Source organism: Streptomyces sp. NPDC007945 (assembly GCF_042958885.1).
In the GTDB taxonomy this organism is placed as follows: Bacteria; Actinomycetota; Actinomycetes; order Streptomycetales; family Streptomycetaceae; genus Streptomyces.
This window is the reverse complement of the sequence record NZ_JBIBJV010000005.1, coordinates 227,205-588,404: the sequence shown is the minus strand read 5'-3', so window position 1 is coordinate 588,404 and position 361,200 is coordinate 227,205. Positions and strand designations below refer to the sequence as shown.

Genomic DNA, 361,200 nt, shown 5'->3' with positions numbered 1-361,200 from the left:
CGTCGGCGACGAGGTCGCGGACGATCTCCCACAGGGTGTGGCGGGAGCGGGGGTCGAGGCCGGTGGTGGGTTCGTCGAGGAAGATGACGCGGGGGCTGCCGACGAGGGTCATGGCGATGTCGAGGCGGCGTTTCATGCCGCCGGAGTAGGTGGAGGCGGGTCTGCCGGCGGCGTGGGTGAGGTCGAGGCGTTCGAGGAGTTCGGTGGCGGTGCGGCGGCCTTGGGGTCGGGGGAGGTGGTGGAGGTCGGCCATGAGGAGCATGTTCTCCAGGCCGGTGATGAGTCCGTCGACGGCGGAGAACTGTCCGGTGACGCCGATGGCGGCGCGGACGCGGTGGCCGTCGGTGGTGAGGTCGTGTCCGGCGACGGTGGCCCGTCCGGCGTCGGCGGCGACGAGGGTGGAGAGGATCTTCACGGCGGTGGTCTTGCCCGCGCCGTTCGGACCCAGCAGCGCGAAGACGGAACCGGCCGGGACGTGGAGGTCGACGCCGTCGAGCACGACCTTGTCGCCGTACGACTTCTTCAGGCCGGCGGCGGTGATGGCGGCGGGTGCGGGATGAGCGCCGCCCTGGTTCGGGAGCGGTGAATTGGGCGTGGGCATGACAGGCGAGGGCATGGAGGCCTCCGGTCGGAGTCTGGGATGGGGGGGCCGCCGAGGCGGTCCGGGTCGCGCGCCGCGGCCGCCCCTGGGCGGTGCCGGAGAGGGGTCCGCCGGGCCGGGCCGGGGATCGCCGTAGGAGGCAGGGCGCGGCTGGTGGCTGCGCCGTGTTCGGGAACGAGGTCGAGTGGCCGGGCGGTGGCCGTCCCGGTGCGGGCAGGGCCGGGAGCCGCGTACGGCGCCCGGGGCGGGCCCGGTCGGATGAGGTGCCGTGCGTCGTCGGCCGCCCCGCCGACGGGCGCGGGGTCAGGGGCGGGCGTGGCGGATGTCGATGTTTCCGTGCCGGGTGCGGGCGTGGACCTTGACGGTCTCCTCCGTCGCCTCGGGGGCGTCGGAGGCCGCCAGGCCGTTGCGTACCTGCCCGCTGCCGGAGACGGCGTCGAGCCACGCGGCAGTGCCCTCGCGGATGCCGACGGCGATGGCACCGTAATTCGTCTCCAGCCGCACCGTCCCACGGGCGACCTCGCCGACGCGGACCGTGCCGTGGGCCGTGGTCGCGGTGACCGAGTCCTCCGCGCGGTCCACCGTGATGTCGCCGTGCGCCCCGCTCACGCGCAGCTCGCCGGTGACCGCGCCGACCGTCGTGGTGCCGGCCGAGTTCTTCAGGACGGCCGGGCCGTCGACGAAACCGACGCGCACGCTGCCGGAGCTGGTGGTGATCTCGGCCGCCCCTTCGACGCGGTCCACGGTGATGGAGCCGTGCGAGGCGGTGAGGTGCAGCGGGCCGGTGGTGTCGAACCGGGCGTCGCCGGAGGAGGTCTTCACCCGGACCTCGCCGAACCGGCCCTCGCCCAGGACCTGGGTCCAGGCGCCGTCGACCTCGACCCGGGAGCCGGCCGGCAGCTCCACCGTCACGTCCACGATCCCGGTGCGGCCGAAGAGGTTCGACTTGGGCGTCCGCACGGTCAGCGTGCCGTTGGCGTACGACACCTCGGTCTGGGCCGCCGTCCGTACGTCCAGGTCCTTCTTCGGATTGCGTGGCGCCACCGTGACCACCGTGTCCGCACGGTCGCCGGCGACGAACTGGAGGGAACCGGCCTCGACGCGGGTCAGGGCCGAGATCGCTGCGGGAGTGTCGAAAGAAGGCATGGCTGTCCCGTCCTCTTGGGTCTCTGGAACGTCCCCGCTGGTGGGACGCGAATGGGGTGGAGTGGAGTGGAACGCGGATGCCGGGCGGGCTACCGCACCCAGCCCGTGATGCTCTGCCCGACGGACCGGGGCCGCTCCGCCGTGCGCGGGCGGGTCGCGCCGCCGCCGTCGAGCGCCGACGACACGGCGCGTACCAGCCAGGCGTTCACCGACAGGCCCTCGCGGCTCGCGGCCTCCTCGGCCCGCGCCTTGAGGTGGGCCGGGAGCCGCAGGTTCACCCGGGCGACCGCGCCCTCCTCCGCTTCGGGGAGCGGCGGGGCCGGGGGCGGCCCGGCGGGCTCCGACGGCTCCACGGGCGCCGTGCCGCTGTCGGTCGGCGGCCGCGTCACCACGAAGTCCGGGTCGAGACCCCGGAGCCGTACGTCGACCGAGCCGGGGGCGAGCTCGCGGGTGATCTCGTCCGTCGCCGCGGAGAGCACGTTGAGCATGGTGAGACGGGCCGCCGACTCCAGCGGGGCGGTGAGCCGCTCCGCCAGCTCGCGGGCCGCGTCGCCACCGGCTTCGGCGGCCACCGCCAGTTCGCGGCGGAGGGTGTCGACATACGGGGTGAGGTCCATGACGCCATCATGGCACCATCGTGGCGCTACATGCAACCCCTTGTGGCGTCACGTGGTGTCGCGTGGCGCTGAAATGGCGCCGCAATGGTGCCGGATGGCGTCAGTGGTGCCACAGGTGGCGTCGGATGGCGCCAGTGGTGCCGCAGGTGTGTCGGGTGGCGCGTGGGTGGTGCCGCGAGGTGCGCGGGTGAGTTCGCCAGGGTCCGCTTCCGCGTCCGGCGGGTGCCCCGCCGCGCCCTCGCCCATACCGTCAACTCCCCTACGCTCGCGGATGGTTGACGGAAGGTCTGGACCAATCTACGGTCTCCTGAAGCGCGCGCCACGCCCCGGACCGCCCCCACGTCCCAAGGAGCATCCGCATGCCAGGCTCACGGATCGTCCGCGCCCTCGGAGCGGGCCTCGCGGCCCTGCTCGCCGCCGTCGCGGCCGTCCCCTCCCAGGCCGCCGCCACCCCCACCCCGACCGCCCACTCCGCCGACACCTGCGCCCTCAAGCCCCGTCCCGCCGGCAAGGTCCTCCAGGGCTACTGGGAGAACTGGGACGGCGCCGCCAACGGCGTCCACCCTCCCTTCGGGTGGGCCCCGATCGACGACCCCCGGTTCGCCGCCCACGGGTACAACGTCATCAACACCGCCTTCCCCGTGATCCGCTCCGACGGAACCGTGCTGTGGGAGGACGGCATGGACAACACCGTCAAGGTCGCCACCCCCGCGGAGATGTGCCGCGCCAAGGCCGCGGGCGCCACCATCCTCATGTCCATCGGCGGTGCCGCCGCCGGCATCGACCTCAGCTCCGCGGCCGTCGCGGACCGCTTCGTCGCGACGATCGTGCCGATCCTCCAGCGGTACAACTTCGACGGCATCGACATCGACATCGAGACCGGTCTCGTCGGCAGCGGCAGCATCACCACCCTCTCCGCCTCCCAGGCCAACCTCGTCCGGATCATCGACGGCGTCCTCGCCCGCATGCCCGCGGGCTTCGGGCTGACGATGGCGCCCGAGACCGCGTACGTCACCGGCGGCAGCGTCGCGTACGGCTCGATCTGGGGCGCGTACCTGCCGATCGTGAAGAAGTACGCCGACAACGGGCGCCTGTGGTGGCTGAACATGCAGTACTACAACGGCAGCATGTACGGCTGTTCCGGCGACTCCTACTCCGCCGGCACCGTCGCCGGGTTCACCGCGCAGACCGACTGCCTCGACCGCGGTCTCGTCATCCAGGGCACCACGATCCGGGTCCCGTACGACAAGCAGGTCCCCGGCCTGCCCGCGCAACCCGGGGCGGGCGGCGGCTACATGGCGCCCTCGCTCGTGGCCCAGGCCTGGAACCACTACGGCGGCAAGCTGAAGGGCCTGATGACCTGGTCGGCCAACTGGGACGGTTCGAAGAACTGGACCTTCGGCGACAACGTCAAACGACTCCAGGGCCGTTAGCGGCACGCCGACGGGCGCACCCCGTCCCGTCGGCGCGCGCACCGCCTCCCCCCGGCGGGCGCACCGCGTCCCGTCGGCCGCGCACCGGTCGGGCGTGTACCGCGTCCGCTACGCCCCTCGCGTGTTACCCGCGGGTACGCCATCATGGCGGCAGCAGGTGACCACGACCGATCCCGGGGGCTGAGGCAGCGGTGAGCGACGACGAGCGGAACACGGTGCACGCCTTCCGGGACGACTCCCTCGGGGAGCACGACGCCGTCGGACTCGCGGAGGCGATCCGACGGCGCGAGGTGAGTCCCGCCGAGGCCGCCCGGGACGCGGCCGCCCGGCTCCATGCGGTCGCCGGGCTCCACGCGGTGCAGACCCTGCTCGACCCTTCCCCGGGCTCTCCCCTTCGTTCCAGCGAGGCGAGGCCCCGAGCCCTCGGCGGCGGGAACGGCGGGGCCTTCGCCGGGGTCCCCACCCTCGTCCAGGACAACACCGACTTCGCCGGGCTGCCCACCGGCCACGGCAGCGCCGCCTTCACGCCCCGGCCCGCCCGCCGGCACGCGCCCTTCGTCCGGCAGTTCCTGAGCACCGGCGTCACCGTCCTCGGCAAGAGCCGGCTGCCGGAGTTCGGCTTCAGTCCCGCCACCGAGTACGAGAACGCCGAGCCGGTCCGCAACCCCTGGCACACCGGACACTCCTCCGGCGGATCCTCCGGAGGCGCCGCGGCGCTCGTCGCCGCCGGAGCCGTACCCCTCGCGCACGCCAACGACGGCGGCGGCTCCATCAGGATCCCCGCCGCCTGCTGCGGACTCGTCGGCCTCAAGCCCACCCGGGGCCGGGTCGTCGGCAACGACCAGAGCCGGCACCTGCCCGTCGACCTCGTCGCCGACGGCGTCGTCACCCGCACGGTCCGCGACTCCGCCGCCTTCCTCGCCGCCGCCGAACGCTACCGGCGCAACCCGAAGCTGCCGCCCGTCGGACTCGTCGAGGGGCCCTCGGACCGCCGCCTGCGCATCGGCTTCCTGCTCGACTCGCCGAACGGCGTCACGTGCGACGACGACACCCGCGCGGCCGTCACCGAGACCGCCGTGACGCTCCGGGGCCTCGGCCACACCGTCGAGCCCGTCACCATGGACCTCGACCCCCGCTTCACCGGCGACTTCCTCACCTACTGGGGCATGCTCTCCTTCCTCCTCGGCGCCACCGGCCGCACCTTCGCCCCCGACTTCGACCGCCACCGCATGGACGGGCTGAGCCGGGGGCTGCGGGAGGAGTACGTGAAACGGTGGCGGGACACCCCGGGCGTGCTGCGCCGGCTGCGACGCACCAAGGAGGCGTACGCCGCCGCGCTGCGCGGTCTCGACCTCGTCCTCACCCCGGTCCTCGCCCACACCACGCCGCCGATCGGGCACCTCAGCCCCGCGGTCCCGTACGAGGTCCTCGTCGAGCGCATCCTCGCGTACGTCGCCTACACCCCGGTCGACAACGTGGTCGGCACCCCGTCGATCTCGCTGCCCAGCGCCCGCACCACCGCCGACGGCCTGCCGGTCGGCGTCCTCCTCTCCGGCCGCCCCGGCAGCGAACGCACCCTCCTGGAGGCCGCGTTCGCCCTGGAGGCCGAGCGGCCCTTCCGGCGCATCCAGGACGCCTGAGGGCCCGGCCCCCGACCGGGTGACGGGCGGCCGGGCGGCGGAGGTTCGGCCCGGCCGTCCGTGCCGGACCCCGCAGAGTGGGGCGCATGAACGTCGACGTCGAGCGGATCACCCACGAGCTGTACGGGCTGCGGCCGTCCGAGTTCACGGCCGCCCGGGACGCCCACGTCGCCGAGGCGCGGCGTGCGAAGGACACGGCGGCCGCGAAGGAGATCGCGGCGCTGCGACGGCCGCCGCTCGCCGTCTGGGCCGCCAACCTGCTGGCCCGTGAACGGCCCGAGGAGGCCGAGCGGTTCCTCGCCCTGGGCGCGGCCCTCCGCGAGGCGCACCGGATGCTCGACGGCGAGCGGCTGCGGGAGGCCGGCGGGCAGCAGCACCGGCTGGTCGCCGCACTCGTCCGCACCGCCGCCGGGCTCGCCGAGGCAGCCGGGCAGCCCCTGAGCGACACGGTCCTCGGCGACGTCGAACGCACCCTCCACGCCGTCCTCGCCCACCCCGACGTCGCGGGACCCTGGTCACGCGGCAGCCTCGCGACCCTCCCGGAGGCCGCGGTCGGCTTCCCCGACGTCTCGCCCGAGGCCCGGCCGCGGCCCGCCGCGGCGCGGGACGAGCAGGGCCCCGAGGACAGCGGGACGGTCGAGGACGGCAGAACCGGAGGGGACCGCAAGACCCGCACGACCCGCGAGACCCGTGCGGCCCGTGAGGCCCGAAAGGCGGAGAACGCCCGCCAAGCGGAGCAGGCACGGGAGGCGGAGAACGCCCGCCAAGCGAAGCAGGCTCGCGCGAAAGAGAAGGCCCGAGAGGCGGAACGGGTTCGGGTGCTCCTCGCGCGGCGGGTGCGGGAGCGGGACGCGGCCCGGGAGGCGGCGGACGCGGCGAAGGCGGCGGCCGAGGAGGCCGCCGGGCGGCTCCGCCGCGCCGAACGCGAGCGGGAGGAGGCCCGCTCGGCCGCCGCCGAGTCCGAGCGCATCGCGGCGGAGGCCGAAACGGCCCTGAGGGCCGCCGAGTCCGCCCTCGACGAGGCGCGCCGCGCCGCCGGAGCCGCCGGGGACGACTCCTGACACGGCGGGTGCGAGGGGATGCGTCAGTCCGGGAAGTGGCAGGCCACCTCCCGGGGTTCGGCCGAAGTCGGCCTGCGCAGGACCGGGCGTTCGGCGCGGCAGATCGGCTGGGCCTTCGGGCAGCGGGGGTGGAAGGTGCAGCCGGGTGGGGGAGCGGCGGGACTGGGCGGGTCGCCCAGGAGGGTGATGCGCTCGCGGGCGCGCTCCGCCGCCGGATCCGGCAGCGGCACGGCGGAGAGCAGGGCCCGGGTGTAGGGATGGGCGGGCGCCTCGTACACGTGCCGCTTGGCGCCGATCTCGACGATGCGGCCGAGGTACATGACCGCCACCCGGTCGCAGACACGTTTCACCACCGACAGGTCGTGGGCGATGAAGAGGTACGCGAGGCCGAGTTCGTCCTGGAGCCGTTCCATCAGGTTGACGATCTGGGCCTGGACGGAGACGTCGAGGGCCGACACCGGCTCGTCGGCGACGACGAGGCGCGGGCCCGTCGCGAGCGCCCGCGCGATGCCGATGCGCTGGGCCTGGCCGCCGGAGAACTCGTGCGGGCGGCGGTCGGCGTGTTCGGGGATGAGGCCGACCAGTTCCATCAGTTCCAGCGCGCGGGTGCGGGCCTCCTCCGCCGTGCTCCCCTGGACGAGGAGGGGGTCGGCGATGATCCGGGCCACCGACTGGCGCGGGTTGAGTGAGGAGTGGGGGTCCTGGAAGACCATCTGGATCTCGCGGCGGAGCGGTTTCATGGCGCGTTGCGAGAGGTGGGCGATGGGGCGGCCGTCGTACTCGACGGAGCCGGCGGTCGGTTCGAGGAGCCGGACGATCGTCCGGCCGGTGGTCGACTTGCCGCAGCCGGACTCGCCGACGAGGCCCAGGGTCTCCCCGGCCGCCAGGTCGAAGCCGACGCCGTCGACGGCGCGCACGGGGGCCGAGCCGCGTCGCCCGCGGAAGGTCATCTCCAGGTCCCGGACCCGCAGCAGCGGCGGCGTACCGGGGGGAGTCGTCGAGCTCACGGGGCGGTCCCTTCGTGGGCGGCGGCCGGGAAGGCGGCGAAGTGGCAGGCGGCGGTGCGGCCGTCGAGCCCGGTGAGCGCCGGGCGTTCGGTCGCGCACCGGTTCCGCTCCTCGGGCGTGCCCGCCGCCGCGCGGGCGCAGCGGGGGGCGAAGGCGCAGCCGGGGGCGGGGTCGAGGAGGGACGGCGGGGTGCCGGGGATGGCGCGGAGCGGTACGTCGTCGGGGTCGTCGAGCCGGGGCAGCGAGTCGAGGAGGCCGCGGGTGTACGGGTGCGAGGGGGCCGCGAACAGGGCGTCGACCGGGGCCTGTTCGGCGGCCCGGCCGCCGTACATGACGAGTACCTCGTGGGCGACGCGGGCCACCACGCCCAGGTCGTGGGTGATCATGACGACGGACAGCCGGCGTTCCTGCTGGAGGCGGGCGAGGAGGTCGAGGATCTGGGCCTGGACGGTGACGTCGAGCGCGGTGGTGGGCTCGTCGGCGATGAGCAGGTCGGGTTCGCAGACCAGCGCCATGGCGATCATGACCCGTTGGCGCATGCCGCCGGAGAACTGGTGGGGGTACTCGCCGACGCGCCGCTTCGGCTCCGGGATGCCGACCTCGGCGAGCGCCTCGATCGCGCGGGCGCGGGCGGCGGCCCTGCGGGTGCCGAAGTGGACGCGGTGGTGCTCGGCGATCTGTTCGCCGACGGTGTAGTACGGGTGGAGGCTGGAGAGCGGGTCCTGGAAGATCATCGCCATCCGCCGGCCGCGGAGCCGGCTGAGCTCCCGGTCGGGGAGGCCGACGAGTTCGCGGCCGTCGAGGGCGACGGAGCCGGTGACCTCGGCGCCGGTGTGCAGGCCCATGACGGCGAGCGAGGTCACGGACTTGCCGGAGCCGGACTCGCCGACGATGCCGAGGGTGCGGCCGTGCGGGACGTCGAAGGAGAGGGAGTCCACGGCCCGGACGGGGCCGCGCGGGGTCGGGAAGGTGACGCGGAGGTCCCGGACGGTCAGCAGCGGGGGCGGGGTGGTGGCGGTGTCGGCCATCAGTACCTCACTCGCGGGTCGACGACGGCGTACAGCAGGTCCACGGCGAGGTTGGCGACGACGATGAAGGTGGCGGCGAGCAGGGTCACGCCGAGGATGACGGGCTGGTCGCCGGTGGTGAGCGCGCCGTAGAAGAGGCGTCCGATGCCGGGGAGTCCGAAGAGGGACTCGGTGATGACGGCGCCGGCGAGGAGGCCGCCGAGGTCCATGCCGAAGAGGGTGAGGATCGGTGTCATGCCGGCCCGCAGGCCGTGCTTGACGACGACCGTGCGGCGCGGCAGGCCCTTGGCGCGGGCGGTGCGGATGTACGGCTCCGCCATGGACTCGATCATGGCGCCGCGGCTCTGCCGGGCGTACATGGCGGCGTACAGGATCGCGAGGGCCAGCCAGGGCAGGAGCAGGTTGGACGCCCAGGACGCCGGGTCGGACGTGAACGGCACGTACTGCGGGTAGGGCAGCAGGCCGGTGAGCCGGATCAGCCCGTAGACGAGGAGGACGGAGGTGAAGTAGACCGGCAGGGAGGCGGCGGCGACCGCGCCGACCATGAGGGCCCGGTCGGTCAGGGTATCCTTGCGGAGGGCGGCGGTGACGCCGGCCGTCAGGCCGAGGGCCAGCCAGAGGACGGCGGCGCCGACCGCGAGCGAGGCGGAGACCGGCAGCCGGTCGACGAGCAGGTCCCAGACGCCCTCGCTGTTCTCGTACGAGTAGCCGAGGCAGGGGAAGTCGCAGTGCAGGGCGTACTGGCCGGTGCCCACGGTGCGGCCGGTGAAGATCCCGGTGACGAAGTCGGCGAACTGCCGCCAGACGGGGGCGTCCAGGCCCATGTGCGCGCGGATCGCCTCCAGGCGTTCGTCGCTGCACGCCTTGCCGCAGGCGGCGGCGGCCGGGTCGGAGGGGAGGACGTAGAAGATGGTGAAGGTGACGGCGGCGATGGCGAGGAGGACGCCGAGCATCCCGAGGAGCCGGCGCCCGAGGTAGAGGATCACGTGCGGCTCCCCCGGGGGTCGAGGACGTCGCGCAGTGCGTCGCCGAGGAGGGTGAAGGCCAGCACGGTGAGGAAGAGGCAGAGGCTCGGGACGAGGAAGTACATGGGGTCCGTGTCGTAGTAGGCGACGCTCTCGGCGATCATCTGGCCCCACGACGGGGTCGGCGGGCGGACCCCGACGCCGAGGTAGCTCAGCGCGGCCTCGGTGGCGATCATGCCGGGGACCATCAGCGTGGTGTACGCGATGACCGGTCCGGCGACGCCCGGGAGGATGTCGCGGGCGAGGATCCGCCAGGGTCCGGAGCCGCCGACGCGGGCGGCGTCGACGTACTCGCGGTGCTTGAGGGAGAGGGTCTGGCCGCGGACGACCCGGGCGACGCCGGGCCAGCCGAAGAGGCCGATGACGAGGGTCATGAGCAGGATCCGGTCGACGTCCCTGGCCACCGACATCATCGCGATCATGAAGATGAGGGAGGGGAAGGACATGGTGAGGTCCATCAGCCGGGAGAGGACCGTGTCGGTGCGGCCGCCGAAGTATCCGGCGGCGATGCCGGCGGTGGTGCCGGCGAGGACGACGATCGCGGTGGCGGCGAAGGCGATGAGCAGGGAGACCTGGGCGCCGTGCACCACCCGGGCGAACAGGTCGCGGCCGGTGACGGGTTCGACGCCGAGCCAGTGGTCGGCGGAGACCCCGCCGAGCGGCCCGATGGGCAGCCCGCCGAGGTACGGGTCGACGGCGGACTTGTCGAACTCCTCGGGGCCCCAGCCGCCCAGCGCGCTGATCAGCGGGGCGGCGACGGTCATCACCGCGAAGAGGGCCACGACGGCGAGCGCGACCTTCAGGGAGGCGCGGCGGCGCAGTTCCGCCCGGACGAGCCGCCAGGCACCGTCGGCCGGATGGACCGGGGCGACGGCGCTCGTCGGAGGCGTCGGCACGGGCTCGGGCGCGGGGCCGGACCCCGGCGCGGGTGCGGGTGTGGTGGTGGTCATCGGGGCGCCGTCCCTCAGTCCGTGCTCTTCGACGGGTCCTTGAGACCGACGGTCGCGTAGTCGATCTGGCCGCCCCAGGAGGTGTGGCCGTAGGCGCCGGCGACGTTGGTGCCGACGAGGAGGGAGCGGCGCTTCGTGGCGGCGGGGGCGACCGGGGCCTGGGCGAGGATCCGGGCGTCGAGCTCCTGCCAGGCCTTGTGGGCGGCGGCGCCGTCGGTCATGGCCGCGATCTCGTCCATCCGCTTCATCGTGGCCTCGTCCTTGAAGAGGGAGTGGTTGCCGGAGTTCCCCTTCTCCTTGATGTAGCGGCCGTCGAAGACGAAGGGCAGGAAGGTGGTGCCGGAGGGGAAGTCGGGGCACCAGCCGGTGTAGACGAGGTCGGTGCGGTTCCTGGTGTCGCCGATGGTGTCGTAGAACGCCGACGGGTCGACGGTGTCGATGGTGACCTCGATGCCGGCCTTGCCGAGGGACTGCTGGATGGCCTCGCCGATCGCCTTGTCGCCGGTGGAGACGGTCAGGCGGGTGGCGAAGCCGTCGGGCTTCCCGGCCTCCTTCAGCAGCCCCTTGGCCTTCTCGGGGTCGCCGGCGAGCGGGATCCTCAGGGTGTCGGGCTGCTTGCCCCCGGTGAAGAGGGCACCGGGCATGGCGGCGCTGGAGGCGTCGGTGACGGCCGGGCCGCCGGCGGCGGTGACGACGGCCTCCCGGTCGAGGGCCCACTGGACGGCCTGGCGGACCTTCAGGTCGTCGAAGGGGGCGCGGCCGGTGTGCATCTGGAGCATGTCCGTACAGCTGCTGGACTCGGCGAGCAGCCGGGCCTTCACGTCGGCCACGGTGAGAACCTTGGAGAGGGACTCGGGGCGGAGCTGCGCCCAGGAGATCGCGGAGGCGTCGGCGCCGGAGGAGGCGATGAGGCGGTCGTCGACCTGGTTGCCCTTGAGGCCCATGGTGACGACGATCCGGTCCGGGTAGGCCTTGCGGACGGAGTCGGTCCTCGGGTCCCAGTGGGTGTTGCGGACGAGCACCATGCGCTTGTCGCGGGCGTAGCTCTCGATCTTGTACGGCCCCGAGGAGAACGGGCGGTTGTCGTACTGGGGGCCCTTGTCCTGCTTCGGCGGCACCGGGGCGAAGGTCGGCAGGGTGGCGGCGAAGGGGAACTCGGCGAAGGGCTTGTGGAGTTCGAAGACGATCGTGCGGGCGTCGGGGGTCTTCACCGAGTCGAGGTGCCGGCCCCGCGCGGGACCCTGGTAGCCCGCGGCGCCCGCCAGGTAGCGGGCCGCGTAGTCGGGGCCGCCGGGCAGGTCGGGGGAGAAGGACCGTTCGACGTTGTGCTTGATGTCCTGGGCGGTGATCGGGGTGCCGTCCTCGTACTTCAGGCCCGGCTTCAGCCGGAAGGTCCAGGTCCTGGCCCCGTTCGACGGGGTGCCGAGGTCCTCGGCGAGGTCCGGGACCAGCTCGCTGCCCTGGGCGCCGGGCGCCGCCTTGTACGTGACGAGGGTGCGGTAGAGCAGCCGGGTGCCGAAGTCCATGTCGGGCATGACCCAGTTGCGGGCCGGGTCGAGGTGGGAGAAGTCCTGGTTGGACAGGACGGTGAGGGTGCCGCCGCGCTGCGGGGTGCCGCCGAGGACCGCGCCGGCGTTGGCGGCGGCGGGGTTCTTCCGCTCGGGGCCGCCGGCCTTGCCGCCGGACGAGCCCCCGGAGCAGGCCGCGAGGCCGAGGGTCAGGGTCGACACCAGGGCGATGGCCAGGGTGTGGGTGCGCTTGGTCATGGGTCACTCCGAGGAGAGCGGAAGGGCGTTCGGACAGCCGCAAGCGGCCGGAATGTGACCCGTAACATAGTAATGTGAAATTGCACTGACAAGGTATGGGATCCCGCTCGCCCCGTCCGTTACCCATCCGTGCCCTTTCGGGGGCCGCCCGGCTCCGCGCCGGAGGCGGCCCCGCGGGGGTCACCAGCCGAAGCGACGGTCCACGACGGCGGCGAACTCCTCGTAGCTGAGGACGCGGTCGCCGTTCTGGTCCGCCGCGTCGAACAGCGCGGCGGACGCGTCGTCGCCCCCGACGCCCCAGAAGGGGATGACGCCGCGCGCCGCGAGCGTGGGACCCTTCTCGCGCAGCGCCCGGATGACCTCCGTACGGGTCAGCGTGCCGTCGTGGTCGAGGTCGAGCGCGTCGAAGAGGACGCGGGCCCTGTCGCTCATGGCGGGTCCTTCGGTGAGGGTGGGCCGGCCCGGCACGGCCCGGCACGGCTTCGTACGGAGAAAGACGCACCGGCGGCCGGACGGGTTGCCCGGGCGGAACGCTAGCCGGGGATCCGGACGACACCCCCTAGGCTCCCTCCATGGCGACCTCCCCGATCCCCTCCGCTCCCGAACTGCTGGTCCTGCACGCCGTACGGCTGCGGGGCATGACCACCGAGGAGGAGGCCGCGGCGCGCTTCGGGCTCGATCCCGCCGCCGTGGGCGAACTGCTGCTCGACCTCCAGGCGTACGGGAGGGTCACCCGGTCCTCCTTCGCCGGCACCTCGGGCTGGAGCCTCACCGACCGGGGGCGGGCCGAGGGGGAGCGGCTGCTCGCCGAGGAGCTGGCCGGGTCCGGGCAAGAGGCCTTCGTCCGGGAGCGGTACGGGACCTTCCTGGCGTACAACGCCCGCTGCCTGAAGGCCTGCACCGACTGGCAGCTGCGGCCCGACGACCACGGGCGCCTCGCCGTCAACACCCACGGGGACCCGGTCTGGGACGGGCGGGTCCTTGACGAGCTGACCGTGCTCGGCGGGGTCATCGACACCCTCTCGGGCGAGCTCGGCGCCCTGCTGCCGCGCTTCGGCGGCTACGGCGAGCGCTTCACCGGCGCCCTCGCACGGGTGCGGCGCGGCGAGCTGTCCTGGGTGGACCGGCCGCGCGCCGACTCCTGTCACACCGTCTGGATGGAGCTTCACGAGGACCTGCTGGCGACGCTCGGCATCCGCCGGGGCGAGGAGCCCGTCCCGTAGGCGAGGACGAAGGTGACGGAGATGAGGAGCGCCCAGGCGCCGAACTTGGCGATCGAGACGGGCTGCCAGCCGTCGAGCTGGTCGGGATAGCTCCACGCGCCGGCGTAGGTGGCGGCGTTCTCCGCGATCCAGAGGAAGAAGCCGATGAGGACGAAGGAGAGGGCCAGCGGCATCCGGTGGTCCTCCTCGCCGACGCGGAAGCTCACCCAGGTGCCCGCGGTGGCCAGGAGCAGCAGCGCGGCGAGGGGCCAGCGGGCGTCGGGCAGCCAGTGGTGGCTGAAGAAGTTGAGGTAGACCGCCCCGGCGAGGACCGCCATGGCTCGGGGCCGGTAGCCGGTCACCCGCAGGTCGAAGAGGCGCCAGGCGCGGCAGACGTAGCTGCCGACGGCCGCGTACAGGAAGCCGCCGTACAGGGGCACGCCGCCGAACTTGGTGACGGCGTCCTCCGGATAGCTCCATGAGCCCATGCGGACCTTGACCAGCTCGAAGACCAGGCCGATGAGGTGGCAGACGGCGATGACCACGACGTCCCGCCCGCTGTCCCAGCCGAGCCGCCAGGCCAGGACGGTGAGCAGGACGCCGTAGCCGAGGAGCAGGTCGTAGCGGGCGACGGGCAGCTCGGGCAGGAGCGCGGAGACGGCGATGCCGCCGACGAGCGCGACGGCGAAGGCGCAGCAGCGCGCCTCCAGGAGGGCGAAGCGCAGGAGCTGGCGGAATCCGTGCCTGATCTGGTCCATGCGGGAGGGGACGCGCCCGCGCGCGTGTGCGGTTTCCGCCGGGTGGCGGGGTGGCCGGGCAGCCGGGGTGGCCCGACGGGTCGGGTCAGGGGTGGTCGTGGTGGTGGGCGCAGCGCGGGGCGGTGAGCAGTCGGCGGACCATGTCGCCGGCCTCGGCGGCGTCGCGGGCCTCGCCGGGGAAGAGGAGGCGGAGGTCGCAGTGGCCCTCGCCGTACTCGCAGCGCAGCGACACCGCGTGTTGGTCGATGGCGAGGGGGAGGGCACGGACGACGCCGTGGGGGAGGCGGGAGCCGGCGAGGACGACGAGGTCGGAGACGAGGTCGGCGTGGGCGTCGGCGAGGTGGGTGAGGAGGGCCGCCTCTTCGAGGGCGAGCGGGTCGGGGGCGGCGAGGGTGTACGCGCCGGGTGCGACGTCCTGGGTCCCGGTGCCCGTGCGCAGGGTGACGCCGGCGAGGTCGAGGCGGAGCGAGCCGAGGTCGCCCGGGGTGGCGGGGGCGAGCCGTCCGGTGAGGGTGACCCGGGCCCGGACCCGGTCGCGCACGGCGGTCGGGGCGATGTCGGTGAGGTCGATCCGGGCGTCCGGGCGGCCGAGCGGGGCGCGGGAGAGGTGGTCGGAGAGGGGGGTGTCCGCGGGCGGGTGGAGGGTGATCCGGCCGCGGGCGCCGACGGTGTGCGCGCCGAGGAGGTCGTAGGTCGCGCCGTCGATGGTGAGGGAGAGGGAGATCGCCCGGGCCAGCACGGAGCGGACCTGCTCCGCGGCGGTCTGCTGGGGCAGGGCGGGGGAGGGGGCGGCAGGCACGGAGACTCCTTGATCGATTTTTAGGTAAGGCTAACCTAACCATCCCTTGCGGGAGGTGTCCAGGAGTCGAACGAGCCTGTTGGTCCGCCGAGTCGGCCGTCTCCTGTGGTACTGCCTTATCGGGACATAAACCCTTTGTCCCGCTGGTGAGGAAAGAGGCCGTGGATGGCGAGAGTCGAACAGGAACCGGGTGCGGGCGAGGAGGAAGGGCGCGGCAGGGACGGGGGCGGGCGCGGGGCGCGGGCGGTGACGGCGGACCTGCCCGCTCACGGCCACCGCCACCCCGCCCACACCGATCCGGTCGTCTTCGGCGTCACCGCCGTCCTCACCCTCGCCTTCGTCGTCTGGGGTGCCACGGCCACGGACAGCCTGGAGTCGGTGTCGAGCAGTCTGCTCGACGGCCTGATCCGGGACGGCGGCTGGGCGTTCATGCTGGCCGCCTCCGGCTTCGTCGTCTTCGCGCTGTGGCTGGCCGTCAGCCGGTACGGCCGGATCACGCTCGGACGCGAGGGCGAGGGGCCGGAGTTCCGCACGGTCTCCTGGATCGCCATGATGTTCAGCGCCGGCATGGGCATCGGCCTGATGTTCTACGGGGTGAGCGAACCGCTCGCCCACTACGGCACCCCGCCGCCCGGCACCTCCCCGGCCGACTCGGCCGAGCGGATGGAGACGGCGATGGCCACCACGCTCTTCCACTGGACGCTCCACCCGTGGGCCATCTACGCCGTCGTCGGACTCGCCATCGCCTACTCGACCTTCCGCCGCGGGCGCCGGCAGACGATCAGCGCCGTCTTCGTGCCGCTCCTGGGCAAGCGCCGGGCGCTCGGCGGGCCGGGCCGGGTCATCGACATCCTCGCCATCTTCGCCACCCTCTTCGGCTCCGCCGCCTCGCTGGGGCTCGGCGCGCTCCAGATCGGCAGCGGCGTGGAGGAACTGGGCTGGATGGAGCGGGCCGGCACGGGCCTGCTGGTCGGCATCATCGCCGTGCTCACCGTCGCCTTCGTGCTCTCCGCCGTCTCCGGCGTGGAGAAGGGCATCCAGTGGCTCTCCAACATCAACATGGTGCTCGCGCTGCTGCTCGCCCTGTTCGTCTTCGTCGCGGGACCCACGATCATCGTCCTCGACCTGCTGCCGACCTCGATCGCCGCGTACATCGGCGACCTGCCGCAGCTGGCCGGCCGCACCGAGGCCACCAGCGGCGAGAACATCCACGCGTGGCTGGGCGGTTGGACGGTCTTCTACTGGGCGTGGTGGATCTCCTGGACGCCCTTCGTCGGCATGTTCATCGCCCGGATCAGCCGGGGCCGGACGATCCGTCAGTTCATCGGCGGCGTCATCCTGGTGCCGAGCGCGGTCAGCCTGGTCTGGTTCGCGATCTTCGGCGGCACGGCGATGCGGATGAGCGAGCGGGGCGAGCTCTCGGGGGAGACGACGCCGGAGGGGCAACTGTTCGGCCTCCTCCAGGAGTTCCCGCTGACGGGCGTGATGAGCCTGCTCGTGATGGTCCTCGTCGGGATCTTCTTCGTCTCGGGCGCGGACGCCGCCTCGATCGTCATGGGCACCCTGTCGCAGCGCGGCGCGATGGAACCGACGCGCCCGGTGGTGGTCTTCTGGGGCGTGGTCACCGGCGCCGTCGCCGCGATCATGCTGCTCATCGGCGACGGGCAGGGCGACGCCCTGGCGGGCCTGCAGAACCTGACGATCCTCGTCGCCGCCCCGTTCGTCCTCGTCATGATCGGCATGTGCGTGGCCCTCATGCGGGACCTGCGCGAGGATCCGCTGATCGTGCGCGGCCAGGTCGGCGAGGAGATCGTCGGGGTCGCGGTGATCGCCGGACACGAGCGGTACGACGGCGACTTCGAGCTCCGCATCGGCCCGGGCCCCTCCGGCGGCGCGACCCCGGCCCCGCCCGCCCCGCCCGCCGGGGGCGGGGGGAGCCCGGTCGGGGGTGCGCCGGGCTGAGCGGCGGTCGGGCCTGGCTGAGCGCCGGGTGGGCCGCGTCGCGTGGCGGGTGGGGCGCGTCGAGTTCGGGGCCGGTCTCCGTCAGGGCCCGACCGCCCGCCAGATCCGGTCGGGGAGAACGCGGCTCGCCTCTTCGAGGTCGACGTCGCCGAGGGTGAGCCAGCGGCGGGCCATGCCGATGACGGGGCCCAGGACGAGGGCCTCGATCACCGGGGTCGGCAGGTCGGCCAGCTCGCCCGCCGTGCGGTGGGCGTCCAGCCAGAGCTCGATGGGGGTGAGCCGGGCCTCCTGGTTGTCGCGGATCTCGCCGGCGCGGGCCGAGCCCTCCTGGTCCGCGAAGGGGGAGTGCAGGAGACGGGAGGCGGCCGGCTCCGTACGGACGAAGTCCAGATAGGCGTGGACGACCGCCTCGATGCCGGAGCGGGCGTCCTGATGCGCGAGCAGCGCGGTGCCCAGCCGGTCGAGGAGACGGCCGAGCCAGCGCAGGGCGAGCGCGGACACCACGCCGTGGAGGTTGCCGAAGTGGTGGTAGACGCTGCCGGTGCTGACGCCGCTCGCCCGGGTGAGGGCGGCGACGGTGAGGCCCGCCTCCCCCTCGTGCGCGTAGAGGTCGAGCGCCGCGTCGAGGACGCGCTCGACGGTGACTTCTCCGCGCTGCTGCTTCCGGCTCATCGAGCGGGGTGCCCCTTTGTCCGTGCGCCATGGCTGGCCTGGTGATTTCCGTACCTGGTCAGCATAGGAGGCGGGACGGCCGTCCGACCCCCTCGCGCGGGCCGCGGGCGGCCGGCGGCGGGGGCGGGCGCTACGCCAGGGCGAGGAAGAGCCGCTCCAGCTCCGCTTCCGTCATCGGCGGACCGCCCGCCGGCTCCTCGGACAGGCACTGCCGCATCCCGCTCGCCACGATCTTGAACCCGGCCCGGTCCAGGGCCCGGGAGACGGCGGCCAGTTGGGTCACGACGTCCTTGCAGTCGCGGCCCGCCTCGACCATCGCGATCACTCCGGCCAGCTGGCCCTGGGCCCGGCGCAGGCGGTTCAGCACGGGTGTCATGGCCTCTTCGTCGACTCGCACGGGCGTCCTCCTTCTCGTCGCCCCCACCCGCCAGAATACCCCGAGGGGTATCAGATCGGACTGCTTCCGGGGATGCCGCTCACTCGTGGGCGGTCTCCGTACGGCCCCGGGCCCGCCGGGCGATCGCCCCGGCTACCGCCGCGAGTCCGGCGGCGCCCAGGACCGCCCAGGTCGCCGGATGGGTCCGGACGGCCGGGTCGAGCTCCCCCGCGAGCACGAAGGACCCCGTCGCCGCGACGAACCAGCCGAACGCCCGGCGGAGGGCCGCCCGCGGGACCCGCGCGGCCGCCCGCGCCCCGGCGAGGCCGCCGAGGACGGCCGCGGCGGTGACCGTCAGGGCGAGGCCCAGGTCCAGGGTGACGCCGGACAGGTGCCCGGCGAGACCCGCGAAGGAGTTCATGGCGATGACGAGCAGCGAGGTGCCGGCGGCGACGCCCATCGGCAGCCCGCCGAGGAGCGCGAGGGCCGGAACCACCAGGAAGCCGCCCCCGGAGCCCACGAGTCCGGTCACCGCGCCCACCAGGACCCCCTCGCCGGCGACGCGCCGCACGGACGGCCCGCCGCCGGCCGGCCCCGGCGCCCGGGCGGTGCGGGGGGCGCGGAGCATGGCGGCGGCCGTGGCGAGCGTCATCAGGGCGAAGGCGACGACGAGCGCCGTCGCCGGGACGTACTCCGCGAGCCGCCCGCCGCCGTACGCGCCCGCCATGCTGAAGGCGCCGAAGAGCAGACCGGTCCGCCACCGGACCCGTCGCGCCCGCGCGTGCGGCACGAGGGCGGCGAGGCTGGTCACGCCCACGACGAACAGCGAGGTCGCGATCGCCTCCTTCGGGCCCAGCCCGGCGAGGTGGACCAGGATCGGTACGGTGAGGATCGAGCCCCCGCCGCCGAGGACGCCGAGGGCGACGCCCACCAGCAGCGAGGCCGCGAGGACGAGCACGGTCACCGGGCGCTCCGCAGCTCCGCGACGACGGTGCGGAGGTCGGCGCGGGGCCCGCGGTTGTAGGGGAGCTTCGAGAGCAGGACGCCCAGGGCGCAGGTGTTGCTGAGCGCGGCGTAGGTGAGCCCGGCGCCGATCGCGGTCCCGACGAGGTGGACGCCGGGGACGGCGATGCCGATCAGGCCGGTGGCGAGGACGACGGAGCCGGCCACGAGCCGGACCTGACGCTCCATGTCCCACCGCTCGGGGCCCCGCTCCACGGGTGCGCCCGACCCCTCCCAGGCGACGATGCCGCCCTCCAGGACCCGAGGGTTCGGCAGACCGGCGTCGGCGAGGGCCCGCGCCGCCTCCCGCGCCCGCTGCCCGGAACGGCAGACGAGGACGACCTCGTCGTCCAGGTGGGCCAGCAGTTCGGCGCGGTGCTCGCGCAGGGTGCTGAGCGGCACGTTGTACGAGCCCGGGATGTGGGTCGTACGGAACTCGCCGGGCGTGCGGACGTCGAGCAGGCGCGGTGCGCGGCCCTCCTGGGCGAGGCGGTGCAGGACGGTGGGGGAGAGGGAGGGAGCGGTGGTCATGGGGGAGCGGTTCCGTTCGTGTGAAGGGCTTCTGAGGGGGGCGCGAGGGCTCAGGCGGCCGGGCTTCCCGCCGCCGTCAGGGCCCAGGCCGCGTAGCCGCCGAGGATGTCGGAGACGTCCTCGAAGCCGCGCCGGCGCAGCAGGCTCGCGGCGACGGAGGAGCGGTGGCCGCCCGCGCAGTGCAGGACGAGGGGCCGGTCCGTGGGGAGTTCGCCGAGCCGGGCGGGGAGTTCGGCGAGCGGCAGGTGCAGGGCCGCGTCGATGAAGCCGTCCGCGGCGCGCTCGCCGCAGGTCCGCACGTCCACGACGAGCGGCGGCCGGTCGCCCGCGAGCGCGGTCCGCAGCTGCGCCGCCGTGACGCGGCTCGCCGGGACGACCTCGTCGGCGAGCGCCTCCAGCGCCGCCTCCGGATCGGGGAGGTACCCCTCGACCCGGTCGAATCCGACGCGGGCGAGGCGGGTGACGACCTCCTCCTCGCGCCCCTCGGGGGCGACGACGAGGAGCCGGTCGGCCGGGTCGAGGACGGTTCCGGCCTGCTCGGCGAACCGTCCGTCAGCCGGCACGTTCACGGCGCCGCGCAGATGCCCGGCGGCGAACTCCCGCGGGTCGCGGGCGTCGACGACGACGGCCCCGGCGGTCCGCGGCCCGGCGAACCCTTCGAGCGTCAGGGCCCGGGCCGCGGTGGCGGAGTCGTACCGGCGGCGGTCCTTGCGGTTGAGGTCGGCGTCGTGGGCGAAGTAGCCGGGCGCCGCCGGCTGCCCGGCCGTGACGAGGGCGACGAAGGCGTCCCGGTCCATGGGCGCGCAGGCGTAGTTGGTGGCGCGCTGCTCGCCGATGGTGGAGGACCTCTCGGTGGAGAGGTTCTTGCCGCAGGCCGATCCGGCGCCGTGGGCGGGGAAGACCCGGACCTCGTCGGGCAGGCCCATCAGCTTGTGCTGGACGCTGTGGTGCAGCATCCCGCCGAGCTCCTCGGCGGACACCCCGGCCGAGGCGAGCAGGTCCGGCCGGCCGACGTCCCCGATGAAGAGCGCGTCCCCGGTCAGGACGCCGTACGGGACGGCGTCGCCGGCGTGCTCGTACACGAGGAGGCTGATCGATTCCGGGGTGTGGCCCGGGGTCTCCATGACCTGGAGGACGACCTCGCCGAGCACGATCCGCTCGCCCTCGTCGAGCGAGCGGACGGGGTACTCGGTCTCGGCGCGCCGGCCGTAGCCGATCCACGCGCCGGTGTCGTCGCCCAGCTCCAGGTGACCGGCGACGAAGTCGGCGTGGACGTGGGTGTTGACGACTCCGACGATCGTGAAGCCGTGCGCCGCGGCGTCCGCGAGGTACTCGGAGACGTCCCGGCGGGGGTCGACGACCACGGCGCGCCCGGTGCCCTCGTCCGCGACGAGGTACGAGGCGTGGGACAGGCAGTCGAGGTAGTACTGGGCGAAGAACACGGCGGAACCTCCCGCGAGCGGGCTGAATACCCCCCCGGGTATGTACGAGTACGACCGTACGGGCCGGTATCGCGCCACGTCAAATACCCCCCTAGGTATTCAGCGTCACAGGGGGAAGGGGTGCGAGGGAGTCGGCGGGCAAGGGAGAGGGGCGCCGCCGGTCTCCCGGTGGCGCCCCTCTCCGTCTCCCCCCTCGGGCCGTTCAGCCGTCCCGCGTCCGCCGGGTCAAGGCTCGTGGCCGGCCGCGGCGACGGCGAAGGTCTGCGCGATCAGCACCCGCTCCGCCCGCTCCTGGAGCCGGTCCGCGAGCCCGCGCAGCCGCGCCCCCTCGGCGGCGGGGATCGACAGGGCCACCGCGGCCGCCGCCGTGCCCACCGTGATCGGCACCGCCGCGCACGCGGTCCCCAGCGCGTACTCCTGGTGCTCCAGGACCGGCCGCCGTCTTGGGGTCGTCGCGAGCCGCCGGTCGAACTCGCCCCGCGTGGCGACCGTGTGGGCGGTGAGAGCCGTCACCCGGTGGCGGTTCAGGTGCTCGTCGCGCTGCTCCGGCTCCAGTTGGAGCAGCAGGCTCTGGCCGGCGGCGTGGGCGTGGGCGGTGGCCCGGAAGTCGGCCCACTCCGCGACGGGCGGCCGCGCCGGATTGCGGGACACGGTGTCGAGCCGCACCTCGCCGTCCAGGTAGCGCGCGAAGTACACGGCGGCGTCCAGCTCCCGGCTGAGCGTGTCCACCCAGGCCTGGATCCCCAGGGCCGGCTCGTGGGTGCCGGAGCCGGGGCCGCGGCGCAGCGGCGAGACGAGCCGGTAGGCGCCGCTGTCGTTGCGTACCAGGCCCTCGTGGACCAGGGTGCGCAGCAGGTGGTACGCGGTCGGCAGCGGCAGCGCCGCCTCGCGGGCCAGTTGCTTGGCGCTCCCCGTGCCCCCGCGCCGCTCCAGCTGGTCCATCAGTCGTACGGCTCGGCGCACCGACTGGATCAGGGTCGGCGCCGTGCCGCTCTCCCGCTCGTGGTGGGGCATGCGCGTCCTTTCGTCCACGGTCGGAGCACGGTGCTCCCTGGTGTCATGATCAGAAAGTGAACCACTCGTCACGTACCGTCAGGTAACCGGGGGTGTCGGAACCGGACCGCCCGTCCGGGCGTGGTGCACTGCGGAAACGATCACCCGCGATCGTCGACGATCGCCTGCGAAGGGACGTCCGTGCACACCCAGAACTCCGGCGCCTCCCGCCGGACCGCCCTCACCCTCGGCGCCGCGACGGCGCTCACCACCCTCGGCCTCGCCGGCGCGGGCACCGCGCACGCCGCGAGCCGGCCGTCCGGCCGCGCCGACGACCGGATCACCGCCCGCCTGCGCGCCCTGGAGGAGCGGTACGACGCCCGCCTCGGCGTGTACGCCCACGACGTGCGCTCCGGCCGCACGATCGCCCACCGGGACCGTGAACGCTTCCCGATGTGCTCGGTCTTCAAGACCCTCGCCGCCGCGGCCGTGTTGCGCGACCTCGACCACGACGGCACCTTCCTGGCCCGCCGCGTGCACTACACCGCCGCCTACGTCGAGAAGTCCGGCTGGTCCCCCGTGACCAAGGAGCCGGAGAACATCGCGAACGGCCTGACCGTCTCCGCACTCTGCGACGCCACCATCCGGTTCAGCGACAACACCGCCGGCAACCTCCTCCTGCGCGAGCTCGGCGGCCCCACCGCCATCACCCGCTTCGCCCGCTCGCTCGGCGACCCGGTCACCCGGCTCGACCGCTGGGAGCCCGAGTTGAACTCCGCCGAGCCCTGGCGGACCACCGACACCACCAGCCCGCGCGCCATCGCCCGCACCTACGGCAGGCTCGTCCTCGGCCGCGCCCTCGACCCCGCCGACCGCGGCCTCCTCACCGACTGGCTGCTCCGCAACACCACCAGCCCCACCCGCTTCCGCAAGGGCCTGCCGGCGGACTGGACGGTGGCGGACAAGACCGGCGGCGGCTCGTACGGCGGCAACAACGACGTGGGCGTCACCTGGCCGCCGGACGGCGGCCCCATCCTCCTCGCCGTCCTCACCACCCGCTTCGAGCAGGCGGCCCCGGCCGTGGACGAACTGGTCGCGGGCGCCGCGGCGATCGTCGCCGAGGAACTTCGCTAGGCCGGGTCCTCCGGGTCAAGTCCCGGTGGCCATGTCGTACGTGATCCACATCGTGCGCGTGGCCACCTGGTCGTACTTGGAGCGGGCGCGGTGGTTGTCGTCGGCCGTGATCCAGCGGACGACGCTCCAGCCGCGCTCCGCGCCGATCCCGCGCAGCGCGGCGAGCAGCAGGTCGGCGGCGCCGGTGCCCCGGCTCGCCGGGTCCACGAACAGGTCGTCGAGCCAGCCGCCGACCGACGCGGAGAGCGGCCGCGCGAAGGCCCGGAAGTGCGCGAGCCCCACGAGCCGCCCGTCGGCCCCCTCGGCCACCAGTCCCTCCACCTCGTGTCCGGGGTCGTGGAGCCACGACCAGACGAGCGCCGCCGCCTCCTCGCTCTGCTCGACCCGGTAGAACTCGGCGTAGCCCCGGTACAGGGCGCGCCACTGCGCGAAGTCGTCCTCCCGGACCGGACGGATCCGGACGGCGGCGTCGGCGGCGACGGACATGAACGTTCACTCTCCTTGTGCTGCGTGCTGCGTGCTGCGTGGGTGCTGGGTGCTCCGAGTGGTGCGCCGCGGTGCGGGACCAGTGGATCACGCTGCCGGACCACCCCCCTCGCCGAGGTCCGCGCGGAGTGGCGCGGGGACGGCCGGGGCACGCTCCCGATGTCGGCGGGAGGGCCGTGCCCCGACCGTCCGGGCCCCAGGCATCCGACGAACCGAGGTGAGGATCCGCGTTGGCGACCGACCGCTACGGCAACACCCTGTACGCCTGCGGCCCGGAGGGGGCCGAACATCTGGACCGGGCCGTGGAGGCCCTGCTCTTCTTCCGGCCCGAGGTGACCCAGGCCGTCGCCGACGCCCTCGCGGCGAGCCCCGGCTCGCCCGACGCCCAGGCCCTCGCCGCCTATCTGGGTGTGCTCGGCACCGAGCACACCGGCGCCGCGGCGGCCAGGACCCGCTTCGAGCGCTTCCTGGCCGGCTGCGACGCCTCCGCGCTGCCCGAGCGCGAGCGGCTGCACCTGGCCGCCGCCGGCGCCTGTCTCGCCGGTGACCTGCACGGAGCGGGCGATCTCCTGGAGGAGCTGTCCCTGGCGTACCCGCGGGACGTCCTCGCCCTCTTCGCCGGGCACCAGCTGGACTTCCTCACCGGCGACGCCGTCCGGCTGCGGGACCGGATCGGCGGCGCCCTGTCGGCGTGGGGGAGGGCGGACGAGCACCGGGGTCCGCTGCTCGGCATGTACGCCTTCGGCCTGGAGGAGTCGGGCCACTACCGGCGCGCGGAGGAGACGGGCCTCGCCGCGGTCGAGCGGCATCCGAGGGACGTGTGGGCGGTGCACGCGGTGACCCACGTCTACGAGATGCAGGGCAGGGTCGCCGAGGGTGTCGCCTTCCTCGACGGCCGCGCGGACGACTGGGCGCGCGGCAACTACCTGACGGTGCACAACTGGTGGCACTACGCGCTGTACGCCCTGGAGGCGGGCGCGGAGGAGACCGCCCTGCGGGTCTACGACGCGGCGGTCCACCCGGCCGAGTCGGCGGGGCTCGCCATGGAACTCCTCGACGCCGCCGCGCTGTTGTGGCGCCTGCGGCTCGCGGGCCGGGAGGAACCGGAGCGCTGGGCGCGGCTCGCCGACGCCTGGGCCGCCCGGGCCGATCCGCCGTTCTACGCCTTCAACGACGCCCACGCCGTGATGGCGTACGTCGGGGCGGGCAGGATCGCGCAGGCCGAGGCGCTGGTGGCCGACCGACGCCGGTGGCTGGCCGAGGGCGAAGGGGAGGGCGAGGGCGAGCGGCGCACCCTCTCCAACCACGCCATGACGGCCGAGATCGGCCTTCCGGTCTGCGAGGCGCTCCTCGCGCAGGGGGGCGGTGACCACGCGGCCGTGGTGGAGCTGCTCTGGCCGCTGCGGCGCCGGATCCAGGTCTTCGGCGGCAGTCACGCCCAGCGCGACGCCGTCCAGCGCACCCTCCTCGAATCGGCGCTCGCCGCGGGGGAGCACGACCGGGCGCGGCTGCTGCTGAGCGAGCGGGACGGGCTGCGCCCGGACAGTCCGTACAACTGGCTGGGGAGGGCCCGGCTGGCCGACGCGATCGGTGACGCGGCGCTCGCGGCGGTGGCGCGCGAGCGGGCGGTGGGAGCGACGAAGGGCCTGATGCCGACGGCGCCCGGACTCGGAGTCGTACCGAACTCACCGCGCTGACCAGCGGATTCGGCCCCGGGTCCGGGGCCGGGCGTCCGCCTCCCCCCGTTTCCTCGCGGAGACGGACGCCCGGTCGTCGCAACTGACCCCTGCACAGGGGTTGTCAGTGCAATTTCACATTACTATGTTACCCATCATGCCGCGGACGGCTGCCTGTCCGTCAACTCGCGTTCAGCTTCCGCCGAACGGCCGCGCAACCCCCCTCATCCCCACCCGCATCCAGGAGACCTCGTGTCCCAGCACAGAGTCGTGCGCTCCTCCCTCCTCGCCACCGCCATCGCGGTGACCCTCGTGGCCTCCGCCGGTCAGGCGGCGACGCAGGCCGCCGAGGCGCCCGCCGCGCGCACCGCCGCCGCGCCCGCCGACCTGCCCGGCGCCTTCGCGCCCACCGCCGCCGAGCCGAACCCCTTCGACGAGGTGGAGCGTTTCGCCGACGCCCGTACGACCACGCCCGCCCCGGCTCCCGCCCCCGGCGGCACCGGCGACACCAGGGCGCGCGTCCCCGGCCAGGCGAAGAAGACGACCCAGGCCACGGCCGAGCGGAGCACGGCCCAGGCGGCGCCCGCCGTCACCGTCGCCGGCGTGCCCTGCACCCTGGACGGCATCACCCGCCTCTCCCCGGCGGCCTTCGCGGACTTCCTCGCCGACCCCGCCGTCACCGCCGGCGGCTGTCTGAGCGGTCTCATATGGACGTGGGACGCCCGCCTCGCCCCGGTCATGTCCGACGCCCACGTGCAGGCCGTCGCCCAGCGCATCTCCGGTCTGGCCGCCGCCCACGACGGCCGCAACTCCTCCCACCTGGAGGAGATGTTCACCTACCTCCACGCGGTGGCCTACCACGACTTCTCGCGCGACGAGATCGACATCACCGACGCTCCGACCGTCGACGCCGTCCGCCGCGCCATCGCCGCCTTCGGCTCCGCCGCCCGCACCTTCGACGTCACCGCGTCCAACGCCCGCACCCTCCGCGAGGCCCTCTACATCGGCAGCGCCCCCGGGCTGCGCCAGCACCAGCTCGGCCTCATCGTCAAGGTGCTCGCCACCATGGACCCGGCGCACCCCGCCACCCACCACGACCCGGCCTGGGCGGGCGCCGCCCTCGCCGGACTCTCCGTCAACTACCTGGGCATCTACTCCGGCAACCAAGACGCCGCCTTCCATGCCGCCGTCGCCGCCGACCCCGCCTACCGCGCCGCCTTCAAGGCCTTCGCCGGCCACACCCACCTCAAGGGCACCGCCAACGCCTGGGTCGCCCGCGACGCCCTGAGCGAGTACGGGCGCTTCGGCGAGGTCGCGGGGCTGCGGAACGGGATCGTCGCCGACCTCGGCGCGATGATCGGCCCCGTCGAGAGCGCCTGGGGCTCCGGCAGCCAGCCCTGGGCCAAGATCGTGTCCTGGCTGAACTTCTACGACGCCTGTGCCCCGTACAACGTCTGCAAGGCCGACATCGAGGCCCGCATCCTCCCGTACACCTACACCTACGACACCGGGACCGGCGCCGCCCTCAAGGTCCGCACCGGCCTCGACCGCGCCACCGTCGACCAGCTGTACTACGCGAGCAAGCAGGTCAAGGCGCAGTTCCACCGGGTGGTGGGCAGCGACCGGCCGCTGGCCGGCGACCCCAACACCACCCTGAACATCGTGCTGTACGGCTCCCGGGCCGACTACGAGAACTACCACCCGATCCTGACCGGGTACGACACGAACAACGGCGGCATCTACATCGAGAACGGCGCCACCTTCTACACGTACCAGCGCCGCGTCCCGCAGGACTCCTCCCTCACCCTGGAGGAGCTGTTCCGCCACGAGTACACCCACTACCTCAACGGGCGCTTCGCCGTCCCCGGCTTCTTCGGCCAGGGGCCCTGGTACCAGGGCGACCGGACCACCTTCATGGACGAGGGCACCGCCGAGTTCTTCGACGGCGCCACCCGCGACGACGGCATCGCCGTCCGCAAGTCCCTGGTCCGGGGCATCATCAACGACACGGCCGGCGGCGGTCCGCGGATGAACCTCCGCCAGATCCTGCACGCGACCTACGACGGCGACGGCTTCCGCTTCTACAACTACGCGGGCACCTTCTTCGAGTTCCTGTGGACCGAACGCCCCTCCCTGATCCGCGAGATGTACACCCGCCTGCGGAACGACGACGTCGCCGGCTATGACGCCTGGCGCGAGCGGCTCAGCTCCGACGCCGGCCTCCAGCAGGCGTACGACCGCTTCCTGGACGCCCAGATCGCCCAGGTCGACCGGCTGTTCGTGCCGAACACCACGTACACCCCCAACGCGCAGCTCACGTACTCGACCGTCGCCGGGGTGAAGGCCGCCTTCGCCAACGCCACGTACAACACCCCGGACTGCGTCGAGAACGGCGAGCCCGGCAAGCGCCGCTTCGTCTGCACCGGCCGGATCACGGCGAACCTGTCGAACGCGGGCAGCGACGACCAGAACTTCAAGGACATGTCCGAGACCGTCGACTACTTCATCCTCGACCGCTCGGGTGCGGCGCTGAACAACCTGGCCGACATGAACTGCAGCTTCGGACCGATCGACATCTGGTCCAACCGGGTCGCCGGCACCTCGGACTTCCGCTGCGAGGGCCCGCTCCGCAGCTGACCCGTGCCCGTCCCGCCCAGGGGCCGTGGGCCCCTGGGCAACGCCTGAAGAATGTGACATATTACTGCCGTGCCCAACAGACACTCCCCGGACGTCGTGATCATCGGCGCCGGCGTCGTCGGAGCCGCCTGCGCGTACTACGCGGCGCGCTCCGGACTCACCGTCGCCGTGGTCGACCGCGGTCCCGTCGCGGGCGGCACCACCGGCGCCGGGGAAGGCAACCTGCTCGTCTCCGACAAGGAGGCGGGCCCCGAGCTCGACCTCGCGCTGCTGTCCACGAGACTCTGGCGAGAACTCTCCGCGGCACTCCCGCCGGAGACCGAGTACGAGCCCAAGGGCGGGCTCGTCGTGGCGCCCGACGAGCCCGCCCTCCAGGCCCTCCGCACCTTCGCGGAGGGCCAGCGGAAGGCCGGCGTCACCGCCGCCGAGATCCCCGCCGACCGGCTCGCCGAACTGGAACCCCACCTCGCCCCCGGCCTCGCCGGCGGCTTCCACTACCCGCAGGACGCCCAGGTGCAGCCCGCCCAGGCCGCCGCCCGGCTGCTCGCCGCCTCCGGCGCCGCGCTCCACCTCGGCGAGGAGGTCACCGCGATCCTCCGCGACCCGGCCGGCGCCGTCCGCGGGGTGCGCACCGCACGCCGCGAACTCCTCGCCCCCGCCGTCGTCAACGCCGCCGGCACCTGGGGCGGCGAGGCGGCCCGGCTCGCCGGCGTCCACCTCCCCGTGCTGCCCCGCCGGGGCTTCGTCCTCGTCACCGAACCCCTCCCGAGGGTCGTCCGCCACAAGGTCTACGCCGCCGACTACATCGCCGACGTGGCCAGCGGTTCCGCCGCCCTCCAGTCCTCCGCCGTCGTCGAGGGCACCCCCGGCGGCCCGGTCCTCATCGGCGCCACCCGCGAACGCGTCGGCTTCGACCGCTCCCTCTCCACCGAGGCCCTGCGCCGGCTCGCTGCCCAGGCCGCCGCGCTCTTCCCGGTCCTCGCCGACGTCCAGGTGCTCCGCGCCTACCACGGCTTCCGCCCCTACCTCCCCGACCACCTCCCGGCGATCGGCCCCGACCCGAGGGTCCCCGGCCTCCACCACGCCTGCGGCCACGAAGGGGCCGGCATCGGTCTGGCCCCCGCCACCGGCGCCCTCGTCGCCGCCGCCCTCACCGGCGCCGAACCCCCGCTCGACCCGGCGCCCTTCCGCCCCGAGCGCGACTTCGGTCCCGCCGACGCCCCGACCCAGGAGCAGCAGAGTTGAGCCGCCGCACCCCGCGCGCCCTCGTCGGCGGCGCACCCCAGGAGACCTTCACCTTCCGCTTCGACGGCCGGGACGTCCCGGCCGCCGCCGGGCAGACCGTCGCCGCCGCCCTCTGGGGCGCGGGCGTCCTCGCCTGGCGCACCACCCGGCACGGCGGCGAACCCCGAGGCGCCTTCTGCGGGATCGGCCAGTGCTTCGACTGCCTCGTCACCGTCGACGGCACCCCCAACCGCCGTGCCTGCCTCGTCCCCGCCCGCCCCGGCGGCCTCGTCACCAGCCAGGAGGGAACCGGCCATGACGACCTCGCCGTCTGACCCGGCCAAGGGCGCCGACCTCGCGATCGTCGGCGCCGGGCCCGCCGGGCTCGCCGCCGCCGTCACCGCCGCCGCGCTCGGCCGCACCGTCACCCTGCTCGACGCGGGCGCCCGCCCCGGCGGCCAGTACTACCGCCACCCCGACCCGGCCCTCGGCGCCGCCCGGCCCCAGGCCCTGCACCACGACTGGAAGGCGTTCACGGACCGCGAGGCGGCGCTGCGCGCGTACGAACGAGCGGGGCGCATCCGGTACGCGGCGAACCGTCAGGTGTGGAGCGTCACCGGCTCCGGCACCGACTGGACCCTCCACACCCGCGCCGACGACGAGGCGGCGGAGGCCGTGCGCGCCCGCGCCGTGCTCCTCGCCACCGGGGCGTACGAACGACAGCTCCCCTTCCCCGGCTGGACCCTGCCCGGCGTCGTCGGCGCCGGGGGAGCGCAGGCCATGCTCAAGAGCGGGCTCGTGCTGCCCGGGATGGGGGCGCCCCCTGGTCGAGCGGAGCCGAGAGCTCGGGGGAGGGTGGTCGTCGCGGGCAGCGGGCCGCTGCTGCTCGCCGTCGCCGCCTCGCTGGCCGCCGCGGGCGCCCGGGTGCCCGCCGTCGTCGAGGCCGCCGGGTACGGCGGGTACGCCCGCCACACCGGCACCCTGCTGCGCAACCCGGCCAAGCTCGCCGAAGGCGCCCTCTACGGCGGCGCGTTGCTCCGCCACCAGGTCCGCCCGCTGCTCCGGCACGCGGTCGTCGAGGCGCACGGCAGCGACCGCGTCGAGGCGGTGACCGTCGCCCGGCTCGACCGAGACTGGCGTCCCGTGCCCGGCACCGAGCGCCGCGTCCCCTGCGACGCGCTCGCCGTCGGCCACGGCCTGGTCCCCGAACTCTCCCTCGCCACCGCCCTCGGCTGTGCCACCCGTACCGCCGCCGACGGCACCGCGGCGCTCGTCCTCACCCCCGCGCTGCGCACCTCGGTGCCGGGGGTCTGGGCGGCGGGGGAGACCGGCGGCGTGGGCGGCGCCGCGCTGGCCCTGACCGAGGGCGAGATCGCGGCCCACTCGATCGCCGGGCGGCCCGTCCCGGCGCCGCTCGCCCGGCGCCGCGAGCGGCTGCGGGCCTTCGCCGACGCGATGGGCGCCGCCCACCGGCCCGGCGGCGGATGGACCGGCTGGCTCCGTGACGAGACCGCCGTCTGCCGCTGCGAGGAGGTGCCGGCCGGGCGGGTCCGCGAGGCCGTGCAGGAGCTGGGCGCCACCGATGCCCGCACCGTCAAGCTGCTGACCCGGGCGGGGATGGGCTGGTGCCAGGGCCGTATGTGCGGCCCGGCGGTGGCCGCCCTCGCCGGCGGCGAACCCGCCGCCGACCGCCGCCCGCTGGCCTGCCCCGTACGGCTCGGCGAGCTCGCCGGGCTTCCCGTCGAGTAGGCCCGTTCCGTGGGGACCGCGCTCTTGTGGCCCCCGCACACCCCTTAGTAAAATGTCACACACTACAAAGGAGTACGTCATGACCGACACCCGCATCCGCCCCTGGCACGGCATCATGGTCGCCACCACGCTGCCGCTGCGCGAGGACCTCTCCGTCGACCTCGACGCCTACGCCGAGCACGTCCGATGGCTGATCGCCCACGGCTGCGACGGCGTCGTGCCCAACGGCTCCCTCGGCGAGTACCAGACCCTCACCGACGCCGAGCGCGCCGCGGTCGTCCGCACCGCCGTCGAGGCCGCAGGCGAGGGCACCCGCGTCATGGCCGGCGTCGCCGCCTACGGCTCCGCCGAGTCCCGCCGCTGGGCCGAGCAGGGCGCCGAGGCCGGCGCGGGCTCCGTCCTCCTCCTGCCGCCCAACGCCTACCGCGCCGACGAGGCCTCCGTCCGCGCCCACTACGCCGAGGTCGCCCGGGCGGGGCTGCCGATCGTCGCCTACAACAACCCCATCGACACCAAGGTCGACCTCACCCCCGCCCTCCTCGCCACCCTCCACGCCGACGGCACCATCGTCGCCGTCAAGGAGTTCAGCGGCGACGTCCGCCGCGCCTACGAGATCGCCGAACTGGCCCCCGGACTCGACCTCCTCGCCGGCGCCGACGACGTCCTCCTGGAACTGGCCGTCGCCGGCGCCGTCGGCTGGATCGCCGGCTACCCCAACGCCCTCCCCGAGTCCGCCGCCACCCTCTACCGCGCCGCCGTCGCCGGCGACCTCGCCACCGCGCTCCCGCTCTACAAGGCGCTGCACAGCCTCTACCGCTGGGACTCCAAGACCGAGTTCGTCCAGGCCATCAAGCTCTCCATGGACATCGCCGGCCGCCCCGGCGGCCCCACCCGCGCCCCGCGCCTGCCGCTCACCGGCGCCGTCGAGGCCGCCGTCCGCGCCGCCACCGAGAAGGTCCTCGCCGAAGGCCTCCGCTGACCCGAGGAGAGACACAGCCCATGCGCACCCGACACGTCTACCACGCGGTGGACTCCCACACCGAGGGCATGCCCACCCGGGTGATCACCGGCGGAGTGGGGGTGATCCCCGGCGCCACCATGGCCGAGAAGCGGCTCCACTTCCTCGAACACCGCGACTCCCTGCGCACCCTGCTCATGTACGAGCCGCGCGGCCACGCCGCCATGAGCGGCGCCATCCTCCAGCCCCCGACCCGGCCCGACGCCGACTACGGAGTCCTCTTCGTCGAGGTCTCCGGCCTCCTCCCGATGTGCGGCCACGGCACCATCGGCGTCGCCACCGTCCTCGTCGAGACCGGCATGGTCCCGGTCGTCGAACCGGTCACCACCGTCCGCCTCGACACCCCCGCCGGCCTCGTCTCCGCCGCCGTCCGCGTCGAGGACGGCGCCGCCCGCTCCGTCACCCTCACCAACGTCCCCGCCTTCGGCGTCGGACTCGACCTCAAGACCGAGGTCCCCGGCCACGGCACCGTCACCTACGACCTCGCCTACGGCGGCAACTTCTACGCCTTCGTGGAACTCGACGCCCTCGGCCTCCCCTTCGACCGCGCCCGCAAGCAGGACCTGCTCACCGCGGGACTCGCCATCATGGAGGCGATCAACGCGGGCGACGACCGGCCCGTCCACCCTGAGGACCCCGCCGTCGCCGGCGTCAAGCACGTCTACCTCGCCGCCCCCGGCTCCGACGCCCGCCGCTCCCGGCACGCCATGGCCATCCACCCCGGCTGGTTCGACCGCTCCCCGTGCGGCACCGGCACCAGCGCCCGCATGGCCCAGCTGCACGCCCGCGGACTCCTCCCGCTCGACACCGACTTCGTCAACGAGTCGTTCATCGGAACCGAGTTCACCGGACGGCTCGTCGCCGAGACCACCGTCTCCGGCAGGCCCGCCGTCGTCCCGACCGTCACCGGACGGGCCTGGATCACCGGCACGGCCCAGTACTTCCTCGACCCCACCGACCCCTTCCCCGCCGGATTCCTGCTGTGACCGCCCTCCCCGCGGACGGGATCCGCGTCATCGACTACCACACCGCCGGCGAACCCTTCCGGATCGTCGCCGAAGGGCTGCCGCCCGTCCCCGGCGACACCGTCGCCGAGCGGTGCGCCACCGCCGTCGGCCCCGGCGGCTCCGGCACCGCCCCCCGCCCCGGCCCCCTGGACGCGCTGCGCCGCCTCCTCGTCCAGGAGCCGCGCGGCCACGCCGGGATGTACGGCGGCTTCGTCGTCCCGCCCGACGACGACGGCGCCCACCTCGGCGTCCTCTTCTGGCACAAGGACGGCTTCTCCACCGCCTGCGGCCACGGCACCATGGCGCTCGCCGCCTGGGCCGTCGACAGCGGCCTCGTCCCGGCCGGCGACGGCGACCGGGACGTCCCGGTCCGCGTCGACGTGCCCTCCGGGCGGGTCACCGCCACCGTCCACCGGACCGCCGGCCGCACCACCGGCGTCACCTTCCGCAACGTGCCCGCCCGCGTCACCGCCCGCAGGATCCCCGTCGCCACCGGCCGCGGCATCGTCGAGGCCGACCTCGCCCACGCCGGCGCCTGCTACGCCTCCGTCCCCGCCCGCGAACTCGGCCTCACCGTGGACCGGGCCTCCCTGCCCGAACTCGTCCGCGCGGGACGCGAGATCCGCAGCGCGCTCGCCGGCCACCCCGCCACCTGGCACCCCGACGGCCCGCTCCTCTCCGGCGTCTACGGCGTCATCCTGCACGAGGACCTGCCCGACACCCCGCGGGGGCCGCACCAGCGGAACGTCACCGTCTTCGCCGACGGCCAGATCGACCGCTCCCCGTGCGGCTCCGGCACCTCCGCCCGGCTCGCCCTCCTCACCGACGAGGGCCGCCTGAAGGACGGCCAGGCCCTCACCCACGAGTCCGTCGCCGGGACGGCCTTCACCGGCCGAGCCCTTCCCGGCGGCGACCCGGTCGGCGGACTCGTCACCGAGGTCACCGGCACCGCCCACCGCACCGGCACGGCGCACTTCACCCTCGACCCGGACGACACGCTCGGCGCGGGGTTCCAGCTGTGAGCACCCCGCCGGTCCCGTACCTCGACGGCGGCGCCGTCACCCGGGCGCTCGCCCCGGCCGCCGCCGTCGAGGCGCTCGCCCGGGTCCTGCGCGACGGCCTCGACCCCGAGACCTGCCCGCCGCGCTCCGCCGTCCCCGTCCCGGCCGGCGAGCTGCTGCTCATGCCGGCCGCCGCTGGCCGGTGGGCCGGGGTGAAGATTGCCGGGGTGGCGCCCGGCAACACCGCCCTCGGACTGCCCCGGATCACCGGCAGCTACCTCCTCCTCGACGGGACCACCCTCCGGCCCCGCGCCCTCCTCGACGGCGCCGCGCTCACCGCGCTGCGCACCCCGGCCGTCTCTGCCCTGGCCGTCCGTCATCTCACGGCGCACGACCGGCCGTTGCGGGTGGTGGTCTTCGGTTCCGGCCCCCAGGCGTACGGCCACGTCGAGGCGCTTCTTGCGGTGCGGAGGCTCGCCTCCGTCACGGTGGTCGCCCGCGACCCCGGCAGGGCCGAGGGGCTCGCCGCGTACGCCCGGGGGATCGGCGTGCCGGAGAGCCGCACCGGCACCGCCGACGAGGTGGGCGGGGCCGATCTGGTCGTCTGCTGCACCACCGCGCGCGAACCCCTCTTCGACGGACGGCGGGTGGCGGCGGGCGCGGTGGTCGTCGCGGTCGGCTCGCACGAGCCGGACGCCCGCGAGACCGACACCGCGCTCGTGCGCCGCTCCGAGGTCTGGGTCGAGGCCCGGTCGGCGGCCCTGCGCGAGGCCGGGGACCTGCTGATCCCCGAGGCGGAGGGGGCGATCGGCGCCGGGCACCTCACCGGCACCCTCGCCGACCTCGTCCGGGGACCGGCGCTGCCGGCGCCGGGACCCGCTCCCCGCCTCTTCAAGAGCGTGGGGATGGCCTGGGAGGATCTCGCCGTGGCCGTCGCGGTCCACCGTGCGGCCATCGACTGAGAAACGTGACATTGTACGCTGGTCGCCTGCGGAAGTGTGGAGGAACGGCGTGGGTGACCTGAAGCAGCACAGTCTCATCAAGGCCCAGGAGCGGCTTCGCGACCAGGTGGGCCACGCACTGCGCGCGGCGCTCACCGCAGGGGAGCTGAAGCCGGGCACCGTCTACTCGGCCCCCGGGCTCGCGGCCGAACTCGGCGTCTCCGCCACCCCGGTCCGCGAGGCCATGCTCGACCTGGCCCGCGAGGGCCTCGTCGAGCCGGTCCGCAACAAGGGCTTCCGGATCACCGAGGTCAGCGAGCGCGAGCTCGACCAGTGCACCGAACTGCGCATGCTCATCGAGGTGCCCACCGTCGGCCGGGTCGCCGAGACCGCGACCACCGAGGAACTGGAGTCGCTGCGCCCGCTGGCCGAGGAGATCGTCGCCAACGCCCGCGACCACAACCTCATCGGCTACCTGGAGGCGGACCGGCAGTTCCACCTCACCCTGCTCGGCCTGTCCGGGAACGACCGGCTGGTGGAGACCGTGAGCGACCTGCGCAAGCGGTCGCGGCTCTACGGCCTGACGGGGCTCGACGAGGCCGGCAAGCTGATCAGCTCCGCCGAGGAGCACGTCGAACTCCTCGACCTCCTGCTCGCCCGGGACCGGGCGGGCGCCGAGGCGTGCATGATGCGCCACCTCGGCCACGTCCGCTCGCTCTGGGCCGAGGCCAGGGACGAGCCGGTCGAGCCGGCGGCCGGCGCCCTCCGCTCCGTCCGCAAGAACTGACGCCCCGGCACGCGCGAACGGCGCGCCGCCCTCCCCTCGGGGAGCGCGGCGCGCCGTTCGCGTGAGGCGCGGGCGGGATCAGGCCGCCGGAGCCGGGAAGGTCGGGTACTCGACGCCCGAGACGTGCTGGACGACGCGGATGACCTGGCAGGAGTAGCCGAACTCGTTGTCGTACCACAGGTACAGGATCGCGTTGTCGCCGTCGACCTTGGTCGCGCCGGCGTCCACGATGGAGGCGTGGCGCGAGCCGACGAAGTCCATCGAGACGGCGTCGGGAGCCGTGGTGAAGTCGATCTGGCGCTTCAGCGGCGAGTGCAGCGAGACGTCGCGGAGGTACTCCAGGACCTCGTCGCGGGTGGTCTCGCGGCCCAGGCGCAGGCTGAGGATGGCGATCGAGACGTCCGGGACGGGGACGCGGATCGAGCTGCCCGTGATCGGGGCCTTGAGGTCCGGCAGCGCCTTGGCGACGGCCGAGGCGGCACCCGTCTCGGTGATCACCATGTTCAGCGGCGCGGAACGGCCGCGGCGGTCGGCCTTGTGGTAGTTGTCCAGCAGGTTCTGGTCGTTCGTGAACGAGTGGACGGTCTCCACGTGACCGCGCAGCACGCCGTACTCGTCGTCCATCGCCTTGAGCGGCGGGACGATGGCGTTGGTGGTGCAGGAGGCGCAGGAGAGGATCTGCTCGTCCGGCTTGATCGTGTCGTGGTTGACACCGTGCACGATGTTCGGCACGTCGCCCTTGCCGGGCGCGGTGAGCACGACCTTGTCGATGCCGGGGCGCAGGTGCTTGGAGAGGCCCTCGCGGTCCCGCCACTTGCCGGTGTTGTCGATCAGGATGGCGTTCTCGATGCCGTACGCCGTGTAGTCGACCTCGGAGGGGTCGTTGGCGTAGATGACCTTGATCGTGTTGCCGTTGGCGACGATGGAGCTGTTCTCCTCGTCGACCGTGATGGTGCCCTGGAACTGGCCGTGGATCGAGTCCCGGCGCAGCAGGGAGGCGCGCTTGACGAGGTCGGCCTCGCCGCCGCCGCGGACGACGATGGCGCGCAGCCGCAGGCCGTTGCCCGAACCGGCCTTCTCGATGAGGAGGCGGGCGACGAGGCGGCCGATGCGGCCGAAGCCGTAGAGGACGACGTCCCGGCCGTCACGGCGCTCGATCTTGTTCGCACCCGTGGCGCCGGCGACGGCCTCCGCGGTGAACTCCTCGACCGTCAGGCCGCGCGAGTCGGCCTTGTACTCGGCGGCGAGCATGCCGATGTCGATCTGCGAGGGACCGAGGTCGAGCGTGGTGAGCGTCTGCAGGAAAGGCAGCGTCTCGGTGACCGAGAGCTCCTCGCCGGCGATCTGGCGGGCGAAGCGGTGCGTCTTGAGGATGCTGACGACCGACTTGTTCACCAGGGAGCGGCTGTGAACGAGGACGGTGACGTCCTGCTCACGGTGCAGCTTCCCGATGATCGGGATCATCGACTCCGCGATCTCCTCACGGTTCTTCCAGCTGGTGAACGAGTCATCATTGACAGTCACAAGATTTATCTTTCGAGCTAGACGGCGCTCATATGGTAACCCGCAGGTCCTCGGCCCCCACAAGGGGGCCCGAACGTCTGTCCGCGAGCTCACACTTCGGGGGCTCGATCGCCCCGCCGCTCAGGCGAAGGCGTGCGCGCGGAAGGCCTCGCGGACCCGCGCCAGCGGAGCCGGGTCCCGCGTCACGTACAGCCGGTTGGTGAGCAGCACCGCCCAGCGGGCGCGGGCGGGGGAGACCCACATCGCGGTGCCCGTGAAGCCGAAGTGCGCCCACACGTCGTCCGCGGGCCCGGTGCCGGGCGCCGGATGCCACAGGAGGCCGCGCGGCGGGTCGAGGAAGCCCGTGCCGACGCGCAGCGAGGCCTCCGTCCAGGCGGCGGAGAAGGTGCCGGGCGGCGGGGACAGCACGCCGCGCAGGAAGCGGCCGGTGTCCCCGGCCGTGGTGAAGACGCCGGCGATCCCGCACGCCCCGCCGAGGAGCCGGGCGGAGAAGTCGTGGACCGTGCCCCGCAGACGGCGGCCGGTCTCCTCGTCGTACTCGGTGGGCGCGCAGCGGGCCGCCTCCGCCGGCGGCAGCGGGCCCCAGCGGGTCTCCCGCATGCCCAGCGGCGCCCAGACCCGCTCGCGCGCGAGCTCGGCCAGCGGCCGGCCGGTCAGGTGCTCGGTCAGCCAGCCGAGGACGAGCGCGGCCCGGTCGGTGTACGCGACGGCCGCGCCGGGCGGATGCCGCAGCGGCTCGGACAGCACCCCGTCCCTGATGTCCTGCGGATCGGAGCCGTACAGGAAGCGCAGATTGGCCCGGAGCGGCATTCCGGCGGTGTGGGTGAGCAGGTGGTGCGCGGTGACCCGGCCCACCGGCCGGCCGGCCGCCGCCGGCCAGAACGCGCCGAGCGGCATCGACAGGTCGAGCTTTCCCGCGTCCACCAGGGTCCCCGTCACCGCCCAGACCGTGAGGATCTTGGTGAGGCTGGCCACGTCGAAGAGCGTGTCCGGGCGCATCGGCTCCCCGGGCCGGGCCGGGTCGAGGACGCCGACCGCGCCGGCGGAGCGGGTGCCCGGCGGGTCGCCGACCGCCCAGACGGCACCCGGACACACGCCGTCCTCGACCGCGGCGGCCAGCAGTCGGGCGTAAGGGGGAAGGTCGCTGCGCTCCGCCACGGAGGCCTCCGGCAGGGCTGGGAGCGGCCCGGTCCGGCCGCACCCGGGATGCATGCCCGCCCGCGGCGGGGAGGACACCCTCCCGGCCCGGCCGGATCAGTTGCAGACGACCTCGTCGCGCGGGGTGTAGTGGGTCTTGAAGGTCTGCCGCTTGACCTCCTCGCCGCCGTTCTTGAAGACCCGGTCGACCGCGATGTCGAAGCCCTCCAGGGGCTCCTGCGGCACGCACTTCTCGCCGGTGGCCTCGCGCTTCTCCGGCTTGGTGACGTTCGTGCGCGGGCCGGCCTCTGCCTCCACGGAGTCGTACTTCTTGGTGCCGTAGAAGGTGATGGTCACCGAGGAGTCCGTGGCGCTCGCCGCGATGTAGATCGGCTTGCCGGAGTCGTTGCGGAACTTCTGGTCCAGGCTGCCCCAGGCCACGGTCGCCTCCCGGCCGGCCGGGTAGCGCTCGATGTAGAAGGAGTGGGCGCCGTACTCGACGGGCTGCACGCCGGCGAAGAAGACCGCGTTGAAGACGGTGGTCGCCACCGCGGACACGCCGCCGCCCGGCGCCTCCTGGTAGCGGCCGTCGAGGATCATCGTGCCGTCGACGAAGCCGTTCTCCTCGGTGCGCTCGCCGACCGTCCTGTTGAAGCTCCACACCTCGCCCGGCTGCACCAGCGAGCCGTTGATCAGCTCGGCGGCCCGGCCGATGTTGATCGTCCGGTAGGGCGCGGCGGGGAAGTTCACGGTGAAGGTCGACATCTGCTCCTTCACGCCGAGCTCGTCGAGCGTGGCGGAACTCACCTGCGGCTGGGTGACCTTGGTGGCCACGGCCGCGGTACGGGCCGCCTCCCCGGTCCGGGTGAGCAGCGGGTCCACGGCGGCGGCCAGCGACTTCTCGGTCACCTCGCGGCCCGGCTTGCCCTCCTTCACCACGACGACCTTGCCGTCCCGCACCCCGAGGGTGCCCTCCACCGGCGCGCCCGTCATGGCGGCCAGCGGGCGGGCGACGTCCGGGTCGCGCAGCAGGGCGGTGGTGTCGAGGGCGCCGGTGAGCCGGCCGCCGTCGTTCTTCACCGTCAGGTGGTCGCCGAGGGTCTCGGGGGAGATGCGCAGCCGCTCGTCGCCCACGGTGAGGGTCACGGGCCCCGAGACGGCCGGCCGGGCGTACGCGTCGAGGAAGCGGGTCAGCTCGGCGGCGGGCAGCTTCGGCTCGGTCAGGGTGACCGGCAGGGAGACGGCCGCGGCGCCGGGGGCGGCCGGATAGGCGGCCCGCAGGGCCTCGGCGGCCTTCGCGGTGTCCAGCTTCCGGCCGGTGACGGGCCGGGTGGCGACGGCCTCGCCGTCCCGGAAGGAGACCGAGCCCTCCTTGACCGCCCGGTCGTTCCGCTTCGCCAGCGCGGCGACGGCGGCGTCGGTCTTCGCCGGGTCCTGGGCGAGGACCGGCTCGATCTCGCGGTCGCCGGAGGAGAAGAGGCGTCCGATGACGGTGAAGGGGTCCTTCGACGGGTCCGCGGCCTTCTCGGCCGTCGCCTCCGCGTCGACCGTCAGCCCCGCGGCGGCGGGGGAGACGCTCTCCGTGCGCTCGCCCACCTTCACCACGAGGGGCGCCGTCCACGCCGCCGGGGCCTGCGCCCGCAGCCGCTCGGCGGCCTCGGCCCTGCTGAGGCCGCCTATGTCGACGCCGCCGGCCCGGGTGCCGGCGGATATGTCGTCGCCGGTGGCCACCAGGCCGGCCATGTACAGACCGCCCGCCGCGACGGCGACGACGCCCGTGGCGATCGCGGCCGTCCGCCACCGTGGGCGGCTCGCGGCCGCGTGCGTCGGGGCATGGTCGGTCCTGGGGCGGGGCACACGCTCTCCCGGGTGCGTCGGTGACAAGGGGATCCTCACGACGGTACGTCGAAAGAGTGTCAAATGCACATAAAGCCGGGCTGACCTGCGGAGATACGAGCCGTGACGGAGGCGCGACGGAGGGTGCGGGACCGGGTGGGGCGCGGGCCTTGACGAGCCCGGCACCCGGCCCGCCTCGGGCCCACCTCGGGCCCGCCCTCGGGCCTGCGCGGACCCGCCCCGCCCGCCCGGCTACCCTGGTCCGATGCCCGCCGACGCCCCGCTGCCGCTCCCGCACGCGCCTGCGCAGCCGCAGCCGCAGCCGCAGCCCGACCCGCAGCGGGCCGGCGCCGGGCCGCGGTCGGTGGAGCGGGCGCTGGAGCTGCTGGACCTGGTCGCCGACGCCGGACGGGCCGTCGGGGCCAAGGCGCTCGCGCGGACGCTCGGCTGCTCGCTCTCGACCGTCTACCACCTGGCCGGGCCGCTGCTCGCCCGCGGCCACCTCGTCCGCACCGCCGAGGGATACGCCCCGGGACCCCGCGTCCCGGCCCTGCACCGCGCCCACCTCCGCCACCACGGCCTCGGCGCCCCCACCGGCGAACTCCTCGGGCGGCTGCGCCGGGCGACCGGCGCGGAGGCGTACCACACCGCCTACCGCGACGGCCTGATCACCGTCGTCGACACCACCGCCCCCGTCACCGACACCGCCCACCCCTTCGCCCCCGGCCCGGAGGCCCGCGCGCACGCCACCGCGCACGGCAAGGCGCTCCTCGCCGCCCTGCCGCGCGCCCGCCGCCGCCGCTACCTCGCCGAGCACGGCATGGCCCGCTTCACCGAGCGGACCATCACGGGCGCCGAACGCTTCGAGGCCGAGATGGCCGCCGTCCGCGGCCAGGGCTACGCGGTTTCCGTCGGCGAGGCCGACCTCGCGTACACCTGCCTCGCGGTCGCCGTGCCCGACCGCGGCGACGGCATCGTGCACGCCCTCTCCGTCTCCCTGCCCACCGTGGACTTCGCCCGCCGCCAGGGGGCCGTCCGGGCCGCGCTGGCCCGTGCGGTGCCCGACTTTCCGGCCCTGCCGGAAACCTGACCGGCCGGCCTGGCCCGCCCGGGGCCGCCCGGCGCAGCCTGACGGCATGATCTTCATCGCAGTCCGTTTCACCGTCCGTCCCGACCTCGCCGACCAGTGGCTCGACCTGGTCGCCGACTTCACCGCCGCCACCCGTGCCGAGCCGGGCAACCTCTTCTTCGACTGGTCCCGCGGCGTCGACGACCCGAACGTCTTCACCCTCCTGGAGGGCTTCGCCGACGACGAGGCCGGCGCCGTCCACGTCGCCTCCGACCACTTCGCCGCCGGGCTCGCCGCCATGGCCGGCGCCGTCGCCACGACCCCCGAGATCATCAACGTGAAGACGGAACAGCGGGGCTGGGGCCCGATGGCGGAGCTCGCGCCCGCCGACGTCTGATCCCGCCGGGGCCCGCCGCCCGCCTGATAGGTTCGCCGCACATACGGGCGGTCGGCGGGCGGCGGGCCCGGGGCCGAGGGGAGAGGCGGCACATGGCGGTGAGCGGGCGACAGACCGGCAGGCCCACCCTGGAGGAGGTCGCGGCCCGGGCCGGAGTCGGCCGCGGCACCGTCTCCCGGGTCATCAACGGCTCGCCGAAGGTGAGCGAACAGGCCAAGGCCGCCGTCGAGAAGGCCGTCGCCGAACTGGGTTACGTACCCAACCGCGCCGCCCGCGCCCTGGCCGGCAGCCGCACCGACGCCGTCGCCCTCGTCGTTCCCGAGACCGAGGCCCGGCTCTTCGCCGAACCGTACTTCCTCGACATCATCCGTGGTGTCAGCGGCGAACTCGCCGCCGCCGACAAGCAGTTGCTCCTCACCCTGATCCGCAGCGACCAGGAGCGGCAGCGCTTCGAGCAGTACCTCGCGGCCCAGCGCGTCGACGGCGTCCTGCTCGTCTCGGTGCACGCCGACGACCCGCTGCCCGACCAGGTCCGCGCCCTCGGCCTGCCCGCCGTCCTCAACGGCCGCCGCCGCGAGGACGAACCCGTCGCCTTCGTCGACTCCGACAACACCGGCGCCGGCCGCACCGCCGTCGCCCACCTCGCCGCCGGCGGCCGCCGCCGCATCGCCACCGTCACCGGCCCCCTGGACATGTACGGCGCCCGTTGCCGCCTCGACGGCTACCGCGAGGGCCTCGCCGACGCGGGGCTCCCCGCCGACGACGCCCTCGTCGCCACCGGCGACTTCACCGAGGAGGGCGGCCGCCGCGCCATGCGCGAACTCCTCGACCGCGCCCCGGACCTCGACGCCGTCTTCGCCGCCTCCGACGTGATGGCGGCCGGCGCCCGCGCGGTGCTGCGCGAGGCCGGCCGCCGCGTTCCGGAGGACGTCGCCCTCGTCGGCGTCGACGACTCCGCCGTCGCCCGCCTCATGGACCCGCCGCTCACCAGCGTCCGCCAGCCCATCGAGGAGATGGGCCGCACCATGGCCCGCATGCTCCTGGCCGAGATCGCCTCCCCGAGCGAACCCGACGACCAGCCCCGGCGGATGCTCCCCACCGAACTCGTCGTCCGCGCGTCCTCCTGACGACGGCCGTCGGCCACCCTCCGGACCCCGTTCCGCGAGGGTTCGGGTCCCTCCTCGTGCCCCGCCCCGGCCCCCGCGGCGACGGAGGGCACGCCCCGGCGTGTCGTTCGGGTGATCCCAGCAGGCGGCCCGGGCCCGCGTGGGGTCGAATCGGGGCATGGCTCCCTACGACAGGCGCACAGGCGGCTCCCCGAGGCCGCCGAAGGCCGGCGACACCTGGTGGTACGCCGCCGTGGCCGCCGAGGCCGCGAACTCCTTCAGCACCCGCGTCCGCACCCGGACCCGGCGTGCCTGCCTCGGGGCGATCCTGCTCCTCACGCTCGTCTACGCCGGACTCGTGCTCACCGCCACCGGCCGCCGCTGGGGCGACGCCGCCGTCACCGGCCGGCGCGCCGACACCCGCGTCGCCGCCTTCGTCCGCGACCATCCCTCGCTCGCCGGGGCCGCCACCCTCTCGCTGGTCCTCGCCTGCGTCCTCCTCGTCGGTATCGGCGTCGTCCGCAAGCGGTACGCGCTCACCGGCGCCGCCGCCGGAGCCGTCGCCGTCTCCCTCGCCGTCACCGGACTCCTCCAGCGGTACGCCCCCCGCCCCCGGCTCGCCGACGGTGCCGGGGCGCTCGTGCCCAGCGGCTTCCCCAGCGCCACCGCCACCCTCGCCTTCGGGGTCGCCCTCGCCCTCCCGCTGGTCGTACCACGGCGCTCGCGGGGCCTCGTCACCGGCGCCGCCACCCTGTGGGCCGTCCTCCTCGGCGCGTACTCGATCGCCGCCGGCGACCACCGCCCGGGCGACGTCATGGCCGCCGCCCTGCTCGCCCTCGCCGTCCAGTGCGGACTGATCGCCCTGCTCGCCCGCCGCGGCAAGGTCCGCCCCGGCAGCCACCGGGGCACCACCCTGCGCGGCCTCCCCACCACCCTGCCCCTGGCGCTCCTCGCCGCCGGCGGGCTCGTGGCCGGATTCCTGCTCCTCGGCGACACCCTCGGACTCCCCGCCACGGCCCCGTACGACCCCGACGAGCTCCGCCTCGCCCACCGCTGCGGCCAGGCCCTCGCCGCCGGGGTCGGCGCCGCCGCGGGGCTGGCCCTCCTCGCCCTCGTCCGCCACGTCGACCTGGACGGCGGCCCCGCCTCGTACCGGCTCGGAGGCCCCTTCGTGGAGGACTCCGGAGCCCCCGAGCAAGGTGAGCTCGTGGGGCCCTTTACGGAGAACCACGATCACGAGATATCTTGATGTCGAGCAATCTCGATTCGCAGACGTGGAGCGGAGCACCTGGTGACTGACTCGACCATCATCTACACCCACACCGACGAGGCGCCTGCCCTGGCGACGTACTCGTTCCTGCCCGTGATCCAGGCGTACGCCTCCACGGCAGGCGTCACGGTCGAGACGCGGGACATCTCGCTCGCGGGCCGCATCATCGCCAGCTTCCCGGAGTTCCTCCAGGAGGAGCAGCGCATCGGCGACGCCCTCGCCGAGCTCGGCGAGCTGGCCAAGACCCCCGCCGCCAACATCATCAAGCTCCCGAACGTCTCGGCCTCGATCCCGCAGCTGAAGGCCGCGATCGCCGAGCTCCAGGGCCAGGGCTACGCCCTCCCGGACTACCCGGACGACCCGAAGACGGAGCAGGACCAGGACGTCCGCGCCCGCTACGACAAGATCAAGGGCTCGGCCGTCAACCCGGTCCTGCGCGAGGGCAACTCCGACCGCCGCGCCCCCGGTTCGGTCAAGAACTACGCCAAGAACCACCCGCACCGCATGGGCGCCTGGACCTCCGAGTCCAAGACCGACGTCGCCACCATGAGCGAGAACGACTTCGCCTCCACGGAGAAGTCCGTCGTCATCGCCCAGGACGACACCCTGCGCTTCGAGTTCACCGCCGCCGACGGCACCACCTCCGAGCTGCGCGCGCCGCTCAAGGTGATCGCCGGCGAGGTCGTCGACGCGTCCGTCATGCGCGCCGCCGCCCTGCGCACCTTCCTCAGCGAGCAGGTCGCCCGCGCCAAGGCCGAGGGCGTGCTCTTCTCCGTGCACCTCAAGGCCACCATGATGAAGGTCTCCGACCCCATCGTCTTCGGCCACGTCGTGCGCGCCTTCTTCCCGAAGACCTTCGACCGGTACGGCGCGGACCTCGCCGCCGCCGGCCTCTCCGCCAACGACGGCCTCGGCACCGTCCTGAACGGCCTCGCCGCCCTCCCGAACGGCGCCGAGATCAAGGCCTCCTTCGACGCCGAGCTCGCCGAGGGCCCCGCCCTCGCCATGGTCGACTCCGACAAGGGCATCACCAACCTGCACGTGCCGTCCGACGTCATCGTCGACGCCTCGATGCCGGCCATGATCCGCACCTCCGGCCACATGTGGGGCCCGGACGGCCAGGAGGCCGACACCCTCGCCGTCCTCCCGGACCACAGCTACTCCGGCGTCTACCAGGCCGTCATCGAGGACTGCAAGGCCAACGGCGCCTTCGACCCGGCCACCATGGGCTCCGTCCCGAACGTCGGCCTCATGGCGCAGAAGGCCGAGGAGTACGGCTCCCACGACAAGACCTTCGAGATCGCCGAGGCGGGCACCGTCCGCATCGTCGACTCCGAGGGCACCGTCCTCCTGGAGCAGGAGGTCGCCGAGGGCGACATCTTCCGCGCCTGCCAGACCAAGGACCTCCCGATCCAGGACTGGGTCAAGCTCGCCGTCACCCGCGCCCGCGCCACCGGCGCCCCGGCCGTGTTCTGGCTGGACGAGAACCGCGCCCACGACGCGCAGCTCATCGCCAAGGTGAACGAGTACCTGCCGCAGCACGACACCGAGGGCCTGGACATCCGGATCCTGTCCCCGATCGAGGCCACCAAGTTCTCCCTGGAGCGCATCCGCCGCGGCGAGGACACCATCTCCGTCACCGGCAACGTCCTCCGCGACTACCTGACCGACCTCTTCCCCATCCTGGAGCTGGGCACCAGCGCCAAGATGCTGTCGGTCGTCCCGCTGATGGCGGGCGGCGGCCTCTTCGAGACCGGCGCCGGCGGCTCCGCCCCGAAGCACGTCCAGCAGCTCGTCAAGGAGAACTACCTCCGCTGGGACTCCCTCGGTGAGTTCTTCGCGCTGGCCGCCTCCTTCGAGCACCTGGCCACCACCACCGGCAACGCCCGCGCCCAGGTCCTCGCGGACACCCTGGACCGCGCCACCGGCACCTTCCTCAACGAGGACAAGTCGCCGACCCGTCGCCTCGGCGGCATCGACAACCGCGGCAGCCACTTCTACCTGGCCCTGTACTGGGCCCAGGAGCTGGCCCGGCAGACCGAGGACACCGAGCTCGCCAAGGCCTTCGCCCCGCTCGCCGAGACCCTCGGCGCCAACGAGCAGAAGATCGTCGACGAGCTGAACGCCGTCCAGGGCTCCCCGGCCGAGATCGGCGGCTACTACCAGCCCGACCCGGCCAAGGCCGCGGCCGTGATGCGTCCGTCCGCCACGTTCAACGAGGCCGTCGCGTCCCTCGCCTGATCCGCGTCCGACGCACACCGCCCCGGCCGGAGCGATTCCGGCCGGGGCGGTCGCGTCGGTGGCGCGTACGCCATCCGGGTGTGACCCTGGAGGGCATGAGCTGGGCATCTTGGACGACCGCCGGTGTCTACACCGGGCGTGGTGGGGTGCTGACCGTCGAAGGCGGAATCGTCACGGGCGACCTGACCGTGCACACCACCTTCGCCGACGGTGAGGCACGCGTGGCCGTGCAGTACAGCGGCGCCTCCGACTGGTTCACCATGTCGGGAAGTCCCGTCCCCTGTTCCTCGGAGGGAGAGAGCCGTGAACTCCACGACGCGGTCGTGGAGGCCGTGAGGGAGGGCGCCGGGGCCACCGTTCCCCGACTGCCCCATCCGACCGGCTAGAAAAAGTGTTATCCCCACCCGGCGCCGCGCGTCTCCAGCAGGACGGGGACGGACCGGGCACGAGGGAGCACCATCCATGCACGACGACGAGCAGCGCACCACCGCCCTGGTGGAGGCGGCGCGCGCGGGCGATCCGCACGCGCGGGAGGAACTGGTACGCGCCTTCCTGCCGCTCGTCCACACCGTCGTGGGACGTGCCCTCGACGGCCACGCCGACACCGACGACATCGTGCAGGAGACCCTGGTACGGGCCCTCGACGGCCTGCCCGGGCTCCGCGACCCCGAGCGCTTCCGGTCCTGGCTCGTCGCCATCGCCATGAACGGGGTGCGCCGCCGCTGGCGGGAACGGAGCCAGGCACCCGTGCCCGGCCTCGACCGCGCCGTCGACCTCGCCGACCCGGCGGGCGACTTCACCGAGATCACCATCCTCCGCCTGGGCCTCACCGGGCAGCGCCGCGACGTCGCCCGCGCCACCCGCTGGCTCGACGAGGACGACCGCGAGCTGCTCTCGCTGTGGTGGCTGGAGGCCGCCGGGGAACTGACCCGCGCGGAGCTCGCCGAGGCCCTCGGGCTGCCCCCGGCCCACACCGCCGTGCGCGTCCAGCGCATGAAGGAACGCCTGGAGACCGGCCGCGCCGTCGTCGGCGCCCTCGCCGCCGACCCCCGCTGCCCCGACCTCGCCGCCACCCTCGCCCCGTGGGACGGCCGCCCCTCCCCGCTGTGGCGCAAACGCATATCCCGCCACCTGCGCGACTGCCGCACCTGCGCGACCGGCAATGCCCGCCGAGGGCTCGCCCCCGTCGAGGGCCTCCTCGTCGGCATCGGCCTCGTCCCGCCCGTCGCGGGCGCACTCCTCGACGCCGGCACGACCCCGGCCTTCGCGGCGGAGCCGTCGGACGCGGCGGGATCGGTGGCCCACACGGAGCCGTCGGACGCGGCGGGATCGGTGGCCCACGCGGAGCCGTCGAACGCGGCGGGATCGGTGGGCCACGCAGAGCCCTCGGGTCACGCGGGGCCCTCGGGCGGGACCGGGCCCACGGGGGCGGGGGAGCCCACGGCCGTGACGGAGCCCTCGGGCGGAGTGGAGTCCGCGGGACCCACGGGGGCGTCGGGCGGGGCGCAGTCCGGAGGCGGTCACGCCGCGCCGTACTGGTCGACCGGGCGTCGCACGGGGGCCGCGGGAGCCGCCGCGGCCGTCGCCGTGCTCGGCGCGCTCCTCCTCGACCTCCCCGAGGCGCCCGAGCCCCCGCCCGCGCCCCGGCCCGCCGCCGCGCCGCCCGCCACCACCCCCGCGGCGACGACGCCCCCGCCGACCCCCGCGCCGAGCACCGCCACCGCCGTCGCCACCGGCCCGGCGACGCCCACCCGCACTCCCGCGACCGCCCCGCCCACCCCGGCGCGCACCACCCCACCGCCCCCGGCCGACCCGGGGGAACGGGTCACCGAGCTGGTCAACCGGCTCCGCGCGGACGCCGGTTGCGCCCCGCTGCGCACCGATCGCCGGCTGACGGCCGCCGCCCGCGCCTACGCCCGGGACATGACGGCCCGCGGCTATTATGGCCACGCCAGCCCCGAGGGCGAGTTCGCGGACACCCGGATGACGGAGGCCGGCTACCGCTGGTCGGCCTGGGCGGAGAACCTCGCCGAGGGCCAGAAGGACCCGGCCGCGGTCGTCGCCGACTGGCGGGACGACGCCAGTCACGCGCGCAACATGCTCGACTGCGCCTACCGCGACACCGGCGTGGCCGCCGCGCCCGGCCCGCGCGGCACGGTCTGGGTGCAGAAACTGGCCGCGCCCGCGAACTGACGCCCCCGACCGGTCAGTTCCTCGTGCCGAGGTCCTGCACCCACCACGGTCCGTCGGCCGTCAGGGCCACGCCGACGCCGATGTCGCGGAAGGAGCAGTTGAGGATGTTCGCCCGGTGCGCCGTGCTGTCCATCCAGTCGTCCATCACCCGTCGCGGGGTCTTCGGCCCCTTGTGGATGTTCTCGCCCCACGCGGACCAGTCGTAGCCCGCCCGGGTCATCCGGTCGCCGCCGTCGCGTCCCTCGGGGCTGTCGTGGGCGTAGTAGTCACGTGCCGCCATGTCGTCGGCGTGCCCCTGGGCGGCCCTGGCGAGCCGCGCCTCGGACCGCAGCGGCCCGCAACCCGCCCGTTCCCGTTCGGCGTTCGCGAGGGCGATGACGTCCTCGACGTAGCCGGCGGCGCGCGACGGCACCGCCTCCGGCGCGGCGAGCACGGCCCCGGTCCGCGGCGCGAGCCCGTCGGGCGCGGTCCCTCCCCGTTCCCCGACACGGGCCGGGGGCGAGGTGGGAACCCGGGTGGGGTGGGACGGGGGTGGGGCCTCGGTGGTGGGGGGCGTGGCCGCGCGGGGAGGGGGAGCCGTGGGCGGGTGGGCCCCGTACAGACCGAGGAGGACGGTGACGGCGGTGGCGGCCGTGCCCGCGGCGAGCACCGACACGGCGAGCCCCGGTCGGTGGGGCGCCCGGCGCCGGGCCGGGCCACGACGGCGACGGCGGCCGGCGGCGGGGGAGAGGCATCCGGGGCGCCCGTGGAGGGCGGAGGGGCCGGGGTCCGGAGGTTCGTGGGGGTCGGAGTGGTCGGGGGCGCCGGGGTGGTGGGCGGTGGAGGGGGTGGGGTCAGTGGGTCCGTGGGGGTGGGAAGGGTCGGGGGCGGGGGGACCGTCGTAGCGCATGGGGCTCCGCTCTCTCGGCTGCGTCGGCGCCCGGGTGGGCCCCGGGGCGACGGGGTCAAGCTTTCCGCCCGTCCCCGCCCCGACACCCCACGTCAACCCGGCGGGTCAACACCTCGTGGCAACCCGCCGAGTCGGCTTGACACGGCGCCCGCGCGGGTGCAGGGCGTCCGCCCGGCTCTCAGCCCTGCGGGATCACGGCCACCGGGCACGGGGCCAGGTGCAGGGCCGCGTGGGCCACCGAGCCGATCCGCTGACCCAGCGCGCCGCGCCTGGCGCGGCGGCCGACCACGAGGAGCTGCGCGGCCCCCGAGGTGGTGAGGAGGACCTGGCCGGCGCTGCCGAGTTCGACGTGCTCGGTCACCGGGACGTGCGGGTAGCGCTCGCGCCAGGGCGCGAGCGCTTCGCGGAGCGCCTGCTCCTCGAACGGCACCAGTCCGCCGGAGTCGTCGGCGAGCCGCAGCGAGGCCGGGCTGAACGCGTACAGCGACGGCAGGCTCCAGGCGCGCACGGCGCGGATCGCGGCGCCGCGCGCGTCGGCGGTCTCGAAGGCGAAGCGCAGCACTCCCTCGCTGTCCTCCGGGGTGCCCTGCTGACCCACCAGGATCTCGCCCGTGGGCGGTTCGGCCGTCCGGTCGTCGCGGGCGCGGACGGCGACCACCGGCCGCGTCGCGGCGGCGATCACCTGCTGCCCGTAGGAGCCGAGAAGGAACCCGGCCACCGCCCCGTGCCCGCGCGAGCCGATGACCAGCATCCGGGCGTCCTCCTGCGCGGCGAGCAGCGCCGCGACGGGGGTGTCCGTCCGCACCTCGGCGGTGACGGCGAGGCCCGGGTGCCGTTCGGTGATCTCCCGCTCGGCCGCCCGCACCACCTCCTCCGCCGCCCGCGCCTGCGCGCCCTCGTCCTGGACCAGCGGCAGGTCGAGCGGCTCCCAGCGCCAGGCGTGGACGAGCCGCAGCGCGACCCCCCGCTGCCCGGCCTCCCGCGCCGCCCACTCGGCGGCGGCGAGACTCTCCGGCGATCCGTCCACCCCGGCCACGATCTCCGTTCCGGTGCGGAACTCCTGGGCCTCGCGACTCATCCGACGTCCTCCTGGCAGCGGCTCGCGTGTCGGGTCCGGCCCGTGACCGTTCCCCTTCCACCCCCCAGCCTGCGCCCCTCGGCCGTCGCAGGCGAGGGCCGGAGGTCCCGACATGCCGGACGGTCCGCCCCCGGGGTCAGGCGCTGCGGGCCAGCCGGGTGTGGCCGTTGTGCAGGTAGTGGTCGCCGATGTCGCGGAGCCGGTGGGCGGGGCGCGTACGGGCCGTCAGTGCGCGGGCGTTGCGCCAGAAGCGGTCGAAGCCGGGGCCGCCGCCTCCCGCGCCCGGCGCGGCGGGCGGGGCGCCCTCGACGAGTTCCAGGATGCGGGTCGTCACCTGGACCGCCGTCCGGCCGGTGACGGTCTCGGCGGCGGCGACCAGGACGGCGAGGTCGGCGCGCTCCTCGAAGCCGAGCGTCCAGCCCGCCCGCAGCCCGCCCGCGAGGGCGTCGGCGGCGCGCTCGGCGACGGCGGCGGCGGTGTGCACGGCGGTGGCGAGCTCGCCGTAGGAGAGCAGCAGGTACGGGTCGACGGGCTGGTCCTGGTCCGGGGCGGAGGCGCGGGGGGCCGGTTCCGGCGCCGGGGCCGTCCGGTTGACGTCCCGGGCCTCGGCGAGCGCGCCCTCCGCGATGCCGAGCGCCACGTGCACGAGGAGCAGCCGCAGGACCAGCGGGGCGAGGGTGGTGAAGGGGGCGACCGCGTGTTCGTCGGCGGGGAGGCTGCCGAGGACCCGGGCCCGGGGGACGGGCACGTGCTCGAAGACGACCGTGCCGGCGCCGGCCAGCCGCTGTCCGACGCGGTCCGCCGCGGGTTCCGTGAACACCCCCGGGTGGGCCGGGTCCACCAGCACGAGCACCGACTCGCCGGTGCCCGCCGGGCGGGCGGCGACCACCAGGCGGTCGGCGACCGTCACGGCGGAGTCGAAGGCGCGGCGGCCGTCGAGCAGCCAGCCGCCGCGGTCGGCGCGGGTCAGGGTGAGCCCGGCGGCGGCCACCGGCGGCGGGGGCTCGGTCGATCCGGCGAGCAGCCAGCCCTCGGCCGCCGTGCGGGCGTCGAGGCGAGGGAAGGTTTCGCCTCTCCGGCCGGAGAGGTCCGGCGGCCCCGCGGGCGCCGCGAGGAAGCGGCTGGTCCAGGACAGGGCGTAGTGGTGGGCGAGGAGTTCGCCGACCGAGCTGTCGGCGGCGGAGAGTTCCCGTACGGCGGAACACGCGGTCCGCAGGTCCGCGCCGTGGCCGCCGCCGCCGAGCGCGGGGTCGGGCTCCGCCGCTGTCAGGAAGGCGGGGAGCCCCGCCTCCTGGAGGCGTTCGACCTCGTCGCCGGGGACCTTGCCGGCCCGGTCGCGGGCGTGCGCGTCGACGGCCAGGTCGTCGGCGAGCTCCCTCACGATCCGCCGCCAGAGCGTGTCGTCCCTCGGCGTCGTCTGCTGTGTGCTCATCCCACCCCTCCTGCCCTCCCGTTAATCCCACTGGATCGCTAGGGATAGTGGCAGAGCGAGGTCCGGGGCCCCAAGGGGCGTCCAGCATGCGGGCGGAGGGGTTCCGTGGGATGAGACCGCGTCAGGTCGCCCCCGGCGGGGGAAGGGTGGGAGGGACGTGTCGGGCGGACTCCCGTCAGGGGTTGGTCCAGGCCTCCGGATCGTCCGCCCGCTCCGTGATCCCGGCCGGCAGGCGCGCCGACGCCACCTCCGCGAGCGAGACGCCCAGCACCTCGCGGACACTGGCCCGCAGCGCGATCCACAGCGGCAGCAGCGACTCGGCGGGGCCCGTGTAGGTGAGCGCGGGCGGGCGCTCGCCGCGCACCGAGACCAGCGGACCGTCCACGCAGCGGATCACGTCGGCGACCGAGATGGCCTCCGCCGGCCGCGCCAGCCAGTAGCCGCCCCGTCCCCCGCGCTGGCTCTCCACCAGCCCGCCCTTGCGCATGTCGCCCAGGATCCCCTCCAGGAACTTGTGCGAGATGCCCTGCCCCTCGGCGATCGCCTCGGCCTTCAACGGCCCCGAGTCCCGGGCGGCCGCGAGCTGGAGGGCGGCCCGCACGGCGTAGTCGGCCCTGGCTGAAATGCGCATGCGGCGCATTATTCCGTACGACTCCGAAGGGCGTCGGACCGCCGGGCCGGGCGCGCGACTCCGCCGGTGCCGGGTGCGGCGGGGCGGCCTCCGGAGGGGTGGCGGAGCGGTCCGGGGGCGGGCCGGGAGGCGCGGTCGGCCGTCGTGTTCGCGCCCTTGACGGCGGCCTCGTACCGCCCGACACTCGGGACAGGAATCCGAGCGGACGGGTAGGGAATGATGCGACGGGTCGGCGGGTGCGAGGGGACCGGGACCGATCCGGTCCGCCGTCCGGACCGCCCCGGGCGCCGTGACCGCCGCGCCGTCCGCGGCGGGGTCGCCCGCCGAGACCGCCCCGGCCGCCGTGTCGGCTTCGCCCCTCCGGCCCGCCCGACCCGCACCCGCCCGACCCGTCCGGTCCGCGGGATGCGTGTGACCCGCCTGACGGGTGCCGAACGTCCGGCCCCCGTGGGGGGACCGGCGCGGAGCCCGGAGTCCTCGGCGGCCCGGGCGCTGCCGCGCCCGCTCGGACTCACCTCGCGCCGTCACATCGACCTGCTGCGGGTGTGCAGCGCGGGCTGACCGCGCCTCGGGCCGGGGCCGGGGACCGACTTCCGCCGGCTCCGCTCCCTCCTCCTTCCCTCCTCCTTTCCGCCGCCTTCCGCCGCCTTCCGCCGACTTTCAGCCTCTCCGCCCCTCCGCCGTCGTGCCGTCCCCGCCGTCGCCGTTGCGGGCGTTCCCGCCTGACGTGGCGTCCGGCGGGCCGGTGCCGGCGCCGAGCCAACCCTTGGAGCACCATGTCCGTCGTCGTCCCCTCCTCGCTGCTGCCCGCCTCCGCGGTGCCCGCCTTCCGCGGGCGGATCGGCCGCGACGCGGCCAGCGGCCACTACGCCGTGCCGTTCCGCTACCGCCTCCACATCGCCCCCGCCGACCCCGACTGTCTGGCCATCGCCGTCACCCACGGACTCCTGGGCCTCGACGCCACGCTGCCGCTGAGGCTGCTGCCCGAGGTGCCCGACGCCCCGGACGGTTCGTACGACGCGCTCCGGCCGCTCTACGAGGCCAGCGCCCACCTCTACACCGGCCCCGCCGCCGCGCCCGTCCTCGGCGACGACTGGACCGGACGCATTGTCACCACCCACGTCCCCGACATCCTCCGCGACCTGGCCCTGCGGTTCCGGGGCGACGGTCCCGAACTGCTGCCGGAGGAGCACGGGCGGGAGATCGACGCGCTCGCCGCGCTCTGCGAGGACGGCATCCACCGGGCCGCGCAGCGCGCCGGGGAACTCGGGCTCGACCCGGTGCCCGGCGCCCGCGGGGACGCGGCGGAGGCGCTGGGAGCGCTCTTCGGGGCGCTCGGCGAGCTCGACGCGCGGGTCGCGGGACGGCCGTACGTCCTGGGGGACGCGCCGACCCTCGCCGACGTGTACGTCTGGTGCGCCCTCGTCCGGCTCGACACCGTGCACCGCTGGCACCTCGACGCCGAGGCGGTGCGCCGCGTCGCGGGGCACCGCGCCCTCTGGGCCTACGCCCAACGACTCGCCGCCCGGCCGGAGTTCGGCCGCCACCTCGACGTGCCCGCCGTCCTCCGCCGGCACCGCGCGCACTGCGCGGGGCGGGAGGCGGCCGGCGCGGCCATCGGAATCGTCGACTGGGGGGCGGCCGGCACCGGCCGCTGAGCCGGCGGGGTCCGGACTCAGGCGACGCGGCGCCCGGCCAGGGGCGCCGTGTCGTCGCCCGCGCCGGCGCGCACGCCGCGCAGGAACGCCTCCAGGGCCTCCACCGAACTCGCCGTCGGCGACCAGTCGAGCTCGTCGCGCGCCCGGTCCGTCGACATGACCGGGATGTGCCGCAGGAGGTCGAAGAGGCCGGGGGAGGCCGGGGCGAGGCGCAGGTGCCAGGCCGTCGCGAGGGCGCCGCGGACGGCGCCCGCCGGGACCCTCACCGGGCGCGCGCCGAACATCTCGCCGAGCAGCGCCCCGTCGACGACCGGGTCCGCCGCCAGGTTGAACGCGCCGCGCACGTCCCGCAGCACGGCCCGCACGTAGGCGTCGGCGGCGTCGTCCGTGTGCAGGACCTGGAAGCGGAGCCCGGACGGCTCCGGCAGCAGCGGCAGCAGATCGGGGCGGAAGAGCCGCCCCGGCACGAAACGGCCGGCGAAGATCCGGCGCTGCTCGCTCGCCGACTCCTCCTTGAACAGGAACGCGGGCCGCATCCGCACCACCCGGGTCTGCGGGTGATCGCGCTCGAAGGTGTCCAGGACCCGTTCCAGATAGGCCTTCTCGCGACTGTAGGCGGCATCCGGCCAGCCGTGCGTGGGCCACGCCTCGGAGACCGGGGCGCCGCTCTCCGGTCCCGGAGAGTAGGCGCCCACGGACGACGCGCACACCAGCGCGGGAACGTGGGCGGCCGCCACCGCCTCCGCGACCCGCAGCGTGCCGAGGACGTTGGCCCGCCAGGTCGTCACGGGATCGTGCGTCGGCCCGAAGCGCCACGCCAGGTGCACGACCGCGTCGGCATCGGCGACGTACCGGCCCAGCCGGGGCTCGTCGCCGTCGGCGGACAGGTCCACGGCGCCCCACTCGACGCCCGGGACGTCGAGCTCCGGCAGTCGCCGCGCCAGGCCCAGGACGGAGCCCACCCCCGGCTCGCGGGCCAGGGCCCGTACGACGCTGGTGCCCACGTTCCCGGTGGCGCCGGTGACCACCACCCTCAGTCCGCCGCCTCCGCTGTTTCCGCTGCTCGTCTCCATGTCTTCGACCCTCCGCCATCCGGGCGGCGCCCGCACCTCGGCCCGCACCGCGTCACCGAGGGTGACCGTGCGGGTCGCGAGGATGGCCGCTCGCGAGCACCATGGAGCGACGCACGAGAGGGGGACCGCAACGGAGGAACCCATGCTGCTGCCCGACCGCAACACCGTCGAACGGCTCCTCCGGCACTACCGCACCCAGGAACAGCGCGTCCTGGCCGGCCCCAGCGACCTCTCCGCGCGCCGCCGCTTCGAGGACACCGCCTACACCCTGTGCGTCCTCATGGGCGTCCGCTCGACCGCCGAAGCCCTCCGGGCCGCCGAACGCTACGTCGCCTCGCGGGCGTCCCTCTGACCCGGTCGCCCCCGGGCGCCCGCGTAGGGAAGCGCCGAGACGGCGCAGAGCACCGCCGCCAGCAGCAGCGCCGCCGGAACCGACCGGGCCGCCACCCACCCCGCGACCACCGCGCCCACCGCGAAGCCGGTGATCTTCACACTGGTCCCGACCGCGAAGACCCGGCCGCGCAGCCCTTCGGGCGTCTCCTCGTGCCGGACCGCGAACAACGCGGTGAGCTGCGGCCCCTCCGCGGCCCCCGCGACCGCGAACGCCACCACCAGGGCCACCGCCCCGCCCGTCGCCGCCACCACCCACGCGCCCGCCTGCGCCAGCGCCGCCCCCCACAGCACCCGCCCCGCCGGCACCGAGTGGGGGAGCCGGGCGTGCAGCGCCGTCGCGGCGAGGGAGGCCGCCGCCGCGACGGAGAGCAGCAGCACCCCCCGGCCGGGCGCGCCCAGCGCCCGCGCCCCGAGCGCCGGCAGACAGGCCGCCACCACGCCCTGCGCGGTGGCGCCCCCCACCGAGGCGACCGTGGCCCGCAGGAGCGGCCCCCGCCGGAACACCGCCCGCACCCCGCCGCCCCCGGGACGCCCGCCGCGCGGCGGACCGGCCGGTGGCAACGCCCACGCGACGGGCACCGCCGCCGCGATCAGGGCCGCCGCGACGACCACCGCCGCCGGCGCGCCGAGCACCAGCGCGGCGCCGCCCGCAAGCGCGGGCCCGGCGAGCGCGGCGGCGGAGAAGGTGAGCGAGTCCAGGCCGTGCAGGCGCGACCTCCGGTCGGCGGGCGCGAGCCCCGGCAGCTGCGCCGTCCAGCCGCCCGAGAGCGCGGGTCCCATCAGGCCCGTGACCACCGCGAGCGCCGCCGTCACCGCGAACGGCAGCCGTCCGAGCCCGAGGAGCACGGCCCCGAGCCCGGCCGCGTAGAGGGCGAGCGCGCCGGCGAGGATCCGTCCCGGCCGGGGCGAACGGTCGAGGAGCGCCCCGACGACGGGGCCGCCGACGGCCGCCGCGACCGTGACGCAGGCGAGGAGCGAGGCGGCCCCGGAGGTCGAGCCGGCGGCGGCGAAGCCGGCGAGGGCCAGGGCCGGACCGGCCGCCTCGTCACCGGTCCGGGCCGCCAGCGCCCCCGTCAGATGAACGGCAGGGGACGGGCGGGGAGCGAGGCGGAACGAAGGGCTGCGCATGGCGGCAGAGGCTACGGAGGTAACTCAAAGACCCGCAATATGCGTTACATTCGGCCGATGCCCGTGCTCCCCGACCGGTCCACCCGGCACTCCACCGTCGCCATGGCCCTCCGCACCGCCGCCCTCGTCAACGCCCTGGCCGATCCGGCGGCCGGGCCCCGGGAGATCGCCGCCGTGCTCCTCGCCCACGGCGAACCCGCGCCGGTCGAGGTGACCGCCGAGGACGTCCCGGGACTGCGGTCCGCCGCCACGGACCTCCGACAGGTGTTCGCCGCCGACTCCGCCGACGAGGCCGCCGCCCTCCTCAACTCCCTGCTCGCCGCCCACACCGGTCCCCTCCGGCTCACCTCCCACGGCGGCACCGCCCCCTGGCACCCCCACGCGGACGCCGACGACGACGCGCCCTGGACGGAGTGGTTCCGCGCCTCCGGCTGCCTGTCCCTGACCGTCCTCCTCTGGGAACGGCAGGCCCCGCCCGGCCGCACCTGCGCCTCCACGAGCTGCGGGAACGTCTTCGTCGCCCACGGCAGCGGGCCCGAGCGCCGCTACTGCTCCCGCCGCTGCGCCACCCGCGAGCGGGTGGCCGCGCACCGGCGCGTGCGGACGGCGGGGGGTTCCGGCGGGGACTGAGCGTCCGCCGGGGGTCGTGGGCGCGGGTCAGGTGCGCGGCACTCGGCGGCGCCAGGCCCACAGGGCGAGGGCCGCCGCGCAGGCCGAGCCCACGAGGGAGAGGGGCAGCGCCACCGAGGGGCCGGCGCCGGCGGGCTCCTCGGCGGCGGTGCCGGGCCGGGTCGCCGAGGCGCCGAGGGCGGGCGGAGCACCGGCCCCGCCGCGCACGGAGACGTCCCGGGCCTCGGTGCGCTTCTGGCCCTCGGACGCCGGGGACCCCGCGGACTCCTGGGACCTCTGCGGCAGCAGGGAGCCCACGGGCTCGACCTTGTCCGCCGCCGCGAAGCCCCAGTCGAGGAGGTCGCGGGCCTCTTCGTAGACGGCGAGCCCGCCGCCCGCCCGCGGGTTCATCACCGACACCACCAGGGTGCGGTCGCCGCGGCGGGCGGCGGCCACGAGGGTGTTGCCCGCGTTGCTGGTGTAGCCGTTCTTGACGCCGATGATCCCGGGGTAGCGGCCCACTCCGTCCGCGCCGGTGACCAGGCGGTTGGTGTTGGCGATGCCGTACGACCACGAACCGGCCGGGAAGTCGGCGTACGCCGTCGAGCAGTAGCGGGTGAACTCGGGGTCCCGCACCCCCGCCCGGCCGAAGACCGCCAGGTCGTACGCGGACGACACCTGGCCCGGCGCGTCGTACCCGTCGGGGGAGACGACGTGGGTGTCCATCGCCCCCAGCGACCGTGCCTTCTCCTGCATCTGCCGGGCCGTCGCCTCCCAGCCGCCGCTCATCGCCGCGAGGACATGCACGGCGTCGTTGCCGGAGCTGAGGAAGACGCCGTTCCACAGGTCGGCGACCCGGTACGTGTACCCCTCCTTCACTCCGACGAGGCTGCTGCCCTCGCCGATCCCCGTCAACTCCTCATCGGCCACCGTGTGCCGCGCGGACGCCTCGTGGCGCGGGAGCAGTGTCAGCGCGAAGAGGGTCTTCAGCGTGCTGGCGGGCGGCAGTCTGCGGTGTGCGGCGCGGGCCGCGAGCACCTCGCCGGTGCCGGCGTCGGCCACCACCCAGGAGAGCGCCGAGGGGGTCGGCAGGGCCGGTGCACCGGGCAGCGGCTGCACCTGCGTCCCGTCCCGGTCGAGCCGCGTCCGGTCCATGAACCGCCGTGCGGGAGGCGTCGGTTCGGTGACGGAGCCGGGTCCGAGGGCGGGAAGGGCGACGGGGGCGGCCGCCGCGGCGCGGGGCGGGGTCGCGGCGCCTGCCACGGGGGCGGAGAGCACGAGCAGCATCGCGGCGGAGCCCGCGGCGGCATGGCGAACAGCTGACGTGACGATCATTCAGCCACCGTAGGAAGGGGGTGCGCGGCGCGCAGGAGGAAGTGCGCCACCCGGCCTAGAGAACGCGACGGCGGGCGGCGCGTCGTGCCGCCGGGCGGGTGGTCGCGCTCTGCCGACCGGGTGAGCCCGCCCACCCCCGAGGGCCGTCGTCGCAACTCCGTGCGGTGCGGACCGCGTTGACCCTAGGATGCGGCGGATCCGCCGGCGTCCGCCGGGCGGCTCACCCGTCGTCAGGAGCGGACATGGACGCACATCCCGACCCCACCGAGGCCCTCGCCCCGCCGACGGGCTCGGTGCCCGCGCCGAGCGGGCCCGCCGGAGCGGCGGAGCCGGCCCCACGCCCCTCGACGCCGACACCGGCCCCTCGCTCCTCGGAGCCGACGCCGGGCCCTCGCTCCTCGGAGCCGACGCCGGGCCCTCATTCCTTGGAGCCGGAGCCGGCCCGACGCTCCTCGGAGCCGGAGCCGGAGCCGGAGCCGGAGCCGGAGCCGGAGCCGGAGCCGCAGCCCGGGTCCGAGCCGCAGCCCGGGTCGGAGCCGTATCGGCTCGACGCGGCCGGGGGGTGTCCGCATGCCGTCAACGCGCGGCTGCGGGCTCGCGGGGCCGTCGTCCCGGTGCTGCTGCCCGGGGACGTCGAGGGCATGGTGGTCCTCGGCCACGACGCCCTGCGCGACTTCCTTTCGGACCCCGACGTCGCCAAGGGGCCGCAGCACTTCACCGCGCTCGCCGAGGGACGCGTACCGGAGGGCTGGCCGCTGCGCACCTTCGCGACCGTGCCCGGCATGACCACCGCCGACGGCGCCGACCACCGGCGGCTGCGGACCCTCGTCAGCAGCGCCTTCACCGCCCGGCGCGTCGAGGAGCTCCGGCCGCGCGTGGCGGCGGTGACGGAGGGTCTGCTCGACGGCCTCGCCGAGGCCGCCGCGGCCGACGGCGGCGTCGCCGACCTGCGCCGCCACTACGCCCTCCCGCTGCCGCTCGGCGTCATCTGCGAACTCTTCGGCGTCGATCCCGCCCACCAGGACCGGCTGCACCACCTGTCGAGTCTCGTCGTCGCCACCGACACCGAGCCGGCCCGGGCCGTCGCCGCCAACCGCGAACTCCACGGACTGCTCACCGCCATCGCGGAGGACAAGGCGGCGCACCCCGGGGACGACCTCACCAGCGCCCTGATCGCCACCCGCGACGCGGGCGGCGACCGGCTCGACCAGCAGGAGCTCATCGGCACCCTCATGCTGATGATCGTCGCGGGACACGAGACGACCCTGAACCTCGTCACCAACGCCGTCCGCGCCCTGTGCGCCCACCGGGACCAACTCGCCCTCGTCACCGGGGGACGCCACAGCTGGGCCGACGCCGTCGAGGAGACCCTGCGCTGGGACAGTCCCGTCAGCTACTTCCCGTTCCGCTACCCCACCCGCGACCTGACCGTCGACGGCACCCTCGTCCCGCGCGGCACCCCCGTGCTCGCCGGATACTCGGCGGCGGGCCGCGACCCGGCGGCACACGGTCCCGACGCCGACCGCTTCGACCTCACGCGGGCGGGCGCGACCAGGCACCTGTCCCTCGGTCACGGCCCGCACTACTGCCTGGGCGCCCCCCTCGCCCGCATGGAGGCGGCCGTCGCCCTCGAAGCGCTCTTCACCCGCTTCCCGGAGCTCGACCTCGCGGTCCCGGAGGCGGGACTGACCCGCCACGCGGGCTTCGTCGGCAACAGCGTCCGCGACCTGCCCGTCCGGCTCGGCCCCGCCGCGCGGTGACCGTACCGCTCAGCGGCGCCCGCCCCGGTCCAGGTCCCTGACGGGGGCGGGCGCGCCGGGCGCCGCGGCGGGGGAGGCCCGCAGGGTGGAGACGAGCCGCAGCAGCCGGTCCTCGTTCCCGGCGAGGCCGGCGGCGCGCAGCGCCTCGTCGGCCTCCGCCATGGGGTTCGTCAGCATCACCCCCGCGTACGGGGCGAGGCGCGGGTCTGTCATGACGGCCTGGGTGGATTCGAGGAGGCGAAGGTACGCCTGGGCCGCGGCGCGCTCGGTGGCGGTGATGGTGGTCATGTCGGGCTCCCTCTCGACGGCTTGACGCACCCCACCCTCTCGCACGGGTCTGACAATGCCCCTCAGGCCCGCCCGTGCAGCCGCGTGACAAGCCGCTCCAGGAACTCCCGCTGACCCGCGACCAGCAGCGGAGCCGCCTCCTCCACGGTGAACCACCCCACCCGGTCCAGCTCCGGAAACTCCGCCAGGACCCCGGAGCGCGGCGGCCACTCCATCGAGAACGTCCCCGCCACGACCGCCGCGGGGTCGAGGTCGCCCTCCACCGCCCACACGGTGACGGTCTTTCCGCCGGCCTGCCGCACCTCCCCGAGGTCGAGCCACTCGCCCTCCGGCACCGGCAGCCCCAGCTCCTCACGGAACTCCCGGCGGGCCGCGTCCCGGGGCTCCTCCTCCGGTCCGTACTCGCCCTTCGGCACCGACCAGGCGGCCTCCTCCCGGCGTGCCCAGAACGGTCCGCCCATGTGGCCGATGAGCACCTCGACGCCGCCGTCCTCCGCCATCGACCGGCGGAAGACGAGCAGACCCGCGCTGCGTCCGACCGCCATGCCGCCAGTCTCGCCCAACCGCGCCGGACCCGCACGACCGGATGCCTCGACGAGCCGGGCCCGCACACTCGGACGCCTCGACGAGCCGGGTGCCCCGACGGACAGAGCCCGCCCGACGGACCGGCCGGGCCCGACGGTCAGGCGCCCCCGCCGCACCGCGTCGGCCCGTCGTCCGGAGCCACCCGTCGCCCCGTCATCCACCGACGTTCAGGTGCGTCCACACGGCCTCGGCGGCCGTCCGGCCCTCGGCCGCGGCCCGCACCGCGGGCGTGCCGCCGCGCAGGAGGCCGCCCGCCGCGAACACGCCGGGGACACCCGTGCGCAGGGACGCGTCCACCAGGGGCGCGCGCGTGGAGCGCGCGAGCGGGACGCCGCCGGCGCGCGCCGGTTCGTGCTCGGGGACCCAGTCGCCGGTGAGGACGAGGGTGTCGCAGCGGAGCGCACGGTCGCGTCCGTGCCGGTCGCGGACGGTCACCCCGGCGAGCCGTCCCCGGCCGGACAGCTCCGTCACGACCGTGCCGGCCAGCACCGGGGCGCGGAGGGCCGCCGCGTACCGCTCGTCGCCGACCACGACCGCCGCGACCGTCACCCCGGCGCGGCGCAGCAGGCTGACGGAGTGTCCGGCCGTCGGGCCACCGCCGACGACCACGGCCCGCCGGCCGATCCGCTCCGGGCGCGGGCCGAAGAGAGCCACGGTCCGGTGGAGCTCACCTCCCGTCAGGATCCCGTCGGGACGGGTGCCGGGGAGCAGCCGTGCCGCGCGGGACCGCTCGCGGGCGCCGGTCGCCAGGACCACCGCCCGCGCCACGACGGTCTCCGGCCCGGTGGGCGCCGCCGTCTCCAGGGCGAGCGGCCCCGCCCAGCCGACGACCGACACGCCGGTGCGCAGGAGAGCCCCGGCCCGCACCGCCGCCCGCACGGCGCGGCGCGCGTACCCGGGCCCGTCGAGGGCGTGTCCCCGCGGGTCGGCGCCGAAGCCCGGGTGGCCGCAGAAGCGGGGTACGCCGCCCGCCTCGGGCTCCCGCTCCAGGACCTCGACGCGCCCGGCCCCGAGCGCCGCGAGCCGCGCGGCCGCGGCGAGCCCGGCCGGACCGGCGCCGACGACCAGCACGTCGACCGCCCGCGCCTCCGGTGACGGTGCGTTCACCGGGCCCCGGCCCCCTTCCCGTACTCCTCGAACAGGGCCCGCAGCGTCGGCCGGCAGTGGCCGCCCTGGCAGCGGCCGGAACCGGCGCGGGTGCGGCGGCGCAGGCCGGCGAGGCCGGCGGGCGGGACGGGCGAGGCGAGCGCGGCGCGCACCTCGCCGCGGGTGACGTGCTCGCAGTGGCAGACGACCGCGCCGAGTCCGGGATCGCGGGCGACGGCCGCCGCGTCCCGGTGGGGGCGGGGGAGCGCCTCGCCGAGGTTCGGCATCCGGACCGGCGCGAGGGGGTGCTCCGGGCCGGTCCGCAGCCCGCACTCGGCGAGCAGGCCGAGGACGTGTTCGGCGAGGGCCAGGGAGGCGGACAGGCCGGTGGAGCGGATGCCGCCGACCGTGACGTACCGCAGCCGGGGGTGGGCGGCACACCGGTAGTCCTCGCGTCCGGTGGCGGCCCGCAGGCCGGCGTACGCGGCCGTCACCTCCTCCTCGGCCAGTGCGGGTACGATCCGCGCGCCCTGCTCCCGGAGTCCGGCGAGCCCGTCGGCGGTCGTGCCGGTGGCGGTGCGGTCGTCGAGGTCCTCGGCGGTCGGGCCGACCAGTACGTTCCCGTACACGGTGGGCGTGACGAGGACGCCCTTGCCGAGGGGCCCGGGGACGGGCAGCAGGATGTGGCGCACCCACGGCCGGGCGTACCCGTCGAGGACGAGCAGCTGGCCCCGGCGGGGCGTGACCGTGAAGTCCCGTACGCCGAGCAGCGCGTCGAAGGCGTCGGCGTGCAGGCCGCAGGCGTTGACCAGGAACCGCGCGGCGAGCGGGCCCCGCGTGGTGGACAGCCGGTGCGGCGTGCCGGCGCCGTTCCGGGGCCCGGGGGCGACGTCCGTCACCCGGCAGCCGAGCAGCAGGTCGACGCCGGACAGGACGGCCTGGGTGGCGTAGGCGAGGGTGGTGCTCCAGGGGCAGACGATGGACTCGCCGGGCACGGTGAGCGCGCCGAGCGCGCCGGGGCCGAGGTGCGGTTCGCGGCGGCGGAGTTCGTCCGCGCCGACGATCCGGGTGGCGCGGTGGCCGTTGCGGGCGGCCTTCGCGGCGAGGCTGGGAAGGGCGGCCCGCTGCTCCTCGTCCCAGGCGACGAGGAGCGCGCCGATCGGTTCGATCGGGATCCCCGCCTCGGCCGCGTAGCCGGTGAGCAATCGGTGGCCGGCCCGGACGAGGCCGGCCTCCAGGGTGCCGGGGGCGGCGTCGAAGCCGGTGTGCAGGATGGCGGTGTTGGCCTTGGACGTGCCCTCGCCGACGTCGTCGGCCGCGTCGACCAGCGCGACCCGCAGCCGGTGCCGGGCCAGGGCCCGCGCGATCGCGCACCCGACGACCCCGGCTCCCACCACGACGACGTCGTAGCCGTCCGCCGCTCCGCCCGGCAGCGGTCCGCGCCGGCTGACGTGCCCGGCGCCCTCTGCCGGGTCGGCCGGCCCCGGCGCTCCCCGCCCGTGCGCGCCCGTGCTCCGGCCGCCGCCCGTGCCGCCGGGCCGGCGGCACGCGGGGCGGGTCACGCGGTCGCCTCGGGGGCGGCCGCGGCCTCAGGGTGGGGGTCGCCGTGCGCCGCGGGGCGGTCGAGGAGCGCCGCGACCTCCGCCCGGAAGCGGCCGAGCCGGTCCGCCGCCTCGTCCGCGGAGATCGCGGGCTCGTACACGGCGGAGGGTTTCCACGGTGCCACCGCCTCGGCGACGGTGAGGTGCGGGTCGTGGCCCAGGCGGGCCATCGCGCCGACGCCGAGGGCGGTCGCGTCGGGGAGCGCGGAGACCTCCACGGGGAGCTGGAGCAGGTCGGCCTGGGTCTGCATGAGGAGCGCGGAGCGGGTGAGGCCGCCGTCGGCGCGCAGGGCGTCCAGGGGGGCGCCCCGGTCCGCGGCCGCCGCGTCGGCGAGGTCGACCACCTGCGCGGCGATGCCTTCGACGAGGGCCCGCACCAGGTGCCCGCGGCCGGTGTCGAGGCCCAGGCCGGTGACGGTGCCGCGGGCGTCGGCGCGCCACCAGGGGGCGGCGAGCCCGGCGAGGGCGGGCACGAAGGTGACGCCGCCGCTGTCGGGCACCGAGCCGCCGACGGCGTCCAGGTCCCGCGCGCCGGAGACGACCCCGAGGTCGGTGAGCCAGCGGACGGCGGAGGCGACGGTGTAGACCTGCCCGTCGAGGCAGTGCTCGGTACGGCCCCGCAGCCGCCAGGCCACGCAGCCGACGAGGCCGGTGGTGGTGCGGCGGGGGTGCGGTCCGGTGCGGGCGAGGAGGAACGCCCCGGTGCCGTACGTGCACTTGGCGGCGGCGGGGGCGGTCGCGCTCTGGGCGAGGAGCGCGGCCTGCTGGTCCACGACGAGTCCGGTGAGCGGCAGCGTGGGCCCGAACGCGGTGGTGGTGCCGACCGGTTCGTCGCAGTCGACGATCCGGGGCAGCGACTCGCCGCCGAGGCCGTAGACGTCGAGGGCGGGCGCGGACCAGGCGACGGCGGACGGGTCGAGGAGGCCGGTGCGTCCGGCCGTCGCCGCGTCGGTGACGAAGGCGCCCGTCAGCCGGTGGGCCAGCCAGGCGTCGCTCGTCGTCACCACCCCCGCGCCGGTGGCGTGGCGACGGATCCAGGCCATCTTCGGCGCGGCGAAGTAGGGGTCGACGGGCAGGCCCGTCAGGTCCGTCAACTCATCGTGGTGTCCCGCGAGTTCTGTGCAGATTCCGGCGGCTCTGCGGTCCTGCCAGACGAGGGCGTCGGTGAGCGGTTCGCCGGTCGCCGGTTCCCAGGCGAGGACCGTCTCGCCCTGGTTGGCGAGGCCGACGGCGACCACCGGGACACCCGCCTCGGCGAGCGCGGCGCGGCCCGCCGCGACCACGGAGCCGTACAGCTCGGCGGGGTCGGCCTCGACCCGCCCGCCGGGCAGATGGCGGGGTCTCACCGGTGCCGTGCCGGTGCCGAGCACCCCTCGTTCCGGACACAGGACGAGTGCCTTCGTTCCGGAGGTGCCTTGGTCGACGGCGAGTACCGGGCCGCCCGTCATGTGCCTGCTCCCGTCGTGGGGTTCGCCGGAGGAAAGGGGTCAGGCTGGTGGGTGGAGGGTTCGTCGTCAACCCTCTCCGGCCGAGCCTGTCAGGTCACCGGTGGTTACGCGACGGTAGTTCAAAACATGGCAGTGGCCAGATAGTTACGGTCACAAGAATGATCCGGACGATCACCTTCGGTCGCGCCTATAGTGATCGCCGCTCGCCGTCGGACGCGCGGGCGCCGCTCGCCGACCGACCGCGCCCGACCGAGGACCGATGACCACGCTCACCGCCCGCCCGCCCGCCCGACCCGCCGCACGCCCCCGCTCCAGACCCGCCGCGCGGCCCGCCGCCCGGACAGCCGGGCGGCCCGTCGTCCCGCCCGCCCCCCGTCCCGCCGGCTGATGCCCGGGCAAGGCTTCCGGCCCGTCTTCCATCCGGCGGGCCACGACCACGCCCTGCGGCACGCGCTCCAGGACCTGCGCACCGGCCGCTGGGGGGAGATGGCCCGCCTCCTCGAAGGCCCGGACGGCACCGAGGGCCCGGACGCCCACGCGGTCGGCGGCACGGACGACCGCACCGGCGCCGGCCACTGGGACGCCTGGACGCGTCGTACCCAGGTCCTCGCCACCGTCGCCGCCGGCTCCGACGTCGTCCACAGCTGGCGGGCCGAACGGCCCGGCAGCGCCGCCGCCTGCGTCATGCACGCCCGCGTCGCCGTCGAGCGAGCCGTCCGCGCCCACCGCTCCGACCACCCGCGCGCCCGCACCCTCCGGCAGGAGGCCTGGACCGCCTGCCGGGAGGCCGGCGAACGCGCCCCCGCCGACCCGGTGCCGTGGATCTGCCTCCTCGCCCTCGCCGCGCTCGACCCCCGCAAGGACGCCCCCGAGCTCCGCGCCGCGCCGCCCGCGCCGATGCTGCCGCCCGGCCCGTGGGCGCTGCTCGCGGAGGCCGACCGGCGCGACCCGTACAACCGCGAGGCCTACCACCGGATGCTGCAGTTCGTGTACGCGCGCAGCGAGGGCCCGCTCTCCGAGGCGGTCAACTACGCGCAGTGGGTGGCCGCCGCCGCGCCGCGCGGCTCCGCCCTGCACGCCCTGCCGCTCTACGTGCGGGTCGAGCGCTACCGGCGCGACCGGGGGCACGAACACGCCCTGGACCTGCACTGGGTGGCCGAGGACGCGATCCGAGAGGCCCGGCGGGCGATGGACGCCTGGTTCCTCTTCTGCGCCGTGCCGGAGGCCTCCCAGCTGGACCTCAACCACCTCGCGCACGCCCTCTTCGGCGCCCTGCGCTTCGCCGACGCGGCACGGGTCTTCGAGGCCCTCGGCCCGTACTACACCACCGTGCCCTGGGCCTACCGCACCCCGCGGCCGGGCGACCGGGCCCTCGCCGAGGAGGTCTTCCTGCGGGCCCGCGCCCGCTGCCTCGCCGGCTGAGCGACCCCCTTCGGAGCGGCAGCCCCCTGAGGGCGGCGGCCCTCCTGAGGAGCGATCCCCGTCGGAGCGGCCCCCTGCTGAGCAGTCCCACCCCCTTCCGGAAAGGTTCCCCGATGTCCCCCGCCACTCCACCCGAGGCACCGCGCCACCCGTCCCCGGCGTTACCCGACGAGGAGGCCCGGCTGCGCGAGCTCGGCTACCAGCCGGTGCTCGCCCGCCGCATGGGCGGCTTCGGCAACTTCGCCATCAGCTTCTCGGTCATCTCCGTCCTCTCCGGCTGCATGACCCTGTACGGCTTCGGCCTGGGCACCGGTGGCCCCGCCGTGATGCTCTGGGGCTGGGCGGGCGTCGGCCTCTTCGTCCTCTGCGTCGGCCTCGCCCTCGCCGAGGTCACCAGCGCCTACCCGACCTCCGGGGCGCTGTACTACATGGCCGACCGGCTGGGCGGCCGCCGCTGGGGCTGGTACACCGGCTGGCTGAACCTGCTGGGCCTGCTCGGTGCCATCGCCGGCATCGACTACGGCGCGGCGCTCTTCACCGGCGCCTTCCTCAACCTCCAGTGGGGCTTCGAACCGACGCCGGGCTCCACCTTCCTGATCTTCCTGGCGATCCTGCTGCTCCACGCCGCCCTCAACCTCTTCGGCGTGCGCCTCGTCAGCGTCCTCAACTCGATCAGCGTCTGGTGGCACCTCGGGGGCGTCGCCGTGATCGTCGGCGCCCTCGCGATCGTCCCCGACCGCCACCAGTCGGCCGGGTTCGTCTTCACCGAGTTCGTCAACGACACCGGCTGGGCGAATCCGTTCTACGTCGCGGCGATCGGACTCCTCCTCGCCCAGTACACCTTCTCGGGCTACGACGCCTCCGCCCACCTCTCGGAGGAGACCGCCAACGCCTCCGTGACGGCGGCCAAGGGCATCGTCCGCGCCATCTGGGTCTCCTGGATCGCCGGCTTCGCCCTGCTCGCCGGGCTCACCTTCGCCATCCAGGACTACGCGGGCACCGTCGGAAGCGCGACCGGCGTGCCGCCCGCCCAGATCTTCCTCGACGCCCTCGGTACCGGCGGCGCCACCGCCCTGCTGCTCGTCGTCATCGTCGCCCAGCTCTTCTGCGGCAACGCCGAGGTGGCCGCGGCCAGCCGCATGGTCTTCGCCTTCAGCCGCGACAACGCCCTTCCGGCGTCCGCGACCTGGCGCAAGGTCAGCCCGCGCACCCAGACGCCGGTGCCGGCGGTCTGGCTGTCGGTCGGCGCCGCCGCGGTGCTCGCCCTGCCGTCGCTGTACTCGCCGACCGCGTACGGCGCGGTCACCGCGATCAACGTCATCGGCATCACGCCCGCCTACGCCATCCCGATCCTGCTGCGGCTGAGGGCCGGGCGCGACTTCACGCCCGGCCCGTGGAGCCTCGGCCGCTGGAGCCGGCCGATCGGGTGGACCGCCGTCGGCTGGGTCGCGGTCGTGACCGTCCTCTTCTGCCTGCCCCAGAAGAGCCCGGTGACCGTCGACACCATGAACTACGCGGTCATCGCCCTCGCGGTCGTCCTCCTGCTGGCCACCGTCTGGTGGTATGCCGCCCGCCGGTCGTACGGCACGCCGACCCCGTACGGCGGTACGGCCCGTGAGGAGGCGGAGCTCACCGAGAACATCGTCTGAGGTTCCGTCAGGGGCCGTGTCACAGGCTGTACTCGTACGTCCAGGCCGCCTCCCGGGCCGAGAACTCGATGTCCGTGACCTCCAGGACGTGCCCGTGCTGGTCGCTCACCACCCGGTGGACGCTCAGCCGGGCCGCCCCGTCCGCCGCCGCGCCCCCGGGACCGGGCGGGACCCGGACCGACTCCCGGTGGGTGGCGCGCAGGCCCGCCTGGTGCATCCAGTGGTAGAGGAGCCGCAGGTCCGGCTGGCGCACGCCGTACCGGGCCCGGCGGTAGCGGGCCAGTTGCGGGATCTCCTCCAGCGCCGCCCGCGAGAACCACGAGACCGCCCGCTGGAGTTCGGGGCCCTGCGGGGCGAGCACCCGGTGCCGGTGGACGAGCGTCGGTTCGCCCGGCGCCAGGTGCAGTCGAGGGGCCAGTGCCGACGGCGGCGGCTCCCAGCCGAGCGAGGCCCGCACCAGCGCGTCCGCCGCGCGCGGCCCGCCGGGGAAGACCGGCCGGGAGGCGGACGGCGCCGGCGGCGGCCCGGGCCGCGGGGTCCCGCCGAGCGACGGGTCGTGCGCGGCGAAGGTGCCGCGGCGGTCGGTGACCACGAGCCGCTCCTCGCGCAGCAGTTGGAGCGCGCTGCGGACGGTCTGCCGGTTGACGTGGTACCGCTGCGCCAGGGAACGTTCCGAGGGGAGCCTGCTGCCGGGGGCGAGGGCGTGGCGGACGAGGTCGTCCCGCAGGGCGGCGGCCACCCGCAGATAGCGCGGGACCACCCCCTCCGGGGGCTCGGAATCGGGCGCGGAATCGGGTACGGCCATGATTGGACCCCTTCTTCGCTCAGCGTCACCGCGTGGGCCGTATGGGTGATCAATTCCTATCATTGGTCTAAACCATTTTGCTAGGGCGACCGTGCAGAGTGGCCGAAACCCGCGTGGCGACTTGTAATGGGGACCAGGCGACAGGGCCGGCCGACGCCGGCGGTGGATGAGGGGTGAGGCCGGATGACGACGCCCTCCGAACGCGCCGACCGCGGCCGCGCGGCCCGCAAGCGGGTTCCGCGGTCCTCGCACGGCCGCTGGATACCGAGCTCGCAGCGCCCCGACCCGCTCACCGTCCTGGAGCAGCAGGCCGCCGACCGCCTGCCCGACCTCGCGCCCGTCCGGTACGGACGGATGGCCGCCTCCCCCTTCGCCTTCCTGCGCGGCGCCGCCGCCGTCATGGCCGCCGACCTCGGCGCCACGCGGAACACCGGACTCACCGTCCAGCTCTGCGGTGACGCCCATCTGCTGAACTTCGGCGTCTACGCCTCACCCGAACGGACGCTGCTCTTCGACGTCAACGACTTCGACGAGACCCTCCCCGGCCCCTTCGAGTGGGACGTGAAGCGCCTCGCCGCCAGCGTCGCCGTCGCCGCCCTCCAGAACGGCAGCCCGCGCCCCAAGGCCCACCGGGCCGCGCTCGCCGCCGTCGAGGCGTACCGCACGACGATGCGCCGGCTCGCCGGCCTCGGGGAGCTCGCCGTCTGGTACGAGCGGATCGCCGCCGACGACCTCGCCGCCCTCGCCCGCCCCCGCGAACGCGAGAGGCTCGACCGCAACCTCGCCAAGGCCCGCCGCCGCACCAGCCTCCAGGCCCTCGACAAGCTCACCGCCCGGGACGGCGACGGCGTCCGCCGCATCACCGACGACCCGCCGCTCCTGGAGCGCGTCGCCGACCTCGACCGGATCACCCTCGGCAAGATCTTCGGCGACTACCGCAGCTCGCTCTCCGAGGAGCGCCGCGTCCTCCTCGACCGCTACCGCTTCCGCGACGCCGCCCGCAAGGTCGTCGGCGTCGGCAGCGTCGGCACCCGCTGCTTCGTCGTCCTCCTCGAAGGCCGCGACGAGGGCGACCCGCTGATCCTGCAGATCAAGGAGGCCGCCCGCTCGGTCCTGGAGGCGTACCTCGCGCCGTCCGTCCACCCCCACCAGGGCCGGCGCGTCGTCTGCGGCCAGCGGCTCACCCAGGCCGCCAGCGACATCTTCCTCGGCTGGATGACCGGACCCGAGGAACGCCACTTCTACTGGCGCCAGTTGCGCGACATGAAGGGCTCCGCCGAGGTCGAGACGATGACCCCCGCCCTGCTCCGCGAGTACGCCCGGCTCTGCGGCCGCGCCCTGGCCCGCGCCCACGCGCGCTCCGGCGACCGCATCGCCATCGCCGCCTACCTCGGCTCCTCCGACGTCTTCGACCGTGCCGTCGCCGACTTCTCCCTCGCCTACGCCGCCCAGAACGCCGACGACTACGCCACCCTCGGCGCCGGCATCGCCGCCGGCATGATCACGGCGGCCCCGGGCGTCTGACGGAACGCCGGATCTCGGCCGGTGGGGCGGGCGGCCACGGCCGCCCGCCCCCGGTGGACGAGGGGTCAGGCGTCCAGGCGCAGCGGCGGCTCCGCCGGGGTCTCGGGCACCGGCGCGAAGAGCACCGCGCGGACCAGCGACGGGGCGAAGAGGCTGCTCAGCGGCGCCATCAGGTTCAGCGCCGCCCGGAAGGACGCCCCGACCGCCGGGTCGCCCGCCGCCAGTGCCTGGATCCGCCCCAGATACCAGTCGGCGAAACGGTCGGCCGGCTGGAGGCGGGCCGCGTCGCCCGTGGCACCCGGCATCTTCCGGTCCGCGCCCGCCGAGATCTCCCACGCCTGCCGGGACGCGTCCAGGAGCGCCCGCTGCACCCGGCGCGTGGTCGGGACCCGGCGGGTGTCGGCCAGCGTCCGGCGCAGGGCGACCGCGGCGAGCGCCGCCGTCGTCATGCCCTGCCCGTAGATAGGGTTGAACGCGCACAGCGCGTCGCCGGTGGCGAGGAAGCCGGCCGGTCGGCGGCCCGGACGGTCGTACCTGCGGCGGACGTTGGCGGTCCGCCGGTATCCGTGGACCGGCGTCACCGGCTCCGCGGCGGACACCCAGTCGCTCAGCACCGGGTGCGGCAGCCGCTTCGCGTACGCCTCGAAGGCCTCCTCCTCGGTGGGCGGCGCCTCCCCGCGCAGTCCCGAGAAGGTGACCATGTGGTGGCCGTCGCCCAGCGGCACGATGACCCCGGCGTACGTCTGCCGCGGGCCCGGCACGATGTAGTAGCCCTTCGCGTCGGTGGAAGGCACCCCGTCCGTCGCCCGGTAGATCCGGGAGGCGTAGGCGAGCCCGGTGTCGAGGGTCTCCTCGTGCGGGGCCTCCGCGCCGATCCCCGCCAGCCAGTCCGCTGCCTTCGTCGACCGCCCGGCGGCGTCCACCACCAGGTCGGCGGCGAGGGTGCGGGGCTCCTGCCCGGCGCCCGCGCCTCGCTCGCGGAGCCGCACCCCGGTCACCCGCGCGGCGGTCCCGGTGAGGCCCACCGTCTCGGTGCCGTCGAGGAGTTCGATGCGCGGGTCGGCGAGCACCCGCCGCCGCACCAGCCACTCCAGCTGGGGCCGCGGGCCGCTGTAGAAGTACGCGGAGGCGGGGAAGCGCGTGTACCACTGGCCCGCCTGCCACTGGACCATGTCCGTCGGCATCGCCACCTTCGGCGCGCCCAGTTCCCGCAGTTCGTCCATGAAACCGGGCAGCAGCTCGTCGAGTGCCCGCTGGCCGCCCTCGATCAGCACGTGGAGGTGCCGGCCCTGCGGCACCCCCGGCCGGGCGTCCGGCCCCTCGGGCAGCCGGTCGCGCTCGACGACCGTCACCCGCTCCGCGTGCTCCGCGAGCACCCGCGCCGCCAGCAGTCCGGCGAGACTTCCCCCGATGACCACCGCGTGACGTGCGCCGCGGCGCCCCAAGTCGTCGGCCATACCCGCCCTTTCCTCCGTGGATCACGAACCGGTACCGGTGTCGATACCGACCAGTATCCACGGCGGAGGGGCCGCGCACCGGAGCGCGCCGGGGGCGGAAGGGGGCGGAACGGGCGCGCGGGCCGCGGGGTGCGGGGCTCAGTCCTCCGGGGGTCCGAGCTCCGCCAGCGCGGCCGTCAGCCATTCCACCCAGAACCGTTCCAGGTCGATGCCGCCGCGCAGCACGAGGTGGCGCAGCCGGTCGGGCTCCCCGGTGCGCCGCTCGGGCGGGAAGTCGCGTTCCTCGATGGCCGCGTACTCGTCGAGCTGGGCCCGGTGGAGGGCGAGGTGCCGCTCCAGTTCGGCCCGGAGCCCGGCCGAGCCGACCACCGCGGCGGCCCGCAACCGCAGCAGCAGCGCGGACCGCAGCGGCTTCGGGTCCTCGGCCCTGCCCACCCACTCCCGCAGGAACTCCCGCCCCGCGGGCAGCACTTCGTACTCCTTGCGCTGCCCGCGCACCGGCACGGGGGAGGGCAGGGCCCGGATCTGCCCGGCCTCCTCCAGACGCCCCAGCTCCCGGTAGATCTGCTGGTGCGTCGCCGACCAGAAGTAGCCGATCGACTTGTCGAAGCGGCGCGTCAGTTCGAGGCCCGAGGACGGCTTCTCGAGCAGCGCGGTGAGGATCGCGTGCGGGAGGGACATGCTCGCATCCTAGGTTCGGGCCGCGCGGCGTACGGGCGGGTCAGCGGGTCACAGGGTGGCGGCGAGCCGCGTGCCTTGGTCGATCGCGCGCTTGGCGTCCAGTTCGGCGGCGACGTCGGCCCCGCCGATGAGGTGTGCCGTGCGGCCGGCGGCGACCAGCTCCTCGTACAGCCCGCGCCGCGGCTCCTGGCCGGAGCAGAGGACGATCGTGTCGACCGGCAGGACCTGCGGCTCGCCCTCGACGGTGAGGTGCAGGCCCTCGTCGTCGATCCGGTCGTAGGTGACGCCGGCGACCATGGCGACGCCGCGGTGCTTGAGCTCGGTGCGGTGGATCCAGCCGGTGGTCTTGCCGAGGCCGGCGCCGACCTTGGTGGTCTTGCGCTGGAGCAGGTGGACCTGGCGCGGCGGCGCGTTCCGCTCGGGCTTGCGCAGGCCGCCGCGGTTCTCGTAGGAGGTGTCGACGCCCCACTGGCGGAAGTACGTCTCGGGGTCCTGGCTCGCGCCCTCGCCGCCGTCGGTGAGGAACTCGGCGACGTCGAAGCCGATGCCGCCGGCACCGATGACGGCGACCCGCTCACCGACCGGCGCGCCGTCGCGGAGCACGTCCAGGTAGCTGAGGACGCTGGGGTGGTCCTGGCCCTCGATGCCGGGGTCGCGGGGGGTGACGCCGGTGGCGACGACGACCTCGTCGTAGCCGTCGAGGTCGGCGGCGGAGACGTACGTGTCGAGGCGGACCTCGATGCCGCGCTCGGCGAGCTGGACGCGGAAGTAGCGGAGGGTCTCGTCGAACTCCTCCTTGCCGGGGACCCGCTTGGCGACGTTCAGCTGGCCGCCGATCTCGGAGGCGGCGTCGAAGAGGGTGACCGTGTGGCCGCGCTCGGCGGCCGAGACCGCGCAGGAGAGACCGGCGGGGCCGGCGCCGACGACGGCGATCCGCTTGGCGAGGCGGGTGGGGGAGAGGATCAGCTCGGTCTCGTGGCAGGCGCGCGGGTTGACCAGGCAGGAGGTGATCTTGAGGTTGAAGGTGTGGTCGAGGCAGGCCTGGTTGCAGCCGATGCAGGTGTTGATGGTCTCGGCCCGGCCGGCGGCGGCCTTGTTCACGAAGGCGGGGTCGGCGAGGAAGGGGCGGGCGAGCGACACGAGGTCGGCGCGGCCGTCGGCGAGGATCTCCTCGGCGACGTCCGGGGTGTTGATGCGGTTGGAGGTGACGAGCGGCACGGACACCGAGCCCATCAGCTTCTTCGTCACCCAGGTGTAGGCGCCGCGCGGCACGGAGGTGGCGATGGTGGGGATGCGGGCCTCGTGCCAGCCGATGCCGGTGTTGATGATGGTGGCGCCGGCCGACTCGATCTCCTGGGCGAGCCGGACGACCTCCTCCAGGGTGGAGCCGCCGGGGACGAGGTCCAGCATGGAGAGCCGGTAGACGATGATGAAGTCGGTGCCGACCCGCTCGCGGATCCGGCGCACGATCTCCAGCGGGAAGCGGACCCGGTTCTCGTAGGAGCCGCCCCAGCGGTCCGTGCGGTGGTTGGTGGCGGCGGCGATGAACTCGTTGATGAGGTAGCCCTCGGAGCCCATGACCTCGACGCCGTCGTAGCCGGCCTCCCGGGCGAGCTCGGCGCAGCGGGCGTAGTCCTCGACGGTCTGCTCGACCTCGGCGTCGGTCAGCTCGTTGGGCACGAAGGGGCTGATGGGCGCCTGGATCGGGCTCGGCGCCACCAGGGCGGGGTGGTAGGCGTAACGGCCGAAGTGCAGGATCTGCATCGCGATCCGGCCGCCCTCGGCGTGCACGGCGTCGGTGATCAGCCGGTGCTCGGCCACCTCCTCGGCGGTGGTGAGCTTGGCGCCGCCGTCCCAGGGCCGGCCGGCCTCGTTGGGCGCGATGCCGCCGGTGACGATGAGGCCGGCGCCGCCGCGCGCCCGCTCGGCGTAGAAGGCCGCCATCCGCTCGAAGCCGTGCTCGGTCTCCTCCAGGCCGACGTGCATCGACCCCATGATCACCCGGTTGGGCAGGGTGGTGAAGCCGAGGTCGAGCGGGCTGAGCAGATGCGGGTACGGGGTCGTCGCGGTCACGGGGCGCCTCCTCGCGCAGGGATCGTCGGATCCTGTTGTAGGCGACCCGGCACGAGTTTTGCAACTAGTTGCAGAAGGATCGGGGTGTGATGGTTACTACTCGGTAGAAGGTGGCCGGAAGCCGACGTGATGTGCTCGGTCGATGAGGAAGGCCCCTCGCGGCGGCGCCCGCCGACGACGAGGCACCCCAGCCGACCGCCGAGGTTCTTCGCCGACGGCGCGTCGATCCCCTCCAGCAGGTGCGCCGCGCACTCCCTCGCGCCCACGCGCGAGGGGCCGTCGGGCCGCCGGTCGTCCGGCAGGCAGGAGGGCGCGCCGCCCGGCGAGCCGGGCACCCGGCGCCGCTTCCCGAACCGCTCGCCCGGCTCCCGCACCCGGCCGGACCGGACCACGCCGTACGTGTCGGGCCGAGGCCGCCGTCGGCCTCCTGGTCCTCGGGGCCGAGCGTCACCGTCTCGGGGCGGGCCGACCGCCGAGGTGCGCGGCAGCAGCGTCGGCCCCGTCTCCGGGGCGGCCACCGGCGGCGCGGACCGGCGGGCCGGACCGCGTCCGCCCGCCGCCGGGGACGCTCAGCCCACCCCGTCCAGCAGCACGTCCAGCTCCTCCGCCGTCCGGGGCGCCGGTACGCCCTCCGGCAGCAGGCCCTGGGCCCGCAGCAGCCGGCCGACCGGCACCGCCCACGGGCGGCGCAGCCGGGCCGCGTCCAGCAGCGCGTCGTCCGCGAGGAGCTCCGCCGCCGGGCCGGTGCGCAGACCGGCGGGGGAGAGGACGGCCGCCTCGTCGGCCCAGCGCAGCGCCAGGTCCACGTCGTGCGTCGCCATGACCACCGTCGTGCCCGCCGCCCGCAGCCGCTCCAGGGTCTCCAGGAGCCGTTCCTGGCCGTGCGGGTCCAGGCCCGCCGTCGGCTCGTCCATGATCAGCACCCGGGGGCGCATGGCCACCGCGCCCGCGATCGCCGCCCGCTTCCGCTGCCCGTACGACAGCAGGTGCGTCGGCCGGTCCGCGAGCGCCGTGATGTCCAGCGCCTCCAGCGCCTCGGCCACCCGCAGCCGCACCTCGCGCTCCGGCAGCCCCAGGTTCATCGGCCCGAAGGACACGTCCTGCGCCACCGACGCGGCGAAGAGCTGGTCGTCCGGGTCCTGCACCACCAGCTGCACGGAGCTCCGCAGCCGGGTCAGGCCCTTCCGGTCGTACGCCACCTCCGCGCCGTCCAGGAGCAGCGCCCCGCTCCCGCACCGCAGCCCGCCGCTCAGCAGCCGCAGCAGCGTCGTCTTCCCCCCGCCGTTGCGCCCGAGCAGCGCCACCGCCCGCCCCTCGTGCACGGCGAAGCCGACGTCGGTGAGGACGGCGGGTCCGTCCTCGTACGCGAAACCCGCGCGGACCAACTCCACGACCGGGGTGGGGGCCGTCATGGCAGGAGTCCTTCCAGGACGAGGGTGAGGGCGACGAGCCCCGCGAGGAGGCCGCCCGTCGCCGCGAGGAACGGGCGGGAGACGGGCGCCTCGGGCAGCAGGACCCGCAGGGTGCCGTCGTAACCGCGCCCGGCGAGTCCGCTCTGGAGCCGCTGCGCCCGGTCGAAGGCCCGCACGAAGGAGGTCGCGCCGAGCCCCGCCAGCGAGCGCCACACCGCGGCCCGGGTCGTCGCCCCGAGCCGCGCGGCCTGCGCCTGGCGCACCTTGCCCTGCGCGTCGAGCAGCAGGAACACGATCCGGTACATCACCAGGGCCACGTCCACCACCGGAGCCGGCACCCCGGCGCGCACGAGCCGCGGCAGCACGTCCGACACCGGGGTGGTGAAGGCGAAGAGCAGCACGCCCAGCGAGGCCGAGGCCGTCCGCAGCAGCAGTTCCCCCGCGTGCGCCGGGCCGTCCGGCGCCCAGGCGACGAGACCGCCGGACCCGCCCACCGAGAACAGCAGCGGAACGGCACCGGTGACGCAGAAGCCCAGCGGGATCCGGAACGCCCGCCACAGCTGCCGGCCCGGCACACCGGCCGGCCCGAGCAGCACGGCGAGAGTGGCCGCCGCGACCAGGGGAGCCCCCGGCCAGGGCGGCAGGCACACCGCGCACAGGGTCAGGCCGAACCCGAGGACGGCCTTCTCCGCCGGATGGCGGCGGCGCCAGCGGCTGCTGTGCGCCGCCGCGTCGATCGGCAGCATCGGCGGCTACGCGTCCTTCTCCGCGCCCGTGGCGGGCGCGCCGCCGCCGCTCCGGGCCGCCGCCCGCTCCTCGCCCTGCCGCCGTCCGCGCCGCAGCCCGAAGTAGTAGGCGAGGACGCCGGCGCCGAGCGCCGCCTGGAGCGCGAACAGCGCCGACTCGATCTCACCGGACGGCGGTTCGTACAGTGGCGAGAACCACGGCTCGTAGTCCGGCTCGATCTCCGTGATCGCCGTCTCCGCCTCGGCGTCGGCACCGGTGAAGGGTTCCTCCTTGTGGTCGCCGAGCCCCAGCGCCAGCGGCAGCACGGCCAGCGCCGCGACCAGCAGGAGCAGCAGACCGTTGATCTTCGCGTTCCTGCTCATCACGCCGCCGCCTCCTCGCGCCGCTCCGCCGGCTTCGACGCGGCGAGCACGCCGAGCCGCAGCAGGTCGCCCTTGCTGGACTGGGTGAGCAGCCGCATCACCAGGACGGTCAGCAGCCCCTCGCTCACCGCGAGCGGGATCTGCGTCACCGCGAAGATCCCGCCGAACTTGGCGAGCGACCCCGCGACGCCGCTGCCCGGGTCGGGGAAGGCGAGGGCCAGCTGGACGCTGGTCACGCAGTAGGTGGAGAGGTCGGCGACGAACGCGCCGGCGAACACCGCCACCATCAGCGGCGCCCCGAACCGCCTGACCAGCAGGTACGTGCCGTATCCGGCCCACGGGCCGACGATCGCCATGGAGAAGACGTTGGCGCCGAGCGTGGTCAGCCCGCCGTGGGCGAGCAGCAGCGCCTGGAACAGCAGGGTGATCGTGCCGAGCACCGCCATGATCGGCGGCCGGAACAGGATGGCGCCGAGCCCCGTGCCCGTCGGGTGGGAGCAACTGCCCGTCACCGAGGGCAGTTTGAGGGCGGACAGGACGAACGTGAAGGCACCCGCGGCACCGAGCAGCAGGGTGGACTCGGGGTTGGCGCGCACCTCGCGGGTGAGCGCGCGGACGCCGTGGACGACGAACGGAGCCGACGCGACGCCCCAGGCGGCCGCGTGGACGGGGGGTAGATACCCCTCGGCGATATGCATGATCGGGAGACCCTCTCCAGCACCTCGTGGATGGACAACGCGCCCTGGCCGGTCTCCTGGCTGACGGTAGTGCCGCCCGACTCCGCCTTCCCACCCCGCGACGGTCTCCCGCGGCGGAGCAGTGGCTTCCCCGAGGGGATGGAGCCGGACCTCCCGATCACAGTGGCGAGGGCCGCACCGGTACTGCACCGGTTTCCCGAACACCAAGGCCCTGTGACATTAGTGTGTTGACCTGCTTCATCACAATGCGGGGTCGGTCACTCGCGCTCCGGAGCACCGACCCCGCCGCCCCCGCTCGGCCCCTCCCCGCACGCCCCGACGGCCCCAGCCGGTCGGCGCCGGGCGCTCAGGTCTTGCGGTAGCCGTACGCCTCCGAGGCCGCGGCGGCGACCGCGTCGAGGTCGCCGCCCGCGCTCGCCGTCACCAGGGCGGCCACCGCGCCCTCGACGAAGGGGGCGTCCACGAGCCGGGCCCCCGCCGGGAGTTCGTCGCCCTCCGCGAGGAGCGCCTTCACCGTCAGGACCGCGCTGCCCAGGTCCACCAGGAGCGCCACGCCGGCGCCCGCGTCGACGGCCTTCGCCGCCGCGGTGATCAGCGCGGAGCTCGTACCCAGGCCGCCGCCGGGGAGGCCGCCGGCCGCCGCCACCGGCGCCAGGTCACCGCCGCCCGCGAGCCCGCGGGCCAGCTCCGCGACGGCGTCGGCGACGGCCGCGCTGTGCGAGACGAGCACGATCCCGACCCTGTCCCCGCTCATCCGGCCGCCACCTCCTCCAGGGCCGCGAACAGCAGAGCCGACGATGTCGCCCCCGGATCCTGGTGTCCGACCGAGCGTTCACCGAGATAGCCGGCCCGGCCCTTCCGGGCGCGCAGCGGCACCGTCGCGAGCGCGCCCGCCTCCGCCGCGGACCGCGCGGCCGCGAACGACTCGCGCAGCGACTCCGCGGCCGGGGTCAGCGCGTCCAGCATCGTCTTGTCGCCCGGGACCGCCCCGCCCAGCTGCCCGACCGCCGCGACCCCGGCCGCCAGCGCGTCCGCCAGCTCCGCCCGCGACACCTCGCCGGCCTCGCCGAGCGCCTTCCCGGCGCGCCGCAGCAACGTCCCGTACAACGGCCCCGATGCCCCGCCCACGGTCGCGATCAGCAGCCCGCCGGCGGTGACGAGGACCGCGCCCGGGGTCGCGGGCGGCTCCTTCGCCAGCGCGTCGGCCACGGCGGCGAACCCCCGCTTCAGATTGGCCCCGTGGTCCGCGTCGCCGATCGCCGCGTCCAGGTCGGTGAGCCGTCCGGCCTCCCGGGCCACGGCCGCCGCGACGCCCTCCATCCACCGCACCGCGAAAGCGGCGCCGTACGCCTCCGTGCTCGTCACCGGCTCACCGTCCCCAGCGCAGCGCGGGCGTGGCCACCGGCGCGTCCCACAACCGCAGCAGCTCCTCGTCGGCGGCGCACAGGGTGACCGAGCAGCCCGCCATGTCGAGCGAGGTCACGTAGTTCCCGACCAGCGTGCGCGCCACCGGCACCCGCCGGGCGTCCAGCACGCGCCGCACCTCCGCGTTGAACCCGTACAGCTCCAGGAGCGGCGTCCCGCCCATCCCGTTCACCAGCAGCAGCACCGGGTCCGAGGGCCGCAGGTCGTCCAGGACGGCGTCGACGGCGACCTCGGCGATCTCTCCCGCGGTCATCATCCCGCGCCGCTCCCGCCCCGGCTCCCCATGGATCCCGACCCCCAACTCCAGCTCGCCCGGCGGCAGATCGAAGGTGGGACCGCCCTTCGCGGGCGTGCTGCACGCACTCAGCGCCACCCCGAACGACCGCGACCGCGCCACCACCCGCCGCGCCAGGGCCTCCACCCGCTCCAGGGGCGCGCCCTCCTCGGCCGCCGCCCCGGCGATCTTCTCCACGAACAGCGTGGCCCCGGTCCCGCGCCGCCCCGCCGTGTACAGGCTGTCCGTCACGGCCACGTCGTCGTCCACGAGCACCTTGGCGACCTGGATGCCCTCGTCCTCGGCGAGCTCGGCGGCCATCTCGAAGTTCAGCACGTCCCCGGTGTAGTTCTTCACCACGAACAACACCCCGGCACCGCTGTCCACGGCCGCCGCCGCCCGCACCATCTGCGTCGGCACCGGCGACGTGAACACCTCTCCGGGGCAGGCCCCGTCCAGCATCCCCGGCCCCACGAACCCCGCGTGCAACGGCTCGTGTCCCGACCCGCCCCCGGAGACCAGCGCCACCTTCCCGGCCACCGGCGCGTCCCGCCGCACCACCACCCGCTGCTCGACGTCCACGGTCAACTCCGGATGAGCCGCGGCAAGCCCCCGCAGCCCATCGGCCACCACGGTCTCCGGCACATTGATCAGCATCTTCACGCGTACCTCCTGGCGGTCGTCGGACGGGCGAGCGAGCCGGGCGTCTTCGAGCGGGCGCGACACGGCTCGATTATCGACGCGGAGGTGCGAGCGCGCACCGGTGCGCACCGGCCGGTGTCGGCGGGTGCGACCGTGGGACAGCCGTCCGAGGGGCATCGCCGACAGGGACGGCCGGGCGTGCGGCCGACGGCCGGGGCGTGGGCTGCGACCGGGGCGGGGGTGTGGTGTACGGGGAAGGGCGGCCGACCGGGGCGGTCACGGACGGGGCGGTCACGGTGGCGGTCACGGCCGGGACGGACACGGCCGGTGTGCGTGACCCTCGACCGGCGCGGGTGGCAGGCGCCGGTGCCCGGGCCGCCCCGCAGGGGCCGGTGGTCCACCGGCTCCGGCGCGGCGAGGGGTCAGATCCGGGAGTTCCGCAGAGACTGCCACGCCGCGCCGGCCAGCGCGCGCGCCGACCGGGGGACCGACAGGTGCTCGTGCTCGCGGTACAGCTCCCAGTTGTACTTGATCAGGGACGCCTTGTTGGAGGACAGGGAGTTCGCCTGGTGGGCCCGGTAGACCGCGAGCGGCTCGACCAGGCCGCGGGCGTCCGCGCCGTCCCGCATGATCGACAGCCAGAGGGCGTAGTCCTGGCGCTTGCGCATCTCCGGCATCAGCCTCGTGCCCAGAACCCTGCGGTCGTACATGGCGGTGAGGGCGCCGATGTAGTCCCGGACCAGCATCGCGCGGTAGTCCACGTGCTCGCGCGCGCGGATCACCCGCCCGTTCGGCACCCAGTCGGTGCTCTCGCCGGCGTGGTCGGCGTCCATCTTGTAGTACGAGGTGAACGTCAGCGGCGCCGTGCCCTCGGCGGCGAAGGCGAGCTGCTTCTCGGTCTTCTCCGGGAGCCACATGTCGTCGCTGTCGAGGAAGGCGATGTAGTCGCCCCGGGCCCGCGAGATCGCGAGGTTGCGGGCGCGGCCCGCGCCGCCCCGCTCGGGCGCCGACTGCGGCAGGACGCGCTCGTCCTGCTCGGCGAACTCCCGGAGCAGGTCCATGGAGCCGTCGGAGGACTGGTCGTCGGTGACCAGCAGCTCCACGTCGCTGTGCGTCTGCGTCAGCACCGACCGGACGGCCGCGCCAAGAGTGGCCGCCGAGTTGTACACGGGCATCACGACCGACACCAGGGGCACAGCACTTCTCCTTGCATGACCAGGAACGACGGTCTATTCAAGCACTGCGGCGGAGCGACGGCCGCCACCCCTCCCCACGGGGTCGGCCCGTGGGGAGGGACCGGCAGCGGGACCGGCACCGGCACCTCCTACGACACCGGCACCGGCACCTCCGACGACACCGGCACCGCTTCGGAATCGGTTTCGGCCAGTTCTGCTCGTCGGTGGGTTCCACCGTCACGACCACCGACGGCCGTCCGGCGCGGTGCTTCATGGGCCAGGACGGCGCCGCTCGACCGGGGTACCGCTCCGGCCGGGCGGGCGCGCCGGGGCGGAGCGCGGTCGGCCGGGACGTCGGCGGGTGCGGGTCGTCCCCCTCGTCTTCCCAGGTCAATAGGGTGTCTGCGCGGAGACGCGGGACGCCGTGAGACCTATTGTCTGCTACACGTATTCGCCCTTCCGTCAGCGCCCCACAAGGCGCCGCTCTTTTTTCGCCACGTCTGAAAACGATCGCTTGCACGCCCCGTAGGGCGCGGCTACGCTCTGGCGGCGGAAGGGGAGAATGGGCATGGGGGAATTAAAATGAGGCGCAGCTAGAGACAATCATGGATCGCTGCTGCCGCGTCCCGGCGCCCCCTCGGCATTGAATTCCGCACTCGTCTCCGACCCGATGACGTGCGAAGACGCCGAGTGAATCCCAGTATTTCTGAACCCATGGAAGATGGGGAAAATCTGTGCACTCCAAGGAATATGTACTCCTGCTCGGCGCCGACCAGTATCTCCGGGAACGGGCCTTTTCGGGAGCGAAGCAGATTACCGATCTTCCTGTGTGGGCGGCCTCGGAAGACGCCGTGCGCAAGCGGAATCGCACATTCGACAATATGCTGTCGGCCGATCCCAAGGACCCGGAATCCCTGCTGAGCGCCATCCGCGCGGAGGCCGCCAGGGGCTGGACCCCCAAGGTCGTCGTCCCGCTGAACGACTGGACGGTGGATTCGGCGAACGCCGTCAACCGCGCCCTGGGTCTCGGCGGACTGGGCGTCGACGCGGTGAACAACGCCCGGAACAAGCACGCCATGAAGCGGGCCCTCCTCGACGCCGGCGTGAGGACGCCCCGCTCCCTTCTCGTGGAGTCCGAGGAGGAGTTGCTGGAGGCCCTCGACGCCGTCGGCCTGCCCGTCGTCATCAAGCCGTACGACTTCGGGGGCAGCGGCGGGGTCGTCCTGGCCACGACCCGCGAGGAGGCCGTCGCCGGTCTCGCGGAGTCCAAGGCCGTCATCGCCCAGTACGGATCGTCCTTCAACATCCTCGGCGACAAGTACCTCGTCGAGCAGTTCGTCGACTCCGACGACGAGGTGTCCGTCGAGGTCCTGTGCGGCGCGGGCCGGGCCCGGGTCCTCGCCGTCACCGAGAAGTACCTCTCCCCGCGGCCCTGGTTCGCCGAGACCGCGCACCTGGTGCCGAGCCACCGCACCGACGACCCCGAGCTGAACGACCTCGCCGTCCGGGCCTGCGTCGCGCTGGGCGTCGACCGGGGCCTTGCCCACGTGGAGATCAAGTTCGCCGCGGACGGGACGCCCTGGGTGATCGAGGTGGCCGCCCGCCCGGGCGGCGACGGCATCATGGACCAGGTCGAGCGCGCCTACGAGCTCAACCCCTACCGGGTCCACGTCGGTTCGTACCTCGGCGAGGACCTGTTCGACGTCGTCGCCGCCGCGGCGCCCGTCAGGACCTCGGCCATCGCCTTCCTGAAGGCCCGGGAGGGCCGCATCCAGGACGTGCTCGAAGGGAAGCCGCTGCCGCCCGAGGTGCGCAGCCTCAACATCAGCGCCAAGAGCGGCGACCTCTCCCAGAGCGCCAAGAACTGGAGCAACAGGGAGGGCCTCGTCGAACTCGACTGGGACCGGCTCTTCGACGAGAAGACCTCCCTCCCGGTCGACGTGGCGAAGGAGCTGGCCGACCAGATCTTCGTCGTCGACGAGGCGGCGGGGGAGTGAGTCGGTACACGCTCTACTCCGGTCTCTACCGGTTCTTCAGCGGGGTCGTGCTGCTCCTGCTGAACTGGCACATCGCGTCGGCGCAGGACGGCGGGTACGACGTGCTCGCCGTCTCCACCGCCCTGTCGTTCGTGCCGGCCGTCTTCGTCCCGTCGCTGATCCGCTTCGTGCCGATCGCCGGCGGGGCCCGGATGACCGCCGCGGGGCTCGCGGGCGTCGCCCTGACGCTCCTGGTGATCGCGGCGGGCTACAGCCACGTCCAGGCCGTCGTCGCCCTGAACTTCGTCCTCTGGATCTTCTTCTTCTACCTGGAATCGGCGTGGGAGGTCTGGTTCAACGACGAGGCGTCCGGCCTCGACGGCGACGCCCTGCGCAGATCCAGCTCGCTGACCATGACCGTCAACCAGGTCGCGCTCATGGTGGGCCCGCTGTTCGCCCCCCTGTTCACGCGGGTGGTCCGGGCCGAGTGGGTGCTGGTCGTCTGCGCCGCCCTGTTCGCCGTGGTGGCGGTCCTGAGCCTGGGGGTCCAGCGGGCCGCCGCCTCCCCCGCGGAGCAGGCGGCGCGGGAGGCCAGGCCGAGGATCACGGGCGGCCTCGGCGTCCTCTACCTCCTCGCCTTCATGTTCGTCTGGCCCATCCTGGGGACGTTCAACTTCATGCTGCCCCTGCAGGTGCTGGCCAACGGCGGGAGCATGCTCACCGTCGGCATCCTGGACATGCTCCTCGGTATCGGAATGGCCGTTGCCGGAACGTTCCTGCATCGCTTCGCGAAAAACCCCGGGCTGCGCTGGATTCTCATGGGAGCCGCCGCCGCGGTCGTCGCCGCCATGGCGATCTGGCTCTTCTTCCCCGCATTCGGGGTGCCGCAGTCCATCGCCATCTTCATCCTCGGGTGCGCCTTCGGATCACTGCGGGTGATTCTGCGCTCGGAAGCGGCATCGAATTTCTCGCCGCAACAGGTCGGGGCCATCGTGGCCCATGCGAACGCCTATTCGCTCATCCTGCTCTCGGCGGTCCTGGCGGGCGGAAGGTACGTCGCCTCCCACATCTGGCTGGCCCCGTTCGCCCTGACGCTGTTGCTTGTTCTCTCATTCCACCGGATCCACGCAGTCCAAGGCCGTCGACTCATTCCGAGTGAGGTGTCCGAATGACAGTGATGCACGATTCCCGAGGCGTTCCGCATCTTGTGGAACAACCGGCGGACATGGAGGTCGTCGAGAAGGCGACCGTCCAACTCGTCTCCATGAAACTGGACCACGAGCGATGTCGCAGGTACGCGCGATCCACCCCGCCCCTGGCGCTCATGCTCGCCGTCGACCTGCTGTGCTCCATGGAGCGCCCCTCGGCCATGGAGGCCGCGCGGATCTGCGACTCCCTGAGCGAGACCGACCCGGCCGAGCCGCGCACCCGGGCCATGCTCTCCGCCCTCGGCTCCTGGGCGGCCGGCGACCTGGTGACGGCCAGGAACGGCTTCCAGACCCTCGTCGACACGTACCCCGGCGACGCCGTGTCCGTCTACGCGGCGCACATGCTCGACTTCTACCTCGGCGACGCCCCGCACATGCTGGCCTCGATCGAGGCCGCCATCGGCCGGTTCACGGACGACGACCCCGTCACCGGCTACCTCATCGGCCTCCACGGCTTCGCCCTGGAGGAGAACGGCCTCATCACGGCGGCCATCGAGCGCTGCGGGGTCGCGCTGGAGGCCCACGCGGACGACATCTACGCCATGCACGCCCTGGTGCACTGCCTGTACGAGACGGGCCGGCACGCAGAGGGCGCCCGCTACATCCAGGACTACATGCGCGGCAGGGACGCCTCCACGCCCATGCGCATCCACGTCTGGTGGCACTACGCCCTCTTCGAGCTGTACGCGGACCGGGTCCAGGACGTCCTGGCGTGCTACCGCATCGGCATCCGCCGCAAGACGTCCGCGCGCTCGGCCGAGGACCTGGACGCCGTGACGCTGCTCTGGCGGCTCGCCCTCGTCAGGCCGTCGCTCGACCTTTCCGCGTACTGGCAGTCGCTCTACGAGGACTGGAAGCCGTACACGGACGAGAACTGGTACCTCTTCAACGACTTCCACGCCTACCTCACCTACTGCCAGGTCGGCGACCACGGGCGCGCGGACTCCCTCCTGGAAGCGGTCCTGTCCCGGCGCGAGAAGGTGTCCGAGGAGATGGTCGACATCTTCCTCGGCTTCCGCTCCTTCACCACCGGCGACTACGCCGACGCCGCGGCCCGCCTGGCCCGGTCCTTCCGCCACTCGTCCGAGATGGGCGGCAGCAACGCCCAGCGCGACGTCATCGAGATGACCGGCATCGAGGCCGCCCTGCGCTCCCGGAACTACGAACTCGCGCGCCACCTGCGCGACTCCGGCCGGATCTTCCGGCACCAAGGCCCCGTCATCCAGCGCTACGAAGAGCGCCTGGCGGAACTGCGCACATCCGAGAACCATTCACAGGGGGTACTGACGTGAGCCTTTACCAGGCGATATCCGACGAGATCGCGCCCGAGGGCATGCAGCTGACCGCGATCCCGCTCCAGGACCGCAAGACCGTGTGGCAGCTCGACGGCACGGCCGGTTTCGTCGCCAAGGTGACCCAGGGACGCGCGGCGATCTTCCGGTGCGAGAAGGCCGCCGCGATCACCCTGGAGACACTCAAGGAGTGTTGTGCGCCCTTCGGGGTCGGCGAACCGGTCGAGTGCGGCGAGTCGCAGTACCTGCTCGCGATCGGCCTGGTCGACGACACGGCGCTGATGGTGCTCGGCGGGGAGGCCGACGTCACGGCCTCGCCGGTCGAGTTCTCGCCCACCAGCGACGACGTGCGGAACATCGTCGGCTCGATCGACGACTACTACTTCGGCTACGAGGACCGCTACCGGACCGTGTACGAGCACGGCGCCGAGCTCTGGGAGTCGGAGGAGCCGAACGCCTCGCTCCTCCAGCTGATGGGGGAGCGTCCGGAGATCTTCTCCCAGCGGATCATCGACCTCGGCTGCGGCGAGGGCCGCGACTCGCTGTACCTCCTGTCCCAGGGGCACCAGGTCGTCTCGGTCGACGTGTCGCACTCGGCCCTCTCCCGGGCCCGTGAGCGGGCCGCGGCCGCGAACCTGGACCCGTCCGGGTTCATGGAGCGCGACATCATCTACCTCCGCGGCTTCGAGGAGGGCAGCTTCGACCTGGCCATGAACATGGGCTGCCTCCACATGCTCGTGGACGACGCGCAGCGCGCCGGCCACATCTCCCGCGTCTTCGAGATCCTCCGCCCGGGCGGTCACTTCGTCGTGGACCACTGCGCGAGCGACTGGGGCAAGGGCTTCTTCTCCATCCCGGACTACGAGGAGGTCGCCGCCGACCTCGTGCCCGGCCGCGTGATCCCCCGGAAGATCCGGGTCGCGGACGGCGAGAAGAACATCGGCCTGGAGGTCCTGCCCTACGCGGAGCGCGAGGGCGACGCCCTGGTCGAGGAGATCCGGCGCCACGGCTTCACCCTGGTGAGCAGCACGCACACCGACACGGAGGCCTTCGGCGCCTCGACACTGCTCCTCTTCCAGAAGCCGGAGGCGTGACGCGGATGGTTTGACCGATGCGTCGGGTGCGACGTCGATGGTCTGACCGGGTCGTCGGGGCGTGGCGTCGAGGGTACGACCGGGTCGTGGGGGCGTGGCGTCGAGGGTACGACCGGGTCGTCGGGGCGTGACGTTGTGATGGTCTGGCCCGGCCGTCCAGGCGTGACTCCGGCGGCCTGACCCAGCCGTCGGGGCCTGACTCCGGCGGCCTGACCCAGCCGTCGGGGCCTGACTCCGACGGCCTGACCCGGTCGCACCCGTCCATGCGGCGGCCCCCGGCACGCCTCGGGAGCGCCGCCGCACGGGCACGTGCCACTCGGCAGCCCGAGGGGCGGGCGGACCCGTCCGCGGCCGTGGTGCGGCCGGCCGCCCCGGTGCGGCGGCGCGGAGCCGGGCGTCGCGCTGGTCCGACGGCGCCGCGCGTACGAGGGCTCACGCAGGGGCGAGCGGATCGTCCTGCGGGCGCGGCGGATCCTCGCCGACCGCGACGCCCGGACGAGCGGGGTCACCGCCCCGCGCGGTGGTCTGACCGGCCGGTTGCGGACGCGGCGGGGTCCCCACCGCGTCCGGCGCCCTCGCCCAGCCGACCGGCTCCTTCTGGGCGGAACACCCCCTGGTCACGGTGGGGTGCGGGCGGACCTCCGCTCCGAGGACGTCCTCCGGCACGAGCGTCGTCCCGCACGTCCGGTTGCACGTCCTCGGAGTGCCGTACGGCATGCGAGCGGTCCCCGTGGCGAGGCCGCCGGACCGGACGGTACCGGTCGGCCTCGTCGTCGCGGCCGGAAACCGGGCCCGGTCAGGGCCCGCGCCTTCGCCACGGTCGCGCGACGGACCGACACGACCGCGGCCCCTCGAAGGACTGTCCGCCCCCTGACGAAGCCGCAGGCGCCACCGCCCCCACCCCCGCATGGCCCTAGCTCACCGGCTTCGGTGTGTCAGTCCGTAACCTTCCGGGTCCCGGCCCGCCCGTCCGATTGCTAGCTTCCGGACCGTTCGACCGTACGGTCCGGGGCGGGGCGGGGCGCGAGCCCCGGCGCCCTCCGGGCCTTTCCACGTTCTCGACCCGGAGGTCACGTTGGGCGCGCAGCATCCCTCGCGCAGGAACATCCTCAAGTCCGTGGGCGGCCTGTCGGCCGCCTTGGCCCTGGGCGGTGCGGGCGTCGTCGCCGCGGCCGGGCCGGCCGCCGCCGTCGGGGACGGCTTCGGACTGCGGATCGTGGAGCGCGGCGAGGCCGACCACCGCATGTGGTACTACCGGTTCTCCACGAGCGCCATCGGCTGGAACCCCGCCGTGAACGTGCTCCTGCCCGACGACTACCACTGGAGCGGCCGCCGCTATCCCGTGCTGTACCTGCTCCACGGCGGCGAGCAGGACTTCATCACCTTCGACCGCGAGGGCGTCCGAGCCTGGACCGCGGGCAAACCGATCATCGTCGTGATGCCCGACGGCGGGCGGACGGGCTGGTACTCCAACCCGGTCAGCTCCAACGTCGGCCCGCGCAACTGGGAGCACTTCCACATCGCGCAGCTGATCCCCTGGATCGACGCCAACTTCCGCACCTACGCCGAGTACGACGGCCGTGCCGTCTCCGGCTTCTCCATGGGCGGTTTCGGCGCCCTGAAGTACGCGGCCAAGTACTACGGCCACTTCGCCTCGGTCAGCTCCCACTCGGGCCCGGCCAGCCTCCGCCGCGACAACGGCATGGTGGTCCACTGGGCCAACGCCACCTCGGCGGCGCTCGAACTGGGCGGCGGCACGGTCTACGGCGCGCCGTTCTGGGACGAGGCGCGCGTGAGCGCCGACAACCCGGTCCAGCGCATCGAGAGCTACCGCCACAAGCGGGTCTTCCTGGTCGCCGGCACCAGCCCGGACCCGGTCAACTGGTTCGACTCCGCCAACGAGTCCCATGTCCTCTGGGGCCAGCGGGAGTTCCGCTCGCTCCTCGGGAACGCGGGCATCCCGCACGAGTGGCACGAGGTCCCGGGCGGCCACTACATCCGCCACGACATGATGCAGCGCGACATCGACGGCATCATCGGCCGGCTCCGCAAGGCGTGAGTCCCGGTGCGCGGCGCGCCCGAGCGGCGGGCCGCGCACCCCTCCACCCGTGCCGACCGACGGACGACCGACCGATGGGCGACGTTCCGACGGACCGCGGCCGTTCCGGACGCTGCGACGGGCCAAGGGGGTTCAGCCGCTCAGACAGTCCGACGGGACACGGAAGTTCCGCCGCACCGATGTCACGACGTACCACCCCACCCCAAGGAGACCGCAGGTGACGAGCGTTCGACGCCCCGCAGCGGGCGGCCCCCGGCCCTCCCGACGCCGTGCTCCGCACCGGATCGCCGTGTCGGCCCTCACCTCGCTGCTCCTCGCCGCCGGCGCGCTCGCCGGCGCGTCCCCGGCGCACGCCGCCGCGAGCGATCTGTGCGCCCAGGTCGGCCACCAGGCGGGTTTCCGGGGCGACGCGCTGGTGACCGCCGTAGCCGTGGCCCTCGCCGAGTCCGGCTGCGATCCCCTGGCGTCCAACACGCAGAACAACTCCCCGGCCTCCACGGACCGCGGCCTGTGGCAGATCAACGACTACTGGCACCGCGAGGTCGACGACGCCTGCGCCTACGACGCGCAGTGCAACGCGCACGCCGCCTTCGCCATCTCCTCCGGCGGGACGAACTGGCAGCCCTGGTCCACCTACAACCAGGGCCTGCACGAGCGGCACATGGGCGAGGCGAGGGCCGCGGTCGACCGCCTCGGGCACCCGGGTGAGCCGGGACCGGCTCCGGTCGTGTACCCGGCCGACTCGGGCCGGGTGGTCTCCGCCCGGTCGGCGGACGGCCGCCTGGAGGTGTTCGCCGCGGGCGCCGACGGCGTGCACCACGCGTGGCAGGTCGAGGTGAACGGCGCCTGGTCGGCGTGGGAGCCGCTGCGCGGCCCGGCCGGCGCGGAGCTGGCCGTCGCGCCGAACGCGGACGGCCGCCTGGAGCTCTTCGCGATCGACGGCGACACCTTCCAGCACCGGTACCAGCTGTCGCCGTCCGGCGGCTGGTCGGGCTGGGAGGCGTTCGGCGGGGGTGGCGAGGACGCGGCCGCGGGGGTGAACGCGGACGGCCGGATCGAGGTGTTCGCGTCCGGGCCGACGGGGTTGTTCCACAAGTACCAGACGGCGCCGAACGGCGGCTGGTCGGACTGGGAGCCGACCGGCGGCGGACCGGCGGGCGCCCGGGTGGAGATGGAGAAGTCCCGCGACGGGCGCCTTGAGGTCTTCGCCCTCAACGGGGACGTCTTCCAGCACCAGTACCAGACCTCGCCGAACGGGGGCTGGTCGCGGTGGGACACCTTCGGCGGCGGCGGGCACGACCTGACCGTCGACCACAACGCCGACGGCCGGATCGAGGTCTTCGCCTCCGGTCCGGCCGGTGTCTTCCACAAGTACCAGACGGCGCAGACGAGTTGGTCGGACTGGGAGCCGACGGGCGGCCCCGCGGACGCGCGGCTCACCAGCGAGCGCGGTCCGGACGGGCGGGTCGAGGTCTTCGCGATCAACGGCAGCACCGCCGCGCACTCCTGGCAGACGGGGGTCAACGCCCCGTACAGCCCCTGGGAGACCTTCGGCACCGGCGGCACGGAGGTCGCCGCCGCGGCGAACGCCGACGGCCGCATCGAGCTCTTCGGGACCAACCCCACCGGGACCTTCCACCGGTGGCAGACCGGCTTCTCCACCTGGTCCGCCTGGGGCTGGGTCAACGACTCCGCGGGACCGGGACTCGACTGACCCGCGGCCGACCGACGGGCGGACCCGCCTCCGCGCCCCCTCCGCACGGGCCGTGGACGACCCGCGCCGACGCCCCCACCCTCGCCGTCGCCCTCGATCCGCTTTCACCCCCTGCCCCCGCTCACCACGGAGGAGCACCTGCGGGCGCCGCACGTTGTGGGCGCTCCGGTCCCCTGAGCGGGGGTCATCGCCGGTCCCGACGTACGGATCGCGCCACGTCATGGGCCCTGGACGGGCCGGGAGGGGCGGAACGGCGGCCCGATCGGTCGGCCGGGGCCGTGACCTTTCCCACCTTGCGTCCGGGAACGGGACGGTCCTGGGGGCCCGACCCGGCGCGGCGTCCTGGGGTGCTCCGGTGGGTTCGCCGCTGCCGGCGCCTCCTCACACTCGGCGGAATAACTCCCTCCGGGCGCTCCGAAAACTGGAAAAGCGTTCTAAAAGACGCCCAGGGTGGAGCGGGGAGGTGTCCCCCGTCACAGGAGGCCCGCCGACCCCCGACCCCCTCCCGGCGGAGCCCGGGACCGCCTCGCCCAGGTGCCGGCCGGCCCCCGACCCGGCCCGGAGGCGGCCGGATCGGGGGCCGCCCCGGGGTGGCCGAAGCATGCCGGTACACCCCGGTAAGGGGTGGGTATCGTTCCGCTCGTCCGGCTGGCGGGCGATGCGGAAGGGGGCGCGATGAGCGGCGTGGTCGTACATCTGCCACAGGGCGGGGGAGGCGCCGAGGCCGGTGAACGGCGGTCCGAGGCGGTGACGTTGAGACTCGGTCCCGGCGAGGCCGCGCGCTTCGGCCGCGGCTCCGCGGACACCCCGGTCGAACTCCGCCTCGCCGACGCCGCGGTCTCCCGGCTCGCCGGGGAGATCCGCGTGACCGACGACCACTGGCAGCTGACCAACCACAGCCCCACCCACACGTATCTCGTGGAGAACCCCGAGGGAGCGGGCGAGTACCTCAGGGTCCCGCCGCGCCGCGTGGGGGCCCCGGTCCCCTTCGAGTTCGCCCGGGTCGTGCTGCCCACGCGCGGCGAACTCCCCGTCACGTTCCAGGTGTTCGCGCCCGACCACGTGTACCTCGACCCGGGGGCCGTCGGCGGTCCCTGGGAGAGCCGCACGGTCACGGCGTACTCCCTCGACGAGACCGCCGCCTACTTCCTCGTCCTCGTCGCGCTCTGCGAACCTCGGCTGCGCGACCAGTCCCGCGTCGCCGTCCCCACCACGCCCCAGATCGTCGACCGGCTCAGCGCCCACACCGGCCGCGGCCCGCTCACCGCGCGGGCCGTCAGCTCGCACATCGACTACCTCGCCGAGGAGAAGCTGCGCATCGACGGCCCGGCCCAGGGCCAGGGCGACCGCCGCAACGGCAAACGGGAGGAGATCGTCGGGCTCGCCCTCCGCTTCGGACTCGTACGGGAGGAGCACCTCGCCCTGCTGCCGCCCGCGCCCCGGCCGGCCGGCCACGAACGGAACGCCGCACGATGACGTCCCTCCCCGCGCGCGGCGACACCCCGGGCCGGGACGACGACCTCCCGGAACGACTCCCGCCCGGCCACCGGGTGGGGGCGTGGGAGGTCGTCGAGCGGATCGGCACCGGCGGCTGGTCCACGGTCTACGCGGCGCGCCCGGCCCCCGGACCCGGACGGCCCGACTCCCCGGGACGGGCCCATTCCGGACGGTCCGACCCGCCCGAGCGGTCCGGCGCTCCCGGGCGGTTCGGCTCCCCCGGGCGGTCCGGCTCCCCGGGACGGCCCCGGAAGGGCGCCGGAGTCGCGCTCAAGATCATGCCGACCGCCGGGCTCGCGCCCCTCCAGGCGCGCAGGATCGAGGAGTCGGCGCGCCGCGAGGTCGCCCTCGGCCGCACGGCCGGACACCCCCGCCTGATCGGCCTCCTGGACTCCTTCGTGCTCTCCGCGCCGGACCGTCCCTCGCTGGACGGCGCCCTGGTGCTGGTCATGGAGCGGGCCGCCGGCAGCTTGCGGGACCTCCTCGACACGGGCGCCGCCGAGGCCGACCGCGACCGCATCGCCGAGGGGATCTGCGAAGGGCTCGCCCACCTCCACCGCTCGGGATGGGTCCACGCCGACCTCAAACCGGAGAACGTCCTGCTGGACACGGACGGCTCCGTGAAGCTCTCCGACTTCGGCCTCGCCACCGAACTCACCGGCACCCACGGCTACGCACCGCCCTTGGGCACGCTCGACTACCTGCCCCCGGAACGCCGCCGGGCACCCCTGGGCGAACGCGGGGTCCAGGTCCGCGCCAGCGCCGACGTCTGGGCCCTCGGCATCGTCCTCCACGAGCTCTTCGCCTCCGGCGCCTCCCCGTTCCCCGGCGCCACGCCGATCGCCCGGAGCGCCGCCGCCCAGGAGTACGGGGCGGGCCGCGCGCCCCTCCGGCTCGACCCCGCCGTCCCGCCGTTCTGGCGCGGCGTCATCGCCGACTGCCTCGCCCCCACCCACGCCTCCCGCGCCCCGCACACGGCGGAGAGCCTGCTCGCCCGCGTCACCGCCCGGCGGCCCGGCGGACCCGGCGGACCCGGCGGCCCCCGGCGCGGGCTCCGCCGCGGGACCCGGGCGGCGGTCCTCGCCGCCGTGCTCTGCGGCACCGGCGCGGCCCTGGGCGCCGACACGGCCGGGCACGGCCCCGGGGCGCCGGCCGGCACGGTCCGGGTGTTCAACGCCGAGCGGGGCTGCCAGGAGCGGGCCGACCGCGACCGGCACTGCAGCCTGGGCCTGGCGATCGATCCCCACCGCCCCTACACGGCGGAGAACGTCGTGCGGACCCGGGTCTGGCACGGCGACCTCCTCACCGCCGACTGCGTGGTCGACGACGGGCAGCCCATCGTCGACGAGGAGGACCTGCGGTCCACCCGCTGGTTCCGCGTCCGCCTCTCCCGCGTCTCCGTGCCGGCCGAGGCCTGGCTCCCCGCCGTCCGCACCCGCGAGAGCCCCACCCTTCCTCCGTGCCGCCCGGCCGCGGCCCGCTGACCGCCTCCGGACGGCGCATCATCGGTATTTCATCGCCCCTCCCTAGCGTGGCCGCGTCCGGACGAAGGCCCGGACCTCACGGAGGGGTGCACCGATGGCACGCAGAAGACGGAGGGCACGACTGCCGGTGGCGGTCGCGGCCCTGGTGGCGGTGGCGAGCACCACGGCGATCGGCGGGGCTCCGGCGGGCGCCGCCGCGACGGCCCCGGAGCGGCCGACGATCCGCTACACCGAGTACGGGATCCCGCACATCATCGCCTCGAACTGGGAGGGCCTGGGCACGGGATACGGCTACGCGGCGGCCAAGGACAACATCTGCACCCTGGCCGACACCTATCTGATGGTCAACGCCGAGCGGTCCCGCCACCTGGGGCCCGACGGCAGGACGAGCCCCGGCCAGAACCAGAACACCACGACCAACCTCCACAGCGACCTGTACTTCCAGCGGATCAAGGACGACGGCGTCGTCGAGCGACTGCTGGCCCAGCCCGCGCCCGACGGACCGGAACCCCAGGTCAAGGAGGCCATCCGCGGCTACGTCCAGGGGTACAACAGGTACCTCGCGGAGACGGGCGCGGCGAACCTCTCCGACCCGGCCTGCCGCGGCGCGGCCTGGGTGCGGCCCATCACCGAGATGGACGTCTACCGGCACGCGCACGCCGAGATCATCATGGGCAGCGCCGATCCGCTCCTCGACGGCCAGGTCACCGCCGCACCCCCGGGGGCGTCGGCGGCGAAGGCGCCCGCGCCGTCGGCGGAGGAACGCGCGCGGACCGCGCGGAAGACCGCGCGGGCGATCGGCGAAGCGCTGGCGGAGAGCCGCCGGCAGGGCATGGGCAGCAACGCGCTGGCGGTCGGCTCGCAGGGCGTCTCCGGCGGCACCGGCATGCTCCTCGCCAACCCGCACTTCCCCTGGCACGGCAAGAACCGGATGTGGCAGAGCCACCTGACGATCCCGGGCGAGGTCAACGTCTCCGGGGCCAGCCTGCTCGGCCTGCCCGCGGTGAACATCGGTCACAACGACGACGTCGCCTGGAGCCACACCGTCGCCACGGTCGCGCCGTTCGGGCTCTTCGACGTGCAGGTCGACCCGCTGAACCCGACCATGTACCTGGTCGACGGCGCCTGGGAGCGCATGAGGTCCCAGCGGGTCTCCGTCGCGGTCCGCAACGCGGACGGCACGACCGGCACGGTCACCCGGACCCTGTGGTCCACCCGCTACGGACCCGTCACCACCTCGATCCACGGCTACCCGCTGCCCTGGGTGGTCAGCGCCCACGCCGTACGCGACGTGAACATGAACAACCTGCGCGCGTTGAACACCTGGTTCGGGCTCGACCGGGCCAAGGACGTCCACGAGGTGGTGGACGTCCTGGAGTCCACCCAGGGCGTCCCCTTCTTCAACACGGTCGCCACCGACCGCCGGGGCAACGCGCTCTACGCCGACATCCAGGCCGTCCCGAACATCACCGACGCGCACGCGCGGTCCTGCCTGACGGAGACCGGCAAGCTGCTGTTCCACCAGTCGCTGCCGCTGTCGAACGTGCCGCCGGTCTCCATCCTGGACGGCAAGCGCAGCGCCTGCGACTGGCCGGACGATCCGAACGCGGCCGCGCCGGGCCTCCTCGATCCGGCGACGCAACCGCGCCTGATCCGCACGGACTTCGTCGGCAACGCCAACGACAGCCCTTGGCTGGCCAACCCGGAGCAGCCGCTGACCTTCCCCCGGGTGATGGGGGACATGGCGGCGCCCCGGTCCCTGCGCACCCAGGAGCTGATCCTGACGGCGCGACGGCGGATCGACGGCACCGACGGCCTGCCCGGCAGGGGCTTCACCCCGGAGACCATGGGGAAGCTGCTCTTCGCGGACAACAGCAGGGCGGCGGACCTCACGCTCGACACGACGGTGGCGGCGTGCCGGGGGGTCGCCTTCGGGCTCGTCCTCGTCGACGGCAACCTCGTCGACATCAGGGAGGCCTGCCCGGTCCTGGCCGGGTGGAAGAGCCACGACTACACGGCGGACAGCCGGGGTTCGTGGCTGTTCGCCGCCTACTGGCACCACCTGCAGGGCGGGCAGCGCCTGGAGAAGCTGCCCTGGCGGGTCCCGTTCGACCCCAAGGACCCCGTCCACACGCCCAATTCACTGGACGGCGGCAGTTCCGCCGTCCGCGACTCCCTCGCCCGGGCCGTCCTCGGGCTGCGCAAGGCCGGCATCCCGCTCGACGCCGCGCTCTCGGACGTGCAGAGGATCACCCGCGGCGGCGAACAGATCCCGGTGCACGGCTCGTACGGCCTCCTCGGGGTGCTGAACGTGATCGAGCCGGGCCAGGTGGACGGCCGGCTCGACATCGTCTTCGGGTCCAGTTTCGTCCAGCAGGTGCGGTTCACCGCCGAGGGGCCGCCGGAGACGTACTCCGTCCTGGCCTACTCGCAGTCGGCGAACCCGAACTCGCCGCACCACTCCGACCAGACGAAGTTGTTCGCGGCCGGCGGCTGGGTGACGGAGCGGTTCACCGAGGAACAGATCGCGGCCGCCTCGGACCTGCGGACCGTGGTCCTGGACTGAAGACCCGTCACCCAGCACGACATCCCCCCATGAACGCCATCCCCGCCGAACGACATCACCCACGAACGACATCACCCAGGAAGGGAACGGCACGATGAAGAGGACATCGCTCTGGTGGAGGACGGTGGTGGCCTGGGCGGTTGCCGCCGCGGCCGTCATCGCGCCCGTCGGCTCGGCCCGGGCCGACGGCGGCGCCACCCCGCCTCCGCTGCCGAACGGCTTCGGCCTGACGCAGGTCGCACCGGCCGTGGGCGACGCCCACGACTTCTACCTCACGGTCACCACGCCCCAGGTGTCGGGCGAGCAGCACATCAGGATCATCCTTCCGCGCGGTTACTACGACGACCCGGACCGGCGCTACCCCGTCCTGTACTTCCTGCACGGCTCGCCCGACGACCCCGTCGACCAGACCTACCCGGCCCTGTCCATGTCGGACCGGATGATCACCGTCATCCCCGACGGCGGCGCGCGGAGCTGGTACGCGAACTGGCTCAACCAGAAGACCGTCCTCGGCGCCCAGAACTGGGAGACCTTCCACCTGGAGCAGGTGATCCCGTTCGTCGACGCGAACCTGCGGACCCTCGCCGCCAAGAAGTCCCGCGCGGTCGCCGGCATCTCCATGGGCGGCTTCGGGGCCTTCCACTACGCCCAGGCCCGCCCCGACCTCTTCGGTCAGACCGCGTCGCTGTCGGGGGACATCGACCTGTCGGCCAACTCCATGGACCTGCGCATGGCGGTCGTCGCCTCGGTCACCGACGCGATGGGCGCGGTGTGCGCCTCGTCGTCCGGCACCTGCGACCCGGAGAACTCGCCGTACAAGCCCGGCGTGGACAGCGACGCCCTCTTCGGCTCGCCCTACCCGGTGTTCAACGTCGACTGGCGGTGGAACCAGGTCGACCCGTCGCAGCACATGGACCGGCTCCGGGGCATCGGGATCTCGATCTACACGGGCGACGGCGGCGGTTCGCCCGTGAACATGGAGTTCTGGGTCTCGGGCGCGTCCAAGAACGTCAAGGCCCGCCTGGACGCCCTCGGCATGCCCTACTACTTCGTGAACTACGGTGACGGTTCCGGCTGGGGCACCCGCTGCGACGGCGGCCACAACGCGGGCTGCTGGTCCCAGTCCCTCCTGGACCTGATCCCCCGGCTGGAGCGGGCCTTCGCCGCCTGACCGTACGGTTCGGGCGTCCGCCGCCGCCCCGCACCCCCTGCACGGTGGGCGCGGGGCGGCGGCGGGCTTCTCGCCTCTACGGCCGGCCGGTCAGGGCATCGCGGGGCCGGAGCCGTTCAGCCAGGACCAGTCCGACCACGCGGCGAAGCCCGTCTGCCAGCGGTGGTAGACACCGGCGTGGCTGGTGCCGAAGACCTCGATGCGTCCGTCGGCGTTGGTGGACGCGGCGATCTCGGTGCCGCCGCCACCGAACGTCTCCCAGGCCGAGTACGGTGCGTTCCGCCCCGTCTGCCACGAATGGCTCGCCGTGGTGCCGTTGATCGCGAACACCTCGACGCGGCCGTCGGCCGTCCGCGCGGTGGTCAGCTCGGCGTCGGGGATCCCGCCGGTGCCCGTCCACGCCGACCACGAGGCGGGGCCGGTCTGCCACTTGTGGAAGACACCGTCGGAATTCGAGGCGAACACCTCCAGCCGGCCGTCCTGGTTGTGGCTGACGGCGAGGTCGTGCCCGCCGCCGCCGAAGTCCTCCCAGCCGGACCAGCCTCCGTTGACGGCCGTCTGGTAGAGGTGGCCGAACGTCGAGTCGGAGAGGGCGAAGACCTCCAGGCGCCCGTCGGGCGCGGTCTCCATGGCGAGCCGGGAGAGCGCCGGGCCGCCCCCGACGCCCTCCCAGGACGACCAGCCGCCGCCGGGCGCCGTCTGCCAGCGGTGGAACACGCCGGTGGCGTTGGACGCGAACACCTCGACGCGGCCGTCGGCGTTGGCGCCCGCGGCCAGCCGGTGGCCGCCGGTGCCGAAGTTCGCCCAGCCGGACCAGTCCGCGCTGGGCGCGGTCTGCCACATGTGGTCGAAGGTGGCGTCCGAGAGCGCGAACAGTTCGAGCCGGCCGTCCGCGTTGGCGGCGAGGGCCAGCTGCGCGTTGCGCGGGCCGCCCTTGAACTGCCACGGCGACCAGCCGCCGTTCACCTCCGTCTGCCAGGAGTGGTACACGCCGTCGGCGCCGGCGGCGAACGCTTCGAGCCGTCCGTCGGCGGACCGCGCGGACACCACCCGGCCCGACCCGGCCGGGTGCGCCGTGCGCGTCTCGCCCTCGTCGACGATGTTCCGGTAGCGCAGCGCCCGGTAGTCGCCGTTCGGGTGCCCGTCGATGGTGGAGCCGTGGATGTTCCCGTAGAAGTGCCCCGGCGGTTCGACGCCGCTGGAGCCGCCGCCGAAGCTGTAGTAGGAGAAGCCGCCACGGTCGTCCACCCACTCGTGGAAGACGATCACGTGGTTGTAGAACGAGTTGAGGACGTCCCCGGCCCGCAGCTCGCTCCGCGCGATCTCGTACGAGAAGTTCGGCAGGCCCTGCGTGCTGGGGTTGGCGTCGAGGTGCCAGGCCATGGCCACGAACCCCGAGCAGTCGGTGCGGTAGTCGAAGTCGCCGCCGGGGCCCGGCCAGTAGGCCCGTTGGCTGTACGGGGGCCGCTGGTCCACCCAGATCTGCGCACGCTGGATCACCTCGCCGCGGGTGATCGGTCCGCCGCGGTCGGAGGAGACCGCGGCGGTGACGCGCGCCGCGGCGGGCGGCGCGACGCCGGCCAGCAGCAGCGCGCCGGCCAGCAGGGGCAGGAGGAACCCGCCCCACCATGAACGTGACGTCTTCACTCGGACCTCCCAGGTCGTCGGCGGCCGACCCTAGGAGCGGGCGATGAAATAAGGATGGAATCGACGCCCGCCACGGATTCCCGCGGACGGCACGGAGGGTGGGCCGGGGACGCCGCACCGGAAACGCCGACGCGGACGCCGCGCCGGAAACGCGGACGCGGACGCCGGACCGGCGACGCCGCACCGGAACCCTGGCGCGGACGCCGGGCCGGGGACGCCGGACCGGAAGACCCCGGCGCGGACCCCGGATCGGGAACGCTGGCGCGGACGCCGGGCCGGGGACGCCGGACCGGAAGACCCCGGCGCGGACCCCGGATCGGGAACGCCGGCGCGGACGCCGGGCCGGGGACGCCGCACCGGAAACGCCGACGCGGACGCCGCACCGGAAATCCCGGCGCGGACGCCGCTGGGCACGCCGCCGCGCGCCTGCCGAGGGCGCCGCCCGGGGAGGCGTGGTGCGCGGGTCAGGCGAAGGGCATCGACACGTCCGCCCCGGCGGGGCGGCCGAGACCGGCCTCGTCCCCGCACAGGATCATCCGGCGGGTCCGCCGCAGCTGCATGCTCGGCGTGACCCCGAGGTCGTCGGCGAGGCGCCGGCAGGTGCGGTCGAAGACGGCGAGCGCCTCGGCCTGCCGGCCCGTGCGGTACAGGGCGCGCATCAGCAGCGACGCGACCGGCTCGTTCCACGGCTGCTCCGCGGACAGGGCGAACAACTCGCCCACGGCGTCCGCGCACTGGCCGAGCCGCAACCGGCACTCCGCCCTCCACCGCGCGAGGGCGACCCTGCGCTCGCCGAGCCGGACCCGCTCCAGCTCGGCGAGCGGCCCCGGCAGCCCGTCCAGTGGCTCGCCGCGGAAGAGGCCGAGGGCACGGGAGCAGAGGCGGAGCGCCTCGGCCGGATCGTCCGCCCGGTCCGCCGCGCCGATGGCCGACACCAGCCCCTCCAGCCGGGTGAGGTCCACGTCGACCCGACCGGGGACGAGGCGGTAGCCGCGTCGCCCGTCGTGCTCGATGACGGTGTCCGGCCGGTCGTCGGCGCGCAGGGTGCCGCGCAGGCGGTAGACGTACACCGGCACCACGTTGGCGGCCGGCGGCTCCATGCCCCAGATGCCGTCGAGGAGTTCCCGCCGGCTCAGCGTCCGCCCCGCCGCCATCGCGAGCGCCGCCAGTACGGCCTGCTGGCGCGGATGCCCCAGCCCCAGCGGCCGGTCGTCCCGCCACGCCCGCAGCGGCCCCAGCACGGAGATCCGGATCTCCGGCGCCTCCTCCTGGCGGGCGCGGGCCCGCGGCACCGGGCGCTCCGCGGGCCGGGCACGGGGGCCGTGCCCGGGGGAGACCAGGCCCGCGTCGAAGGCGTGGACGATCGCGGCGGCCCGGTCGCGCAGACCGAGTTTCACGAGGATCCGTTCGAGGTGCTCGGCCACCCGCTCCTCGGGGAGGGCGAGGGACGCGGCGATCTCGTCGTCCCGCAGACCGCACCCGACCCCGGTGAGCACCCGCCGCTCCAGGGGGCCGAGCGACACGGCGGTGGGTCGGCCGCTGGCGGTCGTCGGCAACATGCTCCTCCGGCTCCGTACTGCTCGGTCTGGCGGGTTCCGCCGACACGGTAGGAGGACGCACGGACGACACGGCATCCGGAACGCTCCGGAGTGACACCCCTCCGTGGGACCCTGGAGACGCTTACGGGCGAGCGCGTGAAATGAGCGCTTGCATTAGTCGGCGCATGCAAGTAACGTCTCTTCCCGTACGGTTCGCCCGCTCCCCACGGCGCGGCGCACCCCGGAAGGCCGTACCGGCCCTTCTCGCCCCCCTCCCTCCCACGAAGGCACCCGCATGTCGCTCCAGCACATCCTTCCCGGCCGTCTCGGCTTCGGCACCGCCCCGCTCGGCAACATGTTCCGCGCGATCCCCGACGAGGAGGCCCGCGCCACCGTCGAAGCAGCCTGGGACCACGGCATCCGCTTCTTCGACACCGCGCCCTTCTACGGCGCGGGCCTCGCGGAGGAGCGGCTCGGCGAAGTGCTCGCCGGCAAGCCGCGCGACGAGTTCGTCCTGTCCACCAAGGTCGGCCGGGTGATCCTCGACGAGCACGAGACCGACGTGCCCGACTTCGGCGAGAAGGGCGGCCTGTTCGAGCACGGCAACCCGAACAAGATCCTCCACGAGTGGACCGCCGACGCCACCGAGCGTTCCATCGAGGGCAGTCTCAAGCGCCTGGGCACGGACCGCCTCGACATCGTCTGGGTCCACGACATCGCCCAGGACTTCCACGGCGACGCCTGGCTCGCGAAGTTCGAGGAGGCCCGCACCGGCGCCTTCCGCGTCCTGGACCGGCTGCGCGACGAGGGCGTCATCAAGGCCTGGGGCCTCGGCGTCAACAGGACCGAACCCATCGAGCTCACCCTCGCCCTCGACGAGCCCCGCCCCGACGGCTTCCTCCTCGCCGGCCGCTACACCCTCCTCGACCACGAGCACGCCCTGACCCGACTGCTCCCCATGGCCCGGGAGCAGGGCGTCGACATGGTCGTCGGCGGCCCCTACAGCTCCGGCGTCCTCGCCGGCGGCACCCACTTCGAGTACCAGCAGGCACCCGCCGAGATCATCGAGCGGGTCGCGAGGCTGAAGGCGCTGGCCGAGCGGCACGGCGTGAGCGTCAAGGCCGCCGCCCTGCAGTTCTCCCTGGCCCACCCCGCCGCGGCCGCGGCCGTCCCCGGCGCCTCCCGCCCCGGCCGCGTCGCCGAGGACACCGCGGCGCTCGCCGAGGCGATCCCGGCCGCCTTCTGGACCGACCTGCGCGCCGCCGCCCTCGTCAGCCCCGCCGCCCCGCTCCCGAACGGCGCCTGACCCCCCTGGCCGGGTCGCCCCGGGCGTCCGCTACGGAGCGAGCCAGCGGCGCAGCAGTCTGCTGACGGCCGGCATGGACACGTACGTCATGAGGACGTTGAACACGACGGCGGTGACCAGGCCGGCGAGGAGGAAAGGGAGACCGGCGAGGCGGGGCGTCAGGAAGAGGCCGCCGAGGACGGAGATCGGATAGACGGCCAGGGTCGCGCTCACCGCCATCTTCCAGCGGGGCGGCGCGGGCCGGGTGGAGCCCGGCTCGGCGAACCAGGTCTCCATGCCGGTCAGCTGCCGCCGCGCGATCTCGGTGTGGTGGTGCCCCTCGCAGACGGCGAACCAGGCCGCCCGCTGCGGCGACTCCTGCCATGCCCGGCAGGCCTCCGCGTCACGGAACCGGTGCACCAGGAACCAGGGGGCGTCGCCGCCGGAGGAGCGGAAGAGCCCGTACCCGAGGTGTCCGGGGAAGGTCGCGGCGGTGTCCAGGATGCCCCGTGCCCACCGCTCGAACGAGGCCTCGTGGCCGGGCTCGACCCGGCGGGCTATCAGCAGGGTCACCTCGCCGGTGTCGGCGGGAACGGCGGCGTGTTCGAGACTGACCGCGGTCAAGTCGACTCCTCGTGATCTCACCGCGCCCGCGCCCATGCTACTGGGTAGGCGTCCTCGTCCCGGTCCTCCTTCTCGCCGTTCTCGCACTCCGCCTCGTCGGAGTACCCCTCCTGCCACGCGTCGGCGCAGCCGGCACCCCGACCGGCTCCCACCTCGACCGGCTCCCGCCCCGACCGGCTCCCGACCGGGAGCCGCACGCCGATCGCCGCCCTACCTCCTGTGCCGGACCGCCTTCGGCATCCTCGCGCGCGCGGTCCGCCGCAGCGTCCGCCGCGCGCCCCAGCCGAGCAGGCGGAACCCCCACCTCGTGGCGTGGACGAGGCCCCGCCACAGGAGGGCCTTGGGCGTCCACCGGAGGAGCGTCCGGCCGACGCCCCACCGGCGCCTGCGCCGCCCCGCACCGAATCTCGCGGACATCTGCAGCCGCCTTTCCGGAGGGACCAGGGCACTCGGCCAGGGAAGAGCCCTGGCGTCGCCCGTTCCCCCGGCGTCTTCACCCTCGATGCGCTGTCAAACATCGCGGCGGCACGGGGGAGGACAGGACCGGCCGCCGCAGGACAGGACAGGCTCCCGAGCCTGAGGTATGCCTTTTACGTGTGCCCCCTCCGGCGAGACCCCGGTCCCCGGCCGCCACGGCGCCCCGGGCGGCGGTTCCTCCTCGCCGTCCCGTTCGCGCTGATCGCCGCGGTCACGGTCGTGGACCTCCTGGTCCCGCCCGAGGTGCACCTGGGGCCGTTCCTCATCGCGGCGCCCGCCGTGACGGCCTCCTTCGCCGGGGCCCGGATGACGGCCTTCGTCGGTGCCGTCGCGGTCCTCGCGCAGACGGTGGTGGCCGTCGCCCGCACCAGCGTCACGGACCTCAACCACACGTACCAGATCGTCGCCCTGGTCCTGATCTCCGTCATCGCCACCTTCTTCGCCCACCTCCGCGAACGCGACGAGGGCCGGATGGCCCGACTCCGCTCCATCGCCCACGCCGCCCAGAGCGTCGTCCTGCCGCCCCTCCCCGAGCGCGCGGGACCCCTGCGGATCGCCTCGCTGTACCTCGCCGCGGAGGAGGAGGCCCAGATGGGCGGCGACCTCTACGCGGCCGCCCGCACGGTCTCCGGGACGCGGCTCCTCATTGGCGACGCCCGGGGCAAGGGGCTCGACGCCGTCAGCGAGGCCTCGCTCGTCCTCGGCGCCTTCCGGGTCACGGCCCGCCGGGAGCCGGGCCTCCCCGAACTGGTCGGGCAGCTGGAGGCGGGCGTCGGCTCGGCCGAGCGGAGCCACCCGACGACCGAGGCCGACGGCGCCGACGAGGCCTTCGTCACCGCGCTCCTCCTCGACGTCCCCGACCGCGAACCGCTCGTACGCCTCGTGAACTGCGGCCACCCGCCGCCGCTGCTCCTCAGCGGGGGCCGGGTGATCCCCCTCGTGTCGGACGGGACGAGTCCTCCGCTCGGACTCTCGGACGTCCTCGCGGCGGACGTGACCGTCGAGACCTTCCCCTTCGCGGCCGGGGACGTCCTGCTCCTCCACACGGACGGGGTGACGGAGGCCCGCGACCACAGCCGCGCCTTCTACCCCCTCAGGGAACGGCTCGCGGCCTGGGCCGGCGCCGGAGACGAGCCGTCGGCGCTCCTCGACCGGCTGCGCGCCGACCTCCAGGCGTACGCGGGCGGCCACCTCGGCGGCGACGCGGCGCTCGTCGCCGTCCAGAGAATCGCCCCGGCTCCGGACCTCGCCTCGCCGCCGGCTCCCGTCGCGCGCCCGGGCCCCTGACCCGCCGACCGCACCCCGGGAGGTGCCCGGCCGTCACTGCTCCGCGGCCGGCGCCTCCGCCGCCTCCGCCGTGAAGGTCTCGCAGGCGCGTTCCACGGCCTCACCCCGGGAGGGCAGGTCGACCCGGTCGACGGCGAAGAAGGTCTCCCGGGTCCGCGTCAGGATCTCGGCGGCCCGCCCCGGCAGGGCGCGAACGGGCCACCGGCCGTCAGTCGTCCCGGTGTGCCGTGCCGAGGAACCGGATGTGGGGGCGGCCGTCAGGGCCGGGGTGGGTGACGGCGGCCCGGACGCCGTAGACCTCCGCGACGAGCCGCTCGGTGAGGACCTCGCGGACCGGTCCGGCCGCCACGACGCGCCCCTCGCGCAGCACCACCAGGTGGTCGCAGTGCATCGCGGCGAGGTTGAGGTCGTGCAGGGCCACCACGCAGGTCAGCGGCAGGGCGGAGACGAGGGCCAGGAGGTCCAGCTGGTGCTGGATGTCGAGGTGGTTCGTCGGCTCGTCGAGCAGCAGTTCCCGCGGTTCCTGCGCGAGGGCGCGGGCGATCTGGACGCGCTGCCGCTCCCCGCCGGACAGGGTCCGCCAGGTGCGGTGGGCCCGGTGGGTGAGGCCGGTGCGGGCCAGGGCGGACCGTACGGCCTCCTCGTCGGCGGCCGTCGCGGGCGACCAGGCCCTGCGGTGCGGGACCCGGCCGAGGCGCACGGCTTCGGCCACGGTGAGGTCGACCTGGGTGTCGGCGTGCTGCTCGACGACCGCGACCCGCCGGGCCAGGGCGCGGCGCGGCACGGCGGCGAGCGGCGCGCCGTCCAGGGTCACGATCCCGGCGTCCGGCGCCAGGACGCCCGCCAGGACCCGCAGGAGGGTGGACTTCCCCGAGCCGTTCGGACCGAGCAGCCCGGTGAGCGTGCCCGGGCGCGGCGCCAGCGTCACGCCGTCCAGGACGAGCGCGCCCCCGGCCGTGCGGGAGATCCGCTCGGCGCGGAGCCCGGTGCCGGTGTCGACGGGAGTCGTACGGGCCGACGGCGTGGCGGTCATCGGGCGCTCCGGGTGCGGTACAGGACGAGGACGAACGCGGGGACGCCGATCAGCGAGGTGACCACGCCGACCGGTACCTCCTGCGGGTCGAGGACCGTGCGGGCGAGCGTGTCGGCCCAGACGAGGAACACGGCACCGGCGAGCGCGGCCAGCGGCAGCAACCGGGCGTGCCCCGGGCCGGTGAGGGCGCGGACCGCGTGCGGCAGGACCAGGCCGACGAAGCCGATCGCGCCCGCCGAGGACACCAGGACGGCGGTCAGCAGGGCGGTCACGGAGAGGAGGACGAGACGGGTCCGCGCCACGGACACGCCGAGGGTCGCCGCCGCGTCCTCGCCGAACGCGAAGGCGTCGAGGGTACGGGCGTGTCCGCCGCACACGAGGAGCGCGCCGGCGAGCACGGCCGCGCACGCCGCGACGTCGGTCCAGTCCGCCCCGCTGAGCGAGCCCAGCAGCCAGAAGAGGACGCCGCGGGTGGTCTCGGCGTCGGCGGCGGTCATCACGACGAAGGAGGTCAGGGCGGAGAAGAGCTGCATGGCCGCGACCCCCGCGAGGACGACGCGGTCCGTCGACCCGCCCAGGGTGTGGCTCAGCAGCAGGACCAGGGCGAAGGAGCAGACCGCGCCCAGGAAGGCGCCGCCGGTGACGGAGACCAGGCCGCCGCCGGCGCCGAGGACGACCACCGCGACCGCTCCGGTCGACGCGCCGGAGGAGACGCCGAGGACGAACGGGTCGGCGAGCGGATTGCGCAGCAGCGACTGCATCACCGCCCCGCAGACGGCGAGTCCGGCCCCGCACACGGCCGCGAGGAGGGTGCGGGGCAGCCGCAGCTCCCAGACGATGCCCTCGCGGATCGCGCTCAGGCCGGACGGTTCCCCGCCGAGGTGCGCGGCGACGACGGACCAGGCGTCGGCGACTCGGATGTCGGCCGGGCCGAGGGTGACGGCGAGCGCGACCGAGAGGCAGAGGAGGGCGGTCCCGGCGGCCCCGGCGAGCGGCGTGAGCGCGCGGGAGGACCGTGCCGGGGTCACGTGGCGAGCCCGTGCGCGCGCAGGGCGGCGGCCAGCTGCTCGATGCCTTCCACGGTGCGGATGGTGGGGTTCATGGCCTGGCCGCTGAGGATCACGTACCGCTTCTTCCTGACCGCGGTCATGTTCCGGGTGACCGGGTGCGACTCCAGGAACTCGATCTTCTTGGCGGCGCTCTCGGCCGACTGCGCCTGGCGGGTCAGGTCGGCGATGACCAGCACGTCGGGGTCGCGGTCCACGACCGTCTCCCAGTTGATCTGGGGCCACTCCTCCTTGGTGTCGTCGAAGACGTTCTTCACGCCGAGCGTCCCGCTGATGATCCCGGGCGCGCCGCAGCAGCCGGCCATGTAGGGCCCCTGCGAGTCGGAGAACCAGTACAGGACGGACGCGCCGCCGAAGTCGGCGCCGGCCTTGGCCTTCGCCACCCGGGCGCGGAGCTCCGCGACGAGCTTCTCGCCGCGCTCCGGAACGCCGAAGATCCTCGCCAGGTCGCGGACCTCGCCGTACACGGCGTCCATCGTGAGGGGCTCGGTCCGCACGCCGTCGCCGTCCCCGCCGTTGTCCTTGCCGACGCAGTCGGCAGGGGAGAGGTACGTGGGGACGCCGAGCTTCGTGAACCGCTCGCGGGGCGCCACACCGCCCTTGCCCAGGGTGTAGAGGAAGGAGGCGCTGACGAAGTCGGGTTCGGCGTCGAGGACCTTCTCGAACGACGGGTAGCGCTCGGCGAGCCGTGGCACGGACGCGTTCGCCTTCTCCAGGCCCTTGAGCACGGGGTCCGTCCAGGTGGCGGTGCCCGCCATCCGGTCGGCGAGGCCGAGGGAGAGCAGGATCTCGGCCGATCCCTGGTCGAGGGCGACGGCCCGGCGCGGCGGGGCGGCGACCTCGACGCGCTGTCCGCAGTTGTCGAGGCGGACGGGGTACCCGGCGGAGTCCGACCCCTTCGCTCCGGACGGGCCGGGCGAGGCCGTCCCGCCGGCGCCGCAGCCGGCGAGGAGCACGGCACCGGCCAGGAGCGGCGCGGCGGCCCGGGCGCGGCGGGAGCGGAAGGGACGGAGGGAACGGAGCGAACGGGAAGGCCGGGGTGTGCGGGCGGGAGGTGCGAAGGGCACGGGAAGGGTCCTCTGCGTCACGGCTCATGCGCGGAGCCTGATGTACGGTGCTTCCCGGACGCCGTACGATCGCCGCCCGGGCCGCCAGCAGGTCTTCGGACTCGGGGTCGTCCGGACGGAACGCCTTCCCAGACCCCCTCGGGGCCCAGTGGCCGATGTCCCGCCCGTCACCCTCACCGCTGCGCGTCAGTTCCGGATTCCCACCGGATTCCCTGACCCGTGCGCGTACCGCGTGGATACGTGCAGAGGTTCGACTGGCCTCGGCAAACTACCACGGCCCGATCTTGCTCCCCTCGGCGGACTACCCGCGCGCGGCGCCGCCCGCGTCCGCGCCCGCCGGGGTCCCGGCGGCCGACGCGTCGAGTTCGGCGGGCAGGTCGCGGACGCCGAGGCGCAGGTGCTCGACGTGGTGCAGCGCCTGGTCGAGGAGTTCGGCGACGTGGTTGTCGTAGAGGGCGTAGACGATCGAGCGGCCGTGGCGCTCGCCGGTCACCAGGCCGAGGTTGCGCAGCAGGCGCAGTTGGTGGGAGCAGGCGGAGGGCTCCATGCCGACGGCCGTCGCCAACTCGCCGACCGACGAAGGGCCTTCGCGCAGGCGCGCCAGGATGTACAGCCGCGAGGGCGTGGCGAGGGCCTGGAGCGTCGCGGCGACGTCGGTGGCGCCGACCGCGTCGAGGCGTTCGCGCGTGGTGCTGGTGGCAATCGGTCCGTGGCCCATGGGACCATGATACGGACGACACCTGAAGACCTATTCATGTGTTCCTGTATGGTGGGCCTGTCGTCCCGCCGGCCCCCGTGAAGGGTTGCTTCGCCATGTCCTCCGTCCTGCAGAGCCCCGGGCCGCCCACCCCCGTCGCCCCCTCGCCCGCGGACCGCGTACCGCCCCGCCGACGCACCCGCCTCCTGGCACTGCCCGAGGTCCGCTGGGCGCTCGCCGCCCTGCTGTGCTTCCTCGCCGCGCTCCCGGCGTACCTGCTGGACGCCCCGGCCTGGTTGTGGGGCCCGCTGTTCGCGGCCACGTACGCCACCGGCGGCTGGGAGCCCGGCTGGGAGGGCCTGAAGGCGCTCAGGGAGCGGACCCTCGACGTGGACCTCCTGATGGTGGTGGCCGCGCTCGGCGCCGCCGCCATCGGTCAGATCCTCGACGGCGCGCTGCTCATCGTCATCTTCGCCACCTCCGGCGCGCTGGAGGCCGTCGCCACCGCCCGGACCGCGGACTCCGTGCGCGGTCTGCTCGACTTGGCACCGGAGACGGCGACGCGGATCGCGGCCGACGGCACGGAGGAGGTCGTCCCGGCCGGCTCCCTCGCCGTCGGCGACCTCGTCCTCGTCCGGCCCGGCGAGCGGATCGGCGCCGACGGCCGGGTCCTGGACGGCGCGAGCGACGTCGACCAGGCCACCATCACCGGCGAACCGCTGCCCGCGGCCAAGCGGCCCGGCGACGAGGTCTTCGCCGGCACCCTGAACGGCTCCGGCGCCCTGCGCGTGCGGGTCGAACGCGACCCGTCGGAATCGGTGATCGCCCGGATCGTCGCGATGGTCGAGGAGGCCGCCGAGACCAAGGCGCCGACCCAACTCTTCATCGAGAAGGTCGAACAGCGCTACAGCCTCGCCATGGTCGCCGTCACCCTGCTGGTCTTCACGGTCCCGCTGCTGCTCGGCTCCGACCTCCGGTCCACCCTGCTCCGGGCCATGACCTTCATGATCGTCGCCTCACCGTGCGCCGTCGTCCTCGCCACCATGCCCCCGCTCCTCTCCGCCATGGCCAACGCCGGCCGCCACGGCGTCCTGGTGAAGTCGGCCGTGGTCATGGAACGCCTCGGGCAGATCGACGCGGTGGCCCTGGACAAGACCGGCACCCTCACCGAAGGCACCCCCCGCGTCACCGGCGTCCACCCCCTGGCGGGCGCCGGCCTCGACGCCGACGGCGTCCTCGGTGCCGCCGCGGCGGCCGAGCACCCGAGCGAGCACCCCCTCGCCCGCGCCGTCGTCGAAGCGGCCCGCGCGCGTGGCCTCGAGACGCCGCCGGCCGAGGGCTTCGCCTCCACCCCCGGCACGGGCGTCAGCGCCACCGTGGACGGCCGCGTCGTCGCCGTCGGCAGCCCCGCCCGCCTCCTCGACGACCCCGCGCACCCGGCCGCCGTCCTCGCCGACGGCCTGGAGGCGGAGGGACACACCGCCGTCGTGGTCACCGTCGACGGGCTCCCGGTCGGAGTCCTCGGCATCGCCGACCGGCTCCGCCCCGAGGCCGCCACCGCCACCCGCGCCCTCGCCGAACTGACCGGTCGCGCACCGGTGCTGGTCACCGGCGACAACCCGCGCGCCGCCGCCCGCCTCGCCGCCGAGGTCGGCATCACCGACGTACGGGCGGGGCTGCTGCCCCAGGACAAGGTCGCCGCCGTCCACGAGCTGCGCGACGCGGGTGCCAAGGTCCTCGTCGTCGGGGACGGCGTCAACGACGCCCCCGCACTCGCCGCCGCCCACATCGGCATCGCCATGGGCCGGGCGGGCTCCGACCTCGCCCTGGAGACCGCCGACGCCGTCGTCGTACGTGACGAACTCGCGACCATCCCCACCGTGGTGAACCTGTCCCGCAGGGCCCGCGCGCTCGTGATCCAGAACCTCGTCGTCGCGGGAACGTTCATCGCCGTGCTGGCGGTCTGGGACCTCGTCGGTACGCTGCCCCTGCCCCTCGGCGTCGCCGGCCACGAAGGCTCCACCGTCCTCGTCGGGCTCAACGGCCTGCGCCTGCTCGCCGACGGCGCCTGGCGCCGATCCCGCCCGACCCCCCACCAGGAGACGTGATGAGCCGCCGCACCGACAAGCGCAGGACAGCCGTCGCGGGCGCGTCCGCCACCTGCACGGTCACCGTGTGCCGCGGCTGCTGCTGCGGCACCCCCAAGATCCCCGGTGTCGACCACGCCGCCCAGCTCGCGGCCCTGCGCAGTGCCGTGCCGGACGGCGCCAAGGTCCGGGTCACCGGCTGCCTGGACTCCTGCGAGCAGGCCAACGTCGTCGTCGTCCAGCCCTCCGCCGCCGGCCGGGCGGCGGGCGGCCGCCCGGTCTGGCTCGGCCTCGTCAACGACGCGGACGCCGCCCAGGACATCGCCGACTGGATAGCGGCCGGCGGCCCCGGCCTCGCCGACCCCCCGGGCGTCCTCGACCTCTACGCCTTCAGCCCCTCCCGCCGCGTCCGCGCCGAACTCCCCGACGCGTAGGGCGGGCCCTCCGGGGACCGGGCCCGATCCGGAGGGCACGCCGCGGGGCCCCCGGCCCCTCAGAGGGGCACGACGGTCGTCTCCGTGGCCTTCACGCTCGTCCACACCGGAACCCCCTCGGCGAGGCCGAGTTCGGCGGCGGCCCCCGGGGTGATCTCGGCGACGAGGTCCGGCGCCTCGGCCGAGGTGACGAGGACCCGGAGGCGGCTGCCGCTGCCGGTGATCTCGCGTACGGTGCCGGGCCAGACGTTGCGGGGGCTGCCCGCGGGCTTCTCGCGGTGCACGGACACCGCCTCGGGGGCGACGATCGCGAGCGCCGGCGTACCGGGCGGCGGCGGATCCGCCGCGACGAGGAAGCCGCCGCCGTCGAGGACGACCCCCTCCGCGTCCGCCGTGCCCGGCCAGGCGTTGCGGCCCAGCATCCGCGCCACCCAGGGCGAGCGGGGGTGACGGGTGACCTCGGCGGGAACGGCGTCCTGGAGGGCCCGGCCCCCGTCCAGGACGAGGACCCGGTCGGCGAGCGACACCGCCTCCACCGGGTCGTGGGTGACGATGAGGCAGACGCCGCCGAAACCGGCGAGATGGGTGCGCAGGGTGTGCCGGACGTGCGCGCGGGTCGTCTGGTCGAGCGCGGCGAGCGGTTCGTCGAGGACGAGCAGCCGGGGCCGGGCGGCGAGCGCCCGGGCCAGTGCCACGCGCTGCGCCTGGCCGCCGGAGAGCTGGCCGGGGCGCCGGTGGCCGAGGTGCCCGACGCCGAGCCGGTCCAGCCACGCCTGCGCCGCGCGGCGGGCCTCGGCCCGCGGGACGCCCTGGGCGCGCAGCCCGTACGCGGTGTTGGCGAGCGCCGACAGGTGCGGGAAGAGCGCACCGTCCTGGGGCACCCAGGCGACCCGGCGCCGGTGCGGCGGCAGGGCCGTGACGTCCTCGCCGCCGAGCGTCAGGTCGGCGTGGGCGCGGGGCGTGAGGCCGAGGAGGGCGCGCAGCAGGGTGGTCTTCCCGGCGCCGTTGGGGCCGACGACGGCGATGGTGGTGCCGGGCTCCGCGTCGAGGGTGAGCCGGTTGAAGCCCGTGACCTCGGCGTGCAGCGACCAGCGCCCCGCGGAGGGGGTCGGTGCGACGGCCCCCTCCGGCGGTGCGACGGGCGCCTCCCGCGGTGCGACGGCGGCCGGGCCCGTCCCGTCCGGGTCGGGCGCCGCGGCGGCGCGGTCGCGCTCACGCGGCGTCCCCGTCCAGCGTCCGCGCAGGGCGACGAGCACGCCCATCGCGATGGCGAGGAGCAGCAGCGAGACCGAGGTGGCGGCCTCGGGCTCCTCCTGGAGGAGCAGGTAGACCTGGAGCGGCAGGGTCTGCGTCGTCCCCGGCAGGTTCCCCGCGAAGGTGATCGTCGCCCCGAACTCGCCCAGCGCCCGCGCCCAGGTGAGCGCCGCCCCGGCGAGGACCCCCGGCGCCACCATCGGCAGCGTGACGGTGAAGAAGACCCGGACCGGCGGGGCCCCCAGTGAGGCAGCCGTCTCCTCGTACCGGGGCCGCAGCCCGCCGAGCGCGCCCTCCAGGCTGATGACGAGGAACGGCATGGCGACGAAGGTGGCGGCGAGGACCGCGCCGGAGGTGTGGAACGGGAACGTGATCCCGAACGTGTCCTCCAGCCAGGGCCCGAGGAGCCCGCGCCGCCCGAAGGCGAGCAGCAGCGCCACACCGCCGACGGTCGGCGGCAGCACCATGGGCAGCAGGACGAGGGAGCGGACGAGCGCCTTGCCGGGGAACGGCACCCGCGCGAGCAGCCAGGCCAGCGGCACGCCGAGGAGGAGCGAGAGCCCGAGCGCCCAGAAGGACACGACGAGGGAGAGCTTCAGCGCCTCGACGGTCCCGGGGGAGCCCAGGTGGTCGCCGAGCTCCCCCCATTCGGTCCGGACGAGGATGCCGATCAGCGGGAGCGCCAGGAAGGCGACGCCGAGCAGCGCGGGCAGCGCCAGGGCGAGGGGCGGACGGGCCCCGGAGGTGGTACGTGTGCCTGCGCGTCTCATGACTGTCCCCGCGGTTCCCTACGGCTTCTCTGCGACTGCTCTGCGGTTTCTCTGCGGCGTCCCTCCGGTGTCCCTAGGGCTTCTGGAAGCCGGCGTCCCGGAGGATCCTCTGGCCGTCGGCCGAGGCCAGCCAGGCGACGAACGCCTCGGCGTCCTCGGCGTTCTCCGAGTCCTTCAGCGTGGCGGCGGGGTACTGCGCGACGGCGTTCTGCGCGTCGGGGATCTCGACGGCGTCGACCTTGTCCGCGGCGCTCGCGGCGTCCGTCCGGTAGACGAGCCCGGCGTCGGCCTCGCCGAGCTCGACCTTGCTGAGCACGGCGCGGACGTTGGGCTCCTGGGAGACCGGCTTCACCTGGATGCCCTGCTTCGCCAGGATCTGCTCGCTGTACTTGCCCGCCGGGACCTCGGGCGCGGCGAGGACGACCTTCAGCTTGGCGTCGCCGAGGTCCTTCAGGTCGTCGACCTGGTGCGGGTTGCCCTCGCCGGTGGCGATGACGAGCCGGTTCGTCGCGATGACCACGGGCGTGCCGGTGTCGGCCCTCACCTTGTCCATGCTCTTGGTGTCGGCGGTGACCAGGACGTCCGCGGGCGAGCCCTGCGAGACCTGGGCCACGAGTTCCTGCGAGCCGGCGAAGGAGAAGGTCAGGCGCGTCCCCGGGTGTGCCTTCTCGTACGCGGCTCCCGCCGTCTTGAAGACGTCCGTCAGCGAGGCGGCGGCGAGCACGGTCAGCTTCGTGTCCGCGGCGGTCGCGTCGCCGTCGTCGCCGCCGGAGCAGGCGGCGAGCGGGACGAGCAGGACGGCGGTGAGCGCGGCGGCTGTGGCGCGGCGTCCGCCGAGGGGGAGGGAGAGGGCCATGGGGGCGTGAACTCCTTGATGAAGACCGGAAGGCGCGGGATGCGGCCGCTCGCGCCGTCGGCCGGGAGGGGGCGGCGGCGCGGTACTGCGTGAGGGGTGTCAGGTGCGGTCGATGTGCACGCTGGTCGACTTCACGCGGGCGGTGGCCTGCATGCCGACTTCCAGTCCCAGCTCCTCCACGGCCTCCCGGGTGAGGAGGGAGACCAGGCGGTGCGGACCGGCCTGGATGGTGACCTGGGCCGCGACGTCGCCGAGTTTGATCGCCGTGACGATCCCGGGGAACGCGTTGCGGGCGGAGGTGTACGGCACGTCGTCGTCGCCCTCCGACTGCGCGAGCTCCACGGAGAACGCGGCCAGCGACGTGCCGTCGATGACGCGCCGACCGCTCTCGTCCCGGTGGGTCGCGACCCGGCCCGCGTCGGCCCAGCGCCGGGCGGTGTCGGGGCTGACGCCGAGGAGCCGCGCGGCCTGCCCGATGGTGTAGGACTGCATGTGCGACACGGTAGGCCGCGATCACTCGCATCTGCAACAGACTTGTGGGGTCACCCGTGGTGGATGCGACCCCAGTAGGAGGAACATACGGCGAATCGCGGTGCGACAGAAATAACTGTCGATGGGCGGGAGTGACAGTTAAAGTTGTCGTATGAGTGATGCGACAGGGTCGGCCGTGCCGACCCCCGACAAGACCGACGACGACTTCTGGGCCGCCTTCGCGGACCTGGTCGAACCCCCCTGGAACGAGCCCACCCAGGACGACGCCTTCACCATGGACGAGCGGATCCACGAGGCGGTCCGCGCCCTGGCGGAGCGGATCTCGACGCGCCTGCTGGCCTACCGTGCCGCGGGCAAGGAGCACGACCCGGTCCTCATGGCCTCGCCCGACGTGCAGCTGGCCGTCCTGCGGTCCCTGTACGAGGCCAAGCTGTCCGTCGACCGGCTCGCGGAGTCCGCCGCCACGGTGGCGGGCCGCAGCGGGGCCACCTACGCCCAGCTCGGAGCGGCTTGGGGCGGGATCAAGCGGCAGTCCGCCCGCGTCAAGTGGCCCCACGCCGTGGTCGGGAAGTCCTCCGCCGAGTCCATCCCGCTCCACTACGCGGGCGGCACCGCCGTCGTCCACCACGACGTCGACGCCGACGCCTGGTGGTACGCCGCCACCGCCGCGGATCAGGCGGAGGAGGAATCCCGGCCGGTCCACGGCACCTACGCGGAGGCGATCGCGGGAGCGACCGAGTTCCTGCTCGCGCACGCCGTTCCCGACGGCGAGCAGCAGGACCCGCCGGCCTGAGCGGAGGCCCGCGACCCCGCCGGTGCCGCGGCGCCCGGGCGGGCAGGGCGGGCGCGGCGGTCAGAGGAAGCCGTCGTCCCGGCCGTCGTCCGGGTCACGGTCCGCGCGGCGGCCCCGCTGGGACGGCGGCGCGGGATGGCGGGACAGCGCGGCGTCGATCCTCCCGAGCGCGGCGGCCGTGCCCATGAGGACGACGGCGGTGGCGGCGAGGCCGACGCCCACGTGCAACCCGTTCGCGTTCAGGAGCACGCCGATGCCCAGGCTCGCGGGGACCCCGAGCCCGGCCACGGCGACCTGGAGCACCTCCAGCCGTCTCCGGGCGCCTAACCGGCCGGCCATAGCGGTACCCCTTCGCCGTGACGTGTGCGTGCCCCGTGCGGGGGGTGGTTCCCGCCGCACCGGTGCGGAACACGTGCCTCCACCCTCCGGCGCTCCCCGTGCGCCCCGGCTCCCGCGGGCGGATCCTGGAAGGAGCGGGGGAAGCAGCGCCCCGGGCGCGGCGAGGCGGCCCCGGCGGTGCCGAACGGCGTGCGAGGAGGCGGACCATGGCGCGGAACCTGGAATGGAGGGTCGGCCTGGAGCTCAACGAGCAGGCGGGCCGCACCGAGGCCGAGGCGCGGCTCGACACGGGGACGGCGACCTTCACGGGGCACGGATCGGCCCGCCGCAACCCGACGGACGCCGACGTGCCCGCGATCGGTGACGAGCTCGCCGCGAGCCGGGCCATGAAGGACCTGGCGGCGAAGCTGATGCGGGAGGCGAACCGTGAGATGGAGGCCGTGGGGGCCGGAACCGTGCCGTCGCGCACCGGTCCTGGATACGGCTGGCCGGAGGCGGTCTCCTGAGGAGCGTGGCGCCCTGAGGAGCCCGCCACCGTGCGGGCCGCGGCCCGGCGCGAGCCGCACTGCTCCCGCCGGGCCGCGGCCCGTCCCGAGCGCCCCTACGCCTCGGGCGTCTCGACCACCAGGTGGTCGACGACCTCGACGACCCCGTCCACGGACTCGCACAGCCGCACGAGCATCGGCCCGAGGTCCTTCCGCCCCAGCGTGCCGCTGAGCGTGACCCGGCCCTCGTCCACGTCGATGTGGACGGCGGCGGGGGAGAGGCCCAGGATGCGGACCACGACGTCCTCGCGGATCTCCTCCTGGATCGACCGGTCGCGGCGCAGGAAGAGCTGGAGCAGGTCGCTGCGGCTGAGGACGCCGATGAGCCGCCCGTCCGCGTCCACGACCGGCAGCCGCTTCACCCGGTGCCGCTCCATGAGCCGGGCCGCCTCGACGGCCGTCCAGGAGGGGCGGGCGGTGTGCACCGGGCTGGACATCATCGCCTCCGCGGTGCTGGGGCCGCCCTTGGCGGTGTGCCGGCGCAGCAGGTCCGCCTCCGAGACGACGCCCACGGGGCGGTTCTCGTCGTCGACGACCGGGACGGCCGTGATGCCGTACTCGTCGAGGAGTCGTGCGATCTCCTTGAACGGCGTCCCGCGCTGGACCGCGACCGCCGTCGGCGTCATCAGGTCCGCGACACTGCGGTTCCTCATCGTCCGTTCCGTCCCTTCTGCGGGTGAAGGTTCCATGATCCCGCACGGGCCGCGGGGTGAGTGAGGGCGGGGTGGCGCAAGGACGGGGGAACAGGGGTGCGGAAGACGTCTTGTGGGCGGCGCGGGTCCGTGGTTACCTGCGAGTTACCTCCGGTAAGTAGCAGTCCCCGCAAGGAATTCCCGCACGGCAGCCCCCAGGGCGGTCCTCGCGCGGCGGCCCCCGCACGGAAGCTCCGCACGGAACGCCCCCACCGACGTCCCACTCGGAAGAAGGCTCCCCCATGCCCTCGATGCGTACGGTCCGCACCCCCCGGCCCGCCAGGACCCCCCGGCCGCGCCGGCTTGTGCTCGCCGCGGCGGCCTCCTTGGCCGCCTCCCTCACCCTCCTCGCCCCCGCGGTCGCCGCCCCCGGGCCGGCCGTCGTCCCCGCGAACGCCTCCGACGCGCCCCTGCGCGAGGTCATGTTCGTCGGCAACAACTGGGACGGCACCGCCGATGTCATCGCCTCCCGCGGCGACTTCCACCGGATCGGCCGGGTGAACGTCATCCCCGACAAGGAGGAGCGCCTCCGGGAGATCTACCTCAACCCCGTGAAGCTCGCCTTCTTCCTCGGCGTCCGCAGCGGACCGGGCGAGGGCCACGACCAGTTCGTCGACGACATGTACGCCACGCCCGACGGCGGCGCGATGGTCGTCTCCCGCCCGAGCTTCGCGGACGTCGTCTCCATCGATCTCCGCACCGGGCGGATCAACTGGCGTTTCCCCGTGGCCGGGTACCGCTCCGACCACATGGCGGTCTCGCCGGACGGCACCCGCGTCGCCGTCTCCGCCTCCACGGCGAACACCGTGCACGTCCTCGACATCTCCACCGGCCGCGAGCTCGGCAGCTTCAAGACCGGCGACAAGCCCCACGAGAACGTCTTCACCGCCGACGGTCGACTCTGGAACATGTCGATCGGCGAGGTCACCACCGCCCTCGACGCGCCCTGGCTCGACTGGACCAAGGGCGACCGGAAGATCACCGTCGTGGACGCGACGACCTTCGAGACGGTCCGCGTGATCGACATGCGCTCCCGTCTCGACGCCTTCGGCCGCGACGACCTCTCCGACGCCGTCCGCCCCCTCGTCTTCACCCCGGACGAGAAGAAGCTCTACTTCCAGGTCTCGTTCCTCAACGGCTTCCTGGAGTACGACGTCGACAGCGACCGCATCACCCGCCTCAAGGCCCTGCCGGGCAATCCCGCCACCGACCCCGACCGCACCACCTGGGTCAACGACTCGCGCCACCACGGCCTGTCGATCAGCCCGGACGGCAGCAAGCTCTGCGTCGCCGGCACCATGGACGACTACGCGACCGTCGTCGACCGCGCCACGCTCGCCCAGGGGCCGCTCGTCCCGACCAGCAAGCCGTACTGGGCCACCGTGAGCGGCGACGGCAAGGCCTGCGTCGTCTCCGAGAGCGGCGCCGACCGCGTCAGCGCCATCGACTTCGCCACCGGTCAGCGCGTCGCCAGCGTCCCCGTCGGCGACCACCCGCAGCGCGTCCGCCTCGCCCGCGTACCGGCCGACTGGACGGGCACGACGGCGAATTGACGACCCGTCGGGTCGCGGACGGAGGGGCCGGCCGGATCGACGCCGATCCGGCCGGCCCCTCCTCGTCACCCGCGCCCGTTCAGGAGCGCGTGACCGTCACCTCGTGGAGCGAGTAGCCCCACTGCGTGGCCCGCCGCTCCCCGTGGATCCGTACGTAACGGGCCGGGGTGGACGCGAACTCGGCCGTGTCGAAGCCGCCGTCCCCGGCCTCCGTCGACCAGACCGTCCGCCAGGTCCCTCCGTCCTCGGAGACCTCGATCCGGTACTGGCGGGCGTGGGCCCGCTCCCAGTCCAGGGTCACCCGGCCCACCCGCCGGACCTCGCCCAGGTCCACCCGGAGCCACTGGTCGTCCGACCAGTCGCTGGCCCAGCGGGTGCCGGTGTCGCCGTCGAAGGCCCGCCCGGAGGCGTAGCTGGTGAAGGGGTTCCACTCGGTGCTGCTCGCCGAGGTCGGCATGCCGGCCGCGAGGTCGACGCCCGGCTCGTGCCGCTCGGTCGCCCGCCAGGTCCGCAGGTAGGACTCGGCGCCGAGCGCCAGGTCGTCGATGACGTCCGGGCCGCCCGGGGTGAGCCGGATCTGCTCGATCCAGTCCGGGACGAGGCCGGCGTGCGCGGCGCCGTCCGTGTTCAGGTCCCAGGTCCGCTCGCCGGTCACCTGACGGTCGAGGACCGTGCCGCCGTCGAAGCTGCGGTACGGGTACCTGACCGCGTTCGGCGCGTCCGTGCCGACCGGACCCGGCCAGCCGCCGACGCCGTTCATGTCGGTGCCGTAACCGAGGCCGACGCCGTACTTCTCGCGCAGCGCGGCCTTGCCGTTCGCCTCGCCGATGAAGCCCTGGGCGGGGTGCATGTACGGGGCCGTGAACCCGCCCAGCTTGTACAGCCGTTCGGTCCAGTCGAGGTCCATCCAACTGTGCGTGGACAGCACGCCCGGGTACTCCTCGGCCTCCAGCATGTCGAGGGCCCGGCCGGCCGCCTTCACGCTCATGTGGTCGAGCTCCAGCATCATGCCCCGCTCCATCATGCCCCGCAGCGCGTACTCGCCCAGCCGGGTCAGGCCGCGGGTGTTGCAGCGGGCGTCGGAGGCGTAGGCGGGCACGCTCACCCCGGCGGGCAGCTTCTGGGCCATCGCGGCGGGCGCGACGAGCCCGATCGGGTTGTCCTGCTGCGGACCCGCGCACCGCTCGGTCGACCAGAACGTGCCGGTGGACAGGAACTGGCCGATGTTGACCGCCACCCCGGTCGTGCCGCTGTCGAAGCGGACGCCGCACAGCGCGTTGTCGAACTTGTGGCACAGGAACATGCTGCGCACGCCGAGCCCGTACAGCTCGTCGAGGCCGCGGTCGATGTCGGCCTTGTCGCACTGGGCGACGTCGAGGATCTGCTTGCAGCCGAACGGCTCCGACGTCTCCACACCGAGGACGACGGCCAGCTTGCCCTGCTCGATCACCGAACGGGCCTGGTCGGCGCTGGTGACGATGCGGAACCAGCCCTTGCCCGGGCCGCCGAACATGGAGTCGACGTAATCCTGCATCTCATAGGTCTTGCGGGCCTCCAGGCGGATGGCCTCCATCTCGTCGCAGCCGCGGTCCCGGGGCATGAGCGAGCACAGCAGCCCGTTGGACACCAGGTCGTTGACGAGCACGCGCTGACCGCCCCGCCACGCCCGCTCCAGCCAGGCGTAGTAGTTCTGCTGGTGCGTCAGCGAGTCGTGCGCCGGCCAGTCGGCGAAGGTCGGCCAGCCGTCCGGGTCGTGCTTGCCGTTCGCCCCGCCCGTCAGGTTCTCGAAGAGGGCGCCCGAACCGTCCGGATAGTGCTCGGGACAGTCCTTCAGGGCGTCGGCCGCCCCGGCGGCGGAGAAGGGCTTGCCGCAGATCAGCCGGCCGCCGAAGCCCTCGTTGGACATCACGTGGTTGTGCGCGTCGACGAAGCCGCGCACCCGCCCCTGGGCGTCGGTGCCGGTGAACGGCGCGCCCGTGGCGTTGATCTGCGAGTCGGGCGCGGGCCGCGCCGCCGGCTCCCACCACGACGAGCCGGCGGCGGGGACCGGCGCGGCGCCGAAGAGCACGGCCGCGAGCGCGAGGAGGAGGGACACGAGGCCGAGGCGGCGCGTCCGGGCGGTGCGGGGGGACATCCGGTTCGTGCGTGGGGACATGGTCGGGGGCCTCCGGTCGGTGGGGTGTACCGGGCGCCCCGAGGATCGCGGTGTTGAAGGACCGAGTCAAGAGTCCGGGTCACATGACCTACTGGCGGGTTCACGTTTCCTCGCGGCCCTCGCCCCGGCGCTCCCCGCGCTCAGCCCTCGATCAGCAGCACCAGCTGATCCGCCGTCAACTCCAGCTGCTCCTCGGCGGCTTGCTCGTCACGCAGGACGAGGTACTGGAGCGTCATCCCGTCCACCGCGGCCGCGAGGTGCCGGGCCAGCGTCGGCACCGGGACCTTCGGCTCCGCCCCGCGTACCGCCCCCACCTGCTCCACCAGCGCCGTCGCCGACCGCACGTACTGCTCGTACTGCGCCCGCGCCAGGTGCTCGAACCCCGGCTCGCGCAGCGCGTACTGGGTGAGGTCGTACGTCAGCAGGTGATGCTCCGGATGCGCGGTGACGTCCTCCCAGTACGTCCGCAGCGCCGCCCGCACCGTCTCGCGGAGCGTCGCCCGGGGCTCGACGGCCCGCATCACCCGCGCCACGTAGTCGCCGATGATCGTCTCGATGGCCGCCTCCAGGAGCGCCTGCTTGGAGTCGAAACAGTAGTGGAAGACGCTCAGCGAGACCCCGGCCTCGGCGGAGATGGACCGCGTGGTCGTCCTGGCCACCCCGTCCCTGCTCATCGCCCTGATCGCCGCCTCGACCAGCTGCCGGCGTCGCTCCGCCGACGGCATCCGCGCCATGCTTCCTCCTCGGGTCCGGGCGTCAGGGTAACCGCCCCCCTGAGGTGACGGCCCGCCGGTGAGGGACCTCGGCGGACCCCCGAAGGGCGCGGCGTCCTCCCGACCGCGTCCGGCCCGTCGGCAGGGAGGGTCTGTGCCGGTGGACCGAGGAGGACGTGCCGCTTCCGGGCGTCATCGCCCCGTCCGACCGACCCGCCCGGGGCGGGCGGAGGCCACGCCGGCCCCCACCCGCCCACGAAGAGCGGGGGCGGGGTCCGCTACTTCTCCGAAGCGAAGGACACGAACCGTCCCCATCCCTCACGACCGACCGCGAGGGCGGGACGGCACACGTCCTTGGAGTCCCGGACGTGCACGGCGGCCCCGGCGACGGCGACCTCGACGCAGTCGTCGCCCTGGCTGCCGCTGTAGCTGGACTTGAACCAGGCGAGTTCCTTCGTGGCGGTCATAGCTCTCCTCGCAGTCGCTCCAGCAGGCCCCGGGATTCCTGGGGATTGAGGGCCTGCGAGCGCAGTGTGTCATAGCGCTGGTAGAGCAGTCGCACCTCTTTCGGGTCGGTGATGAGGCGACCGTTCTGCTGCCCCTCGGAGTAGCCGAACCGCCGTCCGTCCGGGATTTCGAGAAGCCGTACCGCCCCGTCCAGGCAGGCGTGCAACCCCGCGTCCACCGGGACGACCTGCAACGTCACGTTGCGCGCGGAACTGGCCTCCAGGACGTGGTCGAGGAGCGCCCGCATGTCCTCCGCGCTGCCGAACCTGCGCCGGAAGACGTGCTCCTCCACGATGAAGCTGAAGGGCACGGTCGGCCGCTCCGTCAGCATCCTCTGCCGTTTCTGACGGGCGAGGAGCTGGGTCTCCAGCTTCCGGTCCGTCAGGAGCGGGACCGCGCCCTCGAACACGGCACGGGCGTACGCCTCGGACTGCAACAGCCCGGGAACCAGCCGGCATTCGTACGTGTTGAGGCTCACCGCCGTCTTCTCCAGCCGGGCCCAGCGCCGGAACCACACCGCGAGACCGGCCTCGGCCCGGGAGAGGAAGGGGGCGGCCCGGCGCAGCGCCCCGGTGTCGCCCAGGGCGGAGTCCCCCCGGTCGACGAAGGCCTCGTCGGGCATTCTCCGCCCCAATTCGACGGATTCCACCGTGTGTTTGGAGAACTGGACCAGCTCGGCGAACTCGGTCCGGCTGAGTCCGGCGTGTTCGCGCAGGGCCTGGACGACGGCGCCGAACGTCCGCAGACTGTCCGACGGATCCGGCTCCCGCTCCCCGTCGTCGGCCTGCTCCGGGTCGTCGCCCTCGATCTCGACGATGCTCATCAGCCGCCACCTCCACGTGCACCCGCGGCAGCTCCCGCGGTCGGCGTACTCAGAGTGACGGCCGACGGCTCGTACTGTCCACCCAGGGTGCCCGTACGCTGACGAAGCGTACGGGCCGGGGCTCTCGCGGACGGCACCTCCGGACCGTCACCGTTGCCCCATGGACCGACACGCTCCTCAACTCACCTCAGCCGTACAAACGTTCAGTCAGTTGATTTCGTCGACCCGACGCGGAGCCCGCCTGGCCCGCCTGCTCACGCTCACGGAGCTGTACTTCTGGAGAGCTCCGCAGGGCGTCACGGAGCGTGCCGAACAGGTGGTCGCGGAACTCGCGGCGAACGCCGTACTCCACGGCGTGCTCCCCGGCCGCGACTTCCGCCTGGGCCTGGCCCTGGACGCGACGGCCGGCGAGCTCCGCATCGAGGTGACCGACGCGCGCGGCGACCGACCGCCGGTCACGGGGGATCCGGGCGAGACCGAAGGCGGCAGGGGCCTCCATCTGGTCACCGCGCTCGCCGACCGATGGGGGGTCACCCCGTACCCGCCCGGCGGCAAGACGGTCTGGGCCGTCCTCAGCGAGGCACCGGGGCCGTGACCGGGCCGGGCCGGCACCGCCGCCCGGCAGGCGCGGAGGGTCCGCGAGCGGGCCGCCCGTCAGGGGGCCGTCAGCCCGTGCTCTTGAGGAAGACCGAGGTGGTCGGCGCGGTGTGGGTGGTGTTCACGCCCGTGCCGGACGTGTAGTCGGTGGCCTCGCGGCCGCTCCGGTCGGGGATGGGTGAGCCGCCCTGGGTCAGGTGCTGGAAGCGGGCGGGGTCGGTGGGGCTGGAGCCGAACCGGTAGAGCGGCTGGGCGCCGCCCGAGGTCTTCCCGTAGGGCAGGAAGTCGACGTACGGGCCTCCGGGGGACAGCTGCTTCGTCGGCGTGTTGCCGTGGAAGACGTTCTGCGGTCCCGAGGAGCCGGGCCACTTGACGGCCTGCGGCGGGCATCGCCACGTACGTCATCAGCAGGTTGGAGACACCCGCCCCCGCCCCGCCCCCCATCCGGCCCGACGGACCAGGCCGACACCCGTCGACCTGGAACGCCTGCCTTGGGCGAGCCACCGGATTGCCGTCGCCGCCGCGATCGACGGCACAGCGACCTTCTCCGGCGTCGGTGCCATCGAGATCACCGCCACCTGCGGGATCGGCGCGGCCCCGGCCGCCCCGTGCCACCCTCGAAGCCGCCACCATCGAGCGCGCGATGATCCTCGCCGAGCTCTACCGCCGCAGGAGGGCTGGCGGCTGCGGGTCCCTCAGGCACCGCCCGCCGCTGAGAGAACGGCCGGTCATCCATGCCGCGTCCCCGGAGAGCGGGAACGCCACGGCGCCGGCGATGGTGGCAGGGGCTCCGACGTGGAACATCGACGGCCGTACGGCGTCCCGGAGCTCAGTTGCCTCTGAGGCCCAGCGAGGGGAGACGCAGGGGGCGGTGTCCGCGTGTCCAGGCTTCGTACACCAGGGTCTCCGGGCCGGTGATCCGCAGGGCGTCGCGCAGTCCGGTCACCGTCATCGCCCCCAGCCGGCGATAGGCGGCCGACGTCGAGGGCCAGGGCAGTTCGGTCTCCCAGTTGTGGCCGTGGACAGTGTCCTCCGGCTGCCGCCAGCCTGCCTCGGTGATCAGCCGGTGTCCGGTCTCACCCGCGCGCGCCGCAGGGTCGAGATAGTGATCGGCGACCAGTTGGGCCTCCAGCCTTTCGTCGGCCTGGAGGAACTGTGCGTACCGGCCCGGCGGTCCGCCCTCCCTGATGATGAGCACCGAGCCGGTGGTCAGCGTGGAGAGTTGTTCGGCAAGCCGCTCGCTGAACTCGCCCCACTCCGTCACGGTTGCTCCTCGTCGTCCATCTCGTTCAGCTGTCGCAGCTCCTCGTCGAGAGCCAGCCGCTTGTCGGTCACCAACTCCAGGTACACCGAGCTTCCTGACCGCTCCAGAACCAGAGTGGTGTCGGTGCCGGCCCAGTGGATCGCGGCGTACCTGCCCGGCCTCCGGTCCGTAGGCTCGCCCAGGACGGCGCGGAGGGCGGTCGACATCCGCGCGAACGCGTCGAGGGTCTGGTCCCACCGGTCCGTGTGGTCGGTCAGGCGCAGCCGGACCCGCTCGACCGTCTCCTCTTCCCGTTCTCGGCTGCGGCGGGCCCCCTCACGCTCCTCCCTCACGAACACCGTGTCGAGCGCGTCCCACTGCGGCCGGATCACCAGTGCCCGCCGAGTGAACCCCGGCGACCGCCTCGCACTGGGCGTGGCGCCCAACTCCCAAGTGCGGTCCAGTGCCTGCAACCGTGTCGCGAGTTCGACGACCTCGGTATCACTCAATGCACGCCATCGCGTCATAGACAGCCAGAGAAACGGTGCCCCCACGGACCCGCCCCCTGTCCTCCTTACCCTCCGTGCGGCCCTCCCGCACACCACCGATCCAGGCGTCTTCAGAGGCGCTAGCCTACCCCCAGAATTGGAACGAATTTCCAGAAAGATGTGTCCGGGGTAGACCGTTCGCGCCATCGCAGGGAAGCCGGAGCGGCGAGACCCACCCGATTCGGTCCTCGGCCCTGGAGCCGCAGCATCGACCGAACGGGGAACGTTGCATCCAGGGGGGCGGGCGACCTGCGCGCTTCCCGGGACAGCCACAGAGAGGTGCCAGTGAGGTGCTTGTGCACGATCCGTTCGACCACGAACTCCAGGCCCGTTTCCGCCAGATGGCCAGGGAGCTGCTGCAGATCGGTGAGGACTGCGCGTCCCCCAAGGACCTGCAGCACTACCTGATCGAGCTGAGCGCCCTGGCCGGCGTGATCCGTCACAGCGTGGAGCACGCGGCGTGGCGGTCCCTGCTGGCGAAGGGCGCACCGCTCGTCGGCAAGCCTTCGTCCCGCGAGGTGCGAAAGCAGCTCCGTCGTCCGCCGCAGGCCGATCAGAACCACCCCGCCCAGGCCGCGCAACTCGCCGCCGTCGGCAACGTGATCGCGGGTGCAGAGCACCTGAGGGAGCTCGCCACGGCGGCGTGGCTCGCCGGCTCCGCGGAGGAAACCCGCCGGGAGGTCGACGGCGCGCGCGCTCGAAGGACCCAGGCGGACGCGGCCGTCTACGACGAGATCCTCGGCGGCATCTCCAGAGCGCTCGGCGCCCTCCCGCCCGACGTCCAGCAGACGGCCCGCGAGGCGCTCGGCCGGGAGCTCGCCGGCATCCGACAGCGGACCGGCGCCAAGACGCCACAACCCTGACCGGACGAGACCCGCACCTGCCGGGCGCGGGCCTCATCACAGACCTCTCGGCAGCCCCGGGCCGCTTGTCCCCGGGGCGGAACGACTTCCCGTTCAGGTCTGGGGCAGCCTTCCCGGCAGACAGAATGGAGGGCATGGCCGAACAGACACACGAGCCCGTCATGGAGATCATCCGAGCTTCATTGGATCCCACCAGCCACCGTGAACGCGCGCAACTGGCGGATCTTCCGACCGGACGGCTGATTCTGGCCGAGGCCCGCGAGGCCACCGCCGATCAGGACACGAAGCGTCTGCTGAGGCTAGGTGCGGAACTCGCCAGATCGGCGAGCGTACTGATGCTGGAACTCGTGACCCGTGACGAGAGGAGCTCCGGGGAGTACCTCGCCGACATGGCCCGCTTCGCCCACGAAGAAGGGCTGGAGGCGGCAAGACTGGTCGCCGAGGTGGCCCACAGCATGCTGCACGACCAGAGCAGTGACGGCATGGAGACCTTGACCCGCGCCTTCGCCGGGAACCAGGCAGATTACCTCCGCCTCCTGTCGGACCTCGCCACTGGCTGCGGGATGATCATCTTGTGGCTGAAGGTGAAGTTCGACGTCCCGGTGGAGGACAGCCTCGAGAACCTGCGGAAAGTGCTGCGGAATGACAGCGGGGCGTCTTCCTGACTCTGCCGCGCCGGCGTCGTGAGTCGGAGTTTCGTCGGCAGCATGCGGCGACCTTGTCGAGGGTCTCGTCGGCCCTCTTCGCCGATCTCGCTCACCGCCCCCGGCGGCGGGGGCGCGTCCCCGCAGGTGGCTTCGACATCGACGACGTCGACCACCTGGTGGGATTCCATGCGCGGAGCGTAGAAGGCCGGGCGGGGCGGGGCACCCGGATGGTGCGTCCGCCCTGTTCAGCCCTCCTGCGGGGGCAGTACGGCGCGGAGGGCCGTCACCGCGTGGGCGCGGTGGTCGTCGAGCCGGTGGAGGGCGTCGGCCCTGTCGTTCCGCAGGATGCTGTCGAGGACGGCCCGGTGTTCGTGGACGGCCTGGGAGCGATGGGCGGGGTCGGTGTAGTAGAGGGAGCGGTAGGCGTCCGTGGAGTCCCACAGGGTGGTGATCATGCGGACCAGCCGCGGCATCCCGCAGGCCTCGACGAGCGCGAAGTGGAAACGGCGGTTGGCCTCGGCCATCGCCGTCACGTCCCCGGCCGCCGCCGCGCGTTCGACCTCGCGCTGGATGCCGGCGAGGGTTTCGTAGAAGCCGTCCGGGGGGAGCGCCAGGGACCGGCCGACGGCCTCCGTCTCCAGGAGGGCGCGGATCCGGTAGATCTCCTCCAGGTCCGCGAGCGACAGCTGGGCGACGAAATAGCCGCGGTGGACGTGGTGCACGACGAGGCCCTCGGCCTCCAGTGCCTTGAGTGCCTCCCGGAGCGGGACGCGGCTGACCTGCAGGCGGGCGGCGAGCGCGTCCTGTCGTATGGGCGCGCCGGGACGGAGCTCACCGCTGGTGATGGCGCCCCGCAGCTCCTCCAGCACGAACTGCTGCGCCGTCTGGGGCCGTCGCCTCTCCACCGCTCCGCTCATCGATCCGACCTCTCCCTGCCGTTGCTCGTGTGACCGCCGTCATCTTCCTACGGATCACCGACCCGCGTTCGAGTTGTCCACAGGCCTGATTTCGGCCAGGACCTCGTCGGTGTGTTCGCCGAGCCGCGGGGGAGCGGACCGGTACGCGGGCGGGGTCGCGCCGAACCGGACCGGGTGCGCCACCTGCCCCGGGCCCGCGTCCTCCTCGGGGACGCGCGCGCCGAGCCCCAGCCGGTCGGCGAGGGCGAAGGCGCCGGCCAGGTCGTTGATCGGGCCGCAGGGCACGCCGGCGGCGGTCAGCTCCTCGAACCAGGCGTCCGCCGTGCGCGTGCCGAGCGCCCCCGAGAGCTCCGCGGTGAGCGCCTCGCGGTGGGCGACCCGGGCCGAGTTCGTCACGAAGCGGTCGTCCACGGCCAGTTCGGGGCGGCCGAGCCGCTCGCAGAGGGCCCGGAACTGGCGGTCGTTGCCCACCGCCAGGACCAGCGGGCGGTCCTGCGCCTCGAAAACCTCGTACGGGGTGATGCTCGGGTGCCGGTTGCCCATCGCGCGCGGGACGACACCGGCGCCCAGGTGCGCGGAGGCCTGGTTGGTGAGGGCGGAGAGCAGCGAACCGAGCAGCGACACCTCCACGCGCTGGCCCTCGCCGGTCCGCTCCCGGTGCCGCAGCGCCGCGAGGATCCCGAAGCCGGCGTGCAGCCCCGTGATGACGTCGACGAGCGCGACCCCCGCCTTCGTCCCCCGACCGCCCGGCTCGCCGGTCACGCTCATCAGCCCGCCCATGGCCTGCACCAGCAGGTCGTAGCCGGGCAACGAGGCACCGCCGTCGGTCCCGAACCCGGTCACCGAGCAGTACACGAGGCCCGGATTGGTCCGGCGCACCTCCTCGAAGCCCAGGCCGAGGCGCTCCATGGTGCCCGGCCGGAAGTTCTCCACCAGCACGTCGGCCCGGTCGACGATCGCCCGCGCCGCCGCCCGGTCCTCCGGGTCCGCGAGGTCGAGGGCGACGGACCGCTTGTTGCGGTTGACACCCAGGAAGTACGTCGCCTGTCCGTCCGCGAACGGCGGGCCCCAGGCCCTGGTGTCGTCGCCGCTCCCCGGCCGTTCGATCTTGATCACATCGGCGCCCAGGTCCGCGAGCAGCATCGTCATGTACGGGCCCGCGAGCACCCGCCCGAAATCGGCGACGACGATGCCGGACAGGGCGCCGGACGGGGCGTCGGGCGGGGCTCCGGACGGGGCGCCGGATGGGGCGTCGGGCGGGGCGGTGGGCGAGGCGTCGGCCTCGGGGGCGGGCTCGCTTCCGGCGGGATGGTTCGTGGGCATTCCGCGCTCCCTGCGGGGCGACTTCGGATCCAGGAGCTTGGATCCAGTGCGGTGGATCCCGTACCTCGGATCCTGGATCCAGGACGTTAGAGATTGGATCCAATCCGGACCGTAGAGCCGGGAGATGGGATTTTCAATACTGGATCCAAAATCCAATCTGCGGCTACGCTTCGGCTCGCCACGCCGAGCACGACCCTCGCCACAGCCGCCAGGAGGCCGCCCGTGAAGTCCTCGCCGTCCACCGCCACGCACCCCCTCGCCCTCCTCGCCGTCGACGGCCTGCTGAGCGCGGAGGAGCGCGAGATCCGTGCCACCGTCCGTGCCGCCGCCGACCGGGAGCTGCGCCCGCACATCGCAGGATGGTTCGAGAAGGGCGAGATCCCGGCGCGTGAACTGGCCCGCACGCTCGGCGGGTTGGGCGTGCTCGGCATGCACCTGGACGGGTACGGCTGCGCGGGCACCAACTCCGTCGCGTACGGCCTCGCCTGCATGGAGCTGGAGGCCGTCGACTCCGGGCTGCGCTCGCTCGTCTCCGTCCAGGGCTCGCTCGCGATGTACGCGATCTGGAAGCACGGCTCCGAGGAGCAGAAGCAGCGGTGGCTGCCGAAGATGGCGGCGGGCGAGTACATCGGCTGCTTCGGTCTCACCGAGCCCGACGCCGGGTCGGACCCGGGCGCCATGCGGACGAACGCCAAGCGGGACGGTTCCGACTGGATCCTCAACGGCACCAAGATGTGGATCACCAACGGCTCCGTCGCCGATGTCGCCGTCGTCTGGGCCCGCACCGAGGAAGGCGTCCGCGGCTTCCTCGTCCCCGCCGGCACGCCCGGCTTCAGCGCGCCCGAGATCAAGATGAAGCTGTCGCTGAGGGCGAGCGTCACCGCCGAGCTCGTCCTGGAGGACGTCCGGCTCCCCGCCGACGCCGTGCTGCCCGACGCCCGAGGTCTCTCTGGCCCCCTCGGCTGCCTCAACGAGGCCCGCTTCGGCATCGTCTTCGGCGCCCTCGGCGCCGCCCGCGACTGCCTGGAGACCGCGATCTCCTACGCGCGGGACCGGACCGTCTTCGCCCGCTCCCTCGCCTCCTACCAGCTCACCCAGCAGAAGCTCGCGGACATGGCCGTCGAACTCGGCAAGGGCATGCTGCTCGCGCTCCACCTCGGCCGGCTCAAGGACGCCGGCGAGCTGACCCCCGAGCAGATCAGCGTGGGCAAGCTCAACAACGTGCGCGAGGCCATCGCCATCGCCCGCGAGTGCCGGACCATCCTCGGTGCCAACGGCATCACCCTCGAGTACCCGGTCCTGCGCCACGCCAACAACCTGGAGTCCGTCCTCACCTACGAGGGCACCAGTGAGGTCCACTCCCTCGTCATCGGCAAGGCGCTCACCGGCGAGCAGGCCTTCCGCTGATCCCCGCGAGGGTCGGGGGGGCGGCCCGGCCGGGCCGCCCCGGGGCTCAGCCCGCGGTCACGCGCGCGAGGAACCCGTCGAGGTTCTCCATGGCACGGTCCACCCGATCCGGCACCGAGAGGGTCTCCTCGTGCCGCAGGCCGCGCAGCTTGGGGACGCGCTTGCCGCGCAGGTAGAGGGAGCACGCCAGGTCGGCGCAGATGTAGACGCCGACCGTGTTCCCCTCCCGGCCGCGTGCGCCGGCCAGCGGGGCCGCCAGCAGCGTCACGCCCGAAGAGGCGTGGCCGGTCAGGCAGATCTGGCACAGGCTCGTCTTCACCGCGCTCGTCCGGCCCGTCGCCGGCACCCGCAGGGTCACCCCGAGCGGCCCGTCCTCGCGGGGCACCACCAGGTGCGCCCGGAGCGGCGCGCCCGGGTCCACCCATCCCAGGAAGTCCAGGTGCTCCCAGGGCGTCTCGGCGAAGTCGAGGGGCAGCTTCAGCCGCGCGGCGTCGCCCTTCGTCGCGTTCACGAACGACGAACGGATCTCTTTCTCAGTCAACGGTTCCACTCGTTGGACCGTACACGGATGCCCGGGGGCCCGGCATCCGGATATCCGGCGTCTCGACGCGGACGCGGATAGTGGATCCACTACGCGGCTAGTGGATCCAGGACACTCGGGCCAGTGGATCCAGTACACCCGGACCGTGGATCCAGGACCCCGGATCTCGGATCTCGGATCTCGGATCCACCATCCCGTAGGTGGGAACCGATCCCCGGCTCAAGCCACCCACTCCGGCAGTCCCGGATCCGAGAACCGCCCGGGCGCCCCCTCCAGCGCCGCCGCCAGCCGCTCCGCCGCCGTCTCGTACACCTCCTCCGGCAGCGTGTACGGGATCCGCAGCCGGTGCTCGTGGGTTCCGGGGTCCACCCCGAACCGGGCCCCGCCCTCCACCCGCACGCCATGCCGCAGCGCCCGGGCCGCCAGCTGCGAAGCCACCGGCCGGCCCAGGTCGATCCAGAGGCACATGCCGCCCGGCGGAACCGCCCACCGCCACTCCGGCAGGTGCCGGGCCAGCGCCGCGCCGAGCGCCTCGCGCCGCGCCCGGAGCTCCGCCACGCGCGCCTGCACGATCGGGTCCAACCTCCGCAGCAGTGCCACCGCCACCAGCTGGTCCAGGACCGAACCCGACAGGTCGGCCGTCACCCGGGTCCGCGCCAGCTCCGTCACCACCCGCGCCGACGCCCGCACCCAGCCGACTCGCATCCCACCCCAGCAGGTCTTGCTCAGCGAGCCCACCGACACGATCTGCTCCCCGCCGCCGGACCCGGCCGCCGCGGCGAACGGCGCCGGGGCCGGGACGTCGAGCGCCATGTCCGTCAGCGTCTCGTCCACCACCAGCCACGTCCCCGTGGCCCGCGCCGCCCGCGCCACCTCCCGGCACTGCTCACGGGGCATGAGCCGCCCCGTCGGGTTGTGGAAGTCCGGGATCAGATAGGCCAGTCGGGGCGCCGTCTGCCGCAGCGCCGCTTCCACGAGCCCCGTGTCCCAGCCGTGCTCCGTCACCGGGACCGGCGTCACGCGCATCCCCCGGCCCCGCATCGCGTCGAGGGCGTTGGTGTACGAGGGGTTCTCCGCCAGCACCCGGTCGCCGGGCCGGCCGAACTGCGCGAGGACCAGCGACAGCGCCTGCTGCGCCCCGGTCGTCACCAGGATCTGCTCGGGTCGCGTCGGCAGTCCCCGGGCCGTGTACCGCTCCGCGACCGCCGCCCGCAGCTCCGGCAGGCCGTACGGGTGGTAGCCCGGCGCGGCGGCGTACCGGGGGAGCTCCGCCGCCGCCTCCGCCAGGGCCTCCGCCAGCTCGGCCTGCGGCCCGTGCGGCGCCGCCAGCGCCAGGTCGATCAGCTCGTCGGCACCGTCCGGGAAGACGCCCAGCGAGATCGGCGCCTGCCCGTCCGGCAGCGCCGTCCACGTCCCCGCGCCCCGCCGGCTGTGGGCGTACCCGCTCTCCCGCAGGAGGTCGTACGCCCCCGTCACCGTCGTCCGGCTCACTTCCAGGACCTGCGCCAGCTCCCGTTCGGCGGGCAGCCGGAGCCGCAGCGCCACCCGCCCGTCCAGAAGCGCCTCCCGTACCGCCCGTGCCAGCTCGCGGTAACCGAACCGGCCCTCCGGCGGCGGGGTCAGCAGCGAGGCCAACTGGCGGCCCGACAAGGTCCGGTCCGCGGTGTGGACCACACGGCCCTCTGTCATGCCAATCACCCCTCATTGGCTCTGCTGTCCAGGCCAATGAGGCTACAGACTCCCCCCAGTGGCCCGGAAGACCGGGCCACTGCGGCCCAGCCCGCCCGGCACCGAGAGGAGTCCGACCATGACGACCCACTTCACCGACCGCGACGAGCGCCGGTGGCAGCGGCACGCGGAGGAGCGCCCGGCGCGCCCGCTGCCCCTCGGCGTCTGGATCCGCGCCCTGCGCGCCCTGCGCGCCCGGCGCGTCCCGCGCGTCCCGCGGGCGCGGGACCGCTCCCTCGCCCGTCGGCCGTCCGCCGCGCCGGAGCCTCAGACCACCGGCTGACGCCGGGAGACGGAGACCGAGGACGACGACGCCCCGTCGGCCCCGTCCGTGGTCGAGTCGGTCGCGTCCGTCGTCGTGTCCGTCGTGCCGCTCGTCGTGGTGGCGGTGTCGTCGGTGGTCGCGGTGGTCGTGCCGTCCGTCGTTCCGCCGTCCGGGGAGGTGTCCGGGCTGTCCGGCGGGGTGTCGGAGGGCGAGTCCGACGGCGTCTCCGACGAGGGCGACGTGGTGTCGGTCGACGGCGGGGGCGTCGTCTGCGTCGGCGAGAGCGTCGACGGGCACGGCGCCGGCGTCACGCCGTGCCGAGGCGTCGGCGTCTCGTCCCCGGTCACCGGCACGCACGGCACCGGGGAGGTCGGCGTCTCCGACGGCGACGACGTCGACGTCGACGGGGAGGTGGTCGTCGGCGTCGGCCGGGGCGGCGGCGGGGTCGGCTTGTCGTGCCGGCCGGTGTCGCCCTGCTTCCGCGCGAACCAGGAGTCCTGCTCGGGGTCGTACACCACGAACACGTTCACCACCGTCACCGACGGGGCCACGACCACGACCTGCGAGGTGTTGTAGCCCCGCCACGGGGTGCCCGTGGTGCGCGGCCGCTGCTGGGCCACCGGCTCGGTCAGCGGATTGCCGCAGGCGCAGCGCACCCGCGGGACGCCCCGGTCGTCGACGAGGACCGCGGTCCCGGCCTGGAGGACCGCCTGGTAGGTGGTGGCGGAGCCGTCCTTGTAGCCGTGGTTGGTGACCCGGGTGTCCACCCGGAGCTGGAGCGGCGTGAGGGAGCGGAGGTAGCGGGGCACATCCTTCGCCTGGAGGCGGAGGACCGAGGCGAAGGCCGCGTTCTTGGCGGGTTCCGCGGCCAGGTAGCGCACCTGCTGCTCCACGTCGCAGCTCGCGGCCTCCCGCGTACCGCCGTACAGGCCGGCCGTGGAGCCCGAGACCCGCGGGGTGCCGGTCTCGGCCGCGCCGGTGCGCGGGGGCAGCGAGGCCGCCCCGGAGGAACTGTCCTTACGGGCGGTCGACGCGGTGAACGGGTCGGGGCCGGAGGCGGAGGCGTTCTGCAGGAACACCTCCCCGCCGCCGGAACCGGCCGTGTCGCCCTTGTCGTCCGACCGGCTGACGAGCAGCACGGTCAGCGCGGCGGCAGCGACGACGACGGCGGCCAGCGCGGCGACCTTCGGCACGGACCGCCACCACGGCGTGCCCCCGCCGCCGTGTCCGCCTCCCGGCGTGGCGCCGCCTCCGCCTCCGCCGCCCCCGCCGCCCGACCCGTCGTCGGGCGGTGTGGGCGGTGTCGGGGGTCCGGCGACGCCGGGGCGGGTGGCCGCGCCGGAGAGGGGGCCCGAGGGCGGGCCGGTGGGCGGACCGGAGGGCGGGACCGACGGAGGGCCGGACGGCGGCGGGTGGGAAGTCACGTTTTTCCCTTTCTTCCGTTCGGCGTCATTCTGAGTGCGGGACGGAGCCTCCGCACCCGGACCGCACCCGGACCGCGGAGAGCGGTCGGCGAGGCCGAGCGGCCTCTGGTCCCGCTCGCGGGCCCGTGCTACGAAGGGGCATGCGCGCAGCTCAGGAGTTCTCCCGGGACGTGTACGACGCCGTCGTCGTCGGCGGTGGTCACAACGGCCTCGTCGCCGCGGCCTATCTGGCCCGCGCGGGCCGCTCCGTCCTCGTCCTGGAAAGACTCGGGAACACGGGCGGCGCGGCGATCTCCACCCGCCCGTTCGCCGGGGTCGACGCCCGCCTCTCCCGTTACTCCTATCTGGTGTCCCTGCTCCCCGACACCATCGTCCGCGAGCTCGGGCTGCGCTTCGCCGTACGGAAGCGGACCGTCTCCTCGTACACGCCCGCGGTGCGCGGCGGCCGGCCCACCGGACTGCTGGTCGGCGGGGACGGCACCCGCGAGTCCTTCGCGGCGCTGACCGGTTCGGAGCGCGAGTACGAGGCGTGGGAGGCGTTCTACGGCCGGATCCGGCGGGCGGCCGGACGGATCTTCCCCACGCTGACCGGACCGCTGCCGACCCGCGCCGGACTGCGGGCGAGGGTCGACGACGACGCCACCTGGCGGATGCTGTTCGAGGAGCCGATCGGCACCGCGATCGAGGAGCACTTCGCCGACGACCTGGTCCGCGGAGTCGTCCTGACCGACGCCCTCATCGGCACCTTCGCGGGAGCCCACGACCCGTCGCTGGCGCAGAACCGCTGCTTCCTCTACCACGTCATCGGCGGCGGCACCGGCGACTGGGACGTCCCCGTGGGCGGGATGGGCGCCCTGACCGACGCGCTCGCCGACGCGGCCCGCCGCGCGGGCGCCGAGCTCGTCACCGGCCACGAGGCGATCCGCGTCGACACGGACGGCCGGACGGCGGAGGTCGCCTTCCGCACCCGGGACGGCGAAGGCACGGTCGCCGCGCGCCACGTGCTCGTGAACGCCTCGCCGCAGGCCCTCGCGGAGCTCCTCGGCGAGACGCCCCCCACCCCGGCGGAGGGCGCGCAGCTCAAGGTCAACATGCTGCTCCGCCGCCTGCCGCGGCTCCGAGACCGGGCGGTCGACCCACGCCGGGCGTTCGCCGGAACGTTCCACGTCGCCGAGGGATACGCCCAGTTGGAAGCCGCGTACGCGCAGGCCGCGGCCGGCCGGCTGCCGGAGGCGCCGCCGTCGGAGATCTACTGCCACTCCCTGACCGACCCGTCGATCCTCGGCCCCGAACTCGCCGACCGCGGCTACCAGACCCTGACCCTGTTCGGCCTCCACACCCCGGCCCGGCTCTTCCCCGCGGACGACGCCCACGGCGGCGACCCCCGCGACCCCGCGGGCGGCGCCCACGACGCGGCCCGCGACGCCCTCCTGAAGGCCACCCTCGCCGAACTCGACACCCACCTGGCCGAGCCGATCGCCGACTGCCTGGCCGTCGACGCCGACGGGCGGCCGTGCATCGAGGCCAAGACCCCGCGGGACCTGGAGCGCGACCTCCGCCTCCCGGGCGGTCACATCTTCCACCGCGACCTGTCCTTCCCGTACGCCGACGGCGCGACGGGCCACTGGGGCGTGGAGACCGCCCATCCGAACGTCCTGCTCTGCGGCGCGGGGGCGGTGCGCGGCGGCGGCGTGAGCGGCATCCCGGGCCACAGCGCGGCGATGGCCGCGCTGGGCCGCTGACGGGTCGCGGCCTGCGGTGACCTTGCCGGGGGCCGGTACCGGTGAGCGCTCCAGGCTGCCGGCGCCGTGCATGGCGGGTGCTCCGACGGACGTGGCGCAATGACGCCGTGCCCGGACCGCGAGGGGCCGGGCGCGGCGGAACGGGAACCACGGGTGGCGGCGGGGACCAACCGTCCGTCCCGCCGGGCAGTGGCTCCGCCCCTGATCATCCGCCCCGTGACCGCGTGAGCCGCCGCGCGCCGTCAGCGGGAGGGGGGCCCGTCGGGCGGGTCAGCCGGCGATCGGGGCGCCGCCGATCGGCGTGGTGTCGCGGGCGGCGACGAACGAGGGCCGGCGGACCGGCGCGGCGAACGGCAGCTCCGGTGCGTTCTCGACGCTGTTGAAGACCAGGAAGACGTTGCTGCGGGGGAAGGGGGTGATGTTGTCACCGGACCCGTGCATCGCGTTGCAGTCGAACCAGACGGCGGATCCGGCGTCGCCGGTGAAGTGCTCGATGCCGCAGGCCTCGGCGAAGGTCGTGAGCGCCTTCCGCGAGGGGATGCCGGCGTCCTGCATCCGCAGCGACCGCTTGTAGTTGTCCTTCGGGGTCTCGCCGGCGCAGCCGAGGAAGGTGCGGTGGGAGCCCGGCATGATCATGAGGCTGCCGTTGGTGGTGAAGTTCGGCGTCAGCGCGATCGACACGGACACCGTCCGCATCAGCGGCAGTCCGTCCTCGGCGTGCCAGGTCTCGAAGTCGGAGTGCCAGTAGAAGCCGCTGGCGCCGAAACCGGGCTTGACGTTGATCCGGGACTGGTGGACGTACACGTCGGAGCCGAGGATCTGCCGGGCCCGGTCCACGAGCCTCGGGTCGGCGGCGAGTCGGGCGAACACCTCGCTGATCCGATGCACCTCGAAGACCGAGCGGATCTCCTGGGAACGCGGCTCCACGATCGCGCGCTCGTCGTCGCGGAGCGCGGGATCGTTGACCAGCCGGTCGAGCTCCGCGCGGAGTTCGGTCACCTCGTCCGGGGTGACGAGGGCGTCGACGGCGAAGAAGCCGTTGCGGTCGTAACTCTCCAGCTCGCGCGGCCAGAACGGGCCGGGCGTGCCCTCCTCGGACCAGACGACGGGTTCCTTGCGGAACACGAGGGCCTCCTCGGTGCCGCGCGTGGGGTACGGGTCGACGGGGCGGGCGGGGGCGGTGGTCATCGCGGTGCGGGCCTTTCTCGTACGTACGGGGTGGGGGCGGGCGTCCGGGCGGGGGTCAGGCGTCGCCCGGCTCGGTCAGCAGCGGGTAGACGCCGTTCTCGTCGTGGTCCTCGCGGCCGGTCACCGGCGGGTTGAAGACGCACAGGCAGCGGAAGTCCTCCTCGACCCGGAGGGTGTGCCGCTCGTGCCCGTCGAGGAGGTACATCGTGCCGGGGGTGATCGTGTACGTCGTCCCGGTCTCGTGGTCGGTGAGCTCGGCCACGCCGGCGGTGCAGACGACCGCCTCGACGTGGTTCGCGTACCACATGGCGGTCTCGGTCCCGGCGTACAGGACGGTCTCGTGGAGGGAGAAGCCGACGCGCTCGCGGGCGAGGACGATGCGCTTGCTCTCCCAGGTGCCGGAGGCGGACCTCACGTGCCGCTCGGTGTTCTCCAGCTCGTCGAAGGTGCGGACGATCATGACGGTGGCCCTTCTCGCGGGGGTCTCAGGCGGTGTGGCGGACGGCGCGGGCGAGGATGCCGAGGCCCTCGTCCAGCTCGTCGTCGGTGACGGTCAGCGGCGGCAGCAGCTTGACGACCTCGTCGCGCGGCCCCGACGTCTCGACGAGCAGGCCCAGTTCGAAGGCGCGCCGGCAGACGGCGCGGGCCCGCTCCCCGTCCTCGAACTCCAGGCCCCACACGAGCCCCCGGCCGCGCGGCTCGGCCGCCGGACCGAGCTCGCGGAGCGCCGCCTCGACGGTGGCGGCCCGCCGCAGGGTGCGGTCGCGGAGGGTGCCGTCGCGCCAGTAGGTGTCGAGGGCGGCGGTGGCGGTGACGAAGGCGGGGTTGTTGCCGCGGAAGGTGCCGTTGTGCTCGCCGGGCTGCCACACGTCGAGCTCGTCGCGGAACAGGCAGAGCGACATGGGAAGTCCGTAGCCGCTGATGGACTTGGACAGGGTCACGATGTCCGGGGTGATGCCGGCCTCCTCGAAGGAGAAGAAGTCGCCGGTGCGGCCGCAGCCCATCTGGATGTCGTCGACGATCAGGAGCATGTCCCGGCGGCGGCACAGGTCCGCGAGGCCGCGCAGCCACTCGGCGCGGGCGACGTTCACCCCGCCCTCGCCCTGCACGGTCTCGACGATCACGGCGGCCGGATGGTCGAGACCGGATCCGGAGTCCTCCAGGAGTCGCTCGAACCAGAGGAAGTCCGGGGTGAGGCCGCCGAGATAGTGGTCGAACGGCATCTGGGTGGTGTGGGCCAGCGGCACGCCCGCACCGGCGCGTTTCCCGGCGTTGCCGGTGAGCGCGAGGGAGCCGAGGGACATGCCGTGGAAGGCGTTGGTGAAGGAGACGACCGTCTTCCGGCCGGTCACCTTGCGGGCGAGCTTCAGGGCCGCCTCGACGGCGTTGGTGCCGGTCGGGCCCGGGAACATCACCTTGTAGGGGAGGGCGCGCGGTTCGAGCACGGCGGACCGGAACGTCTCCAGGAAGCGCCGCTTCGCCGTCGTCGACATGTCGAGGCCGTGGGTGATGCCGTCGCCGCCCAGGTAGTCGAGCAGCGGGCGCTTGAGGGCCGGGTTGTTGTGTCCGTAGTTGAGGGAGCCGGCGCCGGCGAAGAAGTCGAGGAAGGGGCGGCCGTGCTCGTCGAACAGGCGGCTGCCCGTGGCCCGTTCGAAGACCGTCGGCCAGGCGCGGCAGTAGCTGCGCACCTCCGACTCGACGGTCTCGAAGACGGTGGGTTCGGTCTCGGCGATGAGCGTCATGCGGGACTCCAGTGCGTGAGGGTGGTGAAGCGGCCGGCCGGGTCGCTTCAAAAGGCCAGCGGGGCGATGCGGTGCAGAACCTCGGCCTCGTGGCCGGGGCCGGGGAACGCGGCGGACGGGAAGAGCACCGTCCGGCTCACCCGGGCCCCGTGGCGCCGGGCGTAGGCACCGAAGAGGCGCTCCGAGGCCTGGTTGTCCGGGGTGATGGTCGTCTCGACGGCGTCGAGCGGTCGCGCGGCGGCGACCCGCTCCGAGAGGTGGTCGAGGAGCGCCCCGGCGATCCCGAGGCCCCGGTACGCGGCGTCGACGGCGATCTGCCAGACCAGCAGCGTCCCCGGCGCGTCCGGCCGGAGGTAGCCGGTCACGAAACCGACCGGGCGGCCGTCCTCGTCCCGGGCGACGGCGGACGTCTCGGCGAAGTCGCGGCACCACAGGAGGTAGCTGTACGAGGAGTTGACGTCCAGCGTCCCGGACTCCCGCGCGAGCCGCCAGAGTTGGGCGCCGTCGCCGGCCCGTGGCCGTCCGACCGTCCAACCCCGGGCGGAGCCCGGCGCCGCGTCCCGGACGTGTTCCGGTGCTGTGTGAGCTGTGGTCATGGGCGCCGAAGTTACCCAGCGCAGCCGTGAACTTCCTCGCCCTGCGGGGTTACGGAGAGAGGGTGACCCGTGGTATGGCGCGACGCTGAAGTGCCCGGGGTCGGCCGATCGTCCGACGGATTCGAGGGTGGGAAAGTAAAATAAAAACGGACAAAACTTTGCTTTATAACGACGATGTAACACCTGCATGTGGTCTCGTACCGTCACGGGAGCGTTACTGCATTGGCTGACGCAAGCCCGTTTGGCGGCGCAGTATGCGGTTAGGGATGCCTCGTATGGGCCTGTGTTCACGGAGCGTCACCGCCGCGGTGGCATCACCCCGACGGCGGTCCGGACGGACCGCATCCGCAGGCGGAGCCGCCCGGGCCGGACTAGCGTGGGCAGAGTGAGCAGTCGGCTCCCCTCCACCCCGCCCCCCGCCACCGGCCGTGGCGCTCCCGGCGGCGACTCCGCCCCCACGGCGCTCCGTGTCGCCGTCCAGGCCCTCGCCGCCGTCGTCGCCGGCTACCTCGCCATGGGGGTCACCGCCGCCCTCGGCCTGTGGGCCGCCGGCGCGGCCGACCTCCCCGGCGGCTTCGCGGCCGTCCTCGCCGCCGTCGTGGTCATGGCCGCGGGAGGCCAGGTCGAGATCGCCGGCTCGGCCGGCTCCCTGGCCGGCACCCAGGGCCAACTCACCGCCATGCCCCTCACCGTCACCCTGGTCGGCGCGCTCGTCACCGGCGCGGTCTTCCTCCGCCCGCTCCGCCACCACGCCGTGGCCCGGGCAGGGGGCCTCGCGGCCCGCGCCGCCGCCGTGACCGCCCTCTGGCTCGCCGCGCTCGCCGGGCTCTCCGCCGTGGCCCGCCACGACTTCCGCCTGGCCATCGACGTCGGCGACCCGCAGGAACCCCTCACCGACCTCTTCGGCGAACTCCTGGACGCCGCCGAACCCACCGTCGGCTTCCGCACCCTCGTCGGACCCACCCTCGGCTACGGCCTCCTGTGGATCCTCGGGGTCCTCCTGGTCGCCCTGCTGGTCTCCCGCCGAAGCCCCCTCCCCGCGCGCGTGCTCCGCCATCACGAGGCCGTCAGGCCCGTCGCCTCGGCGATGCTCCTGCTGCTCCTCGCCTACGTGGCCATCGGCCTCGTCGTCGGCCTGGTCGTCGCCGCCACCAAGGGGCACGCCGCCGAGACCCTGGCCGTCCTCCTCCTCGGCCTGCCCAACGTCAGCTGGCTCGCCCTCGGCGTCGGCATCGGCGGCTCCTGGGAGGGCAGCGTCGACGGGCCCTTCGGCCTCCCCATGCCCCAGCTCCTCGACACCGTCCTGCGGGGCGGCGACGGCCCCGACCTGTCCACGGTGGACCTCCCCTCGCTCGCCGCCCAGGACGGGCGCGCCTGGTGGCTGCTGCCCGTCGCCGCCGTCCTCGTCCTCGCCGCGGCCTTCGTCGCCGCCGTACGCTCCCCGGCCCGCTTCCGGCCCTGGCACCACGCCCTGCACGTCGGCGTCGCCTTCGCCCTCACCATGCTCGCCATCACCCCCCTCACCCTGGTCGAGGCCCGGGTGGGCCTGTCCATCCTCGGCATCGGCGACCTGGCGGCCCTCGGCGGCGAGGTGGTGCTCCGCCCCGAGGTCTGGCGCACGGCGGGTCTCGCCCTCGTGTGGGGCCTCCTCGCGGGCTTCCTGGCGGGCCTGCTCGCCACCGGGGTACGGCACCGGGGACAGATCCCGCCGGGCGCGGACGAGCCGGGGCAGGACGCGGGCCAGGGGTGACGAGGAAGGGACCGGAGGGAGGCCGCGGGCGCTTCGCACGGGGCCGTTTCGGCGGCGTCGCCCACCGCCTCAGAGGCGTCGGAAGACCGGCCGCGCCCATGCCGGAGGCTCCGGCGGGGGATCGGACGTCCGGGACGGGTCGTCGCCCCACGGTCCGGCCCGGGTCCCCAGGCCCGCCCCCTGCCCCGTGACCGGAACACCGCCCGGCACGCGCGCGAGGGCGGCGCGCAGCTCCGCGACGAACTCCAGGCACGTCCCGTACCGCTCCTCCGGCGTCTTCGCCAGCGCCCGCGCGAACACCGCGTCCGCCTCCTCCGGCAGTCCGGCCCGGTGCTCGGCCAGCGGCGGCGGGGGGTCGTACTGCTGGGCCCACAGCACCGCCCAGTCGGTCTCCCGGCGGAACGGCGGCACCCCGGCGAGCGTCTCGTAGACCACGCACGCCAGGCTGTACACGTCGCAGCGCCCGTCCACCGGCTTCCCGGAGATCTGCTCCGGCGCCACGTAGTCCAGCGTGCCGACGAACTCGCCCACCGTCGTGAACCCCGTCAGCGACAGCGACTTCTTCGTCAGGCCGAAGTCGGTGAGATAGACGTGCTCGGGATGGTCGCGGTCCGTTCCCTCCGCGACGAGGATGTTCCCCGGCTTCACGTCCCGGTGCACCAGGTCGTGCGCGTGCGCCGCGTCCAGCGCGGAGGCGACCTGGGTCGCGATCCGGCTCGCCGTCCCCGCCGGCAGCGGCCCCTCCCGGGCCAACAGCGCCACCAGGTCCTGGCCCGCCACGTACCGCATCGCGATGTACAGGACGCCCTCCGTCTCGCCCGCGTCGAAGACCGGCACGATGTGCGGGTGGTCGATCGACGCCGCCACCCGCGACTCGTGCGCGAACCGCTTGCGGAAGGTGTCGTTGCGGGCCAGCTCCGGCGCCAGCAGCTTCAGCGCCACCGTCCGGTCCAGCCGCAGGTCCCGAGCCCGGTACACGACGGCCATCCCGCCGCGCCCGATCTCCGCCTCCACCCGGTACCCCGCGATCTCCTGGCCGACCAGCCCCGAAGGCCGCCCCGCCGGGAGCCCGGAGTCCCCGGCCCCGCCCGCCATCAGCCCTCACCGTCCGTGTCGGGCGGCCGGTTCACGAACTGCGTGGGCGGCGGGGCGGAGGCCTCGTCCGCCTGCGGCACCACCTGCGTCGGCTCGTACGCGACGGGCGCCTTCGGCGGCCGCGCCGCGTACGTCGTCAGCCCCGCCCCGTCGGAGTGGACCCAGCGCTCGTGCTCCGCGTCGTACAGCCAGACGGACTCGCCGTCGACGACCATCCCGACCCGGAGTCCCCGGGTGCGCCGCCGGAACGTCTCCCCGTCGGCCCGGCCCGCCGCCAGTTCCTCCACCGCCCGCCGGTAGCGCCCGACGGCGTCCTCGGCGCGGGCGATGAGCGGACGCGGGTCGGCCGTGCGCGACAGCGCCGAGCCGGCGGCCGGAGGGTCGTCAGGGACCGCCACCAGGAGCCGCGCGTCCACCCACGCCGACCAGCCGTTGGAGCAGAGCACCCGCCCCCAGTCGCCGGCCCGCTCCATGAGCCGCACCGGCAGGAAGGCGTCCAGCGGCACGGTCGGATACGCCGGGTCCGGCGCCTGCCAGGTGGAGAGGCCGCCGCGGGGGACGACGTGGGTGGGACGGAAGTCGGCCGCGTACGAGCCGTCGGATCCGGTATCCGGCATGTCGGATCGTGGATCCGAGATGCCGGATCCCGAATCCGACCTGCCAAATCCTGGATTCTGCATATCGGATCCAAGCTCCGCTCCGGGGTCGGGCACGCTCACAGCCTCCTCAGCGACGCATCACGACGGGTTCGTGCCGCCGCAGCAACCGGGCCACGGCGAAACAGAGCGCCACGCAGAGCACGACCAGCATGCCCATGTCGAAGAGCCAGGCCGCCGCCGTGTGGTCCATCAGGGGGTCCGCCGTCTTGTCGCTCGGCGCCACCGCCCCGATGTCGATGGTGGCCCCCATCGCGGCGAACGCCCACCGCGAGGGCACCAGCCACGCCAGCTGTTCGAGGACCGGAGTGCCGCGGACGCTCAGCAGCGCGCCGCAGAACACCACCTGGACGATCGCGAGGAGGACGAGCAGCGGCATCGTCACCTCCTCCTTGCGCACCAGCGCCGACACCAGCAGGCCGAGCATCATCGCGGTGAAGGCGAGGAGGGCGACCGCGAGGGTGATCTCGACGAGCGCGGGCATCAGCACGCCCTTGCCGCCGGGCACGTTGAGCGGCACGCCGATCAGGGCGACCAGGGTCAGCACCACGGCCTGCACGATGGTCACGGTGCCGAGGACGACGACCTTGGAGGCGAGGTAGGCGGAACGGGACAGGCCGACGGCTCTCTCCCGGCGGTAGATCGACCGCTCCTTCACCAGTTCGCGGACGGCGTTGGCCGCACCGGTGAGGACGCCGCCGACGCACAGGATCAGCAGCACGTTCAGGGTGGACTCGGGGTTCAGGCTCCCTTCGGAGAGCGCGCGGGCCATGGCACCCATCACGAACGGCAGGGCGATCATGATGGCGAGGAAGGTCCGGTCGGCGGCGAGCGCCGCGGTGTAGCGCCGCACCAGCGTCCGCAACTGCCCGCCCCAGCTCTGCGCCTTGGGCGGCGGCGGAGGCGCCGGAGCCCCCGGCGCGTCGCCGCCGGCCGCGCCCGTGGCACCCGTCACCGGCGCGTACGGCCGGACGGTGGCGTCCTCGATGTACCGCCGGTGGAAGCGCGAGCCCCCGTACTGCCCCGCCCAGTCCCGGTCCCGCTCGGTCTCGAACGCCTCGAACGCCTCCGGCCACTGCTCGAAGCCGAAGAAGGACAGGGCGTCGTCGGGCGGCCCGTAGTAGGCGACCCGGCCGCCGGGGGCGAGCACCAGAAGCCGGTCGCAGACGTCCAGGCTGAGGACGCTGTGGGTGACGACGACGACGGTGCGGCCGTCGTCCGCGAGGCCGCGCAGCATGTGCATCACGGAGCGGTCCATGCCGGGGTCGAGCCCGGAGGTCGGTTCGTCGAGGAACAGCAGCGAGGGCTTGGTCAGGAGTTCCAGGGCGACGCTGACGCGTTTGCGCTGGCCGCCGGAGAGGCTGTGGATGGCCTGGTCGGCGCGTTCCGCGAGCCCCAGTTCCCCGATGACCTCCTCCACGCGAGCGCGCCGCTCGGCCGGCGCGGTGTCCCCCGGGAAGCGCAGCTCGGCGGCGTACGAGAGGGCGCGCCGGACGGTCAGCTGGAGGTGCAGGATGTCGTCCTGCGGGACGAGCCCGATGCGCTGGCGCAGCTCCGCGTAGTCGCGGTACAGGTCGCGGCCGTCGTAGAGGACGGTGCCGCGGTCGGCGGGCCGCTGCCCGGTGAGCGCCCCGAGGAGCGTCGACTTCCCGGCCCCGGAGGGCCCGACCACCGCGAGCAGCGTCTTCTCGCCGACGGGGAAGGAGACCTCGTCGAGCAGCGTCTTCCGCCCGTGGTCGACGGTGACGGCCAGCCGCTGCACGTCGAGCGAGATCTCGCCGGTGTCCGTGAACTCGACGAGCTGTCCGCCGGCCAGGCAGAACGCGCTGCGCCCGATGCCGACGATGTCGTCCGCGGTGACCCGTACCGGCTCGACGACGGGCCGCCCGTTGAGGAAGGTGCCGTTGTGGCTGCCGAGATCGTGGATCCAGTACGTGCCGTCCGGCCGGGCGAGGAGTTCCGCGTGGTGCCGCGACACCACGAGATCCGCCACGACGACGTCGTTGTCCGGCGCCCGCCCGATCCGCACCCGGTGCTCCGGAAGCGGCCGGACCGCCGTGGGCCGCCGGAAGGTCCCCGTGGCCCCCGGCCGCGACACCGCCGCGGGCCGCGCCAGGTCATCCCGTACGAGCTCCGCGTCGCCGGCGATCGGGGACGAGCCCGGTGGGGCGGTTCGGTGCCCGTCGGCCGCGGGCCGCCGCTCCGGCGGTGGAGCGGGCGACGGGGGTGGAGCGGGCGACGGCGGTGGCGGGTGGACGGGTTCGCCCGGGGGCGCCGTGAGAACCGCGCGCGGGCCTTCCCGCGGGTGGCCGAAGCGGAGGACGGTGCCCGGGCCGACGACCCGGGGGATCCGTACGCGCACGCCGTCCGCGTAGGTGCCGTTGGTGCTGTCCTCGTCCGCGAGCGTCCACTGGCCGCCCGCGGCGCGGAGCACCGCGTGGTGCCAGGACGTCCGGGCGTCCGACAGCACGATGTCGCTGGTGGGGTCACGCCCGACGCGGTAGACGCGGCCCGGGTCCATCCTCGTCGTGACGCCGTCGACGACGAGGACCAGGCCGGGTGCGGCGGGCGCGACCGGCCGCTCTCCCATGCGTGAATCCTATCCGCCGGGGCCCCGGCCCGCCCGGCGCCGGACCCGGGGGCGGGGGAGCGGGGCGCGGGTAGGCTGGCCCGGGCGCCGCGGGGAGCGGCGCCGGACGGACGACGGGAGGCGGACGTGCCGAAGGGCGTCACGAGTCGGCGGCCGCGCACCCGGGCGGCGCTTCTGAAGGCCGCCCTGGAGGTCTTCGCGGAGCACGGTTTCCACGCCACCACCATCGAGCGGATCTGCGAGCGCGCCGGCTACACGCGCGGGGCGTACTACTCGAACTTCGCCAGCAAGGAAGAGCTCTTCCTCGCGCTCTTCGACGAGCACAGCGAGCGCACGGTGAGCCGGCTCGCGGCGTCGATCGACGCGCTCACGCCGGAGGAGTACACGCTCCCGCGGCTCGCCGAGCTGGCCGCCAGGATCGAGCCCGACGAGCGCGACTGGTACCTGGTCACGACCGAGTTCACGCTGCACGCGATCCGCGACCCGCAGGCGGCCTGGGTGCTGGCGCGCCACGACGAGCGGCTGCGGGCCGAGATCGCGCGCGGGCTGACCCTCGTGCTGCGCCGGGCGGGCCGTGAACTGACCGTGGACGCCGACCGGTTTGCGCGGCTGCTGATCGCCCTGCGGGAGGGCGGTCTCGCGCAGAGCTACGTGGAGCCGGCGGCGCTCCCGCCGGGTGATCTGGAACGGGAGTTCCTGCCGGCGCTCCTGGCGGCCTCGACCCGCCCCGCGCGGCCGTCTCAGTCGAACAGGTCCGGGTCCGACGCCTCGATCTGATCCCACAGCGGCCGGGCCTGGAACCAGCCGGCCAGGTGGCCGCCGATCTGGCCCCGGGTGAGCAGCGCGGTCTCCCGGTCGATGAGCTGCGGGGTGCCCGCGGCCATGGCGAGCAGCTGCGCCTGGCAGGAGCGCTCCATGGTGACGAACCACCAGACGGCCTCGGCGACGGAGTGACCCACGGTCAGCAACCCGTGGTTCTTCAGGATGACCGCCTTGTGGGCGCCGAGCGCCTTGGCGATCCGCTCGCCCTCCTCGGTCTCGTTCACGACGCCCCGGTAGTCGTCGTGGACGCCGTGGTCCTCGAAGAAGGCGCAGGCGTCCTGGGTGATCGGGTCGAGCGGAATCCCGAGGCTGGAGAACGCCTTGCCGTGCAGGGAGTGCGCGTGCGCGGCGGCGATCGCGTCGGGCCGGGCCGCGTGCACGCGCGAGTGGATGACGAACGCCGCCCGGTTCACCGGCCGGCGCCCCTCCAGGACCCGCCCCTCGTGGTCGACGAGGATCAGGTCGGAGGCCTTGATCCGGCCGAAGCCCATGCCGAAGGGGTTGACCCAGAAGGTGTCCGGGTCGCCCGGGTCCCGCACGGTGATGTGTCCGGCGACCCCCTCGGAGAACCCGAGCCGTCCGAAGATCCTGAACCCGGCGGCCAGCTGCTCCTTCCGGTACCGCCGCTCCTCCTCGACGCTTCCGAACGTCGGCGGCATGGGCAGTTCCACCCCCTCGGGCAGCGGCCCCACGGCGGCGGCGAGGGCGGGCGGCACGGTGCTCATGGCGACTCCAGGGGATGCGGCGGAGACTGCGCGACGCCCCGAGAAGATACCGGCCGGTATCCGATGCATCAATGCATCCGGACGACCCCCGTCAGCGGAGGCGGCCGGACGGGGACGGGCGGTCAGGAGGCGGGGGCGCCGAAGCGGGCCAGGTAGTGCCAGACCTTCTTGACGTCCTGGGGGTCGTACGCGCCGGACAGGGAGGCGTCCTGGACGACGCGGGGGGTGAGGAGGCCGTCCTCGGCGATGCGGACGCCGAGGTCGACGTACTCCGGGCCGCGGAAGGCGGGGTGGCGGCGGAGTTCGGCGACGGTGAGGCGGAAGCCGGGGTGCCATTCGACGGGGCAGGGAAGGCGGCGGGCGGCCTCCTCCACCGCGGTGCCCCGGTGGCTCGGGTCCAGGACCAGGGCCTCCACGTCCCGGGCGATCTCGACCGGACCGTGGACCTGCGCCTCGACGTAGTCGTCCAGCGGGTCCTGCTCGTCGGCCTCCGCGAGCGCCACCAGCGCCATCCGGGAGGCCACGCCGAAGTCCGCCGGCTCCAGGAAGCTGTCCGGATAGCAGAAGCTCGTCCGCGCGGTGGCCTCCGGCGACAGCCGCAGGTGGGCCGAGCCGAAGCGGGGCGCGGCCCCGTACGGACGCCGGCGGAAGTCCAGCGCGCCGTACACCGGACGCTCGTGCGCCGGCGCCTCGTCGTAGGCGCCGCCGAAGATGCGGCTCTCCCAGTTCCAGCGGTCGCCGCCCGGCCGGGCCGTCAACCCGCCGTTTCCGGTGCCGGTCACGAACTGCGAGCGGTAGACGCCCTCGTCGGCCAGCCGGTCCAGGAAGTGGGGATGGAAGTTGAGCGTGATCCGCAGGCTCGGGTCGATCGGCCCGCCCGACGAGCGGGCCTCCACGTGCGCCAGCGCACGCCGCCCCGTGTCGTGGAGCGGCGAAGGGGCGGGGCGGGGCGCGGAAGTCGTCGTCATGGGAGGAGTCTGCCGCAGGCCACGGGCTTGCGGCGCGTGGTTTTCGCTGGCTACGGTCGCCGCGCGAGCAGCCGGAAAGCGTGTGTCCGTCGTTGCCGGTCGACCCGCCCCGCAGCCGTCCCCCCGCCCCGGAGTCCCGCGTGTCACCCACCCCCGACGTCCTCGTCTACACCCGCACCGCCGGCTACCGGCACGACTCCGTCCCCGACGGAGCCGCCGCCCTCACCGGCCTCGCCGCCGCCCGCGGCCGCACCGCGGAGACCACCGAGGACCCCGCCGCCTTCTCCGCCGAGGGGCTCGCCGGCCGCGCCCTCGTCGTGCTGCTCTCCACCACCGGCACCGTCCTCACCGCCGAAGGCCGCACCGCCCTGGAGGCGTACCTGCGCGGCGGCGGCGCCCTCCTCGCCGTGCACGCCGCCGCCAACGCCGAACCCGACTGGCCCTTCTACGGCGAGCTGCTCGGCACCCGCTTCGCCGGCCACCCGCCGCTCCAGCCCGGCGCCGTCCTCGTCGAGGACCCCGCGCACCCGGCCTGTGCCCCGCTGCCGGCCCGGTGGGAGTGGACCGACGAGTGGTACGAGTACACCTCCCACCCGCGCGTGCCGGGCGCCCGCGTCCTGCTGCGCGCCGACGAGACCGCCTACGAGGGCGGCACGCTCGGCGACGACCACCCCCTCGCCTGGTGCCGGACCGTCGACCGGGGCCGCTTCCTCTTCACCGCCCTCGGCCACACCCCGGAGGCGTACCGCGACCCCGTCTTCCGCGCCCACCTCGACGGAGCCCTCTCCTGGCTGCTCGACTGACGCACGCGCGCGTGCCCCCTCCCGCGCGTACGTCACCCCACCGCACCCGCCCCCCTTGCGCCCGCGCCCCGGAAGCGGGAGGTTTCCCGTGGGGGCCGACGCAGGAGGAGAAGGCCATGGCCATCGCCACCGTGAACCCCGCCACCGGCGAGACGCTGCGCACCTACGACGCGCACGGACCGGAGGAGGTCGAGCGGCGGATCGCCGCCGCCCACGAGGCCTTCCGCCAGTGGCGCACGACTCCCTTCGCCGAGCGGGCCCGGCTGCTGCGCGCCGCCGCCACCCTCCTCGACGAGGACACCGAGGACATCGCCCGCACCATGACCCTGGAGATGGGCAAACCCCTCACCGCCTCCCGCGCCGAGGCCGGCAAGTGCGCCAAGGCCATGCGCTGGTACGCCAAACACGCCGCGGAGCTGCTCGCCGACGAGCACCCGGCCGAGAGCGACGTGCGCGACTCCGGCGCCGACCGGGCCCGCGTCCACTACCGGCCGCTCGGCACCGTCCTCGCCGTCATGCCCTGGAACTTCCCGCTGTGGCAGGTGATCCGCTTCGCCGCGCCCGCGCTGATGGCCGGGAACACCGGCCTCCTCAAGCACGCCTCCAACGTGCCCAGGACCGCGCTGTACCTCGGCGACCTGTTCCGCCGCGCCGGCTACCCCGACGGCTGCTTCCAGACCCTCCTCATCGGCTCCGCCGAGGTCGAGGAGGTGCTCCGCGACCCGCGGGTGGCCGCCGCCACCCTGACCGGCAGCGAACCGGCGGGCCGGGCCGTCGCCTCTGTCGCCGGCGACGTCGTCAAGAAGACGGTCCTGGAGCTCGGCGGCAGCGACCCGTACATCGTGATGCCCTCCGCGGACATCGTCCGGGCCGTGAAGACCGCCGTCACCGCGCGCGTGCAGAACAACGGCCAGTCGTGCATCGCCGCCAAGCGCTTCCTCGTCCACCAGGACGTGTACGAGGACTTCACCGAGCGCTTCACCGCCGCCATGAACGCCCTCACGGTCGGCGACCCGCTCGACGAGGCCACCGACGTCGGCCCGCTCGCCACCGAGAAGGGCCGCGCCGACCTGGAGGAGCTCGTCGACGACGCCGTACGGCAGGGCGCCCACGTCCTGTGCGGCGGCTCCCGGCCCGACGCCCCGGCGCTGGCCCGCGGCTGGTACTACCGTCCCACCGTCCTCACCGGCATCACCCCCGCCATGCGGATCCACCAGGAGGAGACCTTCGGCCCCGTCGCCACCGTCTACCGGGTCCGGGACGCGGAGGAGGCGGTGGCCGTCGCCAACGACTCGCCGTTCGGGCTCAGTTCCAACGTGTGGACCCGCCGCGACGAGGAGGTCGACCTCTTCGTCCGCGACCTCCAGGCCGGCGGCGTCTTCGTCAACGGAATGACCGCCTCCCACCCCGCTCTCCCGTTCGGCGGCGTCAAGCGCTCCGGCTACGGGCGCGAGCTGTCCGGCCACGGCATCAAGGAGTTCTGCAACGCGACGACCGTCTGGCAGCGCGCCTGAACCCGCCCTGACGGACGACCCCGGTCCGGCAGCACGCCCGACCCGCTCCGGCCGGACCCGTTCCGCCGCGACCCGTCCCCGGAGCCGGCGCGTCACATCAGCGCGGGGCCACCGGTGGCGTCACTCCCGTGTCCACGCCAGCAGCCGGTCCGCGTCCCAGGTGTTGATCACCCGTTCCGCCGGTACGCCGCACTCCTCGGCGCGGGCGCAGCCGATGTGCTGCCAGGCGAGCTGGCCCGGGGCGTGGGCGTCCGTGTCGACGGCGAAGTACGCGCCCGCCTCCACCGCCTGCCGGAGCAGCCGGCGCGGCGGGTCGAGCCGTTCCGGGCGGCTGTTGATCTCGACGGCGGTGCCCGACTCCGCGCAGGCGGCGAAGACCCGCTCCGCGTCGAACTCCGACTCGGGGCGCAGCCGTCCGCCCGCGACCAGCCGCCCGGTGCAGTGGCCGAGGACGTCCATCAGCGGGTTCCGCACCGCGGCCTCCATCCGCCGGGTCATCGCCCGCGCGTCCATCCGCAGCTTCGAGTGGACCGACCCGACCACCAGGTCGAGCCGGTCGAGGAGTTCGGGCTCCTGGTCGAGGGAGCCGTCGTCGAGGATGTCGCACTCGATGCCGGTGAGGAGCCGGAAGGGCGCCCACCGCTCGTTCAGCTCCGCCACCACGTCCAGCTGCTCCCGCAGCCGCTCCGGCGACAGGCCGCGGGCCACCGTCAGCCGCGGCGAATGGTCCGTCAGCACCGCCCAGTCGTGCCCGAGTCCGATCGCCGCCCGGCCCATCTCCTCGATCGAGGCCCCGCCGTCCGACCAGTCCGAGTGGAGGTGGCAGTCGCCGCGCAGCGCCGCCCGCAGCTCACCCCCGAGCTCCGTCCCCTCGGACCCCGCGTCCAGGGAATCCGCCAGCTCCCGTTCCAGCTCCTCCAGATAGCCCGGCACCCGGCCCTCCAGGGCCTCCCGCACCACCGCCGCCGTCTTCGGCCCCACCCCCTTCAGGGACTCCAGGGTGCCCGCCGCCACCCGGCGTTCCGCCTCGCCCTCGGGCAGCGCCGCCACCGCCGTCGCGGCCGTGCGGAAGGCCCGCGCCCGGTACCCCGGGGCGCCTCCGCGCTCCAGGAGGAAGGCGATCCGGTTCAGTGCCGCCACGGGGTCCATGCCACGCTCCTCAGCCGCCCGCGCGCGGGGCGTCCGCGCCCACCCGCGCCGGGCCGATCTCGCACCACACCGCCTTGCCCTCGCCGCGCGGCTCCACGCCCCAGCGGGAGGCCAGCGCGTCCAACAGGAGCAGCCCCCGGCCCGAGGTCGCGGCCTCGCCCGGGGTGCGCCGCCGGGGCCAGGCGCTCGAACGGTCCTGCACCGAGAGCCGTACCCGGCGCACCGGCTCGGGCAGCACCTCCAGCGTGAGCACCGCGCCGCCCTCCGTGTGCAGCAGCACGTTCACCAGCAGTTCGCCGGTCAACAGCTCGGCGTCCTCGGAGAGTTCCGGCATGCCCCATTCCCGCAGCGCCTGCCCGACCGCCGCGCGCGCGTCCGAGAGGCCCTGCGGGTCGGCCTGGTGGATGTACTGGTGGATGCGCGGCGCCCGCTGCGTACCGGGGTCGGGGCTGCGCCGCAGCACGAGCAGGGCCACGTCGTCGCCCGCGCCCCACCGCTCCCACAGCCGCTCCGAGAGGTGGTCGGCGAGCGCCTCCGCCTGCGGCGGCCCGCTGCTCACCGCCTCCGACAGGGCCGCGAGCCCCACCTCGATGTCGGTGCCCGGCTGCTCGACCAGGCCGTCGGTGCACAGCACCAGCGTCTCGCCCGGCACCAGGTCGAGCCGGGTCTCCGGGAACTCCTCCTCGCCGAACACGGTGGCGAGGCCCAGTGGCATCCCGCCGCGCAGCTTCGGCTGGCCGACCCGCCCGTCGGTGTGCCGGATCAGCGGTCCCAGATGCCCCGCCCGCACCGCCCGCACGGTGCCGCTCGCCAGGTCCACCTGGGCGTAGGTGCAGGTCGCGAAGCGGTTGGTGTCCAGCTCGGCGAGGAAGCGGGAGGCGCGGGCCAGCACCGTCGACGGGGCGTGGCCCTCGCCCGCGTACGCCCGCAGCGCGATCCGCAGCTGCCCCATGATCGCGGCCGCGTGGGTGTCGTGACCCTGGACGTCGCCGACGACGACCCCGACCCGGCCGCGCGGCAGCGCGATCACGTCGTACCAGTCGCCGCCGACCTGCCGGCCGCTCCAGGCGGCGTGGTACCGGACCGCGATCTCCCCGCCGGTGATCTCCGGGATGCGGCGGGGCAGCATCGTCTCCTGGAGCCCGGTGGCCAGTTCCCGCTCCTCGTCGAAGAGGGTGGCCCGCTGGAGGGACTGGGCGACGATCGCCGCCAGACCGAGCGCCAGGTTCCGCTCGTCCGCGGTGAACGCCGTCCGGCCCCGGTAGAACAGCGCCATTCCCCCCAGCGAACGCGCCTGCGCGACCAGCGGCAGGTAGCAGGCCGCGCGGAACGGCAGCCGGTCCAGATACGGCGCGAGCTCCGGGAAGTCCCGGCCGAGCGCGGCGAACGAGGACGCGAACCGGGGCCGGCCGCTCAGCACGGCCTCCGCCAGCGGAAGCCCCGGGTCGAGCCGCCGCGTCCGCAGGCCGTCGAGGACGTCCAGGGAGTCGCCGCTCAGCGCGATCACGTTCAGCGAACCGTTCTCGACGAGCCCGAGGGCGAGCCCGTCCGCGCCGAGCCGCGCGAGCCCGCCCGGCCCGGTCAGCGCCGCCGTCACGTCGTCGACCGTCACCGCCCGCGACAGCGCGTGCGTGGTCCGCTCGACGATGCTGGTCTGCATCTCGCGGCGCTTCTCCAACTGCTGCACGAAGGCCGCGTGCGACACCTCGGCCGTGGTGTCCCGCACCGCTCCGACGATCCGGTGCGCCCGTCCGTCCTCGTCCCGCAGGATGCGGGCGAGCACATGCGTCCAATGGGGTGTCCCGTCGGCCTGCGGGATCGGGAAGTGGGTGCTGTACGAGGACTCGCCGCCGGTCACCGCGGCCCGCACGACATGGTCGAGGCGCAGCCGCTCGGCCGGGTCGAGCCGGGCCACCAGGCTCGTCGGCCGGCCGTCGAAGCCGTCCGGGGACATGCCGAAGACCAGCAGCCCGGACGCGTCGACATCGATGGTGCCCGTGTCGAGATCCCAGTCGAAGCTGCCGGTCCGGTTCATGGCGAGCCACTCGGCGGGACCGATCCCGCCACCCTGCGCCCGCGGATCGTCTTCGGTCATCCTCCCCATTGTCGAACCCGCACCCCGTGGACGCCATGGCTGTGACACGGCGCGGCGCCCGGATGCGGGGCGGGGGAGGGGGCACCAGAATGGCCAGTGCCGGGACCCACCCGCAGAAGCATGGAGGAGACGGCATGAACGCTGAGTCCGACGAGATGTCCCGGGGGGACGCGCCGACCCCCGACGACGTGCTGCACTCCGGTGCGGAGGGCGAGTTCACGGCCGAGGACGTGGTGCTCGCCTCCGGCCGCGACGTGACGCCGGAGACGCTGGCCTGGGCCGAACGCCGGATGGCGGAGAAGGGCCGCGCCGCCCTGGACGAACTCCTTCCCTAGCCTCACGGGGCACGCGAGCCTCCACGAGGACACGCGCCCGGGGCCGGGGCCGGTACGCGCCCCGCCCCGGGCCTTCCCCCTTCATGGAACACGTTCTACCGTGACCGCCGTCGTGCCGGACACCGGCGCCGACAGCCGTCACGGGAGGCCGGAACGCACCTGCGGTACACGCCGGAACAGAACCGCCCGCGCGCCGAACTGCGCGCCTACTTCGCGGAGCTCGTCCCCGGCGACGCGCACGGCCGGTACGGGGACCCGGCCGCCCGGAAGCGCTTCTACCGCGAGACCGTCCGCCGCCTCGGCGCGGACGGGTGACTCGGCGTCGGCCGGCCCGTCGAGTACGGCGGCCGCGGCCTCACCCCGATGGAGCAGTTCGTCTTCTTCGACGAGGCCGCCCGGGCGGGCGTACCGCTGCCGCTCATGGCGCTCGACACCGTCGGGCCGACCCTCATGCGGTACGGCTCCGAGGAGCAGAAGGCGTACTTCCTGCCCCGCATCCTCTCCGGCGAGCTCGACTTCGCCATCGGCTACAGCGAACCCGACGCCGGCACGGACCTCGCCGCCCTCAGGACCCGCGCGGTGCGCGAGGGCGACACGTACGTCGTCGACGGGCAGAAGATCTGGACGACCAACGCGGGCTCCCCGGGCGCCGTCCTCCACGGCGAACTCGAACGCGGCTACCGCTCGGCCGTCGTCTTCACCTTCGGCGGCGGCAACGACCAGATCCAGCGCGAGATCATCTCCTGGATCGGCCTGGGCATGCCCCGCGTCCGCCGCTGACCCCGCCCGACCGGCCCCGCCCGGGATGCCGCCCGCCGCCCGCCCGGGCAGGCTGGTGCCTCGGGCGGGGCTCCTGGGCGAGAGGGTCGGGTGAGGAAGCCATGGGCGGTGCGCACACCGGCGGTACGGCCGACGGTACCGAGGCGGCTCGCGCGACGGACCTCGGAGCCGCGCGGCTCCTCGCGCGGCTCGCCCTGCTCGCGGTGGTCGGCTCGCTCGCCGTGCTCGTGCTCGCCGTCGGCGAGGGCGGCCTCCTCGTCGTCGGCGCCGGGCTCCTCGGACTGGTCCTCTGCGCCGCCGGCATCTGGTGGTTCCTGGCCCACCGCGGCCCGCTCCGGCTGTTCGGGGCGCTCCTCGTCCTCCTCGCCCCAGCAGGGATCGTGGTGCTCTTCGCCTACCAGGGGGTGTGGCTGACAGCCCTCGGCCTCTGCCTGTGCTGGGCGCTCACCGTCCTCTGCGCCCGCGCCGCGCTGCGCCGCTCCCGGCCGGAGCGACCGCAGCGGGCGTTCCCGGCCGCCCGGCCGCACCGGCCCGTGCTGATCATGAACCCGAAGTCGGGCGGCGGGAAGGTCGGACGGTTCGGGCTCGTCGAGCGGGCGGAGGAGCTGGGCGCGCGGGTGATCCTGCTCGACCCCGACGTGCCGGCCGACGTCGCCGCGCTGGCCCGGGGGGCCGTCGCCGACGGCGCCGACCTCCTCGGCGTCGCGGGCGGCGACGGCACCCAGGCGCTCGTCGCGGCCGTCGCCGCCGAGCACGACCTGCCCTTCGTGGTGATCTCCGCCGGGACCCGCAACCACTTCGCCATGGACCTCGGGCTCGACCGGAACGACCCCGCGCGCTGCCTCGACGCCCTCACCGACGGCGAGGAGCTCCGGATCGACCTCGGCGACGTCTCGGGGCGCGCCTTCGTCAACACCGTCTCGTTCGGCGTGTACGCCGACGTCGTGCAGCGGCCCGAGTACCGCGACGACAAGGCCGGCACGGCGCTCAGCCTCATGCCGGACCTGCTGGTCGGCGACGGCGTACGACGGCTCGACTCGCTCGTCGACGGGGCCCCGCTCGACGACCAGCAGGCGCTGCTCGTCAGCAACAACCCCTACTTCTCACCCGACGAGATCAGCGGCGGCGGCCGCCGCCCCCGGCTCGACGACGGCGAACTGGGCGTCCTCGGGATCCGGGTGGAGGACGCGGCCCAGGCCGCCGACCTGGTCGTACGCGGCTCCCAGTCCGCCGGCCTCACCGTCCTGAGCGCGCACCGCGTGGAGGTGACCGCCGCCGACGCGGCGGAGCTCCCCGTGGCGGTCGACGGCGAGGCCCTCCGCATGTCCACCCCCGTCGTCTGCACCCTCCGCCCCGGCGCCCTCCGCGTCCAGGTCCCCCGCGACCGCCCGGGCGTCACACCGCCCCCGCCCGCCGTCGACTGGCGCCGCGTCCTCTCCCTCGCCTTCGGCCGCACCGAGCGACCGGCGCCCGGGTGACCGGGCGCCGGTCCGGGCCACCGCGGCCGGCGCGGGTACGGCGCCGGGCAGGTCGCGGTCGGCGCCGGCCAGCACGCGGCCGCATGACCCGCCCCGTCCCTTCCACCTCCTCCGTCCCTTCCACCTCCTCCGTTTGCGGAGCCGGAGCAGCCGGGTTTGAGTGTGGATGCCCCCCCCACGCCCCCTCAGGAGCACAGAGATGTCGATGGCGTTCGGTTCCTCCTTCGGTCCCTCCGACCCGTTCGGCGACCTGCTGAACCGCTTCTTCGGAATGTCCCCGGCGTCGTCGCCGCCCGCCGTCCAACGGGTCCCCATCGGCCGCCTCCTCACCGAGTCGTCCCACGAACTCCTCAACACCGCCACCGCCAAGGCGGTCGCCGACGGCACCACCGACCTCGACACCGAACACCTCCTGTGGGCCGCCACCCAGGTCGAACCCACCCGCCGCCTGCTCGCCCGCTCCGGCGTCGACCCCGACGAACTCGCCGACAAGATCGCCAAGGTGCTGCCGCACGAGGCCGCGGAACCCTCCGCGGAACCCGGCCTGACCCCCGCGGCCAAGCGGACCCTCGCCCTCGCCCACGCCCGTTCCCAGGCCTCCGGCGTCTCCTACATCGGCCCCGAGCACATCCTCGGCGCCCTCCTCGGCGACGCCGACTCGGGCGCCTCCCGCTTCCTGCGCACCGAGGACCTCGACGTCTCCAAGCTCCGCGGCATGGCCGACCAGGCCGCCCGCGGCGGCGAGGCCACCGCGCCCGCCGCGCCCAAGGAGCCCGCGACCACCCTCGACGAGTTCGGCCGCGACCTCACCGAGGAGGCGAAGGCGGGCAGGCTCGACCCGGTCGTCGGGCGCGCCGAGGAGATCGAGCAGACCATCGAGATCCTCTCCCGCCGCTCCAAGAACAACCCCGTCCTCATCGGCGAGCCCGGCGTCGGCAAGACGGCCATCGTCGAGGGCCTCGCCCAGCGGATCGTCGCCGGAGAGGTCCCCGACACCCTCAAGGACAAGCGGGTCGTCTCCCTCGACCTCTCCGGCATGGTCGCCGGGGCCCAGTACCGCGGTCAGTTCGAGGAACGCCTCAAGAAGGTCATCGAGGACGTCCAGAAGTCCGAGGGCGACATCGTCCTCTTCATCGACGAACTGCACACCGTCGTCGGCGCCGGCGCGAGCGGCGAGAGCTCCATGGACGCCGGCAACATGCTGAAGCCCGCCCTCGCCCGCGGCGAGCTGCACGTCGTCGGCGCCACCACCATCGACGAGTACCGCAAGTACATCGAGAAGGACGCCGCGCTCGAACGCCGCTTCCAGCCCGTCCTCATCCCCGAGCCGAGCGTCGAGGAGACCGTCCAGATCCTCGAAGGCCTCCGCGACGCCTACGAGGCCCACCACCAGGTCCGGTTCGCGGACGGCGCCCTCGCGGCGGCCGCCGAGCTCTCCGACCGGTACATCAGCGACCGCTTCCTCCCCGACAAGGCCATCGACCTCATGGACCAGGCCGGGGCCCGCGTACGGCTCCGCAGCTCGGGCCGCTCCACCGAGGTGGTCAGCCGCGAGGACCGGCTCGCCAAGCTGCGCCGGGAGAAGGACCAGGCCGTCGCCGCCGAGGAGTTCGAGAAGGCCAAGCGGCTCAAGGAGGAGATCGCCGAGGTCGAGGGCGAACTCGCCGGCATCGAGGAGCGCCGCGAGGGCGTCGTCTCCGTCACCGCCTCCGACATCGCCGACATCGTCTCCCGCCGCACCGGCATCCCCGTCAGCCAGCTCACCACCACCGAGAAGGAGCGCCTGCTCAAGCTGGAGCAGGAGATGCACGACCGGATCGTCGGCCAGGACGAGGCCGTCACCGCCGTCTCCGAGGCCGTCCGCCGCAACCGCGCCGGCATGGGCGACCCCGACCGGCCCGTCGGCTCCTTCCTCTTCCTCGGGCCCACCGGCGTCGGCAAGACGGAACTCGCCAAGACCCTCGCCGAGCTCCTCTTCGGCGACGAGGACCGGATGATCCGCTTCGACATGAGCGAGTTCCAGGAGAAGCACACCGTCGCCCGGCTCGTCGGCGCCCCGCCCGGGTACGTCGGCTACGAGGAGGCCGGCCAGCTCACCGAGAAGGTCCGCCGCCAGCCGTACAGCGTCGTCCTCTTCGACGAGGTCGAGAAGGCCCACCAGGACGTCTTCAGCACCCTGCTGCAGGTCCTGGACGACGGGCGCCTGACGGACGGCCAGGGCCGTACCGTCGACTTCCGCCACTGCGTCGTCATCATGACGTCCAACATCGGCGCCCACCGGATCCTCGCCCATCAGGGCGACGCCGCCGACCTGAAGGACGAGCTGATGGAGGACCTCCGGGGCCGCTTCCTGCCCGAGTTCCTCAACCGCATCGACGACATCATCGTCTTCCACAGCCTCACCGAGCAGGACCTCACCGAGATCGTCGAGCACCTCCTCGACCGCAGCAAGCACCGGGTCCACGCCCAGGGCATGACCCTGGAGGTGACCGAGGCCGCGACGAAGCTCCTCGTCGCCCACGGCTACCAGCCGGAGTTCGGCGCCCGCCCGCTGCGCCGCACCATCCAGACCGAGCTCGACAACCGCGTCGCCTCCCTCCTCCTCGGCGGCGACGCGGAACCCGGCGACACGATCGTCGCCGACGTCGTCGACGACTCCCTGCACTGCACCATCCGCAAGGGCGCGGCCGCGGGAACGGAGACGGCCGCGGCGGCCTGACCCCCCCGTGCCCGCCGGCCCGGCCGGGCACCCCGCGCCCGCCGGCCCGAGGCGACGACTGGGCGCGGGCGAGCAGGCAGCGGCGGGCGGGTCCGGCCGGCAAGGACCCGGCCGGACCCGCCCGCGCCGAACGCCGCGCCTGCCGCCCCCTCGCCCTCCCGGCGGCGCCCGCGCACCGGGAAGGGCCACGGGCCGCGCCGGCCCGTGGCCCTTCCCGCCGGACTGGGACTCAGCCCGTCGGCTCGATCACGACCTTGAGGTGCTTCATGATCGGCTGGTCGCTCTGGGTGCTGTAGTCGCCGAGGGCGCACAGCACGTTCATCTCCGGCATGTACCCCGCCGCACAGCCCCGCGGGATGTCGTACGGCACCGCCAGGTAGCCGTACAGGGAGCGCCGGCTGCCGTCGCGGGCGGTCGCGGTGATGTCCACCGGCGCGAGTTCCGCGATCCCCCGCTCGCGCATGTCGGCGCGGTTCATGAAGACCAGCGTGCGCAGCCCGCTCACGCCGCGGTAGCGGTCGTCGTCGGAGTAGATGGTGGTGTTCCACTGGTCGTGCGAGCGCATGGTGCCGAGCGCGAGCGTGCCCGGCTCCGGGACCACGTCCGGCAGCGGGGCGGCGGAGAACTCCGCCTTCCCCGACGGGGTGAGGAAGACCAGCTCGCGCGCCGGCTGCCTGATGCGGAACCCGAGCGGCAGCCGCACCCGCCGGTTGAAGTCCTCGAAGCCGTCCAGGACGCGGGCCATGGTGTCCCGGATCCGGTCGTAGTCCTCCACGTACCAGGCCCACGGCGTCCCGCTGTCGGGGAGCGCGGCCCGCGCCATGCCCGCGATGATCGCCGGCTCGGAGAGCAGGTGCGGCGACGCCGGCTTCTTCATCCCGCGCGACAGGTGGACCATGCTCATCGAGTCCTCGACGGAGGCGGCCTGTTCGCCCTTGCGCTGGTGGTCCCTCTCGGTGCGGCCCAGACAGGGCAGGATCAGAGCCCGCCGGCCGTGTACGACGTGGCTGCGATTGAGCTTGGTGCTGACCTGGACGGTCAGTTCGCAGTTCCGCAGCGCCTCGAACGTGACCGCGGTGTCGGGCGCGGCCAGCGCGAAGTTGCCTCCCATGCCGACGAAGACCTTGACGTCACCGCGCCCCATCGCCTCGATGGTGCGCACGGTGTCCAGGCCGTGGGCGCGCGGCGGGTCGATCCCGCAGACCTCGCCGAGCCGGTCGAGGAAGGCCTCGGCCGGGCGGTGGTCGACGCCGCAGGTGCGGTTGCCCTGGACGTTGCTGTGGCCGCGTACGGGGGAGGGGCCGGCACCCTCGCGGCCCAGGTTGCCGCGCAGCAGCAGGAGGTTGACGATCTCGCGGACCGTGTCGACGCCGTGCTCGTGCTGGGTGACGCCCAGGCACCAGCTGACGATCGACCGGTCCGCCTCCCGGTACACCCGCGCCGCCTCCAGGATCTCCTCGCGGGAGAGCCCGGACTGGTGCTCGATCTCCTCCCACGGCGTGGCCTCGCACACCGCCCGGTACTCCTCGAAGCCGGCCGTGTGCCGCTCGACGAACTCCCGGTCGAGCGCCTTCGGATCGGACGCCGACCGTTCGAGGACCGCCTTGGCCATGCCCCGGAGGAAGGCCATGTCGCCGCCGATGCGGACCTGGAGGTTGAGCGTGGACGTCGGCGTGGAGTGGAAGGTCGCCATGTCCTTGAAGTCGTGCGGGATGATCGCGCGGGTCGCGGCGGCCTCCACCAGCGGGTTGACGTGCACGATCCGCGCGCCCCTGTCGTACGCCTCGGTGAGGGCGGTGAGCATGCGGGGCGCGTTGGAGGCCGCGTTGACACCGAGGATGAACAGGGCGTCGGCGGTCTCCCAGTCGGCGAGGTCCACCGTGCCCTTCCCGGTGCCCAGGGCCGCCTGCATGGCCCGGCCGCTCGCCTCGTGGCACATGTTGGAGCAGTCGGGGAGGTTGTTGGTGCCGAGCTCGCGGGCGAGCAACTGGTAGAGGAAGGTCGCCTCGTTGCCGAGCCGGCCCGAGGTGTAGAACGACGCCTGGTTGGGGTCGTCGAGGCCGCGCAGGGCCTCGCCGACCAGCGCGAAGGCGTCCTTCCAGGTGATCGGCACGTAGTGGTCGGTGGCGGGGTCGTACACCATCGGCTCCGTGAGCCGGCCCTCGTTCTCGAGGGCGTGGTCCGTCCATCCGGCCAGCTCGGTCACCGAGTGCGCGGCGAAGAACTCCCGCCCGACCCGCCTCCGGGTCATCTCCCAGGTGACGTGCTTGATGCCGTTCTCGCAGATGTCCAGGTGGAGGCCCTTGGTGTCGTCGGGCCAGGCGCACCCCGGGCAGTCGAAGCCGGAGCGTTCGTGGTTCATCTTCATGATCGCCCGGGGTCCGTCCAGGGGCGGGGCGCCCTCCCGGACCATGAACCGGGTCACGCTCTTGGCGGCACCCCATCCGGCGGCCGGATGGTGGTACGGCCGGACCTCCGGCTTCCCGTCGGGCACGGGGCCCACCCGGGGCTCCGTGCCGTCCTGCTGCTTGGCTCGGTCGAGGCTCATGGGCCTGCCACCTTTCCGGCGCACGAGGGCGCGAGGGAACGCGTACGGCCCCCTCCCGGGAGGCTATGCCGGGCCCCGGCCCGTCGCCATTCGGCGGTGGGGGGCAGGGCCCGGTCGGGGCGACGGGCTGCGGTCCTGCCGAACCGTGGATACGCTGACGCCGATTTGCCCCTTTCGCCAGGCCTGCTCCGCCGCTGTCCTGTCACGCCTGCTCCGCAGCCGTCTCCCGTCCCCGAACCACCTCCCCCGTCTGTCCCTCAGGAGCCCCACCCCGCCGCTCGCCCCCGGGCCTCATGCCGACGCCCCTGGCGCAGGGGCCGAACCCGCACCCCCGCCTCAGCCCCCACCCCTCGCCTTCGGGCCGCACCCGCACCCCGCCTCAGCTACCGCCCCTCGCCTTCGGGCAGGCACTCCCTCCCCGCCTCAGCCCCGCCGCCCCCCCCCATCCACGCCGCCCCGAAGGGAGTCGTATGGCCGTCCCCCAGCCCGCCCCCCAGCTCGTCCTCGGGCCGCCCACCAAGGCCGCCCTCTTCCTCACCCTCACCGTCGCGCCCGGCCGGGAGGCCGACGTACGCGAAGGGCTCGGCGGCCTGTCCGGGCTCGCCCGCTCCGTCGCCTTCCGCGCCCGCGACGACGCCCTCGCCTGCGTCGCCGGCCTCGCCTCCGACGCCTGGGACCGGCTCGTCGGCGGGCCACGCCCCCGCGAACTGCACCCCTTCACCCCCCTCCAGGGCCCCCGGCACCGCGCCCCCGCCACCCCCGGCGACCTGCTGCTCCATCTGCGGGCCCGCAGGGCCGACCTCTGCTTCGAACTGGCCCGGGTCGTCCTCGACGGCTTCGGGGACGCCGTCACCGTCGTCGACGAGGTCCACGGCTTCACCTACTTCGACGACCGCGACCTGCTCGGCTTCGTCGACGGCAGCGAGAACCCCACGGGACCGGCCGCCGCCGACACCGTCCTCGTCGCCGACGAGGACCCGGACTTCCGCGGTGGCAGCTACGTCGTCGTGCAGAAGTACCTCCACGACCTCACCGCCTGGAACGCGCTCTCCACCGAGGAGCAGGAACGGGTCATCGGCCGCTCCAAGGCGGACAACGTCGAACTCCCCGACGACGTCAAGCCCTCCGACTCGCACGTCGCCCTGAACACCGTCGAGGACGAGGACGGCGAGGAGCAGCGGATCGTCCGCCAGAACATGCCGTTCGGACGGCTCGGAGCCGGTGAGTTCGGCACGTACTTCATCGGATACGCCCGCACCCCCTCCGTCACCGAGCGGATGCTCCGCAACATGTTCCTCGGCGACCCGCCCGGCAACACCGACCGCATCCTCGACTTCTCCACGGCCGTCACCGGCGGCCTCTTCTTCGTGCCGAGCGCCGACCTGCTCGACGACCTCCCGGCCCCGGAAGCGACCCCGGTCGCGGCCCTCGGAGCGGCGCCGGAAACCGCCCCGGCCGCCCCGGAAGCCGCCCCGGCCGCGGCTCGGGAGCCCGGCCCGGCCGCCGCCCCGGAAACCGTCTCGCAGCCCGTCGCCGCCGGAGCCGGAGCAGCGGACCCCGCTGCCACCGCCCTCGGCCTGGGCATCGGGAGCCTGAAAGGAGTACCGGCGTCATGACCAGCCTCCCCGGCACCCCCGCCCCCACCAGCAACCTGCACCGCGAACTCGCCCCCATCACCCCCGCCGCCTGGGCCGAGATCGAGGAGGAGGCCCGCCGCACCTTCCGCCGCACCGTCGCCGGACGCCGCGTCGTGGACGTCCCCGACCCCGGCGGCGCCACCCTCGCCGCCGTCGGCACCGGCCACCTCACCGACCTCGCCGCGCCCGCGGCGGGCGTCCGCGCCCGGCTGCGCGAGGCCCGCCCGCTGGTGGAGCTCCGCGTCCCCTTCACCGTCGACCGCTCCGCCGTCGACGACGTCGAACGCGGTGCGAAGGACTCCGACTGGCAGCCCGTCAAGGACGCCGCCCGCGCCCTCGCCCTCGCCGAGGACAGCGTCGTCTTCGACGGCTACGAGGCCGCCGGCGTGCGCGGGCTGCGCGCCGCCTCCTCCAACCCGGTCGTCGCGCTCCCCACCGAACCCCGCGACTATCCCGACGCCGTCAGCCGCGCCCTCACCTCCCTGCGGCTCGCCGGCGTGGACGGCCCGTACGCGCTGCTCCTCGGCGCCGACGAGTACCGGGCCGTCAGCGAGACCTCCGACCACGGCTATCCGATCGCCGCGCACCTCGGCCGGATGCTCGACGGCCCGCCGATCTGGGCCCCCGCCCTCGCGGGCGGCTTCGTGCTCTCCACGCGCGGCGGCGACTTCGAACTCCGCCTCGGCCAGGACGTCTCCATCGGCTACACCCGCCACGACGCCGGCACCGTCGAGCTGTACCTCCACGAGACGCTCACCTACTTCACGTACACGGACGAGGCGGTCGTCGTCCTCGGCGGCGCGTGACCGGGGGGCGGGCCTGGTCGTGGCGGTACGCGGTCCCCCGGCTGGCGGGCGCGGGCGGCGTCGGTGCCGCCGCCGGGGCCGTCACCGGCGCGCTCGCCGACACGGCGCTCGGCGTCCTCGCCGGGATCGCGGCCGCCGAGACCGTCTTCGTCGTCAGCGGCTGGATCGTGCTCTGGCCGATGGACGCCACCACGACCCGCCGCAACCTGGGCCGCGAGGAGTTCCGGCCGGTCGTCGAGGAGACGGCCGTCGTCTCGGCGGCCCTCTGCGGACTCGTCGCCATCGTGGCCCTGCTCCTCGTCGACTCCGGATACGACCGGGCCGCCGCCGCGACCGCCCTCTGGGGCGTCTCCATGGCCTGGGCCGCCCTCCACCTCATGTACGCGACCCGGTACGCGTACCTGTACTACCGCCCGCCCGAAGGCGGCATCGACTTCAACTCCGACGACCGCCCCCGTTACACCGACTTCCTGTACTTCTCCTACAACCTCGGCATGACCTACCAGGTCTCGGACACCGACGTCTCCGACTCCGGGATCCGCGCGATCGTCCTGCGCCACTGCCTCCTCTCGTACGTCTTCGGCGCCGGCATCCTCGCCACCGCCGTGAACCTCGTGACCGGCATCGTCACCCGCTGACCGGGTTCCGGAGCCGCCCACCCCGCCGCCGACGCCTCCGCGCGCCCGTGGGCCCGCCCCGGCCGCCCCGGTGTGCGCCGGGCCCCCGCGTCCCGGCAGACTCGCCCCATGAGCAGCACGCGCCCCCGCCCCGCCCGCCCCGCCGGTTCCACCCCGACCGCCGTCGTCGTCGGCGCCGGGCCCAACGGGCTCGCGGCCGGCGCCCTGCTGGCCGAGGCGGGCGTCGAGGTCACGGTCCTGGAGGCCGCGGCGACGATCGGCGGCGGCACCCGCACCGACGAGGCGATCCTGCCCGGACTGCTCCACGACCACTGCTCGGCCGTCCACCCCCTCGCCGTCGCCTCGCCCGCCCTCCGCCACCTGCGCCTCGACCGGCACGGGCTGAACTGGCTGCTCCCCGAGGTCGACTGCGCCCACCCCCTCGACGACGGGACCGCCGCCGCCCTGCACCGCTCGGTCACCGAGACCGCCGCCGGACTCGGCGCCGACGCGGCCCGCTACCGGGCCCTCCTCGCCCCCTCGGTGCGCCGCTGGGAGGCCCTCTCCGGGGACGTCATGGGCCCGCTGCTCCGCGTCCCCGACCACCCGCTGCTGCTCGCCCGCTTCGGACTGCCGACCGTCCTGCCCGCCGCCGTCCTCGCCCGCCTCTTCCGCACCCCGGGCGCCCGCGCCCTGTGGGCGGGCGTCGCCGCCCACGCCTACCGTCCGCTCACCGACCCCCTCAGCTCCGCCATCGGACTCGGCATCCTGACCGCCGGGCACGCGGCCGGCTGGGCCGTCGCCGAGGGCGGCTCCCGCTCCATCGCCGACGCCCTCGCGGCCGCGCTCCGTGCCCACGGCGGCCGGATCGAGACGGGCGTCAGGATCACCCACCGGTCCCAGCTGCCGCCCGCCGACCTCACGCTCCTGGACCTCGACCCGGCCCAGGTCGCGGCCGTGTACGGCGACCGCTTGCCGTCCCGTACGGCGGCCGCGTACCGCCGCTTCCGGCGCGGACCCGGCGCCTTCAAGGTCGACCTGGCGGTGGAGGGCGGCGTGCCGTGGCGCGCGGAGGTCGCCCGCCGGGCCGGCACGGTCCACCTCGGCGGCCCGCTCGCCGAGGTCGTCCGCGCCGAACGGGACGTCACCGACGGCCGGATGCCGGAGCGCCCCTTCGTCCTGGTCGGGCAGCAGTACCTCGCCGACCCCTCCCGCTCCGTCGGCGACGTGCACCCCGTGTGGACGTACGCGCACGTGCCGCACGGCTACGACGGCGACGCGACCGACGCGATCCTGGCCCGCCTGGAACAGTTCGCCCCCGGCGTCCGCGACCGGGTCGTCGGCCTGCGCGTCACCCGGCCCGGCGACTTCGCCGCCGCCAACCCCAACTTCGCCGGCGGCGACATCCTCACCGGCGCCAAGACCGTCCCCCAACTGGTCCTCGGCGCCCGCCCCGCCCTCGACCCCTACGCCACCGGCCTCCCCGGCGTCTACCTCTGCTCCGCCGCCACCCCGCCAGGGCCCGGCGCCCACGGCATGTCCGGCGCCGGCGCCGCCGCGGCGGCCCTCCGCCACCTCGGCATCCGCCCACCCTGGCGGTAGCCCGTCACCCGGACCAGGCCGGAGACCCCCGACCGCTCGGTGTCGTCCCGCCCGTCCAGAGCCCTTCGGCGGCGTCGCGGCGGCCGGGGATTCAGCGGGTCGCGTCGGGAGCGTCGGTCACGCCGAACGCCGGGCGCGCGTGGGAGAGGAAGGCGGGGACGGCCGGGTGGGGCGCGGGCTTCCAGACCAGGACGAGGAGGGCCGCGACGTCCACGTCGTCGAGGGGGAGCGCGGTGAGCCGGTCGGCGTAGGCAGCGGCCATCGAGGTGCTCAGGACGGCGACCCCGAGGCCCCGCGCGGCGAGGTCGGCGAGGGAGTCGGCGGCCCCGGCCTCCAGGGCGATCGCCGGCCGGAGGCCCTGCGCGTCGCACGCCAGGTCGAGCACCGCCCGCAGCCCGGTGCCGCGCGGCATGCAGATCACCGGGTGGGCGGCCAGCTCGCGGAGGCGGAGGCGGTCCCGACCGGCCAGGGGATGCGCGGGCGGGACGGCCGCGACGAGCCCCTCCCGGACGATCGTCATGGCCTCCAGGCCCTCGGGGGGCGCGGCGGCGACGCCGATGAGCGCCAGGTCGAGCGTGCCGCCGCGCACCCCCTCCACGAGCCGGTCCGAGTCGCCCTCCCGGAGCAGGACGTCCACCCCGGGATGGGCCGCGCGGAAGGCGGCGAGGGCGTCGAAGAGCGGGGTGACCGTGCAGCCGACGACCATCCCGAGGGTCAGCCGTCCGCGCACCAGCCCCGTCACCTCGTCGACCGCCCGCCCGACCGCCCGGGCCGACGCGAGCGCCGCGCGCGCGTGCGCGAGGGCGGCCTCCCCGGCGGCGGTCAGGGTGACCGCCCGCGCCGACCGGTCGAACAGCTCGGCTCCCAGCTCCTGTTCGAGCCGCCGGATCTGCGCGCTGACACCCGATTGGCTGATGTGCACCCGCTCGGCGGCCCGGGTGAAGTTCCGCTCCTCGGCGACCGCGACGAAGTACTCCAACTGCCTCAGATCCATGACTACAGATTCTAGTAGGCAGCAGAATCATCTGTTGGACTTCTGGTGGGCGTGCGACGAGGCTGGGGACCGGAACGAAGGAACCCGTCCCAGTCAGGAGGTACCCGATGCCGGAGTACGAGAAGGCCATGCGCCCCGAGGACATCACCCGTCTCTTCGTGGAGCGCTCCAACGCGGGCGACGCGGCGGGCGTCGCCGCGCTCTACGCCGAGGACGCCGTACTGGCCTACCCGCCGGGCGAGGTGACGGTGGGACGGGAGGCGATCCGCGTCCTGTGGGAGAGGGTGCTCGCCCACCGGCCCCGCTTCGAACCGGAGGAGCCCCTGCCCACCCTCGTGAACGGCGACATCGCCCTCACCTCCACCCCGCCGAAGGACGGCACCGGCGCCCGGGCCCAGGTCGTCAGGCGCCAGCCCGACGGCAGCTGGCTGCGGGTGCTCGACCAGCCCGAGTTCGTCCCGGCGCCGCGCTGAGGGACACGCGGGCGGGGGAGCGATGACCGCCCCCCCCCGCCCGCGCGTGCGCTCACGAACGCCACCAGGGCTCCCGTACATAACGGCTCTCCGTAGCGGTACAACCGAGGCCGTTGGAGATCTCCTCCGACTCCAGGTTCCAGCCCACCACGCCGTTGCCCTTGCGGCTCAGTTCGATCAGCCGGGCGTCGGTGGTGCGGGTCCCGTCGGTGACCCGGCAGGCGACGATCGACGTCCACGCCTGGCCGTCGAGCGCGGAGACGAGGAACAGCGCCGGCAGCACGACCGCGGTGAGCACCAGGGCCACACCCTGCTCTGCGGCCGCCGCCCGGCTCAGCCACCCGGGCGGCCGGTAGTCCGGATCGTGCGAAGGCCCGTGCGGGGTGCCGTGACCGTGCCGCGCCCGCCGCCGCCCCGTCCGGTACTCCACCACCACGCCCTTGCGGAGCGCGTACGCGGCGAGGGCCGTGCCCAGCCCCCACCACGGGCCGAAGAGGCAGGCGTCGATGACGCCGACCGCGAGGGGGTTCAGGACGGTGAGCCCGACCCGGCGCAGATGGGCCGACCGGCCGCGCCCGGTCGGTACGGCGCCGCGCGCCGCGAAGACGGCGAAGACGACCCGGGAGACCACGACCGCGAGGACCGAGCCGAGCAGCGGGTCCGTGATCACCATGCCGAGCAGCACGTCCGGCCAGTTCGCCGGCTCCATCCCGACGAACACGTCCCGCACCGCGTTCCCGCCGCCCACCGTGTACGCCACCTTGGCCACGGGCACCGCGAGCGCCAGGGCGATGAGCACGGTGTGCCCCGGGCCACCCTTGCGGTCGGCCCGGCGCTCCTCCGCGAGGTCCGGGTCGGCCCGGCCGTCGGCCGCGCCGCTCAGGAGCCGCCGCCCGGCGCGCCGACCGAGAGGACGACGGCGGTCGTACGGCCCAGGGGAGTGGCGTACGCGACCGTGTCCCCGGCCGTGTGCCCGAGCAGCGCCCGGCCGAGCGGACTGTCGGCGGTCACCAGCCCCGGATCGTCCGCGTCGGCCAGCTCGCCGATGTGCACCGTCGACTCGGTGCCGTCGCCGAACCGCACACCCACCGTGCTGCCCACGCCGATGGTGCCGACCGACGGCGCTCCGGCATCCGAGGCCTCCCGCAGCCGGGCCTCGATCTCCTCGATCCGCCTGTCGAGCCGGTCCGCTTCCGTGGCCCGCTGCAACTCGTCCGCCTGATCGGCCTGGTCGCCGGGCTCGTCGGCGTCACCGAGCGTGGCGGCGACCCTCGCCCGCTCGGCGCGCAGCTCGGACAGTTCGCGGTTCAGCGCCGCGCCGGCGGCTTCGCTGATGGGCTCCGGTCCAGTGGTCATGACTGCTCCCGTCGTGCGGTGGCGGGGACGAAGGACGACGCCTCCCATTCCGACATCACCACAAAAGCCCGTCAAATCGCACGAAACGGTCACGGGGGAGCGGGGAGGCCCTGGACGACTCCCGGCGGGAGCCCCGGATGGTGTGCGGCGGGGATCCGGAAAACCCCTGGCGCAGGGCTCCGGGCCGGGCACGGAGGCGTGTGGGGGAACTTCTGGCGCACGACTCCCGGCGGGCCCCGGATGGTGTGCGGCGGGGATCCGGAAAACCCCTGGCGCCGCTGCGACCGGGCGCGTTGGTACGTCCGCGCCGTGCGCATCACCCCGCGCGCCTCCGCACTGGCCTGGCTCGACTGCGGAAGCGGCGCCGACGGCCGCGCCCGTTCCTGGGAACTCGGACCCGACGGCGCCGACGGCCTCACCCCGCAGGAGCGCGCCGCCGTCGTCCACCGCGTCGCCCAGGGCCTCAAGGGCCGCCCCGGAACCGCCCCCGAAGCCTGGGAGCGCTGGGCCGAACAGGTCTGCCACCCGCCCCAGCCCTGGCGCGAACTCCTCGGCGCGGCCCTCGCGGCCGCCGTCTCCGCGGCCGGCGCCGGCGAGGACTACACCTACCGTCGGCCCTCCCGGCGCTCCGCCGCCCTTCCCGGCGTCCTCCTGCCCAGCCTCCGCCGCGTCCCGCCGCACGTCGGCGTCGTCATCGACACCTCGGGCTCCGTCTCCGACACCGAACTCGGCAGCGCCCTCCTGGAGGTGGCCGCCCTCACCCGCGCCGTCGACGGCCGGAGGACACGCTCGCCGCCTCGCCTTCCCGCGCGGGCCGCCCGTACCGCCCGCGCCGGTCGCCGGACCGGCGCTGGTGTGGCGGCGGGTCAGCTCCTTGGCGTACGACACCCTGCCGGACCGGGCCCATGCCCTCTACGGCCGGCCGGCGCCGCCCGAGGCCACCGCCACCCGGCGCATCGTCACCACCGCCCGCCTGCTGCGCCGCGTCCCCGCCGCCCTCCGCCGGCGGCTGCCGCCCCGCCGCATCCCGCGCGCCATGGACCGACTCCGCCCGACACCCGACCCGACCCGTACACACTGTCGGTGCCTGCGGCCATACTGGACGGGCCGGAGAGCGTGCACGAAGACGACGGGGGCGACGGCACACGATGGGGGACATCAGACTGATCCAGGGGCGCTACCGCCTGCACGAGGTCATCGGCCGCGGCGGCATGGGCGAGGTGTGGCGCTCCACGGACGAGGCCCTGGGCCGCGGGGTCGCGGTCAAGTGCCTCAAACCGCTCGGTCCGCACCAGGACGCGGGCGTGCAGACCGTGGTCCGCGAGCGGTTCCGCCGCGAGGCCCGGGTTGCGGCCGCGCTCCAGCACCGCGGCATCACCGTCGTCCACGACTTCGGCGAGTACGAAGGCGTGCTCTTCCTCGTCATGGAGCTCCTCGAAGGGCAGAACCTCAGCCAGCTCCTCGCCGCCAACGCCCGCAACCCGCTGCCCGTCCACGAGGTCGTCGACATCGCCGACCAGGTCGCCGACGCCCTCGAATACACCCACCGCATGGGCATCGTGCACCGCGACCTCAAACCCGCCAACATCATGAGGCTGCGCGACGGCACGGTGAAGATCTGCGACTTCGGCATAGCGCGGCTCGGCGCCGACATGGGCTTCACCTCCCGCCTCACCGGCACCGGCATCGCCATGGGCACCCCCCACTACATGTCCCCGGAGCAGATCGGCGGCGGCGACATCGACCACCGCAGCGACCTCTACTCGCTCGGCTGCGTCCTGTACGAACTCGCCACCGGCGCGCCGCCGTTCGACCTCGACGACTCCTGGGCCGTACTCGTCGGCCACCGGGACACCGTGCCGAGCCCGCCGCGCGCCCTCCGGTCCGAGCTGCCCGACTACTTCGACCGGCTCGTCGTCGACCTCCTCGCCAAGGTGCCCGACCAGCGCCCGCGCGACGCCTCCGACCTGCGCCGCCGGATCGTCAGCGGCCGCACCGTCGGCGGCGACACCCGCCTCGTGCCGCCCCTCCCGTACGAGCCGTCGCACCCCACCCACGGAGCCGTCACCGACCCCGCCGCCACCTCCGGCTCCCTGCCCGCGTGGGCCCGGGCCCTCACCGCCGGGCCCCGCCCCGCCGCCCCCGGGGCGCCCCGGGTCGCCGGCCACGACCCCGCCGCGGCCGTCCTCACCACCGAGTGGACCACCGCCGGAGCCGGCGCGGACGGCCCCGCCCGCCCCGCCGCGGACGCCACCCCGGAACTCCTCGCCGTGCTCGCCGCCCGCCACCGGGCCGGCCTCGGCCTCGGCCGGCTGGGCCGCTGGGCGGAGGCCGAGGACCTGCACCGCTCCGTCGCGGGCGACCGCACCCGGGTCCTCGGCCCGGACCATCCCGACACCCTCGCCAGCGCCTACGAACTCGCCTTCGCGCTCGGCCGCCTCGGCCGCACCGCCGAGGCCCTGGAGGCCTTCGAACGGGTCGCCGACGCCCGCGCCCGGGTCCTCGGCCCGGACCACGCCGACACCCTGGCCGCCCGCCAGGAGCGCGCCTTCACCCTCGGCCGGCTCGGCCGCCACGCGGAGGCGCACGCGCTGTACGCCGAGGTCCTCGCCGTCCGTGAGCGCACCGCGGGTCCCGACCACCCCGACACCCTGCGCTGCCGTCACAACCTCGCGTACACCCTCGCCCGGCTCGGCCGCCTGGAAGAGGCGTACCGCACCGCCCTGGCGGTCGCCGACACCCGCACCCGGCTGCTCGGCGCGGACCACCCCGACACCCTCGTCACCCGCCACGAACTCGCCCACACCCTCGGCCGCCTCGGCCGCGCCGAGGAAGCCCTCGACCAGTACCGCGCGGTGGCCGAGGGTCGGGCCTCCTCGCTCGGCCCCGACCACCCGGACACCCTGGCCGCCCGCTACGAGACCAGCGCCTGCCTCGGCCGCCTCGGCCGGGCCGCCGACGCGCTCGCCGTCTGCCGCGACCTGGTCGCCGTCCGGACCCGCACCCAGGGCGCCGACGCACCCGAGACGCTGCGCGTCCGGCACGCCCTCGCCCTCCACCTCGCCCACCTCGGCCGCTGGCAGGAGGCCCTCGACACCGCGCAGGCCGTCCACGCCGCCCGCCGGCGCGTCCTCGGCCCCGACCACCCCGACACCCTGCGCAGCCGCCGCGAGGCCGCCGTCGTCCTCGGCCGGCTCGGGCGCTGGGACGAGGCGCTCGCCCCGCTGCGCTCGCTCGCCGAGGCCCGGGCCAGGACCCTCGGGCCGCTGCACCCGGACACCCTCTCCGCCCTCGCCGACCTCACCCACTGCCTGGACCGCCTCGGCCGCCACACCGAGGCCGACGCCGTCCGCCGGGGCGGCACGCCGACCCCCGAAGGCGACGGACCCGACGGAACCGGGACGGCCGGACGCGGCTCCGCCGGCCCGACCGCCGCCGGAGCACCCTGAGTCGGCACCCGTCCCCCTTGAACGCCCCCGTGATCACCGACTTGAATGACCATGTGATCACCGACCGCCGCGACGAATCCGTCCCCGAGCCCCGCCCGTCCGCCCCCGACCCGGACACCGTCCCCGGTCGCGTCGACGTCGACCTGTGGCAGCTCCGGGTGGACCACCTCGCCGAGGAGGACCTCGACCCCTCCGAACTCGACGCCGAGGAACGCGCCCGGCTCGCCGTGCCCCTCCGGGCGGCGGACCGGCTCCGGTACGGAATCGGCCACATCGCCCTGCGCCGCCTCCTGGCCCCTCGCCTGGGCGTCGCCCCCGCCGCCGTCGCGTACCGCCGCGAGCCCTGCCCCGGCTGCGGCGCCCTCCACGGCCGTCCCGCCGTCGAAGCCCCGCCCGGGGCCCCGCACTTCTCCCTCTCGCACAGCGGCGACGTCGTCCTCATCGGCATCGCCGCCCGGCCCGTCGGCGTCGACGTCGAGGCCTTCCCCCGGACCGCCACCGTCCACGACGTCGCCGCGGCCCTCCACCCGCTGGAACGGGCCGAGATCGCCCGGGCCGGGCACGCGCCCGAGGCGTTCGCCCGCGTCTGGTGCCGCAAGGAGGCGTACCTCAAGGGCCTCGGCATCGGGGTGGCCCGCTCCCTCGACCAGGACTACCTCGGCGACGACGACCCCGCCGCCCGCCCCCGGGGCTGGGCCGTCCAGGACGTGACCACCGCCGACGGACACGCGGCGGCCGTCGCGGTCGAGGGAACGCCGGGAATGGTCCGTTCGAGTTGGCTTCCCTCCTCCTTCGTGACCGCCTCCCCGCCGCCGCCAGCCCCGGGCGCACCCTCCTGAGCAGCCACGACGCCCCGGCGTGAAGCTGAACTGCGAGCGCGCTTAAGAAAACCTCGATGGACCCCGAGCCCCCGGTACGGAAGATTCGTCTCCGAGGATCTTGGGCACGCCCGCGTGCCTTGACCCGTACATCACAGGACACGCACGTCGGGAGCCGTGGCATTGAAGGCGTTGGTCAAGCTGAAGGCGGAGCCGGGACTCTGGCTCACGGACGTGCCGGAGCCGGAGACGGGTCCCGGGGACGTACTGATCAAGGTCAAGCGGACCGGGATCTGCGGTACCGATCTGCACATCCGCTCCTGGGACGGCTGGGCGCAGAAGACCATCGCGACACCGATGACCATCGGTCACGAGTTCGTCGGCGAGGTCGTCTCCGTCGGCCGTGACGTCACCGACGTCGCCGTCGGCGACCTGGTCAGCGGCGAGGGCCACCTCGTCTGCGGCAAGTGCCGCAACTGTCTCGCCGGCCGCCGCCACCTGTGCCGCGCCACCGTCGGCCTCGGCGTCGGCCGCGACGGCGCGTTCGCCGAGTACGTGGCGCTGCCCGCCTCCAACGTCTGGGTGCACCGCGTCCCGGTCGACCTCGACGTCGCCGCGATCTTCGACCCCTTCGGCAACGCCGTCCACACCGCCCTGTCCTTCCCGCTCATCGGCGAGGACGTCCTCGTCACCGGCGCGGGCCCGATCGGCATCATGGCCGCCGCCGTCGCCAAGCACGCCGGCGCCCGCAACGTCATGATCACCGACGTCAGCGAGGAACGCCTCGACCTCGCCCGCAAGACCGGCGTCTCGCTCGCCCTGAACGTCGCCGAGCGGACCATCGCCGACGGCCAGCGGACCCTCGGGCTGAAGGAGGGCTTCGACGTCGGCCTGGAGATGTCGGGCAACCCGCACGCCATGCGCGACATGATCGCCAACATGACCCACGGCGGAAAGATCGCCATGCTCGGCCTGCCCAGCGAGGACTTCGCCGTGGACTGGGCCAGGATCGTCACCTCGATGATCACCATCAAGGGCATCTACGGCCGCGAGATGTTCGAGACCTGGTACGCCATGTCGGTCCTCCTGGAGGGCGGGCTCGACCTGTCCCCGGTCATCACGGGCCGATACGACCACACCGAATTCGAGGCCGCCTTCGACGACGCGGCCTCCGGCAAGAGCGGCAAGATCATCCTCGACTGGACTGCGGGAGCCTGACCCATGTTCGATTCCGTACGCGACGACATCCGCGCCACCCTCGACGAGATCCGGGCGGCCGGCCTCCACAAGCCCGAGCGCGTCATCGGCACCCCGCAGTCCGCGACCGTCGAGGTCACGGCCGGCGGCCGACCCGGTGAGGTCCTCAACTTCTGCGCCAACAACTACCTCGGCCTCGCCGACCACCCCGACGTCGTCGCCGCCGGCCACGAGGCGCTCGACCGCTGGGGCTACGGCATGGCCTCGGTCCGCTTCATCTGCGGCACGCAGGAGGTGCACAAGGAGCTGGAGGCACGCCTCTCGGCCTTCCTCGGCCAGGAGGACACGATCCTCTACTCCTCCTGCTTCGACGCCAACGGCGGCGTCTTCGAGACCCTCCTCGGCGCCGAGGACGCGGTCATCTCCGACGCCCTCAACCACGCCTCCATCATCGACGGCATCCGCCTCTCCAAGGCCCGCCGCTTCCGCTACGCCAACCGCGACATGGCCGACCTGGAGCAGCAGCTCAAGGAGGCCACGGAAGGCGGCGCCCGGCGCAAGCTGATCGTCACCGACGGCGTCTTCTCCATGGACGGCTACGTCGCCCCGCTCGCCGACATCTGCGACCTGGCCGAGCGCTACGACGCCATGGTCATGGTCGACGACTCGCACGCCGTCGGCTTCGTCGGCGCCGGTGGCCGCGGCACCCCCGAGCTCCACGGCGTCATGGACCGCGTCGACATCATCACCGGCACCCTCGGCAAGGCGCTCGGCGGCGCCTCCGGCGGCTACGTCGCCGCTCGCGCCGAGATCGTCGCCCTGCTGCGCCAGCGCTCCCGCCCGTACCTCTTCTCCAACACCCTGGCCCCGGTCATCGCCGCCGCCTCCCTCAAGGTCCTCGACCTCCTGGAGTCCGCCGGCGACCTGCGCGACAAGCTCAACGCCAACACGGCGCTCTTCCGCGGCCGCATGACCGAGGAGGGCTTCGACATCCTCCCCGGCGACCACGCCATCGCCCCCGTGATGATCGGCGACGCCGCCGTCGCCGGGAGGATGGCCGAGCTCCTCCTGGAGCGCGGCGTCTACGTGATCGGCTTCTCCTACCCGGTCGTGCCCCAGGGCCAGGCCCGCATCCGCGTCCAGCTCTCGGCCGCCCACTCCACGGAGGACGTCAACCGCGCGGTGGACGCCTTCGTGGCGGCCCGCGCGGAACTGGGCGCCTGAGCGGCCCCTGGATCCGGAGTATCGGATCCGACCTCTTGAATCCCTGATACAGGGATCCGCACTCCAGGATCCGCCCTCCTGCATCCGGAATCGAGGATCCAATTTTCTGGATCCAGGAGGTCGGATCCACATCCCAGGCCGGGGGCGCTCCCCCCGTCCCTGACCTGGGAGACTGGGCGCATGATCGAAGCACGGCGGTTGCACATCCTCCGTGCGGTGGCCGACCACCGCACGGTCACCGCGGCGGCCGCCGCGCTCTACCTCACCCCCTCCGCCGTCTCCCAGCAGCTCGCCGCCCTGGAGCAGGAGACCGGCCACCGGCTGGTCGACCGCAGTGCCCGAGGGGCGCGGCTCACCCCGGCCGGCGAGATCCTCCTGGGCCACGCCAACGCGGTGCTGGCCCAGCTGGAGCGGGCGGAGGCGGAACTCGCCGCGTACGGCTCGGGTGAGGCGGGGACCGTCACCGTCGCGGCGTTCGCCACCGGCATCGGCCTCGTCGTCGCTCCCGCCATCGCGGACCTCGCCACCGGGGCACCCGGCATCAGGGTCAGGGTGCGGGACGCCGAGGGCGACGCGAGCCTGCTGATGGTGCTCGACCGGCAGGTGGACGTGGCCGTGGCCGTCGAGTACCGGGGAGCGCCGGGCGAGGACGACGACCGGCTCACCCGGGTCCCCCTCTACGCGGAACCCTTCGACGTGGTGCTCCCGCCCGCCCATGCCCTCGGCGGCACCGAAGGCATCGCGCTCGCCGACCTCGCCAAGGACGCCTGGATCGGCCAGTCCACGGGCAATCCCTGCCACGACGTGACCGTCCTGGCCTGCGAGTACGCGGGCTTCGCGCCCCGATTCGAACACGTCTCCGACGACTTCCGGGCCGTCGTCGCGCTCGCCGCCGCGGGCGCCGGTGCGGCCCTCGTACCCCGCTCGGCCCTGCGCGGCATGGACCTCCGGGACGTAGCGGTCCGCCCCGTCGACGGCGTCGCCCCCACCCGCCGCGTCTTCGCCGCCGTACGCCGGGGCTCCGAGGACCATCCCCTCATCGTCCCCGTGCTCACCGCCCTCCGCACGGCCGCGGCGCTCGGCCTCGGCGCGCCGTAGGTCCACGCCGCCGGGGATTGGCCGGTTCTCGTCTGCCGCGTCCGGCGGCGCAGGCGCTTAATGGGGCTCCCGCGAGGCGCGGGGGAGCGTCGAGTGCATGGGGGAGCACATGGCCGCCACCGGAAGCCCCGGACCGCCGCCGGGCACACCGCCCACAGGCCCCCCGGCCCAACCGCCCGCGCAGCCGCCTGCGTCACCGCCCGCACCGCTGCCCGTACCCCCCACAGGGCAGCCGGCCGCGCACCCGCCCGGCCCGCCGGTCGGGCAGCAGCCCGCACCGCCCACCGGGCAGCAGCCGACCGCGCACCCGCCCACATCACCCACCGGTCGACCGCCCGCGCACCCGCCCGTGCCGCCCACCGGGCAACCGCCCGCCCGGCCCCTCCCCACGCCGTCCGGCACGCCGCCGTCGGGATCGCCGCCCGTCCCCGGGCCTGGCTCGTCGTCCACGGGGCCGGCGGCGGTGCTGCCGGAGCCTCCGGCCGTCGTGCTGCCGCCGAGGTTTCCGGAGCCGCCGCGTCCGAAGGAGCTGCTGGAGATCGCGGTGAGGCGCCGGATGCTCTGGGTGGGTTCGGCGGCGTTTCCGCTGCGGAACATCACACGGGTCGAGGCGCTGAGGGCGAAGCCGTACAGGGACACGGCGTTCGTCGGCTTCCTGAAGTGGCTGGGGTTCGCCGTCCTCGCCTACCTGCTGCTCGGCGCGGTCGCCGGCGGCAGGGCGTGGCGGGTGTCGGAAGGCGGCCCGGTCCTCCTCGCCGCCGTGATCGGTCTGGTGGTCCTCCTCCTCGGCGAGCTGGCGAGACCGGCGCGACCGGTCCTCGTGGTCGAGACGGCCGGTGGCTCCGTGCGGATCGTGACCCTGCCGAACATGGACGAGCTGCGGGCGATCGCCGGACAGATCGTCCACGCGATCGACCATCCGGAGGCCGACTTCGCCGCGTACGTCCACCGGACGGACGACTCCCGCGGGAACTCCACCCACCAGCACGGCCGCAACAACGGCCCGAACCGGCGATGACCCGGAGGCCCGCGCCCGTCTAGACGGCGGCCGTCACGCGACTCTCGGTGGCGCCCCGGAGCAGGAGAGGGGTGGCGAGCAGGAGGACGCCCGCGGCGGCGAGCGCGGCGCGGGGGCTGGTGACGGCGGCGAGCAGGCCCCAGAGGGCGGTGAGGGCCGCGATGGAGAGACTGGCGCTGACCGACCAGGCGGCCAGGGTGCGGGCGAGGCGGTCGGAGTCCGTGTGGCGGAGGCGGTGGGTGGCGAGCAGGGGGTTGAAGACGCCGCAGGACGCCACGAGTCCGAGCTGCACGCCCATCACCACCGCCATGCCGGCGACGCCGGACGGGACGAACGCGAGCCCCAGCGACCAGCAGCAGCGCAGCACACCGGCGGTACGGAGCACCCGGGCGTCGCCGTAGCGGGCGACCAACCGGGGCGCCAGGCGGGAGCCTACGAGGCCGCCGACGCACGGGGCGGCGAAGGCGAGCCCGTACTGCCAGGGGGAGAGACCGAGGTCGCGCAGGAGCAGCACCGCGAGCAGCGGCTCCGAGGCCATGATCAGGCCGTTGACCGTGAGGCCGTTGAGGAAGAGCGGGCGCAGCACCGGGTGGCCCAGGATGTGGCGCCAGCCCTCCAGCAGCTCGCCCGCCCGCAGCCGTCCCTCCGGACGCCGCGCGGGCTCGGGTTCCTCACCGCCGATGGAACGGATGCCGAGGGCGGACAGGAGGTAGCTGCAGGCGTCGGCGAAGATCGTCACCACGGGTCCCAGGAGCCCGATCGCCGCCCCGCCGAGCGGCGGACCGGCCATCGAGGCCGTCCAGTTCGTCGCCTCGAAGCGGCTGTGGGCGACGAGGAGGTCCTCCGGCGGCAGCAGGCCCTTCAGGAAGGCGCCGCTCGCCGCCCGGAACGCGATGTCCGCCGTCGCGACGAGCACCGAGACCACGAGCAGCTGGACGAAGCCCAGCCACCCGAGGAGGTACGCCAGGGGGACGCTCGCCAGAGCCGCGAAGCGGACCAGGTCCGTCGCCACCATGACGGGCCGCTTCCGCCGGAACTCCACCCACGGCCCGACCGGCACCGCGAGCACCGCCCCGACCGCCCGGCCCGTCGCCGCCAGCGCGGCCACCTGGGCCGGGCCCGAACCGAGGACGACCACCGCGAGCAGGGGAAAGGCACCGAAGCCGAGCCAGGTGCCGTACGTGCTCACCGCGTACGCGGCCCACAGGCGCCCGAACCGCCGCCCCAGTGACCGCCGCCCCGCCATGACCCCGCCCCACCACCCTCTCCGCGCCGTCCGCACACTCCGGCCGTGCCGACCGAGCCGCCGACTCTACCCCCGCGATCCTCTAGGTTCTCCTCATGCCGGAGACAGATAGGACGGAGCAGACAGAGAAGATGGAACAGACGGGGAAGACGGAGAAGACGGCGCACATCAGGCCGCGGCGGTTCCACGAGACGCCCGGCCTCCGGGACTGGCGGGTCGTCGGCGAGGGGGCCTGCGCCTACTTCCGAACGGAGTCGTTCGCCGCCGGGGCCGCGTTCGTGGGCGCGCTCGCCCGGGCGCTGCCCGCCGGATCGGATCCCGATGTGGACCTGCGGCCCGACGGCGTCCTCGTACGCCTCATCACCGTCACCGACGACTACTACGGTCTCACCGAACGGCACCTGGACCTCGCCCTGCGGGTCTCGGCGCTGGCCCGCGCCCACGGCCTGGCCTCCGATCCGTCGGGCATACGGACCGTCCAGGTGACCCTGGACGCGCTCGTACTGCCGGAGGTGCTGCCGTTCTGGCGGGCGGTGCTCGGATACGAGAACCGCGCGGGCAGCGACGAGGACCTGATCGACCCGCTGCGCCGCGGCGCGCCCTTCTACTTCCAGCGGATGGAGGCCCCCCGGAGCGGTCGGAACCGGGTCCACGTCGACGTGTGGGTGCCGCACGACGAGGCGGCGGCGCGGATCGCGGCGGCGCTGGCCGCCGGTGGCCGGATCGTGAACGACGCCGACGCGCCCTCGAACACGGTCCTCGCCGACCCCGAGGGCAACGAGGTCTGCGTCGGCGTCGCGGGTCCGCCGCAGTCGTAGCCGAGGCGCCGTACCGCCGTTCAGTCCGCCGAGCGGTGCCAGCCGACGGCGGCGACACGGGAGGCGTCCGCCGGGCGGGCCTCGTCGAAGACGGCGCGGCCCGCTCCGTCCAGGACCTGGACGCCGGTCACGTACACCCCGCGCCCGACGGCCCGGCCGGCGGTGGAGTGACGGAAGCGGAGCCGGAGGAGGGGCCGGGCGGCGGGAGCGGGAGCGGATGTCGAGTTCGGGGTCGGGGGGAGGGTGGCGGTGAGGCGGTGCCAGCGGCGACCGGACCAGCCGGACGCGGTGCCGTCCGGGTGGTCGCGCTGCTCCGAGGGGCGTTCGAGCGGGGCGGTGCGGAAGGGGACGGGGCGCCAGGCGGTGCCGTCGGCGGGTGCCGCCTCCAGGACCAGGGGGTCGGTGGCCGGCACGGTGTCCCACCAGAGAAGACAGGTGAGGCGGACGGCGTCCGCGCCCGTCGCGGGCAGGGTGAGGGTGGCGCCTTCGGGGGCCGTCATGCCGGAGAACCAGGCCGTGGGGCCGGGCGCGTCGGCCGGGGGACGCACGGGGACCGCCCGGGCGAGGCGGTCGGCGGCGGCCAGACGGGGCGCTGAGCCGGTGCGCCAGGTGCGGGCGGGGTGCACCGCGTTGGCGAGCAGGATCAGGAACGCGTCGGAGTCGGGGGCGAGGACCAGGCTGGTGCCGGTGAATCCGGTGTGCCCGGCGGTGCGGGGGCCGGACAGGGCGCCCATGTACCAGCGCTGGTCGAGTTCGAAGCCGAGGCCGTGCGCGTGGCCGGGGAAGGCTTCGTTCACGTCGGTGAGGAGGAGGTCCACGGAGGCGGGGGAGAGGATGCGGGCGGAGCCGTACGCGCCGCCGTCGAGGAGGGTGCGGGCCAGGACGGCGAGGTCCCGGGCGCGGGAGAAGACGCCGGCGTGACCGGCGACGCCGCCCATCGCGTACGCGTTCTCGTCGTGGACCTCGCCCCGCACCATGCCCCGGTCGAGCCGGGCCCACGGCCGGCGGGAGTCCTCGGTGGCGGCGGTCTCCGCCCGCCACGCGAGCGGCGGCACGAAACGCGTGCGGTGCATCCCGAGCGGAGCGGTGATCTCGTCGTGGAGCAGCGTCTCCAGACCGCGACCGGTGATCCGTTCCAGGAGCAGGTGCAGCACGATCATGTTCAGGTCCGAGTAGCGGTACGCGGTCCCCGGCGGTGCGAGCGGCTCCTCCTCCCACAGCATCCGCAGCCGCCCCTCGCGGTCCGGCGCCTCGTACAGCGGCAGCTCCGCCCGCAGCCCCGAGGTGTGGCCGAGCAACTGCCGGACCGTGATCCCCGCCTTCCCCGCCCGGCCGAACTCCGGAAGGTACGCGGCCACCCGCTCCCCGAGCTCCAGCGCGCCGCGCTCCACCTGGCGCACCGCCAGGATCGCGGTGAACAGCTTGGTCAGCGACGCCACGTCGAAGACCGTGTCCGGCGTCATGGGGACCCTCAGCGCGGGCGGGAGCCCGACGCCGGTGTCGTTCACCTCGTCGTACGCCTCCCACCGCGCCGCCCACCCGACCGCCCGGTGCAGCGCCACCGTCCCGCCCCGGCCCGCGAGCAGCACGGCCCCCGCGCACCACGGGTGCACGGGAGACGGGCCGAGGAACCCGCGCACGTCCTCGACCATCCCCTCCAGCTCGCGCCCCAGCAGGCCGGCCTCCTCCGCCGTACCCCAGCGCAGCCCGGGGGCTTCCCCGGTCGGCCCACTGCCCGCGACACCCATCCGCCCGCCTCCCGACACCTTGAATCCAAAATCCGATATCTCGGATCCAAGATCCCGGATCCCGCATCCACAATCTGGGATCCGGGACTTCGGATCCAGTCGCAACCACCCCCACCCGAACAAACCTGACGATTCATCAGAAGACCTCTTCCTTCCACCGCCCCGCTGCGGCATCCTGCCGCCCATGCAGACGGAGCTGAGTCACATCCTGGGGATCGAGCACGCCATCTTCGGCCTCACGCCGTTCCCGGCCGTGGCCGCCGCCCCAGTCGGGCCGGCTGTCTCGGGGTGCTGGCGCGGTCCGCCACACGGCCCCGGACGAGCTCGCCGGGGACCTCGACTGGATGCGGGAGCACACCGACGGACGACCGTACGGCCTCGACGTCGTGATACGTCCACGGCGCCGCGCCCTGCCCCGAGCACGTCAAGCGGGCCATGATCGCCTGGTGGGGCGGGTGCGTGGAGGAGTACTACGCGGCCAGCGGGGGCGGTGGGGCCTTCACCACCGCCGAGGAGTGGCTGAAGCGGCCCGGCACGGTCGGCCGCGCCTGGCCGATCAGCGAACTCGCGATCCTGGACGACGACGGCAACCCGCTGCCGCCCGGCGAACTCGGCACCGTCTACCTCAAGATGAACACCGGCGGCTTCCGGTACCACAAGGACGCGGCCAAGACCGCGAAGAGCCGCGCCGGCGACTTCTTCACCGTCGGGGACCTCGGCCACCTCGACGAGGACGGCTACCTCTACCTCCGGGACCGCAGGATCGACATGATCATCTCGGGCGGCGTCGACATCCACCCCGCCGAGAACGAGGCCGCGCTCCTGCCCCATCCGGCCGTCGCCGACGCCGCCGCCTTCGGTGTCCCGCACGCCGACTGGGTCGAGGAGGTGAAAGCGGACGTGGAGACCGCCGAGGGGCACGAGGAGGGGTCGGCGCTCGCCGAGGAGATCCTCGCCCACTGCGCCCGGCACCTGGCGGCCTTCAAGCGTCCGAAGTCCCTCGACTTCGTCGCCGTGATGCCCCGCGACCCCAACGGCAAGCTCTACAAGCGCCGGCTCCGCGACCCCTACTGGGAGGGCCACGAGCGCCCCCTGTGACCGCGCGCGAGCGGAGCCGATCGCGGGGAGACCGCGGTCGTGACCGTGCGCTGCCGGGCGCTACGGGGTGTCGTGGCCCGCGAGCGGGCCGGGGCCCGTGTCCAGAGCGTCGGCCGGGACCTGTTTCAGACGGCCGGTGGTGGCAAGTCGCCCCTCATGAGGACGACCGTGGGCCGCCGCGCCGAGACACCCCGCCACAGGAAGCCGCATGCCATGACCACCACCCCCAGCAACCCCGACCCCGACCCCAGGGACACCCCCGGGAACATTCCGGAGAGACCCCCTGGCGGCGGCGTCGCCGGAGGCGTCGGCCCGGGCGAGACCCCTCCGGCGGAATCGGGCACCGGCACGGCCACCGGGCCGTACCGGCCGCTCAGCCGCGGCTGGACCAAGGGCCCCCTCCTGGCGATGTGGGTGGTCGCCGTGCTGATCGCCCTGTTCTTCCTCGTGTACGCGATCCTCCTCGCGACCGGCTGACGAAAGGAGCCCCTCATGGCCGACATCGATCCCTCCGCCACGTCCGACTCCGACGGGAGCCGCGGCGACGACGTCTACCAGCCCACCCACTCCGACAGCGACAACCGCCCCTCCGACCCCCTGGACCCCGACAACGCGCTCGCGACCGATCCCACCGAGGACCTGACCGCCCCCGGATACTCCCCGCCGGACCGCCCCAGGGGCGTCAACCGGTACGGCACCACGCAGCGGGAGCAGCGGGAAGGCGAATCACTCGACGAACGGCTGCGCCAGGAGGAGCCGGAGGTGCCGCCGCTGCCGGGCGACGGCATCGGGGACCTCCCGGGAGGCGAGGGCGAACCCCTGGACCAGGAGGCCGGCGCCACCCGGGCCGGACGCCTCGCCCCGGAGGCAGCCGGATCCGGCCGCATCGACCGCGCAATCGCCCGCGACGTGGGCCCGGACGACGGCACGGCGCCGGCCGAGGAGGCCGCGATGCACGTGGACACGGCGGTGAACGGCGCGGACGGCGTGGACGGCGCGCCCGAAGGCGACGAACCGGCCGCCTGACGGCCGGGGCGCCCCACCCGCCTCCGCTCCCGGAGCCTCGGTCCGAAGCGCCCGAGCCCAGGACCGCCCCCGAGGCCCGGCCCCGAGCCGGCCCCGGGCCTCACCCCGATCAGACCCCTGCCTCGCCCTCACCCCGCCCCCCGCCCCCCACCCCCTCGTGGAAGGAATCCGTCGTGCACGGCTATGACGGTGGTTCGTACTGGATGGAGTCGGCGCCGCCCGGCGCACCTCACCCGTCCCTCGACCGGGACGTCGACGCCGACGTGGTCGTGGTCGGCGCGGGCATCGCGGGCCTCTGCGCCGCCCGCGAACTGGTCCGCGCCGGGCGCGAGGTGGTCGTGCTGGAGGCGGGCCGGATCGCGGCGGGAGTCACCGGCCACACCACCGGCAAGCTGACCGCCCTGCACGGACTGCGCTACGCCCGCCTGCGCGGTGAGCGTGGCGCGGAGGCGGCGGCGCAGTACGCGGAGGCCCAGCTGGGCGCGCTCCGCGACGTGGTGGACGCGTGTGCCGAACTCGGCATCGACGCCGAGATCGAACGCCGTCCGGCGTACACGTACACCTTGGACAGCGGCAACGAGGAACAGATCCGGGCCGAGGCCGAGGCCGCCGCGGAGGCCGGCCTGCCGGCGGAGGCGGTGACCGACACGGGACTTCCCTACGCGGTGGCGGCGGCCGTGCGCGTGGACGACCAGCTCCAGTTCCACGCCCGCCGCTTCGTCCTCGGGGTCGCCGACGATCTGATCGCCCGCGGCGGACGCGTGTACGAGAACAGCCGGGTCACCGAGGTACGCGAGGACGAGGCGGACCGTGGGGTCACGGTCGAGGGCGGGTTCACCGTCCGGGCCCGGGACGTCGTCCTGGCCACGAACTTCCCGCTCCGCTGCCCCGCCGCGCTGCTGCTGCGGCTCTCGGTGAGCCGGGAGCTCGTCGTCGCCGCCGTCGTCGACGAGCGCCACGCCCCGTACGGGATGTACGTGACGTCCGACGGCGGCACGCGTTCGGTGCGTTCCGCTCCGGCCGGCGAGGGCAGGAGGCTGCTGATCGTCGCGGGCGAGGCGTTCGAGCCGGGCGCGGGAGGCGTACGCCACCGGTTCGGGCGGCTGGAGGCCTGGGCCTCCGGCCAGCTGCCCGGTTTCGCGGACGCACCGCAGGTCCACCGGTGGGCCGCGCAGGACGTCCACACCGCCGACGGGCTTCCCTGCGTGGGCCCCCTCGGCCCCGAGGGCTCCGGCGCCGCGCACCTGCACGTCGCCACCGGGTTCGGGGGCTGGGGGCTCAGCAACGGGGTGGCCGCCGGCCGGCTCCTCGCCGCGAGCCTGACGGGCGGGGCCCTCCCGGCCTGGGCCGGCCTCGTCGACCCGCGCCGCTCCCTGCCGCTGCGCGACTACCCCGGTGTCGCGCGGCACCAGGCGTCCGTCGCCCGCCACTTCGCGTCCGGCTTCGTCCCCCGGACCAGGCGCTGCACCCACATGGGCTGCGCCATGGGCTTCAACCACGCGGAGAACACCTGGGAGTGCCCCTGCCACGGCTCCCGCTTCGCCGCCGACGGCACCGTCCTCCAAGGCCCGGCGACCCGCCCCCTGGGCGACGACGATTGACGCCCGTCGACCACCCCCTGAGAGCCGTCACACCGCCTTCCGGCGCCGCGCCCCCTCCGGGGGAAGTGGGCCACGCCCCCACCCCGCCCGGACGTCGGCGACGACGCCGACGTACGCTGCTGCTCGGGCCCCTGACGGTCGGGCGGGCCGGCGCGAACCGGCCGCGCGGCCGATCGCCAAGGAGCGCCGCGGCGCCCTCGACGGCCGGCTCGGCCGCGGCGCCGGCGCCCGGCGGTTGCCACCGGCCCGCGTGGGACCGGCCGAACGGCGGATGTTCATCGACACCCCCGCCGCGTACGAGCAGGGTCCGGCCGACGCAGAACAATGACGGAAACGGGCCGCGGCCCTCCCACGGCGGGAGCCGAGGCCCCTCAGGGCAGGAAGAGGATGATGACTTCGAGCACCAAGGCGTTGACCCGGGAGTGGACCACGTGGGGGCCGGTGGTGGCCCTGCTTGCGCTGGTCTTCGCCTGGGGCCGCGACCTACCGGGCCTCGCCGTGGGCCTCGTCGCGCTCTGCCTCGCCGCCGCGGTCCTCGCCGCCGTCCACCACGCCGAGGTCATCGCCCACCGGGTCGGCGAACCCTTCGGCTCGCTCGTCCTCGCGGTCGCCGTCACCGTCATTGAGGTCGGACTCATCGTCAGCCTGATGGCCGGCGGCGGCGAGAAGACCGCCACCTACGCCCGAGACACCGTCTTCGCCGCCGTCATGATCACCTGCAACGGCATCGTGGGCCTCGCGCTGCTCGTCGCCGCGCTCCGCAACCGGGTCGCGGTCTTCAACGCCGAGGGCTCCGGCGGCGCGCTCGCCACCGTCTGCACCCTCGCCACGATGACCCTGGTGCTCCCCACCTTCACCACCAGCCACCAGGGCCCCGAGTTCTCCGGTGCCCAGCTCGCCTTCGCCGCCATCGCCTCGATCGCCCTGTACGGCGTCTTCGTCGCCGTCCAGACGGTCCGGCACCGCGACTACTTCCTCCCCGTCCCCGTCGAGGGCAAGGAGTCCTCGGACGAGGAGCACGCCGCGCCGCCGACCAAGGCCGTCACCGCCGCCAGCCTCGGCCTGCTCCTCGTCGCGCTGGTGGCCGTCGTCGGCAACGCCAAGGTGATCTCCCCGACCATCGAGAACGGCGTCCAGTCCGCCGGCCTGCCCAAGGCCGTCGTCGGTGTCGTCATCGCCCTCATGGTCCTGCTGCCGGAGACGCTCGCCGCCGTGCGCGCCGCCCGCCGCGACCGCGTGCAGACCAGCCTCAACCTCGCCTACGGCTCCGCGATCGCCAGCATCGGCCTCACCATCCCGGCGATCGCGCTCGCCTCCATCTGGCTGTCCGGGCCCCTGCTGCTCGGCCTGGGCCCCCTCCACATGGTCCTGCTCGCCCTCACCGGGGTGGTGAGCGCCCTGACCGTGGTGCCCGGACGGGCCACCCTCCTCCAGGGCGGCGTCCACCTCGCGATCTTCGCCGCCTTCGTCTTCCTGTCGTTCAGCCCCTGACGGGCGTCACCTCCCGCTGACCCGCACCACCCTGAGCGCGGGCGAGCGCAGGATGTCCCTCTCGCAGAACCGGGAGGTCACCCAGCGCTCGCCCGCGTACAGCCGCGTCTGGTCGGCGTGGTGCGGCGAGGCCGGGTTCGAGGACTGGGAGTACGCGAGCAGGGTGCGGGCCACCGGGCACCGCCCGCCGTCCCAGCCGACCGCCTGCACGTGGCTCGTGCCGTGCGCGACCTCGACGTAGCCGCCGCCCGCCGCGTTCCACACCGCCTCCGTCTTGTTCCAGACGCCCAGCGACTCCGTCCCGCCGCTCACCGGGATCCGTTCCCCGCCGCGGACGACGAACTGGTGGTCCCGCAGCGGCGCGTCCAGCGCGATCCCCGCCGTACGCAGCTCCGCCACCGCGTCCGCGAGGGCCGTCGCGAAACCGGCCGCTCCGGTGTCGAGCCCGCGCGGGGTCCGCACCGGGTCCGCCGCCGAGAACGGCACCTTCCACTGCCGGGCCGCCGGCACCGCGGCCGTGAACCTCCGCCAGAACCGGTCGAAGAGCAGCGCGCCCCGGCTGTCCGAGTCCATCGTGCGGTCCCAGGCCGCCAGCACCCGGCACGCCTCCGGCTCCGCCGGCAGCGCCGCCGGGCAGGCCGCGACCACGTCCGCCGCCGCCAGGTCCGCGGCCGGCACCCGGTTGGCGAACTGCTGCCGCTGGAGGTCCGCCACGGTCAGCCCGCCCCGGGCCGCCATCCCCGCCACGTCCTCGATCCCGCCCCGGGTGCGCAGCGAACGCGGCGTGGCGAGCGTCCCGAAGACCCGCTCGTACCCGGTCAGCGGCCGGTCCGCGTTGGTCAGCCACGCGCTGTCGTTCGAGTTCACCGCGTACGGCGCGTCCCGGAGCACCGGCATCCGCGACGGGCCGAAGATCCCCGGCTGCACCGCGTCCCGGTCCGAGCCGAGCGCGCACTCCGTCCGCGAGCCGTCGAGGACGGCGACGCCCGACGCCGGGTAGACGACCCGGCCGAGCGGGGTGGAGCAGCGCTCCGCCAGCTCGTCGGTGATCCGGGGCAGCACCTGCGACTGGCCGAAGTAGCTGTGCCCGGCGGAGTCCGCGGCGATGGTGTTCACCCACGGCAGCCCCTGGGTGCGGCGCAGCGTCTCCGCGACGTCCCGGGTGGAGCGGGCCCTGGCGAAGCCGAGCGCGGTGTCGGAGCCGCGCAGGTTGGCCGCGTTCGGGTCGTTGAGCGCGTACGCGGTGGTCGTCGTCCACGGCAGCGGCAGGCCCGCGCCGAGCCCGTCGGTGACCGGGCCGTACCGGGTCCACCACTGGGTACGGGTCACCGGCGTGCCGTCCCGGTCCGCGACCGTCACCGTGCGCGCGGTCATGCGTTCCGGCTTCCCGTCCACCAGGTACGCGGTCGGGTCGCCGGGCACCAGCCTCAACTGGTGGAGGTTCATGGGCACACCGGTGGCGACGGTGTGGCTCCAGGCCACCTTGTCGTTGAAGCCGATGTTGACGACGGTCGTGCCGAGCAGCGAGGCGCCGGAGACGTTCAGCTCGCCGGGGATGGTCTGCTGCGACTGCCAGAAGCGGCGGCCGCCCTGCCACGGGTAGTGCGGATTGCCGAGCAGCAGCCCCCGCCCGTTCGCCGTCGTCGCGCCCGAGAACGCGACCGCGTTCGACCCCATGGTGGCGTTCTCGGGGGCGAACAGGGCCCGCGCCGCCTCCGCCGTACGCTCCGGGTCGACGTCGCCCTGCCGCGTCCCCGCGGCGGGCGCGGCAGGCGGGCGGGCCGCCGTGATGCCGTCGACCGCCCGGCCCTGACCGCCGAGCACCGAGACGGCGAAGCCCCGCCGGGCCACGTCCAGGGCCGTCACCGGCCGGACCCAGGCGGCGCCCGCGCACGCCGGGTCCGTGACCCGGTTCTTCCGCAGCCAGGCGTTGTACCCGGCCGCCCACCCGCGCATCAGCTCCTTCAGCTCCCGGCTGGGACCCGCGGGGGCCGGGGTGCGCAGCAGCGCCTCGACCGTGCCGGCCTCCTCGACGCCCCGAAAGTACAGGTCGCTGGAGAGGTTCGAGGTGGCGGAGGAGAGCGAGCCGTCCGGCGCGCCCGCGGCCCCGAAGTGGCGGGAGCGCTCGCCGTTCACGGTCAGGAAGCCGTCGGCGAGCACGCACACCTGGTCGGCGGCCTGCGCCCAGCCGGTGCCGAAGCCCAGGCCGGCGTAGTCGTCGGCGAGGATGTGCGGCACGCCGTACTCGGTGTACCGGATGACGGCGCTCAGCCCGCGGTCGGACGGCCGGTGCTCGCCGCCCCGTCCGCCCGGATCGGCCGCTGCCGCTCCGGGCAGCAGGCCCGCGGTGACGGCGGCGAGCGCGGCGCCCACCAGCGCCAGACGTCCCCGGGAACGGCGGTCGAAGAAGCTGCTGTCGCGCAAGGATCCCTCCCAACGAGCACGTGGCCGGAGCCGGTTGGGCCATCCAGTCAGCAAGCGCCCGTGCTGTCAACATCCCGTTCGGTATCCGAGGCGGGGAGGCGCGGCCCCCAGCTCGCCGTCGGACCGCGGTACTTGACCGGCCGCACCGCCGCGCCGAGGATCCAGCCATGGAACGAGGACTCCTCACCCGCACCGTCGACGGCGTGCTGAGCGCCAGCGCCGCGCGCGTCCCCGGCCGGACCGCGCTGCGCTACGCGGACCGCGCCTGGACCTACGCCGAGCTGGACGCCGCCGTCTCCACCGCCGCCGCCGTGCTGCGCCGCGAGCCGGGGCTGGTGCCGGGCGCCCGGGTCGCCACGTACGGCCACAACTCCGACGCGTATCTGATCGCCTTCCTGGCCTGCGCCCGCGCCGGCCTCGTCCACGTCCCCGTGAACCATCACCTGACCGGCGACGACCTCGGTTACGTCCTGGACCAGTCCGGGAGCTCCCTCGTCCTCGCCGATCCCGGGCTCGCCGAGCGGATCCCCGCCGGCGTGCGGGTCAGGGCGCTGCGGGACGCGCCCGGCTCGCTCCTCGACGCGCTCGCGGCACCGGAGCCGTACGACTCCGACAGCGACCCCCGCGACCTCGTGCAGCTGCTCTACACCTCGGGGACCACGGCCCTCCCCAAGGGCGCGATGATGACCCACCGGGCGCTGGTCCACGAGTACGAGAGCGCGATCGAGGCGCTCGGCCTGGCCGAGGACGACCTGCCCGTGCACGCGCTGCCGCTGTACCACTCGGCCCAGACGCACGTCTTCCTGCTGCCCTACCTGGCGGTCGGCGCGGAGAACACCCTCCTCGAAGGGCCCGACCCGGAGGCCCTGTTCGGGCTCGTCGAGGCGGGGCGCGCGGACAGCCTCTTCGCCCCGCCGACGGTGTGGATCGCGCTCGCCGGCCACCCCGGCTTCGAGCGGCGGGAGCTGTCCGGGCTGCGCAAGGCGTACTATGGCGCCTCGATCATGCCCGTGCCCGTCCTGGAGCGGCTGCGCGCGCGCCTTCCCGGCCTGGCCTTCTACAACTGCTTCGGCCAGTCGGAGATCGGCCCGCTCGCCACCGTCCTCGGACCCGACGAGCACGAGGGGCGGATGGACTCCTGCGGACGGCCCGTCCGGCACGTCGAGGCCAGGGTCGTCGACGAGGACGGCGCGGACGTCCCCGACGGCACCCCCGGCGAGATCGTCTACCGCTCCCCGCAGCTCTGCGAGGGCTACTGGGCCAAGCCCGAGGAGACCGCCGCCGCCTTCCGCGACGGCTGGTTCCGCTCCGGCGACCTCGCCGTCCGCGACGCCGAGGGCTATCTGACCATCGTCGACCGGGTGAAGGACGTCATCAACTCCGGCGGGGTGCTGGTCGCCTCCCGCCAGGTCGAGGACGCCCTCTACACGCACCCGGCGGTCGCCGAGACGGCCGTGATCGGCCTTCCCGACGACCGCTGGATCGAGGCGGTCACCGCCGTGGTCGTCCCGCGCGGCGAGGTCACCGAAGCGGAACTCCTCGCCCACGCCCGCGACCGCCTCTCCTCCTTCAAGGCCCCCAAGCGGATCGTCTTCACCGACGCCCTGCCGCGCAACGCCAGCGGCAAGATCCTCAAGCGGGAGCTGCGCGACCGTCACGCGGGGACCTGACCGGGCCGGTTCAGCGCCGGCGCAGCACCTCGGCGGCGCGGGAGAAGCCGTCCGTGCCGTGGCCGAGCGCCACGGTGCGGCGGGCCAGGCCCTCGACGGCGCGCATCACGCCCGAGTCGATGGCGTGGTCCTCGGCGGCGTGCACGATGTGCGCCATCGTCGACACCGCCGACGTCACCGGGTTGATCGCACCGGAGTAGGTGCCGTCCTGCACGTCCCCGGCCAGCTCCTCGAAGAGCGGCGGCAGGATCTGCGCGATGCCCACCGCGAACGGGGCGAGCTCGCGCGGGGTGATGCCCTCCGCGTCCGCGAGGGCGAGGGCGTGCACGTACCCGGCCATCGACGTCCAGAAGATGTCGAGCAGCGCGATGTCGAAGGCCGCCGCGCGGGAGACCTCGTCGCCGAGGTGGGTGTGGGTGCCGCCGAGCGCGTCGAGGACCGCGCGGTGCTCCCCGTACGTGTCGGACGGGCCGCTGAAGAGGAACACGCCGGCGGGCGAGCCGATCGTGACGGCCGGCGTCATGATGGCGCCGTCGAGGTAGTGGATGCCGTGCTCGCCGGCCCACGCCCCGGTGTCCCGGGCGCGGCCGGGGGTGTCGGCGGAGAGGTTGACCAGGACGCGGCCCTTGAGGGCGTCCGTGACGGCGTCCTGCCGCAGCACGGCGTCCGTGGCGTCGTAGTTGACCATGCAGATCACGGTCACCGGGCTCGCCGCGACCGCCTCGGCGGCGCTGGCCGCGACGGTGGCGCCGCGCTCGACCAGGTCGCCTTCCCGGCCGGGCGTACGGTTCCACACCGTGGTGCGGACTCCGCCCGCGAGGAAGGCGCCGGCCAGGGCGCGACCCATCGGGCCGAGCCCGAGGACGGTGACGGCGGACTGCTGGGGGGTGGACTCCGGGGTGGCGGACATGCGGGAACTCCTGTGCAGTGAAAACGGAATAAGGTGGGGTGGGGCGACGCGGCGCGGCAGGCAGGCCGCGCACGAATGCGAGAGGGACGAGATGGCGCGCATCGGTCTCGACGACCACGAGGGGATCTGCGGCGTGGCCGCCGCGATCTCGGTGATCGACGGCAAATGGAAGACCACGCTGCTGTGGCTGCTCGAATCGGGCCCGCACCGGCCCGGCGAACTGCGCCGGAAGGTGCCGCGGCTCAGCGAGAAGGTGCTGACCCAGGCCCTGCGCGAGATGGAGGAGGACGGGATCGTGCACCGCGAGACGCACGATGTCGTGCCGCTCAAGACCGTCTACTCGCTGACCGAGCAGGGTCTCGCGCTGTCGAGGGTGCTGGCCCCGCTGTCCGACTGGGGCCACGGACACCTCGACTGGCTGGCCGAGGCGCGACGCGCCGCCTCCTGACTCACTCCCTCCGGATCCGTGAGGCGCCGTCCCTGTGGACGTCCCCACTCTCTCCCGGAGGCCGGACGACGACAAGTACCCACAAAAAAGTGGGTATCCGGTGGCCGTCCGGCGCTGGTCGCTCAGCCCTTCCGCAGGTCCACGATCCGCTTCAGCTTGCCGACCGACCGCTCCAGCGTCTCGGGGTCGACCACCTCGACCCCGACCGAGACGCCGATGCCGTCCTTCACCGCCGCCGCGATCGCCCGCGCCGCCTCCGCGCGGGCCCCGGGCGTCGCGTCGGCGCGGGCCTCGGCGCGTACGGTGAGGGCGTCGAGACGGCCCTCGCGGGTGAGGCGGAGCTGGAAGTGCGGGGCGACGGCGGGGGTGCGGAGCACGATCTCCTCGATCTGGGTGGGGAAGAGGTTCACCCCGCGCAGGATGATCATGTCGTCGCTGCGGCCGGTCACCTTCTCCATCCGCCGGAACGCGGGCCGCGCGGTGCCGGGAAGCAGCCGGGTCAGGTCCCGGGTGCGGTAGCGGACGACCGGCATGGCCTCCTTGGTGAGCGAGGTGAAGACCAGCTCGCCCTCCTCGCCGTCCGGCAGCACCTCGCCGGTGACCGGGTCCACGATCTCGGGATAGAAGTGGTCCTCCCAGATGTGGAGTCCGTCCTTGGTCTCCACGCACTCCTGCGCCACGCCCGGCCCCATCACCTCCGACAGGCCGTAGATGTCGACCGCGTCGATCGCGAACCGCTCCTCGATCTCCGCGCGCATCGCCTCCGTCCACGGCTCCGCCCCGAAGACGCCCACCTTCAGCGAGGTCGAGCGCGGGTCCACGCCCTGCCGCTCGAACTCGTCGAGCAGTGTCAGCATGTAACTGGGCGTCACCATGATGATCTCGGGCTCGAAGTCCTGGATCAGCCTGACCTGGCGCGCCGTCATGCCGCCGGAGGCCGGGATCACCGTGCAGCCGAGGTGCTCCGCCCCGTAGTGCGCGCCGAGGCCGCCGGTGAACAGACCGTAGCCGTACGCCACATGGACCCGGTCGCCGGGGCGGGCGCCGGCCGCGCGCAGCGAGCGCGCCACCACCTCGGCCCACACGTCCAGGTCGCCCTCCGTGTATCCGACCACCGTCGGCAGGCCGGTGGTGCCGCTGGAGGCGTGGATCCGGCGGATCCGCGACCGGTCGACGGCGAACATCCCGAAGGGGTAGTGCTCGCGCAGGTCCGCCTTGGTGGTGAAGGGGAAGCGGGCCAGGTCGGCGAGGGAGCGGCAGTCGTCGGGGTGCACCCCGGCCGCGTCGAAGGCACGCCGGTGGAAGTCCACGTGAGCGTACGCGTGCCGCAGCGTGGCCCGCAGCCGCTCCAGCTGGAGCGCCGCCAGCTCCTCGCGCCCCAGCCGCTCGCCGCCGTCCGGCAGTTCCCTCATGCGCCGCCACTCCTCCGCGCTCGCCCGGCCGGCCGACGCGCGCACCCACCCCACGCGAAAACGGACGACCGATCATTCGGTAGATACGTGTGGGGGCCAGTAAAACGTCCCCGGGGAGGGGTTTGGCAAGGGTACGGCGCCACTTTCCGCACGGCCAGGGCCCGCGTTTCCGCATGGCCGAGGTCTCCCGCTTCCGCGGGGCCGGTCCCTCGCTTCCGCGCCGCCGGGGTCCCTCCTCCGCACGGCCGGGTGCCCCGCTTCCACGCCGCCGGCCCCCCGCTCCCGCGCCGCCCGGTCGACGCGAGTGGGCGTGCCGCCATCACCCCATGGGGTGGGTTCCCGCGGGCGTACGCATACGGGCCGGAGGCCCCGGGGACCCGTGGGACCAGCCGGGGCCCCGCGGCCCCGCACCCCGCCGGCCGCGCCAGGACCGGCGGGCCCGCCCGCGCGCCCGGACGAAAGCGACCCCCATGCCCGTACCGCACCCGCCCGCCCCCACCGGGGTGACGCCGTGACCACCACCGCCCCCGACACCGCCGACACCCCCCAGGTGCACTTCTGGGCCGTACCCGACCTCACCGGGCTCGACTTCGATCCGATGCTCGCGAAGCTCCTCCACGAGGACCCGGTCACCCGGGTGCGTCTTCCGCACGGCGAGGGCCACGCCTGGCTCGTCACCCGCTACGAGGACGTCAAGTTCGTCAGCGTCGACCCCCGCTTCAGCCGGCAGGCCGTCTGGGGCCGCCAGGTCACCCGCCTCGCCCCCCACTTCATCCCCATGGCCGACGCCGTCGGCTTTGCCGACCCGCCGGACCACACCCGGATGCGCCGCGTCGTCGCCCGCGCCTTCAGCCCCCGCGCGCTGCGCTCGCTGCGCGACCACGCCCAGACCGTCATGGACGGCCTGCTCGACCGGATGGCGGAACAGGGCCCGCCCGTCGACCTCATGGAGGCGCTCAACCGGCCCTTCCCGCTCGCCATGGTGAGCGAGCTCATGGGTGTCCGCGACACGGACCAGGCCCTCATGGCCCACTGGTCCGACACCATCATCTCGGCCGCCGCGGGACGCGAGGCCAGCGAGCGGGCCAAGGAGGAGATGGGCCGCTACTTCACCGACCTCATCGCGGGCGACCACGCGACCGACAACGACCAGCTGGCGGCCGTCCTCGCCGAGGCCGTCGCCGACGGCACCCTCACCGAGGAGGAGGCCGTCGGCCTCGCCGTCCTCATCCAGATCGGCGGCGCCCACGCCGTTCGCAACAACAGCGCCAACATGGTCTACGCGCTGCTCACCCACCCCGAGCACCTGGCCAGACTCCGCGCCGAGCCCGCGCTGATCCCGCAGGCCGTCGACGAACTGCTCCGGTACATCCCGCACCGCAACGCCGTCGGCCTCTCCCGGATCGCCCTGGAGGACGTCGAGGTCGGCGGGGTCCGCATCCCGGCCGGCGACCCCGTCTACGTCTCGTACCTGACGGCCAACCGCGACCCGGAGGTCTTCGCCGAGCCCGACCGGCTCGACTTCGACCGCGCCCACAACCCGCACGTCGCCTTCGGCCACGGCCCGCACTACTGCCCCGGCGCCACCCTCGCCCGCATGGAGTCCGAGATCCTCCTCGGCTCCCTGTGGACCCGCTTCCCCGGCCTGCGGCTCGCCGTCCCGGAGGAGGAGCTCCGCTGGCAGCGCGGCGCGCTCATCCGGGGCCCCGAGACCCTGCCCGTGACGTGGTGACGGAAGGAGCGCTCCAGTGACCGTCACTGCCATCGGATCCGCCGGCGGCCTCGTCGTCCCGCCCGGACACGGCCGGACCCTCGCCACCGCCGCCCAGCACGTCACCTTCAAGGTGACCGGCGAGCACTCCCGTACGGCCTCCACCTTCGAGGTCGTCGTCCCGCCCGGCTTCGACGTCGGGGCCCACGCCCACGGCCGGAGCGAGGAGTTGTTCTACCTCCTCGAAGGCGAACTCGACGTCCTCGCCTTCGAACCGCTCGTGCGCACCCCCGACAGCTGGCGGTCATGGGAGTCGGCCTCGGGCGAGCGGGTGGTACGCGCCACCCCGGGCACCCTCATCCTCGTGCCGCCCGGCTGCCCGCACGCCTTCGCCAACCCGACGGGCGCCCCGGCCCGCATGCTGTTCCAGGCGTCCCCACCGCCCGACCACGAGCGCTACTTCGAGGAGCTGATGGAGATCCTCGCGGAGGCGGGCGACGGCCGCGAGGTCGACCACGCCGCCATCGCACGGCTCCGCGTCCGCTACGACATCGACCAGATCACCCCGCTGCGGCACGAGGGAGGCCACTGAGCCGCCGACCGGTGGCAGCCGGGGGGCCCTGGAGCACCCGCGGCGAGGGAGGTGCCCGAAAAGGCGTTGCCCGCCGACCGGCCGCGCCCTTGAATGGCCGCGATGAACCACGCACCCGACCTCCTCGCCCGGTACGACGACCAGTTGCGGCGGGCGGCGCGGCCCGACGGCCCCGGCTGCCGCATCGAGCGCGCCGGCGCCGTCGTCCGCCAGACCGGACCCGCCCACGCCTGGAACGGCGTCCTCTGGTCCGGGCTCGACGACCGGACCGCCGACGCGGCCATCGCCGCCCAGCTCGCCCACTACCGCGCGGAGGGCGTGCCCTTCGAGTGGAAGCTGTACGGCCACGACGGGCCCCCGGACCTCGGCGCACGGCTCCTGGCCGCCGGCTTCCGGGCCGAGGAACCGGAGACGCTGCTCGTCGCGGAGGCGTCCGCGCAGGGCGGCCCCGTCGACCTGCCGGACGGCGTCGAACTCCACGACGTCACCGACCCGGAGGGCGTACGCCAGGTCGTCGAGGTCCACGAACGGGCCTTCGGCACCGACAGCTCCGACCTTGGCCGGCGCCTCCTGGACCGGCTCGCCGCCGACCCCGGCACCGTCACCGCCGTCCTCGCCCTCGCCGACGGGGTCCCGGTCAGCGCGGCCCGCCTGGAGCTCTACCCGAGCACTGACTTCGCCGGCCTGTGGGGCGGCGGCACCGTCGAGGAGTGGCGCGGCCGGGGCCTCTACCGCGCCCTCGTCGCCCACCGCGCCCGCGTCGCCGCCGCCCACGGGCACCGCTGGCTCCAGGTCGACGCCGCCCCCACCAGCCGCCCGATCCTCCAGCGCCTCGGCTTCGTCCCGCTCACCACGACCACTCCGTACGTGCACGACTGAGGCGCTCGCGGGCCGAGGCGCCGTCAGGACGCCCCGCGGACGGCGGTCACGGCCAGGCCCGGCGCAGCCCGGCGCGGTCGCCGCGCGGACCGCTCGGTGCGGCCCGCTCGGTGCGGCCCGCGACCCGGGAGGCCGGGCCGGCGCCGGGTGGCTCAGGCCGCCGTCCAGTGGGCCGGGCGGTCGAAGCCGTCCGGGAGGACGGTCCTGGCGTCGCCGCGCGCCGCGTTCAGCTGGGGCTGGGTGAGGAAGAGGGCGTCCGTCAGGACCGCCCCGGACAGGTCCGCGTCCCGCAGGTCGGCGCCGATCAGGTCCGCCAGGGTGAGGTCCGCGCCCGTCAGGTCGGCGGCGATCAGCAGCGCGCCCCGCAGGTCCGTGCCCCGCAGCTTCGCCCCGCGCAGCCGCTTGCCGATGAGGTCCGCGCCCCGCCGGCCGCGCGGCTTGCCGCCCGCCGTGGCACGGACGAGCTCGCTCGTCCGCAGCAGCAGCGGATTGACCTCGGCCCGCACCGGGCCGACGTCCAGGCCCTCGAGCTCGGCCGCGGGCAGCGCCGTCAGCGCCTCGACCCGGGCGAGCGCCGTCCGCAGCTCGCCGTGGACCCGGCGGGCGGCGGGCCGCTCCAGGGCCTCCGTGAGGTAGCGGAGCAGTTCGTGGAGCTGCCGCATCACCGGGAAGACCTCGTACATCCGGCGGGCGGTCTCCGGGGCCTCCCGCCAGGACACGCCGCCGAAGGTCACCTGGGAGACCCGCTGACCCGCGCCGAAGCAGTCGTACACCGTGCACCCCTGGAAACCGCTCGGCCGCAGCCGGGTGTGGATCCCGCACCTGAAGTCGTCCTGGAGGTTGCGGCAGGGGTCGCCGGCGGACTTGTTCGCGGCGAAGTCGGCGGACTTGGCGAACGGCAGGGCCACACAGCACAGGCCGAAGCACTGCGCGCAGTCGCCGCGCAGGGCGGATTCCCGGGTGTCGGGCACGGTGGAACGATTCCTTAGCAGCTGGAGAGACGGTCATCCCACCGTATCGCGCCCGTACGGGCCCTCCCGTGGCCGTGCCGGCCGTACGCCCGGTCCGCGGCCGCCCGTGCCGTCAGGGCTGTCGGCCGGCGGCGCCCCCGAGCATGGCCGGGCCGGGGCCCGCGCCCTCGCTCGCGTTCGCGGCCGTCGCCACCGCCTTCGCCCAGCGGTAGTCCGCCTTCCCGCTCGGGGAGCGCTGGATGCGGTCGGTGAGGACGAGCCGGCGGGGCACCTTGTAGCCGGCGAGGTGGCGGCGGCAGTGGTCCTGGACGGCCGCCGGGCCCAGCGGGGCCGAGCCCTCGCGCTGCCGGACGACGGCGACCACATGGTTGCCCCAGGTCGCGTCCGGGACGCCCGCGACCAGCGCGTCGTACACGTCGGGGTGCGACTTGAGGGCCTGCTCGACCTCCTCCGGGTAGACCTTCTCGCCCCCGGTGTTGATGCACTGGGAGCCGCGGCCGCGGACGGTCACCACCCCGTCCGCGTCGACCGTGGGCACGTGCCCGCGCTGGGCGAGGCGGCCGACCGCGCCGACGGCGACGGGTTCGAGGGTGACCTGGTCGACGACCTGGGTCCGCTCGTTGACGTCCAGCCGGAAGTCCTTCTCGGGGCCGGCGTCGTCGGTGGCCCGGCCGTTCGATCCGGACTCGGTGGAACCGAAGTTGGCCGCCCTCCAGGTGCGGGGGGAGGCCGGCGAGCACCAGGTGGACGGTGCCCGCCGGGCCCTCGGCCACGCCTACGGCGGCGGCGCCCAGTTCTTCGCGATGTGGCTGGTGGGCGCCGAACCGCCGGCCGGCTGAGGCCGCCCGCGCATCCCGCGGTCGGTCAGGCGCGCAGGGCGTCCCGTACCCGCGTCGCCAGGGCCACCGGGTCGCCCTTGGGCGTCACCGGGTAGGAGTCCCGCCGCAGGTTCCAGGCGTTCTCCCAGGCGAACCAGTCGATCGCGGCCGGTGCCTGCCCGGTCACCAGCGCGTTCTCCAGCGAGTCCAGATAGGCCGACCAGCGGGGCGCGTAGAAGCCGGAGACGAGGCCCGACCACTCGCGGTTGGCGTAGTCGTGGAGTCCGGCCTCGCTGCCCGCCCGGTGGCCCCAGGTCGTGATCAGCGAGCGGGCGTCGAACTCCAGGACGGCCCGCTCCGCGTCGGAGCGCGCCCACGAGCGGGCGTTCTCCAGCCACGGTCCGAGCAGGAACCGCCGGTCGGTGGCGAGGACGGCGTCGAGGAGCGTCATGGACGCCCGCCACTCCGCCGCCCGCGCCCGGAACGCGGCCAGGTCCTTCGCCTCGTACGCCGCCTTGATCCGGGGCAGCAGCACCCGGCTGCGGTTGGTGAGCGCCTGCCGGGCCGTGTCGACGAGGTCGAAGCGGTACGCGTCGGTGGTCCGCAGTTCCGGCGCCACCTGCAACAGCTCGGTCAGCGCCCGTTCGACGGTCGCCGCGTCGTACCGCATCGACTTCGGCCCCCAGGAGGCCGAGGTGCGCACGGTGAGGCTCGGCCGGGCCGTGAAGAGGCTGTCCTGGGACTCGCTCCAGCCGTTCGACTTCGTGCCGTACGGGCCCTGCCGCAGCCACTCCCACGCCTTGGCGGCGTGCGGGTCGGGGGCGCCGTAGCGGCGGGCCGCGTACCGCGCGAACCAGTCGGCGTGGTCCACCGGCGCGTCCCGCCAGGCTAGTTCGGTGAAGAGGGTGAAGGCCACCGGGTTGGCGGCGGTGGCCTCGGGGAGGAAGGCGATTCCCGTCAGCGCGCTGTCCGGCTTCGTCCGCCACGCCTCGAAGCGGTCGGTCCACACCGAGGTGTTGGCGCCGATCGTCGTGTGGCCGCCGAAGTTGGGAATGGTGCCGTAGGCGTACGGCGTCCCGGACCAGGCGGTCTCCCGGTCCAGGCCGTCGTACCGGTCGGAGAGCCCGTCCACCACGAGCAGCCGGGACTTGTCGACGCCGGCGAGCAGCTCGGCCTTGGGGTTGCGCTGCCAGCCGAGCAGCACCCAGGTCGCGCCCGGCCGGGCCTCGTCGAGGGTTTCGAGGACCTTCGCGGCGGCCTCGCCGACCGGTACGTCCCCGGCGTTGCCGCCCTCGTGGAGGAGGTCCATCTTGTACATCGTGCTGGTGCCGAGCAGCCGCGCCTGGTGCCGGTAGAACGAGGAGGCGACGCGTGCGAAGAGCGGGCCGCGCGGATCGAGCCAGTCCGGCCGCGTGAAGCCGATCCACCGGCCCTGCGGCACCACCCGGCCGGTCGGGTTGCGCTCCGTGAAGCCCGGCGGCACCGTGCCGAAGTACCCCGGGAGGACGGGCGTCATGCCCAGCTCCCGCAGCCGGTCCACGATCCGCTTGCCGAGCGCGGCCCGGCGGGCGATCAGCTGTTCGGTGACGGGGCCGCCGAAGGAGGCCATGTTCTGCATCAGCCACCACGGCTGGTGCGCGGGCCCCGGGATCCACTCGCGCAGTTCGGCCCCCGTGTAGCCGAACTCCTGGAAGGCCGCGTGGTACGCGGCCTCCGCGCCCATCTGGACGAACACCTCGTTGACGCCGTGGAGGGCGAGGAGGTCGATCTGTCGTTCGAAGGCGTCCCAGTCGCGGTACGCCCCGGAGTAGCCGTCGTCCGTGTCGTTGAGGGCGAACCGGTGCGGCACCGACGCCGACCGGGTGATCGTGCCGGCGGGTCCCGGCAGCAGGTCGGGCAGCGCCGAGACGCTGTCCCCGGGTGCGCCGAGGTCCACGCCCACCGTGTAGGAGAGGTACCAGTGCACCCCGCGCAGCAGCACCGCGGGCGTCGTGCCGGTGACGACGATCCGCCCCGCCGAGCCCGACACGGTGAACCGGTCGCCGGAGGCGGCGCGGGGGGTCAGGGCCAGTTCGAACTGGCGCGCGTGCTTCGGCAGCAGCCGTACCAGTGCCGCCCGTGCCGCGCTCACCGAAAACGGCGCAGCGGCCGCCGCCCCCGCCGCCGGGGCCACGGGCGCGGCGGCCGCGGGATCCGCGGCCGCGGGCGTCGCGGCCGGCAGCGCGCTCAGCGCGGTGGCGCACAGGGCGAGGGAACACACCGAGCGGGCGGCCCAGGACCGCGCGCGGGAAATGGGAGGTCTCAAGTTCGGCTCATCCCCTCATCAGGATCGTGCGACGATCATGATCTGACCGTCTGTCATAGGGGAGTCCGCGCGGGGGCCTCGGTCAAGGAAGACACGCCCCCCTCGCCCCGCACCCGACTTCGTACATCTGTCCGTCGAACACGTCCCGACCTGCGGCGGCTTCGGACCGTCCGCCGGGCCGAAGACCACCCGAACTGCTTGGGAGAATGCCGTTACACGCGGCTCGTTCCGGCGTACGCTGGACCTTTCGTGGGGTGATCGCCCCGGCGCCCCGACCGCGCGCCGGGCGTGCGCCCCCTGGGTGGGGGTGGAACGTGGCACGACAGGACGGCAGGGCGGCCCGCCTGGGCTTCGGCCTCTTCGAACGGGAGGCCGCGCTCGACGCCGCGGAGGAGGCGCTCGACCTCCTCACCGGCCTCGCGCAGGAAGCGCCCGCCCCGTCCCCGCCCGCGCCCGTGCCCGCCCCGCGCGACTCCCGCGTCGTTCCCCTCCGCTCCGCCCGCTCGGCCGCCGACGCCCCGCGCCCCGTCGAACCGCCCGCCGCCCAGGGCGGCGTGCTCGTCTACGCGGCGCCCGCCGGACTCGGCAAGACCACCCTCCTCGCCGAGATCCGCCGCCGGGCCGTCGCCCGCGGCTGCACCGTCCTCTCCGCCCGCGGCGGCGACCAGGAGCAGCGGGTCGCCTTCCACGTCGCCCGCCAGCTCCTCCAGCCCCAGCTCGCCCACGCCTCCGACGCCGAACTCCGCGAACGGCTCGGCTCCTGGTACGACATCGTCGGCCCCGCCCTCGGACTGCGCGCCGCCACCGCGGGCTCCCCGCCCGACCCCCAGGGCCTGCGCGACGGCCTCGACTGGATCCTCACCCACCTCGCCGTCCGCCGCGCCCCGCTCGTCGTCGTCCTCGACGACGCCCACTGGGCGGACCCCGAGTCCCTGGGCTGGCTCTCCTCCTTCGCCCCGCGCGCCGACGACCTGCCCATGCTCCTCGTCGTCGCCTACCGGCCCGACGAACTCCCCGAGGAGGGCGCGGAGTTCACCGGGCGCCGGTCCGGCCAGCGCCCGCACGGCCTGGCGCCCCTCACCGCCGACGCCGTCGCCCAGCTGGTCCGGGACCGCATCGGCGCCCATGCCGACGACGCGTTCTGCCGCGACTTCTGGACCGTCACCTCCGGCAACCCGTTCGAGACCGTCGAACTGGCCGCCAAGGTCCGGGACCGGGGCCTCGACCCCACCGCCGACGGCGCCCACGAGCTCCGCGACCTCGCCGCCGCCCTCAAGGGCAGCGGCCTCGTCCACCGCATCGAACGCCTCGGCACCGCCACCATGCGGTTCGCCTGGGCCTGCGCCGTCCTCGGCACCGAAATCTCGCCCTCGCTCGCCGGCGCCCTCGCCGGACTGGGCGACGAGGCGGTCGCCGACTGCGCCGAACGGCTCCGCGAGGCCCGGATCCTCGCCGACATCGGCACCGCCGACGGACCGCTCGAATTCGTCCACCCGCTCGTCGCCGGCACCATCTACCGCGCCATCCCCGACGCGATCCGGGTCGCCTTCCACGGCCAGGCCGCCTGGTGTGTCATCGACGCCGGACTGGGCCCCGCCGCGGCGGCCCGCCACCTCCTGGAGACCCACCCCGAGGGCGACGCCTGGGTCGTCACCCAACTGCGCGCCGCCGCCCGCGAGAACCTCCGCGCGGGCGCCCCCGACGCGGCCCGCCGCCACCTCGCCCGCGCCCTGCGCGAGCCTCCCACCGCCGACGCGCGGGCCGCCGTCCTCTTCGAGCTCAGCTCCGCCTCGCTCCTCACCGAACCCGCCACCACGGTCAACCAACTGCGGGCCGCCCTGGAGGAACCCATCTCCGACGAGGCCCTGCGGCACGGCATCGTCTACCGCCTCTCGCAGGTCCTCGCCCACAGCGACCGCCTCGTCGAGGCATCCGAGCTGCTCGAACGCGAGACCCGGCAGACCACCGACCCGCGCAGCCGCCTCCGCATGCAGGCCGAGCGGTTCATGTGGGACGCGCTCCGCTCCGACGAACCCGAGTCGCCGGCCCGCTCCCGCCGCCTCGCGACCCTCGCCGACCGGCTCACCGGCCGCGACCTCACCGAGCGGTACATCATCGGCCTGCGCGCCTGGGACGCCACCCTGCGCGCCGAACCCGCCGCCGTCGCCCTCCGGCACGCCGAGCGGGCCCTCGAAGGCGGCCTGAGCTGGGCCGACGAGAGCCGCGGCTTCGAGGTCCCGGTCCTCGTCGCCCTCACCCACCTCTACGCCGACCGGCCCGGCCGCGCCGAGGAGCTCTTCGCCGCCGGCACCGCCGAGTTCGAGAAGCAGGGCTGGCGCGGCGCGCACCTCTCCTTCGCCTACACCCTCCTCGGCTACATCCGCTTCCGTCGCGGACGGCTCATGGAGGCCGAGGACTTCGCCCGCGCCGGACTCCGCCTCGCCGAGCGCGTCGGCCCCCGCACCCCCGCCCTCTGGTACGCCACCGGCGTCATGATCGAGGTCCTGCTCGCCCGGGGCCGTACGGAGGAGGCCGAGCGGGTCGCCCGCGACCACGACTTCGGCGAGCCCTTCCCGGCCACCGTCACCATCCCGGACTGCGAGACCGTCCACGCCGAGCTGCTGCTCGCCACCGGCCGCGCCGAGGACGCCGTCGCCGCGCTCGCCGACATCGGCCGCCGTCTGGAGCCGCGCGGCAAGCGCAACCCCTCGTGCAGCCCCTGGCAGCTCCACCTGGCGCTCGCCGAGGCCGCCACCGGCTCCCCGGCCAGGGCGCTCGCCACCGCGGAGAGCGCCCTCGCCCGCGCCCGCCAGTACGGCGCGCCCTCCGCGATCGGCCAGGCGCTCCGGGTGACCGCCGAGGTCACCGACGGCGCCGAGCGGATCAAGCTCCTGGAGGAGTCCGTCGACTGGCTCGACCAGTCCCCGGCCGCGTACGAGCTCGCCCGCTCCCTGGTCGCCCTCGGCGCGGCGCTCCGCAGGACCGAACGCCACGCCGAGGCCGCCGACCACCTGTACCGGGGCCTGGAGACCGCGCAGGACTGCGGAGCCGACGGCCTGGTCGACGAGGCCAGGGCCGAGCTGGCCGCCGCCGGGCTGCGCCCGCGCGCCCTGCACACCGCCGACGGCCACTCGCTCACCGTGCGTGAGCGGGCCGCCGCGCGGGCCAGTGTCCGGGGCCTGGACCCGGCCGCCGCGCTCGGCGTCGACGCCACCACGGCCGCCCGGCTGCTGTCCGCCGTCTACCGCAAGCTGGGCACCGACCGCTCCGGCCTCGCCCACGCCTTCGGCGACACCGGCGAGCCCCGCACGGAGGCGGAGAAGCCCAAGCCGGCGGATCCGGCCGAGTGAGCCGTCCGGCGCCGGGACGGAGGAGCCCGGCGCCGCACCGCGCGCCCGGGCACGTACCATGGCCGTATGTCCTTCCTCCGCCGTCGCAGCGCCACTCCCGCCGGCCCGGACTTCGATGTCCTGGCCATGGATCCGGGGGACTGGCCCGGCAATCTCGGCGCGGGCCTGCTGCCCGCTCCCGACGGTTCCTGCCAGGGCGTCTTCCTGCGCTACGACCTCTTCGGCGGCCGCGGCCCCGCGATGATCATCGGCAACCTCCCCGAGGGCTCCCCGGCCCGGGAGCTCGCCGAGGGCCAGATCCCCTTCGAGGTCGCCCAGCTCCTCGCCGCCCTGGAGAACGACGAGCCGGTCGAGGTGCTCGACACCGAGGACGTCCCCGTCATGCAGGGCGACAACCTCCTCATCGTGCGCCGCCTCAAGCTCTCCGAGAGCCGCATCTCCTGCGTCCAGTTCGACCGCAGCGACAACGTCCTGGTGACGATCGCCAGTTGGGACCGGCCCATCACCGACGACCTGTACGCGCTGCTCAAGCCGCTGCCCGCCGAACTGTTCCAGCAGGGCTGAGCGGGGAGGGCGGGGGCCGATGAGCGCACGCGTCGACGCCTGGATCTGGGCGGTCCGGCTCACCAAGACCCGCTCGCAGGCCGCCGCGGCCTGCCGGGCCGGACACGTCAAGGTCAACGGCGAGCGGGCCAAGCCCGCGCAGGCCGTGAAGCCGGGCGACGAGGTCCGGGTCTACGTGGCGGGCCGCGAGCGGATCGTCGAGGTCAAGGAACTGCTGACCAAGCGGGTCGGCCCGCCGGTCGCCGCCGAGGCGTACGTCGACAACAGCCCGCCCCCGCCGCCGCGCGAGCACGTCGCCCTCGCCGCCGTCCGCGACCGCGGCGCGGGCCGCCCCACCAAGCGCGAACGCCGCGAACTCGACGAGCTGCGCGGCCGGCGCCCCTAGCGACGCGGTGAGGGCCGCCCCCGGAGCGTCCGGGGGCGGCCCTCACGCGTGTCAGGACGGGACGCCCGCGAAGGCGGTGGCGGCGCGGGCCGCCGTGGTGCCGAGGCCGCGCGGCACCGTCCAGTCGGGCGCCGGCGAGGCGCCGCCGGTACGGGCGCGCAGGAGCGGGGAACCGGCGCCCGAGCGGACGTCGCCGGGGCCGTACCGCCGCACGCCGAGGTGCCAGTTCAGGACGGCCGCGAGCCAGTCCTCCAGCTCCCGCAGCCGCGCCTCGAATGCCGCCCGACCTTCGGCGCCGAGCTCGAAGTGGGCGTACATCAAAGGGACTTCATGGCGCTTCAGGTGCTCGTACTGGCGCAGTCGGCCGCGCATCAGCTCGTGAACGAGACGGGCCGCCGTGTCGCGGTCGACGTCGAGGAACTTCTCCACGACGAGCACTCCGTTGTGCAGCTCGCCCTCCACCTCGACCTCCTTCTGGTACGAGAAGAGGTCGTTGATCAGCGCCCCGTAGTCCGCCACCGCACTCTCCAGGGCGCGGACCGTGCCCGAGCGCTGGAGTGCCTCCGGCAGGGCGTCCTTCGCCCGCAACCGGCCCATCAGCAGGGTCAGTTCGGAGCCGAAGGTGCTGCGGCGCATCTCCACGTAGTCGACCGGGTCGGGCACGCGGTGCTGCGCCTGGTTGTGCAGCTCCCACATCCAGCTCTCCAGCATGAGGTCGAGCGCGGTCCACAACTGGCCCCGGGCCTCCGGACCCATGGCACCGGCGGTCCGCGCCCAGACGTCCGCCAGCGCCCGCTCCAGCGGGTTCCCGGCGTACTTCCGGGCGGAGGCGGGGTCGTCCACCGGCAGGCACGCCCTCAGTCGGGCGGTCTGCGCCCGGGCCCCCGCCAGGTCGCGGGTGCGTCCGAAGACCAGCGGGTAGTAGTCGTCGGCGTAGGTGCCCCAGGTCAGCCAGAGGGTGCTGAGTTCCAGTTCCTCCAGGGTGGCGTCGGGGTCGATGCCGGCCGAGCAGAGGGCGAGGTCGAAGCCCTCCATGAGGGGCCGGTCCCAGATGTCGTCGAGCAGCCCCATCTCCTGGGCCCAGTCCTCGGAGCGCCGCTTGGCCTCGCGGTGGTGCGGGCTGAGGGTGAGGGCGTAGGGGAGTTCGAAGTCGGGCAGCGGCAGGTGCCCGACGGGCTGGTGCGGGGTGTGGGTGAGGCTCCGTCGCCGTGCCTGGGCGGGCCGTCCGCCGAGCAGGGTGCGGATGTCGAGGCCGCCGGTGCCGAGCGCGCCGGTGGCGGTGCCGTCGGCCATGCCCTCGTTCATGTACCGGCTGGAGCGCATGTGCCACTCGTGGCCGCCCGACTGCCAGTCCTGGAGTCCCTTGGTGTACGCGCCGATCGCCGCGCACTCCAGCGGTGTGAGCCCCTCCTGGACGGCCAGCGCGGGCACTTCGGTGAGCGCGGTGTTCTCGAACTGCTGGACCCGTGAGGTCAGCAGGTCGTTGACGGCCTCGGCGGCCTCCTGGGTGGAGCAGCCGAGGAAGTGCTCCAGGACGAGCACGCCGTTGCTGTTCTCGCCCTCGTCCTCGACCTCGCGCTGGTACGAGAAGAGGTCGTTGCGCAGGTGGACGGCGTCCGAGAAGGAGTCGCGGAGCACCCGCAGGGGCCGGGAGCGGGCGACCCGGTCCGGGACCTCGGCCCCGGCGGCGTACTCGACGAGACCGGCGGACCAGGGGGCGCCGCCGACCTTGCGCCGCATCTCGATGTATTCGAGGGGGTTGGCGATCCGGCCCTCGTTGATGTTGTCGAGCTCCCAGAGGGATTCGTAGAGGAGGGCCTCGGTGGCCTCGGCGAACCGCTGCCGCCACCCCGCGGACATGGCGGGGACGGTGCGCCGCCACAGGTCGGCGAGGCCCGCCTCTACGGGGTTGGTGGGTTCGGGCATGCCGGTCACCGGGTCGGCCGGCATGAAGGCGGGGAGCCGGTCGAGGTACTCCTTGCCGGCGTCCCGGTCCTGGGTGCGCTTGAAGACCTCCAGGAAGTGATCGTCGAAGAAGAAGACCCAGGTGTACCAGTCGGTGACGAGGTTCAGCGTGTCCTCGTCGCAGTCGGGGTGGGTGTAGGCGCAGAGCAGCGCGTAGTCGTGCGCGTCGAGGTCGGCCGTCTCCCAGACCCCCGAGCCCTCCAGCATGCCCATGGCACGTGCCCAGTCCCGGGTGTGCGTCCGGGCCGCCTCCACATGGGTGTTGAGGCGCGCCGGGTACGGGACGTAGAAATCCGGCATGACGAAGGGCTGAGGCATCTGCGGGCGGGCCTTTCCGGCGGCGGGCGCTGTTCCGGCCCAGCCTTACCCGGGTGCGGGTCGCCGAACCCCCGGTCGGGAGTAGTCATATGAGCACAAGAAATGGGGGCGCCGGAAGGGAACTCCGACGCCACCCCGCCCTTTTCGGCCAGGCGTGCTCAGCCCTGCGAAACCCGCACGTCAGCGGCCTTCACGAAGGCGATCCGATGGCCGAACTGGATCTGGTAGTACTCCTCCTGGCCGCGCACCACCCGATGCCGACTGCTGTCGAACACCGGTGCGTAGTAGTACTCCCCGGGCACCTTGCCGCCCACCACGTACCGCTGCCCCGCGGGCAGCCGGTACGGCAGCGGCGACACCGCCTGCACCGGAACGCCCGCCGGATACGCCGACGCCTCCGGGTAGGCCCGCCCGTACACCGGCACCTCCGCGAGGCCGTCCCGCGGCGTCAGCACCCGCCCGCGCGCGCCCACCGCCGTCGGCGCCGCCTCCGGGTCGTGGAACCACGCCTTCTGCCCCAGGTACCAGATCGCCGTCCAGTCGCCCCGGCGCTCCGCCACCGCGTAGCTCTGCCCCGTCGACGCCCGCGCCCCCGTGTCGTTCACGCCGGTCGTGGAGTCCTGCCCGCCGGGACGCAGCCCGACGTCCTTCACCAGGGGCGCGTCGGCGCTCGGCGCGGTGTGCAGGCGCACGGCGCCGCTGCCGTGCGGCGCGCACGCCTCCCCGGCCCCCGCGCACCCCGTGTACACCGGCCGGTTCTCGCCGTACGCCGGGCGGATCGTCACCACGCCGGCCGCCGGCCCCGCGCTCGGCGTCAGCGGCCTCCCGAGCAGCCGGAAGTAGTGCGCCCAGTCCCAGTAGGGCCCCGGGTCGGTGTGCATGCCCCGGATCGACGAGGCCACCGTGCCCGGCACGTTGTCGTGCCCGATGACGTGCTGTCGGTCGAGCGGGATGTCGTACCGCTTCGCCAGGTACCGCACGAGCCGCGCCGAGGACCGGTACATCGCCTCCGTGTACCAGGAGTCGGGGGCCGTCAGGAAGCCCTCGTGCTCCAGGCCCACCGACTTGGCGTTCACGTACCAGTTCCCGGCGTGCCAGCCGACGTCCTTCAGCGGCAGGTGCTGGGCGACGTGGCCGTCCGAGGAGCGCAGCGAGTACTGCCAGGAGACGTACGTCGGGTCCTGCACCAGCTTCAGGGTGACGTCCCAGGTCGCCTCCGTGTCGTGGACCACGATGTAGTCGATCGACTGCGAGACCGGCCGGTCCGCCTTGTCGTGGTTGCCGTAGTCGCCGTCGCCGAACTCCTCGTACGGCGCCGGGATCCACTCGCAGGCCACCGTCGTCGGGCACTCCACCGGGCCCCGCTCCGGCGCCCGCAGTCCGAGCGCCGCCACCTGGCCCCTCTCCGGCGCCACCCCGGGAACGGCCGGCAGCGCGACCCGCTGCCCGCTGTCCGTGACCCGCGCCTCGCCGGTCCTGAGCACCTCGAAGACGTCGTTCGCGTACGCCGCCGCCGTGGCCGCGTCGTCGGCGCCCGAGTACCGCGCCACCGCCCCGTACCAGTCGCCGGGGTCGGCGCTCGGCGCGAGACCGGCCTCCCGCTGGGCCGCCGCCAGCAGGGCCGCGCCGCCCTCGATGTTCGCCGCCGTCAAGGTCCGCAGCTCCTCCGCCGGGATCCCGGAGAGCGCCGAGGCCCGCTCCAAGGTCCGCAGCCGCGCCGGCAGCTCCTCGGGCGCCGGCAGGGCGGCCTCCGCCCCCGCGCGGGCGGGCCGGGACCCGTCGCCGCGCGCGTCCTCGCCGTCCGCCGAGTGGTGCGGTACCGAGCGGGCCAGCGCGGTCGCCGTGTCGGTCAGGTGCATCGGCCCGTAGCCGCCGGTCACGCTCGGCGCGCCGGCGTGCCCGTCCCAGCGCGACTGCAGGTACGAGACGGCGAGCAGCACGCCCTCCGGCACGCCGTGGCGTGCGGCCGCCACGGCGAACTGGCGTTGCAGCGAGTCCGCCACCGGGGCGTCGGCACCGGCGGGCGGCGCGCCCGACAGGAGGGGGAGGAGCAGGGCGGCGGACCCGGCGAGCGCGAGCGCACGGCCTCGGGACGCGGAACGGAGCAAGGCAGCCTCCAGGGACGGGGGTGACACGGGGGCGTGCGGGAACCGAACCCGTACAGGGGTAGCGGCTCCCGGACCATCCGTCAATCACGCCTCACGTCGGGCGACTTCGCACGTCAGCGCGGCCGTGTGGGCCGACGCGGGCCACTTTCGCGGTGGCGGCCCGCCCACCGGCGGCGCGTCGGTGGTCTCGACCAATGGGTGCGCGGGGTCCCCGTCCCGGACACGGCGAAGCGCCGCACTCCCGGTGTGTCGGCACCGGGTGCGCGGCGCACACCCCCGTCTCGTGGCAGGAACGCTCAGCGCGTCCCCACCGCCGCGCGCACGGCCCGCCGTGCCATGGCGCAGTCGTCGTGCAGCCGCCTCAGCAGCAGCCGCTGTTCCTCCCCGGGGGTCAGCGCCCCCGAGCCCGTCGGGACCGAGCCCGCCGGCGGGGCCTCCTTGATGGTCCGCTGCACCGCCGTCTCGTACGTGCGGATCTCCCGCGTCAGCACCAGCATCAGGTTCACCAGGAACGCGTCCCGCGCCGCCGGGCCCTGCTGCTGCGCCATCTGGCTGATCTGCCGACGCGCCAGCGGCGCGTCACCGAGCACCGTCCAGAGCGTCGCCAGGTCGTAGCCGGGCAGGTACCAGCCGGCGTGCTCCCAGTCGACGAGGACCGGACCGGCGGGGGAGAGGAGGATGTTGGAGAGCAGGGCGTCACCGTGGCAGAACTGCCCCGTGCCCTGGCGGCCGCCGGCGTGCGCCAGCCCGTGCAGCAGCGTCTGCAGGTCGTCACGGTCGCGGTCGGTGAACAGCCCCAGCTCGTGGTGGCGGGCGATCCGCGTGCCGTAGTCCAGCGGCGCGTCGAAGGTCCCGGCCGGCGGCCGCCAGGCGTTCAGCCGGGCGATCGCCCCGAGCGCCGTGCGCACGTCGGCCCGCGGCGGGGCCTCCAACGGGTGGCGCGAGAGGGCCGCGGCCCGCCCGGGCATCCGCTCGATCACCAGGACGCCGTTCTCCGGGTCCGCCGCGATCAGCCGGGGCACCCGCACCGGCGGACGGTGGCGTACGAAGGAACGGTAGGAAGCTATTTCGTGCTGGAACCGCTCGACCCACGCGGGGGAGTGGTCCAGTAAACACTTCGCCACCGCCGTCATGCGCCCGGTGGTCCCGACGATCAGGACGGACCGGCCGCTGCGGCGCAGCACCTGCACCGGGTTGAACTCCGGGCAGATCCGCTGCACCGAGGCGATGACGACCTTCAGCTGCGCCCCCTGCGGACCGGAGAGGTCGATCCGGCCGCTGAGCCGGGCACCGGGTCCGGTGCCGGTCCCGGCCGCCCAGGACCGCGGACGCACGGCCCGCTGCGCGGGGGCGAGGTACGGTCCGGCACCGGCCGGCGCCATGCGGGTCTGCGGCCGGGGCGGGGCGGACACGGAGGACGATGCTGTGTACATGGAGGTGACAGATCCCTTCGTGTGCCGACGAATCGCGTGCGTCGCCCCGCCCGCCCCCGGTCCGCACCCTGGGGAAAATGAGGGCCGGTCGACGGGGCGGGGTGGCGCATACCTACCTGACACCCGCGCGCGGGTGGCGGAACATCGAGCGCACCCTGGCGAACCCTGGCGAATAGTCGCCAGCCCTATGACACCGGGCTACTGTCAACTCAGCCGAGAACCTGGGGGCTTAGACGTGACAGGACAGACCAACACCCGCCTGGCGGACCTCTTCGGCCTCGCCGGCTGGTCCAAGGGCGAACTCGCGAGACTGGTCAACCGGCAGGCGGCGGCCATGGGCCACCCCCAGCTGTCGACCGACACCTCGCGGGTGCGGCGCTGGATCGACAAGGGCGAGACCCCGCGCGATCCCGTACCGCGGGTGCTGGCCGCCCTGTTCACCGAGCGACTCGGTCGTGTCGTGACCATCGAGGACCTCGGGTTCGTACGACGCGGGCGTGCCGGAACACGGCAGGCCGTCAGGAACAAGGACGAGAACCCTGACGGAATGCCCTGGGCTCCCGACCGTACGGCTGCGGTCCTCACCGAATTCACGGGAATGGACCTCATGCTCAACCGACGCGGCCTGATGGGCGCGGGACTCGCGCTCACCGCCGGCTCCGCACTCAACAGCTCCCTGAACGACTGGCTCAGGACCGAGCCCTCCCGCCCCGCCGCGGCCCCCCGCGCCACCGATCCGTACCACGCCGACCCCGCCGGCTTCGACCGCTACGAGGCAGCCCCCATCGGCTCCGAGGAGATCGAGGCGCTGGAGCAGTCGGTCAAGATCTTCCGCGCCTGGGACGCCTCCCGGGGCGGCGGGCTCCAGCGCAAGGCCGTGGTCGGCCAGCTCAACGAGGTCGGCGGCATGCTCGCCTACCGCCACGCCGACCACCTCCAGCGCCGGCTCTGGGACGTCGCCGCCAACCTCGCCGTCCTGGCGGGCTGGATGTCCCACGACGTGGGTCTCGAACCCACCGCACAGCGGTACTTCCTCATCGCCGCCCACGCGGCCCGCGAGAGCGGAGACCGGCCGCGCGCCGGCGAGGCGCTGTCCCGTGCCGCCCGCCAGATGGTCCACCTGGGCCGTCCCGACGACGCCCTCGACCTGATGGAGCTCGCCAAGTCGGGCGCGGGGGAACGGCTGTTGCCGCGCACCCGGGCGATGTTCCACACCATCGAGGCGTGGGCGCAGGCGTCGATGGGCCGGGGGCAGGCGATGCGCCGCACCCTGGGCGAGGCCGAGGACCTCTTCGTCTCGGACCGGAACGAGGAGACGCCGGGCTGGATGCAGAGCTTCGACGAGGCCGACATGCACGGCATGCAGGCCCTCGCCTACCGCACCCTCGCCGAGCACGACCCGGCGGCGGCCGTCCCCGCCCAGCGCCACGCGAAGCTGGCCCTGGACCTGCGGCGCGACGGACACGACCGCTCCAAGCTCTTCGACCGCATCTCGATGGCCTCGGCCTGCTTCATCGCCGACGACCCCGAGCAGGCCGACCGCTACGCCCGACTCGCCCTCATCTCCATGGGCGAGACCTCCTCGCACCGCACCTGGCACCGGCTGCGCGAGATGTACCGGCTCACCGGCCAGTACGCGGGCTACTCGAAGATCGAGGACCTGCGCGCCGAGCTGGAGGTCGAGCTGCCGCGCTCGCCGGAGGCCCCGAGGACGGGCCAGATCTGAGGGCGGGGCGGGGCGCCGCGCGGCGGTAGCCGTCCCTACGGGCACCGGCGACACGGATACGAGGGCACACCGGATCGGGCTCCGGGCTGCCCGCGTACGGCTCGGCGCGCGACGGGTCAGCGGGCCCGGCAGGTCCCGCGGGCACGTACCGTCGGTTCCGTCTGCTCGGTCCGATCCCCCGGTTCCGTCTGTTCGGTCGGTGGGTCTGCTCGGTTCGTCCGTCTGCTCGGTTCGTCAGGTCTCAGGAGCCGACGCGGACGACCATCAGGCAGGCGTCGTCCTCACGGGCCTCCTCGCCGAACTCCTCCAGGACGGACCGGAGGCACTCCTGGGCGTCGCGGGCCTCCGCGAAGCGGGGGGCGAGGGCCAGCAGCCGGGCTAGACCGGCCTCGTCGCCGGCGGATCCGGGGGTCCGGGTCAGCCCGTCGGTGTGGAGCACGAGCACGTCGCCGGGGCGGAGCCGGGTCTCGGTCTCCTCGTACGCGATCCTCGGCGTCGCCCCCAGGAGGATGCCCTCCGGGCGGCGGAGCGGACGGGCCGTCCCGGCGCGGAACAGCAGCGGGGCGGGGTGTCCGGCCTGGGCCCACACGAGGGTCTGGGCCACCGGGTCGTAGCGGCAGCACAGGGCGCTGCCGAGGGCGGGCTGGCCCGAGCTGTCCAGGAGCTGGTTCAGGTGGCCCATCAGGGCGCCGGGCCGGATGCCGGCCACGGCCATGCCGCGCAGCGCGCCGAGCAGCATGGCCATCGAGGAGGTGGCCGCCACACCGTGGCCGGTGAGGTCGCCGACAGTGAGGAGGGCGTCGCCCGAGGGGAGGGTCAGCGCGTCGTACCAGTCGCCGCCGATCAGGTCGGTGGAGGCGGCCGGCAGGTAGTGCCCGGCGACGTCGAGGGGGGCGGGGCCGTCGTGGGCGAAGCGGAGCGAGCCGCGCCAGGCGGGGAGGACCGCCTCCTGGAGTTCCACCGCGACCCGCCGCTCGGTGCGCTCGACGTGGCGGCTGTGCTCCAGGCTGTCCCGGCTCTGCCGGACGACCCGCTCGCTGCGCCGCAGCTCGCTGACGTCCCTGAGAACGGCCCACATGGAGGCCGTGCAGCCGTCGGCGTCGAGGACCGGCTCGCCGGTCATGTGCACGGTGCGGACGGCGGCGTCGGTGCGGACGATGCGGAACTCGCCGTCGATCGGCTTCCCGTCGATCAGGCAGTCCGTCACCATGGCCTGGAGGAGCGGCTGGTCCTCGGGGAGCACCATCGTCGGCATCTCGTCCAGCGACATCGGGCCCCGCTCGCGCGCGCGTCCGAAGATCTGGAACAGTTCGTCGGACCAGCTCACCTCGTCGGTGAGCAGGTTCCACTCGGCGCTGCCGACGCGGGTGAGGAGCGAGCCGGTGGAGACCGGGGCCTCGCCGTAGGCCGCGCCGGCGTCGCTCGTGAACGAGCCGTCGAAGACGGAGGCGTCGTCCTCGGGCGGCAGGTCGGCCGGGTCCGCCGTCGGCGGCGTCACCGCCGGTGCGCCATCGCGCAACTGTCCGAACTGTGCGCTGAGCTCGTCGAGTTGCAGCACGGCCAGGTCGCAGAGCGCGCGCTGCCAGCGGAGCTGGGGGTCGTCGTCGTGAGCGGCGGTGTCCCGGCGGACTGCGTCGACCTCGCCGCGCAGACGACTCGTCTGCGAGATCAGCGCGTCCACCGCACCCGGCTCGGGAGGCTGGGCGGGACGATCCGCGAAGAGTGGGGACGGCATGTCGTACTCCGATACAGGCGCGGCGCGGCCCGAATGGGAACAGGGCCAGAGATGACTGTGGCACAGGGTGCGAGAGCCCGTAAGGGGTTTGGCAACACTCGATCCGGTGGTGCTTCTGGCATATGTCAAAGGCCCGGCCGTGGGCGGAGCCGACACCAGGGGTTACGGTGCACGTGTGGTGAGCGACGAGGCGAACGGTACGGCGGGCGCGGTGGGTACGGACACGGGGGAGGCGGCGGTGACTTCGGGCACGGCGGTGCTGCTCGCGGCGGCGCCGGCGGGGCGCGGCCGCACCATGGACGCGGCGTCCGTGCTGCCCGCGCTCGCGGCGGTGCCGCCCGGCGTCCTCACCGGCACGGCGACCGCGACGCTCGTCGAACTCGCCGACCCCATCGACCCGCAGACCGTCCTCACCCGGCTCCGCGCCGCCGCGCAGAGCCCCGGCCCGCTGGTCGTCTACCTCGCGGGCCAGCTCCATCTGGACCGCCGCCAGCAGCTGCCCCACCTCGCGTTGGCGCGCAGCACGACGGCGGCCCTCCGCTACACGGCGTTCCCGTGGCACTGGCTCGCGGAGGCGGCCGCGTCGGGACCCACCACGGTCGTGGCGGACCTCGTGGCCGACCCGGAGGCCTGGGCCCGCCTCGGCACCGGCCCGGACCTGCTGCGACTGAGCCCGTCCCCGACGCTGTACGCCCGCGTCACCCCGCCGCCGCGCAGGGGCGAACGCACCACCCCCGACTACCTCCGCGCCTGGGCCGACCAGTGGCGCGCCGGCACCCGCGCCCCCTTCTCCGCCCTGCACGCGGAGTCGGCCGCCCGCACCATGTCACCGCGGTCCCTGTTCCTGCCGCCCGCGCCCCCGGCGGGGGAGTGGGGCCCCGGGGCGGGAACCGCGGCGCCCATGACCGCTCCGACGCCCCTTCCGGCGGCGACCCCGGACCCGGCGCCCGTACCGGCTCCCGTACGCGCGCCCGCGCCCGTACTCGAAGCCGCGCCCGGACCCGCGCCCGTACCCGAAACCGGGCTCGCGCTCGAAACCGGGCCCGCACCCGCACCGGCGCGCATCCCCGCCGCCGCCCCCGAGCCCGTACACGCCGCTGTAGCCGTGCCCGAATCCGTAGCCACAGCCTCAGCCGCGCCCGGCCCCGTACCCGACCCCGCAGCTGCGCCCGTCCATGCACCCGACCCCTCGGCCGGGCGTGTGCCGGGGGGCGTCCCCGTGGCGGAGGGCGTGTCGGGTCGAATGGGCGGGGGGACGGCTGCACCCGCCTCCGCTCCGGAACCGGTTCGGGTCCCGGTTCCGGAGGCCGTTCCCGCCCCGGCGGGGCCGACGGCCCCGGCCCGGATTCCGCCCCTCCCTGCCGGGTACAGGGCGGCGCCGCCCGTGCCGGATCCCCCCGTGGCCGAGGCCCCGGCTGTGTCCGGCCCCCCGTCGGAGGCCCGGCCTGCGGACGGGACCGGAGCCACGCCGTCGGCCGCGGCCCCGGACGGCCCTGCGGATGTCGAGCCCGAGCCCGGACCGGTGGGCGAGGAGGCGGTCCCCGAGGCGGGGCCCACGGCAGGGGCGGAGGGCGAGTCCGCGCACGGGGACGTGGGTACGCCCGGCCCGGAGGCGGAGAGAGAGCTCGCGTCCGCGTCCCCGTCCCGGGGCGGAGACGACGGCGGGTCCGTCCCGGTGGATCCGGTGATGCCGGCGGGGGTCGTATCCGCGCGCGGGGGCGGCAGTACGGCGGTCCCGGCGGCTGAGAGGGTGGTCGCGTCCGCGCCCCCGTCCCTGGGCGGGGACGGCGCCGACGGCGGGTCTGCCCCAGTGAATCCGGCGGCGCCGGCGGAGGACGCACCCGCGCCCGGGGCTGACAGTACGGCCGACCCGGCGGCGAAGAGGCAGGTCGCGTCCGACTCCCCGTCACGGGACGGGGACGGCGCCGACGGCGGGTCCGTCCCGGCGGGTCCCGTCGCGCCGGCGGTGGATGCATCCGCGCCCGGGCGTGACGGCACGGCCGACCCGGCGGCGGTGAGGCAGGTCGCGTCCGCGTCCCCGTCCCGGGACCGGGGCGGCGCCGACGGCGGGTTCGCCCCGGTGGATCCGGTCGCGCCGGCGGGGGGCGCATCCGCGCCCAAGATCGCGGGCGCGGCCGCCCCCACGCCCGGGACGGGTGCCGAGCCCGGCGCGGACGAGCGCCGCGCACCCGTGCCGTCGGTCGCCGGCGAGGGCGAAGAGGGCCCGGGGACCATGAAGTTGGTGCCGTCCGGCGGGCGCGGGACGGGGCGCGGCATCCCGCCGATGCCCTCGGTCCCTCCCACCGTGCCTGCCGGGGCCGTCGACCCGCGGCGCGCCGGGTACGGGCAGAGCGCGTCGGCGGAGCCGGCTCCGCACGATCCGCATCCCGCGATCCTGTCCGCCGCGATGGCCGGGCGGCACGCCGAGGCCGCGGAGATGGCGGCCGCGTGGGAACGGGACGCCCTGCGGCGGTTCGGGCCCCGGTCGGCCGAGGCGGTGCACTGGATGGAGGTCCGGGCGGACCTCGCCCGACTGGCGGGCGAGCCGGCCCGGAGCTGCGAGCTGTGGCTCGCCGTCGCCGAGGCGCGCCTCGGGCTGCGCCAGCAGCCGGACGACCGGGACGTCGAGGGCGCGGTGGACCGGGCGCACCATCAGTGGGAGCAGATCACCGAGCCCGCCCGGGCCCGGGCCCTCGGCCCCACGCTCTTGGCGCTCCGCCGCCGCGTTCCCGGCCGCCGTCCCGGTGCGCTGGAGGCGCTCCGCCGTCGGATGCACGCCCGCTGACGCCTCCACGCACCGGCTCGGGGGAGTCGCGGTGCCGCGCGGACGAGCGGGAGGCCGACGGCGGGGACGGCCGGTTCGCAGGACCGGTCGCCCCGTGGCGGAGGGCAGACGGAAGGCGCCCGGGTCCACCACCCGGCTTCCCGGGCCGAGGAGCGGGTCCGCCGGACGGGCCGCCGCCGCCCCGACCCTGCGGGACGCGGACGTCCTCGCGGGGCCACTCGACGACCCCGCGACGACCCGCGACGGCGGAGGCGCGGCGGCCGACCCGAACCTGCCCGCCCGCCGCCTCCCCGACCCGCTCGACCTGGCCGGTGTGCCCGGCCCCCGCCCCGAAGTCCTCGACCCTGCAGGAGGGTTCCTCGTGACGTCTCTCGCCCGTGCCCAGCGGTCGCTCGCCGATCCGTCCGTGCGTCACCCGCTGTGGCCGCCGCTGACCGCCGGATGCCCGGTGACGTCGACCGACGAGGTCGCCTACCCGCTGGAGGTGGAGTACGACTACGACGCCGTCCCGGCGGACCTGTTCACCCGGCCCGTCGCGCACGGCCTCGAACGGTGGGCGCCCCTGCTGCCGCCGCTGGCCGCGCCGGGGTTGGGGGAGGGGAACACGCCGCTGGTGGAGCTCGCCGACGGGGTGTGGGTGAAGGACGAGTCGCGCAACCCGACGTGGAGCCACAAGGACCGGCTGAACCGGGTGGCGGTCAGTGCCGCGGTGGCCTCGGGCGCGCGGGGGATCGTCGTGTCCTCGTCGGGCAATCATGGTGCGGCGGCCGCCGCGTACGCGGCTCGTGCGGGGCTGCCGTGCGCCGTGTTCACCTCGCCGGACGCGCCGCCCGCCGTCGCCTCCCACCTGCGGGCCTATGGCGCGACCGTGCTGACCGTCCCGTACGCCTCCGTACGGCCCCTGATGCGGAGGATCGTCGACGAACTGGGTTTCCAGTCGGTCAGCAGCGTCACGGACTCCGCACACACCGGGCACCCGTTCGGCCCGGAGGGGTACAAGACCCTCGCGTACGAGATCGCGCTCGCGCTCGGGCGGGCCCCCGCCGCCGTCCATGTGCCCACCGGATACGGCGAGTTGCTGTTCGGTGTGGCCAAGGGGTTCCAGGAGCTGGCCCGGCTGGGGGTGACGGACGCGGTGCCCCGGATGTACGGCGTCGAGCCGGCCGCCGCGGGCGCCCTCACCGAGGCGCTGCGGTCCGGACGGCCGGCCGCCCGCGTCCCCGTCGGGCCGACCGCCGCCTACGCCATCGACTGCGAGGTGAACAGCTACCGCGGGGTCCTCGCGATCCGGCGCACCGGCGGTGCCGCCCGCACTGTGACGGATCCTCAGCTCGTCTCCGCTCAAGAGGAGTTGGCGGCGCAGGGCATCTGGTGCGAGGTGTCGGCCGCCGCCGGCCTCGCCGGCCTGCGCACGCACGGTCCTGACCCGGCGCACGAGGAAGGGCCCGTCGTCTGCGTGGTCACCTCCAGCGGCTACAAGGACGTGACGACGGGACGGGCGGCGGTCGCGCCGATGGACGCCGACTGGGAGGCCGTACGGGCCCTCCTGGAGGCCTGAGCGCCGCCCGGCGGCGCCGGGCCCCGGGGCGCCTCGGTACGCTGACCGCGCCGTGCCACCCCGCGGGTCAGAAGCGGAGCCACTTGTCGCGGGCCCAGTGCCACACCGAATCCCAGCGGTCCTCCGTGAGGCCGCCCGTACCGGCGCACGACCAGAAGACGACGGCGTCGTCGGGGCCGACGAGGTAGAAGTCGCCCTCGTCCTCGCACAGGACGATCAGCTCGCGCGGGACGCCCTGGTCCCAGGCGATCGTCATGAGGTCCGGCAGGTAGGTGTACCCGCCCTCGTCCGTGACGGTGACGGGCTCCAGGCGCCCGCGCTCGACATCGCCGACGTGGAGCAGGAACTCCCGCAGCCCGGCGGGCAGCCGGATGTCGTACTCCTCTTCGATCCGCGCGAGGTGCCGCTCGTCGGGCAGCTGTACGGGAGCCTCCTCCGGCCAGCGGGTGTCCCGGATGTACTGGATGACGTCCTTCACGAATCCCCTCACGCCTGCCTGCCGCCTCGAACCCGCCACCGCGGATCCCGGTGATCATTCCGGGGCGGACGACCACACGCAACCGCAGGCGGCCGGGCCGCGCCTCCACGACGGCGCCCCGAAGCCGGTGCGGCGGGGCCGTCCGGTCCTCTGCGCGGAACCGCAGGCGGGCCGGTTCGCGTCCCCGCGGAGGCGCCCCGAAGCCGGTGCGGCGGGCCATCGCGTCCTCCGGGCTGCGATGATCGGACGCATGACCGTCTCACCGCCCCGACGCCCGGCCGCCGTGCTCCGCACCGAGCGGCTGGAGCTGCGGCCCGTGCGGAGCGCGGACGTCCCCGTGGTGACCCGGCTCTGGACCGATCCGGAGGTGCGGCGCCACCTCGGCGGGCCGGTCATCGACTCCGTCGTCCGGATCCGGCAGCGGCGGATCGTCGGCGCGCCCGGCTGCCACGTCGTCGCACGGGCCGGGGACGGCGCCCTGCTCGGCCTCGTCACCGTGGAGCCGTCAGGACACGGCGGCGAGACCGAGGTGTCGTACCAGTTCCTGCCCGAGCACTGGGGGAGCGGTTACGCCCGCGAGGCGGTGGCCGCGGTCGTCGCCCGGGTCCTGGAGACCGCGCCGAGCGTCGTCGCCGTCACCCAGGAGGAGAACCACCGCTCCCGCCGCCTCCTGGAGGCCGTCGGCCTGGAACACGCCGACTCCTTCGTGGAGTGGGACGCCCACCAGGTCCTCTACCGCCGCCGCGCCTGAGCGGCGCGGCCGGGAGACGTCCCTCAGGGCCCGCCGCCGTCCGCCAGGCGGGTCACGGCTCGTTCCAGGCGGGCGGCGCGGGTCCTCGCCGTCCGCGCCTGCCACAGACCGAGGATGATCAGATAGCGGTCCGTCTTCCCCAGCGCCTCGAAGGCGAGGGCCGCCTCCGGGCGGGCGGCGAGGGCGGCCGCCAGGTCGTCGGGGACCGTCGCGTCCTTCTGGGAGGGGTACGCCGCCTCCCACCGGCCGTCCGCCCGTGCGGCCCGCACCTCCGCCAGGCCCGGCTCGCGCATCCGGCCCGCGGCGAGCAACTGCTCGACCCGGCGGACGTTGACCTGGGACCAGAGGCTGCGGGGCCGGCGCGGGGTGATCTTCTGGAGGTACGAGCGCTCGTCGCGGGCCTTGCGCTTGCCGGTGATCCAGCCGTACGCGAGCGTGGCGTCCAGGATCTCGTCGGCCGTGGGCGAGGGGAGCCCGCCGCCCCCTCGGCCCAGCAGCAGCCAGATGCCGGCCGTGTCGCCGTGGTGCGCGGCCAGCCACTCCTCCAGCTCGCCGCCGCCGTCGAAGGCGAGGACCCGGAGTCCCTCGTCCGTGCCGACCGATTCCACGGGCGTCCGCCTTTCCTCGCGTCGCGCCCACGATATCGACGCGGGGCGGGTGTCGTCGCGCGTGCGGCACGGCGGGACCCCCGCGCGGCCCGCGGAGCGTCGCTCGGCGACACCCGCGTGGGAGGCTTCCGCCGCGGGCACGGGATCATCGACCTGACCGACCGTGCCCCCGACGCCCCATGCCTAGGAGCCGTGAGACCCGATGTCCTTCCTGGTGATCGGCGAGTGCGTCGCCGACGTCGTCCGTGAGCCCGGCGCCGCCGACGTCGTCCACCCGGGCGGCAGCCCCGCCAACGTCGCCTACGGCCTCGCCCGGCTCGGCCGGGCCACCACCCTCCTCACCCAGCTCGCCGACGATTCCGCCGGGCGGCTCATCGCCGGACACCTCACGGGCGCGGGGGTGCGGCTCGCCCTCGGCGGTGCCCCCGCCCGCACCCCGTCGGCCGTCGTCTCGCTCGACGGAAGCGGCCGGGCGACGTACGCCTTCGACATCGCCTGGACCCTGAGCGCCGAAGAGCCGCCGGCGACCCCGGAGCCGGTGCGGCACGTGCACCTGGGCTCCATCGCGGCCGTCACCGACCCCGGCGCCGCCACCGTGCTCGCGCTGACGGAACGGCTGCGGGCCACCGCCACCGTCAGCTACGACCCGAACGTGCGGCCCGCACTCATGGGGGAGCGCGCGGCGGCCGCGGCCCGGGTCGAGCGGTGCGTCGCCCTCGCCGACGTGGTGAAGGCGAGCGACGAGGACCTGGCGTGGCTCCACCCGGGAGAACCGCCCGAGGCGGTCGCCGCGCGCTGGCTGGCGCTCGGGCCCTCCGTCGTCCTCGTCACCCGGGGAGGGGAAGGGGCGCTGGCCGTGACCCGGCGGCACACGGTGACCGCCGGGGCGACGCCGGTCTCCGTCGTCGACACCGTCGGCGCGGGCGACTCCTTCATGTCGGCCCTCCTCGACGCCCTCGCCGACCGCGACCGGGCCGCGCTCGCCGCGCTCGGCGCCGGCGACCTCGCCGGACTGCTGGCCCGGGCGGCCGCCGCGGCGGCCGTCACCGTCTCCCGGGCCGGCGCCCGGCCACCGGACCGGGCGGAGCTGGACGCGGCACTCACCGGCCGGTGAGGGGGGCGCGGGCCCGAGGCGGCGGCCCCGGTCGCGGTCAGGTGCGGGCGTGGCTCGTGATGTCCTCCGCGAACCGTTCGACAAGCTCCGGCGTCACCGTCGGGCGGGCGGCGGCGATCGCCGCCAGGTAGTCGGTCGTGCGCGCGCCCGGCGCTCCGGCGTCAACGCCCCGGGCGCCGGTGGCGACGAGGTCCCGCTCGAAGGACGCCTGCGCCGCCACCCGGGCCGCGTGCTCGATGTCCGCCGGGGTGAACAGGTCGCTGGCGAGGACCAGTTCGTCGATGTCCACCTCCGGGCGGCCGTCCGCGTAGCGGGACCAGATCGCCGCCCGGGCCCCCTTGTCCGGCGTGCCGATCGGGATCAGGTAGTCGAAGCGGCCGGGCCGCAGGAACGCGGGGTCGAGGGAGCGCACCGAGTTGGTCGCGCACACCAGGAGCCGCTCGTCGCCCTCCCGGAAGCCCGGGATCAGCTTGAGGAGTTCGTTGGTGACCCCGTGCAGCCCGCCCGGCTGGGCCGGCTCGGAGCGGACCGGGGCGATCTCCTCGACCTCGTCGATGAAGACGAGCACCCGGTCGAGCTCCGCGATCCGCGCGAAGGCGGTGCGCAGCGCCGCCGCGAGGTTGCCGCCGTCAGCGAGCCGCGACGGCAGGATCTCCACGAACGGCCAGCCGAGCCGCGAGGCCACCGCGCGGGCGAAGGTCGTCTTGCCGGTGCCCGGCGGGCCGAACAGGCAGATCGCCCGGGGCGGCCGGACCCCGTGCAGGGCCGCCCGCTCCGGCTCGGCGAGCGGCAGCACGACCCGCCGCTCGATGAGGTCCTTCTCCCGCTCCATGCCGGCGACCTTCGCCCACAGGTCGCCCGGCAGGAGCCGGCCGCCGAGGTCGTCGAGCAGCCCGGCGGCGGGCCCGTGCAGCGGCTCGGTCTTCTCGAAGTACGCGACCGCGGGCCGGCGCGTGTACCCGGCGTTGAGGAGCCCCTCGCCGAGCAGTTCCTCCTCGGGGAGGACGTACGCGATCCTCCCCACCCGGGCGGCGACCAGCTTCCGCTCCAGCTCCACCAGGAGGGCGCTGGCAAGTCCCCGGCCGCGCCAGCCGTCGGCGATCGCCACCCTCATCACCCAGGCGCGCTCGCCGGAGACGCAGGCGAGCGCCGCGCCGATGGGCACGCCCTGGTGGACGGCGACGACGGCCGGCTGCCGGGAGGTGAGCGCGCCGATGCACTCGGCGAGCGAGAAGACGGACTCCTGTCCCAGTTCGGCCGTGGTGTCGATCAGGTGGACGACGGCGGCGAGATCGTTCTCGCGGTAGTCGTGGATGTGCCAGTTCACCGGTGGTACCGCCCCTCGTGTGCTCGTTGCGGCGAGGCTAGGCGGGGGCGGTGGGGCGGGGCCTGCGCCATCCTGCACAAGGAGCGGCGCGGAAACGCGCCGCTTCGTCACTGGGCGCAGCGGCGCGGACACGCGTACGGCGGCGCTCCCGGGGGAACGCCGCCGTGGGACGGGGAAGTGCGTGCCTCACTTCCTGCGCTTGCTCATCAGGAGTCCGCCCGCGGTGAGGGCGAACAGGCAGACGCACGCGCCGGCGATGACGTTGTTCAGGATCATGCCGGTGTCGGGGCTCCGGGTGACGACCCACGGGGCGACGATCGTCCAGGCGCCGAGCAGCAGGACCACGAAGTTGAGGTCCTGGGAACGCTCGGGTGCCATCGACGCGCACAGGCCGAGGACCGCGAGCGCGATGCCGACGACCAGGTTGGTGATGGCCAGCTCCGGCCTGGATGCCGCGAAGTGGACCGTGTAGGCGGAGATCGCGATCCAGACGCCGGCGAGGATGACGAGTTCCTCGACGGCCGCGACTCCCCTGGTCTGCATGATCTGTGCGTAGCGCGCGCGCATCTCCGTCGCGTCGGGGTGTCCCGCGATGTCACCGTGTCGGTGAGAGACGTCGGCCATGTGACTCGCCTCCTTGCTGTGGCGTGTGCGTGTCGGACCGCGCTCGCGGCACGAATGCCGCAGTCCCATTGTGCGCTTATATGTTCCTTATGTGAAGCCGGGGCGAGAGGGTCGGACCGGTGCGGCGTACGCTGGGAGAGGACTCGGGGCACCCGCTCACCGCCGGGAGGCGGAGACGATGACCGGCATCACGCGAAGAAGTTTCGACCAGGCGGACGAGACCCGTCCCTTCGAGGGCGACAAGGGCAGGCTCGATCTGCTCACCACCGAGAGCGGCTCCGTCGGACGGGCCGTGTTCGAGCCCGGCTGGCGGTGGTCCGAGCACGTGAAACCCATCGCCGGCACGGACAGCTGCCAGGCGGCACACGTCGGCTACGTGGTCAGCGGACGGATCCACGTCGTCATGGACGACGGCGAGGAGGACGAGTTCGGCCCCGGCGACTTCATGGAGGTCACTCCCGGCCACGACGCCTGGGTCGTCGGCGACGAAGCCTGCGTGGCGCTGGACTGGAACGGCTTCGCCGACTACGCCAAGGCCTCCTGACCCCCCTCTTCCCGCGCCCCGGCACCTCCTCGTCAGGGCTCTCCGGAGGGGGCGGACCACGGAACGGCGGGGACGGCCGCGACGGCGGCCGCCCCCGCCGTTCCGTCGGTCGCCGCCCGCGCCGGAGGAGGCCGCCGCCGCTTCGAGCGGCGGTCGTCAGCCCGGACGGGTGGCCGGGGAGTCCAGGGCCTCGTCCAGGGTCGTCGCCGCCATGATCAGCGAAAGGTGGGTGAAGGCCTGCGGGAAGTTGCCGAGTTGCTCACCGCTCGGCCCGATCTCCTCGGCGAACAGACCGGCGTGGTTGGCGTACGTGAGCATCTTCTCGAAGGCGAACCGCGCCTGCCGCACCCGTCCGGCCCGCGCCAGCGCGTCGACGTACAGGAAGGTGCAGAGGCTGAACGTGCCCTCGGCGCCCCGCAGTCCGTCCGGGGCGGCGCCGGGGTCGTAGCGATGGACCAGGTTGTCCCGGACGAGGCCGCTCTCGATCGCGTCCAGGGTGCTCAGCCACCGCGGGTCCGTCGGATTCAGCAGCCCGGTCCGGGGCACCAGCAGCAGCGAGGCGTCCAGCACGTCCCCGCCGAAGTACTGGGTGAGCGCCCGGCGTCGCTCGCTCCAGCCGCGCCGCATCACCTGCGCGAAGATCTCGTCCCGCGCCGCCCGCCAGGTGTCCAGGGCCGCGGGCCGGCCGAACTCCTCCGCGAGCCGCAGCCCCCGGTCGAAGGCCACCCACGACATCACCCGGCTGAAGGTGAAGTCGCGGCGCCCGCCCCGCGTCTCCCAGATGCCCTCGTCGGGCGCGTCCCAGGCGTCGGCGAGCCAGTCGAGCATCCCCGACACCGCCCGCCACCCCTCGTACGTCGGCAGGATGTCCTGCCCGCCGCCCTGCGCCAGCGCGTACATCGCCTCGCCGAAGATGTCGAGCTGCAGCTGGTCCGCCGCCGCGTTCCCCACCCGCACCGGAGCCGAACCCCGGTACCCCTCGAACTCCGACAGCACCTCCTCGGGCAGCGAGGGGTCCCCGTCCACCCGGTACATGATCTGCAGCGGCCGCCCGCCGGCCGGGCCCTCCGACCGCTCGGCGACCCGCGCCGTCAGCCACTCCGTGAACGCCGCCGCCTCCTCCGCGAACCCCAGGTCCAGCAGGGCCCGCACGGCCAGCGAGCCGTCCCGCACCCAGGTGTAGCGGTAGTCCCAGTTCCGCTCGCCGCCCACCTGCTCCGGCAGCCCCAGCGTCGGCGCCGCGATGGGCGCGCCCGACGGCAGGTACGTCAGCAGCTTCAGCGTGATCGCCGAGCGGTGCACCATGTCGGGCCAGCGCCCCCGGTACCGCGCGGTGCGCACCCACCGCTGCCAGAAGTCCACCGCGTCCCACAGCGCGGCCTCCGCCTCCCGGGGGTCCGGCAGCGACGGCGGCGCGGCCTCGGGACCGTCCACGGTGAAGGACGCCCCGGCCAGCTGTCCCTCGGACAGCTCCAGACGGCCGCGCACGTCGTACGGCCCGTCCGGCTCCAGCGGCACGTTCGTCTGGAGGAAACCCGCCATCGCCGCCGAGCGGAAGGTCGCCGTGCGGCCGTCGATCCGGACGTCGTGCGGGGTCCTCCCGAAGCCGAACCGGGGCCGGCACTCCAGGGTGAACGCGATGCTGCCCCGGGTGCACCGCATCGCCCGCATCAGGGTGTGTCGGGAGGTCGGCCGCCCCGTCCGGTCCGGCGGCATCCAGTCCATCAACTCGCCCACCCCGTCGGGGGACATGAACCGGGTCACCAGGATCGCCGTGTCCGGATAGTAGAGCTGCTTGACCGTCACGTCCGGCCCGTCCACCGAGAGGCGGAAGTAGCCGCCCCGGTCGTGGTCCAGGAGCGCCGAGAACACCCCCGGGGAGTCGAACCGGGGCGCCGCGAACCAGTCCACGACGCCCTCGTCCGAGATGAGCGCGGCGGTCTGCAGATCCCCCACCAGGCCGTGCTCGGCGATGAGCGGATAGCGCTTCATCCCTCCACTATCCGCGATGGTGCCCCGGCGCGCGCCCGAGACGGGATGCCGCCGCCTGTCGGCGGGAGCATCATGGACGGTGAACGGAATCGGAACGGCTTCCCCACGCGGTACGGACCCCGGCTCCGACTTCCACGCAGGTACCGGCTCCGACCTGGACGCAGGGACCGGCTCCGGCAGCGGCGCAGGCACCGGCCCCGACACCGGAGCACGCACCGGGCCGCCGCCGTCCTCCCCTCCCGCTGATATCCCCGTGACCCGGCGCGCCCGGCCGGGCAGAATGCCGCCATGATCCAGGACGACCGCCGCACCCCCGTGCCCACCGCCGGCGCCGACGAGCGCGCCACGCTGACGGCCATGCTCCAGTTCCAGCGGGACACCCTCGCGCTCAAGTGCGCCGGGCTCACCCCGGAGCAGCTGAAGGAGCGCGCCGTGCCGCCCTCCGGGCTCTCCCTCCTCGGCCTCGTCCGGCACGCCGCCGAGGTCGAGCGCGGCTGGTTCCGCAACGTCCTCGCGGGGGAGGACAGCCGCAGTCCCTGGACGCCGCCGGGCTCGACCGAGTGGGCCGACTTCGACGTCGAGCACGCCGACGCGGAGGCGGACTTCGCCGTCTGGCGCGCCGAGTGCGCCCGCTCCCGCGCGATCGTCGAGGCGGCGGACTCCCTCGACGCCACCGGACGGCGCGGGGAGGAGACGTACTCGGTCCGCTACGTCCTCGCCCACATGATCGAGGAGTACGCCCGCCACAACGGTCACGCGGACCTGCTGCGCGAGCGCATCGACGGCACGACGGGGGAGTGACACCCTCGTGACGGAAAGCCGCCACCCGGACGTCGCCGAGGCGATCGAGCGCGAGCTCCGCCTCCACGACCCCGTCGTCCGCCTCTCCCGGCCGCTCGCCGAGGCCCTGTTCGACCCCGGGTTCACCGAGGTCGGTGCCTCCGGGCGGCGCTGGACGTACGCGGAGATGCTCGCCGCCCTGCCCGCGCTCCACGGCGGCGAGGACGGACCGCCCATCGTCGCCGAGGCGTTCGCCGGCACGGTGCTCGCCCCCGGCGTCGTCCACCTTACCTACGAGACCGTCATCGGCGGCCGCCGCGCCCGCCGTTCCTCCCTCTGGCGCCGCGACACCGCCGGCACCCTCCGCCTCTACTACCACCAGGGCACCCCGGTCCCGGACGGCCCGGCTCAGCCGTAGGCGTCCGTCACGCAGTCCGCCGCGCAGCCGCGCTCGCGGAAGCTCCGGCGCAGGGCCGCCGCCGCGTGCCGCCGCTCGACGAGCTCGTGCCCGTACCGCTCGCGCACGAGCCGTTCGACGGCCTCGACGGTGACGATCGCGGGCTCGCCCTCGCCGGCGGCCCGCCGGGCGGCGGCGATGGCCGCGTCAGCGGCGCGCGTCAGGTCCCGGACGTACGCCCGGTGGGCCATCACGGCCGCCCGCCGCGCGGCGAACGGGCGGGTGGCGCGTCCCTTCGCCACCAGTCCGGCCACGATGAGGCCGAGCCCTCCGCCGCCCACGATCAGCCCGGCCACGACGCTGCCGACGCTCCACTGCACGATCCGTCGCCCCCTCCTCGTCCGCAGGGGATCCTACGGCCGGGGGTCAGGCCTGCACGAGGTCGCCGTGCCGGTGGACCACCCGCCACTCGCCGTCCTCGCGGCGGTACGTCTGGGTGGCGCGGAGCGTGTAGACGCGGGCCTCGCCGTCCACCGACGCGGCGATGTGCTCGAAGCACGCCGTGTAGGCCATGTCGCCGACGACGTCGTGCCCGATCACCTCGATGCGGTAGTCGACGCAGTCGGAGAAACGCCGGGCGAGCGCCGTGAAGAGGGTGTCCACGTCCTCCTGGCCGACGGCGTTGTACCAGGCCCCCAGGACGCTCACCGGCTCGCGGCGCGACCAGAGCGCCCGGCGCGGCGCCGGGTCCCCGTCGTGCAGGGCCCGCTCGGCGGCCTGGAGATCGGTCCTCACCCAGGTGAGGAAGTCGTCCCGGACGGTCATGCCTCCATGATGCGCACGCGGGTCCGGGGCCGCACCCGCACGGGCCCCGGGCCCGCGCCGGCGAGCCGACCCGGGACGACCGCCGAAGGAGCGGGTGCGGTCAGCCCTCGAAGCCGACCGTGCCGTCCGGCAGGATCGCCTCCACCCGCGCCCCGTGCTCGACCGTGCGGCTCACCGTGCAGAACTTCTCGTGCGTGAGCCGCACTCCGCGCGCGAACACCTCCGCCGCCTTCGGGTTCGACTCCGGCAGCTCCATCTCGTAGCTCACCCGGATCCGCCCGATCCGCCCCTCGTCCTCCGGCGTCGACACGGACTCCACCACGATCCGCAGCCCGTCGTGCTCGACGGCCCGCGCCGTCCGGTCGATCACCAGGCCCCCGCAGCCCGCCATCGCCGCCAGCAGCAGCTCCACCGGCGTGAACGAGGGCTGCGCCCCCTCGTCGTCGGCGGCGGCCATCAGCACCTCCGCGCCCCGGTCGTTGCGGGCGGTCCACCGGCGGTATCCGGTGCGTTCGGTCTCGACGCGGTAGTCGGCCATCGGGTACTCCTCAGCAGCGTACGGACATCTGCCCCGTACGCTACGGCTCCCGGCCCGGCCGCCCCACCCGGCCCGGCGCGACACCGGACGCCGCCACCCGTCGAGGCGACGGGAACCTCGTCAGCCCGCGCGCCACCGGGACGACCGCCTCGCGCTCGCGGCCGGTCAGCTCGCCCGCGCCCCCCGGCGGGCGCCTCTGAGTACGGTCGCCACGCCCCTCTGAGTACACCGGCGGATCCGCCCGGCGCCCCTGGCGGCTGCAATGGACCCATGAGCCTCCGCACCCCGCGCCGCCCCCGCCCCCTCCGCCGTGCCTCGGCCACCGGCACCGCCCTGGTGGTCGCGCTCGGCCCGGTCGTGGTGGGCGCGCTGCTCGCCCGCTCGGTCGGCGGCGACCCGATGGTCTCGGTGAACGCCCTCATCGCCGGCGGTGGCCAGCGGGCCAGGGTCTCCCGGGACCAGCTGCGCTCCTGCGGGGGCCGCATGAACGCCCGCCGCGTCCAGGCCCTGCGGGGCCTGCGCGGCAGGACGAAGCCCCGGCGCGAGGCGACGGTCGCGTCCGGTTCCCGCACCGGCCGCGCCGACTCCACCGGCCCCGCCCCGCTCAGGAGCCGCACGATCCGCTCCGGCGCCCAGCGGTAGACGTCGAGCCCGACCGCGGCCCGCTCGCACCTGCCCCGCCGCGCTCCCCGGGGACGCCCCGCCGCCGACGGCTCCCCGGCCCCGGCGCCCGTGGCCGACGCACGGGCGAAATCCGGCGCACCTGACCGAAATCGGGTCTGACCAGCGCGGATCTTCGCGCGATCCGCACCGAAGGGGTCCCGCGCCGCCCCGGGATGCGCGATGATCGCCCCCGCACCCGAGGAGGACCGGACCCTCGGGCGGGTACGGCAGCGTCGAAAGGCATCCCCCATGGCCAGGCGGCATCCCGCGCGCGCGAACGAGCAGAGCCCCCCGCCCGCCGTCGCGGCACGGGACGGCGGTGACGCGCCCGGCATCGGCCGGCGCCGCTTCCTCGGCTACGTCCTCGCCGCGCCGACGCTCACCGTCGCCGCCCAGGCCGGCGCCGAGGCCCTCGCGCCCACGACCGCCGAGGCCGTCGTCCCCTCACTGCCCGGACCGGCCGAGATCCTCGACCTCAACGACCTGCTGACCGTGGCCGCGCTGCCGACCAGCCACCTCGTCACCCTCCGCCTCGACGCGGACGGCACCGTCCACTTCGCCCTCCCGCGCGCCGAGGTCGGCCAGGGGGTCACCACCTCCTCCGCCATGCTCATCGCGGAGGAGCTCGACATCCCCCTGGAGCAGGTGCGGGTCACCCTCGCCGACGCCCGCCCCGAGCTGCTCTTCAACCAGCTGACCGGCGGCTCCAACACCACCGTCTCCACCTACACCCCGATCCGGGTCGCCGCCGCCGTCGCCCGTGGCCGGCTGCTGCACGCGGCCTCCCTCGTCCTCGGCGAGCCCGTCTCCACCCTCACCACCAAGGCGGGCACCGTCCTCTCTCCGGCCGGCGCCGTCCTCGGCTACGGCGAACTCGCCGCCGGGGCCGCCGCCGTGGCGGACTCCGCCGTCACCGTCACCCTGAAGGACCGCGCCGACTTCCGGGTCATCGGCACCGCCCGCAGCCGGCTCGACGCGCTCGACGCCGTCACCGGCCGCAAGAAGTTCGCGATGGACCTCCAGATCGACGGCGCCCTGCCGACCATGGTCTGCCGCCCGCCCACCATCAACGGCACCGTCCGCTCCGTCGCCGACCTCGACGCCGTCCGGGCCATGCCGGGCGTCACCGACGTCGTCACCGTCTCCACCGGCGTCGCCGTCCGCGCCCGCACCTTCGGCCAGTGCGTCGACGCGATCCGCGCACTCGACGTGGAGTGGGGCCCCGGCACCGCCGAGGACGCCACCGACGCTTCCGTCCTCGCCGAGCTGCGCCGGGCCGAACTCCCGCTCGTCGTGCCTCCGTTGCCGCTGCTCACCAAGGCCGTCGACGCCCGCTTCACCTTCCACTTCGCCAGCAACGGCGCCCTGGAGACCAACTGCGCGATCGCCGACGTCCGCCCGGACTCCGCCGAGATCTGGGGGTCGCTGAAGGCGCCGATCGTCGCCCAGGAGCAGATCGCGCTCCGCCTCGGACTGCCCGTCTCCGCCGTGAAGGTGCACGTCACCGAGGGCGGCGGCTCCTTCGGCCGCAAGCTGTTCCACGACGCCGCCCACGAGGCCGCCGAGATCTCGAAGAAGCTCGGCAAGCCGGTGAAGCTCATGTGGCACCGCACCGACGACTTCCGGCAGGGGCGCACCCACCCCATGTCGACCTCCCGGGTCCGCGCCACCTACTCGCTCGGCGAGGTGCTCACCTACGAGCAGCGGCACACCTCCGTGGCCACGGACTTCGGGCACGGCATCGGGGAGGTGCTGACGGCGGAGGCGGCCCGGCTGCCGGTCGCCGACCTCACCTTCTCCGAGACGATGTTCCAGCTCACCCAGGTCAGCCCCTACCACCTCGGCGTCACCACCCAGCTCCTCGCCGAGACCGACAAGGGCTACAACACGGGCTCGATGCGGAACATCTACTCGCCGAACGTGCGCACCGCCCAGGAGCTCGTCATCGACGAGCTGGCCCGCCGCCTGGGCGAGGACGCCTACGCGCTGCGCCGCCGCCTGGCGAAGGAGGCCCGGGGCCGCGCCGTCCTCGACACGGTCGCCCGCCGGGGCCGCTGGGGGCGGCCGATGGAGCCCGGCACGGCGCAGGGCATCGCCCTGCACCCCGAGTACCACTCGTACGTCGCCGTGCTCGCCGAGATCGACTGCCGGCCCGCGACCACCGGCCGCACCGTCCCGAACGCGTACACCGGTCCCCGGGTCACCAAGGTGGTCTGCGCGGTCGACGTCGGCCTCGCCGTCAACCCGCGCGGCCTGGAAGCCCAGATGATGGGCGGCATCTCCGACGGCATCGCCCTCGCGCTCACCTCGGGCCTGCACCTGAAGGACGGGGCCTTCCTGGAGTCCAGTTGGGACAACTACTACTACACGCGGCAGTGGAACACCCCGCCTGAGCTGGAGATCGTCGTCATGCCGCCGACGGGCGACAAGCCGGGCGGGGCGGGCGAGCTGGCCGTCGCCGCGGCGATGGCGGCCGTCGCCTCGGCGTACGGCCGGGCGACCGGCACCATGCCGACGGTCTTCCCGGTCAACCACACCGCCCCGCTCACCTTCACGCCCGCGCCGGCCGTCCCGCCGGTCCCGGCCTCCCCGACCGACGGCCGCGCACGCGTCCTCTGACCCTCCCGGAGCCCTCCGTGCCCCAGCACACCTTCATCCTCAACGGCAAGGCCGTCACCGCCGAGGTCGAGTCCGACGTCCGGCTCCTGTGGGTCCTCAGGGACGTCCTCGGCGTCACCGGGCCCAAGTACGGCTGCGGGGTCGGCGTCTGCCGGGCCTGTACCAGCCATCTGAACGGCAAGGCGTTCACGCCCTGCGCCGTGCCCGTCGGCGAGCTGGCCGCCGACGACGAGGTCATTACCATCGAGGGGCTGCCCGACACCGTCGGCGCCGAGCTCCACCCGATGCAGGAGGCCTGGCTGGACCTGGACGTCGCCCAGTGCGGCTACTGCCAGCCCGGCCAGATCATGGCGGCCGTCGACGCGGTCCGCCGGGCCCGGGAGGCGGGCCGCGAGGTGACCGACGCCGACCTCGACGAGCTCCGCAACATCTGCCGCTGCGGCACCTACCACCGGATCCGGCAGGCGGTCCTGGAAGGGGCCCGGCGGATGCCCTGACGGGTTCCCCGCAGATAGTTCGTGCCGCGAAGGGTAGGTATTCTGTCGGCATGGCGAAGGACGAGGGTGAGCGGATCGGAGTGGTCGGCGCGCTGGTGCGCTCCGCGTTCCTGGTGAACACCGCGTACGCGGAGGCCGCGCACGCGTACGGGCTGACGCCCCAGCAGGGCCAGCTGCTCTGCGTCCTGATGCCGGGGCCGACCGGGATGGGCGAGCTGGGCGCCAAGCTCGGGCTGGCCAAGTCCAGCCTCACCGGCCTGGTCGACCGCACCTCCAGGCTCGGCTTCGTCGGCCGCGAGGCCGACCCGGAGGACGGGCGGGCCGTGCGGGTCGTCCTCACCGGGGAGGGCGCCCGTCTCGCCGACGCCTTCTACACGGAGGCCTGCCGCCGCATCGACCTGCTGCCGTCGGGGCTCGACGACGCCGAGCGGGAGCGGCTGGCCGAGCTCCTCGGCCGGGTCGTCGTGGACAACGAGGTCCCGGAGGTCTTCGCCGACCGGCGCTGAGCCGCCCGTACCGACCGACGCTGAGCTCCGCCTGTACCGACCGGCCCGCCCCCGCCCGTGCCGACCGGCCCGCCCCCGCCCGTACCGACCGGGGCTGAGGCCGGCCTACGCCTCGGCGGTGCCGGGGGCCGTGCCGAAGAGCTCGGCGAACCGTCCCGTGAAGAGGTCGCCGCCCTTGTACTCGGAGACCGTGGCGGCCGGCAGGACGAGGGGCCCGTCGGGGGACGGGAACTGCCCGACGCCGCCGAGCGGCCCGAGCGGCAGCAGGACGGAGGGGACGGGGGAGGGCGTGTAGACGGCCTCCGGCCGTCCGCCCCGGACCTGGGCCAGGATGTCGGCCGCGACGACCTCCGCGTGCTGCATCGCGTACCCGGCCATCTTGGCCTCCTCCAGGGCCGTGACGTCTCCGATCGCGTAGACCCGCTCCTGGCCCTCGACCCGCAGGCGGTCGTCGACGCGCAGCTGCCCCCGCGGGGTGAGCGCGCTGGACAGCTCGGCCGCCAGGAAGCCGCCGTTCACGCCGCCGCCGTGGGCCCGGAACCAGATGTCGGCGGTGAGCGTGCCGCCGTCCGAGGTGCCCACCGTGAAGGTCCCCGCGCGGCCGGGTCCTGCCGGCGGCTCCTCGCTGAGCGCGATGCCGAGTCGTACCCCCACCTTCAGCTCCTCCAGCTGGCGGGCGAGGTCCTCGCGGAGCTCGGGGGCGAAGCCGGGGAGGAGGGCCGCGCCCGGATCGACGAGGGTGATCCGCTTGTCGGGCCACACGGCCCGGATCTCGCCGGCCAGCTCCAGGCCGACCGGCCCGGCGCCGCTGATCAGCACGTGGTCGGCGCCGGCCAGCTCCTCGTGGGTGGCGCGGAGCCGGTTCAGTGCCTCGGCGGAGGAGTCGGTGGCGAACTTCGCCGGGTACGGGTAGGAGGAGCCGGTGGCGACGACCACGTAGTCGGCGTCGACGCGCTCCCCGGAGGCGAGGGTGACGCCGCGGGCGTCGATCGAGGCGGCCCGGTCGCGGATCACCCGGCCCCGGGCGAGGAGCCGGTCGTACGGGAAGAAGACGTTCGGTGCCCAGTCGGGCCGGACGAGGGCCCGGAGCGTGCCGGCGGCGTGCACGAAGGCGTCCTTCGGTTCGACGAGGACGACCTCGACGCCGGCCTCGGCGTCCGCCTCCAGCGCCTTGGCGAGGGCCGAGCCGCCGTATCCCCCGCCGATGACGGTGACGATCGCGTTCATGTCCGTGTTCCCCTTCGGAAGAAGCCCGGGGCGGCGCACCCGCCCCAGTAGTTCGCGACACGAACCATATAGTTCGTGTCGCGAACTGTAAACCCGGTGGCGGCGCCGGGACGCGCGAAGGCCCCCGCCGCGTTCGCGACGGGGGCCTTCGGAAGGTGGCTCAGGCGGCGGGCGGCACCCGCGGCGGACGGCCCGTGCCCCTGGTGAGGCCGTAGCCTCCGATGCCCGCGAGCGCGGCGAGGACACCGCCGGCCGCGGTCCAGAGCCAGCGGTCGGACCACCAGGTGGAGGACCAGCCGTCCTCCGGCGCGGCCGCCTCGACGGCGGTCCTGCGGCCCTCCTCCTCGGCCTGCTCCGCCAGGTCGGCCGTGGTGGCCCCCGGCACCAGCGGCGCGGCGAGCGCCCCGTCGGTGGCGTACGAGCCCCCCATGTCGGAGACGTCGACGCCGAGCCGGGCCGAGAACGACTGGCCCAGGTCCTCCTCCGGCAGCCCGGTGACGGTCAGCCGCACGTAGTAGCTGCCCGGCAGCGGGTCGTTCGCCCAGGCGTCGGCGGAGGCCCGCACGGGCCGCAGCACACAGGCGAGCTCCAGCGACGCGGCCTCCTTGGCGGCGGTGCGCGACTGGGCGCCGTACATGCACGGCTGACGGCGGCGCAGGCCGTCGTACACGTCGACCCGCCAGGTGGCCGGACCGTGCCGCAGGGCGCTCTCCGGCAGCGTCACCGTCGCGCGCACGGTGGGCCGTTCGCCGGTGTCGGCCGGGAACACCCAGTACAGGTAGTCGCCCGTCGCCGCCTGCGCGGTGGCCTCCTGGCCGGGGCGGAAGGCGGCGGCGGTGCGGAAGGTGGTGCCGGCCTCGGTGGGGCCGGCGTCCTCGGATCCCGAGTCCCGGGACACCGACGGCGCGGGCGTGTCGGCGAGGGCGACCGGCGCGACGGGGCCGAGGAGGGCGGCGCCGGCCAGCGCGGCCGCCGCGAGCATCCGTACGGTACGCATCAGTGGGTCCTCCAGACGGCGACGCGCCAGCGGGACAGCCAGCCCCAGACGAGACCGGCGAGGAAGCCGGCGAGCACCAGCGCGCCGAGGAGCCACCAGCCGCGGCCGAGGCCGAAGGAGGCGACGTCCGAGGCGCTCGCCGGGCCGTCCACGACGTCGACGGTGAGCTCGATCGGCATGCCGGGCGTGGTCTTCACCGACGGGGGAGCGGAGAAGGAGTTGCTGACCTGGAGGCAGACGGTCTCGGCGGCCGGCTTGCCGTCGCCGTCCGTGTCCGCGTCCTCCGCCTCCGGCTTCGGGTAGCGCAGCCCGGTGGAGATGACGTCCGTGCGGCCGTCGCCCGCCTCCGAGCCGCGCACGATCTCCCGGCCGTGCCGGGTGACGGCGCGCAGGAGCACCCCGTAGTCGTTGTGGACGGCCCGGTCGGCGGAGACGCTGACCGAGGCGCGCAGTTCCTGTCCGGGCAGCAGGTCGACCCGGTACCAGCGGTGCTCGCCGAAGGTCTCCCGGTCCGTGTAGAGGCCCGGCGCGAGCCGCGGGGCGTCCGCGCAGCGCCCGGCGCCCTCGGTGGCGACGGGGGTCACCACCGGGTCGGCCGCGCGGTCCACGAGCTGGCGGACCCGGCGGGAGAGTTCGTCGGTGCGGTGGACGGAGGTGTACGTGCCTCCGGTGGCCTCGGCGATGCAGGTGAGCTGCTGCCGGGTCTTGGCGTCCGGGACCAGGCCCAGGGTGTCGATCACGAGGTGGATGCCCTTGGCGGCGATCTCGCGGGCCACCTGGCAGGGGTCGAGCGGGGCGCAGGTGTCCTCGCCGTCGGTGATGAGGACGATCCGCTTGGTCGCGCCGTCCTCGCCGAGGTCGTCGGCCGCGCCGAGGAGGGCCGGTCCGATCGGGGTCCAGCCGGTGGGCGCGAGGGTGGCGACGGCGGCCTTGGCCTCGGTCCGGTCGAGCGGTCCGACCGGGTACAGCTGCCGGGTGTCCTTGCAGCCCCGCTTGCGGTCTTGGCCGGGGTAGTCCGCGCCGAGCGTGCGGATGCCGAGCCTGACCTCCTCCGGCACCGCGTCCAGGACCTCGTTGAAGGCCTGCTTGGCGGCGCTCATCCGGGACTTGCCGTCGATGTCCTTGGCCCGCATGGAGCCGCTGACGTCGAGGACCAGCTCGACCTTGGGGGATTCCTTCGCCGCCGGCTCGTCGGCGGAGGCGCTCGTGGGGAGCAACGCGGCGGTCAGGGCGACGAGCAGCGCGCAGGCCCAGGTCGCCAGCCGTTTTCTCGTGATCATCGGCGGATCGTATTGATGATCCTCCGACAATCCAAACCGGGGTCCGGCTCCCCGGCGGACGGGGAGCCGGACGTGCGGCCCTGACGGGCTACCAGATCGCCTCGACCCACTCCGGGTGGTCGATGAAGGGGTTCCGGTTGCCCTGGTAGGTGGAGTGCACGAGGTCGTTGCGGCGCTCCTCGAAGGCGCTCGGCGGGTCCTGCACGTTCCACTGCTTCAGGACCGAGAGCTTGCCGTGGAAGGGCACGCTGCCGTTGGAGGTGGACTCGTTGGGCTCCAGGTTCGGCCAGCCGTCGCCGCCCTCGTACCGCACGGCCATGTAGAGGATCATGCGGGCCACGTCGCCCTTGTCGGCGTCGCGCGGCTCGAAGGAGTCGGCGTCGGTGTAGCTGCCGGGGGCGCCGCTCACCGCGCCGCCGCCGTTGTCGAAGTCCTTGTTGCCGCGCGTGCTGTTGACCTGGACGTCACAGGCCCGCAGGTGGTGCAGGTCGGTCCCGGGGCCGGCCGAGGTGCCGAAGGAGCCGTGCGACTGCGCCCAGGTGTGCTCGCGGTTCCAGTTGCCGACCGAGCCGCCGTTGAGGCTCTTGCTGCGGGAGGCGCCGCTGTAGAGGAGGACGACGTTGGCGCTGTTGTCGGGGTCCTGGTCCAGCGTCTTCAGGGCGTTCCAGACCGCGTCGTACGAGATCGTGTCCTGGTCGCTGATGATGGTGTGCAGCGCCGACTTGAGGCTGGTGCCGGTCTTGCCGACGGCGTTCTTGTAGTACGTGGTGTCGTACGCGGTCGTGGTGGCGGCGGCGGGGGTCGCCGTCACCACGGGGAGCGTGAGTCCGACGACGGCGGCCGACAGCGCCGCCCAGACCTTCCACCTGCGTATCCGTGCAACCGACATGGGGGGCCCTTTCCCGGGGACGGGCACGCGGACGACCGCCGTGCGCCCGGCTCAAGGGGACGGCGTTCTACGCGTGTTGACTTCGTGTCAACGGGGAGGGTCGCACGGGAGAGGGGGTTGTCGTGTTACGGACAAAGAGCCATTGGGTGACGTTCTCGCATACGCGGCGCCCGCGGGCCGGCGGAACGCGCCACTTCGACGTCAGACGCCCCGGAGGTCCACCGGCATCCCCTTCGGCTCCTTGATCCGCTTCATGATGATCTGGGAGTTCACCTCGGTGACCCCGGCCAGCGCCGTCAGCTGCTCGATCCACAGCCGCTCGTACGCCGAGAGGTCCGCGACCGCGATGCGCAGCAGGCACCCCGGGCTGCCGAAGAGCCGGTACGCCTCGATGACGTCGGGGATCGACTGGAGCGCCTCCTCGAAGGCCTCCACCGTCTCCCGGTCGCGCCTCACCTCCACGGAGACCAGCACCTCGAAGCCCCGGCCCACCGCCTCCGGGTCGATGATCGCCCGGTAGCCCCGGATCACCCCGTCCTGCTCCAGCTGACGCACCCGGCGCAGGCAGGGGGAGGGGCTCAGCCCGACCCGCTGGGCCAGCTCCTGGTTGCTCAGCCGGCCGTCCTGCTGGAGCTCGCGCAAGATGTGGAGATCAATTTGGTCCATGGCGCGATTATCTGCCACGCTGAAACATTTCCGCGCCCGAATTGGCAATCGTCTGCTCCTCCTCTTGGCCTACCGTTGCCGAGATGACCCCGGCACGGGACGGGGTCGCGACACACCGGACACGGAGAGGCGGCGGACATGCAGCGGACGAACGACGGAAGCCCGCGGCGGATCGTCGTCATCAGCACCGGCGGCACCATCGCCAGCCGCTGGCAGGGAACCGGCTACGCGGCCGACGCCTCCGGCGACGACGTCCTCGCCACCGCCCCGCTGCCCGAGGGCGTGAGCGTCGAGGTCCGCGACCTCTTCAACGTCAACAGCTCGCTCCTCACCGCGGCCCACCAGCTCGTGCTGCTCCGCACGGTCCACGAGACCCTGGCGGACCCGGGCGTCGACGGCGTCGTCGTCACCCACGGCACGGACACCCTGGAGGAGACCGCCTTCCTCCTGGACCTCCACCACGACGACGCCCGCCCGGTCGTCCTCACCGGCGCCCAGCGCCCCTTCGGCACCGGCGACGGCGACGGCCCGGGGAACCTGTACGACGCCCTCCAGGTCGCCGCGACCGTCCGCGACCTCGGCGTCCTCGTCGTCTTCGACGGCCGTGTCCACGCCGCCCGCGGCACGGTGAAGACCCAGACCCTCGCCGCGGACGCCTTCGCGGACCCCTCGGCCGAGCGGCTGGGCCGGGTCGGATTCTCCCGCGTCGACATCGAGCGCCTCCCGGACCGTCCGGCCGTCCTCCCGCTGCCGGCCGCCGCCCGCACCGCCGACCCGGAGGCCCCCCGCGGCACGCTGCCCCGCGTGGACGTCGTCTTCCACCACACCGACGGCGACCGGCTCCACTTCGACGCGGCCCTCGCCGCCGGGGCCCGCGGCATCGTTCTCGTCGCCACCGGCGCCGGCAACGCCACTCCGGAGATCGCCGAGGCCGTGGCCGAGGCCACCGCGCGGGGCGTCCTGGTCGCCGTCACCACCCGCGTCCCGGCCGGGCCGCTCGCCGAGATCTACACCGGCGGCGGCGCCGTCGACCTCGTCGCCAACGGCGGCCTGCTGACCGGCACCCTCCGGGCCGGCCAGGCCCGCATCGCCGTCCTCTCCGCCCTCCTCGCCGAGACCGACGGCGACGACCCGGCCCGCCGCACCGCGCTCCTGCGCCGCCTCCTCGAGGGCCCGGTCCGGCCCGCCCCCGCGCTCGCCACCGGCACCTCCCGCGAGGCCGCCCCCGCCCCGGTCCCGACCCGGAGCTGACGGGCCCGGCCCGCTCCGGCGGCCACCCCCTGACACGGCTCGCGGGCGTCGACCCCCCTCCTCCGCCCGCGAGCCGGAAACACCCCTTCGTTGGGAACTCACGGAGTCAGCCGCCGCCGCTTCCTGACCGGAACAGGTTCCGTTCTCGGGGCTGCCGCCCTGGCCGGCACCCTCCCCGCCCCCGCCCGCGCCGACGTCCCCGCGGCGACCACCTCGTCGAAGCCCTCCCCGACCTTCTCCCCGTCCCGGCCCGTACGCCGGTCCAGACAGAAGCCGCAGCCGTCGATCTGCGCGATCCGCAGCCGCGCCGCCTCGAACTCGCGCGGCCCCAGGGTCGTGGGCGTACACCGAGAGCGAGAAGTTCGCCGCCGCCGTCCCGATCTCCGGGACCATGTCGCCCCATACGTACCCGATCGGCTCCTGCCCCTCGGGAATGTCGATGATCACCGCGGTCTGCTTCCCAGCCTGCCCACCGCCGGCCGCATCGGCACGTCCAGCGCGTCGTAGAGCCCCGGTTCCGCCGCCGTCAGCCAGTCGATCGCCCCGACGAGGCGTCCCACCGCCGTCGCGTTCCCGCCGGCCGCCCGGTTCCCGTCCTCGTCGGTCGCCGTCACCGTCACCTCGATCCGGGGCCGGCCCTCGACGATCACCCGGTGCGCCCCCGCGCCGTCCGGCGGCACCGGCCAGTCCGGCGCGCAGGACGGATGGATCCGGGTCGCGTGCTCGATCACGATCCGCGGCCCCCCGCCGACGACCCCCTGCACCTCGAAGCGGACGGCGCCCTGGGTGCCCGCCTCGAAGACGCCCATCGTCCGCGTCGTCACCGTCGCCTCCAGCGGACGCCGGTCCACCGTCTCGCGGATCTCCTCCACCTCGACGCCCAGCGCCCTCGCCATCAGCCTGATCTGACCGTCCCACACCATCGTCGGGACGGACGGGAAGAGCATCGGCGGCTCGTGGTCGAGCGGCCGGCCCATCCCGATCAGCTCGCGGACGGAGAACTCCTGTTCGTACGTCGAGTAGTCGAAGATCTCCTGGCAGCGGACCGCGTCCACGGTCGTGCCGAGCCCGCTCACCAGCAGCGGCAGCACGTCATTCCCCCAGCCCGGGTCCACCCCGGAGGCGAAGAGCGAGCCGCCGCCCTCGGCCACCGCCGCGAGCACCGGGTCGCGGAACTCGGGCGGCGCGTTCCGCGGGTCGTACAGCGGATACAGCGACGGCGTCACCACCACCGCCCCGCCGCCACCGCCCGCACCACGTCCTCCAGGGCGCCGTCGGGCCGCACGTCCCCGGACGCGGCGTACACCACGGCCCCCGGCCGTGCGTCGAGCACCGCCCCGACGTCGTCGGTCGCGACCACCCCGAGCGCGCGCCCGAGGCCCGCGAGCGCGCCCGCGTCCCGGCCCACCTTCACCGGATCGGAGACGAGGACCGCCGCCAGTTCGAGCCCGGGATGGGCGTCCACGGCCCGGATGGCCGCCCGCCCGACCTTCCCGGTTCCCCACACCACCGTCCGTATCATGCGCGGAGGGTAGCGCCGGGGGACGGAGGTTCCCAGAGCCGCGACAAGAAGATCTGACGTTCCGTCAAATGTGTTTCGTCGTCGCGGAGGTCACGTCAGGCGCAGCGTCACGTACGGGATCGTGTCCCCCGGCAGCACATACCGCTCCACCTCCGTGAACCCCCGCGCCAGCGCGAACCGCAGCCCCTCCTCGTTCGAGGCGAGGACCACCGTCTCCACGCCCTGCCCGCCCAGCGTCCCCGCGTGCGCGAGCCCCCGCTCGTACAACGCCGTTCCGAAGCCCCGCCCCCGGTACTCCGGCAGGATCCGCGCGATCACCGTCGCCGCGGGCGTCCCCCCGTCCGGCGGACGCACCGTCGAACAGCCCACGGCCTCCCCGTCCAGGTACGCCACGTCCAACCGGTTCCGCCCGGCCCGCTCCCGCACCTCGTCCTCGGACAGCACCGCCGTCGGGACGACCGTGTTGTGGACCGCCCGCCAGTCGGCGAGCCCCCGGCCGTCCGCCGCCGGAACCACCCGCAGCTCCCCGTACCCCTCTTGATCATTCATCCCCGCACCCAACCCGGCACCCGGGCGCCCGTCAACCCGGTTCCGCCCCCCGCCGCTCCGCCGTACGGGTGGGCCGCCGCCGCCCCGCGCAGTGCCGCCCGCCGAACGGGTACGGATCGCTGCACTGCCCCCGGCCAGGAGGATGCCTTCCCATGCCCGCCTTCGTCCGCAAGGGCGCCCCCGCGCTTCTCGGCGCCGGCACCCTGTGCGCGGCCCTGCTGCTCACCGCCTGCGCGCGCCCCGAACCGACCGGCCCGGCCCCGGCGACCACCCCCGCCCCCGTGAAGAGCACGGCCGCCCCGGCCACCGACGCCCGCCCCCGCACCGCCCCGCGCGTCCCCGGCCTCGGCCCCCTCACCCAGGCCCGGATCCCCACGACCACCAGCCAGGCCCTCGTCGTCACCGGCGCCACCGAGAACAGCAACACCGCCACCGCCGTCCTCCACCAGCGCGCCCCCGACGGCAGCTGGTACGAGGCCGGCGGCCCGTGGCCCGCCCACAACGCCCTCAAGGGCTGGACCATGGACCACTCGGCGGGCGACCTGCGCACCCCCATCGGCGTCTACCGCATCGGCGACGCCGGCGGCCGGCTTCCCGACCCCGGCGCCCGCCTCCCCTACGACCAGGACCCCCAGTTCGCCATCAGCGGCACCGGCTTCCGCGGGGAGCCCCTCGAAGGCTCCTTCGACCACGTCATCGCGATCGACTACAACCGCGTCCCCGGCCGCACCCCCCTCGACAAGGAACGTCCCCTCGGCGCGGCCAAGGGCGGCGGCGTCTGGATCCACGTCGACCACGGCGGCCCCACCCAGGCCTGCGTCGCCCTCGACCGCGACGACCTGCGCACCCTGCTCGTCGCCCTCGACCCGGCCGCCGGGCCCGTCGTCGTCATGGGGCCGGCCCCCGAACTCGCCCGCTGAGCGGGCGGCTCCGGAGGCCGGGCGGGACGGGGCGGCGGGGGAGCGGACTCAGCCGACCGCTCCCCGGAACGCCTCGGTGTGCTTACTGATCTGATCGGGCGACAGATACGCGTCGGTGTACTCGAAGTCCCGCAGCGTCCCCGCCTTCGACGCCAGGAACCCGGTCCGCACGTAGTCGTCCCCGGCCACCGCGTTCAGCAGCCAGTTCGTCATCACCCGGGTCTTCGCCACGTTCGTGCGCAGCGCCGCCCAGTGGTAGCCGCGCGCCACCGCCTGCGCCGCGGGCCCGTGCAGCTCGACGCCCAGCGGCTTCGACACCCCGTCCATCCCGCCCAGGTCCACCACCAGCCCGAGGTCCTTGTGCGTGTACGGCCGCGGGGTGCCGCCGCGCAGGGTCGACACCAGGTTGTCCGCGAGCGCCTTGCCCTGCCGCATCGCGTGCTGCGCGGTCGGCGGGCAGATCGCGCCCTCCTCGCCCTTCGCCAGGTCCGGCACGGCCGCCGCGTCACCCAGCGCCCACACCCCTTCGGTCCCCGGCACCCGCATCTCGGCCGTCGTCACGAGCCGGCCGCGCACGGTCTCCGCGCCGACCGTCCCGACCAGCGGGCTCGCCGCCACGCCGGCCGTCCAGATCAGGGTGCGGCAGGGCAGCACCCGGCCGTCCGTGAGGGTCACGTTCTCGTCGTCCACCGAGGCCACCGACACCCCCAGCGAGACCTGGATGCCGCGCTTCGTGAGGATGTCCATCGCCGCCGCGCCCAGCTTGTCGCCCAGCTCCGGCATCAGCCGGGGCGCGATGTCCACCAGGTGCCACTTGATCAGGGCCGGGTCGAGACGGGGATAGCGCTTGACCGCGTTGTGGGTGAGGAGCTGCAGGCAGGCCGCCGTCTCGGTGCCCGCGTATCCGCCGCCGACCACCACGAACTGCAGCCGGGCCGCCCGCTCGGCGTCGTCGTCGCTCGCGTCCGCCAGGTCCAGCTGGGCGATCACGTGGTCCCGTACGTAGACCGCCTCCGCCAGGGTCTTCATGCCCCGGGCGTGGTCGGCGAGCCCCGGGATGTCGAAGGTCCGGGTCACGCTGCCGGGCGCGAGCACCAGATGGTCGTAGGGCTCGACGTCGTACTCGCCGGAGATCGTCCGGACCACCACGGCCTTCGCCGCCGTGTCCACGCCGACCGCGCCGCCCGGCACGATCCGTGTCCGGTGCCGCTGGCTGCGCCGCAGCGACAGGGCCACCGACTGGGGCGTCAGGACGCCGGCCGCCACCTGGGGGAGCAGCGGCAGATAGAGCTGGTACGAGAAGGGTGAGAGGAGCGTGATGTGTGCCTCCCGCTCGGTCAGCCGCCGTTCGAGCCGCTTCACACAGCCCACGCCGGCGAACCCGGCGCCCACCACGAGGATCCTCGGTCGCGTCACGCTTGCCGCCTTCCCTAGGAGCGTGCAATGTGCCGTCCCCGGTGACTGCCTAGGGACATCTGGCAATTTTTCGTTGACTATCCGTGGTTTACCCTTTTTATCGTCATTGCATCAGAATCGCTCTTCGGCGGGGTCCGCTCCGGGGCGGGCGGAGCCCGGCTCCGGGTTCGGCTACCCGCCGAACGCCATCGTCAACGTCCCGTCGGCGCGGGCCTCCCGGACGTCGCCGCCGCGCGGGACCGACGGGCGGCCTTCCCGGACCCGGGTTACGTTTCCGGAGGAACCCGCACGGAAGGCGACACGCGCCCATGACCACGTACCAGGTCGGCTACTTCGTCGGCAGCCTGTCGAGGAAGTCCATCAACCGGATCCTCTCCCGCGCCCTCATCAGAGTCGCGCCGGCGGGACTCGAGTTCCGCGAGATCCCCATCAAGGACCTTCCGCTGTACAACCACGACTTCGACGCCGACTACCCGCCGGAGGGCAAGGCCCTCAAGGAGGCCATCGCCTCGGTGGACGCCGTCCTCTTCGTCACCCCGGAGTACAACCGCTCCATCCCCGGCGGCCTGAAGAACGCCATCGACTGGGCCAGCCGCCCCTGGGGCACCAACTCCTTCACCCACAAGCCGTCCGCCGTCATCGGCGCCTCGCCGGGCAAGATCGGCACCGCGGTCGCCCAGCAGAGCCTCCGCTCCGTCCTGAGCTTCTGCAACTCGCCCCAGATGAACGCCCCCGAGGCGTACATCCAGTTCACCCCCGGCCTCTTCTCCGAAGACGGCGAGGTCACCGACCCCACCACCCAGCAGTTCCTCGCGGACTTCATGGCGGACTTCAAGACCTTCATCGAACGCGTCCTGACGGTCCTGCCCCGCACGTGAGCCCCAACAAGCCGCCGGAGAAGGCGAGTTGAGGTGACGCACGCCTCAGGCTGAGCGGGAGGACGGCTTCGGCCGCACTCGCACGCGAGGTCTCGCCAGGGGAGCTTGCCGCGCATGGTGTCGGGGTCGGAGGACCGTCACCTGCCGGGGCGGATCGGCGGGTACGTCCTGGAACGGGAGCCGGGCGCGGGCGGCGTGGGCACGGTGTACCTCGCCCGCTCCCGCGCGGGCGCGCCGTCGCCGTCTAGGTCGCCCGGCCCCAGCTCGCCGCCGACCCGCACTTCCGCGCCCGCTTCCGGGCCGAGGTCGAGGCCGCCAGGCCCTCGTCGGTTCCGGTCCCGTCCTCGGTTCCAGTGCGGTCGTCGGGGCGTGGTCCGCCCGTCGGGTGCGGTCTGATCGTCGGTTCCGGCTCGTCCCGCGGAGCCGGGCGTTCGCCCGCTCCCGGAATCGTGTCGCTCATACCGCGCCGCCGTCCGTGACCAGGGCGGTCACCAGGCGGCGGATCGCGGGGCGGGGGTCGGGGGAGTCGGGCCAGGCGGTCATCAGGAGGTGGTGGCCGGCGCCGACCAGGGCCAGGGCGGCGGAGGCCGGATCCAGGGAGGCGGGGGTGCGGCCGAGGGCGCGTTCGGCCTCCAGGTAGGCGGCGACGGCCTCCTCGATCGAGGCGAAGCCCGGCGCGCCGCCCGCCAGGGCCTCGCGGACGCGCAGCGCGGCGGCCGGGCGGGTCATGGCGAGCCCGGAGAGCGCCGGGCCGCCGGAGTCGAAGAGGGCCTGGACGACGGTGTCGAGGTTGCCCGCCACCGTCCCCTGTCCGACCAGCCCGGCGAGGGCCCGCGCGCTCGCCGTCGTACGGGCGAAGCGGTCGAGGCACAGGTCGGCGACGAACTCGTCGAAGCCCTCGAAGTGCGCGTGCAGCAGCCCCTTGGCGCACCCCGCCTCCGTGGTCACGGAACGGCTGGTGAGCGCCCCCGGCCCGTCCCGCTCCACGACCCGCTCGGCCGCCGCGAACAGTCGTTCGCGCACGTCCGGCGTCGCCACTCCACGCGGTGACATGAACCCGCCGTCCTCTCCGTCGTCCGTCGCTGGTGCCTCCCCGGCGTCCGGCCGCGGGGATCACGTGGATCGTAAACGGGATTGCCGGAATGGGCACACGCCCATACTGTGGGCCGCATCAGAATGGGCGCTCGCCCATTCTGGCCCGTCACCCACGGAGGCAGTCGTGACCGTCATCGTCAACACCGCGCAGGAGCAGGCGTGGAACGGCCCGGAGGGCGCCCACTGGGCCCGTCACCAGGACCGCTGGAACGCCGTCAACGACGGCTTCAACGAGTCGCTGCTCGACGCCGCCCGCATCGGCGGGCGTCATCGCGTCCTCGACATCGGCTGCGGCGCCGGCCGGACCACCCGGCTCGCCGCCCTCCGTGCCCCCCGGGGTCACGCGTCCGGACTCGACCTCTCCGGCCCGATGCTCACCGAGGCCCGCGCCCTGGCCGAGGCCGAGGGCGTCCGCAACGTCACCTTCACCCGCGGCGACGCCCAGACCCATCCCTTCGACGACGCCGCCTTCGACGCGGCGATCAGCCGCTACGGCGCCATGTTCTTCGCCGACCCCGAGGCCGCCTTCGGGAACATCGCGCGCGCCCTGCGCCCCGGCGGCCGGCTCGCCCTGATCTGCCCGTCCGACCCCGACCTCAACGGCTGGGTCACCGCGATGGCCTCCCTGCGCGGCATCCTGCCGGTCGGCGACTTCGCCCGCCCCGGGCAGCCGGGCATGTTCTCCCTCGGCGAGCCGGACCACGTCCGCGCCGTCCTCACCGCCGCCGGTTTCACCGGGGTCACGCTCGACGAGACGCGCGCCTACGGCACCTGGGGCCGGGACGCCACGGACGCGGCGGACTTCCTCCTCGCCACCGGCCCCGGCCGGCACCTGATGGACCAGGCCGACGAGCCCGCCCGGGACCGGGCCCGCGCGGCCCTCACGGACCACCTGCGCGCGCACGAGCAGCCCGACGGCACCGTCAGGCTGCTCAGCACGGCGTGGCTGGTCACGGCGGACAGGGCGTAAGGGAGCCCTCGACGGGCCCGGAAGCCGGCCGTGCGCGAGGGCCGCGCCCTGGGCGGCGCCTCTGGAGGAACGTCCGAGGACCCTGCCCCGCGGACGCGTCCTCTGGAGGGCGGCCGCCCTGGGGTCCGGCCCCTCGGATGAGCTTCTGGGGGATGACCGTCCGAGGGCCTGGCCCCTCGGCGGGGCCCCTGGAGGACGACCGCTCAAGGACCCGGCCCCTCGGACGAGCCCTTGGAGGACGACGGCCCGAGGGCCCTGCCCTTCGGACGTGATTCCTCGGACGGGCTTCCTCCTCGGACGTGCTTCCTCGGACGCGCTTCCTAGAGGACGACCACGCCGAGCGGGCGTGAGCCCGCCGCGAGGCGCTTCACCTCGCCCGAGGCGAGGTCGACGACGCTGATCCCGTCCCAGTACCCGTCCCGGGTGAAGCCGCCGGTCACGTACGCGGTCCGGCCGTCCTTCGACACGGCGACGTCCTCGTGCGGCCCGTCGAGCGGGTAGACGCGCTCCCTGCCCTCGGGCGTCCGGACGGTCAGCGACGGACCCCGGTCCTCGCTCGGGTCGATCGGCCCGGTGCCGACGGCGAACAGCGTCCCGTCCGCCGTCACGGTCGCCCCGTGCTGGTGCGTGTCCGCGGTCATGTCCTCGATCTCGACCCGGCCGGTGGCCGGGTCGACGACGGCGAGCCGCTCGCCCTCGAACGGCAGCAGCAGCTTCCCGTCCGAGGGGCGCACGGCGGTGTAGTGCGGCTTCAGCCAGGAGCCGAGCCCGCCCTCCGTACCGTACGGAGCGACCTCGACGCGCCGGGCGGCGAGGGAGCCCGCGTCGACGACGGTCACGTCGAAGGAGTCGTGGTTCGTGGCGTACACGGCGGACCCGTCCCGGCTCACGTCCACGTCGAACGGCCGGCGTCCCACCTCGACCGCGCCCACGACCTCCACGGACGCGGTGTCGATCACCTCCAGGGTGCCGTTCCCGCCGGGCACGGTCACCCCCACGTACACCCGCTTCCCGTCCGGCGACAACGCGATGCCCATCCCGCCGCCCCGGTACTCGCCAGTGGTGACGGGTCCGGTGTCCGTCCGGTACGGGACGAGGGCCAGGCGCCGACGGGTGTCCGTGTCGACGACGGCGACGCCCTCGGCCGTCGCCACCCAGGCCCGCCCGTCCTCGCCGAGCGCGAGCCCGTACGGAGCGGTGCCCACCTTCACGGAGCCGGTGGCGCCGCGCGCCGGATCGACGAACGTCACCGTGTCCGAGCCGAAGTCGCTGACGAGCAGCGTCCCGACCGCGGGCCCGGTGCCGGCCCCCGCGGTCCCGGCGGCGGGGGAGGGAGTGACCGTGGTGGGAGGAGGAGTGACGGTGGCGGCGCGGGCGGAAGGCGTGGTCGCGGTGGGGCCGGGCCCGGCCGCGGGAGCCTCGTCGGCCTGGGCGCATCCCGTCAGCAGGACCCCGGCGACGGCCGCGGGAAGCAGGATGCGAGCGGTTCGGGACGTGCGGGGGTTCTTCGTCATCTCGGGCTCCTCGGGGCGGGACAGAAGGAGGACACCGCGCGGACCCGGCTTCTCCCGTATTCCGATCCTCCGGCGGCCGGGCACCCATGCCCCTCGCCCGCCCGTCCACGCCCCCCGATCCGTCCGGCGGACCCGAGGGTCCACCGATCGGCTGACCCCGGGCGCGGAGGGGGCCATGGCGGTGGCGGTCGACGCCGCCGACGTCCGGTCGGCTCGTGCCGTGGTCCGTCTCCGGGCCGCCGTCCGCTTCCGGGTCGTCGTCAGCCTCCCGACCGTCGCCCGTCTCCGGGCCGGGGCCGAGTCGGCGGCCTCAGCCGCCCTGGGGCAGCGAACGCATCGCGACGACGCCGGCGTGACCGGCCGGTCCGCCCTGACCGGGGACCGGTGCGGGCCCCGGCAGGCCCGCCGGGCCCGGCAGACCCGCGGGGCCCGCCATCCCGTGCTGACCGGACGCCGGCTGACCGGGCACCGCGGGAAGGGCCGGAGCCGACATGCCCGGTCGGCCCTGCATGCCGTGCTGCCCCTGCGTCCCCGGCCCGCCCATGCCCGGCTGACCCTGCATCCCGGGCTGGCCGGGCATCCCGTGCTGACCCTGCATGCCCGGCTGACCCTGCATGCCGTGCTGCCCCTGCATCCCCGGCCCGCCCATCCCCGGCCGGCCCTGCATCCCGTGCTGGCCACCCGTTCCCGGCATGCCCTGGAGGCCCGTCGGCGCCCCGGCGCCCATCGGCGGCTGCTGCGGCGTGGGGGCGGGAAGCTTGATGTAGCGACTCAGGTCCCGCAGCACTTCCTCCGCGGTCTGGCGCACGTCACCGGGAACGTCCCCCCGCTCTCGTATGAGCTGGGCGTAGATCGGTGCGGTGCCGTCCGCGTGGTTCATGGAGTCCGTCGCTTCCTGTCAGCTGGGTCGGTGCCGCGCACCGGCGGGCAGACGGCGAGTCTACGGGGAAGCGCCGACGGCGCGTGGCGCGGGGAGCCCGCCGCCCCCCGCCCGGGGGACCCCGTACGAATGCCGCCGACGGCCCCGAGCACACCCCCGCCCGTGTCAGGATCGAAGGATGCCTGAGAAGATCATCGCCGCCTGTGACGGCGCGTCCAAGGGAAATCCCGGCCCCGCCGCCTGGGCCTGGGTCATCGGCCGCGCGGACGGCACGGTGGAGCGCTGGGAGGCCGGCCCGCTCGGCCGCGCCACCAACAACGTGGCCGAACTCACTGCCCTGGAACGGCTCCTGGAAACCCTGGACCCCGCCGCCCCCGCGGAGATCCGGATGGACTCGCAGTACGCCATGAAGGCCGTCACCACCTGGCTGCCCGGTTGGCGCCGCAAGGGCTGGAAGACGGCCGCGGGCACCCCGGTCGCCAACAAGGACCTCGTCGTCCGCATCGACGCCCTGCTCACCGACCGGGACGTCGACTTCGTCTACACCCCCGCGCACCAGACCGGCGGCGACCCCCTCAACGACGCCGCCGACCGGGCCGCCAGCCACAGCGCCAGGACCCAGGAGCCCCTCGGCTCGGACGCCGGCTCCGCCCTGCCCGACCCGGAGCCCGCCACCGCGCGTGCCTCCGCCCCCCGCACGCCCCGGACGCGCTCCTCCGCGCCGGGCGGATCCACCGCTTCCGGTGCCCGCCGGAGTCGCCCGTCCGGCGGCACCCTGAAGGCCAAGTTTCCGGGCCGCTGCCGCTGTGGGCGTGCCTATGACAAGGGCGAGAACATCGCCAAGAACAGTGAGGGCTGGGGCCATCCCACCTGCGTCTGAGCACTGAGGCCGTCCGAGGGGCGGGCGTCCCTGTCCGCCCCCTGAGACCGCCTCCGGGGCCTCTCCGGGAGGCTTCACCCGCGCGTGGATTCGGGTTCTCCGCAGGTTCTGTTCTCGGAGCTGTTGTGGCTGCATACTGTTCCTCCTCGCACCTGGTGACGAACCGTTTTGCCTGCTCATCCGGCGTCTTTCGACGCGACATCGGCTGACCTCGGCACCCGGCGAGACTCCCCCCTTCACTTCCGGCGCACAGCGTCGTGACGGAAGTGACCCCTGCCCGTGAAAGACCCGAGGTTCCGTGCCAGTACCTGTTCTCCTGACCGGGCGCTCCGTGCGCCTGGAGCCGCTGGCGATGCGGCACGCCGAAGCCCTTGCGCGGGCCGGCGAGGCGGACCGATCGGCCTATGCCTTCACTCCCGTGCCGAACGGCCTGGAATCCGCGCTCGACTACATCGCCCGTGCCCTGGCCGAACAGGCCGCCGGGCGCTGTCTGCCCTTCGCCCTGGTCAGTACCGTCGACGACCGGGTGATCGGCTCCACCCGCTTCCTGGAACTCGACTACTGGCGGGGTCCCCTCGTCTGGCCTCCGACCCCCGGCCACCCCCACGGCGATCCGCTCACCGCCGTGCCCGACGCCGCCGAGATCGGGAACACCTGGATCTCCGGCGACGCCCGGGGCACCGGCATCAACACGGAGGCGAAGCTGCTCATGCTCCGCCACGCCTTCGACACCTGGGGCGTCCGCCGGATCACGCTGCGCGCCGACGCCCGGAACACGCGCTCGCGCGTCGCGATCGAACGCCTCGGCGCCACCTGCGAGGGGATCCGGCGGGCCCACTCGCGCGGCCTCGACGGCGCCGTCCGGGACACGGCCTTCTACTCGATCCTCGACGAGGAGTGGCCCACCGTCCGGGACATCATCGAGCTGCGCCTCAGCTCCCCGCGCCGGAGCAGGGTCCTCCAGGACCTCCTCCCGGCCTGAACCCCCGGGCGCCGCCTGACCTGCGGGCGGCGCCTCGGGGTGGTTCCATGGAGTCGACGGGAAGGACTCCGCGTGAGGACACGGAGCAGCGGCCCCGAGACCGCGCACCGTGCAATCAGGATCCGCGAGAAGCGGGTGAGTCCTTCCCGCCCTCCTCCCCTTCCCATCCGTGCGCCTTCCCGCCTTCGATCCACCACCCGGGACGCGCGAGGGAGACGGTGCCCATGAGCGGCGGAGCGTGGACGGTCCTCGCTGTGGCGGGAGTCACCGCGGCCTATGCCCTCGGGTCACGCCGGCTGGCGACCACCCCGCTCTCCTCGGCGATCGTCTTCACCGGCTCCGGCGTCCTCCTGGGCCCCGCCGTCCTCGGCGTGATCGACACCGCCGAGGCCGGGCCCGTCACGGCCCTGCTCGAAGCGGCCCTCACCCTGGTCCTGTTCACCGATGCCATGACCGTCCGCCGCCGCGACCTCACCCGCGGCGGGTTCCTTCCCCGCAGGCTGCTCGGGATCGGCCTCCTGCTGAGCATGGCCGCCGGCTGGTTGCTGGCCTGGCCCCTGCTGCCAGGGCTCACCGTCTGGGAGCTCGCGCTCGTCGGGGTGATCCTGGCGCCCACCGACGCGGCCCTCGGCAAGTCCGCGATCGCCGACCGCCGTGTGCCGTCCCTGGTCCGCCAGGGCCTGAACGTCGAGAGCGGCCTCAACGACGGGATGGTCCTCCCCTTCTTCCTGGTCTTCCTCGCCGCCGTCCCCGGCACCTCGTACGCCGCCGAGGGCGTTGCCGGCACCTTCTGGCGCTCCCTCCTCCTCAGCACCGTCCTCGGCCTGCTCGTCGGCGGCGCCGGCGGACGGCTGCTCCAGGCGGCCCGGAGACGCGGCCTGATCACCCGGGAGTGGCGCCACGTCTACGTCCTCGCCGTCGCCGCCGGATCGTACGAACTGGCCGTCGTCGTCGACGGCAGCGGCTTCATCGCCGCCTGGGTCGCCGGCTTCGCCTTCGGCCACGCCCTGCGGAACGTCCCCGCGACCGCTGAACGCGGCGGACCCCAGGGCACGGCAGGCGAGGCGGCCGGGGGACCGGGCAGGGCACCGGCCGAGGCCTCCGGGACCGACCGGGACCGGGACACGACCGCGGACCTCGCCGAGGACCTCGGCGGCCTCCTCGCCTCCCTCGCCCTGCTCCTGTTCGGCGCCGTCCTGCTCGGCCCCGCCCTCCAGCACCTGAGCTGGCGGATCGTCGTCTACGCCCTGCTCAGCCTGACGGTGGTCAGGATGGTCCCGGTCGCCCTCGCCCTGGCAGGCAGCGGCCTGCGCCCGGCGACCGTCCTCTACATCGGCTGGTTCGGCCCCCGCGGCCTCGCCTCGGTCGTCCTGGGACTCCTGGTCGCGGAGGAGCACGTCGCGGGCACCGAACTGCTGGGCCGCGTCGTGGCCGTCACGGTCGCCTTCAGCGTCCTCCTCCACGGCGCCACGGCCTCCGTGCTCGCCGGCGCGTACGGCGCCTGGTACCGCCGGGCCTCCGCCGCGCCCGCCCCCGGACTCAGGGAGACCGCCGAGGTCCCGGCGGGGCCGCACCGCCGCCGACTGGGAGGCCCCCACGACGCGCCGGGGTCCCGGGGCACGACCTAGGACTTCTCGGACCCGGGCGGCGCCGCCGAGCGCCCCGCCGCCTCCGGGATCACCATGGAAGCAGCGCGGGTACCGGTGAGCCGGTACCCGGCGGAGCGAGAGCGAGGTCCACCATGGCCAGCACGCACACCCCCCACCGGTCGCACGGCACCAGTCAGCTGTGGGCCGGGGGACTGACCGTCTTCGCCGCCGTCATGCTGGGGATCACCGGAGTCGTCGGTGTCTGCCGCGGCATCATGGCCGTCGCGGAGGACGACGTCTTCCTGACGACGCCGAAATACGTCTTCCAGTTCGACCTGACGGGATGGGGCTGGATCCACCTCGTCCTCGGCGCCGTCGCGATCGTCGTCAGCTTCGGTCTCTTCAAGGTGGCGACGTGGGCACGCGTGGCCGGAGTGGCCATCGCCGCCCTCGTCGTCATCGCCAACTTCCTGTCCCTGCCGTACTACCCGGCCTGGTCGATCCTGATGATCGCCCTGTCCGGCTTCGTGATCTGGGCGCTGTGCGTCGTGAGGCCGGACGACGCGTCCTGAAGCCGGACGACGCGGAGTGACGCCCGACGGCGTCACTACGCCAGCTGGTAGAGGCCGCGGCTGATCAGCCATAGGCCCAGCGCCAGACACACCCCGATCACCGCGGGCTCCTTGTGGCGCCGCAACCAGCCGTGCAGCCCCATCAGGGCGCCCGCGGACCGCTCCGGCGCGAAGACCATCGACAACTCCATGGCCAGCAGGCTCGACGTGGCCACCAGGCAGAAGGCGGCCAGGGCCGCGACGGACGCGGCGTCGGAGAGATCGGCCTGGACGACGGTGGCGGCCGCGGCGCCGACCATCCCCCACGGCTGGAGCAGTACGGCGAGGGCCGCGGCGGACCAGAGCGAGGCGCCCTCGTGGGCGGTCGCCGGAGTCTCCTCCGCGGCCTTCGGCGCGATCGCGCCGCTCCGCGCCCGCCGCCACCGGCGCACGCCGTAGCCCACCAGGCCGACGCCGAAGACCAGCGAGGCCCAGAGCGCCGCGACGGACGGTGGGGAGCGGGGCGCAGGCGGCTTCCCTCCCGTCAGGAGCAGCACCAGCGTGATGACCAGCACGAGGCACGCGACCCAGGCCAGGATGAACACCAGCCCCTTGCGCACCCCGCGCGGCGAGGCCAGCACCACGACGAAGGCCATGACGGGCAGCGGGAAAAGGGTCACCGCAAGCCCGATCAACAGCAGATCAAGCGCCATCACGCCACCACCCGAAACCGAGCCCGAGACCGAAATTCACGCCTGAGACCGAATCCCACCCCTGAGACCGAAACCACGCCGGAGACCGAAACCACGCCGGAGACTGGGACGGAGACCCCGCCCGGGACCCAAGCCGCCGCCGGATCCCCACCCGTATCCGCGCCCCTGTCCCCAGCCGCGTCCCCGCCCAGATCCGCCCCTCGGCCCGCACGCCCGAGGTTCGCCGGGGCCGCACCCGGGCGGCCGCACCCGCACCCCGTCAGGAGCGCCCGAACGCGTCCGTGACGCCACGGGCGCGTCCACGGAGGTTCCTCAGCGCTCTGCGCGCCTTGGCCTTGGCCTGGTCCGTCCGGCCTTCGGCGACCAGCCGCTCGTTGCCGGTGAGTCTCCCGGTGAGTTCCTTGGCCCTGCCCCGGGCCTTGTCGGCGACGCTGCCCATGACCGCGATCCCTCCTCCGCGACTCCGTATGGGCCCCCGATCCACGCTAGGCCGCCCCGGCTCCCCCCGCCCGTCGGCCCCTGCCCCGGCGGGTAGCGTGGGCGGCGACACAGAGCCGTGCCAGGGAAGGACCGAGTGATCGCCGTGCCCGCCGAGAACCCCGCCGCCGCCTCCGCAGCCCCGGGCCCCGACGTCCTGCGCCGCACCGAGGGCCGGGCCGGCTTCCTCACCCTCGACCGGCCGCGGGCCATCAACGCCCTCACGCACCGCATGGTCCTCGCCCTCGACGCAGCCCTCACCGACTGGGCGGACGATCCGGCCGTCACCACCGTCGTCCTGCGCGGCGCGGGGGAGCGGGGCCTGTGCGCCGGCGGCGACATCCGCGCCATCCACGACGACGCCCGCGCCGGCGGCACCGCCTCCGCCGCCTTCTGGCGCGACGAGTACCGCCTCAACGCCCGCATCGCCCGCTATCCGAAGCCGTACGTCGCCTTCATGGACGGCATCGTCATGGGCGGCGGCGTCGGCGTCTCCGCCCACGGCTCCGTCCGCGTCGTCACCGAACGCTCCCGGATCGCCATGCCCGAGACCGGCATCGGCTTCGTCCCCGACGTCGGCGGCACCTGGCTCCTCGGCCGCGCCCCCGGCGAACTCGGCACCCACCTCGCCCTCACCGGCACGCAGATCGGCGCCGCCGACGCCCTCCTCACCGGCCTCGCCGACCACCACGTCCCCGCCGCCGCGCTCGACGCCCTCGCCGCCGACCTCACCCGCCTCCCCGCCGACGAGGCCCTGGCCCGGCACGCCACGGAGGCCGCCCCCGGCGTCCTCGCCGAGCAGCGCGAGTGGATCGACGCCTGCTACTCGGCCCCCACCGTCGAGGAGATCGTCGACCGGCTCCTCGACTCCGGCGTCCCCGCCGCGAAGGAGACCGCCGACACCCTCCTCACCAAGTCCCCGACGGCCCTCAAGGCCACCCTCGCCGTGCTCCGCGCCGCCCGCGGACTCGGCAGCCTCGAAGCCGTCCTCGACCTGGAGTACCGCGCCTCCTGCGCGGCCCTCACCAGCCACGACCTCGTCGAGGGCATCCGCGCCCAGGTCGTCGACAAGGACCGGAACCCGCGCTGGGACCCGCCGACGCTCGCCGGCGTCACCGACGACTCCGTCGCCCGCCATCTCGCGCCCCCGCCCGGCGGCGACCTCGGTCTCGGGCCGGCCTGACCCCTTCCGCAGGAACCGGCCGGGCCGAGCGGCAGGTCCGGCACGGCGGACCTCCGCCCCTCCGGCCTCCTCCGACGGGCAGGTTCAGACGGCCGTCCTCGGCCGGGGGACCGGCTCCGCCCCGGCCGCCGGCTCGCCCAGCGCCAGCGCCGCCGTCCGCCACGCCTCCGTGACGGCCCCGTGCGCCAGCGCCGTCGCCGCCGGCACGTCGTCCGGCAGCCGCAGCGGCGCCCCGATGTGCACGTGCAGACACGGGCGTCGCAACGGCGCCGTCAGCACGCCCGCGATCTGCTTCACCGTCCCGCCCGAGGTGATCCGCCGCGCCCCCGCCTGCCCGACCGGCACCACCGACGCGCCCGTCGCCCCCGCGAGCCGCGCGAGGCCGGTGCGGAACTCCTCCGGCGGCGCCTCCGAGGCCTCCCTGCGCGGCGGGATCCGGCCCTCCGCGTAGAGCATCACCGGCCGCCCCGAGGCCAGCGCCACCGCCGCCCGGTCCAGCGCCGCCGAGGCGTGCGCCGTGTTGCGGTGCACCGGCACGTACCCGTCCCGCGACAGCGCCCGCCCCAGCCCCGGCACCCGCCACAGGCCCGCCGCCGCGAGCAGCACCGGCTCGGCGCCGAGCCGCCGCCGCAGCGCGGCGAGGACCAGCGCCGGGTCGGCGAGCGAGGTGTGGTTGGCGACGATGATGGAGCCCGGCTCGATCCGGGCACCGGGGTCCGCGGTCACGGTCAACCGTCCGAAGAACGGCACGAGATGCGCGGCGAGACGACTGAGCACGGGCGGACCCTCCACCTTCGGGGAACCGGACGACGACGGCCCGCCCATCGTCGGCCGGAGCACCCGCCTCCGACATGCGCGCCCGTACTCACCCCCGTACTCATCCCGAACCCCGCCCGTCTAGGCTGATCCGACACGAGGTCACGACGGAGAGGGGAGGCGGGCGGTGCGCACCACGAGACCGTCCTCGGTCCTCGCCCGGCTCCTCCCGGCGCTGCTCTGCGCGCTCTGCGCGTTCCTCGTGGCGCCCGCGACCGCCGGCACCGGCACCGGCGGCGAGGTCCCGACGGCCGCCGCCCCGGCGCCGACGGTGCCGGACCCGCAGCTGACGGGCGCCGAGGCGGCCGAATTCCCGGCCGTCGTCGAGCACTCCGTGCGCTTCCCGGCCCCGCCCGTCGCACCGCCGGTCGTCCGGACCGCCGACGTGACTCCCGTACCCGGGCGCGTCGCGGGCGATCCGCGCCGGGAGCGTGCACCGCCCGGCCTTCCGTACGACCCCCGGGACCCCCGCGGTCCGCCCTCCACCCGGCACAGCTGACGCCGTTCCACCGCGCCGCCGTCCGGGCCCTCGGCATGTCCGAGCACCGGCCACGCGCGCGTACCCCCGTCATGCCCGCACGGACCGCCCGCCCTCACGTGGCCGGCCGTGCACCGCCCGTGGAGGACCCATGCCCCCGTCCGCCGTGCTCCGGCGCGCGCTCCTCGCGCTCGCCGTCGTCGCGCTCGCCCTCTGGACCGCCCTCACCACCCAGCCCCGCCTCGGACTCGACCTCCGCGGCGGCACACGGATCGTCCTGGAGACCCAGGACACCCCCGCGCTCCGCGCCGACGCGGAAGCCACCGACCGCGCCCTCGAAGTGCTCCGCAAGCGCGTCGACGGCCTCGGCGTCGCCGAGCCGTCGCTCGCCCGCGCCGGCGAGAACCGGATCGTCGTCGAACTCCCCGGTCTGCGGGACCCGCGCGAGGCCGCCGAGGTCATCGGCCGCACCGCGCAGCTCACCGTCCACGCCGTCACCGGCACCGCCGCCGCGGCGCCCGAGGACCGCCCCGCCGCCGACGGCGGCCGCGTCCTCGCCGACCCCGACGGCGGAGGCTTCCTCGCCCTCGCCGCGCCCGCCCTCACGGGCGACGGCGTGAAGAGCGCCGACGCCGTCCTCGACACCACGAGCGGCCGCGGCTGGACCGTCGACCTCGCCTTCCGCGACGGCGCCGCCGCCGACTGGGCCCGGCTCACCGGCGAGGCCGCCTGCGCACCGGCCGGCGACCCGGCCCGCCGGGTCGCGATCGTCCTCGACGACCGGATCGTCTCCGCGCCCGCCGTCCAGGCCGGCGTGACCTGCGGCGCCGGCATCGCCGGCGGCTCCACCCAGATCACCGGCGGATTCTCCGCCGAGGAGGCCCGCGACCTCGCCGCGCTCGTCGAGGGCGGCGCGCTGCCGCTGCCCGTGACCACCGTCGAACAGAGCACCGTCGGACCGACGCTGGGCGCCGAGGCGATCCGCGCCAGCGCGCTCGCCGCCGTCATCGGCCTCGCCTGCACCGGCGTCTTCGTCATCGCCGTCTACCGGCTCCTCGGCCTCCTCGCCACGCTCGCCCTGCTGCTCTACGGACTCCTCTCGTACGCGGCGGTCGTCGCCCTCGGCGCCACCCTCACCCTCCCCGGCCTCGCCGGTTTCGTCCTGGCGGTCGGCATCGCCGTCGACGCGAACGTCCTCGTCTTCGAACGGGCCAGGGAGGAGTACGCGGCGCTCGGCCGCACCACCGCCGTCCGCGACCCGCGCCGCCCGCTCGCCACCGCCTTCGCCAAGGCGTGGAGCGCCGTCGCCGACTCCAACATCACCACGCTCCTCGCCGCCGGGCTCCTCTTCGCCTTCGCCACCGGGCCGGTGAAGGGCTTCGGCGTGACCCTCGCCCTCGGAGTCCTCGCCTCCATGATCACCGCCATGGTGATCACCCGGCTGCTCGCCGACGCGGCCCTCGCCCTGCCCGCCGTACGCCGCAGGCCCGCGCTCACCGGCATGGCGGGGCTCGGCAGGCTGCGGACCCGGCTGGCCCGGCGGGCACCGCGGCTGATGGTCCACCGGCGCCGCTGGTTCACCGTCAGCACGGTCCTCCTCCTCGTCGCCCTCGCGGGGATCGGGGTGCGCGGGGTGCAGCTGGGCGTCGAGTTCACCGGCGGCCGGGACGTCCAGTACGCGGCCACCCGGCCGGTCGACGCGGACGCGGCCCGCGCGGCGGTCGCCGCCGCGGGCTTCCCCGACGCCGTCGTCCAGGCCACCGGTGACGGCGGCCGGGACGTCACCGTCCGCGTGGGGGAGACCGACGACTCCGCGCAGCGGCGCATCACCGAGGCCCTGACCGGGGCCGTGGGTCCCGTCACCGTCGAACGCGACGACCTGGTCGGCCCGAGCCTCGGCGGCGAACTGCGCACCCACGCGCTGCTCGCGCTCGGCCTCGCGGTCGCCGCGCAGCTCGCCTACCTCTCCGTCCGCTTCCGCTGGACGTACGCGGCGGCGGCCGTCGCCGCCATGGCCCAGGACGTGCTGCTCGTCGTGGGTCTCTTCGCCTGGCTCGGCAAGCCGGTGGACAGCGTCTTCCTGGCGGCGCTGCTGACCGTCGTCGGCTACTCGGTCAACGACTCGGTCGTCGTCCTCGACCGCCTCAGGGAGCTCCGCCGCACCGGCGCCCGCCTCCCGCTCGCGGACCTCGCCGACCGCGCGGTCGCCCAGACCCTCCCGCGCACGGTCAACACCGGCATGGGCGCCCTCTTCGTCCTCGCGGCCCTCGCCGTCCTCGGCGGCGACACCCTCACGGACTTCTCCGTGGCCCTGCTGGCCGGCGTCGTCCTGGGCATGGCGTCGACGGTCTTCACGGCCCTTCCCCTGACGGTCACCCTGGAGTCCCGCGCCCCGAAGCCCCCCGCCCGCCCGGCGAAGCCGCGCGCGGGCGACCCCACGGGCGCGGTCGTCTGAGCCGTCCGGCCCCGGCCGCGCGGCCGGGGCCGGACGGGTGGGCCGACGGGGCGGCGGGGTGACCGAGGGGGTGTTGGGTCGTTGCACGCGTAAAAGATCACATGGCGAAGACGCGGAGGTGGTTTCCGTGAGCGTGCAGCAGGCCGCGGCGGTGAAGACCCTGGTGCTCGACGACCCGGAGGACGTACGGGAGGCGGCGGGCGCGATCGCGGGCGGGGAGGCCGTGGCGTACGGGTTCGGGAACTTCTACGCGCTGGGCTTCCGGCCGGAGCGGGAGGCCGTCGAGCGGGTCAGCCGGATGAAGGGGCGCCCGGCCGGGTGGACCGCGAGCGCGACGACCGTGCCGGAGCGGGTGCCGGCCGCGTTCGACTGGACGCGGCTCCCGGACGGCGTCCCCTGGCAGCAGGTCAGGTCGCTGATGGACGAGCTGCTCGAGCTCGGGCCCATCGGATTGCGCGGACCGGCGGCCGACCGGGTCCCGCAGGCGCTCGTCGCCGCCGACGACGCGGGGCCCACCGTCCAGGTCATCGCGCCCGGTACCCACTGCCCCTCGCACGCCTTCCTCGGCACGGCGCTCGCGCTCACGGGCGGCGACTTCCTCGCCGTCACCTCCGTCGACCCCTCCCGCCACCTGACCGACCGCGGCCACGAACCGCCGCACCGGCGGGCCGACGGCCTCGCCGAGGAGTTCGGCGGGGACGGCGTCCGGGTCCTGGCCCACGCCGACGAGGAGGCCGCCCGCCGCCGCCATCCCTTCCACCGTGCGACGCCCGTCAGCATCCTGGCCTTCCACCGCACCGCCGGGCACACCCGCTCCGGCCTGCCCGCGCTCGTCCTGGAACGGCAGGGTTCCCTCTCCGCCGACCACATCCGCGCGATCGCCGCCAACCACGGCTTCGGGCTCTTCGTCGCCCCGCGGGCCGTCGCACCGCCGACCCCGCGGGCGCACGGGATCGGCTGATCCGCCGGGGCCGTTCAGGCGCCGGTCCGGTCCCCGCCCCCGCCCTCCTCCGCATCCAGCGCGAGCTCCGCCCACACCGTCTTGCCGTCCTCCTCGTACCGCACGCCCCACGCGTCCGCCAGCATCGCGCAGATGTGCAGGCCCCGACCGCCCTCGTCGGCGGCCTTCGCGTGCCGCAGGTGCGGGGCGGTGGCCGCGCCGTCGCGGACCTCCACGGTGAGGGTCGAATCGCCCCGCAGCAGCCGCAGGGCGTACGGCGGAGCCCCGTGCCGCACCGCGTTGGTGACCAGCTCGCTGACGATCAGTTCGACGGTGAGCGGGTCCACGTCGAGGCCCCACTCGCGCACCCGCTCCTCCGCCGCGTGCCGCGTCGGCGCCACCGCCGACAGCTCGCCCGGCAGTTCCCACGCGGCGACGTCCGAGGCCGGCAGCCGCAGCGTGCGGGCCACCAGCAGCACCCGCTCGGGCGCGAGCAGCGCCGCCAGGTCGTCCGCCATGGCGTGGGGGCCCCGGTCCGGGGCGGCCAGCGCCTGAGCGACCCGCGCCTGCGACGGGCCGCCGTCCGCGCGGGCGGAGGAGGCGAGGCACAGCGTGGTGCCCTCCGGCAGGAAGTGCGAGGAGCACGCGAACGGCGGGCCGTCGTCGCCCAGGAGCGGACCCTCGTCCACCAGGTCCGTGTCGAGGGAGCCGTCCGGCCGGACGGCGACGCACAGCGATGACCCCGCCCGGGCGAGGTCGAGCCGGCCGGTCACCGGATCGTGCACGGCGATCGTGCAGCTGGCGGCTGGCTCGTCCGCGCCGGGCCCGTCCCCGTGCCCCTGCTCCCGGGCGAGCCGCTGCGTCACCGCGTGCAGCCGGGCCAGCAGTTCGTGCGGAGCGAGGTCGAGCGTCGTCAGGCTGTACACGGCGGTCCGCAGCCGGCCCATCGTCGCCACCGAACTCAGTCCCGGCCGCTCCACCTGACCGACCACCAGCGCCACCCGCCCGCCCGGCAGCGCGATGACGTCGAACCACGAGCCCGCGCCCGTGCCGCCGGGCCGGTGCCGCTGGGCGAGCTCCACGGCGTGCCGGGTCTCGCCCTCGGGCCGCAGCGGCCAGGACTGCAGGGCCGTCATCACGATGTGTTCGCGGGTGAAGCGGAGCGCGTTCTCCAGACAGGTCGCCGTGTGCGCGGCCACGCCCTCGACGACGGCGAGATCGTCCTCGGTGTACGGGTCGGCCCCCGGCGGCCGTCCGAACGCGACGGCGCCCAGCAGCTGTCCGCGCACGGCGAGCGGTGCCACGAGCCGCACCCCGCCGTCCCACGGCCGCAGTTCGGGACCGTCCGGCAGTCGCTCGCCGAACAGGCCGGGCACCAGCACCGCCCCCGGTTCCGGCAGCGGCGCGTCGCACTCAGTCCGCCCGGAGCCGCCCACGGCGGTGCACCGCAGCAGCGGCGTCTCGCCCGGGCGCCGCAGCTCCGGCGGCTTCCCGCGCAGCACCGCGTCGGTGAGCGCGACGACGACCGAGCCGGCGAAGCCGGGTGCGGTGACCTCGACGAGCTCGCGTGCGGTCCGCTCGACGTCGAGCGTCCGGCCGATCCGCTCACGGGCCTCGTAGAGCAGGGCGAGCCGCCCCTCGGCCAGGATCCGGTCGGTGACCTCCGTGACGGTGGCGACCAGCCCGATCGCGGGCCGTTCCGCGCCGTCCGGCGCCGGGTCGTACAGCGGATAGACGGACACCGAGTAGACGTGCTCCCGGCCCGTGTCGCCCGGCGGGCGGCCCCGCATCAGGACGTCCCGGGCCGGCGGCCCGCCGTCGAGGACCTCGCGGAGGACGTGCTCGTCCACGTCGACGCCGAAGCGCCGGTACGCCTCCGCCGCCGGCCGGCCGAGCACCTCCTCCTCCGCGACGTCCCGCTCCGCGAGCGCCGGACCGGTGACCCGGATCACCCGCAGCTCCTGGTCGAGCACGTGCACGCCGACCGAGGACTGACGGAACACGGCGTCGAGGACGGCATGGTCGAGGGCGAACGCCGACACACCGCCCAGGGCGGCCGTCCCCTCCGTGCCGGGAAGGGGCGGGACGTCCTCGAACATGCTGCACCTGCCTGCGGTCGACGCCGGGGTCAGGCCCAGTCTCGCCGCTCCGGGCGCCCTTCGCCCGTCGCCACTCCCACCGACGCGCGGCGGTCGTCACGACGGGGCGGGCGTCACCTGGGGAGGAGCAGCAGCGCGTTCCCGAGCGAGCGCTGGCCCGAGGCGTCCGACGGCCGGTTGACGATCCCCGCGGAGGTCGCGAGGACGCTCGAACCGCCGCCGTCGAGGTTCAGGGCCTCGCGGGCGCCCAGGGAGCGCATCAGACGGGCGGCGCCGTCGATGCTCAGGCCCTCGCTGACGCCGGGGTCGCGTCCGTCGACGACGACGAGGAGCAGCCGCCCCTGACCGTCCTTGCCGATCATGGACCGGGGGTTGGCGCGCACCGTCCAGTCGTAGGTGAAAGTCTGGTCGGGGCCCTCGCGGACGATGCCGTCGCCCACCGCGTTGACCGCCACCCGGCCCGCGCGGACCAGGGACGGGCCCACCTGGAGGATCGTCGTGTCGGGCCCGAGCACGACCGTGCGGCCCTGGCCGTCCCGTATCCGCTCGTCGAAGGAGAGGGTGGCGCCGACCCGCGCGGTGCGCAGCAGCCAGGCGGCGCTGTCGCCGGTGGCCTGGAGCGTCGAGCCGCCGGCCGGGACGGCCGCGCCGCGCGTGGGGCGCACGGCGGTCACCCGGCCCCGGGCGTCGAGGACGGCCTCCGCACCCGCGCCGGCCGGGGGAGCGCCCCACTCGGGGGTGAAGCGGACGAGTTCGCTGGCGTCGGTGCACTTGAGGTCGTGCTGGGGGCGCTCGGTCGGCTGGTCGCCGCCGACCCCGCCGCAGTTCCAGACGTCGCCGGGGAGCCGGTTGATCCCGTCGACCTCGACGGTCTCGCCGTCGGCGGTGACCGTGACCCGGGTGGTGAAGGTGTCGACGGCGAGGCCGCGGCCGCCGCGGTCCAGCCGGACGCCGGCGCGTCCCTGGGTGGCCGAGCCGAGGAGCCGGCCGTCCTTCACGTACATCCCGCCGGGCGCGCTGTTGTAGAACCACTGGCCGTTGATCCCCGCGACGGCGCCCGAGGCGGCGATCAGGTCCGTCAGCTTCTCGGTGCCGTTGAGGGCGGGGCCGTGGCCGGCCGCGAGACGGCCGCCGAAGGCGTCGAGGTCGACGCGCAGGACGTGGACCCGCTGGGGGGCGTCCTCGTCGGTGCCGTCCTGGGCGGTGTAGCGGGTGCGGGCGGTGAAGCCGGCGGCCTTGAGCCGGGCGACGAGGGCGGTCGCGTCGGCCTCGTCCGTGTACCTGCCGGTCCGCACCGTCCAGCCGAGCACCCCCGCGCGCCGGTCCGCGTACGCCGGCGTGGTCACCCGTTCCACGCGCGGGGTGAAGCCGGCCGCGCCCAGGAGCTTCGCGACCCGCTGCGCGGTGGCGTGCGGCCCGAGCGCGAGCGGCGCGCCGGACAGCGGCCCGTCGGGCTGCGACGGGAGGTTGACCTGCGCGGTCCAGAGGTCGTCCGCGTCGCGCTTCCCGTACGTGAGGGTGGTGAGCGTCACGCCCGGAGCCGGGGCGCTGGTGACGCGGGTGGCCGCGTGGACGGGGTGGCGCGTGGCGACGGCGGGCCCGGCGGCGGCGGCCGGTGCGGGGGTGGAGGCGGCGGGCGTGGCGACCGCGGGTCCGGTGGGGCGGGCCTGTGCCAGGGGCACCGAGGACCCGGCCGACAGGACCGCGGCGGCCACCAGGAGGAGGAGGGGCCTGCGCTGCATGGGAGTCCTTCCCGAGTGGGAACTGCCTGGATACCGAGGGAACGTGCCGTCAGTTACCGGACGGTGACGCGCAGTTCGACTCCCGTGGCAGAGCGGTGGAAGGTTCGGTTCCTCCCTCTCCCGGGTCCGGCCCGCGACGCACGTCCGGACAGACCGGGTGGCACCGGCCCCGACGCGCACGGTGCCCGGCCGTCACGCCCGCGCCGTACCCCGGCGGAGGCGGAGGCCCGCCCGACTATCCTTCCGGTGTGGAGATCCCCTCATATGACGAAATCCGGGCGCTGCACCGGAAACACGCCCCCAGCGACGCCGCCTTCGAACTCGTCTTCACCCACTGCGAGATCGTCGCCTCCCTCGCCGAGCAATTCCTGTCCCGACACGGCCGGGGCGTCGACGCGGAACTCGTCCGCGCCGGCTGCCTGCTCCACGACATCGGCGTCTACCGCCTGTACGACTCCGCCGGGCGCCTCGACGGCGCCTCCTACGTGACCCACGGCGTCCTCGGCCACCGGCTCCTCGCGGCAGAGGGCCTCCCCGAGACCCTCTGCCGCTTCTGCTCCTGCCACACCGGCGTCGGCCTCACCCAGGAGGACGTCCTCGCGCAGGGCCTGCCCATCCCGCCCGCCGACTACGTGCCCGTCACGCCGGAGGAGCGGATGGTCATGTACGCCGACAAGTTCCACAGCAAGAGCACCCCGCCCCGCTTCGTCTCCCCCGACACCTTCGAGGCGAGGATCGCCCGCTTCGGACCGGAGAAGGTCACCACCTTCCAGGCCCTGCGCCGACAGTACGGCGACCCCGAACTCGATGCCCTGGCCGCCGCACACGGACATGCCGTGGCCTGAGCCGTTCGGGCTCAGCCGGCGGCCGTGACGATCGTGACCACCGTCAGCGCGGTCATCGCCGCCTGCATGTCCCGGATCGCCTCCCGCACGCCCTCGCTCGCCCACCGGCCCTCGGCGAGCTCCGCCATCCGGGCGGCGACCTCCTTGCGGGGCTCCCCGGGGAAGGCGATCCGGTGCAGCTTCGCCCCGTGCAGCAGGGCGATCAGCCCCGCCGTCCGCTCGTCCGGCGCGGCGCCGTCCAGGACCACGGCGCGCAGCCGCTCCCGCAGCTCCCGCTCGACCGAGCCGTCCGCCTCCGGGTACCGCCGGACCCGGAACAGGCCCAGGACCCGGCGCGTCTCCTCCACGACGAGCCCGCGCTCGCACAGCCGCGCGACCGTCGCGGCCGGTGCCTTCGCCTGGTCCTTCCTCAGCCACTCGCTGACCTTCGGCGCCCCGTCCCGGCGCCCCGCCCACTCCGCGAGCGCCGCGAGGCGCCCGTCGAGCAGCGCCTCCCCGGTGGGGTCCTCGTCCGTCACGGTCAGCCGCCCGCCGGCCACCGACACCCGCCCCGCGAGCGCCAGCTCCAGGAGGATGCCTCCCGCGACCGCCCAGGCCGCCGCCTGCGATTCCTTCGCCTCCCCGGACGCGTCGTCCAGGGACAGCAGCGTGATCTCCTCGGCGAGCGTGATCGACATCGACGTCCTTCCAGGTGAGGCGGCCGGAACGGGGTCCGGTGGTCTGCCCCGGAGGACGGCCTGACGACCCGTCCGGTTCCCGGGACCCCGCGAAAGCCTCCGCGAACCTCCGTACGGGTCCGGTCGGCGGGCCGTTGTCAGTGGCGGCTGTCACCCTGGGGCCATGGACAGGCGGAGCGAGCGTCCCGGCGGCGGGAGGAAGGAAGACGGCATGGGCGGGGACCGTGACGAGGAGCTGCTGAGAGGCCGGGTCTACGGCCAGGACCACGACGACCCGCGCCCCGGACCGCGCCCCGGCCGGTCCTACGCGGAGCTGGTCGGCGGCCCGCTCGACGGGCTGCTGCTCGACGTCACCGACTGGACCGGCGAGGAGATACGCGCCGGCGCCGTCCTGGAGACGGAGCTGAGCCGCTACGGCGCCGAGGGCAAGGCCGTGTACGGCCCCCGGGCCGGCGACCCGGCACGCTTCGACTGGACCGGCGACACCCGCTGACGGACCCGGGCGCCCGGCGCGGCACGGGGGACCGGTGGGGCCGGACATGCGAAAGGCGGGAGCTCGTCCCGCCATGTTCAAGATATAGCGCACGGGGGGCCTTGCGGCAAGGCCCCCCGGATGCCGCACAATCGCACATCTACCCCTTCACCTGCTGAAACGAGATTGCGCGCGTGCCCATGCCTCAGCGGACCACCGGCCCCTTCGAGCTTCCCGACCGTCTCGCCGCCAAGGCCGATCCGGCGCTGATCGCCGACGACGTGAAGCACTTCGCCGCCGTCGCCGAGAGCCTCGACCAGGCCGTCGCCGAACTCTCCGAGCGCCTCGACGCGGTCCTCCGCGCCCCCGGCGGCCTCGGCCGCGAGGCGATGGAGCGCGACCTGGAGGTCCACCGCCTCTCCGGCCGACTGCGCGCCCTGCGCCGCTTCGGCCTCGACCTCTGCCTCGGCCGGATCGTCTCCGCCGACGGCTCCGAACCCCTCTACATCGGCCGCCTCGGCCTCACCGACAGCGATGGGAACCGGCTGCTCGTCGACTGGCGCTCGCCCGCCGCCGAGCCGTTCTTCGGCGCCACCCACGCCCACCCGATGGGGCTCGCCAGCCGCCGCCGCTACCGCTGGAACGGCGGCCGGATCACCGACTACTGGGACGAGGTCTTCACCGAGGGCGGCCTCGACGAGCACGCCGCCCTCGACGACCAGTCGGCCTTCATCGCCAGCCTCGGCACCAACCGTTCCGAGCGGATGCGCGACGTCCTCTCCACCATCCAGGCCGACCAGGACGCCATCGTCCGCGCCGGCTCGCGCGGCGCCCTCGTCGTCGACGGCGGACCCGGCACCGGAAAGACCGTCGTCGCCCTCCACCGGGCCGCCTACCTCCTCTACTCCGACCCCCGGCTCGGCCACCGCCGGGGCGGCGTCCTCTTCGTCGGCCCCCACCAGCCCTACCTCGCCTACGTCTCCGACGTGCTGCCCAGCCTCGGCGAGGAAGGCGTCCGCACCTGCACCGTCCGCGACCTCGTCCCCGAAGGAGCGGCCGTCCGCCCCGAGAAGGACCCCGAGGTCGCCCGGCTCAAGTCCTCCGCCGCCCTGGTCCGGGGCATCGAGAAGGCCGTCCGCTTCTACGAGGAGCCCCCCACCGGGCCGACCCACGTCACCACCGACTGGGGCGACCTCACCGTCACCGCCGACGACTGGGCCGAGGCCTTCGACGCCCCCGGCCCCAGCACCCCGCACAACGAGGCACGCGAACTGATCTGGGAGGAGCTCGTCACCCTCCTCAAGGAGAAGACCCGCGGCGAGGTCCCCGACATCCTCTTCGAGCGCGCCCTGCGGCACGACCGCGAACTCGTCGCCACCCTCGACCGGGCCTGGCCGATGCTGGAGCCCACCGACCTCGTCGGCGACCTGTGGACCGTGCCCGCCTACCTCCGCCTGTGCGCCCCCTGGCTCGACCGGGACGAGGTGCGCGCCCTCCAGCGGGCCGACGCCCACGCGTGGACCGAGTCCGACCTGCCCTACCTCGACGCCGCCCGGCAGCGCCTAGGCGACCCCCGGTCCAGCGCCCGCAAGCGCCGCGAGAAGGCCACGCTCGCCGCCCGCAAGGAGCGCATGGCCGGCGTCATCGACAACATCGTGCGGGGCGACGACGACGGCGAGGGCGCCGTCACCATGCTCCTCGGCCAGGACCTCCAGGACAGCCTCGTCGACGACGCCGGGCTGCCCGTCGCCGCCGGCGACCCGCTCGCCGGGCCCTTCGCCCACGTCGTCGTCGACGAGGCCCAGGAACTCACCGACGCCGAATGGCAGATGCTGATCGCCCGCTGCCCCTCGCGCAGCTTCACCATCGTCGGCGACCGCGCCCAGGCCCGCCACGGCTTCACGGAGACCTGGCGGGAGCGCCTGGAGCGCATCGGCCTCGACCGCGTCGAGACGACCTCGCTCAGCATCAACTACCGCACCCCGGAAGAGGTCATGGCCGAGGCCGAACCGGTCATCCGCGCCGCCCTCCCGGACGCCAACGTGCCGACCTCGGTCCGCGCCTCCGGCCTCCCCGTCCACCACGGCACCACCGCCGAGCTGGACTCCCTCCTCGACGACTGGCTCGCCGCGAACACCGACGGCGTCGCCTGCGTCATCGCCGCGGAGGGCCGGCTCCCCGCGCTCGGCGACCGACCCCGGGTCAGGGCGCTCACGCCGAGCCTCTCCAAGGGCCTGGAGTTCGACCTCGTCGTCCTCCTCGACCCGGAGGGGTACGGCGAGGGCATCGAGGGCGCGGTCGACCACTACGTGGCGATGACCCGCGCCACCCAGCGCCTCGCCGTCCTCACCAGCGCCTGACCGCAAGCGCGGCGGCGGGCCGGACGCTCAGGACGGCAGCCCGCCCCGCGCGATCACCTGCGCGTACCAGCGGGCACTGTCCTTGAGCGTCCGCCGCTGGCTCGCGAAGTCCACGTGCACGATCCCGAACCGCTTGCTGTACCCGAACGCCCACTCGAAGTTGTCCAGGAGCGACCACAGGAAGTAGCCCCGCACGTCCGCGCCGTCCTCGATCGCCCGGCGCACCGCCGCCAGGTGCCCGTGCAGGTACGCCACCCGCTCCGGGTCCCGCACCCGCCCGGACGGGTCCGCGTAGTCGTCGTACGCCGCCCCGTTCTCGGTGATCACCAGCGGCACTCCCGGCAGCTCGTCGCGCAGCCGGACCAGCAGCTCGTACAGGCCGTCCGCGTCCACCGGCCAGTCCATCGCCGTCCGGGGGCCCGGCGCCGGCAGGAACCGCACGTGCCGCTCCGCGCCGCCCCACGGCGACGGCGACTCCGAGGACCCCGCCGCGACGACCGTGGGGGAGTAGTAGTTGAGCCCCAGCGAGTCGATCGGCGCCGAGATCGTCGCCAGGTCCCCGTCCCGTACGAACCCCCAGTCCGTCACCCGGGCCGTGTCCCGCACCAGGTCCTCCGGCAGCCGGCCCCGGAACACCGGGTCGAGGAAGATCCGGTTCGCCACCGCGTCGATCCGGCGCGCCGCGTCCAGGTCCTCCGCCGACTCCGTCAGCGCCCGCACCACGTGCAGGTTCAGCGTGAGCGACACCTCCGACCCGGCCGGCAGCGCCTCCCGCAGGGCGCCGACCGCGAGACCGTGCGCCAGGTTCAGGTGGTGCGCGGCGCGCAGCGCCTCCACGTCGCTGGTCCGGCCCGGGGCGTGCACCCCGTTCCCGTACCCCAGGAAGGCGGCGCACCACGGCTCGTTCAGCGTCGTCCAGGTCGCGACCCGGTCGCCGAGCGCCGCCGCCGTGATCCCCGCGTACTCGGCGAACCGCTCCGCCGTCTCCCGGCGCGGCCAGCCGCCCGCGTCCTCCAGCTCCTGCGGCAGGTCCCAGTGGTACAGCGTCGCCACCGGGCGGATCCCCGCCTCCCGCAGCTCGTCGCAGAGCCGCCGGTAGAAGTCCAGGCCCTTCTGCAGCGCGGGCCCGCGGCCGGTCGGCTGGACGCGCGGCCACGCCACCGAGAACCGGTAGTCCGTCACCCCCAGCTCGCGCATCAGCGCCACGTCCTCGCGCACCCGGTGGTAGTGGTCGGCGGCGATGTCACCGGTGTCGCCGTTGCGGACCTTGCCCGGCGTCCGGCTGAAGGTGTCCCAGATGGACGGCGTCCGGCCGTCCTCCGTGGCCGCGCCCTCGATCTGGTACGCGGCGGTGGCGGTGCCCCAGCGGAAACCCTCCGGGAAGCGGAGCGTCGCGGAGGACTCGGGGCGTGCGTCGACGGCGGTCATGAGGGGGCGACTCCAAGAAGACGAGGGTGGGAAGGACGGATCCGAGGTGGGGGGCGGAGCGAGACGGCAGGGGGAGACGGAAGGGAGAGGGAAGGGAGGCGGACGCGGCTCAGCCCTTGACCGCGCCCTGCATGATGCCGCCGACGATCTGACGGCCGAGCAGGCCGAAGACCAGCAGCACGGGCAGCGTGCCGAGCAGGGTGCCCGCCATGATCACGGACTGGTCGTGGACGTAGCCGCCGCCGAGCTGGCGGAGCGCCACCTGGACGGTCGGCTCCTGCGAGGAGAGCGCCACGATGGGCCAGAAGAAGTCGTTCCAGGCGGCCATGAAGGTCAGCAGACCGAGGACGGCCATGCCGGGACGGGCGATCGGCACCACGATCGACCAGAAGATCCGGGCCGTGGACGCGCCGTCGACCCGCGCCGCCTCGATCAGCTCGTCGGGAAGCGACTGCACCAGGTACTGGCGCATGAAGAACACCCCGAACGCGGAGACCAGACCCGGCAGGATCACCGACTGGAGCTGGTTCACCCACTGGAGCTCGGCGATCAGCATGAAGAGCGGGATGACGCCGAGCTGCGGCGGGATCATCATCGTCCCGACCGTCACCGCGAGCAGCGCGCCCCGGCCGCGGAAGCGGAGCTTGGCGAAGGCGAAGCCGGCGAGGGTGCAGCACAGCACCGTGCCCACGGTGATCGAACCGGACACGATGAGCGAGTTGAGCAGTGCCTTGCCGATGTCCGCCTCGGCGAGCACCGCCTCGAAGTTGCGGATCAGGTGCGGGCCCGGCACCAGCGACGGCGGCACCTGGGCCAGGTCGGCGTTGGAGCGGCTGGCCGCGACGATCGTCCAGTAGAAGGGGAAGGCGGAGACGAGCACGGCCAGGATCAGCACGGCGTACGCGACCGGCCCGGCCTTCAGGGTCCGCCCGGCACCGGACCGGCGGCGCGGCCGGGAGGGCGTCCGCCGGGCGGGGGCGCGGACCGGGGCGGGCGGATCGGCGAGCGCGGTCATCGGCCGGCCTCCTTGCGGGAACGGCGGCGCGCGATCAGGGCGTTGACCCCGACCAGCACCAGGATCAGCAGGAACATCACCCAGGCGATGGCGGCGGCCCGGCCCAGGTGGAAGAAGCCCCAGCCCTGCTCGTACATGTACAGGCCGAGGGTCTGGTACTGGTGCGAGATGCCGCCCGACATGGACCCCTCGAAGAGCAGCGGCTCGCCGAAGAGCTGGGTGGCGCCGATCGTCGACACGACGACGGTGAAGAGGATCGTCGGCCGCAGTCCCGGCAGGGTGACGTGGAAGAACTGCCGCCAGCGGGAGGCGCCGTCCATCTCCGCCGCCTCGTACAGCTCCGACGGGATGGACTGCATGCCGGGGAGATAGATGAGCGCGTTGTAGCCCGTCCACCGCCAGACGACGATCGTGGAGACCGCGATCTGCGAGCTGAGGGTGCCCGACTGCCAGTCGATCGGCCCGACGCCGACGAGGCCGAGCACGTAGTTGAAGAGTCCGAAGTCGCGGCCGAACAGCTGCGCGAAGACGAGGGTCGCGGCGGCGACGGAGGTGGCGTACGGCAGCAGCATCGCCGTCCGCAGGAACGTCCGGCCGCGCAGCCGGTGGTTGAGCAGGTGCGCGAGCGCGAGCGCCATCACCAGCTGCGGCACGGTCGACAGCACGCCGATGGTGAAGGTGTTGCGCAGCGCGGTCCAGAAGAACTCGTCGCCGAAGAGCGCGGTGTAGTTGCCGAGCCCGCGCCACTCCATGGAACCGGGGTCCTGGAGCTCCACCCGGTGGAGCGACACGTACGCCGTGTAGACCAGCGGGAAGAGCCCGAAGGCGGCGAACAGGGTGAAGAACGGGGCGACGTACGTGTAAGGGGAAAGGGCGCCCCACACACGCCGGAAGCCCGACGTGCGCGGAACGGTGGCGGCTTTCGCCGGTGCGACGAGGGTCACGGTGCGGCCCTTCGGGAGACGATGCGGAAGGATGACGCCGAGCCCCGGGGACCCGACGGTTCTACGGTCGGTACGGACCTCCGGGGCCCGGCCCGGCCGGGGTTATGGCGGCCCAGCCGGTCCGGGTGCCGGGTGCCGGGCCTGGGCCCGGGTGCCAGATCCCGGGGCCTGGTGGCCCAGCCGGTCCGGGTGCCTGGCCCCCGGTAACCCAGCCGGTCCGGTGCCCGGCCCCGGGGGCCCGGAGGCTCCGCTGGTCGGCGTGCCCGCCCCTTGCGGTCTGCGGGCGGTGCCCGGGTCTATGCGGTCCTTCGGTCCGGCGCTTTGCGGCCCGATGGTCCGGGTCTGGGGCCGGCGACCTGCCGTCCAGCCCCTTGCGGCCCGTCGGACCTCGGACCGCCGGTCCGGGTCCGGGGTCCGTGGCCGGTGGCCTACGGTCCGGGCCCCGTGGCCCCTGGACGAGCCCGTCCAGGTGTGGTTCGGCCGGGGCGCCGGACGGGTGGCTGCCGTGGGCCCGGTCGGCAGCGACCGGAACCGGCCCGCAGGGACTCCCGGCGCAACCCGGCGGACCGGACGGGCAGTGCGGTGGCCACCGCCGGTGCCAAGGCGCCGCCGGCCTGCTCCGCAAGCCCGCCGGCCCTGCACTCTGAAGGTTGGACCACCAGAGGGAGCCGCTTCGCGGGAGTGGGGGCGGCGGAGTGCGGCCGCCCCCGGCGGGAGCGGACGTACTGCGTGGCGTGGCCGCGGTTTCGGTGCTCTGACGGCGCTGCCCCACCGGTCCCGGCAGGTGCTGCGCGGGCCCGCCAGGGCCACGTCGGTCGCGACTGCCCGCCCTCCCGGAGCCGTACCGCCGCCCGGCTTCGGTACGGCGTCCGGCCCCGATACCGCGTCACGGTCCGGAGGCTGGACCGGGCTCGCCGCGGCGCCTGCCGGGGTGTCCGGGCCCAGCCCCTGCCCGGCCTGGCCCGGGCCGTACCCCGGGTGTCCGGGCCCTGCCTGTGCCCGGCCCAGCCACCGCCGGGCCCTGGCCCCCGCCCGACCTGGCCCCGGCCCGGCCCACGCGCCACCCCGCCCGGCCCCGCGGGCCTCAGCCCAAGGTGTTCGCGACGCCCTTCTTCGCGTTCTCCCAGGCCTTCTCCGGGGCGAGGCCCTTGCGTTCGACCTCGCTCAGCGCGTTGGTGATCTGCTGGCTGATGTTCTGGTCGTGGACGCCGAGCACCTGCACCGGCGCCGCCTTCGCCGCGTCGCCGAAGATCTGCCCGATCGGCGCGCCGGAGAAGTACGGGTCCTTAGTGCCGGCGACCTCGGCGATGGCGCCGGTCGAGGACGGGAAGTTGCCCTGCTTGGCGAAGACCTTCGCCTGCTGCTCCGGCGCGGTGAGCCACTTCACCAGCTCGTACGCCTCCTTCTTGTGCTTCGCGGCGCGCGGCACGGCGAGGTAGGAGCCGCCCCAGTTCCCGGCGCCGCCGGGCAGCGCGGCGATGTCCCACTTGCCCTTGCCGGACTCACCGGCCTGGCCCTTGATGTAGCCGAGCATCCACGCGGGGCAGGGGATCGTCGCGAAGGAGCCCGCGGCGAAGGCCTGGTTCCACTGCGGGGACCACTGGTCGAGCTTCGCGCTGAGCCCGGCGTCGCTCGCCTCGACGGCGGTCTCCCAGGCGGTCTTCAGGGCGGGGTTGGTCTCCCAGATCAGCGCCCCGGACGCGTCGTAGTACCGCTCCTTCTCCTGCCCGATCATGATCGAGTAGAGGCTGCCGACGCTGTCGAGCCACGCGCTCTTCGCGGGGGCCTTCGCCTTGTACTGCTTGCCGAGCTCCAGGTAGCCGTCCCAGGTGGACCACTTCTTCGCCAGCTCGGCCCGGTCGGTGGGCAGACCGGCCTGCTCGAAGAGGTCGGTGCGGTAGCACATCGCCTCGGGGCCGACGTCCGTGCCGAGGCCCAGCACCTCGCCGTTCTTCCCGGTCGCCGCGGCCCACTTCGCCGCGGCGAACTGGTCCTTCAGCCCGTCGGCGCCGTACTTCCGCAGGTCCTCGAAGCGGTCGGCCTGCTGCTGGGTGACGGAGGCGATCCGGCCGACCTCGATGCCCTGGACGTCGGCGAGGCCGCCGCCGCCGGCGAGCCGGGTCTGGAGCGACTTCCAGTAGTCGGCCTCGTCCTCGGTGTCCGTCTGCTTGATGGTGACCTCGGGGTGGAGCTTCTCGTACTCGGCGTAGAGGCCGGCCTCCTTGTAACCGAAGGAGCCGAAGAGGTCGACGGTGACGGTGACCTTGCCGCCGGCCTTGTCGGAGGCGGTGTCGGAGGCTCCGGAGCCGCAGGCGGCGAGCAGGGAACCGGTGAGCACGACCGCTCCGATGCGGAGGGCGGCCTGCGTGGCGGCTCGGGTGATGGGCATGGACGGGCTCCCTTGGAGTCAGGGCGGATCGGGGTGGACGGTGAGGTCCGCGGTGTGCCGGGGTGTGCGAGGCGGAGCGGGAAGTGGGGAAGCGGTCGAACGGGGGCGGGTCCCGGGAGGGACCCGCACACGTCCTTGAGAGCGCTCTCAAGAACGGACTGGAGCGTGCCCCGACTCGCCCGTTCCCGTCAAGACTCGAAGGCGTAACGGCTCGGAATCGAGCGGTTCCTACGGGACCGCCACCCCAACTCCGGGTTCGTTCCGCTCTCTTGACGCCCAGGTTTCGGGAGTTTTACGTTGCGCACTGCTGAGAGCGCTCTCAAAACCCGTCACACCCCGAACGAACCCCCACGAACCCCTCCTCCGAGCCAACGAGGTGCTGTACGTGTCAGCTCCCCGCTCCCGACCGGCCGCGTCGCTGGTCCTCACCGCCGCCCTGGCCGCCGCCGGTCTCGTACCGGTCGCCGCCGGCTCCGCCTCCGCCGCCACCGTCCCCGTCGGCGCGGGCGGATACTCCGACACCCGCCCCGCCGGGACCTCGGGTCCCACCACCAACACCGGGTCCCCCGTCACCCCCAAGGTGACCGCCGCCGCCAAGGACCGGCCCGTCCCCACCAACGACTGGTGGTCCTCCCTCGCCTTCCAGCGCTACGGCGACAACCCGTACTCGACCCCCATGTACGGGCATCCGCTCACCTACCAGGCCGTCGCAGGCGGCCTGGAGATCGGCTACCCCACCACCCCGGCGATCGTCGGCGACGGCCGCCAGTACGAGTTCCCCCACAAGGCCGACCTCACCCTCGGCCTCACCGGCCTCAACTCGCCCGACGCCAAGGCCGACGACTGGTCCGACTGGACCGTCACCCCCCTCTGGTCCGACGGCGCCCGCACCCTGCGCACCACCATCGGCCACGGTCTGCCCTACGTGTACGCCAAGGGCACCGGCGGCGACGCCCGGATCACCACCGCCGCCCCGCCCACCGTCTTCGCCGACCAGGGCAACGTCCTCGGCATCACCGTCGCGGGCCACCACTACGCCCTCTTCGCCCCGTCCGGCACCGACTGGAACGTCTCCGGCAGCACGCTCACGGCCGGCCTCGGCGGCAAGGACTACTTCTCCGTCGCCGTCCTCCCCTCCACCGACGCCCTCGCCACCTACCGGCGCTACGCCTACAGCTTCGTCACCGGCTCCCGCGTCGCCTGGTCCTCCTCCGGCGGGAGGTCACACGCCACCTACACGCTCACCACCGAGGCGAAGGAGGGCACCGAGACCGGCACGCTCCAGGCCCTCTACCGGCACCAGTGGCTGAACTCCACCGACCCGCTGACCCCGTACACGTACGTCTCCCCGCGCGGCACCATGAAGGTCCGCGAGGGCCGGTCCTTCTCCACCAGCCGCAAGCAGGCCGCCGTCCTGCCGGGGCTGCCCGCCACCGGCGCCGTCGACCAGGCCCGGCTGCGCGCGTACCTGAACGAGGTGGTGAACTCCGCCGATCCGTTCTCCGGCGCCACCGACACGTACTGGACCGGCAAGGCGCTCGGGAAGCTCGCCCAGCTCGTGCCGCTCGCCGAGCAGCTCGGTGACACGGCGCTGCGCGACCGGCTCCTCGGCCTGATCAAGGGCCGGCTCCAGGACTGGTTCACCACGGGCGGCGCGAACGAGTTCTCGTACGACCGCACCTGGAAGACCCTGACCGGCTACCCGGCCTCCTACGGCAGCGACACCGAGCTGAACGACCACCACTTCCACTACGGCTACTACGTGTACGCCGCCGCCGTCGTCGCCCAGTACGACCAGGCCTGGGCCGCCGACTCCGCCTGGGGCGGCATGGTGAAGACGCTGGTGCGCGACGTCGCCAACCCCAGCCGCACGGACGCGTCCTTCCCCTTCCTGCGCGGCTTCGACGTGTACGCCGGACACAGCTGGGCCTCCGGCCACTCGGGCTTCGCGGCCGGCAACAACCAGGAGTCGTCCTCCGAGTCCACCAACCTGAGCGCCGCGCTCGTCCTGTGGGGCTCCGCCACCGGCGACACCTCCCTGCGCGACCTCGGCGGCTACCTCCTCGCCACCGAGTCGGACGCCATCGGCCAGTACTGGTTCGACGCCGACCAGCAGGTCTTCCCCGGCTCCTTCGGCCACGACACCGTCGGCATGGTCTGGGGCAGCGGCGGCGCGTACTCCACCTGGTGGACCGCCAACCCCGAGGAGATCCACGGCATCAACACCCTCCCGGTGACCGCCGGCAACGCGCTGCACATGGGCGCCTATCCGGGCGCGATCCGGCGCAACCTGGCCGAGATGGAACGGGAGAACGGCGGCCCGGCCGTCGAATGGCGCGACATCCTCTGGGAGTTCGAGTCGCTCGCCGAACCGGCCCGCGCCAAGGCGAGGTTCGACGCCACCGGCGGGAACTACACCCCCGAGGCGGGCGAGACCCGCGCCCACACCTACCACTGGCTGACCACCCTGGACGCGCTCGGCGCCCCCGACGCGAGCGTCACCGGCTCCATCCCGACCTCGGCCGTCTTCCTGAAGGGAACCGAACGCACCTACGCCGCCCACAACCACGGCTCCGCGCCGATCACCGTCACCTTCTCCGACGGCAAGTCGCTGACCGTACCGGCCCGTTCCACCGCCACCGGCAAGGGCACCGGGACGATCCCCTGCGGTCAGCCCGGCGGTCCCGCCTGCCCCGAGCCGAGCACCGGCGACACCTTCCGGCTCGTCTCCGGCGGCGCGCTGACCACCGCCACCGACACCACCGCGGGCAGCGACACGATCGCCTCCGCCGGCGGGGTCAACCGCGACGGCACCCCGTACCAGCCGCTCGTCTACACGGCGCGGAACGTCACCGGCACCCTCACCCCCGGCGCCGCCACCGCCTTCCGCCTCGCCGTGGACGCCGGCACCGCCGTCGGCCTCGGCCAGCAGGTCCGCGTCAGCTACGACCTCACCGGGGACGGCAGCTTCGAACGCACCGAGACCTACCACTACTTCGCCACCGACCCGGTGCCCGGCTGGGAGCGCTACGACCAGGGCCGGGGCCTGAAGTCCGCCACCGGCACCCTCGGCGACCTCCGCGGCGGCACCGTCCGCGTGGAACTGTGGAGCGCCATCGGCAACGGCCCGTCGACCGTCCGCACCGGGACGGCCGACTCGGTCCTCGTCATCCCCTTCGACTGACGCGGGCGCCGGGCCTCACGCCGAGGCCCGGCGCACCAGCGTCGTCGGCGTGATCAGCGGGTCCGGGGCGAGTGCCCCGGACCCGTACTCGTTCAGCACGCGCATCAGCAGCCGGACCATCAGCCGCCCCATGCCCTCGATGTCCTGCCGGACGGTCGTCAGCGGCGGGTCCGTGCGCTCGGCGATCGACGCCACGTCGTCGAAGCCGACCACGGCCACGTCCTCCGGCACCCGCAGTCCCCGCTCCCGCAGCACCCGCAGCGCGCCCGAGGCCATCAGGTCGTTGGCGGCGAACACCCCGTCCACGTCCGGGCGCCGGTCGAGGAGTTCGGCCATCGCGCGGGCGCCGCTCTCGGCCGTGAAGTCGCCGTGGCCGACGAGGGCCGGATCCGGGTCCCCCAGCGCGTCGCGGTAGCCGTCGGCGCGGTCCACGGCCGAGGTCTGGTCGCGCGGCCCGGCCAGGTGTGCGACGGTCCGGCAGCCCCGGTCGACCAGGAGCCGGACGGCCTCGCGCGCGCCGCCGCGGTTGTCGCAGTCGACGTACGGCATGTCGGGACCGATCCCGTCCGTCGGTCGGCCGCCGAGCACCGTCGGGATCTTCGCCCGGCGCAGCACCGCCGCCAACTCGTCCTCGTCGTGCAGGGAGAAGGCGAGCGCGCCGTCCACGTGCCCGCCGCCGAGGTAGCGGGCGATCCGGTCGTGATCGCCCGGGCTCTCCACCCACAGCAGGACCAACTGCGAGTCATGTGCCGTCAGTTCGCGGCTGATGCCGCGCACCTGCTCCTGGAAGAAGGGGTCGGAGAAGATCCGGAACTCGGGCTCCGCGATGACCACCGCCACGGCGTCGTTGCGCCGGGTGACCAGGGTGCGGGCCGCGAGGTTGGGGACGTAGCCGAGCTCCTCCACGGCCTGCCGCACCTTGTCGACCAGCGGGGCGCGGACCCCCGCGCCGCCGTTGACGACCCGCGAGGCCGTGGCCCGCGACACCCCGGCACGGGCCGCGACGGCCTCCAGGGTCGGCCGCGCCCCCGTCGTCTGCTCGGCCACGTCGGCCCCCTTCGTCTGCTCGGACCGGCTCAGGATATCCGGACCGGCGACCGCCTTGAGAGCGCTCTCTGCACCGTCGTCCGACGGGGGAGCGGGGTCATTCGGGGGGCGGGGCGAAGGAGACGAAACGGGGCTGCCGCCGGGCGTCGTCACCGTCGACGGACGACGGCATGGCGACGATCCGCCCGCCGACGTGGAGGACCCGCCCGGCGAACGTGCTGTACTCGGCCTCGGCCGCGGCGACCGGGTGCTTCAGCAGCACCTTCTCCTTGTTCGCCCCCGCCCGGTCGAGGACGAAGGTCCGGCCGGGACGGCTGGACGTCGCCGACTCGTGGACGAGCGTCCCCGACGCCGACGGCGCGCCGACCGGAGTCAGGATCCGGTATTCATCGCTCCGCACGCCCCAGGCGAGCTTCCCGGTCGCGAGGTCGTAGGCCCCGACCCGGTCGGTGCCGCCGACGTGGACGAGCCCATGGGCGACGAGGAGACCGGGGCAGGGCTGGAGATCGGCGTCGATCCCCACGTACGGGCAGTGCTCGAAGCCCTTGGGGCGCGGGTCGATGGTGCGGCGCACCTCGCCCCGGGGGCCGAGGGCGACGATCCGCCAGTCGGAGGTGAGCCGTTCGTTGTCGATCGAGGTGTACACCACCGGGTCGACCGAGATCACCCGTTCCACCCGGCGCCCGGCCGGGGTCCGGTGGCGCCAGCGCACGGCGCCGGTGCGCGGGTCGAGTTCGCGGAGCTGGGTGTACCGCTTCCGGGGATCGAAGCCCAGTGCGCAGGTGGCGCGGACGAGCAGCCTGTCGCCGCCCGCCACGCGGTCGGGATGGCAGCGGCCCGGGTTCTCGGTGGGGACGGTGAAGAGCCGGGATCCGTCGGAGACGCGGAAGGCCGCGGCGCCCAGGCCCTCGGCGACGGCGAGGGTGTCCCCGCTGATCGCCGTGTGCACGATGATGGCGGGGGTGTCCCGGGCCGGGTCCCGCAGCAGCTCCTTCGTCCACCCCGCCTTCCCGGTCCGCAGGTCGATCATCTGGAAGCGGTCGCAGCGCGCGCCCCTTCGGGAGGCGCTGGACGCGAGGGCGAGGACGATTCGTCCGTCCGGGGTCGTGTGCTCCGGCACCTCGCAGACCGGGGTGGGCAGGGTGAGGTTCCAGACCTCGGCGCCGTCCGAGAGCCGGTAGGCGGTGACCTCCCGGTACAGGGCCTGGACGACGGTGTCGCCGACGATCCACGGGCCGTCGACGCGGACGTTGCGCCGGGGCAGGTCGGTGGAGTCCGAGGCGATCCACGCGGCGGCCTCGCCGGGCCGGCGGGCGGCGGCGAGTTCCTCGGCCCCGGGGACGTGCACCGGCCGGGGGGTGCGGAGGGAGGGCCCCGGCGCGACCGTCGGTGAGGGCGGCGCGGCGCGCTCCTCGGGGTCCGCCGTCCGCGGTCGCGCGTCCCCGGCCCTGGAGCCGTACCCGGACCCGTATCCGTACCAGCCCGCTCCCGCCACCGCCACGACCAGCAGCGCCAGCCCGACGGCGAGCACCGTCAGCCCGAGGTCGCGCCGGGAGCGAGGGGCGGGGCCGGGGGGCTGCCCTCCCGGCGGGTACCAGGACGGCGGTGTGTACGACATCGGGAGCCCCTCCGGATCACCAGAAGTTCAGAAAACAATTCTAGAACGAGATTCGGTTATGGCCGTAGCATAGCGAGGCCGACCGACGGTGCGGACCAGGGGACGTGGAGGGTCCGCACGGCCGGACGGCGCCGACGACACAGGCAGGACCGACGCGGGACCAGGGGGCGACGATGGTGCGGACCGATGCGGAACAGGGCGACCACGAAAGGCTGATGAGGGAGGTCGCGGCGCGGGAGGGGCTCGGCGCGTATCGCGGCGGGCACGCATCGTCCGCGCCGGCGCGCGATCGTGGCGCCGCCGGGGTCGCGATCCTCGCCGCCGTCCTCGCGGCGGCCGTCGTCGCCGCGCTCGCCGGCGGCTACGGCCCGCTCGCGATGGTCCCCGGACTCCCGCTGGTCCTCTGCCTCTTCTCCCTGCTCGGCCACCTCTTCTTCGGCAGCCGCACCGGCGACGCGCGCCTGGAGCAGTACGAGGGCGGGCTCGTCGTCCGCCTCAAGGGCCGGATCCGGGTGGTCCGTTACGCCGACACCAAGGTCCTCGACAACACCGTCCGCCGCACCCGGTACGGCCAGACCGTGTCCGTCACCCACTCCTTCGGCCTCACCGACACCGAGGGGCGCAACCTCGTCGTCGGCAGCGTCTTCACCGGCGGCGAGATCTGGGGACCGCTGCTGCGCCAGGACTCGGCCCGCGCCCAACTGCCCGGCGCACTGGCCCGCCTGGACGCGGGCGAGCGCCTCGAATTCGGTCTGGTGTGGCTCACCGCCGAAGAACTCGGCTCGGGGCGGGCCTCCGCGCCCTGGCGCGCGGTCCACGGGGTGGAGCTGAGGGACGGCACCCTCACCGTGCGGGCCGAAGGGCGGCGCGGCCCGCTGGTCGTCGCCTCCACCCGCTACATCCCGAACACCCCGCTGCTCCTCAGCCTGATGGAGACCCTCCGCGTGCGGTGAGACCGGCCCCGACCCACTGCCCTCGGACCTCGCCTCCCTCCTCGACGCGAGCGGGTCCAGGCCCCCCGGCGCGCGCGGCCCTGGCCCGCCTGCGGCATCGACGGCTCGCCGGAACGCGACGGCCGGAACCCGGCGCAGGTCCGGAGCCGGGGCGACGCCCACCTCCGGTTCACCTCGGGCCTCGGGGCGGCCCCGGGCGGCGACCCGTACTGCTGTTCCCGCACGGGAAGGCCCGGCCGGCCGCGCGGCTCGCGCGGTCGGCCGGGCCGTGTCGGCGGGCTCAGGAGGAGGCGTCGAGGACCGCGCGGAAGCGGGCCTTGCCGGTGAGCATGTGCTCGTACGCCTTCGGGGCCTCGGAGAGCGGGAAGAGCTCGATGCTCGGCCTGATCCCCTGGGCGGCGCTGAAGGCGAGGTTGTCCTCGTTCTCGACGGGGGTGCCCGTGAGGTGGCCCTGGACGGTGCGGGTGGCGATGATCAGCTCCCCGGTGTCCACCTGGAGCGGGTCGGCCGCGGCGCCGAGGACGAGCAGCCGGCCGCGCGGCGCGAGGCCCGCCACCAGGGGCCCCATCGAGGCGCCGGAGGAGGCGGTGGCCAGGACGGCGGCCGCGCCGCCGAGCGCCTGGAGGGCCTCCGCGACATCCTGCGCGGTGCTGTCGACGTAGTGGTGGGCGCCCAGTTCGCGGGCCGCCGCCTCCTTGTCCCGGCCGCGGCCGACGGCGACGACGCGGTACCCGAGCGCCCGGGCGTACTGCACGGCGAGGTGTCCGAGCCCGCCGATGCCCTGCACGGCTATGAGCGAACCGGGCCGCGCCCCGCTCCGCTGGAGGGCGGTGAACGTGGTCAGTCCCGCGCACAGCAGCGGCGCCGCCTCGGCCGGCGGGACGCCGTCGGGGATCCGGACGAGACCGCTGGTCCGGGCGTAGACCACCTCCGCGTACCCGCCGTCGATCGTGGTGCCGGTCTGCTCCTGGTCCCGGCAGCTCACGAAGTCGCCCCGGCGGCACGGGTCGCACTCCCCGCAGTGCCCGGCGAGGAAGCCGACGCCGACGCGCTCCCCGGCCCGCCAGGCGCGGACCCCCGGACCGACCGCGTCGATCACGCCGACGATCTCGTGGCCCGGGACGATCGGCTGCGCGGGATCGGCGCGCATGCCCTCGGCGGCGAGGACGTCGGTGTGGCAGATGCCGCAGTACTCGACCCGGATCCGGACCTGGTTCGGGGCGGGGTCGACCAGCTCCCGGTCGACCAGGCGGAAGTCCTGGGACCCGCTGACTTCGACGGCTCGGTAGGTGTCCATGTGCTGCTCCTCGGGTAGGTCGACGGATCGGTGCGTCGATGGATCGTCGGTCCGGTCGTGGTCGCCGGGCGACGAGATCCGGTGTCAATATGACCGACCGTCTTGAGATCGGCAAGGACGGCTTCCGGCCATTCGGCGGAGAAGCGACGCCCCTGCGTCACGGGGCGTTTGACGCCCAAGACGACCGTTCATATTCTGGGGCGAGGAACCGAGGAGGGTGAGTGGCCAGGCCCAGCGTGCGCGAGCAGTTGGTCGAGGGCGCCGTGGAGTGCTTCCACCTGCGCGGCTTCAACGGCACCGGCATCCAGGACATCGCCCGCGCGGCCGGCGTCCCCAAGGGGTCGGTGTACAACCACTTCGCGAGCAAGGAAGCCCTCGCCGCCGAGGTCCTGGAGCGCTACGCCGACTCCCGCGACCTCGCCCGCCTCGACGACACGACGCTCGACCCCCTCCCGCGACTGCGCGCGCACTTCGCGTACCTCGCCGACGACCTCGAACGCTTCTCCTTCGAGCGGGGCTGCCTCTTCGGGACCTTCGGCGCCGAACTCTCCAACCAGAGCGACCTGCTCCGCGGGCGGGTCGAGACCGGCCTCGCCACCTGGACCGAGGCCGTCGTCCGGGTCCTCGACGAGGCCCGCGCCGCGGGCGGGCTCACCGGTCCGCTCGCCCCCGAACGGCTGGGGCCCCTCCTCGTCGAGGCGTGGGAGGGCGCCGTACTCAGGGCGAAGGTCACCCGGAGCCGGGCCCCCCTCGACGGCTTCTTCGCGGTCCTCGACGCGCTCACCGCCTGACGTACACCCGCCGCGGCGCGTTCACCCGTGGCGGTGGTCGCGACCCGTACCCTCCGCCCGAGCCGTCCGCGTGCGGCAGCGTGACCGTCATGAACGCCCGCCGCGCCGCGCTTCCCCTGCTCACCGTCCTCCTCGTCGGCGGCTGCGTCGCCCTCCCGGAACAGACCGCGCCTTCCGCCTCGAGGCCCCCGGCGGAGAGGCCGCCCGCGCTCGCGCCCGCCGCCCAGCGACCCCCGTCGGCGCTCCCGGAACCGGCCGCGCCCCCGGTGGAGGCCGAACCCCGGGAGGAACTGGCGGAAGCGGAGGCGGCGCCCCGGCAAGCGGACTCCGTCGCCGCACCCCGCGCCGCCCCCTCCCCGGCACCCGACTCCCGCACCGTGCCCCGCGCGACGGCGGCCCCGCGCACCGCCCCGCCCCGCCCGCCGGCGCCGCGGCCGCGCCCGCCCAGGACCCGCACCGCGACCCCCTCCCGAGGCCCCGCGCCCACCGCACGCCCGGCGGGGGAGCGGCTCCCCGACATGCGGGACCTCTGCCGTGAGGCCCGGCGGATCGACGCGCCCATGGGCGCGGCGGACCTGTGCCGGGGCGTGTACGGGAACTGAGGGCGCCGCCCTCGAAGCGACCCCCTGGAAGTGGCCCAGTCCGCCAGCCCGTCAATGGACCAGAGAACACAGGCCACTTCGCCCTAACGTCATGCCCATGGCGCACACCACCCCGACCCACCCCACTCCCACGCCCCCCACCCCCGAAAGCCCCGCCGTCCCCGCCCACGGCCCCGGTCGTCCCACCGCGCCCCGCCTCCTGCTCCTCGCCCAGCTGAGCAACTCCGTCGGCGACGGTGCCTACTACGTGACGTCCGCGCTCTACTTCACCGGTGTCGTCGGGCTCTCCGCCGCCCAGGTCGGGGCGGGCCTCGCCGTCGCCTGGGCGGTGGGATCACTCGCCGGAGTGCCGCTCGGGGCGCTCGCCGACCGACGCGGACCGCGCGGCGTCTCCGTGCTCCTCGCGCTCGTGACGGCCGCGGCCGTCGCCGCCTTCCTCGTCATCGACTCCTTCCCGGCCTTCCTCGCCGCCGCCACCCTCTTCGCCGCCGCGCAGAGCGGACTCGCCGCCGCCCGGCAGGCGCTCCTCGCCGGACTCGTCGCCCCGGCCGACCGCACGGCCGTCCTCGCCCGCCTCCAAGCGGTCCTCAACGTCGGACTCGCCGTCGGCGCGGCCCTCGGCGGCATCGCCCTGCACGCCGACACGCGCGGCGCGTACCTCGCCGTCCTCGCCCTCGACGCGGCCGGCTTCGTCCTCGGCGCCGCCCTGCTCGCCCGTCTCCCCGCGCCGAAGCGCACGCCCCCGGCCGGCAGCGGCCCGGCCTCCGGGACGGCGGTGCTCCGCGACCGGCCCTACGTCGTCCTCACCCTCCTCAACGCCCTGATGCTGCTGCGGATGCCGGTGCTGAGCCTCGCCCTGCCGCTCTGGATCGCGCAGCGGACCGCCGCGCCCGGCTGGACGGTCTCCGCGCTCTTCGTCCTCAACACCGCGGCCGTGACCGCCTTCCAGGTGCGCGCCGCCCGCTCGGTCACCGGCCTGGAGTCGGCCTCGACGGCGGTGCGGGGCGCGGGCGCCGTCATGGCCGCCTCCTGCGCCGTCTTCGCGGTCTCGGTCTCCGCGCTCCCGGGCCTCGGCGCCGCGTCGGCCACCGCCGTCCTCGTCCTCGGGGCGGCCCTCCACGTGGCCGCCGAGATGCGGCACTCGGCCGGCTCCTGGCAGCTGGGCCTCGGGCTCGCCCCCGCCGACCGGATCGGCCAGTACCAGGGCTTCTTCGGCGTCGGCGTCCCCATCGCCCGCACCCTCGGACCGCTCGTCGTCACCACCCTCCTCATCGGCGTCGGCACCGCCGGCTGGCTCCTCCTCGGCGCCGCTTTCGCCCTGGCCGGCGCCGCCACCGGCTCGGTCGCCCGCTGGGCGGCCCGGACGCGGCCAGACACCGGGGAGCTACCGGGGCTTCGCCCCGCCGGCCTCCATGAGGAGGGCGAAGCCGTGCCGGTCGACGGAGGCGGTCGTGGCGGCCAGGACCACCGCGCCGGTGCCGGACGCGCGGTCCAGGCCGAGCCAGGAGCGGAAACCGCCGGTGCCGCCGTTGTGCAGGGTGACGGTCAGCTTCCCGACCCCCAGGGTGATCCAGGCGGCGCCGATACGGGTCCCCGTGGTGAAGGGGAGGACCGGGTCGAGCGCGGCGATCCCCGGCGCCGTGCCGTCGAGGAGCGCGCCGGTGAGACGCGCCATGGCGCCGATGCCCGCCCGGATCCCGCCGGCCGGCCCCAGCGCCTCGCCGGTCCACGGCTCGCGCGGCCGGCCGCGCCGGGTGGTGCCGGTGAGCGCGCCCGGCCGGAGCCCGTCCGGTCCGGCGGGGAGGTAGAAGGGGTCGAGACCGAGCGGGGTGCTCAACCGGTCGGCGACCAGCCGCTCGTACGACGTCCCGGCCGCGACCGCCAGCGCATGGCCGAGGAGCTCGAACCCGAGGTTGGAGTAGCGGGGCCGCGGTGAGCGGAGCCGTACCGCACGCGCCTGGTCGAGCAGCTCCGCGACGGACTCGCCGTACGGATTGGTGCCGTGCCGCCAGAGCGCGTACGTCCGGCGCCACGGCTGTGCCGATCCCGGCAGCCTCGGCAGCCCCGACCGGTGCGTGGCCAGCGCCCCCAGCGTCACGCCGCCGGCCGGCGCGTCCGCGAGGGGCAGCAGCTCGCCGAGCGCCGTCCGCGCGGTGACCTCCCCGCGCCTCAGCGCCTCCGCGTACAGCAGCCCGGTCACGCCCTTCGACACCGACCCGATCTCGTAGTCGGCCCCGAGCCCCGCCCCGACCGAGGCGAGCGTCGCGCCCCCGGGCCCGACCACCGCCGCGGCCACCGCGAACCGCCCGCCCGTCAGCTCCCGCAACCGCCCGGCCAGCCGCGCGTCACCGTGCTCCCCGCCCATCCGCTCCCCGTCCATGCGGCCACCCTAGGAGCCCGGGCGTCCGCCGCCCAGACCCTTTGTGACCCACGTCACGGAATCCGCTTCTCCTCTTTCCGTTATCGCGGCCCTCCGCGCAGGCTCTCCCAGGCGCAGGAAACTCCGGGAACGGGCGAGAGAAGGACGGACGGCGTGCAGCGGACGAGGGAGACGGACCGGATGACCGAGTGGACGACGGAGCGGATACGGGCGGCGCGGTACGGGGACCCCTGGGCGTACGACCAGGTCCTCGGCGCCCACCAGCCGCTCGTCCACGCCCTGGTGTCCCGCGCCCTCGACGCCCGCCCCGATGCCGCCGCCGTCGACGCCGTCGTCCCCGACACGCTGCTCCGCGCCCAGGCCGGCCTCCACACCCTGCCGTATCCGGAGGCGTTCCGGCCCTGGCTCGTCGGGCTCGCCGTCGACACCGTCCTCGGCCACGCCGCCGTCGGACCCGACGGGGGCGGCGGCTGGCTCGACCTCCAGGACGCGGTGCTCGCCGCCCTCGCGTCCCTGGAGGACGAGGGGCTCCTCCATCGGAACGAGACGGCCGCCGCGCTCCAGTGGACGCCGGAGGAGACCGCGACGCGGATGGAGACGGTACGGCTGCGCGCCGACGCCGCCCGGTCGGTGGCCGCCGCCCTGGCGCGCCGGCCGCGCTGCCCCGGACTCCAGGAGTCGGCCGCCGGCTGGGACGGCCGCCCCGGCGCCGGCTGGCGCGACCACCTCGCCCGGCACACCCTCTGGTGCGCCCTCTGCGGCTCTGCCGCGCCGACCGCCGTCATACCGTCCGCCGTCCTGCCCTCCGCCGTCGCGCCCGACGCCTGGGCGGCCGAGCCCGCAACCGCTGCGGACGGCGGGGCGGACCCGGACGCCGCCCTGCCCGACGCCTTCGCGGAGGAGACGACGCGGGCCTACGACCTCGGCGGGCTCGCCCCCGCCGCCGCCCCCGACGGACGGCGTCCCACGCGCGGCGACCGCCGCCGGCGGCGCCGGGCCGAGGAACGGACCCGCCGTCGCGCCGCCGTGGCGGCCGGCATCGCGGTCGTCGCGGTCACGGGCGGGGCGTTCTCCCTGTACGGCGGCGGCCGGGACGGCAGGGAGCTCCTGGAGGCGAACCGCGCGGCCGCCCCCGGCCCCGACACGCCCCTCACCCACGACCCGGACTCCCTCTCCACCACCCCCGCCGACGCCGGTACGACCCCCTCCGCGTCCACCCCCGCCCCGGGCCGGACGACCGCCTCCGTCGCCCCCCGAAGCGGAGGCGGGAAGACCCCCACCGCGCGGCCCACCACGGCGGCCCCCACCCCGCAGCGCACCACCGCGACACCCGCCCCCACCCTCCCGAGGAAGACCGCCGCACCGACGAAGGCCGCCCCCGAGCCCGCCCCGACCACCGCGTCGCCGACGGCCGGCACCGACCCCGCCCCGGGCGGCGGCGCGCAGAACGACGACCGCGCGGGCTCCGCCGCCGACCAGGTGCTGTCGCTCGTCAACGCCGAACGCGCCAAGGCCGGCTGCGGCCCGCTCACCGCGAACGCGACCCTCGCGCGGGCCGCCCAGGCCCACTCCGACGACATGGCCGCCCGCGACTTCTTCGACCACACCAACCCCGACGGAGCCGGCCCCGGCGACCGCGTCACGGCCGCCGGCTACCCCTGGTCCACCTACGGCGAGAACATCGCCATGGGGCAGCGCACCCCCGAGCAGGTCATGGAGGCGTGGATGAACAGCCCTGGCCACCGCGCGAACATCCTCAACTGCGACTTCAAGGAGCTCGGCGTCGGCATCCACGACGACGGCGGCCCCTACTGGACGCAGGTCTTCGGCGCCCGCTGACCCGCCGCCCGCCCCCGTGAGGCGCGGGGCCGCCCGTGGCAGACTGGCGTCCCCCGCGTCCTCACCCGAACGGCCGACAGGAGGCCCGATGTCCGTGCGTCCCCGGTCCGACGCGCCCGGCCGGCTGCTCGTCCGGTACGGAGCCGACGCCCCGGAGGCCGCGGTGCTCCTGCTGCACGGCGGCCGGGCCGACGGCCTCGGCGCGCCGCCGCTGCTCAACCTGCCCGCCCTGCGCATGCGGCCCTTCGCCGAGGCCGTGCGGCGGGCGGCCCGGGGGAGGGCCCTCCTGGTCGCCGAGGGCCGCTACCGGTACCGGGGCTGGAACGGCGACCGTGCCGACGCCGCCCGGGACGCCGAGGCCGCGCTCGGCGGGCTGCGGGGCCGCTTCGGGGAGATACCGGTCGTCCTCGTCGGCCACTCGATGGGAGGACGGGCGGCGCTGGCCGTCGCCGGGGACCCGGCGGTCCGGGGCGTCGTCGCCCTCGCGCCCTGGTGCCCGCCCGGCGAACCCGTCGCCCACCTCGCGGGCCGCCGCGTTCACCTCCTCCACGACGAGACGGACCGGGTCACGGCCGCCCGCGACTCCTGGGAGTTCGTCCGCCGGGCCCGCGAGGCCGGCGCGGACGCCACCGCCGTCCCCATGCCGACCGGCGGCCACACCATGCTCCGCGGCGCCGGACTCTGGCACCGGCGCGCCACCGAACTGGCCCTGGAGACGCTGGCCTCCGCCCGCTGACGCGTGTCGTCCGCTCGCCGGAGCGGAACGACGACGCACCCCCGGCCGTCCGCCCGTCTTCCCCCCCGCAGTCCGTCTGTCCGTCCGTGCTGCCGCCGGCCGTCCGTCCCCCGGTCCGTCTTCCCTCCGCCCCTCCGCCTGCCCGCGCGGGTGGGGCCGGGCGGTTGACGCGCGTCGACCCGAGGGGCCAGGCTTCCCCCGACAGGTTCGCTGACAGATGCATGACATGTCCTGGCGTGCCCGCGCCGGGGCTCGTGCGCCATCGAGGTGGAGGCCCGCCCCATGCTCCTGCACAGCCGCGCTCCCGTTCCCTCCGTGTCCCGGGTGTCCCCCGTGTCACGGCTCCTGCTCGCCCTCGTGCTGCTGCTCGCCGGTCTCACCGGTGTCGTCGCCGGCGCCGGGCCCGCCCGCGCCGACGGGTGCTACACCTGGTCCCGCACGCTCTCCCAGGGGGCGACCGGCGCTGACGTCACCCAGCTCCAGATCCGCGTCGCGGGCTACCCCGGCTACGGCGGCGTCCTCGCCGTCGACGGCTCCTACGGACCCGCCACCGCGGCCGCCGTGAAGCGCTTCCAGTCCGCCTACGGACTCGCCGCGGACGGCGTCGCGGGGCCCGCGACCTTCAGCAAGCTGTACGCCCTCCAGGACGACGACTGCACACCGATCCACTTCACCTACGCGGAACTGAACAACTGCAACTCCACCTGGTCGGGCGGGGCCGTCAGCGCCGCCACGGCCAAGTCGAACGCCCTGCGCACCATGTGGAAGCTGGAGGCCCTCCGGCACGCCCTCGGCGACGAGCCCATCCGGGTGACGAGCGGCTTCCGCAGCACCTCCTGCAACGCGGCGGTCGGCGGCGCCACCGACAGCCGGCACCTGTACGGCGACGCGGCCGACCTCGGTTCGGGGCCGCACTCCCTGTGCCGGCTGGCCCAGCAGGCGCGCTACCACGGCTTCAACGGCATCCTCGGCCCGGGCTACCCGGGCCACTCCGACCACGCCCACGTCGACCACCGCCCGAGCCGCTACTGGTCCGCCTCCTCCTGCGGCATCTGAGCGGGCCACCCCGCGCCACCCCACCGGCCCGGCCGCGCGTCCCCGCGAGGCCGGGCCGGTGCCCCGGGTGGGGAGGGGTCAGTACGTGACGCCGACGTGCGCCAGCGCCTGCTTCAGGAGGACGCCGTGGCCGCCGGGCATCTCGCTCTGCACCGCGGGGGAGGCGGCTTCCCTGGGGCTGAACCACACCAGGTCGAGGGCGTCCTGACGGGGACGGCAGTCGCCGCTGACCGGGACGATGTAGGCGAGCGAGACGGCGTGCTGGCGCGGGTCGTGGAACGGGGTGATGCCGGCCGTCGGGAAGTACTCGGCGACCGTGAACGGCTGGAGGGACGCGGGCACGCGGGGGAGGGCGACCGGGCCCAGGTCCTTCTCCAGGTGCCGCAGCAGGGCGTCCCTCACGCGCTCGTGGTGCATGACCCGTCCGGAGACGAGGGTGCGGTTGATCGTTCCGTCGGCGCCGATGCGGAGCAGCAGTCCGATGCTCGTGACCTCGCCGCTGTCGTCCACCCGGACGGGAACGGCGTCGACGTAGAGGATCGGCATCCGGCCACGGGCCGTCTCCAGCTCGTCGGAGGTCATCCAGCCGGGCGTGGTCTCAGTCATGTCAGACATCGCCTGATCATACTTTCCGCCACGGCCGCGCGACCCCGATTCCGGCATCCGTCGTTCGGGTGAGCCGAGGTGACGGCCGGGAGCGTGCCGGCGCCCGCCGGGCGCCGGCACGCCTCACTTCACCGATCCGGCCATCACCCCCTGCACGAAGTGTTTCTGGAAGGCGAAGAACACCACCAGGGGCACGACCAGGGAGAGGAACGCCCCCGGGGCGAGGACCCCGATGTTGCTGCCGAACTGCCGCATCTGCGACTGGAGCGCCACCGTGAGCGGCTGGGACTCGCCGTCCGCGAAGAGCAGCGCCACCAGCATGTCGTTCCACACCCACAGGAACTGGAAGATCGCCAGGCTCGCGAGCGCCGGCCGCCCCAGCGGCAGCACGAGCCGCCGGAAGATCCGCCACTCGCCGCCCCCGTCGATGCGCGCCGCCTCCAGCATCTCGCGGGGGATCTCCGCGAAGAAGTTCCGCAGCAGGAAGACCCCGAACGGCAGCCCGTAGGCGACGTGGAAGAGGACGACGCCGGCCACCGTCCCGAACAGCCCCACGGCGCCGAAGAGTTTGGCCACCGGCAGCAGTCCGATCTGCACCGGGACCACCAGCAGCCCGACGACCACCAGGAAGAGCCAGTCCCGCCCCGGGAAGTCCAGCCACGCGAAGGCGTAACCGGCGAGGGCCGCCACCCCGACCACCAGGACGGTGGTGGGCACGGAGATCAGGACGGTGTTCCAGAACGCCTGGACGAGCCCCGAATCGGCGAGCAGGGCTTGGTAGTTGTCGAAGGACAGCTGCGACGGCTCGGTGACCGAGGTCCACCAGCCGTCCGCGGCGTTGTCCCGCTCCGAACGCAGCGAGGAGAGCAGCAGCCCGGCCAGCGGCGTGATCCAGACCAGCGCCACCAGGACGAGCAGCGCCTGCACGGCGGAACTCCCCAGCCACCGGGTGACCTTCGTGGTCCTCATCGCGAACCCCCCTTCCGGAAGCGCCGGATGTTGAAGACCATCGCCGGGACGACGAGCAGGAGCAGCAGCACGCTCAGCGCGCTGCCGAGCCCCTGGTCGTTCCCGCCGCCGAAGGAGACCAGCCACATCCGGGTGGCCAGGACGTTCGCGTCCTCCTGCACGGGCCCGGGGGCGATGACGTACACGAGGTCGAAGACCTTCATCACGTTGATCACCAGTGTCACGAAGACGACGGTGAGGACGGGCGCCAGCAGCGGGACCGTGATCCGCCGGAAGATCTGCCGCTCGTTCGCGCCGTCCACCCGGGCCGCCTCCAGGACGTCACGGGGGAGGGCGGCGAGTCCGGCCCCGATCAGCACCATGGAGAAGCCGGTCCACACCCACAGGTAGGCGCCGATGATCGCCGGCGTCACGAGGGCCGGACCGAGCCAGTCCACACCGCCGTACCCGGCGGCGAAGTTCGCGGCCGGCACCCGCAGCCGGTACGTCCCGTCGCCGAGCCCGTCGAGGCGGAAGGTGCCGTCGGCCGCCGTCCGCGCGGACGCCGCCACCGCCCCGTCCTCCCCGACCGCCTCGACCGTCATCCCGGGCAGCCCCTTCTCCCGGGCGTCGACGACCCCCGCCCGGCCCGCCGAGCCGGGCGCGAAGTCCAGGTACACGGTCCCGGCCAGCCCGTCCGGCGCCGGCTCGGGCGCCCGCGCGGGCGCCGCATCCGCGGGTACGGCTCCGGGGGCGACGCCCACGAACGGCAGGACCGCGACGGAGCCGGGCCGCAGCCCGCCGCTGGTGTACCCCTCGGCGGGCGCGCCGCTGAGGCCCCTGCCCTCCCGGGCGCGGGCGGTCGGGTACGGGGACGGCTCGTCGAAGGCGTCGTGGACGCCCACCACGACGGCGTTGAGGACGCCCCGGTCGGGATCCTGCTCGTACGCCAGCCGGAAGACGATGCCCGCGGCGAGGAAGGACACGGCCATCGGCAGGAAGAGCACGAGCTTGAACGCCGTCGCCCAGCGGACCTTCTCGGTGAGCACGGCGAGCACGAGGCCGAGTCCGGTGAGCAGCACCGGGGCGACGACCACCCAGACCGCGCTGTTGCGCAGCGCCTTGAGGGTGGCCGGGTCCCGGAACATCTCCACGTAGTTGTCCGCGCCGACGAACCGGTCGCCGCTCGCGTCGAACAGGCTGCGGCCGACGGAGAAGACCACCGGATAGGCGACGAGCGCGCCGAGGAGCAGCAGCGCGGGGAGGGCGAAGGCGGCGCCCAGCAGCCGCCTCCTGCGCAGGGCGGCCCGCCGCGGATCCGCGGCGGGCCGCGCCGCCGCCCGCGGGGGCGTGCGGGGCGGACCGTCCGGGGCGGGCCGCGGTGCGGTGGCGGAATCGGTGTCTCGGGGAGGCCGGTCCATGGCGGGCCCCGCCTCAGTTCCCGTAGGCCTTGGCCGCCGCGGCCTCGAGGGCGGCCGCGGTCCGCCGCGGGTCCGAGGGGTCGCGGAGGAAGTCCTGGAGGAGCTTCCATTCGCCGGCGCCCTTGGTGCCGCCGAACGCGGCCGGCGCCTGGTCGGACATGTCGAAGCGGACGGAGTCGCCGGCGGCGACGAGCGAGGCGGCGGTGGCGCGGGCGGTGTCGTCCGCGTACGCCTCCGGCTTCACGTCCTTGTTGGGGGAGAGGAAGCCGCCCGCCCCGGCCCACACCTCGGCGGCCTCGGGGGTGGCCAGGAATTCCAGGAGCTTCATCCCGGCGTCCGCGTTCTTCGCGTCCTTGAGGACGACGGCGGCGTCGCCGCCGCTCACCACGGGCGCCTTGCCGGAGCCGACCGGCGGGAAGGGGAAGAACGCCGCGTCCTCGCCGGGCTTCCTGCCGAACTCGTCCCTGGCGACGCCGCCGACGAAGTCGCCCTCGTACACAAGTGCGGCCTCGGGTTCGGGACCGAAGACCTTCTCGACGGAGCCGGGGAAGTCGGTCCGCAGCGCCTCGGCGGCACCGCCCGCGACGAGCCGCTCGTCCTTGAAGACCTCGGCGAGGGTGGTGAGCGCGGTGACGACGCTGGGGTCGGTCCACTTCAGCTCGTGCCGGGCGAGCCGGTCGTACTTCTCCGGCCCCGCCTGCGAGAGGTACACGTTCTCGAACCAGTCGGTGAGCGTCCAGCCGTCCTCGCCGGCCACGGCGAACGCGGGCAGGCCCGAGTCCGCGAGCGTCCGGCCCGCCGCGAGCAGTTCGTCCCAGCTCTTCGGCTCGCCCACCCCGGCCTGTTCCAGGGCCTCGGGGGCGTACCAGACGGTCGACTTGTGGGCGGCCTTGAAGTAGAGGCCGTAGTAGGTGCCGTCGACCGTGCCGTACTCCTTCCAGACCGGCGCGAGGTTTCCGGTGGCCGTGGTCGTGGTCCGTTCGGAGAGCGGCTTCAGCCAGCCCGCCTCGGCGAACTGCCGGAGCACGCCGACCTGGGGGACGAGGACCACCTCCGGGGCGTTGCCGCCCTCGATCTTGCTGCCGACGAAGGTGGACACGTTGTCGCCGGAGGGGACGAAGACGGTCTTGGCGCCGGTCTTCGCGCTGAACGCGTCGAGGACCTTCTTGAAGTTCTCCTGCTCGCCGCCGGTCCACACGCCGGCGACGGTGACGGTCGTGCCGGCCAGTTCGCCGCCGGACTTCGGGTCCGGGTCGCCGCCGCAGCCGGTGGCGGTGAGGGCCAGCGCGAGCGCCGCGGAGAGCGCGCCCGCCGCGCGCAGGGCCGTGAGGGAGGGTCGTCGCATGGTCGTCCTTCCTTCGCTTCGATACCTACATGTTAGGTAGCGATGACGAAAGCATGTCAACGCATCCGACCGAACAGCCTTGTGGGTCAGGCGAATTGGGTAGGACGCCGGTGAACGGGGGACCCATGTACCTAACGCGCAGGCAGGGGACGGATCGCGGCGAGCTCACGCGTCAGCCGCCGCACGCCCTCCTCCGGCGAGCACCGCAGCGCCAGGACGTCCTGGGCGACCGCCTGCACCGCCAGGCTCACCTGGTCGTACCGCGCGCTCTTCGGCCGCGGCACCGCCGCCAGCACGCTCTCCCGCAGGATCGGCAGGTACGGGTGGGCCGCCACCAGCTCCGGATCCGTGTACAGCGACGCCCGCACCGGCGGCAGCGAACCCCGCGTCAGCACCTGCCGCTGCACCCGCTCGCTCGTCAGGTACGCCAGGAAGTCGGCGGCGGTCGCCGGGTGCGGCGACCGGGCCGACACCGCGAGGTTCGAACCGCCGAGGACGCTCGTACCCGGCCCGTACGGCCCCGGCAGCGGCCCCGCCTCGAACCGGCCCGCCACCTTCGACCCCGGCCGCGCCGCGTCCGCGTACACGTACGGCCAGTTCCGCAGGAACAGCAGCCTGCCCTCCTCGAACGCCGCCTTCGACTCCTCCTCCTTGAACCGCAGCGCCTCCGCCGGGATCCACCCGTCCCGCACCCCGCCGGCCAGGAACGACAGGGCCGCCCGGACCGCGTCCGAATCCACCGCGACCCGCGCGCCCTCCTCGTGCAGCACCGCCCCGCCCGCCGACTGGATCGCCTCCGTCACGTTCACCGTCAGGCCCTCGTACGGCAGGAACTGGCCCGCGTAGCCCCCGATCCCGTGCCGCGGGGCCAGCGTCCGGGCCAACCGCGCCAGCTCCGCCCACGTCCGGGGCGGCCGCTCACCGGCCGCGTCGAGCACGTCCTTGCGGTAGTACAGCAATCCGGCGTTGGTGACGTACGGCACCGCGTAGAGCCGTCCCCGGAACGTGGCCGTGTCCACGACCGGCGGCAGGAACTCCGCCAGGGCGAACCGCTCCCGTTCGAGCGGCGCGATCAGACCCGCGGCCGCGAACTCCGACGTCCACGCCACGTCGATGTTCAGCACGTCGAACCGGCTGCTCCCGGACCGCAGTTCGCTCAGCATCTGCGCCCTCGTCTCGTCCGCCGAGTCCGGCAGTTCGACCAGCGACACCGGCTCCGCGGGCCGCCCCGCGTTCCACTCCGCCACCAGCGGCGCCAGGTAGTCGGTGAGGTCCCCCGCCGTCGCGAACGTCAGCGGCCCCCGGCCGCCCGCCGCACCCGTCACGGCCTCCGGAGACCGGGCGCCTCCCGCGCACCCCGCGAGCAGGACCGCCCCGACCAGCAGGCCCCGCGACACGGACCGTAACCAACCCATGCGTACCTCCCGGAACCGGTGCCCCGCGCGACGGTCCATCGTGGCAGGACACGGCGCGCGCCGCATCGGTGATACTGGTCCCGGTGGACCGGGCGACCGCCCGTCCACCGGCCGGGGGACGGCGCACGACACGGAAGGGGGAGCGCGTGCGGCAGCAGCTGCTGGCACTCCTCACCCGGGGCCCCGCCCACGGCTACGAGCTCAAGCAGGGCCTGGAACAACTCCTCGGCTCCGCCTACCCCCAGCCCAACGTCGGCCAGGTCTACGTGACCCTGGGCCGGCTGGAGAAGAGCGGACTCATCGAGGGCGAGGACGTCGAGCAGACGGGCCGCCCCAACAAGCGGATCTACCGCCTCACCGACGCCGGACGGGAGGCCGTCGCCGCGTGGTTCGAGGACACCGGGGACGAACCGCGGGTGCGCGACGGATTCTTCATGAAACTCGCCCTCGCCCCCCTCTCCGGACTCGCCGACCCCATCGCCCTGATCAACCGCCGGCGTCGGCAGCACCTCAACACCATGCGCAGCCTCTCCCGGCTCGCCGCCACCGAGGACCGCGACAACAAGATCGCCCAACTCCTCATCGAAGGCGCCATGCTGCACCTCCAGGCCGACCTCGACTGGCTGGAGCGCTGTCAGGAGGAGCTCGAATGAAGGGGAAGGCGAAGGGGAAGAGCGGCGGGAGCGGGGCACCCGGCGCCCCGCCGGGTGAAGCGATCGTGTACGCCGAGGGCCTGTCCAAGACCCACCGCGGCGACCGCGCCCCCGTCCACGCCGTCCGCGACGTCCATCTCACCGTCCGCCGGGGCGAGTTCGTCGCCGTCACCGGACCCTCGGGAGCCGGCAAGTCGACCCTCCTCCACCTCGTCGGCGGCCTGGAGCGGCCCGACGCCGGCCGCCTCTGGATCGACGGCGAACGCGTCGACGGCCACGGCGAGGCCCGCTGGGCGGTCCTGCGGCGCCGCAGCGTCGGCGTCGTCTTCCAGTTCTTCAACCTCGTCTCCCACCTCACCGTCGCCGACAACGTCGAACTCCCCGCCCTCCTCGCCGGCGCCTCCCCGCGCGCCGCACGCGCGAGCCGCGCGGACCTCCTCGCCGAACTCGGCCTGGCCGGACGGGAGAACGCACTCCCCGCCGCCCTCTCCGGAGGCGAACAGCAGCGCGTCGCCCTCGCCCGGGCCCTCGTCAACCAGCCCGCGCTCCTCCTCGCCGACGAGCCCGCCGGCAGTCTCGACAGCAAGGGCACCCGCGACGTCCTGCGCCTCCTCGCCCGCTTCCACGCCCGGGGCCAGACCATCCTCATGGTGACCCACGACGCCCGGATGGCGAGCGCCGCCGACCGCGTCATCAGCTTCTTCGACGGCCGGATCGCCGACGACGCCCCCCTCGGCGACCCCGCGCCCACCCGGCCGGGGGTGACCGGCGTCCTCGACCTGAACGACTGACCGGGCACGAGCGGCCGAGAGAGGAAGGGCGAGCACGCATGCGGGCGACCTGGCGATGGGTCCACTCCGACCTCCGCACCCACCGGGGCGAGGCACTCTTCGCCGTCCTCGCCAGCGCCGGCGTCATCGCCTCCCTCCTCCTCGCCGCCGCCCTCCTCGGCTACGCCGCCAGCCCCTGGCAGCGCGTCTTCAACGAGTCGCGGGGCAGCCACGTCTGGCTCCACGGCCGGGAGGGACACGAAGGCTTCACCGCGGGCGCCGTCGCCCCGCTCGCCACCCTCGACGAGGTCGCCGCCGTCTCCGGCCCCTTCCGCACGGCCGCCGCCACCCTGGAGAGCGGCGCCACCCGCGCGGAGGTCACCCTCCGCGCCGCCGGAACCCGCCCGCCCGGCACCGCCCGCCCCCTCCTCACCGCCGGCCACTGGCTCACGGCCGGGACCGGCGGCGAGAAGGGGCCGGGGCCCCGGGAGGGCGCGCCCCCCGACCCGAAGGAAGGGCCCCCGAACGACGCGGGGCCCCCGTACGACCGGATCGTGCTGGAGCGCACCCTCGCCCGCACACTGTGGGCCGAGCCGGGCGAGACGGTCACCGTCACCGTCACCGGCCGGCACGGCCCGACCGCGCGCACCCTGTACGTCGCGGGCGTCGCCGAGACCGCCGAACCCCGATACCGCGCCGGCCAGGACGAAGGCGTCGCCTGGATCCTCCCCGAGGCCCTGGACCGCCTCGCCCCCGCCGCCACCGGACAGACCGTCGGCCTGCGCCTGAAGGATCCCGCCGACACCGACTACGCCGTCCAGCGCGCCGTCACCCTCCTCGGCGCCGAACACATCGCCCAGGTCACCAAGTGGCAGCAGGCCAAGGCGGACTTCGGCGGCGACGACCGGCTCCTCGGCCGGATCTTCGCCGCCTTCGGCCTCGCCGCCCTCCTCGCCGCGGCCGTCGCCGTCGCGGGCGCCGTCCGCGCCCGGATCAGGGGGCAGGCCGGTGACATCGCCGTCCTCAAAGCCGTCGGCTTCACCCCCGGACAGGTGATCCGCGGCTTCCTCCTCCAGCACCTCGGCTTCGCCGTCACGGGCGCGGCCCTCGGCACCGCCGCCACCCTCGCCCTCGGCCACGCGATACCCGGCCGCGTCGGCGACGCCGTCGCCCTCTGGCCCCGCATGCCGGGACACCGGGCCGCCGTCACCGGCATCCCGCTCGCCGCTGTCCTCCTCATCGCCGCCGCCACCGCCCTCGCCGCCTGGCGGGCCGGCCGCGTCCCCCCGGTCCCCGCCGCCCGCCAGGCCCACCCCGCCGCACGCCCGCTCTCCGCCCTCGGCCGCCGCGCCCTCGGACTGCGCCTCTCCCCGGCCCTCGTCCTCGGCTGGCGCTCCGCCTTCACCGCACCCGGCCGCACCCGGGCCCTCGCCGCGACCGCCCGGCTCGCCCTCCCGATCACCCTGATGACGGTGGCCCTCGTCGCCTGGTCGACCCTCGGCCAGTTCCGTACGGACCCCGGCCGCGTCGGCCGCGCCGCCGCCCTCACCGTCCGCACGGAACAGCCGCCGCCCGCCTCGTTCGAGGCGGCGCTGGAGACCGTCCCGGGGGTCGCCGACGCGGTGCCCGGCGCCGAGTTCAGGGCCCTCGTCCCCGGCCAGACCGGCACCATCACCCTGCGCGGACTCGGCACCGCCGACGCGCCCTACCCGCACACGATCGCCGAGGGCCGCGCCCCGGCCGGCCCCGACGAGGCCGTCGCGGGCCAGGGCCTCCTCGACCTCCTCGGCGTCCGCGTGGGCGAGTGGGTACGGATGACGGTCGGCGGCCGCCCGCAGATCCTGCACCTCGTCGGCCGCAGCATCGAACCCGACCACGGCGGCCGGGTCGTCTCCACCACCCTCGACACCCTCCGCGACTCCACCCCCGGCCTGCGCCCCGCCTTCCACGCCCTCGTCCTGCGCCCCGGCGCCGACCCCCGCGGGGTCGCCGCCGCGGTCGCCACGTCGACGGCGACCGGCGAGGGCGTCGAGATCCGGGCCACCGCCGACCCGGTGGGCGGCGAGGACGCCCCGCGCGGCGTCCTCGCCGCCCTCGCCGCGGTCCTCGCGCTGATCGCCCTCGTCGAACTGCTCACCCTGATCGGCACGGGGGTACGCGACCGGGTGCGGGACCTGCTCGCCCTCCGCGCCATCGGCCTGACCCCCCGCCAGATCGGCGCCGTCGTCGTCACCTCGGCCGCGCTCACCTCCCTCGCGGCGGCCGTCCTCGGCACGGCGGCGGGCGCCGTCCTCGGCCACCGCCTCGTGGACGCCGAAGCCGCCGCCACCGGCCTCGGCGCCGGCGTGGCCCGCCTCCCGGCCCCCGCACTCCTCGCCGCCCTCGTCGTCGCCACGACCGCCGTCGGTGCCCTCGCGGCCCTCGCCCCCGCCACCCGCACGGCCCGCCGCCGCCTCGTCGACTCACCCGGCGAGACGCTGTAGTTCCGCAGGAGGAGGGTGCGGGGTGCGGGCGCGGGGCCGCCGGCTCGAAACGAGGTCCTCGGCGGCGTGACGCTCCCGGCGAGCGCCCCTCCTCGCCTCCTGGCACCCGGGCACCCGGGCACCCGAGCCCAGGGCCGTCGGCCCCCGGACCGGTGGGTACGGTCAACGGTCCGCGCCCTCCGCCGGGTCGGGGGCGCCACCCGTACGACCCCGGGCCTCGCGCAGCGCCGAACGCACCGACCACACCACGGACACCAGCGGCACCGCCACGACCGCCCCGACGATGCCGGCAGCGATCGACCCGGCGACCACCGAGACCGCCACCACCAGCGGGTGGAGCCGCACCGCCCAGCTCATCACCAGGGGGTGCAGGACATGCCCCTCGACCTGCCCGATCACGACGATCAACGCCACCACCAGCCCCGCCACCAGCGGCCCCTTCGCCGCGAGGGCCACCACCGCGGCCACCGCCAGCGCGATCGGCGACCCGATCAGCGGCACGAACGCCGCCGTGAACTCCAGCAACGCCAGCGGCACCGCGAGCGGGACGCCGAGCAGCCACAGGGCGACCCACACGAGCACGGCGTTCACGGCGGCGACCAGCACGATGCCGTGGGTGTACCCGGTGAACGTCCGCCACGCCGCGCGTCCGCCGACGGCCACCCGCTCCCGCACCGGTTCCGGCAGCTGCTCCTGGAACCACGCCCATTGGCGGTCGCCCGAGTGGATGAAGAAAACCGAGGCGAACACGGCCAGGGCGAGCGTCGTCAGCACCGCCACCACATGGTGCGCCCCGCTCACCGCCTCGCCGACCAGCGCCGCGCGATGGCTCGACAGGAACTGCCCGATCCGTGCCTCCAGGTCCGTCAGCGCCTCGGGCCGGACGTGGAACGGCGGCGCCTCCAGCCAGCGCTGGACGCGGTCGATCCCGTCCCGGAACTCCCGCACGAGCGTCGTCCGCTCACCCGCCACCGCCTCCCCGACCAGCGCCAGCACCCCGAGGACCAGGGCGAGTCCGCCGAGCAGCGTGAGGGCCACCGCGAGCGCGCGGGGCAGACCCCGGGCGACGACGTCGGCCACGGGGCGCAGCAGCGCGGTGACGACGAGCCCGAGGAAGAGGGCCACTCCGATCTCGTGGAACCGCCCGAGCAGGGCGAACAGGGCGTAGACGAAGAGTCCGACGACGAGCAGCCGCCACGCGTACGCGGCGACCGTGCGGAGGAAGGGGGCGACCTGGGAGAACCCGGCTGACTGCGGCTGCATGGCCGACGGCTACCACCGCGCCGCTCCTCGGCCCGCGCCGCCGCACCGCGTCTCCATGACCTTCACCCGCCCAGCGGCGGACCAAGATCGAGCGTATTGTCCGGAACGTACGACCATGCGTGATGATCGGCGACGACCGGAGGCCGTCATGAAGGACTTCAAGTACGAGCGGAAGCGCTCGCTCTCCCGCGCGGACGCGGCCGACCAGCTGTCCGCCCTCGCCGCGGCGCTCCGCAAGGGCGGCGAGGCCGAACTCGACATGGGCGGGGGTGTCCTGAACCTTCGGATCCCCGAGACCCTCGCCGGCGAGATCGAGCTGTCGGTCGAGGGCGGTGAGATCGAGATCGAGATCGAGATGAAGTGGCCCGTCCGGGGCTCGGCGGTCCCGAAGGAGAAGGAGGAGGGGAAGGAGAAGGAGGAGGGGAAGGAGAAGGAGGAGGGGAGGGCCGAGGACGAAGGGAAGGCCGAGGAGGAAGGGCGACAGGAGAAGGCGGCGGGCGGGCGACCGACTCCGCAGCAGAGGTCGGCCTCCGGGAAGGCGCCCGCCAAGGAGCCGGCGGATAAGAAGGCACCGGCGAAGAAGGCACCGGCGAAGAAGGCGCAGGAGAAGAAGGCACCGGGGAAGAAGGCGCGGCAGGAGCAGGTGCCGGAGACGAAGGCGGGACTGACGAAGCCCGCGGCGCGCAAGGCGGCGGACAGCGAGCCCGCCGCCGCGAAGAAGGCCCCCGCCAAGAAGACCGCGGCCAAGAAGGCCCCGGCGAAGAAGACGCCCGCCAGGAAGGCGCCCGCCACGAGGGAGGCGGCCGAGAAGGCGGTGGCCGCCGATCGGGCGTCCGCGAAGAAGGCCTCCGCGAAGAAGGCCTCGGCGAAGAAGGCGTCCGCGAAGAAGAGCACGGGCAAGGCGAAGGCCCCCGCCAAGCGGTCGTGACCGCTCGGCGGGAGCCGAGGTGACGCCGGGAGGCGGGGACGCGGCTCAGCAGCTGACGGTGCCGCGGCGGAGGGCGTGGCCGCCGGTGTTGGAGTCGTCGGCCCAGTGGACGGGCTTGCTGCCCGCCACGCACTCGTCCGCGCCGGCGAGGGCGAAGCCCTCGTTGTTGTAGTCGGGCATGCCGGAGGGACGCGCGTACGTGGCGGTGACCGCGAAGGCGCCGGTGGCCGCGTCGACCTTCAGCGTGCGGTGCAGACCGCCGCAGGTGTTGTCGCAGACGGCCCACAGCCGGGACGCCTGCGGCTCCCACTGGACCTCCATGACGCCGGCCATCCCGGTGGCGATCGAGGCGACGCGGGTGAAGGCGCCGGAGTCCTGGAGGACGTACCCGTGGACCGTCCCGGTGCCCTCGACGCCGACGAAGAAGACGCCACCGCCGTGGGCGCCGTAACCGGACGGTGCGTAGGGGGCACCGGTCGAGGCGTCCTTGAAGCCGGCGGCGGTGAGGGAGGCGTCGGGAATCCAGGTGATCGCCTCGAAGCCCGCGTTGGAACCGGTCGGCGGCAGGTCGGCGGTGAGGTTCCACTCGTGGGTGGCGGTGAGGGCGGAGCCCGTGCCGGTGACCTCGTAGCGCAGGACGGAGAGGCGGCTGGTGCCGGAGGCGTCGCCGTCGCGCTCGGCGGCGACGAAGACGCCGCCGGAGGCGCCGGTGCCGGTGAGCGTGACGCCCTCGCCGTCGGGCGTGCCGGAGCCGTCGGGGAAGCGCAGGGTCTTCCCGGAGGACCAGCCGTTCGCGGTGTCCGGGGTCCAGCCGCCGGAGCCGTCGCGGACGAGCCGCCACAGCTTGCCGCTGTTCTGCGCGGCCCAGAGGACGGAGCCCTCCTGGTGGAGGCCGCTCAGGTCGCCGCCGAAGACGTTCGCGGCGTCGGCGGTGGCGACGGCGCCGCCGCCGGGCCACGCCGCCGGGGCCGTACCGCCGCCACCCGCGCCGCCGCAGGCGTTGGCGGCGCCGAGCGTGACGGCGGCGGCCTGGAACGCGCCGGTGCCGTCGGGGCAGCGGGACCAGGACGGCGAGGAGTGGGCGCTCCACGCGTGGCCGTCCACGAGCGTGCTGCCGTCGGGGAGGTAGAGGCGTGCCTTGTCGCTGGAGCCGAGCCCGAACCTGCCGTGCACGTCGAAGGCCCGGAAGGCGCCCGGGGCGAGCGTCGTGCCCGAGGCGATCGTGTACTTCGAGCTGTTGTTGTCGTCCTTGAGGATCCAACCGGAGAGGTCGACGGTCGAGGTGCCCCTGTTGTAGAGCTCGATCGAGTCTTCGACGGAGCCGGTGGTGACGACCTCGTTGACGCGGATGTCGTCGACGGGCGCGGCCTGCGCGGGCGCGGCGGTCAAGGCCCCCAGGAGGAGCGCCGGTACGGCGGCGAGGGCGAGGGGCAGATCACGGCGCCGGCGGCGTGCACGCGAAACGGTCACGGAAGTCCGTCCTGGGGTTCGGGGGCGAGGCGCCACGACCGTCCCGGCCCCGCCCGAACGCCACCCCTCGCCGGCGCGCTTCCTCCGTGAACACCAGCCGAACCCTTGCCGCGCGTTCGCCCTCCCCCTGGCGGACGGTCCCGCCCCCAGGGGGAGGGCGCTCGGCCAGGGGGAGGGGGCTTGGCCGGGGCGAGGGTGCTCAGCCGCTCAGCAGCTCTCGTCGAACTTCACGGCGCGCAGGGTCACCGGCCGGCCGTCCAGTGCCGCCCCCGCGGCGGGATCCTGCGAGCACACCTGCCAGTTGGACTCGACGAGGACCATGCGGTCGTCACCGGACGCGTCCCGGACGGTGAGGCTGGTGGAGGAGTCGAGCGCCTCGCGCGCGACCTTGACGGACTGGCCCGTGAAGTCCGGCATCGTGGAGCCCGCCTCCGCGACGTCGCCGCCGGCGTCCTCGGCGGGGCAGGCCTCCTCCAGCTTGACGGTGCCGAAGTCGATCGTGGTGGTGCTGCCGTGCCGGCCGGGCCGGGGCGACTGCGTGCAGACCTTCCAGTTGCGGTCGGAGATCTGGTTGCGGCCTCGACCGAGCGCGTCATGGGAGGTGAGGCGGTGGTACCCGAGCTCCTGCGCCCTGTCCTGTGCGGACTGCAGCCCCATCCCGACGAAGCTGGGCAGCTCCGCGGAACCCGACTTCACGGGCGGCGCGGTCGTCGGATCGGCGGTCGGATCGGTGGGCGGCGCGGAGTCGGACGGCGCTGCGGCCGTGGTCTTCGCGATCGGAGCCGAGGGGTTTCCGGCCTTGGCGTCCTGGGGTTCCTCGGGGCCGGACAACGCGCCCACGATGACGAGGAGGACGACCAAGCCGCCGACCACCATGGCGACGACGGCACCGGTGGAGCGCTTCTTCTTCGGCGGGCTGTACGGATCGTTCACAAGGCCTCACTCTGTGTCGTCACTGTGGCGAAGGGGCGACCATAGCGCGCCCACCTCCTGTGCGTGGCCGGCGCGGATTTTTGCATGGCCTGCAATTTTGCGTACCATGCACCCATGGTGGAGAGGGTGCCTGCCGAGGGCGGGCTCAGGGAGCGCAAGAAACGGGCGACGCGGGCCGCTCTGGTAGAGGCCGCGGTGCGGCTGGCGGTCGAGCGCGGCGTCGAGAACGTCACCGTCGACGCGATCAGCGCGGCGGCGGGCGTCTCCACGCGCACGTTCTTCAACTACTTCGACTCGCGTGACGAGGTCTTCGTCATGGTCGGGTCCGATTCCAGCGACCGCGTCTGCCGGGCCGTGCTCGCCGCACCGCCCGGCCCCGCTCCGCTGGAAGTGCTCCGCGACGCGCTGGCGGCGGAGCTGGAGGAGGTCGAGCAGCAGCAGGAGGTGTGGCTCCTGCACGCCGAGGTGCTGCGCAAGGCGCCCCAGCTCCTCGCCCGCCGGATCGGCGCCCACATGGCCGACGAGCTCGGTCTCGCCGAGGCGCTCGCGGAGCGCGTCGGCGCGGGCTCGCCGCTCTTCGCCGCGGACCGGCCCGCTTTCGCGTCGCCGGAGGACGAGGAACGCCGGCGTGCCCTGGACCTGTATCCACGGCTGCTCGCCGCCGTCGGCGGGACCGCCGTGCGCGTCGCGTTCGAGCACTGGTCCGTACGGCAGGACCGGGTGCGCTTCGCCGACGTGTTCCGGGAGACGTTCGACCACCTCGCCGCAGGCCTCCCGGAGCCCCCACCGGCCACCGGCCACCGTGCCTGAGCCACGGCCACGCACCGAGGCGCCAGGCGCCGACGCCCCAGGCGCTTCAGGGCTTGAGGCCCCCCGGCGCCAAGGCCTCCCGGACGAGGGTCCCAGGCTCCGAGGCCCCTTGGCCTCGGGTCCGGAACCCGCTCCGGGCACGACGCACCCCCGGCGCAACGCACCCCGGGGCGCAACCTGGTCCGGGCCGCAGCCCAGTCCGAGGGGCCACCCACTCCCGGGTGCAACCCAGCCCCCGGCCCAACCTCCACCCGCATGCAACCTGCTCCGGGTCGCAACCCAGTCCGAGGCGCCACCCACTTCCGGGCCCAGCCCACTCCCGGGCGCCACCCACTCCCGGGCCCAACCTCCACCCGCATGCAACCCGCTCCGGGCCGCCCCCCCCCGGGCCGCAACCCACCCCAGGCCGCACCCCACTCCCAGCTGCACCCGCTCCGGGCCGGAACTCCACGCGGGCCCCCGTGCCCGCCTTTCCGCGACCCTCGCACCACCGAGAAAGAGAAGCTGTGAAATCACCAGCCGCGGCGCCCGTCGAGGCGCCCCCGGCCGCCATGTCGGACCGGCAGATACTCCAGGCCATGTCCGGCCTGATGGCGGGCATGTTCGTCTCCATCCTCGCCGGGACGGTGGTCGCCAACGCGCTGCCCCGGATCATCGCCGACCTGGGCGCGAGCCAGTCCTCGTACACCTGGGTCGTCACCGCCGAGCTGCTCGCCATGACGGCCACCGTGCCGCTGTGGGGCAAGCTCGCCGACCTCTACAACCAGAAGCTGCTCCTCCAGATCTCCCTCGGGCTGTTCGTGGTCGGCTCGCTCCTGGCCGGCTTCTCCCAGGAAGTCGGGCTGCTGATCTTCAGCCGCGTCGCCCAGGGCATCGGCGCCGGCGGCCTGACCGCCCTCGCGCAGGTCGTGATGGCGGCGATCATCCCGCCGCGCAGGCTCGGCAAGTACGCCGGCATCTTCGGCGCCGTCTTCGCCATCGGCACCGTCGCGGGTCCGCTCATCGGCGGCGTCCTCGTCGACACCTCCTGGCTGGGCTGGCGCTGGTGCTTCTTCATCGGCGTCCCCTTCGCGCTCCTCGCCATCGTGCTGCTCCAGCGCACCCTCAAGCTGCCCGACCTGCGCCGCGAGGCGAAGATCGACTACCTGGGCGCCTTCCTGATCGTCGCCGGCGTCTGCGCCCTCCTCATCTGGGTGTCGCTCGCCGGCAACAGCTTCGACTGGGCCTCCTGGCAGACTGCGGCGCTGACCGGTGGGGGACTGCTCCTGCTCGTCGCCGCGGTCTTCGTCGAGTCCCGGGTCGCCGAGCCGATCATCCCGCTCGGCATCTTCCGCAACCGCACCGTGTCGCTCACCACGGTCGCCAGCCTCTTCGTCGGCCTGGCCATGTTCGGCGGCACGGTCTTCCTCTCCCAGTACTTCCAGATCTCCCTGGGCAAGTCCCCGACCGTCGCCGGTCTCATGAGCCTGCCCATGATCCTCGGCCTGCTGGTCTCCTCCACCGTCGCCGGGCAGATCATCAGCAAGACCGGCCGCTGGAAGGCCTACCTGGTCGCGGGCGCGTTCACGATGACGGCCGGCCTCGGGCTCCTCGCCACCATCGACACCGACACGCACTTCGGTCTGACCAGCGTCTACATGGCCGTGATGGGCGTCGGTGTCGGCATGCTGATGCAGAACCTGGTCCTGGCCGCGCAGAACGACGTGCAGGCCACCGAGCTCGGCGCCGCCACCTCGGTCCTCTCGTTCTTCCGCAGCCTCGGCGGCACCATCGGCACCAGCGTGCTCGGCGCCATCCTGGCCAACCGCGTCGCCTCCGAGATGACGAAGGGCCTCGCGGACGCCGGCGTGCCGGGCGGGGGCGGCGCGGCCGGGCACGGCGCGGTGCCCGACATGGCGACCCTCCCGGGCCCGATCCGCGAGATCGTGGAACACGCCTACGGCGTCGCGACCGGCGAACTCTTCCTCATCGCCACCCCCTTCGCCGCGCTCGCGCTGCTCTGCGTCCTCTTCGTCAAGGAGAAGCCGCTGAAGACCACGAGCGGCATGCAGCGCCTCGCCGAGGAGGCCGAGGGCGCCCTGGGCCCCGATGGCTCCGACGGCGCCGTGCGGGCCGGAGACACCGGACCCTCCCGTGCGGCGGCCGACGCCTCCGCATAGCCGACTGGCCTGCTCGTACCGCATGCGCCGCCGGGCCTCGGCCCGGCGGCGCATCGGCATTTACGTATACCAAATCGTCGCACCTCTGCGCCCAGTCGCGCCCCTAATCGTCTTCTCGGCGGCAAAAGCAGGAGTCGCAGGCTGAAGGACAACCGGGACCTCTTGTTCCGCTCCTTCAGTTTGGTATACAAAATGGGGACCCGTGGTCGTCCCGCCACCCAAGGAGCCCCCATGTGCGTCGTCGCAACCCCATCCGTTCCCGCCGGCCCGACCCGCCGCGGCGTCCTCGCGGGCGCCGCCGTGCTCGCCGGGGCGGCGGCCGCGGGGGCCGTCCAGGCCACCCCCGCCTCCGCCGCGTCCCCTGCCGCCGCCGGGCCCACCGCTCCGGTGGCCGCGGCGGGCGAGGCCGAGCGCCGGGCGCGTACGGTCGTCTTCCGTGACGTCCGCCCGTTCGGCGGGGCGGCCACGGACCTGGTGGTCGTCGACGGCCGGATCACCGACGGGCCGGCGCCGCGCGGCGCGAAGGTCGTCGACGGCGGCGGCCGGATCGCGCTGCCCTCGCTCGTCGACGCCCACATCCACCCCGACAAGACCACGTGGGGCGGGGAGTGGGTGTCGCGGCGGCCCGCCGCCACCATCGCCGACTTCGTCGAGCAGGACGTGGAACTGTTCCGCGCCCAGACCCGCTCGGTCGCGGAGCGCGCGTACGGTCTCATGAGCCACGCCGTCAGCCGGGGTACGCGAGGGATGCGCGCCCACGCGGACGTCGCCCCGGCGTACGGCCTGGCGGGTGTCGAAGGCCTGGCCGAGGCCCGCCGACGCCTCCGGCAGGCGCTCGACGTGCAGATCGTCGCCTTCCCGCAGCACGGCGTCATCCGGACGCCGGGCACCGCCCGCCTCCTGGAGGAGGGTGCCCGGCGGGGCGTCGTCGACATGATCGGCGGCATCGACCCGATCGGCTTCGACCACGCCCTCGACGCGCACCTCGACACCGTCTTCGGCATCGCCGACCGGCACGGCGTCGGCGTCGACATCCACCTGCACGACGGGGGAGAGGAGGGCGTCCGGGCCCTCCGCGGCATCATCGACCGCACCCGGGCCCTGTCCCTCGCCGGCAAGGTGACCGTCAGTCACGTCTTCTGCCTGCCGGGCCTGTCCGACCGCGAGCTCGACGGCCTCGCCGCCGACCTCGCCGCCCAGGACATCGCCCTCACGACCGTCGCGCCCTCCCGCGACCTCGTGCTCCCCATCGCCCGGCTGCGCGAGCACGGCGTGCGCGTCGGCCTCGGATCCGACGGCGTCCGAGACTCGTGGAGCCCCTTCGGCAACGCCGACATGCTCCACCGCGCCCACCTCCTCGGCTGGGTCACCGACGTCCGCCTCGACGAGGAACTCGCCGACTGCTACCGCGCGGCGGCCCACGGAGGGGCCGACGTCATGGGCCTCCCGCACGCCGACCTCAGGCCGGGCTCACCGGCCGACTTCGTCCTCGTACGGGGCCAGGGGCTGCCCCAGGTCGTGGTCGACATGCCGCAGCGGGACCTGGTCGTCCACGGCGGTGCGGTCGTGGCGAGGGACGGGGAGTTCCTGGACTGACGCGGGCGACGCCGCACCGCGCCCCCGGGGGTCGACGCACCACGTGCCACACCCCCGGCATCGCGCCGGACGCCACACCGCGCACCGCCCGGCGCATCGCACAACGCATCACGCGTCGCACAACGCATCACGCGACGCACCACCCGCCGCACCGCCCCGATCGCACGGCGCACCGCCCATCGCGCGGTGCGTCGTCACGCGCAAGGGCGCGATCCGGCCATCGCGGGGAACGCCGCAAAGGGGGACCACTGCCCCGTACATCTGCGGTCCGAGCGCGGACTTCGCGGCGTGGAGCCATATGCGTCGGTGGACGGCGGTGTCGCCGTGGCCCGCGCCTGAGCCGAGAACTCCCTGCCCCGTCACGTGCAACGCCTCTCTGCAACTTTCTGACGCTCCTTCAATAGCCGCCTTCCCGAAGGCACTCGGCGGCGCCTCGGCGTGGAGGGCGGTGGACGCGCGTAGAGCGGCCGAAAGTGTCCCTTGTCGTGACTCCCTGCGGAGCCGAGGATTCCTCTCGCAGTCGTCATTCGCTCAACCACTCGATTGTCAGGTTCATGGCGGAAACCCCCGCCGACCCACTCCACCTGGGCCGCCCACCCAGCGGCTCACCCCCCTCGGAGGACTCAGTGAACCGTTCGTCCCAGAACCGCCGCCTCACCAAGGGCACCCGCGCCCTCGCCGTCCTCGGTGCGCTCGTCGCCGCGACGGCCCTCGCCGCCCCCACGTCCTCGGCGCAGCCGGCCGACACCGCGAGGGCGGGCGTGGCCGCGCTCGCCGCCACCAGCGACGCCGTCCTCGACGCCGACGTGGCCGGCACCGCCTGGTACACCGACCAGGCCACCGGCAAGGTCGTCGTCACGGTCGACGAGACCGTCTCGTCGGGCGAGATCGCCGCCCTCCGCAAGGCCGCGGGCGCGAACGCCGCGCACCTGAAGATCGAGCGGACCGCCGGAAAGATCAACAAGCTGATCGCGGGCGGCCAGGCCATCTACGCCGGCGGCGGCCGGTGCTCCCTCGGCTTCAACGTCCGCAGCGGCAGCACCTACTACGCCCTGACGGCCGGCCACTGCACCAACTCCGCGAGCACCTGGTACACGAACTCCGCCAACACCGCTCTCCTCGGCAGCCGTGCGGGCTCCAGCTTTCCCACCAACGACTACGGCATCATCCGTCACTCCAACGCCTCCGCCGCCGACGGCCGCGTCTACCTCTACAACGGCAGCTACCGGGACATCACCGGTGCCGGCAACGCCTACGTCGGCCAGTCCGTCCAGCGCAGCGGCAGCACCACGGGCCTGCGCGGCGGCACCGTCACCGGCCTCAACGCCACGGTCAACTACGGCAACGGCGACATCGTCTACGGCCTGATCCAGACCAACGTCTGCGCCGAGCCCGGCGACAGCGGCGGCGCCATGTTCTCCGGTTCCACCGCCCTCGGTCTGACCTCCGGCGGAAGCGGCAACTGCTCCACCGGTGGCACCACGTTCTTCCAGCCGGTCACCGAAGCCCTCAGCGCCTACGGCGTCAGCGTCTTCTGACCACCCGACACCCCACACCCCTCACCCGCAACACGCCCGACCCCGGGCCGAGCGGGACAACGGGCCTGACCGACCGCCGCGCCCACGCCGACACCCCGGCGTGGGCGCGGTGGCGTTCCCGTTCCGCGTCCCCTCTCCACGGACCCTCTCGGCAGCGGCCGTACCGGTCTGCCGCCACGGGCGGCACCCCGACGACGGCACGTCCAGGCGCGTCACCGCGCCCCCGCCCCCGTCGAGGTCAGGTCGGCGGGAGGCGCGCGCCGGGGTCCTGCCGCGCTGCCGTCCGCAGTGCCTCGACGACCACCGACGTCGTCGGGTCGGGGGTTCCGGTGCGGCGGGTCGCTGCGAACAGCAGCCGCGTGATCGGGTGGCCCTCGATGGGAGCCGTGTGGATTCCGGGCGCGTCAGGGGCGATGGCCGTCCGAGGGACCAGCGCGGTCGCGAGGCCGGCCCGTGCGAGGGTGAGCTGGGCGGCGATGTCGGCGGTGACGTAGCGCGTCGTGGGTGCGAAGCCGGCCTGGTGGCAGGCGTGCAGGACGGCCTGTCCGCAGTCCGTGGTCGGTGGTGGCACGACGAGCTCGTGCGCGGCCAGTTCGCGCAGGGGCACGGGGCGGCGCTCGCCGGTTCCGTCGGCGGCGGTGACGACGAGCAGGGGATCGTCGAGCAGCGGTGCGAGCTCGACGCCCCGGGGCGGTGTCTCCGGCAGGTGGCGGTAGCGCTGTCCCAGCACCACGTCGACGGTGCCGAGGGTGAGTTCGCGCAGTTGGGCCTGATCGGTGACGAGACAGGTGACGGCGAGCTGCGGATGGTGCGAGCCCAGGGCGGTCAGGGCGGGCGCCACGATCCGGGCGACGGTCGACGGCAGCGCGGCGAGCGTGGCGGTGGCGCCGACCGTGCCCTTGACCGCTGCCACGGCGCACTCGGCCTCCTCCACGGCGGCGAGGACCCGATCCGCGTGATCCAGGAGGACGCGGCCCGCCTCCGTGAGGGCGACGGTCCGCCCGTCCGGACGGAGGAGATCGACCCCCACGTCGTTCCTCAGGGCGGCCAACTGCTGGGACACGGCACCGGCGGAGAGCCCCAGGGACTGAGCGGCCGCGCTGATGGAGCCGCGGACGGCGACGGTCTTGAGCATGTGCAGGCGGCGGATATCCAGCATGACTCGATAGATTACCTAAACGGTCTGCTCAGAAATCCTCCCCTTGACCTGCACAGTCGGGGTGGGTGACCGTCTGCGCATGGAAATCTTCGACTGCGTCTCGGCGGTTGCCCGGCCCCTGCACGATTTCGGTGACGAGTTCATGTCCGACGACGCCACCGCCGCCCTGGGGCTGCGCGCCGGCTTCGCTCCGGGGCGCGGCTTCTACTGCCGCGGCCGGTTCGGGGTGCTCGGCGAGGCCCCGGCATCGGTGGTCCAGGCCGTGCAGGGCTTCCTGGGCCCCGGACTGGTCGTCGCCGGCTGGGTGGCCGGGCGGCAGGTGATGCCGGCGGAGGAGGCCGCCGCCTGCTACGCGGGGGCGGTCCGGACGTGGGGGCGCGCCCATGTCCCCGCCGACGTCGACGTGGAGCACTTCAACCGCCTGGCGCGGCGGCTGATCGACGCCGCCGACGCCGACGGGCTGCCGCTGTTCGCCGGCTGGCGCGCGCAGCCCGTACCCCGCGACGACCCGGTCGGCGCCGCGATGCAGCGCGTCCACGTGCTGCGGGAACACCGCGGCGCCTGCCACCTCGCGGCGGTGCGCCTGAGCGGACTGAGCGCCCGGGAGGCGATGGTGGTGAACCTCGGCGTCGAGCAGGCGGCCCGCTACGGCTGGCGGGACGCGCCTCCCGCGGCCGCGGACCTGGCCCCCCGGTGGCAGCGCGCCGAGCGACTCACCGACGAGCTGCAGGCACCGCTCTACGCCGCCCTGACCGGTGGGCAGCGGGCCGAGTTCGTCCGGCTCGTCGACGCGCTGACCGGGACCGGACCCCCTGACCGCACGGCGGGTGCACCGACGGGTACCGGAAGGGGCGACTGGTCGTGGCCATGCTCCTCGCTCATGAGGGCCGTTCGCCCTCCGTCCACCCCACGGCCTACGTCGCACCGACCGCCACGCCGTGCGGCGACGTGCGCGTGGGGGCAGGATGCCGGGTGCTGTTCGGTGCGGTGCTCACCGCCGAGGGCGGGCCCGTGGAGCTGGGCGACGGCGGCATCGTGAGGGAGAACGCGGTCCTGCGCGGCACCCGCACGGGATCCGCTGGTGCTGGGACGGCGGGTCCTGGTGGGCCCCGCCTCCTCCCTGGCCGGCTGCCGGGTCGAGGAGGACGTCTTCCTGGCCACCGGCAGCCGCGTCTTCAACGGCGCCCGGATCGGGAGCCGGTCCGAGGTGAGGATCAACGGCATCGTGCACCCGCGCACCGTGCTGCCCGCCGACTCGGTGGTGCCGATCCGCTGGGTCGCCGTCGGCGACCCCGTGCGCATCCTCCCGGCCGACGAGCACGACGGGATCTGGGCGGTGCGGAAGGGCCCGGGCTTACCCGGTCACGTCTTCGGCCTGGACCGGCCCGCCGCCGGTGAGAGTCTGATGCCCCCCTCTCCGAACGCCTCGGCCGCGCTCTCGGCCGCCACACCGGCGACCGACCGGTCTGAGTCGCGCCCGAGTCGGTTCCGCGCATACCCACCGGAGGCCCGAGTCGGTCCCGCGGGTACCCACCGGAGAGAAGCCGCTCCACCCCCCGCGCTCACTCCGGGTCACGACCGTGGGTGATTACCTCCCCAGTCGAGGCTCGAAAATCTGCATTGGCGAAAGTAGACATTGGGCTTTGGCGTGGGTATGGTTTCTCTCGTAGCCAAGAAAGTCAGCAGGGCCTGGCAGAGGCGAACTGCCGGCAAGCAGTAACCGCAGTACAGGTGCAGGACGGTGCGGCGGTGGAGTTCCGAAGCCACAGAGGTTGCAGGACGGCGACGGGACTGACCGCCGCACCGGGCGGCCCGCAGTCATCAGGGGCCGCCGCAGAGGGTCCGCCGTCATGGCAGTGGCGGACTCGCGGACCGGCGGCAGGTTCGGTGGGCCATGAAGGACGGCCGCGGAACCTGCCGCCGGACGGCGGCGCCACCCCGGGCCGCAGAGCAGTAACCGCAACACCCCGTGAAACACAGCAGGCCGATGAAGGAACGGAGGGACAGAACGCCATCAGGATCGCCCGGGCGGCGCGTCAGACCCCCGGGTACCGCAGGACATCGACAGTGAGGTGGTCTCCGGTCAAGCAACCGCGATCCCCGCACCCCCGACAGCAGCCAGGTCCGGGATGCGGATATGACGAGCCGGCGCGGTATCGCCGTCGGCGGATGGTGTAGCAGTTCCTTCGGGGCCCTGGTGCCGTACGGCACCAGGGCCCCTCGACGCGTGCCCAGGAAGGTGCCGATGACAGCAGACAACACGTACGACCGACTCGACGACGACGACTACCCCGCCTACACCATGGGCCGGGCCGCCGAGATGACCGGGACCACCCCCGCCTTCCTCAGGGCCCTGGGCGAACACCGCCTCATCACCCCGCTGCGCTCCGAGGGGGGCCACCGCCGCTACTCCCGCTACCAGCTGCGCATCGCCGCCCGCGCCCGGGACCTCGTCGACCAGGGCACCCCCATCGAAGCCGCCTGTCGCATCATCGTCCTCGAGGACCAGCTCGAAGAGGCGCAGCGGATCAACGCCCGGTACCGCCGCGCCGCGGAGGCCGCCGAGCCGCCGACCACGGTCTGAACCGGCCCCGGCCCTCGTCGCACCGCCGATCCGTAACCCGTACGTCCGCGCCGCACGGTGACTTCGCGTGAGGGCGTGTAACGTCTGAGTCAGCTGTCGTGGTTCGGAAGTTCCCCTAGCCCATGCCTTCGGCGTGGGCATCATGTGCTGTGCTGTGCCGCAGGAACCAGGGCGATCACCTCCGCCTCTCGCACGCCGCGGAAGGCATCCATCGACTGGAAGGCAACAGACATGGCCACCGGAACTGTGAAGTGGTTCAACGCCGAGAAGGGCTTCGGCTTCATCGCCCAGGACGGCGGCGGCCCCGACGTCTTCGCCCACTACTCGGCGATCAACGCGGCGGGCTTCCGCGAGCTCCAGGAAGGTCAGACCGTGACCTTCGACCTCACTCAGGGCCAGAAGGGCCCGCAGGCGGAGAACATCACCCCCGCCTGACCGGTCGTTCCGGCATGAGGTTCGCAGCCTGCCCCGGCGGATGACGCCGCGGGCGAGCCGGAGAACTCCCACGTGGAGGCCGGCTCGCGGCTGAACGGGTGGGACCAGGCGACGCGCATACGGCGCCCCGCCTGGTCCTGCTCGCGCCGGACCCCCCCGGGGGGCGCCCCGCGGGCCATCTTCGGTGGTGCCGCGGACTCCGAGCAGCCGTCGGTACGTGGCACTCCGGCCGGCGCGTCCACCCGGGTCAGGAGCGCCAGGACACAGACGGTCCGGCGCGGAAGCCCCCTCCACACCCCACCCTGCCGCGCGCCCCTGCCGTGGGCCGCGGCAGCTCCGTCTGCCCCGTGCCGCGTGCCCCGGCCTCCATCCGTGCCCCATGCCGCATGCCCGGCCCCCATCCGTGCCGTGCTCGGGAAGCGCCGGCCCCCCCCGCTCGCCTTGCCGTCCCCGGAAGATGCCCGGGACAGGGCCGTGCCGCCCCCCGGCAGATGCACCGGAGGGGCCCGCGCCGCCCCCCCCACAGGTGCCCGGGCCAGGGCCGTGCCGCCCCGTCCCGTATCGGTGGGATGACCGATGTGCCGTCCCGTCCCGCCCGGCGATAGTCCTCAGGAGATCGTTCGCGGGCGCCCGGTAAGGGCGCTCGCCTCCTGAAAGGACTCCCTGTGGACACGTATGCGGATCTGGTGTTCGTCGGCGGCCGTGTGGTCACGGTCGACGCCGAGTTCTCCGTGGCGGAGGCGCTGGCGGTGACCGGATCGGTGATCAGCGCCGTCGGCGGGCGGGAGGACGTGGCACCGCTCATCGGTCCCGGCACCCGGGTCGTCGACCTGAAGGGGGCGACGCTGCTCCCCGGCATCAACGACTCCCATCTGCACGGCTGCGCCTTCGGCACGGCGTCCCCGCCGCTGTCGGTGGAGGTCGGACACCCCGCCGTCTCCTCCCTCGCCGACGTGGCCGAGGCGGTACGGGAAGCGGTGGGACGGACTCCCGACGGGCAGTGGGTCACCGGGCACGGCTGGGACACCGGCTTCCTCGCCGAGTGCGTCGCCGACCCGTCCCGGCAGCCCTCGCGCGGCGACCTCGACGCGGTCAGCCCCGATCACCCCGTCGTCCTGTACTCCTTCTCCGGGCACGCCACCTGGGTCAACTCCAAGGCCCTGGAGCTGATCGGCATCGACCGGGACACCGTGGCGCCGCCCGGCGGGGCCATCGTCGTGGACGCGACGGGGGAGCCGACCGGGCTGCTCCACGAGGGCGCACAGGCCCTCGTGCAGAACGCGCTGCCCCCGCTCGACCGGCAGGAGCGCGCCGACGCCATCCGGTCGACCCTCACCGCCCTCGCCCGGCTCGGCATCACGAGCTACACCGAGCCCGGCCTCGGCCCCGGCGGCGACGGCATCATGCGCGGCACCCTGGGCACCGAGACCCTGGACGTCTACCGCGAGCTGCTCGCCGACGGCGAGCTGACCGCTCGCGTCGGCGTCCTGCTCCTCCCGACCGGCATGGCGAGCACCGCCGAGGAGTTCGCCCGGAACCTCGACGCCCTGGACCGGGTCACCGTCGGAGACGACCCGCGCCGCCTCGCGATCCTCGGCGTGAAGGTCTTCGCCGACGGCATCGTCCCCAACAAGACGGCCTGGATGCACGAGCCGTACGTCGGCGGCGGCTGCGGCTCCCTCTGCGTCGGCGGCGACATCGACGACGACCGGGTCGCCGAGATCCGGGCCATGATCCGCCACGCCCATGCCGCCGGGCACCAGCTCGGCGTCCACGCGACCGGCGACCGGGCCATCGACACCGTGGTGGACGCCTTCGCCGAGGCGGCGGCCGGACACCCGCGCGAGGACGCCCGCCACTACGTCATCCACGGCGACTTCCTCACCCCGCACGCCATGAAGGTGCTCGCCGCGCACGACTACGGCGTCAACATGAACCCGACGATCAAGTGGACGGTCGCCGACATGGAGGAGGAGTTCGTCGGCGCGGGCCGGGCCGCGTACGCGTGGCCGTACCGCGACGCCCTCGACGCCGGCGTGCGCGTCGCCAGCGGCTCCGACGCCCCCGTCACCCACCCCGACTGGCGGCAGGGCGTCGCCACCATGGTGCTGCGCGAGTCGAAGGCCGCGGGGCGGGTCAGCGGACCCGAGCAGCGGATCGCGCTCGCCGAGGCCATCCGTACCTACACCATCGACGCGGCCTGGCAGGACTTCGCCGACGACTGGAAGGGCTCCCTGGAGCCCGGCAAGGTCGCCGACCTGTGCGTCGTCGACGGCGACCTGCTCGCCGCCGACCCCCGCGCCATCCCGGAACTGCCCGTCGTGCTCACCGTCCTCGACGGACGGATCGTGTACGAGACCACCGCCGGCAGCCCGTCCGACGGGGGCTCCGACGGGGACTCCGACGCCCGCACCGGCGCCGACACCGGCGTCGACGCCGAGACGGACGCCGACATCCCGCGCGATTGACGTATGCCGGACAGATGATCATCCTGGTGGGATGGCGGCACGGCACAGCACAGCGGACATCCTCGACGCCGCCGTCCACGTCCGGGACGCCGCCAGGAGCGCCGCCGCCGGTTCGGTGGGCGTCGACGCGGTCCTGGCGGCGCTCTCCGAGGTCATGGAGCACGACCACGCCTCCCTGACCCGGTGGGACCCGCGGGGGCGGCGCCACACCACGCTGGCGGGGACGTACCCCGAGGAGGCCACGGCCTACATCGAGACCCGACTCCACCGCGACCCGGTCTTCCCCGTGCTGCACAGCCCCGCCCAGGGCGGGCTCTGGCTCGGGGACGTCCCCCGGCAACTGCTCGACGCCTCGCCCGGCTTCCAGGACGTCCTCGCCCCGCTCGGCATCGTGGACGGCGTCGCCCAGTGCCTCTTCACCTCCGACGGCCGGTACGTCGGCATGCTGAACGTCAGCATCCGGCGACCGCGCCGCACGCCCGACCCGGCCCGCGCCGTGGTCACCCTCCTCACCGAGGCGCTCGCCGCGACCGTGGCCGCCGCCGAGTCCGGCCCGGCCCGCCCGCCCGGCGGGCTTTCGCCGCGGGAACTGGAGGTGCTGGCCGAGCTGACGGCCGGACGCACCAACCGGCAGATCGCCGAACGGCTCTACGTCACCCCGCGCACCGTCGGCACCCACATCGAGCACATCCTCGCCAAGCTCGACGTTCCCAACCGCGCCGCCGCGGCGGCCCGGGCAGCGGCCTGGGGAATCCGGTCACCCCACTGAGGGGGGGGAGGGCGAGCCCCACACCGGGGCGGTCATCGCCGCATCGAGGCGGTACGGGCCCCGAGCCGCGGATCCTCGGCCACACCTCCGGGCCCAGCCCCCGCCGTGCCCAGCCGTTCAACCCACCGCGACGCCCAGCCGTTCAGCCGACCTCGACGCCCAGCCGCTCGGCCGCCGAGGTGAGCGCCTCCCCGAGCGGCACGGCCACCCGGGCGGCGGCGAGCGTGTCCCCACGGGTCGGATCCCGGTTTACGATCACCACGGGCGTACCGGCCTGCGCGGCCTGCCGGACGAACCGCAGCCCCGACATCACCGTCAGCGACGACCCCAGCACCAGCACCGACGTGGCGCCCCGCACCAGCTCCCGGCAGTGCTCCACGCGCTCGGCGGGCACCGTCTCGCCGAAGAACACGACGTCCGGCTTGAGCACACCGCCGCACACCACGCACGGCATCACGTGGAAACCCGCGACCTGTTCGTCCGTGAGGTCGGCGTCGCCGTCGGGGTTGATCGCGGCGGGCACCGGGTCGAACCCCGGATTGGCCTCCTCCAGACGCCGCGCGAGCTCCCGCCGCGCGCTCGTGTCGCCGCAGTCCAGACACACGACCCGGTCGAGACCGCCGTGCAGCTCCACCACGTCCTCGTTCCCGGCGGCCTGGTGGAGCCCGTCGACGTTCTGGGTGATCACGCCGCCGAGGAGCCCCGCCCGGCCGAAGGCGGCCACCGCCCGGTGCCCGGCGTTCGGCCGGGCCCGCCCGAACGTGCGCCAGCCGAGGTGGCTGCGCGCCCAGTACCGCCGCCGGGCCCGCGCGTCGCCCGTGAACTCCTGGTACGTCATGGGTGTGTGCCGGCTGAGGCTCCCGCCCTCTCCCCGGTAGTCCGGGATGCCCGACTCCGTGGAGATCCCGGCCCCGCTGAGGACGAGGACGCCACCGGCCCGCACCGCGTCGACGACCGGCTCCAGGTCCGTCGTCGCCGCCGGCAGCTCCCCGGTGGGTGTCCAGCTCAATGTAGGCCGCATCCGCATGCGGCCAGCGTACGGAACGTCCGTCGCGGACGCCGCACGTCAGGCGCTGGACCAGTCCCGGGTGGACAGCACCAGCAGATAGCCGTCCGGGTCCCGGAGCGTCACGCCCCAGGTGTCCCAGTAGGGGTTGTGGGCGGGCACGCGCTGCCCGCCGTGCTCTTCGAGGCGCCGCACCAGCGCCTCCGGCACCTCCTCGCCGAGGTAGACCACCAGCAGGTCCTCGGCCGTCGGCCGGGGCTCGGTCGGGGCGGCCGGATCATGGACGAGTTCGAGGTGCCAGGCGCCGCCGCGCCAGCCGACCATGAGCAGCGCGTGCCGGCCGGGAGTGCCGTCCGCCGCGTGCCGGTACTGCACGTCGAGTCCGAGCCCCGCCACCCAGAAGCGCTCCGCCGCCTCCAGGTCGCGCGAGGGACGGGCGATGCGGACGTGGGCTGCGGCATCGGCGGGCACGGCGGGACCTCCTGATCGACGGACACCAGCCACCCTAGGCACCGGCCCTCACCCGAGCCCATACCCCGCTGGACCTACGACCGCCGATGGAGCGGAGGGATCCGATCGCGGCCGGCGGGGACGTCTCGGAGCGCGCACGGCGGCGCTCCGGAAGGTGTCACGCGTGCGCGGTGTCGGTGAGCCTGTCCAGTTCGCGCATCGCTTGGGCGTGGGCGCTCATCCGGCGGCTGACCACGCCGGCCGTGCAGAGGCCGACGCCCGCCACCGAGACCGGCAGGGAGAGGCCGAGGACGGCGAGAGCCTCGGGCCAGTCGCGTTCGGCCTGGCACCAGGAGTTCTGCCGGATGCCCCGGTTGGCGGTGCCGTCGTCGGTCAGCAGGCGGGACTCGCACTGGGCCGGGTACTTGTCGTCGGGCTTGCGGTCGACCTCGTACGGCGACAGCAGCAGGACCGCGCACCAGGCCCACAGGAGCGCGGCCAGGGCCAGCAGGCCCATGCCCCAGAGGGTCGTCCGGCGCGCCCGGTCGCGGAAGTCGAGGTCGAAGTCACGTGATCGCATGGCGACCGAACATAGCAGCGGGTTTCCGGGCGTTCGACGGTGATTGACAACGCGGGCGCGTGGATCGGCGGCCTTTCGGCGTTGGACGGACGCGGCACCCCGACGCGAAGATGATCAACGATCCACCTCCCCCTCCCGCCGGCGAAACGAGGCAGCACCATGGACGACGACGTCTTCGAGACGACGGGCGGTCGGGTCCGCGGCTTCCGGGTCACGGGCGACGACGTCGTCGCCGCGCTCGGAATCCCTTACGCGGCGCCCCCGTTCGGCGCCGACCGGTTCCGCGAGCCGCGCCCGGCCGCACCGTGGAGCGGCGTCCGGGACGGTACGGAGTTCGGGCCGGTCGCCCCGCAGTCGGCGGAGCTCCCCGGCGCGCCGAGCTGGTCGCCGGGAGACGAGGACGTCCTCACCGTCAACGTCTGGACCCCCGCGCCCTCCGGCGGCCGTCTCCCCGTCCTCGTCTGGTTCCACGGCGGCGCCTACACCTTCGGATCCGCCGCCCAGCCCGACTTCGACGGCACGGCGCTCGCCCGGGCCGGCCTCGTGGTCGTGACCGTGAACTTCCGTCTCGGCTTCGAGGGCTTCGGGCACGTCCCCGCCGCACCGGACGTCCCCGGGTCCGGTCCCGCCACCCCCGCGTTCCCCGACAACCGGGGGCTGCTGGACCAGATCGCGGCCCTCCGCTGGGTGCGCGACAACATCCGCGCCTTCGGCGGCGACCCCGACAACGTCACCCTGGCCGGCCAGTCCTCCGGCGCCACCTCCGTGATCTGCCTGATGGTGATGGACCGGGCCCGTGGCCTGTTCCGGCGCGCCGTCGCCCACAGCCCCGCCAGCGCGTTCCACACCCGGGACATCGCCGCGGCGACCACCCGCGAGATCGCCGCCGCGGCCGGCTGCCCCGCGACACCCGGCGGCCTCGCGTCGCTCACGCCGCAGGCCCTGGTCGAGGCGGGGGACCAGGTGGTCGACGCGTACCGGCACGACCCCGACTCCGGCTCCCGCCACTACGACCCCTCCCTCTTCGCCCCCGTCCTCGACGACGACACCCTGCCCGCCGACCCGCTCGCGGCCCTGGCCGCCGGAGCCGCCCGCGACGTGGACCTGCTGCTCTGCCACACCACGGAGGAATACTGGCTCCTGGACGCCGTCGGCAGCTGCGCACGACTCACCACCGAGGCCCAACTCGCCCGATTCGCGCATGACTTCGGTCTGGACGACGACCTGCTCGATGCCTACCGCTCCCCGGACCCCGAGCTCCTCGCCGACGGCTACCTCGCCCTCTACGGCGACCTGCTCTTCGTCGAGTTCACGCACCGCCTCGCCGAAGCGCACACGGCCGGCGGCGGCCGGACGTACCTCTCCCGCTTCGACCGGCGCCGCGAGCGCGCCGACGGCACGACCGTCCGCGCCTGGCACTGCGCGGACATACCCTTCGCCTTCGGCAACCTTGACGACGCACATCTTGCCTTCCTCATCGGAGGCGCCCCCACCGCCGAGGACCACGCCCTGGCCCGCCGCATGACCGGCGCCTGGGCCGACTTCGCCGCGACCGGAGACCCGGGCTGGGCCCCGATACGGAACGACGGCCCCGAAACGGCGCACGCCGCCCACGTCTGGACCGCCGACGACCAGCCGTCGACGGACCGCCGACCCGTCCCTCCCCGCGCGCTGTGGGCGAAGACCCCGTTCCCCCTCCTGCGCCCCTGACCGCTGCCCGGAGGACGGCGGTGGAGGGGGGCAGGGGACGGCCGGTATCGGCGGGATGCCGTGGCCGCGGCGCGGGCCCGCCGACGGGTGAAAGGATCACGGCATGACGACGCCCTTGCTCCTCTCCGACATCGAAAGGGCCGTGCGCGCCAGTTGGAGCGCCGAGACGGCCACGCCCGAGTTCCGGGCCCGCTGGTCCGCGGACAATCCGGCCCGGGACCAGTGCGGGGTGACCGCGATGGTGCTGAACGACCTCCTGGGCGGCGAACTGCTCCGCGGCGAGGTCCTCGTCGACGGGGAGCGGGTGGACTACCACTGGTGGAACCGCCTGGGCGCGGGCGTCGAGATCGACCTCACGCGCGAGCAGTTCGGCCCCGAGGAGAAGGTCACCGCCGGGACGGTCGTCCCCCGGCCGCCCGTGGGCGAGTGGCGCAGGCTCCGCGACGAGTACGCGCTCCTCCGCGAGCGCGTCCTGCACCGGCTGGGCCAGGGGCCCGGCCCGGCGCCCGACGGTCCCGCCGCGTGACGTCCACCGGTCCGGCCGTCCTGCCGGCCTTGCGGGCGTCCATGGCCGAACTGGCGACATCGGCACGCGTGTACGTGGCGGCCGGGCGCTTCACCGGCGCCGACCCCGACCTGCCGGAGCTGGCGGCGGAGGTCCGCGCCGTACTGGCCCGCATGGCGGCGGACGAGGCGTGGGCGCGGTTCCTCCCCGGGTACGTACCGCCTCCCGTCCCGGAGCTGTGCGCGGCGCTGGAGCCGCTGGAGACGGACGAGGCCGCCCCGTTCCTGGCCCGGCTCGCGGCGGTCGACCTGTACTGGCCGACCCACCGCCATCTGCCGGCCGACGTGGCCGAACGCGCGGCGGACCGGGTGGTGTCGCTCCTCGGGCCGGACGCCTCCTGGTGGACCAACCACGACGAGGCGGCCGGCGCCGTCACCGGCGTCACGCCGTTCTTCGACAGCCTGCTCGCGGGCACGGACGGCGAGCACTTCGCCGTCGCGCTCCAGGTCGCCGACGACTGAGCCGGGAGGGAAGGGGGCTCCCGCCTCAGGCCCGCGGGGGCGGGGCGTCCTCGTCGAGGATCACGGCGAGGCCGTCGAGGAGCCGCTGGAGCCCGAACTCGAAGAGTCCGTCGAGGTCGAAGTCGTACCCGGACCGTGCGAGCCGGGCGAGTGCCGGGTACCGCCCGCCGTCCAGGGTCGCCTGGAGGGCGGGCTCCTGGGTGTCCATCCACTCCTCGCTGTCGAGGCCGCTCTGGGCCTCCGCCTCCCGCTCCGTCTCCATGTTCAGGGCGAGGCCGCGGATGTGGTTGAGCAACGTCAAGTGCGCGGTGAAGGCCTCGTGGTCGTCGAGCCCGTGCCCGCTCAGGGAGCCCAGGACCCACTCGCTGTACGCCAACGCCGAGGTGATGAGCTGCGGCCGGGTCAGCGACATGGCCGGCGCCAGCCAGGGGTGGGCCCGGAACAGGCCCCAGAGCCGTCGGGCGGCCACGGTGAGCGCCTCCCGCCAGCCCGGGGGCGGATCGGCGGGCAGGGGGCGTTCGGCGATGACCGCGTCCATCATCCGCACGAGCAGGTCGTCCTTGTCCGCGACGTGCCGGTACAGGGACATGGTCGCCACCCCGAGTTCGGCGGCCACCCGGCGCATCGATACGGCGGCGAGCCCCTCCGCGTCGGCCACCGCCACGGCCGCGGTCACGATCCGGGCGAGCGTGAGGCCGGTGTGGCCGACGGGCCCGGCAGGCCGCGCAGGCACGGCGGAGGCGGGCCGGGCGCCCCGCCGGGCGGGAGCGGCAGCGGCGGGAGCGGGGACACGGGCCGCGGCGGGGCCGGCGACCGGCTCCTGCGCCGACACGACAGTCCCGACCCCCGGCACGGCGCGCACCAGCCCCTCGTGGCGCAGCTCGGTCAGCACCTTGGTGGCGGTCGCCATGGCCACGCCCCACTGCCGGGTGATCTCCCGGGTCGACGGGACGCGCTCGCCCGGCGCCAGTTCCCCGGTCTCGATCCGCCGCCGCAGTTCGCCGACGATCCGGCTGTAGCGAGGTTCCGGTCTCCCGCCGTCTCCCACCGACACCACCCTGTCTCCGCACTAGTGCACCTGAATGCGCCCCATCGTAGCGGTCGGCCTGGGGAAGTCCGCGAGTGCACTACCTCCTCCCTATCCCGCACTAGTGCACCTTGTGGGGGGAGTGGCGCTTCCAAAGGCTCTTTTCAGGCTTGCGCACTAGCATGCGTACGACGTACATTCACCGTCATGAAGAGCAACGAGATCCTCGTCAGCGGCGCCGGTATCGCGGGAACGGCGCTGGCGTACTGGCTACGCAAGGCGGGCTTCGCGGTCACGATCGTGGAGCGGGCGCCCGAACCCCGACCGGGCGGGCAGACCGTGGACCTCCGGGGCGCCGGACGGACCGTCGTCGAGCGCATGGGCCTGATGGACCGGGTCAAGGCCGTCACCGTCGACCAGCGCGGCCTGGCCCTCGTCGACCGGAAGGGCAGGATCACCGTGCGGGTGCCCGCCGACAGCTTCGGCGGCGAGGGGATCGTCTCCGAGATCGAGATCCTCCGAGGCGACCTCGCCCGGCTGCTGTACGAGGCGACCCTGCCGGACACCGAGTACCTCTTCGACGACACCATCACCGGGATCGACCAGGAGACCGACCCCGAGGCCGTCACCGTCACCTTCGAGAAGGCCCCGCCGCGCCGCTTCGCGCTGGTCGTGGGAGCGGACGGGACCCACTCCGTCGTCCGCTCCCTCGCCTTCGGCGCCGAGCGGGACCTCGCGCACCCCATCGGCCTGTACACGGCCTGGTTCACCGCCCTCGACGACGACCTGGACCTCGACGGCTGGTACCTGATGCACAACGCGCCCGGCGGGCTCGTCGCCTCCGCCCGTCCCGGCCGTCTGCCCGGCGAGGTCAAGGCCGGCTTCAGCTTCCGCTCGCCGCCTCTGACGTACGACCGCCGGGACGTCGCCGCCCAGCGGGAGATCGTCGCCCGGCGCTTCGCCGACGTCGGCTGGGAGGCGCCCCGCCTGCTGCGGGCCATGCGCACCGCCCCGGACTTCTTCTTCGAGACCATGGCGCAGGTCCGCCTCGACAGCTGGTCGCGCGGCCGGGTCGCGCTCCTCGGGGACGCCGGGTACTGCGCCACACCGCTGACCGGACTCGGCACCAGCCTCGCCCTCGTCGGCGCGTACGTCCTCGCCGGTGAACTGGCGGCGGCGGGTGGCGCCTACGAGACCGCCTTCCGCCGCTACGACACGGTGATGCGCCCCTACGTCACCAAGGCCCAGGAGCTCCCGCCCGGCGGAGCCGCCGGCTTCGCCCCCACGGGCCGCTTCGGCATCCGGATGCGCGACCTCTCGATGCGCGCGATGACCCGCCGGCCGATGCGCGCCGTCCTCGCCGCGCAGTTCGCCAAGGCCGGGGACATCGCCCTCCCCGACTACGGCCCGGCCGAGGCACGACCGCTGGGCGCGGCCCGCACGGGGCGGTGACCGGGGGAGGAGCAGGGACGCCTCAGTGCATGAGCAGCAGGCGGGTGTTCGGCACCAGCTTGCGGTTGACGCTGGTGCTCTGCACGAAGATGGTGAAGTCCGCGTTCTGATCCGGCTTGACGCGCACCTCCTCGTCCGGCAGACCCAGCAGGGCGCGGGCCTCGGGCCCGGTGTAGACGCGGTCGGTCTTCTTCTCCAGGACCGCGATCCGCTTCCGCGCCTGGATCTTCTCCGACTTGCTCAGCTGGTAGAAGGCGCACCCGGTCGTGTACGTGTGCCCGGACTCGGTGACCCACTCGCGGATCGCCACGTCCCGCGGCACCGGGATCAGCCGGTAGCCGGACGCGTCGACCGGGGTGAGGCCGGCCGCCGCGATCGTCTCCTTGTTGACCGCGTCCGCGCCCACCGAGAAGACGGAACGCGAACCGCGGATGCCCCGGGTGCGCCCCACCATGAACTTCTCGGTCGCCTGCTGGATGACCTGGCCGGCCTCCTCAAGGCCCCGGGTGCTGGTGGCGTCCCAGACGGCCACGTTGTCCTTCGGGAAGCCGCAGCTCATGGCCTCGCGCTTGCCCGCCTGGTCCGGCACGAGCACGGCCAGCGTCCAGTTGTCGTCCTGCTTCTCGATCATCTTGGCCACGGCCGACACCAGCGCGCGCGGGCTCTTGCCGGCCGCGTCGGGGCAGCGGTGACTGGCGTTCTCCTGGCCGTCCGTCAGGATGAAGGTCAGGAAGCTGTGGTCGCCGTACAGCTGGGCCGTCTGCGCCAGCTCCCGCTGCGACTTCAGCGCCGCCGCCAGCAGCGAGGTCATCCCCCCGACGTTGTACAGGGCCTTCAGAGACGGCATCCGCAGCACGTCCTTGTCGTAGATGACGCACTGCACGGTGTCCGCGAACACGTACACCGTGACCCGCGTCTCCTGGTCCAGCTCCCGCGAACGGCGTGCAAGGTACTCGATCTGCTGGTCGGCGACCTCGACGACCTTCCCCCGCAGATGCGACATCGACGAACTGGCGTCCAGCACGAGCGCGACGTGATTGATGTAGTTCTGGGTTCCGGACATGGCCAACTCCCCGTCCTCGGCGATGTGATGTCCTCACCGTCTCACCCGGCACTGACAATCGGCCCTGGCGCGGGACGCCGCCCCCTCGCCCCCTGCGACCTACGCCGTCCCGTCCGCCTTCCACTCGTGGGCGAGGAGACCGAGCACCACCTCGTCGAGGAACTCGCCCATGACCCACGCCGACGAGCGCAGCACGCCCTCGCGGACGAAGCCGTTGCGCTCGGCGGAGCGGAGCATCGCGTGGTTGTCCGCGAGCGTCTCGATCTGGAGCCGGCGCACGCCCCGCACGAGGAAGCCGTAACGGCACAGGGTCGCGACGCCGTCCGTGCCGTACCCCTTGCCGCGCGCGGCCGGGAGCAGGCCGAGGCCGAGGTGCGCGGAGCGGTTGTGGTGGTCGACTCCCCAGAAGGACGCGGTGCCGACGAGGGCGCCGCTCTCCAGCTCCACCATCGAGAACGCGACCGCGTCGTCCCGGGTGTCGTCCCCGACGAGCCGCGGATCCTGCGAATCCGGGGCGAGCGGCCGCCACGGCCGGCCTTCGGCCCGCACCGTGCCGACGACGTCGTCGTACAGCTCCGTCCGCAGGATCGGGCCGTCCTCCTTGTGCCGGGCGCGCAGCCCGATCTTGTGTCCCTTCAGCATGGGAGCTTCCTATCCTTCCGGTTCCGGGGTCGGCAACGGATTTGATCACCAGAGGTCGGTGCGGTGGGCGGCGACGAGCCCACCGATCCGGGCGAGGGCGGCGTCGACCGGCTGCGGGGGCAGCCGCCGACCGTCGCGCAGGCGGAGCGAGACCTGGCCGTCGTCGGCCTCCCGGGGGCCGACGACGGCCAGGTACGGGACCAGGCGGGCGGCGCGGATCCGGGCGCCGAGGGTGCCCTCGTCGGGGGCGGCGACCTTCGCGCGGAGGCCCGCGTCGGTGCCGCGTCCGGCCAGGGCGCGGGCGGCGGGCAGTTGGGCGGCGGAGAGCGGGAGGACCACCAGCTGGGTGGGGGCCAGCCAGGCCGGGAAGGCGCCGCCGTGGTGCTCGACGAGGTGGGCGACGGCCCGTTCCACGCTGCCCACGACGCTGCGGTGGACCATCACCGGGCGGTGCCGGGCCCCGTCCGCGCCGACGTAGCGCAGGCCGAACCGTTCGGGCTGGTGGAAGTCGACCTGGACGGTCGAGAGGGTCGACTCCCGGCCGGCCCCGTCGACGACCTGCACGTCGATCTTCGGCCCGTAGAACGCCGCCTCGCCCTCCGCCGCCTCGTACGCGAGCCCGGAGGCGTCCAGGGCCTCGGTCAGCAGCGCGGTGGACCGGCGCCACAGGTCGGGCGCGTCCACGTACTTGCCTCCGGCGCCGGGCAGCGAGAGCCGGTACCGGCTCGGGACGATGCCCATCGCCTCGTACGCCCTCCGGATCATCTCCAGTGCCGCCCGCGCCTCCTCGGCGACCTGTTCCAGGGCGCAGAAGACGTGCGCGTCGTTGAGCTGGATGGCCCGCACCCGGGTCAGGCCGCCCAGGACCCCCGACGGCTCGGAGCGGTACATGCCGCCCAGTTCGGCCATCCGCAGGGGCAGCTCCCGGTGACTGCGCGACCGGGAGCGGAAGATGAGCGCGTGGTGCGGGCAGAGGCTCGGCCGCAGCACCACCTCCTCCCCGCCGAGCCGCATGGGCGGGAACATGTCGTCGCTGTAGTGCGACCAGTGCCCCGAGATCTCGTACAGCTCGCGCTTGCCGAGGACGGGCGAGTACACGTGCTGGTACCCCGCCCGCCGTTCGGCGTCACGGATGTACTCCTCCAGGGCGTGGCGTACGGCGGCGCCGTCGGGCAGCCAGTACGGCAGGCCGGCGCCGATCAGTGGGTCGGTGTCGAACAGGCCGAGCTCGCGGCCCAGTCGGCGGTGGTCGTGCATGGCGGTCTCCTCGCGGTGAACGGGCGAGCGACCACGGCACGAAGCCCCGGGGCACTCGCCCCGGGGCTTCGGACTGAGACAACGGTCAGCGCGCCGGGACACTCTCCGGCGTCGTCGTCTCAGCGGCGGACTGCTTCATGCGGGAGACGGTAGCGGGGGCGGGGACCGCCCGCACCCCTATTTCGTGGAGGGGCGCGGTACGCGGCGGCTCACCCGCGGGCGGGCGGCGCGGCTACGCGGCGGGGGTGTACGAGAACTCGCCCTCGCCCTCGGCGAACTCACCCTCTTCGAACCCGCCCTCGGGGAACTCGCCCTCCGGGAACTCGCCCTCCTCGGGCATCATCGCGGCGCCGAAGGCGCCCATCAGCTCCTCCGGCTTCAGCTCCGTGGCACCGGCCGGGGCCGTCGGCTTGGTACCGGCGCTCAGCTTGAGGCTGAGACCCACCTTCTCCCCCTTCGCGCTCTCGGTGAGCTTGGCGAGGTCGATGTACACCTCGGTCAGCTCGCCGTTCTTGAGCGTGAAGTCGGCGGTCACCTTGTCGGCGGGGACGTCCTTCAGCTCGGCGGCCGAGGGCAGCTCCACGCCCGGCGGCAGCTCCTTGGAGAACGGGCGGATCTCGTCGACGAGGTCCGTGATCAGGGTGCGGAACGGCGCCATCGCCGAGATGCGCTCCGTACCGTCCGCACCGCCGGCCGTCGTGAACTCGACGTCACGGGAGACGACCTGGCGCAGCGCCTCCATCAGCTTCTTCTGGGTCTTGGCGTCGAGCGTGGCCTCGGGCGCCGGCTCGGGTGCCTCCTCGCCCGGCGCCCGGCCCATCTCCTCGCCGGCCTTCTCCAGCGCCTTGTAGTCGACCTTGATCCAGTCGCCCTCCAGGACCTTCTTGAAGGCGCCCGCCTCCGGCGGCAGTTCGTCGGTCGACGGCAGGGGGCTGCCCATGGCCTCGCCGAGCGCCTCGACGTCGGCCCGGAAGTAGGCGTGGTCGCCGACGAGCCGGTACTCGACCAGGTCGCCGTCCGGGACGCTGACCTTCATCGCCATGCCGACGAAGTCCTCCTCGCCGGACTCGTCGAGCGGCTTCTTCGACTCCACCGTGACGCTGAGCTTCGCCCCGCTGAGCAGGTCCGCGGCCTCCTCCGGGAGCTCCTCGCCGGGCTCGGGGTCGGAACCGGCGTCCAGCTCCACGAGGGTCGCGGCGTCGGCGTCCAGGTCCAGCTCGAAGGAGAGCGACTTCTCCTTGCCGAGCTTCTCGAAGGCCCGGTCCAGCTTCTTCCCGGCGGACAGCTGCTCGACCGTCCCGCAGGCGGCCGAACCCGCCAGGACGGCGCCGACGACGGCGGTGGCGGTGAGGGTCTTGCGTATGGCGCTGATGGTGAGCTCCTCAAGAGTTCGATCACAGGTGATCGACTGCGGTCGGCAAAGGAGACTCACAGCTCGGCCATAGGGTTGTACGGCGGCGGCGATCAGTCCGCGGCGGTGCCGGGCGTCGAGCCGCCGGCGTCCCGTACGCCCCGCCACTGCTCGGCGCCGTACTCCTCGTACCGCTCGACCTCCCTGAAGCCCAGCCTCGCGGCGAGCCGCATCGCCCGGTCGTTGGCGGTCCGCGTGACGAGCGACACGGGCTCGCCGGGCCGTGTGGCCGCGAACCAGTCGAGCGCCGCCCCGCACGCCTCCGCGGCGTACCCGTGCCCCCACGCCCGGGGCAGGAACAGATAGCCGAGGTCGGTCCGCCCGTCCTTCCCGGGATCCAGCGTCACCACGCCGATCATCGCGCCGTCGCGCTCGACGACGAAGGCGCCGGGACGCCGGCCCGGCACCTCGGGCATCGCGGCTTCCAGCTCCTCACGCGGCCGGGCGCCCCCCACGTACGTCCCCACCTCGGGTGACGAAAACAGTTCGACGAAGGCCGGCCGGTCCTGGGCCGCCGCCTCGCGCAGCACGAGCCGTCCGGTCCGCAGGGGCGCGGGTGGCCAGGAGTCAGCACCGAGTTCGGTCATGACGGGCAGGCTAGCGCAGCGGCGCCGCGAAGGCGTCAAGTAACGGACGGCACAAGGCGGTTCAGGACCGCTCGCGTCACGGATCCGGTCATTCCGCCACGTCCCCGAGCGCGTCCGGGAGCGGTCAGGCCCAGGTCGGCTGCTTGTCGAACCGCAGGTCCCTCAACGAGCGCGCGAGTCGAGGGCCGACGACGACGGCGAGCAGCACCGGCCGCGACCCCTGGGCGAGCATCAGCCGGCGCCCCGGACCGCTGTACACGCACAGTCCCGGCCGGGGGCGGTCGTCCCGTACGTCAAGGGCCAGACCGGCCCACGGGCCGTCCTCCCGGGTGAGCCCCTCGCTTCGCACTCGCATGCCGGGACCCTGGACGGACGCCGACCGCCGCCGGGCGCCCCCCGGGGGGCGGCGCCCGGCGCGGGGCGTCAGCTGGCGTTCGGGCCGACGTCGGCGGTCGTCAGCGGGCGGCGGACCGGGGCGAGGGTCGAGTACTCGTCGGCACCGACGTCGCGGGCGGCGCCCCGCGTGTGGCCGTCCGCGTCCTCGGTCAGGGCCAGGGAGGTGAGGGTGGCGGCGTCGACGGCCGGGCTGCCCGCGGTGAGGCGGTGCACCCCGTCGGCGTCCTTCCGGAGCAGGGGGTCGACGCGGCGGAAGCCGGCGGACGGGATCGTGCCGTCGGCGGCCGAGCCCCACAGGATGTTGCCCTGCCAGACGAAGCCGGGGGCGCTGTCGAGGTCGACCAGGCTGCCGGCCGAGGCGACGAGGACGTTGTCGGCGACGACGACGTCGCGCGGCTCGTACGTCCGGCTCTCGCCGGAGATCGTCGTCGCGTTGCCGACGAGCGTGTTGTGCGCGATGACCGCCCGGTCGCAGGCGTCGTTGCCGCGCCGCTCCTCGGTCGTCTCGCCCTCGTGGTGGTCGCGGGTGGTGCCGCTGCCGATGACGATGCCGCGGGAGGTGGTGCCCGAGACGTGGTTGTTCACGACGAGGTGGTCGTTGCCGTACAGGCGGATGCCGTTCGCGCCGCCGAGGACGTGGTTGCCGGCCACGGTGGTGGCGTTGCCGTGCCGCAGCACGATGCCGCCCTTGCTGCTCCGCAGGGTGTTGTAGCGGATGGTGTTCCCGGAGGACTTGACCGAGATCGCCTCGGGGTCGCCGTCGCAGCGCTCGAAGAGGTTGTACTCGACCAGGGCGTCGGCCGTGGAGAGCGCGCGGTGGCTGACACCGAGGCGGATCGCCTCGCCGCCGTTGGACCCGGTGTAGGAGTGGTCGGCGAAGTAGTTGCGGAAGATGTGGGTCCGCTGGGCCATGGCGGTCGTGCCGGGGCCGTCGACGACGAGGAAGATGCCCTGGGAACTACGGTGGTGGAAGTAGTTCCGGTCGATCTTGGCGTCGTCGCCGCGCACCGTCAGCCAGTCGAGCCCGGCGCTGTCGGCGAGCTTGAAGTCGTTGCGCGTCAGCCGGATCCGGGAACAGTCGGCGGGGATGGCGAACGTGCTCGTCTGCCGGAACGCGAACCCGCTGATCGTGATGTTGGCGGACGCCGAGAGCACGAAGCCGACCGGCCCGTTGAGCACGGCGCCGCCGCGGCCGGCCGACACGATCGTGATCGGCGCGGCCGTCGTCCCCTGCTTGCCCGTGATCCGGATGCCGGACGAGGGCACGGTGTACGAACCGTCCGCGAGGACGATCCGGTCGCCGGGCGCGGCGGCGTCGATCGCGCTCTGCAGCGCCGCGATACTGCTGACGTTGACGGTCTCGGCCGCCGAGGCCGTCCCCTGCGCGGCCCCGACGACGGGAACGGCCAGAGCGGCGGCCGAGCCCATCAGACTGCCCTTGAGAAACGTACGTCGTCGCATGATGCAAGCCTCCTGGAAGTGGTCCCCTCCACTCTCCCGGCGACCCCTGCCGTCCCGCTGACGCCTCACTAACGCGCCCGCGCGGCCCCGGGTTTCCCGGCCGCTCAGGGGCCCTCGCTCAGGTCCGCCGCGTACGCCAGCTCGCGGACGTCCGGCTCCGGGTGGCGGCGCAGGGCGATCACGGCGGCCCGGCACGGCTCCGGCCAGCCCTGCCGGGATCCGAGGGCCGTCGCGAGGGCGGCGGCGAGAAGACCGCGCACGAGGTCGCCGCCGTCGCCGAGCGTCCGTACGACGGCGAGGACGGCGGCGGGGTCGGCGAGGCGCGGGCGGTACCGATGGGCCTCGTCGAGGTCCTCGGCGGCACCGGCCGCCAGCACCGGACGGCCCGCGCCGGCGTCCGCCAACGCGTCCACGGCGGCCGCGAGTTCGCCCTCCGTCGAGGCCATGTCGACCGCCCGGACGAGGAGTCCGACACGGGTGGTCGCGGCCAGCGGCTCGTCCGCCAGCCGGCGGGCCAGGACAGCGCAGTCCCGGGGTTCCTGACGCGGCGACGACAGGAGGGACCGCAGCCTGCGGAGCGCCGGCAGATCGCCGTTCCGGCCGCCGCCCTCCGGCTCGCCCGCCGCGACGCGCGCCAGCAGGCGGTCCACCGCCTCGCACAGCAGGCTGCCCGGCGCCACGCCGCCGACGGGGTGCGGAAGCCCGGACCGGGACAGCTCGTTGAGCCCTGAGCTCACCGACCAGAGCGCGCCCGGCCTCGTGACGTCCGTGTAGACCGCCACGAGCGCGTCGCCCGCCTCCGGCGCGTGACGCGCCCAGTCGGCCAGGCCGGACAGGGCCCGGCCCGCCGTCTCCTCGTCGGCGGCGAACGCCAGCGGGGCGACCAGCGCGCCGAACCGCCTCCGGTGCGCACCCGCCAACTCACCCGGACGCACGCCCAGGACGGCGAGCCGCGCCGGCTCCGGCCCCTCGGCCACCGCCGCCTCCAGCAGCGCCCACATCTCCTCGGCGGGCAGCAGGGCGGTCGCGAGGCCGACGACGGTGGCGTGCACATCCGGATGGACGCCCGGAGTCCGGGCCACCCGGGACAGCAGCGCGGTGGCGGCCGCCGGGGGAAGGTGACGGACGGCGAGCCGCGCGGCGGCCTTCCGGACGGTGACCTTCACCCCCGTCTCGCGGGTCAGGACGGCCTGGAGGAGGTCCGCGACCCGCGAGGGCCGGGCGTGGCGGGCGGCGCGGCCGGCGGCCGACCACGCCGCGGCGGCCCCGTCGTCGCCCGCGTGGTCGAGCAGCGTGCGCAGGGCCGACTCCGGTGCGTCGGTGTGCGCGGCGGCGTCCAGGGCGGCCGCCGCGAGCGCGGGCTCGACGCGCCCGGCGGGGGCCTCGGTCGCCCCGCCGTCCGGTGGCGGGGCGTACCGCCGGAGCAGGGCCCGGCCGTGGACGGGAACCGGCGCGACCGCGCGGAGCAGCGCGGCCCGTTCGTCGACGCCCCGGCCGGAATCCGCGACGGCGGCCGCCGCCAGCCGGGCCGCGGCCTCCTGCTGCCGGGGCAGCCACCGGTCGGCGTACCGGAACGGCGGCAGCGCCCGTCCCGCCCCCGCCGCCGGGAACCGGCCCCCGGGGCGCGGGGACTCCGCAAGGGCCGCGTCCAGGAGGTCCGTGCGCTCGGCGGCCAGGACGGTGAGCACCTCCGGCAGGAAGACCGCCGAGGGCTCCCGGTCCAGGAGTGCGGCGACGCGGTCGCCGCGGGTGGCGGGATCGGCGAGCCAGGCGGCGGCGACATCGCCGAAACGCGCGTCAGGACAGACGGTCAGCGCCTTTTCCAGGCGGTCCCGCAGCCCGGGGACACCGTACCCGCGACGCCCGCAGGACGCGGCCAGGGCGAGCAGCGGCGCGACGTCGCCGCGGGCGGCGCTACGGTCCAGCCACGGGCCGAGCGCGCCGACCACGACGCGTATCCCTGCTCGCCCCGACGACCGTGGGAGGGAACCGAGTTCGACCGTGCCGGTGTGTGCGGTCAGGGCCTCCAGGAGGCGCCCGGCCAGGGTCGCCGTCGGTACGGCGGACGTCGCGTCGGAGAGCAGCGTCACGGCCACCCCGCGGACCGTGTCGCGGGTCCGGTCGGAGCAGTCACGGGCGCTCAGGGCGTCCAGGCACAGCCGCTCCAGGGACTCGGCGCCCCGCACGTCGTCCGTGACCGCGGCGAGCAGCAGCGGGGCCGGGACGAGGGTGAAGGAGTCGAGGACGTCCTGGCGGACCGGGTCGCGCTCGTGGGCGAGGCGCCCGGCGGCCCGGGCGAGGACCGCGGCGATCTCCTCCGGGTCACGGCTCAGGCCGGCGTTGAGGATCAGCCGGGACCAGGCCGTGCACCGGTCTTCGGCGTCCCCGGTGGCGAGACCGGCGAGGAGCCGCGGACGGGCCTCGTCCGGGGGGAGCAGGACGAGCAGGTCCTGGGCGTCCCCCGCCGGACCGCCCTCGGCCTCGGCCGCGTCGACGGCGGCCCGCGCCCGTGCGTGCCGCTCGGCCGCGGGCAGCAGCTCGAGCAAGCCCGGGTGCGCCCGGACGTTCCGGCGCGGAGGGGCCGCGGCCACGACGGCGTCCAGGAACGCGCCCCGGCGCGCCGGAGGCACCGCCCGCAGCAGTGTGCGGAAGGCGTTCCGGTGGAACCAGTGCGCCCCCAGCGCGGGCAGCGACGGAGGGTCGGCGGCCACCAGCCGCCGCATGACCGCGGGCCCGGGCGTCCGCTCCCATCGCCCCGCCATCCGCTCCGGGTCGGCGAACCACCGCGCGACGCGTTCGGGGTCCACCGCGACGAGATCGGCCAGCCGGTCGTGCACCGGCCCGGGGAGGTCGTCGGGGCCGTACGCCTCCAGCAGGCCCAGTACGCGCTCCGGCGCGGCGGCCAGCGCCGTGGCGAGCCCGGTCGCGAACCGCTTCCACCAGGCGTTGCGCGCCCACCGGGTCAGCGGCGCGAGTTCGCGCTCGGCGTGGTCGAGCACCGCCGCCGCATGCCGTCGGGCCAGGATGCTCCAGTCCTCGTACGCGAGGACGCCCGCGACCTCGGGCAGCAGCCGGGCGGTGAATTCCTTGGTGCAGCCCGCCAGCAGCAGGGCGGCGTCCCGGTCGCCGTACTCGACGCGTGCCCGCCGTACGAGCCGCTCGGCGAGCGCGGACCGCCGCCCGTCGCGCAGCAGCCGGGCGAGATCGGCGCGGACCACGGCCGGGGCGTCGGTGTAGGCGGCCTCGACGGCCAGGTCGAAGGAGCGGTCCGCCGCGGCGACGGGCAGGCGGTGGGCGCAGCGGAGCGCGTACCGGCGGACCACGGGGTCGAGGTCCCCGAGCCGGGCGAGCAGGTACGCGGTGTCCCCGGCGGCGAGCGCCGCGAGCGCGCCCAGCCGCCGTTCGTACGCGCCGAGCGCGTCCAACCGGGCGAGGAGCGGGCGCAGTTCGTCCCGGGCGGCGAGCCGGTGCGCGGTGACGGCGGTGAACCTGAGCCGGGCGGCGTGGGGCAGGGCTTCGAGAGCGGCGAGCAGTTCGCCGGCGGTGGAGATCATCGCGGGCATTGTGCCCGACGGCTTCGCCCCGGGCCCATCGAATATCGCCGCGCGAGGGCGGCCACGGCCGGGGCACGTCCATGTCGGATTCCTGCCGGACGGCGGCGGCCCCCCACTGCTTGGCTCAGCCCATGACCAGCAACGCATCGCACGGATCCGCGCTCTTCCGCTCCCTCCACACCCCCGCCCGTCCGCTCGCGCTCGCCAACGCCTGGGACGCGGCCAGCGCCCGGATCGTCGAGGCCGCGGGCGCTCCCGCGATCGCCACGACCAGCGCCGGTGTCGCCTGGTCGCTGGGCGCCCCCGACGGGGACCGGGTGTCCCGGGACCTCGCGCTGGAGGCCATCGGCCGGATCGCGGCGGCGGTCGCCGTCCCGGTGAGCGCCGACATCGAGGGAGGGCACGGCCGGAGCCCCGAGGAGGTCGCGGACACCGCCGCCCGTGTCCTGGAGGCCGGTGCCGCGGGCGTCAACATCGAGGACGGTGCCCGCCCGCCGGGGGTCCTCGCCGCGCGACTGGAGGCCGTCCGCGCCGCCGCGAGCCGGGCGGGCGCCGACCTCTTCGTCAACGCCCGGGTCGACACCTACCTGCTGGGCCTGGGCGACCCGGAGAGCCGGCTGCGGGACACGCTGGCGCGGGCCCGCGCGTACGTCGACGCCGGCGCGGACGGCGTCTTCGTCCCCGGCGTCACCGACCCCGGCCTCATCCGGTCCCTCGCCGACGCCCTGACCGTCCCCCTCAACGTCATGGCGGGCCCGGGCGCGCCCTCGGTGCCGGAGCTGGGCGCCCTGGGCGTGGCCCGCGTCAGCCTCGGTCCGGCCCTCGCCCAGTCCGCCTACGCGGTGGTCCGGCAGGCGGCGCGGGAGCTGTACGGCGAGGGCACGTACGCGCCCTCGCTGCGGCGGGCCCTGGACTACTCGGAGGTCAACGGGCTGTTCGCCGCGTCCGAATGACCGCGGATGCCCCTTCGGGCGGCTCCGCGGGGCGTCGATGATCGGAGGATCCGACGATCGGCCCGTTATGCTGCCTTGTCCCCGTGGCCAGGAAGGAACCCCGTATGAGCAGCGCCGTCTCCCCGTTCCCCGCTCGGATCGAGCTGGCGGGAGAAGGGCTCGTCCTGCGCGACTGGACCGAGGCGGACGTGTCCGCGATGCCGGACCTGTTCGAAGACCCCGAGGTCGCGTACTGGACGCCGATCGTCTCGCCCTTCGACGCCCAGGCCGCCGCCGCGCGCGTGGAGACGGCCCGGAGGCTGCGGGCGGAGGGCACGACCATCCTCCTCGCCATCACCGTCGACGGCGGCGCGCCGCTCGGCGAGGTGATGCTCCGGCGCCTCCCGGACGGCGCGGAACTCGGCTACGCCGTCGGCCCCGCCCACCGCGGCCAGGGCCTCGCGGGCCGCGCGGTACGGGTCATGGCCGGGTACGCCTTCGAGCAGCTCGACCTGGAGCGGGTGGTCCTGGAACTGGAGGCCGAGAACGCGGCCAGCGTCGCCGTGGCCACCAAGACGGGCTTCACCCTCCTCGACGTCCCCCTGATCGAGGGCGAGGAGAAGGGCCGCCCCTTCGCCCTCCAGACCTGGGGCCTCTCCCGGACCCCCGGGGCCCCCTGAACCCCGGGGCGACGGTCCGTCCTTCCAGCGCGGCGGACGACCCCGTGCACCGCGCGGGCCCGCTGCCGGGCGAGCCGGGGTGCCGGCGTTCCGCGGGGAACGCCGCCGCGCTGCGGCTGCTCGACGACACGTACCCATTCGTGGCGACCGGCCCGCGGCGCCACGACGACGGGGCGCACGACGACTGTGCGCACGACGTACGCGCCGTCATGCACCGGTCGGTGCCCGACCCTCGCGGCTGGCTCCGGCTGGACGGTTGACGGCGCCGCCGACGTCCGCCTCACCCTCCCCGCCCACCCCTTCGACCCTCCCGCCCCGCCACGGGTCCGGCGAAAACGCGTCGACAGCGGCCGTGCGGGTCGGAAAGACTCGCGCGATGACCAGAACCTCCGACACACCCGCCGCGTGGGACGAGCGCACCCAGCTCACCACCTTCCTCGACTACGCGCGGGACACCGCCGTCGCCAAGTGCGAGGGACTCTCCGAGGAGCACGCCCGCGCGTCCCTCCTTCCGCACTCGCCGCTCATGACCGTCAGCGGACTGATCAACCACCTGCGCTGGGTGGAGTACTACTGGTTCCGGGTGGTCTTCCTCGGTGAGGAGGACGAGGGCCCCTGGACGGAGGAGGACCCCGACCGCGAAATGCGCATAGCTGTCGACCTCCCGCTCCGGCAGCTGCTCGACGAGTACGCCGCGCACTCCGCCCGCCACCGCGAACTGGTCGCCGCGCACGGCCTGGACACCAAGGCCGCGCGGCCCGTCCGCGGCGGCCTGCACGTCGACCTGCGCTGGATCCTGCACCACCTCGTCGAGGAGACGGCCCGTCACAACGGCCACCTGGACATCCTGCGGGAGATGCTCGACGGCTCCACCGGCTCCTGACCGGAAACCAGGGCGCCGCACGGGGCGCGGACGACGCTCCGCCCGAGCGCGGGGCACGGCCCGACGCCGGCGTGGCCGTCGGCACGGACGCGGTCCGTGCCGCGCCGGAAGGGCTCGGTCAGGGTCGGTACGACGGACCGGCGGGTCACTCCCGCCGGGAGTCCTCCAGCCAGGTGATGCGGGTGAACGTCACCGACCCGGGGTCGCCGGCGAACCACTCGACGAGTACGGGGCGCCCGGGGACGTCCAGGTCGAAGACGTCGCCCCACTGGTCGATGGGACTGGCCCCGGGCGGCACGGTGCCCCGCTCGTGCGCGGCGGTGATGCCGGTCAGGGTCCGTACGGTCGCGGTGAACGTCTCGGGGGCCTCGGCGGACATGGCGGCGAGGACGGCGGCCGCCTGCTCGCTCAGACCGTGGTTCACCAGGCTCCGTTCAGCGAGGCCAGGACGTCCTCCAGGGGCCGGACCCGCATCCCGTCCTCCTCGCCGACCCGCAGCGCACCCGCCTGCGCGCGGTCCGCGTCGCTGCGCCGCGTGTCGGCGACGGCCCGCAGGTGCCACCGCTCCATCACCGCCAGCTGCGCCTCCCCGGCCTCGGCGGCGAGCAACTCCTCCAGGAACGGCCCCTTGCGCCCCGGCGCGAGCGCCGCCGCGATCGCGTTGGCGGTACGGGGCAGAGCAGGCTCGGCGGCCGCCTCGGGGGACACCTCGGCCCCACCGGGTCCGCCGCCACGGGACAGGGCGCCCATCGGGGACTCTCCTTCCGTACGGACGCCTCCTTCTGACGGGGCGTCGACTCGCGTCGTCCACGGTAGAGCAGCGGCCGTCCGTCGAGGGAGCGCACGCGGGCGCGTCGCGAGCGCGGTCGGCGGGGTGCGGGCTGCGAGAATGGCGCCGCCGTGCGTGGAGCGGCTGTCGAACCCGTGACCGAGGGGGCCTTCTGATGCGCAGTGTGACCTATTCGATGGGCGTCTCGCTCGACGGCTACATCGTGGACGCGGACGGCGACATCGACTGGGGCGACCCGGACGAGGAGGTCTTCCGCTTCGTCATCGAGGAGACACGGAAGGTCGGCGTCCATCTCCTGGGCCGACGGCTGTACGAGACGATGCTGTACTGGGAGGGCATGGAGCAGGACCCGACGCTCGACCCCCCGACGCGCGAGTGGGTCGAGGTGTGGAACCCGCTGCCCAAGGTGGTCTTCTCCCGCACCCTGACCGAGGTGCGGGGCCGTGCCCGGCTCGCCGCCGGCAGTCTGGCGGAGGAGATCGAACGGCTGCGGGCGGAGCCGGGGGAGGGCGACATCGCCCTCGGCGGCGCGGACCTCGCCGCCGCGGCCGCCGAGGCGGACCTGATCGACGAGTACCGCATCAGGGTCTCGCCGGTGCTGCTCGGCGGCGGCACCCCCTTCTTCGCCAGGGACCGACGCCGGGTGAAGCTCGAACTCGCCGAATCGCGCACCTTCCGCTCCTCCCAGGTCGTCTACCTCCGCTACCGCGTGGCGCGTTGACGGACGCGCGCCGAGGGGATCGGAGCGGGCGGCGCACCTGACGCGGGCCGTCCTGGAGGGGTTCGCCCCGCGGCCGGAGGGCCGAGACCGACACCTCCGGGTTCCCGCCATGACCGCGCCGCTGGCGCCGCCCTCGCCCACGTCCTCGACGTGCCGCCCCCGACCGGGACGGCCTGACGGCCCGTCCGGACGGACCGACCCGTTGTCGCTCGCCCGTGCGATCATGCGTCCCGACCCGTCGACCACGGGGCGAGCGAGGAACTCCCGGCGGATCGCCCCCTACGACCGCTCCCAACCCGTCGACCTGAATGGCGGGACCGGCACGGCGGGCGACGGCTGTGCCACCGCCACCCGCTCCTGAGCGTGCGCGGCGGCCGGGAGACGAGGATTCCGCGGCCCGCAACATGAGGAATTCCGGAGACAATTCACGTCTGTGACCTGGGGGTTGACTTCCTACCGGCCGGTATCGAGGATCGCGGCCATGGCAGCTACCGCGGACCCGCTCCCGACGTTCCCGCCCGGTTTCCTCTGGGGTGTCTCCACCTCCGCCCACCAGATCGAGGGCGACGTCGCCGGACGCCGCCCCTCGGTCTGGGACGCCTTCAGCGCCGAACCCGGCAGGATCAGGGACGGCTCCAGCGCGGACGTCGCCTGCGACCACGTGGCCCGCTACCGCGAGGACGTCGGCCTCGTCCGCGACCTGGGCGTGGACGCGTACCGCTTCTCCGTCTCCTGGCCGCGCGTCCTCGCCCCCGGCGGGCTCGACTTCTACGACCGGCTCGTCGACGCACTGTGCGCGCAGGGCGTGCGGCCGGTGCCCACCCTCTTCCACTGGGACCTGCCGCTGGAGGTCGAGGAAGCGGGCGGCTGGCTGGAGCGGGACACCGCCCACCGCTTCGCCGCCTACACGGCGACCGTCGCCGCACGGCTCGGCGACCGCGTCCGGACGTGGATCACCCTCAACGAACCCGCCGAGCACACCCTCCTCGGCCATGCGCTCGGCGCCCACGCGCCCGGCAAGGCCCTGCTGTTCGACGCCCTCCCCGTGGCCCACCACCAGCTCCTCGGCCACGGCCTCGCCGCCGGCGCGCTGCGCGCCGCCGGTGCCACGGACATCGGGATCGCCAACTCCCACGGACCGACCTGGCCCGCCTCCGACAGCCCGGCCGACACCGAGGCCGCCGACCTCTACGACCTCCTCCTCAACCGGCTCTTCGCCGACCCGCTGCTGCTCGGCCGCTACCCCGACGGCTTCGGCGACCTCATGCCGGGCGGAGACGTGGACGCCGACCTGAAGACGATCTCCGAGTCCACGCTCGACTGGTACGGCATCAACTTCTACCAGCCGACGAAGGCGGGCGCCCCCACCGCGGCGGACGTCGAGTTCTCCGGACTCACCCTCCCCGCCGGACTGCCCTTCTCCGTCCGCGAGATCGAGGGGTACCCGGTCACCGACTTCGGCTGGCCGGTGGTCCCCGACGCCTTCACCGAACTCCTCCTCTCCTTCCGCGCCCGGTACGGCGACCGCCTGCCGCCCCTGATGATCACCGAGAACGGCTGCGCCTACGACGGCCTCGACGACCAGGACCGCATCGCCTACCTCGACGGGCACCTGCGAGCCCTGCACCGGGCCGTCGAGGCGGGCGTCGACGTCCGCGGCTACTTCCACTGGTCGCTCATGGACAACTTCGAGTGGGCCGAGGGCTACACGAAGCGGTTCGGCCTCGTCCACGTCGACTACGCCACCGGGACGCGCACCCCGAAGGCCTCCTACGCCTGGCTGCGGGACGCCCTGAGAGCACAGCGGGGATGACGGCGCCCGCGCTGGAGGAGCCCACCGAGCGGGTCGGACGCGGGTGGACGGCCGCGCTGTCGCTGGCCAACGGCGCGATCTGGGTCGGTTGGTACGGGCCGCTGCAGATCCTCCTGGCCCAGCAGGCCGAAAGGTTCGCGCCCGGCACCGGGCTCTCCAAGGAGTCGCTGCTCGCCTGGGTGGCCGGCGCCGGAGCGGTGGTGTCGCTCGCCGCGAACCCGCTCTTCGGTGCGCTGTCGGACCGGACCGTGTCGCGGTACGGGCGACGCACCCCCTGGATCGTGGCGGGGACGGCCGGCGGCGTGCCGGCCCTGCTGCTCCTGGGCGCGGCGGACGCCGTCTGGACGCTGTTCGTCGGATGGTGCCTGGTGCAGCTGACGCTGAACGCGGCCTTCGCCGCCGTCACCGCCGCCGTGCCCGACCGGGTGCCGCGCGCCCAGCGGGGCGCGGTGGGCGGCTGGCTCGGCGCCGCGCAGCTCCTGGGCGTCGTCGCCGGTACCGGGCTCGCGGCGGCGGCCGGGGGAGTGGGCGCCGGGTACGCGGCCTGCGCGCTGTTCACCCTCCTCGGCGTCGCCCCGTACGTTCTGCGCCACCCGGACCTGCGCCTCGCCCCGGCCGACCGGCCCGCCTGGTCCTGGCGGAGCTTCCTCGCCGGGTTCCGGCTGAGCCCCCGCGCCCACCCCGACCTCGCGTGGGCCTGGCTGACCCGCTTCCTGGTCAACCTGGGCAACGCGCTCGTCCTCCTCTACCTCTTCTACTACCTGCGCGACCGGCTCCACCACCCGGACCCGGAGACCGGCGTCCTCGTCCTGACGGCGGTCAACGGCGCGACCCTCCTCGCGACCGTCGTCGTCGGAGGCATCTGGTCGGACCGCGTGGGCCGGCGCAAACCGTTCGTCCTGTGGTCCGGGATCCTGACGGCGGCGGCGACCGGCCTGCTCGCCGGCTGGCAGACCTGGCCCGGCGCCCTCGTCGCCGCGGCCCTCCTCGGCGTCGGCTTCGGGATCTTCACCTCCGTCGACTTCGCCCTCATGACCGACGTCCTTCCGAAGGCCGCCGACCGCGGCAAGGACCTCGGCGTCATCAACATCGCCAACTCCCTGCCCCAGGTCGCCGCCCCGGCCCTCGCCGCCCCGCTCGTCAACCACCTCGGCGGCTACCGCACCCTCTACGCGGTGGCGGCGGCCGTCGGCCTGCTCGGCGCGGTGCTGGTCCGTCGGATCAGGGGGGTGGACTGAGGCGCCGCGTCGCCGACCGGCGCGTCAGGCGGAGAACGACCCCGCGCCGCCCGGCACATGGGTGCCGTGGCCGGGCTGCACGACCACGGAGGGGCCGAGGCAGAACGGGTTGCCGTAGATCCGCACCGGTCCGTCCGTCCGGTTGGTCAGCACGTGCGCGGCCGTGGACAGTTGCCGGCAGCCGGACGGGTCCCGGTAGACGTCGAGAGGCTGGACCTCCGTGGAGAAGACGACGACGTCGCCGGAGGCTGCGGCCTGGGCGGAGCCCGCCAGGCCGAGTACCGCACTCGCGGCGAGCAGGGAGAGCAGAACGGCTCGGGTACGCATGAGACATCCTCGGCACGGTGAAGGTCCCGCATCGGCGCGGGCTCGCACCACAGCTACCGGACCGCACCCCCCAAGATCCATTTCCAGGGGGTGGTTTCACTCTCCAGGCCGAGCGGATCCCAGCCGGAGGGGCCGCACGCGGGAAGCCGGGCGGGAGCCGCCGCCCGGATCCCGCCCCCGGCGGACGCGCCGTGGCTAGGGTGGCCGGGACGGGGGACGGGGAGGGGGCCGGGTGGGACGGACGGAGAGGGAGCCGGGGCGGGCGGTGCTGCCCGGGCCGTTGCGCGGGTGGCTGGGGGCGATCGCGGGGCTCGCGGCCCTCGCGGTGGTCGCGCTCGGGGCCCGGTACGGGGGCGCCGACGGGCCCGGCGGGGGCGACGTCAGGGTCCGGGCTCTGGCCGGGGAGTCCGGGGCGGCGTGGCGGGACCTGGCCGAGGGCGCCGACTTCCTGGGCGAGCCCGCGGGGGCGGTGGGCCTCGTCGCGGTCGGGGTGCTCGGGTGCCTATGGGTGCGGTGGCCCCGCGCGGCCGTGCTCCTCGTCGGCGGCGTCGGGACGGCCGTGGCCGCGACGACCCTCCTGAAGCCCGTCGTGGGGCGGACCATCCACGGCGGACACCTCGCCTTCCCGAGCGGGCACACCGCCTTCCTCACCGCGTTCGCCCTGGTCCTGGCGCTGGTGGTGAGCGGCAGGCTCGGCCTCGGCCGCACGGCCGGCCTGTCGCTCGTCCTCGCCGCCGGGACGGTCGGCGGCGCCGTCATGGGCTGGGCCCAGGTCGTGCTGGACGCCCACTACCCGACGGACGTCCTCGGCGGCTGGTGCACCGCCTTCGCGGTCGTCCCGGCGGTCGCGTGGGCGGTCGACCGAGCCGCCGACTCCCGTGCCCAGGACGAGAATTGACGCGGCGTCCGGTCACGCCAGGCGGCGGAAGACCGGTCTCACCGGCCGCCCCGCCAGCCAGGGCGTCGGATCGCCCGCGTCCAGGGCCTTCCGGTACACCGCGCACGCCTGCGCCACCACGTCGACGGTGTGGTCGACGTCGGCGTCGTCGAGGGCGCTGCTCACCACGAAGGACGGGGCGAGCACGCCGCCCGCCAGGAGCCGGCGCAGGAACAGGGTCCGGTACTCCTGGGACGGTCGTCCGTCCCCGTCGAGCGTGGCGAAGACCAGGTTGCTGGGCCGGCCCCGTACGACGACGTGGTCCGCGACGCCCATGGCCGCCGCGACCTCGCGCACCCCGGCGGCGAGCCGGTCGCCGAGGGCGTGCAGCCGGGCGGTGACGCCCTCCTCCGTGTAGATGCGCTGCACGGCCATCGCGGCGGCCAGCGCGTGCGTCTCCGCGCCGTGCGTGGTGGACAGCAGGAAGACCCGCTCCCCGGAGTGCCGCAGACCGCCGCGCTCCATCAGCTCGCGTCGGCCGGCCAGCGCCGAGACGGCGAAGCCGTTGCCGAGGGCCTTGCCGAAGGTGGAGAGGTCGGGGACGACGCCGTACAGGCCCTGGGCGCCCGCCTCGGACCAGCGGAAACCGGTGATCATCTCGTCGAAGACCAGCACGCACCCGTGCCGGTCGGCCAGGGCGCGCAGTCCGGCGAGGTAGCCGGGCGGCGGCTCGGTCTGGGTGGCGGGTTCCAGGATCAGACAGGCGACCTCGCCCTCGTACCGGCGGAGCAGTTCCTCCGTGGCGGGCAGGTCGCCGTAGGGGAAGCGCACGGTGAGGTCCGTGGTCGCGGTGGGGATGCCGGCCGCCATGGGAGTGGTGCCGATGAACCAGTCGTCGACCGAGAAGAAGGGGTGGTCGGCGCAGACGGCGACCCGGGCGCGGCCGGTGGCGGCGCGGGCCAGGCGGACGGCGGCCGTGGTGGCGTCCGAGCCGTTCTTCGCGAACTTCACCATGTCCGCCGTCGGCACGGTGGCCAGGAAGCGTTCCGCCGCGTCGATCTCCACGACGGACGGCCGGACGAAGCTGCCGCCGCGTTCCAGCTCCCGCCGCACCGCCTCCAGCACGCGCGGGTGCGCGTGGCCGAGGCTGACCGACCGCAGGCCCGAGCCGTACTCGACGTACCGGTTGCCGTCGACGTCCCAGACGTGGGCGCCGTGCCCGTGGCTGATGACCGGCGCCAGGTGCTCCGGGTACTGGTCGTCGCCCTTGGCGTAGGTGTGCGCGCCGCCCGGGATCAGCGCGTGCAGGCGCTCGTTGGCCGCCCGCGACCGGGGGAGCGTGAACTCCTCGGTGTCCATGGGCCGCCTCACCTCCCCAGCCGCTTCAGGACGTCGGAGAGTCCCGGTGCCTCCCGGTCGCGCCGGGACACCGAGGTGACCGGCAGCGGCCAGGTGATGCCGAGTTCCGGGTCGTCGAAGGCGATCGTCACGTCCTCGGCGGGGTCGTGCGGCCGGTCGATCCGGTACGAGACGTCCGCCGGGCCGGTCAGCGCCTGGAAGCCGTGCGCGCAGCCGGCGGGGACGTACAAGGTCGCCTGCGTCTCGCCGGACAGCTCGACGCAGAGCCGGCCGAGGTACGTCGGCGAGTCCGGCCGCAGGTCGACGACGACGTCGAAGATCCTGCCGTACGAGCACCGCACCAGCTTCGCCTCGCCGGCACCCGCGCGCAGGTGCATCCCGCGCACCACGCCCCGGACCGAGCGGGACAGGCTGTCCTGGACGAAGGCGTCCGGGTCGATCCCCGCCGAGCGGACGACCTCCGCGTCGAAGGTGCGGCAGAAGGAGCCGCGTTCGTCGGTGTGCGGTGTCGGTTCGAAGAGGTGGGCGCCGGCGATCTCCGGGACGTGGGTCGCTTTCATCGTGCCTCTCGGGAGGTGGGGACGGGAGCGGGGAACAGGGTCGAGGTCAGAGTGGCGAAGTGGGCGTCGAGCCGGCGCGCGACGGCGCCGTTCCGTTCCGCGAGGGTGCGGCGCACGTCCGCCGCGTGCTTCTCCAGCTCCCGGAACAGGTCGAGGAGCCGGTCGGCGTCGACCTCGCGCGCCGGGTGCCGGTACGCCCCGAGGCCCATGTCCTCCATCAGCGCGTCGCTCTTCGCGGCGTAGCCGAGCGCGAGCGTCGGCGTTCCGGTCCGCAGCGCGCACACCAGGTTGTGGTAGCGGGTCGCGACCACCGCCTCGGCCGCCGCGGTCTCCGCCATCAGGTCCGCGAGCGAGTCCGCCTCCGCGGCGGTGACCAGCGGCGAGTCGACCGCGTCGAGGATCGCGGCCACCACGACCGCGTCGCAGGCGTCGCCCGTGAGCAGCCGCACCCGGCGCCCCTCCTCCGCCAGGGCGCGGACGAAGCGGGTCGTCTCCCGGACGTAGCGGCGGTGGATCTCCCCGGCCGCGGCCCGGTCGTCGTTGCCGCCGTGGAAGTCCATGACGCCGACGCACACCGGGCCCGGCGGCGCGCCCGGGGGCGGCGCGGGCAGCGCGAACGCCAGGTCGGGGTGGACCGCGTCGCCCGTGGTGTCCACGCCCATCGCCCGCATCGCGTCCCGGGACAGCCCGTCCCGGTAGGAGCGGTACGCGGCCAGCCGCGCCGCCCAGCGGACCAGGACGCGGGTCGGCCGTTCGGTGATCGCGTCGGCGCCCACCCCGACCAGGGCGACGGGGGTGCGCAGCAGCCGGCCGCTCGCGCAGAGCAGGAACAGCGAGTACGGGAAGCCCCACGGCCGCAGCGGCAGGGTGGCCTCCAGGACGCCCATGCCCGGCACGATGACCAGGTCGTGCCGGCGCACCCAGGCCGCGGTGCGGACGGCGTCGACGAGCTTGCCGAGGGCCTTCCCGGCGATCGCGCCCGCCCGCGACGCGGTGCGGTACTCGCCCCGGAACCAGTGCAGCCGGGTCGCCGGGACGCCGAAGCGGGCCGTGACGGCCTCCGGCCCGCCGCACAGCGCGTCGACGACCGCCGTCGGATGCTCGGCGAGCAGGTACCGGAGGACGGCTTCGAGCGAGCCGTCGTTGCCGAGGTTCCCGGAGCCCAGCAGTCCGAACACGCCGACGCGCACGGGCGTCACCGCCGCCTTCCCTCGCGGCCGGCGACCAGCGCGTCGACGGAGACGGTCAGCTCGGCCGGGTCGACCGGGGCACGGTCCTCGACCCGCTCGCCGGCGCCCGGTCGGGCCCGGCTGGCCGCCCAGTCCGCCAGGTGCCGGTAGCAGGCGCGCCGGTCCGCGGAGGAGAGCGGCGCCCGCCGGATCGCCGCGACGAACCCCCACACGTACTCGGCGAGCAGCCGCGGCGTCGGGTGCAGCGGGCCCGCCCGGCGCGGGTCCAGGTTCACGCAGCGGGCCCGCTTGGAGGGGTTCGCCCGCTCGGCGCGGGTGGGGTGGTCGCGGCGGAAGTACAGCAGCTCCGGCACCTGGTGGAAGGGACCGTTGAGGCCGATCTCGGCGACGAAGGTGCGGTCCGCGTGGTGGTAGCTGTCGTGCGGTCGCACCCGGCGCAGCACGTCGGCGCGGATCACGCCGTAGAAGTCGTCGCCGCCGGGCTCGAACAGCATGCTGCGGAAGCGTTCCGGGGCGTGCGGGGAGGCGGTGGCCAGCCCGTACGCGTACGGCACCTTCACCTGGCCGTCGCCGTCGACGACGGCCTGGTCGGCGTGGGCGAGGACCACCTCCGGCCGCTCGTCCAGGGCCTCCACGCAGCGCCGCAGCAGGTCCCTGGCGTACAGGTCGTCGTGCGAGGCCCACTTGAACAGTTCGCCGCGGCACTCGGTGAAGACGTAGTTGTGGTTCGGTGCCGCCCCGATGTTCCGGGCGAGCCGGAGGTAGCGGATCCGCGGGTCGCGCGCGGCGTAGTCGCGGCAGATCTCCTCGGTCCCGTCGGTCGACGCGTTGTCGGAGACCACCAGCTCGAAGTCCCCGTACGTCTGCCCGAGGAGGGCGTCGAAGGACTCGGCGAGGTACTCCTCGCCGTTGTGGACGGGCAGGCCGATGCTGAGCCGGGGAACGGCGGTCATGAGGTCCTCACTTCACGGATCGGTTTCTGGTCGTGCTCACGCAGGGCGGCCCGCAGCTGGAGCCACCACACGGCCGAGCTGCCGAGGGTCGCCGCGGCGATGCCCCAGGCCGAGCCGACGGCGCCGCCCGCCGCCGCGCCGCCCAGTCCGCCGGCGGCATAGCAGGAGGAGGCGAAGAGCTGGGCGCGCAGACTGCGCCGGGCCGCGCCGAGCGCGCGCAGCCCGGCCGCGGCGCCGGTGCCGAGACCGGCGCCCGCGACCCCGAGGGTGGCCGGGACGACGAGCAGCGCGGCCGAGTGCCACACGTCTCCGAGCACCAGCGCGCCCGCCCCGTCCGGCACCAGGAGCAGCGCCGCGCCCCACAGCAGCGCGGCGGCGGCCTGCCCGCCGCCGAGCAGCAGGCAGAACCCGCGCAGCCGGTGCGGCGCCCGGTCGAGGACCCGCGCCGCCTCCGCGACGGTGACCAGCGACAGGCCCATCAGGACGGCGAGGAACGGCCCCAGGAGCAGTTCGGCGCCCCGGACCGCGCCCACCGCGCCCGCCCCCGCGAGCGCGCCGAGCCCGTACGCCCGCAGCTGGCCCGCGCCGCTGAGGCTGACGTTCTCGACGAGGTACCGGCCGCCGAGGTCGCTCTGCTCGCGCAGCCAGCCGCGCACCGCCCCCGGCCGGGGCCGCACGCCCGCCTGGACGCAGCCGTACGCCGCGGCCACGGCGGCCGACCCGCCCCACGCCAGCAGGAAGGCGGGCACGCCGCCCGCCCGGGCCGCCACCATCAGGGCCGGCACGAGCGCGACGCCCCACACCACGTCGTTGACGAAGGCCTTGCGCCCGTCGCCCGCGGCGAAGAACGCGAACCGCCAGGCGTCCTGGAGCAGCAGCGCCGGCAGCACGACCCCCAGGCACGCGAACGCCGCGCCCACCCCGCCGCCCAGGGCGAGCCCGGCCGCCAGGCAGACCGCGCCGACAGCGGCGCCGACCGCGAGCGCGGCGCCCGACGAACGGGCCGTCGCGGCCCGCCAGGTGGCCACCGGCACCGCGCTGAAACGCACCACCAGCGGATCGGTGGCGACGCCCCGGGAGACGTTCAGGACCACGCCGTACGTCACCCACGCCAGGCTGAACACGCCGAAGGCGGCGAGGCCGAGCGTGCGGGCCACATAGATGCCCACCGCGAAGTTGGTCATGCTGGAGGCCGCCTGGTCGGCGAGGCCCCAGGACAGCCGGCCGGCGAGCGCCCGCCGGCCGGAGCGTCCCGCCGCGGCGGCCGTCGCGGCCTTCCCCTCCTCGGTGGTCACCGGCCTCACGCCTTGATCAGCCCGGCGTCGCGCAGCGCCTCGGCCGCGGTGGCGACGGCGTCGAAGGGCAGCCCGGACCGCTCGGCGACGTCGAGCAGGCTCGGCCCGCCGTCGGACAGGCTGAGCACCCACAACATCGCGAGCTGCGCCTCCTTGGCGTCGCTGCGCCCGCCGAGCGAGTCGTACAGGCCGCGCCTGCCGAGCTGCGGCTCGCCGTACGGGCTGAGGTTGACGTACCGCCGGTTCCGGTCCAGCACCCCGAACGCCTCCCGGCAGACCGCGAGGGTGTCCTCCATGGCCTCCGGGGAGACGAAGTCCGGATCGTCCGCCGACGTGTGGTACTCGGGATAGCCGCCGTACGGCGTCCGGCTGAGCGAGCCGACGCCCAGGTCGAAGCCGGGGGAGCAGTACTGCCGCTCGTCGTACCCGTAGGGGGTGAACTCGACGATCTCGTGCGGCCGTCCGGACGTCTCCAGGACGTGCCGGAGCACCCGGTCGATCTCCGCGTCGCCGCGCCGGCTCCGCTTGTACGTCAGCCGGCCCCGGTCGCCCGCGCAGGCCAGGACGAGCCCGTGCCTCACCCGTTCGATCCGCTCCGCGTTGCGGGCCAGCCAGGTGATGGCGCCGATGGTGCCGGGCGCGAAGACGAACCGGTACGTGTAGTGCGGGGTCCCCTCCGCGAGCGCCCGGGCGAGGAAGACCGCCACGGCGATCCCGGCCAGGTTGTCGTTGGCGAGCGCCGGGTGGCAGACGTGGCTGGAGACGATCACCTCGTCGGCGACCCGGCCGGGCACGACGTGCTCGGCGTAGGTGAGGTGGCCGTCGGCGAGCGTGGAGTCGATCCGCACCTCGTACGGGCCGTCCGGCAGCGCGTCCAGGGTGTTCTGGGACAGGCAGAACCCCCACCGCGGCGTGTAGTAGCTGGTGCGGTACGGGACCAGGTCCGGCTGGTCCGGCAGGGTGTGCAGGTGGCCGCGGAGCTCGGACAGCGGCATCGTCGCCGCGACCGGCACGCTGTAGCCGAGCACGTGGAGGCTGGACGCGGCGAAGTCGACGACCCGCCGGCCGGTGGCGTCGGCCACGTACGCGTCCCGGATGTTCCACTCCTGCGGCACCGTCCAGTCGAGCACCCGCGTCCCGGTCGGCACCTCATGCACCCGCAGCGGGACGTACTCGCCCACGATGTCCAGGGTGGCGCGCACCCCGTCGCCGGTGATGCTCCGGCACAGCGGGTACAGCCGCTCCACCAGGGCCTGCATCTCCTCGCCCGGCGTCCTCATCGGCGCCGCAGGGTGTCGTCGACGGCGCCGGCCTCCGCGGAGGCGCGCAGCACCGCGAGCCGGGTGAAGCGCCGCTCGAAACCCTCGCGGCCCAGGCCGTGTTCGCGGTAGGCGTCGGCGAGTTCGAGCGCGCCGCGCTTCACCGACCACGCGCAGTCGAAGCCGGGGACCGCCGCCCGGAAGCGGGAGAAGTCCACCCGGTACGAGCGCGGGTCGGCGCCGGTCTCCCCGGTGATCACCACCTTCGAGCCCTCCACCGCCTCGGCGACCTGCCCGGCGATCTCGGCGACCGTCACGTTGTTGCTCTCGCTGCCGATGTTGAACGCCCGGTCGTGCACGGCCTCCCGGGGGGCCGTCAGCGCCGCCGTGAACGCCCGGGCGATGTCCTCGGCGTGCACCAGGGGACGCCACGGGGTGCCGTCGGAGAGCACCAGGACCTCGCCGGACAGCAGCGCGTGCCCCACCAGGTTGTTCAGGACGATGTCGGCGCGCAGCCGGGGCGAGAAGCCGAAGGCGGTGGCGTTGCGCAGGTACACCGGGCTGAAGTCGCCGTCCGCCAGCGCGCGCAGGTCGTCCTCGACACGGACCTTGGACTCCGCGTACGGCGTCACCGGACGCAGCGGCGCGTCCTCGCCGACCAGCTCGTCGCCACCGGCGGCGCCGTACACCGAGCACGTCGACGCGTACAGGAAGCGCCGCACCCCGGCGTCGCGGGCCAGCCGGGCGAGGCGCACCGAGGCGTGGTGGTTGATGTCGTAGGTGAGCTCCGGCGCCAGCGAGCCGAGCGGGTCGTTGGAGAGCGCGGCCAGGTGGATCACCGCGTCCACCCCGGCCACGTGCTCGGCCGTGACGTCGCGCAGGTCCACCCGGTGCCCGGGCGGGTCCGCGGGCGCCGGGCCGAGGACGCAGTCGGCGAAGAGGCCGGCGTCCAGGCCGACGACCTCGTGCCCGGCGGCCGCCAGGACCGGGGCCATCACGGTGCCCAGGTAGCCCTGGTGTCCGGTCAGCAGTACGCGCACGATTCATTCCCCCAGGTCGAGAGTGAGTTTGGTGACGTCGAAGGCCTCCGCGTAGCGCGTGTGGCACTCGATGCCGCGGATCCGGGCCAGGCCGAGGAAGGCCTCCCGGTCGTACCAGGGCCGGTGGCGCTGCGACGGGTAGTGCTCCTGCAGCAGCCGCACCTTCTCCTCGGCGATCTCCGCCGTCAGCGGCTGGTACGCCGTCGGACGGCCCAGGTCGGCGTCCCACTTGACGATCTCGTAGCCGAGGACGAGATGGTCGCGGAACGCGGTGGGCACCAGCCGGGCCAGGCCCCGGTGGTCCTGGTGCGCGTCGGCGGTGCGCGGCGCGAGGACCACGTCCGGATCCGTCCCCGCCCGCAGCTCCTCCACCGCCGCCTTGGCCTCGTCCCAGTACGCGGGCAGCCGGCCGTCCGGCAGCTTGAGCACGGTCAGCCGCAGGTCGGCGTCCGGACAGAAGGCGGCGAGCGCGGCCCGCTCCTCCGCCTCCCGCTCGCCGCCCCCGCCCGTCAGCACCAGCGCGTCGACGCGGACGCCCGGCCGGGCCCGGCAGACCGTCAGCAGCGTGCCGCCGGCGCCGATCGCGAGGTCGTCGCAGTGCGCGCCGACCGCCACGACCCGCTGCACGACGCCCGCCCCCAGCCGGATCACGCCCGCGCTCCCACGCGGTCCCGCTCCCACACGGCCCACGGCCGGTCGCCCCGGGCGTAGGCCTCGTCGAGCGCCGCCCGCTCCTTCACCGTGTCCGTCGGCTTCCAGAAACCGCGGTGGCGGTGGGCGACGAGCCGGCCCTCCTTGGCCAGGCCGGCGCAGCCGTCGGCGACCAGGTCCCCGCCCTCCGGTATGTGGTCGAAGACCTCCTGGCGCAGCACGAAGTAGCCGCCGTTCTCCCACAGCGGCAGCTCGCTCACCGGGGTGATGCCGCCGACGAGCCCGTCCTCGGCCAGGTCCACGCAGTGGAAGGACGACTGCGGCGGCACCACCATCATCGACGCGCCGGCGTCCCGCCGCGCGAAGCGGTCGATCATCTCCGGCAGCGGGGCGTCGGTGAGCACGTCCGCGTAGTTGGCGAGGAACATCTCGTCGCCGTCCAGGTGGTGGCGGACCCGGCGCAGCCGCTCGCCGATCGGCGACTCGATGCCGGTCTGCGCGAAGGTGATCGTCCAGTCGGCGATGTCGGTGGTGAGCAGCTCGGTCCGGCCGCCCCGCAGCACGAAGTCGTTGGAGGTCGTCTCCTCGTAGCTGAGGAAGAACTCCTTGATGTGGTGCGCGCCGTAGCCGAGGCACAGGATGAACTCGGTGTGCCCGTAGTACGCGTAGTACCGCATGACGTGCCAGATCAGCGGTCGGGGACCGACCATCGCCATCGGCTTGGGCACGTCGTCGGACGCCCCGGCGCGCATGCGCAGCCCGTAACCGCCGCAGAACAGGACGACCTTCATCGCGTCACCTCGACGATGCTCAGTTCCGGGATGGGGAAGACGAGCCGTCCGCCCCACTCGTGCACGTACGACAGCTGCTCCACCAGCTCGTCCCGCAGGTTCCACGGGAGGACCAGCACGTAGTCCGGCCGGTCGGCGGCGATCCGCTCGGGCGCCAGGATCGGGATCCGGGTGCCCGGGGTGAACCTGCCGTGCTTGTAGGGGTTGCGGTCGACCGTGTACGCGAGCAGGTCCGGCCGGATGCCGCAGTGGTTGAGCAGCGTGTTGCCCTTCCCCGGGGCGCCGTAGCCGACGACCGTCTCGCCCCGCTCGGCCGCCTCGATCAGGAACCGCAGCAGGTCCCTGCGCACCTTCGCCACCCGCTCGGAGAACCGGGCGTACCCGGACAGCTCGTGGAGCCCGGCGGCCTTCTCCCGGTCGAGGACCTCCGCCACCCGGTCGCCCGGCTCCCCGGCCGCCTCCGCCGGGCGGGCCCACAGCCGGACCGAGCCGCCGTGCGTGGGCAGCAGCTCCACGTCCACCAGCGTCAGCCCCCCGCTCGCGAGCGCCCGGGCCGCCGACTCCACCGTGTAGTACTGGAAGTGCTCGTGGTAGATCGTGTCGTACTGGTTCTCCTCGATCAGGGTCAGCAGGTGCTGCACCTCGATCGACACCCAGCCGTCGTCGGCGACCAGCGCCCGCAGCCCCTCGGTGAACCCGACGACGTCCGGGATGTGCGCGTACACGTTGTTCGCCACGACCAGGTCCGCCGGGCCGTGCTCGGCGCGCACCGCCGCTCCCGTCCCCGGCGACAGGAACTCCGTGAGCGTCGGCACGCCCGCCTCCCGGGCCGCCGCGCCCACGTTCACCGACGGTTCGATGCCGAGGCAGCGGATCCCCCGCTCCACCACGTGCTTCAGCAGGTACCCGTCGTTGCTCGCCACCTCCACGACGAACGCGTCCCGGCCGAGCCCGAGCCGCTCCACCGCGCCTGCCACGAACGTCCGGGCGTGCTCCACCCAGGACGTCGAGTACGAGGAGAAGTACGCGTACTCCGTGAACGTCTCCTCCGGCGTGATCAGCGGCGGGAGCTGCGCGAGCCGGCACTCGGCGCAGACCCGCAGGTGCAGCGGGTACGCGGGCTCCGGCAGGTCCAGCCGGTCCGCGGCGAGAAAGCTCTCGCACGGCGGGGTCGCCCCCAGGTCGACGACGCTCACCAGCGCCGTCGAGCCGCAGAGTCGGCATCGTGTCATCAACTGCCCCCCATCGTTTCCGTCCGCCCCGCGATCGCGGCGCGGTACTCCTCCACCAGGCGCTCCAGGCCGACCGCCGGACTGAAGAACCGCTCGTAGCGGCGCCGGGCCGCCCGGCCCATCTCCGCGTTGCGGCCGGGGTCGGCGGCGATCCGGCGCACCAGGGACGCCAGCGAGGCGGCGTCCCCCGGGCGGTGCAGCAGCCCGGTCACCCCGTCCTCGACGAGCTCCGAGAACCCCCCGTGGCCGGCGGCCACCACCGGCACTCCGGCCGCCATCGCCTCCGCCACCACCAGGCCGAAGGTCTCCCGGGCCTCCGACGGCGCCACGACGGCCACCGCGGAGGCCACCGCCTCCCGGACCCGCCCCGGGTCGTACAGGCCGACGAACCGCGCGTCCGCCCGGCCCTCCGCCCAGGCCGCCACCTCCCGCTCCAGCGGCCCCGCCCCGGCGATCACCAGCGGCACGCCCACCCCGCCGCCCGCCGCCAGCTCCTCCCACGCGGCCATCAGGAGCCGTACCCCCTTGGCCTCGGTCAGCCGGCCGAGGAACAGCACGTGCCGGCCGGCACCCGTGCGGAGCGTGCCCGGGTCCGGCACGAAGTTGTGCTTCACCACCAGTCGTTCGGCCGGCATGCCGGACCGCACCAGCACCTCCCGCTGCGCCGCCGAGATGCAGAGGAAGCGGTCCACGCCGGACCACCAGCGGCGCCGGTTGACCGCCAGGCCGACCGCGAGCGGCACCGTCGCCGGCCGCGAGTCCCGGTAGCAGCCGTGCCGGACGGCGGCCAGCGGCACCTTCGGCCCCACGCACTCGCCGCACGCCCGCCCGTCCCGGTGCAGCGTGCCCGGCGGGCACACCTGCGTGTAGTTGTGCAGTGTGGCGACCACCGGCACGCCGGCGTCGGCGCAGGCGGCGAGGACCGACGGCGACAGCAGCGGGAAGACGTTGTGGACGTGCACCACCTCCGGCCGTTCGGCGCGCAGCCGCGCCGACAGCTCCCGGCGCGCCGCCGGGTTCCACGGCACGAGGAGCGGCACCGCCGCCTTCCCGAGCAGCGACCGGGAGCCGATCGAGTCGCTGCGCCGCTCGAACAGCCCGACCCGGTGTCCGGCCGAGCGCAGCAGTGCCACCTCCTCGTCGACGACCCTGTTCTCGCCGCTCGGCTGCGCCGAGGAGTAGCGGTTGTGCACCACGAGGACGCGCATGCTCAGGTCACCTCCTCGCCCACAGCGGGACGGGTCGGACGGGCGGCGGCTCGACCGCCGTCGGGGCGGGTACGGGAGCCGGCGCCGCCAGCAGCGAAGCGGCCAGGGCCAGGTGCAGCAGGTACGCCGAGGCGTCCCCGAGGCCGACCTCGGTGTACGAGGAGAGCGCGCAGTATCCGATCAGGAAGAGCGCGCACGCCCTCGGCAGCGACGGCGGCCGCAGCAGCGCCACCCCGCCGAGCACGAGGAGCAGCGCCGCGACCAGCGTCACGCCGAGGAGACCCTGCTCGTGGTAGACGGCCAGCCAGCTGTTGTCGATCGGCAGCCCGTCGAAGGACTTGTCGCCCAGGCCCATGCCGAGGAAGCGCTCCCCGGCCGTCCGGGGCGCCGCGAGCAGCGCGTCCCAGACCTTGGCCCGGCCCGTGAGGTTGGCGAAGTTCTCCTGGCTCTGCCCGCGCAGGAACCACGCCCGCAGCGCGGAGCCGAACACCACCGCGGCCACCGCGGCGCCCACCACCGCCCAGGCGAACACCCGGCGGGCCGCGGCGCTGGTGAGGAACAGCGAGCCGACCGCCAGCACCAGGCCGATGAGCAGCCCGAGCGTCGCCGTCCGGGTGTGGGTCATCGCGAGCAGGATCAGCGCCGGCACGACCACCACCGCCGCGCCGGCGGCGGTCGTCCGGCGTCCGAGCAGGAGCAGCACGGTGAGCCCGACGACCACCGCCGCATACTGTCCGATCTGCGGCGGCGTCAGCGGCCACAGCGCCCCGACGAGCCGCCCCCCGTAGTACTCGGGCAGGGCCGTGCCCGGCGCGACGGCCAGCCCGACGGCCACCAGGCAGAGCACCGCGAAGTACATCCTGATGTGCAGGCGCACGAAGGCCAGGCCACCGTTCCACCAGCGGGTCAGCAGCCACAGCGTGGCGACGAACAGCGCCAGCCGGGCGCACCGGAACAGTGCGCCGAACCCGACCTCCAGGTGCAGGCCGGCGATCACGCTCGGCACCAGCAGCAGGGTCAGCAGGAAGACGAAGGAGCTGGGCCGCACGCGCAGCGGCCGGTTGACGGCGAGCGCCAGCGCGAAGGCGACGACCAGCGCCCCCATCGTCACCATCTGGATGAGGGAACGGGGGATCGCGACGACGGTCTTCGCCCCCGCGGAGCCGAGCGTGTTCAGCGCGAGCAGCGCCCACGCCGCCCCGGCGGCCTTCGGCAGGCGGTCGGCGGTCATCCCCGCCCCCCGCCCCGCGCCACCGGCAGCAGCGATGACCCCGGCACCGCCCGGTGCCGGTCCTCACGCACCACGCGCCCCCCGGTCGTCGAACCCGAGCACGGTGGTGAACCCCGCCGCGCCGTCCGCGGCACCGGTGCCGATCAGCGCCGTCGCCGGCTCCTTGCGGCCGAAGCCCGCGGAGTACCAGCCCAGCGGCGGACGGCTCTCCCCGCGGTGCGCCCGCCACGACAGCTCCCCAGGAAGGTCGAGCACCGCCGAGCGGGCCTCGCCCTCCGGCGAGGCCCAGCTGAGCACCGCCCGGTTCCCCGTCAGCTCGGCGCCGACCGACGGTCCCAGGTGGAAGGCGAGACGCACCAGGCCGGGCCCGCCGCGGACCTCGTCCCGGATCCGTAACTCTCCCGCCGTGGCGGAGAGTTCAACCGTCCTGCGGTGCACCACGCCTTGGTAGCCGTCGTGCTCGGCGCACCAGCGGGCCGGCCTCTCCCCGGAGGCGTCCGAGACGTCCGCGACCAGGACGCGGGTGCGGGCGTGCCGGGTCCACAGGAACGGGCCGCCGGAGACCGACTGGTCGGCGCTGTCCCATTGGAGCGTGTTGTGGGCGAGCGTGGAACGGAAGTAGCTCCGCCATTCCGGCTGCCCGTGGTAGCAGTACGTCCCCGGGTCCGCGAGCACGTCGACGCCGTCGTGCCGCACCTCCACGGACAGCGCGTCCGCGTGGGCGTGCGCGGCGATCGACAGGAAGCCGTGCGGCCCGCCGTCGCAGCGGCACCAGATGCCGCCGGGGCCCCGCAGCACGGTCAGGCCCGCGTCGGCGAAGTGGGCCGGCCGGACCCGGGGGCGGGTCACGGCAGGGCCGGCACCGCCCTTCCCGTGGGGCCGGACCAGCGCGGCCAGCAGCGGGGTGCGGACGTCGGTGCCGGGCACCTCCGGCCACCAGGGGAGCCGGCCGAAGACGGCGTCCCCGGTGGCGAGCAGCGAGCCCCAGCGGTCGGTGCCCGGCCCGTCGAGGACCAGGCCGTGGCCGTCGTCCGCGTCGCCCTGGCGCGGCGGCCGCAGCCGGTCGTCGACGACGGCCGCGAGCGCGTCGGTCATCCGCAGCAGCACGAGCCGGACGGTCCTGGGGACCGGCACGCCGGCCGTGTCGGCCTCGGCCACCGCGGCCAGGCCCAGTTCGAGGACCAGGCCGTGGTACTCGGTGGCCAGCTCCCGGTTCAGCCCGGAGGGGAAGGTGTTGCCGCGCAGGTGGCGCTCCAGGGAGCGCAGCGCGTCGGCCCGCCATCGCGCGGAGGAGGGGAACCAGCCGAAGGCACAGGCCGCCGCCAACTGTCCGGCGGCCTCCGCGACGACGTGGTTGTTCGCCGAGGAGCCCCGGCTGGGGAAGGCCGCCAGCCAGCGCTGGTGGTGCCAGATCTGGCGGAGCGCCACCGGGTTCTCCTCGAACAGCGCGGGCGCCCCCGGCCATCCGTCGAGGAGCCTGCGGACCCACACCCAGGACAGCAGGCGGATCCCCAGCTCGATGCCGCTGGTCCAGTGCACCCCGCGCAGCGGCGCGTTCGCCGCCCACCAGGACCGCAGGTGCGCGTCCACCCGCTCCGCGTACCGCTCGTCGCCGGAGAGCGCGTAGGCGGCGGCGAGCACGGTGAGGTACTGGTGCCGGGACAGCTCCCAGATCTGCTTGACGTCCCCGACCGCCTCCTCGTCCCGGTACGGCACGTCGAACGCGTACCCCCAGGGCGCCCGGCGCCCGGTCTTCGGGTCGTACCACCAGTCCGGGGCGACCAGGTCGTCGCGCGCCACCCCGAAGAAGACGGCCCGCCCGGCCATCAGCCGGTCCGCCTCGGCCAGCAGCCGCTCCGCCGCGTCCCGCGGCACCGCCGCCAGGGCTCCGGCGGGCAGCACGGCGGTGAACCGGGCGCCGGTCACGGCCGGCCCCTCCGGGCGCGCCGACCGCCACCGCCGCCTGCGCACCGCGTCGCCGACGCGGCCGCCGACCTCCCGGGGACCCATCCGGGACAGCCGCCGCAGGTACCAGCCCGCGCTCATGGTCCGCGCGCCCCCGGCTCGGGCCGTCCCGGCCGCCGTGTCCGCGAGGCCCGCGCCCCCGGTCATCGAGCCCCCGCCAGCGTCACCGGCACGCCGGCGGCGAGGGAGGCCGGCACGGCGAGGGTGGCCGCCGTGGTGGCGGCCAGCGACTCCAGCGGCACGGGCATCGGGCCGCCGGTCCGCACGGCCTTCACGAACGCGGCCAGCTCCGCCGACTGGCCCTTGTCCCGCGCCCTCGGCAGCCGCGAACTCACCCACCGCCTGCGGCCGTCGTACACCGAGGCGCGGACGAAGTCGTCGAAGCGCAGCACCCTTCCGTCCGCGACCAGGTCCAGCGTCTCCTTGGGGAAGCCGGGCGCGCCGCCGGTGACGTAGCTCAGGGTCGCGGTGGAGCCGTCGGGGTAGCCGAGCACCACCTGGAGGTCGTCGCCGCCGGGAGGGGCGGCCGCGTACACCGACACCGGGTCGGCGCCGAGCAGCCGACTCGCCGTGTCGACGAAGTGGCCGCCCTCGCCGGTGAACCGCGAACCCTCGGAGCCGGCCCGGAGGTACCAGCTGCCGTGGTCGAGACGGCCGGCGTTCACGAGGTAGCGCAGGCTCGCCGGGCCGGTCCGGGCGCCGAACCGCTCCTGGGCCTCGCGCAGCAGCGGCGCGAACCGGCGGTTGAAGCCCACCTGGAGCCGGTCGTTGCCGGACTCCTCCACGGCCGCGAGCACCCCGGCCAGCTCGTCCTCGGTGAGCGCCAGCGGCTTCTCCACGAAGACCGCCTTGCCGGCGAGCAGCGCCCGCCGGGTCAGGGCGGCGTGCGAACTGTGGCGGGTGACGACGAACACCGCGTCGACGGCCGGGTCGCCGAGGACGGCGTCCAGGTCGGTGGTGGCCCGGGCGAAGCCGAACTTCCGCTGCGCGTTCGCCGCGGACAGCGCCGTCGTGGTGACGACCGCCGACAGCTCGACGCCCTCGCGGCCGGTCAGGTGCGGCAGCAGCATCGAGGACGCGTAGTTGCCCGCGCCGACGAACGCCAGCCGCACCGGCCGCCCCGCCACCCGGGCGGGGGAGGCCGCACCGGCGGGACGCGCCACCGCCGGCACCGTCACCACCGGCACCGCCGGAGCCCCGCCGGCGGCGTCCTCGGCCGCCCCGTCGGGGTACCGGAACAGCACCGCCACCGCCTTCAGCGCCCCGTCCTTCAGACGCCCGTACGTCTCCACGGCGTCGTCGAAGTCGGCGACGTGGGAGACCAGCGGCGCCACGTCGACCCGGCCCCGGGCCACCAGGTCGAGGAAGCAGGCGAGGTTCCGCCGCTCGGTCCAGCGGACGTGGCCGATCGGATAGTCGCGGCCCTCCAGCTCGTACTCCGGGTCGTAGCGCCCGGGGCCGTAGCTCCGGGAGAACCGGACGTCGAGCTCCTTCTCGTAGTACGCGTTCCACGGCAGGTCCAGGCGGCACTTGCCGATGTCGACGACCCGGCCCCGGTCCCGGGCGAGCCGGGCCGCCAGCTCCACCGGCTGGTTGCTGCTCCCGCCGGCCGCCAGGTACACCTGGTCCACGCCGTGCCCGGCGGTCAGCTCGGCGACCGCGTGCGCCACCGCCGCCGAGTCCGGGTCCCCGCAGGCCGCCGCGCCGAGCCGCTCGGCGAGCGCGCACCGCTCCGGGTCGGGGTCCACGCCGACCACCCGGACGCCCGCCGCCGTCAGCAGCTGGGCGAGCAGCTGGCCGATCAGCCCGAGGCCGATGACCAGCGCCACCTCTCCGAGCTGCGGCTCGCCCTGGCGCAGGCCCTGGAGCGCGATCGAACCGACGGTCCCGAACGCCGCGTCGCCGGGCGCGAGACCGTCCGGCACGGGCGTGTAGAGGTTCTTCGGCACCCAGTTCAGCTCGGCGTGCAGCGCGTGCTCGTTGCCCGCGCAGGCCACCAGGTCGCCGACCTTCACGTCGTCGATCCCGGCGCCGACCTGCTCGACCACCCCGCACAGCGAGTACCCCAGCGGCGTGTACGAGTCCAGCTTGCCCATCACCTTGCGGTAGGTGGCGGGCACCCCGTTGACGGCGACGCTCTGCACGACCTTCGCCACCTGGTCGGGCCGCGAACGGGCCTTGCCGACCATCGACATGCCGGCCTCGGAGACCTTCATCAGCTCGGTGCCGGTGGATATCAGCGAAAAGGCCGTCCGTACGAGCACCCCGCCCGGCTTGCACCCGGGCACCGGCACGTCGAGCAGCGCCAGCTCGCCGCTCCTGTAGTTCTGCACTACCTGTTTCACCGAGGTCCTCTTGTCTGCTCGTCGTCTCGTGGCTCTGTACGGCTGTCGCCGGCTCTACGCGGTAGGGGAAGGGCCCTGGCCGGCGCCGGAGGTCGCGCCGCGGTACCAGTACTCCAGGGTCAGGACGTGCCACAGGTGCTTCGAGTAGTCGTGGTGCCCGGCGGCGTCCTCGGCGACGAGCCGCCGCAGCGCGTCGCGCCGCAGCAGTCCGGAGCGGACCAGCTCGCCGTCGTGCACCACCTCGCGCACCAGCGGCGCCAGGTCCCGGCTCATCCACGCCCGCAGCGGGGCGCTGAACAGGCCCTTGGGCCGGTGGACGACCTCCCGGGGCAGGACCGAGGACGCCGCCTCCTTCAGGACCGCCTTGCCCCGCCGCCCGACGATCTTCCGGGAACCCGGCACCGCGAACGCCGCCCTCACCACCTCGACGTCCACGAACGGCACCCGCACCTCGGTCGACGCCGCCATGCTCGCCCGGTCCGTGTAGGCGAGGTTCAGACCCGGCAGGAACATCCGGGCGTCGCCCAGGCACATCCGGTTGACGAAGTCGTCCAGGTCGTTGTCCCGGTAGACGTCCGCGTGCTCGGCCAGCACGTCGTCGACCGTCCCGGCCAGGTCCGGATCGACCAGGTCGAGCAGCTCGGTCCGGTCGTACAGGGTGTAGCTCCGGCGGAACGCCGTCTCCTCCGGCAGCTCGGCGAAGGACAGGAACCGCTTCGCGAACCGCACCGACCGGTACCCCCGGCGGGCGGTCGCGACCGGCAGCCGGTCCACCGTGCCGGACACGGCCCGCCGCAGCGGCCGGGGCACCCGCTGGTAGCGCAGCGCCACCAGATTCGCCAGGTGCTTCCGGTAGCCGGCGAACAGC

At 74.6% G+C, this 361,200-nt stretch carries 308 protein-coding genes, 9 pseudogenes and 2 riboswitches (1 of these 319 cut by a window edge); of the genes and pseudogenes, 149 read left to right on the top strand and 168 right to left on the bottom strand.

What is annotated here, in order from left to right; genetic code table 11:
• The 3 genes from ACFZCF_RS19670 to ACFZCF_RS19660 form a co-directional block, all read right to left on the bottom strand.
• Window positions 1-601 (bottom strand): ATP-binding cassette domain-containing protein (locus ACFZCF_RS19670; protein ID WP_391287596.1); only part of this gene is annotated, 601 nt, incomplete at its 3' end.
• Between the two features lie 303 nt (window positions 602-904).
• Window positions 905-1,747 carry a DUF4097 family beta strand repeat-containing protein gene (locus tag ACFZCF_RS19665; RefSeq protein WP_391287594.1) on the bottom strand — a complete coding sequence of 281 codons (843 nt, stop codon included), beginning with the start codon at window positions 1,745-1,747 and terminating at the stop codon, window positions 905-907.
• A gap of 89 nt (window positions 1,748-1,836) precedes the next feature.
• On the bottom strand, window positions 1,837-2,364 hold the full coding sequence (locus ACFZCF_RS19660; RefSeq protein WP_388449726.1) for a toxin-antitoxin system HicB family antitoxin: 528 nt from the start codon (window positions 2,362-2,364) through the stop codon (window positions 1,837-1,839).
• Between the two features lie 359 nt (window positions 2,365-2,723).
• Between ACFZCF_RS19660 and ACFZCF_RS19655 the strand changes: the two genes are divergently transcribed.
• The 3 genes from ACFZCF_RS19655 (at window position 2,724) to ACFZCF_RS19645 (ending at window position 6,498) form a co-directional block, all read left to right on the top strand.
• On the top strand, window positions 2,724-3,797 hold the full coding sequence (locus ACFZCF_RS19655) for a chitinase (protein ID WP_388449725.1): 1,074 nt from the start codon (window positions 2,724-2,726) through the stop codon (window positions 3,795-3,797).
• A gap of 191 nt (window positions 3,798-3,988) precedes the next feature.
• Complete coding sequence (locus ACFZCF_RS19650) at window positions 3,989-5,437, top strand: amidase (RefSeq protein WP_391287591.1); 1,449 nt, start codon at window positions 3,989-3,991, stop codon at window positions 5,435-5,437.
• Between the two features lie 86 nt (window positions 5,438-5,523).
• The gene (locus tag ACFZCF_RS19645; RefSeq protein WP_391287589.1) at window positions 5,524-6,498 is read left to right on the top strand and encodes a hypothetical protein; all 975 of its coding nucleotides are present in this window, start codon (window positions 5,524-5,526) and stop codon (window positions 6,496-6,498) included.
• Window positions 6,499-6,521: 23 nt separating this feature from the next.
• On the opposite strand, the gene ACFZCF_RS19640 is transcribed toward ACFZCF_RS19645, so the two are convergent.
• The 6 genes from ACFZCF_RS19640 to ACFZCF_RS19615 all read right to left on the bottom strand — a co-directional run bounded on the left by ACFZCF_RS19640 (window position 6,522) and on the right by ACFZCF_RS19615 (window position 12,706).
• Window positions 6,522-7,448, bottom strand: a complete 927-nt coding sequence (locus ACFZCF_RS19640; protein WP_391287624.1) for an oligopeptide/dipeptide ABC transporter ATP-binding protein — start codon at window positions 7,446-7,448, stop codon at window positions 6,522-6,524.
• Window positions 7,449-7,501: 53 nt separating this feature from the next.
• Window positions 7,502-8,533 carry an oligopeptide/dipeptide ABC transporter ATP-binding protein gene (locus ACFZCF_RS19635; protein ID WP_391287588.1) on the bottom strand — a complete coding sequence of 344 codons (1,032 nt, stop codon included), beginning with the start codon at window positions 8,531-8,533 and terminating at the stop codon, window positions 7,502-7,504.
• Window positions 8,533-9,519: an ABC transporter permease subunit gene (locus ACFZCF_RS19630; RefSeq protein WP_391287586.1), complete on the bottom strand. Its 987-nt coding sequence runs from the start codon at window positions 9,517-9,519 to the stop codon at window positions 8,533-8,535. Before ACFZCF_RS19630 ends, ACFZCF_RS19635 begins: the two co-directional genes overlap by 1 nt.
• The gene (locus ACFZCF_RS19625; RefSeq protein ID WP_391287584.1) at window positions 9,516-10,508 is read right to left on the bottom strand and encodes an ABC transporter permease subunit; all 993 of its coding nucleotides are present in this window, start codon (window positions 10,506-10,508) and stop codon (window positions 9,516-9,518) included. The genes ACFZCF_RS19630 and ACFZCF_RS19625 overlap by 4 nt, the downstream gene beginning before the upstream one ends.
• A gap of 14 nt (window positions 10,509-10,522) precedes the next feature.
• On the bottom strand, window positions 10,523-12,274 hold the full coding sequence (locus ACFZCF_RS19620; RefSeq protein ID WP_391287582.1) for an ABC transporter substrate-binding protein: 1,752 nt from the start codon (window positions 12,272-12,274) through the stop codon (window positions 10,523-10,525).
• 180 nt (window positions 12,275-12,454) lie between these two features.
• On the bottom strand, window positions 12,455-12,706 hold the full coding sequence (locus ACFZCF_RS19615; protein ID WP_391287580.1) for an EF-hand domain-containing protein: 252 nt from the start codon (window positions 12,704-12,706) through the stop codon (window positions 12,455-12,457).
• Between the two features lie 140 nt (window positions 12,707-12,846).
• Between ACFZCF_RS19615 and ACFZCF_RS19610 the strand changes: the two genes are divergently transcribed.
• Window positions 12,847-13,497 carry a transcriptional regulator gene (locus ACFZCF_RS19610; protein ID WP_391287579.1) on the top strand — a complete coding sequence of 217 codons (651 nt, stop codon included), beginning with the start codon at window positions 12,847-12,849 and terminating at the stop codon, window positions 13,495-13,497.
• Here ACFZCF_RS19610 and ACFZCF_RS19605 read toward each other — a convergent pair.
• Together ACFZCF_RS19605 and ACFZCF_RS19600 are read right to left on the bottom strand one after the other, a co-directional pair.
• Window positions 13,440-14,234: a DUF817 family protein gene (locus ACFZCF_RS19605; protein WP_391287578.1), complete on the bottom strand. Its 795-nt coding sequence runs from the start codon at window positions 14,232-14,234 to the stop codon at window positions 13,440-13,442. The two genes, ACFZCF_RS19610 and ACFZCF_RS19605, sit on opposite strands and share 58 nt — an antisense overlap.
• A gap of 85 nt (window positions 14,235-14,319) precedes the next feature.
• The gene (locus ACFZCF_RS19600) at window positions 14,320-15,033 is read right to left on the bottom strand and encodes a DUF2470 domain-containing protein (protein WP_391287576.1); all 714 of its coding nucleotides are present in this window, start codon (window positions 15,031-15,033) and stop codon (window positions 14,320-14,322) included.
• Between the two features lie 165 nt (window positions 15,034-15,198).
• On the opposite strand from ACFZCF_RS19600, the gene ACFZCF_RS19595 reads away from it, so the two are divergent.
• Complete coding sequence (locus ACFZCF_RS19595; RefSeq protein WP_391287574.1) at window positions 15,199-16,995, top strand: BCCT family transporter; 1,797 nt, start codon at window positions 15,199-15,201, stop codon at window positions 16,993-16,995.
• Between the two features lie 81 nt (window positions 16,996-17,076).
• Here the strand turns inward: ACFZCF_RS19595 and ACFZCF_RS19590 are convergent, their stop codons facing one another.
• The 6 genes from ACFZCF_RS19590 to ACFZCF_RS19565 form a co-directional block, all read right to left on the bottom strand.
• Window positions 17,077-17,667, bottom strand: coding sequence for a TetR/AcrR family transcriptional regulator (locus tag ACFZCF_RS19590; RefSeq protein ID WP_388444890.1), 591 nt, complete (start codon window positions 17,665-17,667; stop codon window positions 17,077-17,079).
• A gap of 130 nt (window positions 17,668-17,797) precedes the next feature.
• Window positions 17,798-18,043 (bottom strand): metal-sensitive transcriptional regulator, encoded by a 246-nt coding sequence (locus tag ACFZCF_RS19585; RefSeq protein ID WP_388444969.1) that lies wholly within the window; start codon window positions 18,041-18,043, stop codon window positions 17,798-17,800.
• Window positions 18,044-18,143: 100 nt separating this feature from the next.
• Complete coding sequence (locus ACFZCF_RS19580; RefSeq protein ID WP_391287573.1) at window positions 18,144-19,007, bottom strand: TSUP family transporter; 864 nt, start codon at window positions 19,005-19,007, stop codon at window positions 18,144-18,146.
• Entirely contained in the window at window positions 19,004-19,576 is a 573-nt protein-coding gene (locus ACFZCF_RS19575; RefSeq protein ID WP_391287572.1) for a rhodanese-like domain-containing protein, read from the bottom strand. The genes ACFZCF_RS19580 and ACFZCF_RS19575 overlap by 4 nt, the downstream gene beginning before the upstream one ends.
• Window positions 19,577-19,626: 50 nt before the next feature.
• Window positions 19,627-21,018: a rhodanese-like domain-containing protein gene (locus tag ACFZCF_RS19570; RefSeq protein WP_391287570.1), complete on the bottom strand. Its 1,392-nt coding sequence runs from the start codon at window positions 21,016-21,018 to the stop codon at window positions 19,627-19,629.
• 225 nt (window positions 21,019-21,243) lie between these two features.
• Window positions 21,244-22,032 (bottom strand): helix-turn-helix domain-containing protein, encoded by a 789-nt coding sequence (locus ACFZCF_RS19565; protein ID WP_391287568.1) that lies wholly within the window; start codon window positions 22,030-22,032, stop codon window positions 21,244-21,246.
• 180 nt (window positions 22,033-22,212) lie between these two features.
• Here ACFZCF_RS19565 and bla point away from each other — a divergent pair, with 180 nt between their 5' ends.
• Window positions 22,213-23,145 carry a class A beta-lactamase gene (bla, locus tag ACFZCF_RS19560; protein WP_391287566.1) on the top strand — a complete coding sequence of 311 codons (933 nt, stop codon included), beginning with the start codon at window positions 22,213-22,215 and terminating at the stop codon, window positions 23,143-23,145.
• Window positions 23,146-23,160: 15 nt separating this feature from the next.
• Here the strand turns inward: bla and ACFZCF_RS19555 are convergent, their stop codons facing one another.
• Window positions 23,161-23,631, bottom strand: a complete 471-nt coding sequence (locus ACFZCF_RS19555; protein WP_391287564.1) for a GNAT family N-acetyltransferase — start codon at window positions 23,629-23,631, stop codon at window positions 23,161-23,163.
• Window positions 23,632-23,861: 230 nt separating this feature from the next.
• On the opposite strand from ACFZCF_RS19555, the gene ACFZCF_RS19550 reads away from it, so the two are divergent.
• The 10 genes from ACFZCF_RS19550 (at window position 23,862) to ACFZCF_RS19505 (ending at window position 35,671) form a co-directional block, all read left to right on the top strand.
• Entirely contained in the window at window positions 23,862-25,328 is a 1,467-nt protein-coding gene (locus tag ACFZCF_RS19550) for a tetratricopeptide repeat protein (RefSeq protein ID WP_391287562.1), read from the top strand.
• Window positions 25,329-25,559: 231 nt separating this feature from the next.
• Window positions 25,560-27,944, top strand: a complete 2,385-nt coding sequence (locus ACFZCF_RS19545) for a collagenase (protein ID WP_391287560.1) — start codon at window positions 25,560-25,562, stop codon at window positions 27,942-27,944.
• A 69-nt stretch (window positions 27,945-28,013) separates the two neighbouring features.
• A complete protein-coding gene (locus ACFZCF_RS19540; protein ID WP_388444864.1) occupies window positions 28,014-29,189 on the top strand; it encodes an NAD(P)/FAD-dependent oxidoreductase in 1,176 nt (391 codons plus the stop codon).
• The gene (locus tag ACFZCF_RS19535) at window positions 29,186-29,503 is read left to right on the top strand and encodes a (2Fe-2S)-binding protein (protein WP_351852456.1); all 318 of its coding nucleotides are present in this window, start codon (window positions 29,186-29,188) and stop codon (window positions 29,501-29,503) included. The genes ACFZCF_RS19540 and ACFZCF_RS19535 overlap by 4 nt, the downstream gene beginning before the upstream one ends.
• The gene (locus tag ACFZCF_RS19530; protein ID WP_391287557.1) at window positions 29,484-30,917 is read left to right on the top strand and encodes an FAD-dependent oxidoreductase; all 1,434 of its coding nucleotides are present in this window, start codon (window positions 29,484-29,486) and stop codon (window positions 30,915-30,917) included. Before ACFZCF_RS19535 ends, ACFZCF_RS19530 begins: the two co-directional genes overlap by 20 nt.
• A gap of 79 nt (window positions 30,918-30,996) precedes the next feature.
• Window positions 30,997-31,896 (top strand): dihydrodipicolinate synthase family protein, encoded by a 900-nt coding sequence (locus tag ACFZCF_RS19525; protein WP_391287555.1) that lies wholly within the window; start codon window positions 30,997-30,999, stop codon window positions 31,894-31,896.
• Between the two features lie 20 nt (window positions 31,897-31,916).
• The gene (locus ACFZCF_RS19520) at window positions 31,917-32,921 is read left to right on the top strand and encodes a proline racemase family protein (RefSeq protein ID WP_391287553.1); all 1,005 of its coding nucleotides are present in this window, start codon (window positions 31,917-31,919) and stop codon (window positions 32,919-32,921) included.
• Complete coding sequence (locus tag ACFZCF_RS19515) at window positions 32,909-33,964, top strand: proline racemase family protein (RefSeq protein ID WP_391287622.1); 1,056 nt, start codon at window positions 32,909-32,911, stop codon at window positions 33,962-33,964. Before ACFZCF_RS19520 ends, ACFZCF_RS19515 begins: the two co-directional genes overlap by 13 nt.
• A complete protein-coding gene (locus ACFZCF_RS19510; RefSeq protein WP_391287551.1) occupies window positions 33,961-34,905 on the top strand; it encodes an NAD(P)-dependent oxidoreductase in 945 nt (314 codons plus the stop codon). Before ACFZCF_RS19515 ends, ACFZCF_RS19510 begins: the two co-directional genes overlap by 4 nt.
• A 49-nt stretch (window positions 34,906-34,954) precedes the next feature.
• Entirely contained in the window at window positions 34,955-35,671 is a 717-nt protein-coding gene (locus tag ACFZCF_RS19505; RefSeq protein WP_388444850.1) for a GntR family transcriptional regulator, read from the top strand.
• 78 nt (window positions 35,672-35,749) lie between these two features.
• Here the strand turns inward: ACFZCF_RS19505 and ACFZCF_RS19500 are convergent, their stop codons facing one another.
• The 3 genes from ACFZCF_RS19500 to ACFZCF_RS19490 all read right to left on the bottom strand — a co-directional run bounded on the left by ACFZCF_RS19500 (window position 35,750) and on the right by ACFZCF_RS19490 (window position 40,189).
• Complete coding sequence (locus ACFZCF_RS19500) at window positions 35,750-37,195, bottom strand: glyceraldehyde-3-phosphate dehydrogenase (protein WP_391287548.1); 1,446 nt, start codon at window positions 37,193-37,195, stop codon at window positions 35,750-35,752.
• A 120-nt stretch (window positions 37,196-37,315) separates the two neighbouring features.
• A complete protein-coding gene (locus tag ACFZCF_RS19495) occupies window positions 37,316-38,353 on the bottom strand; it encodes a serine hydrolase (protein ID WP_391287547.1) in 1,038 nt (345 codons plus the stop codon).
• Between the two features lie 96 nt (window positions 38,354-38,449).
• Entirely contained in the window at window positions 38,450-40,189 is a 1,740-nt protein-coding gene (locus ACFZCF_RS19490; RefSeq protein ID WP_388444842.1) for a VanW family protein, read from the bottom strand.
• A 244-nt stretch (window positions 40,190-40,433) separates the two neighbouring features.
• Here ACFZCF_RS19490 and ACFZCF_RS19485 point away from each other — a divergent pair, with 244 nt between their 5' ends.
• The 7 genes from ACFZCF_RS19485 (at window position 40,434) to ACFZCF_RS19455 (ending at window position 48,444) form a co-directional block, all read left to right on the top strand.
• Window positions 40,434-41,258 carry an IclR family transcriptional regulator C-terminal domain-containing protein gene (locus tag ACFZCF_RS19485; protein WP_391287545.1) on the top strand — a complete coding sequence of 275 codons (825 nt, stop codon included), beginning with the start codon at window positions 40,434-40,436 and terminating at the stop codon, window positions 41,256-41,258.
• 46 nt (window positions 41,259-41,304) lie between these two features.
• The gene (locus ACFZCF_RS19480; RefSeq protein WP_365082617.1) at window positions 41,305-41,634 is read left to right on the top strand and encodes a putative quinol monooxygenase; all 330 of its coding nucleotides are present in this window, start codon (window positions 41,305-41,307) and stop codon (window positions 41,632-41,634) included.
• Window positions 41,635-41,726: 92 nt separating this feature from the next.
• Window positions 41,727-42,761 carry a substrate-binding domain-containing protein gene (locus tag ACFZCF_RS19475; protein ID WP_391287542.1) on the top strand — a complete coding sequence of 345 codons (1,035 nt, stop codon included), beginning with the start codon at window positions 41,727-41,729 and terminating at the stop codon, window positions 42,759-42,761.
• A gap of 157 nt (window positions 42,762-42,918) precedes the next feature.
• Window positions 42,919-43,989, top strand: a complete 1,071-nt coding sequence (locus tag ACFZCF_RS19470; protein ID WP_391287540.1) for a phosphatase PAP2 family protein — start codon at window positions 42,919-42,921, stop codon at window positions 43,987-43,989.
• Between the two features lie 42 nt (window positions 43,990-44,031).
• Complete coding sequence (locus ACFZCF_RS19465; RefSeq protein WP_391287539.1) at window positions 44,032-46,251, top strand: NADP-dependent isocitrate dehydrogenase; 2,220 nt, start codon at window positions 44,032-44,034, stop codon at window positions 46,249-46,251.
• 95 nt (window positions 46,252-46,346) lie between these two features.
• Window positions 46,347-46,637, top strand: a complete 291-nt coding sequence (locus tag ACFZCF_RS19460; RefSeq protein ID WP_189946179.1) for a hypothetical protein — start codon at window positions 46,347-46,349, stop codon at window positions 46,635-46,637.
• Window positions 46,638-46,713: 76 nt separating this feature from the next.
• Window positions 46,714-48,444, top strand: coding sequence for a sigma-70 family RNA polymerase sigma factor (locus ACFZCF_RS19455; RefSeq protein WP_391287537.1), 1,731 nt, complete (start codon window positions 46,714-46,716; stop codon window positions 48,442-48,444).
• 13 nt (window positions 48,445-48,457) lie between these two features.
• Here ACFZCF_RS19455 and ACFZCF_RS19450 read toward each other — a convergent pair whose 3' ends face one another.
• The 4 genes from ACFZCF_RS19450 to ACFZCF_RS19435 form a co-directional block, all read right to left on the bottom strand.
• Complete coding sequence (locus tag ACFZCF_RS19450) at window positions 48,458-49,099, bottom strand: CAP domain-containing protein (protein ID WP_391287535.1); 642 nt, start codon at window positions 49,097-49,099, stop codon at window positions 48,458-48,460.
• A gap of 412 nt (window positions 49,100-49,511) precedes the next feature.
• Complete coding sequence (locus ACFZCF_RS19445) at window positions 49,512-50,411, bottom strand: universal stress protein (RefSeq protein WP_391287533.1); 900 nt, start codon at window positions 50,409-50,411, stop codon at window positions 49,512-49,514.
• Window positions 50,412-50,547: 136 nt separating this feature from the next.
• Complete coding sequence (locus ACFZCF_RS19440; protein WP_391287531.1) at window positions 50,548-51,843, bottom strand: acyl-CoA dehydrogenase; 1,296 nt, start codon at window positions 51,841-51,843, stop codon at window positions 50,548-50,550.
• Between the two features lie 175 nt (window positions 51,844-52,018).
• Window positions 52,019-52,474 (bottom strand): Rrf2 family transcriptional regulator, encoded by a 456-nt coding sequence (locus ACFZCF_RS19435; protein WP_360610212.1) that lies wholly within the window; start codon window positions 52,472-52,474, stop codon window positions 52,019-52,021.
• Between the two features lie 776 nt (window positions 52,475-53,250).
• On the opposite strand from ACFZCF_RS19435, the gene ACFZCF_RS19430 reads away from it, so the two are divergent.
• Window positions 53,251-54,132, top strand: a complete 882-nt coding sequence (locus tag ACFZCF_RS19430; RefSeq protein WP_391287529.1) for a glutathione S-transferase C-terminal domain-containing protein — start codon at window positions 53,251-53,253, stop codon at window positions 54,130-54,132.
• A gap of 17 nt (window positions 54,133-54,149) precedes the next feature.
• Here the strand turns inward: ACFZCF_RS19430 and ACFZCF_RS19425 are convergent, their stop codons facing one another.
• On the bottom strand, window positions 54,150-55,205 hold the full coding sequence (locus tag ACFZCF_RS19425; RefSeq protein WP_391287527.1) for an NAD-dependent epimerase/dehydratase family protein: 1,056 nt from the start codon (window positions 55,203-55,205) through the stop codon (window positions 54,150-54,152).
• A gap of 142 nt (window positions 55,206-55,347) precedes the next feature.
• Here ACFZCF_RS19425 and ACFZCF_RS19420 point away from each other — a divergent pair, with 142 nt between their 5' ends.
• Window positions 55,348-55,557, top strand: coding sequence for a DUF5133 domain-containing protein (locus ACFZCF_RS19420; RefSeq protein ID WP_388444807.1), 210 nt, complete (start codon window positions 55,348-55,350; stop codon window positions 55,555-55,557).
• Here ACFZCF_RS19420 and ACFZCF_RS19415 read toward each other — a convergent pair.
• A complete protein-coding gene (locus tag ACFZCF_RS19415) occupies window positions 55,530-56,726 on the bottom strand; it encodes an MFS transporter (RefSeq protein WP_391287525.1) in 1,197 nt (398 codons plus the stop codon). The two genes, ACFZCF_RS19420 and ACFZCF_RS19415, sit on opposite strands and share 28 nt — an antisense overlap.
• Before the next feature lie 57 nt (window positions 56,727-56,783).
• On the opposite strand from ACFZCF_RS19415, the gene ACFZCF_RS19410 reads away from it, so the two are divergent.
• A complete protein-coding gene (locus ACFZCF_RS19410) occupies window positions 56,784-57,356 on the top strand; it encodes a CGNR zinc finger domain-containing protein (RefSeq protein WP_391287523.1) in 573 nt (190 codons plus the stop codon).
• Window positions 57,357-57,383: 27 nt separating this feature from the next.
• Here the strand turns inward: ACFZCF_RS19410 and ACFZCF_RS19405 are convergent, their stop codons facing one another.
• Window positions 57,384-58,670: a D-alanyl-D-alanine carboxypeptidase family protein gene (locus ACFZCF_RS19405; RefSeq protein ID WP_391287521.1), complete on the bottom strand. Its 1,287-nt coding sequence runs from the start codon at window positions 58,668-58,670 to the stop codon at window positions 57,384-57,386.
• Window positions 58,671-59,284: 614 nt separating this feature from the next.
• On the opposite strand from ACFZCF_RS19405, the gene ACFZCF_RS19400 reads away from it, so the two are divergent.
• A complete protein-coding gene (locus tag ACFZCF_RS19400) occupies window positions 59,285-60,430 on the top strand; it encodes a cytochrome P450 (protein ID WP_391287520.1) in 1,146 nt (381 codons plus the stop codon).
• A gap of 9 nt (window positions 60,431-60,439) precedes the next feature.
• Here the strand turns inward: ACFZCF_RS19400 and ACFZCF_RS19395 are convergent, their stop codons facing one another.
• The 5 genes from ACFZCF_RS19395 to ACFZCF_RS19375 form a co-directional block, all read right to left on the bottom strand.
• Window positions 60,440-60,718, bottom strand: a complete 279-nt coding sequence (locus ACFZCF_RS19395) for a hypothetical protein (RefSeq protein WP_388444798.1) — start codon at window positions 60,716-60,718, stop codon at window positions 60,440-60,442.
• Between the two features lie 62 nt (window positions 60,719-60,780).
• Window positions 60,781-61,263: an NUDIX domain-containing protein gene (locus ACFZCF_RS19390; protein WP_391287517.1), complete on the bottom strand. Its 483-nt coding sequence runs from the start codon at window positions 61,261-61,263 to the stop codon at window positions 60,781-60,783.
• 193 nt (window positions 61,264-61,456) lie between these two features.
• Window positions 61,457-62,410, bottom strand: a complete 954-nt coding sequence (locus ACFZCF_RS19385; RefSeq protein ID WP_391287515.1) for an FAD-dependent oxidoreductase — start codon at window positions 62,408-62,410, stop codon at window positions 61,457-61,459.
• Window positions 62,407-63,822 carry an FAD-dependent oxidoreductase gene (locus ACFZCF_RS19380; RefSeq protein WP_391287621.1) on the bottom strand — a complete coding sequence of 472 codons (1,416 nt, stop codon included), beginning with the start codon at window positions 63,820-63,822 and terminating at the stop codon, window positions 62,407-62,409. The genes ACFZCF_RS19385 and ACFZCF_RS19380 overlap by 4 nt, the downstream gene beginning before the upstream one ends.
• Before the next feature lie 125 nt (window positions 63,823-63,947).
• Window positions 63,948-65,438 (bottom strand): FGGY family carbohydrate kinase, encoded by a 1,491-nt coding sequence (locus tag ACFZCF_RS19375; RefSeq protein ID WP_391287513.1) that lies wholly within the window; start codon window positions 65,436-65,438, stop codon window positions 63,948-63,950.
• Window positions 65,439-65,825: 387 nt separating this feature from the next.
• On the opposite strand from ACFZCF_RS19375, the gene ACFZCF_RS19370 reads away from it, so the two are divergent.
• Together ACFZCF_RS19370 and ACFZCF_RS19365 are read left to right on the top strand one after the other, a co-directional pair.
• On the top strand, window positions 65,826-66,860 hold the full coding sequence (locus tag ACFZCF_RS19370) for a hypothetical protein (RefSeq protein WP_388444783.1): 1,035 nt from the start codon (window positions 65,826-65,828) through the stop codon (window positions 66,858-66,860).
• Window positions 66,861-66,973: 113 nt separating this feature from the next.
• Window positions 66,974-68,509, top strand: coding sequence for an amino acid permease (locus ACFZCF_RS19365; RefSeq protein WP_388444780.1), 1,536 nt, complete (start codon window positions 66,974-66,976; stop codon window positions 68,507-68,509).
• A gap of 19 nt (window positions 68,510-68,528) precedes the next feature.
• Here ACFZCF_RS19365 and ACFZCF_RS19360 read toward each other — a convergent pair whose 3' ends face one another.
• Complete coding sequence (locus tag ACFZCF_RS19360; protein WP_391287510.1) at window positions 68,529-69,314, bottom strand: GntR family transcriptional regulator; 786 nt, start codon at window positions 69,312-69,314, stop codon at window positions 68,529-68,531.
• A 183-nt stretch (window positions 69,315-69,497) separates the two neighbouring features.
• Here ACFZCF_RS19360 and ACFZCF_RS19355 point away from each other — a divergent pair, with 183 nt between their 5' ends.
• A complete protein-coding gene (locus tag ACFZCF_RS19355) occupies window positions 69,498-70,838 on the top strand; it encodes a DUF2252 family protein (protein WP_391287508.1) in 1,341 nt (446 codons plus the stop codon).
• A gap of 65 nt (window positions 70,839-70,903) precedes the next feature.
• On the opposite strand, the gene ACFZCF_RS19350 is transcribed toward ACFZCF_RS19355, so the two are convergent.
• The 11 genes from ACFZCF_RS19350 to ACFZCF_RS19300 form a co-directional block, all read right to left on the bottom strand.
• Entirely contained in the window at window positions 70,904-72,295 is a 1,392-nt protein-coding gene (locus tag ACFZCF_RS19350; protein WP_391287506.1) for an FAD-dependent monooxygenase, read from the bottom strand.
• Between the two features lie 138 nt (window positions 72,296-72,433).
• Window positions 72,434-72,976 (bottom strand): PadR family transcriptional regulator, encoded by a 543-nt coding sequence (locus ACFZCF_RS19345; RefSeq protein ID WP_388444768.1) that lies wholly within the window; start codon window positions 72,974-72,976, stop codon window positions 72,434-72,436.
• A 48-nt stretch (window positions 72,977-73,024) separates the two neighbouring features.
• Entirely contained in the window at window positions 73,025-75,049 is a 2,025-nt protein-coding gene (locus ACFZCF_RS19340) for an FAD-dependent oxidoreductase (protein ID WP_391287503.1), read from the bottom strand.
• 569 nt (window positions 75,050-75,618) lie between these two features.
• Complete coding sequence (locus ACFZCF_RS19335) at window positions 75,619-76,461, bottom strand: ATP-binding cassette domain-containing protein (RefSeq protein WP_391287502.1); 843 nt, start codon at window positions 76,459-76,461, stop codon at window positions 75,619-75,621.
• Entirely contained in the window at window positions 76,458-77,207 is a 750-nt protein-coding gene (gene cbiQ / locus ACFZCF_RS19330) for a cobalt ECF transporter T component CbiQ (RefSeq protein ID WP_391287501.1), read from the bottom strand. Before cbiQ ends, ACFZCF_RS19335 begins: the two co-directional genes overlap by 4 nt.
• Window positions 77,208-77,213: 6 nt before the next feature.
• Window positions 77,214-77,570 (bottom strand): energy-coupling factor ABC transporter substrate-binding protein, encoded by a 357-nt coding sequence (locus ACFZCF_RS19325; protein WP_388444754.1) that lies wholly within the window; start codon window positions 77,568-77,570, stop codon window positions 77,214-77,216.
• Window positions 77,570-78,268, bottom strand: a complete 699-nt coding sequence (locus ACFZCF_RS19320; RefSeq protein ID WP_391287499.1) for an energy-coupling factor ABC transporter permease — start codon at window positions 78,266-78,268, stop codon at window positions 77,570-77,572. The genes ACFZCF_RS19325 and ACFZCF_RS19320 overlap by 1 nt, the downstream gene beginning before the upstream one ends.
• 28 nt (window positions 78,269-78,296) lie before the next feature.
• Window positions 78,297-78,519: riboswitch (cobalamin riboswitch) on the bottom strand.
• Between the two features lie 95 nt (window positions 78,520-78,614).
• Complete coding sequence (locus ACFZCF_RS19315) at window positions 78,615-79,022, bottom strand: PTS-dependent dihydroxyacetone kinase phosphotransferase subunit DhaM (RefSeq protein ID WP_391287497.1); 408 nt, start codon at window positions 79,020-79,022, stop codon at window positions 78,615-78,617.
• Complete coding sequence (gene dhaL / locus ACFZCF_RS19310; protein ID WP_391287620.1) at window positions 79,019-79,588, bottom strand: dihydroxyacetone kinase subunit DhaL; 570 nt, start codon at window positions 79,586-79,588, stop codon at window positions 79,019-79,021. The genes ACFZCF_RS19315 and dhaL overlap by 4 nt, the downstream gene beginning before the upstream one ends.
• A gap of 49 nt (window positions 79,589-79,637) precedes the next feature.
• Window positions 79,638-80,630 carry a dihydroxyacetone kinase subunit DhaK gene (dhaK, locus tag ACFZCF_RS19305; RefSeq protein ID WP_388444960.1) on the bottom strand — a complete coding sequence of 331 codons (993 nt, stop codon included), beginning with the start codon at window positions 80,628-80,630 and terminating at the stop codon, window positions 79,638-79,640.
• 401 nt (window positions 80,631-81,031) lie between these two features.
• A complete protein-coding gene (locus ACFZCF_RS19300) occupies window positions 81,032-81,805 on the bottom strand; it encodes a glycosyltransferase family 2 protein (RefSeq protein WP_388444745.1) in 774 nt (257 codons plus the stop codon).
• A gap of 860 nt (window positions 81,806-82,665) precedes the next feature.
• Here ACFZCF_RS19300 and ACFZCF_RS19295 point away from each other — a divergent pair.
• The 10 genes from ACFZCF_RS19295 (at window position 82,666) to ACFZCF_RS19250 (ending at window position 97,845) form a co-directional block, all read left to right on the top strand.
• On the top strand, window positions 82,666-83,781 hold the full coding sequence (locus ACFZCF_RS19295) for an ATP-grasp domain-containing protein (protein WP_391287494.1): 1,116 nt from the start codon (window positions 82,666-82,668) through the stop codon (window positions 83,779-83,781).
• A gap of 47 nt (window positions 83,782-83,828) precedes the next feature.
• Window positions 83,829-84,932 carry a hypothetical protein gene (locus ACFZCF_RS19290; RefSeq protein WP_391287493.1) on the top strand — a complete coding sequence of 368 codons (1,104 nt, stop codon included), beginning with the start codon at window positions 83,829-83,831 and terminating at the stop codon, window positions 84,930-84,932.
• A 35-nt stretch (window positions 84,933-84,967) separates the two neighbouring features.
• Window positions 84,968-86,260 carry a hypothetical protein gene (locus ACFZCF_RS19285; RefSeq protein WP_391287491.1) on the top strand — a complete coding sequence of 431 codons (1,293 nt, stop codon included), beginning with the start codon at window positions 84,968-84,970 and terminating at the stop codon, window positions 86,258-86,260.
• A complete protein-coding gene (locus ACFZCF_RS19280) occupies window positions 86,257-87,354 on the top strand; it encodes a class I SAM-dependent methyltransferase (RefSeq protein ID WP_388444734.1) in 1,098 nt (365 codons plus the stop codon). The genes ACFZCF_RS19285 and ACFZCF_RS19280 overlap by 4 nt, the downstream gene beginning before the upstream one ends.
• Window positions 87,355-88,429: 1,075 nt before the next feature.
• A complete protein-coding gene (locus tag ACFZCF_RS19275) occupies window positions 88,430-89,413 on the top strand; it encodes an alpha/beta hydrolase-fold protein (RefSeq protein WP_391287488.1) in 984 nt (327 codons plus the stop codon).
• Between the two features lie 217 nt (window positions 89,414-89,630).
• Window positions 89,631-91,127, top strand: coding sequence for a hypothetical protein (locus tag ACFZCF_RS19270; protein ID WP_391287486.1), 1,497 nt, complete (start codon window positions 89,631-89,633; stop codon window positions 91,125-91,127).
• Between the two features lie 675 nt (window positions 91,128-91,802).
• On the top strand, window positions 91,803-92,603 hold the full coding sequence (locus ACFZCF_RS19265) for a serine/threonine protein kinase (RefSeq protein WP_388444957.1): 801 nt from the start codon (window positions 91,803-91,805) through the stop codon (window positions 92,601-92,603).
• The gene (locus ACFZCF_RS19260) at window positions 92,600-94,108 is read left to right on the top strand and encodes a protein kinase (protein ID WP_391287484.1); all 1,509 of its coding nucleotides are present in this window, start codon (window positions 92,600-92,602) and stop codon (window positions 94,106-94,108) included. The genes ACFZCF_RS19265 and ACFZCF_RS19260 overlap by 4 nt, the downstream gene beginning before the upstream one ends.
• A 94-nt stretch (window positions 94,109-94,202) precedes the next feature.
• Window positions 94,203-96,674, top strand: a complete 2,472-nt coding sequence (locus ACFZCF_RS19255; protein ID WP_391287482.1) for a penicillin acylase family protein — start codon at window positions 94,203-94,205, stop codon at window positions 96,672-96,674.
• 94 nt (window positions 96,675-96,768) lie between these two features.
• Entirely contained in the window at window positions 96,769-97,845 is a 1,077-nt protein-coding gene (locus tag ACFZCF_RS19250; protein WP_391287481.1) for an alpha/beta hydrolase-fold protein, read from the top strand.
• Window positions 97,846-97,935: 90 nt separating this feature from the next.
• Here ACFZCF_RS19250 and ACFZCF_RS19245 read toward each other — a convergent pair whose 3' ends face one another.
• The gene (locus tag ACFZCF_RS19245) at window positions 97,936-99,492 is read right to left on the bottom strand and encodes a M23 family peptidase (RefSeq protein WP_388444716.1); all 1,557 of its coding nucleotides are present in this window, start codon (window positions 99,490-99,492) and stop codon (window positions 97,936-97,938) included.
• Between the two features lie 464 nt (window positions 99,493-99,956).
• The gene (locus ACFZCF_RS19240; RefSeq protein ID WP_391287619.1) at window positions 99,957-101,048 is read right to left on the bottom strand and encodes a BTAD domain-containing putative transcriptional regulator; all 1,092 of its coding nucleotides are present in this window, start codon (window positions 101,046-101,048) and stop codon (window positions 99,957-99,959) included.
• A gap of 277 nt (window positions 101,049-101,325) precedes the next feature.
• Between ACFZCF_RS19240 and ACFZCF_RS19235 the strand changes: the two genes are divergently transcribed.
• Entirely contained in the window at window positions 101,326-102,336 is a 1,011-nt protein-coding gene (locus tag ACFZCF_RS19235; protein WP_391287478.1) for an aldo/keto reductase, read from the top strand.
• A gap of 30 nt (window positions 102,337-102,366) precedes the next feature.
• Here the strand turns inward: ACFZCF_RS19235 and ACFZCF_RS19230 are convergent, their stop codons facing one another.
• Window positions 102,367-102,939 carry an antibiotic biosynthesis monooxygenase gene (locus tag ACFZCF_RS19230; RefSeq protein WP_391287476.1) on the bottom strand — a complete coding sequence of 191 codons (573 nt, stop codon included), beginning with the start codon at window positions 102,937-102,939 and terminating at the stop codon, window positions 102,367-102,369.
• Between the two features lie 594 nt (window positions 102,940-103,533).
• On the opposite strand from ACFZCF_RS19230, the gene ACFZCF_RS19225 reads away from it, so the two are divergent.
• On the top strand, window positions 103,534-104,703 hold the full coding sequence (locus ACFZCF_RS19225) for a SpoIIE family protein phosphatase (protein WP_391287475.1): 1,170 nt from the start codon (window positions 103,534-103,536) through the stop codon (window positions 104,701-104,703).
• Window positions 104,704-104,911: 208 nt separating this feature from the next.
• Here ACFZCF_RS19225 and ACFZCF_RS19220 read toward each other — a convergent pair whose 3' ends face one another.
• The 4 genes from ACFZCF_RS19220 to ACFZCF_RS19205 form a co-directional block, all read right to left on the bottom strand.
• Complete coding sequence (locus ACFZCF_RS19220) at window positions 104,912-105,736, bottom strand: ABC transporter ATP-binding protein (RefSeq protein WP_388444705.1); 825 nt, start codon at window positions 105,734-105,736, stop codon at window positions 104,912-104,914.
• Window positions 105,733-106,764, bottom strand: coding sequence for a FecCD family ABC transporter permease (locus tag ACFZCF_RS19215; protein ID WP_388444703.1), 1,032 nt, complete (start codon window positions 106,762-106,764; stop codon window positions 105,733-105,735). Before ACFZCF_RS19215 ends, ACFZCF_RS19220 begins: the two co-directional genes overlap by 4 nt.
• Window positions 106,761-107,771 carry an ABC transporter substrate-binding protein gene (locus ACFZCF_RS19210; protein WP_391287618.1) on the bottom strand — a complete coding sequence of 337 codons (1,011 nt, stop codon included), beginning with the start codon at window positions 107,769-107,771 and terminating at the stop codon, window positions 106,761-106,763. Before ACFZCF_RS19210 ends, ACFZCF_RS19215 begins: the two co-directional genes overlap by 4 nt.
• 188 nt (window positions 107,772-107,959) lie before the next feature.
• Window positions 107,960-108,084: riboswitch (cobalamin riboswitch) on the bottom strand.
• Between the two features lie 87 nt (window positions 108,085-108,171).
• Window positions 108,172-108,588 (bottom strand): ArsR/SmtB family transcription factor, encoded by a 417-nt coding sequence (locus ACFZCF_RS19205; protein WP_388444700.1) that lies wholly within the window; start codon window positions 108,586-108,588, stop codon window positions 108,172-108,174.
• A gap of 95 nt (window positions 108,589-108,683) precedes the next feature.
• On the opposite strand from ACFZCF_RS19205, the gene ACFZCF_RS19200 reads away from it, so the two are divergent.
• Together ACFZCF_RS19200 and ACFZCF_RS19195 are read left to right on the top strand one after the other, a co-directional pair.
• The gene (locus tag ACFZCF_RS19200; RefSeq protein ID WP_388444697.1) at window positions 108,684-110,675 is read left to right on the top strand and encodes a heavy metal translocating P-type ATPase; all 1,992 of its coding nucleotides are present in this window, start codon (window positions 108,684-108,686) and stop codon (window positions 110,673-110,675) included.
• Window positions 110,675-111,088, top strand: coding sequence for a (2Fe-2S) ferredoxin domain-containing protein (locus ACFZCF_RS19195; protein ID WP_388444694.1), 414 nt, complete (start codon window positions 110,675-110,677; stop codon window positions 111,086-111,088). Before ACFZCF_RS19200 ends, ACFZCF_RS19195 begins: the two co-directional genes overlap by 1 nt.
• Before the next feature lie 59 nt (window positions 111,089-111,147).
• Here the strand turns inward: ACFZCF_RS19195 and ACFZCF_RS19190 are convergent, their stop codons facing one another.
• The 3 genes from ACFZCF_RS19190 to ACFZCF_RS19180 all read right to left on the bottom strand — a co-directional run bounded on the left by ACFZCF_RS19190 (window position 111,148) and on the right by ACFZCF_RS19180 (window position 114,460).
• Window positions 111,148-113,112 (bottom strand): ABC transporter permease, encoded by a 1,965-nt coding sequence (locus ACFZCF_RS19190; RefSeq protein ID WP_391287470.1) that lies wholly within the window; start codon window positions 113,110-113,112, stop codon window positions 111,148-111,150.
• Between the two features lie 73 nt (window positions 113,113-113,185).
• Entirely contained in the window at window positions 113,186-113,968 is a 783-nt protein-coding gene (modA, locus tag ACFZCF_RS19185; RefSeq protein WP_391287469.1) for a molybdate ABC transporter substrate-binding protein, read from the bottom strand.
• Between the two features lie 99 nt (window positions 113,969-114,067).
• Window positions 114,068-114,460: a molybdopterin-binding protein gene (locus tag ACFZCF_RS19180; protein ID WP_388444685.1), complete on the bottom strand. Its 393-nt coding sequence runs from the start codon at window positions 114,458-114,460 to the stop codon at window positions 114,068-114,070.
• Window positions 114,461-114,611: 151 nt separating this feature from the next.
• Here ACFZCF_RS19180 and ACFZCF_RS19175 point away from each other — a divergent pair, with 151 nt between their 5' ends.
• Complete coding sequence (locus tag ACFZCF_RS19175; protein ID WP_388444682.1) at window positions 114,612-115,253, top strand: hypothetical protein; 642 nt, start codon at window positions 114,612-114,614, stop codon at window positions 115,251-115,253.
• A 60-nt stretch (window positions 115,254-115,313) separates the two neighbouring features.
• Here the strand turns inward: ACFZCF_RS19175 and ACFZCF_RS19170 are convergent, their stop codons facing one another.
• Window positions 115,314-115,592 (bottom strand): hypothetical protein, encoded by a 279-nt coding sequence (locus ACFZCF_RS19170; RefSeq protein WP_388444679.1) that lies wholly within the window; start codon window positions 115,590-115,592, stop codon window positions 115,314-115,316.
• 206 nt (window positions 115,593-115,798) lie between these two features.
• Here ACFZCF_RS19170 and ACFZCF_RS19165 point away from each other — a divergent pair, with 206 nt between their 5' ends.
• The gene (locus ACFZCF_RS19165; protein ID WP_388444675.1) at window positions 115,799-116,098 is read left to right on the top strand and encodes a DUF1876 domain-containing protein; all 300 of its coding nucleotides are present in this window, start codon (window positions 115,799-115,801) and stop codon (window positions 116,096-116,098) included.
• A 95-nt stretch (window positions 116,099-116,193) separates the two neighbouring features.
• On the opposite strand, the gene ACFZCF_RS19160 is transcribed toward ACFZCF_RS19165, so the two are convergent.
• Window positions 116,194-116,790 carry a CBS domain-containing protein gene (locus tag ACFZCF_RS19160; RefSeq protein WP_388444672.1) on the bottom strand — a complete coding sequence of 199 codons (597 nt, stop codon included), beginning with the start codon at window positions 116,788-116,790 and terminating at the stop codon, window positions 116,194-116,196.
• A gap of 281 nt (window positions 116,791-117,071) precedes the next feature.
• On the opposite strand from ACFZCF_RS19160, the gene ACFZCF_RS19155 reads away from it, so the two are divergent.
• A complete protein-coding gene (locus ACFZCF_RS19155; protein ID WP_391287465.1) occupies window positions 117,072-118,382 on the top strand; it encodes a PQQ-binding-like beta-propeller repeat protein in 1,311 nt (436 codons plus the stop codon).
• A gap of 79 nt (window positions 118,383-118,461) precedes the next feature.
• Here ACFZCF_RS19155 and ACFZCF_RS19150 read toward each other — a convergent pair whose 3' ends face one another.
• The 4 genes from ACFZCF_RS19150 to ACFZCF_RS19135 form a co-directional block, all read right to left on the bottom strand.
• The gene (locus ACFZCF_RS19150) at window positions 118,462-120,516 is read right to left on the bottom strand and encodes a discoidin domain-containing protein (protein ID WP_391287616.1); all 2,055 of its coding nucleotides are present in this window, start codon (window positions 120,514-120,516) and stop codon (window positions 118,462-118,464) included.
• A 161-nt stretch (window positions 120,517-120,677) separates the two neighbouring features.
• Window positions 120,678-121,271 carry a TetR family transcriptional regulator gene (locus tag ACFZCF_RS19145; protein ID WP_391287463.1) on the bottom strand — a complete coding sequence of 198 codons (594 nt, stop codon included), beginning with the start codon at window positions 121,269-121,271 and terminating at the stop codon, window positions 120,678-120,680.
• Between the two features lie 257 nt (window positions 121,272-121,528).
• Window positions 121,529-121,717: a DUF397 domain-containing protein gene (locus ACFZCF_RS19140; RefSeq protein WP_391287461.1), complete on the bottom strand. Its 189-nt coding sequence runs from the start codon at window positions 121,715-121,717 to the stop codon at window positions 121,529-121,531.
• A complete protein-coding gene (locus ACFZCF_RS19135; protein WP_391287459.1) occupies window positions 121,714-122,580 on the bottom strand; it encodes a Scr1 family TA system antitoxin-like transcriptional regulator in 867 nt (288 codons plus the stop codon). The genes ACFZCF_RS19140 and ACFZCF_RS19135 overlap by 4 nt, the downstream gene beginning before the upstream one ends.
• 160 nt (window positions 122,581-122,740) lie before the next feature.
• On the opposite strand from ACFZCF_RS19135, the gene ACFZCF_RS19130 reads away from it, so the two are divergent.
• Window positions 122,741-123,175 carry an ATP-binding protein gene (locus ACFZCF_RS19130; RefSeq protein ID WP_391287457.1) on the top strand — a complete coding sequence of 145 codons (435 nt, stop codon included), beginning with the start codon at window positions 122,741-122,743 and terminating at the stop codon, window positions 123,173-123,175.
• An 831-nt stretch (window positions 123,176-124,006) separates the two neighbouring features.
• Here the strand turns inward: ACFZCF_RS19130 and ACFZCF_RS19125 are convergent.
• Window positions 124,007-124,441 carry a hypothetical protein gene (locus ACFZCF_RS19125; RefSeq protein WP_391287456.1) on the bottom strand — a complete coding sequence of 145 codons (435 nt, stop codon included), beginning with the start codon at window positions 124,439-124,441 and terminating at the stop codon, window positions 124,007-124,009.
• Window positions 124,438-124,947 carry a DUF6301 family protein gene (locus tag ACFZCF_RS19120; RefSeq protein WP_388444652.1) on the bottom strand — a complete coding sequence of 170 codons (510 nt, stop codon included), beginning with the start codon at window positions 124,945-124,947 and terminating at the stop codon, window positions 124,438-124,440. The genes ACFZCF_RS19125 and ACFZCF_RS19120 overlap by 4 nt, the downstream gene beginning before the upstream one ends.
• A 311-nt stretch (window positions 124,948-125,258) precedes the next feature.
• Between ACFZCF_RS19120 and ACFZCF_RS19115 the strand changes: the two genes are divergently transcribed.
• Together ACFZCF_RS19115 and ACFZCF_RS19110 are read left to right on the top strand one after the other, a co-directional pair.
• Window positions 125,259-125,831, top strand: coding sequence for a hypothetical protein (locus tag ACFZCF_RS19115; protein ID WP_391287453.1), 573 nt, complete (start codon window positions 125,259-125,261; stop codon window positions 125,829-125,831).
• A 134-nt stretch (window positions 125,832-125,965) separates the two neighbouring features.
• Complete coding sequence (locus ACFZCF_RS19110) at window positions 125,966-126,496, top strand: hypothetical protein (RefSeq protein WP_391287451.1); 531 nt, start codon at window positions 125,966-125,968, stop codon at window positions 126,494-126,496.
• 227 nt (window positions 126,497-126,723) lie between these two features.
• Here the strand turns inward: ACFZCF_RS19110 and ACFZCF_RS19105 are convergent, their stop codons facing one another.
• Window positions 126,724-127,395 (bottom strand): GntR family transcriptional regulator, encoded by a 672-nt coding sequence (locus tag ACFZCF_RS19105; protein WP_388444643.1) that lies wholly within the window; start codon window positions 127,393-127,395, stop codon window positions 126,724-126,726.
• A gap of 54 nt (window positions 127,396-127,449) precedes the next feature.
• A complete protein-coding gene (locus tag ACFZCF_RS19100; RefSeq protein ID WP_391287448.1) occupies window positions 127,450-128,718 on the bottom strand; it encodes a CoA transferase in 1,269 nt (422 codons plus the stop codon).
• 222 nt (window positions 128,719-128,940) lie between these two features.
• Here ACFZCF_RS19100 and ACFZCF_RS19095 point away from each other — a divergent pair, with 222 nt between their 5' ends.
• Entirely contained in the window at window positions 128,941-130,125 is a 1,185-nt protein-coding gene (locus ACFZCF_RS19095; protein ID WP_388444637.1) for an acyl-CoA dehydrogenase family protein, read from the top strand.
• A gap of 46 nt (window positions 130,126-130,171) precedes the next feature.
• Here ACFZCF_RS19095 and ACFZCF_RS19090 read toward each other — a convergent pair whose 3' ends face one another.
• Complete coding sequence (locus ACFZCF_RS19090; RefSeq protein WP_388444635.1) at window positions 130,172-130,675, bottom strand: FBP domain-containing protein; 504 nt, start codon at window positions 130,673-130,675, stop codon at window positions 130,172-130,174.
• 210 nt (window positions 130,676-130,885) lie between these two features.
• Window positions 130,886-132,355, bottom strand: coding sequence for an aminotransferase class I/II-fold pyridoxal phosphate-dependent enzyme (locus ACFZCF_RS19085; RefSeq protein WP_391287446.1), 1,470 nt, complete (start codon window positions 132,353-132,355; stop codon window positions 130,886-130,888).
• Between the two features lie 118 nt (window positions 132,356-132,473).
• Here ACFZCF_RS19085 and ACFZCF_RS19080 point away from each other — a divergent pair, with 118 nt between their 5' ends.
• Window positions 132,474-132,677, top strand: coding sequence for a hypothetical protein (locus ACFZCF_RS19080; protein ID WP_391287444.1), 204 nt, complete (start codon window positions 132,474-132,476; stop codon window positions 132,675-132,677).
• On the opposite strand, the gene ACFZCF_RS19075 is transcribed toward ACFZCF_RS19080, so the two are convergent.
• A complete protein-coding gene (locus ACFZCF_RS19075; RefSeq protein WP_391287442.1) occupies window positions 132,662-133,852 on the bottom strand; it encodes a DUF6777 domain-containing protein in 1,191 nt (396 codons plus the stop codon). The two genes, ACFZCF_RS19080 and ACFZCF_RS19075, sit on opposite strands and share 16 nt — an antisense overlap.
• Window positions 133,853-134,223: 371 nt before the next feature.
• On the opposite strand from ACFZCF_RS19075, the gene ACFZCF_RS19070 reads away from it, so the two are divergent.
• On the top strand, window positions 134,224-135,825 hold the full coding sequence (locus ACFZCF_RS19070; protein ID WP_391287440.1) for an FAD-dependent oxidoreductase: 1,602 nt from the start codon (window positions 134,224-134,226) through the stop codon (window positions 135,823-135,825).
• Between the two features lie 270 nt (window positions 135,826-136,095).
• Here the strand turns inward: ACFZCF_RS19070 and thpD are convergent, their stop codons facing one another.
• Genes thpD through ectA form a run of 4 tightly spaced genes read right to left on the bottom strand, consistent with a single transcriptional unit; the run spans window position 136,096 to window position 139,351 of the window.
• Entirely contained in the window at window positions 136,096-137,013 is a 918-nt protein-coding gene (gene thpD, locus ACFZCF_RS19065; protein ID WP_391287438.1) for an ectoine hydroxylase, read from the bottom strand.
• Between the two features lie 55 nt (window positions 137,014-137,068).
• On the bottom strand, window positions 137,069-137,473 hold the full coding sequence (locus ACFZCF_RS19060; protein ID WP_388444614.1) for an ectoine synthase: 405 nt from the start codon (window positions 137,471-137,473) through the stop codon (window positions 137,069-137,071).
• Between the two features lie 25 nt (window positions 137,474-137,498).
• Window positions 137,499-138,755 (bottom strand): diaminobutyrate--2-oxoglutarate transaminase, encoded by a 1,257-nt coding sequence (ectB, locus tag ACFZCF_RS19055; protein WP_391287435.1) that lies wholly within the window; start codon window positions 138,753-138,755, stop codon window positions 137,499-137,501.
• A 47-nt stretch (window positions 138,756-138,802) separates the two neighbouring features.
• Window positions 138,803-139,351 (bottom strand): diaminobutyrate acetyltransferase, encoded by a 549-nt coding sequence (ectA, locus tag ACFZCF_RS19050; RefSeq protein WP_388444610.1) that lies wholly within the window; start codon window positions 139,349-139,351, stop codon window positions 138,803-138,805.
• A gap of 385 nt (window positions 139,352-139,736) precedes the next feature.
• Here ectA and ACFZCF_RS19045 point away from each other — a divergent pair, with 385 nt between their 5' ends.
• Window positions 139,737-141,101, top strand: a complete 1,365-nt coding sequence (locus tag ACFZCF_RS19045; RefSeq protein WP_391287434.1) for a streptophobe family protein — start codon at window positions 139,737-139,739, stop codon at window positions 141,099-141,101.
• Window positions 141,102-141,170: 69 nt separating this feature from the next.
• Here ACFZCF_RS19045 and ACFZCF_RS19040 read toward each other — a convergent pair whose 3' ends face one another.
• The 3 genes from ACFZCF_RS19040 to ACFZCF_RS19030 form a co-directional block, all read right to left on the bottom strand.
• Window positions 141,171-142,196: a protein kinase gene (locus tag ACFZCF_RS19040; RefSeq protein WP_391287432.1), complete on the bottom strand. Its 1,026-nt coding sequence runs from the start codon at window positions 142,194-142,196 to the stop codon at window positions 141,171-141,173.
• Entirely contained in the window at window positions 142,196-142,813 is a 618-nt protein-coding gene (locus ACFZCF_RS19035) for a hypothetical protein (RefSeq protein WP_391287431.1), read from the bottom strand. Before ACFZCF_RS19035 ends, ACFZCF_RS19040 begins: the two co-directional genes overlap by 1 nt.
• A gap of 109 nt (window positions 142,814-142,922) precedes the next feature.
• Complete coding sequence (locus tag ACFZCF_RS19030; RefSeq protein ID WP_391287429.1) at window positions 142,923-145,442, bottom strand: FHA domain-containing protein; 2,520 nt, start codon at window positions 145,440-145,442, stop codon at window positions 142,923-142,925.
• A 126-nt stretch (window positions 145,443-145,568) separates the two neighbouring features.
• Here ACFZCF_RS19030 and ACFZCF_RS19025 point away from each other — a divergent pair, with 126 nt between their 5' ends.
• A complete protein-coding gene (locus tag ACFZCF_RS19025; RefSeq protein ID WP_388444596.1) occupies window positions 145,569-146,219 on the top strand; it encodes a TetR/AcrR family transcriptional regulator in 651 nt (216 codons plus the stop codon).
• Here ACFZCF_RS19025 and ACFZCF_RS19020 read toward each other — a convergent pair.
• Together ACFZCF_RS19020 and ACFZCF_RS19015 are read right to left on the bottom strand one after the other, a co-directional pair.
• Window positions 146,183-146,989 (bottom strand): class II aldolase/adducin family protein, encoded by an 807-nt coding sequence (locus tag ACFZCF_RS19020; protein ID WP_388444594.1) that lies wholly within the window; start codon window positions 146,987-146,989, stop codon window positions 146,183-146,185. The two genes, ACFZCF_RS19025 and ACFZCF_RS19020, sit on opposite strands and share 37 nt — an antisense overlap.
• Window positions 146,990-147,111: 122 nt before the next feature.
• Window positions 147,112-147,957 carry a DUF3626 domain-containing protein gene (locus ACFZCF_RS19015; RefSeq protein WP_391287426.1) on the bottom strand — a complete coding sequence of 282 codons (846 nt, stop codon included), beginning with the start codon at window positions 147,955-147,957 and terminating at the stop codon, window positions 147,112-147,114.
• Between the two features lie 140 nt (window positions 147,958-148,097).
• On the opposite strand from ACFZCF_RS19015, the gene ACFZCF_RS19010 reads away from it, so the two are divergent.
• Window positions 148,098-148,760 (top strand): ThuA domain-containing protein, encoded by a 663-nt coding sequence (locus ACFZCF_RS19010; protein WP_391287424.1) that lies wholly within the window; start codon window positions 148,098-148,100, stop codon window positions 148,758-148,760.
• Between the two features lie 116 nt (window positions 148,761-148,876).
• Complete coding sequence (locus ACFZCF_RS19005) at window positions 148,877-150,274, top strand: NADP-dependent succinic semialdehyde dehydrogenase (RefSeq protein ID WP_391287422.1); 1,398 nt, start codon at window positions 148,877-148,879, stop codon at window positions 150,272-150,274.
• Between the two features lie 120 nt (window positions 150,275-150,394).
• Here ACFZCF_RS19005 and ACFZCF_RS19000 read toward each other — a convergent pair whose 3' ends face one another.
• Both ACFZCF_RS19000 and ACFZCF_RS18995 read right to left on the bottom strand, forming a co-directional pair.
• Window positions 150,395-151,423 (bottom strand): PHP domain-containing protein, encoded by a 1,029-nt coding sequence (locus tag ACFZCF_RS19000; RefSeq protein ID WP_388444582.1) that lies wholly within the window; start codon window positions 151,421-151,423, stop codon window positions 150,395-150,397.
• Window positions 151,424-151,433: 10 nt separating this feature from the next.
• Window positions 151,434-153,518: a SpoIIE family protein phosphatase gene (locus ACFZCF_RS18995; RefSeq protein ID WP_388444579.1), complete on the bottom strand. Its 2,085-nt coding sequence runs from the start codon at window positions 153,516-153,518 to the stop codon at window positions 151,434-151,436.
• A 134-nt stretch (window positions 153,519-153,652) separates the two neighbouring features.
• On the opposite strand from ACFZCF_RS18995, the gene ACFZCF_RS18990 reads away from it, so the two are divergent.
• The 4 genes and pseudogenes from ACFZCF_RS18990 (at window position 153,653) to ACFZCF_RS18975 (ending at window position 158,830) form a co-directional block, all read left to right on the top strand.
• The gene (locus tag ACFZCF_RS18990; protein ID WP_388444576.1) at window positions 153,653-153,853 is read left to right on the top strand and encodes a hypothetical protein; all 201 of its coding nucleotides are present in this window, start codon (window positions 153,653-153,655) and stop codon (window positions 153,851-153,853) included.
• A 159-nt stretch (window positions 153,854-154,012) separates the two neighbouring features.
• A pseudogene (locus tag ACFZCF_RS18985) lies at window positions 154,013-154,633 on the top strand (acyl-CoA dehydrogenase family protein).
• 101 nt (window positions 154,634-154,734) lie between these two features.
• A complete protein-coding gene (locus ACFZCF_RS18980; protein WP_391287420.1) occupies window positions 154,735-156,111 on the top strand; it encodes a diacylglycerol kinase family protein in 1,377 nt (458 codons plus the stop codon).
• 199 nt (window positions 156,112-156,310) lie between these two features.
• The gene (locus tag ACFZCF_RS18975; protein WP_391287418.1) at window positions 156,311-158,830 is read left to right on the top strand and encodes an AAA family ATPase; all 2,520 of its coding nucleotides are present in this window, start codon (window positions 156,311-156,313) and stop codon (window positions 158,828-158,830) included.
• Window positions 158,831-159,059: 229 nt separating this feature from the next.
• On the opposite strand, the gene ACFZCF_RS18970 is transcribed toward ACFZCF_RS18975, so the two are convergent.
• Window positions 159,060-161,378: an FdhF/YdeP family oxidoreductase gene (locus tag ACFZCF_RS18970; RefSeq protein WP_391287415.1), complete on the bottom strand. Its 2,319-nt coding sequence runs from the start codon at window positions 161,376-161,378 to the stop codon at window positions 159,060-159,062.
• Between the two features lie 470 nt (window positions 161,379-161,848).
• Here ACFZCF_RS18970 and ACFZCF_RS18965 point away from each other — a divergent pair, with 470 nt between their 5' ends.
• The 4 genes from ACFZCF_RS18965 to ACFZCF_RS18950 all read left to right on the top strand — a co-directional run bounded on the left by ACFZCF_RS18965 (window position 161,849) and on the right by ACFZCF_RS18950 (window position 166,040).
• On the top strand, window positions 161,849-162,994 hold the full coding sequence (locus ACFZCF_RS18965) for a Dyp-type peroxidase (protein ID WP_391287413.1): 1,146 nt from the start codon (window positions 161,849-161,851) through the stop codon (window positions 162,992-162,994).
• Window positions 162,991-163,821 (top strand): family 1 encapsulin nanocompartment shell protein, encoded by an 831-nt coding sequence (locus ACFZCF_RS18960; RefSeq protein ID WP_388444561.1) that lies wholly within the window; start codon window positions 162,991-162,993, stop codon window positions 163,819-163,821. Before ACFZCF_RS18965 ends, ACFZCF_RS18960 begins: the two co-directional genes overlap by 4 nt.
• Entirely contained in the window at window positions 163,818-164,459 is a 642-nt protein-coding gene (locus tag ACFZCF_RS18955) for a DUF1345 domain-containing protein (protein ID WP_388444558.1), read from the top strand. Before ACFZCF_RS18960 ends, ACFZCF_RS18955 begins: the two co-directional genes overlap by 4 nt.
• A 108-nt stretch (window positions 164,460-164,567) precedes the next feature.
• A complete protein-coding gene (locus tag ACFZCF_RS18950) occupies window positions 164,568-166,040 on the top strand; it encodes an NAD(P)-binding protein (RefSeq protein ID WP_391287410.1) in 1,473 nt (490 codons plus the stop codon).
• 91 nt (window positions 166,041-166,131) lie between these two features.
• Here the strand turns inward: ACFZCF_RS18950 and ACFZCF_RS18945 are convergent, their stop codons facing one another.
• Complete coding sequence (locus ACFZCF_RS18945; RefSeq protein ID WP_388444552.1) at window positions 166,132-167,034, bottom strand: LysR family transcriptional regulator; 903 nt, start codon at window positions 167,032-167,034, stop codon at window positions 166,132-166,134.
• 107 nt (window positions 167,035-167,141) lie between these two features.
• Here ACFZCF_RS18945 and ACFZCF_RS18940 point away from each other — a divergent pair, with 107 nt between their 5' ends.
• Window positions 167,142-167,507, top strand: coding sequence for a YybH family protein (locus ACFZCF_RS18940; protein ID WP_388444549.1), 366 nt, complete (start codon window positions 167,142-167,144; stop codon window positions 167,505-167,507).
• A 52-nt stretch (window positions 167,508-167,559) separates the two neighbouring features.
• On the opposite strand, the gene ACFZCF_RS18935 is transcribed toward ACFZCF_RS18940, so the two are convergent.
• Both ACFZCF_RS18935 and ACFZCF_RS18930 read right to left on the bottom strand, forming a co-directional pair.
• Window positions 167,560-168,390, bottom strand: a complete 831-nt coding sequence (locus tag ACFZCF_RS18935) for a hypothetical protein (RefSeq protein ID WP_388444942.1) — start codon at window positions 168,388-168,390, stop codon at window positions 167,560-167,562.
• Window positions 168,387-168,863, bottom strand: coding sequence for a GreA/GreB family elongation factor (locus ACFZCF_RS18930; RefSeq protein WP_391287408.1), 477 nt, complete (start codon window positions 168,861-168,863; stop codon window positions 168,387-168,389). Before ACFZCF_RS18930 ends, ACFZCF_RS18935 begins: the two co-directional genes overlap by 4 nt.
• A 330-nt stretch (window positions 168,864-169,193) precedes the next feature.
• Here ACFZCF_RS18930 and ACFZCF_RS18925 point away from each other — a divergent pair.
• The 7 genes and pseudogenes from ACFZCF_RS18925 to ACFZCF_RS18895 form a co-directional block, all read left to right on the top strand.
• Window positions 169,194-169,646 (top strand): annotated as a pseudogene (locus tag ACFZCF_RS18925) (hypothetical protein); the annotation flags it as partial.
• A gap of 365 nt (window positions 169,647-170,011) precedes the next feature.
• Window positions 170,012-172,312 (top strand): tetratricopeptide repeat protein, encoded by a 2,301-nt coding sequence (locus ACFZCF_RS18920; protein WP_391287406.1) that lies wholly within the window; start codon window positions 170,012-170,014, stop codon window positions 172,310-172,312.
• A 53-nt stretch (window positions 172,313-172,365) separates the two neighbouring features.
• Window positions 172,366-173,151, top strand: coding sequence for a 4'-phosphopantetheinyl transferase superfamily protein (locus ACFZCF_RS18915; protein ID WP_391287404.1), 786 nt, complete (start codon window positions 172,366-172,368; stop codon window positions 173,149-173,151).
• A 162-nt stretch (window positions 173,152-173,313) separates the two neighbouring features.
• Window positions 173,314-174,348: an L-threonine 3-dehydrogenase gene (tdh, locus tag ACFZCF_RS18910; RefSeq protein ID WP_388444537.1), complete on the top strand. Its 1,035-nt coding sequence runs from the start codon at window positions 173,314-173,316 to the stop codon at window positions 174,346-174,348.
• A 3-nt stretch (window positions 174,349-174,351) separates the two neighbouring features.
• On the top strand, window positions 174,352-175,551 hold the full coding sequence (locus ACFZCF_RS18905) for a glycine C-acetyltransferase (RefSeq protein ID WP_391287401.1): 1,200 nt from the start codon (window positions 174,352-174,354) through the stop codon (window positions 175,549-175,551).
• Window positions 175,552-175,731: 180 nt separating this feature from the next.
• The gene (locus ACFZCF_RS18900; protein WP_391287399.1) at window positions 175,732-176,649 is read left to right on the top strand and encodes a LysR substrate-binding domain-containing protein; all 918 of its coding nucleotides are present in this window, start codon (window positions 175,732-175,734) and stop codon (window positions 176,647-176,649) included.
• 463 nt (window positions 176,650-177,112) lie between these two features.
• A complete protein-coding gene (locus ACFZCF_RS18895) occupies window positions 177,113-177,667 on the top strand; it encodes a DUF6232 family protein (protein ID WP_388444528.1) in 555 nt (184 codons plus the stop codon).
• A 19-nt stretch (window positions 177,668-177,686) separates the two neighbouring features.
• On the opposite strand, the gene ACFZCF_RS18890 is transcribed toward ACFZCF_RS18895, so the two are convergent.
• Window positions 177,687-178,913 (bottom strand): MFS transporter, encoded by a 1,227-nt coding sequence (locus ACFZCF_RS18890; RefSeq protein ID WP_391287396.1) that lies wholly within the window; start codon window positions 178,911-178,913, stop codon window positions 177,687-177,689.
• Between the two features lie 131 nt (window positions 178,914-179,044).
• Between ACFZCF_RS18890 and ACFZCF_RS18885 the strand changes: the two genes are divergently transcribed.
• Window positions 179,045-179,731, top strand: a complete 687-nt coding sequence (locus ACFZCF_RS18885; RefSeq protein ID WP_388444522.1) for a VOC family protein — start codon at window positions 179,045-179,047, stop codon at window positions 179,729-179,731.
• 20 nt (window positions 179,732-179,751) lie between these two features.
• On the opposite strand, the gene ACFZCF_RS18880 is transcribed toward ACFZCF_RS18885, so the two are convergent.
• Window positions 179,752-181,479: a serine hydrolase gene (locus ACFZCF_RS18880; protein WP_391287393.1), complete on the bottom strand. Its 1,728-nt coding sequence runs from the start codon at window positions 181,477-181,479 to the stop codon at window positions 179,752-179,754.
• 393 nt (window positions 181,480-181,872) lie between these two features.
• On the opposite strand from ACFZCF_RS18880, the pseudogene ACFZCF_RS18875 reads away from it, so the two are divergent.
• The 5 genes and pseudogenes from ACFZCF_RS18875 to ACFZCF_RS18855 form a co-directional block, all read left to right on the top strand.
• Window positions 181,873-182,577: pseudogene (locus ACFZCF_RS18875) on the top strand (AMP-binding protein); the annotation flags it as partial.
• Window positions 182,578-182,790: 213 nt separating this feature from the next.
• On the top strand, window positions 182,791-183,054 hold the full coding sequence (locus ACFZCF_RS18870; RefSeq protein ID WP_391287391.1) for a DUF6480 family protein: 264 nt from the start codon (window positions 182,791-182,793) through the stop codon (window positions 183,052-183,054).
• A 15-nt stretch (window positions 183,055-183,069) separates the two neighbouring features.
• The gene (locus ACFZCF_RS18865) at window positions 183,070-183,603 is read left to right on the top strand and encodes a DUF5709 domain-containing protein (protein WP_391287389.1); all 534 of its coding nucleotides are present in this window, start codon (window positions 183,070-183,072) and stop codon (window positions 183,601-183,603) included.
• Window positions 183,604-183,776: 173 nt separating this feature from the next.
• The gene (locus ACFZCF_RS18860; protein WP_391287387.1) at window positions 183,777-185,204 is read left to right on the top strand and encodes an FAD-dependent oxidoreductase; all 1,428 of its coding nucleotides are present in this window, start codon (window positions 183,777-183,779) and stop codon (window positions 185,202-185,204) included.
• Between the two features lie 390 nt (window positions 185,205-185,594).
• Complete coding sequence (locus ACFZCF_RS18855) at window positions 185,595-186,695, top strand: calcium:proton antiporter (RefSeq protein WP_388444511.1); 1,101 nt, start codon at window positions 185,595-185,597, stop codon at window positions 186,693-186,695.
• A 6-nt stretch (window positions 186,696-186,701) separates the two neighbouring features.
• On the opposite strand, the gene ACFZCF_RS18850 is transcribed toward ACFZCF_RS18855, so the two are convergent.
• Window positions 186,702-189,119 (bottom strand): penicillin acylase family protein, encoded by a 2,418-nt coding sequence (locus ACFZCF_RS18850; protein WP_391287385.1) that lies wholly within the window; start codon window positions 189,117-189,119, stop codon window positions 186,702-186,704.
• 167 nt (window positions 189,120-189,286) lie between these two features.
• Here ACFZCF_RS18850 and ACFZCF_RS18845 point away from each other — a divergent pair, with 167 nt between their 5' ends.
• Complete coding sequence (locus ACFZCF_RS18845; RefSeq protein WP_388444505.1) at window positions 189,287-190,789, top strand: fatty acyl-CoA synthetase; 1,503 nt, start codon at window positions 189,287-189,289, stop codon at window positions 190,787-190,789.
• A gap of 10 nt (window positions 190,790-190,799) precedes the next feature.
• Here the strand turns inward: ACFZCF_RS18845 and ACFZCF_RS18840 are convergent, their stop codons facing one another.
• Window positions 190,800-191,699 carry an NAD(P)-dependent oxidoreductase gene (locus ACFZCF_RS18840; RefSeq protein WP_388444502.1) on the bottom strand — a complete coding sequence of 300 codons (900 nt, stop codon included), beginning with the start codon at window positions 191,697-191,699 and terminating at the stop codon, window positions 190,800-190,802.
• Window positions 191,700-191,790: 91 nt separating this feature from the next.
• Between ACFZCF_RS18840 and ACFZCF_RS18835 the strand changes: the two genes are divergently transcribed.
• The gene (locus ACFZCF_RS18835; protein ID WP_169094620.1) at window positions 191,791-192,147 is read left to right on the top strand and encodes a helix-turn-helix domain-containing protein; all 357 of its coding nucleotides are present in this window, start codon (window positions 191,791-191,793) and stop codon (window positions 192,145-192,147) included.
• A gap of 122 nt (window positions 192,148-192,269) precedes the next feature.
• Here ACFZCF_RS18835 and paaK read toward each other — a convergent pair whose 3' ends face one another.
• Window positions 192,270-193,559 carry a phenylacetate--CoA ligase PaaK gene (gene paaK, locus ACFZCF_RS18830; RefSeq protein WP_391287382.1) on the bottom strand — a complete coding sequence of 430 codons (1,290 nt, stop codon included), beginning with the start codon at window positions 193,557-193,559 and terminating at the stop codon, window positions 192,270-192,272.
• Window positions 193,560-194,070: 511 nt separating this feature from the next.
• Between paaK and ACFZCF_RS18825 the strand changes: the two genes are divergently transcribed.
• The 3 genes from ACFZCF_RS18825 (at window position 194,071) to ACFZCF_RS18815 (ending at window position 196,741) form a co-directional block, all read left to right on the top strand.
• A complete protein-coding gene (locus tag ACFZCF_RS18825) occupies window positions 194,071-195,291 on the top strand; it encodes a cytochrome P450 (protein ID WP_391287380.1) in 1,221 nt (406 codons plus the stop codon).
• Window positions 195,292-195,307: 16 nt separating this feature from the next.
• The gene (locus ACFZCF_RS18820; protein ID WP_391287378.1) at window positions 195,308-195,862 is read left to right on the top strand and encodes a cupin domain-containing protein; all 555 of its coding nucleotides are present in this window, start codon (window positions 195,308-195,310) and stop codon (window positions 195,860-195,862) included.
• A 102-nt stretch (window positions 195,863-195,964) separates the two neighbouring features.
• Complete coding sequence (locus tag ACFZCF_RS18815) at window positions 195,965-196,741, top strand: GNAT family N-acetyltransferase (protein ID WP_391287377.1); 777 nt, start codon at window positions 195,965-195,967, stop codon at window positions 196,739-196,741.
• A 152-nt stretch (window positions 196,742-196,893) separates the two neighbouring features.
• On the opposite strand, the gene ACFZCF_RS18810 is transcribed toward ACFZCF_RS18815, so the two are convergent.
• Complete coding sequence (locus ACFZCF_RS18810; RefSeq protein WP_388444488.1) at window positions 196,894-197,712, bottom strand: pentapeptide repeat-containing protein; 819 nt, start codon at window positions 197,710-197,712, stop codon at window positions 196,894-196,896.
• A 112-nt stretch (window positions 197,713-197,824) separates the two neighbouring features.
• Window positions 197,825-198,415, bottom strand: a pseudogene (locus tag ACFZCF_RS18805) (acyl-CoA synthetase); the annotation flags it as partial.
• Window position 198,416: 1 nt separating this feature from the next.
• Here ACFZCF_RS18805 and ACFZCF_RS18800 point away from each other — a divergent pair.
• Window positions 198,417-198,551 (top strand): annotated as a pseudogene (locus ACFZCF_RS18800) (thiolase domain-containing protein); the annotation flags it as partial.
• Between the two features lie 25 nt (window positions 198,552-198,576).
• On the opposite strand, the gene ACFZCF_RS18795 reads toward ACFZCF_RS18800, so the two are convergent.
• Window positions 198,577-200,835, bottom strand: a complete 2,259-nt coding sequence (locus ACFZCF_RS18795; RefSeq protein ID WP_388444485.1) for an alpha-N-acetylglucosaminidase — start codon at window positions 200,833-200,835, stop codon at window positions 198,577-198,579.
• A 314-nt stretch (window positions 200,836-201,149) separates the two neighbouring features.
• Here ACFZCF_RS18795 and ACFZCF_RS18790 point away from each other — a divergent pair, with 314 nt between their 5' ends.
• The 3 genes from ACFZCF_RS18790 to ACFZCF_RS18780 all read left to right on the top strand — a co-directional run bounded on the left by ACFZCF_RS18790 (window position 201,150) and on the right by ACFZCF_RS18780 (window position 205,134).
• The gene (locus ACFZCF_RS18790; RefSeq protein WP_391287375.1) at window positions 201,150-204,185 is read left to right on the top strand and encodes an AAA family ATPase; all 3,036 of its coding nucleotides are present in this window, start codon (window positions 201,150-201,152) and stop codon (window positions 204,183-204,185) included.
• Between the two features lie 66 nt (window positions 204,186-204,251).
• Complete coding sequence (locus ACFZCF_RS18785) at window positions 204,252-204,749, top strand: hypothetical protein (protein ID WP_030494979.1); 498 nt, start codon at window positions 204,252-204,254, stop codon at window positions 204,747-204,749.
• A gap of 19 nt (window positions 204,750-204,768) precedes the next feature.
• The gene (locus ACFZCF_RS18780) at window positions 204,769-205,134 is read left to right on the top strand and encodes an RNA-binding S4 domain-containing protein (protein ID WP_382809629.1); all 366 of its coding nucleotides are present in this window, start codon (window positions 204,769-204,771) and stop codon (window positions 205,132-205,134) included.
• A gap of 51 nt (window positions 205,135-205,185) precedes the next feature.
• Here ACFZCF_RS18780 and ACFZCF_RS18775 read toward each other — a convergent pair whose 3' ends face one another.
• The 3 genes from ACFZCF_RS18775 to ACFZCF_RS18765 form a co-directional block, all read right to left on the bottom strand.
• Window positions 205,186-207,417: a germacradienol/geosmin synthase gene (locus tag ACFZCF_RS18775; RefSeq protein WP_391287372.1), complete on the bottom strand. Its 2,232-nt coding sequence runs from the start codon at window positions 207,415-207,417 to the stop codon at window positions 205,186-205,188.
• A gap of 158 nt (window positions 207,418-207,575) precedes the next feature.
• Window positions 207,576-209,525, bottom strand: coding sequence for an N-acetylmuramoyl-L-alanine amidase (locus tag ACFZCF_RS18770; protein WP_391287371.1), 1,950 nt, complete (start codon window positions 209,523-209,525; stop codon window positions 207,576-207,578).
• A 296-nt stretch (window positions 209,526-209,821) separates the two neighbouring features.
• Complete coding sequence (locus tag ACFZCF_RS18765) at window positions 209,822-210,958, bottom strand: phosphotransferase (protein ID WP_391287369.1); 1,137 nt, start codon at window positions 210,956-210,958, stop codon at window positions 209,822-209,824.
• A gap of 235 nt (window positions 210,959-211,193) precedes the next feature.
• Here ACFZCF_RS18765 and ACFZCF_RS18760 point away from each other — a divergent pair, with 235 nt between their 5' ends.
• Entirely contained in the window at window positions 211,194-212,684 is a 1,491-nt protein-coding gene (locus tag ACFZCF_RS18760; RefSeq protein ID WP_388444470.1) for a hypothetical protein, read from the top strand.
• A 241-nt stretch (window positions 212,685-212,925) separates the two neighbouring features.
• On the opposite strand, the gene ACFZCF_RS18755 is transcribed toward ACFZCF_RS18760, so the two are convergent.
• Window positions 212,926-214,419 carry a SpoIIE family protein phosphatase gene (locus tag ACFZCF_RS18755; protein ID WP_391287366.1) on the bottom strand — a complete coding sequence of 498 codons (1,494 nt, stop codon included), beginning with the start codon at window positions 214,417-214,419 and terminating at the stop codon, window positions 212,926-212,928.
• 175 nt (window positions 214,420-214,594) lie between these two features.
• On the opposite strand from ACFZCF_RS18755, the gene ACFZCF_RS18750 reads away from it, so the two are divergent.
• Both ACFZCF_RS18750 and ACFZCF_RS18745 read left to right on the top strand, forming a co-directional pair.
• Window positions 214,595-217,204 carry a hypothetical protein gene (locus ACFZCF_RS18750; protein WP_391287364.1) on the top strand — a complete coding sequence of 870 codons (2,610 nt, stop codon included), beginning with the start codon at window positions 214,595-214,597 and terminating at the stop codon, window positions 217,202-217,204.
• 361 nt (window positions 217,205-217,565) lie between these two features.
• On the top strand, window positions 217,566-218,762 hold the full coding sequence (locus ACFZCF_RS18745; protein ID WP_391287613.1) for a pyridoxal-phosphate dependent enzyme: 1,197 nt from the start codon (window positions 217,566-217,568) through the stop codon (window positions 218,760-218,762).
• Window positions 218,763-218,829: 67 nt separating this feature from the next.
• Here the strand turns inward: ACFZCF_RS18745 and ACFZCF_RS18740 are convergent, their stop codons facing one another.
• On the bottom strand, window positions 218,830-219,252 hold the full coding sequence (locus ACFZCF_RS18740) for an SMI1/KNR4 family protein (protein WP_388444461.1): 423 nt from the start codon (window positions 219,250-219,252) through the stop codon (window positions 218,830-218,832).
• A gap of 238 nt (window positions 219,253-219,490) precedes the next feature.
• On the opposite strand from ACFZCF_RS18740, the gene ACFZCF_RS18735 reads away from it, so the two are divergent.
• On the top strand, window positions 219,491-219,991 hold the full coding sequence (locus ACFZCF_RS18735) for a GNAT family N-acetyltransferase (RefSeq protein WP_388444458.1): 501 nt from the start codon (window positions 219,491-219,493) through the stop codon (window positions 219,989-219,991).
• A gap of 23 nt (window positions 219,992-220,014) precedes the next feature.
• On the opposite strand, the gene ACFZCF_RS18730 is transcribed toward ACFZCF_RS18735, so the two are convergent.
• Window positions 220,015-220,599: a YdeI/OmpD-associated family protein gene (locus ACFZCF_RS18730; RefSeq protein WP_391287361.1), complete on the bottom strand. Its 585-nt coding sequence runs from the start codon at window positions 220,597-220,599 to the stop codon at window positions 220,015-220,017.
• 202 nt (window positions 220,600-220,801) lie between these two features.
• Here ACFZCF_RS18730 and ACFZCF_RS18725 point away from each other — a divergent pair, with 202 nt between their 5' ends.
• The gene (locus tag ACFZCF_RS18725) at window positions 220,802-221,713 is read left to right on the top strand and encodes a PfkB family carbohydrate kinase (protein WP_391287360.1); all 912 of its coding nucleotides are present in this window, start codon (window positions 220,802-220,804) and stop codon (window positions 221,711-221,713) included.
• Between the two features lie 37 nt (window positions 221,714-221,750).
• Here ACFZCF_RS18725 and ACFZCF_RS18720 read toward each other — a convergent pair whose 3' ends face one another.
• Window positions 221,751-223,040 (bottom strand): GNAT family N-acetyltransferase, encoded by a 1,290-nt coding sequence (locus ACFZCF_RS18720; protein ID WP_391287358.1) that lies wholly within the window; start codon window positions 223,038-223,040, stop codon window positions 221,751-221,753.
• A 186-nt stretch (window positions 223,041-223,226) separates the two neighbouring features.
• Complete coding sequence (locus tag ACFZCF_RS18715; protein WP_388444447.1) at window positions 223,227-223,664, bottom strand: SPW repeat protein; 438 nt, start codon at window positions 223,662-223,664, stop codon at window positions 223,227-223,229.
• A 178-nt stretch (window positions 223,665-223,842) separates the two neighbouring features.
• On the opposite strand from ACFZCF_RS18715, the gene ACFZCF_RS18710 reads away from it, so the two are divergent.
• Window positions 223,843-224,208: a cupin domain-containing protein gene (locus tag ACFZCF_RS18710; RefSeq protein ID WP_388444444.1), complete on the top strand. Its 366-nt coding sequence runs from the start codon at window positions 223,843-223,845 to the stop codon at window positions 224,206-224,208.
• Between the two features lie 156 nt (window positions 224,209-224,364).
• On the opposite strand, the gene ACFZCF_RS18705 is transcribed toward ACFZCF_RS18710, so the two are convergent.
• Window positions 224,365-226,200, bottom strand: a complete 1,836-nt coding sequence (locus ACFZCF_RS18705; protein ID WP_391287355.1) for a glycoside hydrolase family 15 protein — start codon at window positions 226,198-226,200, stop codon at window positions 224,365-224,367.
• 288 nt (window positions 226,201-226,488) lie between these two features.
• Between ACFZCF_RS18705 and ACFZCF_RS18700 the strand changes: the two genes are divergently transcribed.
• Together ACFZCF_RS18700 and ACFZCF_RS18695 are read left to right on the top strand one after the other, a co-directional pair.
• Complete coding sequence (locus ACFZCF_RS18700; RefSeq protein WP_391287353.1) at window positions 226,489-227,001, top strand: DUF664 domain-containing protein; 513 nt, start codon at window positions 226,489-226,491, stop codon at window positions 226,999-227,001.
• A 7-nt stretch (window positions 227,002-227,008) separates the two neighbouring features.
• A complete protein-coding gene (locus ACFZCF_RS18695) occupies window positions 227,009-227,398 on the top strand; it encodes a DUF4440 domain-containing protein (RefSeq protein WP_388444437.1) in 390 nt (129 codons plus the stop codon).
• On the opposite strand, the gene ACFZCF_RS18690 is transcribed toward ACFZCF_RS18695, so the two are convergent.
• From ACFZCF_RS18690 to ACFZCF_RS18680, 3 genes are all read right to left on the bottom strand, one after another.
• Complete coding sequence (locus ACFZCF_RS18690; protein ID WP_391287351.1) at window positions 227,389-227,757, bottom strand: hypothetical protein; 369 nt, start codon at window positions 227,755-227,757, stop codon at window positions 227,389-227,391. The two genes, ACFZCF_RS18695 and ACFZCF_RS18690, sit on opposite strands and share 10 nt — an antisense overlap.
• 46 nt (window positions 227,758-227,803) lie before the next feature.
• Window positions 227,804-228,202 carry a nuclear transport factor 2 family protein gene (locus ACFZCF_RS18685; protein ID WP_388444431.1) on the bottom strand — a complete coding sequence of 133 codons (399 nt, stop codon included), beginning with the start codon at window positions 228,200-228,202 and terminating at the stop codon, window positions 227,804-227,806.
• Between the two features lie 100 nt (window positions 228,203-228,302).
• The gene (locus tag ACFZCF_RS18680) at window positions 228,303-228,740 is read right to left on the bottom strand and encodes an OsmC family protein (RefSeq protein ID WP_388444428.1); all 438 of its coding nucleotides are present in this window, start codon (window positions 228,738-228,740) and stop codon (window positions 228,303-228,305) included.
• Window positions 228,741-229,010: 270 nt separating this feature from the next.
• Here ACFZCF_RS18680 and ACFZCF_RS18675 point away from each other — a divergent pair, with 270 nt between their 5' ends.
• The 4 genes from ACFZCF_RS18675 to ACFZCF_RS18660 all read left to right on the top strand — a co-directional run bounded on the left by ACFZCF_RS18675 (window position 229,011) and on the right by ACFZCF_RS18660 (window position 233,025).
• Complete coding sequence (locus tag ACFZCF_RS18675; RefSeq protein ID WP_388444417.1) at window positions 229,011-229,382, top strand: hypothetical protein; 372 nt, start codon at window positions 229,011-229,013, stop codon at window positions 229,380-229,382.
• Window positions 229,383-229,652: 270 nt separating this feature from the next.
• Complete coding sequence (locus tag ACFZCF_RS18670) at window positions 229,653-232,022, top strand: molybdopterin cofactor-binding domain-containing protein (RefSeq protein ID WP_391287348.1); 2,370 nt, start codon at window positions 229,653-229,655, stop codon at window positions 232,020-232,022.
• 17 nt (window positions 232,023-232,039) lie between these two features.
• Window positions 232,040-232,519: a (2Fe-2S)-binding protein gene (locus ACFZCF_RS18665; RefSeq protein WP_388444411.1), complete on the top strand. Its 480-nt coding sequence runs from the start codon at window positions 232,040-232,042 to the stop codon at window positions 232,517-232,519.
• Between the two features lie 50 nt (window positions 232,520-232,569).
• The gene (locus ACFZCF_RS18660) at window positions 232,570-233,025 is read left to right on the top strand and encodes a MarR family transcriptional regulator (RefSeq protein WP_391287345.1); all 456 of its coding nucleotides are present in this window, start codon (window positions 232,570-232,572) and stop codon (window positions 233,023-233,025) included.
• Between the two features lie 105 nt (window positions 233,026-233,130).
• Here ACFZCF_RS18660 and ACFZCF_RS18655 read toward each other — a convergent pair whose 3' ends face one another.
• The 5 genes from ACFZCF_RS18655 to ACFZCF_RS18635 all read right to left on the bottom strand — a co-directional run bounded on the left by ACFZCF_RS18655 (window position 233,131) and on the right by ACFZCF_RS18635 (window position 238,084).
• Window positions 233,131-234,252, bottom strand: coding sequence for an FAD-dependent oxidoreductase (locus tag ACFZCF_RS18655; RefSeq protein ID WP_391287343.1), 1,122 nt, complete (start codon window positions 234,250-234,252; stop codon window positions 233,131-233,133).
• Window positions 234,253-234,412: 160 nt separating this feature from the next.
• A complete protein-coding gene (locus tag ACFZCF_RS18650) occupies window positions 234,413-235,249 on the bottom strand; it encodes a hypothetical protein (protein WP_391287341.1) in 837 nt (278 codons plus the stop codon).
• Complete coding sequence (locus ACFZCF_RS18645; protein ID WP_391287339.1) at window positions 235,249-236,529, bottom strand: VWA domain-containing protein; 1,281 nt, start codon at window positions 236,527-236,529, stop codon at window positions 235,249-235,251. Before ACFZCF_RS18645 ends, ACFZCF_RS18650 begins: the two co-directional genes overlap by 1 nt.
• Window positions 236,530-236,617: 88 nt before the next feature.
• Window positions 236,618-237,418 (bottom strand): endonuclease, encoded by an 801-nt coding sequence (locus tag ACFZCF_RS18640; RefSeq protein ID WP_391287337.1) that lies wholly within the window; start codon window positions 237,416-237,418, stop codon window positions 236,618-236,620.
• A 201-nt stretch (window positions 237,419-237,619) separates the two neighbouring features.
• A complete protein-coding gene (locus ACFZCF_RS18635; protein ID WP_391287336.1) occupies window positions 237,620-238,084 on the bottom strand; it encodes a winged helix-turn-helix transcriptional regulator in 465 nt (154 codons plus the stop codon).
• Window positions 238,085-238,222: 138 nt separating this feature from the next.
• Here ACFZCF_RS18635 and ACFZCF_RS18630 point away from each other — a divergent pair, with 138 nt between their 5' ends.
• The gene (locus ACFZCF_RS18630) at window positions 238,223-239,335 is read left to right on the top strand and encodes an asparaginase domain-containing protein (RefSeq protein ID WP_391287335.1); all 1,113 of its coding nucleotides are present in this window, start codon (window positions 238,223-238,225) and stop codon (window positions 239,333-239,335) included.
• 218 nt (window positions 239,336-239,553) lie between these two features.
• On the opposite strand, the pseudogene ACFZCF_RS18625 reads toward ACFZCF_RS18630, so the two are convergent.
• The 3 genes and pseudogenes from ACFZCF_RS18625 to ACFZCF_RS18615 all read right to left on the bottom strand — a co-directional run.
• A pseudogene (locus tag ACFZCF_RS18625) lies at window positions 239,554-239,782 on the bottom strand (carboxymuconolactone decarboxylase family protein); the annotation flags it as partial.
• Window positions 239,779-240,857 (bottom strand): annotated as a pseudogene (locus ACFZCF_RS18620) (dihydrodipicolinate reductase). The pseudogenes ACFZCF_RS18620 and ACFZCF_RS18625, both read right to left, overlap by 4 nt.
• Before the next feature lie 90 nt (window positions 240,858-240,947).
• Entirely contained in the window at window positions 240,948-241,406 is a 459-nt protein-coding gene (locus ACFZCF_RS18615) for a GNAT family N-acetyltransferase (RefSeq protein ID WP_391287333.1), read from the bottom strand.
• A 152-nt stretch (window positions 241,407-241,558) separates the two neighbouring features.
• Between ACFZCF_RS18615 and ACFZCF_RS18610 the strand changes: the two genes are divergently transcribed.
• A complete protein-coding gene (locus tag ACFZCF_RS18610; RefSeq protein WP_391287331.1) occupies window positions 241,559-242,326 on the top strand; it encodes a hypothetical protein in 768 nt (255 codons plus the stop codon).
• 48 nt (window positions 242,327-242,374) lie between these two features.
• Here ACFZCF_RS18610 and ACFZCF_RS18605 read toward each other — a convergent pair whose 3' ends face one another.
• Window positions 242,375-243,742 (bottom strand): NAD(P)/FAD-dependent oxidoreductase, encoded by a 1,368-nt coding sequence (locus tag ACFZCF_RS18605; protein WP_388444384.1) that lies wholly within the window; start codon window positions 243,740-243,742, stop codon window positions 242,375-242,377.
• A gap of 308 nt (window positions 243,743-244,050) precedes the next feature.
• Between ACFZCF_RS18605 and ACFZCF_RS18600 the strand changes: the two genes are divergently transcribed.
• A complete protein-coding gene (locus ACFZCF_RS18600) occupies window positions 244,051-244,620 on the top strand; it encodes an NAD(P)H-dependent oxidoreductase (RefSeq protein WP_391287329.1) in 570 nt (189 codons plus the stop codon).
• A 114-nt stretch (window positions 244,621-244,734) separates the two neighbouring features.
• Window positions 244,735-244,940: pseudogene (locus ACFZCF_RS18595) on the top strand (serine/threonine protein kinase); the annotation flags it as partial.
• Window positions 244,941-245,076: 136 nt separating this feature from the next.
• Here the strand turns inward: ACFZCF_RS18595 and ACFZCF_RS18590 are convergent.
• Window positions 245,077-245,673, bottom strand: a complete 597-nt coding sequence (locus ACFZCF_RS18590; protein WP_391287327.1) for a TetR/AcrR family transcriptional regulator — start codon at window positions 245,671-245,673, stop codon at window positions 245,077-245,079.
• A gap of 166 nt (window positions 245,674-245,839) precedes the next feature.
• On the opposite strand from ACFZCF_RS18590, the gene ACFZCF_RS18585 reads away from it, so the two are divergent.
• The gene (locus ACFZCF_RS18585; protein WP_391287325.1) at window positions 245,840-246,685 is read left to right on the top strand and encodes a methyltransferase domain-containing protein; all 846 of its coding nucleotides are present in this window, start codon (window positions 245,840-245,842) and stop codon (window positions 246,683-246,685) included.
• Window positions 246,686-247,005: 320 nt separating this feature from the next.
• On the opposite strand, the gene ACFZCF_RS18580 is transcribed toward ACFZCF_RS18585, so the two are convergent.
• Window positions 247,006-248,199 (bottom strand): YncE family protein, encoded by a 1,194-nt coding sequence (locus ACFZCF_RS18580; RefSeq protein WP_391287323.1) that lies wholly within the window; start codon window positions 248,197-248,199, stop codon window positions 247,006-247,008.
• Between the two features lie 310 nt (window positions 248,200-248,509).
• Complete coding sequence (locus tag ACFZCF_RS18575) at window positions 248,510-249,079, bottom strand: hypothetical protein (RefSeq protein ID WP_391287321.1); 570 nt, start codon at window positions 249,077-249,079, stop codon at window positions 248,510-248,512.
• Window positions 249,080-249,257: 178 nt separating this feature from the next.
• Here ACFZCF_RS18575 and ACFZCF_RS18570 point away from each other — a divergent pair, with 178 nt between their 5' ends.
• The 4 genes from ACFZCF_RS18570 (at window position 249,258) to ACFZCF_RS18555 (ending at window position 253,102) form a co-directional block, all read left to right on the top strand.
• Window positions 249,258-249,959 carry an RNase H family protein gene (locus ACFZCF_RS18570; protein WP_391287319.1) on the top strand — a complete coding sequence of 234 codons (702 nt, stop codon included), beginning with the start codon at window positions 249,258-249,260 and terminating at the stop codon, window positions 249,957-249,959.
• Window positions 249,960-250,257: 298 nt separating this feature from the next.
• Window positions 250,258-250,941, top strand: a complete 684-nt coding sequence (locus ACFZCF_RS18565; protein WP_388444366.1) for a GNAT family N-acetyltransferase — start codon at window positions 250,258-250,260, stop codon at window positions 250,939-250,941.
• A 224-nt stretch (window positions 250,942-251,165) separates the two neighbouring features.
• The gene (locus ACFZCF_RS18560) at window positions 251,166-252,569 is read left to right on the top strand and encodes a cation:proton antiporter (protein ID WP_391287317.1); all 1,404 of its coding nucleotides are present in this window, start codon (window positions 251,166-251,168) and stop codon (window positions 252,567-252,569) included.
• Window positions 252,570-252,682: 113 nt separating this feature from the next.
• Entirely contained in the window at window positions 252,683-253,102 is a 420-nt protein-coding gene (locus ACFZCF_RS18555; RefSeq protein WP_391287315.1) for a hypothetical protein, read from the top strand.
• 35 nt (window positions 253,103-253,137) lie between these two features.
• On the opposite strand, the gene ACFZCF_RS18550 is transcribed toward ACFZCF_RS18555, so the two are convergent.
• Window positions 253,138-253,794 carry a GAP family protein gene (locus ACFZCF_RS18550; protein WP_391287313.1) on the bottom strand — a complete coding sequence of 219 codons (657 nt, stop codon included), beginning with the start codon at window positions 253,792-253,794 and terminating at the stop codon, window positions 253,138-253,140.
• A 259-nt stretch (window positions 253,795-254,053) separates the two neighbouring features.
• Window positions 254,054-254,233 (bottom strand): CsbD family protein, encoded by a 180-nt coding sequence (locus tag ACFZCF_RS18545; RefSeq protein ID WP_391287312.1) that lies wholly within the window; start codon window positions 254,231-254,233, stop codon window positions 254,054-254,056.
• 135 nt (window positions 254,234-254,368) lie between these two features.
• On the opposite strand from ACFZCF_RS18545, the gene ACFZCF_RS18540 reads away from it, so the two are divergent.
• Window positions 254,369-255,454 carry an enoyl-CoA hydratase/isomerase family protein gene (locus ACFZCF_RS18540; protein WP_388444351.1) on the top strand — a complete coding sequence of 362 codons (1,086 nt, stop codon included), beginning with the start codon at window positions 254,369-254,371 and terminating at the stop codon, window positions 255,452-255,454.
• Window positions 255,455-255,538: 84 nt separating this feature from the next.
• Here the strand turns inward: ACFZCF_RS18540 and ACFZCF_RS18535 are convergent, their stop codons facing one another.
• Complete coding sequence (locus ACFZCF_RS18535; RefSeq protein ID WP_388444348.1) at window positions 255,539-256,231, bottom strand: lysophospholipid acyltransferase family protein; 693 nt, start codon at window positions 256,229-256,231, stop codon at window positions 255,539-255,541.
• Between the two features lie 166 nt (window positions 256,232-256,397).
• Here ACFZCF_RS18535 and ACFZCF_RS18530 point away from each other — a divergent pair, with 166 nt between their 5' ends.
• From ACFZCF_RS18530 to ACFZCF_RS18520, 3 genes are all read left to right on the top strand, one after another.
• Window positions 256,398-256,769 carry a hypothetical protein gene (locus ACFZCF_RS18530; RefSeq protein ID WP_391287309.1) on the top strand — a complete coding sequence of 124 codons (372 nt, stop codon included), beginning with the start codon at window positions 256,398-256,400 and terminating at the stop codon, window positions 256,767-256,769.
• A gap of 130 nt (window positions 256,770-256,899) precedes the next feature.
• The gene (secD, locus tag ACFZCF_RS18525) at window positions 256,900-259,203 is read left to right on the top strand and encodes a protein translocase subunit SecD (RefSeq protein WP_391287307.1); all 2,304 of its coding nucleotides are present in this window, start codon (window positions 256,900-256,902) and stop codon (window positions 259,201-259,203) included.
• Window positions 259,204-259,330: 127 nt separating this feature from the next.
• Window positions 259,331-260,164 (top strand): hypothetical protein, encoded by an 834-nt coding sequence (locus ACFZCF_RS18520; RefSeq protein WP_391287306.1) that lies wholly within the window; start codon window positions 259,331-259,333, stop codon window positions 260,162-260,164.
• A 14-nt stretch (window positions 260,165-260,178) separates the two neighbouring features.
• Here the strand turns inward: ACFZCF_RS18520 and ACFZCF_RS18515 are convergent, their stop codons facing one another.
• Both ACFZCF_RS18515 and ACFZCF_RS18510 read right to left on the bottom strand, forming a co-directional pair.
• Complete coding sequence (locus tag ACFZCF_RS18515; protein ID WP_391287305.1) at window positions 260,179-262,242, bottom strand: SpoIIE family protein phosphatase; 2,064 nt, start codon at window positions 262,240-262,242, stop codon at window positions 260,179-260,181.
• Window positions 262,243-262,355: 113 nt separating this feature from the next.
• A complete protein-coding gene (locus tag ACFZCF_RS18510; RefSeq protein ID WP_391287303.1) occupies window positions 262,356-263,984 on the bottom strand; it encodes a phosphodiester glycosidase family protein in 1,629 nt (542 codons plus the stop codon).
• Window positions 263,985-264,232: 248 nt separating this feature from the next.
• Between ACFZCF_RS18510 and ACFZCF_RS18505 the strand changes: the two genes are divergently transcribed.
• A complete protein-coding gene (locus tag ACFZCF_RS18505) occupies window positions 264,233-264,829 on the top strand; it encodes an HD domain-containing protein (protein WP_391287301.1) in 597 nt (198 codons plus the stop codon).
• 11 nt (window positions 264,830-264,840) lie between these two features.
• Here the strand turns inward: ACFZCF_RS18505 and ACFZCF_RS18500 are convergent, their stop codons facing one another.
• Window positions 264,841-265,506 carry a GPP34 family phosphoprotein gene (locus ACFZCF_RS18500; RefSeq protein WP_391287299.1) on the bottom strand — a complete coding sequence of 222 codons (666 nt, stop codon included), beginning with the start codon at window positions 265,504-265,506 and terminating at the stop codon, window positions 264,841-264,843.
• Window positions 265,507-265,717: 211 nt separating this feature from the next.
• On the opposite strand from ACFZCF_RS18500, the gene ACFZCF_RS18495 reads away from it, so the two are divergent.
• Window positions 265,718-265,999: a hypothetical protein gene (locus ACFZCF_RS18495; protein ID WP_388444327.1), complete on the top strand. Its 282-nt coding sequence runs from the start codon at window positions 265,718-265,720 to the stop codon at window positions 265,997-265,999.
• Between the two features lie 179 nt (window positions 266,000-266,178).
• Window positions 266,179-268,338 (top strand): RNA polymerase recycling motor ATPase HelR, encoded by a 2,160-nt coding sequence (gene helR / locus ACFZCF_RS18490; protein ID WP_388444933.1) that lies wholly within the window; start codon window positions 266,179-266,181, stop codon window positions 268,336-268,338.
• 27 nt (window positions 268,339-268,365) lie between these two features.
• Here helR and ACFZCF_RS18485 read toward each other — a convergent pair whose 3' ends face one another.
• The 4 genes from ACFZCF_RS18485 to ACFZCF_RS18470 all read right to left on the bottom strand — a co-directional run bounded on the left by ACFZCF_RS18485 (window position 268,366) and on the right by ACFZCF_RS18470 (window position 274,114).
• A complete protein-coding gene (locus tag ACFZCF_RS18485) occupies window positions 268,366-269,766 on the bottom strand; it encodes a GH1 family beta-glucosidase (RefSeq protein WP_388444324.1) in 1,401 nt (466 codons plus the stop codon).
• 109 nt (window positions 269,767-269,875) lie between these two features.
• The gene (locus ACFZCF_RS18480) at window positions 269,876-270,781 is read right to left on the bottom strand and encodes a carbohydrate ABC transporter permease (protein WP_388444321.1); all 906 of its coding nucleotides are present in this window, start codon (window positions 270,779-270,781) and stop codon (window positions 269,876-269,878) included.
• Complete coding sequence (locus ACFZCF_RS18475; protein WP_391287298.1) at window positions 270,778-271,725, bottom strand: ABC transporter permease subunit; 948 nt, start codon at window positions 271,723-271,725, stop codon at window positions 270,778-270,780. Before ACFZCF_RS18475 ends, ACFZCF_RS18480 begins: the two co-directional genes overlap by 4 nt.
• Before the next feature lie 1,084 nt (window positions 271,726-272,809).
• A complete protein-coding gene (locus ACFZCF_RS18470) occupies window positions 272,810-274,114 on the bottom strand; it encodes an extracellular solute-binding protein (protein ID WP_391287296.1) in 1,305 nt (434 codons plus the stop codon).
• A gap of 385 nt (window positions 274,115-274,499) precedes the next feature.
• On the opposite strand from ACFZCF_RS18470, the gene ACFZCF_RS18465 reads away from it, so the two are divergent.
• On the top strand, window positions 274,500-277,298 hold the full coding sequence (locus ACFZCF_RS18465; RefSeq protein ID WP_391287295.1) for a glycosyl hydrolase: 2,799 nt from the start codon (window positions 274,500-274,502) through the stop codon (window positions 277,296-277,298).
• A 15-nt stretch (window positions 277,299-277,313) separates the two neighbouring features.
• Here ACFZCF_RS18465 and ACFZCF_RS18460 read toward each other — a convergent pair whose 3' ends face one another.
• Window positions 277,314-278,345 (bottom strand): substrate-binding domain-containing protein, encoded by a 1,032-nt coding sequence (locus ACFZCF_RS18460; RefSeq protein WP_391287294.1) that lies wholly within the window; start codon window positions 278,343-278,345, stop codon window positions 277,314-277,316.
• Between the two features lie 97 nt (window positions 278,346-278,442).
• Window positions 278,443-279,963, bottom strand: a complete 1,521-nt coding sequence (locus tag ACFZCF_RS18455; protein ID WP_391287292.1) for a PQQ-binding-like beta-propeller repeat protein — start codon at window positions 279,961-279,963, stop codon at window positions 278,443-278,445.
• Window positions 279,964-280,136: 173 nt separating this feature from the next.
• On the opposite strand from ACFZCF_RS18455, the gene ACFZCF_RS18450 reads away from it, so the two are divergent.
• Window positions 280,137-280,916 carry a DUF6585 family protein gene (locus ACFZCF_RS18450; RefSeq protein WP_391287290.1) on the top strand — a complete coding sequence of 260 codons (780 nt, stop codon included), beginning with the start codon at window positions 280,137-280,139 and terminating at the stop codon, window positions 280,914-280,916.
• A gap of 280 nt (window positions 280,917-281,196) precedes the next feature.
• On the opposite strand, the gene ACFZCF_RS18445 is transcribed toward ACFZCF_RS18450, so the two are convergent.
• Window positions 281,197-282,213: an alcohol dehydrogenase catalytic domain-containing protein gene (locus tag ACFZCF_RS18445; RefSeq protein WP_391287288.1), complete on the bottom strand. Its 1,017-nt coding sequence runs from the start codon at window positions 282,211-282,213 to the stop codon at window positions 281,197-281,199.
• Between the two features lie 221 nt (window positions 282,214-282,434).
• On the opposite strand from ACFZCF_RS18445, the gene ACFZCF_RS18440 reads away from it, so the two are divergent.
• The 3 genes and pseudogenes from ACFZCF_RS18440 to ACFZCF_RS18430 form a co-directional block, all read left to right on the top strand.
• A complete protein-coding gene (locus ACFZCF_RS18440) occupies window positions 282,435-283,004 on the top strand; it encodes a TetR family transcriptional regulator C-terminal domain-containing protein (protein WP_388444298.1) in 570 nt (189 codons plus the stop codon).
• 89 nt (window positions 283,005-283,093) lie between these two features.
• Complete coding sequence (locus tag ACFZCF_RS18435) at window positions 283,094-283,606, top strand: hypothetical protein (RefSeq protein WP_391287286.1); 513 nt, start codon at window positions 283,094-283,096, stop codon at window positions 283,604-283,606.
• Window positions 283,607-283,697: 91 nt separating this feature from the next.
• Window positions 283,698-284,843: pseudogene (locus tag ACFZCF_RS18430) on the top strand (MFS transporter); the annotation flags it as partial.
• 147 nt (window positions 284,844-284,990) lie between these two features.
• Here ACFZCF_RS18430 and ACFZCF_RS18425 read toward each other — a convergent pair.
• Window positions 284,991-285,971, bottom strand: coding sequence for a serine hydrolase (locus ACFZCF_RS18425; protein WP_391287610.1), 981 nt, complete (start codon window positions 285,969-285,971; stop codon window positions 284,991-284,993).
• 168 nt (window positions 285,972-286,139) lie between these two features.
• Here ACFZCF_RS18425 and ACFZCF_RS18420 point away from each other — a divergent pair, with 168 nt between their 5' ends.
• From ACFZCF_RS18420 to ACFZCF_RS18410, 3 genes are all read left to right on the top strand, one after another.
• Window positions 286,140-287,825: a CAP domain-containing protein gene (locus ACFZCF_RS18420; RefSeq protein WP_391287284.1), complete on the top strand. Its 1,686-nt coding sequence runs from the start codon at window positions 286,140-286,142 to the stop codon at window positions 287,823-287,825.
• A gap of 88 nt (window positions 287,826-287,913) precedes the next feature.
• Window positions 287,914-288,561, top strand: coding sequence for an alpha/beta fold hydrolase (locus ACFZCF_RS18415; RefSeq protein ID WP_391287283.1), 648 nt, complete (start codon window positions 287,914-287,916; stop codon window positions 288,559-288,561).
• 333 nt (window positions 288,562-288,894) lie between these two features.
• A complete protein-coding gene (locus tag ACFZCF_RS18410) occupies window positions 288,895-289,617 on the top strand; it encodes a D-Ala-D-Ala carboxypeptidase family metallohydrolase (RefSeq protein ID WP_388444288.1) in 723 nt (240 codons plus the stop codon).
• 78 nt (window positions 289,618-289,695) lie between these two features.
• Here ACFZCF_RS18410 and ACFZCF_RS18405 read toward each other — a convergent pair whose 3' ends face one another.
• The 5 genes from ACFZCF_RS18405 to ACFZCF_RS18385 all read right to left on the bottom strand — a co-directional run bounded on the left by ACFZCF_RS18405 (window position 289,696) and on the right by ACFZCF_RS18385 (window position 295,352).
• Complete coding sequence (locus ACFZCF_RS18405) at window positions 289,696-290,232, bottom strand: NUDIX hydrolase family protein (protein ID WP_388444285.1); 537 nt, start codon at window positions 290,230-290,232, stop codon at window positions 289,696-289,698.
• A gap of 114 nt (window positions 290,233-290,346) precedes the next feature.
• Window positions 290,347-291,192 carry a carbohydrate ABC transporter permease gene (locus ACFZCF_RS18400; RefSeq protein ID WP_388444282.1) on the bottom strand — a complete coding sequence of 282 codons (846 nt, stop codon included), beginning with the start codon at window positions 291,190-291,192 and terminating at the stop codon, window positions 290,347-290,349.
• Window positions 291,189-292,592: an ABC transporter permease subunit gene (locus ACFZCF_RS18395; protein ID WP_391287280.1), complete on the bottom strand. Its 1,404-nt coding sequence runs from the start codon at window positions 292,590-292,592 to the stop codon at window positions 291,189-291,191. Before ACFZCF_RS18395 ends, ACFZCF_RS18400 begins: the two co-directional genes overlap by 4 nt.
• Before the next feature lie 13 nt (window positions 292,593-292,605).
• Window positions 292,606-293,937, bottom strand: coding sequence for an extracellular solute-binding protein (locus tag ACFZCF_RS18390; protein WP_391287278.1), 1,332 nt, complete (start codon window positions 293,935-293,937; stop codon window positions 292,606-292,608).
• A 131-nt stretch (window positions 293,938-294,068) separates the two neighbouring features.
• Window positions 294,069-295,352, bottom strand: coding sequence for an extracellular solute-binding protein (locus ACFZCF_RS18385; RefSeq protein ID WP_391287276.1), 1,284 nt, complete (start codon window positions 295,350-295,352; stop codon window positions 294,069-294,071).
• A gap of 146 nt (window positions 295,353-295,498) precedes the next feature.
• Between ACFZCF_RS18385 and ACFZCF_RS18380 the strand changes: the two genes are divergently transcribed.
• From ACFZCF_RS18380 to ACFZCF_RS18370, 3 genes are read left to right on the top strand one after another with little or no spacing between them, the layout of a single operon-like run.
• Window positions 295,499-296,005, top strand: a complete 507-nt coding sequence (locus tag ACFZCF_RS18380) for a helix-turn-helix transcriptional regulator (RefSeq protein WP_391287274.1) — start codon at window positions 295,499-295,501, stop codon at window positions 296,003-296,005.
• Complete coding sequence (locus ACFZCF_RS18375; protein WP_388444268.1) at window positions 296,002-296,796, top strand: ABC transporter ATP-binding protein; 795 nt, start codon at window positions 296,002-296,004, stop codon at window positions 296,794-296,796. The genes ACFZCF_RS18380 and ACFZCF_RS18375 overlap by 4 nt, the downstream gene beginning before the upstream one ends.
• A 38-nt stretch (window positions 296,797-296,834) precedes the next feature.
• Window positions 296,835-299,258, top strand: coding sequence for an FtsX-like permease family protein (locus ACFZCF_RS18370; RefSeq protein ID WP_391287272.1), 2,424 nt, complete (start codon window positions 296,835-296,837; stop codon window positions 299,256-299,258).
• 162 nt (window positions 299,259-299,420) lie between these two features.
• On the opposite strand, the gene ACFZCF_RS18365 is transcribed toward ACFZCF_RS18370, so the two are convergent.
• Window positions 299,421-300,521 carry an AI-2E family transporter gene (locus ACFZCF_RS18365; RefSeq protein ID WP_391287270.1) on the bottom strand — a complete coding sequence of 367 codons (1,101 nt, stop codon included), beginning with the start codon at window positions 300,519-300,521 and terminating at the stop codon, window positions 299,421-299,423.
• Between the two features lie 115 nt (window positions 300,522-300,636).
• Between ACFZCF_RS18365 and ACFZCF_RS18360 the strand changes: the two genes are divergently transcribed.
• Entirely contained in the window at window positions 300,637-301,449 is an 813-nt protein-coding gene (locus ACFZCF_RS18360; protein ID WP_391287268.1) for an amphi-Trp domain-containing protein, read from the top strand.
• Window positions 301,450-301,494: 45 nt separating this feature from the next.
• On the opposite strand, the gene ACFZCF_RS18355 is transcribed toward ACFZCF_RS18360, so the two are convergent.
• Together ACFZCF_RS18355 and ACFZCF_RS18350 are read right to left on the bottom strand one after the other, a co-directional pair.
• Window positions 301,495-302,919, bottom strand: coding sequence for a lamin tail domain-containing protein (locus tag ACFZCF_RS18355; RefSeq protein WP_391287267.1), 1,425 nt, complete (start codon window positions 302,917-302,919; stop codon window positions 301,495-301,497).
• Window positions 302,920-303,126: 207 nt separating this feature from the next.
• Entirely contained in the window at window positions 303,127-303,852 is a 726-nt protein-coding gene (locus ACFZCF_RS18350; RefSeq protein ID WP_391287266.1) for a hypothetical protein, read from the bottom strand.
• 114 nt (window positions 303,853-303,966) lie between these two features.
• Between ACFZCF_RS18350 and ACFZCF_RS18345 the strand changes: the two genes are divergently transcribed.
• The 4 genes from ACFZCF_RS18345 to ACFZCF_RS18330 all read left to right on the top strand — a co-directional run bounded on the left by ACFZCF_RS18345 (window position 303,967) and on the right by ACFZCF_RS18330 (window position 309,955).
• Window positions 303,967-304,662, top strand: coding sequence for a TetR family transcriptional regulator (locus ACFZCF_RS18345; RefSeq protein WP_391287265.1), 696 nt, complete (start codon window positions 303,967-303,969; stop codon window positions 304,660-304,662).
• Window positions 304,663-305,213: 551 nt separating this feature from the next.
• Window positions 305,214-306,821, top strand: a complete 1,608-nt coding sequence (locus ACFZCF_RS18340) for a DHA2 family efflux MFS transporter permease subunit (RefSeq protein WP_391287608.1) — start codon at window positions 305,214-305,216, stop codon at window positions 306,819-306,821.
• A 231-nt stretch (window positions 306,822-307,052) separates the two neighbouring features.
• A complete protein-coding gene (locus tag ACFZCF_RS18335; RefSeq protein WP_391287264.1) occupies window positions 307,053-308,417 on the top strand; it encodes an amidohydrolase in 1,365 nt (454 codons plus the stop codon).
• Between the two features lie 626 nt (window positions 308,418-309,043).
• Window positions 309,044-309,955: a S1 family peptidase gene (locus ACFZCF_RS18330; protein ID WP_388444245.1), complete on the top strand. Its 912-nt coding sequence runs from the start codon at window positions 309,044-309,046 to the stop codon at window positions 309,953-309,955.
• Between the two features lie 238 nt (window positions 309,956-310,193).
• Here ACFZCF_RS18330 and ACFZCF_RS18325 read toward each other — a convergent pair whose 3' ends face one another.
• Window positions 310,194-311,114, bottom strand: coding sequence for a LysR substrate-binding domain-containing protein (locus ACFZCF_RS18325; RefSeq protein WP_391287263.1), 921 nt, complete (start codon window positions 311,112-311,114; stop codon window positions 310,194-310,196).
• A gap of 79 nt (window positions 311,115-311,193) precedes the next feature.
• Between ACFZCF_RS18325 and ACFZCF_RS18320 the strand changes: the two genes are divergently transcribed.
• The 6 genes from ACFZCF_RS18320 (at window position 311,194) to ACFZCF_RS18295 (ending at window position 317,370) form a co-directional block, all read left to right on the top strand.
• The gene (locus ACFZCF_RS18320) at window positions 311,194-312,153 is read left to right on the top strand and encodes a hypothetical protein (protein WP_391287262.1); all 960 of its coding nucleotides are present in this window, start codon (window positions 311,194-311,196) and stop codon (window positions 312,151-312,153) included.
• Between the two features lie 42 nt (window positions 312,154-312,195).
• Window positions 312,196-312,702: a hypothetical protein gene (locus tag ACFZCF_RS18315; protein ID WP_391287261.1), complete on the top strand. Its 507-nt coding sequence runs from the start codon at window positions 312,196-312,198 to the stop codon at window positions 312,700-312,702.
• A gap of 657 nt (window positions 312,703-313,359) precedes the next feature.
• Window positions 313,360-313,698: a MerR family transcriptional regulator gene (locus tag ACFZCF_RS18310; RefSeq protein WP_388444236.1), complete on the top strand. Its 339-nt coding sequence runs from the start codon at window positions 313,360-313,362 to the stop codon at window positions 313,696-313,698.
• 231 nt (window positions 313,699-313,929) lie between these two features.
• The gene (locus ACFZCF_RS18305) at window positions 313,930-314,133 is read left to right on the top strand and encodes a cold-shock protein (RefSeq protein WP_388444233.1); all 204 of its coding nucleotides are present in this window, start codon (window positions 313,930-313,932) and stop codon (window positions 314,131-314,133) included.
• Window positions 314,134-314,798: 665 nt separating this feature from the next.
• On the top strand, window positions 314,799-316,601 hold the full coding sequence (locus ACFZCF_RS18300; protein WP_391287260.1) for an amidohydrolase family protein: 1,803 nt from the start codon (window positions 314,799-314,801) through the stop codon (window positions 316,599-316,601).
• A gap of 31 nt (window positions 316,602-316,632) precedes the next feature.
• Entirely contained in the window at window positions 316,633-317,370 is a 738-nt protein-coding gene (locus ACFZCF_RS18295; RefSeq protein WP_388444227.1) for a response regulator transcription factor, read from the top strand.
• A gap of 142 nt (window positions 317,371-317,512) precedes the next feature.
• Here the strand turns inward: ACFZCF_RS18295 and ACFZCF_RS18290 are convergent, their stop codons facing one another.
• From ACFZCF_RS18290 to ACFZCF_RS18280, 3 genes are all read right to left on the bottom strand, one after another.
• The gene (locus tag ACFZCF_RS18290) at window positions 317,513-318,397 is read right to left on the bottom strand and encodes an NAD-dependent protein deacetylase (protein WP_388444224.1); all 885 of its coding nucleotides are present in this window, start codon (window positions 318,395-318,397) and stop codon (window positions 317,513-317,515) included.
• Window positions 318,398-318,436: 39 nt separating this feature from the next.
• Entirely contained in the window at window positions 318,437-318,847 is a 411-nt protein-coding gene (locus tag ACFZCF_RS18285) for a VOC family protein (protein ID WP_391287259.1), read from the bottom strand.
• Between the two features lie 157 nt (window positions 318,848-319,004).
• The gene (locus tag ACFZCF_RS18280; protein WP_388444218.1) at window positions 319,005-319,406 is read right to left on the bottom strand and encodes a hypothetical protein; all 402 of its coding nucleotides are present in this window, start codon (window positions 319,404-319,406) and stop codon (window positions 319,005-319,007) included.
• Window positions 319,407-319,565: 159 nt separating this feature from the next.
• On the opposite strand from ACFZCF_RS18280, the gene ACFZCF_RS18275 reads away from it, so the two are divergent.
• From ACFZCF_RS18275 to ACFZCF_RS18265, 3 genes are all read left to right on the top strand, one after another.
• Entirely contained in the window at window positions 319,566-321,116 is a 1,551-nt protein-coding gene (locus ACFZCF_RS18275) for a carboxylesterase family protein (RefSeq protein ID WP_391287258.1), read from the top strand.
• Window positions 321,117-321,219: 103 nt separating this feature from the next.
• On the top strand, window positions 321,220-321,642 hold the full coding sequence (locus ACFZCF_RS18270; RefSeq protein WP_391287257.1) for a hypothetical protein: 423 nt from the start codon (window positions 321,220-321,222) through the stop codon (window positions 321,640-321,642).
• The gene (locus ACFZCF_RS18265) at window positions 321,639-322,142 is read left to right on the top strand and encodes a hypothetical protein (RefSeq protein ID WP_391287256.1); all 504 of its coding nucleotides are present in this window, start codon (window positions 321,639-321,641) and stop codon (window positions 322,140-322,142) included. The genes ACFZCF_RS18270 and ACFZCF_RS18265 overlap by 4 nt, the downstream gene beginning before the upstream one ends.
• A gap of 25 nt (window positions 322,143-322,167) precedes the next feature.
• Here the strand turns inward: ACFZCF_RS18265 and ACFZCF_RS18260 are convergent, their stop codons facing one another.
• Window positions 322,168-323,196, bottom strand: coding sequence for a TetR/AcrR family transcriptional regulator C-terminal domain-containing protein (locus ACFZCF_RS18260; protein WP_388444209.1), 1,029 nt, complete (start codon window positions 323,194-323,196; stop codon window positions 322,168-322,170).
• Window positions 323,197-323,376: 180 nt separating this feature from the next.
• Here ACFZCF_RS18260 and ACFZCF_RS18255 point away from each other — a divergent pair, with 180 nt between their 5' ends.
• The gene (locus ACFZCF_RS18255; RefSeq protein WP_391287255.1) at window positions 323,377-324,621 is read left to right on the top strand and encodes an FAD-dependent monooxygenase; all 1,245 of its coding nucleotides are present in this window, start codon (window positions 323,377-323,379) and stop codon (window positions 324,619-324,621) included.
• A 22-nt stretch (window positions 324,622-324,643) separates the two neighbouring features.
• Here the strand turns inward: ACFZCF_RS18255 and ACFZCF_RS18250 are convergent, their stop codons facing one another.
• From ACFZCF_RS18250 to ACFZCF_RS18215, 8 genes are all read right to left on the bottom strand, one after another.
• Window positions 324,644-325,684 carry a vWA domain-containing protein gene (locus ACFZCF_RS18250; protein WP_388444203.1) on the bottom strand — a complete coding sequence of 347 codons (1,041 nt, stop codon included), beginning with the start codon at window positions 325,682-325,684 and terminating at the stop codon, window positions 324,644-324,646.
• Window positions 325,685-325,783: 99 nt separating this feature from the next.
• Complete coding sequence (locus tag ACFZCF_RS18245) at window positions 325,784-326,326, bottom strand: GNAT family N-acetyltransferase (RefSeq protein WP_388444200.1); 543 nt, start codon at window positions 326,324-326,326, stop codon at window positions 325,784-325,786.
• Between the two features lie 45 nt (window positions 326,327-326,371).
• The gene (gene thrS / locus ACFZCF_RS18240; protein WP_391287254.1) at window positions 326,372-327,685 is read right to left on the bottom strand and encodes a threonine--tRNA ligase; all 1,314 of its coding nucleotides are present in this window, start codon (window positions 327,683-327,685) and stop codon (window positions 326,372-326,374) included.
• 130 nt (window positions 327,686-327,815) lie between these two features.
• Window positions 327,816-329,015, bottom strand: a complete 1,200-nt coding sequence (locus tag ACFZCF_RS18235; RefSeq protein WP_391287253.1) for a hypothetical protein — start codon at window positions 329,013-329,015, stop codon at window positions 327,816-327,818.
• A 32-nt stretch (window positions 329,016-329,047) separates the two neighbouring features.
• Window positions 329,048-329,581 carry a GNAT family N-acetyltransferase gene (locus ACFZCF_RS18230; RefSeq protein ID WP_391287252.1) on the bottom strand — a complete coding sequence of 178 codons (534 nt, stop codon included), beginning with the start codon at window positions 329,579-329,581 and terminating at the stop codon, window positions 329,048-329,050.
• Window positions 329,582-329,705: 124 nt separating this feature from the next.
• Window positions 329,706-329,936, bottom strand: a complete 231-nt coding sequence (locus tag ACFZCF_RS18225) for a hypothetical protein (RefSeq protein WP_391287251.1) — start codon at window positions 329,934-329,936, stop codon at window positions 329,706-329,708.
• 68 nt (window positions 329,937-330,004) lie between these two features.
• A complete protein-coding gene (locus ACFZCF_RS18220; RefSeq protein ID WP_391287250.1) occupies window positions 330,005-331,438 on the bottom strand; it encodes a chondroitinase-B domain-containing protein in 1,434 nt (477 codons plus the stop codon).
• 104 nt (window positions 331,439-331,542) lie between these two features.
• The gene (locus ACFZCF_RS18215; RefSeq protein ID WP_391287249.1) at window positions 331,543-334,992 is read right to left on the bottom strand and encodes a hypothetical protein; all 3,450 of its coding nucleotides are present in this window, start codon (window positions 334,990-334,992) and stop codon (window positions 331,543-331,545) included.
• Window positions 334,993-335,123: 131 nt separating this feature from the next.
• Here ACFZCF_RS18215 and ACFZCF_RS18210 point away from each other — a divergent pair, with 131 nt between their 5' ends.
• The 3 genes from ACFZCF_RS18210 to ACFZCF_RS18200 all read left to right on the top strand — a co-directional run bounded on the left by ACFZCF_RS18210 (window position 335,124) and on the right by ACFZCF_RS18200 (window position 337,487).
• Window positions 335,124-335,945, top strand: a complete 822-nt coding sequence (locus tag ACFZCF_RS18210; protein ID WP_391287248.1) for an isocitrate lyase/phosphoenolpyruvate mutase family protein — start codon at window positions 335,124-335,126, stop codon at window positions 335,943-335,945.
• A 104-nt stretch (window positions 335,946-336,049) separates the two neighbouring features.
• On the top strand, window positions 336,050-336,604 hold the full coding sequence (locus tag ACFZCF_RS18205; RefSeq protein WP_391287247.1) for a GNAT family N-acetyltransferase: 555 nt from the start codon (window positions 336,050-336,052) through the stop codon (window positions 336,602-336,604).
• Between the two features lie 376 nt (window positions 336,605-336,980).
• On the top strand, window positions 336,981-337,487 hold the full coding sequence (locus ACFZCF_RS18200) for a DinB family protein (protein WP_388444173.1): 507 nt from the start codon (window positions 336,981-336,983) through the stop codon (window positions 337,485-337,487).
• A 145-nt stretch (window positions 337,488-337,632) separates the two neighbouring features.
• Here the strand turns inward: ACFZCF_RS18200 and ACFZCF_RS18195 are convergent, their stop codons facing one another.
• Entirely contained in the window at window positions 337,633-337,911 is a 279-nt protein-coding gene (locus ACFZCF_RS18195) for a hypothetical protein (RefSeq protein ID WP_388444170.1), read from the bottom strand.
• On the bottom strand, window positions 337,908-338,237 hold the full coding sequence (locus ACFZCF_RS18190; RefSeq protein ID WP_391287246.1) for a hypothetical protein: 330 nt from the start codon (window positions 338,235-338,237) through the stop codon (window positions 337,908-337,910). The genes ACFZCF_RS18195 and ACFZCF_RS18190 overlap by 4 nt, the downstream gene beginning before the upstream one ends.
• Window positions 338,238-338,431: 194 nt before the next feature.
• Here ACFZCF_RS18190 and ACFZCF_RS18185 point away from each other — a divergent pair, with 194 nt between their 5' ends.
• The 3 genes from ACFZCF_RS18185 to ACFZCF_RS18175 all read left to right on the top strand — a co-directional run bounded on the left by ACFZCF_RS18185 (window position 338,432) and on the right by ACFZCF_RS18175 (window position 342,049).
• On the top strand, window positions 338,432-338,998 hold the full coding sequence (locus ACFZCF_RS18185) for a dihydrofolate reductase family protein (protein ID WP_391287245.1): 567 nt from the start codon (window positions 338,432-338,434) through the stop codon (window positions 338,996-338,998).
• Window positions 338,999-339,479: 481 nt separating this feature from the next.
• A complete protein-coding gene (locus ACFZCF_RS18180; RefSeq protein WP_391287244.1) occupies window positions 339,480-340,811 on the top strand; it encodes a GH1 family beta-glucosidase in 1,332 nt (443 codons plus the stop codon).
• Window positions 340,808-342,049, top strand: a complete 1,242-nt coding sequence (locus ACFZCF_RS18175) for an MFS transporter (RefSeq protein ID WP_391287243.1) — start codon at window positions 340,808-340,810, stop codon at window positions 342,047-342,049. Before ACFZCF_RS18180 ends, ACFZCF_RS18175 begins: the two co-directional genes overlap by 4 nt.
• 24 nt (window positions 342,050-342,073) lie before the next feature.
• On the opposite strand, the gene ACFZCF_RS18170 is transcribed toward ACFZCF_RS18175, so the two are convergent.
• Window positions 342,074-342,376: a hypothetical protein gene (locus ACFZCF_RS18170; RefSeq protein WP_388444152.1), complete on the bottom strand. Its 303-nt coding sequence runs from the start codon at window positions 342,374-342,376 to the stop codon at window positions 342,074-342,076.
• A gap of 232 nt (window positions 342,377-342,608) precedes the next feature.
• On the opposite strand from ACFZCF_RS18170, the gene ACFZCF_RS18165 reads away from it, so the two are divergent.
• On the top strand, window positions 342,609-343,274 hold the full coding sequence (locus ACFZCF_RS18165) for a phosphatase PAP2 family protein (RefSeq protein WP_391287242.1): 666 nt from the start codon (window positions 342,609-342,611) through the stop codon (window positions 343,272-343,274).
• 12 nt (window positions 343,275-343,286) lie between these two features.
• On the opposite strand, the gene ACFZCF_RS18160 is transcribed toward ACFZCF_RS18165, so the two are convergent.
• From ACFZCF_RS18160 to asnB, 15 genes are all read right to left on the bottom strand, one after another.
• Complete coding sequence (locus ACFZCF_RS18160) at window positions 343,287-344,612, bottom strand: glutamate-1-semialdehyde 2,1-aminomutase (RefSeq protein ID WP_391287241.1); 1,326 nt, start codon at window positions 344,610-344,612, stop codon at window positions 343,287-343,289.
• An 8-nt stretch (window positions 344,613-344,620) separates the two neighbouring features.
• Window positions 344,621-345,172: a dTDP-4-dehydrorhamnose 3,5-epimerase family protein gene (locus ACFZCF_RS18155; protein ID WP_391287240.1), complete on the bottom strand. Its 552-nt coding sequence runs from the start codon at window positions 345,170-345,172 to the stop codon at window positions 344,621-344,623.
• Window positions 345,169-346,371, bottom strand: coding sequence for a polysaccharide pyruvyl transferase family protein (locus ACFZCF_RS18150; protein ID WP_391287239.1), 1,203 nt, complete (start codon window positions 346,369-346,371; stop codon window positions 345,169-345,171). The genes ACFZCF_RS18155 and ACFZCF_RS18150 overlap by 4 nt, the downstream gene beginning before the upstream one ends.
• On the bottom strand, window positions 346,368-347,315 hold the full coding sequence (locus ACFZCF_RS18145; protein ID WP_391287238.1) for a glycosyltransferase: 948 nt from the start codon (window positions 347,313-347,315) through the stop codon (window positions 346,368-346,370). The genes ACFZCF_RS18150 and ACFZCF_RS18145 overlap by 4 nt, the downstream gene beginning before the upstream one ends.
• Window positions 347,312-348,610: a hypothetical protein gene (locus tag ACFZCF_RS18140; RefSeq protein WP_391287237.1), complete on the bottom strand. Its 1,299-nt coding sequence runs from the start codon at window positions 348,608-348,610 to the stop codon at window positions 347,312-347,314. The genes ACFZCF_RS18145 and ACFZCF_RS18140 overlap by 4 nt, the downstream gene beginning before the upstream one ends.
• Window positions 348,611-348,615: 5 nt before the next feature.
• Window positions 348,616-349,890 carry a DUF4910 domain-containing protein gene (locus ACFZCF_RS18135; protein ID WP_391287236.1) on the bottom strand — a complete coding sequence of 425 codons (1,275 nt, stop codon included), beginning with the start codon at window positions 349,888-349,890 and terminating at the stop codon, window positions 348,616-348,618.
• Window positions 349,887-350,909, bottom strand: a complete 1,023-nt coding sequence (locus ACFZCF_RS18130) for an NAD-dependent epimerase/dehydratase family protein (protein ID WP_391287235.1) — start codon at window positions 350,907-350,909, stop codon at window positions 349,887-349,889. Before ACFZCF_RS18130 ends, ACFZCF_RS18135 begins: the two co-directional genes overlap by 4 nt.
• Window positions 350,910-350,912: 3 nt before the next feature.
• Complete coding sequence (locus ACFZCF_RS18125) at window positions 350,913-351,560, bottom strand: PIG-L family deacetylase (protein WP_391287234.1); 648 nt, start codon at window positions 351,558-351,560, stop codon at window positions 350,913-350,915.
• Complete coding sequence (locus tag ACFZCF_RS18120) at window positions 351,557-352,351, bottom strand: glucose-1-phosphate cytidylyltransferase (RefSeq protein ID WP_388444123.1); 795 nt, start codon at window positions 352,349-352,351, stop codon at window positions 351,557-351,559. Before ACFZCF_RS18120 ends, ACFZCF_RS18125 begins: the two co-directional genes overlap by 4 nt.
• A complete protein-coding gene (locus ACFZCF_RS18115; RefSeq protein ID WP_388444120.1) occupies window positions 352,348-353,583 on the bottom strand; it encodes a class I SAM-dependent methyltransferase in 1,236 nt (411 codons plus the stop codon). The genes ACFZCF_RS18120 and ACFZCF_RS18115 overlap by 4 nt, the downstream gene beginning before the upstream one ends.
• Window positions 353,583-354,791: a glycosyltransferase gene (locus ACFZCF_RS18110; RefSeq protein ID WP_388444117.1), complete on the bottom strand. Its 1,209-nt coding sequence runs from the start codon at window positions 354,789-354,791 to the stop codon at window positions 353,583-353,585. The genes ACFZCF_RS18115 and ACFZCF_RS18110 overlap by 1 nt, the downstream gene beginning before the upstream one ends.
• 7 nt (window positions 354,792-354,798) lie before the next feature.
• A complete protein-coding gene (locus tag ACFZCF_RS18105; protein ID WP_391287233.1) occupies window positions 354,799-356,022 on the bottom strand; it encodes an O-antigen ligase domain-containing protein in 1,224 nt (407 codons plus the stop codon).
• Between the two features lie 63 nt (window positions 356,023-356,085).
• Complete coding sequence (locus ACFZCF_RS18100; protein WP_391287232.1) at window positions 356,086-358,068, bottom strand: heparinase II/III family protein; 1,983 nt, start codon at window positions 358,066-358,068, stop codon at window positions 356,086-356,088.
• Between the two features lie 62 nt (window positions 358,069-358,130).
• Window positions 358,131-360,320 carry a Gfo/Idh/MocA family oxidoreductase gene (locus tag ACFZCF_RS18095; protein ID WP_391287231.1) on the bottom strand — a complete coding sequence of 730 codons (2,190 nt, stop codon included), beginning with the start codon at window positions 360,318-360,320 and terminating at the stop codon, window positions 358,131-358,133.
• A 66-nt stretch (window positions 360,321-360,386) separates the two neighbouring features.
• Window positions 360,387-361,200: the 3' end of an asparagine synthase (glutamine-hydrolyzing) gene (asnB, locus tag ACFZCF_RS18090; RefSeq protein WP_391287230.1), read on the bottom strand. Its footprint extends 1,121 nt past the window's final position; the window shows 814 of its 1,935 coding nt (coding positions 1,122-1,935); its start codon lies beyond the right edge, outside the window — the gene reads right to left on this strand; its stop codon occupies window positions 360,387-360,389.

Coding starts and splice junctions, on each gene's coding strand:
- ACFZCF_RS18305 (WP_388444233.1), top strand. CDS start 313,930: ATGGCCACCGGAACTGTGAAGTGGTTCAACGCCGAGAAGGGCTTCGGC.
- ACFZCF_RS18480 (WP_388444321.1), bottom strand. CDS start 270,781: ATGACCGCGCTCGCCGATCCGCCCGCCCCGGTCCGCGCCCCCGCCCGG.
- ACFZCF_RS18210 (WP_391287248.1), top strand. CDS start 335,124: ATGACCAGCAACGCATCGCACGGATCCGCGCTCTTCCGCTCCCTCCAC.
- ACFZCF_RS18105 (WP_391287233.1), bottom strand. CDS start 356,022: ATGACCGCCGACCGCCTGCCGAAGGCCGCCGGGGCGGCGTGGGCGCTG.
- ACFZCF_RS18700 (WP_391287353.1), top strand. CDS start 226,489: ATGATCCAGGACGACCGCCGCACCCCCGTGCCCACCGCCGGCGCCGAC.
- ACFZCF_RS18500 (WP_391287299.1), bottom strand. CDS start 265,506: ATGTCGATCACGCTCGCCGAGGAGATCACGCTGCTGTCCCTGGACGAC.
- ACFZCF_RS19355 (WP_391287508.1), top strand. CDS start 69,498: ATGACGACGCCCTCCGAACGCGCCGACCGCGGCCGCGCGGCCCGCAAG.
- ACFZCF_RS18360 (WP_391287268.1), top strand. CDS start 300,637: ATGCGTGATGATCGGCGACGACCGGAGGCCGTCATGAAGGACTTCAAG.
- ACFZCF_RS18675 (WP_388444417.1), top strand. CDS start 229,011: ATGAGCCTCCGCACCCCGCGCCGCCCCCGCCCCCTCCGCCGTGCCTCG.
- ACFZCF_RS19635 (WP_391287588.1), bottom strand. CDS start 8,533: ATGGCCGACACCGCCACCACCCCGCCCCCGCTGCTGACCGTCCGGGAC.
- ACFZCF_RS19640 (WP_391287624.1), bottom strand. CDS start 7,448: ATGACCTTCCGCGGGCGACGCGGCTCGGCCCCCGTGCGCGCCGTCGAC.
- ACFZCF_RS18615 (WP_391287333.1), bottom strand. CDS start 241,406: ATGAATGATCAAGAGGGGTACGGGGAGCTGCGGGTGGTTCCGGCGGCG.
- ACFZCF_RS19395 (WP_388444798.1), bottom strand. CDS start 60,718: ATGACCACCATCACCGCCACCGAGCGCGCCGCGGCCCAGGCGTACCTT.
- dhaL (WP_391287620.1), bottom strand. CDS start 79,588: ATGGAGGGCGTCGCGGCGGCCGTGGCCCGGGAGGCCGGACGGCTCACC.
- ACFZCF_RS19375 (WP_391287513.1), bottom strand. CDS start 65,438: ATGACGGGCGGCCCGGTACTCGCCGTCGACCAAGGCACCTCCGGAACG.
- ACFZCF_RS19165 (WP_388444675.1), top strand. CDS start 115,799: ATGGCGCGGAACCTGGAATGGAGGGTCGGCCTGGAGCTCAACGAGCAG.
- ACFZCF_RS18495 (WP_388444327.1), top strand. CDS start 265,718: ATGGGCGGGGACCGTGACGAGGAGCTGCTGAGAGGCCGGGTCTACGGC.
- ACFZCF_RS19020 (WP_388444594.1), bottom strand. CDS start 146,989: ATGAGCACCGTGCCGCCCGCCCTCGCCGCCGCCGTGGGGCCGCTGCCC.
- ACFZCF_RS19110 (WP_391287451.1), top strand. CDS start 125,966: ATGGCCGAACAGACACACGAGCCCGTCATGGAGATCATCCGAGCTTCA.
- ACFZCF_RS19665 (WP_391287594.1), bottom strand. CDS start 1,747: ATGCCTTCTTTCGACACTCCCGCAGCGATCTCGGCCCTGACCCGCGTC.
- ACFZCF_RS19625 (WP_391287584.1), bottom strand. CDS start 10,508: ATGACCACCACCACACCCGCACCCGCGCCGGGGTCCGGCCCCGCGCCC.
- ACFZCF_RS19040 (WP_391287432.1), bottom strand. CDS start 142,196: ATGGCGGGCGGGGCCGGGGACTCCGGGCTCCCGGCGGGGCGGCCTTCG.
- ACFZCF_RS18950 (WP_391287410.1), top strand. CDS start 164,568: ATGAGCAGCACGCGCCCCCGCCCCGCCCGCCCCGCCGGTTCCACCCCG.
- ACFZCF_RS18705 (WP_391287355.1), bottom strand. CDS start 226,200: ATGAAGCGCTATCCGCTCATCGCCGAGCACGGCCTGGTGGGGGATCTG.
- ACFZCF_RS18635 (WP_391287336.1), bottom strand. CDS start 238,084: ATGGACCAAATTGATCTCCACATCTTGCGCGAGCTCCAGCAGGACGGC.
- ACFZCF_RS19455 (WP_391287537.1), top strand. CDS start 46,714: ATGCACGACGACGAGCAGCGCACCACCGCCCTGGTGGAGGCGGCGCGC.
- ACFZCF_RS18920 (WP_391287406.1), top strand. CDS start 170,012: ATGGGGGACATCAGACTGATCCAGGGGCGCTACCGCCTGCACGAGGTC.
- ACFZCF_RS18710 (WP_388444444.1), top strand. CDS start 223,843: ATGACCGGCATCACGCGAAGAAGTTTCGACCAGGCGGACGAGACCCGT.
- ACFZCF_RS19370 (WP_388444783.1), top strand. CDS start 65,826: ATGCCCGGGCAAGGCTTCCGGCCCGTCTTCCATCCGGCGGGCCACGAC.
- ACFZCF_RS19060 (WP_388444614.1), bottom strand. CDS start 137,473: ATGATCGTCCGCACCTTCGACGAGCTGGAGAACACCGAGCGGCACGTG.
- ACFZCF_RS19655 (WP_388449725.1), top strand. CDS start 2,724: ATGCCAGGCTCACGGATCGTCCGCGCCCTCGGAGCGGGCCTCGCGGCC.
- ACFZCF_RS19160 (WP_388444672.1), bottom strand. CDS start 116,790: ATGAGGAACCGCAGTGTCGCGGACCTGATGACGCCGACGGCGGTCGCG.
- ACFZCF_RS18370 (WP_391287272.1), top strand. CDS start 296,835: ATGCGGGCGACCTGGCGATGGGTCCACTCCGACCTCCGCACCCACCGG.
- ACFZCF_RS18345 (WP_391287265.1), top strand. CDS start 303,967: ATGGTGGAGAGGGTGCCTGCCGAGGGCGGGCTCAGGGAGCGCAAGAAA.
- ACFZCF_RS18845 (WP_388444505.1), top strand. CDS start 189,287: ATGGAACGAGGACTCCTCACCCGCACCGTCGACGGCGTGCTGAGCGCC.
- ACFZCF_RS18115 (WP_388444120.1), bottom strand. CDS start 353,583: ATGACACGATGCCGACTCTGCGGCTCGACGGCGCTGGTGAGCGTCGTC.
- ACFZCF_RS18450 (WP_391287290.1), top strand. CDS start 280,137: ATGGTGCGGACCGATGCGGAACAGGGCGACCACGAAAGGCTGATGAGG.
- ACFZCF_RS18190 (WP_391287246.1), bottom strand. CDS start 338,237: ATGGGCGCCCTGTCCCGTGGCGGCGGACCCGGTGGGGCCGAGGTGTCC.
- ACFZCF_RS18455 (WP_391287292.1), bottom strand. CDS start 279,963: ATGTCGTACACACCGCCGTCCTGGTACCCGCCGGGAGGGCAGCCCCCC.
- ACFZCF_RS19080 (WP_391287444.1), top strand. CDS start 132,474: ATGACGACCCACTTCACCGACCGCGACGAGCGCCGGTGGCAGCGGCAC.
- ACFZCF_RS19120 (WP_388444652.1), bottom strand. CDS start 124,947: ATGACGCGATGGCGTGCATTGAGTGATACCGAGGTCGTCGAACTCGCG.
- ACFZCF_RS19130 (WP_391287457.1), top strand. CDS start 122,741: ATGGACCGACACGCTCCTCAACTCACCTCAGCCGTACAAACGTTCAGT.
- ACFZCF_RS18280 (WP_388444218.1), bottom strand. CDS start 319,406: ATGCGATCACGTGACTTCGACCTCGACTTCCGCGACCGGGCGCGCCGG.
- ACFZCF_RS18400 (WP_388444282.1), bottom strand. CDS start 291,192: ATGAGGACCACGAAGGTCACCCGGTGGCTGGGGAGTTCCGCCGTGCAG.
- ACFZCF_RS19445 (WP_391287533.1), bottom strand. CDS start 50,411: ATGAGTCGCGAGGCCCAGGAGTTCCGCACCGGAACGGAGATCGTGGCC.
- ACFZCF_RS18995 (WP_388444579.1), bottom strand. CDS start 153,518: ATGACCGAAGACGATCCGCGGGCGCAGGGTGGCGGGATCGGTCCCGCC.
- ACFZCF_RS18990 (WP_388444576.1), top strand. CDS start 153,653: ATGAACGCTGAGTCCGACGAGATGTCCCGGGGGGACGCGCCGACCCCC.
- ACFZCF_RS18220 (WP_391287250.1), bottom strand. CDS start 331,438: ATGCGACGACGTACGTTTCTCAAGGGCAGTCTGATGGGCTCGGCCGCC.
- helR (WP_388444933.1), top strand. CDS start 266,179: ATGCCTCAGCGGACCACCGGCCCCTTCGAGCTTCCCGACCGTCTCGCC.
- ACFZCF_RS18230 (WP_391287252.1), bottom strand. CDS start 329,581: ATGACCGAACTCGGTGCTGACTCCTGGCCACCCGCGCCCCTGCGGACC.
- ACFZCF_RS18200 (WP_388444173.1), top strand. CDS start 336,981: ATGACCAGAACCTCCGACACACCCGCCGCGTGGGACGAGCGCACCCAG.
- ACFZCF_RS18120 (WP_388444123.1), bottom strand. CDS start 352,351: ATGAAGGTCGTCCTGTTCTGCGGCGGTTACGGGCTGCGCATGCGCGCC.
- ACFZCF_RS19590 (WP_388444890.1), bottom strand. CDS start 17,667: ATGAGCCGGAAGCAGCAGCGCGGAGAAGTCACCGTCGAGCGCGTCCTC.
- ACFZCF_RS19485 (WP_391287545.1), top strand. CDS start 40,434: ATGCCCGCCGACGCCCCGCTGCCGCTCCCGCACGCGCCTGCGCAGCCG.
- ACFZCF_RS19140 (WP_391287461.1), bottom strand. CDS start 121,717: ATGACCGCCACGAAGGAACTCGCCTGGTTCAAGTCCAGCTACAGCGGC.
- ACFZCF_RS19565 (WP_391287568.1), bottom strand. CDS start 22,032: ATGCCCCACCACGAGCGGGAGAGCGGCACGGCGCCGACCCTGATCCAG.
- ectA (WP_388444610.1), bottom strand. CDS start 139,351: ATGACCACAGCTCACACAGCACCGGAACACGTCCGGGACGCGGCGCCG.
- ACFZCF_RS19585 (WP_388444969.1), bottom strand. CDS start 18,043: ATGACACCCGTGCTGAACCGCCTGCGCCGGGCCCAGGGCCAGCTGGCC.
- ACFZCF_RS19525 (WP_391287555.1), top strand. CDS start 30,997: ATGACCGACACCCGCATCCGCCCCTGGCACGGCATCATGGTCGCCACC.
- ACFZCF_RS18160 (WP_391287241.1), bottom strand. CDS start 344,612: ATGGACACCGAGGAGTTCACGCTCCCCCGGTCGCGGGCGGCCAACGAG.
- ACFZCF_RS19595 (WP_391287574.1), top strand. CDS start 15,199: ATGGCGAGAGTCGAACAGGAACCGGGTGCGGGCGAGGAGGAAGGGCGC.
- ACFZCF_RS18640 (WP_391287337.1), bottom strand. CDS start 237,418: ATGTCGGTTGCACGGATACGCAGGTGGAAGGTCTGGGCGGCGCTGTCG.
- ACFZCF_RS18570 (WP_391287319.1), top strand. CDS start 249,258: ATGCCTGAGAAGATCATCGCCGCCTGTGACGGCGCGTCCAAGGGAAAT.
- ACFZCF_RS19605 (WP_391287578.1), bottom strand. CDS start 14,234: ATGGACCAGATCAGGCACGGATTCCGCCAGCTCCTGCGCTTCGCCCTC.
- ACFZCF_RS18170 (WP_388444152.1), bottom strand. CDS start 342,376: ATGCGTACCCGAGCCGTTCTGCTCTCCCTGCTCGCCGCGAGTGCGGTA.
- ACFZCF_RS19360 (WP_391287510.1), bottom strand. CDS start 69,314: ATGGCCGTACCCGATTCCGCGCCCGATTCCGAGCCCCCGGAGGGGGTG.
- ACFZCF_RS18680 (WP_388444428.1), bottom strand. CDS start 228,740: ATGGCCGACTACCGCGTCGAGACCGAACGCACCGGATACCGCCGGTGG.
- ACFZCF_RS18245 (WP_388444200.1), bottom strand. CDS start 326,326: ATGCTGAAGGGACACAAGATCGGGCTGCGCGCCCGGCACAAGGAGGAC.
- ACFZCF_RS18185 (WP_391287245.1), top strand. CDS start 338,432: ATGCGCAGTGTGACCTATTCGATGGGCGTCTCGCTCGACGGCTACATC.
- ACFZCF_RS18670 (WP_391287348.1), top strand. CDS start 229,653: ATGGCCAGGCGGCATCCCGCGCGCGCGAACGAGCAGAGCCCCCCGCCC.
- ACFZCF_RS18270 (WP_391287257.1), top strand. CDS start 321,220: ATGACGACGCCCTTGCTCCTCTCCGACATCGAAAGGGCCGTGCGCGCC.
- ACFZCF_RS19430 (WP_391287529.1), top strand. CDS start 53,251: ATGTCCGTCGTCGTCCCCTCCTCGCTGCTGCCCGCCTCCGCGGTGCCC.
- ACFZCF_RS18485 (WP_388444324.1), bottom strand. CDS start 269,766: ATGACCGCCGTCGACGCACGCCCCGAGTCCTCCGCGACGCTCCGCTTC.
- ACFZCF_RS18575 (WP_391287321.1), bottom strand. CDS start 249,079: ATGAACCACGCGGACGGCACCGCACCGATCTACGCCCAGCTCATACGA.
- ACFZCF_RS18100 (WP_391287232.1), bottom strand. CDS start 358,068: ATGAGCGCGGGCTGGTACCTGCGGCGGCTGTCCCGGATGGGTCCCCGG.
- ACFZCF_RS19390 (WP_391287517.1), bottom strand. CDS start 61,263: ATGGCGGTCGGACGCAGCGCGGGTCTGCTCGTCTTCCGCCGGTCGATG.
- ACFZCF_RS18735 (WP_388444458.1), top strand. CDS start 219,491: ATGACCGTCTCACCGCCCCGACGCCCGGCCGCCGTGCTCCGCACCGAG.
- ACFZCF_RS18395 (WP_391287280.1), bottom strand. CDS start 292,592: ATGGACCGGCCTCCCCGAGACACCGATTCCGCCACCGCACCGCGGCCC.
- ACFZCF_RS19415 (WP_391287525.1), bottom strand. CDS start 56,726: ATGCGCAGCCCTTCGTTCCGCCTCGCTCCCCGCCCGTCCCCTGCCGTT.
- ACFZCF_RS19135 (WP_391287459.1), bottom strand. CDS start 122,580: ATGAGCATCGTCGAGATCGAGGGCGACGACCCGGAGCAGGCCGACGAC.
- ACFZCF_RS18310 (WP_388444236.1), top strand. CDS start 313,360: ATGACAGCAGACAACACGTACGACCGACTCGACGACGACGACTACCCC.
- ACFZCF_RS18660 (WP_391287345.1), top strand. CDS start 232,570: ATGGCGAAGGACGAGGGTGAGCGGATCGGAGTGGTCGGCGCGCTGGTG.
- ACFZCF_RS18975 (WP_391287418.1), top strand. CDS start 156,311: ATGTCGATGGCGTTCGGTTCCTCCTTCGGTCCCTCCGACCCGTTCGGC.
- ACFZCF_RS18515 (WP_391287305.1), bottom strand. CDS start 262,242: ATGTTCGAGGACGTCCCGCCCCTTCCCGGCACGGAGGGGACGGCCGCC.
- ACFZCF_RS18715 (WP_388444447.1), bottom strand. CDS start 223,664: ATGGCCGACGTCTCTCACCGACACGGTGACATCGCGGGACACCCCGAC.
- ACFZCF_RS18655 (WP_391287343.1), bottom strand. CDS start 234,252: ATGAACGCGATCGTCACCGTCATCGGCGGGGGATACGGCGGCTCGGCC.
- ACFZCF_RS19105 (WP_388444643.1), bottom strand. CDS start 127,395: ATGAGCGGAGCGGTGGAGAGGCGACGGCCCCAGACGGCGCAGCAGTTC.
- ACFZCF_RS18405 (WP_388444285.1), bottom strand. CDS start 290,232: ATGTCTGACATGACTGAGACCACGCCCGGCTGGATGACCTCCGACGAG.
- ACFZCF_RS18445 (WP_391287288.1), bottom strand. CDS start 282,213: ATGGACACCTACCGAGCCGTCGAAGTCAGCGGGTCCCAGGACTTCCGC.
- ACFZCF_RS18335 (WP_391287264.1), top strand. CDS start 307,053: ATGTGCGTCGTCGCAACCCCATCCGTTCCCGCCGGCCCGACCCGCCGC.
- ACFZCF_RS19005 (WP_391287422.1), top strand. CDS start 148,877: ATGGCCATCGCCACCGTGAACCCCGCCACCGGCGAGACGCTGCGCACC.
- ACFZCF_RS18970 (WP_391287415.1), bottom strand. CDS start 161,378: ATGAGCCTCGACCGAGCCAAGCAGCAGGACGGCACGGAGCCCCGGGTG.
- ACFZCF_RS19250 (WP_391287481.1), top strand. CDS start 96,769: ATGAAGAGGACATCGCTCTGGTGGAGGACGGTGGTGGCCTGGGCGGTT.
- ACFZCF_RS19345 (WP_388444768.1), bottom strand. CDS start 72,976: ATGTCCCTCCCGCACGCGATCCTCACCGCGCTGCTCGAGAAGCCGTCC.
- ACFZCF_RS19205 (WP_388444700.1), bottom strand. CDS start 108,588: ATGGGCCACGGACCGATTGCCACCAGCACCACGCGCGAACGCCTCGAC.
- ACFZCF_RS18610 (WP_391287331.1), top strand. CDS start 241,559: ATGCCCGCCTTCGTCCGCAAGGGCGCCCCCGCGCTTCTCGGCGCCGGC.
- ACFZCF_RS18600 (WP_391287329.1), top strand. CDS start 244,051: ATGACCACGTACCAGGTCGGCTACTTCGTCGGCAGCCTGTCGAGGAAG.
- ACFZCF_RS18510 (WP_391287303.1), bottom strand. CDS start 263,984: ATGCAGCGCAGGCCCCTCCTCCTCCTGGTGGCCGCCGCGGTCCTGTCG.
- ACFZCF_RS19195 (WP_388444694.1), top strand. CDS start 110,675: ATGAGCCGCCGCACCGACAAGCGCAGGACAGCCGTCGCGGGCGCGTCC.
- ACFZCF_RS19155 (WP_391287465.1), top strand. CDS start 117,072: ATGCCCTCGATGCGTACGGTCCGCACCCCCCGGCCCGCCAGGACCCCC.
- ACFZCF_RS19610 (WP_391287579.1), top strand. CDS start 12,847: ATGGCGACCTCCCCGATCCCCTCCGCTCCCGAACTGCTGGTCCTGCAC.
- ACFZCF_RS18390 (WP_391287278.1), bottom strand. CDS start 293,937: ATGCGACGACCCTCCCTCACGGCCCTGCGCGCGGCGGGCGCGCTCTCC.
- ACFZCF_RS18960 (WP_388444561.1), top strand. CDS start 162,991: ATGACCAGCCTCCCCGGCACCCCCGCCCCCACCAGCAACCTGCACCGC.
- ACFZCF_RS19255 (WP_391287482.1), top strand. CDS start 94,203: ATGGCACGCAGAAGACGGAGGGCACGACTGCCGGTGGCGGTCGCGGCC.
- ACFZCF_RS18250 (WP_388444203.1), bottom strand. CDS start 325,684: ATGTCCGGAACCCAGAACTACATCAATCACGTCGCGCTCGTGCTGGAC.
- ACFZCF_RS18340 (WP_391287608.1), top strand. CDS start 305,214: ATGTCGGACCGGCAGATACTCCAGGCCATGTCCGGCCTGATGGCGGGC.
- ACFZCF_RS19180 (WP_388444685.1), bottom strand. CDS start 114,460: ATGCAGTCCTACACCATCGGGCAGGCCGCGCGGCTCCTCGGCGTCAGC.
- ACFZCF_RS19365 (WP_388444780.1), top strand. CDS start 66,974: ATGTCCCCCGCCACTCCACCCGAGGCACCGCGCCACCCGTCCCCGGCG.
- ACFZCF_RS18980 (WP_391287420.1), top strand. CDS start 154,735: ATGGGCGGTGCGCACACCGGCGGTACGGCCGACGGTACCGAGGCGGCT.
- ACFZCF_RS19150 (WP_391287616.1), bottom strand. CDS start 120,516: ATGTCCCCCCGCACCGCCCGGACGCGCCGCCTCGGCCTCGTGTCCCTC.
- ACFZCF_RS18865 (WP_391287389.1), top strand. CDS start 183,070: ATGGCCGACATCGATCCCTCCGCCACGTCCGACTCCGACGGGAGCCGC.
- ACFZCF_RS18155 (WP_391287240.1), bottom strand. CDS start 345,172: ATGAAAGCGACCCACGTCCCGGAGATCGCCGGCGCCCACCTCTTCGAA.
- ACFZCF_RS18145 (WP_391287238.1), bottom strand. CDS start 347,315: ATGACCGCCGTTCCCCGGCTCAGCATCGGCCTGCCCGTCCACAACGGC.
- ACFZCF_RS18415 (WP_391287283.1), top strand. CDS start 287,914: ATGTCCGTGCGTCCCCGGTCCGACGCGCCCGGCCGGCTGCTCGTCCGG.
- ACFZCF_RS19420 (WP_388444807.1), top strand. CDS start 55,348: ATGCTGCTGCCCGACCGCAACACCGTCGAACGGCTCCTCCGGCACTAC.
- ACFZCF_RS19425 (WP_391287527.1), bottom strand. CDS start 55,205: ATGGAGACGAGCAGCGGAAACAGCGGAGGCGGCGGACTGAGGGTGGTG.
- ACFZCF_RS19260 (WP_391287484.1), top strand. CDS start 92,600: ATGACGTCCCTCCCCGCGCGCGGCGACACCCCGGGCCGGGACGACGAC.
- ACFZCF_RS18275 (WP_391287258.1), top strand. CDS start 319,566: ATGGACGACGACGTCTTCGAGACGACGGGCGGTCGGGTCCGCGGCTTC.
- ACFZCF_RS18470 (WP_391287296.1), bottom strand. CDS start 274,114: ATGCCCATCACCCGAGCCGCCACGCAGGCCGCCCTCCGCATCGGAGCG.
- ACFZCF_RS18365 (WP_391287270.1), bottom strand. CDS start 300,521: ATGCAGCCGCAGTCAGCCGGGTTCTCCCAGGTCGCCCCCTTCCTCCGC.
- ACFZCF_RS19175 (WP_388444682.1), top strand. CDS start 114,612: ATGAGTGATGCGACAGGGTCGGCCGTGCCGACCCCCGACAAGACCGAC.
- ACFZCF_RS18965 (WP_391287413.1), top strand. CDS start 161,849: ATGGCCGTCCCCCAGCCCGCCCCCCAGCTCGTCCTCGGGCCGCCCACC.
- ACFZCF_RS18580 (WP_391287323.1), bottom strand. CDS start 248,199: ATGACGAAGAACCCCCGCACGTCCCGAACCGCTCGCATCCTGCTTCCC.
- ACFZCF_RS18225 (WP_391287251.1), bottom strand. CDS start 329,936: ATGCGAGTGCGAAGCGAGGGGCTCACCCGGGAGGACGGCCCGTGGGCC.
- ACFZCF_RS19000 (WP_388444582.1), bottom strand. CDS start 151,423: ATGGACCCCGTGGCGGCACTGAACCGGATCGCCTTCCTCCTGGAGCGC.
- ACFZCF_RS18815 (WP_391287377.1), top strand. CDS start 195,965: ATGAACCACGCACCCGACCTCCTCGCCCGGTACGACGACCAGTTGCGG.
- ACFZCF_RS19350 (WP_391287506.1), bottom strand. CDS start 72,295: ATGGCCGACGACTTGGGGCGCCGCGGCGCACGTCACGCGGTGGTCATC.
- ACFZCF_RS19035 (WP_391287431.1), bottom strand. CDS start 142,813: ATGCCGGATACCGGATCCGACGGCTCGTACGCGGCCGACTTCCGTCCC.
- ACFZCF_RS19435 (WP_360610212.1), bottom strand. CDS start 52,474: ATGCGCATTTCAGCCAGGGCCGACTACGCCGTGCGGGCCGCCCTCCAG.
- ACFZCF_RS19410 (WP_391287523.1), top strand. CDS start 56,784: ATGCCCGTGCTCCCCGACCGGTCCACCCGGCACTCCACCGTCGCCATG.
- ACFZCF_RS19015 (WP_391287426.1), bottom strand. CDS start 147,957: ATGACGACGACTTCCGCGCCCCGCCCCGCCCCTTCGCCGCTCCACGAC.
- ACFZCF_RS18630 (WP_391287335.1), top strand. CDS start 238,223: ATGCAGCGGACGAACGACGGAAGCCCGCGGCGGATCGTCGTCATCAGC.
- ACFZCF_RS19335 (WP_391287502.1), bottom strand. CDS start 76,461: ATGACGGCCCCCACCCCGGTCGTGGAGTTGGTCCGCGCGGGTTTCGCG.
- ACFZCF_RS19235 (WP_391287478.1), top strand. CDS start 101,326: ATGTCGCTCCAGCACATCCTTCCCGGCCGTCTCGGCTTCGGCACCGCC.
- ACFZCF_RS18785 (WP_030494979.1), top strand. CDS start 204,252: ATGTCCTTCCTCCGCCGTCGCAGCGCCACTCCCGCCGGCCCGGACTTC.
- ACFZCF_RS19070 (WP_391287440.1), top strand. CDS start 134,224: ATGCGCGCAGCTCAGGAGTTCTCCCGGGACGTGTACGACGCCGTCGTC.
- ACFZCF_RS18650 (WP_391287341.1), bottom strand. CDS start 235,249: ATGCGTACCGTACGGATGCTCGCGGCGGCCGCGCTGGCCGGCGCCGCC.
- ACFZCF_RS18905 (WP_391287401.1), top strand. CDS start 174,352: ATGTTCGATTCCGTACGCGACGACATCCGCGCCACCCTCGACGAGATC.
- ACFZCF_RS18685 (WP_388444431.1), bottom strand. CDS start 228,202: ATGACCGTCCGGGACGACTTCCTCACCTGGGTGAGGACCGATCTCCAG.
- ACFZCF_RS19170 (WP_388444679.1), bottom strand. CDS start 115,592: ATGGCCGGCCGGTTAGGCGCCCGGAGACGGCTGGAGGTGCTCCAGGTC.
- ACFZCF_RS19325 (WP_388444754.1), bottom strand. CDS start 77,570: ATGAGCAGGAACGCGAAGATCAACGGTCTGCTGCTCCTGCTGGTCGCG.
- ACFZCF_RS18325 (WP_391287263.1), bottom strand. CDS start 311,114: ATGCTGGATATCCGCCGCCTGCACATGCTCAAGACCGTCGCCGTCCGC.
- ACFZCF_RS19470 (WP_391287540.1), top strand. CDS start 42,919: ATGGCTCCCTACGACAGGCGCACAGGCGGCTCCCCGAGGCCGCCGAAG.
- ACFZCF_RS18110 (WP_388444117.1), bottom strand. CDS start 354,791: ATGCGCGTCCTCGTGGTGCACAACCGCTACTCCTCGGCGCAGCCGAGC.
- ACFZCF_RS18555 (WP_391287315.1), top strand. CDS start 252,683: ATGGCCAGCACGCACACCCCCCACCGGTCGCACGGCACCAGTCAGCTG.
- ACFZCF_RS19520 (WP_391287553.1), top strand. CDS start 31,917: ATGCGCACCCGACACGTCTACCACGCGGTGGACTCCCACACCGAGGGC.
- ACFZCF_RS18900 (WP_391287399.1), top strand. CDS start 175,732: ATGATCGAAGCACGGCGGTTGCACATCCTCCGTGCGGTGGCCGACCAC.
- paaK (WP_391287382.1), bottom strand. CDS start 193,559: ATGAGGGAACTGCCGGACGGCGGCGAGCGGCTGGGGCGCGAGGAGCTG.
- ectB (WP_391287435.1), bottom strand. CDS start 138,755: ATGACGCTCATCGCCGAGACCGAACCCACCGTCTTCGAGACCGTCGAG.
- ACFZCF_RS19645 (WP_391287589.1), top strand. CDS start 5,524: ATGAACGTCGACGTCGAGCGGATCACCCACGAGCTGTACGGGCTGCGG.
- ACFZCF_RS19460 (WP_189946179.1), top strand. CDS start 46,347: ATGAGCTGGGCATCTTGGACGACCGCCGGTGTCTACACCGGGCGTGGT.
- ACFZCF_RS18940 (WP_388444549.1), top strand. CDS start 167,142: ATGCCGGAGTACGAGAAGGCCATGCGCCCCGAGGACATCACCCGTCTC.
- ACFZCF_RS19480 (WP_365082617.1), top strand. CDS start 41,305: ATGATCTTCATCGCAGTCCGTTTCACCGTCCGTCCCGACCTCGCCGAC.
- ACFZCF_RS18775 (WP_391287372.1), bottom strand. CDS start 207,417: ATGCCTCAGCCCTTCGTCATGCCGGATTTCTACGTCCCGTACCCGGCG.
- ACFZCF_RS18135 (WP_391287236.1), bottom strand. CDS start 349,890: ATGAGGACGCCGGGCGAGGAGATGCAGGCCCTGGTGGAGCGGCTGTAC.
- ACFZCF_RS18835 (WP_169094620.1), top strand. CDS start 191,791: ATGGCGCGCATCGGTCTCGACGACCACGAGGGGATCTGCGGCGTGGCC.
- ACFZCF_RS18930 (WP_391287408.1), bottom strand. CDS start 168,863: ATGACCACTGGACCGGAGCCCATCAGCGAAGCCGCCGGCGCGGCGCTG.
- ACFZCF_RS18780 (WP_382809629.1), top strand. CDS start 204,769: ATGAGCGCACGCGTCGACGCCTGGATCTGGGCGGTCCGGCTCACCAAG.
- ACFZCF_RS19575 (WP_391287572.1), bottom strand. CDS start 19,576: ATGACCACCGCTCCCTCCCTCTCCCCCACCGTCCTGCACCGCCTCGCC.
- ACFZCF_RS18385 (WP_391287276.1), bottom strand. CDS start 295,352: ATGGGTTGGTTACGGTCCGTGTCGCGGGGCCTGCTGGTCGGGGCGGTC.
- ACFZCF_RS19405 (WP_391287521.1), bottom strand. CDS start 58,670: ATGATCGTCACGTCAGCTGTTCGCCATGCCGCCGCGGGCTCCGCCGCG.
- ACFZCF_RS19145 (WP_391287463.1), bottom strand. CDS start 121,271: ATGGCGCGGATGCCGTCGGCGGAGCGACGCCGGCAGCTGGTCGAGGCG.
- ACFZCF_RS18765 (WP_391287369.1), bottom strand. CDS start 210,958: ATGTACACAGCATCGTCCTCCGTGTCCGCCCCGCCCCGGCCGCAGACC.
- ACFZCF_RS18855 (WP_388444511.1), top strand. CDS start 185,595: ATGACTTCGAGCACCAAGGCGTTGACCCGGGAGTGGACCACGTGGGGG.
- ACFZCF_RS18295 (WP_388444227.1), top strand. CDS start 316,633: ATGGCGGCACGGCACAGCACAGCGGACATCCTCGACGCCGCCGTCCAC.
- ACFZCF_RS18645 (WP_391287339.1), bottom strand. CDS start 236,529: ATGATCACGAGAAAACGGCTGGCGACCTGGGCCTGCGCGCTGCTCGTC.
- ACFZCF_RS18205 (WP_391287247.1), top strand. CDS start 336,050: ATGAGCAGCGCCGTCTCCCCGTTCCCCGCTCGGATCGAGCTGGCGGGA.
- ACFZCF_RS18435 (WP_391287286.1), top strand. CDS start 283,094: ATGAACGCCCGCCGCGCCGCGCTTCCCCTGCTCACCGTCCTCCTCGTC.
- ACFZCF_RS19555 (WP_391287564.1), bottom strand. CDS start 23,631: ATGTCCGTCGCCGCCGACGCCGCCGTCCGGATCCGTCCGGTCCGGGAG.
- ACFZCF_RS19200 (WP_388444697.1), top strand. CDS start 108,684: ATGTCCTCCGTCCTGCAGAGCCCCGGGCCGCCCACCCCCGTCGCCCCC.
- ACFZCF_RS18255 (WP_391287255.1), top strand. CDS start 323,377: ATGAAGAGCAACGAGATCCTCGTCAGCGGCGCCGGTATCGCGGGAACG.
- ACFZCF_RS18545 (WP_391287312.1), bottom strand. CDS start 254,233: ATGGGCAGCGTCGCCGACAAGGCCCGGGGCAGGGCCAAGGAACTCACC.
- ACFZCF_RS18215 (WP_391287249.1), bottom strand. CDS start 334,992: ATGATCTCCACCGCCGGCGAACTGCTCGCCGCTCTCGAAGCCCTGCCC.
- ACFZCF_RS19265 (WP_388444957.1), top strand. CDS start 91,803: ATGAGCGGCGTGGTCGTACATCTGCCACAGGGCGGGGGAGGCGCCGAG.
- ACFZCF_RS18870 (WP_391287391.1), top strand. CDS start 182,791: ATGACCACCACCCCCAGCAACCCCGACCCCGACCCCAGGGACACCCCC.
- ACFZCF_RS19085 (WP_391287446.1), bottom strand. CDS start 132,355: ATGACAGAGGGCCGTGTGGTCCACACCGCGGACCGGACCTTGTCGGGC.
- cbiQ (WP_391287501.1), bottom strand. CDS start 77,207: ATGCTGCCGATCGACGCGGCGGCGCACAGCAGCCGCTGGCGCCGCCGC.
- ACFZCF_RS19475 (WP_391287542.1), top strand. CDS start 41,727: ATGGCGGTGAGCGGGCGACAGACCGGCAGGCCCACCCTGGAGGAGGTC.
- ACFZCF_RS18590 (WP_391287327.1), bottom strand. CDS start 245,673: ATGTCACCGCGTGGAGTGGCGACGCCGGACGTGCGCGAACGACTGTTC.
- ACFZCF_RS19660 (WP_388449726.1), bottom strand. CDS start 2,364: ATGGACCTCACCCCGTATGTCGACACCCTCCGCCGCGAACTGGCGGTG.
- ACFZCF_RS18840 (WP_388444502.1), bottom strand. CDS start 191,699: ATGTCCGCCACCCCGGAGTCCACCCCCCAGCAGTCCGCCGTCACCGTC.
- ACFZCF_RS18320 (WP_391287262.1), top strand. CDS start 311,194: ATGGAAATCTTCGACTGCGTCTCGGCGGTTGCCCGGCCCCTGCACGAT.
- ACFZCF_RS19320 (WP_391287499.1), bottom strand. CDS start 78,268: ATGCATATCGCCGAGGGGTATCTACCCCCCGTCCACGCGGCCGCCTGG.
- ACFZCF_RS19190 (WP_391287470.1), bottom strand. CDS start 113,112: ATGAGACGCGCAGGCACACGTACCACCTCCGGGGCCCGTCCGCCCCTC.
- ACFZCF_RS19530 (WP_391287557.1), top strand. CDS start 29,484: ATGACGACCTCGCCGTCTGACCCGGCCAAGGGCGCCGACCTCGCGATC.
- ACFZCF_RS19030 (WP_391287429.1), bottom strand. CDS start 145,442: ATGGGAGAGCGGCCGGTCGCGCCCGCCGCACCCGGCCTGGTCCTCGTC.
- ACFZCF_RS18890 (WP_391287396.1), bottom strand. CDS start 178,913: ATGGCGGGGCGGCGGTCACTGGGGCGGCGGTTCGGGCGCCTGTGGGCC.
- ACFZCF_RS19295 (WP_391287494.1), top strand. CDS start 82,666: ATGCTGTCGGCCGATCCCAAGGACCCGGAATCCCTGCTGAGCGCCATC.
- ACFZCF_RS19620 (WP_391287582.1), bottom strand. CDS start 12,274: ATGACCAAGCGCACCCACACCCTGGCCATCGCCCTGGTGTCGACCCTG.
- ACFZCF_RS18180 (WP_391287244.1), top strand. CDS start 339,480: ATGGCAGCTACCGCGGACCCGCTCCCGACGTTCCCGCCCGGTTTCCTC.
- thpD (WP_391287438.1), bottom strand. CDS start 137,013: ATGACCACCGCCCCCGCCCGCCCCGTCGACCCGTACCCCACGCGCGGC.
- modA (WP_391287469.1), bottom strand. CDS start 113,968: ATGGCCCTCTCCCTCCCCCTCGGCGGACGCCGCGCCACAGCCGCCGCG.
- ACFZCF_RS19220 (WP_388444705.1), bottom strand. CDS start 105,736: ATGACCGCCACGCCGTCGGCCCGTACGACTCCCGTCGACACCGGCACC.
- ACFZCF_RS18945 (WP_388444552.1), bottom strand. CDS start 167,034: ATGGATCTGAGGCAGTTGGAGTACTTCGTCGCGGTCGCCGAGGAGCGG.
- ACFZCF_RS19440 (WP_391287531.1), bottom strand. CDS start 51,843: ATGAGCACACAGCAGACGACGCCGAGGGACGACACGCTCTGGCGGCGG.
- ACFZCF_RS18375 (WP_388444268.1), top strand. CDS start 296,002: ATGAAGGGGAAGGCGAAGGGGAAGAGCGGCGGGAGCGGGGCACCCGGC.
- ACFZCF_RS18290 (WP_388444224.1), bottom strand. CDS start 318,397: ATGCGGATGCGGCCTACATTGAGCTGGACACCCACCGGGGAGCTGCCG.
- ACFZCF_RS18175 (WP_391287243.1), top strand. CDS start 340,808: ATGACGGCGCCCGCGCTGGAGGAGCCCACCGAGCGGGTCGGACGCGGG.
- ACFZCF_RS18880 (WP_391287393.1), bottom strand. CDS start 181,479: ATGGGTGTCGCGGGCAGTGGGCCGACCGGGGAAGCCCCCGGGCTGCGC.
- ACFZCF_RS18755 (WP_391287366.1), bottom strand. CDS start 214,419: ATGCCGTCCCCACTCTTCGCGGATCGTCCCGCCCAGCCTCCCGAGCCG.
- ACFZCF_RS18425 (WP_391287610.1), bottom strand. CDS start 285,971: ATGGGCGGGGAGCACGGTGACGCGCGGCTGGCCGGGCGGTTGCGGGAG.
- secD (WP_391287307.1), top strand. CDS start 256,900: ATGCCCCCGTCCGCCGTGCTCCGGCGCGCGCTCCTCGCGCTCGCCGTC.
- ACFZCF_RS18550 (WP_391287313.1), bottom strand. CDS start 253,794: ATGGCGCTTGATCTGCTGTTGATCGGGCTTGCGGTGACCCTTTTCCCG.
- ACFZCF_RS18725 (WP_391287360.1), top strand. CDS start 220,802: ATGTCCTTCCTGGTGATCGGCGAGTGCGTCGCCGACGTCGTCCGTGAG.
- ACFZCF_RS18560 (WP_391287317.1), top strand. CDS start 251,166: ATGAGCGGCGGAGCGTGGACGGTCCTCGCTGTGGCGGGAGTCACCGCG.
- ACFZCF_RS19615 (WP_391287580.1), bottom strand. CDS start 12,706: ATGAGCGACAGGGCCCGCGTCCTCTTCGACGCGCTCGACCTCGACCAC.
- ACFZCF_RS18885 (WP_388444522.1), top strand. CDS start 179,045: ATGGAACAGACGGGGAAGACGGAGAAGACGGCGCACATCAGGCCGCGG.
- ACFZCF_RS19100 (WP_391287448.1), bottom strand. CDS start 128,718: ATGCCCACGAACCATCCCGCCGGAAGCGAGCCCGCCCCCGAGGCCGAC.
- ACFZCF_RS19315 (WP_391287497.1), bottom strand. CDS start 79,022: ATGAGCGGGGACAGGGTCGGGATCGTGCTCGTCTCGCACAGCGCGGCC.